The sequence below is a fragment of the Mycoplana sp. MJR14 genome (genome assembly GCF_029210525.1).
Classification (GTDB): domain Bacteria; phylum Pseudomonadota; class Alphaproteobacteria; order Rhizobiales; family Rhizobiaceae; genus Mycoplana.
Window position 1 is genome coordinate 55,623 of record NZ_JARGEO010000005.1, and the last position, 361,711, is coordinate 417,333.

Annotated in this window: 322 protein-coding genes, 2 tRNA genes and 1 other RNA gene (1 of these 325 running past the window's edge); 151 read left to right on the plus strand and 174 right to left on the minus strand. The window is 66.2% G+C overall.

Annotated features, from left to right (window positions below):
• Positions 1-402 carry the 3' portion of a response regulator gene (locus P0086_RS13615; RefSeq protein WP_112593889.1) on the plus strand. Its footprint begins 390 nt before the window's first position, so the window shows 402 of its 792 coding nt (coding positions 391-792); its start codon lies beyond the left edge, outside the window; its stop codon occupies positions 400-402.
• 272 nt (positions 403-674) lie between these two features.
• Here P0086_RS13615 and P0086_RS13620 read toward each other — a convergent pair whose 3' ends face one another.
• The 8 genes from P0086_RS13620 to P0086_RS13655 all read right to left on the minus strand — a co-directional run bounded on the left by P0086_RS13620 (position 675) and on the right by P0086_RS13655 (position 9,639).
• The gene (locus P0086_RS13620; protein ID WP_275786326.1) at positions 675-2,258 is read right to left on the minus strand and encodes an FGGY-family carbohydrate kinase; all 1,584 of its coding nucleotides are present in this window, start codon (positions 2,256-2,258) and stop codon (positions 675-677) included.
• A 4-nt stretch (positions 2,259-2,262) separates the two neighbouring features.
• On the minus strand, positions 2,263-2,949 hold the full coding sequence (locus P0086_RS13625; RefSeq protein WP_112593887.1) for an HAD family hydrolase: 687 nt from the start codon (positions 2,947-2,949) through the stop codon (positions 2,263-2,265).
• A 58-nt stretch (positions 2,950-3,007) separates the two neighbouring features.
• The gene (locus tag P0086_RS13630; RefSeq protein ID WP_275786330.1) at positions 3,008-4,492 is read right to left on the minus strand and encodes a mannitol dehydrogenase family protein; all 1,485 of its coding nucleotides are present in this window, start codon (positions 4,490-4,492) and stop codon (positions 3,008-3,010) included.
• A 143-nt stretch (positions 4,493-4,635) separates the two neighbouring features.
• Complete coding sequence (locus P0086_RS13635; RefSeq protein ID WP_275786976.1) at positions 4,636-5,409, minus strand: L-iditol 2-dehydrogenase; 774 nt, start codon at positions 5,407-5,409, stop codon at positions 4,636-4,638.
• Between the two features lie 11 nt (positions 5,410-5,420).
• Positions 5,421-6,422: an ABC transporter ATP-binding protein gene (locus tag P0086_RS13640; protein ID WP_112593885.1), complete on the minus strand. Its 1,002-nt coding sequence runs from the start codon at positions 6,420-6,422 to the stop codon at positions 5,421-5,423.
• 11 nt (positions 6,423-6,433) lie between these two features.
• Entirely contained in the window at positions 6,434-7,258 is an 825-nt protein-coding gene (locus P0086_RS13645; protein WP_112593884.1) for a carbohydrate ABC transporter permease, read from the minus strand.
• Positions 7,259-7,267: 9 nt separating this feature from the next.
• Complete coding sequence (locus P0086_RS13650; protein ID WP_112593883.1) at positions 7,268-8,140, minus strand: sugar ABC transporter permease; 873 nt, start codon at positions 8,138-8,140, stop codon at positions 7,268-7,270.
• Positions 8,141-8,325: 185 nt separating this feature from the next.
• Positions 8,326-9,639 carry a sugar ABC transporter substrate-binding protein gene (locus P0086_RS13655; RefSeq protein WP_112593882.1) on the minus strand — a complete coding sequence of 438 codons (1,314 nt, stop codon included), beginning with the start codon at positions 9,637-9,639 and terminating at the stop codon, positions 8,326-8,328.
• A gap of 374 nt (positions 9,640-10,013) precedes the next feature.
• Between P0086_RS13655 and P0086_RS13660 the strand changes: the two genes are divergently transcribed.
• Positions 10,014-10,247, plus strand: a complete 234-nt coding sequence (locus P0086_RS13660; RefSeq protein ID WP_275786337.1) for a hypothetical protein — start codon at positions 10,014-10,016, stop codon at positions 10,245-10,247.
• A gap of 120 nt (positions 10,248-10,367) precedes the next feature.
• Here the strand turns inward: P0086_RS13660 and P0086_RS13665 are convergent, their stop codons facing one another.
• Both P0086_RS13665 and P0086_RS13670 read right to left on the minus strand, forming a co-directional pair.
• On the minus strand, positions 10,368-10,799 hold the full coding sequence (locus tag P0086_RS13665) for an OsmC family protein (RefSeq protein WP_148191603.1): 432 nt from the start codon (positions 10,797-10,799) through the stop codon (positions 10,368-10,370).
• A gap of 128 nt (positions 10,800-10,927) precedes the next feature.
• Entirely contained in the window at positions 10,928-11,881 is a 954-nt protein-coding gene (locus P0086_RS13670; RefSeq protein ID WP_275786341.1) for a sugar-binding transcriptional regulator, read from the minus strand.
• A 256-nt stretch (positions 11,882-12,137) separates the two neighbouring features.
• Between P0086_RS13670 and P0086_RS13675 the strand changes: the two genes are divergently transcribed.
• The 3 genes from P0086_RS13675 (at position 12,138) to P0086_RS13685 (ending at position 16,538) form a co-directional block, all read left to right on the plus strand.
• Positions 12,138-13,499, plus strand: coding sequence for an NAD(P)-dependent oxidoreductase (locus P0086_RS13675; protein ID WP_112593879.1), 1,362 nt, complete (start codon positions 12,138-12,140; stop codon positions 13,497-13,499).
• 14 nt (positions 13,500-13,513) lie between these two features.
• Complete coding sequence (gene preA, locus P0086_RS13680; protein ID WP_112606667.1) at positions 13,514-14,827, plus strand: NAD-dependent dihydropyrimidine dehydrogenase subunit PreA; 1,314 nt, start codon at positions 13,514-13,516, stop codon at positions 14,825-14,827.
• Positions 14,828-15,113: 286 nt separating this feature from the next.
• Positions 15,114-16,538, plus strand: coding sequence for a sensor domain-containing diguanylate cyclase (locus P0086_RS13685; protein WP_275786346.1), 1,425 nt, complete (start codon positions 15,114-15,116; stop codon positions 16,536-16,538).
• A gap of 12 nt (positions 16,539-16,550) precedes the next feature.
• On the opposite strand, the gene P0086_RS13690 is transcribed toward P0086_RS13685, so the two are convergent.
• On the minus strand, positions 16,551-17,201 hold the full coding sequence (locus P0086_RS13690) for a TetR family transcriptional regulator C-terminal domain-containing protein (protein WP_112606671.1): 651 nt from the start codon (positions 17,199-17,201) through the stop codon (positions 16,551-16,553).
• A 275-nt stretch (positions 17,202-17,476) separates the two neighbouring features.
• On the opposite strand from P0086_RS13690, the gene P0086_RS13695 reads away from it, so the two are divergent.
• The 3 genes from P0086_RS13695 to hydA are packed head-to-tail and all read left to right on the plus strand — an operon-like array spanning position 17,477 to position 20,497.
• Positions 17,477-18,727, plus strand: a complete 1,251-nt coding sequence (locus P0086_RS13695) for a Zn-dependent hydrolase (protein ID WP_148152031.1) — start codon at positions 17,477-17,479, stop codon at positions 18,725-18,727.
• A gap of 4 nt (positions 18,728-18,731) precedes the next feature.
• Positions 18,732-19,043 (plus strand): hypothetical protein, encoded by a 312-nt coding sequence (locus tag P0086_RS13700; RefSeq protein WP_275786351.1) that lies wholly within the window; start codon positions 18,732-18,734, stop codon positions 19,041-19,043.
• Entirely contained in the window at positions 19,040-20,497 is a 1,458-nt protein-coding gene (hydA, locus tag P0086_RS13705; protein WP_275786354.1) for a dihydropyrimidinase, read from the plus strand. The genes P0086_RS13700 and hydA overlap by 4 nt, the downstream gene beginning before the upstream one ends.
• A 328-nt stretch (positions 20,498-20,825) precedes the next feature.
• Here hydA and P0086_RS13710 read toward each other — a convergent pair whose 3' ends face one another.
• Positions 20,826-21,236 (minus strand): cupin domain-containing protein, encoded by a 411-nt coding sequence (locus P0086_RS13710; RefSeq protein ID WP_275786357.1) that lies wholly within the window; start codon positions 21,234-21,236, stop codon positions 20,826-20,828.
• 125 nt (positions 21,237-21,361) lie between these two features.
• On the opposite strand from P0086_RS13710, the gene P0086_RS13715 reads away from it, so the two are divergent.
• The 8 genes from P0086_RS13715 to P0086_RS13750 all read left to right on the plus strand — a co-directional run bounded on the left by P0086_RS13715 (position 21,362) and on the right by P0086_RS13750 (position 31,473).
• Entirely contained in the window at positions 21,362-22,153 is a 792-nt protein-coding gene (locus P0086_RS13715; protein WP_112593870.1) for an ABC transporter ATP-binding protein, read from the plus strand.
• 234 nt (positions 22,154-22,387) lie between these two features.
• Entirely contained in the window at positions 22,388-22,723 is a 336-nt protein-coding gene (locus P0086_RS13720) for a hypothetical protein (protein ID WP_112593869.1), read from the plus strand.
• A 2-nt stretch (positions 22,724-22,725) separates the two neighbouring features.
• Complete coding sequence (locus P0086_RS13725; protein WP_275786361.1) at positions 22,726-23,610, plus strand: ABC transporter permease; 885 nt, start codon at positions 22,726-22,728, stop codon at positions 23,608-23,610.
• The gene (locus P0086_RS13730) at positions 23,607-24,476 is read left to right on the plus strand and encodes an ABC transporter permease (RefSeq protein ID WP_275786363.1); all 870 of its coding nucleotides are present in this window, start codon (positions 23,607-23,609) and stop codon (positions 24,474-24,476) included. Before P0086_RS13725 ends, P0086_RS13730 begins: the two co-directional genes overlap by 4 nt.
• Positions 24,477-24,501: 25 nt before the next feature.
• Entirely contained in the window at positions 24,502-25,494 is a 993-nt protein-coding gene (locus P0086_RS13735) for an ABC transporter substrate-binding protein (protein ID WP_148149736.1), read from the plus strand.
• 342 nt (positions 25,495-25,836) lie between these two features.
• A complete protein-coding gene (locus tag P0086_RS13740) occupies positions 25,837-27,039 on the plus strand; it encodes an efflux RND transporter periplasmic adaptor subunit (RefSeq protein WP_275786366.1) in 1,203 nt (400 codons plus the stop codon).
• Between the two features lie 225 nt (positions 27,040-27,264).
• Positions 27,265-30,576: an efflux RND transporter permease subunit gene (locus P0086_RS13745; RefSeq protein ID WP_275786369.1), complete on the plus strand. Its 3,312-nt coding sequence runs from the start codon at positions 27,265-27,267 to the stop codon at positions 30,574-30,576.
• 225 nt (positions 30,577-30,801) lie between these two features.
• On the plus strand, positions 30,802-31,473 hold the full coding sequence (locus tag P0086_RS13750; RefSeq protein ID WP_275786372.1) for a cyclic nucleotide-binding domain-containing protein: 672 nt from the start codon (positions 30,802-30,804) through the stop codon (positions 31,471-31,473).
• Here P0086_RS13750 and P0086_RS13755 read toward each other — a convergent pair.
• The 11 genes from P0086_RS13755 to P0086_RS13805 all read right to left on the minus strand — a co-directional run bounded on the left by P0086_RS13755 (position 31,442) and on the right by P0086_RS13805 (position 43,401).
• Positions 31,442-31,780 (minus strand): transposase, encoded by a 339-nt coding sequence (locus tag P0086_RS13755; protein WP_275786375.1) that lies wholly within the window; start codon positions 31,778-31,780, stop codon positions 31,442-31,444. The genes P0086_RS13750 and P0086_RS13755 overlap by 32 nt on opposite strands.
• Positions 31,781-32,329: 549 nt before the next feature.
• Positions 32,330-33,127 carry a diguanylate cyclase gene (locus P0086_RS13760; RefSeq protein WP_112593863.1) on the minus strand — a complete coding sequence of 266 codons (798 nt, stop codon included), beginning with the start codon at positions 33,125-33,127 and terminating at the stop codon, positions 32,330-32,332.
• Between the two features lie 128 nt (positions 33,128-33,255).
• Positions 33,256-33,642: a hypothetical protein gene (locus tag P0086_RS13765; RefSeq protein WP_275786379.1), complete on the minus strand. Its 387-nt coding sequence runs from the start codon at positions 33,640-33,642 to the stop codon at positions 33,256-33,258.
• Between the two features lie 347 nt (positions 33,643-33,989).
• Positions 33,990-34,961: a D-glycerate dehydrogenase gene (locus P0086_RS13770; RefSeq protein WP_275786381.1), complete on the minus strand. Its 972-nt coding sequence runs from the start codon at positions 34,959-34,961 to the stop codon at positions 33,990-33,992.
• A 115-nt stretch (positions 34,962-35,076) separates the two neighbouring features.
• A complete protein-coding gene (locus P0086_RS13775; protein ID WP_112593861.1) occupies positions 35,077-36,195 on the minus strand; it encodes a branched-chain amino acid ABC transporter substrate-binding protein in 1,119 nt (372 codons plus the stop codon).
• 117 nt (positions 36,196-36,312) lie between these two features.
• Positions 36,313-36,657 (minus strand): DUF6867 family protein, encoded by a 345-nt coding sequence (locus tag P0086_RS13780; RefSeq protein WP_112593860.1) that lies wholly within the window; start codon positions 36,655-36,657, stop codon positions 36,313-36,315.
• 105 nt (positions 36,658-36,762) lie between these two features.
• Complete coding sequence (locus P0086_RS13785; protein ID WP_148149731.1) at positions 36,763-37,488, minus strand: ABC transporter ATP-binding protein; 726 nt, start codon at positions 37,486-37,488, stop codon at positions 36,763-36,765.
• Positions 37,488-38,384: an ABC transporter ATP-binding protein gene (locus tag P0086_RS13790; protein ID WP_112593858.1), complete on the minus strand. Its 897-nt coding sequence runs from the start codon at positions 38,382-38,384 to the stop codon at positions 37,488-37,490. Before P0086_RS13790 ends, P0086_RS13785 begins: the two co-directional genes overlap by 1 nt.
• On the minus strand, positions 38,384-39,775 hold the full coding sequence (gene livM / locus P0086_RS13795; RefSeq protein WP_112593857.1) for a high-affinity branched-chain amino acid ABC transporter permease LivM: 1,392 nt from the start codon (positions 39,773-39,775) through the stop codon (positions 38,384-38,386). Before livM ends, P0086_RS13790 begins: the two co-directional genes overlap by 1 nt.
• A 4-nt stretch (positions 39,776-39,779) precedes the next feature.
• Positions 39,780-40,682: a branched-chain amino acid ABC transporter permease LivH gene (locus tag P0086_RS13800; protein WP_112593856.1), complete on the minus strand. Its 903-nt coding sequence runs from the start codon at positions 40,680-40,682 to the stop codon at positions 39,780-39,782.
• Between the two features lie 292 nt (positions 40,683-40,974).
• Positions 40,975-43,401: an FAD-dependent oxidoreductase gene (locus tag P0086_RS13805; protein WP_275786388.1), complete on the minus strand. Its 2,427-nt coding sequence runs from the start codon at positions 43,399-43,401 to the stop codon at positions 40,975-40,977.
• Positions 43,402-43,798: 397 nt separating this feature from the next.
• Here P0086_RS13805 and cysD point away from each other — a divergent pair, with 397 nt between their 5' ends.
• From cysD to P0086_RS13840, 7 genes are all read left to right on the plus strand, one after another.
• The gene (gene cysD, locus P0086_RS13810; protein WP_275786979.1) at positions 43,799-44,713 is read left to right on the plus strand and encodes a sulfate adenylyltransferase subunit CysD; all 915 of its coding nucleotides are present in this window, start codon (positions 43,799-43,801) and stop codon (positions 44,711-44,713) included.
• A complete protein-coding gene (cysN, locus tag P0086_RS13815) occupies positions 44,713-46,605 on the plus strand; it encodes a sulfate adenylyltransferase subunit CysN (RefSeq protein ID WP_275786391.1) in 1,893 nt (630 codons plus the stop codon). The genes cysD and cysN overlap by 1 nt, the downstream gene beginning before the upstream one ends.
• Before the next feature lie 109 nt (positions 46,606-46,714).
• Positions 46,715-47,512, plus strand: coding sequence for a 3'(2'),5'-bisphosphate nucleotidase CysQ (gene cysQ / locus P0086_RS13820; protein WP_275786394.1), 798 nt, complete (start codon positions 46,715-46,717; stop codon positions 47,510-47,512).
• 322 nt (positions 47,513-47,834) lie between these two features.
• Complete coding sequence (locus P0086_RS13825; protein WP_275786396.1) at positions 47,835-49,160, plus strand: hypothetical protein; 1,326 nt, start codon at positions 47,835-47,837, stop codon at positions 49,158-49,160.
• Positions 49,161-49,196: 36 nt separating this feature from the next.
• A complete protein-coding gene (locus P0086_RS13830; protein WP_275786399.1) occupies positions 49,197-49,991 on the plus strand; it encodes an ABC transporter permease in 795 nt (264 codons plus the stop codon).
• Entirely contained in the window at positions 49,988-50,656 is a 669-nt protein-coding gene (locus P0086_RS13835; RefSeq protein WP_112593849.1) for an ABC transporter ATP-binding protein, read from the plus strand. Before P0086_RS13830 ends, P0086_RS13835 begins: the two co-directional genes overlap by 4 nt.
• Positions 50,657-50,956: 300 nt before the next feature.
• Positions 50,957-51,994, plus strand: a complete 1,038-nt coding sequence (locus P0086_RS13840; RefSeq protein ID WP_275786402.1) for a DUF2793 domain-containing protein — start codon at positions 50,957-50,959, stop codon at positions 51,992-51,994.
• A 30-nt stretch (positions 51,995-52,024) separates the two neighbouring features.
• Here the strand turns inward: P0086_RS13840 and P0086_RS13845 are convergent, their stop codons facing one another.
• The 5 genes from P0086_RS13845 to P0086_RS13865 form a co-directional block, all read right to left on the minus strand.
• Entirely contained in the window at positions 52,025-53,422 is a 1,398-nt protein-coding gene (locus tag P0086_RS13845; protein ID WP_162702435.1) for a hypothetical protein, read from the minus strand.
• 205 nt (positions 53,423-53,627) lie between these two features.
• Positions 53,628-55,658 (minus strand): capsular polysaccharide biosynthesis protein, encoded by a 2,031-nt coding sequence (locus tag P0086_RS13850; RefSeq protein ID WP_275786405.1) that lies wholly within the window; start codon positions 55,656-55,658, stop codon positions 53,628-53,630.
• A 97-nt stretch (positions 55,659-55,755) separates the two neighbouring features.
• Positions 55,756-56,889, minus strand: a complete 1,134-nt coding sequence (locus P0086_RS13855) for a polysaccharide biosynthesis/export family protein (protein WP_275786982.1) — start codon at positions 56,887-56,889, stop codon at positions 55,756-55,758.
• 423 nt (positions 56,890-57,312) lie between these two features.
• Positions 57,313-59,760, minus strand: coding sequence for an FAD-dependent oxidoreductase (locus P0086_RS13860; RefSeq protein WP_275786408.1), 2,448 nt, complete (start codon positions 59,758-59,760; stop codon positions 57,313-57,315).
• Positions 59,761-59,776: 16 nt separating this feature from the next.
• Positions 59,777-60,658 carry a phosphotransferase gene (locus P0086_RS13865; protein WP_275786413.1) on the minus strand — a complete coding sequence of 294 codons (882 nt, stop codon included), beginning with the start codon at positions 60,656-60,658 and terminating at the stop codon, positions 59,777-59,779.
• A gap of 261 nt (positions 60,659-60,919) precedes the next feature.
• Here P0086_RS13865 and P0086_RS13870 point away from each other — a divergent pair, with 261 nt between their 5' ends.
• The 3 genes from P0086_RS13870 to P0086_RS13880 all read left to right on the plus strand — a co-directional run bounded on the left by P0086_RS13870 (position 60,920) and on the right by P0086_RS13880 (position 63,882).
• Positions 60,920-61,720: a DeoR/GlpR family DNA-binding transcription regulator gene (locus P0086_RS13870; RefSeq protein WP_275786416.1), complete on the plus strand. Its 801-nt coding sequence runs from the start codon at positions 60,920-60,922 to the stop codon at positions 61,718-61,720.
• 487 nt (positions 61,721-62,207) lie between these two features.
• Positions 62,208-63,167, plus strand: coding sequence for a ring-cleaving dioxygenase (locus P0086_RS13875; RefSeq protein ID WP_275786419.1), 960 nt, complete (start codon positions 62,208-62,210; stop codon positions 63,165-63,167).
• A gap of 148 nt (positions 63,168-63,315) precedes the next feature.
• On the plus strand, positions 63,316-63,882 hold the full coding sequence (locus P0086_RS13880; protein ID WP_275786422.1) for an NADPH-dependent FMN reductase: 567 nt from the start codon (positions 63,316-63,318) through the stop codon (positions 63,880-63,882).
• A 149-nt stretch (positions 63,883-64,031) separates the two neighbouring features.
• Here the strand turns inward: P0086_RS13880 and P0086_RS13885 are convergent, their stop codons facing one another.
• The 3 genes from P0086_RS13885 to P0086_RS13895 all read right to left on the minus strand — a co-directional run bounded on the left by P0086_RS13885 (position 64,032) and on the right by P0086_RS13895 (position 66,891).
• Complete coding sequence (locus tag P0086_RS13885; RefSeq protein WP_275786424.1) at positions 64,032-65,588, minus strand: VOC family protein; 1,557 nt, start codon at positions 65,586-65,588, stop codon at positions 64,032-64,034.
• A 105-nt stretch (positions 65,589-65,693) separates the two neighbouring features.
• Positions 65,694-66,545 (minus strand): SDR family NAD(P)-dependent oxidoreductase, encoded by an 852-nt coding sequence (locus P0086_RS13890; RefSeq protein WP_275786456.1) that lies wholly within the window; start codon positions 66,543-66,545, stop codon positions 65,694-65,696.
• Between the two features lie 127 nt (positions 66,546-66,672).
• Positions 66,673-66,891 (minus strand): hypothetical protein, encoded by a 219-nt coding sequence (locus P0086_RS13895; protein WP_112593837.1) that lies wholly within the window; start codon positions 66,889-66,891, stop codon positions 66,673-66,675.
• A gap of 748 nt (positions 66,892-67,639) precedes the next feature.
• Here P0086_RS13895 and P0086_RS13900 point away from each other — a divergent pair.
• Positions 67,640-69,097, plus strand: coding sequence for an efflux transporter outer membrane subunit (locus tag P0086_RS13900; protein ID WP_112593836.1), 1,458 nt, complete (start codon positions 67,640-67,642; stop codon positions 69,095-69,097).
• Between the two features lie 102 nt (positions 69,098-69,199).
• On the opposite strand, the gene P0086_RS13905 is transcribed toward P0086_RS13900, so the two are convergent.
• Positions 69,200-69,883 (minus strand): FCD domain-containing protein, encoded by a 684-nt coding sequence (locus P0086_RS13905; RefSeq protein WP_275786462.1) that lies wholly within the window; start codon positions 69,881-69,883, stop codon positions 69,200-69,202.
• Between the two features lie 149 nt (positions 69,884-70,032).
• Between P0086_RS13905 and P0086_RS13910 the strand changes: the two genes are divergently transcribed.
• The 4 genes from P0086_RS13910 (at position 70,033) to P0086_RS13925 (ending at position 72,256) form a co-directional block, all read left to right on the plus strand.
• Entirely contained in the window at positions 70,033-70,872 is an 840-nt protein-coding gene (locus P0086_RS13910; protein WP_275786465.1) for a fumarylacetoacetate hydrolase family protein, read from the plus strand.
• 142 nt (positions 70,873-71,014) lie between these two features.
• The gene (locus tag P0086_RS13915) at positions 71,015-71,149 is read left to right on the plus strand and encodes a hypothetical protein (RefSeq protein ID WP_275786468.1); all 135 of its coding nucleotides are present in this window, start codon (positions 71,015-71,017) and stop codon (positions 71,147-71,149) included.
• Between the two features lie 325 nt (positions 71,150-71,474).
• Positions 71,475-71,756 carry a GNAT family N-acetyltransferase gene (locus P0086_RS13920; RefSeq protein WP_275786471.1) on the plus strand — a complete coding sequence of 94 codons (282 nt, stop codon included), beginning with the start codon at positions 71,475-71,477 and terminating at the stop codon, positions 71,754-71,756.
• A gap of 71 nt (positions 71,757-71,827) precedes the next feature.
• Entirely contained in the window at positions 71,828-72,256 is a 429-nt protein-coding gene (locus P0086_RS13925) for a DUF1810 family protein (RefSeq protein WP_275786474.1), read from the plus strand.
• 110 nt (positions 72,257-72,366) lie between these two features.
• Here the strand turns inward: P0086_RS13925 and P0086_RS13930 are convergent, their stop codons facing one another.
• Entirely contained in the window at positions 72,367-73,014 is a 648-nt protein-coding gene (locus P0086_RS13930; protein WP_275786477.1) for a hypothetical protein, read from the minus strand.
• Positions 73,015-73,156: 142 nt separating this feature from the next.
• The gene (locus tag P0086_RS13935; RefSeq protein ID WP_275786480.1) at positions 73,157-73,741 is read right to left on the minus strand and encodes a glutathione S-transferase C-terminal domain-containing protein; all 585 of its coding nucleotides are present in this window, start codon (positions 73,739-73,741) and stop codon (positions 73,157-73,159) included.
• A gap of 517 nt (positions 73,742-74,258) precedes the next feature.
• On the opposite strand from P0086_RS13935, the gene P0086_RS13940 reads away from it, so the two are divergent.
• Positions 74,259-74,912: a response regulator transcription factor gene (locus tag P0086_RS13940; RefSeq protein ID WP_112606729.1), complete on the plus strand. Its 654-nt coding sequence runs from the start codon at positions 74,259-74,261 to the stop codon at positions 74,910-74,912.
• A 155-nt stretch (positions 74,913-75,067) separates the two neighbouring features.
• Here the strand turns inward: P0086_RS13940 and P0086_RS13945 are convergent, their stop codons facing one another.
• The gene (locus P0086_RS13945; protein WP_112593827.1) at positions 75,068-75,817 is read right to left on the minus strand and encodes a glucose 1-dehydrogenase; all 750 of its coding nucleotides are present in this window, start codon (positions 75,815-75,817) and stop codon (positions 75,068-75,070) included.
• A gap of 94 nt (positions 75,818-75,911) precedes the next feature.
• Here P0086_RS13945 and P0086_RS13950 point away from each other — a divergent pair, with 94 nt between their 5' ends.
• Positions 75,912-76,805 (plus strand): LysR family transcriptional regulator, encoded by an 894-nt coding sequence (locus tag P0086_RS13950; RefSeq protein WP_275786485.1) that lies wholly within the window; start codon positions 75,912-75,914, stop codon positions 76,803-76,805.
• Between the two features lie 27 nt (positions 76,806-76,832).
• Here P0086_RS13950 and P0086_RS13955 read toward each other — a convergent pair whose 3' ends face one another.
• Positions 76,833-77,192 (minus strand): response regulator, encoded by a 360-nt coding sequence (locus tag P0086_RS13955; RefSeq protein ID WP_112593825.1) that lies wholly within the window; start codon positions 77,190-77,192, stop codon positions 76,833-76,835.
• A 137-nt stretch (positions 77,193-77,329) separates the two neighbouring features.
• Positions 77,330-81,787, minus strand: coding sequence for a PAS domain-containing protein (locus tag P0086_RS13960; protein WP_275786490.1), 4,458 nt, complete (start codon positions 81,785-81,787; stop codon positions 77,330-77,332).
• 288 nt (positions 81,788-82,075) lie between these two features.
• On the opposite strand from P0086_RS13960, the gene P0086_RS13965 reads away from it, so the two are divergent.
• The 4 genes from P0086_RS13965 (at position 82,076) to P0086_RS13980 (ending at position 85,453) form a co-directional block, all read left to right on the plus strand.
• Positions 82,076-82,597 (plus strand): Rrf2 family transcriptional regulator, encoded by a 522-nt coding sequence (locus P0086_RS13965; protein WP_345799313.1) that lies wholly within the window; start codon positions 82,076-82,078, stop codon positions 82,595-82,597.
• Positions 82,598-82,932: 335 nt separating this feature from the next.
• Positions 82,933-83,325, plus strand: coding sequence for a cupin domain-containing protein (locus P0086_RS13970; protein ID WP_275786985.1), 393 nt, complete (start codon positions 82,933-82,935; stop codon positions 83,323-83,325).
• A 76-nt stretch (positions 83,326-83,401) separates the two neighbouring features.
• Positions 83,402-83,839 carry a CBS domain-containing protein gene (locus P0086_RS13975; protein ID WP_112593822.1) on the plus strand — a complete coding sequence of 146 codons (438 nt, stop codon included), beginning with the start codon at positions 83,402-83,404 and terminating at the stop codon, positions 83,837-83,839.
• A gap of 168 nt (positions 83,840-84,007) precedes the next feature.
• On the plus strand, positions 84,008-85,453 hold the full coding sequence (locus tag P0086_RS13980) for a mechanosensitive ion channel family protein (protein WP_275786498.1): 1,446 nt from the start codon (positions 84,008-84,010) through the stop codon (positions 85,451-85,453).
• Between the two features lie 36 nt (positions 85,454-85,489).
• Here the strand turns inward: P0086_RS13980 and P0086_RS13985 are convergent, their stop codons facing one another.
• Both P0086_RS13985 and P0086_RS13990 read right to left on the minus strand, forming a co-directional pair.
• Positions 85,490-86,503 carry a helix-turn-helix domain-containing protein gene (locus P0086_RS13985; protein WP_148149708.1) on the minus strand — a complete coding sequence of 338 codons (1,014 nt, stop codon included), beginning with the start codon at positions 86,501-86,503 and terminating at the stop codon, positions 85,490-85,492.
• A complete protein-coding gene (locus tag P0086_RS13990; RefSeq protein ID WP_275786503.1) occupies positions 86,500-87,063 on the minus strand; it encodes an isochorismatase family protein in 564 nt (187 codons plus the stop codon). The genes P0086_RS13985 and P0086_RS13990 overlap by 4 nt, the downstream gene beginning before the upstream one ends.
• A gap of 335 nt (positions 87,064-87,398) precedes the next feature.
• Here P0086_RS13990 and P0086_RS13995 point away from each other — a divergent pair, with 335 nt between their 5' ends.
• Complete coding sequence (locus P0086_RS13995; protein ID WP_275786988.1) at positions 87,399-88,289, plus strand: amino acid ABC transporter substrate-binding protein; 891 nt, start codon at positions 87,399-87,401, stop codon at positions 88,287-88,289.
• 370 nt (positions 88,290-88,659) lie between these two features.
• On the opposite strand, the gene P0086_RS14000 is transcribed toward P0086_RS13995, so the two are convergent.
• The 4 genes from P0086_RS14000 to P0086_RS14015 form a co-directional block, all read right to left on the minus strand.
• The gene (locus tag P0086_RS14000) at positions 88,660-89,697 is read right to left on the minus strand and encodes a hypothetical protein (protein ID WP_275786505.1); all 1,038 of its coding nucleotides are present in this window, start codon (positions 89,695-89,697) and stop codon (positions 88,660-88,662) included.
• 387 nt (positions 89,698-90,084) lie between these two features.
• Positions 90,085-90,161: transfer RNA gene (locus P0086_RS14005), tRNA-Met, on the minus strand.
• Positions 90,162-90,295: 134 nt separating this feature from the next.
• On the minus strand, positions 90,296-91,501 hold the full coding sequence (gene mnmA / locus P0086_RS14010) for a tRNA 2-thiouridine(34) synthase MnmA (protein ID WP_162714610.1): 1,206 nt from the start codon (positions 91,499-91,501) through the stop codon (positions 90,296-90,298).
• A gap of 210 nt (positions 91,502-91,711) precedes the next feature.
• Positions 91,712-92,458, minus strand: a complete 747-nt coding sequence (locus P0086_RS14015; protein WP_275786509.1) for a LuxR family transcriptional regulator — start codon at positions 92,456-92,458, stop codon at positions 91,712-91,714.
• 424 nt (positions 92,459-92,882) lie between these two features.
• Here P0086_RS14015 and P0086_RS14020 point away from each other — a divergent pair, with 424 nt between their 5' ends.
• Positions 92,883-93,158: a DUF1153 domain-containing protein gene (locus P0086_RS14020; RefSeq protein WP_007769470.1), complete on the plus strand. Its 276-nt coding sequence runs from the start codon at positions 92,883-92,885 to the stop codon at positions 93,156-93,158.
• A gap of 42 nt (positions 93,159-93,200) precedes the next feature.
• Here P0086_RS14020 and P0086_RS14025 read toward each other — a convergent pair whose 3' ends face one another.
• Positions 93,201-93,653 (minus strand): paraquat-inducible protein A, encoded by a 453-nt coding sequence (locus P0086_RS14025; RefSeq protein WP_275786529.1) that lies wholly within the window; start codon positions 93,651-93,653, stop codon positions 93,201-93,203.
• Between the two features lie 199 nt (positions 93,654-93,852).
• On the opposite strand from P0086_RS14025, the gene P0086_RS14030 reads away from it, so the two are divergent.
• The gene (locus P0086_RS14030) at positions 93,853-94,134 is read left to right on the plus strand and encodes a GNAT family N-acetyltransferase (RefSeq protein ID WP_148149704.1); all 282 of its coding nucleotides are present in this window, start codon (positions 93,853-93,855) and stop codon (positions 94,132-94,134) included.
• Between the two features lie 130 nt (positions 94,135-94,264).
• Here the strand turns inward: P0086_RS14030 and P0086_RS14035 are convergent, their stop codons facing one another.
• Complete coding sequence (locus P0086_RS14035) at positions 94,265-94,615, minus strand: flagellar export protein FliJ (RefSeq protein ID WP_112593813.1); 351 nt, start codon at positions 94,613-94,615, stop codon at positions 94,265-94,267.
• A 526-nt stretch (positions 94,616-95,141) separates the two neighbouring features.
• Here P0086_RS14035 and ctrA point away from each other — a divergent pair.
• Entirely contained in the window at positions 95,142-95,840 is a 699-nt protein-coding gene (gene ctrA / locus P0086_RS14040) for a cell cycle two-component system response regulator CtrA (protein WP_097137390.1), read from the plus strand.
• Between the two features lie 183 nt (positions 95,841-96,023).
• Here ctrA and P0086_RS14045 read toward each other — a convergent pair whose 3' ends face one another.
• Both P0086_RS14045 and P0086_RS14050 read right to left on the minus strand, forming a co-directional pair.
• Positions 96,024-96,386: a response regulator gene (locus P0086_RS14045; protein WP_112606751.1), complete on the minus strand. Its 363-nt coding sequence runs from the start codon at positions 96,384-96,386 to the stop codon at positions 96,024-96,026.
• A gap of 107 nt (positions 96,387-96,493) precedes the next feature.
• Positions 96,494-97,138 carry a histidine phosphotransferase family protein gene (locus P0086_RS14050; RefSeq protein WP_275786536.1) on the minus strand — a complete coding sequence of 215 codons (645 nt, stop codon included), beginning with the start codon at positions 97,136-97,138 and terminating at the stop codon, positions 96,494-96,496.
• 211 nt (positions 97,139-97,349) lie between these two features.
• On the opposite strand from P0086_RS14050, the gene P0086_RS14055 reads away from it, so the two are divergent.
• Together P0086_RS14055 and P0086_RS14060 are read left to right on the plus strand one after the other, a co-directional pair.
• On the plus strand, positions 97,350-97,937 hold the full coding sequence (locus tag P0086_RS14055; RefSeq protein WP_112593810.1) for an EipA family protein: 588 nt from the start codon (positions 97,350-97,352) through the stop codon (positions 97,935-97,937).
• Between the two features lie 121 nt (positions 97,938-98,058).
• Entirely contained in the window at positions 98,059-99,222 is a 1,164-nt protein-coding gene (locus P0086_RS14060) for a hypothetical protein (RefSeq protein ID WP_275786539.1), read from the plus strand.
• A gap of 39 nt (positions 99,223-99,261) precedes the next feature.
• Here P0086_RS14060 and P0086_RS14065 read toward each other — a convergent pair whose 3' ends face one another.
• On the minus strand, positions 99,262-100,092 hold the full coding sequence (locus tag P0086_RS14065) for an RNA methyltransferase (protein WP_275786542.1): 831 nt from the start codon (positions 100,090-100,092) through the stop codon (positions 99,262-99,264).
• 7 nt (positions 100,093-100,099) lie between these two features.
• A complete protein-coding gene (locus P0086_RS14070; protein ID WP_112593807.1) occupies positions 100,100-100,486 on the minus strand; it encodes a hypothetical protein in 387 nt (128 codons plus the stop codon).
• A gap of 37 nt (positions 100,487-100,523) precedes the next feature.
• Here P0086_RS14070 and P0086_RS14075 point away from each other — a divergent pair, with 37 nt between their 5' ends.
• From P0086_RS14075 to rpoH, 3 genes are all read left to right on the plus strand, one after another.
• Positions 100,524-101,546, plus strand: coding sequence for an RluA family pseudouridine synthase (locus P0086_RS14075; protein WP_148651923.1), 1,023 nt, complete (start codon positions 100,524-100,526; stop codon positions 101,544-101,546).
• A gap of 368 nt (positions 101,547-101,914) precedes the next feature.
• Complete coding sequence (locus P0086_RS14080) at positions 101,915-102,700, plus strand: class I SAM-dependent methyltransferase (protein ID WP_275786547.1); 786 nt, start codon at positions 101,915-101,917, stop codon at positions 102,698-102,700.
• Positions 102,701-102,896: 196 nt separating this feature from the next.
• A complete protein-coding gene (rpoH, locus tag P0086_RS14085) occupies positions 102,897-103,802 on the plus strand; it encodes an RNA polymerase sigma factor RpoH (protein WP_112593805.1) in 906 nt (301 codons plus the stop codon).
• Between the two features lie 209 nt (positions 103,803-104,011).
• Here the strand turns inward: rpoH and P0086_RS14090 are convergent, their stop codons facing one another.
• Positions 104,012-106,321, minus strand: coding sequence for a hypothetical protein (locus tag P0086_RS14090; RefSeq protein ID WP_275786550.1), 2,310 nt, complete (start codon positions 106,319-106,321; stop codon positions 104,012-104,014).
• 132 nt (positions 106,322-106,453) lie between these two features.
• Positions 106,454-107,758: an adenylosuccinate synthase gene (locus tag P0086_RS14095; protein WP_112593803.1), complete on the minus strand. Its 1,305-nt coding sequence runs from the start codon at positions 107,756-107,758 to the stop codon at positions 106,454-106,456.
• Between the two features lie 190 nt (positions 107,759-107,948).
• On the opposite strand from P0086_RS14095, the gene P0086_RS14100 reads away from it, so the two are divergent.
• On the plus strand, positions 107,949-108,845 hold the full coding sequence (locus P0086_RS14100) for a DMT family transporter (protein ID WP_275786554.1): 897 nt from the start codon (positions 107,949-107,951) through the stop codon (positions 108,843-108,845).
• A gap of 24 nt (positions 108,846-108,869) precedes the next feature.
• Here P0086_RS14100 and P0086_RS14105 read toward each other — a convergent pair whose 3' ends face one another.
• Positions 108,870-109,772, minus strand: coding sequence for a LysR substrate-binding domain-containing protein (locus P0086_RS14105; protein ID WP_275786557.1), 903 nt, complete (start codon positions 109,770-109,772; stop codon positions 108,870-108,872).
• 306 nt (positions 109,773-110,078) lie between these two features.
• On the opposite strand from P0086_RS14105, the gene P0086_RS14110 reads away from it, so the two are divergent.
• Positions 110,079-111,413, plus strand: coding sequence for an MFS transporter (locus tag P0086_RS14110; RefSeq protein ID WP_275786560.1), 1,335 nt, complete (start codon positions 110,079-110,081; stop codon positions 111,411-111,413).
• A 210-nt stretch (positions 111,414-111,623) separates the two neighbouring features.
• Positions 111,624-112,043, plus strand: a complete 420-nt coding sequence (locus P0086_RS14115) for a heme-binding protein (protein WP_275786562.1) — start codon at positions 111,624-111,626, stop codon at positions 112,041-112,043.
• A 390-nt stretch (positions 112,044-112,433) separates the two neighbouring features.
• Here P0086_RS14115 and serA read toward each other — a convergent pair whose 3' ends face one another.
• From serA to ybgC, 14 genes are all read right to left on the minus strand, one after another.
• Entirely contained in the window at positions 112,434-114,029 is a 1,596-nt protein-coding gene (gene serA, locus P0086_RS14120) for a phosphoglycerate dehydrogenase (protein ID WP_112606769.1), read from the minus strand.
• Positions 114,030-114,116: 87 nt separating this feature from the next.
• Positions 114,117-115,298 carry a phosphoserine transaminase gene (locus P0086_RS14125; RefSeq protein ID WP_275786565.1) on the minus strand — a complete coding sequence of 394 codons (1,182 nt, stop codon included), beginning with the start codon at positions 115,296-115,298 and terminating at the stop codon, positions 114,117-114,119.
• Positions 115,299-115,743: 445 nt separating this feature from the next.
• The gene (locus P0086_RS14130; RefSeq protein ID WP_162702440.1) at positions 115,744-116,583 is read right to left on the minus strand and encodes an outer membrane protein; all 840 of its coding nucleotides are present in this window, start codon (positions 116,581-116,583) and stop codon (positions 115,744-115,746) included.
• 202 nt (positions 116,584-116,785) lie between these two features.
• The gene (locus P0086_RS14135) at positions 116,786-117,610 is read right to left on the minus strand and encodes an outer membrane protein (protein WP_148191688.1); all 825 of its coding nucleotides are present in this window, start codon (positions 117,608-117,610) and stop codon (positions 116,786-116,788) included.
• 250 nt (positions 117,611-117,860) lie between these two features.
• Positions 117,861-119,213 carry a phosphoglucosamine mutase gene (gene glmM, locus P0086_RS14140; protein ID WP_112593796.1) on the minus strand — a complete coding sequence of 451 codons (1,353 nt, stop codon included), beginning with the start codon at positions 119,211-119,213 and terminating at the stop codon, positions 117,861-117,863.
• A 225-nt stretch (positions 119,214-119,438) separates the two neighbouring features.
• Entirely contained in the window at positions 119,439-121,361 is a 1,923-nt protein-coding gene (gene ftsH, locus P0086_RS14145) for an ATP-dependent zinc metalloprotease FtsH (RefSeq protein WP_112593795.1), read from the minus strand.
• A gap of 191 nt (positions 121,362-121,552) precedes the next feature.
• Positions 121,553-122,848, minus strand: coding sequence for a tRNA lysidine(34) synthetase TilS (gene tilS, locus P0086_RS14150; protein WP_275786570.1), 1,296 nt, complete (start codon positions 122,846-122,848; stop codon positions 121,553-121,555).
• 95 nt (positions 122,849-122,943) lie between these two features.
• Positions 122,944-123,927 (minus strand): tol-pal system protein YbgF, encoded by a 984-nt coding sequence (gene ybgF, locus P0086_RS14155; protein ID WP_148178558.1) that lies wholly within the window; start codon positions 123,925-123,927, stop codon positions 122,944-122,946.
• Between the two features lie 215 nt (positions 123,928-124,142).
• Positions 124,143-124,667: a peptidoglycan-associated lipoprotein Pal gene (gene pal, locus P0086_RS14160; protein WP_112593792.1), complete on the minus strand. Its 525-nt coding sequence runs from the start codon at positions 124,665-124,667 to the stop codon at positions 124,143-124,145.
• A gap of 256 nt (positions 124,668-124,923) precedes the next feature.
• Positions 124,924-126,228 (minus strand): Tol-Pal system beta propeller repeat protein TolB, encoded by a 1,305-nt coding sequence (tolB, locus tag P0086_RS14165; protein ID WP_112593791.1) that lies wholly within the window; start codon positions 126,226-126,228, stop codon positions 124,924-124,926.
• 37 nt (positions 126,229-126,265) lie between these two features.
• Entirely contained in the window at positions 126,266-127,333 is a 1,068-nt protein-coding gene (locus P0086_RS14170) for a hypothetical protein (protein ID WP_112600780.1), read from the minus strand.
• 8 nt (positions 127,334-127,341) lie between these two features.
• Positions 127,342-127,791 (minus strand): protein TolR, encoded by a 450-nt coding sequence (tolR, locus tag P0086_RS14175; protein WP_112593789.1) that lies wholly within the window; start codon positions 127,789-127,791, stop codon positions 127,342-127,344.
• 30 nt (positions 127,792-127,821) lie between these two features.
• Positions 127,822-128,538, minus strand: coding sequence for a protein TolQ (gene tolQ / locus P0086_RS14180; protein ID WP_112593788.1), 717 nt, complete (start codon positions 128,536-128,538; stop codon positions 127,822-127,824).
• A gap of 407 nt (positions 128,539-128,945) precedes the next feature.
• Complete coding sequence (gene ybgC, locus P0086_RS14185) at positions 128,946-129,404, minus strand: tol-pal system-associated acyl-CoA thioesterase (RefSeq protein ID WP_275786579.1); 459 nt, start codon at positions 129,402-129,404, stop codon at positions 128,946-128,948.
• A gap of 136 nt (positions 129,405-129,540) precedes the next feature.
• On the opposite strand from ybgC, the gene P0086_RS14190 reads away from it, so the two are divergent.
• Genes P0086_RS14190 through P0086_RS14200 form a run of 3 tightly spaced genes read left to right on the plus strand, consistent with a single transcriptional unit; the run spans position 129,541 to position 132,550 of the window.
• Entirely contained in the window at positions 129,541-130,761 is a 1,221-nt protein-coding gene (locus P0086_RS14190) for an NAD-dependent epimerase/dehydratase family protein (RefSeq protein ID WP_275786582.1), read from the plus strand.
• Positions 130,758-131,657 carry a glycosyltransferase gene (locus P0086_RS14195; protein WP_275786585.1) on the plus strand — a complete coding sequence of 300 codons (900 nt, stop codon included), beginning with the start codon at positions 130,758-130,760 and terminating at the stop codon, positions 131,655-131,657. The genes P0086_RS14190 and P0086_RS14195 overlap by 4 nt, the downstream gene beginning before the upstream one ends.
• Positions 131,654-132,550 (plus strand): NAD(P)-dependent oxidoreductase, encoded by an 897-nt coding sequence (locus tag P0086_RS14200; RefSeq protein ID WP_275786588.1) that lies wholly within the window; start codon positions 131,654-131,656, stop codon positions 132,548-132,550. Before P0086_RS14195 ends, P0086_RS14200 begins: the two co-directional genes overlap by 4 nt.
• 5 nt (positions 132,551-132,555) lie before the next feature.
• Here the strand turns inward: P0086_RS14200 and ruvB are convergent, their stop codons facing one another.
• From ruvB to ruvC, 5 genes are read right to left on the minus strand one after another with little or no spacing between them, the layout of a single operon-like run.
• Positions 132,556-133,596, minus strand: a complete 1,041-nt coding sequence (gene ruvB / locus P0086_RS14205) for a Holliday junction branch migration DNA helicase RuvB (protein ID WP_112613570.1) — start codon at positions 133,594-133,596, stop codon at positions 132,556-132,558.
• Positions 133,593-133,991, minus strand: coding sequence for a PIN domain-containing protein (locus P0086_RS14210; RefSeq protein WP_275786592.1), 399 nt, complete (start codon positions 133,989-133,991; stop codon positions 133,593-133,595). The genes ruvB and P0086_RS14210 overlap by 4 nt, the downstream gene beginning before the upstream one ends.
• Positions 133,988-134,275, minus strand: coding sequence for a type II toxin-antitoxin system PrlF family antitoxin (locus P0086_RS14215; protein WP_112593782.1), 288 nt, complete (start codon positions 134,273-134,275; stop codon positions 133,988-133,990). The genes P0086_RS14210 and P0086_RS14215 overlap by 4 nt, the downstream gene beginning before the upstream one ends.
• Positions 134,276-134,330: 55 nt before the next feature.
• Entirely contained in the window at positions 134,331-134,948 is a 618-nt protein-coding gene (gene ruvA / locus P0086_RS14220; RefSeq protein ID WP_275786595.1) for a Holliday junction branch migration protein RuvA, read from the minus strand.
• A gap of 13 nt (positions 134,949-134,961) precedes the next feature.
• Complete coding sequence (gene ruvC, locus P0086_RS14225; protein WP_112593780.1) at positions 134,962-135,492, minus strand: crossover junction endodeoxyribonuclease RuvC; 531 nt, start codon at positions 135,490-135,492, stop codon at positions 134,962-134,964.
• A 160-nt stretch (positions 135,493-135,652) separates the two neighbouring features.
• Here ruvC and P0086_RS14230 point away from each other — a divergent pair, with 160 nt between their 5' ends.
• A complete protein-coding gene (locus P0086_RS14230; protein WP_275786598.1) occupies positions 135,653-136,648 on the plus strand; it encodes an LLM class flavin-dependent oxidoreductase in 996 nt (331 codons plus the stop codon).
• Here P0086_RS14230 and P0086_RS14235 read toward each other — a convergent pair.
• The 3 genes from P0086_RS14235 to P0086_RS14245 all read right to left on the minus strand — a co-directional run bounded on the left by P0086_RS14235 (position 136,627) and on the right by P0086_RS14245 (position 139,188).
• Positions 136,627-137,286, minus strand: a complete 660-nt coding sequence (locus P0086_RS14235) for an HAD hydrolase-like protein (RefSeq protein ID WP_275786602.1) — start codon at positions 137,284-137,286, stop codon at positions 136,627-136,629. The genes P0086_RS14230 and P0086_RS14235 overlap by 22 nt on opposite strands.
• Positions 137,287-137,363: 77 nt before the next feature.
• Positions 137,364-138,110, minus strand: a complete 747-nt coding sequence (locus P0086_RS14240) for a YebC/PmpR family DNA-binding transcriptional regulator (protein ID WP_112593777.1) — start codon at positions 138,108-138,110, stop codon at positions 137,364-137,366.
• A 223-nt stretch (positions 138,111-138,333) separates the two neighbouring features.
• Complete coding sequence (locus P0086_RS14245; RefSeq protein ID WP_275786605.1) at positions 138,334-139,188, minus strand: MBL fold metallo-hydrolase; 855 nt, start codon at positions 139,186-139,188, stop codon at positions 138,334-138,336.
• Positions 139,189-139,353: 165 nt separating this feature from the next.
• On the opposite strand from P0086_RS14245, the gene P0086_RS14250 reads away from it, so the two are divergent.
• Entirely contained in the window at positions 139,354-139,893 is a 540-nt protein-coding gene (locus P0086_RS14250; protein WP_148191712.1) for a pyridoxamine 5'-phosphate oxidase family protein, read from the plus strand.
• Between the two features lie 26 nt (positions 139,894-139,919).
• Here P0086_RS14250 and P0086_RS14255 read toward each other — a convergent pair whose 3' ends face one another.
• The 4 genes from P0086_RS14255 to P0086_RS14270 all read right to left on the minus strand — a co-directional run bounded on the left by P0086_RS14255 (position 139,920) and on the right by P0086_RS14270 (position 141,971).
• Entirely contained in the window at positions 139,920-140,228 is a 309-nt protein-coding gene (locus P0086_RS14255) for a BrnA antitoxin family protein (protein WP_112613558.1), read from the minus strand.
• Positions 140,215-140,469 carry a BrnT family toxin gene (locus P0086_RS14260; RefSeq protein WP_275786610.1) on the minus strand — a complete coding sequence of 85 codons (255 nt, stop codon included), beginning with the start codon at positions 140,467-140,469 and terminating at the stop codon, positions 140,215-140,217. The genes P0086_RS14255 and P0086_RS14260 overlap by 14 nt, the downstream gene beginning before the upstream one ends.
• Positions 140,470-140,553: 84 nt before the next feature.
• Complete coding sequence (locus P0086_RS14265; protein WP_112593772.1) at positions 140,554-141,378, minus strand: TIGR00282 family metallophosphoesterase; 825 nt, start codon at positions 141,376-141,378, stop codon at positions 140,554-140,556.
• Positions 141,378-141,971 carry a 5-formyltetrahydrofolate cyclo-ligase gene (locus P0086_RS14270; RefSeq protein WP_275786615.1) on the minus strand — a complete coding sequence of 198 codons (594 nt, stop codon included), beginning with the start codon at positions 141,969-141,971 and terminating at the stop codon, positions 141,378-141,380. Before P0086_RS14270 ends, P0086_RS14265 begins: the two co-directional genes overlap by 1 nt.
• A 269-nt stretch (positions 141,972-142,240) precedes the next feature.
• On the opposite strand from P0086_RS14270, the gene P0086_RS14275 reads away from it, so the two are divergent.
• The gene (locus P0086_RS14275) at positions 142,241-142,480 is read left to right on the plus strand and encodes a transcriptional regulator (RefSeq protein ID WP_112593771.1); all 240 of its coding nucleotides are present in this window, start codon (positions 142,241-142,243) and stop codon (positions 142,478-142,480) included.
• 16 nt (positions 142,481-142,496) lie between these two features.
• On the opposite strand, the gene P0086_RS14280 is transcribed toward P0086_RS14275, so the two are convergent.
• A complete protein-coding gene (locus tag P0086_RS14280; protein WP_275786619.1) occupies positions 142,497-143,480 on the minus strand; it encodes a sugar-binding transcriptional regulator in 984 nt (327 codons plus the stop codon).
• Positions 143,481-143,774: 294 nt separating this feature from the next.
• Between P0086_RS14280 and tal the strand changes: the two genes are divergently transcribed.
• Positions 143,775-144,737 carry a transaldolase gene (gene tal / locus P0086_RS14285; protein WP_275786621.1) on the plus strand — a complete coding sequence of 321 codons (963 nt, stop codon included), beginning with the start codon at positions 143,775-143,777 and terminating at the stop codon, positions 144,735-144,737.
• Positions 144,738-144,822: 85 nt separating this feature from the next.
• Here the strand turns inward: tal and P0086_RS14290 are convergent, their stop codons facing one another.
• Positions 144,823-145,728, minus strand: a complete 906-nt coding sequence (locus tag P0086_RS14290) for an AraC family transcriptional regulator (RefSeq protein WP_275786624.1) — start codon at positions 145,726-145,728, stop codon at positions 144,823-144,825.
• Here P0086_RS14290 and P0086_RS14295 point away from each other — a divergent pair.
• Positions 145,727-146,134, plus strand: a complete 408-nt coding sequence (locus tag P0086_RS14295; protein ID WP_112593768.1) for a DUF2000 family protein — start codon at positions 145,727-145,729, stop codon at positions 146,132-146,134. The genes P0086_RS14290 and P0086_RS14295 overlap by 2 nt on opposite strands.
• Positions 146,135-146,179: 45 nt before the next feature.
• Here P0086_RS14295 and P0086_RS14300 read toward each other — a convergent pair whose 3' ends face one another.
• Positions 146,180-147,313, minus strand: a complete 1,134-nt coding sequence (locus tag P0086_RS14300; RefSeq protein WP_275786627.1) for a polysaccharide biosynthesis protein GumK — start codon at positions 147,311-147,313, stop codon at positions 146,180-146,182.
• Positions 147,314-147,366: 53 nt separating this feature from the next.
• Complete coding sequence (locus P0086_RS14305) at positions 147,367-148,281, minus strand: ATP-grasp fold amidoligase family protein (protein WP_275786630.1); 915 nt, start codon at positions 148,279-148,281, stop codon at positions 147,367-147,369.
• Between the two features lie 200 nt (positions 148,282-148,481).
• On the opposite strand from P0086_RS14305, the gene P0086_RS14310 reads away from it, so the two are divergent.
• Complete coding sequence (locus tag P0086_RS14310; protein ID WP_275786632.1) at positions 148,482-149,963, plus strand: polysaccharide biosynthesis C-terminal domain-containing protein; 1,482 nt, start codon at positions 148,482-148,484, stop codon at positions 149,961-149,963.
• Positions 149,964-150,002: 39 nt separating this feature from the next.
• On the opposite strand, the gene P0086_RS14315 is transcribed toward P0086_RS14310, so the two are convergent.
• The 4 genes from P0086_RS14315 to P0086_RS14330 form a co-directional block, all read right to left on the minus strand.
• Positions 150,003-150,251 (minus strand): hypothetical protein, encoded by a 249-nt coding sequence (locus tag P0086_RS14315; protein ID WP_275786635.1) that lies wholly within the window; start codon positions 150,249-150,251, stop codon positions 150,003-150,005.
• A 115-nt stretch (positions 150,252-150,366) separates the two neighbouring features.
• A non-coding RNA gene (ssrS, locus tag P0086_RS14320) (6S RNA) lies at positions 150,367-150,526 on the minus strand.
• A 163-nt stretch (positions 150,527-150,689) separates the two neighbouring features.
• A complete protein-coding gene (locus P0086_RS14325) occupies positions 150,690-151,061 on the minus strand; it encodes a cell division protein ZapA (protein ID WP_148149681.1) in 372 nt (123 codons plus the stop codon).
• A gap of 39 nt (positions 151,062-151,100) precedes the next feature.
• Positions 151,101-151,373, minus strand: a complete 273-nt coding sequence (locus P0086_RS14330; protein WP_112610703.1) for a DUF4164 domain-containing protein — start codon at positions 151,371-151,373, stop codon at positions 151,101-151,103.
• A gap of 326 nt (positions 151,374-151,699) precedes the next feature.
• Between P0086_RS14330 and tkt the strand changes: the two genes are divergently transcribed.
• The 4 genes from tkt to P0086_RS14350 all read left to right on the plus strand — a co-directional run bounded on the left by tkt (position 151,700) and on the right by P0086_RS14350 (position 157,491).
• Positions 151,700-153,682: a transketolase gene (tkt, locus tag P0086_RS14335; protein WP_112593761.1), complete on the plus strand. Its 1,983-nt coding sequence runs from the start codon at positions 151,700-151,702 to the stop codon at positions 153,680-153,682.
• Positions 153,683-153,748: 66 nt separating this feature from the next.
• Positions 153,749-154,759, plus strand: coding sequence for a type I glyceraldehyde-3-phosphate dehydrogenase (gene gap, locus P0086_RS14340; protein WP_112593760.1), 1,011 nt, complete (start codon positions 153,749-153,751; stop codon positions 154,757-154,759).
• Positions 154,760-155,097: 338 nt separating this feature from the next.
• Positions 155,098-156,294, plus strand: coding sequence for a phosphoglycerate kinase (locus P0086_RS14345; protein ID WP_275786641.1), 1,197 nt, complete (start codon positions 155,098-155,100; stop codon positions 156,292-156,294).
• A 171-nt stretch (positions 156,295-156,465) separates the two neighbouring features.
• Complete coding sequence (locus P0086_RS14350; protein ID WP_275786643.1) at positions 156,466-157,491, plus strand: class I fructose-bisphosphate aldolase; 1,026 nt, start codon at positions 156,466-156,468, stop codon at positions 157,489-157,491.
• Between the two features lie 347 nt (positions 157,492-157,838).
• On the opposite strand, the gene P0086_RS14355 is transcribed toward P0086_RS14350, so the two are convergent.
• The gene (locus P0086_RS14355; RefSeq protein ID WP_275786646.1) at positions 157,839-157,994 is read right to left on the minus strand and encodes a hypothetical protein; all 156 of its coding nucleotides are present in this window, start codon (positions 157,992-157,994) and stop codon (positions 157,839-157,841) included.
• 425 nt (positions 157,995-158,419) lie between these two features.
• On the opposite strand from P0086_RS14355, the gene P0086_RS14360 reads away from it, so the two are divergent.
• From P0086_RS14360 to P0086_RS14370, 3 genes are all read left to right on the plus strand, one after another.
• Entirely contained in the window at positions 158,420-159,706 is a 1,287-nt protein-coding gene (locus P0086_RS14360; RefSeq protein ID WP_148149677.1) for an MFS transporter, read from the plus strand.
• Entirely contained in the window at positions 159,703-159,891 is a 189-nt protein-coding gene (locus P0086_RS14365; RefSeq protein WP_112593755.1) for a DUF1192 domain-containing protein, read from the plus strand. The genes P0086_RS14360 and P0086_RS14365 overlap by 4 nt, the downstream gene beginning before the upstream one ends.
• A 380-nt stretch (positions 159,892-160,271) precedes the next feature.
• A complete protein-coding gene (locus P0086_RS14370) occupies positions 160,272-160,790 on the plus strand; it encodes a DUF1465 family protein (RefSeq protein ID WP_112593754.1) in 519 nt (172 codons plus the stop codon).
• 162 nt (positions 160,791-160,952) lie between these two features.
• Here the strand turns inward: P0086_RS14370 and rpmE are convergent, their stop codons facing one another.
• Entirely contained in the window at positions 160,953-161,174 is a 222-nt protein-coding gene (rpmE, locus tag P0086_RS14375) for a 50S ribosomal protein L31 (RefSeq protein WP_112593753.1), read from the minus strand.
• Between the two features lie 266 nt (positions 161,175-161,440).
• On the opposite strand from rpmE, the gene P0086_RS14380 reads away from it, so the two are divergent.
• Entirely contained in the window at positions 161,441-163,183 is a 1,743-nt protein-coding gene (locus P0086_RS14380) for an ABC transporter transmembrane domain-containing protein (RefSeq protein ID WP_275786993.1), read from the plus strand.
• 32 nt (positions 163,184-163,215) lie between these two features.
• Here the strand turns inward: P0086_RS14380 and P0086_RS14385 are convergent, their stop codons facing one another.
• The 7 genes from P0086_RS14385 to P0086_RS14415 form a co-directional block, all read right to left on the minus strand.
• Complete coding sequence (locus P0086_RS14385; protein ID WP_275786652.1) at positions 163,216-164,859, minus strand: FAD-binding dehydrogenase; 1,644 nt, start codon at positions 164,857-164,859, stop codon at positions 163,216-163,218.
• A gap of 178 nt (positions 164,860-165,037) precedes the next feature.
• Positions 165,038-166,069 (minus strand): peptidoglycan -binding protein, encoded by a 1,032-nt coding sequence (locus P0086_RS14390; protein ID WP_112593750.1) that lies wholly within the window; start codon positions 166,067-166,069, stop codon positions 165,038-165,040.
• Between the two features lie 3 nt (positions 166,070-166,072).
• Positions 166,073-167,152 (minus strand): MotA/TolQ/ExbB proton channel family protein, encoded by a 1,080-nt coding sequence (locus tag P0086_RS14395; RefSeq protein WP_275786654.1) that lies wholly within the window; start codon positions 167,150-167,152, stop codon positions 166,073-166,075.
• A 167-nt stretch (positions 167,153-167,319) separates the two neighbouring features.
• Entirely contained in the window at positions 167,320-168,120 is an 801-nt protein-coding gene (locus P0086_RS14400) for an inositol monophosphatase family protein (RefSeq protein ID WP_112593748.1), read from the minus strand.
• A gap of 69 nt (positions 168,121-168,189) precedes the next feature.
• Positions 168,190-168,753 carry an elongation factor P gene (gene efp / locus P0086_RS14405; RefSeq protein ID WP_112593747.1) on the minus strand — a complete coding sequence of 188 codons (564 nt, stop codon included), beginning with the start codon at positions 168,751-168,753 and terminating at the stop codon, positions 168,190-168,192.
• Positions 168,754-168,935: 182 nt separating this feature from the next.
• Complete coding sequence (locus P0086_RS14410; protein ID WP_275786658.1) at positions 168,936-170,192, minus strand: sel1 repeat family protein; 1,257 nt, start codon at positions 170,190-170,192, stop codon at positions 168,936-168,938.
• 10 nt (positions 170,193-170,202) lie between these two features.
• Positions 170,203-170,856 carry a thiamine phosphate synthase gene (locus P0086_RS14415; RefSeq protein ID WP_112593746.1) on the minus strand — a complete coding sequence of 218 codons (654 nt, stop codon included), beginning with the start codon at positions 170,854-170,856 and terminating at the stop codon, positions 170,203-170,205.
• A gap of 105 nt (positions 170,857-170,961) precedes the next feature.
• Here P0086_RS14415 and P0086_RS14420 point away from each other — a divergent pair, with 105 nt between their 5' ends.
• Positions 170,962-171,732 (plus strand): sulfite exporter TauE/SafE family protein, encoded by a 771-nt coding sequence (locus tag P0086_RS14420; protein WP_275786663.1) that lies wholly within the window; start codon positions 170,962-170,964, stop codon positions 171,730-171,732.
• Between the two features lie 91 nt (positions 171,733-171,823).
• Positions 171,824-172,084 carry a metalloregulator ArsR/SmtB family transcription factor gene (locus P0086_RS14425; RefSeq protein ID WP_112593744.1) on the plus strand — a complete coding sequence of 87 codons (261 nt, stop codon included), beginning with the start codon at positions 171,824-171,826 and terminating at the stop codon, positions 172,082-172,084.
• A gap of 179 nt (positions 172,085-172,263) precedes the next feature.
• On the opposite strand, the gene P0086_RS14430 is transcribed toward P0086_RS14425, so the two are convergent.
• Positions 172,264-172,437, minus strand: a complete 174-nt coding sequence (locus tag P0086_RS14430) for a DUF465 domain-containing protein (protein WP_112593743.1) — start codon at positions 172,435-172,437, stop codon at positions 172,264-172,266.
• Positions 172,438-172,653: 216 nt separating this feature from the next.
• Here P0086_RS14430 and P0086_RS14435 point away from each other — a divergent pair, with 216 nt between their 5' ends.
• The 5 genes from P0086_RS14435 (at position 172,654) to P0086_RS14455 (ending at position 175,415) form a co-directional block, all read left to right on the plus strand.
• The gene (locus P0086_RS14435; RefSeq protein WP_112593742.1) at positions 172,654-172,857 is read left to right on the plus strand and encodes a YdcH family protein; all 204 of its coding nucleotides are present in this window, start codon (positions 172,654-172,656) and stop codon (positions 172,855-172,857) included.
• Positions 172,858-172,905: 48 nt separating this feature from the next.
• The gene (purE, locus tag P0086_RS14440) at positions 172,906-173,373 is read left to right on the plus strand and encodes a 5-(carboxyamino)imidazole ribonucleotide mutase (RefSeq protein WP_112593741.1); all 468 of its coding nucleotides are present in this window, start codon (positions 172,906-172,908) and stop codon (positions 173,371-173,373) included.
• Positions 173,370-174,425, plus strand: a complete 1,056-nt coding sequence (locus P0086_RS14445) for a 5-(carboxyamino)imidazole ribonucleotide synthase (RefSeq protein WP_275786667.1) — start codon at positions 173,370-173,372, stop codon at positions 174,423-174,425. Before purE ends, P0086_RS14445 begins: the two co-directional genes overlap by 4 nt.
• Before the next feature lie 184 nt (positions 174,426-174,609).
• Positions 174,610-174,735, plus strand: coding sequence for a type B 50S ribosomal protein L36 (ykgO, locus tag P0086_RS14450; protein WP_012709334.1), 126 nt, complete (start codon positions 174,610-174,612; stop codon positions 174,733-174,735).
• Between the two features lie 80 nt (positions 174,736-174,815).
• Positions 174,816-175,415 (plus strand): hypothetical protein, encoded by a 600-nt coding sequence (locus tag P0086_RS14455; protein ID WP_112613517.1) that lies wholly within the window; start codon positions 174,816-174,818, stop codon positions 175,413-175,415.
• Between the two features lie 240 nt (positions 175,416-175,655).
• On the opposite strand, the gene pyk is transcribed toward P0086_RS14455, so the two are convergent.
• Together pyk and P0086_RS14465 are read right to left on the minus strand one after the other, a co-directional pair.
• Positions 175,656-177,095, minus strand: a complete 1,440-nt coding sequence (gene pyk, locus P0086_RS14460; protein ID WP_275786695.1) for a pyruvate kinase — start codon at positions 177,093-177,095, stop codon at positions 175,656-175,658.
• Positions 177,095-177,511 carry a DUF1036 domain-containing protein gene (locus P0086_RS14465; RefSeq protein WP_112593937.1) on the minus strand — a complete coding sequence of 139 codons (417 nt, stop codon included), beginning with the start codon at positions 177,509-177,511 and terminating at the stop codon, positions 177,095-177,097. The genes pyk and P0086_RS14465 overlap by 1 nt, the downstream gene beginning before the upstream one ends.
• Before the next feature lie 265 nt (positions 177,512-177,776).
• On the opposite strand from P0086_RS14465, the gene P0086_RS14470 reads away from it, so the two are divergent.
• The 3 genes from P0086_RS14470 to P0086_RS14480 all read left to right on the plus strand — a co-directional run bounded on the left by P0086_RS14470 (position 177,777) and on the right by P0086_RS14480 (position 179,418).
• On the plus strand, positions 177,777-178,577 hold the full coding sequence (locus P0086_RS14470) for an N-formylglutamate amidohydrolase (protein ID WP_275786697.1): 801 nt from the start codon (positions 177,777-177,779) through the stop codon (positions 178,575-178,577).
• A 61-nt stretch (positions 178,578-178,638) separates the two neighbouring features.
• On the plus strand, positions 178,639-178,944 hold the full coding sequence (locus tag P0086_RS14475) for a DUF1244 domain-containing protein (RefSeq protein WP_112613515.1): 306 nt from the start codon (positions 178,639-178,641) through the stop codon (positions 178,942-178,944).
• A gap of 210 nt (positions 178,945-179,154) precedes the next feature.
• Positions 179,155-179,418 (plus strand): DUF2312 domain-containing protein, encoded by a 264-nt coding sequence (locus tag P0086_RS14480; protein ID WP_112593735.1) that lies wholly within the window; start codon positions 179,155-179,157, stop codon positions 179,416-179,418.
• Positions 179,419-179,500: 82 nt separating this feature from the next.
• On the opposite strand, the gene P0086_RS14485 is transcribed toward P0086_RS14480, so the two are convergent.
• Positions 179,501-181,363 (minus strand): DUF882 domain-containing protein, encoded by a 1,863-nt coding sequence (locus tag P0086_RS14485; RefSeq protein ID WP_275786998.1) that lies wholly within the window; start codon positions 181,361-181,363, stop codon positions 179,501-179,503.
• A 199-nt stretch (positions 181,364-181,562) separates the two neighbouring features.
• A complete protein-coding gene (locus P0086_RS14490; RefSeq protein ID WP_112593733.1) occupies positions 181,563-183,101 on the minus strand; it encodes a sigma-54 dependent transcriptional regulator in 1,539 nt (512 codons plus the stop codon).
• Between the two features lie 161 nt (positions 183,102-183,262).
• On the opposite strand from P0086_RS14490, the gene P0086_RS14495 reads away from it, so the two are divergent.
• From P0086_RS14495 to P0086_RS14505, 3 genes are all read left to right on the plus strand, one after another.
• Positions 183,263-185,134 carry a M3 family oligoendopeptidase gene (locus tag P0086_RS14495; protein WP_275786702.1) on the plus strand — a complete coding sequence of 624 codons (1,872 nt, stop codon included), beginning with the start codon at positions 183,263-183,265 and terminating at the stop codon, positions 185,132-185,134.
• A gap of 65 nt (positions 185,135-185,199) precedes the next feature.
• Positions 185,200-186,357: an aminodeoxychorismate synthase component I gene (locus P0086_RS14500; protein WP_275786704.1), complete on the plus strand. Its 1,158-nt coding sequence runs from the start codon at positions 185,200-185,202 to the stop codon at positions 186,355-186,357.
• On the plus strand, positions 186,342-187,025 hold the full coding sequence (locus P0086_RS14505) for an aminotransferase class IV family protein (protein ID WP_275786707.1): 684 nt from the start codon (positions 186,342-186,344) through the stop codon (positions 187,023-187,025). Before P0086_RS14500 ends, P0086_RS14505 begins: the two co-directional genes overlap by 16 nt.
• 29 nt (positions 187,026-187,054) lie before the next feature.
• Here the strand turns inward: P0086_RS14505 and P0086_RS14510 are convergent, their stop codons facing one another.
• Together P0086_RS14510 and P0086_RS14515 are read right to left on the minus strand one after the other, a co-directional pair.
• On the minus strand, positions 187,055-187,360 hold the full coding sequence (locus P0086_RS14510) for a type II toxin-antitoxin system RelE/ParE family toxin (protein ID WP_112593729.1): 306 nt from the start codon (positions 187,358-187,360) through the stop codon (positions 187,055-187,057).
• Positions 187,357-187,641 (minus strand): CopG family ribbon-helix-helix protein, encoded by a 285-nt coding sequence (locus P0086_RS14515; RefSeq protein ID WP_162702445.1) that lies wholly within the window; start codon positions 187,639-187,641, stop codon positions 187,357-187,359. The genes P0086_RS14510 and P0086_RS14515 overlap by 4 nt, the downstream gene beginning before the upstream one ends.
• Before the next feature lie 93 nt (positions 187,642-187,734).
• Between P0086_RS14515 and P0086_RS14520 the strand changes: the two genes are divergently transcribed.
• From P0086_RS14520 to P0086_RS14555, 8 genes are all read left to right on the plus strand, one after another.
• A complete protein-coding gene (locus P0086_RS14520; protein ID WP_275786712.1) occupies positions 187,735-188,643 on the plus strand; it encodes a DUF3445 domain-containing protein in 909 nt (302 codons plus the stop codon).
• 133 nt (positions 188,644-188,776) lie between these two features.
• Positions 188,777-190,228: a homospermidine synthase gene (locus P0086_RS14525; protein ID WP_275786714.1), complete on the plus strand. Its 1,452-nt coding sequence runs from the start codon at positions 188,777-188,779 to the stop codon at positions 190,226-190,228.
• Between the two features lie 169 nt (positions 190,229-190,397).
• Entirely contained in the window at positions 190,398-190,766 is a 369-nt protein-coding gene (locus tag P0086_RS14530; protein WP_112593726.1) for a hypothetical protein, read from the plus strand.
• A gap of 41 nt (positions 190,767-190,807) precedes the next feature.
• Complete coding sequence (locus P0086_RS14535) at positions 190,808-191,641, plus strand: PhzF family phenazine biosynthesis protein (RefSeq protein ID WP_275786717.1); 834 nt, start codon at positions 190,808-190,810, stop codon at positions 191,639-191,641.
• 172 nt (positions 191,642-191,813) lie between these two features.
• A complete protein-coding gene (locus tag P0086_RS14540; protein ID WP_275786720.1) occupies positions 191,814-193,670 on the plus strand; it encodes a 5'-nucleotidase C-terminal domain-containing protein in 1,857 nt (618 codons plus the stop codon).
• Positions 193,671-193,799: 129 nt separating this feature from the next.
• Positions 193,800-194,831 (plus strand): ferrochelatase, encoded by a 1,032-nt coding sequence (hemH, locus tag P0086_RS14545; RefSeq protein ID WP_275786723.1) that lies wholly within the window; start codon positions 193,800-193,802, stop codon positions 194,829-194,831.
• 161 nt (positions 194,832-194,992) lie between these two features.
• Positions 194,993-196,006 (plus strand): SPFH domain-containing protein, encoded by a 1,014-nt coding sequence (locus tag P0086_RS14550; protein ID WP_275786726.1) that lies wholly within the window; start codon positions 194,993-194,995, stop codon positions 196,004-196,006.
• Between the two features lie 3 nt (positions 196,007-196,009).
• Entirely contained in the window at positions 196,010-196,468 is a 459-nt protein-coding gene (locus P0086_RS14555) for an NfeD family protein (protein WP_275786728.1), read from the plus strand.
• 5 nt (positions 196,469-196,473) lie between these two features.
• Here P0086_RS14555 and P0086_RS14560 read toward each other — a convergent pair whose 3' ends face one another.
• Both P0086_RS14560 and P0086_RS14565 read right to left on the minus strand, forming a co-directional pair.
• A complete protein-coding gene (locus P0086_RS14560) occupies positions 196,474-197,133 on the minus strand; it encodes a hypothetical protein (protein WP_275786730.1) in 660 nt (219 codons plus the stop codon).
• A gap of 158 nt (positions 197,134-197,291) precedes the next feature.
• The gene (locus P0086_RS14565) at positions 197,292-198,287 is read right to left on the minus strand and encodes a KpsF/GutQ family sugar-phosphate isomerase (protein ID WP_275786733.1); all 996 of its coding nucleotides are present in this window, start codon (positions 198,285-198,287) and stop codon (positions 197,292-197,294) included.
• A 171-nt stretch (positions 198,288-198,458) separates the two neighbouring features.
• Between P0086_RS14565 and P0086_RS14570 the strand changes: the two genes are divergently transcribed.
• The gene (locus P0086_RS14570) at positions 198,459-199,922 is read left to right on the plus strand and encodes an outer membrane beta-barrel protein (RefSeq protein WP_275786736.1); all 1,464 of its coding nucleotides are present in this window, start codon (positions 198,459-198,461) and stop codon (positions 199,920-199,922) included.
• An 87-nt stretch (positions 199,923-200,009) separates the two neighbouring features.
• On the opposite strand, the gene galU is transcribed toward P0086_RS14570, so the two are convergent.
• The gene (gene galU, locus P0086_RS14575; protein WP_112593719.1) at positions 200,010-200,897 is read right to left on the minus strand and encodes a UTP--glucose-1-phosphate uridylyltransferase GalU; all 888 of its coding nucleotides are present in this window, start codon (positions 200,895-200,897) and stop codon (positions 200,010-200,012) included.
• Positions 200,898-201,100: 203 nt separating this feature from the next.
• On the opposite strand from galU, the gene P0086_RS14580 reads away from it, so the two are divergent.
• From P0086_RS14580 to P0086_RS14590, 3 genes are all read left to right on the plus strand, one after another.
• Positions 201,101-202,324, plus strand: coding sequence for a lytic murein transglycosylase (locus P0086_RS14580; RefSeq protein WP_112593718.1), 1,224 nt, complete (start codon positions 201,101-201,103; stop codon positions 202,322-202,324).
• A gap of 176 nt (positions 202,325-202,500) precedes the next feature.
• Positions 202,501-203,721, plus strand: a complete 1,221-nt coding sequence (locus P0086_RS14585) for a DUF459 domain-containing protein (RefSeq protein WP_275786738.1) — start codon at positions 202,501-202,503, stop codon at positions 203,719-203,721.
• Positions 203,718-204,125, plus strand: coding sequence for a VOC family protein (locus P0086_RS14590; protein ID WP_275786741.1), 408 nt, complete (start codon positions 203,718-203,720; stop codon positions 204,123-204,125). Before P0086_RS14585 ends, P0086_RS14590 begins: the two co-directional genes overlap by 4 nt.
• A 120-nt stretch (positions 204,126-204,245) precedes the next feature.
• Here the strand turns inward: P0086_RS14590 and P0086_RS14595 are convergent, their stop codons facing one another.
• Together P0086_RS14595 and gltB are read right to left on the minus strand one after the other, a co-directional pair.
• Positions 204,246-205,703, minus strand: coding sequence for a glutamate synthase subunit beta (locus P0086_RS14595; protein WP_148179320.1), 1,458 nt, complete (start codon positions 205,701-205,703; stop codon positions 204,246-204,248).
• Between the two features lie 183 nt (positions 205,704-205,886).
• Positions 205,887-210,608 (minus strand): glutamate synthase large subunit, encoded by a 4,722-nt coding sequence (gene gltB / locus P0086_RS14600; RefSeq protein WP_275786744.1) that lies wholly within the window; start codon positions 210,606-210,608, stop codon positions 205,887-205,889.
• Positions 210,609-211,157: 549 nt separating this feature from the next.
• Here gltB and P0086_RS14605 point away from each other — a divergent pair.
• Positions 211,158-212,210 (plus strand): low specificity L-threonine aldolase, encoded by a 1,053-nt coding sequence (locus tag P0086_RS14605; RefSeq protein WP_275786746.1) that lies wholly within the window; start codon positions 211,158-211,160, stop codon positions 212,208-212,210.
• Positions 212,211-212,222: 12 nt separating this feature from the next.
• Here P0086_RS14605 and P0086_RS14610 read toward each other — a convergent pair whose 3' ends face one another.
• Positions 212,223-213,077 carry a LysR family transcriptional regulator gene (locus P0086_RS14610; protein ID WP_112593712.1) on the minus strand — a complete coding sequence of 285 codons (855 nt, stop codon included), beginning with the start codon at positions 213,075-213,077 and terminating at the stop codon, positions 212,223-212,225.
• A 90-nt stretch (positions 213,078-213,167) separates the two neighbouring features.
• Here P0086_RS14610 and P0086_RS14615 point away from each other — a divergent pair, with 90 nt between their 5' ends.
• Positions 213,168-214,172, plus strand: a complete 1,005-nt coding sequence (locus tag P0086_RS14615; protein WP_275786749.1) for a bile acid:sodium symporter family protein — start codon at positions 213,168-213,170, stop codon at positions 214,170-214,172.
• Positions 214,173-214,243: 71 nt separating this feature from the next.
• Here the strand turns inward: P0086_RS14615 and P0086_RS14620 are convergent, their stop codons facing one another.
• The gene (locus tag P0086_RS14620) at positions 214,244-214,705 is read right to left on the minus strand and encodes an Hsp20 family protein (RefSeq protein ID WP_112593934.1); all 462 of its coding nucleotides are present in this window, start codon (positions 214,703-214,705) and stop codon (positions 214,244-214,246) included.
• Between the two features lie 457 nt (positions 214,706-215,162).
• Here P0086_RS14620 and P0086_RS14625 point away from each other — a divergent pair, with 457 nt between their 5' ends.
• Positions 215,163-216,125 (plus strand): alpha/beta hydrolase, encoded by a 963-nt coding sequence (locus tag P0086_RS14625; protein WP_275786753.1) that lies wholly within the window; start codon positions 215,163-215,165, stop codon positions 216,123-216,125.
• A gap of 79 nt (positions 216,126-216,204) precedes the next feature.
• Here P0086_RS14625 and hisN read toward each other — a convergent pair whose 3' ends face one another.
• Positions 216,205-216,978 (minus strand): histidinol-phosphatase, encoded by a 774-nt coding sequence (hisN, locus tag P0086_RS14630; RefSeq protein ID WP_275786757.1) that lies wholly within the window; start codon positions 216,976-216,978, stop codon positions 216,205-216,207.
• 334 nt (positions 216,979-217,312) lie between these two features.
• On the minus strand, positions 217,313-218,194 hold the full coding sequence (locus P0086_RS14635) for an N-formylglutamate amidohydrolase (protein ID WP_112611783.1): 882 nt from the start codon (positions 218,192-218,194) through the stop codon (positions 217,313-217,315).
• Positions 218,195-218,382: 188 nt separating this feature from the next.
• Here P0086_RS14635 and cpdR1 point away from each other — a divergent pair, with 188 nt between their 5' ends.
• Positions 218,383-218,745 (plus strand): response regulator CpdR1, encoded by a 363-nt coding sequence (gene cpdR1, locus P0086_RS14640; protein ID WP_112593707.1) that lies wholly within the window; start codon positions 218,383-218,385, stop codon positions 218,743-218,745.
• A gap of 70 nt (positions 218,746-218,815) precedes the next feature.
• On the opposite strand, the gene P0086_RS14645 is transcribed toward cpdR1, so the two are convergent.
• Entirely contained in the window at positions 218,816-219,343 is a 528-nt protein-coding gene (locus tag P0086_RS14645) for a Pycsar system effector family protein (protein ID WP_275786762.1), read from the minus strand.
• A gap of 133 nt (positions 219,344-219,476) precedes the next feature.
• Here P0086_RS14645 and P0086_RS14650 point away from each other — a divergent pair, with 133 nt between their 5' ends.
• The 4 genes from P0086_RS14650 (at position 219,477) to pbpC (ending at position 232,900) form a co-directional block, all read left to right on the plus strand.
• Positions 219,477-223,184, plus strand: a complete 3,708-nt coding sequence (locus tag P0086_RS14650; RefSeq protein WP_275786764.1) for a FecR domain-containing protein — start codon at positions 219,477-219,479, stop codon at positions 223,182-223,184.
• Positions 223,184-225,163, plus strand: a complete 1,980-nt coding sequence (locus P0086_RS14655) for an adenylate/guanylate cyclase domain-containing protein (RefSeq protein ID WP_275786769.1) — start codon at positions 223,184-223,186, stop codon at positions 225,161-225,163. Before P0086_RS14650 ends, P0086_RS14655 begins: the two co-directional genes overlap by 1 nt.
• 190 nt (positions 225,164-225,353) lie before the next feature.
• Entirely contained in the window at positions 225,354-230,801 is a 5,448-nt protein-coding gene (locus tag P0086_RS14660) for an MG2 domain-containing protein (RefSeq protein ID WP_275786772.1), read from the plus strand.
• Between the two features lie 38 nt (positions 230,802-230,839).
• Complete coding sequence (pbpC, locus tag P0086_RS14665; protein ID WP_275787001.1) at positions 230,840-232,900, plus strand: penicillin-binding protein 1C; 2,061 nt, start codon at positions 230,840-230,842, stop codon at positions 232,898-232,900.
• 570 nt (positions 232,901-233,470) lie between these two features.
• Here pbpC and P0086_RS14670 read toward each other — a convergent pair.
• The 4 genes from P0086_RS14670 to P0086_RS14685 all read right to left on the minus strand — a co-directional run bounded on the left by P0086_RS14670 (position 233,471) and on the right by P0086_RS14685 (position 238,715).
• Complete coding sequence (locus P0086_RS14670; protein WP_275786775.1) at positions 233,471-235,459, minus strand: acetyl/propionyl/methylcrotonyl-CoA carboxylase subunit alpha; 1,989 nt, start codon at positions 235,457-235,459, stop codon at positions 233,471-233,473.
• 94 nt (positions 235,460-235,553) lie between these two features.
• On the minus strand, positions 235,554-235,937 hold the full coding sequence (locus tag P0086_RS14675; RefSeq protein WP_112593699.1) for a RidA family protein: 384 nt from the start codon (positions 235,935-235,937) through the stop codon (positions 235,554-235,556).
• 22 nt (positions 235,938-235,959) lie between these two features.
• Positions 235,960-237,567 carry a carboxyl transferase domain-containing protein gene (locus tag P0086_RS14680; protein ID WP_275786778.1) on the minus strand — a complete coding sequence of 536 codons (1,608 nt, stop codon included), beginning with the start codon at positions 237,565-237,567 and terminating at the stop codon, positions 235,960-235,962.
• Complete coding sequence (locus P0086_RS14685; protein WP_275787005.1) at positions 237,567-238,715, minus strand: isovaleryl-CoA dehydrogenase; 1,149 nt, start codon at positions 238,713-238,715, stop codon at positions 237,567-237,569. Before P0086_RS14685 ends, P0086_RS14680 begins: the two co-directional genes overlap by 1 nt.
• A 346-nt stretch (positions 238,716-239,061) precedes the next feature.
• Here P0086_RS14685 and P0086_RS14690 point away from each other — a divergent pair.
• The 3 genes from P0086_RS14690 (at position 239,062) to P0086_RS14700 (ending at position 241,926) form a co-directional block, all read left to right on the plus strand.
• A tRNA-Val gene (locus P0086_RS14690) sits at positions 239,062-239,136 on the plus strand.
• Positions 239,137-239,493: 357 nt separating this feature from the next.
• Entirely contained in the window at positions 239,494-241,137 is a 1,644-nt protein-coding gene (locus P0086_RS14695) for an AIPR family protein (protein ID WP_275786781.1), read from the plus strand.
• 435 nt (positions 241,138-241,572) lie between these two features.
• On the plus strand, positions 241,573-241,926 hold the full coding sequence (locus tag P0086_RS14700) for a hypothetical protein (RefSeq protein WP_275786784.1): 354 nt from the start codon (positions 241,573-241,575) through the stop codon (positions 241,924-241,926).
• A gap of 285 nt (positions 241,927-242,211) precedes the next feature.
• Here the strand turns inward: P0086_RS14700 and P0086_RS14705 are convergent, their stop codons facing one another.
• The 4 genes from P0086_RS14705 to P0086_RS14720 all read right to left on the minus strand — a co-directional run bounded on the left by P0086_RS14705 (position 242,212) and on the right by P0086_RS14720 (position 246,326).
• Positions 242,212-242,436 carry a hypothetical protein gene (locus P0086_RS14705; RefSeq protein WP_275786786.1) on the minus strand — a complete coding sequence of 75 codons (225 nt, stop codon included), beginning with the start codon at positions 242,434-242,436 and terminating at the stop codon, positions 242,212-242,214.
• Positions 242,437-242,835: 399 nt separating this feature from the next.
• Positions 242,836-244,077: an alpha/beta hydrolase gene (locus P0086_RS14710; RefSeq protein WP_112608582.1), complete on the minus strand. Its 1,242-nt coding sequence runs from the start codon at positions 244,075-244,077 to the stop codon at positions 242,836-242,838.
• Positions 244,078-244,350: 273 nt separating this feature from the next.
• On the minus strand, positions 244,351-245,499 hold the full coding sequence (gene dgoD, locus P0086_RS14715) for a galactonate dehydratase (protein ID WP_112608584.1): 1,149 nt from the start codon (positions 245,497-245,499) through the stop codon (positions 244,351-244,353).
• A 53-nt stretch (positions 245,500-245,552) separates the two neighbouring features.
• Positions 245,553-246,326 carry a FadR/GntR family transcriptional regulator gene (locus P0086_RS14720; protein ID WP_275786791.1) on the minus strand — a complete coding sequence of 258 codons (774 nt, stop codon included), beginning with the start codon at positions 246,324-246,326 and terminating at the stop codon, positions 245,553-245,555.
• Between the two features lie 231 nt (positions 246,327-246,557).
• Between P0086_RS14720 and P0086_RS14725 the strand changes: the two genes are divergently transcribed.
• Positions 246,558-248,087, plus strand: coding sequence for an altronate dehydratase family protein (locus tag P0086_RS14725; RefSeq protein ID WP_275786794.1), 1,530 nt, complete (start codon positions 246,558-246,560; stop codon positions 248,085-248,087).
• 136 nt (positions 248,088-248,223) lie between these two features.
• On the opposite strand, the gene P0086_RS14730 is transcribed toward P0086_RS14725, so the two are convergent.
• Positions 248,224-249,906 carry an arylsulfatase gene (locus P0086_RS14730; RefSeq protein WP_275786797.1) on the minus strand — a complete coding sequence of 561 codons (1,683 nt, stop codon included), beginning with the start codon at positions 249,904-249,906 and terminating at the stop codon, positions 248,224-248,226.
• Positions 249,907-250,189: 283 nt separating this feature from the next.
• Positions 250,190-251,200, minus strand: coding sequence for a GntR family transcriptional regulator (locus tag P0086_RS14735; RefSeq protein ID WP_275786800.1), 1,011 nt, complete (start codon positions 251,198-251,200; stop codon positions 250,190-250,192).
• Positions 251,201-251,426: 226 nt separating this feature from the next.
• On the opposite strand from P0086_RS14735, the gene ilvD reads away from it, so the two are divergent.
• The gene (gene ilvD, locus P0086_RS14740) at positions 251,427-253,262 is read left to right on the plus strand and encodes a dihydroxy-acid dehydratase (protein ID WP_112593646.1); all 1,836 of its coding nucleotides are present in this window, start codon (positions 251,427-251,429) and stop codon (positions 253,260-253,262) included.
• A gap of 12 nt (positions 253,263-253,274) precedes the next feature.
• Here ilvD and P0086_RS14745 read toward each other — a convergent pair whose 3' ends face one another.
• The 3 genes from P0086_RS14745 to P0086_RS14755 form a co-directional block, all read right to left on the minus strand.
• The gene (locus P0086_RS14745; RefSeq protein ID WP_275786803.1) at positions 253,275-253,709 is read right to left on the minus strand and encodes a hypothetical protein; all 435 of its coding nucleotides are present in this window, start codon (positions 253,707-253,709) and stop codon (positions 253,275-253,277) included.
• A gap of 18 nt (positions 253,710-253,727) precedes the next feature.
• Positions 253,728-254,180: a MarR family winged helix-turn-helix transcriptional regulator gene (locus P0086_RS14750; protein ID WP_275786806.1), complete on the minus strand. Its 453-nt coding sequence runs from the start codon at positions 254,178-254,180 to the stop codon at positions 253,728-253,730.
• Positions 254,181-254,299: 119 nt separating this feature from the next.
• Entirely contained in the window at positions 254,300-254,623 is a 324-nt protein-coding gene (locus tag P0086_RS14755; protein ID WP_275787007.1) for a hypothetical protein, read from the minus strand.
• 227 nt (positions 254,624-254,850) lie between these two features.
• Here P0086_RS14755 and P0086_RS14760 point away from each other — a divergent pair, with 227 nt between their 5' ends.
• The 14 genes from P0086_RS14760 to P0086_RS14825 all read left to right on the plus strand — a co-directional run bounded on the left by P0086_RS14760 (position 254,851) and on the right by P0086_RS14825 (position 277,813).
• Positions 254,851-255,585 (plus strand): thioredoxin family protein, encoded by a 735-nt coding sequence (locus P0086_RS14760; protein ID WP_112593643.1) that lies wholly within the window; start codon positions 254,851-254,853, stop codon positions 255,583-255,585.
• A 90-nt stretch (positions 255,586-255,675) separates the two neighbouring features.
• Entirely contained in the window at positions 255,676-256,443 is a 768-nt protein-coding gene (locus tag P0086_RS14765; protein WP_275786810.1) for a VOC family protein, read from the plus strand.
• Positions 256,444-256,598: 155 nt separating this feature from the next.
• Positions 256,599-257,633, plus strand: coding sequence for an aldo/keto reductase (locus P0086_RS14770; RefSeq protein ID WP_275786812.1), 1,035 nt, complete (start codon positions 256,599-256,601; stop codon positions 257,631-257,633).
• Positions 257,634-257,754: 121 nt separating this feature from the next.
• Positions 257,755-261,063, plus strand: a complete 3,309-nt coding sequence (locus P0086_RS14775) for a transglutaminase family protein (RefSeq protein WP_275786815.1) — start codon at positions 257,755-257,757, stop codon at positions 261,061-261,063.
• A gap of 63 nt (positions 261,064-261,126) precedes the next feature.
• A complete protein-coding gene (locus tag P0086_RS14780; protein ID WP_148179351.1) occupies positions 261,127-263,478 on the plus strand; it encodes a circularly permuted type 2 ATP-grasp protein in 2,352 nt (783 codons plus the stop codon).
• A gap of 12 nt (positions 263,479-263,490) precedes the next feature.
• Positions 263,491-264,378 carry a transglutaminase family protein gene (locus P0086_RS14785; protein ID WP_275786817.1) on the plus strand — a complete coding sequence of 296 codons (888 nt, stop codon included), beginning with the start codon at positions 263,491-263,493 and terminating at the stop codon, positions 264,376-264,378.
• Between the two features lie 268 nt (positions 264,379-264,646).
• Positions 264,647-265,849, plus strand: coding sequence for a pilus assembly protein TadG-related protein (locus P0086_RS14790; protein WP_275786819.1), 1,203 nt, complete (start codon positions 264,647-264,649; stop codon positions 265,847-265,849).
• Between the two features lie 205 nt (positions 265,850-266,054).
• Entirely contained in the window at positions 266,055-268,514 is a 2,460-nt protein-coding gene (locus P0086_RS14795; RefSeq protein ID WP_162714945.1) for a glycogen/starch/alpha-glucan phosphorylase, read from the plus strand.
• Positions 268,514-270,718 (plus strand): 1,4-alpha-glucan branching protein GlgB, encoded by a 2,205-nt coding sequence (gene glgB / locus P0086_RS14800; protein ID WP_275786821.1) that lies wholly within the window; start codon positions 268,514-268,516, stop codon positions 270,716-270,718. Before P0086_RS14795 ends, glgB begins: the two co-directional genes overlap by 1 nt.
• Before the next feature lie 22 nt (positions 270,719-270,740).
• The gene (gene glgC, locus P0086_RS14805; protein WP_112593635.1) at positions 270,741-272,003 is read left to right on the plus strand and encodes a glucose-1-phosphate adenylyltransferase; all 1,263 of its coding nucleotides are present in this window, start codon (positions 270,741-270,743) and stop codon (positions 272,001-272,003) included.
• A gap of 12 nt (positions 272,004-272,015) precedes the next feature.
• Positions 272,016-273,455, plus strand: a complete 1,440-nt coding sequence (glgA, locus tag P0086_RS14810) for a glycogen synthase GlgA (protein WP_275786825.1) — start codon at positions 272,016-272,018, stop codon at positions 273,453-273,455.
• A 3-nt stretch (positions 273,456-273,458) separates the two neighbouring features.
• Positions 273,459-275,087, plus strand: a complete 1,629-nt coding sequence (locus tag P0086_RS14815) for an alpha-D-glucose phosphate-specific phosphoglucomutase (protein ID WP_148149581.1) — start codon at positions 273,459-273,461, stop codon at positions 275,085-275,087.
• Between the two features lie 157 nt (positions 275,088-275,244).
• Positions 275,245-277,206, plus strand: a complete 1,962-nt coding sequence (gene glgX, locus P0086_RS14820) for a glycogen debranching protein GlgX (protein ID WP_275786828.1) — start codon at positions 275,245-275,247, stop codon at positions 277,204-277,206.
• 118 nt (positions 277,207-277,324) lie between these two features.
• Complete coding sequence (locus tag P0086_RS14825) at positions 277,325-277,813, plus strand: MaoC family dehydratase (protein ID WP_112593631.1); 489 nt, start codon at positions 277,325-277,327, stop codon at positions 277,811-277,813.
• A 5-nt stretch (positions 277,814-277,818) separates the two neighbouring features.
• Here the strand turns inward: P0086_RS14825 and P0086_RS14830 are convergent, their stop codons facing one another.
• The 6 genes from P0086_RS14830 to P0086_RS14855 form a co-directional block, all read right to left on the minus strand.
• The gene (locus tag P0086_RS14830; RefSeq protein ID WP_275786832.1) at positions 277,819-278,106 is read right to left on the minus strand and encodes a type II toxin-antitoxin system RelE/ParE family toxin; all 288 of its coding nucleotides are present in this window, start codon (positions 278,104-278,106) and stop codon (positions 277,819-277,821) included.
• 3 nt (positions 278,107-278,109) lie between these two features.
• Positions 278,110-278,391, minus strand: coding sequence for a hypothetical protein (locus tag P0086_RS14835; protein ID WP_275786835.1), 282 nt, complete (start codon positions 278,389-278,391; stop codon positions 278,110-278,112).
• 70 nt (positions 278,392-278,461) lie between these two features.
• Positions 278,462-279,010 carry a sarcosine oxidase subunit gamma gene (locus P0086_RS14840; protein ID WP_148179292.1) on the minus strand — a complete coding sequence of 183 codons (549 nt, stop codon included), beginning with the start codon at positions 279,008-279,010 and terminating at the stop codon, positions 278,462-278,464.
• A complete protein-coding gene (locus tag P0086_RS14845) occupies positions 279,003-281,996 on the minus strand; it encodes a sarcosine oxidase subunit alpha (RefSeq protein WP_275786839.1) in 2,994 nt (997 codons plus the stop codon). Before P0086_RS14845 ends, P0086_RS14840 begins: the two co-directional genes overlap by 8 nt.
• Positions 281,993-282,337 carry a sarcosine oxidase subunit delta gene (locus P0086_RS14850; protein WP_275786842.1) on the minus strand — a complete coding sequence of 115 codons (345 nt, stop codon included), beginning with the start codon at positions 282,335-282,337 and terminating at the stop codon, positions 281,993-281,995. The genes P0086_RS14845 and P0086_RS14850 overlap by 4 nt, the downstream gene beginning before the upstream one ends.
• Positions 282,338-282,401: 64 nt before the next feature.
• The gene (locus P0086_RS14855; protein ID WP_112593625.1) at positions 282,402-283,655 is read right to left on the minus strand and encodes a sarcosine oxidase subunit beta family protein; all 1,254 of its coding nucleotides are present in this window, start codon (positions 283,653-283,655) and stop codon (positions 282,402-282,404) included.
• A gap of 325 nt (positions 283,656-283,980) precedes the next feature.
• On the opposite strand from P0086_RS14855, the gene rpsU reads away from it, so the two are divergent.
• The gene (gene rpsU, locus P0086_RS14860; protein WP_097137118.1) at positions 283,981-284,208 is read left to right on the plus strand and encodes a 30S ribosomal protein S21; all 228 of its coding nucleotides are present in this window, start codon (positions 283,981-283,983) and stop codon (positions 284,206-284,208) included.
• Positions 284,209-284,508: 300 nt separating this feature from the next.
• Positions 284,509-285,396: a tetratricopeptide repeat protein gene (locus tag P0086_RS14865; protein WP_148191421.1), complete on the plus strand. Its 888-nt coding sequence runs from the start codon at positions 284,509-284,511 to the stop codon at positions 285,394-285,396.
• A gap of 188 nt (positions 285,397-285,584) precedes the next feature.
• Here P0086_RS14865 and P0086_RS14870 read toward each other — a convergent pair whose 3' ends face one another.
• The 6 genes from P0086_RS14870 to P0086_RS14895 all read right to left on the minus strand — a co-directional run bounded on the left by P0086_RS14870 (position 285,585) and on the right by P0086_RS14895 (position 292,300).
• A complete protein-coding gene (locus tag P0086_RS14870) occupies positions 285,585-286,982 on the minus strand; it encodes an NAD(P)(+) transhydrogenase (Re/Si-specific) subunit beta (protein WP_112593623.1) in 1,398 nt (465 codons plus the stop codon).
• A gap of 10 nt (positions 286,983-286,992) precedes the next feature.
• Entirely contained in the window at positions 286,993-287,403 is a 411-nt protein-coding gene (locus P0086_RS14875; protein ID WP_112593622.1) for a proton-translocating transhydrogenase family protein, read from the minus strand.
• Complete coding sequence (locus P0086_RS14880) at positions 287,403-288,554, minus strand: Re/Si-specific NAD(P)(+) transhydrogenase subunit alpha (RefSeq protein WP_275786847.1); 1,152 nt, start codon at positions 288,552-288,554, stop codon at positions 287,403-287,405. The genes P0086_RS14875 and P0086_RS14880 overlap by 1 nt, the downstream gene beginning before the upstream one ends.
• Before the next feature lie 84 nt (positions 288,555-288,638).
• Positions 288,639-288,863 carry an aa3-type cytochrome c oxidase subunit IV gene (locus P0086_RS14885; protein WP_112593620.1) on the minus strand — a complete coding sequence of 75 codons (225 nt, stop codon included), beginning with the start codon at positions 288,861-288,863 and terminating at the stop codon, positions 288,639-288,641.
• A gap of 200 nt (positions 288,864-289,063) precedes the next feature.
• Entirely contained in the window at positions 289,064-289,783 is a 720-nt protein-coding gene (locus P0086_RS14890; RefSeq protein WP_275786851.1) for a hypothetical protein, read from the minus strand.
• A gap of 204 nt (positions 289,784-289,987) precedes the next feature.
• Positions 289,988-292,300 carry an EAL domain-containing protein gene (locus P0086_RS14895; protein ID WP_112608624.1) on the minus strand — a complete coding sequence of 771 codons (2,313 nt, stop codon included), beginning with the start codon at positions 292,298-292,300 and terminating at the stop codon, positions 289,988-289,990.
• Between the two features lie 500 nt (positions 292,301-292,800).
• Here P0086_RS14895 and P0086_RS14900 point away from each other — a divergent pair, with 500 nt between their 5' ends.
• Complete coding sequence (locus P0086_RS14900; RefSeq protein WP_112600787.1) at positions 292,801-293,580, plus strand: gamma-glutamyl-gamma-aminobutyrate hydrolase family protein; 780 nt, start codon at positions 292,801-292,803, stop codon at positions 293,578-293,580.
• A gap of 9 nt (positions 293,581-293,589) precedes the next feature.
• On the opposite strand, the gene P0086_RS14905 is transcribed toward P0086_RS14900, so the two are convergent.
• From P0086_RS14905 to P0086_RS14920, 4 genes are all read right to left on the minus strand, one after another.
• On the minus strand, positions 293,590-294,006 hold the full coding sequence (locus P0086_RS14905) for a hypothetical protein (protein WP_275786856.1): 417 nt from the start codon (positions 294,004-294,006) through the stop codon (positions 293,590-293,592).
• A gap of 96 nt (positions 294,007-294,102) precedes the next feature.
• Complete coding sequence (locus tag P0086_RS14910) at positions 294,103-295,062, minus strand: 2-hydroxyacid dehydrogenase (protein ID WP_275786858.1); 960 nt, start codon at positions 295,060-295,062, stop codon at positions 294,103-294,105.
• Between the two features lie 28 nt (positions 295,063-295,090).
• On the minus strand, positions 295,091-296,122 hold the full coding sequence (locus P0086_RS14915; protein WP_112593614.1) for a LacI family DNA-binding transcriptional regulator: 1,032 nt from the start codon (positions 296,120-296,122) through the stop codon (positions 295,091-295,093).
• 53 nt (positions 296,123-296,175) lie between these two features.
• Positions 296,176-296,697: a MarR family transcriptional regulator gene (locus P0086_RS14920; protein ID WP_112593613.1), complete on the minus strand. Its 522-nt coding sequence runs from the start codon at positions 296,695-296,697 to the stop codon at positions 296,176-296,178.
• Between the two features lie 95 nt (positions 296,698-296,792).
• On the opposite strand from P0086_RS14920, the gene P0086_RS14925 reads away from it, so the two are divergent.
• From P0086_RS14925 to P0086_RS14945, 5 genes are all read left to right on the plus strand, one after another.
• Positions 296,793-297,587: a creatininase family protein gene (locus P0086_RS14925; protein WP_275786863.1), complete on the plus strand. Its 795-nt coding sequence runs from the start codon at positions 296,793-296,795 to the stop codon at positions 297,585-297,587.
• A 90-nt stretch (positions 297,588-297,677) separates the two neighbouring features.
• The gene (locus tag P0086_RS14930; RefSeq protein ID WP_275786866.1) at positions 297,678-298,766 is read left to right on the plus strand and encodes a GTP-binding protein; all 1,089 of its coding nucleotides are present in this window, start codon (positions 297,678-297,680) and stop codon (positions 298,764-298,766) included.
• Positions 298,766-299,755, plus strand: a complete 990-nt coding sequence (locus P0086_RS14935) for a WD40 repeat domain-containing protein (RefSeq protein ID WP_275786869.1) — start codon at positions 298,766-298,768, stop codon at positions 299,753-299,755. The genes P0086_RS14930 and P0086_RS14935 overlap by 1 nt, the downstream gene beginning before the upstream one ends.
• A 96-nt stretch (positions 299,756-299,851) precedes the next feature.
• On the plus strand, positions 299,852-300,682 hold the full coding sequence (gene cysE, locus P0086_RS14940) for a serine O-acetyltransferase (RefSeq protein WP_275786872.1): 831 nt from the start codon (positions 299,852-299,854) through the stop codon (positions 300,680-300,682).
• Positions 300,683-300,755: 73 nt separating this feature from the next.
• Positions 300,756-301,154, plus strand: a complete 399-nt coding sequence (locus tag P0086_RS14945; protein WP_112593608.1) for a VOC family protein — start codon at positions 300,756-300,758, stop codon at positions 301,152-301,154.
• Positions 301,155-301,173: 19 nt separating this feature from the next.
• Here P0086_RS14945 and P0086_RS14950 read toward each other — a convergent pair whose 3' ends face one another.
• The 3 genes from P0086_RS14950 to P0086_RS14960 all read right to left on the minus strand — a co-directional run bounded on the left by P0086_RS14950 (position 301,174) and on the right by P0086_RS14960 (position 303,704).
• Positions 301,174-301,617, minus strand: coding sequence for a glyoxalase superfamily protein (locus tag P0086_RS14950; protein WP_112593607.1), 444 nt, complete (start codon positions 301,615-301,617; stop codon positions 301,174-301,176).
• A 196-nt stretch (positions 301,618-301,813) separates the two neighbouring features.
• Entirely contained in the window at positions 301,814-302,851 is a 1,038-nt protein-coding gene (locus tag P0086_RS14955; RefSeq protein WP_275786876.1) for a serine hydrolase, read from the minus strand.
• 160 nt (positions 302,852-303,011) lie between these two features.
• Positions 303,012-303,704 carry an OmpW family protein gene (locus P0086_RS14960; RefSeq protein WP_112613468.1) on the minus strand — a complete coding sequence of 231 codons (693 nt, stop codon included), beginning with the start codon at positions 303,702-303,704 and terminating at the stop codon, positions 303,012-303,014.
• Between the two features lie 489 nt (positions 303,705-304,193).
• Here P0086_RS14960 and P0086_RS14965 point away from each other — a divergent pair, with 489 nt between their 5' ends.
• Entirely contained in the window at positions 304,194-306,059 is a 1,866-nt protein-coding gene (locus P0086_RS14965; RefSeq protein ID WP_275786880.1) for a hypothetical protein, read from the plus strand.
• A gap of 77 nt (positions 306,060-306,136) precedes the next feature.
• Here P0086_RS14965 and P0086_RS14970 read toward each other — a convergent pair whose 3' ends face one another.
• Together P0086_RS14970 and odc2 are read right to left on the minus strand one after the other, a co-directional pair.
• Positions 306,137-306,727, minus strand: coding sequence for an N-acetyltransferase (locus tag P0086_RS14970; RefSeq protein ID WP_112608644.1), 591 nt, complete (start codon positions 306,725-306,727; stop codon positions 306,137-306,139).
• A gap of 94 nt (positions 306,728-306,821) precedes the next feature.
• Complete coding sequence (gene odc2, locus P0086_RS14975; RefSeq protein ID WP_112593602.1) at positions 306,822-307,955, minus strand: ornithine/lysine decarboxylase; 1,134 nt, start codon at positions 307,953-307,955, stop codon at positions 306,822-306,824.
• Between the two features lie 546 nt (positions 307,956-308,501).
• On the opposite strand from odc2, the gene P0086_RS14980 reads away from it, so the two are divergent.
• The 3 genes from P0086_RS14980 (at position 308,502) to P0086_RS14990 (ending at position 311,212) form a co-directional block, all read left to right on the plus strand.
• Positions 308,502-309,404 carry a LysR family transcriptional regulator gene (locus P0086_RS14980; RefSeq protein ID WP_112593601.1) on the plus strand — a complete coding sequence of 301 codons (903 nt, stop codon included), beginning with the start codon at positions 308,502-308,504 and terminating at the stop codon, positions 309,402-309,404.
• A 117-nt stretch (positions 309,405-309,521) separates the two neighbouring features.
• Positions 309,522-310,163, plus strand: a complete 642-nt coding sequence (locus tag P0086_RS14985; protein WP_112593600.1) for a DUF1007 family protein — start codon at positions 309,522-309,524, stop codon at positions 310,161-310,163.
• Entirely contained in the window at positions 310,157-311,212 is a 1,056-nt protein-coding gene (locus tag P0086_RS14990; RefSeq protein ID WP_275786887.1) for a nickel/cobalt transporter, read from the plus strand. Before P0086_RS14985 ends, P0086_RS14990 begins: the two co-directional genes overlap by 7 nt.
• An 8-nt stretch (positions 311,213-311,220) precedes the next feature.
• Here the strand turns inward: P0086_RS14990 and P0086_RS14995 are convergent, their stop codons facing one another.
• The 4 genes from P0086_RS14995 to P0086_RS15010 all read right to left on the minus strand — a co-directional run bounded on the left by P0086_RS14995 (position 311,221) and on the right by P0086_RS15010 (position 313,732).
• Positions 311,221-311,439 carry a hypothetical protein gene (locus P0086_RS14995; RefSeq protein WP_112608650.1) on the minus strand — a complete coding sequence of 73 codons (219 nt, stop codon included), beginning with the start codon at positions 311,437-311,439 and terminating at the stop codon, positions 311,221-311,223.
• Positions 311,436-312,128, minus strand: coding sequence for a GNAT family protein (locus P0086_RS15000; RefSeq protein ID WP_112593597.1), 693 nt, complete (start codon positions 312,126-312,128; stop codon positions 311,436-311,438). The genes P0086_RS14995 and P0086_RS15000 overlap by 4 nt, the downstream gene beginning before the upstream one ends.
• Positions 312,129-312,230: 102 nt before the next feature.
• Positions 312,231-312,950: a tellurite resistance TerB family protein gene (locus P0086_RS15005; protein WP_112608652.1), complete on the minus strand. Its 720-nt coding sequence runs from the start codon at positions 312,948-312,950 to the stop codon at positions 312,231-312,233.
• Positions 312,951-313,093: 143 nt separating this feature from the next.
• Complete coding sequence (locus P0086_RS15010) at positions 313,094-313,732, minus strand: 2-dehydro-3-deoxy-phosphogluconate aldolase (protein ID WP_112593595.1); 639 nt, start codon at positions 313,730-313,732, stop codon at positions 313,094-313,096.
• Positions 313,733-313,934: 202 nt separating this feature from the next.
• Here P0086_RS15010 and P0086_RS15015 point away from each other — a divergent pair, with 202 nt between their 5' ends.
• From P0086_RS15015 to P0086_RS15025, 3 genes are all read left to right on the plus strand, one after another.
• Positions 313,935-314,432 carry a CYTH domain-containing protein gene (locus P0086_RS15015; protein WP_112593594.1) on the plus strand — a complete coding sequence of 166 codons (498 nt, stop codon included), beginning with the start codon at positions 313,935-313,937 and terminating at the stop codon, positions 314,430-314,432.
• Between the two features lie 16 nt (positions 314,433-314,448).
• Positions 314,449-315,309, plus strand: a complete 861-nt coding sequence (locus tag P0086_RS15020; RefSeq protein WP_275786895.1) for a CHAD domain-containing protein — start codon at positions 314,449-314,451, stop codon at positions 315,307-315,309.
• A 63-nt stretch (positions 315,310-315,372) separates the two neighbouring features.
• On the plus strand, positions 315,373-316,317 hold the full coding sequence (locus tag P0086_RS15025; protein ID WP_112608658.1) for a rhodanese-related sulfurtransferase: 945 nt from the start codon (positions 315,373-315,375) through the stop codon (positions 316,315-316,317).
• A 12-nt stretch (positions 316,318-316,329) separates the two neighbouring features.
• On the opposite strand, the gene P0086_RS15030 is transcribed toward P0086_RS15025, so the two are convergent.
• Positions 316,330-316,731, minus strand: a complete 402-nt coding sequence (locus P0086_RS15030; RefSeq protein ID WP_275786898.1) for a GFA family protein — start codon at positions 316,729-316,731, stop codon at positions 316,330-316,332.
• 80 nt (positions 316,732-316,811) lie between these two features.
• The gene (locus P0086_RS15035) at positions 316,812-318,194 is read right to left on the minus strand and encodes a GH1 family beta-glucosidase (RefSeq protein ID WP_275787013.1); all 1,383 of its coding nucleotides are present in this window, start codon (positions 318,192-318,194) and stop codon (positions 316,812-316,814) included.
• A 196-nt stretch (positions 318,195-318,390) separates the two neighbouring features.
• On the opposite strand from P0086_RS15035, the gene P0086_RS15040 reads away from it, so the two are divergent.
• On the plus strand, positions 318,391-318,600 hold the full coding sequence (locus tag P0086_RS15040) for a molybdopterin-binding protein (protein ID WP_112613460.1): 210 nt from the start codon (positions 318,391-318,393) through the stop codon (positions 318,598-318,600).
• Positions 318,601-318,606: 6 nt separating this feature from the next.
• Here P0086_RS15040 and P0086_RS15045 read toward each other — a convergent pair whose 3' ends face one another.
• From P0086_RS15045 to P0086_RS15060, 4 genes are all read right to left on the minus strand, one after another.
• Positions 318,607-319,398, minus strand: coding sequence for an ABC transporter ATP-binding protein (locus tag P0086_RS15045; RefSeq protein ID WP_275786902.1), 792 nt, complete (start codon positions 319,396-319,398; stop codon positions 318,607-318,609).
• Positions 319,395-320,420: an iron ABC transporter permease gene (locus P0086_RS15050; protein ID WP_275787017.1), complete on the minus strand. Its 1,026-nt coding sequence runs from the start codon at positions 320,418-320,420 to the stop codon at positions 319,395-319,397. The genes P0086_RS15045 and P0086_RS15050 overlap by 4 nt, the downstream gene beginning before the upstream one ends.
• 20 nt (positions 320,421-320,440) lie before the next feature.
• The gene (locus tag P0086_RS15055; protein ID WP_275786905.1) at positions 320,441-321,475 is read right to left on the minus strand and encodes an iron ABC transporter substrate-binding protein; all 1,035 of its coding nucleotides are present in this window, start codon (positions 321,473-321,475) and stop codon (positions 320,441-320,443) included.
• Positions 321,476-321,590: 115 nt separating this feature from the next.
• The gene (locus tag P0086_RS15060) at positions 321,591-322,490 is read right to left on the minus strand and encodes a LysR family transcriptional regulator ArgP (RefSeq protein ID WP_275786908.1); all 900 of its coding nucleotides are present in this window, start codon (positions 322,488-322,490) and stop codon (positions 321,591-321,593) included.
• Positions 322,491-322,594: 104 nt separating this feature from the next.
• On the opposite strand from P0086_RS15060, the gene P0086_RS15065 reads away from it, so the two are divergent.
• Both P0086_RS15065 and P0086_RS15070 read left to right on the plus strand, forming a co-directional pair.
• Complete coding sequence (locus P0086_RS15065; protein ID WP_275787021.1) at positions 322,595-323,203, plus strand: LysE/ArgO family amino acid transporter; 609 nt, start codon at positions 322,595-322,597, stop codon at positions 323,201-323,203.
• A gap of 56 nt (positions 323,204-323,259) precedes the next feature.
• Positions 323,260-323,877 (plus strand): FMN-binding negative transcriptional regulator, encoded by a 618-nt coding sequence (locus P0086_RS15070; RefSeq protein ID WP_275786911.1) that lies wholly within the window; start codon positions 323,260-323,262, stop codon positions 323,875-323,877.
• Between the two features lie 82 nt (positions 323,878-323,959).
• Here P0086_RS15070 and P0086_RS15075 read toward each other — a convergent pair whose 3' ends face one another.
• The 5 genes from P0086_RS15075 to P0086_RS15095 all read right to left on the minus strand — a co-directional run bounded on the left by P0086_RS15075 (position 323,960) and on the right by P0086_RS15095 (position 330,237).
• Positions 323,960-325,144 (minus strand): Gfo/Idh/MocA family oxidoreductase, encoded by a 1,185-nt coding sequence (locus P0086_RS15075; protein WP_112613454.1) that lies wholly within the window; start codon positions 325,142-325,144, stop codon positions 323,960-323,962.
• 198 nt (positions 325,145-325,342) lie between these two features.
• Positions 325,343-326,395: a sugar phosphate isomerase/epimerase gene (locus tag P0086_RS15080; protein WP_275786916.1), complete on the minus strand. Its 1,053-nt coding sequence runs from the start codon at positions 326,393-326,395 to the stop codon at positions 325,343-325,345.
• A 216-nt stretch (positions 326,396-326,611) separates the two neighbouring features.
• Positions 326,612-327,556, minus strand: coding sequence for a substrate-binding domain-containing protein (locus tag P0086_RS15085; RefSeq protein ID WP_112613452.1), 945 nt, complete (start codon positions 327,554-327,556; stop codon positions 326,612-326,614).
• 67 nt (positions 327,557-327,623) lie between these two features.
• Positions 327,624-328,634 (minus strand): ABC transporter permease, encoded by a 1,011-nt coding sequence (locus P0086_RS15090; protein WP_112593582.1) that lies wholly within the window; start codon positions 328,632-328,634, stop codon positions 327,624-327,626.
• Positions 328,635-328,710: 76 nt separating this feature from the next.
• Positions 328,711-330,237, minus strand: a complete 1,527-nt coding sequence (locus tag P0086_RS15095; protein WP_148179271.1) for a sugar ABC transporter ATP-binding protein — start codon at positions 330,235-330,237, stop codon at positions 328,711-328,713.
• A gap of 175 nt (positions 330,238-330,412) precedes the next feature.
• On the opposite strand from P0086_RS15095, the gene P0086_RS15100 reads away from it, so the two are divergent.
• Positions 330,413-331,432, plus strand: a complete 1,020-nt coding sequence (locus tag P0086_RS15100; RefSeq protein WP_112593580.1) for a LacI family DNA-binding transcriptional regulator — start codon at positions 330,413-330,415, stop codon at positions 331,430-331,432.
• Positions 331,433-331,461: 29 nt separating this feature from the next.
• Here P0086_RS15100 and P0086_RS15105 read toward each other — a convergent pair whose 3' ends face one another.
• The 7 genes from P0086_RS15105 to P0086_RS15135 form a co-directional block, all read right to left on the minus strand.
• On the minus strand, positions 331,462-331,713 hold the full coding sequence (locus P0086_RS15105) for a GlsB/YeaQ/YmgE family stress response membrane protein (RefSeq protein ID WP_112593579.1): 252 nt from the start codon (positions 331,711-331,713) through the stop codon (positions 331,462-331,464).
• 205 nt (positions 331,714-331,918) lie between these two features.
• A complete protein-coding gene (xylA, locus tag P0086_RS15110; protein WP_148655147.1) occupies positions 331,919-333,229 on the minus strand; it encodes a xylose isomerase in 1,311 nt (436 codons plus the stop codon).
• Positions 333,230-333,413: 184 nt separating this feature from the next.
• Positions 333,414-334,868, minus strand: coding sequence for a xylulokinase (gene xylB / locus P0086_RS15115; protein ID WP_148149548.1), 1,455 nt, complete (start codon positions 334,866-334,868; stop codon positions 333,414-333,416).
• Positions 334,869-334,880: 12 nt separating this feature from the next.
• Positions 334,881-335,945 (minus strand): LacI family DNA-binding transcriptional regulator, encoded by a 1,065-nt coding sequence (locus P0086_RS15120; RefSeq protein ID WP_275787023.1) that lies wholly within the window; start codon positions 335,943-335,945, stop codon positions 334,881-334,883.
• A 100-nt stretch (positions 335,946-336,045) separates the two neighbouring features.
• Complete coding sequence (locus P0086_RS15125) at positions 336,046-337,182, minus strand: metallophosphoesterase (protein ID WP_275786923.1); 1,137 nt, start codon at positions 337,180-337,182, stop codon at positions 336,046-336,048.
• 93 nt (positions 337,183-337,275) lie between these two features.
• Positions 337,276-338,808 (minus strand): DHA2 family efflux MFS transporter permease subunit, encoded by a 1,533-nt coding sequence (locus P0086_RS15130; protein WP_275787025.1) that lies wholly within the window; start codon positions 338,806-338,808, stop codon positions 337,276-337,278.
• Between the two features lie 337 nt (positions 338,809-339,145).
• Positions 339,146-340,366 (minus strand): HlyD family secretion protein, encoded by a 1,221-nt coding sequence (locus P0086_RS15135; RefSeq protein WP_275786926.1) that lies wholly within the window; start codon positions 340,364-340,366, stop codon positions 339,146-339,148.
• Between the two features lie 150 nt (positions 340,367-340,516).
• Here P0086_RS15135 and P0086_RS15140 point away from each other — a divergent pair, with 150 nt between their 5' ends.
• The 5 genes from P0086_RS15140 (at position 340,517) to lysS (ending at position 347,377) form a co-directional block, all read left to right on the plus strand.
• Positions 340,517-341,194, plus strand: coding sequence for a TetR/AcrR family transcriptional regulator (locus P0086_RS15140; protein ID WP_112593572.1), 678 nt, complete (start codon positions 340,517-340,519; stop codon positions 341,192-341,194).
• 186 nt (positions 341,195-341,380) lie between these two features.
• Positions 341,381-342,136, plus strand: a complete 756-nt coding sequence (locus P0086_RS15145; RefSeq protein WP_148191368.1) for a TerC family protein — start codon at positions 341,381-341,383, stop codon at positions 342,134-342,136.
• 292 nt (positions 342,137-342,428) lie between these two features.
• Complete coding sequence (locus tag P0086_RS15150) at positions 342,429-344,201, plus strand: SLC13 family permease (protein ID WP_275786929.1); 1,773 nt, start codon at positions 342,429-342,431, stop codon at positions 344,199-344,201.
• A gap of 199 nt (positions 344,202-344,400) precedes the next feature.
• Entirely contained in the window at positions 344,401-345,870 is a 1,470-nt protein-coding gene (gene gltX, locus P0086_RS15155) for a glutamate--tRNA ligase (RefSeq protein WP_275786932.1), read from the plus strand.
• A gap of 10 nt (positions 345,871-345,880) precedes the next feature.
• Positions 345,881-347,377: a lysine--tRNA ligase gene (gene lysS / locus P0086_RS15160; RefSeq protein WP_275786935.1), complete on the plus strand. Its 1,497-nt coding sequence runs from the start codon at positions 345,881-345,883 to the stop codon at positions 347,375-347,377.
• 160 nt (positions 347,378-347,537) lie between these two features.
• Here the strand turns inward: lysS and P0086_RS15165 are convergent, their stop codons facing one another.
• On the minus strand, positions 347,538-348,221 hold the full coding sequence (locus P0086_RS15165) for a hypothetical protein (RefSeq protein WP_275786938.1): 684 nt from the start codon (positions 348,219-348,221) through the stop codon (positions 347,538-347,540).
• A gap of 264 nt (positions 348,222-348,485) precedes the next feature.
• Here P0086_RS15165 and P0086_RS15170 point away from each other — a divergent pair, with 264 nt between their 5' ends.
• From P0086_RS15170 to P0086_RS15195, 6 genes are all read left to right on the plus strand, one after another.
• The gene (locus P0086_RS15170; protein WP_275786941.1) at positions 348,486-349,382 is read left to right on the plus strand and encodes a metal ABC transporter substrate-binding protein; all 897 of its coding nucleotides are present in this window, start codon (positions 348,486-348,488) and stop codon (positions 349,380-349,382) included.
• Positions 349,379-350,266 (plus strand): manganese/iron ABC transporter ATP-binding protein, encoded by an 888-nt coding sequence (locus tag P0086_RS15175; RefSeq protein WP_275786944.1) that lies wholly within the window; start codon positions 349,379-349,381, stop codon positions 350,264-350,266. The genes P0086_RS15170 and P0086_RS15175 overlap by 4 nt, the downstream gene beginning before the upstream one ends.
• 32 nt (positions 350,267-350,298) lie before the next feature.
• Entirely contained in the window at positions 350,299-351,129 is an 831-nt protein-coding gene (locus P0086_RS15180) for a metal ABC transporter permease (protein ID WP_275787028.1), read from the plus strand.
• Positions 351,126-351,989 (plus strand): metal ABC transporter permease, encoded by an 864-nt coding sequence (locus P0086_RS15185; RefSeq protein ID WP_275786947.1) that lies wholly within the window; start codon positions 351,126-351,128, stop codon positions 351,987-351,989. The genes P0086_RS15180 and P0086_RS15185 overlap by 4 nt, the downstream gene beginning before the upstream one ends.
• A gap of 149 nt (positions 351,990-352,138) precedes the next feature.
• A complete protein-coding gene (locus P0086_RS15190; protein ID WP_275786950.1) occupies positions 352,139-353,377 on the plus strand; it encodes an FAD-binding oxidoreductase in 1,239 nt (412 codons plus the stop codon).
• Positions 353,378-353,407: 30 nt separating this feature from the next.
• The gene (locus P0086_RS15195; RefSeq protein WP_275786952.1) at positions 353,408-354,361 is read left to right on the plus strand and encodes a nucleoside hydrolase; all 954 of its coding nucleotides are present in this window, start codon (positions 353,408-353,410) and stop codon (positions 354,359-354,361) included.
• A 70-nt stretch (positions 354,362-354,431) separates the two neighbouring features.
• On the opposite strand, the gene ung is transcribed toward P0086_RS15195, so the two are convergent.
• The gene (ung, locus tag P0086_RS15200) at positions 354,432-355,127 is read right to left on the minus strand and encodes a uracil-DNA glycosylase (RefSeq protein ID WP_112613436.1); all 696 of its coding nucleotides are present in this window, start codon (positions 355,125-355,127) and stop codon (positions 354,432-354,434) included.
• A gap of 83 nt (positions 355,128-355,210) precedes the next feature.
• Positions 355,211-356,146 (minus strand): LysR family transcriptional regulator, encoded by a 936-nt coding sequence (locus P0086_RS15205; RefSeq protein ID WP_275786958.1) that lies wholly within the window; start codon positions 356,144-356,146, stop codon positions 355,211-355,213.
• A gap of 118 nt (positions 356,147-356,264) precedes the next feature.
• On the opposite strand from P0086_RS15205, the gene P0086_RS15210 reads away from it, so the two are divergent.
• The 3 genes from P0086_RS15210 to P0086_RS15220 all read left to right on the plus strand — a co-directional run bounded on the left by P0086_RS15210 (position 356,265) and on the right by P0086_RS15220 (position 358,233).
• Positions 356,265-357,050, plus strand: coding sequence for an SDR family oxidoreductase (locus P0086_RS15210; RefSeq protein WP_112593560.1), 786 nt, complete (start codon positions 356,265-356,267; stop codon positions 357,048-357,050).
• Positions 357,051-357,185: 135 nt separating this feature from the next.
• Positions 357,186-357,785 (plus strand): NAD(P)-binding domain-containing protein, encoded by a 600-nt coding sequence (locus tag P0086_RS15215; RefSeq protein WP_112610621.1) that lies wholly within the window; start codon positions 357,186-357,188, stop codon positions 357,783-357,785.
• A 136-nt stretch (positions 357,786-357,921) separates the two neighbouring features.
• On the plus strand, positions 357,922-358,233 hold the full coding sequence (locus P0086_RS15220) for a plasmid stabilization protein (protein WP_275786963.1): 312 nt from the start codon (positions 357,922-357,924) through the stop codon (positions 358,231-358,233).
• A gap of 38 nt (positions 358,234-358,271) precedes the next feature.
• On the opposite strand, the gene P0086_RS15225 is transcribed toward P0086_RS15220, so the two are convergent.
• Genes P0086_RS15225 through P0086_RS15235 form a run of 3 tightly spaced genes read right to left on the minus strand, consistent with a single transcriptional unit; the run spans position 358,272 to position 361,529 of the window.
• Positions 358,272-359,540: a glycerate kinase gene (locus tag P0086_RS15225; RefSeq protein WP_275786966.1), complete on the minus strand. Its 1,269-nt coding sequence runs from the start codon at positions 359,538-359,540 to the stop codon at positions 358,272-358,274.
• Positions 359,541-359,546: 6 nt separating this feature from the next.
• Entirely contained in the window at positions 359,547-359,864 is a 318-nt protein-coding gene (locus tag P0086_RS15230) for a Dabb family protein (protein ID WP_112599802.1), read from the minus strand.
• 9 nt (positions 359,865-359,873) lie between these two features.
• Positions 359,874-361,529 carry a GMC family oxidoreductase N-terminal domain-containing protein gene (locus P0086_RS15235; RefSeq protein ID WP_148149531.1) on the minus strand — a complete coding sequence of 552 codons (1,656 nt, stop codon included), beginning with the start codon at positions 361,527-361,529 and terminating at the stop codon, positions 359,874-359,876.
• Between the last annotated feature and the right edge of the window lie 182 nt (positions 361,530-361,711).

Here is a 361,711-nt window from a genome sequence, read left to right on the forward strand (position 1 = left end):
CGCGAGATCGCGGCCCAGAGCGAAACCGGCATCATGATCATCGAGGACGAACCGCTGATCGCCATGGACCTGGCCGACATGGTCAGCAACATGGGCCACCACGTCACCGGCATCGCGCGCACGCAGGCCGAGGCGGAGAAACTGTGGGGCGACACGAAGCCCGGTCTCATCCTCGCCGACGTCAAGCTTGCCGACGGCAGCTCCGGCATCGACGCCGTCACCTCCATTCTCGCCCGCACCCAGCTGCCGGTCATCTTCATCACCGCCTATCCGGAAAAGCTTCTGACCGGCGAGCGCCCGGAGCCCGCCTATCTGGTCAGCAAGCCCTTCCATCCCGACACCGTGAAGGTCCTGATCAACCAGGCGCTGATGACCAACCAGGCCCAGGCGGCGGCCGCCTGATATCCCCCATCCATTGCAGCACCCCTTGGGGACGAGGTTCACGCCTCGTCCTCTTTTTTGTTTCCGATGGGCTCTGTAACCGGCCCAAAATAAAGCAGCCAGCGCGGGGGGCGCTGGCTGCCTAAATTCCCGCAGGCCGGAGGGGACACGGCGAGCGGCTATTTCACCGGCTTTCGAGGGCCTCGCACTGGGGGAATGCGCATGCCGGTGACGTGGTAGAAACACCGCCACACGGAAAAGGTTCCGCGGCGATCAAGATTTTTTTCGAGACGTCAGACGATTTTTTCCAGCTCGTCGCGGTGGCGGTAGAGTGCCAGGAAACGGCGATATTCGCGATCATAGAGCGCGCGCCTGGCCGGATCGGAATGGAGCTCCTCCCCGCCCGGGTGCATGCCCTTGCCGGCCGCGGCGATATCCGCATGGAGACCGCCTGCGACCGAGGCCGCCATCGCCGTTCCGAGCAGCACCGCGTCGCTCGTCTTCGGCACCACGACGCGGCAGCCGGTCACGTCGCGATAGAGTTCCATCAGCAGCGGATTGTGCAGGTGCCCGCCGGTCACGTGCAGCGTCTCCAGCGCGTAGCCGCATTCGCCGAGCTTGTCGATGACGTGGCGGATGCCGAGCACGATGGCGACGCAGGTCTTCCAGTAGAGCCGACACAGGCTGTCGAACGTCGCGTCCAGCGACAGGCCGCTGATGACGCCGAGCCCGTGCGGGTCGGCGAGCGGCGAGCGGTTGCCGTGGAAGTCCGGCAGGACGTGCAGCCGTCCGGCGAACTCGTCGCCCTCGATCGCCCGCAATTCGCGGACGCGTGTGACGATGCGCTGGTGGGTGGCGGGCGTCGGATCGCCGCCGGCGCTGTGCAGCCGCACGATATGGTCGAGCAGGGCGCCGGTCGCCGACTGGCCGCCCTCTACCAGCCAGTGCCCGGGCAGGACCGCCTCGTAGTACGGGCCCCACATGCCAAAGCCGAACTTCTTCTCGCGCGAGAAGGCGACGACGCAGCTGGAGGTGCCGCCGATCAGCGCCAGTTGCCGCTCCAGCGCCCGTGGCTCGCCGGCGAACTGGCCGAGCACGCCGAGCGCGCCGGCATAGGCATCGATCATGCCCGCGCTGACGACGCAGCCGGTGTCGAGCCCGAGGTCGGCCGCCGCCCGTGCGCTGAGCTGCCCGATCGGCGCTCCGACCGGCACCGTCTCGTCCGGCAGCGATCCGCGCTGGCGCAGGTCCGGCAGCCCGATCCGCTCGAGGAAGTCCTCCCGCCAGCCGTCCTGCTCGTGCGCCAGATAGTTCCACTTCGCCGTGATCGTGCACCGCGAGCGGCCCGTCGAACCGGTCGCCTTCCATGTCATGAAGTCGGCGAGGTCGAAGAAATAGGATGCCTTCGCCCACTGCTCCGGCTGATGGCGCCTGAGCCACATCAGCTTCGGCATCTGCATTTCCGGCGACATCACCTTGCCGGAGTGGTCGAGCACCGGATGCTGTGTGGCGGTGCAGAAATCAGCTTCCGCGAGCGCGCGATGGTCGAGCCAGACGATCGTGTCCCAGCGCGGATCCTCGCCGCCGGAGACGGCAAGCTGGCCGGCATCGTGATCGCGCACGACAAGCGAGCAGGTCGCGTCGAAACCGAGCGCCGCCACCCGTTCCGCACTCACGCCGGCCGCCTCGCAGGCCGCCCGCACCGAAATGCAGACGGCGTTCCAGATGTCTTCGGAATCGTGTTCGGCGAAATTTTCCCGCGGCCGGTTCATCGCGATCGCCCGCTCGGCACGCGCAAGCAGGGTGCCGCTTCGATCGAAAACACCGGCACGGGCACTTCCAGTCCCGATGTCGACCGCAACGATCAGATCGCGCATGAAATCATGTTCCCGTCGGCCATTTATTGCCGACAAACTGGAGCAATTCACGCATGTCGTCAAACAGGATGTCCGGGTTCAGGCGGGCGAGCGACTCGCGATGACGAGGGTTCCTGGCATGCGTTCCGCCGGCAAAGGCGCAGACGCGCATGCCTGCCGCCTGCGCGGCCATCACCCCGGCCGGGCTGTCCTCGACCACGACGCAGGCCCGGGGTGCCACCCCCATGGCGCCGCTCGCATGCAGGAACAGGTCCGGCGCCGGTTTTCCGTTCGGCACCATGCTGGCGGAGAAGATGTTCGGCTCGAAGCAGTCGATCAGGCCGGTCACCGACAAAGACAGGCGGATGCGCTCGGGCTGGCTGGAGGAGGCGACGCAGACGGAGACCGGCAGCGCCTCGACGACCTGGCGGATGCTTTCGATCGGCTGCAGCTCCTCGCGGAAGCGCGCATAGAGCCGCTTGCGCATGCCCTCCAGGAAGTGATCGTCGACGGCGAGCCCGTAGTCCTCGTGCAGGATCTCCGACATGGTCTTCAGGCTCTTGCCGAGAAACCGGTCGGCAGCCTCGTCCGCATCCATGCTGACGCCTGCGCCGTCCAGGGCCTCGACGAGGACGGCCAGCGAGATCGGCTCGCTATCGACCAGCACGCCGTCGCAATCGAAGATCACCAGCTCGATCGGACCTGCCGCCATCGTCTCCAATCCAAATCCGGCCGCGGACTGCGGCATGCAAGTGCGTGCCCGGGCGGCCTCAGTCCGCCAGCTTGTCGTCGAGATAGAGCCGCAGCGTCGCGCGCGTGCCCTTCTCCCACAAGGTCGCAAGCGCCTTGGCGAATCGCCGGCGGAACAGCTCGGACGCCGCAACCTCGCCGAAGATGTCGGAAAGCGCAAGGAAGGCTGCCGGATCGTCCTTGGCCTTCAGCGCCGCCGCCTGCAGCCGCTCGGCGCTCGCATCGTTGAAGACGATCGCCTTGCCGCTGTCGGAGGTTCCCGCGAAGTAGCGGCACCAGAGCGCCGAGACCAGCGACAGGCCGACGACGTCCTCGCCGCGCCGCAGCCGGTCGGCCGTGGACGGCAGGATGAACTTCGGCTGCCGGTTCGAGCCGTCCTGCGCCAGCCGCGGGATCGTGTCGCCGATCTTCGGATTGGAAAAGCGCTTCTCGATCAGGGTGAAGTAGTCGCCGAGGTCGGTATCCGGGACCGGCGGGATCACCGGGATGATCTCTTCCTTCTCCAGCTTGGCGAGGAAGGCGCGGATGTCGTCGTCCTCCATCGCCTCGTGGACGAAATGGATGTCGAGCAGGGCCGCCGGATAGGCGATCGCCGCGTGGCCGCCGTTGAGGATGCGGATCTTCATGTGCTCGTAGGGAGCGACATCGGGCACGAACTGGACGCCGACCGTCTCCAGCGCCGGCCGTCCCTGCGGGAACTTGTCCTCCAGCACCCACTGCTTGAACCCCTCGCAGAACACCGGCCACTGGTCGTCGATGCCGTATTCGCCGGCGACGATCCCGATCTCGCGCGCCCCCGTCGCCGGCGTGATCCGGTCCACCATTCCGTTCGGAAAGGCCACGTTGGCGTCGACCCAGTCGGCGAAGGAGAGATCGGAAAGCCGGGCGAGACCGGACACGGCGGCGTGCGTGACCTCGCCGTTGCCCGGAATGTTGTCGCAGGACATGACCGTGAACGGCGCGATGCCCTTGTCCCGGCGCGCCTTCAGCCCGGCCAGGATCAGGCCGAAGACGGTCTTCGGGCTGTCCGGGTTCTCGCTGTCCTCGACGATCGCCGGATGGGCCGGATTGAACACACCCGAGGCCGGGTCGATGAAATAGCCGCCCTCGGTGATCGTCAGCGAGACGATGCGGATGGCGGGATCGGCGAGCTGCGCGACGATGGCCGCGACGTCGCCGGGCTTGAGATAGTCGATCATCGCGCCGGTCACGTGCGCGCCGGTGCGGTCGTTGTCCTGCTCGACCACCGTCGTCAGGTAGTCCTGGCCGGCCAGCTTCGCACGCATCGCCTCGTCGGACGGCAGCACGCCGGCGCCGATGATGGCCCAGTCGTGGTCGCGGCCGGCATTGAAGAGGTCGTCGAGATAGACCGCCTGGTGCGCCCGGTGGAAGTTGCCGACGCCGAAATGGACGATGCCGGCCCTCAGCGCCGAGCGCGGATAGGAGGGCACGCCGGCGGTCTTCTTCACCGTTTCGAGGTTTGCCAGCGACAGTTTGGTGGTCATGGTCGTTTCCTTCCGGTCACGCGCGGGCCCGGCCCGCATCCGGGGCGCCAGGCGCAAAGCTTGTCTCCACCGGCGCCCGCCATCCGCGGCCACCGGCTCTTGTCAATCGCGTCGGCCGCCGCATTGCGGCGCCACCGCCTCTCTCAGCTCATCCAGTTGCCGCCGTCGACGTTGTAGGTCTGCGCGACGACGTAATCGCTCTCCGGCGAGGCGAGGAAGATCGCCATGCCGGTCAGGTCGTCCGCAGTCCCCATCCGGCCGAACGGCACCTCCTGCCCGACCAGCCGCTTCTTCTCTCCGAGCGGCCGGTTCTCGTACCTGGCGAAGAGGGCATCGACGCCGTCCCAGTGCTCGCCGTCGACGACGCCGGGCGCGATCGCGTTGACGTTGATGCGGTGCTTGATCAGGTTCAGCCCGGCGGACTGGGTAAGGCTGATCACGGCCGCCTTGGTGGCGCAGTAGACGGCGACGAGCGCCTCGCCGCGCCGCCCCGCCTGGCTCGCCATGTTGATGATCTTGCCGCCGCGCCCCTGGGCGATCATCTGCTTGGCCACCGCCTGCATGGTGAACAGCGTGCCCGCGACGTTGATCGAGAACAGCCGGTCGTAGCTGTCGCGGCTGATCTCGACGATCGGCGCCAGGTCGAACAGCGCCGCATTGTTGACGAGGATGTCGATGCCGCCGGCCTCGGCCACGCAGGCGCCGGCCGCGTCGTCGATCGATTGCTGGCTGGTGACGTCCATCTGCACCGCATAGGCGGCAGCGCCGATCTCGCCCGCGGTCTGCCGCGCCCGCTCGATGTTGATGTCGGCGATCGCGACCCGGGCGCCCTCGCGGACATAGGCTTCGGCGAAGGCGCGGCCGATCCCGCGCGCCGAGCCGGTGATCAGCGCGCTCTTTCCCTCCAGTCTCTTCATCGAAATGCCGGTCATCTGATCGCCAGTCCCTTGTCGTCGAAGCGGTGGATCCGGCCCTCCTGCGGGGTCAGATAGACCTGGTCGCCGTGGCGGACGGGCAGGTCGCCGCCGACGCGCGCCGTCAGCGTCCCGATCCCGTCGGCGTTGACGTGCAGGAAGGTGTCGGAGCCGAGATGTTCGGCGACCCCCACCGTGCCGCGCCAGGCGCCGGCGGAGGTCGACAGGTCGATATGCTCGGGGCGGACGCCGATCGTGTGGGCGCCGTGGCTCCTGGCGTTCTCGCCCTTGACGAAGTTCATCCGCGGCGAGCCGATGAAGCCGGCGACGAACAGGTTGCGCGGCGAGCGGTAGAGATCGAGCGGCGAGCCGACCTGCTCGATGTTGCCGCGATTGAGCACGACGATCTTGTCGGCCATGGTCATGGCCTCGACCTGGTCGTGGGTCACGTAGATCATCGTCGTCTTCAGCGTATTGTGCAGTTCGCTGATCTCCAGCCGCATCGTGCCGCGCAGGGCGGCGTCGAGGTTGGAGAGCGGCTCGTCGAACAGGAAGGCCGAAGGCTCGCGCACGATCGCCCGGCCGATGGCGACGCGCTGGCGCTGGCCGCCGGACAGCTGCGAGGGGCGGCGCTCCAGGTAGTCCGTCAGGTTCAGCACCCGTGCCGCATCCTCGACCTTCTTGTCGATCGCCGCCTTGTCGAGCTTGGCCATCTTCAGCGGGAAGGCGATGTTGTTGCGCACGCTCATGTGCGGATAGAGCGCATAGGACTGGAACACCATGGCGAGCCCGCGCTCGGCCGGGGCGTTGCGGGTGACGTCCTTGCCGTCGATCAGGATCTGGCCGCCGGAGACATCCTCCAGCCCGGCGATCAGGCGGAGCAACGTGGACTTGCCGCAGCCGGACGGGCCGACGAAGACGACGAACTCGCCGTCGTTGATCTCCAGGTCGATGGAGGGGATGACCTTGGCTTCGCCGAAGGTCTTCGACACTTGCTTGAGGGTAATGCTGCCCATGAGACGTGCCCTTACTTAACCGCGCCGAAGGTGAGGCCGCGAACGAGTTGCTTCTGGCTGAACCAGCCGAGGATCAGGATCGGCGCGATCGCCATGGTCGAGGCCGCCGAGAGTTTTGCCCAGAACAGGCCCTGCGGGCTGGAGAACGAGGCGATGAAGGCCGTCAGCGGCGCCGCGTTGGTCGTCGTCAGCTGGATCGTCCAGAACGCCTCGTTCCAGGCAAGGATGATGTTGAGCAGCAGCGTCGAGGCGATGCCCGGCACCGCCATCGGCGTCAGCACGTAGACGATCTCCTTCCACAGCGAGGCGCCGTCCATGCGGGCCGCCTCCAGGATCTCGCCTGGGATCTCGCGGAAGTAGGTGTAGAGCATCCACACGACGATCGGCAGGTTGATCAGCGTCAGCATCACCGTCAGGCCGATACGGGTATCGAGCAGGCCGAAATTGCGGAACAGGATGAAGATCGGGATCAGCACCGCCACCGCCGGCATCATCTTGGTGGACAGCATCCACATCAGGATGTCCTTCGTCCGCTTGGTCGGCGAGAACGCCATCGACCAGGCGGCGGGGATGGCGAACAGCAGCGCCAGGATGGTCGAGCCGATCGACAGCACCACCGAGTTCATGAACGGCTTGAAGTAGTCGCGCTGCGTCTGCACCGTGACGTAGTTCTCGAACGTTCCCGACGGGATCAGGCTGAAGCCGGCGATCGCCTCCGGCTCCGTCTTCAGGCTGGTGATGAAGGCATAGAGGATCGGAAAGAAGATCAGAAGCGCCACGACCCAGGCGGCGATGGTCCAGCCGATCTTGCTTCCTCTGGTAACGGTGCGAGCCATGGTCTCCTCCTATCGGTCCAGGTTCTTGCCGACGGCGCGCATCAGGAAGATGGCGACGATGTTGGCAAGCACGACCGCGATGATGCCGCCCGCCGCACCTCCGCCGACGTCGTAGCCGAGACGCGCGGTGCGGTAGATCAGGAAGGTGAGGTTGGTGGAAGCGTAGCCCGGGCCGCCGTTGGTGGTGACCAGGATTTCCGCATAGATGCCGAGCAGGAAGATCGTCTGGATCAGGATGACGACGGTGATCGCGCGGGACAGATGCGGCAGCGTCAGGTAGATGAAGCGGTTGAACGCATTGGCCCCGTCCATCTCGGCCGCCTCCTTCTGCTCGCTGTCGAGCGACTGCAGCGCGGTGAGCAGGATCAGCGTGGCGAACGGCAGCCACTGCCAGGCGACGATGATGATGATCGAAAAGAGCGGATACTGCGCGAACCAGTCGACGGGCTGGGCGCCGAAGAAGCGCGCGACATCCGCCAGCACGCCGTATCCCGGGTGCATGATCATGTTCTTCCAGATCAACGCCGCCACCGGCGGCATGACGAAGAACGGCGAGATCACCAGGATGCGCACGATGCCCTGGCCGAAGATCGGCTGGTCGATCAGAAGCGCGATCGCAATGCCGCCGATCACGGTGATCAGCAGCACGCCGAGCACCAGCACCAGCGTGTTCCAGATCGATTCGAAGAAGGCCGGGTCGGTATAGAAGTAGACGTAGTTGAAGAAGCCGGCGAAGCTCACGTTCTGCGGCGTGAGCAGGTTGTAGTTCTGGAACGAGTACCACAGCGTCATCGCCAGCGGCACGACCATCCAGACCAGGAGGACGATCACGGCGGGCGCCATCATCAGGCGTGCCAGCGTCTTGGTATTCTGCGTTGCCATCTTGAACGACCCTCCCTTGAGCCAAAGCGGCCGGCCACCGTATCAAGGCGGAAGGCGACCGCGCGGTGGCTCGAGTTTCTTGTCATACGACGCCCGACGGTTGTCGGCAGGTCAGAAGGACCGCCCTGCCCGATGGACGGGCCGCCCGGTGCGAGACCGGACAGCCCATGCTCTCGGGGGGAAGCCTACTTGATGTAGCCCGCACGCGTCATGTCGCGCGTCGCAGTCGCCTGCGCTGCCGTCAGTGCATCGTCGACGGTCGACTGACCGGCGATGACGGCCGAGAACAGCTGGCCGACCGTGGTGCCGAGAGCCTGGAATTCCGGGATCGCGACGAACTGGCCACCGGTGTAGGGCACCGGCTTGACGGTCGGCTTGGTGATGTCGGCGGCATCCATCGCAGCAAGCGTCGGGCCGGCGAACGGGGCAGCCTTCTTGTACTCCTCGTTGTTGTAGAGCGAGGTGCGCGTGCCCGGAGGCACGCTGGCCCAGCCTTCCTTGGAGGCGACGAGGGCGGTGTAGTCCTTGCTGGTCGCCCAGGCGATGAACTTCTGCGCGGCTTCCGCCTTCTGCGAAGAGGCCGGGATGGCGAGGTTCCACGACCACAGCCAGTTGCCGTGATTGTTGACGCCTTCCTTGGACGGGAAGATCGCATAGCCGACCTTGTCGGCAACGGTCGATTCCTTCGGGTTGGAGACCATGGATGCTGCCACGGTGGCATCCATCCACATGCCGCACTTGCCCTGCTGGAACAGCGTCAGGTTCTCGTTGAAGCCGTTCGACGAGGCGCCGGACGGGCCGGCATCCTTCATCAGGTCGGCATAGAACTGCAGCGCCGCCTTCCATTCCGGCTGGTCGAACTGCGGCTTCCAGTTTTCATCGAACCAGCGGCCGCCGAACGAGTTGTTGAGCGCCGAGACGAAGGCCATGTTTTCGCCCCAGCCGGCCTTGCCGCGCAGGCAGATGCCGGAGATGTCGGCGTTGCGGTCGGTGATCTTGCGGGCGGCCTCGCCGATGAACTCCCAGGTCGGGCTGTCGGGCATGGTCAGCCCGGCCTTCTCGAACAGGTCCTTGCGGTACATGATCATCGCCGATTCACCGTAGAACGGCGCGGCATAGAGCTTGCCGTCGACGGACAGGCCGCCGCGGATCGCCGGCAGCAGGTCGTCGACGTCATAGCTGTCGCCGAGGCCGTCGAGCGGCAGCAGCCACTGCTGCTTGGCCCAGATCGGAACCTCGTAGTTGCCGATCGTGACGATGTCGTACTGGCCGCCGCTGGCGGCGATGTCGGTGGTGACGCGCTCGCGCAGGACGTTCTCCTCGAGCGTGACCCACTCGACCTGGATGTCGGGGTTGGCCTTGGTGAACTCCGACGTCAGCCCCTGCATCCGGATCATGTCCGAGTTGTTGACGGTCGCGATCGTCAGGGTTTCCGCATTCGCAAATCCGCACAGGGCTACAGCCGAGCAGGCGCCCAGCAGAAATGTCTTCAAATTCATGACTTCCTCCCAGAAGGGTTATGAGCATTTGCTTCGCTCATGGGCATTTACTCACTCTATTGCCCAAAATGTCAACGGCCATTTTGCGCTGCGCCGCCGAAAATCGGGGTCATGCGATTGATATATAGCGGAAATTTCGTTCGAAAAGGCCGGTGGGGAAAAATGCCGGGCGCCTATAAATCAGGCATTCGCGTCTGCCCGGATAGCGCGAAATGGCAGCGGATATCACCCGATGAACGGCCGAACGGCGGCGGAGGCCCGCAAGCCGACTGCCCGCCCCCCTGGCATGGATTGATCGGGTCCAGACGTTTGGTGTACCCCGGCGCAGGCCGCGGCAATGACCGCGGCAACGCGGCGAAGGAGCACGATCGACCATGGGCAAGGACCTGCCGGGGCCGGACACGCCGGAAATGCACGCCCTGATCAAGGCGGTGGCCGAAGGCCCGCGGCGCGACAACAGCGCCTATCACAAGGCGATCGCCGAGGCCCGCCGGGCCTTCGAGGCCGCCGAGGAAGCCCTCGGCGGTCCGGTCAGGTTCAAGACGAAGACCAAGATCAAATCCGGCGGCGAATTCGTCGTCAAATGGACGTTCCGGCGGGCGAAGTGACGACGGCGGCTTGCCGGTCGGATCATCCGCCGATGCAAGCCGCTTCCGGTATCCGAAACGCCCCCGAAAGGGCCGTCAGCCCGGTCTCCGCGGCGCTACCGGACGCCCTGCCCGCGCGCACTATCCGAGCGAGACGGCGAGGCTGATCGGGACGGCCGCCAGCGCCTTCGACACCGGGCAGCCCGCCTTTGCCTTGTTGGCGAGCCCGGTGAAGGTCGCCTCGTCCGCACCCGGCACCACACCGTGCAAGGTCAGCGCGATCGCGGTGATGGCGAAGCCGTCGGCGACCTTCTCCAGCGTGACGTCGGCTTTGGTTTCCAGGCTGTCGGCGGTCAGCCCGGCCTCGCCGAGGATCAGCGACAGCGCCATCGTGAAGCAGGCCGCGTGGGCGGCCCCGATCAGTTCCTCCGGGTTGCTGCCCGGAACGCCTTCGAACCGTGTGGCAAAGCCGTAGGGATAGTCCTTCAGCGCACCGCTCTGGGTGGAGATCAGGCCCTTGCCGTCCTTCAGGCCCCCGGTCCAATGCGCCGATCCGTTCTTCTGGATTTTCATCTGATTCTCCCTTGTCGACGGCGTCGCGCGCCGGTCCGTGTGAGTGCACCCCGGTGGGTTCGCGCCCTATCAACTATGGCGAGGGAGAGTAAGGACAAGGCGCAGGCCGGGCATATTCGCCCGGACGCTTAGGCCGACAGCAGATATTTCGCCGTCGCCTCGTCGGTGATGAGCCCGTTGATCATCCGTCCCTTCAGCGCCGAGAGGATCGCCAGATGCTTGCGGCTTCCCTTGGCGAGCCCGATGACCGAGGCCTTGTCGCGCGAGGGAAGCGGGACGGAGGCGACGCGTTCGTTGATGCTGCCGGAAAGAAGGACGCCCTCCCGGTCGAACATCCAGCCGCAGATTTCCCCCGCCGCCCCTTCCGCCGTCAGTTGCGCCATTTCCTCCCGGTCGAGGAAACCGTCGACGCAAAGCGGCGCATCCGGGCCCAGTTCGCCGACACCGACGAAGGCGACGTCGGCCTCCTGCGCCAGCTTCAGCGTCGATTGCACGAGGCTCTGCTCGTGCAGGAGGTCGCGCTCCTTGGCCGAGGAGACGAGCACCGGCAGCGGCATCGGGAAATGCCGCGCCTTGACCGCATCGGCCATGCTGAAGATGACGTTGTAGTAGGCCGCCGAGCCGTCCGGGCCGATATTGCCGGTCAGCGACATGATCCGGTGCTGCGGACATTCCATGGCCGGCAACTGGTCGATCGCGGCCTTGAGCGTGCGCCCCGTTCCGACGGCGAGCACGATCGGCTCCGGCCGCTTGAGCCAGCGCTCGATTTCCGCCGCCCCCGCCTCCGCGATGCCGACCGTCGTCGAGGTCGAGGCCGGATCGGTCGGCACGACGTCGACATGGACGAGATCGAATCGCTGCTTGAGGCGTTCCGCCAGTTCCAGGCATTCGGCGATCGGATGGTCGAGCCGCACCTTGATCAGCCTTTCGGCAACCGCGAGCGAGACGAGGCGCTGCGCCGACTGGCGCGAAATGCCCATCGCAGAGGCGATCTCGTCCTGGGTGCGACCGGCGACATAGTAGAGCCAGCCGGCCCGTGCCGCATCGTCCAGCCTGCCGCCCGTCTCGGATCGCCTTGCCATCGCCTTCAGACCTCTTACCTGCTTTTGGGATTTGCTGCCATCATTTCCCCCGTCCTGTCAAACCCGTCTTGGCCAGAGCGGGACGAAACGAAATTCCGTCGATTTCGGGACAGTAAAACACAACCGTCACTCTCAAGTTTTACGTCCTTCCAGGGCCTGGAAATCCGGCATTTCAGACCGAACTTTTACCGTTTGATAAAAAAATAAACCGTGTTACCGTTTCTCCAGTCAAAAGCCCAAATAATGGGAGACAATAATGGGAACGAGCATATCCGGAATCCGGGGGGACAGGCTGTCGTCCGCCGACTACGAAAAGAACTTCTCCGACCTGCATCCGCCGCTGGACCGGCATCAGGCTCTGGTCGCCGCCGACCGCTGTTATTTCTGCTACGACGCGCCGTGCATGACGGCCTGTCCGACCTCCATCGACATCCCGATGTTCATCCGCCAGATCTCGACCGGCAATGCCGTCGGCGCGGCCAAGACCATCTTCGACCAGAACATCCTCGGCGGCATGTGCGCCCGCGTCTGTCCCACCGAAACGCTGTGCGAACAGGCCTGCGTGCGCAACACCGCCGAAGACCGCCCCGTCGAGATCGGCCTTCTCCAGCGCCATGCGACCGACACGGCGATGGAGAAGAACATCCAGTTCTATCCGCGGCCGGAACGGACCCGCCACCGGATCGCCGTGGTCGGAGCGGGCCCCGCCGGCCTCGCCTGCGCCCACCGCCTCGCCATGAACGGCCACGACGTCATCATCTTCGACGCGCGGGTCAAGCCGGGCGGCCTCAACGAATACGGCATCGCCACCTACAAGACGACGGACGATTTCGCCCAGCGGGAGGTGGACTACGTGCTCGCCATCGGCGGCATCGAGATCCGCAACGGCCAGAAGCTGGGCCGCGATTTCACCCTCGGCGAGCTGGCGGAGAATTTCGACGCGGTCTTCCTCGGCATCGGCCTTGCCGGCGTCAACGCGCTCCGGATCGAGGGCGAGCAGCTCTCCGGCGTCGAGGATGCGGTCGATTTCATCGCCGCGCTGCGGCAGGTGGAGGACAAGGCCGACATCGCCATCGGCCGGCGCGTCGTCGTCATCGGCGGCGGCATGACCGCGATCGACGCCGCCGTCCAGGCCAAGCTTCTCGGCGCCGAGGAGGTGACGATCTGCTATCGCCGCGGCAAGGAAGACATGAACGCGTCGGAGTTCGAGCAGGAACTCGCCACCTCCAAGGGCGTGATGATCCGTCACTGGCTGCAGCCGAAGCGCGTCATCGGCAAGGACGGCAAGGTCGCCGGCATCGAGGTGGAATACACCGAAATGCAGGACGGCAAGCTCCAGGGCACCGGCGAGACCGGCATCCTCGCGGCCGACCAGATCTTCAAGGCGATCGGCCAGACCTTCGATCCGACCTGCGTGCCGAACCTGAGACTGGATGGCGGCCGCATTGCCGTCGACGCCGAAGGCAAGACCTCGATGGCCCGCGTCTGGGCCGGCGGCGACTGCGTCAAGGCCGGCGAGGACCTGACGGTCACCTCGGTCGCACAGGGCCGCGATGCGGCCGATTCGATCAACCGGGCGCTCGCCGCCGCGGCCAATCCCGCTGTCGCGGTTGCCTGAGGGGAGGAACGGACATGGCTGATCTTCGCAACACCTTCGTCGGCATCAAGTCGCCCAACCCCTTCTGGCTGGCCTCCGCGCCGCCGACGGACAAGGCCTACAACGTCGAGCGCGCCTTCAAGGCGGGCTGGGGCGGCGTCGTCTGGAAGACGCTCGGCGAGGAAGGCCCGCCGGTCGTCAACGTCAACGGCCCGCGCTACGGCGCCATCTGGGGCGCCGACCGGCGCCTGCTCGGGCTGAACAACATCGAGCTGATCACCGACCGGCCGCTGCAGGTCAACCTGCAGGAAATGAAGCAGGTGAAGATGAACTGGCCCGACCGGGCGCTGGTCGCCTCGATCATGGTGCCCTGCGAGGAGAACGCCTGGAAATCCATCCTGCCGCTCGTCGAGGAGACGGGCGCCGACGGCATCGAGCTCAACTTCGGCTGTCCGCACGGCATGTCCGAGCGCGGCATGGGCTCCGCCGTCGGCCAGGTCCCGGAATACATCGAGATGGTCGTGCGCTGGTGCAAGCAGTACACCCGCATGCCCGTCATCACCAAGCTGACGCCGAACATCACCGACATCCGCAAGCCGGCGCGCGCCGCCAAGGCCGGCGGCACCGACGCCGTGTCGTTGATCAACACGATCAACTCGATCGTCTCGGTCGATCTCGACACGTTCGCGCCGACGCCGACGGTCGGCGGCAAGGGCTCCCACGGCGGCTATTGCGGCCCGGCGGTCAAGCCGATCGCGCTCAACATGGTGGCCGAGATCGCCCGCGATCCGGAAACCTACGGGCTGCCCATCTCCGGCATCGGCGGCATCACCACCTGGCGGGACGCCGCCGAGTTCCTGGCGCTCGGCGCCGGCAACGTGCAGGTCTGCACCGCCGCCATGACCTACGGCTTCAAGATTGTCCAGGAGATGATCTCCGGCCTCTCCGACTGGATGGACGAGAAGGGCCACCGCTCGCTGGACGACATCATCGCCCGCGCCGTGCCGAACACGACGGACTGGCAGTACCTGAACCTGAACTACGTCGCCAAGGCGCACATCGACCAGGACGCCTGCATCAAGTGCGGCCGCTGCCACATCGCCTGCGAGGACACCTCGCACCAGGCGATCACCGCGCTCGTGGACGGCGCCCGCCATTTCGAGGTGATCGAGGAGGAATGCGTCGGCTGCAATCTCTGCGTCAACGTCTGCCCGGTGGAGAACTGCATCACCATGAACGCGCTTCCCGCCGGCAGCATGGACCGCCGCACCGGCAAGCCGGTCGATCCCAACTACGCCAACTGGACCACCCATCCGAACAATCCGATGGCGCGCCAGGCGGCCGAATGAGACGCAGGATGCCGCCGGTTCCGCCGGCGGCATCCTTAGCGCAGGGGCTGCGGCCCGTGCCCGAAATCTGAGCCCTGCTCACGACTGCGGCCTGCAGGCCCGCAGCGGCTCCCGCTATTGCAACCGCCCCCGACAAAAACGCTTGCCTGGCTGCCGTCTCCATGCTTTCGAGGCCGCGCACCGGTCCGGCGCGCGCCAGCGCCAGTTCAGCATCGGTTCATGGCAGGCGTGGCATCTGAGGAAGGCCGCTTCGGGCGGCCGGGGCGAGAGCATGCGGGGAAAACGGATGGTGGAGCAAGGTCGGCACGACGCGGGATCGTCGTCGGCATCGCAGGCGCGGAGCCTGCCGGCCGACATGCTGCTGGTCGCTTCGCTGATATTCTGCGCCGCACTCTTCGGCATCCTCAGCCGTCCGGTCGGATTTCTCGCCGCGTTCTGGCCCGCCAACGCCGTCCTGCTCGGCCTGATGATGCGCGAACCGCGACTCGCCTCCTTCGGCGGCTGGGTCGCCGCCTTCGCAGGCTATGTCGCCGCCGACCTCGTCACCGGCAGCACGCTCGGCATGACGCTCTGGCTGACCGCGGCCAACCTGACGGAGGCTGCGACCGGATACGTGCTGTTCCGCGCCCTCGCCGAGGATCATCGCCGCATGCGCTGGCCGCAATCGGTCATCGTGCTCTTTGCCGTCTGCTGCTGTGCCGCGGCCACCAGCGCCTTTGTCGGCGCCGGGGTCTCGACCGTCTATTTCGGGCGCGACTTCGCCCTGAGCCTCGAACTCTGGTTCAGCACCGAACTGGCGAACACGACGGTGGTGCTGCCGGTGATCCTGACGGCGCCGAAGCTTTCGGACATGCGCCTGCCAGGGCGGATCGAGCAGTCGGCGCAAGGGTTTCGTAGAGCGGCCCCCGCCCTGGCGCTGGCCGTCTCCATCCTGCTCGGCAGCCTGCTGGAGGGCCCCGGCTCCTTCGCCTTCCCGGTGCCCGCCCTGCTCTGGTGCGCGGTCAGCTATTCCCTGTTTTCGACGGCGGTGCTGACGCTGTGCTTCACCATCTGGGGCATGGTCATCATCACCGGCGCCTTTGCCAACCTCCCCGGCGATGCCGACCTCCTGGACTGGGGCAAGTCGATCCGCCTGGCGCTCGCGCTCATCGCCCTGGCGCCGCTTTCGGTCGCCAACCTCAATGCGGCGCGAAACCAGCTGCTGATGCGGCTGAAGGACATGGTCGAGCACGACGAGATGACCGGCGCGCTGACGCGGGCGACCTTCATCGAGCGCAGCGAGCGCCATCTCGAAGAGAACGGCACGGCCGCCGTGCTGATGCTCGACGTCGACCGCTTCAAGTCGGTCAACGACCATCATGGGCACGCGGCCGGCGACCGTGTCCTCGTCGCCTTCGCCTCGACGGTGCTTGCAACCCTGCGGCCGGGCTACCTGTTCGGACGGCTGGGCGGAGAGGAGTTTGCGATCCTGTTGCCGCAGACGACGCATGGCGAGGCCCGGGCCTTCGCCGAACGGCTTCGCCGCGCCGTGGAAGACCACGCAGTCGACATCGCAGACGGGTGCCGCCTGACGATCACCGTCAGCATCGGCCTGGCGTTCCAGACCGGCATCGCCAGGCCCTCGCTGGATGCCCTGCTGGCTGAGGCGGATGCGGCCCTGTACCGGGCCAAGGCCTGTGGCCGCAACCGCGTCGAGACGGCGGCCGCCTGACGCGGGCAACCGTCAGGACGCGCCGTCGCGCACCTGCAGCCCGTTGATGAAGAGCTGTTCCAGAAAGCGCGCCGCGTCCTCGAAACGCCCCTCGCCCGCCTTCTCCTGACCGAGCACCGCCCGGACCTGCACGTCGAAGTCCGCATAATGCTGCGTCGTCGACCAGATCGAGAAGATCAGGTGGTAGGGGTCGCACTTGGCGATCTTGCCCGCCTTCGCCCAGGCGCGGATCACCGCCGCCTTCTCGTCCACCAGCGCCTTCAGCGGCCCCTTCAGCTCGTCCTCGATATTGGTCGCCCCCTGCAGCACCTCGTTGGCGAAGAGCCGGCTTTCGCGCGGGAAATCGCGCGCCATCTCCAGCTTGCGGCGGATGTAGCTGCGGATCTCGGAGACCGGATTTCCCGCCGCATCGAATTCGCGCAAGGGATCGAGCCACGTGTCGAGGACGCGGGTGATCAGCGCCCGGTGCATCGCCTCCTTGGTGCGGAAATAGTAGAGCAGGTTCGGCTTCGACATGCCGGCCACCTCGGCGATCTGGTCGACGGTCGCGCCACGGAAGCCATGCAGCGAAAACACCTCGAGCGCCGCTTCGAGGATCCGCTCCTCCTTCTCCTCCTGGATGCGGGTGCGCCGTTGGGTCCTGGCTGCCCTTGGTAGAACCATCTGCTTCCTAGCCTTCGCACGGACGGGAAAGTGCCGTCAAAATCACCAGTTTAACTCTCTGCCATTCCTGTGGGCGAGGCCCGGGGCTTTTCGCTTTTTCGACTTGAGTGCCGCAACGGAAGCTGTAATGTTTACCAACCGGTCAAATTATCAGCCAGTTGCGAAACAAAGGCAACTGCTGTTCGGTAGGCGCAGAAAAACGACAATCGCGCCCGGTGACCGGCGGGAACAGATAACGGCTCTCACGCGGAGCCGAAAGAAAGGGAGCTAGCGAGATGGCCGCACCCGGCGAGAACATGCGCGTCAATGCCGACCGCCTGTGGGATAGCCTCATGGAGATGGCCAGGATCGGCCCGGGCGTCGCCGGCGGCAACAATCGCCAGACGCTGACCGATGCCGACGCCGAGGGCCGCAGCCTGTTTCGGCGCTGGTGCGAGGCGGCCGGCATGACGCTCGGCGTCGACCGGATGGGCACGATGTTCGCCACCCGTCCGGGCACCGACCCGGACGCGCTGCCGGTCTATGTCGGCTCTCACCTCGACACCCAGCCGACCGGCGGCAAGTATGACGGCGTGCTGGGCGTGCTGTCCGGCCTGGAAGTCATCCGCTCGATGAACGATCTCGGCATCCGGACGAAGCATCCCATCGTCGTCACCAACTGGACCAACGAGGAAGGCGCCCGCTTCGCCCCGGCGATGCTCGCCTCCGGCGTCTTCGCCGGCGCCCTCGGTCTCGACTATGCCTATGCGCGCACCGATCCCGACGGCAAGACCTTCGGCGACGAATTGAAGCGCATCGGCTGGGTCGGCGACGAGGAGGTCGGCGCGCGCAAGATGCACGCCTATTTCGAGTACCACATCGAGCAGGGACCGATCCTCGAAGCCGAGAACAGGCAGATCGGCGTCGTCACGCATTGCCAGGGCCTGTGGTGGCTGGAGTTCACGCTCACCGGCCGCGAGGCGCATACCGGCTCGACGCCGATGAACCTGCGCGTCAATGCCGGGCTGGCGATGGCGCGCATCATGGAGATGGTGCAGGCGGTGGCGATGGAGGCCCAGCCCGGCGCCGTCGGCGGCGTCGGCCAGGCGTTCTTCTCGCCGAACTCGCGCAACGTGCTTCCCGGCAAGGTCGTCTTCACCGTCGACATCCGCTCGCCGGACCAGACGAAGCTCGACGGCATGCGTGCGAAGATCGAGGCCGAGGCGGCGAAGATCTGCGCGGCGCTCGGCGTCGGCTGTTCGGTCGAGGCCGTCGGCCACTTCGATCCGGTCACCTTCGACCCGACGCTCGTCTCCGCCGTCCGCAATGCGGCCGAACACCTCGGCTACAGCCACATGAACATCATCTCCGGCGCCGGCCACGACGCCTGCTGGGTCGCCAAGGTGGCCCCGGCCACCATGATCATGTGCCCCTGCGTCGGCGGCCTGAGCCACAACGAGGCCGAGGAGATTTCCAAGGACTGGGCCAGTGCCGGCGCCGACGTGCTGTTCCACGCGGTGATGGAGACGGCGGGGATAGTGGAGTAGCCCGATGGACCAACTCCGGCCCGAGCGCAGCATCAATTGGCACATGGGCTGGCCTAGTGCAAACGGCCCTTTCCCGACGCGAATGGTCGAACGTGCTGAATTGTCTCAACAGAAGCCCATCAAAGAACTCGAGCCGGATGAAATTCGGCTTTGGGATGCGAATCCCGATCTCCTTCTTCGCTTCAGAAAGTTGCTCTCCAAGCTCGATGCAGACGATTCCGAACTCGCCGAGAGCATCGAGATTTTCATGAACGTCAAGACGCGGGTCCCCAAGGTGCAAACGGCGGGCGGAAACACGAAGGGAACATCAATATGACCACCACAGTCATCAAGGGCGGAACCGTCGTCACCGCCGACCTGACCTACAAGGCGGACGTCAAGATCGAAGGCGGCAGGATTGTCGAGATCGGGCCGGACCTTGCCGGCGACGCGGTGCTGGACGCGGCCGGCTGCTACGTCATGCCGGGCGGCATCGATCCGCACACCCATCTGGAGATGCCCTTCATGGGCACCTATTCCTCCGACGACTTCGAAAGCGGCACGCGCGCAGCATTGTCCGGCGGCACGACGATGGTCGTCGACTTCGCGCTCCCCTCGCCCGGCCAGTCTCTGCTCGAAGCGCTGACCATGTGGGACAACAAGTCCACCCGCGCCAACTGCGACTATTCCTTCCACATGGCGATCACCTGGTGGAGCGAGCAGGTCTTCAACGAGATGAAGACCATCGTCGAGGACAAGGGCATCAACACCTTCAAGCATTTCATGGCCTACAAGGGTGCCTTGATGGTGGACGACGACGAGATGTTCGCCTCCTTCCAGCGCTGCGCCGAACTCGGCGCCCTGCCGCTCGTGCACGCCGAGAACGGCGACGTCGTCGCCTCGCTGTCGGCGAGACTGCTGGCAGAGGGCAACAACGGCCCCGAGGCGCACGCCTATTCGCGCCCGGCCGAAGTGGAGGGCGAGGCGACCAACCGCGCCATCATGATCGCCGACATGGCCGGCTGTCCGGTCTACATCGTCCACACCTCCTGCGAGCAGGCGCACGAGGCGATCCGCCGCGCCCGGCAGAAGGGCATGCGCGTCTATGGCGAGCCGCTGATCCAGCACCTGACGCTCGACGAGAGCGAATATTTCGACAAGGACTGGGACCATGCCGCCCGCCGCGTCATGTCGCCGCCGTTCCGCAACAAGCAGCACCAGGACAGCCTCTGGGCCGGCCTCGCCTCGGGTTCGCTGCAGGTGGTCGCGACCGACCACTGCGCCTTCACCACCAAGCAGAAGCGGTTCGGCGTCGGCGACTTCACCAAGATCCCGAACGGCACCGGCGGGCTCGAGGACCGCATGCCGATGCTCTGGACCCACGGCGTCAACACCGGCCGGCTGACGATGAACGAGTTCGTCGCCGTCACCTCGACCAACATCGCCAAGATCCTCAACATCTATCCGAAGAAGGGCGCGATCCTCGTCGGCGCCGATGCCGACATCGTCGTCTGGGACCCGAAGCGGAAGAAGACGATCACGGCCAGGAACCAGCAGTCGGCGATCGACTACAACGTCTTCGAGGGCAAGGAGGTCGTGGGCCTGCCGCGCTTCACGCTGACCCGCGGCGTGGTGGCGATCGAGGAGGCGACCATCAAGACGCAGGAGGGCCACGGCGAATTCGTCCGTCGCGCGCCCGTCACCGCCGTCAGCAAGGCGCTCTCCACCTGGAAGGAGATCACCGCGCCGCGCAAGGTCGAGCGCACCGGCATTCCGGCAACGGGCGTGTGACGGCATGCGGCGACCGCCAGCCACCCCCCTCTGTCCTGCCGGACATCTCCCCCTCGAGGGGGGAGATCGGGCAGGAGGCGCCGCAGGCGGACACAGGCACCTCGATGCGGATGCCTGCAACCCGAATTCACGTCTTCTGAATTCACGTCTTCAAGGGCAATCCGCCGGACATGCTCCCCGCCGCCTGTCGGCCCAAAAAACGCACCGATCCCCGGCCGAACCTTGGCATCGGCATCGCGTGGCACCGATCTCCCCCCTTGCGGGGGAGATGTCGCAAAGCGACAGAGGGGGGCGCGTCGCCGCGCCCGCTGTCAGCCGGCATCGCCCCTCACGGCACCAGCCCATCCAGTTCCGGCAAGAGCACCACGCTCTCCTGCTCGTGCGGATCTGTCCTCGCGATGACGGCCGAGCACGGCGCGTCGGAGAGGTTGGCCGGCAGGTGCGGCACGCCGGCGGGGATGTAGAACATCTCGCCCGCCTTGACGACGACATGCGCCTCGAGCCGCGCGCCGTACCAGGTGTGCGCCTCGCCGGAGAGCACGTAGATCGCCGTTTCGTGGCTCTCGTGCAGATGCGCCTTGGCCCGTGCGCCGGGCGGGATCGTCAGAAGGTGCATGCAGATGCCGGTCGAGCCGACCGTCTCCCGCGCGATCCCCTCGAAATACGAAAGTCCCTGCTTGCCGTCATAGCTGCCGCCCGGCCGGATGACCCGGCAGGTCGCCATTTCATCCCCATCCATCGCCCTTCCTCCAACCTTTCGGTGTGAACAATCCCGTGTCCGATCTGACCATGAAGACAATGCCGATTGCAATGCGCCCGACAGGCATGCAGTCTGGTTCCGCCAGCGCTACCGAGGGCCTGAAAATGGACAGCCGCACTGCCGCCTCCGTCGTCTGCGCGCAAGATCTCGGCCTGACCTTCGGGACGGCCGATGGGCCCGTCGTCGCATTGACGGGCGTGGACCTGACGGTCGACAAGGGCGACTTCGTTTCCTTCATCGGCCCGTCCGGCTGCGGCAAGACGACGTTCCTGCGGGTGATCGCCGATCTGGAAAAGCCGACCGCGGGCACGATCACCGTCAACGGCATGACGCCGGAAGAGGCGCGCCACAAGCGCGCCTACGGCTATGTCTTCCAGGCGGCTGCGCTCTATCCCTGGCGCACCATCGAGAACAACATCGCCCTGCCGCTGGAGATCATGGGCTATTCGAAGGCCGAGCAGAAGGAGCGGATCGCCCGCACGCTGGAGCTGGTCAATCTCGAGGGCTTCGGCAAGAAATATCCTTGGCAGCTCTCCGGCGGCATGCAGCAGCGCGCCTCGATTGCGCGTGCGCTCGCCTTCGACGCCGACCTGCTGCTGATGGACGAACCCTTCGGCGCATTGGACGAAATCGTCCGCGACCACCTGAACGAGGCGCTGCTGAAGCTCTGGGCGCGCACCGACAAGACCATCTGTTTCGTCACCCACTCGATCCCCGAGGCGGTCTACCTCTCCACGAAGATCGTCGTCATGAGCCCCCGCCCCGGCCGCGTCACCGACATCATCGAATCGACCCTGCCCAGGGAGCGCCCGCTCGACATCCGCGAGACCCCCGAATTCCTCGAAATCGCCCATCGCGTCCGCGAGGGCCTGCGCGCGGGGCACAGCTATGACTAAATCGGAAGCACGGTCTCTTGTCCGGCGTGATACCCCCCTCTGTCACTTCGTGACATCTCCCCCTCAAGGGAGGAGATCGGTCCGCCCTGCCCCCCGCGGCAAGCGGGCCGGCTGTGCGGTTGCACCTTGCTTTTCCGGATTGGCAGGACGGCGCCGTTTGCCGATCTCTCCCCTTGAGGGGGAGATGCCCGGCAGGGCAGAGGGGGGTGCAGGCATTCAGGAGGATTGGGCCCGATGAACCTCCCGTTCCTCCTCTGGCTCGCCGGTTCCATGGCCGTGTTCCTGTCGGCGGCGACGGCGTCGCGGGCCTATGTGTCGAGCAACAACCTCGCGCTCCTCCTCTTCTCGCTGTTTCTCTACTGCGTCGGCAACCTGATGATGGTGCGGCTGATGCGCGAGGGCGGGCTCGGGCTTGCCATCTCGGCCTCGGCCATCGCCCAGCTGCTGCTCGTCAACGTCATCGCCTTCGCCGTCTTCGACGAGCGGCTGTCGAACACCCAGCTCGCCGGGGTCGGTCTCGGCGTGGTCGCCATGGGGCTGATGCTGTTGCCCCTGGGAGAGCGGAGCTGACGATGGACAAGGAGAACTTCATCCTCGACCGCCTCCTGCCCGTCGCCACGGTCGTGCTGGCGCTGGTGGCGCTCTGGTACGTCGCCGCCTTTTTCCTCAACGCCCCCTTCGAGCGCGACACCGCGGCCCGCAACGGCACGACGATCACCCTCTCCGAGCTTCTGCCGAAGACCATGGCGCAGGAGCGTCCGGTGCTGCCCGCCCCCCACCAGGTCGCAGCCGAGCTGTGGGACACCACCGTCAACAAGGCGGTCACCTCCAGGCGCAGCCTCGTCTACCACGCCTGGGTGACGCTCTCGGCCACCCTGCTCGGCTTCGCCATGGGCACCGTGCTCGGCATCCTGCTCGCCATCGGCATCGTCCACAACCGGGCGATGGACCGCTCGCTGATGCCCTGGGTGATCGCCAGCCAGACGATCCCCATCCTCGCCATCGCCCCGATGATCATCGTCGTGCTGAACGCGGTCGGCCTCTCCGGCCTTCTGCCGAAGGCGCTGATCTCCACCTATCTCAGCTTCTTCCCCGTCGTCGTCGGCATGGTGAAGGGCCTGCGCAGCCCCGAGCAGATCCAGCTCGACCTGATGCACACCTACAACGCCTCCTCGTCCCAGACCTTCTGGAAGCTGCGCTGGCCGTCCTCCATGCCCTATCTCTTCACCTCGCTGAAGGTCGCAGTCGCGATCTCGCTCGTCGGCGCTATCGTCGGCGAATTGCCGACCGGCGCGGTGGCCGGGCTCGGCGCCCGCCTGCTCGCCGGCTCCTACTACGGCCAGACGGTGCAGATCTGGGCGGCCCTGTTCATGGCGGCCGCGGTTGCGGCCTTGCTGGTGATCATCGTCGGCATCGCGCATGCCGCCGTCCTCAGACGGATGGGAGCGCGCGCATGAACGCAACCCCGCTGCTTGCCGCCATCGTCTTCTGGCTCGCCGCCTGGGCGCTCAACGAATGGCTCGTGCGCCAGCATTTCCAGAATCCGCTGGCCCGGCGGATCGCAGGCGTGGCGGTGCCCCTTCTCTTCGGCATCACGCTGCTGGTGTTGTGGGAAGGCATCGTGCGCGGCTTCAACGTCCCCTCCGTGCTGCTGCCGCCGCCGAGCGCGATCTGGCAGCGGCTCGTCACCTCGCTGCCGACGCTCTGGGCGGACTTCCGCCAGACCTTCCTGAAATCGGTGATCACCGGCTACGCGCTCGGCTGCGGCCTCGGCTTCATCGTCGCGATCCTGATCGACCGTTCGCCGTTCCTGCAGAAGGGGCTTCTGCCACTCGGCAATTTCGTCTCGGCCCTGCCGGTGATCGGCGTGGCGCCGATCATGGTCATGTGGTTCGGCTTCGACTGGCAGTCGAAGGTCGCCGTCGTCGTCATCATGACCTTCTTCCCCATGCTGGTGAACACGGTCGCAGGCCTCGCCGCCGCCAGCCACGTGGAACGCGACCTGATGCGGACCTATGCGGCCAGCTGGTGGCAGACGCTCGTCAAGCTTCGCCTGCCGGCCGCCTGGCCGTTCATCTTCAACGCGCTGAAGATCAATTCCACCCTGGCGCTGATCGGCGCCATCGTCGCCGAATTCTTCGGCACGCCCATCGTCGGCATGGGATTCCGGATTTCCACCGAGGTGGGCCGCATGAACGTCGACATGGTCTGGGCCGAGATCGCGGTCGCGGCACTCGCCGGGTCGATCTTCTACGGTGTGGTGGCGCTGGTCGAGCGCACCGTCACCTTCTGGCATCCGTCTGTCCGCGGTGGACAGGCGTAACAACGCAAAAAATGAGGGAACCGCTATGAAAAAGACGATCGCATCGCTTCTGATGGCAAGCGCCTTCTCGCTTGCCGCCTTCCAGGCAAACGCCGCCGACAAGGTGACGCTGCAACTGAAATGGGTCACCCAGGCCCAGTTCGCCGGCTACTACGTCGCCAAGGACAAGGGCTTCTACGAGGAGGAAGGCCTCGACGTCGAGATCAAGCCGGGCGGCCCGGACATCGCGCCGGCCCAGGTGATCGCCGGCGGCGGCGCCGACGTGATCGTCGACTGGATGCCGTCTGCGCTCGCCACCCGCGAAAAGGGCGTGCCGCTCATCAACATCGCCCAGCCGTTCAAGTCCTCGGGCATGATGCTGACCTGCCTGAAGGAAAGCGGCGTCAAGGGACCGGAGGATTTCAAGGGCAAGACGCTCGGCGTCTGGTTCTTCGGCAACGAGTATCCGTTCCTGTCCTGGATGGCGCACCTGAAGATCCCGACGGACGGCGGCCCGGAGGGCGTCACCGTGCTGAAGCAGGGCTTCAACGTCGACCCGCTGCTGCAGAAGCAGGCGGCCTGCATCTCGACGATGACCTACAACGAGTACTGGCAGGTGATCGATGCCGGCATCAAGCCGGAGGACCTCGTCACCTTCAAGTACGAGGACCAGGGCGTGGCGACGCTCGAGGACGGCCTCTACGTGCTCGAGGACAAGCTGAAGGATCCGGACTTCAAGGCGAAGATGGTCAAGTTCGTCCGCGCCTCGATGAAGGGCTGGAAATATGCCGAGGAGAACCCGGACGAGGCAGCCGACATCGTGCTCGAGAACGATTCGACCGGCGCGCAGACCGAGGCCCACCAGAAGCGCATGATGGGCGAGGTCGCCAAGCTGACCGCCGGTTCCAACGGCGCGCTCGACGAGGCCGACTACAAGCGCACCGTCGCCTCGCTGCTGTCCGGCGGCTCGGATCCGGTGATCTCCAGGGAGCCGGAAGGGGCCTGGACCCACGAGGTCACCGACTCGGCCCTCAAATAGGACGTCGCCGATTTTCGGCCGGAAAGGGCGCACGGAGCGATCTCCGTGCGCTTTTTCCATGGTTCCTTCCGTATTTTTCACTCCGTTCGCCTAATGCGCGTCAAAATGGCGGACGATCGCCTGTTGCACGGGAACAACGCCAATTGTAAATAGTGAGGCACCATTTTGTGTGCAGCTTGTAAGCGCGTGGGCGCCCCATTACATAGAGCGCGCGGTTTGGAGCGGCCAAAGGGCCGAGGAAAGCGTCATGCGACGTATCCGGCCAGCCGGGAGGAGATGCGCCGGGACCAGGGGCCCGTTGGCGCGGATTGTTGAATTCACTGCTATCTTGAAGGTCCGCCCATGGCGCTTGGATTGAAGTACGTGCTCTGCCTTTCCGTCGCGATAGCGTCGGCGACGGGCCTTGCCTCCCTCGCCCGCGCCGCCGATGCGGCGCCGGCGACCGAAGAGGCGCAGAGCCTTCCCGCCATCGTCGTCACGGCTGCGCAAAAGCGCGCCATCGTCGATCGCGTCATCGCCACCGGAACGATCCAGCCGGTCGAGGAAGTCTACGTCGCCCCGCTCGTCGACGGCCTGTCCATCCGTTCCCTCGGCGCCGACGTCGCCGACCGGGTGAAGGAAGGCGACACGCTCGCGACGCTGAACGACGACGCGCTGGTGCTGGAGAACAGCCGGCTGGCGGCAATGCGGGCGAAGGCGGAGGCTTCCGTCGCGCAGATGCAGGCGCAGCTCGTCGAGGCGAAGGCCAATGCCGAGGAAGCGGACAAGGCCCGCACCCGCGCCGAGACGCTGGTGAAGACCGGCGCCACCTCGCAGGCGACCCACGACCAGGCCACGGCCGCCGCCCAGGCGGCGCATTCGCGCGTCAGTTCCGCCGAACAGGCGATCTCGGTGGCGCAGGCGGAAATCCGGGTGATGGACGCCCAGATCGCCGACATCGACCTCAAGCTCGCGCGCACCGCGGTCAAGGCGCCGGTGTCCGGCGTCGTATCGGCGCGCACGGCCAAGATCGGCGCGATCGCGATGGGCGGCAGCACGCAGCCGCTGTTCTCCATCATCCGCAACGGCGAGATCGAATTGAAGGCCGACGTGTCCGAGGCCAACATCATGAAGCTGCAGGTGGGACAGGAAGCGACGATTTCGCTTGCCGGCGGCAGCGAGCGCCTGACCGGCCGCATCCGCCTGGTCGAGCCGACGCTGAGCAACGATACGCGCCTCGGCCGGGTCTACATCAAGATCGACGAGCCGGAGAAGGCGCGCGTCGGCATGTTCGCGAGCGCCGAGATCACGGCGCGCAAGAAGGAAGGCCTCGTCCTGCCGCTCTCGGCCATCACCACCTCCCGCGAGGGCACCGTCGCCCGCAAGGTCGAAGACGGCGTCGTCAAGCTGGTGAAGGTCACGACCGGCATCCAGGACGGGCAGGTGATCGAGATCACGAGCGGCCTTGCCGAAGGCGACGAGGTCGTCGCCAAGGCGGGCGCCTATGTCCGCGACGGCGACAGGATCCGGCCGGTGCGCGCCGACCAGTCGCAGGCCGCGAACTGATTGCGGCGACCAGCGACGGGGGCCGGTTCCGCATCGGCGGGATGGCCCGCCGCGATTGCCGCGGTGGATTTCGCAGGGCAGGACGTGTGGTATTGTATCGTCGGGACAACCGGCGATGCGAGCGGAAAATGGGAACGCCGGCACCGCGGGTGCTGACCGATGCGCAAAGATCGAGCCTGGCGGGTGCGTCGATCGCCGTGCGCTGTGCATGAGGACAACTGGGACATGAACTTTTCTGCTTGGTCCATTCGCAACCCGATTGCGCCGTTGCTGGCCTTCTTCCTGCTGATCGTCGTCGGCATGCAGTCGTTCTATTCGCTGCCGATCACGCGCTTCCCGAACATCGACGTCCCGCTGATTTCCGTGACCGTGACCCAGAGCGGCGCGGCGCCGGCCGAGCTCGAACTGCAGGTGACCAAGGAGATCGAGGATTCGGTCGCCGGCATCGCCGGCGTCGACCACATCCTGTCGACGGTGACCGACGGCAGCTCCGTGACCAGCGTCATCTTCGAGATCGAGGTGCCCACCAACCAGGCGCTGCAGGACGTCAAGGACGCCGTCGACCGGATCCGCAACGACCTGCCGGCGTCCGTCGAGGAACCGATCGTCACCAAGGTCGACGTCGAGGGCCAGGCGATCCAGACCTTCGCCGTCTCCTCCCCGAACATGACGCTGGAAGAGCTGTCGTGGTTCGTCGACGACACCGTCAAGCGCGCCCTGCAGGGCCAGCCGGGCGTCGGCAAGGTCGACCGCTTCGGCGGCGCCGACCGCGAGGTGCACGTCGACCTCAACGCCGACAAGCTGGAGTCCTTCGGCATTTCTGCCGCCGACGTGAACCAGCAGCTGCGCAGCATCAACGCCGACGTCGGCTCCGGCCGCGGCCAGATCGCCGGCGCCGAGCAGGCGATCCGCGTGCTCGGTGACGCACGCTCGGTGGAAAGGCTCGCCGCCACGGTGATCGCGCTGCCGAACGGCCGCTTCGTCCGCCTCGCCGAACTCGGCCGCATCACCGACACCTACGAGGAACCGCGCTCCTTCTCGCGCTTCAACGGCAACCCGGTCGTCACCTTCGCCGTCTTCCGCTCCAAGGGCGCAAGCGAGGTGACGGTGGCTGAATCGGTCGAAAAGGCGCTCGCCACCGTGCGCGAGAAGAACCCGGACGTCGCGATCAGCCTGGTCGACGACGCCGTCTACTTCACCTACGGCAACTACGAGGCGGCGCTGCACACCCTCTTCGAGGGCGCGATCCTGGCGGTCATCGTCGTGCTGCTGTTCCTGCGCAACTGGCGCGCGACGCTGATTTCCGCGGTCGCCCTGCCGCTCTCGGCGATCCCGACCTTCTACGTCATGGACCTGCTGGGCTTCTCCTTGAACCTCGTCAGCTTCCTGGCGATGACGCTCGCCACCGGTATCCTCGTCGACGACGCGATCGTCGAGATCGAGAACATTGCCCGCCACATCAAGATGGGCAAGACGCCGTACCGGGCGGCGATCGAGGCCGCCGACGAGATCGGCCTTGCGGTGATCGCCACCACCTTCACCATCATCGCCGTCTTCGTGCCGGTCTCCTTCATGCCCGGCATCCCCGGCCAGTACTTCATCCAGTTCGGCCTGACGGTCGCCGTCGCCGTGTTCTTCTCCTTGATGGTGGCCCGCCTCATCACCCCGGTGATGGCCGCCTACCTGATGCGGGCCAGCGACGCCGACGGCCACGGCGAGGAGAAGGATGGCGCCTTCATGCGCGGTTATACCGCGATCGTCCGCACCACGACGGGCCACTGGTACAGCCGCTACGCCACCCTCGTCGCCGCAGTGGCCTTCCTCGTCGGCTCGATGTGGCTTCTGCAACAGGTTCCGGGCAGCTTCATGCCGCCGGAGGATGCCTCGCGCGTCATTCTTTCGATCGAGCTGCCGCCCGATGCGATGCTGGAGGATACCGACCGGACGACGAGCCAGATCTACGACCGCCTGAAGGACATCGACGGCGTCAGCAACGTCTTCGTGCTCGGCGGTTCCTCGCCGAAGGGCGACCTCGAGCTCAGGCGCGCCGGCATTACCGTCATGCTGGAAAAGCGCGACCACTCGCTTGTCAACAAGATCGTCAACGACGTGATGGGTGGCCTGCCGGTGATCGGCCAGTACCTGCCGAAGCTGCCGCCGGCCGGCCGCACGACCCCGCAGTGGGACATCGAGCGCGAGATCTTCGCCGCCGTCCGCGACATTCCCGACGTCCGCATCATCAAGCTGAACGACCGCTACGAGCGCGACCTGTCCTTCAACCTGCTTTCCAACAACGAGGCGGACCTGGACAACACCGTCGCCGTTCTGGAAGCGAAGCTGCGCGCCGACCCGGTACTCGCCAATGTCAGCCCGGACGGCTCGCTTCCGCGCCCGGAACTGCAGATCCGCCCCCGCGACGACCAGATGGCAAGGCTCGGCATCACCACCGCCCAGATCTCCGAAGTCATCCGCGTCGCCACGATCGGCGACATCGACGCCCAGCTCAGCAAGATGTCGCTGGACGACCGCCTCATCCCGATCCGCGTCCAGCTCGACCGGGATTTCCGCGGCGATCTCGGCGCGATCCGCAACCTGAAGATCAGGACCGCCAAGGGCGAGTTCGTGCCGTTGTCCTCGGTCGCCGACATCGATTATTCGGAGGGCCCGAGCTCGATCAAGCGCTACGACCGCAACCGCGTCGTCGCACTCGGCTCCGACCTGAAGCCGGGCGTGGCCCTCGATACGGCCACCGCGCGCTTCAAGGAGATCGCCGAAAGCATCGACATGCCCGACACCGTCCAGTTCCTGGAGAGCGGCGACGCCGAGGTACAGGCGGAGATGGTGCAGAGCTTCGGCAACGCCATGCTGCTGGGGCTGTTGCTGGTGCTGACGGTGCTGATCCTCCTCTTCAAGGACGTCATCCAGCCCTTCACCATCCTGTTCTCGCTGCCGCTTGCGATCGGCGGCGTGGCCGCCGGCCTGATCCTGACGCAGAACGCGCTCTCCATGCCGGTCCTGATCGGCATCCTGATGCTGATGGGCATCGTGACGAAGAACGCGATCCTGCTCGTCGACTTCGCCATCGAGATGATGCACCGGGGCATGGAGCGCACACAGGCGATGGTGGAGGCGGGCCGCAAGCGCGCCCGTCCGATCATCATGACCTCGATCGCCATGTCGGCGGGCATGCTGCCGTCGGCGCTCGGCGTCGGCGAAGGCGGCACGTTCCGCGCGCCGATGGCGATCGCCGTGATCGGCGGCATCATCGTCTCGACCGTGCTGTCGCTCGTCGTCGTGCCCTCGTTCTTCCTGATCATGGACGACCTGTCGCGGCTCTTGGCGCGCATCTTCGGCCGCCTGGTCGGCAAGAAGGACGAAGAGACGCCGCCGCTGGACAACGAGGCGCTGACCGAGGCTGCCAACGAGGCCGCGCGCAACGTCGAGGCGCTGGACGACCGCGTCTCCGCGCTGGAGAAGCGCGAACTCGGAAAAAAGCCGCTCAGCGTCGTGCATCATTCGGCCCTGGCAGCCGAGTGACCGGCAGCAAACTGTGAGACACGAGAGCCGGGGCAACGCCCCGGCTTTTTCGCTTCACGGCACCCGCAACGGCTGTGCTGCGAGTTGACCGAAATCAACGTGCGGTCCCTGTTTTCCCTCTAGTCTTTCGTCACTGCCGGGCCTGCGATCCCTGTCTTCCGGGGGAGGCACTTGCGCCCGGAACGATGTCGGGAAGGAGTGGGCGCGAGAGCCATGAACAGGATGATGAGACCCAACGCCTGGGAGCGTGAAACCCTGATGTCCCTGCCGCTGTTGTCCAGGCTCGGACCGGAGAGCATGTCGGCGATGTTGGATCTCGCGACCGTCAGGACCATCGGTCCGCGGCAGACCCTGTTCCGCGAGGGCGAACCGGCCGACACGCTCTACTGCGTTCTCGGCGGTTACGTGCGGACGTTCCACCTGTCCCCGCAGGGCCGGGAGGTGGACCTCCTCATTCACGAGCCCGGCGACCTCGTCGGCGCGAGCGTCTGCCTGCACGGGCAGAACTACTGCGCCAGCGCGCAGGCCACCGACGCCGTCAAGATCGCCCTCTTCCCGCTGCAGCGCGTGCGCGACCTCGCCGCCGCCAAGCCCGACCTCGCCCTGACACTGGCGGATGTGCTTGCCGGACAGTTCGCCGGCAGCCTGTCGACGATTGCCGACGACCGCCTGCACACCGCCCCCCAGCGCGTCGCCCAGTATCTGCGCAAGCAGTGCCCGAGCGGAGCGCGCAATGTCAGCTTCCGCCTGCCCTACCAGAAGAACCTGCTCGCCGGGCAGCTGGGGCTCGCCCCCGAGGCGCTGTCGCGCGCCTTCTCCCACCTGCGCCGCCACGGCGTCAGCGTGCGCGGCCGGCTGGTGCAGGTCACCGATCCGGAAGAGCTTCAGTCGGTCTAGGCTGCCGCACGAATTTGAGCCGGTATCTTGCAGTGGCAAGGTGGACCATACCGAGGAAGCTGTTGGCGATGTGATCATAGCGGGCGGCGATGGCCCGGTTGGTCTTGAGATGGCCGAACATGCGCGCGATGCGGTTGCTGGGCGGCACATCGCGCCAGGGCGCGCCACGGCGCAGTCGCCAGAGTATGCCGTTTGCGTCCGAGCAGTTCTGCTCGGGACGCCCGCCTCGACCACGGTTTTCCGATTCGATCGGCAACAGTCCCTTCAAGGCACGCCATTCCGCTTCAAGCAGATCGCCCCTGCTCAAGCCTGCCTCCAAGAGGCAGCCTTGAATCAACTCTGCGAGGCGACGTCAATCATGGTGAGTCCAATAGCGCAGTTCTGCTCCATGACCCACCGCTCCCATGATATGTTTCCGCTTCCAACACAAAGTTCTGACCGCAGTCCTGACATCGAAATCGATACAGAACGAGGTCGTCGAGTGGACCTGTCTAAGAAAGTTCGCTGAACGCCAGAGTGCCCTTCGTGGGACCGGCGTCGATCTCTTCGATGTATCCATCGGACAGAGCTTGTCGGACCACACCAATAGCCCGAAAAAGCTCGCCTCGCGTCCTGAAGAGCACATGTTGGTCCAGATTTTCACAACGAGAGCAGCTCATATCAAACGCAAATAGCAGATTTGCGAGCTACCGCCAATTTGCCCACACCGCATGGGTTGCCGCGCGAAAGAAGGCAGTGGTCTTGCGATGGTGGTTTCCGACAAAGCGCGGTCCCGAAGCGCCGGCAGCGAACAGGCACACTCGTCCGGCCGCACCGAGAGGTCTCCCGGACCCGGCCGGATTGAGCCGACTTGTGGTCAGCACATCGGCTTTGCGTGCGTGTCGAAGGCGTAGACGGCCCGCGTGCTGGCCGTGTCGCGGGCATGCTGCAGCGCCCGGCGGGCGCCCTCCATCGTCACCGAGGTGGGCGCGTTCGGCACGATCCGGGCGACCCCGGCCGACAGCACCACCGCCACCGCTCCCGACGGGGTGGCGACGGGGCGCGCGGTGACGGAGCGGCGCACCTCCTCCACCAGCAGGATGCAGTCTTCCGGGCTCTGGCTTTCCAGCATCACGATGAATTCGCCGTCCGCGGACCGTCCGACCTGATGGGGCGCATGGAAGGTGCGCGAGAGTTCCTCGGCGACGAGCCGCAGGATCCGGTTGGCCGCGTCCGTGCCGTGGCGGCTTGCCAGAAAGGCGAAATGCGCCACGCCGAACAGGACCACGAAGCCGGGCACGACGGCCGCCTCGAGCGTGTCCGCGATCGCCTCCGGCTTCATGACGCCGGACATCGGGTCCATCAGGCCGGCGCGGTCGAACCGGGCGCGCAGGTGCATGAGCGCGCTGAAGCCCAGCCCGCCGAGAGCCGCCAGCAAAGCGGCGACGCTTGCGGCCATCAGCAGCGAGGACGCCGGCCCCTGGGTGCCGGGGCCGGGTTCCGGCAGCGGCAGCAGCCTGATCGGCGCGTGCAGCGCCGCCAGCACCAGATGCAGGCCGGTTGCGAGTGCTGCCGCGATCAGGAAGCCATAGGGCAGGATCGTCGCGAGCTCGGCCTTTGCCGCAGCGTGATGACCGCTCCGCAGACCTCCCGATGTTGACGCGTCCCGAAACATTACATTCTCCGCACTCGCATGCGACGAACATAATCGGGTGATTTTCACATCCGGCTAATCCGATCGCTAAAAGTCGATGCAATCCCGGCGCCTGTGCCAGGACAGGACCAGCGGTCGGATTTGGCGGTTCAATAGGCCCGCGGCGGCACGAACAGGCAGATCGTCCGACCGCTTTCACCGCCTGCGACGGAACACCAGTGGAACTCGCCATCGGGGGACGGGCGCACGCGCGTGTCCTGGTAGGGCACGACCTCTCCGGTGACATTGATGACGAAGCCTTCCGGCCGCTCGCTGATCGCCTTGGTCGCGACCGGGCGGCAATCGTTCATGGAGCAGCAGGAAAAGGGATAGCTCCAGCCGCTCGGCGCGTCGTGCCCGCTGGCCGGCACGGCGAACCCGGCCCAGATCGCGAGCTGGCAGGCGACACCGAGGGCCGGCAGGACAGGCCGCCGGATGGCGCTTACGCGGCGGGAATGCGGATGCGATCTTCCGTCATGCAATGTGGGATGGGGCATACGTTTCTCCAGTTCGGGATCGGCGCTATCGCTTGACCCGCCTCGGAGCGTTCTTCCCTGTTTGGCGCGCGTCCAGCCCCGGACGCGGAGCGGCGCCGCGTGAACTGCCGGCACCGGTTCAAGTACCGCCCTGTCCAGCCCCTACCAACCCGCGGACACGGCAGCCTGCCTTGTGAAGGGATCGTGTCGCGATTCCGGCTGCAGCGCAAGATTGGGCGCGCCCTCTCCTGGATGCGGCCGGATACATCTGTCGACAGGTGCTGCATTTCTGCCATGGTCTGACCGCGACACCGGAAGGGAAGGACAGCCGTCGATTGAAACGCGATCCGTGCGCCCGCCGGCGGCGCTCAGGCCACCCGGTCGGGCGGCTCGCGCCCATCGAAGAAGGCGGTGATGTTGTCGACCACCTTCATGCCCATGGCGATGCGCGTTTCCGCGGTCGCACTTCCGAGGTGCGGCAGGAGGACGACGTTCTCCATCGCCCGCAGCGCCTCCGGCACATGCGGCTCGGCGGCATAGACATCGAGGCCGGCCCCGGCGATGCGCCGCTCGGCAAGGGCGCGCACCAGCGCCGCCTCGTCGACGACGTCGCCGCGGGCGGTGTTGATGAGATAGGCGGAAGGCTTCATGGCCGCGAGCCGCCCGGCGTCGATCAGGCCGGCATTCTCGCCGCCGCCCGGGCAATGCAGGGACACGAAATCCGACACCGCCAGCACCTCCTCGACGGTATCGAACTGCCGCGCGCCGTAGCGCGCCGCTTCCGCCGGATCGATGCGCGAGCGGTTGTGGAACACGACGTCCATGTCGAAGCCGAAGTGGCAGCGCTTGGCCATCGCCTTGCCGATCCGGCCGAAACCGATGATGCCGAGCGTCTTGCCGCTCACCCTGGTGCCGATCATGTGGGTCGGCCGCCAGCCGCTCCAGCCGCCGGCGCGCAGTTCCCTTTCGCCCTCGCCCGCCCTGCGGGCGACCTGCAGGAGCAGCGTCATCGCGATATCGGCCGTGCAGTCGGTCAGAACACCGGGCGTATTCGTGACGACGATGCCGCGGGCGGCCGCGGCGCCGACGTCGATGTGATTGTAGCCGACGCCGTAGTTGCCGATGATCCTGGCCGAAAGCCTCTCGCGCTCGAACAGGGCCGCCGGGAGCCGGTCGGAGACCGTGGGCAGCACCGCATCGTAGCGTCCCAGCGCGTCTGCCAGCGCCGCCTGGTCCATCGGCCGGTCGCCGGCGTTGAACGTCGCCTCGAACCGCTCCGAAAGGACGGCCTCCACCGCCTCGGGCCACCGCCGCGTGACCAGGATGCGTGCCTTCTTCATGCGCTCCTCCGTTTGGTTGCGTCCACCAGACATGAAAAGAGCCCGGACGCAAGCGCCGGGCCCAGTTTTCAGCCGGTTTCGGGCGGTCTTGGCGCCGCCCTTTCCGCCGGAACGATTATTCGTTCTCGAAGTAGCTGTACTTGCCGTCCTCACCCTTCTTCCAGGTGTACATGACGTAGTCCGGACGGGTGATGTCGCCCTTCTCGTCGAAGCCGAGCTCGCCGATGGCGGTCTTGAACGGACCCTTGGACTTGATCGCTTCCGCGACAGCCTGGGTGTCGGTGCCGCCGGCAGCCTTGGCGCCCTCAGCGATGACCTGTACGGCCGCATAGGCATAGAGCGTGTAGGCTTCGGGCTCGAAGCCGGAGGCGCGGAACTTCTCGACGAGTTCCTTTGCAGCCGGGTTCTTGCGCGGGTCCGGAGCGAACGTCATCAGCGTGCCGTCGACGGCGTCGCCGGCGATCGAGGCCAGTTCGTTCGAAACGATACCGTCGCCCGACATCAGCGTCGCCTGAAGGCCCTGGTCCTTCATCTGGCGCATGATCAGGCCGGCTTCCGTGTGCAGGCCGCCGTAGTAGACGATCGTCACGCCGGCATCCTTCATCTTGGCGATCAGGGCCGAGAAGTCCTTGTCGCCGGTGTTGATGCCTTCGTAGAGGGCTTCGGTGACGCCGGCGTCGTTCATGGCCTTCTTGGTCTCGTCAGCAAGACCCTGACCGTACGGGGTCTTGTCGTGGATGACGGCGACCTTGGCGTCCTTGAAGTTGGCGGCGATGAAGGCACCGGCTACGGCGCCCTGCTGGTCGTCACGGCCGCAGGTACGGAACGTGTTCCAGAGACCGCGCTCGGTGTAGGTCGGGTTCGTCGAGGCAGGGGTGATCTGCACGATGCCGTTCTCGGCGTAGATTTCCGAGGTCGGGATCGAAACGCCCGAGTTGAAGTGACCGACGACGAACTTGACACCGTCAGCGACGAACTTGTTGGCGACCGAAACGCCCTGCTTCGGGTCGGAAACGTCGTCGCCCAGAACGACCTTGAGCTGTTCGCCGTTGATGCCGCCGGCGGCGTTGATGTCGGCCACGGCCTGCTCGGCACCCTTCTGCAGCTGCGCGCCGAAGGCGGCGTTCGGGCCGGTCAGCGGGCCGCCGACGCCGATCAGGATGTCAGCCCATGCATTGCCGCTGAACGCGACCATTGCAGCCAGCGCAACAGCAGACAAGAGAGACTTCTTCATTTCGTTACTCCCAATTTTGAGGCAGGTCAGTTTTTAACCGGTCGCAATACCCACCACCACTGCGCCGGTGTCTTTGTTCCAAGACCGGCGCCAGCACGCCGGGCGTGGGGTTCCCTCTTATTTGGCTTTCCAGGAGAAGGGCGAAGCCTTCTCGTAGAGCCAATAGTAGATATTGGTCATCTGCTTCGTGCGGTAATAGCGATAACCGGCCGTAGCAAACAACAAAAGCACCACCGTGTCCACGAAATAGTACTGCAAAGTCAGCATGCTACCGTGAAACAGCGCGTGGTGGATGAAGCGGATGGCGACCCCCAGAAGGAGCACGTAGAAGACGAGCGTCCGGTAGGTCTGCCAGTTTTCCGCAACGCTCTTGCCCGTCCGCCAGGCCGTCCAGCCGCCCATGATGACGGTCACGAACAGGAACTGCAGAAACGACGGCTCCTCGTAGAGAATTCCCTGCATGTCACATACTCCCTCTACAGCGCCGCGCGTCATCGAACTCGCGCAAGGGTCGCTGCAACGCCTTGGTTCTGCGCATGGCCCCGAGGGGCCAGGCGCGGGCCATCGTCAATGCCGTCCGCCTTCGAGATAGGCGGCGCGCACTTCCGGATTGGCCAACAATTCCTTGCCCGAACCGCTCATCGTCACCCGGCCGTTGACCATGACGTAGCCGCGGTCGGAGAGCTTGAGAGCGGCAAAGGCGTTCTGCTCGACGAGGAACACGGTCAAGCCCTGCTCCTTGTTCAGCACCTTGATGGCGTCGAAGATCTGCTTGACGATCAAGGGCGCAAGGCCGAGCGAGGGTTCGTCGAGCAGAAGCAGCTTCGGCCGCGCCATCAGCGCGCGTCCGATCGACAGCATCTGCTGCTCGCCGCCCGAAAGCGTACCACCGCGCTGCGCCTGACGCTCCTTCAGCCGCGGGAACAGCGTGAAGATCTTCTCCACGTCCTCGTCGAAGTACTTCAGCTTGTCGAGGCTCGCCCCCATCTGGAGGTTCTCGTAGACCGTCATCCGCGGAAAGATGCGGCGGCCTTCCGGCGACTGCGCCACGCGCAGCCGCGCGATCTCGTGGGTCGGCAGCCGGGTGATGTCCTGGCCGTCGAAGGTGATGCTGCCGGTCCGCGCCTGCGGGCTGCCGCAGATGGTCATCATCAGGGTCGACTTGCCGGCGCCGTTGGCGCCGATGAGGCTGACGATCTCGCCGCGCTTGACCTCGACGTCGACGCCGGCCAGCGCGCGGATGTTGCCGTAGTAGGTCTCGACGCCATGGACCTTGAGAAGGGTCTCGCTCATCAGTGCTTGCCCCCCTGCTCGCCGTCCGTCTCCTGGATCTCCTCGATCTGCTCGATCACCTCTTCGACCTCTTCGTCCTCGACGCCCAGATAGGCCGCGATGACCCTCGGATCGTTCTTCACCGCATCCGGCGTTCCGTCGGAAATCTTCTGCCCGTACTCCAGCACGATGACGTGGTCGGAGATTTCCATGACCACCGACATGTCGTGCTCGATGAGCAGGATCGACGTGCCGGTGTCCTTGCGGATCGACCGCAGGAGGTCGTTGAGCGCCAGCGACTCGCGCGGGTTGAGGCCCGCCGCCGGCTCGTCGAGGCACAGGAACTCCGGCCCCGTGCACATGGCACGCGCGATCTCCAGGCGGCGCTGCGCGCCGTAGGGAAGGTCGCCGGCCGGATCGTCGGCACGGTCGATCAGGTTCGCCTTCTCCAGCCAGTGCTTGGCGAGCTCGATCGATTCGGCCTGCGCGCGGCGATAGCCGCTGAAGCCGAGAAGGCCGAGGATCGTATAGCCCGAGGCCCGCATCAGCATGTTGTGCTGTGCCACCAGCAGGTTTTCCAAGACCGTCAGGCCGGAGAACATGCGGATGTTCTGGAAGGTACGGGCGACCTTGGCGTCGCGGGTGATCTCGAAGTCCGGCATGCGTTCCAAAAGGAACTTCTTGCCCGACTGCTGCGTCATCGAGATCATGCCCATCGTCGGCTTGTAGAAGCCGGTGACGCAGTTGAAGACCGTCGTCTTGCCGGCGCCGTTCGGGCCGATGAGGGCGGTGATGTCGCCGCGCCTGGCCTCGAAGGACAGGTCGTTGATCGCCATCAGGCCGCCGAAGCGCATCGACAGATGCTCGACTTTGAGGATTGGATCGTTGTTCATCGCGTTCGTCTCGAGGGCGGACATCAGCCGTGTCCCTCCTTGGTGAAGCTGCCGGACACGGACTTGCGCTCGTGCAGGAAGGCGGTCGGTTCGCGGCTGCCGACGAACCCGCGCGGCTTCCAGACCATGACCACGACCATGGCAAGGCCGAAGATCAGCATGCGGTAGAGTTCCGGCGTGAAGTCGGGGCCGAACACGGTCTTGAGGAACGTCATCTCGCGCAGGAGCTCCGTGCCGCCGACCATGACGGTCGCTGCGACCGCGATGCCGACCAGCGAGCCCATGCCGCCGAGAACGACGATCGCAAGGATGATGGCCGATTCCAGGAAGACGAAGGATTCCGGCGAGACGAAGCCCTGGCGCACCGCGAAGAAGGAGCCGGCGAAGCCGCCGAACATCGCCCCGGTCGCAAAGGCGGTCAGTTTCGTCGTGACGGTGTTGATGCCGAGCGAACGGCAGGCGATCTCGTCCTCGCGCAGCGCTTCCCAGGCCCGCCCGATCGGCATGCGACGCAGGCGGATAGTGACGTAGGCGGTCAGAAGCGCCAGCGCCAGGATCACGTAGAACAGGAAGATCTTGTAGTAGGCCGACGACATCGGCAGGCCGAACGCCTTGGCGAAATTATTCGGCGCGCTGACATCAAACGACCAGATGCCGAACACCGAGGCCTTCGGAATGCCCGAGATGCCGAAGGTGCCCTTCGTCACTTCCGTCCAGTTGATCAGGACGAGGCGGATGATCTCACCGAAGGCGAGCGTCACGATCGCCAGGTAGTCGCCCTTCAGGCGCAGCACCGGGAAGCCGAGGATCATTCCCCAGAAGGCGGCAAGGATGCCGGCGAGCGGCAGGAGGATCCAGAACGAGAAGCCGAAGTGCTGGGACAGCAGCGCGTAGGAATAGGCGCCGACCGCATAGAAGGCGACGTATCCGAGGTCGAGCAGGCCGGCGAGGCCGACGACGATGTTCAGGCCCCAGGCCAGCATCACGTAGATCAGGATCTGGATGCCGAAGTTGTCGACCCATTTCAGCGAGCCCTGCACGCCGAAGAGCAAGACCGCGACCGGCGGCATCAGCACGAGCGCGGCAATCGCGATCTTGCTGAAGTTGCGGGCGATGAAGCTTTCCGGCGCCGCTTTTTCCACTTCGGCCGCCTTGGCGGCCTTGCGGGATGCGATCCACGGCTGGAGATAGAGCACGCCAAGGAAGCGGCCGACGGCGGCGACTGCGACGAAGATCGCAAGCAGGCCCCAGCGCTGGTTGAGAACCAGTTCGTTGCGGATGTTCTGGGTGGTCTCCAGACCGACGAACAGGAAGAAGAGGCCGAAGGCGACGAGACCGGCGTAGAAGCCCTCGCGCAGAGCCCGCGCCGTCAGGTTCCCGGCGGCGCTCTCGGTGGAGTAGGTAGTCGTTGCCATTGAGTTATACCTTCTCGACTTCCGGACGTCCGAGGATGCCGGACGGCTTGAAGATCAGCACGATGGCGAGGATCGAGAACGTCGCGACGTCCTTGTAGTCGATCGTGAAATAGGCCGACCAGAGCGACTCGATCAGGCCGATCAGGAGCCCGCCGAGCACGGCACCCGGCAGCGAGCCGATGCCGCCCAGAACGGCCGCGGTGAAGGCCTTGACGCCCGGCACGAAGCCGTCGGTGAAGACGATCACGCCATAGTACATCAGATACATCGTCCCGGCGACGGCGGCGAGCGCGGCACCCATGACGAAGGTGATCGAGATCGTGCGGTCGACGTCGATGCCGAGCAGCGCGGCCATTTTGCGGTCCTGTTCGGTGGCGCGCTGGGCGCGGCCGAGCGAGGTCCTGTTGACGATGTACCAGAACACCGCCAGCAGCGACACCGTCAGGATCATGATCAGCACCTGCTTCAGCGAGATCGAGATGCCGAAGACGTTGTAGACCGACGAGACGAGCGGCGGGATCGGCTTGTTGCGCGGACCCTGGGTAACCTGGATGAAGTTCGACAGCGTGATCGACATGCCGATCGCGGTGATCAGCGGCGCAAGCCGGAACGAACCGCGCAGCGGCCGGTAGGCGACCTTCTCGATCGTCCAGTTCCACAGCGACGCCGTGAGCATGGCCGCGGCCATCATCACGAGCAGCAGGATGACGACCGGCAGGCCGACGAAGACGCTGGTAAGGATGAGAAAGACGATCAGGGCGGCGAAGCCGCCGAGCATGAAAATGTCGCCGTGGGCGAAGTTGATCATGCCGATGATGCCGTAGACCATCGTATAACCGATGGCAATCAGCCCATAGATCGAGCCGAGAGTCAGCCCGTTGATGAGCTGCTGGACAAAATATTCCATTACCTATCCCCTGGATGCAATCCTGACGGCTGCATCTCTTGTTATTGAGCCCCCTAGGCAAGCTCATGAATAAGGGGATTCCATACTGCTTTCCATCCAAAAGGAAAGCGCAAAATGCCCGACCCCAGCAATTCGACGGGTTTTTGGTGAGTTTGACGACAAAACGTGCAGGAAAACTAAAAAAACAGCTGTTCATATGGGGAAAAACCCGTCAGCACCGCGGAATCCACGGTTCCGCAGCCTCACCGACGTTCCCAGTCCCGCGCCGTTTCACCCTTGAAACTGGCGTTTGTCAGCCCCGCATCCGGACGCCGTCGGGGTCATGGAGCGGCTGCCGCTGCAGTCTTGCCGGAAGCAGCGCGCCCAAGAGCTCGACCGACCAGCCCTCCTCCACGTCGGCGATCTCCTTCGGAACGTAGCCGATCGCGACCGACACCTCCGACGCATGCGCATAGCCGCCGGAGGTGACCCAGCCGCGGACCGCGCCGTCCAGATAGATCGGCTCGTCGCCGATCACGTCGGCGTCGTCCGCCTGGAGGATGAAGGTCCTGAGCCTGAGGCTGCCACCTTCCGCCTTCTCTTGCAATGCCGCAGCCTTGCCGATGAAGTCGGCGTCCTTTTTCGTGGCGACGAAGCGGTCGAGCCCGGCTTCGACCGGCCCGTAGAGCGGCCGGTATTCGCGCGCCCAGCTGCCGTAGGACTTTTCGAGGCGAAGCGCATTCAGCGCCCGCAGGCCGAACAGCCGGATGCCGAGTTCTGCCCCCTCCTGCATCAGAAGGTCGAAGAGGTAGCGCTGGTACTCCGGCTTCATCCAGATCTCGTATCCGAGGTCGCCGGTGTAGCTGACGCGGCCGACGATGGCCGGCGCCATGCCGAGATCCATCCGGCGGATGCTCATGAACGGGAACGCCGCATCCGACAGGTCGAGATGGGTGAGCTTCTGCATCAGCGCCCGCGCATTCGGGCCGGCGACCGCAAGGCCGACCAGCGACAGCCCGAGCGCCTCGAGCGCCACCGAGCCATCCTTCGGCAAGTGCCGCTCGAACCAGCGCATGTGATAGCCTTCGGCAATCCCCGAGCCGACCAGCAGGAAATCGTCCTCGCCAAGCTTGCCGAGCGTGAAGTCGCCGATCAGCTTGCCGTCTTCCTTCAGCATCGGGGCGAGCGTCATGCGCCCGGTTTCCGGCATCCGTGGCGTCAGCATCCGGTCGAGCCAGGCCGCCGCCCCCTTGCCCCTGACCGCATATTTGGCAAAGCCGGAGGTCTCCATCAGGCCGACGCTCTCCCGCACCGCCCTCGCCTCCGCACCGACCGTGTCGAAGTCGGTGGACCGCCGCCACGAGAAATGGTCCTCGGCACCTTCCGGCGCATACCAGAGCGGCTGCTCCAGCCCGTATGAAGCGCCGAACACCGCACCCGCCTCCTTCAGCCGGTCGTAGATCGGCGTCGTCAGCAGCGGCCGGGCCGCCGGCAGCTCCTCGTTCGGATAGCGGATGGAGAAGCGGCGCGAGTAGTTCTCGCGGACCTTGGCGTTGGTATAGGACAGCGTCGCATAGTCGCCGTAGCGGGACACGTCCATGGCGAAGACGTCGAAACCCGGATCGCCGTGGATCATCCAGTTGGCAAGCGCCAGCCCGACGCCGCCGCCCTGGCTGAAGCCGGCCATGACCGCACAGGCCGACCAGAAATTCGTCATGCCGCGAACCGGGCCGACGAGCGGGTTTCCGTCCGGGGAGAAGGTGAAGGGCCCGTTGATGATCTTGCGGATCCCGGTCCGGTTGAAGGCGGGGAAATGGCGGAAGCCGACTTCGAGTTCGGGCGTGATCCGCTCCAGGTCTTCCGCCAGCAGCTCATGGCCGAAATCCCACGGCGTGGAGAGCGGCGACCACGGCCGGCACGCCTTCTCATAGGTGCCCATCAGCATGCCGTTGCGCTCCTGGCGGATATAGATCTCGCCGTCGAAATCGACGCAGTGCATCAGTTCCCGGCCCTGCGTGCGGTTGAACTCGATGACCTCCGGCATGTCCTCGGTGATGAGATACATGTGCTCCATGGCGAGCACCGGCAGTTCCAGCCCGACCATGCGGCCGATCTCGCGCGCCCACAGCCCGCCGCAGTTGACGACGTGCTCGGCTGCGATCTCGCCCTTGTCGGTGATCACCCGCCAGGTGCCGTCGGCAAGTTGCACCAGGTCCTCCACCTTGGTGTGGAGATAGATCTCCGCGCCGTTCTTCTTCGCGGACTTGGCATAGGCATGCGTGGTGCCGTAGGGGTCGAGGTGACCTTCGACGGGGTCGTAGACCGCGCCGACGAACTGGTCGGGATCGAGCAGCGGCATCAGCGCATGCGCCTCCTTCGGCGTCAGGAGCTCCGCCTCGAGGCCCATGTAGCGCCCCTTCGCCAGGATCGACTTCATCCAGTCGAACCGGTCCTTGGTGGCGGCGAGCATCATGCCGGAGGTCATGTGCAGGCCAATGTCCTGGCCGGAATAGGCCTCGATCTCCTTGTAGAGCTCGACGGTGTATTTCTGCAGCTTGGCGACGTTGGGATCGCCGTTGATCGTATGCATGCCGCCGGCGGCGTGCCAGGTCGACCCGGAGGTGAGCTCGGAGCGCTCGAGCAGCACGACGTCGCTCCAGCCGAACTTCGTCAGGTGATAGAGGACCGAGCACCCGACGACACCGCCACCGATGACGACGACCCTGGCATGGCTTTTCATGGACGGCTCTCCTGTGGGCTTGGCGGCCGCCCGGTGTCCGCGGCCGCGAACGAAGGTGGCACGCCGGCCGCAACGTCAGGCTGCAGCCGAACGAGGCGATGGTAGTGGCAAAGCAGGGCGCGTCAAAGCCACCCGTGCGAACAGCGCTGGCCGATTTCCGCCATCCCGCGGCCTGCCCGCGCCGCGCCGCCGCCATGCGATTGCCGCTTTTGCGTTGCTTTGGAAACACACGCCGCCCGTGCTTTTCCCACAATGGTGTGTGAATTCCGCCGCAAGCATTGCGGCCCGGGCATAAAGACGGGTACATGGGCGAAAAAAGTAACGATCAACCGGCCAGGCACATTCGGCGGGAAACAGCCGACGTCGCGGCCATTGCCGTCGGGCTCCGGGGACGGCAATCGGAAAGCGGAACATGTCGCTGACACATCTTCAACGCCTCGAGGCTGAGGCCATCCACATCTTTCGCGAGGTCGCGGCGACGGCATCCCGTCCGGTGATGCTCTATTCGATCGGCAAGGATTCGTCGGTCATGCTGCATCTGGCCCGCAAGGCCTTCTATCCGGCCAAGCCCCCCTTCCCGCTCCTCCACGTCGACACGACCTGGAAGTTCCGCGAGATGATCGCCTTCCGCGACCAGACCGTCGCCGATCTCGGGCTGGAGCTGATCGTCCACGTCAATCTCGACGGGCTGGAACAGAACATCGGCCCCTTCACCCACGGCTCCAGCATCCACACCCACGTGATGAAGACGCTGGGCCTCCGGCAGGCGCTCGACAAATACGGCTTCGACGCGGCCTTCGGCGGTGCCCGGCGCGACGAGGAGAAGTCGCGCGCCAAGGAGCGCATCTTCTCCTTCCGCAACGCCCAGCATGCCTGGGATCCGAAGAACCAGCGCCCCGAGATGTGGAAGACCTACAATACGCGCGTCGCCCCCGGCGAATCGATCCGCATCTTCCCGCTGTCCAACTGGACCGAGCTGGACATCTGGCAGTACATCCTGAAGGAAGAGATCCCGATCGTGCCGCTCTACTTCGCCGACCGGCGCCCGATCGTCGAGCGCGACGGCATGATGATCATGGTGGACGACGAGCGCATGCCGCTTGCGGAGGGCGAGAAGGCCGAGAACCGCCTGGTGCGCTTCCGCACGCTCGGCTGCTATCCGCTGACCGGCGCGATCGATTCGAGCGCCACCACCGTGCCCGACATCGTCCGCGAGATGCTGACGGCACGAACCTCCGAACGGCAGGGGCGCCTGATCGACAAGGACGAGGCCGGCTCGATGGAGAAGAAGAAGCGGGAGGGTTATTTCTGATGACGGCACTTGCCTCTTCCGTCGCACCGGACACGTTGCAGGACTATCTTGCGGAGCAGGAAGCCAAGCCGTTGCTGCGCTTCATCACCTGCGGATCGGTGGACGACGGCAAGTCGACGCTGATCGGCCGGCTGCTGTACGACACCAAGCTGATCTTCGACGACCAGCTGTCTACGCTCGAGCGCGACAGCGCCCGCCACGGCACGGCCGGCGAGGAGATCGACTTCGCCCTTCTGCTGGACGGGCTCGAGGCCGAGCGCGAACAGGGCATCACCATCGACGTCGCCTACCGCTATTTCGCCACCGCCGAGCGCCGCTTCATCGTCGCCGACTCCCCCGGCCACGAGGAATATACCCGCAACATGGCGACCGGCGCCTCCACCGCCGATCTCGCCGTCGTGCTGGTCGACGCCCGGCAAGGCATCCTGCGGCAGACGCGCCGCCATGCCTACATCGCCTCGCTGCTCGGCATCCGCCACATCGTGCTGGCGGTCAACAAGATCGACCTCGTCGGCTACGACGAGGCCGTGTTCGCCGACATCGCCGGGGAGTTCCGCAGGTTCGCGGGCGACCTGGGCTTTGCCACCATCACCCCGATCCCGATGTCGGCGCGCCATGGCGACAACGTCACGACGAATTCGGCGCGCATGCCGTGGTACGCGGGACCGACGCTGCTCGGCCACCTGGAAACCGTCCAGCTCGCCGGAGAGGATCTGGGCCGACCGTTCCGCATGCCGGTGCAGCTCGTGACCCGCCCCGATCAAGACTTCCGCGGCTTCGCCGGGCAGATCGCATCCGGACGCATCGCCGTCGGCGACAGCATCGTCGTCGCCAAGTCCGGGCGGACGTCGGTGGTCAAGGCGCTCGTTACCGCCGATGGCGACCTGTCGTCGGCATCCGAGGGCCAGGCCGTCACGATCGTGCTGAGCGACGAGATCGACATCTCCCGCGGCGACATGCTGGCGACCCCGAACGATCGCCCGCAACTGGCCGACCAGTTCATGGCGCATCTCGTCTGGTTCTCCACCGAGCCGATGATGCCGGGACGCAGCTACATCCTGCGCACCGAGACCGACAGCATCAGCGCCACCGTCACCGGGCTCAAGTACCAGGTCGACATCAACACCTTCTCGCACGAGGCGGCCAAGTCGCTGCACATGAACGAGATCGGTGTCTGCAACATCGCCACCCAGGCCCCGATCGCCTTCGACAGCTACAAGGACAACCGCACGACCGGCAACTTCGTGCTGATCGACCGCCTCACCAACGCCACCGTCGGCGCCGGCATGATCGACCATCCGCTGCGCCGCGCCACGAACGTCCAGTGGCAGGCGCTCGACATCGACCAGAACGCCCGCGCCGCGCTGAAGCACCAGAAGCCCGCGGTCCTGTGGCTGACCGGCTATTCCGGAGCCGGCAAGTCCACGATTGCCAACATGCTCGAAAAGCTGCTGCATGCGAGCGGTCGCCATACCTATGTCCTCGACGGCGACAACGTGCGCCATGGGCTGAACCGCGATCTCGGCTTCACGCCGGAGGACCGGGTGGAGAACATCCGCCGCATCGCCGAGGTCGCCCGCCTGATGACGCAGGCCGGGCTGATCGTGATCGTATCGGCCATTTCGCCGTTCCGTTCGGAGCGGCGCATGGCCCGCGATCTCTTCAGCGACGGCGAATTCATCGAGGTGTTCGTCGACACGCCGCTGGAAGAATGCGCCAAGCGCGATCCGAAGGGCCTCTACAAGAAGGCGATGGCCGGCGAGCTGCAGAACTTCACCGGGATCAGTTCGCCCTACGAGCAGCCCGAGGCGCCGGAAATCCATTTGAAGACGGCGGGGCATGACCCGGGCGAACTGGCGGCGCAGATCGAGCACTACCTCGCCGGGCGCTGATGCCGTTCTGCCTGCGACCTCGTTCGCCCCGACACCCGTGAACCTGTCGGTCCGGTCCGCTTGCGGTCCGGGCCGACCTTCGCACAGAGACCAGATCAGGACCTTTTCGATGGCACTTCCGGACAATCTCGCCGAGACACTGGCAAGGGCGGCACTCGATGCCGGCCGGGAAATCCTTGCCGTCTACAGGGATGGCCCGACGGTATCGGTGAAGAGCGACTGCACGCCGGTGACCGAGGCCGACGAGCGCGCCGAAGCCGTCATCCTCGCCCGCCTCGCGGATGCCTTTCCGGATATCCCGGTGGTCGCCGAGGAGGCGGTGGCGGCCGGCAAGGTGCCCGATATCGAGGGTCGCAGCTTTTTCCTGGTCGATCCGCTCGACGGCACCCGCGAGTTCATCTCGCGCCGCGACGAATTCACCGTCAACATCGCGCTGATCGACGCCGGCGTTCCGGTCGCCGGGATCGTCTACGCGCCGGCGCTGAAGCGCGCCTATTGGGGCGCCGACGGCGTTGCCGAGAAATTCGATGTCTCCGACGATTTCACGATGGTCGATCGCCGGCCGATCCGTTGCCGCGCCAAGGGCGAGCGGCTGACCGCGGTGGTCAGCCGGAGCCATGGGGATCCGGAAACGGACGCCTTCCTCGACCGCACCGGCATCAGCGACCATACGACGGTCGGCTCGTCCCTGAAGTTCTGCCTGTTGGCAGAGGGCCTCGCCGACGTCTATCCGCGATTCGGCCGGACGATGGAGTGGGATACCGCCGCGGGCGATGCGGTCCTGCGCGCAGCCGGCGGCCGCGTGACCCGCGCCGACGGATCGCCTTTCCTCTATGGCAAGACCAACCAGCAGACCGATACCGATTTTGCCAATCCGGCCTTCATTGGCTGGGCTTCTGCCGCCTGATTTCGATACGAAGTAAGGATTCGTTAGCCAACGGGCGTCATAAAATCACCGGATTGACCCTGCAAAGGAAGCTGGAAGGCATTTCGAACCGGCTCTGGAGCGAACGCGCAAGGCAGGGCCTGAACCTCCCCGCCTCGGACAATACCGGGCGCTCATCTTGTAACACGGCTGCAGATCGAATAAACTGCCGCTTCCTCAGGCAGTTAGTAAATATTTGCAAGTCAGAGACGAGAGTATTGACGTGAAGAAAGATACTGCGCCCGCGGCGCCGGAACTGGAATCAGAGACCCGAGAACAGCCGCAGGCCAGCAATCTTCTGGATATGGCAAAGGCTCGAATCGTGCGGCGTGCGGAGCGGCAGAAGCGCCGCCTGATCCGCGAGGCTTCGATCGGCGCGAGCGCAAGGACCAAGAGCGATCCGTTCGACGACGACGACGAGGATCTCGCACCCGCCAAGACCGATCGCGACAAAAAGTTCTCCACCAAGTCGATCTTCGAGATGCCGGTTCTGCCCAAGAAGCGGCGCAAGGTCAACTGGACCAGCATTTCATTCGCCTTGGCGGTGATCCTGCCGACGATCCTGACCGGGCTGTACTTCGCCTTCACCGCCAGCCCGCAATACGAGGTGGAAACGCAGTTCGCGGTCCGCGGCTCCAGCCAGGGCTCGCTGAATGCGCTGGGCCTCGGCAGCCTGATGGGCACGACGGCGGAAGCGGGCGATTCCTACATCGTCGCCGACTACATCCATTCGCAGCAGATCCTGCAGGACATCAAGGACCAGGCGGGCCTGGACGTGCGCAGTCTCTACGCGCACGACTTCATCGACTTCGTCTACAAGACGGACGCCGTTGCGCCACTGGACGAGTTCGTCGGCTACTGGCGCGACATGGTCAATGTGAGCTTCAACTCGACGACCGGCAACGTCACCTTGCAGGTCTATGCCTTCAAGCCCGAGGACGCCAAGAAGATCACCGACGCCATTCTCCTCGTCTCGGAAAACCTCGTGAACCGGCTGTCCGAGGAGTCCCGCATCCAGTACACCGAGGTCGTCAACAGGCAGGTCGAGCGCGCAGAACAGCGCCTCGCCGCCGTTCGCCGGCAACTGGCGGACCTGCGCCAGACACAGCAGGCGCTCGACCCGAAGGCGATCGCCTCGTTGGAATCGTCGATCATCGGCTCGATCGAGCAGGAACTCGCCTCCGTGCGGACCCGCTACAAGGCCCTGGTCACGGCCGCGAGCCGTGAGGCTCCGTCCGCCAAGGTCATGGAGCGGCGAATTGTCGCACTCGAGGCCCAGCTGGCCGAACAAAAGGCCCGCGTCGGAACCGGCGCGGTCCAGAAGACCGGCCGCAATCCGGACGCCGACAGCGGCACGCTCTCCGAAGTGATGGATACCTTCACCCAGCTTGCGCTGGAGGAGGAGTTTGCGGTCAAGGCCTACACGACCTCGCTGACCGGTCTGGAGACCGCGATGGTCGAGGCACAGAAGCAGGAGCGCTTCTTCGCCACCTATGTCCCGCCGCGGACACCGGAAATCGCTATCTATCCGAGGCGCATCCTGAACACGCTGCTGGGCTTCCTCGCCTTCTCCGCGGCGTGGCTGATCGGCTTCTTCGCCTACAAATCGATCAAGGATCACGCGATTTGATCCGCGGCCAGAGCGGCGCATAGGGGCGCAGCGCCAATGTTACTGACGGAAAAGAGCTTCCGCTATGCGCTGTCGGAGAACGTGCGGGTCATCGGCGCACTCGTCATCCGAAGCGGCGTGACGCGCTTCGGAGAAAGCCGCATAGGCTATCTCTGGACGCTGGCCGAGCCGTCGATCTATGTCGGCATGTTCCTAGCCATGCATGGCCTGGTACGGACCTCGCTGCCGTTCGGCGACAGTGCCATGCTGTTCTTCCTGACGGGTGTCATCGGCTTCCGCATGACGAACCTGATCGCCCGCAAGGCCGCCAACGGGCTGTCTCATAACGGGCCGATGCTGGGCTATCCTCTGGTAAAGCCGCTGGACACGATCGTCGCCGCGTTCCTGCTGGAGACCATCATCTGGATGATCATCTGCGCACTGTTTATGTTCTTCATGTTTGCAGCCCTGGAGCGCCACATCATCGTCTATCCGCTGGAGTTCGCGAGCGCGCTCCTGGCGATCTGCTATTTCGCCTTCTCCTTTGCCGTCTTCAACGCCACGTTCGGGGCACTAGTGCCGCTATGGGCCAAGATCCTGAGCTTCAGCAACATGATCCTCATGTTTACTTCCGGCGTATTGTTCGTGCCCTCCACCCTGCCGCCATCCCTGTTGGCGATTGTCTGGTGGAACCCGTTCCTGCACTGTGTTGAATGGTTCCGCTCGGCGACCTATCTCGACTATGTCACGGTGCTGAGCAAGACCTACCTGCTGTCCGCCGCGACGTGCTTCCTCGTGACGGGCCTTGCCCTCGAGCGTATCTACCGAAACAGGATCATAAGCAGCGAATGATCGTTTTCGACAACGTCAGCAAGGTTTTCAAGAACCCGCGCGGTGGCGGCAAGAAAGTCGTCCTGGAGAACTTTACGGCGACGTTCCGCCCCGGCCTGAACATCGGCATCCTCGGCCGCAACGGCGCGGGCAAGTCGACCTTGATGAACCTCATCTCCGGGATCGACACGCCGACCGGCGGCCGCATCTATCGGGAAGGCAAGATCTCCTGGCCCCTCGGCTTCAAGGGCGGGGTCCATGCCCGCCTCACGGGCACGCAGAATACCCGCTTCATCGCCGACATCTACGGCAAGGATCGCGAGGAAGTGCTGGAGTTCGTCAAGGACTTCTCCGAACTCGGTTCCTATCTCGACATGCCGGTGCGGACATACTCTGCCGGTATGCGGGCCCGCCTCGCCTTCGGCATCTGCATGGCGATCGACTTCGAATACTATCTGATCGACGAGGTCATCGCGGTCGGCGACACCACCTTCAAGAAGAAGAGCAAGAAGGTGTTCGACGAACGGCGCGAGCATGCGACCTTGCTTCTCGTGTCCCACTCCTCGTCCCTGCTGCGCGCCTTCTGTCACATTGGCGGCGTCATGAAGGACGGCAAGATCACCTTCTACGACGACATCGAAGATGCGATCGCCGTCCACGAGGACAATCTCGCCCGGGGAAAATAGGCTCCGGACCGGGGATGTCCGAGAGCGGCGTGACCGGATTCATGCTCCACAGAGAATAGGTCTTGATGTCCGCGGACGATGATCGTCGTCCGGGGTGAATGCCCCTGCGGATCAAGCCGTTGGATGCCGTCCGCCCTGGCCTGTCCTGCCCCGGGCGGCATGGCCCGCTGCCCAGACCGGCGCAAACTCTCTCCCGCCCGGCATCCTCGCCTACCCCCTGCAGGCTACGCTCGATGTCATGCAAGAGCGAAGGCGGCCGCGTTCCGCCGGCCATAGCACAGGGCGAGACAGGAGAGAGACATGCAGGAACAGACGGCGCGGCTTGGCATTCCCTACATCTTGCCGTCGCAGGCGCAGAAGCACGTGCCCCACAACGAAGGGCTGGACGCGCTGGACATGATGGTCCAGCTGGTGCTGCAGGAGATCGCCGACGCCCCGCCTCCGGCACCGGCGGACGGCGCCTGCTATGGCGTGGCATCGGCGCCGACGGGCGCCTGGGCCGGGATGGCCGGCCAGGTCGCCCAATGGCGCGACGGCGGCTGGCACTTCCTGCAGCCGAAGGCGGGCTGGCTCGCATGGTGCATCCTCGACCAGCGCCTGCACGTGCACGACGGCGCCGGCTGGCAACCTTTCACCCACGTCGGCGAGCTGCCGACCCTCGGCATCAATGCTGCAGCCGACGAGACGAACCGGCTTTCGCTGTCGGCTGCCGCGAGCCTCTTCTCACATCAGGGCAGCGATCACAGGCTGAAGATCAACAAGGCCGGCCCGGGCGACACGGCGAGCCTCATCTTTCAGAGCGGCTGGACGGGGCTGGCCGAGATGGGCCTTGCGGGCAGCGACAGCTTCGCCATCAAGGTCTCGGACGGTGCGGGCGACTGGCGGACGGCGCTCAGCATCGAGCCCTCGGGCCATGTGGCAACGCCCCACCGGCCGGCAGCGCGCGCCTGGCTGACCAGTCCCTCAACGGCCCCCTCGCCCGGCACCCTGATCGGCTTCACCGACACCGCGGTTGCAACCGGCGGCTTCGCGCTCGGGGCACCCGTGCCGGGCGGCGTCGGCAACAGTCTCGTCGCCCCCGTCCCGGCTCTCTACCTGATATGCCTTTCGGCCGTCCCCACGGCGACGGGCCCGCTCCAGGTCCAGGTCATGCTCAACGGTACCACGCCCGTGCTCGGCACCGGCCTTCAGTCGGGCACGCCGATCGGACGCAAGATCTGTGTATGCGGGATCGTCTCGCTGGCTCAGGGCGAATGGGTCGCGCTTCAACACCTGGGGTCTGCCGCCCCGGAATTCGGCTTCGACAAAACGGAGCTTTCGATTGTCGCGCTGACCTAGCGTAGAGCCGGGACCGCGGGTCCTGAAGCCTCAGCCTTGCGCGGCATCCGGCAGCTTGCCGCCGAAGTGCGCGGTCACCACCTCGCTCTGCCGGCTCTGGCCCGCGGTATGCGCCCTCTCAGCGACCGCCGCCACCAGCCTGTCACGCAAGGCGTGGATCGCCACCTCGATGCCCTCATAGGCATAGAAGTCGCCCGGCTGCAGACATTGCTCGTGCAGCCACGAAAGGTAGCGCGTGCGCATCTCGCCGGGCGCGACCTTGTTCCAGGTCCAGAAGCCGTCGAGATCGATGCCCTTGTTCACGCAGAAGGCAAGGTCGGAGTGCCGGTAGATCGCCTGCCCCATCACCGCGAGCGGAATGCCGTGATGGATCGCAAACAGGCCCGACGTGCTGTTGATCGTGATCATCCCGGCCGCATGGCGCGTCAGCAGTCCGAGCGAGCCGCCGTCGATGATGTGGACCCGGTCGGCGACGTCGTTCAACTGGCTGACCTGCCGGATGAACTGGCGGTCACGGCTGTGCCCCCGCTCCATCGGATGGATCTTGAACACCAGCTGGTGGCTCGCCGGCGCATTGCGCGCGAACGAAACGATCGACTTGAGGATGAGCTTCTGGTTGTTCCAGCTGCCGGCGGCCCGTCCGAGCTGGCTGTCGTCATGGACCTGCAGCGGGATCAGGTAGTACTTGTGATCGTAATACTCCAGCAACCGCTCCACACACCGGTAGTTGGCGCTCAGATTGCGGAATTTCCGATAGTAGTTCTTGAACCAGTAGAAGGCCTCGGAGGCCAGCATGCGTTTCTGCTTGTGAAACAGCTTGCGTTCGCCGGCGGTGGAAAACAGGTTCCGCAGCGAGAAATAGAGGAACGCATAGGACGCCATAGCGCCGAAGGACGAGGCATAGGAAACGCCCTTGCGCCGGTCCGAATAGCGCCCCGTGTAATCGTCGGGTGGCAGCTTTCCGGCAATCGGCGAGCGCCAGTTGTTGCCGCCGAACTCGAGCGTGATGTTGCCGGGCCGCAGATACCCTTCCTCCAGGCAGATCACCGGAATGCCGAGTTTCTCGCAGCAGGCGATCGCCACCCTGTGGATCTCGCGCTCGCAGCCGAACAGGACGACGAAGTCGAAGCCGTGGGCGCTGAGCATCTCCGACAGCCAGAGATTCCAGGCCTCCGCGCTGCCGTTGAAGTTCAGCGTCTTCTCGCGCTTGGCAAACAGCCGGTCGCCGACATTGAAGCAGACGCGCCAGGCGTCGAAACCGCTCTCGTTCAAAAGCGTCTGCGCCTTGCGGAAGAACGGCCCGACCGGGCCTTGCAGAAGCAGCACCCGCGGAACGCTCTTGGAGGGGAACGGGTTCGAGGGACGGCGACGCAGATTGAGATAGACGAGGCGCGAAGAGCCGCGACCTGCCGGGCCCTGATCGCGCACGCCGCTCTTCTCCGTCCGATCTCTCGAATCGTGCTCGCTTGGCATGACGCTCCGGCTTTGCATAGGATATGTGCAATGGTTGCTTGGTCATTGCATAGAAGGCTAAATTTATCAACGGAAGCAAGGTCAATTATTCTTACTGCCCTGACATTTTTCGCCAGCAGGTCACAAGCTTGGAACAGTGGCCCGCCGAAGCGGCCGATCCTCAGCCCAGCCGCCGGTCCCGCAACCGGACGGCGATCCTGTTTGCGGCGCGCGCAACGCCCGCGATTGCGCGATCGGCGATCGAGGCGGTAGCGGTCCTGCCGTCGGCGATTTCCCGGATCAGGTCCTCCGGCCGGCAGGGCATGCCGCTCAGCGGGTGGACATAGAAGGGATAGAGCAGGAGCGTCGCCGCCACCAGCATGTCGCGGTCGATCCGCCGGGTCCGGCGGACGATCGGATGCCGGTCGTCCGTCAATCCCCAGCCTGCATAGAACGGCATGCCGTGGACGCCGACGGGCTTGTCGCGGATCAGCGCCTCGAAACCGGCGAGCGAGGTCATCGTCTCGATCCGGTCGGCCCAGCCGATCCAGTGCATGATGTCGCCGTCCCTGACGATCCGGTCCGCCGCGTCCGGCTCGCGCCCGCCGGAGCGCATGCCCGACACGACGTCTGGATGCTCCTTGTAGGCGATGTAGGCTTCGGGGTAGAGGCGGCGAACGGCCGCGACGAGATCGGCATTCGACCGGACCACCGGCGAGCCGAACCGGATCGAGGCATCCTTTTCCACCTGCCCGGGAACGAGGATCTTCAGGCGCCCCGGCGCGACCGCAGGCAGGGCGGCGGCCGTACCGACATTGTACTTCGAGATGCCGCGCGAAAGCAGCAGGCTGCGCAGGTCCCGGGCGCGCGCGAGCAGTTCCGGTGTGAACTCGGCGGTCGCGATCAGCCTCTCCAGGCCGCTCGGCCGGCGCGCGTCGTAGTAGACCGTATCGCCGTCAAGCGCGATGGACGAGGGCATCACCAGCGAGACGCCGAGCCCCTTGGAGCGGATGAAGCCATCCTCGATCCGGAGGGCCGCGACACCCTCCGGCAGCGGCCGGTCCGAGCCCCATACGGCCACGCTGCCGCCGACCTCGCGGGCCCGGCGGGTGGCGACTTCGAGGCTGCGGGCGTGCAGGACCGGTCCTCCCGGCCCCTTCAGGAACGGCGCCAGCGCCCGCCGCTTCCACGGCGACATTCCGGCCGTCACGACACGCTTCGGCAGGCGCGCCCGCTGGTCGCGCACGGCGATGGCCTGCTCGATCGCCCGCTCGATCGCGCAGTCGGACCGGTCGTGCAGATCGAGGTAGCGTGAATAGCGGAGGTAGGCCGCGTCGAACACCTGCTCGACGGATGCCGCCTCGCGCGGCACCGGGACGGGCAGATGATCCTGCGTCAGGCCGCGTCCGGAGAAGAAGGCGACCCCGAAGCAATGGACCGGCTTCTCCGCCATCAGCGCCTCGAAGCCAAGCTGGCTGGAGACGGTGTAGACCGCATCGGCCTCTTCCAGCAGCGGCCACGGATTCATCGGCGCCGGCACGACGATCTCGACCCCGAGGCGTTGCGCGGCCTGCCGCAACAGGCTCCTGTCGCCCGCCGCCGGATGCGTGCGCACCACGATCGCCTTGCCGGGATGATGGGCGACCGCGTGCTCCATCATGCGGGCAAAGGCGTCGTCCCCCGCGAGCGCTCCGGCAATCGAGGCGTCGCCGGCGACCTGGTCGACCAGCAGCACATAGGGGCGGCCGGACGGCACCCCCGCTTCGCGCAGGCCGATCATCGGGCCGTTGTTGTACTTGGACAGCTGCGCCCGTCGAATCGATCCGATCAGATCACGGGCACGATCGAGCACTGCTGCGTCCGACGCCGGCTCGTCGAGGAGTCGCTGCAGCCGCGACGGCCCGCCCGCGTCGAAATAAATGCCCTCCTCATCGACGACGAACGAATGGCCCGGCTCCCCCGCGCCCGGCGCATAGCCCTTGATGAAGCCGTCCTCGAGGATGAGGCAGGGCTTTCCGGAGCGGGCGGACAGGGCCTTGGCCTTCAGCCCGGACGGACGCCAGCCCCAGCCGACGAAGCCGTCGATGCCGCCGGCGGCCCGGCCCAGCGGCCAGGAAACGATCTCCGCGCCGAGCAGGCGGGCGATGTCGGCCCGGATCCGCCAGAGGCCGGCGGACGTCACCGCGTAGGTCTTGCGCTTTCGGTCAGCCACGATGTTTCGATCCTGCTGGTCCGCCTTGAAAACCGCAAAGGGCGCCGGCCAGGCCGACGCCCCGTTCAGACTGTGAACTTATACCGCCTGGGCGCGATCAGAAAGTCCGGTTGGTGGTGCCCACCGCCGAGACCGTTCCGGTGATCATCTGGACGAACCGCGCGAAATCGGTGGCCGGATGGCGCGACAGGTAGATCACGTCGCGATTGCGGACCGGGAACGACTGGGCGACGATATAGCTCTGCGGCTTGCCGAGATCGAGGCGATAGATGATCGGGTAGCGACCCTGCCCGTCCGAGGTCATGCCCTTTGCCAGGAGATCGCGGAAGCGGTCCTCGCCGACGACGTTGCGATAGACGCTTTCGTTCTCGTAGCGGAAGATGAAGTAGCCCTTCGGATCGGCCGTCGTCATGTTGCCGCCGCCGGCGAGCGCTGCCGCCTCGATGAGGCTCAGGCTGCTGGCGTCGAACGGCACCTTGCCGGACTTCTCCGTCTGCCCGAGCGCCGAGAAGGTCTGCGGGTCATAGGTCACGTAGATCCGGTCCTCGGGACGGACGATGATGTCCTCCTTCGGATTGTCGACGATGGTCTGCAGCAGCACGGTACCGGAACGCCCGCCGCGCTTCAGCGTCACATAGGTGTCGTAGGGCGCCTTGGTGGCGCCACCGGCCCGCGCCAGCACCTCGCTCAGGTGCTCCGCATTGAGGCCGAGCGGAATCATCGCCGCATCATGGACGTCGCCCTGGACGGACACGGCCCGCGATTCGTTGCCGGCGATCGACACCAGCACATCCGGTTCCACGGCCTTCGCCTTGAGCGCGTCGACGATCGTCGTGCGGGCGGTGTCGAGGGTCATCCCGGCAAAGCGTACCGAGCCGACATAGGGGATCTGGCCGCGGCCGTCCGGCTGCACGACGACGGGAATGGTGGTGGACTTGCGCTCGGTCGTGGAGAACAGGCCGTCCGGACCCGCCTCGAAGATCGTCACGTCCAGCTTGTCGCCGACGCCGATCACCGGCACGCCGCCGGCGCCGCCGAATCCGAACGTCCGCGCCAGGCTCGGCGTGCCGAGCGTGGTCACGCTGTTGGCGACGCGCTGGTCGATTTCGACCACGTCGAAGGTCATCTTCGTCTGCGGGATCTTGTAGGAACTGCCGCCGGCAGCGCCCGATTCGATCACTTCACGCGTCAGCGGTCCGTCGCTCGGGACGATACAACCGGAAAGCGTCACCAACGCCGCGCCTGCCAAAAGGCGCACAAAAGACCGAGCAACCCAAGCCCCCGGGGTGCCGATACCTTCATACTTGCTCATCACACTGCAATTCCCTTCCGCCGCGCCCGGACGAGGCACGACGCAGAAACCGGACGGAGGTCCGCTTCATCAAATCCAACGATGGAAATAGTCAACGTCCCACCATGATCTGTCCCAGAGACCGTTCTTGGGGCCTCCGCGTCACCTTGGAGCAAATCCCTTGCACATTCGTTACGCCAAGAAAAGTCGATTTCTCGGCAGCCGGCTAAATCACGGCTTTTCCAGAAGGTTTTCCAAAGGAGTGAGGCAAAAAGATAACATTCTACCGATTGCCGATCCCCCGCGGGAGCGCCGCATTGCCGCCGGCTGCGAGGAATCGCCGGCGCTGAATGACAAGTTGACTCAGCTTCTCAGCCGCTTGCCCTGCGGGTCGTGAAGGGGCGCAAGATGTGGCCAGCAGGCAAAGCGCTGGCCGCCGACGTCCAGTTCGTAACGCCCCGACAGGACATGGGCCCTGTCGACGCCGTCCGGATTGCGAACGTAACCGAGGCCGATCGAACGGCCGATCGTATGGCCGAAGCCGCCGCTCGTCAGCCAGCCGGCCCTCTTGCCGTCGCGGTAGATCGTCTCGCGGCCGAGCAGCAGGACGGCCGGATCCTCCGGGACGAGGCAGACGAGCATCTTCTTCACCCCTTCCAGTCTCTGCCGCTCGATCGCGGCACGGCCGCGGAAATCGGCGGCCCCGCCCCTTCTTACCGCAAAGCCGAGCCCGGCCTCGATCGGCGTGTGATCGGGCCCGACGTCGATGCCCCAGAACCGGTACCCCTTTTCCAGCCGGCACGTCTCCAGCGCCCGGTAACCGGCGTTTGCGAGCCCGTCCGTCCGGCCGGCCGCCATCAGCGCGTCGTAGACCGCCGGCGCATCCGCCATCGGCAGATGCAGCTCCCAGCCGAGCTCGCCGCTGTAGCTGATCCTGATTGCGCGGACCGCACGGCCGGCGACCGTGATCGTCCGCACGGTGGAATAGGGAAAGGCCGCATTGGAGAGGTCGTCGTCGCAGACCTTCTGCAGGACGGCGCGCGAAGCGGGCCCCGTCAGCACCAGCACCGAGTGGCCCTCCGTCACGTCCTCCAGCGTCGCGTCGAGACCTTCCGGGATATTGCGGGCGATCCAGTCGAAATCGTGCGTGGCAAAACCCGTGCCGGTCACGATGTAGTACTCGTCCTCGGCGAGCCTGGCTGTCGTCAGGTCGCATTCGATGCCGCCATGATCGTTGAGCATCTGGGTGTAGACGACCGACCCCGGCGCCCCTGCCACATCGTTGGACGCGATCCAGGACAGCGCCTTTTCCGCGTCCCTTCCCTTCAGCGAATACTTGGCGAAGGACGTCTGGTCGAAGACGGCGGCGGCCTCGCGCACGGCGCGATGCTCGCGGGCGACGGCGGAAAACCAGTTCGGCCTGCCATAGGTATAGACGTCGCGTGGCGCCTCGCCGGCCTGCAGATCGGCAAACCAGTTCGGCCGCTCCCATCCGAGCTTCTCGCCGAAGCAGGCGCCCTGCGCCTTGAGCCGGTCGTAGAGCGGCGAGGTGCGGAACGGCCGGGCGCTGGAATGCTCTTCCGACGGCCAGGCCATGGTGTAGTGCTTGCCGTAGGCTTCGACGGTGCGGCGCCGGATCCAGTCGGCATCGAAATGCGGCCGCCCGAAACGGCGGATATCGACCGGCCAGAGATCGAAGGGCGGCTCGCCCTTCGCCACCCATTCGGCGAGCGCCATGCCGGCGCCGCCGCCGGATGCGATGCCGAAGGCGTTGAAACCGGCGCCGACGAAGAAATTGCGCAGGCCGGGCGCCTCGCCGAGAATGAAGTTTCCGTCGGGCGTGAAGCTCTCCGGTCCGTTCAGCAGCTGCTTCACCCCGGCCGTTTCCAGCGCCGGCACCCGTCCGAGCGCCTGTTCCATGATCTGTTCGAACCGATCGAGATCCGGATTGAGCAGGCTGAAATGGAAACCCTCCGGAATGCCGTCGACGGCCCAGGGAACGGGGTTCGGCTCGTAGCCGCCCATCACCAGCCCGCCGACCTCCTCCTTGTAGTAGGTCAGCCGGTCCGGATCGCGCAGCGTCGGAAGGTTGGAGGGCACGCCGAAGGGTTCGGTGACGAGATACTGGTGCTCCATCGGCACCAGCGGCACGTTGACGCCGAAGCGCGCGGCAAAGGCGCGCGTCCATTGCCCCGCGCAGACGACGACCCGCTCGCATTCGATCCGCCCGCGCGTGGTGACCACCGCACGGATCCGCCCCTCGCCGATGTCGAGATCGGTGACCTCCACGTCCTCGAAGATCGACGCCCCCGCCATGGTGGCGCCGCGCGCCAGGGCCTGGGTGATATCCGAGGGGTTGGCCTGCCCGTCCGTCGGCAGGAAGGCGGCGCCGACCAGATCGTCGATCGTCATCAGCGGCCAGAGCTCCTGCGCCTCCTTCGGCGTCAGAAGCTGCATCTCGAGGCCGAAGGACCGCGCCGTCGTCGCCTGCCGCCGCACCTCCGCCCAGCGCTCCTCGTTGCAGGCAAGCCGCAGCCCGCCGTTCATCTTCCAGCCCGTCGCCAGCCCGGTCTCGGCCTCGAGCGTCCGGTAGAGTTCGACGGAATAGCCGAGCAACTGGGTGATGTTCGCGCTCGTGCGCAGCTGGCCCACTAGGCCCGCGGCGTGGAAGGTCGTGCCGGAGGTCAGCTTGTGGCGTTCCAGGAGCACGGTATCCGTCCAGCCGAGCTTCGCCAGATGATAGGCTGTCGAACAGCCCACGATACCGCCGCCAATGACGACGGCCCGTGCCCTCCTCGGCAGTTCCTTCATCGCCTCCTGCCTCCCGTCATTCGGCATTCCTGAAAAACGCGTACGCCCGCAAGAACCGGGCCAGGTTGTCCGCCGTATAGGCGGCATAGTCGAAGTCGATGGTGGAGTGCAGTTCGGACACCATGCTCCACAGCGTCTCGCGCAGCAGCGATGCGCATTTCATCGCCTGGTAGCGCTGCCAGAGATCGTCGCCGAGCGGCTGCTCGAAGTAGGTCTCCAGCAGCCATTTCTCCTGCGCTTCGGTCAGTTCATTGTTGGAGGCGAGGCCGCCGAGATCGAAGAGCGGCGTGTTGTAGCCGGCATAGTCCCAGTCGATCAGCCACAGCCTTTCGCCGTCATCGAGGAAGTTCGCCGCCAGCAGGTCGTTGTGCCCGAAGACGATGTCGTAGGGCCCGGCCCTGGCCTCCAGCGCTCGCGACATGGCCAGCAGTTCCTCGAGACTGGCGCGATGCGGGCTTCCGGCCGCGGCAAGGGTGGCGGCATAGTCTTCGATGATATGGAACGCCCAAAAGATCATCGCCGGCCCGCGATAGTACCGCCCGGTCTCGCGGTGGCTCTGCCTCACAAGCCGGACGATCCGCTCGAGATAGGCGCCGGACCGGATGTCCTGCGGGCCGAGCGTCCTGCCGGCGATATAGTCGAGCACGAGCACGCCGGGCTGGTGATGGACGACCGCGGGAGAAATCCCCGCCGCATGCGCCGCCCGGCTGGCCGACACCTCGTTCTGCCGGCTGATCTGGTGCACCGGAATGTCGTCGCCGAGCCGGACGACATAGGTCCGGCCGCCGTCGACGACCTTGTAGTTCCTGTTGGTGATGCCGCCTTCGAGAACGGCAATTTCGGGCTGCCCGTTCCAGAGAGGCAGCGACCGGATCGTCTCCTGCGCGGCTGGGTCCATCTGCCATCGTTCCCCGGCGGCCGTTCGGTACGCCTGTTTTTTCCGCAGAAGTTCCCGCACTCACGGAAAACTGTCAAGAAATTTCCACAAAAACGAACATCGTCATGGCTTTTTGTCGCAAAATATGATCCATCATAACCAATGTCGCGTGGTTTCTTTCGGCTTTCTGACCGAATGCCCGAGGCCTCGCGAATTTCTCGATGAAGGCGCGCAGGGTCCGGGGAGGCACGGTCCTCCGCGGATGCCGGGACAAGGAAAAGCATGGACACGACGGCCGCGACTCCGACCCTTTCCAATCATCGCGAGCGCGAGATCCTCGACGAATTGCGCCTTGCCGGCGGCTCCAGCCGCATCCAGTTCCTGGCCGACCGCCTCGGCGTGTCCGAGGAGACCATCCGCCGGAACATCCGCACGCTCGAGGCAAACGGCCTGGTGACCAAGGTGCACGGCGGCGTCCACATCGCCGACAGCGTCACCGAGCAGCCGCTGCACTTCCGCATGAACGTGAACCCGGAGCCCAAGCGGCTGATCGCGGCGAAGGTGGCGACGATCGTCAAGAACGGCGACAGCCTGTTTCTCGACATCGGCTCGACGACCGCCTTCATCGCCGTCGCCCTGCAGAAGCACCACGATCTCTTCATCGTGACCAATTCGCTGTCGGTCGCCCATACGCTGGCCACCCGCAACAACAACCGGGTCTATTTCGCCGGCGGCGAGCTGCGCGCCCACGATGCCGGGACATTCGGGATCGAGGCGCTGAGCTATATCGAGCGCTTCAACCTGCAGCATGCCATCCTGTCGGTCACCGCCATCAATGCCCGGTCTGGCTTCATGCTCCAGGACATGCAGGAGGCGGACATCTCCCGCATCGCCGCGCGGCAGGCGCAGAACCGGATCATCGTCGCCGATGCGCAGAAGTTCGGCCGCTCGGCCCCGATCACCGTCGCCCCGCCCGACACCTACGACATGCTGGTGACCGACGCCGAGCCGCCGTCCGACATCCGCCGCATGCTCGACCAGAACAACGTCAGGTTGGTCCTGGCGGGCGGCCGCGACGACTGACCCCCGCCGGGCCGGCCAACGGCGACCCGTGAGCGTACCGCAGAAACAGAAATGCCGTCGTCAGGGCGGGAGCCTTGCTGGCTCTCTCTGCGCTGAGCGACGGCATTTCCGGAGCAGTCTTCTTGGACGCTTCTCTTCGGCGGTCCCCTCTGGACCTGCGGATAGCGAAAGCAGGAATCGTGCCAAAGCCGATCGGGCGGCATCCGGGCACGCAAACGAGACCCGCCCGCCCAGATTGCAGAACGCCGCGCCTAATTTCACGGCACAGCTGCACACGCTGTCTTTTTGCGATGCACAAAAACAGCGCATGGCAACGATCGGTTCACCAATGCCGCGTGCCCCATCGCCAGGCCGAGATCCGGCGCCGTTCACCGACGATGAACGGAGCGTTCTCCGAATACCGCCTTCAAGTAAACACTCGCCGGGGCGATATTGCTCTCACCGCCGCTCTTGGAAAGAGCAGCCTCCCCTGTGGCAGGAGCACCCCATGACCATGCAGTTGACCGGCATCCATCACCTGACGGCGATCACCGCGAACGCGCCCGAGAACCTGCGCTTCTACACGCAGACACTCGGCCTGCGGCTGGTGAAGAAGACCGTCAACCAGGACGATACCAGCGCCTATCATCTCTTCTATGCCGACGGGATCGCCTCGCCCGGCACCGACCTGACCTTCTTCGACTGGCCGGTCGGGCGGGAACGTCGCGGCACCCACAGCATCAGCCGCACCGGCCTGCGCGTCGCCAGCGCCGACAGCCTGCGCTGGTGGAAGACGCGCCTCGACGAGGCGAAGGTGAAGGCCGGCGAGATCCGGGAGATCGCGCACCGCCAGACGCTCGACTTCGAGGACCAGGAAGGCCAGCGCTTCCGCCTCACCGTCGATGATGGCGGCGCCCCTGCCCATCCCTGGGACAGGAGCCCGGTTCCGGCCGAGCACCAGATCAAGGGCCTCGGCCCGATCACGATCAGCGTGCCGTCCCTGCGCAACACCGAGACCATGCTGGTGCAGGTGATGAACATGAAGGAGACCTCGACCTATGCCTCGCCCGACGGCACCGGCGATGTCCATGTCTTCTCCATGGGCGAAGGCGGACCGGCGGCCGAACTGCATGTCGCCGTCGAGCCCGACCTGCCGGCGGCGCACCAGGGCGCGGGCGCCGTCCACCACGTCGCCTTCCGCGTCCCCGACGTCGAGGCCCTGCATGCCTGGACCGAACGGGTGCATGGCTTCCGCGTGCCCTCCAGCGGCGAGGTCGAGCGCTACTACTTCCGCTCGCTCTATTTCCGCGAACCGAACGGCGTGCTGTTCGAGCTCGCAACCGACGGCCCCGGTTTCGCCGTCGACGAGCCGCTGGAAACCCTCGGCGAGAGCCTGTCGCTGCCGCCCTTCCTCGAGCCGCGTCGCGAACAGATCGAGGCGCGCCTGAAGCCGCTCGTCGTCGCCTGACCCTGGCGCAGCGCGATCGCCGCCAGCCGATGCGGGAAAACCCCGGCAGGAACATTGCCTTCCTGCCGGGGTTTTCGTTTGATCACCGGGAATGAGGCGCGAGCTCCTCGCCGGAGCTGCCAGTCGACATACTATAAGGAGAGTGAAGATGACCAAGCTCGTGGCGATTTCGGGCAGCCTGCGCAAGGCGTCGTTCAACACCGCCCTAATGCGCGCCGCGATCGCAATGGCGCCGGACGGGGTCACGATCGTCGAAGGCACGATCCGCGGGATCCCGCTCTATGACGGCGACGAGGAGGCGGCCGGCGGCGTGCCGGCGGCCGCGTCCGTCCTGAAGGAACTCGTGGCGGAATCGGACGGGGTCATGCTGTTCACGCCGGAGTACAACAATTCCATCCCGGGTGTGTTCAAGAATGCGCTGGACTGGATGACGCGGCCTTCGGCCGACATTCCCCGCGTCTTCGCCGGCAAGCCCTTCGCCATCACCGGCGCCTCGCCCGGCAATTTCGGCACACTTCTGTCCCAGGAAGCCTGGCTGCCGATCATGCGCACGCTCGGAACCCGCCCCTGGTTCGGCACGAAACTGATGGTGTCCAGGGCCGGCTCGGTCTTCGACGAGCACGGGCAGATCGTGGACGAGGCGACCGAAAGGCGCCTTCGCACCTTCGTCGAGGGCTTTGCGGCCTTCGTGCGGGACGGCAAGCCGACGGCCTGAACCGCCGAGCGCCCCGCAGCCCCGAAGCGCAGGCCGGTCGCACGACAAGGCAGCGCCGCCCCACCCGGCCGGGCAGAGGGCGGCGCCATACGCTTGCCCGATGAGGGCCCTTGGCCAAAGCCTGTCGCGCCTATTTGGAGCCGCAGGTTTTAGTTCGCCACCTTCTCCATGAACGCCCGCGCCAGATCGATGTCGGGCATGCCGATGTCGTGACCGGCCGGCAGCGTGCGGTTTTCGACGCTGGCGCCGGCGCGCGACAGGCGCTTCTCGATCTCGGCGGCATGGGGACCGTAGGGGTCGGACTGCCCCGTCACCATCAGCACGTTCGTTCCCTTAAGGTCCGCATCCTGCGGGGCTTCCAGCGCGTTCATCGCCCGCAGCAGCACCGCGTTCCTGATCACGCCGGGATGCAGCAGCATCGTCGCGCCCAGCATGTTGGCGCCGTTGGAATAACCGAGGAAGACGGTCCGGGCCGGATCCAGCCCGTAGGCCGCATTCGCCTCGGCGATGAAGGCGGCGAGCGCCTCGGCCTCGGAGACGATCTCCGCCTGGTCGAACGTCGTCATGGTCAGCCGGCGGAAGAACCGCGGGTAGCCCTCGTCGTTGCTGCGTCCGCGCAGGCTGACGAGCGTCGCACGCGGGGCGACGCGGGCGCCGAAGGCGAGCAGGCTCGTCTCGTTGCCGCCGGTGCCATGCAGCAGCACCAGCGTGCTGCCGTCCGCATCTTCGGGACGATGGACACGGTGGATGAAGGGCAGGTCTCGTTCGGTCATTCTTTCTTCTCCTGGAAGGGAAAACTGGGGCAGCCTTGCGCGGACGTCGGCCGGATCGGCATGAAGATGCGCCGGGACGAACAGCTTGGTGCCGAGGGTTTCGGGCGGCTCGTCGAAGAGCATGCCCGGACCGTCTGAGGCATATTCGATCAACGCCCCGCCGGGTTCGCGGACATAGAGCGAATAGAAATAGGTGCGGTCGTGCATGTTGATGTCGCCGGCGCCTTCCGCCTGCAGCGTCGCGCCGGCCCGTTCGACGGCGGGCCGGTCCGCCGCCCGCAGTGCGACGTGGTCGATCGTGCCCGTGCCCGGCGCCGAGGTCCAGAAGCCGGTGGCGTCGCGGATGTCGAGGATGTCGGCGGCATCGCTCGCAAGCCGGCGGATGCCGTTGGCCGCGGCCACCGGCCGGAAACCGAAGTGACGGCCGAGGAAGGCGGCAGTCGCCTCGGCCTGCTCGCTGAAAATCGTGGCGCCGCGGATGCGCAGGATCGAATCCGCCGCCGCGATGCTGGGCGCCGGCCAGGGGTCGGAAGGCTCGCCCCCGGTCTCGCCGACGAGCTTGACGATGATCCCGTCGGGATCCTTCAGGCGCAGCACCGGCTCGCCGAACTCCTGCGCCGGTCCGCTCATCTGGATGTTGAAGGTCAAGGCCCGCGTCAGCCAGAAGCCGATCGCCTCGGGCCGGATCGAGAGCGCGATCTCGGCCGTCTGGCCGATGCCGACGCGGCCCGGCGAGCCGTCCTCCCAGGCGAGAAAGGTCAGCAGCGTCCCCGGCGCCCCGGTGGCGCCGCCATAGAGCAGATGCAGCTGATCCGCATCCTCGAATCCGGCCGTCCGCTTGACGAGCCTGAGCCCGAGGAAGCCGACATAGAAGTCGACATTCGCCTGGATCTTCCGCGTGATCGCCGTGATGTGGTGTATGCCGCTGGTCATGGCCGTTCTCCGTTCAGCCATAGACAAACAGGTTTCACGCCCGTGCAATAGCCCGGCGCCGGTGACAGCACCGTTCACCATTTGAGAACGGAAATCGACCCGCCGTTATTTCTTTGCCAGATAGGCCTTGAAAGCCTGGTCGAACTCCGGGTGCCAGCGCGACAGCGGCGGCCGGTTCTCGACGATGTCGCCGGCCGCCCAGAGAATGCGCTTCTCGTCGGTCGGCCGGGCCACCTCGTTGTCCGGGCAGAGAATGTAGAAATCACCGCGTTCGAGGCTTTCCATCATGAAGGCGATCGTCTGCTCCGCCGTCCAGGCGCCGGCGGGCTTCTCCGTCCGGCCGTTCGACGTCAACCCGGTGAAAACGAAGCCGGGGATGAAGAGGTGGGCGCTGACCTTGCCGCCGGCCCGATTGCGCAGATCGTGCTGGAGCGCCTCGGTGAAGACCTTCACGCCCGCCTTGGAGACGTTGTAGGCGGGATCGCCGGGTGGGGTGGTGATCCCCTGCTTCGAGCCGGTATTGATGACGAGCGCGGCATCGCCGTGTTCCAGCATCCCGGGCACGAAGGCCTGGCAGCCGTTGATCACGCCCCAGAGATTGACGGCCAGCACCTTTTCCCAGTTCTCGCGCGGCCCCAGGATCCCGCTGCCGGGCTGGACGCCGGCATTGTTCATCAGCACGTGGACACGGCCGAAGCGCGCCCGCGCCGTCTCCCGCAGCCCCTCGACCGAGGCGGGACCGGAAACGTCCGTTGCCACGGCCAGCACGTCCTTTTCGCCGCCCGCGGCACTCCGGGCGACAAGGGCGGCCGCCGCATCGAGACGCGGGCCGCCGAGGTCGGCCAGCACGACGCGCATGCCGAGCCCGGCAAACAGTTTCGCCGCCTCTAGCCCGATGCCGGATGCGGCACCGGTGACGACAGCGACGTTCGATGGCGAAAAGGCGGGATGCGGCATGGCAGTGTCCGTCCGGTCGGGTCTGTTGAAAGGAAAGCGCCGCCTGATCGAGACGGGCGGCGACCGATAGGAAGGATGTAGGTTGCGACGCTGGCGATGTCCACGCCAGCGGGCGGTCTTTCATGCCTCAGGCGGCGGTAAGGCCGGTGACGCCGGCGCGCGGCCCTGCAGCGGACGGGTCGCTCATGAGCTTGCGGATCGCGGCACGCACTTCGTCAGCCGAATTGAACCGCTTCGAATCCAAGTCCCATACATGATACTTGACGGCGACGAACTTCAACCTGTCCTGGTCCGGAACGACGACCCCGACGGCTTCTCCGCCGATCTCAATGACTTGCTTTTCCATAGTAACTCCTGCCATGCGCAAGCACAGCGTATGTCTTTCTTGCGTATCATCCGAAGTAGAGAACGTTACATTCGGCAAAGGGCCGAAAGTTTCGTTCCAAAGTTCGTTCCGCGACAGGAGAACACATCACCAGCGGAAGCGGTGTTGGCATTGCGATGCATATTCACACTCCCTTGGTTGAACCACACGCCATGGTAGCGGTGGGGAGAGGTTTGACAGCTATTCATACATGGCCCCTCAGCCATGTTCGATGAGATAGGTGAAACGGCGCGCCTTGTCAACTCGGCCCCCATTTTTTTGGGAAATTTTTGCGTTCAAATCATATGACTAATCGATTTACGGAAAAATGTTCGCACATGCAGCACGGAAACGAAATGAGCTTGCAATCCACAATATTCGAGCATTCGCTCTTTTTTTGGGCGAAACCACCACAGCGATGTCGCACAAACTTCACGCAAAAGACGTATTCGCCACAGTTTCAAATCGGACCTAAGGCGTACCCGTGACACCGAAACCGGGACCAAAACGCAACAGAGGGCGTGAATTGCTCGCTTTTTCGGATGAACAACGGACGAAAACCCATTGGCAAGGTTTTTTGCGTAGTTATGTTGTGCTGGTTGATTCTGGGTGGGGTCAGCCATGGCACCGCCCCGTTGAGAGTGCGTTAACCATAATCCGTGGATGATGCGCGAATCGCCAATTGGACTCGAGATTGTGAGCCGCGGTGTTGAGTGGCTCGGGGAAGACCATGAAGATTGTACGATCCCTACTGCCACTGACGATGTTGCTGCTGAGCGGATGTGTTGTGGGACCGGATTACCAGGCGCCCAATGCCGCCCTGCCCGGCAAGTTCTCCGAGGCCGCCGGAAAATCGGCTGGCGACACGACCCTGGATCCCTGGTGGGAAAACTTCCGCGACAAGCGCCTCAATGATCTGGTCGCCCGCGGCATGAACGAGAACCTCGACGTCCTGCAATCGCTCGAGCGCATCTCCGAGGCCCAGGCCAACGTGGTCCTCGCCGGCGCCGGCGGGCTGCCGCAGATCAACGGCGGCGGCAACGCCACCGTATCGGGCGAGGACGGTACGCTGCTCAAGAAGCAGTCCGGCTCGATGCATTCGCAGACCAAGAACCTCGCCGGCAGCGTCGGCGCCTCCTGGCTGCTGGACCTCTTCGGGCAATACCGCCGCGCCCGCGAGTCGGCCAACGCCTCGCTCGATGCGGCCTACGACAACGTCAACGTCGCCCGGCTCGCCTATCTCAGCGAGCTGACGACCACCTATATCAGCGCCCGCTTCTTCCAGGAGGCGCTGGCCCTGAACCGGTTGAACCTGCAGTCGCGCCAGGAAACGCTGAAGCTGACGCAGGATATCCGCGCCGCCGGCGCCGCCTCCAGCCTGGACGTCGTGCAGGCCGAAGGTCTCGTCAACCAGACGCTGGCGGAAATTCCGCCGCTCGAGACCGGCTTCTACCAGTCGGCCAACCGCGTCGCGACGCTGCTCGGCGTACCGGCGGCCACGCTCACCGCGGAACTCATCAAGGCCGGCCCGCAGCCGGCCCCGCGGCACTCGACGCGCGTCGGCGTGCCGGCCGACCTCATCCGCAACCGGCCGGACATCCGCGCCGCCGAGCGGAACCTCGCCGCGGCAACGGCGCAGATCGGCGTCGCCGAATCGCAGCTCTATCCGAGCCTGACCCTCGAAGGCACCGTCGGCGCCGCGCGCACGATCAGCGCGCTCACCGGCAACCTCACCTCCTGGTCGTTCGGCCCGGCGCTGACCGTGCCGATCTTCAACGGCGGCGCCCTCAAGGCCCAGGTCGACATCGCCGACTCGGTCGCCAAGCAGCAGTATCTCGCCTGGAAGCAGACGGTGCTGAACGGCGTGGAGGAAGTAGAGAACGCGCAGACTGCGCTGATCCGCGACTACCAGCAGGTCGCCGCCCTGCGCAGGCTCGTCGCCTCGAACGAGGAAGCCCTGTCCCTGGCGCGCGAAAGCTATCGCGGCGGCGCCAGCACGATCCTCGACGTCCTCGACGCCGAGCGCAACGTCGCAAACAGCCGCCTGACGCTGGCTTCCGCCATCCGCTCGCTCGCCAACGACTACGTCGCGCTCAACGTCGCGATCGGCGGTGGCTCGGCAATCGAGACGCCCGTACCGACGCCGGCCCCCGGTCGCAAGGTCGCCTCCGCCGCCGCCACGCAGTAGACGGCGCCGACATCTCTCATCGGATGCCCCGGAAACCACGCGGTTTCCGGGGCATCATCGTTTTGGCGACAGGGGATGTGAACGGGATCCAGCAGGCGGCGCTCAGGCGACCCGGCCGTCGAAGAACGCCTCCAGCGCATCGGCCGTGCGCTGATAGTGGGCATGCAGGGCGGCAACGGCCCCCTGCCCGTCGCGCGCCAGCGCAAGCTCCATCAGTTGCCGGTGCTCGGCTTCGACGTCGCGCTGCAGGCCCGACAGGCTGACCGACACGCGGCGATAGCGGCCGGCATGGCCGAACAGGCGCAGGCAGGTATCGAGCAGGATCGGCGAGCCGCAGGCGGATATCAGCGCCTGGTGGAAGGCGGCATGCCGCTCGTCCCAGTCGTGACGGATGACCGACGGCATGTCGTCGCGTCCCTGCGGCACCCGCGCCAGCAGGTGGTGCGTCGCAACGATGCGCGCCTCCCAGTCTCCGTCCCCCCTCTCGATCGAAAGCCGCAGCGCCTCGCCTTCGCAGAGCTTGCGGTTGGCGGTGATGTCGCGCAGTTCGGACAGCGACAGCGAAGCGACGCTGAAACCGCGGTGATCGTCCAGCACCGTGAACCCCTCCGCCGTCAGCCGCGCCAGCGCCTCGCGCACCGGCGTCACGCTCATGGCGCAAAGCGCCTGCAGATCGGCAAAGCGCAGCCTGTCGCCGGGACGCAGGCGGCCGTCCTGGATCGCACCGCGGATGCGCTCATAGGCGTCGCCGGCAAGGGTCTTTCCCGTCGGCCTGTCTACGGCCATGGCTCGTTCATCTCCCAATTTTGCCAAATGGCATGGATTTTCGAAAATCGTTGACTCCTTGTAAGACTTATGGAAGGTGGGGCGCAACAGAATTCGTCCAGCGCCCGCCCTTCATCGCCGGCGCCGCATCTCAAAAGGGAGGTTATCGCATGAAACTTGTTCGCTACGGAAAGCCGGGGGCGGAAAAGCCGGGTCTTCTCGATGCCGACGGCAAGGTGCGCGATCTTTCCGCCGTCGTCCCCGACATTGCCGGCGAGGTGCTTGGCCGCGAGAGCCTGAAGCGGCTGCAGGCGCTCGATCCGGCCAGCCTCCCGCTCGCCCCGGCCGGCGAGCGCTTCGGCGCCTGCGTCGGACGCGTCGGCAATTTCATCGCCGTCGGCCTGAACTATGCCGACCACGCGGCCGAGAGCGGCATGGCGGTTCCGCCGGAGCCGGTCCTGTTCAACAAGGCGCCCTCCTGCGTCGTCGGCCCCAATGACACGATCCTCATTCCGCGCGGCTCGGAGAAGACGGACTGGGAGGTCGAGCTCGCGATCGTCATCGGCGATCGCGCCTCCTATGTCTCGGAGGCCGAGGCACTGGACTACGTCGCCGGCTTCTGCATCTGCAACGACATCTCCGAGCGCGCCTACCAGACCGAGCGCAGCGGCCAGTGGATGAAGGGCAAGGGCTGCCCGACCTTCGGCCCGATCGGCCCCTGGCTCGTCACCAAGGACGAGGTCGACACCGCCGATCTGTCCATGAAGCTCAGCGTCAACGGCGAGACGGTGCAGAACGGTTCCACGGCCACCATGGTCTACAAGGTGCCCTTCCTCGTCCACTATATCTCCCAGTTCATGATCCTCGAGCCCGGCGACGTCATCACCACCGGCACGCCCCCGGGCGTCGGCATGGGCATGAAGCCGCCGCGCTACCTGAAAGCCGGCGACCGCATGGAAGTCACCATCGCCGGCCTCGGCATCCAGCGCCAGACGGTCGCCCAGGGCTGACGGCCTGACAGACTGACCGCAGGCCGAGACCCAGGGCCAATAGTCACAAGAGCCGCGCCCGGCATATCCCGGCCGCGGCTTTTTCATGGGGTCGCGTCACCGGCGCGCAACGCCGCAAAATCACGTCTTCGGATGGCATGTCATGGAACCGGCCCAGGGGGTCGCGCATTCACGCGGCAACTTTCGTTCGGAGACCAAAACGATGCATGACGGCTTCGTCGAACTGTCCGCGCTTGCCTGCATCATCCTGACCTGCCTGCTGCTCCTGCCGGTGTAGGACGCCGCTGCCAGCGCGGGGCGACGGACAAGGCAGATCGCGCCGACGGCGCGTGCCGCTCGGTCATGCTGCGGGATCGGTGCCCGCGCCGAGCACGTCTTTTCCGCCCTTTCCGCCACGCCTCCCCTTTCGGTTCGATCACCCCATACGGAGGTTTGGGCGCGCCAGCGGACCGAGGTCGGCAGGCTATCCGAGCGTTCAGTACCAAGCTTTCCCGTCTCTGCCATAATCCTCGCCACAAGCAGCCACCGGCATTCCCGGCCGTCCGACACGTTCCGGCGGCGGGGTTGGTACGGCGGATCGGCGGTTGCACGGGAGACGAGCCATGAGCGAGCAGGTGCGCGACAACCGCGCAATGCACCGATACGAGATGCCGATCGCCGACGGCGCCGTTGCGGCGGCCTACTACCGGCTGGAGGACGAGGTGGTCGTGCTCATCCACACCGAGGTTCCGTTCGAATACTCCGGCAACGGCTTCGGCACGCGGCTGGCTTTCGGCGTGTTCGACGCGATCCGGCGGAGCGGCCGCAAGGCCGATGCCAGATGCGCCTTCATGGCGAATTTCGTCGTCCGGCATCCCGAGCAGAGCGACATACTCGCCGGTTGAGCATGGACCAGACGAGCCGCCCGCCGGCACACCGACCGGATGTGCGGCTCTGGAACAGGATTGAGGATCCCTTGGCGAACGAACCCGACCTTCAACGCTTCATCGACGCGCAGGATGCGGTCTACGACGACGCGATCGCCGTTCTCCGCCGCGGTATGATGTGCAGTTCCTACATGGATTTCATCTTCCCGCGGCTGCGGACGTCGGGGACCGATCCCGCGGACGAGCCTTTCGCCGTCGGCTCGATCGACGAGGCCAGCGCCTATCTGGCCTCCCCGGTCCTCGGCGGGCGCTACCGGGAATGCCTGGGCGCGCTCCAGCACCTGCCGGGGCTGAGCGCCCGCACGGTCTTCGGCGACATCGACGCCCGGAAGCTGCATGCCTCGATGACGCTGTTCTGCGAGGCCAGCGACGAGTTCCTGCTGGAGACCGTGCTCGAAGCCTGGTTCGACAGCCTGCTCGACCCCGATACGATGAAGGGGCTCGGCCGGCGCTATTGAACCGCGACAAGCGCGGCACTCTGTCTGCAGGCCGCCCCAGCATTCAGGACCGGTCGGGAGGGATCGTCCGGCCGGTCCCCCCTTTCAGCCGCTGCGGCAACGGGCGGTGCCTATTCGTCGAAGGGGGCGTCCGTGACGAGATCGACGGCCGACACCGCCTTGTAGCCGCCGACATGGCGCATGCCGAAGTCGCGGACGAAATTGTCGTAGGTCGTCTCGGGATGTGTCCTGGCGATGTGGCAGAAGCACCCGCTCATCCGGCGCTTCATCTGCAGGCGGGGAAACGCCTCGACGATCCGCTGGATGTCCGCGGCCGGCAGCGCCTGGTATTGCAGGCCGACCACGTCGAGGCAGATGCCGGCGGTGCAGAGTGCAACCTCCGCCTCCTTGTAGAGGCCGATCGAGGCCGTGGAATTGAGCGCGACGCAGTCCCACACGAGCTGGGTGCGCCGGTCGTCGAAGCCGTTCTCCCTCACGAAATCCCGCGCGATGTCGGCAGCCTCCACCTCGAAGCGTCGCGGCCCGGCAAATCGCTCGTTGAGCGTGACGTCGTGCAGAAGCGTGCCCACCGCGAGCACCTCCGGATCGCAGGCGATCTGCTGCACCTGCCCGAGCCGCACCGCGAACAGCCAGGAGCGCATGACATGGTTGAAGAGGTAGGGCTCGCATTTGTCGCGGGCGAATTCGATCGCGCGGGCGATCACCGGCGTATCGGGCACGGAGACGCCGGCAAGGGTGCGCTGATGGATGTCCGTCATGGTCGTTCCTCTCTTCCGGGCGATTGCACGGCGGGCCGGTGGCAGGCCGCGGCGAAAGCGAGCAGGCCGGCACCGACCTGATCGCGATGGATGAAGGGGTGTGGGGGGCGCAGCCTGGCCGCGCCAGCCCGGCATCCCGAATCTAGATCAGCCCTTCGTTGATCATCGCCGTCCGGACGGCGGGGCGGGCCTTGATGCGCGCCCGCAGGCCCGCAAGCGCGGTGGGCAGGCCTATGTCGAACTTCTCGGCCCAGAGCAGCATGACGAAGAGATAGAAGTCTGCCACCGTCGGTGTATCGCCGAAGAGATAGTCCGCCTCCAGCCCCTCGGACAGGAAATCGAGATGACCGGCGATGACGGCCTCCGCCCTTTCCTTCTCGGTCTGGCCACCGGCGTTCAACCTCGCCTTGAAGGCGTGGTGCAACTCGGTCGAAAGATAGGTGAGCGCCTCCAGGAGCCGCGTGCGGCCGAGCGGACCTTGACCGCCGAGCGCGGGATACTGCGAGGCCAGCCAGTCGAGAATGGCGATGTTCTCGGTGAGCACGTCGCCGCTGTCGAGCACGAGCACCGGCACGTACCCCTTCGGCGTGATGTCGCGCAGGTCGCCGCCGGAGGCCGTGCGCTTGGTCCGCAGGTCGACGCGCTCGGGCTCGAAGGGTACGCCCGCCTCCAGGAGGACGATATGGTCGGCGAGGCTGCACGCCAGGGGACTGTAGTAGAGTTTCATGTTGGGCATTCCTTTGGTCGCCCCGCGGCAGGCCACGGTTCGGCCTGGGGCGGCTGGCTGAAAGAGAAGTGCGCCGCCTCGGTCGCCGGCGCGTCGGCACCATGGGCGTCATCGGCAATGGCGAAAACTATGCCGACTGGTGGGACCGCTAGTCCCGAAGGTCTAGGAGGGCCTGCCGCGCGGCGGCGGTTGCCGGCACGAACGGCCTGCCATTCGGCTTGCGCTCCACAACTCGGATAAATATAGTCCGCGTTGAGATACATCTATTGGCAATCACCGTATCCGGCGCCTATTCTGGCTCGCAGGCCAGACAGGGACCGGCAACCGGGATCGCGCATTTTCAGCGCGTGTTCGTGCAGGATGTCAGCGACAAGCTGGGCCGCACATTCCCGGTGCCAATGGCGTTTCGCCCTTTCGGACGACCTCGATTTGGTCACGTCCCCGGATGAGGAGATTTGGCAATGACGCATGGAGCTATCGCAATTTCCGCCGCGCGCCCGGCCCGGGAGGCCATGCCATGAGCCCGACCACGGGGGACACCTCGGAAACCCCGATCGTCCTCATCGTCGACGACGATGACGATGTCCGCGCTTCGCTGCGCGAGCTGATGCTGTCGGTGGGCATCGAGGTCAACAGCTACGCCTCACCGCGGGAACTGCTGGAATCCGAGATCCCCGATCGGCCCGGATGCCTGGTGCTGGACGTGCGCATGCCGGGTTCGAGTGGCCTCGACCTGCAGCAGCAGCTTCTCTCCAAGGGCAATGCCAAGCCGATCGTGTTCCTCAGCGGCCACGGCGACATCCCGATGACGGTCCAGGCGATGAAGGCGGGCGCCGTCGACTTCCTGACCAAGCCGTTCAGGGACCAGACGCTGCTCGACGCGGTGATGGCCGGCATCGAGCGCGACAAGAGCCAGCGGCTGGAAGCGCGCACGGTCAAGCAGTATCTGGAGCGGCTGAAGACGCTGAGCCCCCGTGAACGCGAGGTGCTGCGCGAGGTCGCCCAGGGCCGGCTCAACAAGCAGATCGCCTTCGATCTCGGCATCAGCGAGATCACCGTCAAGCTCCACCGCAGCAACGTGATGAAGAAGATGCAGGTGAGTTCCATCGGGCAGCTGATCCGCGCCTGGGAGGCCCTGCCCGCGAGCATCCGCGATCCGGCGAGCGACTAGGACCGGAAGCCGGAACAGCCGAGGCGGCCCGTCTTTCGAGCGGGCCGCCTTGAAGTTTTTGCGGGGGTATCTTCGCCAGGGTCCTGCAACGTCCTGCAAGCCAAGCGGCCCTCCGGCGAGGGCGGCGCCGGTGCGGCGCTGCCGACCGGATCCGCTTACGCCAGCGTCATGCCGCCATCGACGTGCAGTTCGACGCCGTTGACGAAACTGCCCGCATCCGAGGCGAGGAAGAGCGCGGCGCGCGCCAGCTCCTCCGGCCGCCCCATGCGGCCTGCCGGAATGAGGGAGGCCATCTGCTGCTCGAATGCGGGGCGATCGGCCTCGGAGACGCCGAGCTTGCCGAGAATGGCGGTGTCGACAGGTCCCGGGCTGAGGATGTTGACGCGGATGCGCCTCGGCTTGAGCTCGATGGCCCAGTTCCTGGCGAATGCGGCGACGGCGGCCTTCGATCCGGCATAGACGGCATGGTCCGGCAGGACCTTGGTGGCCGCCAGCGAGCTCGTGACGATGATGTTGCCGCCATCGCGGATGAGCGGCGCGATCGCCTGGACGCCGAAGAAAACGCCGCGCGTATTGGTGGCGAAGTGCCGGTCGTACTCGTCCGGCGTCACGGTCTTCGAGTGCGTCAGGTTGATGATGCCGGCATTGGCCATGTAGACGTCCAGCGCGCCGAACCGCGCCCTGACGGTTTCGGCCAGCGCCTGGTGGTGAGCAAGGTCGGCGACGTCGCCGACAATGCCGACGGCGCCGTGGCCGATCTCCCGCACCGCCTCGTCGACGATATCCTGCCGCCGGCCGGTGATGACCACCTGTGCGCCTTCGCGCGCAAACAGGCTGGCCGTCGCCTTGCCGATGCCGCTGTTTCCGCCGGTGATGACGGCGACCTTGTCTTTCAACTGTTGCATTGCTGTCTCCGTTTCGTTCGAGACAGAGATAGCGGCGGGTCATCCTTGCTGTTAGATGGACGTCGGGCACATGATTTGTGCCCCGGAGGTGCAAATGCCAAATCTGCTGGGCGAGGCTTCGGGCCTGATGGCGTTCGTGCGGACGGTGGAAGCCGGCTCGTTCAGTGCCGCCGCGCGCGATCTCGAGACGACGCCCTCGGCCGTCTCCAAGAGCGTGTCCCGGCTGGAAAGGAAGATCGGCACCCGGCTCTTCCTGCGAACGACCCGGGCCTTGACCCTCACCCAGGACGGCCAGGCCTTCTTCGAACGCGTCGCGCCGCTCTTGAAGGAGCTCGACGCGAGCGACGAGGCGATCGCCTCCCGCAGCGCCCCCTCCGGCCGGCTGCGGGTCAGCATGCCCGGCGAGTTCGCCCCGATGCTGCTGCCGGGGCTGTTCACCCGCTTTGCCGCCGCCTACCCTGACCTGCATCTCGACGTCGGCCTCACGGACAGGTTCGTCGATCTGGTGCGGGAGGACTACGACGTCGTGCTGCGCGCCGGCGCGCCGACGCAAGGCGATCTCATGGTGCGGCCGCTGGCGGAGCTGCCGATGGTGATCGTCGCCTCGAAGCCTTTCGCGAACACCTGGGACGCCCAGGCGTCGGAAGACCTCGCCCGCCTGCCCTTTGCCCGGTATGTGTCGAACGGGGTGGTTGCGCCGGTGCGGCTGGCCGACGGCACGAGCTTCGTTCCCGCCGGCCGCGTCGATTGCGATTCGGGCTTTGCCATGATCCAGGCGGCGATGAGCGGGCTGGGCGCGGCCTATCTCCTGCGCTGCCTCGTTGCTGCGGAACTGGAAACCGGGGCGCTGGTCGATCTCGCCCCGCAACGTGAGCTTCCGAGGCTCCCCTTCAATGCCCTGCACGCCTACGGACGCACGCCCCCGCTACGGGTGCGGCTGTTCTGCGACTTCGTGGCAAGCGAGGCAAAGAGGCTCGCCACGATGTGAAGGCCGGGAACGGCGAAGGTCGCAGGCCTATTGCAGGACATCGCCGATGGCCGCGAGCAGGACCTGCGCATCGAAGGGCTTCCTGAAAAGGCCGCCGATGCCCTTGGCGCGATCCTGGTCGGTGATTTCGTGGCGGCCGGTGATCAGGAACACCGGCAGCTCCGGACGCGCCGCCTTGACGGTATCGCGAAGCTCGAATCCGTCCATGCCCGGCATGCCGATGTCCGTGATCAGCACGTCGATGCCCGAAAGGCCCGCACGCAGCAAGAGGTCTGCGGACAGGAAGCTGCGAACCGAATAGTCGGCCGCCTCCAGAAGCTCCTCCAGGGATTCGAGCACCCTTGGATCGTCGTCGACAACCGCCACGACTGGCCTTTGATTCTTCACTTTATGCTTCCTCCTGATCGGCGCGGCTCAAGCTGTGTGCTCCAATCGCGTCGCATTCCGCATGTTTTCGCCGGGCGGCCGTCTCGACCGACCGGGACCTGCCGATCCCGCTGTCCCTTGGCCATGGGCCATGGCCGTCACCGCTCGTCCGCCGCGGCCGTCTCTTCGACCGGCAGCGTAAAGATGAACGTCGATCCGTGCGGTTTGTTCTCCTCGACCCATAGCCGGCCGCCGTGGGACTCGACGATCGATCGGCAGATCGCCAGCCCCATGCCCATTCCCTGCTCCTTCGTGGTGAAGAACGGCTCGAAGATCCGCTCGGGAAAGTCGATGCCCGGTCCGCGGTCGCTGATCTCGATCTGGACGAGGCCCACCAGCCGGACGACGCGGATTCCCAGCACCCGCTCGCCGATCGTGGAACTCATCGCCTCCACGCCGTTGCGGATGAGATTGACGAGAACCTGCTGGATCTGCACGCGATCCAGGGAGACCGGCGGGAGGTCGCTGTCGAGCGCCACGTCGATGCGAACGCGACGCCGCGCCGCCTCCTCGGCCATCAGGTCGCGCGCCTCGGTCACGATGCTGCGGAGCGGGGTGCGATCCTTCGCCGCCGCCGAGGGCCTGAACAGGGCGCGGATGCGGCTCACGACGTCGGCGGCGGAGTTCGCGCTGCGGATGATCCGCTCCACCGTACTCTTGGACCGCTCGATGTTCGGCGGCTCGGCCGAAAGCCAGCGCTGGAGGGCGCTCGAATAGGTGACCACCGCCGTGAGCGGCTGGTTGACCTCGTGGGCGATGGATGCCGACAGCTCGGCGAGGCTGGCGGCCTGGCTGGCGCGCGCCAGGCTCGCCTGGGCCTGCCGCAGCGTCTCCTGCGTGCGAACCTCGCTGTCGATGTCGAGGCAGATGACGTTCCACTGCACGATCGCGCCCTCGGCATTGCGCATCGGCGCCGCGCGCGTCTCGACCCAGTGATACTCTCCGTCGAAGCGCCGCAGGCGATGCTTGCGGGCATAGGGTTCGCCGGTCGCCAGCGAATGGGCATACTGCTCCTTGACGCCGGCGACGTCGTCGGGGTGCACGCCGGCATCCAGCGTGGCGTCGAGCCGCGATTTTCCCGAGCCGTCCAGTTCCTCGAGCTGGTAGCCGAGGAACTCCCGAAGCTGCTGGCTGCGATAGACCGGCTCGCCGTCCGGCGCGGCGCAATCGATCATGGCCGGCAGCGTCTCGACCAGCTGCCAGAGGAACCGCTCCCTCTCCCGCAACGCCTCCTGCGCGTGCATCTCCTCCTCGATGTCGATCGAGATGATGTACCACTGCACGATCGCGCCCTGCGCGTCGCGCAGCGGCTGGGCGCGCGCCTCGATCCAGCGGTAGACACCATGCCTGTCGCGCCGGCGGAAGCGGTTGACGAACGGCTGCCCGGTCGCAAAGCCGTCCGATGCCCTGCGAAACATGATTGGAAAGTCGTCGGGGTGGGCGAGGTCCTGGGCGAGCGCATTGAAGTCATCGATGGGCGCATGCGGCAGACCGACGCTGTCGAGATAGCGCTTGCTGGCATAGGTGATCTTGCCCGATGGCGAGAAGCTCAGGATGTTGATGGGCAAGGCATCGATCATCTGATCCAGTTGCTGCTTGCTGTTGCGCAGCGCGTCCTCGGCCCGCAACTGGTCGTCGATGTCGTGACACAGGCCGTACCACTGCAGGATGCGCCCGGCCTCGTCGCGCAACGGCTCGCCGCGACCGGACATCCAGCGATAGACACCATCCGCCCTGCGCAGGCGGTAGTTCAGGGAGAAGCTCTCGCCGGTGGCCAGCGAGTGCTTCAGCGCCTTCGCCATCCCCGCCGCATCGTCGGGATGGACGAAAGCCGTTATGGCGGCATCGAGCCCGGCGCACTCCGTCGTGCCGTAGTCGCCAATGTCCGCCCCGAGGAAATCGACCATGCGCTTGCTGAAGAAGACCGGCTCGCCCGTGGGGCTCAGCCGCCAGAGCAGGCTCGGAACCAGATCGACGAGTTGCGAGAGTTCCTGCTCCCGCGCCCGCAGCGCCTCCTGGGCGCGCATCTCGTCGTCGATGTCGATGGAAATGGCGTACCAGTGGACGATGGCGCCGCTTTGGTCCCGGATCGGCTCCCCGCGTCCGTCGACCCAGCGATAGGCGCCGTCCGCGCGCCGCATGCGATACTTCATGGTGTAGGGCTCGCCCGTGGCAACCGATCGGCGGACGGTGGACAGCAGCGTCTCGGCATCGTCGGGGTGCACCGTACCTGCGATGGCTGCGGCCAGCCTGCCGCTGCCCGGCTGGCCCAGGTCCGACAGGTCCAGTCCGAAGAAGTCGGTCAGGCGCTTGTTGAAGAAGGTCGGCTCGCCCTCGGGCGACAGCCGCCGGATATGGACCGGAACCATGTTCACCAGATGCGAGAACTCCCGCTCCCGGTCGCGCAGCGCCTCCACGGCCCGCTTGCGCTCGGTGATGTCGATGAAGCCCACCAGGCTCTTGTCGGCGATGGCGCCGGGACGGGCGGTCGCGAAGAGTACATCGATGACGCCGCCGTCCAGCCGCGCCACCCTCGTCTCTTCCTGGAAGATGTCCTCGCCCCGGTATCGCGCCTCGATCGAGCGGCGGATGGTCGCCATCCCCGGCTGCCAGTAGCGGGTGATCGGCCCGAGCATTTCCTCCGCATTGCCGGCGCCGAACATGTCGATCAGGTGCTGGTTGACCTCCTCGACCTCCAGCGCGTCCAGCGCCCGCTGCAGGAACTCCGGATGCGCGTCGATATAGGGCTCAAGATCGGTGACGCCCTGCGCCCGCAATTCCTTGAACATCGGGATGAGCTTGCTGGCATCGACCTGGGTGAGCGCGATCGGCATGTAGTGGAAGAGATCGCGGTAGCGCCGCTCGCTCTGCCGCAGGGCCTCCTGCGCCCTGACCAGGTCGTCGATGTCGAGGCAGACGCCGTACCATTGCACGATCCGTCCGTCCTGGTCGCGCAGCGGTTCCGCCCGGCCGTCGATCCACCGATAGGACCCGTCCGCCCGGCGCTGGCGATAGATCTTCGCAAAGGGCGCCCCCGTCTCGAAGGATTGCGCGAGCGCCCCCTCCACGGTCGGCTGGTCGTCGGGGTGGACGTCGGCCAGGGACCGCGACGCGTCGGGTCCGACGAGTTCGTCCAGCGTGATCCCGACCGAGTTGGCCAGCCGCCTGTTGATGTAGGAGGGCGTTCCCTCCGGCGTCGTGCACCAGATCAGGGCCGGCACGGCATCGATCATCTGCTGGAGCTGGCGCTCGCTGCGCCGCAGCGCCTCCTCGGCGGACACCTGATCGTCGATGTCGTGGCACAGGCCGTACCACTGCAGGATCTTGCCGTCCTCGTCCCGCATCGGCTCCGCGCGGCTGGACATCCAGCGGTAAGCGCCGTCGGCGCGGCGCAGACGGTGGCGCATGGCAAAGCTGCGGCCGGTGGCGAGGCTTTGCCCCAGGCCCTCCATCAGCTGCGCCGCATCGTCCGGATGGGCCATCGCGGCGATCGCATCCAGGCGGCTGAGGCCGGTCCTGGCGATTTCCGTGATGTCGAAGCCGAGGAATTCGACCATGCGCTTGTTGAAGAAGGTCGGCTGGCCGTCGGGGGCGAGCCGCCAGATATGGGCGGGAACGGTCTCGATCAGCTCCCGCAGCGAGTGCTCGCTCTTGTGCAGGGTGAGGGTCGCCAGATGCTGCTGCCGGGACAGGGCCGCCACGATCAGCGCCGAGAAGGCCGAGATCGCCAGGAACAGCTGCAGCATGATCTGCTTGTGCTTCTGGGATTCGGCATCCCCGGCAAACTGGCTGAAGCCCGAGACGGTGAAGATCGCCGCGATCAGCGCCAGGAAGGCCAGGGTGACGACCGCCCCCTTGAACTCGAAGCGCACGGCCGCCCAGATCAGCGGCGGCATGATGATGTAGGCGAACGGCAGGTAGCCGCTCATGCAGAGCGCCGCGACACCCAGGAAGATCAGCGACAGCACGCCGGCTTCCAGGCGGCCGGCGACCGAGAAGCGGTCGCTGCCGCGCCAGTTCTGAAGCACGACCAGCGCCAGCGGCGCGACGATCAGGACGCCGGTGGCGTCACCGATCCACCAGATCGGCCAGGCTGTCGCAAAGGCCTGCACGCCGAACCACGCCAGCGTCGCGCTGCCGACGGTGGCGCTGACGACCGGCGCAATCCCGGCGCCGAGCACGGTCAGCGCCAGGACCTCCCGGACGGTCTCCAGCCGAACCGCCCGGCCGCCGCAGGCCCGCCTGACGAGCCAGGCGCCCGTGATCGCCTCGAGCGCGTTGCCGATGTTGATCAGGACGGCAACCTGCAGCGGATTGTGAAACCAGAGCGCGTTGCCGACGAGTTCGCCCGCAAGCCCGGCCAGCACCCACCACGGCCAGCCGTGGGCCGGGGCGAGGATGAGCACGGCCATGAACAGGCCGCTGGCCGGCCAGATGGAGATGCCCGTTCCCGGGACGATCGCGAGCAGCTGTGCGAAACCGGCGGCCAGCACATAAGCCGCGACGAAGAGCCCCAGATGCAACGCGTGAGGGCGGTTCCGCAAGAGAGTCGTCATCAGCTGCTCCACCGGTTGAGGAAAGCCTGAAGACCTGCCCGGCATTCGACACTCCAGCCCCTCTGGCCGATTTTTCTCCCAGCGTATCCGGAGCTTAGCCAAAATACATCTGTTCCAAGGGATAGGTAGTGTCCTCATCCCGTCTGCTGCGGCTGGTTGTGGGTACCTTGACGATCCTCCGGAATCGGGCGCACGGCAAGGGTCACCAAACACGGACAAGTGCGCTCTGTGTTGGCGTTGTCCGCCTCCATGGCGGCTGGTATAGTCCGCGCCATGGCGCATTTGACCGTGAGTGTGGAATACGGGATCCACTGCCTTCTGTGGCTGGCCGGCCCGGACCGGGCGCCTGTCAGCAGCCGCGACCTGGCGGAGCTGCAGGGGATTTCCACGAGCTTCGTCGCCAAGATCTTCCCGAAGCTCGAGAAGGCCGGGATCGTGCGCTCGTCGGAAGGCGTGCACGGCGGATATGTGCTCGCGAAAACCCCGGCGCAGATCAGCGTGCTCGAGATCATCGACGCCATCGAAGGCCGCAAACCGCTGTTCGATTGCCGGGAGATACGCGGCCGCTGCGCCCTGTTCGGCGATCCGCCGCCATCCTGGGCGACGGCGGGCGTCTGCGCGGTTCACGCCGTCATGCTGCGGGCGGAGAAGGCGATGCGCGACGCGCTCGCCGCCCAGTCGCTCGGCGATATCGCAAGCACGGTCGAGCGCAAGGCGCCCCCCGACTTCGCCGACCAGGTCGGCGGCTGGCTGGATGTCCGCGACGCTGCCCGCACCCGCAGGACGGAACCCGCGCCCCGGGACGCCTGACCGGGCACGATCCGGTGCGGCCGGACGTTCGCCTGTCGGCCGACCGGCCCGCCCTGCCCCGGCAGCCGTCGCGGCCGCGATTCCTCGCAATTCGGCAAACCGCACCGATCGCTCCGCACACCTGACCCCATGCGTTGGCATAGGCCGACAGACACCCCGGTAGAATGGTCCGTGGCCGCCATCAGGCGCATTCTTCCGGCCGAAGGACCGCAACGGGACCGGTCGGCCAAGACCGCTGCGCCGGTGCGATGCCTGTTGCCGTCGCGCCTCGGGGCGGGGCGCGATTTTCGACCTCTCTGGAGAATGTGGCGATGCTCAGGATAGCAAGCTGGACGATGGCCATTGCCCTCGCGCTCGTCGCAGGTGCTGTGGCCCAGGACGCCGCCGACGAGGAGGCCACGGTGACGCTCGTCTACGACCAGGTGTTGCCGAACGTGCCGGGAAAAAGCATTCGTAGCGTGCTCGTCGAATATGCCCCCGGCGGAAAGTCGCCGGCCCACACCCATCCGCAATCGGCGTTCATCTATGCCACGGTCCTGGAAGGGGCCATCCGGAGCGGCGTCAACGACGGGCCGGTGAAGACCTACAAGGCCGGCGAGAGCTGGTCCGAATTTCCCGGCGACCGGCACAGCGTCAGCGAGAACGCGAGCGCCACCGAACCGGCGCGCCTGCTTGCGGTCTTCGTCCTCGACACGAGCGAGACCGAACTCGCGACCTACAAGGACTGATCCCGCACGCGATCGGGGGCCGAATATCGGGGCGCCGATCGCACCTTTTTGAAATCTGCCTGGACTGGAGCAAACGATGCGCATCGAAGACCTGAACGCAAAGACAACGGATCGTCTGATGGTCATCGATTTGCATTCGACCCTGCAGGCCGCCGCCCGCGCCCTCTCCGAGCCGCGCATGGGTCTGGCGATCGTTTCCGACACGCGGGGACGGGCGATGGGCGTTCTCAGCAAGTCGGACATCATCCGCCATATTGCCCTGGAGCGCTCCGCGAGCGTTTCGGCCGTGGACATCATGAGCCGCGACATCATCGCCTGCCAGCCGGACGACGACCTTCAACAGGTGTGGCGCACGATGGCGCAGCGCAGCCTGCAGAACATGCCGGTCCTCGGCAGCCGGTCCGAACCGCTCGGCGTGCTCGCCTTCGACGACGCCACCAAGGCCCTCTACGAGCAGGAGGCGTTGGAGGAACAGATCCTCGTCGGCTACATCGCCGGGATCGGCTACCGCTGACAGGCCACCGACAGGCCACTGACCCGGCCACTGACCGGCAGCCCTTGAGCGGATGTGCCGCCGCGGCCGGCAAGGCACCGTTCGAACGCCAAACCCGCGCACGACCGCCCGCCTGGTGCGGGCGTCGGCGCCCGTCCCCTTCATCAGGCTTGGAAAGCACCGGTTGCCATGCGCGATCTCCTTCTCTCCCCCCTCGTGCAGATCGTGCTTCTGGGGATGGCCGGCATCATCACCTGGCACCTGCAGGGTCGTGGCCGCCCGACCGCGCGACTGGTGACGCAGATCGCGTTCTTTGTCGCCATGACGGCGGTGCTGGTGGCCAACGACATCGCGCCGACGCAATATCAGCCGGTCAACAGCGGCAGCGACTACCTGCTGGCCACCGCCAAGCTGCTCTGGTGGATGCACCTCTCCTGGGCGACGATCGGCTTCGTCCGCATCTACGTCGTCCTCGACGGCCGGCCGCGCGAAGCGCGGATGCTCCAGGACCTGATCGTGGCTGCCGTCTATCTCGGCGTCACGCTGTCGATCCTCGCCTATGTCTTCGGTATCGCCATCGGCACGCTGGTGGCAACCTCGGGCATCATCGCGATCATCCTGGGCCTGGCGCTCCAGAGCACGTTGAACGATCTCTTCTCCGGCCTCGCCCTGACGCTCGGACGGCCCTACGGAATCGGCGACTGGATCCTGCTGTCGGACGGCACCGAGGGCCGCGTCGTCGAAAACACCTGGCGCTCCACCCACATCCTGACCTCGGCCAACAACGTCGTGGTTCTGCCGAACAGCTACCTGGCGAAGATCGGGCTCACCAATGTCAGCCGCCCCGATGAGTCCCATCAGGTGATGCTGCCGCTGCGCATCCGGCCGACGCACAGCCCCGGTTTCGTGCTCGAAGCCCTTCGCAAGGCGATGCTCGCCTCCAACCGGACCGATCGCGATCACCCGCCGGTGGTCGTCCTGAAGCGCATGGACGCCCTGGCGCTGGACATCGACCTGCTGTTCCACGTCGCCCACAACGCCGAGCGGGTCGCGGCCAGGAACGAGATCGCCGACCTGGTCTATCGGCAGTGCCAGGCGATGGGGATCGCCCTCGCCCTGCCGGAGACGGCGACCGTTCTCGTCAATGACGCCACCGCCGCCCCGCCTGCGCCGCAGACGGCGGAGGACCTCTTGCAATCCAGCCCGGTCTTCGAGCACCTTGAACGAAGCGGGATCGAGACGATCGCCCGCGGCGCGCGCCTGCGGCGCTTCGAGGCAGGCGATCCCCTGCCGCTCGGCGGGGCGCCAGCGCTGATGATCGTCCGCTCCGGCGCCGTCGCCGGTCTGCAGGGGGAGAACGAGGGGGTGCGGCTCGGTTCGGGCGAGCTTCTCGGACGCCTCGGCGACGCCGATGAACCGCTCGACTTCAAGGCGCTGACCGAGGTCGAGACCTTCGAGATCGACCGGCAGGCGCTGGAAACCGCCCTCGGCGACCGGCCCGCCCTTCGCACCACGCTCGCCAATCACATCGCCTGGCCGACCCATCCGGCCAAGGCGGAGAGCCATCTGGAGCACAACGGCAAGAGCCCCTCGGCATTCCTCCGCACGATCCAGCACCGGTTTCGAAGGCGATAGCAGCGGCGGGGAGCCGCCACCACCGCGCCGCCGTCCTCAGCGCATCTGCTCCGGAGAGGCCGCGCGCAGGCGGGCCGGCGCCACCGGATAGAGACGGTTCCAGGCCCGGCGAAACTGGCGCGCGGACGAAAAGCCCGCACGTTCGGCAACACTCTCCATGTCGAGCTGCGAGCCGATCACCAGTTCCCGGGCAACGGCGAGGCGCATCCGGTTGACGTAGTCGACGACGCTCATCTGGACATGCTCGTTGAACAGCCGCGAGAGATTGCGGGGGCTGGTGGCGGCCACCTTCGCCAGGGTCTCGACCGACCAGTCGCCGGCAGGCGCGGCGGTGACGGCGTCCTGGGCCCGGTGAATGGCCGGGTGAATATGGTTGCGCCCCTCCAGCCAGGGCGAGAGCTGCGGATCGGCGCCGGCCCGCCGGAGATAGACGACGAGATTGCGCGCGACGGCCAGCGCCGTCGCGTGGCCGGCCTCCCGCGCCACGATCGCCAGCATCAGGTCGATCCCGGCGGTGACCCCGGCGCTGGTCAGCCGGTCGCGATCCTCGACGAAGAGCCGGTTGTCCCGCACCCGCGCCGTCGGCGCCAGGCGGACGAGCGTGTCGAGCAGGCTGTGGTGCGTCGTGCATTCATGGCCCTCGAGCAACCCCGCGCGGGCGATGAGAAGCGCGCCGGAGCAGATCGTCACGAGCCGCATTCCGGGCCGGATCGCGCGCTTCAGCCAGCGGACGATCTCGGCCTCCAGCACGGCATCGCCAGGCCGCGTGTCCGCCTCGGAGCCGAGCGGCTCGTCGACGGCGCCGGAGACGACGACGAGCGCGTCGTCCGGCAGTTCGGCCGGCAGCGGCCGGATGCCCGAGATCCCGAGCCCGACCGACGCCGTCACCGTGTCGGACGGCCCGACATAGGTGACGGCAAAGCGGACGGCCGCTTGCTCGATATTGGCCCGTCGCAGGACCTCCATGGGACCGGCGACGTCCAGAAGCAGGACGCGCGGCGGCACGACGAGAAAGACGGGAACCTGCCGTGTCGCCGCGCCCTTGCTCATGCTGCGGCCGATCTCGCTTCGCCGGCGAGCGCCTCTTCCACGCTCACGATGCGGGCGAACCGCCCGGCGAGCACCAGTTCGGTTCGTGCGCGGATCTCGGCGGCGCTCCATTCCCGCCCCGACCGGTCGACCATCGGGAAGGTCAGGGTCGCCTCGCTGACGAAGTCGACCGCATAGCCGAGGTCGGAGGCATGCCGCGTCGTCGTCTCGCAGCACTGCTCCGTGCGGATGCCCGAAACGATGACGCGCCGGACGCCGTGCCGGGTCAGCCAGACGTCCAGCCCGCTGCCGACGAGCGCGCTGTGGCGGCGCTTGCGGAACACCGCGTCCGGCGCGATCTTCAGCGGCGCGATCGCCTTGACCAGGCCGGAAGCCTCGCCGAACACCCCGCTATCCTCGACATGGAAAATCTGGACGACGGGGATCCCGGCCGCCTTCGCCCCGTCGATGAGGGCCTGCTGCCTTGCGATATAGGGCGCGAATTCGTCGTCCCTGAAATAGTCGCGATGACGGAACGATTCCTGCGCGTCGATGACGAGAAGTGCGGTCTGATAGGACATTTTCTGATCTCCGTAGGTTTCGAGAAACCAAACCTACCCACCGGCAAACAGCTCAGAAAGCATGGTGCCGGACAGATTGGGGACATATCACGCCAAGGTGGGTGCCGTCGACGGCCCTGCGGCCGTCACGTGGCTCTCGCCGGCGGCCGCAGGAGAAGGAGGCTGTCGCGCGTCCGCTGTGCGCGCCAGTCGCGGTCACGGCGACCGGCCTTGCCATCGACACGATGCCGCCGAGCGGGGCCAGGCGTCCTCGGTTGACATATGGGGGGCAGCCCATAAGCTGCGCGCAGGCTTTTGAGATCGACACCGTTCTTGCGGAGATTGGGATCATGCAGATGCCCCGCCGTATGGTCAAGCGCATGACACGGCTTCTGCTGGTCGGCCTCGCCCTTTGCCTGTCGCCTTTCGCGGCCGCCGCCGCAACGCTCGACACGATTGCCGCGCGCGGAGCCGTGCGCATCGGCTACATCGCCGACCAGGCGCCCTTTTCCTCCGGCCGGCCGGGAGCCGAACCGGTGGGATATGCCATCGACCTCTGCGGCAGGATCGCCGACGAGATCGAGCATCAGTTTCCGCAGCTGAGACGCGACTATGTCGAGATGACGCTCGCCAACGGCTTCGACGCCGTCAGGAATGAAGAGATCGACTTGCTTTGCGGGTCCATCACCGTCAACTTGAACAGGCGGGAGACCGTCGATTTCTCCCAGCCGATCTTCCTCACCGGGGCGAGCGCGCTCTTGCGCAAGGATTCGCCCGACTACCTGCAGACGCTCTTTCTCGACGGCCCCGCCGTTCACGCCGTCAGCGAGCGCGTGGCGACGAACGTCATCGGCATGCGCGCGAACACGACCACCGCAGCGGCGCTTCGCGAGGCGCTTGCAATCCAGGAATCGAAGACGCGGCTTGCCGATTTCGCCACGCACGAGGACGGCCTCAAGGCGCTGGAGGACCGCAAGATCGATGCCTACATCGCCGATCAGGTGCTGCTCATCAGCCTGGCCAAGCGGGCGCGCGACCCGTCCGCGCTCGAGGTCGGCGATCGCATGTTCACGCATGAACCCTATGCCATCGCCCTGCGCCGCGACGACGCCGACTTCCGCCTTCTGGCGGACCGCGCGCTGACGGATTTCTACCTGTCGGACGATTTCCTGCCGCTGCTGGAGAGCTACTTCGGCACCGAAGCGCCGATGCTGCACACGCAAATCATCATGCAGCATGTGCCATAGGTCGCCTGCAGCGGGCGGGAGCTGGTTTGACAGATGGTTCCGGAAAACCGGGAATATCCGGGATTGTCTGGGAGTTGGCGATAAACAACTGAAAATCAAGCGACTGCGCGGTGCGGTGCGAACAACGCCCGCGGTGGAATTTGACAGCTGGAGGCCGCAAATACGGCCCGCCAGGTCGCCGACGGGGCAAATTTCGCCGCGGTTTCAATTCTATCAGCAAGAATTCCCGAAAGGCGTTTGAAGCGTCTTCAAAGTACTGAGAAACCGGGAAAAGACTGTCGGGCTCTCTCTGTCGCGATGGAGCCGCGGAGGCTGCTGCCGCCGGGATTTCCAAATTTAGGTTGGAACTGGAACAGGCGCGACACCCTGGTCAGAGCCCCGCCCAACCTTGCAAGTATGCGGCCAATAGTGTGGTGGCCACGCCGGCACTCACCGCCGTCAACCACGAGATCGCCGAGGGGAAAATGCGCCCGAAGAACCCTGATTGTTTTTTACCAAGGTAGAGAGCGGAAAGCGGCAGGTAGTGCATGTGAACCCAATTCAAAGCCCAGACAATGACAAGAACTCCCACCATGAAGATTGCGCGGTCGGACAAATTGGATAGGCTCGGCAGTGTCACGACTGCACCGAGAATAAACAACTGATTTAGTCCGCCAACACCGAAATTTTTGAAGTTTGTCGCATATGTTCTTTCAAGCGGTCTGACAGCGCTCCTAATTTTTTCTCTCATTCCTAGGACCCACGCCTCGTCCCCACCTTGCGTGAATGCACTATTCGCCTGAGGTCCAAACTCAATCTGTGCAATCCTGTTCAATCCCGATGGTTCGGGCTGTTGGACGTATAGTTTCATCAAGATCGCCGTATCGGTTTTGAAAGCCATTTTCTTGAAGTCGGGCAAGAAGCGCGACACTTCAGAATCGGTGAGGATCGTCACAACAACAACGGCACTGCTGAACTCACGTTGCAAATCATCGGCAAGAGCAGTCAAATCAGCACGGTCGACTTGAACGGCGCCAAAACTAGCACGCGCCGTATACAGTTGATCTGGAACAGCGCCGGGATTGGCCTCAGCCGACTGATCCGCTTGATCGTGCGGATGCAGAACAAACGTCCCAGCTGCGCCGATGTCGGTCGACCATTGCCCAGACATTGATCCCTTGGCGTCCAAGACCGCTTTAGCAGCAAGGACTCCGAAGGAAACCCCCTCTCGTTTGGTTTCGGGGAGTCCATTCAACAGAAGTTCCTGGCCGTCAAAGGTGCCTGTCACACGGTAGACGGTAAGGCCGACATCTTGGTCGTTTAGTCGAAGTGTTCCCGCAAGATGATTGTCGTCACCCTCAAGTTGAACAAAGAGGTTACCGGTATTGGTGCCAAAAGCACGCCCTGCCCACAGCCGACCTAGTGTCATTTTCACTACCGTAAGTGTTTAGAGGCAGAGCGTACCAACTACCGGCGGCTGCTACAAGACGGGGACTTCGCGTATGGCGTGGGCATGCGCTTTCTCAATGCCGTCTGCGCCGCCTGGCGGCGCGGCGACAACCGCTACGGCCGACCGATGCCGACCTTGTTCCACACTTCCCACCCCGCGCTCGCGGGCGCGTTGCGCCGTGCCCCAAATTGGACGCAGGTATCGGCGCACGGCGAGTTCCGAGGTGGGCGGTCAGGCGCCGTCGTCGGGATCATGGGCGGCCATTGGCGCGCCTCTCAGGGCTTCCAAGCTGGTTTGCCGGAATTTCGCGCCCGGTTAGACAGGTACGCTCTGCTACCTATGTCTCCGGGTCGGACAGGGCGAGAATGGTAGCGGAGGAGGGATTCGAACCCCCGACACAAGGATTATGATTCCTCTGCTCTAACCTACTGAGCTACTCCGCCGCCGGGCGAAACGGAAACGGCGCTTGCGTTTTCCGTTCGGGACGGGCGGCTTATAGGGTGCCCGTCCCCAAGGTGTCAAGCGCCGTTTCCGGCAAAAGTGCGCGTCTGTGCAACGGCTTGTGAATTGGGCTGTTTCAGGCTGCGACCGGCGTCGACAGGATGCGCTGCAGCGCCGCTTCCGCAGCGGATTCGCGCTCGGAGCGGGCGATGAAGCCGCCGCCGTAGACGCGCGCGTCCTCACCCTCGCCCGAATAGAGCGCGCAGGCCTGGCCGGGGGCGACGCCGGCCTCGCCCTCTGCCAGCTCGACGTAGAGCCCGCCTTCGTCCTGGCGGAGCATCGCCGGGCGTGGCGGACGGGTCGAGCGCACCTTGGCAAAGCAGGCAAAGCCGCCCGCAGCGACCGCCGCAAGTTCGCCGTCGCCGAGCCAGTTGACGTCGCGCAGGTAGAGCCGCTTCGTCTCCAGCGCCTCCTTCGGGCCGACGATCACCCGGCGCGAGCGCGCGTCGAGATAGACGACGTAGAGCGGCTCGCCGGTGGCAATGCCGATGCCGCGCCGCTGGCCGATCGTATAGTGCAGGATGCCCTCGTGGCGACCGAGCACGCGGCCGTCGATATGGACGATATCGCCGGACAGCGCCGCATTCGGCTTCAGCTTGGCGACGATGTCGGAATATTTCCCCTGGGGCACGAAGCAGATGTCCTGGCTGTCGGCCTTCTTGGCGACCACGAGCCCCATCTCCTCGGCGAGCGCCCGCGTCTCGGCCTTGGACAGGTGCCCGAGCGGGAAGCGCAGGTAGTCGATCTGCTCCTGGGTGGTGGCGAAGAGGAAATAGCTCTGGTCGCGCTCGGCGTCGACCGGGCGGTAGAGCGCCCGGCGCGCCGGATCGGACGGCGTCGGATTGGGCCGCGAGCGGATGTAGTGGCCGGTCGCCAGCGCATCCGCGCCGAGCTCGCGGGCGGTCGCCAGCAGATCGGCGAACTTGACCGTCTGGTTGCAGGCGACGCAGGGGATCGGCGTCTCGCCGGCGATGTAGCTCTCGGCGAACGGGTTGATCACCGTCTCGCGGAACCGCTTCTCGTAGTCGAGCACGTAATGGGGAATGCCGAGCGTCTCGCAGACGCGGCGGGCGTCCTCGATATCCTGGCCGGCACAGCAGGAGCCGGCCCGGTGGACGGCCGCGCCATGGTCGTAGAGCTGCAACGTGATGCCGAGAACGTCGTAGCCCTCGCGCTTCAGGAGGCCGGCGACGACGGACGAATCCACCCCGCCCGACATCGCGACGACGACGCGCGTATCTTCTGGCTTCCTGTCGAAATCGAGACTGTTCACGCGGTCCATCCGGGGTTGTCCAAGGGGGTCATGCCGGGACGCCTGGATAGGGCGATCGCTTGCGGCCTTCCCTGCCCGCCTGCGGGCACTTGCCGCGACATATAGAAACTTGCGCCGCCGGGGGCAAGAGAAGGCTTGATTCGGGCGGCCCGGCTGCCCGCGGCCAAATGATGCGGGGCGGGCGGCTGGCTGGGCTGCGGCGGCTCTTGCGGCGTCGCCTCAGATCAGCTTCATCCGCATCGCCGAGGCGATCGCCTGCATCCGGTTGACCGCCCCCAGCTTCTTTGCCGCCGACTTGAAGTAGCTCGAGACGGTGTAGGCGGAGATGCCAAGGATGATGGCGATCTCGTCGCTGCTCTTGCCGGCGGCCGCCCAGCGCAGGCATTCGATCTCGCGGCCCGACAGCCTGTCTTTCACGACCGGATGGCGGACGAAAGTCTGCTCCAGGCAGGCAAAAAGCTGCACGGCGGCGAAATAGAGCTGCGGCAGGTCATCCGGCCGGCGCAGCGGCTCCTTGCCCGAAAACACCATGGCGAAGGGCTCGCCGGCGGTGGCATGCAGCAGGAACGCCAGGGACACGGCAAGCCCGTGGCGGTCGGCGATGGCAACGGCGGCTTCGTTCGCCGGACCCGGCTCCTTCGGCGCCAGCAGCGCGCGGTCGCCGATCACGGGGCGGTTGGTCTGCGCCACCTCGGCCACCAGCCGGCTCGTGTGATAGAGGCCGAGCTCGTCATAGCCGCGCACCAGTTCGGCCGGCCAGTTGCTGATCACCAGCCGCTCGGAAAACCGCCTGCGGTCGCCGTCCGGCAGGCGGGTGAGAAGGAAATGACTGAAGCCGAAATGGCCGGTGCAGCGGCGCAGGAGCTGCAGGACCTCGTATTCGGTCCTGACGTTCTCCAACTGCGCATCGCCCAGGAAGGCCGGCGCCCAATGCGCAAATGTCGTTACCTCGTCAGGCTGTCTCATCTCGTGCTTCCACTTGCCGTCGCGGTCACAAAGCCGACTTGACCGCTGCCCGGCCTGCGCCGGGGCGTGTGCGGTATCGTCATATGCATGGGAGACTGTGCATTCCCGAAGACGGGGACACGGATCGACACGACGCATGCATATAGTCGCAAGGGCTTTGCGGTTGGATCGGACGGATACTACCCCTGACTTGCGCGGGGTCTACCAGAAGCAGCACGAAATTGAAAATAGTCAATTCTCATGGCTGCACTGCATTCCGCGGCCGGCTGCCGCATTTGCGCCCGCCGTCCGGGCCTGCCGGCGAAGCAGCGTCTTCACGCTGATCGGTCGAGTTCTTAGCAAATTGTTACAATGTGCTTAGGCAAATTTTAAATGTGGCGAACTACAGTCGGCCCATATGGTCTTGTGTGTAGTAGAGAGTCCTATGACCGAATTGATACGACCCCGCGTGAAGTATGTCATCGGCCCCGATGGCAGCCCGCTGACGATCGCCGACCTGCCGCCCGCGAACACGCGGCGCTGGGTGATCCGCCGGAAGGCTGAAGTCGTCGCCGCTGTCCGCGGGGGCCTGCTCAGCCTCGAGGAAGCCTGCGAGCGCTATACGCTGACGGTCGAGGAATTCCTGTCCTGGCAGTCTTCGATCAACGACCACGGCCTGGCCGGCCTGCGGACCACGCGCATCCAGCAATACCGCCACTGAGCCTCAGCCCTCACCGGCAATCGAATTTCCCCGCGGCCGCACTCAATGCGGCCGCAGCCGCATTTGCAGGATCCCCGTCATCACCGCCGAGCCCGCATAGAACCAGAGCCCCGGCTGCGTGAAGGCGGCCGCCATGCCGCTGGTCTTGGCGGCGAAGATCACCAGCGCCACCAGCACCACATCCATCATCGACCAGCGCGAGATCAGCGGCAAGAGGCGCATGAGCAGCGCCTGGCGCCCGGCATTCTCCGCGGGCGTCGTCGCCTCGAAGGCGACGCCGATGAGCTTGACCACCGGAAAGATCACCGACAAGAGGCCGACGAGCACGGCAAGCGCCCAGTTTTCCTGCAGCCAGAGCGAAGCGATGATGCCGAGCAGCGAGGGCGCCTCGGTGAAGAAATAGAGCTTCTCGAACAGGACGAGCGGCAGGACCATCCCGAACCCGAGCGACACGGCGGAGAGGATGAGGAGTGCGGGAACGACCAGTGCAGCCATGCGTTGCCTCGTTTCGGTTCAGGCATCCATAGCATCGCGCGTGCCGGCTGGCAGCCTCCGCCGGCGGCAGCCGCCGACAATGGCAGACCTTCGAACAGAATTTTCGAAAAGACGCTTTGAGCGCCGCCGCACCGGCCCTACTTCTTCTTCGGGCCGGCCGGATCGCAGGCACGGCACGGAAGGAAGGACAATGGCAGACATGGACATTCTGGACGAAGAGAACGGCGCGCACGGGCGCTACTCGGTCACCGTCGACGGCCACGAGGCGGAGATGACCTATTCCCGCGCCTCGCCGCATCTCGTCATCGTCGATCACACCGGGGTTCCCGACGCGTTGCGGGGACGCGGGGTAGGCCAGGCCCTTTCCGCCCACGCCGTGGAACAGGCGCGTGCCGGCGGCTGGAAGATCATTCCGCTCTGCCCCTTCTTCAAGGCCCAGGCGACACGACACCCGGACTGGAACGACGTCGTCAACCTCTGACGCAGGGGTGCCGGCGGACAGGCAAAAGAAGAGCCCTCATGACCGGCGAAGAGTTGCGGTCATGAGGGCTCGTCCTGCAAGCAGCGCCGCGGGGCGCGCTGGCGTATCGGTCGGTTTGCAGCCGCGACGGTCAGGCGCGGATGCGCACCGCGTTGTCGCGTTCCTCCAGGGCGGCAGCCTTGGCGAATTCGGCCTCGGCCTCCTCGAGCGACAGCTCGGCTGCGTCCTGCTGCACCTTCAGCTCGCGAATGGAGACGATCAGGTTGTCGGCCCGCTGCCGCGCCGCCTTCGCAAAGGTCGGATAGGCAAAGTGATTGGGGTCGGAGATCCCCGACTTCTTTTCTTCGATGGCGATCTGGCTTTCCAGTTCCTTCGACATCCGTTCGAACTCGGACATCATCATCTGCAACTGGTTGAGCTGTCGCCGCTTTTCTTTCACCTGAAATTCCTTCAGGCGAACAAGGCTCTCACGTGACTTCATACGCAATACTCCCGTGGATAGCGAGACCCCGGCATCTGGCGGGCAGCACGCGCGATTGCGCAATGCCCGACCACACAAGCTGAAGGCATGCTTCGCGTGATACCCATGCGCGAAGCAGGCCGCATTTTCGCCCCCGACCGGCCGATCGAACCGGTCCCTACAAAAAAATTCCTGCGATATTAACGAAACCCTACCGCTGGTAACCTTTCGTTTACGGGCATCGTTAATCATAGGCGTCATGATTTAAGGGTCGGTAAATGCAAAACCCAAAATGCCGTAGGCCTTGTAATCACGAGTCGAAAGAGTCGGTTAGCGCAGTTTCTTCACAATGAGCGTGAGGAGTGCGTTTTGGAATTTCGATATGAATTCAGGGTGCTGCTAAAATTATTTAACAACTTCGATCCATCTTGCCAGAGTGAATCAGAATTTGTTAACCATTCGGTGGCAGCCTCAAATCAGGCAACGACTGGATCCGTATCGCGTAGAGGGGCCAGGACACCTTTGAGCGGCGGAAAAGGGGACATAAATGCGCGTACTACTCATTGAAGACGACAGCGCCACGGCGCAGAGCATCGAGCTGATGCTCAAATCGGAAAGTTTCAATGTCTATACGACCGATCTGGGCGAAGAAGGTGTCGATCTCGGCAAGCTCTACGACTACGACATCATCCTTCTCGACCTGAACCTGCCGGACATGTCCGGCTATGAAGTTCTTCGCACGCTGCGCCTGGCCAAGGTGAAGACGCCGATCCTGATCCTCTCCGGCATGGCCGGCATCGAGGACAAGGTGCGCGGCCTCGGCTTCGGCGCCGACGACTACATGACCAAGCCGTTCCACAAGGACGAGCTGGTCGCCCGCATCCACGCCATCGTCCGTCGCTCCAAGGGTCACGCCCAGTCGGTCATCTCCACCGGCGAACTGATCGTCAACCTCGACGCCAAGACGGTCGAAGTCGGCGGCCAGCGGGTCCACCTGACCGGCAAGGAATACCAGATGCTCGAGCTGCTCTCGCTGCGCAAGGGCACGACGCTGACGAAGGAAATGTTCCTGAACCACCTCTATGGCGGCATGGACGAGCCGGAACTGAAGATCATCGACGTCTTCATCTGCAAGCTGCGCAAGAAGCTCGCGAACGCCGCCGGCGGCGCCAACTACATCGAGACGGTCTGGGGCCGCGGCTACGTGCTGCGCGAGCCCGACGGCGACTATCTCGAAAGCGCCTGACAAGCCCTTCCCTTTCCACCGCCCCGAACATGAAACCCGCCTCCTTCAGGCGGGTTTTTCTTTGTCTGGCTGCGCCCCGCCGCCCAGGAGCGGGTCGCACGAGACGACAAACGCGGCAGCGAGGGGCGCTGGCCGCGTCAGGTGCCGATCAGTTGTTGTTCAGGTGCCCGCGGCGCCTGCAGGTCAGGCGGCGATCGACAGGTTGGCGAAGACGCTGGTGAGGATCTTGCGGTCGAATGGCTTCAAGAGGAAGTCGTCGGCCCCTGCCCGCTTGCCCATCATCATCTTCTTCAGGTCGGCCTCGACCACGCAATAGAAGATGCGGACGGTATCGCCCTTCGGCAGCATGCGGATGTTGCCGATGAGCTCGAGCGCGCCGTCCATCGTCGAATCCACGATCACGACATTGGGAAGGTCGGCCTCGCAGCGGACGAGGGCTTCGAGCGAGTTCGATGCTTCGAGCACGAGATAGTCGAGGTTCGAGAGGATCCTCTTCCCGACCTTGCGGACGACATCCGAGCCATCCGCAATCATGATGCGCCGCATGATCTGCTCCAATTCCCCGCTCGCACGAACGGCCGATTATGAAGCAAGTGTAGCCGTGCCTGGCAAACAAATGGTTACCGTTCGGCCCGCCGCGTGCCTGGAATCGCTCAGGCGGCGAGCCTGGCGACGAAGGTGATCTCCTCCGCCGACGGGACGACCTCCAGCGTCATCCCCGCCTCCTCGGCGAGCAGGACGGTGTAGTAGGGCTGGATGGAATGCGCGTCGACGGCTTCCTCGAGATGACCGGAAAGCATCTCGGTGAACTTCGGCGGCACGCGCAGCATCCGGCCCTTGGCCGTCAGCCGGAACTCGGCATCGAGGTCCGGCCGCTCCAGCGTGACATCGATCGAGCCGCCGCGCGGGATCGCGCCATAGGCGACGAGAAACAGGTTCAAGAGCAGCTTCACGCGGTTCTTGGCGACGATCGCCCGCGGACCGCTCCAGGTCACCTCGGTCTTCTTCTCGGCCGCGGCGAAATCGCGGGCGGCCTTCTCGGCCTCTCCGGTGTCGATCGAGGCGCCCACCGAACCCGAGGCGCCGAAGGCGAGCCGGGCGAACTTCAGCCTGACCGAGGCGTTCAGCGCGCTGGTGCGGATGAGGTCCATCGCGTCCTCGTCGGCGCCACCCTCGTCCAGCAGCTCCAGGCCGTTGTTGATCGCGCCGACCGGGGAGATGACATCGTGGCAGACCCGGCTGCAGAGAAGCGCCGCCAGGTCGGGACCACTGAGGGTGAGGTTCGGATTCTTCGTCATAAAGCTCTCCAAAGACCGCAACCGCCGGTCTCCGTTCATGACCGGCGGGGCGCGCATGTTTCCAATTGTCACTTAACACGCGGAGGTTGCGCGGAGCAGTTTCAATTAGAAGTCAGCCATAAAGACACCACATTTGGTAAACCGATTGTTAACACGATCCGGTCAAATTGAAATCCATCACAGCGTCCCGAACCATGACGAGGGAAGAGACATGCGTGTTTCCAATTTGACCAGGAGGACGGTCCTGCGCGGTGCGATCGGCGGCCTCGCCCTCGCCCACCCCGCGTTCTCCTTTGCCGCGCAGCCCGCCGGCAGCTCCACCTATTCGGCCCAGGAGATCGTCGACGCCGGCCACAACTTCTTCGGCTCGACCACCGGCGGCCTCGCCAAGGTCGTGGAGCGGGCCTTCCAGTCCTACGGGCTGCCGAACGGCTACATCCTCGGCCAGGAGGGCTCCGGCGCCTTCGTCGCCGGCCTGACCTATGGCGAAGGCGAGATGAACACCAAGAACGCCGGCAGCCATGCCGTCTTCTGGCAGGGCCCGTCGCTCGGTCTCGACTGGGGTGGGCAGGGCAGCCGCACGATGATGCTCGTCTACAATCTGCCCGACGTGAACGCCCTCTACACCCGCTTTGCCGGCGTGTCGGGCTCGGCCTATGTCGTGGCCGGCGTCGGCATGACGGTGCTGACCGAGCAGAACATGGTGATCGTGCCGATCCGCACCGGCGTCGGCGCCCGCCTGGGCATCAATGCCGGCTATCTGAAGCTGACCCGCAATCCCACCTGGAACCCCTTCTGAACGGCGGCCGAACACCGTCCTGCCGCAACTGCCGAAATTGCGCGAGGCCCCTGTGCAACGGGGCCTCGTCGGCTATAGTGGCGCAGGATGGGGATGACGGAACAACGGGACAGGCGTCGTCGTGATTGAATATGCGCTGCTCTTCGCCCTCGGCTTTCTTGCGGCCACGCTCGTCGGCCTGATCGTGGCCCCTGCGATCCAGCGCCGCATCGTCGCCTATACCGAAAACCGCATGAAGGCGACCACGCCCCTGAGCCCGCAGGAAGTGCGCGCCCAGACGGACATGGCGCGTGCCGCCTTTGCCGCCGAGAACGCCCGCCTGTCGCAGAGCCTGGTGCGCGAGCGCGACAAGGGCACGCGGCTCGCCGTCCAGACCGAGGCGCTCAAGCAGGACGTCAGCCGGCTGGCCGCGGAGAACGCCGACCTCAGGGCGCATATCGAGGAAATGGATGTCGGCGCCGGCGAACTGCGCTCGACCCTGCGCAACGACGACCTGAAGTACCAGCAGCTCAAGGCCAAGCTGGATGCCGCCGAGCGGGAGATCCTGCACAAGAAGCGGGAAATCGAGATCCTCAACGCCAATCGCGATTTGATCCAGTCCGATCTCAACGACACCATGATATCGCTTGCGGCGCGCGAGACCGATATCGAGAGCCGCGACAGCCGCATCCAGGCCCTGCGCCATGAGCGCGACAAGCTGCTCGCCGGCTTGCGGGCCGCGCAGGCAAACCTCAAGGAGACGGCGCAGAAGCTGTCGCGCGAGGAAGGCCGCACCCGCCAGCTGGAACAGAAGCTGGCGCGCGAACAGGGCCAGGCCGCCGGCAAGGTCACGCCGCTCGATCGTCACCTCGCCGACGCCGGCCGGCCGCGCGAGAGGGCGAAGACCGCCGCGCCCTCGTCGCGGACGCCGGTGAATGCCGAGCGGGCGGCCGAGATGACGCCGCTGCTTGCCACGCCGCCCGAGGCGCCCCTGCTCGCCCACGGCAACGGCCACGAGGCCGCCGCCCCCGCTGGCGGCGTCGACATCCACGCGATCGAGGCGGACGTACGCGACCGGAGTGTTGCGATCACGCAGCGACTGTCGGACGCCCCGACACAGGAAACGGATGCTGCGCTGCGCGAGGACATGGCCGACATCGCCGCCAAGATGATCGTTCTGACCGATGCGCGCGAGGGTGCCGCCTCGCCGCTCCGCAGCCTGCTGGACCAGGCGCCGCCGGCTTCCGATCCCCGCCGCCTCAGCCTCGCAAGGCGCGCCAAGGACATGCTGCCGCCGCGCGAGTGAGCGGGCGCCGGCCGCAGCCGCAATTCCCCCGCGCCAATGTCAGCCGATGCGCCCCTTGGCCAGCGCCATCTGGTAGAGCGCCACCCCGCTTGCGGTCGCGACGTTGAGGCTGTCGAGCCCCGGCTTCTGCGGTATCCGGGCCGTATGGAAGCGGGACAGGATCGCCGCCGGCAGCCCCTCGCCTTCCGTGCCCGCCACCAGCGCCAGCCGCGCCGACGGCACGATGCCGCCGATTGCCGTCTCGCCCCGCGGCGACAGCGCCCAGATGGCGAAACCCGCGCCGGCGAGGCCCTCGAGCAGGTCCTGCGCGCGTCCCCCTCTGGCGAAGGGAACGCTGAGCACGGCGCCGACCGAAACCCGGATCGCCTTGCGATAGAGCGGGTCGCAGCAGGTTTCGTCGAGCAGCACGGCATCGACGCCGAACGCCGCAGCGTTGCGGAAGAGCGAGCCCATGTTGTCGTGGTTGGAGATGCCGCAGGCGGCCAGCACCAGGCTGTCGGACGGCAGCGATGCGATCAGGCCGAGGGCGGTGGGTACGGCCTCCCGCCGCCCGATCGCCATGACGCCGCGATGCATGTCGAAGCCGGCGATGGCGTTGAACACGTCCCTGTCGGCCACATGGACGGGCACGCTTGCGGGCAGCCGTTCGAGGATCTCCGCCACGCCGGCGAGGCGGTTCTCCAGGATCAGCACCGCCTCCGCCCGGAAGCGCCCGCCCACTGCATGCGACGCCGCCAGCATCCTGAGCACCACCGTTCCCTCGGCGACGAAGCGACCTTCCCGGCCCACCAGGTCGCGCTCCCGGATCGCGCGGAATGCCGCGATCCGCGGATCGTCGGCCGCGGCGATCCGGATCGGGACGCCGGCCATCGGGCTGCTAGCGGCCGTTGACGTCGATGTCGGCCACGATGCGGCCGGCAGCGATGTCGAACAGGATCGCCTTGCGCGCGCCGTCTGCGAGCGTGCCGTAGAACAGGATCTGGCCGCCCGACTGGGAAACGGAGGCGACGGTGAAGCCGTCGGGCAGCGTCACGGCGCCCGAAAGCGGCGCATCGCTCGGGACGGCAAGGCCGGTCGCGAGCGCGCTTTCGGGCTTGCCTTCCGTCCGCGTCACCTTATAGACAATGGCCGCGAGCACCGCCATGAACATGACGAGCATGATGCCACCGGAGACGAGCTGCAGGCGGACCATCTTGCGCCGGACATTCTCCATTGCAGGGTCGAGCGGCTTGTCTTCCTGTTCAGCTGCATCGAAATTCGACATGGGCGGTAGCGTCTCCGACAATCAGGACAATCATTGAATGAGCGCCCCCTTTAAACAAGCAGACGACACAAGGAAAGTCCTGACCGCCGGCGAGGACGCCACAGGCCGGCTGGACGCCTGGCTGGCAGACGCGCTCGGCGGCGAACATTCGCGAAGCCGCATCAAGGCGCTGATCGAACAGGGCGCGGTCAGCATCAACGGCACGGCGATTACCGAGCCGAAGAAGAAGGTGCATCCCGGCGATGCGATCGCAATCGAGCTGCCGCAGCCGGAGGATCCCGAGCCGCAGGGCGAGGACATTCCGCTCGACGTGCTCTACGAGGACGAAGACCTGATCGTCCTCCTCAAGCCTGCCGGCCTCGTCGTCCATCCGGGCGCCGGCAACTGGACCGGCACCCTTGTCAACGCGCTGATCCACCATTGCGGCACGAGCCTGTCGGGCATCGGCGGGGTCAAGCGCCCCGGCATCGTCCACCGGCTCGACAAGGAGACGAGCGGCGTCATGGTCGCCGCCAAGAACGATGCCGCCCATCGGCACCTTTCCGCCCAGTTTGCCGATCACGGCCGCAACGGCCCGCTGGAGCGCGCCTACCAGGCCGTCGTCTGGGGCCGGCCGCGGCAGCTGCGCGGCACGATCGACGCCCCGCTCGGCCGCGCCGGCGACCGCACGAAGCGGGCGGTGAAGCGCGAGGAGAGCGACGACGCCCGCGAGGCGATCACCCACTACGAGGTGATCGAGCGCTACGGCGAGAAGCCGGACGCGACCTGCCTCGCCGCCCTCGTCGAATGCCAGCTGGAAACCGGCCGCACCCACCAGATCCGCGTGCACATGGCCCATATCGGCCATCCGCTGATCGGCGACCCTGAATACGGCGCCGCCTTCCGCACCAAGGCCAATCTCCTGCCCGAGCCAGCGCGTGCGGTCGTGAACGCCTTCCACCGCCAAGCGCTGCATGCGCATCTCCTCGCCTTCGAGCATCCCCGCACGGGCGACGTCATGGAATTCGAGGCGCCGATGCCGGCGGACATGCAGGACCTGGTCGACGCCCTGCGCCGTTAGCCGTCTTTCCCGCCGTTACCGGCCCCGCTCGCGGGTCGGGAGGAACTCCGCGCCGCAGCAATCGAGCGAAAATACTTCGGCGTGGCGGCTGTTCTGTACGGTAACGTTCTCTCCATGAAAAAGTACTTCACAGAAAGTTCCCAGATATTCTCCATGCAAATCAACAAACTACAAGAAACACGCCTTTCATGATTGCAACTCCTTCCGGCAACCGGAAATAGAGACAAACTTTCGCTCCATTTATCCATCTTGCTGCGCTGCAAAATACACGATCCGGGAGATGATCGAGAATCATCGCGAAGGCATTCCGACGGCAAATGAAATGTCGGGGCCCGAATACTGGAATGAGAAACAGGTGCACGCACAGGATGAACGCGTCTCTCCGCAAATTCATTTTCAATGATCTGCAGACGGTCGAAGGCTATATCGACCCGCCAGACGCGCTCGTCTATCTTTCCCTGCTGCAGGCGCAGGACAGGGCCGGCATGGGCGGCGGCGTTGCCGAGATCGGCGTCTTCTACGGGCGCTCCTACTACCTGATGAAGAAGATCGTCGGCGATGCCGGCAAGGTCCTCGCCATCGATCTTTTCGACCTCGGCGAGGCCGCCGATGGCACGCCGACCCAGTACCATCGCTTTCTGGACTACGGAAAGCGCCTCGGCCTGACGGTGGACCAGGATCTGGTCATCAAGGGCGACAGCACTCGCCTCAGGCCGTCGGACATCACCGACCGCCTCGGCCGGGTTCGCTTCTTCAGCATCGACGGCGGCCACATGCTGGGCCATGTCGTCTCCGACGCGGCCCTTGCCACCGATGCGCTCGCCGAGCACGGCATCATCGCCTTCGACGACACCTTCAATCCGGCCTGGCCGGAGGTGACGGTCGGGGTGGCGGATTTCCTGCGGGAGCGGGCCGACACGTTCTCCGCCTTCTGCATGACGAAGTACAAGACCTATGTCTGCCGCCGCGCGTTTCACGACGTCTACTACCGCGCGATCCGCGAGGCGCCGGACCTTGCCGCCTTCCGGCATGTCGATACGCAGTTTCTCGGCTCGAAGACGGTCCGGCTGCACAATCCGATGGGCCGGCGCATGGTCTACGAACTGATGGTGCACGCCGGCATGCGCGGCCTTTCCGAGCGCGTCTACCGCTGATCGGGCCGTCGGGAATCATTACGCATTTGTAATGTTGTAACGGCTTCGTGATGCCTTGAATCACCCTTTCGCCGCACTTATCTGATAGCTGGGTTGGTGCGGGGTCGGAGAAGGCCCGCGCCATGTCGGCTTGCCTTTCAGCATGCTTCGCTAATTCGACAGAGGGAGCCGATCAAAGATCGGAAAGGGGTGCTTTATGGCCCGCAATACATTGCCGTCCATCACCGCCGGTGAAGGCGGTCTCAATCGATATCTCGACGAAATCCGCAAGTTTCCCATGCTTGAGCCGCAGCAGGAGTACATGCTCGCCAAGCGCTACCAGGAACATGACGACCGCAACGCCGCCCATCAGCTCGTGACGAGCCACCTGCGCCTCGTCGCCAAGATCGCCATGGGCTATCGCGGCTACGGCCTGCCGATCGGCGAAGTCATCTCGGAGGGCAATGTCGGCCTGATGCAGGCCGTCAAGAAGTTCGACCCCGAGCGCGGCTTCCGCCTGGCGACCTATGCGATGTGGTGGATCAAGGCCGCGATCCAGGAGTACATCCTGCGCTCCTGGTCGCTGGTGAAGATGGGCACGACCGCGAACCAGAAGCGGCTGTTCTTCAACCTGCGCCGCATGAAGGGCAAGATCCAGGCCATCGAGGATGGCGATCTGCGCCCCGACCAGGTCTCCGAGATCGCCACCAAGCTGCAGGTGTCCGAAGAGGAAGTCGTGTCGATGAACCGTCGCCTGTCCGGCGACGCCTCGCTGAACGCGCCGATCAAGGCCAGCGAAGGTGATTCCGGCCAGTGGCAGGACTGGCTCGTCGACGACCGCGACAGCCAGGAAGAGACGCTGATCGAACAGGACGAACTGGAAACCCGCCGCGCCATGCTTTCGCGCGCCATGGGCGTCCTGAACGACCGCGAACGGCGCATCTTCGAGGCCCGCCGGCTGGCGGAAGACCCGGTGACGCTGGAAGAGCTCTCCACCGAATTCGACATCAGCCGCGAGCGCGTCCGCCAGATCGAGGTCCGCGCCTTCGAGAAGGTGCAGGAGGCCGTGGTCAAGCTCGCCGCCGAGCAGGCCAATGCCGTCCGGGTGATCGAGCAGGCCTGACCGCGGCCGGCGACGACGCCGCATGAAATTCGGCCCGCCCGGTTCCGCATCGGGCGGGCCTTTTCGTTCCCGCGATGGCCGGCCCTTGCCGCCTCAGTCGAACCATCCGCAGCCTTTGCCTGGCGCAAGGGACGGCGTCAGCCGCGATGCAAACGAAGAAGGCCCCGCACATCGTGCGGGGCCTTCTCTCGTAGCAGTCGGAAAACGTGCTACTGGCTGTCGGCAGCCGGTCCGAGCGCCGCCCAGGCGTTCATCACGTTGTTGAACACTTCCGCGCCCGAGGCGCCCTTCTCCAGCGTGATCAGCGCGCGCCTGCCGTTGCGGTAGGTGATCGGAATGTCGATCCAGTCGCGCGTCTTGAGCAGTTCCGTGTTCCGGGTGATCGCGTCCGGGAAATCGTTCAGCGCGATCATGTGGAAGTCCTCGGTGATCTTCGCCGGGACGGCGATCAGCGGATCGCCGCGGTCCTGCTCCGTCCGCTTCATCGCCACGCGCTGCACGCTGTCGATGTTGCCGCCCTCGAAGTTCGGCGGCAGGGCGAAGACGATTTCGACCAGATGGCTCGCCGGCAGCGACCGGTCGGCATTGCGACGGATCGTCACCTGGGCGGTCAGGCCGTTCGACGGCGCGTTCAACTGGGCGCGGATGACCGGCTCCGCCTTGGCGTCGCCGCCCGGGCTGTCCTCCGCCTGCGACCAGACGACGGTGCCGTCGATCGCCGTCGGCGCGGACTGGCCGAGGCGCTCCTCGTAGATGAACATCTTCTGCGTCACGCCGATCGGCGCCTGCTCCGCGGCAGCGCCCGCCGCGGGCGGCGTTGTGGTGGCAGGCGACGTAGCGCCGGCAACTGCGCCCGTACCGGGCGTTGCCGCGCCGGGGGTTGCCGGAGGCGTTCCGGCGGTTGCGGCCCCGTCGGTCGCCGTCTCGCTGGCGGCCGGACCTGCCGGCGCGCTGACCGGATCGGTGGAGGCGACTTCGGTCGACTGCTCGGCGACCGACTTGCCTTCCTCTCTGGCGGCCTGGCCCACAACGGGCGCAGGTCCGTCGTCGGCCTCGGTGCCGTCGGGCAGGAGGCGCTGGGTGAACTTGGTGCTGCCGGCATCAGCGGAGGCGACCTGCGTTTCCGGCGCCTGCCCCTGGCCGTCCGGGTTGGTCGCCGCCGCATCGCTGTTGCCTTCGGCGGGAGCGGCGCCCGGCGCGGCCGGAGCCGGCGCGGTCAGGTCCGCCACCATCCCGTCGATCGCGTCCTTGTTCAGCCAGTAGGCGGCACCGGCGCCGCCGACCACCGCAAGGGCGGCGACGACGGCTGCGATCCTGCCGACGCTGATGCGACGCTTGCGCGGTTCGGCGCGAAACGAGCGCTGGCCGGCGCGGGCAGCGGCCGGGGCCGGCTCGCTCGTACCGACCCGGTCGTCAGCCGGCTGCGGGCCGGCACTGTCATCCGTCTTCGGCTGGTAGCCGATCAGGTCCTCGAGATCGCCCCAGGCATTGTCCGTGGCCTTGCCGGGCTCGCGCTTCGGCTCTGCGGCCGGCGCGGGCGAGCGGGCATCCTCCGGCCACGTCCACTCCGGCGCCAGTTCGGCGGAGACGTCGGGCGTTTCCGCATGCGTCGGCTCGTCGAGGGCGGGGTACTGGTGCAGGCCGCTATCCTGCTCGTCCGGAATCTGCGCCTCCGTCCAATCCCACTCGGGCGAGGTGGCCGGCATGCCGAGCGTGGCCTCGACCGGCGCGGGCGCATCGACCGCCTGCGGCTGCCACGCGGCTTCGTCCGCATGCGCAGGCGCCTCCGCGTGCTCGACGAAGGCTGCGTGGTCGTAGGCGGGATCGTCCACCGGCTCGAGGCCGATATAGTGGGGATGCTCGGCCGGCTCCGGCTCTGCCGCAGTCTCGTGATGGACGCGCTCGTCGCTCGAGGCGAACACCGGCGAGGGCTCACCCTCCACCTGCTGCGGCGACCACCCGTGTCCGGCTTCGGCCTCGGCCACATCAACCGGCGAAGACACGGCCTCGGCCGGCTCGCGGTGATCGTCGAACTCCGCCGCGGCGGGCTCGGGCGTCTCGTCGACGAAACCGGCATCACCCTGCGGCTGCGCGGCCACCGGTTCCTCGGCGACCGGCTCTTCGACGACCGGCTCCTCGGCGGCAGGATGCTCAGCGACGGGCTCGACCGCCGGGGGCTCTTCGGCGGCGGGGGCTGCGGCCTCCGGTTCTGTGGCCCAGCGGTCCTCCGCGACGACCTCCTCGTGCGCCTGCACGGCGGGTTCTTCGACCGGCGGTTCCGGCTCCTGCGGCGCGGGCTCGGGCGCGAAGGCCGGCTCCGCGGCCGCGGTCTCGATGGGTTCTTCGATCGGCGGCTCTTCGGCCGGCAGCGCTTCGGCGTGTTCGCCTTCGACCGCGGCAATTGCGGCCTCAAGCTTGTCGAGCTGGCGCTGGACGAGATCGTCCGACGGACGCGGATTCATCGCCTCGAGCTGCCGGCGGACTGCTCCGCGCGCCTTCTCGTAGACCTTGACCCGCATGTCCGGGGAATTGTCCGTGAGGCCATCAACGGCCCTACGAATGACTGCTACAAAATCCGCCATAAGAACTTTCTCGTGATCTCCGGCCTTTCGTGGTCGCGAATCCAGTCCGGAACAGTGTCAAATCAAATCTTAGTCCTCGAAGGGATCGGTCACAAGTATGGTGTCGTCGCGTTCCGGGCTGGTGGAAAGCAGCGCCACCGGAGCCCCGATCAGTTCCTCCACCTGACGGACATACTTGATGGCCTGGGCCGGCAGGTCGGCCCACTTGCGCGCGCCGACGGTCGATTCCTTCCACCCTTCCAATGTGATGTACTTCGGCACGACCCGCGCCTGCTGGCCCTGGCTTGCCGGCAGGTGATCGATCTCCTGGCCGTCCAGCGTATAGCCGACGCAGATCTTCAGCTCGTCCAGCCCGTCGAGCACGTCGAGCTTGGTGAGCGCGATGCCGGTGATGCCGTTGGTGGCGACCGACTGGCGCACGAGGGCGGCGTCGAACCAGCCGCAGCGGCGCTTGCGCCCCGTCACCGTGCCGAACTCGTGGCCGCGCTCGCCGAGGAACTGGCCGATCTCGTCGGTCAGTTCGGTCGGGAACGGCCCCTCGCCGACGCGCGTCGTATAGGCCTTGGTGATGCCGAGAATGTAGCCGAGCGCGCCCGGGCCCATGCCCGAGCCGGCAGCCGCCTGCCCGGCGACCGTGTTGGAGGAGGTGACGAAGGGATAGGTGCCGTGGTCGATGTCGAGCAGCGAGCCCTGCGCGCCTTCGAACAGGATGCGGGCGCCGCTGCGGCGTTCCTTGTCCAGCAGCAGCCAGACGGTGTCGCGGAACGGCAGCACCCGGTCGGCGACCGAGGTCAGCTCCTGCATGATCGCCTCGTGGCTGACTTCCGCCTCGCCGAGGCCGCGGCGCAGCGCGTTGTGATGGGTCAGAAGGCGGTCGACCTTGGCCGAAAGCGTCTCCAGGTCGGCGAGGTCCATCACGCGGATGGCGCGGCGGCCGACCTTGTCCTCGTAGGCGGGCCCGATACCGCGGCGCGTCGTGCCGATCTTCACGCCGCCGTTCGACTTGCCGGCCGCGTCCTCGCGGATGCCGTCGAGCTCGCGGTGCAGCGACAGGATCAGCGTCGCATTGTCGGCAATGCGCAGGTTCTCCGGCGTCACCTTGACGCCCTGCGCGGCGAGCCGGTCGATCTCGGCGCAGAGCGCGTGCGGGTCGACGACGACGCCGTTGCCGATCACCGCCATCTTGCCCGGGCGCACCACGCCGGAGGGCAGCAGCGACAGCTTGTAGCTGGTGCCGTCGATGACGAGCGTATGGCCGGCATTGTGACCGCCCTGGAAACGGACGACGATGTCGGCGCGCTCCGAGAGCCAGTCGACAATCTTGCCCTTGCCTTCGTCACCCCATTGGGACCCGATCACCACGACGTTCGTCATTTCGCTTATCCTGCCTCTTGCGAGCCATTTTCGGGGCACGCACTCTGAAAACCCGCGCATCTATACTGTGTAGTTTTCGTGAAAGCGACCCTGTTGTGGCAGCGCAACCTGCTTTTTAAATGGCGGAATCGGCAAATAGTCCCTATTTGTCCGGTCCCTCGACCGAATTCGGCAACGAAACGCAGGCCCGATGACAGCGCTCAACCGAAAAGCCTATTTCTATCTCTGCGTAACCACGTTCTTCTGGGGCGGCAATTCGGTCGCCGGCAAGCTCGCGATCGGCCATGTCAGCCCGATGATGCTGACGACGCTGCGCTGGCTGGTCGCCCTCGTAATCGTCCTCGCCTGCATGACGCCGCAGATCAGGCGGGACTGGCCGACGATCAAGGCCCACTGGCTGCTTCTCTTCCTGTACGGCGCCGCCGGCTTCACCCTGTTCAACGTCCTTCTCTACACCGCGGTCGCCCATACGAGCATCATCAACGTGGTGATCGAGCAGGCCGGCATCCCGATGCTGATCTTCGTGATGAACTTCCTGCTGTTCCGCACGCCCGCCTCACCCGCCCAGATCGTCGGCTTCAGCGTGACGCTGCTCGGCGTGCTGGTGACGTCGGCGCATGGCTATCTCACCGCGCTGCTGGAGCTGGAGTTCAACTTCGGCGACGTGCTGATGCTGGCGGCCTGCCTGGTCTATGCGGCCTATACCGTCTCGCTCCGCTGGAAGCCGGTCATGCACTGGCAGAGCTTCATCGCCGCACCGGCCCTCGGCGCCCTCGTCAGCTCGCTGCCGCTGCTGTGGTGGGAGGTCAGCACCGGGCGGGCCATCGTGCCGGACACCACCGGCTGGATGATCGTCCTCTATGCGGGCATCTTCCCCTCGCTGCTGTCGCAGGTGCTGTGGGTGCGCGGCGTGGAACTCATCGGCCCCAACCGGGCGGGCCTGTTCATCAATGCCATCCCCGTCTTCGGCATCCTGCTGTCGATCCTGCTCGTCGGCGAGAGCTTCCAGCCGTTCCACTTCCTCGCCATGGGCCTCGTCCTCAGCGGCATCGCGATCGCGGAATGGGGGCGGCCGAAGAAGGTCTGACCGCTCCGCCCGCATCGGCCCGGCTCACGGCCGGGCAGCATCGGCGCGCGCGAGGCTGGCGGGAATGGTCTCGGTGAGCCACTTTTCCAGCGCCAGCGTATCCGGCCGCGTCGCGACGTGCGGCGAGATCCAGAGGACCAGCCGGCGCGGCCCCTTCACAAACCCGAACGGCGCCACCAGCCGCCCGGAGGCCAGGTCGTCGAGCACCAGCATCTTGGGCACGACCGCAAACCCCAACCCGAACCCCGCCGCCTGGATCAGCAGGTAGAAGTGGTCGAAGCTGCTGCGGATCGGCGCTGCCGGCAACGCCACGCCGGAGGCGGTGATCCAGTCCTGCCAGGCCTCCGGCCGCGTGTTGGTCGCAAGCAGTGCCGCCTCCGCCAGGTCGGCCGGGGTAGCGACCGGATTGGCCGCGAAGCAGGCGGGCGAGCAGACCGGCCCGATCCACTCCGCCGCAAGGTCGCGGATCAGCGCATCCGGGGGCGGTGCGATCGTGCTGCTGCGGATCGCCACGCTGATCTTGTCGCGCATGAAGTCGATGCGGTCGTAGTTCATGTTGAACTGCAGCTCGATTCCGGGATGGATCTCGTGGAACTGCGAGATGTGCGGGATGATCCAGCGCATCATGATCGAGGACGAGCAGGACAGCGTCAGGGGCCGGGGCTTGACCCGCTCGATGCTGGTGTGGATCAGCCGGAAGGCCGTGCCGAGCCCCTCGGCAAGCTGGATGCCCTCCGGCGTCGGGTCGGTGGACTTGGCGTTGCGGTTCAGCAGCAGCACGCCGAGCTGCGCCTCCAGCCCCTTCACATGCCGGCTCACCGCGCCGTGGGTGACGAACAGTTCCTCGGCGGCGAGCGTCATGCTGCGATGGCGCACGGTCGCCTCGAAGGCCTTCAGTGCTGTCAGCGACGGCAGGGACTGGCTCACTCTGCTCTCCTCGTTCGGACGGTCTGCTGTGAGTTGAACTCACAGCAAGCAGGACAATAAATCGATTGCGGAGTATGTCCAGCGACTAATAATAAGGCAGAGGAGCTGCCGAGTAGGCAGATTGGGGTGGAGAGGACGCGTTTTCGGACATTGCAGGCCACATATCCAAGTGAGTTTTAAACAACTCGACCTGGCAGCCTGCGAGGGAAAGCCAATCCAGCCAACTGCGCCTTCGGCCGGCTCGCGCCTCCGCCGCATCACACCTGGTGATGTGCGGGGCATCGCAACCAAGCCAGGGAGGACATCTTGCACGCAGTCAATCCAGCCGCCACCCAGACCAGCCAGGCGGAGCAATCCGCCATCAGCAAGATCTCGTGGCGCCTCGTCCCCTTCATCGCCCTGATGTTCTTCATCAACTTCCTCGACCGCACGGCGATCTCCTTTGCCGGCCCGAACGGGATGACGGCGGATCTCGGCCTGACGGCCGCACAGTTCGGCTTTGCCGCCGGCATCTTCTTCTTCGGCTACATCGTGCTTGAGATCCCGAGCAACCTCGCGCTGCACAAGTTCGGCGCGCGCAAGTGGCTGGCCCGCATCATGGTCAGCTGGGGCATCGTGTCGCTGCTGTTCACCTGGGTGGGCAGCGCCACCGAGCTCTACATCCTGCGCTTCCTGCTCGGCATCGCCGAGGCCGGCTTCTTCCCGGGCGCCATCCTGTTCCTCAGCATGTGGGTCCCCTCGCGCCACCGCGCCAAGATCCTGGCGCTGTTCTACCTCGCCCAGCCGCTGACGACCGTCATCGGCGCGCCGATCGCCTCGGCCCTCATCCAGGCCCACGGCGCCTTCGGCCTCGAAGGCTGGCGGATCATGTTCTTCGGCGTCTCCATCCCTGCGATCCTGGTCGGCATCGTCACCTGGTTCTACCTGCCCGACACCCCGAATGACGCCAGGTGGCTGAACCGGGACGAGAAGGACTGGCTGAACGGCGAACTGGCGAAGGAAGACAAGGTCAAGGCGAGCGGCCACGGCCGCATGACCGGCGCCGCCCTGAAGGACGGCCGCGTCTGGCTGCTCTCGGCGATCTACTTCGGCCTGATCTACGGCCTCTATGCGCTCGCCTTCTTCCTGCCGACGATCATCGCCGGCTTCGAGCAGAAGTTCGGCACCAAGTTCGACGTGTTCGACAAGGGCCTGATCACCGCCGTCCCCTATCTGCCGGCGGCCATCGCGCTGTTCTTCTGGAGCCGTGACGCCAGCAAGCGCGGCGTCCGCGTCTGGCACATCGGCATCCCGGCGCTGGTCGGCGCGCTCAGCATTCCTCTGGCGCTCTCGATGAACTCGCCCGAGGCGACGATCGCCGTCATCACCGTCACCGCCTGCTCGATCTTCTCGGCACTCCCGAACTTCTGGTCGATCCCCGGCCGGTTCCTCTCGGGTGCGGGCGCTGCCGCCGGCATCGCGCTGATCAACACGATCGGCAACCTCGCCGGCTTCGCCGCCCCCTACATCACCGGCGCGGTCCGGGATGCGACCGGGCTGTTCGAACTGCCGATGTACATCGTCGGCGGCCTGATGCTGATCTCCGCCATCCTGGCGTTCTCGATCGGCGGCAAGGTCAGGGAACCGCTGCCGGCCGCATGACGGTACGACATCTCCGCGCCGGCCCCGCCGGCGCGGAGCACGCTTCCGGTTCAGCCCTTCGCCGCCTCTCCGGATCCGACGCCCGTGTCGGGCTTCCCGGCCCGCACACCACGGTCATTTTTTCCCTCGCGGCAAAAGTCATTCTGCGCTGACCCGACTGCCCCTTCCCCTGTGGCCACGCTAGTCTCCGGCCGAACACAGGAGACAGTCATGACCAGCTACCGCGAAACGATCACCCTCAGCCACAAGGGCGCCATGGACATGCTCCAGGCCGCCGTCGCCCATGCCGAAGAGATCGGCGTGCCCCAGTGCATCTTCGTCGTCGATGCCAGCGGCGAGACGATCGCCAGCATCCGCATGGACGGCGCCAAGTATCTCAGCATGCATACGGCCCGGTCGAAGGCGCGCACCGCCGCCTCGATCAACAACGCCACCGGCGCCATGCCGGCGGAATTCGGCGTCGCGGCCGGCATTGCCTCCCAGGGCGGCGTCACCCATCTTCCGGGCGGCCTGCCGATCCGCTTCGGCGGCAAGCTCGCCGGCGCCATTGGCGTCGGCTCCGGCACCGGCGACCAGGATTTCGAAGTCGCCCGCGCGGCCTTGAAGGCGGTCGGCGCCGACGCGGTGTAACGCCGGGCGGCGACCTCCCGGCGGCCGGCGCATGCCGATCGTGCAGGGCACCGCGGCTTCGCTCAATCCCCACCATCGCCGTCTACTGTTGCCCCTCACCCTAACCCTCTCCCCGCAAGCAGGGCGAGGGGACGTGCCACACGCCATGCTGGAGATCAACGGAAACGTCGCAGCACCCGCCCTTCTCCCCGCTCGCGGGGAGAAGGTGCCGGCAGGCGGATGAGGGGCCGCTCGAAACGAACCACTGCCGCGGTCGCATTCAGCAACCGGCAACGCACAAGTTGGCCTCGACCTTAGCCAGACATCCCTTCCCCTCGCTTCTTCAACGCAAAAAGCCCGCCCCGGATCGCTCCGGCGCGGGCCTCTCGTTCGTCCTGGGAGGAGACGCAATCAGTCGACGTTGAAGACCAGCGGCTTGGCCTGGCGGATCGCCGGGTTGGCGCGCAGCCTGTCGAGAACCTCGTCCGAGACCGGGCCGTCGACATAGAGCAGCGCGATCGCATCGCCGCCTTCCCGCTCGCGGCCGAGCTGGAAGTTGGCGATGTTGACCTTCGCCTCGCCGAGCGTCGTGCCGATGAAGCCGATCATGCCCGGAACGTCGGTGTTGGTCAGGTAGACCATGTGGTTGCCGACATCGGCGTCGAGATTGATGCCCTTGATCTGGATGAAGCGCGGCTTGCCGTCGGAGAACACCGTGCCGGCGACCGAGCGGGTCTGGTTGGCGGTCTTGACCGTCAGCTTGATGTAGCCGTCGAAGACGCCCGACTTGTCGCGCTTGACCTCGGACAGGATGATGCCCTTTTCCTTGATCATGATCGGCGCCGAGACCATGTTGACGTCGGCCACCTGCGGGCGGATCAGGCCCGCGAGCACCGCGCTCGTCAGCGCCTTGGTGTTCATCGTCGCCGTCTGGCCGTCATAGAGGATCTCGATCTCCTTGATCGCGCTTTCCGTGACCTGGCCGACGAAGGCGCCGAGCACGTCGGCGAGCCGGATGAAGGGCTTCAGGATCGGGGCTTCCTCGGCGGTGATCGAGGGCATGTTGATGGCGTTGGAGACCGCGCCCTTGATGAGGTAGTCCGACATCTGTTCGGCCACCTGCAGGGCGACGTTTTCCTGCGCTTCCGTCGTGGACGCGCCGAGGTGCGGCGTGCAGACGACGTTCGGCAGGCCGAACAGCGGGCTTTCGGTCGCGGGTTCGACCTCGAACACGTCGAAGCCGGCGCCGGCGACATGGCCGGCCTTCAGCGCTTCCGCCAAGGCCTTCTCGTCGACGAGGCCGCCGCGGGCGCAGTTGATGATCCGCACGCCCTTCTTGGTCTTGGCGATCGCCTCGGCGTTGAGGATGCCGCGGGTCTTGTCGGTCATCGGCACGTGCAGGGTGATGAAGTCGGCCTGGGCCAGGAGTTCGTCCAGCTCGACCTTGGTCACGCCCATCTCCTCGGCGCGCTCCTTCGACAGGAAGGGATCGTAGGCGAGCACGTGCATGCCGAGCCCGATCGCCTTCTTGCAGACGATGCCGCCGATATTGCCGGCGCCGATGACGCCAAGCGTCTTGCCGGTAATCTCGACGCCCATGAACTTCGACTTCTCCCACTTGCCGGCCTGGGTGGAGCTGTCGGCGGCGGGAAGCTGGCGGGCGACGGCGAACATCAGCGCGATCGCGTGCTCGGCGGTGGTGATCGAGTTGCCGAACGGCGTGTTCATGACGATGATGCCGCGGCGCGAGGCGGCCGGGATGTCGACATTGTCGACGCCGATGCCGGCGCGGCCGATCACCTTGAGGTTGGTCGCGGCCGCGATCAGCTTCTCCGTCGCCTTGGTGGCCGAGCGGATGGCGAGACCGTCATAATTGCCGATGATCTCGGCAAGCTTTTCCTTGTCCTTGCCGAGCTGCGGCTGGAAATCGACTTCGACGCCGCGATCGCGGAAGATCTGGACGGCGGTTTCCGACAGTTCGTCGGATACGAGAACGCGAGGTGCCATGGGGGGCCTCCTTGGAAGATCAAATCTGAACGGGAATGCGGATTGGCGGCCTCGCCTCCGAGGGAGGCGGGGCCAGTCGCGCAAGGGTCAGGCCGCAGCCTTCGAAAGCGTCGCCTTCTGGGTCTCGAAGGCCCAGGTCAGCCAGGGCATCAGCGCCTGCATGTCGGCGGTGTCGATCGTCGCACCCGCCCAGATGCGAAGGCCGGACGGCGCGTCGCGATAGGCGCCGATGTCATAGGCGACGCCTTCCTTCTCGAGCAGTGCCACGACGCCCTTGGCGAAGGCCGCCTGCGCCTCGGCGTCGAGCGCCAGCACGTCCTTGTCGGCGATCGTCAGGCAGACCGAGGTGTTGGAGCGGGTCGCCGGGTCCTTGGCGAGGTTTTCGATCCAGTCGTTCTTCTCGACGAAGTCGAAGATCACCCCGGCGTTGGCATCGGCCCGCGCCATCAGCCCCTTCAGGCCGCCGACGGACTTCGCCCACAGAAGCGCATCGATATAGTCCTCGACGCAGAGCATCGAGGGCGTGTTGATCGTCTCGCCGCTGAAGATGCCCTCGATCAGCTTGCCGCCCGAGGTCATGCGGAAGATCTTCGGCAGCGGCCAGGCCGGCTGGTAGGACAGCAGCCGTTCGACGGCGCGCGGGCTGAGGATGATGACGCCGTGGGCGCCCTCGCCGCCCAGCACCTTCTGCCAGGAGAAGGTGACGACGTCGAGCTTGGCGAAGTCGAGGTTCTGCGCAAATGCGGCAGACGTCGCGTCGCAGATCGTCAGACCCTTGCGGTCGGCCGGGATGAAGTCGGCATTCGGCACGCGCACGCCGGAGGTCGTGCCGTTCCAGGTGAAGACCACGTCGTGGTCGAAATCGATGGTGGACAGGTCGGGGAGCTCGCCGTAAGGCGCCTCGATCTTGCGGGCGTCCTTCAGCTTGAGCTGCTTGACCACGTCGGTGACCCAGCCCGCGCCGAAGCTTTCCCAGGCGACCATGTCGACGGGGCGCGCGCCGAGCAGCGACCACAGCGCCATTTCGACGGCGCCGGTGTCCGAAGCGGGCACGATGCCGATCCGGTAGTCGGCCGGCACTTCCAGGATTTCACGGGTGAGGTCGATGGCCTGCTTCAGCTTGGTCTTGCCGACCTTGGCGCGGTGCGAGCGACCGAGCGGAGCATCGGAAAGGGCTTCGAGCGACCAACCGGGACGCTTCGAGCATGGGCCAGAGGAAAAGTGGGTATTGTTCGGACGCACGTCCGGCGCGGTGACGGTCTTCGTCATGATGGCTATCCTTCCAGATAGAAAGCCCTTCGTTGGGGAAGGGTGTCCCGCCGCCGGAAATATGGGATAGCCGAAACGAAGTCAATCCGAATATGTCGCGTCCGGAAAAATTTCCGGCGCATCGGGGATGGTTTACAGGGCATTGTCGCAGGGCTCGGTTTGACAGGGTGCCTGCTGTCGCGTCGTTGACGGCCGATCGCCGTGGCGACGCCTCCCCGTCATCCAAGACTTGGTCCGGGATCCGGCGGCGTCGCGTCTGCGACGCAGAAAGTGCTTTTTCGCGCAAGGACTTGCGCGGCTGGATGCCGGATCAAGTCCGGCATGACGGTGGCAATGGCATTGCGTTGAAGACACGGAAACGTCTGTTGCGCTGGCTGTCCGCCTGGACGCTCCATCGCCCGACCGGAGACATGGATCTCTCGAACGACCTTTGCCGTTGCCGGTCCTACCAGGTCGTGACGCGGATGCCGGCGCGGATCTCGTGGCGCTGGAAGCCGTCGTCATGGGCCTTGGTGCCGGAAGCGCCGAGCGCCTTCTCGGCGTCGTTGTAGCCGAACATCTTGCCGCCATCGATGTCCGAGTAGCGGTAGCCGATGTCGAGCTTCACCCGGTTCGTCAGGTCGTAGGAGGCGCCGGCCATCAGCGCATAGGTGAAGCGCCAGCTCTCCTCGCCGGGGTTGCGGACCGGATCGCCCTGCGAGGTGTCGCCGCAGACGCCGGCGCCGTCGACGCAGGTCGCGCGCGTCTTCAGGTCGTCCCACTGCACGTTCGTCGCGCCAACGCCGGCGCCGATATAGGGCGTGAAGCCGGCATAGGTACCGAGATCGACATAGCCGTTGGCGAGCACGCTGATGGCGTTGAACCCGCTGTCATGGGTGAAGTCGCAGCCCGTCCCGGCATTCTCGCCCGGGCAGGCCCGGCCGATCGACGAATCGGCGTCGAAGCTGGAGTTGAAGAAGTCGGTTGTCAGGTCCGTGCGCAGGAAGTTGTTGAACTGGTAGCCCATGCCGAAGCCATAGGAGAACGGCTTGGAGAAGCGCGCGTCGTCGAAAGGCTCGCGGCTCTCGTCCGCCCCGCCCTCGCCGATGTAGTTGTAGTCGATGTCGTCGCCCTCGATCGAGGGGGAATAGCCGATGTCGCCGCGGATGTACCAGCCCTGCGCGACCGCCACGGTCGACATGTCGACCTCCGGCGCCTCGGCCAGCGGATAGATCTCGCCGCCGGCGAGCGCCGTGCCGGCCGAAAGGCAGGCGATCATGGCAGCACCGAGAATTGTCTTTCGCACGATCATCTCACGCCCCCCGAAACGGCAGCCGGATTGCGGCTGGCTAACTGGGAGACAGTATCTCAGGGAGTGGTTAAGGGCCGGTTAAGCATGTTTGTTAACCACGTTCGGCCGGCCCAGCGGGCTTTCCCGCCGGCTGGGCGCAAACGCAGAAAGGCCGCCCGGTGGGACCGGACGGCCTTCGATGGAAGAGGAGCGAAGCTTACTTGTAGACGATCGGCTCTGCCGGCGGGACGTAGGGCACTTCGCAGGAATTGAAGGAGTAGCGCAGACCGACGCGGGCTTCGTGGACGAAGAAGCCGTCGTCTTCGCCCGGGCCGCCGTTCATCGCGTAGCCGAACATGTCGCCGCCGGCGATCTGGCGGAAGCGGTAGCCGGCATCGGCCTTCCAGTTGCAGGTCAGGTCGACCGAGGCGCCGGCCATCAACGCGTAGGTGAAGCGCCAGTCGTCCTTGCCGCTGTGGGTGACGGTGTCGTCGCAATCGCCCGGATCGTCGACCGAGCAGGAGGTATTGCGCAGGTCGCCCCAGTTGACGCGGGTGGCGCCGATACCGGCACCGACGTACGGGGTGACGCCGTAATAGGTGCCGAGATCGACATAGGCATTGGCGAGCAGGCTCAGCGCCGACCAGGAGGCGCGGTCGGAGGAGACGCAGTCGTCGGACACGCCGCAGCTGCCGCTGGTCGAACCGTTGAAGTCGCCGTCGAACAGGTAGTCGAGCGTCACGTCCGTGCGGAAATAGTCGTTCCACTGGTAGCCGACGCCGCCGCCGAGCACGACGCCGCCATCGAGGTCGGTGTCGTCGAAGTCCGTCTTGGTGCCGTCCGGGCCGCCCTGGTAGTAGCTGGCGCCGCGCATATGGGTCCAGCCGTAGCCGACGTCGCCGCGCAGGTACCAGCCGCCGGTCGACAGCGCCACCGCTTCGGCAGGTGCGGGCTGCACCGGCTCCGGTTGAAACGCGTCCGCCGCAAAGGCCGATGAGCTCACGACCAGAGCTGCAATGGCGCTACCAAGATACTTCATCATGCCCCAACTCCATGGACTGGTACTCGACGCCGCAGAGCGCGCAGCGCCGACATTCATCGGTTTGGATGGATAATGAAGCGCAAAGGTTAAGTTGCAATTAACTACGAAGCTTTACTCTGGTTGTTAACGACCGGGTAAGGTTCGCGCCGGGCGCATGAAAAAACCGGGGCGCATGGCGTGAGATTTCGCCCACGCGATGCGCCCCGGCCCGCCAGCATGCCCCATTTATACTTGAAGATGTCCCGCCGGTTCAGGCGGCGTTGCGGACCGAACCGATCACCCCCACCAGTTCGTCGACGATCCGCTCGACCATGGCATGGTCGTCGCCTTCCGCCATGACGCGGATCAGCGGCTCGGTGCCCGAAGGCCGGATCAGCAGCCGCCCGGTCTTCGCCAGCGCATTCTCGGCCTCGGCGATCGCAGCGATCACCTGCGCGTCCTCCAGCGGCTTGCCGCCCGAGTAGCGCACGTTCTTCAACACCTGCGGCACCGGCTCGAAGCGATGGCAGATCTCGCTGACCGGCCGTCCGCTGCGCTTGACGCAGGCGAGCACCTGCAGCGCCGCCACGAGGCCGTCGCCGGTGGTGCCGAAGTCCGACAGCACGATATGGCCGGACTGCTCGCCGCCGACGTTGAAATCGTGCTGGCGCATGTGCTCGACGACGTAGCGGTCGCCGACCTGAGTGCGTTCCAGCCCGAGCTTCTTGCTCTTCAGGAAGCGCTCCAGGCCAAGGTTGGACATGACGGTGGCCACCAGCCCGCCGCCCTTGAGCATGCCGTCGGCCGCCCAGGTCTCGGCGATCACCGCCATCAGCTGGTCGCCGTCGATCAGCTTGCCGTTCTCGTCGACGATCTGCACCCGGTCGGCGTCGCCGTCGAGCGCAATGCCGATGTCGGCGCGCACCTCGTCGACTTTGCGCTTCAGGGCTTCCGGATGGGTCGAGCCGCAGTCGAGGTTGATGTTGGTGCCGTTCGGGTCCGCGCCGATCGTGACCACGTCGGCGCCGAGCTCCCAGAGCGCCGCCGGTGCGACGCGATAGGCCGCGCCGTTGGCGCAGTCGATCACCACCCTCAGGCCATGCAGCGTCACGTCACGCGGCAGCGTGCGCTTGGCATGCTCGATGTAGCGGTCGTGCACGCCGTCGATGCGCTTGGCCCGGCCGATGTCGCCGGCCTTGGCGAGCTGCGGCACGATGTCGTCGTCGAGCATCGCCTCGATCTGCGCCTCGAGCTCGTCGGAAAGCTTGTAGCCGTCCGGGCCGAACAGCTTGATGCCGTTGTCCTGGAACGGATTGTGGGAGGCCGAGATCATCACGCCGATGTCGGCGCGCAGCGACCGCGTCAGCATGGCGACGGCCGGCGTCGGGATCGGTCCGAGAACGAAGGCGTCGACGCCGGCGGCGGTGAAGCCCGCCACCATGGCGTTTTCCAGCATGTAGCCCGAAAGACGGGTGTCCTTGCCGATCACCACGCGGTTGCGGTGCGTGCCGCGGCGGAAGATCGTTCCCACTGCAATGCCCACCCGCATGGCGAGGTCGGGCGTCATGGGGAAGACATTGGACTGGCCCCGGATCCCATCGGTGCCAAAATAGCGACGCTTCATCTGCGCTCCTGCTGTCGTCTGTTCGGATTGCGCGCCGATGGGCACCTTTGGCCCGCCCCGGCATCGCACATCCGCCTGTTTCGCCCTCTTTGCCACAGAACGGGCGAGAGGGCATCTGAAATTCAATTTCTGCCGTTACAGCCCGTTACCGGAACCGGCAAGGGTGAACGAAAAAAGCCGGCCGCATGAACGGCCGGCCCCTTTTGATTTTGACGAATGCTCCCGCTATTGCGGCTGCGGCTCGAGCCCGGCTTCGGGCTCGCCGCCCTTCTTCGGGCCGGCCTTCGGAACGGCCGAGCCGCGGTGCGGTGGGCTGTCGTCGCCGAGGTCGCGGGCCGGCTTCTCGCCGCGGATCAGCGCCTTGATCTCGTCGCCGGTCAGCGTCTCGTATTCGAGCAGGCCTTCCGCCAGCGCCACGAACTCGTGGTGCTTCTCGGTGATGATGCGCTTGGCCTCGGCATAGGCCTCGTCGATCAGGCGGCGGATCTCGTTGTCGATCTTCTGCGCCGTGGATTCGGAGACGTTCTTCGACTGGGCGACCGAATGGCCGAGGAAGACCTCCTGCTGGTTCTCGCCATAGGCGACCTGCCCGAGCTGGTCGGAGAAGCCCCACTGGGTGACCATGGCGCGGGCGAGCTTGGTCGCCTGCTCGATGTCGGAGGAGGCGCCGGAGGTGATGTTCTCCTTGCCGAAGGTGATCTCCTCGGCGACGCGTCCGCCCATCATGATGGCGAGCCGCGAGACCATCCACTTGTAGCTCATCGAATAGCGGTCGCCTTCCGGCAGCTGCATCACCATGCCGAGCGCGCGGCCGCGCGGGATGATCGTCGCCTTGTGCAGCGGGTCGGCCATCGGCACGTTCAGCGCCAGGATCGCATGGCCGGCCTCGTGATAGGCGGTCAGCTTCTTCTCGGCCTCGGTCATGGCGGACGAGCGGCGTTCCGCGCCCATCATGATCTTGTCCTTGGCGTCTTCGAATTCCTGCATGGTCACCAGGCGCTTGTTGCGCCGCGCCGCCATCAGCGCCGCCTCGTTGACGAGGTTCATCAGGTCGGCACCGGAGAAGCCGGGCGTGCCGCGGGCCAGCACCTTGAGGTCGACGTTCGGCGCCAGCGGCACGTTGCGGACATGCACCTTGAGGATGCGTTCGCGGCCGACGATGTCCGGGTTCGGCACGACGACCTGGCGGTCGAAGCGGCCGGGACGCAGCAGCGCCGGATCGAGCACGTCGGGGCGGTTGGTGGCGGCGATCAGGATGATGCCCTCGTTCGCCTCGAAGCCGTCCATCTCGACGAGCAGCTGGTTCAGCGTCTGTTCGCGCTCGTCGTTGCCGCCGCCGAGACCGGCGCCGCGATGGCGGCCGACGGCGTCGATTTCGTCGATGAAGATGATGCAGGGCGCGTTCTTCTTCGCCTGCTCGAACATGTCACGGACGCGGGAAGCACCGACGCCGACGAACATCTCGACGAAGTCGGAACCGGAAATGGTGAAGAACGGCACGTTGGCTTCGCCCGCGACCGAGCGCGCCAGCAGCGTCTTGCCGGTGCCGGGCGGGCCGACGAGCAGCACGCCGCGCGGGATGCGGCCGCCGAGCCGCTGGAACTTCTGCGGGTCGCGCAGGAATTCGACGATCTCTTCCAGGTCCTGCTTGGCCTCGTCTACGCCGGCGACATCGGCGAAGGTGACGCGGCCATGCGCCTCGGTCAGAAGCTTGGCCTTGGACTTGCCGAAGCCCATCGCCCCGCGCGATCCGCCCTGCATCTGGCGCATGAAGAACAGCCAGACGCCGAGGATCAAAAGCATCGGCAGAAGCGTGCCGATATAGCTGAGGAAGCTGTTGGAACCGTCCGTCTCCGGCCGGGCGTTGATGACGACGTTCTTGGCCTCCAGCCGCTCCGTCAGCGCATCATCGATCGAGGGCGCATAGGTCTGGAAGGTCGTTCCGGTCTCCACATAGCTGCCGACGATCTTGTTGCCCGTGATCACGACTTCCTTGACCCTGCTGCCGTCCACCTCTTTCAGGAACTGCGAATAGGGAATGTCCCGAGAACCGGTCTGGGCCGGGCTCGTCTGGAACATGCTGAAAAGAGCGATCAGCAGCAGCGCTATGATGGCCCAGAGGGCGACATTGCGGAAGTTTGGGTTCATCAGCTTTCCGGGCACTTTCTCGGCTGCAGGGGTTGCGCCGTCTCATTTGCTCCTAACATAGGGTCGTGGCGCCGCCTTGCCAAGGCAAACCGAACGCCCCCGGACCTTTTCTCCGATCATCGTTGATGCATATGGCGGTTTTGCGGTGCGCGCCGCTGCCGCCGGCGCCCGCGCGGGGCGTTGCCCGCCGTTCAGCCCGGCTGGAATCCCATGGCGAGCGGCAGCGGCGGCTGCGGCGGCAGCCCGAACAGACGGGCCAAGGCCTGGGCAACCGGCAGGTCGAAAACCGGCAGGTAGCGGTCATAGGGCGCAAGGATTGGCGCGATGGCAAGGGAGGCCGCGACGACAGCCCTGCCCTCGCCGTCGACCGCCACCGGCCGGCTCCGCCCGGCGCGCCGCACGACACCGTCCGGGATGCCCGGCGGAGCGGACATGTCTACGGCGCCGGCCGCAGCACCGGGTTGGACGAGGAGCGGGACCTCGCCGAGGTTGCGGACCCGGAAGCGGCCGTCCCAGACAGCACTTTCGCCCGCCGGGATCCGGAGGCTCGCAAGGCCGCGCTGCTCGCGATAGAGAAAGAGCCCCTCCCGGCGGCGGTCGAACACGACCCGGCCGGCCGTGAGCCGGGAGAGCACGCCCCGCTCGAGAAAGGCCGAGAGACGATCTGCCGCAGCCTTCCCCCGCCGGTGCTCGCGCCCGCCGAGGACGGCGCAGAGCGCAAGCAGCGCCTGCAACGCGGCGTCCGAGGCCGTGACGGCGGCGACGCCCGGCGCCGGCACAAAGGCGAGCGTCGCATCGTGGACGCGCACGGCGCTGTCGAGGAAGGCGGCCCCGTCCCGCCCAGCAAGGTGGCGCGCCCGGGCGGCGGCCGTCCAGCCGGTATCGTCGATGGATGCGGGATGCGTCCCCTCCGTCTCCCCCGCCGCGCTCATCGCGTGGAGGCGAACGCGCACCCGCTCGAAGGCCCTGTTGGCATTGCTCGGATCGTCCAGCCAGCCCTGCCCGCAGCGCCGGAGAAAGGCGCGGATGTCTTCGCGCGACACGCCGAGCAGCGGTCGCAGCAGCCAGACGGCGTTGTGAACCAGGGTTGCCGGTGCGATCCCGGCGAGGCCGGCCCCGTCGTTTCGGCGCGCCCCCCGCATCGCCACCGTCTCCCGCTGGTCGTCGCTGTTGTGGGCGGTCACGATCGCCTCGGCCCCGAGATCGCGGACTGCCTCGACCAGAAGGGCATGGCGCGCCTCGCGCGCCGCGGCCTGCACGCCCCGTTGCGGTTTCGGCCCGCTCCAGCAACGCGTCGTGTGCGCAATGCCGCGCCCGGCACAGAGCGCCGCCACCCAGCGCGCCTCGTCGGTCGAGGCCGTGCGCAGCCCGTGGTCGATCGTGCAGGCAGAGAGGGAAAAGCCAGGAAAGCGGCCGGATTTCAGCGCTTCGTCCAGCGCGATCAGCAGGCCGACGGAATCGCCGCCGCCGGAAACGGCTACGAGCAAGCGGGCGGGTTTGTCAAAACTGTTCAGAAATCGGGCGACGGCGCCTTCGACGGGTCCGGGTTCGGCGCGCGTCACGGCGTCGCTCCGCGAACGGCTCAGCAGGACAGCCGGCTCTGCTCGCTGCTGACCTTGGTCTTCACCGCCTTGGAGGCGTTCGGATAGCGCTTGCCGACTTCGCGCAGCGTCGCGCAGGCGGTTTCGCGGTTGTCGAGGGCGGCAAGCGACATGCCGAGCTTCAGGAGCATTTCGGGCGCCTTCTTGGAGGTGCCGTAGGTCTGGTGCGCATTCAGGAACGTCTTGGCGGCATCGTTGAAATTACCCTGCGAGTACTGCGCCTCGCCCATCCAGAAGCTGGCATCCGCCGCCTTCTCGCCTTCCGGGAAGACCTCGAGATAGTCGCGGAATTCCTTCTCGGCGAGCTGGTAGTCGCCCGACAGCACGTGGCCGTAGGCGGCATTGTAGATGTCGTCCGGCCTGTCGAGCGCGGCCGTCGACTGGCTGTCCACCGGCGGCAGGCCGCTGTCGACGCCGGGCACCGGGCCGCTGCCGAGCGAGGCGCTCTCGCTCATGTCGGCGCCGATCGGGTTGCCCTGCTCGTCGAAGCGGATGCTGCCGAGCGCCTGCGGCGGCTTGGCCGTCGAACCGGCGGCGGCCGTGTCGTCGCTGCCCGCGGCGGAGGGATCCGCCGGGGGCTCGGTTGCCGCCGTCTGGCCGCCGGCCTGCGCATCCGCGCCCGCCGGCCTTTCCAGCGCACCGCTCTTGCCGGTGCCCTTGCCGCTCTCCAGGTCCTGGAAGCGATACTCGTTGTCCTCCTGCGTCTTGCGCAGCTGTTCCTGCATCTGCAGAAGCTGGAAGCTCATTTCCTCGATCCGGCCGTTCAGCGAGCGGATCTGCTCCTCGAGCTGGCCGATGCGCATCAGCGAGTCGTCAGACTGCGCCAGCACGACCTCCTTGTCCGCCTTGCCGCCCCCCGGCAGTAAGCGGTTCGCCAGCGCCTGGAGCGGCGACGCGTGCAACGCATCCACCGGCCCTGCGAAGGCTGCCAGGCCGATAAGGCCTGCCGCGACGATCTTCTTCATATGTGCGTGTCCTGTTGGTCCGAATTCGCGCATTCCCGCGCAGCCGCAGGTTTTTCCAAATGCTGTCAAAAAGCAACGGAGTTCGGCCAAAGTGTGTTAAAAAACTCAAGCCCCGCGGGCAACCGTCGATTTGCGCGCGCACTGTGTCGCAAACGCAAAGGCCCGCCATTGCTGGCGGGCCCTTCCAGGACGGCGACGCGGCGCCGATCCCTTGATTACATGCCGGCGCCACCGAGCACGGTGACGGCGCGACGGTTCTGCGACCAGCACGAGATGTCGTCGCAGACGGCGACCGGCTTTTCCTTGCCGTAGGAGATCGTCTTCATGCGGCCGGCCGGAACGCCGCGGCTGGCGAGGTACTGCTTGGTGGCCGTGGCGCGGCGTGCGCCGAGCGCCAGGTTGTACTCGCGCGTGCCGCGCTCGTCGGCATGACCTTCGATCGTGATCGCGTAGTTCGGGTAGCGCTGCAGCCACTGCGCCTGCTTGTCCAGCGTCGCAGCCGCATCGGCGCGGATCGAGGTGGAATCGGTGTCGAAGAAGATGCGGTCGCCGACGTTGACGGTGAAGTCCTGGGGCGAGCCCGGGGTCGCATTGTTCAGGCCGAGTTCGCCGGCGCTGTTGGGCATATTCTTCTTGTTGGCGCAGCCGGCAAGGGCCAGGCCCATGAACAGGGCGAGGATTGCGGGGTTGCGGGCGAGGGTCTGCATGCGGCCAGCGGCCGGGACTTCAGTGCGGCTCATGAGCCGGTCTCCTTAGCATCAGTTCAACAGGGCTTGGGTTTCAATCAGGGTTGCCAGACTGTAACCGCACGCGGTTAATCGGCATTCAACGATTATGGTTAACAATCGATTACGCAAAATACTCAGACCATCTGCCTTCAAACGACAAACGCCGCCGAATCCCTCGCCTTTCAGCCCTTGGTTTAACGGACTTTGAGGCGAGAAAGCGGCGGCGCCGTCACGTTTGGTTGCGGCCGTTCACACAGGCCGCGGCGGGTCACTCCAGAAGCGGCGACCAGGCCGGGTCGGAGGCATAGCCGGCCGTCTGCACCTGCTGCTCGTTGTAGCCGGTGAGATCGATCGAGTAGAGCTGCGGCCCGCCGGAGCCGGCCGGCTGGCGGAAGAACATCAGGACGCGCCCGTTCGGCGCCCAGGTCGGTCCTTCGTTGTGGAAGCCGGTCGTCAGGATGCGCTCGCCCGAGCCGTCCGGCTTCATCACGCCGATCGAGAACTTGCCGCCCGACTGCTTGGTGAACGCGATCAGGTCGCCGCGCGGCGACCACACCGGCGTCGAATACGAGCCGTCGCCGAAGGAGATGCGGTTCTGGCCGGAGCCGTCGGCGCTCATGACATAGAGCTGCTGGCGCCCGCCGCGGTCGCTTTCGAAGACGATCTGGCTGCCGTCCGGCGAATAGGACGGGCCGGTGTCGATCGCCGCCGTCGAGGTCAGCCGCGTCGTCGTGCGCGAGCGCAGGTCCATCGTGTAGATGTTGGCGTTGCCGTCCTGCTGCAGGCTCATGATGACCCGCTGGCCGTCGGGCGAAAAGCGCGGCGCAAAGGTCATGCCGGGGAAGTTGCCGACCACCTCGCGCTGCCCGGTTTCCAGCTGCAGCAGGTAGACCCGCGGCTGCTGGCCCTCGAACGACATGTAGGTGATTTCCTGCCGGTTCGGCGAGAAGCGCGGCGTCAGCACGATCTCGTTGGAATTCGTCAGCGCCCGCGCGTTCGCCCCGTCCTGGTCCATGATGGCGAGCTGGCGCTTGCGGGCGTTCTTCGGACCGCTCTCGGCGACATAGACGACGCGGGTGTCGAAATAGCCCTTCTCGCCGGTGATCCGCTCATAGATCGCGTCCGCGATGATATGGGCGACGCGGCGCCAGTTTTCCGGCTGGGTGTAGAACTGCTGGCCGGTCATCTGCTGGTTGGCGAAGGTGTCCCACAGGCGGAACTCGGCGCGCAGGCGGCCATCGCCCTCCTGCGTGACCCGGCCGGTGACCAGCGCCTGCGCGTTGATGACCTTCCAGTCCTCGAAGCGCGGCGGCTGGTCGGGATTGGAGATCTTCTCGATGAAGGCCTGCTTGGCGACCGGCGCGAACAGGCCGGACCGCTTCAGGTCGGCGGCGATGACGTCGGTGATCTTCGCGCCGAGATCGCCGCCCGAGACGAAATCGGTCACGGCGATCGGCAGGGGCTCGACGTTGCCCTTGTTGATGTTGATCTCGACGAGCGCCCATGCCGGGGTCGCTGCGGCCGCAAGCCCGGTCAAGCCGGCTGCAGAATGAAGAAAAGTGCGTCTCAGCATGCGATCTAGGCCTTCCTAACTGCTGTGCCTGTCGGCATCACATCATCTCGCTGGGGTCGAAGTTCACGACGACTTCGCTCCAGGCATCATACTTGTCCTTCGGCAGCTTATCGAACGGCGCCGACTTCAGGATCGCCCGGCGCGCGCCGCCGGCAAGCGCCCGGCGGGCGGCATCCGAGCCGCCGGTGGCGACCACTTCCGGCTCGCCGACGATATTGCCGTCGGGGTCGAGCTGCATCGTCACCTTGATGCGCACCTCGGTCGCATCCGCCATGCCGGGGATGATCGACCAGTTGTTCTGGATCAGGCCGCGCAGCGCATCCATCTCGCTCATCGACAGCTTCGAGCCGCCGGTCGTCTTCTTGCCGCCGAGCGAGGCGGTCTCGGTCGAGCGCTTGGCGCCGCCGCCCTTGGCCTCGGTCTTGTTCAGGAGTGCAGCAACCTCGTCGGCGTTGAAGTCGCTCTCCTTGGCCGAAGCGGCCTGCTTCTTCTCCTGCTTCTTTTCCTCGTTCTTGCGATCCGGCGTCTTGGCCGTCTGCGGCTGCGGCGGCTGCGGCTTGATCTCCGGCACGGGAACGTTGTCCGGCATGGCTTCCGCCTCGGCCACCTCGGCGGGGGCCTCCTCCGCGGGCTTTTCCTCCGGCGTCGCCTCGGGCGTCACTTCCTGCTTGGGCTCCGCCTCGGCGGCCACTTCCGTCGCCGGCGTCGACGCCGGCTCGCTGGGTTGCACCTGCTCCACCGGCTCTTCGGCCGGATCGGGGGTCGGCAGCGCCTTTTCCGCTTTAGGCGGGGCTGCGGCGGTCTCGGTGTTCTGCGGCTTCTCGTTCGGCGTCGGCGGCGTCTTCAGGTCGACGTCGTTGTCGCCGGAATTCTCGGCGTTCACCACCGGGTCCTGGCGCTTGGTCGGCACCGGCGCGGACTTCTCCGCCATCGGCGCCTTCTTGTCGCCCTGCTGGATCTGGGTCAGTTCCTCGATCGGCACGATGTCGACCGGCATCGCCTCCACGTCGGCGACGTCGAAGCTCTCCGGACTGCCGATCGTCACCAGTGCCCAGGTGAGCACCAGTGCGTGCAGAGCGGCGGATGTGGCGAGGCTGGCCTTCATCGCTGTCTTCAGTTGTCCGGTTTCTGCTCGGTCACCAGGCCGATATTGGTGAAGCCTGCCGACTGGATGCGCGACATGACGTCGGCGATCACACCATAGGGGGCCGCACCGTCACCGCGCACGAAGATCCGCTCGGTGTAGCCCGTCGTCGCGACGGCCTCGAGCTTGGCGGCGATCTCCTCGACCGGGATCGCGGTCTCCTGCAGGAACACTGCGCCGTCCGCCTTCACCGAAACGGTGATCGGCTGGGTCTCGGCATTGAGCGCCTTGGCGGACGTCTTGGGCAGGTCGAGCGGAACGCCGACCGTCATCATCGGGGCGGCCACCATGAAGATGATCAGGAGCACCAGCATGACGTCGACGAACGGCGTCACGTTGATCTCGCTCATCACCGCCTTGCGACCGCCGCGCCTGCGACGCCCGCCGCCGCCCTTGCCCCCACCGACTGACATGCCCATGGTTTCGTCTCCTGCTTGGCGACCGCAGCGTTACTGCGCCGCCTGGCGCGGCTGCAGCTTCTCGTCGATCTGGCGCGAAAGAATGGCGGAGAATTCGTCGGCGAACCCCTCCATTCGTGCCGTGATCTTGCCGGCGTCGGCAGTGAACTTGTTGTAGGCGATGACGGCGGGGATGGCGGCCAGAAGGCCGATCGCCGTTGCCAGCAGCGCCTCGGCGATGCCCGGCGCCACGACGGCGAGGTTGGTCGACTTGGAGCCGGCGATCGCCTGGAACGAGGTCATGATGCCGACGACGGTACCGAAGAGGCCGATGAACGGGCCGGCGGAGCCGATCGTCGCCAGCGAGCCGAGCCGGGCCTCCAGCGCTTCGGATTCGCGCGCCAGCGTCACGTCCATTGCCCGGTCGATGCGCATCTGCAGCCCGATCGGCGAGCGCGCCCCGCGCTCGAAGCTCTTCTTCCACTCGCGCATGGCGGCGACGAACATCGCGCTCATGCCGCTGGTCTGCCGGTCGGCCAGCGTCCGGTAGAGCTCCTCGAGCGATTGCCCGGACCAGAACACCTGCTCGAAGCTGTCGAGCTGCCGCCGAGCCTTGCCGAAGGCCAGCGTCTTGTCGACGACGATCGCCCATGTCCAGATCGACGCCGCGATCAGACCGATCATGACCAGCTTCACCACGAAGCCCGCCTGCATGAAGAGCGACCAGAGGCTCACATCGGCCGTTGCTGCCAAACCTACCTGTTCCATAGACTTCCGTCCCCGAATCCAAACACCCGGCACGGGCTTTCGGCCATCGCACCGGGTCTTCATCCCTTTGCCGGACCGGCCTCCGGGCGCTCCCGGAAATGCCGATGCCGGCTCTTCGCAAACTTCAGGGAAACCGCGACCCGTTTTCGTCCGCAGCCGTCCCGCCTGTTCGTCAAGATGTCCGGTTGATGTTGCCGGCCGCCACGCCGATCAAACGCATTCAACTGCCTTCTTGCCGTCAATTTTGGTTAAAGGATGACGTGCAGTGCACAAAATCCAGTGCATTCAGTAAGACAGCATTATGGTTAAGGGAGTATTACCGCGACGGGGGAAAAGTCCCCTGCCCGCCCGCCCTGCCCCCCGGGCGAGCCTGCGGATGGGTATCCGCGGCTGCAACGGACATCGAATCAGCCCGCGGCCGCCGCGCCCAGAAACTGCGCCGCCAGCCCCTCCGGCAGGCGCCGCGGCCGGCCCTTGGCATTGACCACGGCAATGACGACCTTCGCGGCGATCAGCAGCTGTTCGCCGCGCCGGACCTCCTGCTGCAGCACCATCTTCGCGCCGCCGGCCTTCTCGGTATGCGTCAGCACCGTCAGCACGTCGTCCATGCGCGCCGGCGCCTTGAAATCGATCTCCATGCGGTGGACCACGAACATCAGCCCTTCCGTGTCGCCCTCGATCGACAAGGCACCCTGCTCCACCCCGAGACAGCGCAGATAGTCCGTGCGGCCGCGCTCCATGAAATGCAGGTAGCGCGCATGGTAGACGAAGCCGGAAAAGTCGGTGTCTTCGTAATAGACGCGCTGCACCAGCCGGTGCCCGTCCGCCGTCAGTTCGCCCGAAAGGGCATGGTCGAGAGTGCTCATCATCAGCTTCCATGACAGGGAGAAGACAGCTCCTGTGGACGAAATATGGAGCAAAATCAAGGATTGCACTCTTGTCACATTCGGCCACTATGCCAGATTACAGGCAAACGCAGAGGAGTGTCCGATGGTATCGGCTATGAAGATTGCAGTCCTGGGCGGAGATGGGTTCGTTGGCTGGCCCACCGCACTGCACCTCTCCAACGCCGGTCACGAGGTCCATATCCTCGACAATCTCTCCCGCCGCTGGATCGACACCGAACTGGGCGTCCAGTCGCTGACGCCGATGGATTCGATCCAGGAACGCACCCGCGTCTGGCACGCCGAAACCGGCCGCCGCATCCATTTCCACCTGCTGGATCTCGCCACCGACTACGAGCGCCTGAAGAACTGGCTGCGCGAGGAGCGTCCCGACGCCGTCATCCATTTCGCCGAGCAGCGCGCCGCCCCCTATTCGATGAAGAGCGACCGGCACAAGAACTACACGGTCACCAACAACGTCAACGCGACGCACAACCTGCTGAACGCCCTCGTCGAGACCGGCGTCGACGCCCACCTCGTCCATCTCGGCACCATGGGCGTCTACGGCTATTCGACCGTCGGCGCGGCGATCCCGGAAGGCTATCTTCCGGTCGGCATCGAGACCATGGACGGCGAGACGGTGAGCCAGGAGATCCTCTATCCCGCCAATCCGGGCTCGATCTACCACATGACCAAGTGCCTGGATCAGTTGCTGTTCCAGTTCTACGCCAGGAACGACGGGCTGAGGATCACCGACCTGCACCAGGGCATCGTCTGGGGCACGCACACCCGCGAGACCCGGCTGCACCCGCAGCTCGTCAACCGCTTCGACTATGACGGCGACTACGGCACCGTTCTCAACCGCTTCCTGATCCAGGCCGCGATCGGCTATCCGCTGACCGTGCACGGCACCGGCGGCCAGACCCGCGCCTTCATCCACATCCAGGATTCGGTGCGCTGCATCGAGATCGCGCTCGAAAATCCCCCCGCCCGCGGCGCCCGTGTCGAGATCTTCAACCAGATGACCGAGACGCACCGGGTGCGCGACCTCGCCAAGCTCGTCGCCGGGCTGACCGGCAGCGAGATCGCCTGGCTGCCGAACCCGCGCAAGGAGGCGGCCGAGAACGACCTCGTGGTGAAGAACGACAAGTTCCGCGCCCTCGGCCTCGACCCGACCACGCTCGCCGACGGCCTGCTTTCGGAGATCGTCGATGTGGCGAAGAAATTCGCCTATCGCGTCGATCGCAGCCGCGTCCCCGCCGTCTCGGCCTGGACGCGCGACATCGCCGCCACCATCAACCACGACCCCGAGGGCCGGAGACTGAAATCGGTATCATGACGGCAAGCCCGCACGCAGAGGCAGGGATCCGCCGCAGCAGGCCGGCCGCAAGCCGTCGCGCCTATGTGACGCTGGTGACGAACGAGGACTACGCCAGGGGCGCCACCGCCCTCGTCCATTCGCTGCGCCGCAGCCGCACGCAGGCCGATCTCGTCGTCCTGCACACGCCCGCACTTTCCGAGGCCGGCCGGACCGCGCTCGCCGCGCTCGGCTGCCGGCTCGTCGAGGCCGACCTCTTGCCGATGTCGGACGGCTTCAACGCCCGCCATGCCCGCCGCGCCCTGCACGGCGCCGCCCCCTTCACCAAGGGCCGCAAGCCGGATTTCCACGCCCCGCTCGACAATTTCGTCAAGCTGCGCCTGTGGCAGCTCGTCGAATACGAGGCCTGCATCTTCATCGATGCCGACGCGATCGTGCTGAAGAACATCGACCGGCTCTTCGCCTATCCCGAATTTTCCGCCGCCCCCAACGTCTACGAGAGCCTGCGCGACTTCCAGCGGCTGAATTCCGGCGTCTTTGTCGCCCGCCCTGCACTCGCCACCTTTGCCGCGATGCTGGACCGGCTGGATGCCCCCGACGCCTTCTGGCCGCGCACCGACCAGACCTTCCTGCAGAGCTTCTTCCCGGAATGGCACGGCCTTCCCGTCTACTTCAACATGCTGCAGTATGTCTGGTTCACCATGCCCGATCTTTGGGACTGGAAGAGCATCCACGTGCTCCATTATCAGTACGAGAAGCCCTGGGAAACGAACAACCCGAAAGCGGAGGTCCTGATGCCCCTGATCACGCTGTGGCAGGCCTTCCACGACGACGGCCCGGTCCCCGACATCGATGCGCTCGCCGGTCCGGAACGGCCCGGCGCCGCCCTGCCGCTTTCGCCTCCGGCCGGCGCATGACGCGCGTGCTCGTCTCCGGCGGCACCGGCACGGTCGGCCGCTTCATCGTCGAGCACCTTCTCGCCCACGGCTACAAGGTCACCGTCGGCGGCCGCACGCCGCCTGCGCCGGACTTCTTCTCGCGCGCCGTCGCCCACGTGCCGTTGCACCTCGATCCGGACCTCGACCAGATCGACGCCTTCGAGAACATCTACTACTTCGTCCATGCCGCCTTCGCCCACGTGCCCGGAAAGTACCGCGGCGGCGAAGGCGACGATCCGGACGGTTTCCGCCGCGCCAACCTGAACGGCTCGGTCCGCCTGTTCGAGGCGGCGCGGGACGCCGGCGTCCGCCGCTGCGTCTTCCTCTCCAGCCGCGCCGTCTACGGCCCGCAGCCGCCCGGCACCGTCCTGACCGAGGATCTGCCGGCCAGGCCCGACACGCTCTACGGCCGGGTCAAGCTCGACACCGAGCGCAGCCTGCAGGCGCTCTGCGCACACAACTTCACCACCGCCAGCCTGCGCGTCACCGGCGTCTACGGCGAGGCCGGCCCGAGGCGGGATCACAAGTGGCATGGGCTGATCGGGGACTATCTGGCGGGCCGGCCGGCCGCCCCGCGCGCGGGCACGGAAGTGCATGGCGACGACGTCGCCGCTGCCGTCCGCCTGATGCTCGAGACCGACCCGATGCGCATCAACGGCGAGGTGTTCAACGTCTCCGACGTGCTGGTCGATACCCGCGCGCTGCTTTCGATCGTGCAGCAAGCCACCGGCTGTCCCCACCCGCTGCCGGCAAAGGCCGACGTCGACGCCTTCTGTCCGATGGCGACGGAGCGGCTCCGCATGCTCGGCTGGCAGCCTGGCGGCATGCTGCGCCTCCAGGCGACGCTCGAGGCCCTGTCGCGGACGCCGTGAGGCGCCTACTCGTCTTCGGAAAACAGCCGGAACTGCGAGGCTTCCAGGTCCTTCGGCGGTTGCAGGCCGAGGTGCTTCCAGGCATTCGCGGTCAAGACGCGCCCGCGCGGCGTGCGCTGGATGAAGCCCTGCTGGATCATGTAGGGCTCGATGATGTCCTCGATCGCATCGCGCGGCTCGGAGAGCCCGGCGGCGATCGTCTCGATCCCCACCGGCCCGCCGCCGAAATTGTGCGCGATCATCGAAAGGTAGCGCCGGTCGAGCTGGTCCAGGCCCATATTGTCGACCAGGAGCCGCGTCAGCGCCTCGTCGGCGATGTCGCTGGTAACGGCGTCGGCGCGGGCGACTTCGGCGAAATCGCGCACCCGCCGCAACAGCCGCCCGGCGATGCGCGGCGTCCCCCGCGCCCGGCGCGCGATCTCGCGGGCGCCGTCGTCGGTCATGCCGAGCCCCATCAGCCTGGCGCCGCGGCGCACGATCGATTCCAGCTCCTCCACCGTATAGAAATTCAGCCGCACCGGAATGCCGAAGCGGTCGCGCAGCGGCGTCGTGAGCAGGCCGAGCCGGGTGGTGGCGGCGACGAGGGTGAACTTCGACAGGTCGATCTTCACCGACCGCGCCGCCGGGCCCTCGCCGATGATCAGGTCGAGCTGGAAATCCTCCATCGCCGGATAGAGGATTTCCTCCACCGCCGGATTGAGCCGGTGGATCTCGTCGATGAACAGGACGTCGCGCTCCTCCAGGTTGGTGAGAAGGGCGGCGAGGTCACCCGCCTTGGCGATCACCGGGCCGGAGGTCGAGCGGAAGTTGACGCCCAGTTCCTTCGCCATGATCTGCGCCAGCGTCGTCTTGCCGAGACCGGGCGGGCCGACGAACAGCACGTGGTCGAGCGCCTCGCCGCGGTTCTTCGCCGCCTCGATGAAGATCTTCAGGTTGGCGCGCGCCTCCGCCTGGCCGGTGAAGTCGTCCAGCGTCTGCGGGCGCAGCGTCGCATCCACGTCCTCGCCGCGCTTGTCGGGGGTGATCAGTCGGGCGGCATCGGTCATGACAGAAGTTCCATTCCGGGGATCGCCCTTGCTGTCTTGCGATCAAAAGTTACCACTCTGCTGCAGCCTGCTTTGAGCGCCGCCCATGCGACGAGACAGTCCGCAAGATCGGAAATCGTCGCGTCCGGCTCCAGGAGCTCAACCTCCAGTTCCTCGGCAAACTCGATGACCGCCTCTACGGACCCGAGCAACCGGCGCAGCATCTCGGTGATCTGCCGCTGCGAGTAGCCCAGCCTTCGGCGCAGCACCCAGACCGTCTCCGCCAGCACGACCGCGCTCAGATAAACGGGGTCATCTTCGGTGCGCTCCGCCATGAACCGTCGCGCGCTTTCATTCTGTTCCACGTCGTCGTCAACAAGAAAACGCAGCAGCACGTTGGTGTCGATGCCGATCATGTCGAACCTTCATGCCATTCACGAACGATGCGCGCGTCGTCCTCCGCTACTGCATCCATGATCGCGTCGTCGATTTCGTCGATGGACAAGCTTGCGCCATTCGGCGGCTTCCCCAACGACCCGGCGAGGTCCGCCAGCCGACCATTCTTGACCCGCAGGTATACCCTGTCGCCGCTGATGACATAACGGATCTTGTCGCCCGGCTTGAGCTTCAGCGCCTCGCGGATTTCGGCCGGGATCGTCGTCTGCCCCTTCGAGGTCAAGGTGCTGTCGTAGACACCCATGGGAGTTCTCCTTACTTACTCAACAATAGTAAGGAGCGAAATGAAAAACAAGGAATCATCGCGCCAACTCCTTCAATCCGAGCCGGATCAGCTTGGCGCTGTCCGCGCCCTCCCCGCCGTTCTTCAAGGCCGCAGCCACCGCATTCGCCGCCTGGTCGCGCGAGTAGCCGAGATTCGTCAGCGCGGAAACCGCATCCGCAACCGGGGCCGACGCCACGCCCTCGCCGATCTCCTGTTTCAGCCCGATCGCCGCAGCCGCCTCGCCGGCGAAGGCCGGCGCCTTGTTCTTCAGTTCGGTCACGATCCGCACCGCGACCTTGGGGCCGACGCCCGGCGCGCGTGACACGGCGGTCTTGTCCTGCAGCGCGATCGCGTTGGCGAGTTCTCCCGGCGTCATCGTCGACAGCACTGCCAGCGCCACCTTCGAGCCGACCCCCTGCACGCTCTGCAGCAGCCGGAACCATTCCCGCTCCAGCGCCGTGAGGAAGCCGAACAGCCTCAACTGGTCCTCGCGCACATAGGTCTCGATGAAGAGCACGGCCGCCTCGCCGGCGGAGCCGAGCTTCGACAACGTCCGCGCCGAGCAGAAGGCGACATAGCCGACGCCGTGCACGTCGAGGACGACGTGATCCTCGCCGATCTCGTCGATCGTGCCCTTGAGCTTGCCGATCATGGGGTCTTCCTCGTCATGGTTGGGTCTTCATGGAGCCGGCGAGCGCGGCGATCCGCCCTTTCAGGCTCTGGCGGTTATGGGCGTGGCAGATGGCGATGGCGAGCGCGTCGGCGGCGTCGTTGCCCTTGAATTCCGCCTTCGGCATCAGGACCTTCAGCATCATGTGGATCTGCTGCTTCTCGCCGTGGCCGACGCCGATCACTGCCTTCTTCACCGCGTTCGGCGCGTATTCGGCGACGCGCAGGCCGGCCCGCGCCGGAACCAGCATGGCGATCCCGCGCGCCTGTCCGAGCTTCAGCGTTGCCGTCGCATCCTTGTTGACGAAGGTCTGCTCGACCGCCGCCTCGTCGGGCCGGTAGGAATGGACCACCTCCGCCAACCCGTCGTGCAGCTGGCAGAGCCTCGAGGCGAGGTCCATGTCGCCGTCCGAGGTCACCGTCCCCGAGGCGACGAAGCGCAGCGAATTGCCGAGCGTCTCGATGATGCCCCAGCCGGTGCGGCGAAGCCCCGGATCGATGCCGATGATGCGAATCGTGCCCTGCATGGTCGAACCCTATTCAAGATGGCGCGACCCTGCCAGCCAAATGTGAACAAACCAAAAACAAACAGACTCTGCGCCTTCGCCCCGCAGCCACCGTCTTGGATTTCAGGAAATTGAACCTACATGCAGTGACATTCAAATCCATTCATGCAGAGGTCCTCCCATGGTGCCCTTTTCGATCCTCGATCTCTCCCCGGTCATCGAAGGCGGCACCGTCGCCCAGTCGCTCGCCAATTCGAGGCGCCTGGCCCAGGAGGCCGAACGGGAGGGCTACCGGCGCTTCTGGCTCGCCGAACACCACGGCATGCGCGGCATCGCCAGCGCTGCCACCGCCCTCGTGATCCAGCACGTCGCAGCCGGTACCGAGACGATCCGCGTCGGCTCCGGCGGCATCATGCTGCCGAACCATTCGCCGCTCGTCATCGCCGAGCAGTTCGGCACGCTGGAGGCGCTCTTTCCCGGCCGCATCGACCTCGGTCTCGGCCGTGCTCCCGGAACGGACATGAACACCGCCCGCGCGCTTCGCCGCAACCTCGAGACCTCCGCCAACAATTTTCCGCAGGACGTGGTCGAACTGATGGCCTTGATGGGTCCGCTGCAACCGGGCCAGCAGGTCATCGCCGTCCCCGGCGCGGGCAGCAACGTCCCCGTCTGGCTGCTCGGTTCCAGCCACTACTCGGCCCATCTCGCCGGCATGCTGGGCCTGCCCTTCGCCTTCGCCTCCCACTTCGCCCCCGACATGCTCCTGACCGCGCTGGAGATCTATCGCGAGCGCTTCACGCCGTCGCAATACCTGGAGCGGCCGCATGTGATGGTGGGCGTAATGGGAGCCGCCGCCGACACCGATGCCGAGGCGCAGCACCTCTTCACCTCGATGCAGCAATCCTTTGTGGCGCTCCGCCGCGGCGCGCCGACCGTGTTTCCGCCGCCGGTGGACAGCATGGACGGCCTCTGGAGCGAACAGGAACGGATCATGGTCGAGCACACGCTGCAATATGCGGTGGTCGGCGGCCCGAACACCATCCGCGAGAAGATCGCCGGCTTCCTCGACATCACCAAGGCCGACGAGCTGATCGTGTCCATGCCCGTCTACGACATGGCGGCACGGCTGCGATCGGTCCGGCTCTTCGCCGAGGCTCAGCGCGCGCTCTCGGCCTGACCAGAGCCCCGGCCGCCGAAGAGGGCGGCGGCGATGTCGTCGACGGTCGCAAAGAAATGATCGGGACGAAGGCTGCGGAGAAAATCCGCTTCGGCATAGCCCCACGCCACGGAGCCGGCAGCGATGCCGGCCTTCCGGGCCGCCTCGATGTCGCGCGCCTCGTCGCCGATGGCAATGACGCGGCCGGGGTCCTGCGACGTCGCCTTCAGCAACTTCTGGAAGTGACGCGCCTTGCCGAACAGCGACGCACCGCAGGCGAAATGGTCGATCAGGCGGACGTGCTGCGCGAGCGCGGTTCTCACCACCGCCTCGCGATTGGAGCTGACGATGGCGGTGCGTACACCGGCCGATTGAACGCAAGCCAGCATGTCGACGACACCGGGAAACAGCCGGATCTCCGCGGCATGGCGGCTGGCCTGCTCGCGCATGAAGGCGGCGATCTTCGGCAGCTTCCAGAACGGCACGCCCATATGCGCGATGATCTCGCGATTTCCCTTCGAGCGCAGTTGCTGGAACTGCTCCGGGGACATCTGCCGGAAACCGAACTGCACCGCAGCCCTGTTCGTCGTCGACATGAACCACTCGCCGGTATCGGCGAGCGTCCCGTCGAAATCGAAGATCACCAGGTCGTAGGTCATGGACGAGGTCCCGTTCAAACGCGAATGGCCCGCACCGGGACGGCGCGGGCCATGGACTGGGAAGTGCCGTTCGGCGATCAGGCCGAGAGCTTCGCCATCACTTCGTCGGACACTTCGAAGTTGGAATAGACGTTCTGCACGTCGTCGTCGTCTTCCAGCGTGTCGATGAGCTTCATCAGCGACTGCGCCTTCTCCTCGTCGACCGGCACGGTGTTCTGTGCCTTCCAGATGGCCTTGACGGTCTCGGCTTCGCCGAGCGTCCCTTCCAGCGCCTTGGACACCTCGCCGATGTTCTCGAAGGCGCAGTAGATGGTGTGAACCTCGTCGTCGGTCTCGACATCGTCGGCGCCGGCTTCGATCGCCGCTTCCATCACCGCATCGGCGTCGCCGGCCGAAAGCTTGTAGGTGATCTCGCCGACGCGATCGAAGGAGAAGGACACGGAGCCGGTTTCGCCGAGCGCACCGCCGGCCTTGGTGAAGGTCGAGCGGACCGAGGAGGCGGTACGGTTGCGGTTGTCGGTCAGCGCCTCGACGATGACGGCGACGCCGCCCGGGCCGTAGCCCTCGTAGCGGATCTCCTCGTAGTTCTCCGCGTCGCCACCGGAGGCCTTCTTGATGGCGCGGTCGATATTGTCCTTCGGCATGGACTGCGCCTTGGCGTTCTGGATCGCCAGACGAAGGCGCGGGTTCATCGCCGGGTCGGGCAGGCCGGCCTTAGCGGCAACCGTGATTTCGCGAGCGAGCTTGGAGAACATTTTCGACCGCACGGCGTCCTGACGCCCCTTGCGATGCATGATGTTCTTGAACTGTGAATGGCCTGCCATGGCACCCCTGCGCTGTTTGGCGCGACGGCAACGTCTTCTCGTTGGAAACGACCGCGCGCTGTCTTCTGTTCGGGAGCGCACCCGTCCGCGTCCAGTCCGGCCAGGCGATCTCCGATTTTGGAAATGGCCGCGTTATAGTTTTATTGTCGCTCTGCGTCCAGCAGGGGCGGCAAAATCTGCCGCGCGTGACGCCGCCGCGAGCCGGATCGGCACCGGAGGCGGCTCACACGCCCTTGAGAACGAGGATCGTCGGCCGCCGCGGCAGCGAGCGCACCGATACTTCGACCCTCGCCGTGTCGGCGAAGGTGATATCGAAACCCTCCTCGAACATCGACAGGAAATGGTCGATCGGCGGCCCGCGCCGGTGCATCGGCAGGATCAGTGCGGAGCGAAGCCGCTCGACCACGCGGCTCATGCTTTCCGCGCCCATCGTGAGCCCGCCGTCGACCGGCACCATCAAGACGTCCAGCCGGCCGATCTCCGCATACTGCTTCTCAGTCAGCTCATGATGCAGGTGGCCGAGATGGCCGATGCACAGCCCCGCGATCTCGAAGATGAAGATCGAGTTCCCGTTCGCCTCCATCACTCCGCCCCAGCTGCGGATATCGGTCGGCACGTTGCGGATATAGGCGTCGCCGGCGACGACGTCGTGGTCTGCCGGTCCACCATCGTCCCGCCAGCCGTGCAGCACGTGTTCGATGCCGGGATCGGGGACACGCGTGTAGTGGCTGGAGTGCGCCTTGTTCATCGTCACCACGGTCGGCAGTGCCGGCGGCTTGTACCAACCGTTGTAATCGGTGGCGATCCTGATGCCCGCCGGCGTCTCGATGAAGAACGTGGAGTGCCCGATATAGGTGATCGCCACCGTTCCATCGGCCTCGGCCTGCGCCAGATCCGCCGCGGGGCCATTGAAGCGCGCAAAGATCACCCCTGGCAGCGCCTGCGCGATCATCTGGCACTGGCTTGCGGGCTTCGCCGGCTCCTGCGTCTGCGCCCGGGTCTGCGCCTGCGCCGGCACGAAAACCCAAAGGGCGAGCAGGAACGGCAGAACGAAACGTGAGAACCGAAGGGACGGCATGGGCGGCTCCGTTCGATGGACGCCGGAACTATGCCAACGCGGCCTCTCAAGGTCGAGCGCCACCCGCGCCCGCCGCGTTCACAATCCCGTCAGACCGGCGCCGGAACAATGGCCGGAGCGCGGCGTTTGGCCTGCATCAAGACGATGCGAGAAAGGACGAAAGCCATGGCAAGTCTGGCAGAAGCCCGCGAAAATCCCAAGGAGCAGCTCTACGACGAGATCGACCGGATCCACGCCGGCATGCTCGGCCTGGAAAACGACCGCATGCACATGCAGCCAATGGCCCCGCATCTCGACCGCCAGGCGGCGACGATCTGGTTCTTCACCAAGACCGACACCGATCTCGTCGATGCGATCGGCCAGGGCGCGCGAGCGCATTTCTGCGTCATCGGCAAGGACCACGACTATCACGCCTGCCTGGTCGGCCGCATCACGGTGGAGAAGAACTCGGCAAAGATCGACGCGTACTGGAACTCGATCGTCGAGGCCTGGTTCGACCACGGCAAGCACGATCCGATGCTGACCATGCTGGCGCTGCGACTCGACGATGCCGCCATCTGGGCCTCGACCGGCAGCACGCTGAAATTCGGCTGGGAGATCGCCAAGGCCAACTTCAACCCGGACGAGGAGCCGCATGTCGGCGTTCGAACCCATGTCGTCTTCGGCGACACGCCGGACGAAATCCGCCGCCAGTGGGCGAGCTGACACGCTCACTCCGTCCTTAAAGCTCCTCAGATCTTGGCGCGCTTCAACACCTCGTTGATGCGCGCCTGCCAGCCTTTCCCGGTCGCCTTGAACTTGTCGATGACCTCCGGATCGAGCCGCAGCGAAATCTGCTGCTTCGGCCGCGGCACGGCCGGCCGCCCGCGCGATCGCCGGATGCTTTCCATCAATTCCGGAAAGACCTCGGCGAACGGCCGGGCGTTCTTGAGTTCCTCGTCGGTCGCCTCCGGGCTGTCCGGATCGGCCGCTATCTGGCGTTGGATCCTGGCTTCTTCCTCGTCGGTCAGAGGCGGGATGTGCTGTCTAGGCATAGCCATGGGCGATTCTCTCCTTCCGGCTCGCGGGGCGCATGGAGATGACCGAGAGCCCCTGCGTGCCCAGCGTTACGAACACGACGGCAATAACGCCGTGATGCAGCACGCCGATCGCCATCAGGCGACCACGCTGAACCGGCACGATTGTCGAACGCGCAAAGAACTCGAGCGTCAGATCGGCGAAGTCGTATCCGTGCTTTTCGATGTTCGAACGGCGTTTGCGCTCATCATAGACGATCTGCATGATTTTTGTATCACTTTAAATCGCAATACCAAAATCATGCCAGAGCTGCAAACGGACGCAAGGACAATCCTTGCGCGAAATCGGTCAGGACCAGAAGGACGGGATCGTTTCCGCCAGCCGCGGGCCGAGCCGCAGCGGCGCGATCTTTTCGGCCAGTCCCGTCCTGTCGGAGATCTCCACCCCGACGCCGCAGATCGTCGCGGGCCCGCTCGCCGCCTCGAAGCGCCCCTTGGGCATCTTGGAGATGAAGCGGTTGAGCGGCTCTTCCTTGTCCATGCCGAGCGAACTGTCGTAGTCGCCGCACATGCCGGCGTCCGACATGTAGCCGGTGCCGCCGTTCAGGATCTGGCAGTCGGCGGTGGGCACGTGCGTGTGCGTGCCGACGACGAGACTGGCGCGACCGTCGACGAAATGGCCAAAGCACTGCTTCTCGCTCGTCGCCTCGGCGTGGAAGTCGAAGATGATCGCGTCCGCCTGCTCGCCGAGCGGGCAGGAGGCCAGGATCGCCTCGCCGGTGGTGAAGGGGTCGTCGAGCTCGGGGTGCATGAACACCCGTCCCATGACGTTCGCCACCAGCACCCGCGCGCCGTTGCGGGCAAAGAACAGGTTCGATCCGCGCCCGGGCGTGCCGGCCGGATAGTTTGCCGGTCGCAGGAACTGGTCGTGCCGTCCGGCGAAGGTCACGGCCTCCTTCTGGTCCCAGACATGGTTGCCGGTGGTCACCACGTCGGCGCCGGCATTGATCGTTTCCTGGAAGATGTCCTCGGTGATGCCGAAGCCGCCGGCGGCGTTCTCGCCGTTGACCACGACGAAATCGAGCTTGAGATCGGAGATCAGGCCCGGCAGGCGCTCCCAGACGGCGGTCCGCCCGCTCTTGCCCACCATGTCACCGAGAAAGAGAAACCGCATCAGTCCTGTCCATCCTGTCCGTTGAAAATGCGAAAGCCGGTCTCGGTCAAGATCGCATCGAGCGCCACGTCATGGGCTTGCGCCGGCACGGCCGGCACCTCCTGGCAATCGAAGGCGATCCCGATCAGCCGCGGCGAGAGCCCCTTGGCGCGCAGCCGGGTGATCGCGCGATCGTAGTGCCCCGCGCCGTAGCCGATGCGATGACCGACCGCATCGAAGGCCGAGAGCGGTACCAGCAGGATCTCCGGATCGAGGGGGGCCGCCTCCGGCCCCGGCCCCGTCGTGCCGAAACCCGTCTTCATCAGCGGCGCGCCGCGCACGAGCTCCCGGAAGACGATCGTCTCGCGATCGAGCACCACCGGCAGGCAAAGCCGCGCACCGCGCTCGGCGAGCCGCGCCATCAGCGGCCGGATGTCGGCCTCCGAGCGGATCGGCCAGAAGCCGGAGATGACCGCGCCCGGCTCGAAGGCGATGATATCGCCGGCATGGTCTGCCATTGCGAGGCTCGCCTCTATGCGTTGCTCGGCGGGCATCGCATCCCGCAATGCCAGCTTCTGGTTTCGAAGCTCGGCCTTCTGTTCCTTCGGCGTCACGCGTCCCATCCCCGGCTGATCCTCCCCTCCCATAGCGCCACAGACCGCCTGCCCGCAACCTCCGCCGGACGATGGCCGACAACCGGACGACACCTGCAATTGTACCGATATGCGACACCCTTCCCGGTGGTGGCGAAACCCGGATGGCCGCAAACCCCGGCAACGGGTGCGGCGCCGGCGAAGACGGGTTCCCATGTGCATAAGATTTAATAAAGCATTTCAGACAGTTCGACTGTGCGCGGGGCCGTTCGCCCTCTATCAAGCCGGCCATGTCATCTGCCGATTCCCAGTCCCGTCACGGGCGCAGCCGCGCCACGCCCGAACTCTCCGCCATCGAACTGCGCTGCCTGGCGCTCGCCGCCGAAGGCAGGACGCCGGGGCAGATCGTCCTGGAAACAGACCTGCCGCTGCCCCGCGTTGCCGAAGCCCTGTCGAGCGCCATGGAGAAGCTCGAGACACGCAACATCACCGGCGCGGTGTCGCGCGCGGCCCTGCTCAATCTCATCTGAGGGTTTTGTCCGGCGGTCAGCCCGCCTGAGCCTCGGCCAGTTGCAGCAAGGCGTCCGCGGCCCCCTCGTCGGTGATCAGCGTGTTGCAGCCGACCCGCCGGATCGTCGCGCGGATGGCCGGCGCGCGATGCGCCCCGCCGGAGACGAGCACGATATGGTTCGCCTTCTTCACCGTATCGAGGTCGATCGACATCACCCGGTCGCGGATCGGGTGGTCGATCGTCCGCCCCTCGGCGTCGAGGAAGTTGCACATGGTGTCGCAGACGCAGCCCGCCGCCACCAGTTCCTTGAGCACCGCGGGCGGCAGGAAGCCGCGCGACAGCGACGTCGAATCCGGACCGATGTCGCCGCAGCTGACGACGGCGATGTCCATGTTTTCCGCCAGTTCGAACAGCGGCTTCAGCCCGCACTTCTCGATGAGGCTGCGCTTGGTCTCGGCGCTGTCGACGATGAGCGGCGCGAGGAACAGATAGCACTCCGCGCCGAGCTGGCTGGCGATCCGCCAGCTGTATTCGATCGGGTTGATGTGGTGGGCCTCCACCACCCCGCCCAGCAGCGAGACGACCTTGACCCGCTCGCGCCGCGCCGGACGGAAGCTCGCGAGCGAGGCGGTCAGCGTCCGCCCCCAGCCGACGCCCACCGTACAGTCGTCGGGAATGACCTCGGTCAGGAACTGGCCGAGCGCCAGCCCCACCCCCTTGGCCGTCCCCTCGGCGGTCTCTGCCGCCGGCACCACGATCGCCTCGTCCAGCCCGTAGGCCCGCTCCAGGCGGGTCGCCAGTTCGACGCAGTCGCCGACGCCCTCGTCGATCCAGATCTGCACCTCCCCGCGCTTCAGCGCCTCGTCCAGCATGCGGATCACGGTGGTCCGGCCGATGCCAAGCTTCTCCGCCACGTCCTTCTGCGTCATGCCCTGGTTGTAGTACAGCCAGGCCGCCCGAAGGCGCAGCGAGGCGCTCTCGGAATAGGCGGTGTGCGTTCCGCGCCTGAGTTTCGCCAATGTCCCGTCCCCATTCTCGTTCGGCAATCCTGCGTCCCTCCCTAGCACGAAACGCATTCAATGCGACATATGTTTATCTGACTGTGCAAAAGTGCTTGACATTGCCCCCGCTCGCCAACGATAGTCGGCCGTACCCTCGGTGCGACAACGCGCCGGCGGCGTGCTAGTGTGCGGTCACGGCGAAGCGGTTCCAGGAAGCCCGCGACGCTGTGCCGGCACTTCGAAAATTGCGCAGCCTTCGTTTGCTGCGGATGGACGGCGCCTTGCTTGACACCACGGAACGGGATCTCGAACATGACCTCCAAGCTTGAACAATTGCGTACGATGACGACCGTTGTGGCGGACACCGGCGACATCGAAGCCGTGGCCCGCCTGAAGCCCGTCGACTGCACCACCAATCCGACCATCGTGCTCAAGGCGCTCGGCACGCCGATGTTCGCCGACACCGTCGCCGAAGCCCTGCGCTGGGGCCAGTGCCAGGGCGGCAGCCGCGATGGCGTGATCGCAGCGGTCGCCGATCGCCTGGCGATCTCCGTCGGCGCGGCACTCGCCGGCCTCGTGCCCGGCCGCGTCTCCACCGAGGTCGACGCCGACCTGTCCTTCGACACCGAGGCCTCGATCGAGAAGGGCCGCGCCATCATCAAGGCCTACGAGGCGCGCGGCATCGGCCGCGAGCGCATCCTCATCAAGCTGGCCTCCACCTGGGAGGGCATCCGCGCCGCCGAGGTTCTGCAGAAGGAAGGCATCGACTGCAACCTGACGCTGCTCTTCAACAAGGCCCAGGCGATCGCCTGCGCCGACGCCGGCGCCTTCCTGATCTCGCCCTTCGTCGGCCGCATCCTCGACTGGCACGTCAAAGCGAGCGGCAAGACCTTCACCGCCGAAGAGGATCCGGGCGTGCTCTCGGTCCGCGCGATCTACGACTACTACAAATCCAACGGCATCAAGACGATCGTCATGGGCGCCTCCTTCCGCAACACCGGCGAGATCGAGGCCCTTGCCGGCTGCGACCGCCTGACGATCAGCCCGCAGCTCCTGGAAGAGCTCGACAAGGCCGAGGGCAAGCTGGAGCGCCGGCTTTCGCCCGAGACGACCAGCCGCGTGGCCCCGATCAAGGTCGACGAGAAGACCTTCCGCTGGATGCTGAACGAGGACGCCATGGCGACCGAGAAGCTCGCCGAAGGCATCCGCGCCTTCGCCAAGGACCTCGGCGCGCTGCGCGCGATGATCGACAAGGAAATGAAGGCAGCCGCCTGATCGCCAGGCGATGACTTCAGTGCATCGATGACGAACCGCCCGCGCCAGGAATGTCGCGGGCGGTTCGTCTTTGCATCCATGGATTTCAAGTCCGGTCGGTCTCTCGCGCGCGGTCTGTTCCCGTCAAGGCGAGCCACTTTCCGGGCGTCAGGCCGAACGCGCTCTTGAAGTGGCGGGTGAAGTGGCTCTGATCGGCGAAGCCGCTCGCCACGGCGGCATCACTGAGGCTGAGCCCCGCCGCCATCAGAGAGCGGCCCTTCTCCAGACGACGCATGACGAGATAGCGATGCGGGCTCGTTCCGAGCATGGCCCGGAAATGGCGGGCGAGCGAATACCTGTCCAGACCGGTGACCTGTTCCAGCTCATCCGATGTGACGGACCGGTCGCTGTTGTCGTGCAGATATTCCCGGCACCTCTTCACCGCGCCGTGAGCAACCGACCGCATCTTCGCTCCGTCCGCATCCGCGTGCTTCCACAGCGATTCCGCAAACCGGACGAGGAGATCGTCCCAGGCAAGACCGGAGGGCTCGCCCTGCAGATCGCCGAGTGCCTCCAACAGACCTTGCCGAAGCTCGTCGTCCCGCAGAATGGGGGTCCGGACGAAGGGCAAGCGACGGCGCCCCCCTGCCGCCTCGATCACACGCTCGGGGGGAAGATAGAGCATCCTGTATCGAAGGCCGGTCTCCGTCCCCGCTCCACCATCGTGGAGTTCGTCCGGGTGGATGACGATCACATTGCCCGGCAGGCTGAATCGCGCCTCGCCCCGGTAGCGAAACGTCTGCACGCCCGCAAGCGTCACCCCGAGCGCATAGGTATCGTGGCGGTGCAGGGAAAACGCGTTACCCCTGAATTGGGCTTCAATTCGCTCGATGCCCCGGGAAGCGGGCGCCCGGACGATGCCGTCGAATCTGCACGAACCTTCAAGACGCACCGCGTCGCTCGACGTTACAAGCGAGCCATCTGTTAAACAGCTGCTGGAAACCATCTGCATGTTCGATACCAAGATCACGATTGTACTGCGCGACGACCTCGCTGCCTGGCAGAAACTGAACGTCGCAGCGTTCCTGAGTTGCGGCATCGCCGCTCAGTATCCCGAGATCATCGGCGAACCGTACCGCGACTCCGCCGGCAATGTCTACAACGCGCTCTCGATCCAGCCGATGGTGGTCATGTCGGCGGACCAGGACACGCTTCGAAAGATCCATGCGCGCTCGCTGGAGCGCCAGGTAACCACCTCGCTCTACATCGAGGAGATGTTCGCCACGGGCCACGACGAGGCGAACCGGGCGGCGTTCTCGCTGTTCGACCCATCGACGGCAAAGGTGGTGGGAATAGCCGTGCGCGCGGAGAAGAAGATCGTCGACAAGATCGCCAAGGGAGCAAGGCTTCACAGCTGATCGGCCTGCCGTCCTGTCGGCATCGCGCCAGCGGGACGTTCCCGCCTATTCGGCCGCGGCGGCTTTCCCGTCCGGGCCGGCCAGCTCCCGTTCGATCCGTGCGGCGACCTCGTCCCAGGAGAGGATGTTCTCGCGCCATGCCGGATCGTGCGGCCGGGCGACGGCCTCTTCGACCCTGCCGGCCCAGTCCGCCTCGCCGGCCGGGTCGTAGCCGACGAGATTGCCACGTGCGGCCGCCAGCATCACCGGGGCGAGCACCGGCAGCATGCAATAGGCGTATTGCTGGAGCTTGAGGCTGGATTCGGCGAGATAGCGCTCCCGCTCGGTCAGCCGGTAGGGCGCGATGCCGAAATCGGCAAACTTGATGTAGGGCACGATGTCTGCGAACGCCCGCTCGCCATAGAGGCGCACGTTCGGCGGAAACGGGCCGGAAATGCCGGCCCCGAACAGGTGCAGGCCGACGCCCGGATTGGCCGCCGCCATCGCGCGCACCGCATCGGCGTCGAACAGCATGTTGCCGACCGAGACGCCGTTGCGCGTGCCGGCCGCATAGGGCGAGGCCGTGCAGGCGTCGAACACGCCCTTGTCGATGCCCTGCGGGACGGCGACGATGCGGCTCGTCTGCGGCAGTCCCGCCGCCATGGCGGCCGTCGGGACGATCACCCGGTCGAACTGCGGGGCGATGCGGCGTTCCAGACGCTGCAGGTAGCCGGAGGCCCCGACGCTGTCGAGCCGGTCGCGCTTGAAATAGAGCGTGCGGGCTGCGGGATTGATGCGGCGAACGGCATCGAAGAAGGCGATCGCCGTGCCGGATTCGATCACGACGATCTCGGCTTTGCGGATCGCCGTCCTCATGAAGGCGGGCGGCAGGTTGCCGTAGAGCGGAAACAGCAGCGCGTTGACGCTGTTGAGAGCGGCACTTCCCGAACTGAACGGATGCAGCGGCGGCAGGTATGCGGCAGAGCGCCGGCGCGGCGCGGTCTCGACGAAGCGGTTCCTCTGTTCCGCCGAAAGCCCGGCATAGAGCGCGGGCCGCTTGAGCGCGGTCAGGTAGCTGAAACCGACGCTGATCGTATCGACCTCGTGGCCGCGGGCGGCAAGCGCCTCGGTCACGAAATGCACGCTGGTCTTGCGCGTCACCGGCAAGAAGGCGTGCGTCGATAGAAAGAGGAATCGCATCTCGTTCCGGTCCGTCGCGACCAGCGGGGCTCCTGCCGCCGGCCTGTCTCTACTCAGCGCAGGTCCTGCACCAGCTCCTGCTTCCACATCGCTCCCAACATTTCGTCGAACTGGTCCGGCACGCATCCCTTGAAACCGCCGCCCGGGTAGAGCGTCAGTTCGCCGACGAAGATGCGCCCGCCGCAGCGGTAGAGATCGACGCGCATGAAATCGCTGTCGCCGGCGATCTTGCGCACGACGTCCAGCATCTCGTCCAGATCGTCCGGCCGCGGCAGCTCGCCGGGATAGGGCTCGTAGTAGAAGCTCTCGTACGTCATCGGCTGCCAGTCGGGCGTGAAATTGCGCTCATAGCCCTTGCCGTCCCGCCTCAACCGCATCTCGATATGGGAGACGCGGCCGGAGAATACGAAGAAGCGGTAGTCGTCCGGCGCGTCGCCGTTCTCCACCAGCATCTCTTCGATGATGATCAGCGGCTCGAACTCGCCATAGGCCCATTCGCGGTTGATGCGGTGATGCTTCAGCCTCAGCCACGCCGGGCCCGGATCGGCGGCCAGGAGCGCGTCGATGTCGCGCTGCTCGCGCAGGAATGCGCCGCAACCGGAGGCATGCGTCGGCTTGACCACCGCCGGCAGCGGGATGGTCGACCAGTCGACCGTCTTCAGGTCGCGCCCGACCCAGTAGGTCGGGATGACATACTGCGCGCCGGCGCGCTCGGCGATCAGCGCCTTGGCGCCGTGCTTGTCGACCATCTGCGCATAGATCGGCCGGCGGTCGTAGAGCTTGCGCGCCTGCACCTTCTCGCTGAACAGGCGCGGCCGCTCGAGATCGGGAAAGCGGCCTGCCATGGAGTAGTATTTCCAGCGCAGGTACGGCCGGTCGGGAAGGACCGCGATGAGGCGCCAGAAGAGATGCTGCAGCTTCTGCTTCAGCCGGCTCTCATGGCGCGCGGAAAGCGAGATATCCGGCATGGATACACCTGAGGATGGAACTTACGCTGGCTCTGGCCTAAACCAGTTGGGTTAAGCCGGGGTTAGCGAACGCCCGGAAACGCGGCTTTTCAGCCGCCGGATACCGAATCTTAAGCCCGGTGTTCTAGGCGTAGGCCATGGTTTTTCGGCCCCCTGCGCGACGGGACGGCGGAACGAAGACGGTCGCCACGATGCAATCCATGCTCGGCTCATCCCTGCTCAATGCCGCCGCCGGCCTGCTGTCGCTGGTGGCAGGCTTCGGCAGCAGCGTCATCGTCGCCCGGCTCCTCGGCGTCGAAGGCGCCGGGATCGTCGCCTATGCGCTGTGGATCATGACCGTGGCCACGCTCCTGTCCGATTTTGGCATGCCGCAGGCCGTCCTGCGCTTCATCGGACAGGCCGACGGCGCGGCCGGCGCCCGCCCCGGCCTCGTGCGCACGCTGACCAGGCGTTTCGTCCTGACCACCAGCACGCTCGCCGCCTTCATCCTGGGCTATGCCGCCTGGCTGGAGCTTTCCGGAGCCGGTCACGCGAGCCTGATCTGGATCGCGACCGCGGCGCTGTTCCTCTCCTATGCCTATTCGACGATGTCGCTGGGGGCCGCGCAAGGGCTCGCCCGCTTTCGCGAAAGCAGCCTGAATACGGCGATCGGCTGCCTGCTGCAGCCGCTGCTGGTGGCGCTCGGCGCCTTGCTGCTCGGTCCGGCCGGCGCCATCTTCGGCCACGCCTTCCGCCACCTGCCGCAGGCGCTGTGCCTGCGCCGCTACCTTTCGCCGGCCAGCGAGGGCATCGAACCGGTGACGGCGCCAATGGTCGCCTATGCCCGCAACAGCTGGATCTCGGGCGGGCTGACCGCCCTGCTCGGCTCGCGCGTCGAGCTCGCCATCATCGGGCTGTTCTTCAATCTCACGGCGGTCGGCCACTATGCGATCGCCTCGACGATGGCCGGCATGGTCATCCAGCTGTCCTATTTCCTGGTCGCCCCTCTCGTGCCGCTGTTTTCCCATCACCACGACCGCGGCGACTGGCCGGCGCTGACCACGGCCTACCGGCGCAGCCTGCTCGGACTGGCGCTGGTGCTGGCGCCGGTCTGCTTTGGCGGCGCCGCCATCTCGCCGGTGCTGATCCCGGTGCTGTTCGGCGCCGACTTCACGGATTCGGTCGAGATCGCCGTCATCCTGCTCGCCTTCATCTTCGCCTCGGCGATGATCACCGTGCCGTACCGGATGATGCTGGCGCACGAGCGCAGCGGCACCGTGCTGCGCTTCGCCCTGTGGGAAGGCGTGGTCTGCATCGCGCTCCTCTTTGCCGCCGTCCCCACGTTCGGCACCGTCGGTGCCGCCTGGGTGAAGGGGCTGACCGGATGCGTCAGCTGCCTCGTCTATTTCTGGTACTGCCACCGGCGGCTCGGCGTCTCCTGCGACACCGTTGCCCTTCTCAAGGTACTCGTCGCCGCTGCCGCCTGCGCCGCCGCCGCGCGCGCCTGCATCTGGTGGATGCCGGGCCTGCCGGGGATGGTCGTCGGTATCGTCGCCGGCGCCATCGCCTACGCGCTCGGCCTGGCGCTCCTGCGCGCCGTCCCGGCCGAGGAGCGGCGGATGGTCGCCGAGCTCGCGAGTGCCAGGCTGCCCGCCCCGGTCGCCGGCATCCTCAGCCGGGCGATTCTCGCCGGGCGGGGGTGACATCGCCGCGAGGGCGATCCTGCGTCGACCGTTCCGCGACTACGCAGTCTGGATCAGCCTCGCCAGCTCATCGAAGTCCTGCTCGGCGTCGAACGCTTCGAAGGCGGTGGCGCCGTTGACGGTGATCTGCGCATTTTTCAGGTAGACGCGGTCGAGAATCAAATCGGCGACGAATTTCCCGATGCGCTCGCGCGGCACCAATGTTGTCTCGATCGTGTCCACATAGTCGCCCGTTGCAACGACGCGCACACCGGTGGGTGTTCTTTCAATATCCAGCCGAACTTTCATGGGGAGCACCAGGTATCATCGGCTTCGCCGGTCTAAAATGCCTATCCCACCGGCGCGGCGCGAAGACGCCGCCCCAGGATGACCACGAGCCGAAATCATTGAAAACAAGAAAGAAGCGCGATCCGCGACGACCGATGGCGTGTGTACGATCCCGGGTGCCTACAAAGTAGGTGGGCGCCGTATGTCCGGACCCACGGGTCCAGCCAGGGACAGCTCCCTTGAGATCGTGTATGGCCCCGGGGATTGTGAGTACCTGTCGGGAAGCACAGACCGCGTTTTAGATATAGGATGAAAGCGCCGGGTCCGCCAGTGGCGATCGCGCCTCGGGCGAGATTTGCACGCCCTTTCTGCAGAAGGCGCGTTTGCCGCCCGGCATCCGGGCATGCGCTGGCGCGGTCTGGCTGTGCCGGATTGCGCGTGGGCGACCGAACGGCCGCCTCAGTTGGCGGCCGGCTTGCCGGACAGCTTCGCCGTCATGCCCTGGATCTGGCTGGTCAGCTCGCCGAGCGCGACGGCGATCGCCTCCTCTTCGCGCGAGACCTCGGCTGCCACGCTGTCGCGTCCCTTGCGCAGGTCCTCGACCTCGGCCTCGAGCGCCGCCAGCCGGCGGGTCATCTCGCTCAGCTCGTCCATGATCATGATGCCGGCCATCACCGTCAGGCGCAGATCGCCGATTTCCCCGAACTGGCCCTTGAGGTGGCTGACATAGCGGTCGAAGCCGGCCGCGAGCTCGGTCAGGTGTTGCTCCTGGCCTTCCTCGCAGGCCATGCGGTAGGCCTTGCCATCGATCGAAACCGTTACCTGAGCCATCTGGAAGTCCCGCCCTGTCTCCAAGTCATGCCGGCGTCGTCAGCGGTCGAGGACCGCCCGGATCGTTTCCATCGCGGTGACCAGCCGGCGGGAAACCTCGCGGTTGACCTCCTCCAGCCGGTTCGCCCGGAATTCCGCCTGGTCGAGCTCCTGGGCCAGCCGCGAGCGATCGACATTGACGCGCCGCACCTCACCCTCGATCTCGCCGTGATCGCGCTCGCGGTCGAAACGCATGTCGAGCGCGTTGTCCAGGCCTGACAGGGCCCTTCGCAACTCTTCCACCGCCGCTCTGATTGTCTCTCCTGCCGCCATGACGCCTCGCCGGCACATCTGTCACGGACGAATCGCCGTGTGAGCTGTTTGCTTCAAGGTCTTGACAGTATTCAACATCGAACAGAAGCGTCAACCGCCCGTCCGGACGGCGGCCGCTTCCGCTGTGGATGAGGATTTTGCAGCGCGAAGGCAGCGGTTTTCGTCGCGGAGAAAACCCTGCTTCATCTGACGGCAAATCGCCGCAAAACGCGGCAAAAGCGGCGCAATTCGTTGACTTGCGCACTGCACCTGCTATGTGTCAGCCGCTTCCTAACCGGTGACCCCGACAGGCATCGGCCCTGACACCCCGATTATTTGGAACAGTCATGATCTCTCGCGAAAAACACGACCGGATGGCGAACGCTATTCGCTTTCTTTCCATGGATGCCGTGGAGAAAGCAAATTCCGGCCATCCCGGTCTTCCGATGGGTGCCGCGGACATCGCAACGGTCCTTTTCACCCGCTTCATGACCTTCGACCCGAAGGCTCCGTCCTGGCCGAACCGCGACCGCTTCGTGCTGTCGGCCGGCCATGGCTCGATGCTGCTCTACTCGCTCCTCTACCTGACCGGCTACGAGGACATCACGATCGACGAGATCAAGAATTTCCGCCAGCTCGGCGCCCGCACCGCCGGCCACCCGGAATACGGCCATGCCGCCGGCATCGAGACGACCACCGGTCCGCTCGGCCAGGGCATCGCCAACTCGGTCGGCATGGCGATCGCCGAGCGCAAGCTGCGCGAGGAATTCGGCTCCGACCTGATGGAGCACTACACCTACGTGCTCGCCGGCGACGGCTGCCTGATGGAGGGCATCAGCCAGGAAGCGATCGCCCTTGCCGGCCACCTGAAGCTCAACAAGCTGATCGTCTTCTGGGACGACAACAACATCTCGATCGACGGCCCGATCTCGATCGCCGACAGTACCGACCAGCATGCCCGCTTCCGCGCCAGCCAGTGGAACACGATCGCCGTCGACGGCCATGACCCGGACGCGATCGCAGCGGCGATCGAACAGGCGCACAAGTCGGACAAGCCGACCATGATCGCCTGCAAGACGGTGATCGGCTGGGGCGCGCCCAACAAGGCCGGCACCCACAAGGTGCACGGCTCGCCGCTCGGCGCCGAAGAGATCGCCGCCACCCGCAAGGCGCTGAACTGGGAAGCGGAAGCCTTCGCGGTGCCCTCCGACGTCCTCGACGCCTGGCGGCTCGCCGGCCTGCGCTCCACCAAGGCGCACAAGGAATGGCAGGAGCGCCTGGAAAAGGCCGATCCGGAAAAGCGCGCCCAGTTCGTCCGCCGCTTTGCCGGCGAGCTGGAGAGCGGCCTCGATTCCGCGATCGTCGCCTACAAGAAGAAGCTGGCCGAGACCAAGCCGAACCCGGCCACCCGCAAGGCGTCCGAGGATGCGCTCGAGGTCATCAACGGCGTCTTGAAGGAAACGATCGGCGGCTCGGCCGACCTGACCGGCTCCAACAACACCAAGACTAGCCAGACCACCTCGATCACGCCTGACGACTTCTCCGGCCGCTACATCCACTACGGCGTGCGCGAGCACGGCATGGCGGCGGCGATGAACGGCATGGCGCTGCACGGCGGCCTCATCCCCTACTCCGGCGGCTTCCTGATCTTCTCGGACTACTGCCGTCCGTCGATCCGCCTCGCCGCCCTGATGGGCATCCGCGTTATCCACGTCCTGACCCACGATTCGATCGGTCTCGGCGAGGACGGCCCGACGCACCAGCCGGTCGAGCAGTTGGCCGCACTGCGCGCCATCCCGAACCTGATGATGTTCCGCCCGGCCGATGCCACCGAGACGGCCGAGTGCTGGCAGCTGGCGCTCGAGCACAAGGACCGCCCGTCGGGCATCGCGCTCACCCGCCAGAACCTGATGGCCGTGCGCACCGAGTTCGAGGAAGAGAACCTGTGCGCCAAGGGCGCCTACGATCTGATCTCCGCATCCGACGCCAAGGTGACGATCTTCGCCACCGGCTCGGAAGTCGAGATCGCGGTCAAGGCCTGCGAGACGCTGACGGCCAAGGGCATCTCCACCCGCGTCGTCTCCGTCCCCTGCTTCGAGCTCTTCTACGAGCAGCCGGAAGCCTACCAGAAGGCGATCATCGGCAATTCGCCGGTCAAGATCGGCGTCGAGGCCGCCATCCGCCAGGGCTGGGACCACATCATCGGCTCGGACGGCATCTTCATCGGCATGTCCTCGTTCGGCGCGTCCGGCCCCTACAAGGAGCTCTACAAGCACTTCGGCATCACGCCGGAGGCTGTCGTCGCTGCCGCCGAAGCCAAGCTCGGCTGATCCGGGACGGCGCGCGGGCGACCGCGCGCCACCCGCACGTTTCATTCTGACAGGGAGAGACCCGAAATGACCGTTAAAGTTGCCATCAACGGATTTGGCCGCATCGGCCGCAACGTTCTGCGCGCGATCGTCGAATCCGGCCGCACCGACATCGAGGTCGTGGCGATCAACGACCTTGGTCCGGTCGAGACCAATGCCCACCTGCTGCGCTACGATTCGATCCACGGCAAGTTCCCGGCCGACGTGAAGGTCGAAGGCGACACGATCATCGTCGGCGGCGGCAAGCCGATCAAGGTCACCGCCATCAAGGACCCGGCGACGCTGCCGCACAAGGAACTCGGCGTCGACATCGCCATGGAGTGCACCGGCATATTCACCGCCCGCGACAAGGCTGCCGCCCATCTCGCGGCCGGCGCCAAGCGCGTCATCGTCTCGGCCCCGGCCGACGGCGCCGACCTGACCGTCGTCTTCGGCGTCAACCACGACAAGCTGACCAAGGAGCACCTGGTCATCTCCAACGCCTCGTGCACCACCAACTGCCTGGTTCCGGTGGTCAAGGTCCTCGACGACGCGGTCGGCATCGACCACGGCTTCATGACCACGATCCACTCCTACACCGGCGACCAGCCGACGCTGGACACGATGCACAAGGACCTCTACCGCGCCCGCGCGGCAGCGCTGTCGATGATCCCGACCTCGACGGGTGCCGCCAAGGCCGTCGGCCTCGTGCTGCCGCACCTGAAGGGCAAGCTCGACGGCACCTCGATCCGCGTGCCGACCCCGAACGTCTCGGTCGTCGACTTCAAGTTCGTCGCCAAGCGCGACACCACGGCCCAGGAGATCAACGAGGCCATCAAGGCCGCCTCCAACGGCGCGCTGAAGGGCATCCTCGGCTACACCGACGAGCCGCTGGTCAGCCGCGACTTCAACCACGACAGCCATTCGTCGATCTTCGCGCTCGACCAGACCAAGGTTCTGGAAGGCAAGTTCGTCCGCATCCTGTCCTGGTACGACAACGAGTGGGGCTTCTCCAACCGCATGGCCGACACGGCCGTCGCCTTCGCGAAGCTGATCTGATCACGATCGAAGACACCCGGCAGCAATGTCCGGGTGTCGCCGTTTGAGGCTATCGTGGCGGAGTTGCTCCCGTTCTTCCGTCACCCCGGACTTGATCCGGGGTCCAGCAGCGCCGCGTCGGCGGCGCGAAAGTGCTTGCTGCGCTCAAGGACTTGGGCGCGCTGGATGCCGGATCAGGTCCGGCATGACGGAGATGGGTGCGATTGCCTCCCGGTGCCCGGAAATCTCCTGCCTTCTCGCGTGAAGGCGGAACATGCAGAATGCAGATCGCCGGCGCCGATACGCACATTCGGATCCGCGCACGGCGTTTCAGGCCCAGAATACGAGGAGCGGTGCCCATGACCTTCAAGACCCTAGACGATCTCACCGATATCGCCGGCAAGCGCGTTCTCGTCCGCGTCGACCTCAACGTTCCCGTCAAGGACGGCAAGGTGACCGACGCGACCCGCATCGAGCGCGTCGCGCCCACCATTCTCGAACTGTCGAAGAAGGGCGCCAAGGTCGTCCTGCTCGCCCATTTCGGCCGCCCCAAGGGCGAGCCGGTCGCCGACCAGTCGCTCGGCCTGATCGTGCCCGCGCTCAAGGACGTGCTCGGCAAGCCGGTCGCCTTCGCCGAGGACTGCATCGGCGACAAGGCGAAGGCCGCCGTCGATGCGCTGAAGAACGGTGACATCCTGCTTCTCGAGAACACCCGCTTCCACAAGGGCGAGGAGAAGAACGACGCCGAGTTCACCAGGGCGCTGGCCGCAAACGGCGACATCTACGTCAACGACGCCTTCTCGGCCGCCCACCGCGCGCACGCCTCCACCGAGGGCCTCGCCCGGCTGCTGCCCGCCTATGCCGGCCGCACCATGCAGGCCGAGCTCGAAGCGCTGGAGAAGGGCCTCGGCAAGCCGAAGCGCCCGGTCGTCGCCATCGTCGGCGGCGCCAAGGTCTCCACCAAGATCGATCTCCTGATGAACCTGGTGAAGAAGGTCGACGCGCTCGTCATCGGCGGCGGCATGGCCAACACCTTCCTCGCCGCCCGCGGCACCGACGTCGGCAAGTCGCTCTGCGAGCACGACCTCGCCGACACCGCCAAGCAGATCATGATCGAGGCGGCGACCGCCGGCTGCGCCATCATCCTGCCCGAGGACGGCGTCGTCGCCCGCGAGTTCAAGGCCGGCGCCGAGAACGAGGTGGTCGCGATCGACAAGATCCCGGCCGATGCGATGGTGCTGGACGTCGGCCCGAAGTCGGTCGAGGCCGTCAACGCCTGGATCTCGCGCGCCGAGACTCTGGTCTGGAACGGCCCGCTCGGCGCCTTCGAGATCGCCCCCTTCGACACCGCAACGGTCGCAGCCGCCAGGCATGCGGCAGCCCGCACCAAGGAAGGCGCGCTGATCTCGGTCGCCGGCGGCGGCGACACGGTCGCGGCCCTCAACCACGCCGGCGTCGCCGACGACTTCACCTACGTCTCCACCGCCGGCGGTGCCTTCCTCGAATGGATGGAAGGAAAGCCGCTCCCGGGCGTCGAGATCCTGCAGCAGAAGTAATCCGCGCCGGTTGCGCGAACCAACGGATGGCCCCCTCCATGCCCTGGAGAGGGCCATTTTCGTTGACGCACCGCAAGTCGCAGCCGAAGATGCACGCAAACGGCAGCCACGACCGCCACGGAAGACGAAGAAGACAGGGAACAGGAAAGCGCCCACGGCAAGGAGAGACGCATGAGCGAACGACTGGAAGAGATCGCCGCCCGCATGATGACGGCCGGCAAGGGACTGCTCGCCGCCGACGAATCCACGGCCACCATCAAGAAGCGCTTCGACACGATCGGCCTGGAATCGACCGAGACGTCGCGCCGCGACTATCGCCAGATGCTGTTTTCCGCCGAGGAGGCGATGCGCGACTTCATCTCCGGCGTCATCCTCTACGAGGAGACCCTGTTCCAGAAGGCGTCCGACGGCCGCCCGCTGGCCGAGATCATCGTTGCGGCCGGCGCCGTGCCGGGCATCAAGGTCGACACCGGCGCCAAGCCGATGGCGCTCTTTCCGGGCGAGACGGTCACCGAGGGCCTCGACGGCCTGCGCGACCGCCTTACCAAATACCACGCGGCGGGCGCCCGTTTCGCCAAGTGGCGGGCAGCACTGCCGGTCTCCGACACGCTGCCGAGCTTCGGCGCCATCAAGGCCAACGCCCATGCGCTCGCCCGCTATGCGGCGCTCTGCCAGGAGGCCGGCATCGTGCCGATCGTCGAGCCGGAGGTGCTGATGGACGGCGTGCCGGGCAACCACTCGATCAAGCGTTCCGAGGAGGTGACGGAAGAGACGCTGCGCATCACCTTCGAGGAGCTGGCCGACCAGCGCGTCTCGCTCGAGGGCATGATCCTGAAGCCGTCCATGGTCATCGACGGCAAGAAAGCGCGCAAGGCCTCGGTGCAGGAAGTGGCGGAGCGGACGCTGCGCGTGCTGAAGCGCACGGTGCCCGCGGCCGTCCCCGGCATCGCCTTTCTCTCCGGCGGCCAGACGACGGAGGAGGCCACGGCCCATCTTTCGGCGATGAACGCCATGGGCCCCCTGCCCTGGACGCTGACCTTCTCCTATGGCCGTGCGCTGCAGACCGAGGCGCTGGAGGCCTGGGGCGGACGGCCGGAGAACATCGCCGCCGGCAAGCGCGCCTTCAGCCACCGCGCCAAGATGTGCAGCCTCGCTGCCCGCGGGCAATGGAAGAAGGACATGGAGAAGGCGGCCTGAGGCGTCTACGACGTGGCAATCGCCGGGGAGCCCCTTGCATCGCCGCGCCAAGGACCTACATTGCAGGTAACGTCAACGAACAGAAAGGAAGGTGGTCCAATGTCTAATGAGATTTCGGTCTTCGTGACGGCAATGGGAAATGCGGTGGCAGCAGCGAGGCAGCCCTCGTTCTGACCCAACCTTCCTCGGGCCCAAAGGCCCGGGCCTGTCACAGGCCAAACCTCATGGAGGGCCGCCCAGTGCGGCCCTTTTTGATTCCGGCATGACTATTATTGGTGCCGATGCCCCGGATCGCCGTCGCGCTTCCTTCGCCGGCAGCATGACGCCATCGCCGCCTCAGGGACACTTCAGGGCCGCACCAGCACCGTCACCATCATCATCGCGATCGCCCCGACCGCGATCTTCCAGAAATCCCGCCGCTGCCTGAGGCCGGGCAGGTTGAGCGGGCGGATGATGTGCAGCACCATCGCCACCAGCAGCAGGATCGGAAGGACTTTCGACATGGTTGTTCCTCTTTCCACGCTTCCTGTCACAACGGCGACACTTTTCCAAGCCGAGGTTCCCGCCGCACGCGCACGATTCACCCAGGGTCGCAAATCGGCTATGGAAATCATGCGCTTGTCGACCTATACCAAGTCTCGACAATAGGAACCCATAGGACTGGCTCGATCGGGCTTTCTGGCTAGGAGAGGTCCGCGGGGCAATGCTGTCGCATTGGTCAAGGGCCTCGACGACGCCAGAAAGCCCGAGAAGCCAGCCGCAGGTGGCTTGCGGCTGGTCTCCGGCGTCGTTGCGTCGCTTGTCCGATGCGCAAGCATCGCCCTGCGCGTCGCGCCTAGCCGGCGACCAGCCGCAAGCCATCCTATGGGTGCCTATTGTCGAGACTTGGTATTGGTTCATTGCGACCGCGCCATTCCAGGGATACCCGATGCGAAATAACCTCGTCTCCGTCTTCGCGCTTCTGCTCGGCACCCTGTTCCTCTTTCTCGGCAACGGCCTGCATGGCCTGCTGCTGCCCGTCCGCGGCGCCTTCGAGGGCTACCCGACGACCCTGCTCGGCCTGATCGGCACCTCCTGGGCCTCCGGCTTCGTGCTCGGCTGCCTGCTGGCGCCGAAGGTGGTCAAGCGCATCGGCCACGTGCGCGCCTTTTCCGGCTTCGCCTCCTTGATTGCGATCATCGCGCTTCTGACCGGCATCCTGGTCGATCCGTTCTGGTGGGTGGCGCTGCGCGCCGTCACCGGCTTCTCGATCGCCGGCACCTCGATGATCATCGAGAGCTGGCTGAACGAACGGGCGACGAACGAGAGCCGCGGCGTGATCTTCTCGCTCTACATCGCGATCACGCTGTTCGGGGTCGTCGGCGGCCAGATGATGGTGACCCTCGGCGATATCGGCACGCCCATCCTGTTCATGGTGGCGGGCATCCTCTATTGCCTGGCCATGCTGCCGACGACGCTGTCGACCGCGGCCTCGCCGCAGCCGCTGAAGCAGGTCAGCCTTGACATCCCCACCCTCTTCCGCACCTCTCCCGTCGCCTGCGTCGGCATCGTGCTGATCGGAATCGCCAACGGCGCCTTCGGCACGCTCGGCGCCGTCTTCGGTGCCGAGGCGGGGTTGGCCTCCAGCACGATTGCGATGATGATGAGTGTCACGATCTTTGCCGGCGCCGTCATGCAGCTGCCGGCCGGCCGGGTCTCCGACCGCGTCGACCGGCGCTACGTGCTGGCGGCACTCTCGGCCCTGGCCGCCCTCGCCGGCCTGATGATGTTCATGCTGCAGCCCGTCTCCGTCATTCCGCTGCTCGTCGTCACCGCGATCTACGGGGCGGCGGCGAACGCGCTCTATCCGATCGCGGTCTCGCATGCGAACGACTTCGCAAGCCCGGAGGATTTCGTGAAGGTGTCGGGCGGCCTGCTGCTGCTCTACGGCGTCGGCACGATCATCGGCCCGACGCTCGGCGGCCCGGTCATGACCTCGGTCGGGCCCTATTCGCTGTTCGTCGTCACCAGCGCGTCGCATCTTCTGATCACCGCCTATGCGATCTTCCGCAGCAGGCGCCGCGCCGCCCTTCCCGCGAGCGCGCGCGAGACCTACACCACGATCAATCCCGGCACGCTGACCACGCCGGAAAGCCTGCGCATGTCGCCGCGCGCCAGCCAGGCCGCGGCCGCGCCCGAAACCGCCCCGCAAGCCATGACGGAGGAAGAGCGATGAGCATCAACGACGATGACAGACCCGTTCGCAAGGTGGCGCACGAGATCGGCTGCGACCTGTCGCTCTTGTCGGTCGACGAGCTGGCCAGCCGAATCGACCTCTTGAAGGCGGAGATCGCAAGGCTGGAGGACGAGAAGACGCGCAAGGGCGCCAGCCGCTCGGCTGCGGAGAAGCTGTTCCGCTGATCGGCCCGCATCCGATTGCGGCAGGCAGGTGCGGCAACGCGGCCCGGACGCCGTCAGAGTTAACCGAGCATTAAGCTTCATCAGCTATTAATCGCATGTCCGGACCCGTCCGGACTCAGACATTTTCGCCGCTTGGGGAATGGGTCTGATTTTCTCCCTGTTTTACCTTGAGAGCCGCTTTCCCGCGGCTCTTTTTTTGCGCCCTTTCCAGCTGTGCCAGGCCGTTGTAAAGAATTGTGGAGATTAACCCTTTCTTAAGATCGTGCTTGCGCGAAATGGGCTATGCCTCCATCGTGTTTGCATGAAATTGAGCCCGGTGGAACTCTTCTCCACCGCTGCGGGTTACCGGAATTGTGATGCGTCAAACGGGAAATGGGGCCATGTCTGAAAGAGGATTGAATACCGTCAGCTTCGCTGGCCACGTTGCCACCTCGTCGCAGTTCAAGAACCTCTATGCCGAGGGCATGGGTCTCGTCGAGGAAACGGCCAGCTATCTGGACGGCCCCGGCCGCCAGGCCGCCAAGGTGCTGCCGCGCATGGCCTCGGTCCTCTATGCCGCCGAATCCATGCGGCTGACGACCCGCCTGATGCAGATGGCGTCCTGGCTGCTGCTGCAGCGCGCCGTCAACAACGGCGAGATGACGCGCGATCAGGTACTGTCGGAGAAGAGCAAGGTCCGCCTCGACGGCTTCAACGTCGACCGTGCCGCGCCCGGCTGGAACGAACTGCCGGAATCCTTCCGCGACCTCGTGGAGCGGTCGCTGCGCCTGCAGAACCGCGTCGCCCTGCTCGATCGCGAAATGTACCGCCCACAGGAGGCCCAGAGCTTCGTGCCGGACAACCAGAACAGCGTCCAGGCGCAACTGAGCCTGCTGCAGACCGCCTTCGGCAACAACTGAACGGCCAAGAAGCCTCAGGCGATACCCGAACCCGGCCCCGGCCGGGTTTTTTCATGCCCGCCGGCCAGCCTTGAAAACAACAGGCCCTGAAAACGACACGTCCTGAAAACAAGAAAGCCCGGGCGGACCCGGGCTTCGTCACAGTCGCAATCGGCGAAAGGCTTAGAGGCCGAGGCCTTCGAAGCGCTTCTTGAACTTGGAGACGCGGCCGCCGCGGTCCATGAGCTGCTGGTTGCCGCCCGTCCATGCCGGATGGGACTTCGGGTCGATTTCGAGGTTCATGACCGCGCCTTCGGAACCCCAGGTCGAGCGGGTCTCGTACTCGGTGCCGTCGGTCATGACGACCTTGATGGTGTGGTAGTCGGGATGGATATCAGCCTTCATGACAATCTTCCTGCGTGTTCCGGAGACCTTTTGTCGCAATCGGTTGCGGCAGCCGGGCCAAAGACGTAAATGAAGCCGCGACCGATCAGGCCAGCGGCTTCCCAATTCGATGGCGAGCCTATACATGAAGGCCGGCGGGATAACAAGAGCCGAAAGAGATTTCGGCGCCCGGCGTCCCCGCAACCGACGAGGTAGACGTGAGCACAGAGACAAAAGCCGGCCCTTCGCGCAAGGGCGAGCGCAAATCCTTGAGGCCGCTCGCGACGCTGCTTCCCTATCTCGCCCGCTACCGCGGCCTTGTCGCCGGCGCTTGTGTCGCGCTCGTCACCGCCGCCGTCACCACGCTCGCCCTGCCGACCGCCGTGCGCCGGATGATCGACCACGGTTTCTCCGAGGCCGACGCCGGCTTCATCGACACCTATTTCATGATGCTGTTCGTGCTGGCGCTGCTGCTCGCGCTCGCCAGCGCCTTCCGCTACTACTTCGTCATCACCTTGGGCGAGCGCGTCGTCTCCGACCTGCGCCGCGAGGTGTTCGACCATGTCACCCGGCTTTCGCCCGCCTTCTTCGATCAGAACCAGTCCGGCGAGATCGTCTCGCGGCTGACGGCCGACACGACCCAGATCAAGTCGGCGGTGGGCGCGACGGCGTCGGTGGCGCTGCGCAACCTGATCCTCTGTCTCGGCGCGATCGTGATGATGATCGTCACGAGCCCCAAGCTCTCGAGCCTCGTGCTCGCCGCGATCCCGATCATCGTCTTCCCGCTCGTCGCGTTCGGCCGTTCGGTGCGCCGCCGGTCGCGGCAGGCGCAGGATACGCTGGCCGAGGCCTCGGCCTATGCCGGCGAGGTGATCGGCGCCGCCCGCACCGTGCAGGCCTTCAACGCCGAGCCGTCGGCCCGCTCGCGCTTCGGCGCCGCCGTCGAAAACGCCTTTGGCGCCGCCCGCGCAGCGATCCTCGCCCGCGCGCTGCTGACCGGATTTGCCATCGCCATGATCTTCGGCAGCGTCGTCGCCGTGCTCTGGTTCGGCGCCCAGGACGTGCTGTCGGGCAACATCACCGCCGGCACACTCGGGCAGTTCCTGCTCTATTCCGTCTTTGCCGCGGGCAGCCTCGGCTCGCTGTCGGAGGTGTGGGGCGAGCTTTCGCAGGCCTCCGGCGCCGCCGAGCGGCTGACCGAACTCCTCCACGAGAAGCCGTCCATCACCGCCCCCGCCAATCCCGTCGCACTGCCCGTGCCCGGCCGCGGCGCGCTGGAGTTCGCAGACGTGCATTTCGCCTATCCCTCGCGGCCCGGCTACCGCAGCCTGAACGGTCTATCGTTCGCGATCAGGCCCGGCGAGACCGTCGCCGTCGTCGGTCCCTCCGGCGCCGGCAAGAGCACGATCCTGTCGCTGGTGCTGCGCTACTACGACCCGACCGGCGGCACCGTCAGGCTGGACGGCGTCGACCTGCGCACGGCCGATCCGCAGGAGGTCCGCAGCCGCATCGCGGTGGTGCCGCAGGACGTGACGATCTTCGCCTCCACCGTCGCCGACAACATCGCGTTCGGCATGCCGGGCGCCTCGCGCGAACGCGTGGTCGCCGCGGCAAGGGCGGCACAGGCGGAGGAGTTCATCAACCGGCTCGAAGATGGTTTCGACACGATGGTGGGTGAACGCGGCATCACCCTTTCCGGCGGCCAGCGACAGCGCATCGCGATTGCCCGCGCGATTCTCAGGGACGCCCCGCTGCTCTTGCTGGACGAGGCGACCTCGGCCCTCGATGCGGAAAGCGAGACGCTGGTCCAGAAGGCGCTGGACGAGCTGATGGGGCACCGCACGACGATCGTCATCGCCCACAGGCTCGCGACCGTGCTGAAGGCGGACCGCATCCTCGTCATGGATCACGGCCGCATCGTCGAGGAAGGCACGCACCAGTCGCTCGTCCGCCAGAACGGCCTCTATGCGAGGCTGGCCCGGCTGCAATTCGACTATGGCGGCGAGGAGAAGGCGGCAGCGGCGTTCTGATCAGGACGCGAGTCGCGGCTGAGCCGGACGTTTCAGGCGCAGACGCTGCGGCCGGCGACCCGACCTGAAAAGATGCAGCCGCCGAGGAACGTCCCTTCCAGCGCGTTGTAGCCGTGCACCCCGCCGCCGCCGAAGCCCGCCACCTCGCCGGCCGCATAGAGCCCCGGCACGGGCTCTCCCGACAGTTCCAGCACCCGGCTCGACAGGTCGGTCTGCAGCCCGCCGAGCGTCTTGCGCGTCAGCATGTGGAGGCGCACCGCAATCAGCGGCCCGGCCTTCGGATCGAGGATGCGGTGCGGCCGCGCCGTGCGCATCAGCCGGTCGCCCAGGTAGCCGCGCGCGCCGCGGATCGCCGTCACCTGCGCATCCTTGGAAAAGGCATTGGCCACCTCCCGGTCGCGCGCCTCGATCTGCGCGCGGATATGGGCCGGATCGAGCCGCGCGGAACCGGTGAGCCCGTTCATCCCCTTAACGAGGTCTTCCAGCGTGTCGCGGACGATGAAGTCCTCGCCCCTGTCCATGAAGGCCTGCACCGGGCCGGGCGGATTGGGGCCCAGCCGCTTCAGCAAGAGGCGGATGTCCTTGCCGGTCAGGTCCGGGTTCTGCTCCGAGCCGGACAGGGCGAATTCCTTCTTGATGATCGACTTGGTCAGGATGAACCAGCTGTAGTCATGGCCCGTCGCCCGGATCGCCTTCAGCGTGCCCAGCGTGTCGTAGCCCGGCATGGCGGGGGCCGCGAAACGGTTGCCGTCGGCGTCGAACCAGAGCGACGACGGTCCGGGCAGGATGCGGATCCCGTGGTTCGGCCAGATCGGATCCCAGTTGCGCAGGCCCTCGGTATAGTGCCACATCCGGTCGCCGTTGATGACGGAGCCGCCGGCGGCCTGCGCGATCTCCAGCATCCGGCCGTCGACATGGTGCGGCACGCCGCTCACCATCGAGGCCGGCGGCGGTCCGAGCCGGTCGACGGGCCAGTTCCGGCGCACCAGCTCGTGGTTGCCGCCGATGCCGCCGGAGGCGACGACGACCGCATCCGCCGAGATCGAGAACGTCCCGGCCGCCTCGCGCGAGCTGGTCTTTCCGCGCCCGGCCCGGTCCTCCTTCAGCACCGTGCCTTCCGCACCGGCGACGGCACCGTTGGTGACGATCAGCCGGTCGACCTGATGGCGAAAGCGGAACGACAGCCGGCCCTTCGCCTCCGCCTCACGCACTCGCCGGACGAACGGCGCCAGCACCCCCGGCCCCGTCCCCCAGGTCACATGGAAGCGGGGCACGGAGTTGCCGTGGCCGGAGGCGAGGCTGCCGCCGCGCTCGGCCCAGCCGACGACCGGAAACCAGCGCATGCCCTGCGCGTGCAGCCAGGCGCGCTTTTCGCCGGCGGCAAAATCGAGATAGGCCTCCGCCCAGAGCCGCGGCCAGTGATCTTCCGGCCGGTCGAACTGCGCCGAGCCGAGCCAGTCCTGCCGCGCCAGATCGCGGCTGTCACGGATGCGCATGCGCCGTTGTTCGGGGCTGTCGATGAAGAAGAGGCCGCCGAGCGACCAGAACGCCTGGCCGCCAAGGTTCTGCGCCCCCTCCTGGTCCAGCACGGTCACCCTCAGCCCCCGCTCCACTGCCTCCGCCGCGGCGACGAGGCCAGCAAGCCCCGCCCCGATCACCAGCACGTCGCAATCCATGAACGCCCTCCCAAGCTGTCCCCGGCCGGGAAGTTACGCGCACGTCAGCGTAAGGGCAATGCGGAAATCTTGCGGCAGTGAAGGGCGCGGAAACGGGACGCAGCGAGGCGATGAGAGGAAACCCGGCACGGAGTTGCCAGATCCGCAGTTCCCGCCGAAAGCACGGCCGCAGGCCCGCCTACTTCTCCGTCAGCTTCAGCTCGATGCGGCGGTTGGTGGCGCGCGCCTGTTCGGTCTCGCCCGGCGCGAGCGGCTGGAATTCGCCGAAGCCGGCGGCGACGAGGCGGTCCGCCGGAACGCCGTTGGCGATCAGGAACTTCACGACCGAGGTCGCGCGCGCCGATGACAACTCCCAGTTGTCCACGTAGCGGCCCGTCCCCGACAGCGGAACGTTGTCGGTGTGGCCGTCCACGCGCAGCACCCAGTTGATCTCGGGCGGGATCTCCTTGGCGAGGTCGAGCAGCGCCGTGGCGAGCTTCTGCATTTCCGCCTGCCCTTCCGGGTTCAGGTCGCTGCCGCCGGAGGGAAACAGCACCTCCGACTGGAACACGAAGCGGTCTCCGACGATGCGGATGTTCTCCCGGTCCGACAGGATCTCCCGCAGGCGCCCGAAGAAGTCGGAGCGATAGCGGTTCAGCTCCTGCACCCGCTGCGCCAGCGCGACGTTGAGGCGGCGGCCGAGATCGGCGATCTTCGCCTGCGAGGAGGCGTCCTTCGCCTCTGAGGCCTGCAATGCGCCCTCCACCGCCGCGATCTGGCTGCGCAGCGCGGCGATCTGCTGGTTGAGCAACTCGATCTGGCTGAGCGCCCGCGCCGAAACCTGCCGCTCGCTGTCGATCGTCTCGCTGAGCTCGGAGATGCGGGCATTGGCGGCATCGGAGGCGCCGGCGCCCTGGTTGAGGATCTGCTGCAGGCGCGAGCGCTCCCCTTCCGATTCGGCCAGCGACGCCTGCAGGTTGGCGAGCGAATCCTCCAGATCCTGCTTGCCGCTCTTCTCAAGTGCGAGCAATTGGGTCAGTTCGTTCACCTGGCTTGTCAGCCGGTCGAGCACCTCGTCCTTGCCGGTGATCTCGCGGCTGAGGAAGAACTGCGCAAGGACGAACACGCAGAGCAGGAACATGATCGCGAGCAGCAGCGTCGACAGCGCATCGACGAACCCCGGCCAGTAGTCGACCCCGCGGTGAGAGCGGCGAGTGCGGGCAAGCGCCATGGACTATTCGCCCCCTGCCGGATCGCGAAGCCGTTCGCGGCTTCGTTCCGAGCCGCGCTCGCCGTTGAGATCGCTCGCACGCGCCGCCAGCCGGTCGAGCGTGCGCCGCAGCGCCTTTGCCTCTTCCTGCTGCGCCTCGATCCAGTCGCGCAGCATCTGCTGCTCGTTGCGCATGTTCTTGACCAGCCCCTGGATGCCTTCGGCGAGGCTGGCCATGGCGGCGGTCGAGCGGCTGTGTCCGCCCTCCTGCGACAATTTCAGGATCTGCTCGGCCAGCGCCTTGACGTCGGTGGTATCGCCATTGGCCGTAAGCGCCGGCTGCAGCTCGGAGGAGACGTCGGTCACCGACGAGAGCCAGTTCTCCAGTTCCATGTAGAAGCGGTTCTGCGCCCGCCCCGCCTGCAGGTCGAGAAAGCCGAGGATGAGCGAGCCGGACAGGCCGAACAGCGAGGTCGAGAACGCCGTCCCCATGCCCGAAAGCGGCGCCGACAGGCCCTCCTTCAGCGCCGAGAGCACGTCGTTGGCCGTGCCGGCGCCGGCATCGAGGGACTGGATCACGGTGTTGATCGAGCCGATCGTGCCGAGCAGGCCCCAGAAGGTGCCGAGCAGTCCGAGAAAGACGAGCAGGCCGATCAGGTAGCGCGAGGTGTCGCGCGATTCGTCGAGCCGGGTCGCGATCGAATCGAGGATGGAGCGAAGCGCGGTGGTCGAGATCGCGATCGAATGATGCTTGCCGATCAGCGCCCGCATCGGCGCGAGCAGCACCGGATTCCGGCCGACCTTTTCCGCGCTGCCGGCCGCCCGGAACGAATTGAACCAGCGCACCTCGGGACGCAGCGACAGCACATGGCTGAACACCAGGAGGATGCCGATCACCAGCACGCCGAGGATCAGGCCGTTGAGGCCGGGATTGCTGTTGAATGCGGCGTGCGCCTGGCGGAACAGGATGGCGCCCACGAACCCGACGATGATCAGGAAGATCACCATCGTCCAGAAGAAGGGCATCGGACTCGACAGCTTGTGGGGATATTCCTCCCCGCCCTCGGCCGGCTCCTCCCACCCCGACAGCGCCAGCTTTGCCATGGTCTCCGCATCTCCTGCTCTTGCTGAGTGTGGAGCCTAGAGGAAGATTGCGCCGAATTGAAGGGCCGAATTTTGGTGTTCGGCCATTGACTTGCGGTCAATCAAGCGCCGTCGCCGGACGCCGCGCGGGTCGCTTCGCCGGCAGCCTTCGGACGCCGCGGCAGCCCTCAGCGGGTGGGAACCGGACGGTGGACGACGTCTGCCAGCGCCTTGCGGATGTACTCGTTGCCGGCCACCAGCGTTCCGGTCTCCAGCATGGCGTTGCCGCCGTCGAGGTCGCTGACGAAGCCGCCCGCCTCGCGGATCAGCAGGATGCCCGCCGCGATGTCCCAGGCCGCCAGATCCCGCTCCCACATGCCGTCGAAGCGGCCGGCAGCGACATAGGCGAGGTCGAGCGAGGCGGCGCCCATCCGGCGGACGCCGGCGACTTCGCCCATCACGTGGCGCAGCTCCACCAGGAACTTGCCGTGGTTGCCGCGGCCGAGATGCGGCGCGCCGCAGCTGACGACGCTGTCCGACAGCTCCTTGCGTGCCGCCACCCGCAGCCGGCGATCGTTCAGGAACGCCCCGCCGCCCTTCTCCGCCGTATAGAGCTCATCGGTCGCCGGATTGAGCACGACGGCGGCGACGATCTCGCCGTTGCGCTCCAGCGCGATCGAGGAGGCGAAGCAGGGGATGCCGTGCAGGAAGTTGGTCGTGCCATCGAGCGGATCGACGATCCAGCGATGTGCACCGTCTGTGCCCTTGATCTCCTCGCTCTCCTCGCCGAGGAAGCCATAGGTCGGGCGCGCCTTGAGCAGTTCCTCGCGGATCAGCTTCTCGGCCTTGCGGTCGGCCTGGGAGACATAGTCGCCCGGTCCCTTGAGGGAAACCTGGAGGTTCTGCACCTCGCCGAAATCGCGCGAGAGCGACTTGCCGGCCTTGAAGGCAGCCTGGACCATCACGTTGAGAAGAGCTGAGCGAGCCATCGGGGCCTGTCCTTGTCAGTTGTCCGGCGGGCAGGCATGTCCGATGCCAGGGCCGGCGGATATATCTTATCAGTCGGCGCGCCGAAGATAGGTGATTTCGTTGGTGTCGACCAGAATGCGTTCGCCGGCCTCGATGAAGGGCGGGACCAGCACACGAACGCCGTTCTCCAGGATCGCCGGCTTGTAGGAGGACGCGGCCGTCTGCCCCTTGATCACCGGATCGGCTTCGGCGACCGCCAGCACGACCTGGTCGGGCAGCGAGACGCCGATCGGCTTCTCGTCGTAGAGCTGCACCGTCACCATCATGCCGTCCTGCAGGAAGGCGGCGCGGTCGCCGACGAATTCCTTCTGCAGCTCCAGCTGGTCGTAGCTATCGACGTCCATGAAGACGAGGCCGTCGCCCTGCTCGAACAGGAACTGGAAGTCCTTCTTCTCCAGCTCGACCCGCTCGACCGTCTCCGACGAGCGGAAGCGCTCGTTGAGCTTGGTGCCGTCCACCAGGTTCTTCAGTTCGACCTGGTTGAACGCCCCGCCCTTGCCCGGCTTGACCGTGTTGCACTTCACGGCCGCCCACAGGCCGCCATTGTGCTCGATGAGATTGCCCGGCTTGATTTCGCTGCCGCTGATTTTCATTGAGAATTCCGTAGAGATTTTTGCGGTTCCGCGCGGCCGGAGCGGCCGGAAACCCGTCTGGCGGCCTCAAGACCACAAATCCCTTCAAAGTTCAAGCCTGCGCGCGGCAGGAGAGCCATTCGCGCCGCGCAAGGCAGGCGAACCGGCCCTAACGCCTGTGGCGCCTCTTTGGAGCCACAGGCTTAGCGTACCCGGAACTTGTTGGCGGCCGAGATCGCCGCCTTCTGCTGTTCGTCGGTCAGGCCCAGGTAGAAGTCCTCGAGCCCGGCGTCGTTGAGGCCGGCCCGCCGCGACAGCACGAACCACTTGCCGGCCTCGATCGGGTCCGGCTTCGTTCCGAGCGCGTTGATGTAGAGATAGGCGATCCGGTTCTGCGCCACGACGTTGCCGCCGTCGGCCGCCCGCTTCAGCCATTTGAAACCGGCCTCGTAGTCCCGCTCGCCGGCCACCCCGTTGACGAGCCAGATGCCGAGATCGAGCTGTGCGGTATCGAAGCCGGCGCGGGCGGCCCGCAGCAGCCATTCGCGGGCGCGGCTCGTCTTCTCCGGCGGCAGGCCGTCCAGGTTGATGTAGAGCTGCGACAGGGCATATTGCGCATCCGCGATGCCCTGTTCGGCGGATTTCTCGTAGTAGGGCAGCGCCGCGCGCAGCCCCTTGTCGGCCGCGCCGTCGGCGACCAGCATCTGGCCGTAGTTGAACTGGGCGGACGGATTGCCGGCGTCCGCGGCCCGCTTCATGAACTCGTCGGCCTTCTTGCGGTCCCGCTCGACCTGCCGGCCCTCCATCAGCAGCAACGCATACTTGAACATGCCGGCGGGGTCCCCGCCCTCGGCGGCCTGCTTGTACCAGAAGGCGGCCTGGCTGCGGTCGCGCTTGACCCCCAGCCCCTGGTCGAACAATTCGGCCACCAGCGTCTGGGCGGCCGCATCGCCGTTCTGGGCCCGCGGCAGCGCCCTGTCCATCGCCGTCAGATAGTAGCCGCGCTGATAGGCCCCGTAGGCCTCGTCCACCTTGCCGGTGAAGGCCTTCTCGGCGGGAAGGTCGGGCAGCGGCGCGCCCATGCGGTCAAGCACGCCGAGGCCCGTCGAGGGTGCCGGCTGCGCGGCCTGGCCGCCGTTCGGCGCGATCCTGCCGATCGCCGCGTTATCCTGGGCGGGATCCAGAAGGCGGGAACTGCGCTCGGCCGGTGCCGGTCCGTCGAGCGCCGCCGCGTTGCCGTCCTCGCTCATCTCGGTCGGGGCCACGGGCGCCGCCGTGCCGGAACCGCCACCCGCGACCGGCGCGCCGGGCACGCCGGGAAGAACAGCGGCCGGGTTCACGCCGGCCGGTGCGGCCTCGGGCTTTGCGGGGGCTTGAGCGAATGCCGGCGCGGCTGCGGCGAGCGCGCAGCAAAGAAGCGTGGTCAGCCGCAATGGCCGGTGAACGAAAGCCCTCATCATCCGCACGGCTTTAATCCTCGAACCGTGGCGCTTTTTCGTCAAGGAGCGCGTTGACCGACGCGACCACCTGCGCGGCATTGGCCGGTTCGGCGAAGACGGCCTGGCAGAGCGCCACGAACTCGGCGCCGGTCTCGGCGACGGCGAGTGCCGAGGCCGGGTCGGTGCCGCCCATCACGATGCAGGGGACCTCGACCATCGAGGCCCACCACTCGCCGAGCGCGAGGTTCTTCGGATGCGCCTCCGGCTTGATGTCGCCGCCGATCTTTCCGAAGAGGATGTAGTCCGGCCCGATCTCGCCGATCTCCAGCGCCTGGTGGCGGTCCTTGGCATTGCCGCCGCCGACGATCAGCCGCGGCGAATGCTTCTCCATCGCATCCGCGAGCGCCTCCAGCCCGCCGGTCACATGGATGCCGTCGGCCTTGGCACGGCCGGCCACGCGCGTGTCGCCGGCGATCAGCGCCGCGGCACCCGCCGCCTGGATCACCGGCACCAGCGCTTCCGCGTGCTTCTGGAACTCGCCGTCGTCGAGCCCGTATTGCGGCACGATCACCGATGCGACATCACCGCCGCGAAGCGCGTCCTCCAGCATGCGCCTGCGTGCGGCGGCATCATCGCCCTCCGGCACGATCAGGACGAGGCGGCAGCGATCTTCGATTGCAGTCATCGGGCTTCCATTTCTTCCGAATTCGGGAGCGGGGCCTTCGCGCCCCCCTCGCAATATTGTCGCAAAGCCGATAGACCGCTTGCACCAACGGATCAATCGCCCCGCATGTCCATCGACCCCAGCATATACTTCGCCGCCATTCCCGCCGTCATGCTCGTCGGCCTGACCAAGGGCGGCATGGGCGAGGCCCTGGCGCTGATGGGCGTGCCCATCCTTGCCATGGTGGTTTCGCCGGTGCAAGCGGCCGCGATCCTGTTGCCGATCCTGATCGTCAGCGACATCGTCTCGCTCTTCATCTGGCGCCGTCACAACGACCGCCGCACGCTGGCCTACCTCCTGCCGGGCGGCATCTTCGGCATCGCGCTCGGCTGGGCGACCTCGGCCTATGTCCCGCGCGACGCGCTGCGGCTAATCATCGGCCTGATCACCGTCTTCTTCGCCGCCCGCTACTTCTACAACCAGTGGCGCGTCCGCAAGGGCATCGTCATCGCCGCAAAGCCGCAGCGCGTCGGCCCCGCCGCCTTCTTCGGCACGCTATCCGGCTATGGCAGCTTCGTCGCCCACGCCGGCGGCGCGCCCTTCCAGGTCTACGCGCTGTCGCTGAAGCTCTCCCCGCGTGACTATACCGGCGCCGCCGTCCGCTTCTTCGCCATCATGAACGCGCTGAAGCTCGTCCCTTACTTCGCGCTCGGCCAGCTCGACACGACCAACCTGACGATCTCGGCGACGCTGATGCCGCTCGCCATGGCGATGACCGCGATCGGCGGCTACCTCGTCAAGCGCATGAAGCCGGACGTCTTCTATCCCTTCATGTACGGCATGGCGCTGGCCGCGGGACTGAAGCTCGTCACCGACGGCATCGCCGCTCTCTTCTGAGCCTCAAGTTCCCGGATTTCCGGGGCCGCCGGCGATGCGGCAGCGCACAAAACGCTTGACCGTTTGCGCTGCGATGCCATAACTTTTCCGGATGGTGACGCCGGACCCCTTCGCCGCTATTGCCGACCCGAACCGCCGGTTCCTGCTGGAGGAGTTGCGGCGCGCGCCGAAGACGGTCAACGAGCTGTCGCAGGGCCTGCCGATCAGCCGCCCCGCCGTCTCCCAGCACCTCAAGGCCCTGCTCGACTGCAATCTCGTCAGCGTCACGGCCAAGGGCACCCGCCGCATCTACGCGATCAACTCCGCCGGCTTCAACCGCCTGAATTTCTGGCTCGACCAGTTCTGGAGCTGAGCTGCCGGAACTGCCTGCCCCTCCGACCGAAAGGGTGAAACGAAAAGTCCCGACTGCCTAGGGACAGCCGGGACAGGATATTTCCTGAATGGATTTAAGCCTTTCGGCCCGTTTCTGTCACCGGTGGCGATGACGGGGCGGCCCCCTGCTTCGTTCCTCCTTGGAACCTATCGTTTCGATCAGTTCGCAGACGAGCGAATCTTTTCGATCTCGTCCTTGATGCGCAACTTCCGCCGCTTGATGTCGGCAATGGCTTCGTCCTCGTAGGACGGACGCGTCATTGCTTCGTGAAGCTCTTCCTCGAGGGCGAAGTGCTTCTTTTCAAGCGTGGCAAGATGAGCCTCAATCGACATGTGACAGTTCCTTCCTTTTGTTCGCTGCCGGACGATGGCGCGCCCGGAGGCAAGGTTGCAACAGACGAAGTCTGCCATTCTATTTTTCATTTGTCGAAGGCGAAATCGTGGCCGAGGATAACTTCCCGACAGGTTGCCTTTTGTGATAGGAGCAGCCTTCTTGCTGCATACGAATGGCAGGCGCAGACCGCCATCGGTAAGGGACGGGGAATGAGAATGCCAGACCAGGACCAGGCGGAATTGCGGTTGGCGATCGCCAGATTGCGACAGGAACACGAGGACTACGACGCCGCCATCAATGCCATGATCCAGGTCGGCTGCGACGCCCTCCGGGTCCAGCGGATGAAGAAGAAGAAGCTCGTGATCAAGGACCGGATCTCCAAGATCGAGGACCAGATCATTCCCGACATCATCGCCTGAACGGAAAGCACGTTGAAGACACCTCAGACGCCACCCGTCGCCATCGTCATGGGCAGCCAGTCCGACTGGGAGACGATGAAGAATGCCGCCGACACCCTCGACGCGCTTGAGGTCGACTACGAGGCGCGGATCGTCTCCGCCCACCGCACGCCGGATCGGCTCTACGAATTCGCCAAGAGCGCGCGCGCCGAAGGCTTCAAGATCATCATCGCCGGCGCCGGCGGCGCAGCCCACCTGCCCGGCATGATCGCCGCGCTGACCTCGCTGCCCGTCTTCGGCGTCCCCGTCCAGTCGAAGGCGCTCTCGGGCCAGGACAGCCTGCTGTCGATCGTGCAGATGCCGGCCGGCATCCCGGTCGGCACGCTCGCCATCGGCAAGGCCGGCGCCGTCAATGCCGCCCTGCTCGCCTCCGCAGTCCTGGCGCTGTCCGATCCGGAACTGGCGCTCCGGCTGGACGAATGGCGCGAGAACCAGAGCGCGTCCGTTGCCGACTATCCGGTGGATGGCCCGCTATGACGGCCAGGACGATCGGCATCATCGGCGGCGGCCAGCTCGGCCGCATGCTCGCCATGGCGGCAGCCCGCCTCGGCATCAGGACGATCATCCTCGAGCCGCAGGCCGATTGCCCGGCCGCCCAGCTTGCCAACGACCAGATCGTCGCCGCCTATGACGACCCGCAGGCGCTGGACGAGCTGGCACGACGCTGCGACGTCGTCACCTACGAATTCGAGAACGTCCCCGTCGCCGCCGCCGAACGGCTGGTGCGGTCGGTCCCCGTCTTTCCGCCGCCGAAGGCGCTGGAAGTCTCGCAGGACCGGCTGGTGGAGAAGCGCTTCATCAACGAATGCGGCATCCCCACCGCCCCCTTCGAGGCCATCGACAGCCAGGCCGACCTCGACGCCGCACTCGAGGCGTTCGGCGGCATCGGCGTGCTGAAGACCCGCCGTCTCGGCTATGACGGCAAGGGACAGCGGATGTTCCGCTCGCCCGCGGAAAGCCGCGACGGCGCCTTCGCCGAACTGGGGTCGGTTCCGCTGATTCTCGAGGGCCTCGTCGCCTTCGAACGGGAGATCTCCGTCATCGCGGCACGCGCGCAGGACGGCACCATCGTCTGCTACGATCCGGCCGAGAACGTCCATCGCGACGGCATTCTCCACACCTCGACGGTGCCGGCCGCGATCAACGAGGCGACCGCCGACCAGGCGCGACGCGCGGCCCGCGCCATTCTCGATCGGCTGGACTATGTCGGCGTCGTCGGCGTCGAGTTCTTCGTGCTCGGCGACGGCCAGATCGTCGCCAACGAGATGGCGCCGCGCGTCCACAATTCCGGCCACTGGACGGAAGCCGCCTGCGTCATCTCCCAGTTCGAGCAGCACATCCGCGCCGTGGCCGGCCACGGTCTCGGCGATCCGCGCCGGCATTCGGACTGCGTGATGCAGAACCTGATCGGCGACGACATCGAGGCGCTGCCGGCCTGGCTCAATACCGCGGACGTGCTCGTCCATCTCTACGGCAAGCAGGAATCCCGCCCCGGCCGGAAGATGGGCCACATCACCGAGCTGCGGTGAAAATCAGTGCCGCCCGCCGTGGAAATCCCGGCGTGCGGCCGGCAAATCACCTGCCGAGCGGTTGACAGTACCCCCACGAACAGGTACACGAGCGCCAACCTGAGAGCGCGCCCTAGCCGGCGCGTTTTTAATTGACAAGATTTCGGGCGGATAAGCTTCCTCCCCAGCATCGCGGATCAGAAACATGAAGATCAAGAATTCGCTCAAGTCTCTCAAGACCCGCCACCGCGAAAACCGTCTGGTTCGCCGCAAGGGCCGCGTCTACATCATCAACAAGTCGAACCCGCGCTTCAAGGCCCGCCAGGGCTGAGCCGGGGGCGCAGGCGGTTTCCGCCTTGCCCTAGCAAGATAGTGATTTGCTTTGGAGCGTATGCGGTTTAGCATGACCGCATGCGCTCCAAATCTGTTTTTGCCGCCCTTCTCGTCCTGGCCGCTTCGCCGATCGGCACGCTCGCCCAGACCCCCGACACGGCTGCGGTCACCGAGAATGTCCCCGCCGATACCAGCCCTTCCGAGCGGATCGACGCCCTCTTCGACGAATTGAAGCATGAGGGCAACCAGGAGAAGGCCAAGGCGATCTCCGACAGCATACGCCTCGAATGGCGTGATTCGGGCAGCGCCACGGTGAACCTGCTGATGCAGCAGGCCGACAAGGCGATGGCCGAAGGCAAGGACACGGCCGCCTTCGACTACCTCGACGAGGTCATCCAGCTCGCTCCCACCTATGTCGAGGGCTGGAACCAGCGCGCCACGCTGCATTTCAAGGCCGGCAACTACCGGAAATCGATGTCGGACATCAATCACGTCCTGGCGCTCGAGCCGCGCCATTTCGGCGCGATCGCCGGCATGGCCACGATCCTCACGAGCTACGGTCGCGACGAGCTCGCCATGGATGCCTGGCAGCGCTTCCTCGACATCTACCCGGCCGAGCGCCGCGCCCAGAAATCGCTCGGCGACCTCGCGGACAAGCTCGCGGGCAGCCGGACGTAGCCGCCAGGGCTGAGCGCGATCTCAAAATCTCAGGGTCAGGAACCTCGGGCCTCGATCCGAGCGGATACATCGCGCCACGGACCCCTCTCCCACGGTCAAAGCACGACAGGGCGGTCGCGCCCCTGCACAACGCGGGAAGCCTGCGTGCGCGGGCCCCAACGCGGCCGACGTCAACCCTGCAGGGGGTAGGCGGGCGATCGCCCGCCTGAAGGTCGATGCGTGGATCGGAATGCCGGCGGCTCAGACGCCGCTGGCGCCGTCCGAGCCGATATAGGCGATGCGCAGCATGTTCGTCGCACCGGGCGTTCCGAGCGGCACGCCGGCGGAGATGATGATGCGGTCGCCCGGCTTGCCGAAGCCTTCGCTGACGGTGATGCGGCAGGCGCGATTGACCATGTCGTCGAGGTCCTCGGCATCGCCGGTGACGACGCAGTGCAGGCCCCAGACGACCGACAGCCGGCGCGCGGTCTCGATGATCGGCGACAGGGCCAGGATCGGCACTTCCGGCCGCTCGCGGGCGGCCCGCAGGCCGGTCGTGCCCGACGAGGTGTAGGTGACGATGGCCGACAGGTTCAGCGTCTCGGCGATCTGCCGGGCGGCGAGCGAGATGGCGTCGGCGCCGGTCGCCTCCGGCGGCGTGCGCTGGGCGTAGATGATGCCCGGATAGTGCGGGTCGCGCTCGACCTTGCTGGCGATCGAGGCCATCGTCGAGACGGCTTCCACCGGATATTCGCCGGAGGCCGATTCGGCCGACAGCATGATGGCGTCCGCGCCCTCGAACACAGCGGTGGCGACGTCGGAAACCTCGGCGCGGGTCGGAACCGGCGCGGAGATCATCGATTCCAGCATCTGGGTGGCGACGACGACCGGCTTGCCGGCGCGGCGGCAAGCGCGGATCAGCTGCTTCTGCAGGCCCGGCACCGCCTCCAGCGGCATCTCGACGCCGAGGTCGCCGCGGGCGACCATCAGCGCGTCCGAAAGCTCGATGATCTCGTCGATGCGCTCGATCGCCTGCGGCTTCTCGATCTTCGACATCAGCCCGACGCGGCCGCGCGAGACCTTGCGGACCTCCGCCAAGTCCTCGGGACGCTGGATGAAGGAAAGCGCCACCCAGTCGACGCTGCCGGTCGCCAGCACCGCGTCGAGGTCGGCGCGGTCCTTCTCGGTCAGGGCCCCGACGCCGAGCAGCGTGTCGGGCAGGCTGACGCCCTTGCGGTCGGAAATCTTGGTGCCGGCGATCACCGTACAGACGATCTTCGTGCCGTCGGCCTCGTCGGCGCGCAGGTGCAGCTTGCCGTCGTCGATCAGCAGGCGATGGCCGGGCTTGACCGCTTCGAGGATTTCCGGATGCGGCAGGAAGACACGGGTCGCGTCACCCGGCTCGTCGCGGTCGTCGAGCGTAAAGGTCTGGCCCGGCGTCAGGTCGACCTTGCCGTCCTTGAACTTGCCGACGCGGAGCTTCGGCCCCTGCAGGTCGGCCAGGATGCCGATCGGCCGGCCACAGCGGGCCTCGACGGCGCGGATGCGGCTGATCAGCGTGCGCATCAGGTCGTGGCTGGCATGGCTCATGTTGATGCGGAAAAGATCGGCCCCCGCCTCATGCAGCTTCTGGATCATCTCTTCTTCGGCCGAGGCCGGTCCGAGCGTGGCGAGGATCTTTACTCTTCTGTTCCGCTTCATCAATTCTGGCTTTCCTGGGGGCCAGGCGTGTCGGAGAGCTGGACCATCCAGCTGCCCTGGCGCCCGGTGTCATATTCCTTGAATCCCATCTTCTGGAATCCGCGGGCGAAGCAGTCCTGAACGCCGGTGATCTTGAACTCGTTCTCGGCCACGCACATGTTCACCTCCCCCGTCCAGCGGCCGCCGCGGGCGGCGTCCTCCGCGTAGAGGTAGTAGTAGCGGGACTGCAGTTCGCCCTCGATCAGCGTGGCGCAGGTCGTAGCCGGTATCTGCCACCAGCCTTCGGTCACCCATCCTTCGGTGGCACGGTAGCCGATCGCGACGCCGACCAGGTTCTGCGTCCCGTTGCAGACCCGGAAGTCCGCATGTGCAGCTCCCGGAGCTGCAAGCGTGAAGAATGCGGCAGCGGCAAACAGGCCGAGGCAGGAAAGGCCGGGCGCCGAACGGAGGGGACGTGAGTGCGAATGATCTGGCACGGCTTCCAATGGGAACTCCGTTGATTTGGTCACGCGCTTTCTTGCGACGGCAGGGCGCGAATGTCAACGCAACTCTAATCGATTATATTGCGATCCGGCCCATCCGCACCGCCCCAATTCGCCGGGAATCGATCTTCCCCCATCGACTTGCGATTGCCGTGTGCCCATGCCATCAAGTCTCTGACGTCCATGACGAAGAGATCGCATGAAAACCCTGCAAACGGATGACAGCCCGTTCGAGATCCTCGACGGGGACGCGCGCTGCGGCCTCGTCCTTCTCGCCGACCACGCGACCAACCGCGTCCCTGCGGCCTACGACCGCCTCGGTCTTCCCGAAACCGCCTTTGCGCGCCACATCGCCTACGACATCGGCATCGAGGGGCTGACGCGGGCGCTGGCGGAGCGGCTCGGCGTGCCCGCGGTGATGAGCCGCTTCTCGCGCCTGCTGATCGATCCCAACCGTGGCGAGGACGACCCGACCCTGATCATGCGGATTTCCGACGGTGCGATCGTGCCCGGCAACCACCCGATCACGGAGGCGGAATGGCAGCACCGGCTCGAGACCTACCACCGCCCCTACCATGGCGCCGTGTCGCAGACGATCGGCAGGGTGGCGGCGGCGAGCGGCCTGGCACCGCTGGTGATCTCGCTGCACTCCTTCACCCCGTCCTGGAAGGGCATGCCGCGCCCCTGGCACATCACCGTGCTGTGGGACAGCGACCATCGCGCCGTCGACCCGCTGCTGTCCGAACTGGCCGCCATTCCCGGCGTCCAGACCGCCAGCAACGAGCCCTATGACGGAGCCCTGCGTGGCGACACCATGTTCCGCCACTGCATGAAGACCGGCATCCCGCATGCCCTGATCGAGGTGCGCCAGGACGAGATCGGTGATCCCGCCGGCATCGCGCGATGGGCGGAGCGGCTCGCCCCGATCCTTGCCCGCTTGAACGCCGACGAAGCGCTTCACACCTATCAGATATTCCCCTCCCGCACCGGGCCCTACTGACCGGCCGGGGATCGAAACCGGGCGAGACGACCAGCAGGCATCGCGCCCACGGAGGACCGACATGGACGAACTCAGCGAAGAACAACGCACGGCCTTCGAGGCCGCCGCCTTCCGGCGGCTCGTGTCGCACCTGCGCGAGCGCACGGACGTGCAGAACATCGACCTGATGAACCTCGCCGGCTTTTGCCGCAACTGCCTGTCGAACTGGTATCGCGAGGCGGCCAATGCCGCGGGCGTGGCGATGGACAAGGAGGAGTCCCGCGAGATCATCTACGGAATGCCCTATGACGCCTGGCGCGAGCTGCACCAGAAGGAAGCGAGCGCCGAGCAGAAGGCCGCTTTCGAGGTCAACCGCCCGCACGAATGACGGGCCGCACCCGCTTCCTTGCACCTGCCGGAGTTTCGCCGCGGCGAAACCCGCCCGCGATGCGGCAACGGCCGGGCGCGGATAGCGTGGGTATCTTGTATAAGCCGCGAAAATTGCCGCGGCCCTGCGGATAGGTCTTGATCTCGCCGGAACTTCGCGGCAGATCACGCCATCACGTCCATTCATTTTTCCCCAGTCAAGGAGAAGACCATGTCCGATGCTCACGGCGTCGCCCGCGACCAGCTTCGTGCTTTCATCGAGCGGATCGAGCGCCTGGAAGAAGAAAAGAAGACGATTGCCGACGACATCAAGGATGTCTACGGCGAGGCCAAGGGCGTCGGCTTCGACACCAAGATCCTGCGCAAGGTGATCCAGATCCGCAAGCAGGACAAGGACGAGCGCATGGAGCAGGAGGCGATCCTGGATACCTACCTGCAGGCGCTGGGCATGGTCGACCTGCCGCCGGAAGAATGACAGGCCGACCGCAAGGTCGCACGAAAAAGCCCGCCGGACCTGGTTCGGCGGGCTTTTTCGTATCGGTCCGAAGGCGCGACCGTCAGTCGGTTTCGGAGAACTTCCGCACTTCCATGAAATTGACGGCGGTGCCGCTGAAGCGCCCGGCGTCGATGCTCGCCGTCTCCGGCTGGAAACCGGCTTTGTAGACGGTCGTCGGGGCTTCGCGCATCGACCGGCTGACGAAACGCGGCGCCTTCACCGGCTTCGACAGCGTCGCGACCCGGCCCTGCGTCAGCGCCCACTGCGAGATGATCTTCTGGGTCAGCTTCGGCTCGGTGCGGATCGCCCCGCGCGCGGCAGCCTCCGCATCCTGCTTCTTCGGACGGCCGCCCTTGGCGGGCACCTCGTTGACCGGAACGTCGAAGGCGGTCAGCGCTTCACGCGCGGCACCGGACGGACGCGGCACGAAGGCGGCCAGTTCGACGGCCTCCTCCTCCGCGCCCTCGTCGCTGGGCACCGCGAGCGCGACGCGCGTCGCAGCCTCTGCCGAGATCCCGGCGTCGGGCTCGGCCTCGGCCTCGGCGACCACGGCGACATCGGCAGCGCCGGCCTGGTTCGGGACGCCGACATCGGCCTCCGCCACCGCAAGCCAGGCGGCATCGTCACCCGGACGCGAGCCCGGAACGGGGATCAGCGCCGCCGTCATCGCACCCGGCTCGGCTTCGCCGGGAAGCGTGCGGGGACCGAGCATCTGGGGCACCGGAACCTTGTAGGCGCCGAGGTCGGCGAATTCGCTCTGCGGCAGGGCGGCCACCGGCGCCGCCGGCTCGGCGGCGGCGAGCGCGGCCGCGGCATTGTTCGCCGCCGGCGGGACCAGCGCCAGTTCGGAGGCGGCGGGTGCTGCGGCATCCGGAGCGGCATTGTCGCGGAAGGCGGGCCGGACCAGCGGGATCGGCGCGTTGAGCTCTGCGATCTGCGTCTCGGTGACTTCGGTTTCGGTGACCGTCGGCCGCGCTTCCGGCGTCGCGTCGGAAGGCGCAGAGCCGCCGACGCCCGGAAGGGCTTCCGCCGTTGCGGCAGCGCCGGCGCGTGCGGCGGGCTTGGCCTCTTCCAGCGGCTCGGCGCTGGCAATGGCCGTGGGTTCTTCGTCTTCATCCCCGCCGCCGCCGAAGAGGGCCGCGAAGAAGTTCCGGCGCTTGCCGGTCGATTTCTCGTCCGCCGATCCGCCGCCGGCGACCTGAACGGCGTCCGCGCCGACCCGGCGCTTGTAGTCGGCGACCGCCTGCTGGTAGCCCGGCAGCGGCTTGCCATCGGAGGGGACGTGCATCGTCTTGCCGTCGGGGAACAGCGACACCAGCTCCTGGCGGCTCATGCGCGGCCAGGCGCGGACGCTGCCGACGTCCATGTGGACGAAGGGCGAGCCGGAGGTGGGATAGTAGCCGACGCCGCCGACCTGGAATTTCATGCCGATCTCACGCAGCTTCTTCAGCTTCACGTCGGGCAGGTAGAAGTCCATCGCCTTGCCGAGCATGTGCTGGCTCTTCTTGGCCACGCCCTTCGAGCGCGAACGCAGCATCGAGTTGGTGGCGGGCGAACGATAGGCGGAAACGACGTGGATATAGGCGCGCGAGCCGCTCTTCTGGTAGACCTCCCAGATGAGGTCGAAGAGCCGCGGATCCATCTTCGTCGGCTCGTTGCGGCGCCAGTCGCGCAGGAAACGGTTGAGCTGCTGGAGACCCTTCTGGTCGTAGCGCCCGTTGCGCTTGAAGGTGATCTCCGCCTTTTCATTGGTATGGACGAAATAGACTTTCAGCGTGCGGGTGCCGGAGGCGGCATCGGTCGCCGAGGGGACCAGGGCCGGAACGACGAGCGAAACGGCCATGGCAGCGATGGTCAGAACCTTGGGCGTCCTCGCCAGCGCCGCCCTGCACATGGCTAGCGCGCTGGCTCCCCGGAGCGTCATCGATCCGATAAAATTTGCCAACTCTATCCCCGTCCTGCGGACAATGGTCGTCCCTGATAGCTCAGATGACGACCAATTGCGGTAACAGCATGGCAAATCCGCCACAGTCGCCAATACAGTACCCTTATAGTGAACGATCCACTAACAAGGCATGAACGGCAACCGGAAAAGCACGAGGCGATTGAGAAATCAACTGAATTCAGGCTACTTCCCTTAACGGATTATCTGGATCGATGCCATAATCTTTGAGTTTTCGATACAAAGTCGACCTGCCGATGCCCAATTTGCGGGCAACCTGGCTCATCTGGCCATGATAGAACTTCAAGGCAAACCGGATCAGTTCCTCTTCTACATCGGCTAGCCGGCGCACCTGGCCGCCGCCGTCGAGGCTCGGGATCGTGTTCTCGTTGACCGCCGGCGCACGTGATTCGGCCTGCTCCTCGCTGCGGAACTCGGGATAGACCGAGGGCAGCCGGACCGACGCGAGCCGGGGCGCGGGCGGCGCGCTCGCCACGTCCCAGGACACCGTCCCCTCGGCGGAGATCGAATGGCCGGGCACCTGCGTGGCGATCTGCGGGAAATCGGAGGTGTGCAGTTCCGAACCCTGCGCGAGGACGACCGCGCGGAAGATCGCGTTTTCCAACTGGCGGATGTTGCCCGGCCAGTCGAAGGCCGTCAGCAGCGCCAGGGCGGCGGACGAGACCGTCAGCGGCGTCGCCAGCTTCTGCTCGCCCGCGAAGCGCTCGACGAACGAGCGGACGAGCACCGGAATGTCCTCCTTGCGCTTGCGCAGCGCCGGGATCGTGATCGGGAAGACGTTGAGCCGGTAGTAGAGGTCTTCGCGGAAGCGGCCCTCCTTCACCTCGGTGATCAGGTCCTTGTTGGTGGCCGAGATCAGCCGGACGTTGACCTTCTGCGGAGAGCGCGCCCCGACCGTCTCGATCTCGCCCTGCTGCACGGCGCGCAGCAGCTTGACCTGTACCTCGAGCGGCAGGTCGCCGATCTCGTCGAGGAAGATCGTGCCGCCGTCGGCTTCGGCGAACTTGCCGATGTGCCGCTCGGTGGCGCCGGTGAACGCCCCCTTCTCGTGGCCGAACAGGATGCTTTCGACGAGGTTGTGCGGGATGGCACCACAGTTGACGGTGACGAACGGCTTGCTGGCCCGGTCGCTGGCCGACTGGATCGCGCGGGCGATCATCTCCTTGCCGACGCCGGATTCGCCCTCGATTACCACCGGGATGTTCGATTGCGCCGCCCGGCGCGCCAGTTCGATCACCCGCAGCATCTCCGGGCTCGCCGAGACGATGTCGTCGAACTGCACCGCCTCGCTGCGGACGCGGCGGGTGGTGCGGCCGCGATAGTCGCGCTGCTCGAGCTTCAGCGCGTTGTCGATGGCGACGCCGAGCCGCTCGGGCGACACCGGCTTGACGACGAAATCGAACGCGCCGGCGCGCATCGCCATCACCACGGTCTCGAGCCCGCCCTGCCCGGTCTGGACGACGACGGGAATGGCGATCTCGCGTTCGGCGAGCGCATCGAGGAAGGCGCTGCCATTCATTTCGGGCATCATCAGGTCGAGCAGAATGACGCTGATGAGACCGCCCTTGCGGTCGAGAACGTCCAGGCCCTGTCGGCCGTTTTCGGCCATGTGCGCGACATGGCCGTTGCGTTCGATCATGTTCTTCAGAAGCCTGCGCTGGACAGGATCATCGTCGATGACAAGAATGTGGGCCGTCATTGGTACATCTCCTTGCCCTCCACGCATCATGCGCAGAGTTGGCACAACAATACCGACGGACCTTGGCACAAAGGGTTGAACATGCCGTTTTGAGAAAGGCTTGCATTTTAACCAACGACGACGCAAGCAAACGCCAATCGCATCAGACACGAGGCCAACCGATGCCCATCTTCAGAAATTCGCCCCAGATCCACCATGCGACCGCGACCGCGACCGCCGGCGCCTCGGCCGGAACCCTGTCCGGCGATCTCGGCGAGCTTCCGCTGTGGAACCTCGGCGATCTCTATGCTTCGCCCAAGGCGCCGGAGTTTGCCGCCGACCTGAAGCGTGGCGAGACGGATGCGCTGGCCTTCGAGGCCAGGTGGAAGGGCCGGCTCGACGAGGCCGCCGGCAAGACCGGCGCCGATGGCATCGGCCAGGCCGTCAAGGAGTTCGAGGCGCTGGACGACCTGCTCGGCCGCATCTCCTCCTTCGCCGGGCTGACCTACTTCTCCAACACCACCGACCCGGCCAACGGCAAGTTCTACGGCGACGTGCAGTCGAAGATCACCGACATCTCCTCGCACCTTCTGTTTTTCGCCTTGGAATTGAACAGGATAGACGACGCGCGCCTGGAAGCCTGTCTCCGCGACGACAAGGTCGCGGGCCACTACCGCCCCTGGATCGAGGACCTGCGCAAGGAGAAGCCGCACCAGCTCGACGACCGCACCGAGCAGCTCTTCCTGGAAAAGTCGATGACCGGCGCCGCCGCCTGGAACCGGCTGTTCGACGAGACCATGGCCTCGCTGCGCTACGAGGTCGACGGCGAGGACGTGCCGCTGGAGGTGGCGCTGAACCTTCTGCAGGATGTGAGCGGCGAGACCCGCCGCAAGGCCGCGATGGCGCTGGCCAAGACCTTCGAGGACAACATCCGCACCTTCACCCTCATCACCAACACGCTCGCCAAGGACAAGGAAATCGCCGACCGCTGGCGCGGCTTTGACGACATCGCCGACAGCCGGCACCTGGCCAACCGCGTCGAGCGAGAGGTGGTCGACGCGCTGGCCGCCGCCGTGCGCGAGGCCTATCCGCGTCTGTCGCACCGCTACTATGCGATGAAGGCGAAGTGGCTCGGAATGGAACAGCTCGAATTCTGGGACCGCAACGCGCCGTTGCCGGAGACCCCCGACACGCTGATCCCCTGGAGCGACGCGAAGGAGACCGTCCTTTCCGCCTACCGCGCCTTCGCGCCGGAAATGGCGGCGATCGCCGGCCGCTTCTTCGACGAGAGCTGGATCGATGCGCCCGTGCGGCCCGGCAAGGCGCCCGGCGCCTTCGCCCACCCGACCGTGCCCTCGGCCCACCCCTATGTGCTCGTCAACTACATGGGCAAGCCGCGCGACGTGATGACGCTGGCGCACGAACTCGGCCACGGCGTCCACCAGGTACTCGCCGCCGGCCAGGGCGCGCTGATGGCCTCCACCCCGCTGACGCTCGCCGAAACCGCCTCCGTCTTCGGCGAGATGCTCACTTTCCGCTCGCTGCTCGACCAGACGAAGGACAAGCGCGAGCGCAAGGCGATGCTCGCCCAGAAGGTCGAGGACATGATCAACACGGTCGTGCGCCAGATCGCCTTCTACGAGTTCGAGCGCAAGGTCCACACCGCCCGCAAGGAGGGCGAACTGACCGCCGAGCAGATCGGCGAACTCTGGCTCTCCGTCCAGTCAGACAGCCTCGGCCCGGCGATCCGGATATCCGAGGGCTACGAGACCTACTGGGCCTATATCCCCCACTTCATCCATTCGCCCTTCTATGTCTACGCCTATGCCTTCGGCGACTGCCTGGTGAACTCGCTCTATGCCGTCTACCAGCAGGCCGAGAGCGGCTTCCAGGAGAAGTACTTCGAGATGCTCAAGGCCGGCGGCACCCGCCACCACTCCGATCTCCTGCGCCCCTTCGGCCTCAATGCCGCCGACCCGTCGTTCTGGAGCAAGGGCCTGTCGATGATCGAAGGGCTCATCGACGAGCTGGAGGCGCTTGATAGGGACGCCTGACACCGACCGCGCCGCGCCGCAAAGAGCAAGGCGCGGCAGGACAAAGAGATCCGAGTGCCGAAGAGATGACCGATCGCCCACGCTTTGTGCTCCTGCGCGACGACCGCGAAGACAGGACGACGGTGTTCGTTGATCCGATCGCGACGGTGACGGTGCGCCGGCGGGCCGATTTCGAGCCCGCCTTCCGCGCCCTGCAGGCGGCGCATGCGGACGGCAAGTGGATCGCCGGCTTCATGAGCTACGAGGCCGGCCACCTGTTCGAGCCGAAGCTCGCGCCCTTCGCGGTCGAGGGACGCGAGACGCCACTGATGAGCTTCGGCATCTTCGAGGCGCCCGCGGACGACCATCCGCTCGCCATGCCGAGACACCGGACCGAGAACGAACCCTTTCTGGCCGAGCCGAAAGCCGAATGGGATCTCGAGGCCTATCGCCGCCGCTTCGACCGGCTGCACCGCCACCTGCGCGAGGGCGACTGCTACCAGGCGAACCTGACGATGCCGGTCCGCGCCCGCTGGAACGGCGATCCCGTCGCGGCCTTCTGGTCGCTGATCGAGCGCCAGCCGGTGAAGTACGGCGCGCTGGTCTCGCTCGACGGGCCGATCCTGCTGTCGCGCTCGCCGGAATTGTTCTTCCGCGTCGATGCCGACGGCGTCATCGAGACGCATCCGATGAAGGGCACCGCGCCGCGCGGGACGAGCGCCGCCGAGGACGAGGCGATCGTCGCCGCCATGCTGGCCGACCCGAAGTCGCAGGCCGAGAACCGGATGATCGTCGACCTGCTGCGCAACGACATCTCGCGGATCTCCGAGGTCGGCACGCTGGAGGTGCCGAAGCTGTTCGCGATCGAGACCTATCCGACCGTGCACCAGATGGTCAGCCACGTCCGCGCCCGGCTCGTGGCCGGCACATCCCTGCGCGACATCTTCGCCGCCCTCTTTCCCTGCGGCTCGGTGACGGGTGCTCCGAAGATGCGGGCGATGGAGATCCTGCACGATCTGGAGGCCGGCCCCCGCGACGCCTATTGCGGCGCGATCGGCATGATCGCGCCGGACGGCACCATGCAGTTCAACGTCGCGATCCGCACGATCTCGCTTTTTCCGGGCGGCGAGGCCGTCTTCAACGTCGGCGGCGGCATCGTCTTCGATTCCACCGCCGAGGCCGAATACGAGGAATGCCTGCTGAAGGCGCGCTTTGCCGTGGGGGACCAATGGATCTCTCGCTGATCGAGACGCTGCGTTGGGAGCCGGAGGCGGGCTTCGTCCGGCTGGAACGGCATCTGGCCCGGCTGGGGCACTCGGCCGCAGCCCTCGGACTGCCGGGCGCCGAGGGCGCGCAGGCGGCGTTGACGCAGGCGGTGAAGGCGGCTGTCGCCAATGCGGCAAGTGCACCCGGAAACGCCGCGACCACACTCCCCTCCACCGCGCAGCCCGCCCCCCTTCGCGTCCGCCTCGAACTCTTCGGCGACGGCCGCATCGAGGTGAAGACCGCGCCCTTCGCGCCGCTCGCAGCCGATGCGACCTGGACGGTCGGGATCGCTAGGACCCGGCTCTCCTCCGCAGACCCGCTGCTGCGCCACAAGACCTCCCGCCGTACCGCCTACGAGGCGGCCCGCGCCGAGTTCGCCGCAGGCGCAGCCGACGAGGTGCTGCTCCTGAACGAGCGCGGCGAGGTCTGCGAGGGCACCATCACCTCTGTCTTTGTCGACGACGGCACCGGCATCCTGAAGACGCCAACCCTCGCCTGCGGCCTGCTCGCCGGCGTGCTGCGCGAGGACCTGATCGCAAGCGGCCGGGCGCGGGAGGCAATGCTGCAGGCGGGCGACCTGGCGGCGGGCCGGCTGTTCGTCGGCAACTCGCTACGCGGGCTGATTGCGGCAAGGCTGAGCCCTTGAGCAAACTGGCGACGAAGGCCTCGGGGCGCTCAGCCCCCTTCTTCATTGCCCAGATCCGTGCGCGGCGCCCTTTGCCGGCCGTCGAACACCTCGAGAATTTCGATGACGCCGTCCTCGACGCGGTAGGGCAGCGAATAGACGGTGCCGGCCACAATCAGACGGCGGACATCGGTCCGATGAGTCGGAAGCCCGAGATGTGGCTGCTGTTGCAGCAGTTCGACGGCATGGAGGATGCGACGTGCGATGCCGTTGGCGGCTGCCGGATTGTGCTCGGCGATATAGGCGCGGATGGCGACGAGATCGGCAAGGGCCAGGCGCGCCCATATCACCTTCATCGCTGCCGCTTTACAGCTCCGGCAACCGGCGGCTGCTTCTCACTGTCCGTGCCCCAGCTGGACAACCAGTCGGACACCGCCTCGTGCGTGGCGAACTGCCCGTCGCCTGCGGCCTGGACTGCCTCGTCGATGGCGGCGACCTGCCAGCCGTGCCGGTCGAGATACTCGGCAAGCGCCTCCTCGGCGAGGAATGATCGCGGCCGCCGCGTGGCCGCCGCCAACTGGTCCAGCCGTTCCTTCATCTCGTCGGACACCCGCAGCGAAATGACGTTCTGAGACATGGCGTATACCCTTAAATACGATGTATACAGAATAGCACGACCCCGCGCCCTTTCACAATCGGATGGGCATCGCAGCGATCGATCACGGCTCGCATGACCCAGCCCGCCTACACACCCTATGACGGCTCCGCCCGCCTGTTCACGATCGGTCTCGGCCAGCTCGACCCCGACCGCTGGCTGGAGCCGGACGACGAGATCGAACGCTACCTTGCGGAAAAGGAGCGCGTGCTGGCGCAGCACCGCGACCAGGTCTTCGTCGAGGAGGACGGCACGCGGGAGGCGCAGGCCGAGGTTCTGGACCTCGTCGCCGGTTTCGTCACGCGACGGCATCCGCAGCGCTATCACCGTGACGGCGAGGCGATCGTCATCGAGAACGGGGCCGGCGGCCGCAAGGTCCGGCTGGACGATCCGGACGTATCGCCGCTCCTCGCAGCAGGCGCGCTCGTCCAGGACGACCTCGTGATCATGCGCAGGCGGGACACCGGCTGGCACCTCGTCGCGGGCTATGTCTCCTTCCCCTCCTCTTGGTCGCTGCCGGAGAAATTCGGCCGGCGGATGGAGGATATCCATGCGCCGGTGCCGGATTTCGGCGACGGCAGCCGCAATGCCGCCCTCATCAACCGGATGTTCGACAACCTGCAGGTGGAGCGTCCCGTCTTCCGCTTCAACTGGTCGATCAACCCGGACGCCGACCTCTACTATCCGGCCTCCAAGGCGCATGGCGCGCTGCCGTCCGGCCACGACCTCGCGCTCGATCGCACCTTTGCGCGGGTGGAGCGGCAGACGCTGCGCCGCCTGCCGGCCTCGGGCGACATCCTCTTCACCATCCGCATCTACAACGATCCGCTGGCGGCCGTCCGCAGCCTGCCGAACGCCGCCGAGGTGGCCGAGACATTCGCAAGCCAGCTCGAGGAACTGACCGATCCGCAGGCCGCCTACAAGGGCCTGATCGACAGGCGCACGGCCTTGGCAAAGCTGTTGCGCTCGCACCCGACCGGCTAGCAAAGCCTGCGGCAGCCGCCCTGCCCACTTTATTGTGACGGAATTCTATGCTCTAGGCTGTCTCCGGATCGAAAAGGGCCGCGCGGCCCTCTTTTTGCGACATCGGGACGCTTCCCGTCAGGAGAACGAAAGAATGGCAGAAACGAGCTATCCGGTTTACGGAGAGATCACGGGCCCGATCATCATGATCGGCTTCGGTTCCATCGGTCGCGGCACGCTGCCGCTGATCGAGCGTCACTTCAAGTACGACAAGAACCGCCTCATCGTCATCGAACCGCGCAAGGATGCTGCCGACGACGAGATCTTCAAGAAGCACGGTGTTCGCCACGTCACCGAATTCGTGACGAAGGAAAACTACAAGGACCTGCTGAAGCCGCTTCTCAAGGAAGGCGGCGGCCAGGCCTTCGTGGTCAACCTCTCGGTCGACACCTCCTCGCTCGACCTCATCAAGCTCTGCCGCAAGCACGACGCGCTCTACATCGACACGGTGGTGGAACCGTGGCTCGGCTTCTATTTCGACAAGAACCTGAAGAACGCCGACCGCACCAACTATGCGCTGCGCGAGACGGTGCGCAAGGAGAAGGCGAAGAACCCCGGCGGCACCACCGCCGTCTCCACCTGCGGCGCAAACCCGGGCATGGTGTCCTGGTTCGTCAAGGAGGCGCTGGTCAACCTCGCTCGCGACCTCGGCATCAAGCACGACATCCCTGCGCAGGACGACCGCGAGGGCTGGGCCAGGCTGATGAAGAAGGTCGGCGTCAAGGGCATCCACATCGCCGAGCGCGACACCCAGCGCACCAAGCGTCCGAAGCCGCTCGACACCTTCTGGAACACCTGGTCGGTGGAAGGCTTCATCTCCGAGGGCCTGCAGCCGGCCGAGCTCGGCTGGGGCACCCACGAGAACTGGATGCCGAAGAACGCCAAGAAGCACAAGAAGGGTTGCAAGGCGGCGATCTACCTCGAGCAGCCGGGCGCCAACACCCGCGTGCGCACCTGGTGCCCGACGCCCGGCCCGCAATACGGCTTCCTCGTCACCCATAACGAATCGATCTCGATCGCCGACTTCTTCACCGTCCGCGACAAGGACGGCGACGTCACCTACCGGCCGACCTGCCACTATGCCTACCATCCGGCCAACGACGCCGTGCTGTCGCTGCACGAGATGTTCGGCAACGGCGGCAACGCCCAGCCGGTCCATCACGTCCTCGACGAGAACGAGCTGGTCGACGGCATCGACGAGCTCGGCGTGCTGCTCTACGGCCACGACAAGAACGCCTACTGGTACGGTTCGCGCCTGTCGCTCGAAGAGACCCGCAGGATCGCCCCCTACCAGAACGCCACCGGCCTGCAGGTGACCTCCGCCGTCCTCGCCGGCATGGTCTGGGCGCTGGAGAACCCCAAGGCCGGCATCGTCGAGGCCGACGAGATGGACTACCGCCGCTGCCTCGAGGTCCAGCGTCCCTATCTCGGCCCGGTCGAGGGCCACTACACCGACTGGACCCCGCTCGACGGCCGCCCGGGCCTGTTCCCGGAAGACCTCGACACCAAGGACCCGTGGCAGTTCCGCAACATCCTCTTCCGATAGGCGCGAACACCACACTGTTTCAAGGGAACGCCCGCCGCCGCGCGGGCGTTTGCATTTGCGGCGGATAACACCCGACCTTCCGGGGCGTCTCTTGCTTTCACCGCCCGATCGCGGCATGGTCGGGCCGACTTTTGAAACCCTTTTGCCGGGTAAGTCTACGGAGTCCCTGATGAAACCCTTGATCGTTGCTTCCCTGTTGACCGCTGCTGCGGCGCTCGCTTCCTGCCAGAGTTCGGAGCGTGCGAACACCTATGCCCCGGTCGCCCAGGCGCCGCAGGGCGTGGACGGATCATGGGTGGATGCGAACGGCCTGGTCTCCACCTTCAACGGCGGCCAGTTCGCCACCCGGACGACCGACACCAATACGACGATGGCGACCGGCACCTATGTCCAGCAGCCCGGCGGACTGATCGAGATCAGCCTGTTCTCCAACATCTCCAAGTCGGCCTCCAAGGCCAACTGCTCGCTCGTCACCCCGCGCCAGCTGAACTGCACCTCGAGCTCGGGCGCCCAGTTCACCCTGAACCGCCAGGGCTGAGCGCCCCCCTTCGCAGCCGGCCGCGCCTTCGGGAGAAGACCTTGGACATTCAACGCATCGCAGCCTTCTCCGAAGGCGAGACCGGCGGCAATCCCGCAGGCGTCCTGATCGCGGAAGCGCTGCCCGCGCCTGCGGACATGCAGCGGCTCGCAGCCGAGGTCGGTTTTTCGGAGACGGCCTTCGCCGCGCCGCAGGGCGACGGCTGGCGCGTGCGCTACTTCTCGCCGAAGATCGAGGTGCCGTTCTGCGGGCATGCGACGATCGCACTCGGCGCCGCCCTCGCCCTGAAATTCGGCGACGGCACGTTTGCGCTGGCGCTGAACGATGCCGACATCTCCGTCCAAGCGACGAAGGCGGACGGCGTCGTCTCGGCCGCCCTGCAGTCTCCGCCGACGCGCAGCCGGCCTTCGCCGCCCGCATTGACCGCCGAGATCATGGCGCTCTTCGGCTTTTCGGCAGACGACCTCGACCCGGCCATTCCCCCTGCCCTCATCAACGGCGGCGCCGATCATTTCGTGCTGGCGCTGAAATCGCGCGAGCGCCTGGCCGCGATGGCCTATGATTTCGAACCGACCCGCGCGGTGATGCTGCGCGAGGGCTGGGCGACGATCCTGCTCGCCTTCGCCGAGACGCCGCGGCTGTTCCACACCCGCAACCCCTTCGCCTCCGGCGGCGTCTACGAGGATCCGGCGACGGGTGCCGCAACCGCTGCCTTTGCCGGATACCTGCGCGATCTCGGCTGGCCGCACGAAGGCTCGATCGAGATCGTCCAGGGCGAGGACATGGGCATGCGCTCGCGTCTCCATGCCGAGATCCCGGCCGAGCCGGGCAGCTCGATCCGCGTCAGCGGCACGGCGCGGATCATGCGGGGCTGAGGCGCTTCCGGGCGCCGGCGCTTAACCTTCTTCCACAGCCGGCGCCGGCCCGATCGGTTTTCCTCTTGAAGTTGCGCCTGCGCGGTGGAACCATCGGTTCCGTTCGGGAACCGAGGCCGCCCGGCGCCTGCCTGAGAAGCGGCCCTCCCGCAGGAAACAGGAGAACCTGCCCATGAATTGCATTCGCATCGGCCTCTTGGCCACCTCCCTGCTGGCCCTGTCCGGAGGTACGGCATTCGCCGACTACGAACTGAACATTCTCCACATCAACGACCTGCACTCGCGCATCGAGCCGATCAACAAGTACGATTCCACCTGCTCGGCCGAGGAGGAGGGCAAGAACGAATGCTTCGGCGGCATCGCCCGCGTGAAGACGGCGATCGACACCCGCCGCAAGGCGCTTTCCGACGCCGGGGCGAACGTTCTGGTGCTCGACGCCGGCGACCAGTTCCAGGGCTCGCTGTTCTACACCACCTACAAGAGCCAGGCGGTCGCCGATTTCATGAACGGCATCGGCTTCGACGCCATGGCCGTCGGCAACCACGAATTCGACAACGGCCCGGAGGAACTGGCGAAGTTCCTCGACAGGGCCAAGTTCCCGATCATCTCCGGCAACACCGTCGCCGGCGCCGACACGCCGATCGCCAACCGCATTCCCGGTTACGTGATCAAGGACATCGGCGGCCAGAAGGTCGCCGTCGTCTCGGTGCTGGCCACCGACACCGACGAGACCTCCTCCCCCGGCAAGAGCGTCTTCTTCGAAGACGAGATCACCTATCTCAAGGGCGTCATCCCGACGATTAAGGCCGAGGGCGTCAACAAGATCGTGCTCCTCTCCCACGTCGGCTACCGGCGCGACCAGGAAATCGCCCGGGCCGTCGACGGCATCGACGTCATCGTCGGCGGCCACAGCCACACGCTTCTGTCCAACACCGACGAGAAGGCCATCGGCCCCTATCCGACCTTCGTCCGGAACCCCGCCGGCGTCGACGTGCCGATCGTCCAGGCCTATGCCTATTCGAAATATCTCGGCGACCTGAAGGTCGTTTTCGATGACGCAGGCAATGTGAAATCCGCCAGCGGTGCGCCGATCCTGCTCGATGCCGCGTTCACGCCCGACGCCGGCTTCGTAGCGAAGGTGAAGGAACTGGCAGGCCCGATTGAGGAGATGAAGACGAAGATCGTCGCCGAGACCGCCGCCCCGATCGACGGTACGCGCGAGAGCTGCCGCGCCGGCGAGTGCGAGATGGGCAATCTCGTCGCCGACGCCCTGCTCGACCGCACCAAGGGACAAGGCGTCACCGCCGCGATCACCAACGGCGGCGGCCTGCGCGCCTCGATCGACGCCGGCCCGGTCTCCATGGGCGAGATCATCACCGTGCTGCCGTTCCAGAACACCGTCTCGACCTTCGGCCTGAAGGGCTCCGACATCGTCGCGGCCCTGGAGAACGGCCTGAGCGAGATCGAGGACGGCGCCGGTCGCTTCCCGCAGGTCGCCGGCATGAAATTCACCTTCGACACGTCGAAGCCCGCCGGCAGCCGCGTCGTCTCCGTGCAGATGCGGGAGGGCGATGCCTTCGTCCCGCTCGACCCCGCCAAGGTCTACACGCTCGCCTCCAACAACTACATGCGGGCGGGCGGCGACGGCTACAAGATCTTCGCCACCGCCGCGACGAACGCCTACGACTTCGGGCCGACGCTCGACGAAGTGCTCGCCGACTACCTCGCCGCCCACCGGCCGTACAAGCCCTATACCGACGGGCGCATCGCCACGGTCTCTGCCGCAACGGCCGCTGCAGCACCCGCAGCGCCGGGCACGTCGACCGAACCGGCGGCGGCCGCCCCGGCATCGCCCGCGCCGGCGACCGGCCCCGCCAAGCATGTCGTCGTACGCGGCGATACGCTTTGGGACCTGGCCGAGGAAGCCTATGGCGACGGCTTCCAGTGGCGGAAGATCTCCGAGGCGAACGGCAATCCGGAACCAAGGGCGCTCGCCATCGGTTCAGAGCTGGAAGTCCCGGCCAAATAAAAGGACAATTTGTCTCAACATTCGCGCCGGCCCGGGCTTCCCCGGTCCGGCTTTTCTTTTTAGAACGGTTTTAGGATTTGCCGCCCGGCCGGTACCGCTACCGTCAGACCGAACGCACAGGACCCGAACATGCAGAATGCCGCCACGAAGCCCGCCGATCATCCATCCGTCAAGCACGGCAGGATCGGCGTCCTGCTCGTCAATCTCGGCACGCCGGACGGGACCGACTACGCCTCGATGCGCCGCTACCTGAAGGAGTTCCTGACCGACAAGCGGGTGATCGAGTGGCCGAGGATCGCCTGGTACCCGATCCTGTTCGGCATCGTGCTGAACACCCGCCCGGGCAAGGTGGGCAAGGCTTACGAACTGATCTGGAACAAGGAGAAGAACGAGAGCTTCCTGCGCACCTATACGCGCAACCAGGCGGAACTGATGGCGACCGCGCTTGCCGACCACCCGGACGTCATCGTCGACTGGGCGATGCGCTACGGCCAGCCCTCGATCGCCTCGCGCATGGAGCACCTGCAGAGGCAGGGGTGCGAGCGCATCCTGCTCTTTCCCCTCTATCCGCAGTATGCCGCCGCCACCACCGCGACCGTCAACGACAAGGCCTTCGAGGCGCTCCTGAAGATGCGCTGGCAGCCGGCGCTGCGCACCGTGCCGCCCTATCACGACGATCCGACCTATATCGAGGCGCTCGCCAATTCCATCACCGCCCATCTTTCGACGCTCGACTGGGAGCCGGAGGTCGTGCTCGCCTCCTTCCACGGCATCCCGAAATCCTATTTCGACAAGGGCGACCCCTACTACTGCCAGTGCCAGAAGACCGCGCGCCTGCTGCGTGACCGCCTCGGCTGGTCGGAGGAGAAGCTGCGGGTGACCTTCCAGTCCCGTTTCGGCCCGGAGGAGTGGCTGCAGCCCTATACCGACAAGACGGTGGAGCGGCTGGCGCAGGAAGGCATAAAGAAGATCGCCGTCCTCAATCCCGGCTTCGTCTCCGACTGCCTGGAGACGCTGGAGGAGATCGCCGGCCAGGCGGCCGAGAGCTTCCACCACAATGGCGGCGAGAAGTTCGCCCACATCCCCTGCCTGAACGACAGCCCCGACGGCATGGCCGTCCTGGAGAAGGTCGTCCGCCGCGAACTCGCAGGCTGGATCTGATCCGGCCTGACGGGTCGACTGGCAGCGACGGGCGAAATTGCGCTGGCCTTGGGGCGGGGATTGCGTAGAGTGGCGCGGATAACGCGTTGAATCTGCGCACAATCCCGCCCGGACCCTTCCGCACGACCGGGCACCGTGCGCAAAGCCGAAGGGGACGGGGCATGTCGTTGGACGGTTTGGATATTTTTGTCGTGGCACTGGTGATCCTGGTGCTGTGGCTGCTGTTTGCCGGGATCAAGACCATACCGCAGGGCTACCAGTACACGGTCGAGCGCTTCGGCCGCTACACCCGCACGCTGCAGCCGGGCCTGAACCTGATCATCCCCTTCTTCGACAAGATCGGCGCGCGGATGAACGTGATGGAGCAGGTGCTGGAGATCCCGACCCAGGAAGTCATCACCCGCGACAATGCCAGCGTCTCCGCCGATGCGGTCGCCTTCTTCCAGGTGCTGAATGCCGCCCAGGCGGCCTACCAGGTCTCCAATCTGGAAAATGCGATCATGAACCTGACCATGACCAACATCCGCTCGGTCATGGGCTCGATGGATCTCGACGAGCTCCTGTCCAATCGCGATGCCATCAACGAGCGGCTGCTGCATGTCGTCGACGATGCGGCCGGCCCCTGGGGCGTCAAGATCACCCGCGTCGAGATCAAGGATATCGCACCGCCGAAGGATCTCGTCGATGCGATGGCGCGGCAGATGAAGGCCGAGCGCGAGAAGCGGGCTCAGGTGCTGGAGGCCGAAGGCGCCCGCAACGCCCAGATCCTGCGCGCCGAGGGCGCCAAGCAGTCGGCGATCCTCCAGGCCGAGGGTCAGCGCGAGGCCGCCTTCCGCGACGCCGAGGCGCGCGAGCGCCTGGCCGAGGCCGAGGCCAAGGCGACGAGGATGGTGTCGGAGGCGATCGCCGCCGGCGACGTGCAGGCGATCAACTACTTCGTGGCGCAGAAATACACCGAGGCGCTCGCCACCGTCGGCACCGCGCCGAACGCCAAGATCGTGCTGATGCCGATGGAGGCCTCGTCGCTGATCGGCTCGCTCGGCGGCATCGGCGCCATCGCCCGCGAGGTCTTCGGCGACGGCCCGCAGCCGGTCCCGCCCCGCCCGCGTGGCGCGACGCCCGCGGCAGGCGGCGTGGTCCGCAATCCGTTCGACACGACGCAACGGGAAAGCTGAGCCATGATCGCCAAGATCGCAGCCGAGCTCGGCCCCTGGGCCTGGTGGGTGCTCGGCGTCGTGCTGCTGACGCTGGAAGTGCTGATGCCCGGCGTGTTCCTCGTCTGGATCGGCATTGCCGCCATCGTCACCGGCGCTCTCTCGCTGCTTCTCTGGGAGACCGACTGGTGGGTCTGGCAGCTGCAATGGCTGGTCTTCGCCGCCCTTTCCATCGCAGCCGTCCTCGTCGGCCGCAGGCTGGTCGCCCGCAACGAGAAGCGGACGGACGAACCCTTCCTGAACCAGCGCGGCCAGAGCCTGATCGGCCGCACCGCCACCCTCGACCAGCCGATCACCGAGGGCCGCGGCCGCATCCGGCTGGACGACACCGTCTGGAGCGTCAACGGCCCCGACCTGCCAGTCGGCACCCGGGTGCGCGTCGTCGCCAGTTCAGGACGCGAGCTGACGGTAGAGCCGGCATAGCGAAGCTAGTCTTCGCTGTCTGGAAATATGTGCTCGATAAACAGTTGGCCTTTTTTTGTGAGCATGACGCGAGCAGGAGCATTGCGCGACGGATCAGTGCTCCACGAGTGCACAGGGCCGATTTCAAGCCTAGTTCCAACGAGACCCATATTGATCAAATCATGTAGAATCATCTCGTTGAGAGTCATCTGATGTGCCATGAGACTTGTGTCGCTCGTGCGCCGCATTTCCGTAGTTATGCCCACTTGCCTAAGTTCCATTTCGTATAGGGGAGCCTTTCCAGGGCCGCCACGATTTGCGACAACATGAAGCATAAGCACGTGCCCCTCCGTCACTCGGTCTAGTAGCGAAAACACCATGACCGAGAGATCAAACGGATAGCTGCGTTCAAATATCCCTTGAATTGCGGCATTCCTCAGAGCTTCAAGCTTCTTCTCACCGATTGATTTCGCTGCAGTTTCAAAAGCGCTCAACAGCAACGGCTGTGTCTCAGGTTTGCTCAGCGCGTCACCAATGTCTAGCGATGAGGATTGCTCCAACTCTCGAAGTCGCTCCGCCAATGAAACGGCAAAATATCGGTATGCTGCACAACGCGGATCTTCCCAGAGCTTCCCCGCAAGCAACTGCCAGAGGCTACCAAGAGGCAAAGCTCCGACAAGCGCCATAGCGAGATCTCTGACCGGTCCAGTCGGTGGCTCTCTCGAAATGTCCGGCCGTGTCATCCAATACCGCCCCTTTCTCGATCAAGCTTCATCGATATCAGGTGCGCCGACCTTTCTCTAGTTCGCTCGCAAAGCTCAGCGAATGGCCGTGCCTCAGCCGCTCAGGCGACGCCGATGCGCAGGAGGTCGTGGAAATGCACGATGCCGATCGGTTGCGTCGTCTCGTCTGTGACGATCAGTGCCGAGATGTTGTGCTGGTTCAAGAGCCCGAGCGCGGCGGTCGCGAGCGTCGTCGGCCTCACCGTCTTCGGCGTGCGCGTCATGATGTCGTCCACATCGAGTTCGGCGAGATTGCGCGACAGGTTGCGGGCGATGTCGCCGTCGGTGACGATGCCGACCAGCTTGCCTTCGTCATTGACGACGCCGACGCAGCCATAGTGCTTCTGCGACAGGAGCAGGACGGCCGCCGGCATCGACGTGCCGAGCGGCACGAGCGGCATGTTCTCGCCGCTGTGCATGATGTCGCCGACATGGGTGAGGCTCGCGCCCAGCTTGCCGCCGGGATGGAACGTCTTGAAGTCGGTGGCGGTGAAGCCGCGCGCCTCCAGCAGCGCCACGACCAGCGCGTCGCCCAGCGAAAGCTGCATCAGCGTCGAGGTGGTCGGCGCCAGCCCATGCGGGCAGGCTTCCTGGGTCTTGGGCAGCAAGAGCACGATGTCGGACTCGCGCGCCAGCGCCGAGCGCTCGCCGGAGGTGATCGCGATCAGGGGGATCGAGAAGCGCCGGGAATAGGAAACGATGCCCTGCAGCTCGGAGGTCTCGCCGCTCCAGGACATGGCGAGGATCACATCGTCGGCGCCGATCATCCCGAGGTCGCCGTGGTTGGCCTCGACGGGATGGACGAAGAAGGCGGGCGTGCCGGTGGAGGCGAGCGACGCGGCGATCTTGGTGCCGATATGGCCGGACTTGCCGATGCCGGTGACGATGACCCGTCCCCGGATGTCGCCGATCGTGCGCACCGCATCGCAGAAGGCGTCGTAGAGGGGTCCATTCAGCGCGTCGGCCAGAGCATCGAGGCCGGCACGTTCGGTTTCGACGGTACGGATCGCAGAGGCGATCGCGCCGCTGCTTTCCACGAGTGCTTGTCTTTTGATCATGGCTGCCTGTTAGCGCTTTTGCCTCGCGATGTCCATCAGGCGCCGGCCCGGACCCGGTCACACAGCGTAAGCTACGGAAACCGAACGTTAACCGTGTTGCTTTACCTGTGATTAGGAATTTCAGAAATCATTGCGAACCCCATGGCATACCGGCAGAACAGATCAGACAGGGTGCGACCGACCGCGCCGCCGCACCACAGGGCTGCCGGCGCGCTCATTGTCGCCTCGCTGCTTGCGACCTTGCCGGCGCAGGCCCAGGAAGCCGATCCGTCTGCGCTGGGCACCGTCGATCCGATGGGCGCGGAGGCTTCTGCGCAGGCGCTCGACGCCGCGGCTGCGGCGACCCCGCAGGGCGCCTCCTTCGACGCCCCCGCGCCGGCCGACCCGGCCGCCCCGACCGCTCCCGACGCCATCGAGACGAAGGCCCTGGAGGCGGCGCCGGACGCCGGCCGCCAGAACCTGCCGACCGCCTCGGTCGAGGGCTTTCGCAACGGCGCCGTCCCCTATTCCGAGGACCCGCCGGGCATCGGCATCGGCACCTTCACGCTGCGGCCATCGCTCGAACAGGGCATCGGCTACGAACGCACCAAGACCGGTGACCAGACCGACACCCGCGGCTTCTCCACCACCACGCTGCGCGGCTCGCTCGTCTCCGACTGGTCGCGCCACCAGCTGACGATCGATGGTTCCGGCACCTACGAGCGCAACTTCACCGACAGCGAGAACACCGAGCCGGAGGTGGATATCGGCGCCGACCTGCGGCTCTACCTTTCCGGCGAGACGACCGCCAACCTCACCGCCGGCTACAGCCTCGAGCGGGAGGACATGGCCGATCCCAACGCCGTCTCCGGCGCCTCCGTGCAGTCGGCCGTGCAGAACTTCTCCGGCGGCGCCCGCATCCAGCGCGACTTCGGCCTGATTCGCGGCACGTTCGGTGGAACGGTCGACCGCGAGACCTATGGCGATGTCGAATTCTCCGACGGCTCGACGCTGTCGCAGAAGGACCGCAACACCGTGACCGGCATCCTGACGGCCCGGATCGGCTACGAGATCTCGCCGGCCCTGATCCCCTTCGTCGAGGCGTCCGGCGGGCGCGTGCACTACGACGAGGCACGGGATTCGAACGGCTATGCCCGCTCGGGCGATCTCTATGCGGGGCGCACCGGCATCGAATTCGACTTCGGCGAGAAGCTGCGCGGCGAACTGGGGATCGGCTTCGACCGCCAGACCTATGACGACGACCGCCTGGAGGCGATCAACGCCTTTGCCGCCGACAGCGCCGTCGACTGGTCGCCGCGGCGCGGCACCAATGTCAATCTCGGGCTGAGGACGTCGATCGAGCCTTCGACGACGGCGGGCGAAAGCGGCTACGTCTCCTACCTCGGCAGCACCGAGATCACCCAGGAGGTGCGGAGCAATCTCGTGGCGCGGCTCCTGGGCTCCTACGAATGGCGTGACTTCCAGACCGCCTCGTCCGCCGACCAGAACGTCTACATCATCGGCACCGGGCTGGCGTGGAACTTCAACCGCTACCTCGCCCTCAGCGGCGACGTCTCCTACGAACTGACGACGCAGAAGAACAGCGAGGACACCGGCGTCACCCGTGCCGGCCTCGGCCTGGTGCTGCGCCGCTGACATTTCAAAGATGCGTGGAGAGTGTCCGGGCCGGTTTCACCCTGGCCGGGAAAGGTTCCGCGCCGGTCAGGCACGGAACCGTGTGCCTCAGTGGAGGCTCTTGAGCAGCGCCTGCAGCGGTCCCTCGACGGCCGGGCGGATGTCGCCGCGGGCGAGCGCGAAGGCGACGTTGGCGAGGATGAAGCCATCCTTCGCGCCACAGTCATAGGTCTCGCCCTTGAAGTGATAGGCCGCGAACGGCTGCTCCTTCAGAAGCTTCAGCATCGCATCGGTCAGCTGGATCTCGTTGCCGGCGCCGCGCTCCTGCGTGGCGAGGATCGAGAAGATCTCCGGCTGCAGGATGTAGCGGCCGTTGATGAAGAAGTTGGACGGAGCGGTGCCGGGCGCCGGCTTCTCGACCATCTGCGTGATGCGGCGACCCTCGCCGACCGTCTCGCCGACGCCGACGATGCCGTACTTGTGCGCCTGGTCGGGTGCGCATTCCTCGACCGCGATGACGTTGCCGCCGTCGTGCTCGTAGAGCTCGACCATGCCGGAAAGGCAGCCCTTCGGCGCCTTCATGATCATGTCCGGCAGAAGCAGCGCGAAAGGCTCGTTGCCGACGAGGTCGCGGGCGCACCAGACGGCGTGGCCGAGGCCGAGCGGCTCCTGCTGGCGGGTGAAGCTGGTCGAGCCCGCCACCGGCAGGATGCTCTCCAAGAGCGTCAGCTCGGCGGTCTTGTTGCGCTGGCGCAGCGTCTGCTCCAGCTCGACCTGGATGTCGAAATAGTCCTCGATGACCGCCTTCGAGCGACCGGTGACGAAGATCAGGTGCTCGATGCCCGCTTCCAGCGCCTCGTCGACGACGTACTGGATCACCGGCTTGTCGACGACGGTCAGCATTTCCTTCGGAACCGCCTTGGTGGCGGGGAGGAACCGCGTTCCCAGACCCGCAACCGGGAACACTGCTTTTCGTACCTTGCGTTTTTCGGCCATCATCAACCTCATGTTGGCCCCGCGTTCATCGGGGGCTTAGTTCAGTGCTGCCTTAGCTTCAATTTGCTATCATTTTGCAAAGAGAGACGTGCTGGGGAATCCATGGTAAAGAATTTGTTGACTTCATGTCTGTAGGCTGAGCTTTCCACCGGAAGCTTACTGCTCCGCCCTGTCGAACTTTCGAAAGACGGAACCAACGACCGATGCATCAGCTTAGCAATTCCAGGCTCCTCCGCTCCGCACGTGCCATCCTCGTCTCCGCGGCTCTCTTGGTTCCCGCCACCGCCGCGCATGCCGATGCCGGCTTTCAGAAGTGGATTGCCAATTTCTACGCGACGGCGGCCAAGGGCGGCATCTCGAAATCGACCTACCAACAGGCCTTCAAGGGCGTCAAGACGCCGGACCCCGACGTCCTGGAAAAAGCCGCCTATCAGCCGGAGTTCAAGCACAAGATCTGGGACTACCTCGATTCGCGCGTGAACCCCTATACGGTCAAGATCGGGCAGGAGATGGCCGCCAAGTACGGCCGCACCCTTGCCGCCGTCGAGAAGCGCTACGGCGTCGACCGCAACATCCTGCTCGCCATCTGGTCGATGGAATCGAACTACGGCGCGGTGCTGTCGAAGGAAGACCGCCTGCACTACGTGCCGCGCGCGCTCGCCACGCTCGCCTATGCCGATCCGAAGCGGGCGAAGTTTGCCCGCACCCAGCTGATCGCCGCCCTCAAGATCATCCAGAACGGCGACATCCCCGCCGCCGAGATGACCGGCTCCTGGGCCGGCGCGATGGGCCACACCCAGTTCATTCCCTCGAGCTACCTGCTCTATGCGGTCGATGCCGACGGCAACGGCCACCGCGACATCTGGAACTCGGTGCCCGATGCGCTCGCAACCGCGGCCAATCTCCTGCACAAGAACGGCTGGCAGCCGGGCAAGACCTGGGGCTACGAGGTGGTCGCGCCGGGCGGCGGCAGCGCCTATGAAGGCCAGACCAAGACGCTGGCCCAGTGGCAGAAGCTCGGCTTCAGGCGGCCGACCGGCAGCGGCTTCAGGAACGGCGGCGATCGCGCCGAACTCCTGATGCCGGCCGGCGCAGACGGCCCGGCCTTCCTGATGACCCGCAACTTCTTCGTCATCAAGCGCTACAACGCCTCCAACTCCTATGCCATGGGCGTCGGCATGCTGGCCGACCAGCTCGCCGGCTACGGCGGGGTGAAGCAGCGCTGGCCGCGCCCGGACGGCTCGCTCGACATTTCCGAGAAGTTCGAGCTGCAGACGCGGCTGAAGCAGCTCGGCTACTATGACGGCGAGGTCGACGGCAATCTCGGCTCCAGCTCCAAGGCCGCGATCGAGGCCGTCCAGAGCCGGCTCGGCCTGGCGGCGGACGGCGAGCCGAGCACCCGTCTCCTGCAGGCCCTGCGGAAATAGCCCCGGTCCTGCCGCAAGCCACATGGCGGGCGCCAACCGGCGCCCGTTTTCGTCAGTCCGTTGGACGAAAACGCCGCCATCGGCATTGACGCTTTCCCGATCCCCCGCAATTTGCGATGATTGCCGGCAAGAATGCCGGGAGCCCGGCTCCGACAGCAACGAGGACCCCGCCGCGCATGGTACGCTTCCACCGCCTGCTGGTGTTTCTGGCCTGCCTTGTGATCGCCGTGCCGCCGGCCGCGATCTACTCGGACGCCGTGGCGCAGGAGCGCGTGCAGCGCCGGACCGTGCTCGACTTTCTCTTTGGCGGGTTCCGGCGCCGGCCGCGCGCGACGGTGCAGCCGCGGGCGCAGCAGCGGGTGCAGCCCCGCCGCACCCAGGCGAGGAGCCAGAAGCCCAAGGCCCGCACCAAGGCGCCGCAGGTGGCCGCCCCCGCAGCCCCCGTCATGGTCGAGAAGCTGGCGGACGCGCGCAAGGTGCTCGTCGTCGGCGATTTCGTCGCCTCCGGCATCGGCGACGGCCTGACCGAGGCCTTCCTGCAGATGCCGGGCGTGACGATCGAGGCGCGGACCAACGGCTCGTCCGGCCTCGTGCGCCAGGACTACTATGACTGGGACCGGCAGCTCCCGGCGCTGATCGACGAGATCAAGCCGGCGGTCGTCGTCCTCAGCCTCGGCGCCAACGACCGGCAGATGATGGCGATCGGCGGCGCGAAGGAGAAATTCCGCAGCGAGACCTGGACGGCGGAGTACACCCGCCGCGTCGAAAAGCTCGCACACGATGCCCGCGGCAAGGACGTGCCGCTCCTGTGGGTGGGCATGCCGGCCTTCCCCACTGCGTCCATGACCGCCGACATGTCCGCCTTCAACACGATCTACCGCAACGCGGTGGAGAAGGCGGGCGGCACCTTCATCGACATCTGGGACGGCTTCGTCGACGAGGACGGCAAGTTCGTCGTCACCGGCTCCGACATCAACGGCCAGCAGGTGCGCCTGCGCGGCTCCGACGGCGTCTCGATGACCAAGGCGGGCAAGCGCAAGCTCGCCTTCTACGTCGAAAAGGAAATCCGCCGGCTCCTGGGCGACGCCATGACCGTGGATGGCCAGAAGCAGGGCGGCGAGGCGGTTTCGGACGAGCTGGTCACCGCCCCGGCCGATCCGGCCGATATCCTCAAGACCCAGCCGATCAGCCTGACCGATCCGACGCTCGACGGCGGCCTGGTCCTTCTCGGCGGCGCCGCACCCGACACGACGAGCGGCCGCAGCCCGCGCGACCGCATGGTCGAGAAGGGCGATTTCGCCGCAGCCCCCGCCGGCCGCGTCGACGACTTCCGGCTGGACAAGCTCCGCCCGGCGATCAACGTCACCCAGGCGCCGGCCCGGCAGGACGAGCGATGACCGAAGAGTCCACCGCCGCGACCCGCTCCACCTTCCTCGCCGTCGAACCGCAGCTCTACGTCACCGCCATCGAAGCCGCCTGCGACTACTACGGCGAACGGCTCGGCTTCACCGTCGCCTTCGTCTACGGCGATCCGCCCTACTATGCCCAGGTCTACCGTGACGGCGTGCAGTTGCACCTGCGCCAGGTGGACCGGTCCCCGTTCGCCGCCGATTTCCGCGCCAGCGAAGAGGATGCGCTCAGCGCCACGATCATCGTCGAGGACGCCGCAGCACTCGCGGCCGAGTTCGAGGCCGCCGGCGCAAGCTTTCACCAGCCGTTGCGGACCGAGGAATGGGGAACGAAGACGATCATCGTCGCCGACCCCGACGGCAACCTGATCGCGTTTGCCAGTTCCGCCTGACGGCGCCCGCCGGTCGGCCGCTGGAGGCCCCTCCGGGACACGCATTCGAAAACGGAAAACCCCGCAGGCCGGTCCGGCTTGCGGGGTTTCGATTGCTCAGGCTGGGCTCTGCCGGCCCGCTCAGCGCGGCAGGGTCGTCGAGCCCATCAGCGCCTCGTCGATGGCGCGCGCCGCCTGGCGGCCTTCGCGGATCGCCCAGACGACGAGCGACTGGCCGCGGCGGACGTCGCCGGCCGTCCAGAGCTTGTCGACCGAGGTCTTGTAGTCGCGGTCGTTGGCGACGACGTTGGAGGAACCGCGCTTGTCGGTGTTGATCGTCAGCCGCTCGCCGAGGTCCTTCAGCACGCTGTCGGTGAAGGGACCGCGGAAGCCGATGGCGATGAAGGCGAGGTCGGCCTTGATGATGAACTCGGTGCCGGCGATCGGCTTGCGGCGATCGTCCACCTGGCAGCACTTCACGCCGGTGAGCACGCCGTCCTCGTCGCCGACGAATTCAAGCGTGCCGACCTGGAACTCGCGCACGGCACCTTCGGCCTGCGAGGAGGAGGTGCGCATCTTCGTCGCCCAGAACGGCCAGACGGCGAGCTTGTCCTCCTTCTCCGGCGGCTGCGGGCGGATGTCGAGCTGGGTGACCTTCACCGCGCCCTGGCGGAAGGCCGTGCCGACGCAGTCCGACGCGGTATCGCCGCCGCCGACGACGACGACATGCTTGCCGCCGGCGAGGATCGGATCGGAAGGCCAGCCGACGCTGTCGATGTTCTCGCGGCCGACCCGGCGGTTCTGCTGGACGAGATAGGGCATGGCGTCGTGGACGCCGGCGAAGTCGACGCCGGGGATGCCGGCGTCGCGCGGGGTCTCCGAGCCGCCGCAATAGAGCACGGCATCGAACTCGGACAGAAGCTCGTCCATCGCCTTGTCGACGCCGACATTGACGCCGCAATGGAAGGTGACGCCCTCGCCACGCATCTGCTCGACGCGGCGATCGATGAAGTTCTTCTCCATCTTGAAATCCGGGATGCCGTAGCGGAGCAGGCCGCCGGGCTTGGATTCGCGCTCGAAGACGTGGACCTCGTGGCCGGCGCGGGCGAGCTGCTGCGCCGCCGCCATGCCGGCGGGGCCGGAGCCGATGACGGCGACCTTCTTGCCCGTCTTGACCGTCGCCGGCTGCGGCACGATGTAGCCCATCTCATAGGCCTTGTCGGCGATCGCCTGCTCGACGGTCTTGATCGCGACCGGCATGTCCTCGAGGTTCAGCGTGCAGGCCTCCTCGCAAGGGGCTGGGCAGACGCGGCCGGTGAATTCCGGGAAGTTGTTGGTCGAATGCAGGTTGCGGATCGCCAGTTCCCAGTTGCCGCTGTAGACGAGGTCGTTCCAGTCGGGGATCTGGTTGTGGACCGGACAACCCGTCGGGCCGTGGCAATAGGGAATGCCGCAATCCATGCAGCGCGCGGCCTGCTTCTGGACCTCCTGGTCCGACATGGGGATGGTGAATTCGCGGAAGTGGCGAATGCGATCCGACGCCGGCTGGTACTTCGCAACCTGACGATCGATCTCCAAGAAACCTGTAACCTTACCCACGAGTGTATTCCTCACTTCATAGCGGGGGAACCGAAGGTCCCCAGTACCAGTAGGCAAATCCCATTGCCGCGCCCAGTACGATGAATTCCAAACCGATTTCGCCGTTCATCCAGAAGACGGCCGCCGGGACGGCGGCCGCGATGCCGACTGAAATCACCCGATGAATGATGGCCGTTAGGCCATTCACTCCGCTGCCTCGGCCATATTCATGCGCTCCATCTCCTCGAGCGCGCGCCGGTATTCGACCGGCATGACCTTGCGGAACTTCGGACGGAAGTCCGCCCAGTTGTCCAGGATGTCCTTGGCGCGTTTCGAGCCGGTGTAGTGCAGGTGGTTGGAAATGAGCTGGTACAGGCGCTCCTCGTCGTGCCGGTTCATGTCGCCGGACACGTCGACCCTGCCCTTGTGCATCAGGTCGCCGCCGTGGTGGTGCAGCTTCTCCAGCATGTCGTCCTCCTCCGGCACCGGCTGCAGCTCGACCATCGCCATGTTGCAGCGGCGGGCGAAATCGCCCTCCTCGTCCAGCACATAGGCGACGCCGCCCGACATGCCGGCCGCGAAGTTGCGGCCCGTCTGGCCGATGACGACGACGACGCCGCCGGTCATGTACTCGCAGCCGTGGTCGCCCACGCCCTCGACGACCGCCACGGCCCCCGAGTTGCGCACGGCGAAGCGTTCGCCGGCCACGCCGTTGAAGTAGCACTCGCCCGCGATCGCGCCGTAGAGCACGGTGTTGCCGACGATGATGGAGTCTTCGGCGACCGTCTTCGACGTTTCCGGCGGACGCACGATGATCTTGCCGCCCGAGAGCCCCTTGGCGACATAGTCGTTGCCGGCGCCCACGAGGTCGAAGGTGATGCCGCGCGCCAGGAACGCCGCGAAGGACTGGCCGGCCGTGCCGTTCAGGCGCACGGTGATCGTGTCGTCCTTCAGGCCCTTGTGGCCGTAGCGCCTGGCGACTTCGCCCGACAGCATCGCGCCGGCCGAGCGGTCGACGTTCTTGATGTCGACCTCGAACGCGGTCGGCGTCTTGCTCTCCAGCGCCGGCTTTGCCTTCTCGATCAGCGTGCGGTCGAGAACGTCGTGGATCGGGTGGTTCTGCCGCTCGGTCCAGTAGGTCGCCTCCTTCGGCGCATCCACCTTGTGGAAGATGCGGCTGAAGTCGAGACCCTGCGACTTCCAGTGCGAGATCAGCGTCTCCTTCTCCAGGAGCTCGGACTGCCCGATGATCTCGTCGAGCCTGCGCACGCCGAGCGATGCCAGGATCTCGCGGACTTCCTCGGCGACGAAGAAGAAGTAGTTGACCACGTGCTCCGGCGCACCCTTGAAGCGCTTGCGCAGGACCGGATCCTGCGTGGCGACGCCGACCGGACAGGTGTTCAGGTGGCACTTGCGCATCATGATGCAGCCCGCCGCAATCAAGGGCGCTGTGGCGAAGCCGAACTCGTCGGCACCGAGCAGGGCACCGACGACGACGTCGCGGCCGGTCTTCAGTCCGCCGTCGACCTGCAGCGCGACGCGCGAGCGCAGCCCGTTCAGCACCAGCGTCTGGTGGGTTTCGGCAAGGCCGATTTCCCAGGGCGAGCCGGCATGCTTGAGCGAGGTCAGCGGCGAGGCGCCGGTGCCGCCGTCGAAGCCTGCGACGGTGATGTGGTCGGCGCGCGCCTTGGCGACGCCGGCGGCCACCGTGCCGACGCCGACTTCCGAGACGAGCTTGACCGAGATGTCCGCCTGCGGGTTGACGTTCTTCAGATCGTAGATCAGCTGCGCCAGATCCTCGATCGAATAGATGTCATGGTGCGGCGGCGGCGAGATCAGGCCGACACCCGGCGTCGAATGCCGGGTCTTGGCGATCGTGGCGTCGACCTTGTGGCCGGGCAGCTGGCCGCCCTCGCCGGGCTTGGCGCCCTGCGCCACCTTGATCTGCAGCACGTCGGCATTGACCAGGTATTCGGTGGTGACGCCGAAGCGGCCGGAAGCCACCTGCTTGATGGCCGAGCGCTCCGGGTTCATCGAGCCGTCCGCGAGCGGGGTATAGCGGTCCGCTTCCTCGCCGCCCTCGCCGGTGTTCGACTTGCCGCCGATCCGGTTCATGGCGATCGCCAGCGTCGTGTGCGCCTCGCGGCTGATCGAGCCGAAGGACATCGCGCCGGTGGAGAAGCGCTTGACGATCTCGGAGGCCGGCTCGACCTCGTCGATCGAAACCGGCTCGCGGCCCCAGGCGCTCGCGTCCTTGATCGAGAACAGGCCGCGGATGGTGTTCATGCGCAGCGACGAGGCGTTCACCATGTCGGCGAACTCCTTGTAGCGGTCCTGCGCATTGCCGCGCACGGCATGCTGCAGCGAGGCCACCGCATCCGGCGTCCAGGCATGTTCCTCGCCGCGCATGCGGAAGGCGTACTCGCCGCCGATGTCGAGCGTATTCGCCAGGATCGGGTCGCGGCCGAAGGCGGCCTTGTGGCGGGCGACCGTCTCGCGGGCGATCTCCTCCAGCCCGACGCCCTCGATGGTCGTCGCGGTGCCGAAGAAGTACTTGTCGACCAGCGCCGACGACAGGCCGATCGCATCGAAGATCTGCGCGCCGCAATAGGACTGATACGTCGAAATGCCCATCTTGGACATGACCTTCAGGATGCCCTTGCCGACCGCCTTGATGTAGCGGTAGACGACCTCGGCCTCGTCGACCTCCTTCGGGAACTCGCCCTTCTTGTGCATGTCGGTGAGCGTGTCGAAGGCGAGGTAGGGGTTGATCGCCTCGGCGCCGTAGCCGGCGAGCAGGCAGAAATGGTGCACCTCGCGCGGCTCGCCGGATTCCAGCACGAGACCCACCGAGGTGCGGAGCCCCTTGCGGATCAGGTGATGGTGCACGGCGGCCGTGGCCAGCAGTGCCGGGATCGCGACGCGGTCCGGGCCGATCTGGCGGTCGGAGAGCACGATGATGTTGTAGCCGCCCTTGACCGCCGCCTCGGCGCGCTCGCACAGCCGGTCGAGCATCTCCGGCATGGCTTCCGCCCCGCGCGAGATGTCATAGGTGAAGTCCAGCGTCTTGGTGTCGAAGCGGTCTTCCGTGTGACCGATCGAGCGGATCTTCTCCAGATCGCCGTTGGTCAGGATCGGCTGGCGCACCTCCATGCGCTTGGCATGCGCCGCCCCCTCGTGATCGAGGATGTTCGGCCGCGGGCCGATGAAGGAGACGAGGCTCATCACCAGTTCCTCGCGGATCGGGTCGATCGGCGGGTTGGTGACCTGGGCGAAGTTCTGCTTGAAATAGGTGTAGAGCAGCTTGCCCTTGCTCGACATCGCCGAGATCGGCGTGTCGGTGCCCATCGAGCCGATCGCCTCCTGGCCCGTCGTCGCCATCGGCGACATCAGGAGCCGGGTGTCCTCCAGCGTGTAGCCGAACGCCTGCTGGCGGTCGAGCAGCGACACGTCGCGGCGCAGCGCCCGCGGCTCCACCGGCCGCAGGTCCTCCAGGATCAGCTGGGTGTTGTCCAGCCAGGTGCGATAGGGATGCTTCGAGGCGAGGTCCGACTTCACCTCCTCGTCGGAGATGATGCGGCCCTTTTCCATGTCGATCAGAAGCATCTTGCCCGGCTGCAGGCGCCACTTCTTGACGATGTTCTCGTCCTTAACCGGCAGCGTGCCGGCCTCGGAGGCGAGGATGACGCGGTCGTCGTCGGTGACGATGTAGCGGGCCGGACGCAGGCCGTTGCGGTCGAGCGTCGCGCCGATCTGCCGGCCGTCGGTGAAGGCGACCGCCGCCGGGCCGTCCCACGGCTCCATCAGCGCGGCGTGATACTCGTAGAACGCCTTGCGCTCGGGGCTCATCAGCTGGTTGCCGGCCCAGGCCTCGGGGATGAGCATCATCACCGCATGCGCCATGGAATAGCCGCCGCGGATCAGGAACTCGAGCGCGTTGTCGAAGCAGGCGGTGTCCGACTGCCCCTCGTAGGAGATCGGCCACAGCTTGGTGATGTCGTCGCCGAACAGCGGCGAGGAGACCGAGGCCTGCCGGGCCGCCATCCAGTTGACGTTGCCACGCAGCGTGTTGATCTCGCCGTTGTGGGCGACCATGCGGTAGGGGTGCGCCAGCTTCCAGGAGGGGAAGGTGTTGGTCGAGAAGCGCTGGTGCACCAGCGCCACCGCGCTTTCGAAGCGCGGATCGGCCAGGTCCTTGTAGTAGGCGCCGACCTGGTAGGCCAGGAACATCCCCTTGTAGACGATCGTCGAGGACGACAGCGACACCGGATAGAAGCCGCTCTCCTCGCCCTGGTATTCGTCGTAGATGCGGTTCGAGATCACCTTGCGCAGCGTGAACAGGCGCCGTTCGAACTCCGCGGTCGTGGCGGCGTCGCGCCCGGCACCGATGAAGATCTGCACGTGCTTCGGCTCTGTGGCGGCGATCTCCGGCGCCTTCGAAAGCGATGCGTTGTCGACCGGCACGTCGCGGAAGCCGAGCAGCACCTGCCCTTCCTCGGCGACGACGTCCTCGATCACCTTCTTGAAATGCGCGACGAGCGTCTCGTCCTGCGGCATGAAGATGTGGCCGACGGCATATTCGCCGGCCTTGGGCAGGGTGACGCCCTGGCTCGCCATTTCCTCGCGGAAGAAGCGGTCCGGGATCTGCACGAGGATGCCGGCACCGTCGCCCATCAGCGGGTCGGCGCCGACGGCGCCGCGATGCGTCAGGTTCTCGAGCATGAACAGCCCGTCCTTGACGATCTGGTGCGACTTCTGGCCCTTCAGGTGCGCGACGAAGCCGACGCCGCAGGCGTCATGCTCGTTGCGCGGATCGTACAGCCCCTGCTTTTTGGGAAGACCGATGCGTCGCGCCGTCGTTTTGGCGTCCGTCGCAGTCGTCTGCGCGCGGGTCAAACCAAAACTCTTCGACGCGAAATCCGTCATCGTCTTTCCTCCTGTGGCCCGCTCGGACGCGGGCAGGCTTTCGCCCGCGTGCCGACCGTCTGCATTCCTTGCAGTCCGGCCCCGCGGGCATCATCGTTGCATGAACCGTACCGGGCGGCAAACTGAAGTCGGCCCGGTCAGGCATAAACGTCAGAAACCGTCGCAATCTGCATGGCATTCGCGATCGGCTTGCGATCGGCGCCGCTTGCATCCCGCCCGAACACCCGCAAAAGGCGAGCGATCGGACATCGTTTCGGTCCCCTGACCGAAATAGGACAGCAAGACTGTCCTATTTCGTAGGCTCTATGCCAGAAACGGCCCGACGCTGCAAGGGCATTTGGCCAAAATATTAACATCCAATGGCGAAAGATTGCGAATGGGCGCATATCTTTTGAAATTTAATTACGACGGCACGACCGAAGGTTTCTGTTAATTCCAAAAACGGCCTTTCGCCCCGTTTCGCCTCCGGATGCCGTTGATCGCCGTCCACGCTCGGCTAATGTCGCATCGATCGATGACACTGGAGCCGGCCTGCGCCGGAAGATCTGCATGTATTTCGCCTCCGACAACTGGGCCGGCGCCCATCCCGAGATTGCCCGCAGCCTCAGCGAAGCGGCCGACGGTTTCGCCAGGGCCTATGGCGCGAGCGACCTCGACAGGAAGGTGGAGCACACCTTCAGCGAGATCTTCGAGCGCGACGTCGCCGTCTTCTTCGTCGGCACCGGAACCGCCGCCAATTCGCTGGCGCTCGCAAGCTACAATCGCCCCGGCGGCCAGGTCTTCTGCCACGCCGAGGCCCATGTGAACGTCGACGAGTGCAACGCGCCGGAGTTCTTCGCAACCGGCGCCAAGCTCGTTCCGGTCGCGGGCCGCGACGGGCGGATGGCGCCCGACGCGCTGGCTTCGGCGATCGCCCGCTTCCCGCCCGATTTCGTCCATGGCGGCCAGCCGATGGCCGTCACCCTGACGCAGGCGACCGAGGCCGGCACGGTCTATACCCTGGACGAGATCGCAGCGATCGGCCGGATCGCCCACGAGGCGAAGCTGCCGCTGCACATGGACGGCGCCCGTTTTGCCAATGCGCTGGTGACGCTCGGCACCACGCCGGCGGACATGACCTGGAAGCGCGGCGTCGACATCCTTTCCTTCGGCGGCACCAAGAACGGCTGCTGGTGCGCCGAGGCACTGGTGCTCTTCCATCCCGGCCGGGCGCGGGAGATGCATTATCTGCGCAAGCGCTCCGCCCAGCTCTTCTCGAAGTCGCGCTTCGTCGCCGCGCAGTTCGACGCCTATTTCAGGGACGGGCTGTGGCTCGACCTCGCCCGCCATTCGAACGCCATGGCAGCGCGGCTGGCCGGCGGCTTCGCCGCGGCGAAGTCCGCCCGCCTCGCCTGGCCGACCGGATCCAACGAGGTTTTCGCCATCCTGAAGAACGCCACCCTGCAGGCGCTGCGCGACGAGGGCGCCGTCTTCTACGACTGGGCCGCCCCGGCCGGTATCCGCGAGACCATGGGCAGGGACGAGACGATGATCCGCCTCGTCACCAGCTTTGCCACGACCGAGGACGAGGTCGACCGCTTCCTGTCGATCTGCACGCGCTGAGCGCGCATCACGTCAGTCGGCCCCGTGCGGCAGGATGCGGGCGACGATCAGATCCGAGAGCGCCTCCGTCAGCGCCGCATCGGCGCCGCGCCGCGGGATCAGCATGAACTCGACGTCCTCCAGCTGCGGCAGGCGGTCGGCCGCAATTTCCCTCAAGCCGGACGGGATCATGCTGCGCGGCTGCACCAGCACGCCCATGCCGGCGCGCGCCGCCGCCGTCAGCCCGCTGAGGCTGCCGCAGGTGCAGACGATCCGCCAGGGGATCTTCGCCCGGTCGAGCGCCTCCTGCGCCGCCCTGCGGGTGATGCTCGGCGCCGGGAAGGCGATCAGCGGCAGCACGTCGCCGCGCGACAGCAGATCCGGATCGCGCGCCAACCAGACGAGCGGCTCGCGGTAGAGGAGACGCCCCTGCGTCTCGCCGGCGTGCCGCTTGGCGAGCACGAGGTCGAGGTCGCCGGCCTCCTGCATCTGGTAGAGCACCGCGCTCAGCGCCACCGTCAGCTCCAGGTCGACGAGCGGATGCAGGCGGATGAAATCCTCCAGGATCGCCGTCAGCCGGTTCGCCACCACGTCCTCCGAGACGCCGAGGCGCAGCCGCCCGCGCAGCCGGTTGTCGCCGAAGAGCGAGGTCACCCGGCCGTTCAGGTCGAGCATGCTGCGGGCATGGCCGAGCAGCGCCTCGCCCTCGCCGGTGAGGCGGACGTGATGGGTATCGCGGAAGACGAGCTGGCGGCCGAGCGCCTTTTCCAGCCGCTGGATATGCTGCGTCATCGTCGACTGTCCGATGCCGAGCCGCTCGGCGGCCAGCGTGAAGCTGCCGGTCTGCTCCAGCATGACGAAGCTGTTGAGATGGGTCAGGTTCAGCATGGTTATCTCGTTTCGTGATAACTGTTAGTGTTTGCATCCTGCTTCATGATGGGAGACTGGTAAAGCCGAATTGCAACGGAACCCGAGACCATGAGCCGCTTCCTGCCCGACCGCTTCACGATCATGCTGGTCTGCACCGTCGTTCTCGCCTCGCTGCTGCCGATCAGCGGCGTGGCGGCCGACTACTTCTCGATCGCCACCAATCTCGCGATCGCGCTGCTGTTCTTCCTACATGGCGCCCGCCTTTCCCGCGACGTGGTGGTGGCCGGCCTGCTGCACTGGCGCCTGCACCTCGTCATCATGCTGACGACCTTCGCGATCTTCCCGCTGCTCGGGCTGGCGATCGGCCTCCTGCCCGATTCGATCCTGCCGCAGCCGCTCTACCTCGGGATCCTCTTCCTCTGCGTCCTGCCCTCGACCGTGCAGTCCTCGATCGCCTTCACCTCGATGGCCGGCGGCAACGTGCCGGCGGCGATCTGCGCCGCATCGGCCTCCAACATCTTCGGCATGTTCCTGACGCCGCTGCTTGTCGGCCTGCTGTTCTCGCTCGGCGGCCACGGCGGCTTCTCCTGGGATGCGTTGGAGAAGATCCTGCTGCAACTGCTCGCACCCTTCGTCCTCGGACAGCTGCTGGAGCCCTGGATCGGCACCTGGATCCGCAGCAAGAAGAAGATCCTGGCCCCCGTCGACCGCGGATCGATCCTGATGGTCGTCTATCTCGCCTTCTCGGAAGCCGTGATCCAGGGCATCTGGCGGACCTTCTCGACCGGCGACCTCGCAACACTGGTCGTCATCGACATCCTCCTCCTCGCCGCCGTGCTGCTGATCACCTTCTACGGCAGCCGCCTGCTCGGTTTTGCGAAGGAGGACGAGATCACCATCGTCTTCTGCGGGTCGAAGAAATCGCTTGCGAGCGGCGTTCCGATGGCGAACGCGATCTTCGCCGGCCAGCCCGTCGGCGCCATCCTGCTGCCGGTGATGCTGTTCCACCAGATCCAGCTGATGGCCTGCGCGGTGATCGCGCAGAAATACGCACAACGCCAGAAGCAGCGGGAAAAGGAGAGGCAAGCGCTGGCGGCCGCCGCCGCAGCCTAGGCAGACGGGTCGACATACGAAAAACGGCGCCCTCGCGGGCGCCGTTCGCATATCCGGAATCGGACAGATCGTCAGGCCGTCTGGGCCTCGATCTGCTTGGTCTCGCGGCCGACCGAGACGATCTCGATCTTGCGCGGCTTGGCGGCTTCCGGGATCTCGCGGACGAGATCGACATGGAGCAGGCCGTTCTTCAGCTGCGCGCCACGGATCTCGACGTGATCGGCGAGCTGGAAGCGGCGCTCGAAGGCGCGCTTGGCAATGCCGCGATAGAGAAACTGCGACTGGTCGCCGTTTTCCTCGGCCTTCTCACCCTTCACGGTCAGCACGTGTTCGCGGGCTTCGATCGAAAGCTCGCTTTCGTCGAAACCGGCCACCGCCATGGTGATGCGGTAGGCGTTCTCGCCGGTGCGCTCGATGTTGTAGGGCGGATAGGTCTGGCCCTGGTCGGGCTGGCCGAGGCTGTCGAGCATCGTGAAGAGGCGGTCGAAGCCGACGGTGGAGCGATAGAGAGGGGAGAAATCGAAGTGACGCATGGTGTCCTCCATTGAGCAACGTGTTTGCGATCGAAAGCCGAACACCTGATTTCAGGGGTGCCGGCCAGTTTGCGGACCTTCACCCCTGATGGCGGTGAATGCCCTTGTTGCGAGCCCGTTCCGGCGCCCGCATCGTTGAGATGGTGATACCGGCCGAAGAGTTCAAGACCTTCGGGGCGGCGCCGCACAGCCACCGGCACGCCCCCCTTCCGCCCCTTGAGGACCACGCTGAACGGCCGATGAACGCGCCCTTCCGGCCCCGTTCACATGCCGCGCGATAGATCGGAAGCATAGGAAGCCCGAACTTCCTCGGCCGGGGCGAAACGTCCCTTCCGCCCAGGCCAATTTGGCCGGCATGCGCAGGCGTCCCCGCCTGTCGCATCGCCGGCTTTTTTCTTTGACGCGAACCGGCCGAGCCCCTACCTTCGACCGCAGACGCACCCCAGCCGGCCCGGACATGGACGAACTCCTTCGCGAAACCCCAGACAATCCCGTCCCGAAAAACCATTTCGCCGGCTACTTCGAAGGCAGCGGCGGCGTGAAGATCCGCTATGCCGTCTTTCGCTCGGCGGCGCGCGAGGCGAAGGGAACGGTTGTGCTGCTGCAGGGGCGCAGCGAGCAGATCGAGAAGTATTTCGAGACGATCAACGAGCTGACGGCGCGCGGGCTGTGGGTCGCGACCTTCGACTGGCGCGGCCAGGGCGGCTCTGGCCGCCTGCTGGGCGATCCGCTGCGCGGCCACGTCGTCCGCTTTTCCGACTACGAGGCCGACCTGAACCAGTTTCTCAAGCAGGTCGTCCTGCCCGATACGCGCCTGCCGTTCTTCATCGTCGCCCATTCCATGGGCGCGCTCGTCGCCCTGTCGCAGGCGCCGGAACTGGAGAGCCGGATCGACCGCATGGTGCTGGCGGCACCCTTCCTGGCGCTGGCCGGCCAGGTCATGAGCCAGCGCTCGATCACGATGATCGCCAACACGGCGAGCTTCTTCCAGCTCGGCGGGCGCACCTTCCGCCGGCATCCGCCGGCACCCGCATTCGAGGGCAATGCGCTGACCAGCGACCGCCGCCGCTTCGAGCGCAACATGGCGATCTGCAACGCCTTCCCGGACCTGACCCTCGGCCAGCCGACGGCCAGGTGGCTGAAGGAATCGCTCGCCGCCATTTCCCGCGTGTCGCGCCAGGACCACCTGACCCGCATCCGCATCCCGACGCTCGTGCTCTGCCCGACCATGGACCCGATCGTGCCGCGATCGGTCCTCAATGCTTTTGCGAGAAAATTCCGCGCCGGCCGGCTGATCGAGATCGACGGCGCCCGCCACGAGCTGTTCAGCGAGGCCGATCGCTACCGCGCGCAGGCGATGGCCGCGATCGAGGCCTTCATTCCCGGCAGCCAGGCCGAGCATACCGCCCTCGGCGCCTGACGCATTCGGCCTGACGCTCTGCGCATGATGCTCGGCGCCCGCCGCCCTGAGGGCGGCGGTATTCGTGCCCCCTGCCCGCTCAGGCCTTCAGGATCGCCATCGCCTCGTCGTAGACGGCGCGGCTGCCGGCGGCGATGACGCGCCCGCCCATCTCGGCGCGCCCGCCGTCCCAGTCGGTGATGATGCCGCCCGCCTGCTCGATCACCGGGATGAGGCCGCCGACGTCATAGGCCTTCAGCGAGGATTCGATGACGAGGTCCACATGGCCTGCGGCGAGAAGCGCATAGGCATAGCAGTCGACCCCGTAGCGGAACAGCCGCACCTTGTCCTGCACCGCCTCGTAGCGTTGCCGGTCGCCGCCGACGAAGATGTGCGGCGAGGTGGTGAACATGATCGCATCGGCAAGACTCGCGCAGGCGCGCGTCGAAAGCACCCGCCCGCCCTCCGGCCCGCTGTAGACCGCCTGCGTGCCGTCGGCGAAATAGCGCTCGCCGGTGAACGGCTGGTCGACCAGCCCCATCACCGCCCGGCCGTTGCGGTAGAGCCCGATCAGCGTGCCCCAGACCGGCACGCCGGAAATGAACGCCCGCGTGCCGTCGATCGGATCGATCACCCACACATATTCCCGGTCGAGCCCGACCGAACCGTGCTCCTCGCCGAGAATGCCGTGATCGGGAAAGCGTTCGGTGATCAGCGCCCGGATCGCAGCTTCGGCGGCGCGGTCGCCCTCGGTCACCGGATCGAAGCCCTCCTGCTCCTTGTTCACCACATGCGCGCCGACGCGGAAGCGCGGCAGCGTCTCCGCCTTGGCGGCGTCGGCAAGCAGGTCGAAGAAGGCGCGATCGGGAAGCATGGCAATCTCACATTTGCGAAGGGGACCGCCCGTCCATAGAGCATGCCGGGCAAAAACGGAACCGTCCGGACAGGGAACACAGCGGGCACAGCACTGGATCGAAGCACCGCCGAGCCGGGCCATTGCGGGCATTTTGCCGAAAAATTGGCACTTGCCCGGAAATGCTTGACATTTGTGCAGCGCAATATTAAGGTTCGGTTACAGTCATTCGTGACTGTAATACCCTCCTTGGGTGTTTCCTCCCTAGACTTAACCGCGCACACAGCGCGGTTTTTTTTGACCGGGGCGGACGTTGACAGTGGCGAATAGGGCGAAACCCCGGCAGGCGCGATCGTCACTCGGCGGCAAGGGCGCTGTCGGAGGCGTATTTGTCGACGTAGCCTGCGAACTCGGCGAGCGCCCACGAGATACCCGTCCGCACCGCCTCGAACTCCGGCTTCTTGGCAAGCGTCGTTTCGTCGACGTAGAGCGCCCGGTTGACCTCGATCTGGATCGCGTGCAGCCCTTTCGCCGGGCGCCCGTAGTGCTCGGTGATGAAGCCGCCGGCATAGGGCTTGTTGCGGGCGACGACGAAGCCCATGTCCTCGAACAGCCTTACCACGGCACGCGACAGGTCGCCGGCAGCGCTGGTGCCGTAGCGGTCGCCGATGATGAAGTCCGGGCGCTGGCCGCCGGCGATGCGGATGTTGCCGGGCATCGAGTGGCAGTCGACCAGGACGGCAAAGCCGAACTTCAGGTGCGTGCGCACGATCAGGCTGCGCAGGCAGGCGTGATAGGGCTTGTAGATCGTCTCGATGCGCTCCAGCGCCTCGCCGACCGGCATCCGGCGCTGGTAGATCTCCATGTTCTCCGCCACCACCCGCGGCACCGTGCCGAGCCCGCCTGCCACCCGCATCGAGGAGACGTTGGCATAGGGCGGCAGCGATCCCTCGAACATGCGCGGGTCGAGCTCGTAGGGCTCGCGGTTGACGTCGAGGAAGGCGCGCGGGAAATGCGCCAGAAGCATCGGCGCGCCGAGGTCCGGTGCCGCGCCGAACAGCTCGTCGACATAGTGATCCTCGGAGCGGCGGATCGAAAGCGCATCCAGCCGCGAATCACGGACAAATCCCTGTGGATAGGCGCGACCGCTATGGGGGGAATTGAACACCAACGGAAGGGTCTGCGAGGATGGTTCCAGGACCTCGAAGAGGCCTTTCTCGCTGAATTCCGGAGCCATTTCGGTCCTTTACCATATGACAAGATCGCGACGTCCTGTATGTTGCCAGCCACGGGCACCCGTGTCCATAGTCGCTTCGACGCAACGAGCCCGCGATTCGTCCGTTCATCGGATTTTTACCGGAATCGTTATTTCGTAATCGAACCGCCGCACCGGCAGAACAACCAGCAGTAACGGCCTCCACGTACATGAGTTTCAAGATCCTCCTCGCCGAAGACGACAACGACATGCGCCGCTTTCTCGTCAAAGCGCTCGAGCGCGCCGGCTACAAGGTCACCTCCTACGACAACGGCGCGAGCGCCTATGACAGGCTGCGCGAGGAGCCGTTCTCGCTGCTCCTGACCGACATCGTCATGCCGGAGATGGACGGGATCGAGCTCGCCCGCCGCGCCACCGAGCTGGACCCGGATCTCAAGGTCATGTTCATCACCGGCTTCGCCGCCGTGGCGCTGAACCCGGATTCCAAGGCTCCGAAGGACGCCAAGGTCCTCTCCAAGCCGTTCCACCTGCGCGACCTCGTCGACGAGGTCAACAAGATGTTGGCCGCCTGAAGACGGATTTCACCAGGTCCGCAGCCGACGTTTGACCGCGTGCCGCCGCCCGCACGGGTGCGCGGCATTGCTATTGCCGCAGGAGCAACAGCAGCACATAGGCGACCACGGTGACGAGCAGGCCGCGGAAGGCGAAGCGCACCATCCGGTACTTGTCCGCCGAGAGCTTCGCCATCGCATCGGCGTTTTCCAGATACTGGCCGAACAGATAGTCCATGTCGCCCGCGGCACTCGCCGCGATCAGGCGGCCGCGCTGGTCGTGCCATGCGCCCCAGTAGAGCGACGTCCCCCGGTCGGCCCGGCGCGGCAGCACGACGAGAATGGCACAGACGATGGTAAAGACCACCGAGATCGCAAGAACGGCCGACGCGATCGCCCAGTAATGGATACCGCCCGTGTAACGCGACACCTGGAAGACGCCCTGACCTTCGGCAGACCACATCAGGAAGGCCAGCATGAAGGTGAAGATGTAGGCCGCCTTCTGGTCCGCCGACCTGACCTGGTCGTAGAAGACGTCGTTCACCTTCTTGATGTGGTTGAAATGCTCGATTGAAATCGGGCCCTCATCCGTCTCTACAGGGTTACTGCCCTTCTTCAACGTATATCCGCCGTCCGCCATCAACCGATCGCCCCGTTTCCATGTGTTTCCCTGTTAATACAGCAACCGACAAAAGCAAGCGAAAGCGCCGCGCCTGCTTGACATTTGCGCCGCCGCCGGCAGTTCTTCGATCATGGGACTAAGGGTGGGCTTGAGGACGATCGCGGCGTTGCCGCTTCTACTCGCGTGCGGGCATTCGGCTGCCCTCGGCGAGCCGGTTCCGCGCGCCGCCCCGGCGGCGGGCTCCGTCATCGCCCGCAAGACCGGCGAGGAGGTCCGCTTCTTCGACGTCTCCAACTGGAACCATGTCGACCTGAACCAGGATCTTCTGGTCGGCGACGAGCTGCGCACCAACGCGCTCGGCCAGCTGGCGATCCTCTTCAGCGACAACACCCAGATCCGCCTCGGCCGCAACTCCTCGCTGCTCGTCCGGCAGATGGGGGCGACCGGCGACACCGTGCTGGACCTCGAGAGCGGCACCATCTGGGCCCGCGCCCAGCGCGGCGGCCGGGGCCTGAAGGTCGAGACCCCCGCCGCCGCCGCCGCCATCCGCGGCACCGACTGGTCGCTCACCGTCGACGGCGACAAGACCTCGCTGGCCGTCCTCGAAGGCACGGTCGAACTCACCAATGCCCAGGGCAGCGTCCAGGTCCGCCAGGGCGAGGCCGCAGTCGCGCGCATCGGCCAGGCGCCGCAGAAGGTCATCATCGTCAATTCCGACGACCGCGAGCAGATGCTGTTCTACCTGCCGCTGCGCGACGCCTTCGTCTACATGCAGGCCTCGCCGCTGACGGCCGAGGAGATGCGCCGCACGATCGACCGCATCGAGCAGACGCCGGAGCAGGATCGCAGCGCCGAGGACTGGCTGACGCTCGCCGAGGCGCAGTTCACGCTGGACGGCCGGCCACGAGCGACGGCCTCGCTGAACCGGGCGCGCGCCATGACGCTCTCCGCCGCCGAGCGCGCCCGCCTCGACCTGATGGACGCCATGGTTGCCGGGGCCGAACGCCGCTTTTCCGATGCGGCCCGCCTCTTCGCCCGCGCCCGGCCCGGCCTCGATCCGAAGCGCGGCAGCGTCGCCGACTTCGGCGGCTATTTCGCCCGCGCGCTGGCGAACCCCGACCGCCTCGAAAAGCAGCCGCGCCATGTCACGGGCCCGAACGGCGCTTTTGCCGAGGCCTATGCCGCAGGCTTCCTGGAAAACATCCGGGCGAGCCTGGAGGTGCTGAAGGAGGCCGAGAAGAGGTATCCGGACGACCCGCGGCTGCCGGGCTACCGCTCCGCCTTCGCCTTCATCATCAACGACCGCGAACAGGTGAAGGAAGCGATGGGCCGCGCGCTGGCGCTGGATCCGAACCAGCCGTACGGCCTGTGGTCTCTCGCCCGTTACCAGAGCGGCATCGAAGGCAACATCGACGCCGCGATCGCCACCTTGGAAAAGGCCGTAAAGGTCGCCCCCGGCTGGAGCACGCTGTGGAACGACCTCGGCAACGCCCAGGATATGCGGGGCGATTGGCAGTCGGCGGAAAAGGCCCTGAAGCGGGCGATCGAGCTTGATCCCGAGGACGCGCTGGCCCGATCCAATCTTGCAGGCATCTATCTCCAGCAGGATCGGGTGCGGGAAGCCAAGCGGGAAATCGACCGCGCTCTCGCCACCGACCCCGGCTTCGACCTGGCGCTCATCACGCGCGGCCGCTACCACCTTGCGACCGGCGAACTGGAAAAGGCGACCGAGGACCTGCTGGCAGGCACGGTGGCGAACCCCGCCTTTGCCGGGGGACAGCTCGCGCTGGCCATTGCCCAGCAGGAGCAGGGCAACCGCGAAGCCGCGCAGCAGGCACTGGACAATGCCGATCGACTGGACCCGAACGATCCGCTGGTTCCAGGGTTCCGCGCGAGCATCGCCATTGACGAGTACGATTCCGGCACCGCTATCGCATCGGCCCAGGAATACATGCGCCGACTGCGTGCCCGCGGCAGCGACTACCAGGCTATCAGCTTCAACCACGACGCCGGATCGATCCTGAACAACGCCTTCCGGCTGCAGGGCCTGAACGCCTGGGGCCAGTACTACGGCGACATTACCTTCGATCCCTTTACCGGCACCTCATATGTCGACCAGACACTGCGCGGCAGCGTCAATCCGTTCTGGAACAACTATCTCTACGGCGGCGACGGCATCGAGCCGACCGCGAATGCACACACCTTCTCGTCTCTTTTCCAAGGGTTGCTATACGACCCACTCATGTTGACAGGGCCAACTGCACGCCCCTACTACATTCGTTATCCCTTCTCTGAAGTGGAACTCGGCTACGGCATCTCGACGCTGAACGGCGATTCGCGGCCGATCTACCAAGGCAGCTGGAACAGCTTCGGCAACTGGCCGTTCCCGGTCAGCAATTCCTTCAACCTTGAATGGATAAAGACACCAGCATCAGAAGACAGTCGCCTCTTTAATTCGGAGTATGAAGGCGCGACAGAACTGGTCAACGGCTATGGCTACATCACTGCGACACCAACGCCAGCAGACCGCATCGTCATCCATGGACAGCATTTCGACAACGAGTTCGAGCTGAGTTCGCGATATCTCGCGGGCCTTCCGCTATTCACTGGGTCAATCCCGTTTACACGGGATCAGGATGAGCAGTTCAGGTCAACGGCTGCAAGCATCGGCTGGAGCCATACGATCAGTTTTGAGAATGTCGTCAATACTGCTTTCTTCTATGAGACCACTGATACCAGCGATATCCAATCATACACCTTCGACCTGCCAATTTCAGGGTACAGCACGTTCGACACCCGCGAGACAAGCTATATCGGCGCGATCAACCATACGCTCGCGACTGGTGATTTGACCTGGCGCTACGGCGTCGAAGGCGGCGTGGTCGACGCAAGAGCCGAGGCGGCAGCCGGGGGTACTGGCACGGAGACAATCGAGTCGACCATCGACTACGGGCGCCTCTATTTGGACGTGCTTCACGATCTCAGCCCATCGCTCCGCGCCGAATACGGCCTGTTTGCCAGCTATGCACACGGCGACGATACTGATAGACGCCGCCTCGATCCCCGCGCGGGCATAGCTTATTCACCATACGATGGCCAATGGCTAAGGCTCGCCTACATCGGGCAGAGTTATGACTATGGGCTGAACACACTCGCACCGGTGACCACTGTCGGCTTGCAACCGAACCAAGCCGGTCTGACCGTTGACGGATCGACCGACACGATCGCCGCGCGCTGGGATGCGGAGTGGAACGACTGGCTGTTCACAGCCCTCGATTTCCAGCATCAGGATCTGCAGGACTTCGGCATCGCCTACCCGACCACCTGGCAGTACTTCCTCATTCCCGATACGTTGCTCCTCTCCGACGGACGCATCGACCGCGCCAGCATTACCTCCAACATCCATCTCGGCAACGGCTTCGGCCTTTCGGGCACGCTCGCCTACATCGATTCCGAGAACCAGGATCCGAACAGCCCGGACGAAGGCGGCTCCCTGCCCTTCGTCCCCGAATGGGCGGGGCAGGTCGCCCTGACCTGGGTGAACGAGGCCAATGTGAGAGCGACGCTGGCTGCCAACTACATCGGCACGCGCCTCGGCAACGAAACCTTTCTCGTTTCCAACGAAGGCACGCCCGACCCCGCGGACGACCGCTATCTCCTGCCGCAGGAACTCGCCGCCTTCTGGACCCTCGACGCCAGCGTCACCTGGGAGCCGTTCGACAAGCGCTTCGAGCTGAGCCTTGCCGCCTTCAACCTGCTCGACGAGGACTTCGAGGTCGCGGCGGGCATTCCGGGTTGGGGACGGAGCTTCAAGGGCACCCTCAAAGTGCGGTTCTGATGAAGCGGAGCTGGCCGTTCCGCCGCCGCGGCACCCTCGACGCCAGGCCGCGCCTCAGCCGCCGGCTGCGACTCGTGCTGCTGACGATCGCCACCATCCTCGTCGTCTCCACGCTCACCCGTTTTCCCTTCTGGACGCTGCAGGAGCTGCGCAGCTTCGATTTCCTCTCGACGCTCCACGATCCCGCCCCGCCCGCCGACAGTCCGATCGTCGTCGCCATCGACGAGCCGTCGCTGGCGGAGATCAACGTGCAATGGCCCTGGCCGCGCGATATCCATGCGCGGCTGATCGAGGCGCTGCGGGCGGCGGGCGCAAAAGCGATCGGCCTCGACATCATCTTTGCCGAGCCCACCGCGCCCGAACGGGATGCAGCGCTCGCAGCGAGCCTCGGCCCCGACGTCGTGCTCGCCGGCGACGAGAGCGTGATCGTCACCCCGCAGGCCGAGCAGCTGGTGCGCACCACGCCGCTGCCGGCCTTCTCCGAGGCGGGTGCGGTGACCGGGATCGCCTCGATCTCGCTCAGCGGCGACGGCATCTTCCGCGACCTGCCCCGCTACGAGGACGGGTTTGCCCGCCAGATCGCCCGCGCCGCCGGCCGCGCCGCGGATCTGCCTGTGGGAGAATGGATGATCCAGTCCTACGGCCCCGCCCGCAGCTATCCGACCGTCTCCTACTACCAGGCGCTCGATCCGGACGCCTTTCTGCCGAAGGACTATTTTCGCGACCGCGTCGTCATCGTCGGCCTGAGCCTGCAGAACGCGCCTGAGATCAACCACGGCGGCGCCGACGCCTTCGCAACGCCCTATACGGTGCACACCGGACGGCTGGTGGCGGGCGTCGAGATCCAGGCGACGATCTTCGACAACATCGTCCACGCCAGTGCGATCCGCCGGGCGGGCGCGCCGCTCGCGCTTGCCGGGATTGCGCTTGCCGCGGTCCTCGCCGCCTTCACCGTATGGCGATCGACGCGGTGGCAGACGGCGGCGATCGCGCTTGCCGCAGCGCTCGGCTTTTCGGCCATCAGCTTCCTGCTGATCCGCCATGCCGGGCTCTTCGTCTCGCCGCTCGGGCCGGCGCTCGCCTTTGCCGCCGTCGCGGTCGGCCAGGCCGCCTTCGACTATGCCGACGAGCGCCGCAACCGCAAGCAGATCACCCGCGCCTTCTCGCAATACCTGTCGCCCGCCCTCGTCGAGCGGCTCGTCCGCGATCCCTCGCAACTGCGCCTCGGCGGCGAGCGGCGCACGCTGTCCATCCTGTTCTGCGACGTGCGCGGCTTCACCACCATCGCCGAGACGATGAAGGACGATCCCGAGCAGCTGACGACGCTGATCAACCGCCTGCTGACCCCGCTCTCCGACATCGTGCTCGGCCACGGCGGCACGATCGACAAGTATATCGGCGACTGCCTGATGGCCTTCTGGAACGCGCCGCTGGACGATGCCGACCACGCCAACCATGCCGTTGCCGCCGCGATCGACATGCTCGCCCGCATGGAGACGCTGAACGCCGAGCTGAAGCGCGAGGCGGCCGAGCGCGGAACGGTGTATCACCAGCTCAAGATCGGCATCGGCATCAACACCGGCGAATGCGTCGTCGGCAACATGGGCTCCTCGCAGCGTTTCGACTATTCGGTGCTGGGCGATGCGGTCAACCTCGCCTCGCGCCTGGAGGGTGCATCGAAGAACTACGGCGTGCCGCTGCTGATCGGCGAAGGCACCGCCATGCTCGCCGACCGCTTCAGCGTGCTCGAACTCGACCGCATCACGGTCAAGGGGCGCACGGCCGCCTCCCCGGTCTTCACCGCCCTTGCCGGCGTTTCGCCGGAGGTCCTGGCGGAGCACCGCCGCCTTCTGGCCGCCCGCGAGGCGGGAACGCTCGCGGCCGGCGACCCGCTGTTCGACGCGCTGTCATCGGCCCTTCCCGCCCTTTCGCCCTATTATGCGATCGTGCGGGCCGAGCGCGCGGCAGGCAGCGCCTGAGCCGACGCGGCGGATTCCGCCGCGCTCGCCGATGAAACCCGCGGCCTCAGCCGTCCTTGTCGATGGAAGTGTCACTTCTCCCGCCATCCCGATTGCCCGGGCCTGCATGCGACCTCCGGTTGACATCGCTTTGCGATGCTTCGAGAGTGTCCGGCGCCGGGGCCCGGTTTATCTTGGAGGACAAGGGTTTATGCGTGCGTTCATCGGTTTCTTCTGCGCCCTGATGTTCACCCTTGCGCCGGGCCTGCTGCCGGCACAGGCCGCCGAAACGCGGCGCACCGTCGTGACGACGGAAAACGCCGACTATTTCGGCTTCGACCTGCGCACCGTCCAGAACGTCACCCTCGACCAGTGCAAGAGCCAGTGCATCGACGACATGTCCTGCCGCGCCTTCACCTACAATCCCAAGGTGAAGTGGTGCTTCCTGAAGTCCGACTTCAACCAGCTGAACGGGTTCGAGGGGACGATCGCCGGCAAGATCGCGCTCACCGACGGCGAGGCCGACATCGGGGCGGCGCCACCGTTGCCCTTCATCTCCGACAGCCTGCAGCAGGAGGCGCGCGCGCTGCAGTCCAGCCTGTCGCTGCTCAACACGCAGGACGGACAGGGCGTCGAGAGCCTTGCCGCACTCGGCCGGATCGAAGCCTCCTCCGGCCGCTACCAGGAAGCGCTCGACGCCTACAAGGGCGCCCTGTCGCTGGCCCCGGACGACCGCTTCCTCTGGAACGAGATGGCGCAGACGGCAGCACAGGCCACCGACAATTCCTATCTTGCCGGGCAGGGCCCGCTTGCCGCGCTCAACGCCTACTGGCTGACGCGGACCACCTCCGCCAGGGCCGAGACGCTCGCCGTGCTCGCCGATACGCTGGACAAGTCCGGAAACTACCGGGCCGGCATCGACGCCTACAAGGCGAGCCTCGCGCTGGTCGAGGAGCCGACCGTGCGCGCCGCCTATCTCGATCTCAAGGCGCGACAGGGCTTCCGCGTCGTCCAGCACACCGTCGACAACGACAGCGTCAGCCCGCGCGCCTGCGTGCAGTTCTCCGAGCCGCTGGTGAAGTTCGGCACGGACTATGCGAGCTTCGTCACGCTCGACGGCGCCGCCCCCAAGGCCGTCGAGGCGAAGGACAACCAGATCTGCGTCGAGGGCCTGAACCACGGCCAGCGCTATCATCTCGCTCTCCGCCCCGGCCTGCCCTCCTCGGTCGACGAGAGCCTCGAGACGCCCGTCGAGCTCGACGTCTACGTCCAGGACCGCAGCGCCAGCGTCCGCTTCACCGGCGACAGCTTCGTGCTGCCGAGCACGGCCCGGCGCGGCATCCCGATCGTCTCCGTCAACACCGACAGCGCCGACCTGAAGCTCTACCGGGTCGGCGACCGCAGCATCGCTGCACTTCTCACCGGCTCGCAGTTCCTCACCCAGCTCGACGGCTACGGCGCCGGCCGCATCGAAAGCGAGATCGGCGAACTCGTCTGGCAGGGCCAGATCGAGATGCAGCGCGACCTGAACAAGGACGTCGTCACCTCCTTCCCCGTCGACGAGGCGCTGCCGGAGCGCAAGCCCGGCATCTACGTGCTGACGGCGGATGCTTCCAACGGGCCGAAGCGGGACTGGGACGCGAAGGCCACGCAGTGGTTCCTCGTCTCCGACATCGGGCTTTCCACCTTCGCCGGCACCGACGGGCTGCACGTCTTCGCCCGGTCGCTCGGCACGGCCGCGCCGCTCGAAGGCGTGGAGCTGCAGCTGCTGGCGAAGAACAACGAGATCCTCGGCACCGCCACCACCGACGCCGACGGTCGCGCCACCTTCACCGCCGGCCTGATCCGCGGCACGGCGGCGACGATGCCGGCCGTGCTCACCGCCCGCAACGGCAGCGCGGACTACGTCTTCCTCGACATGACCCGCGCCGGCTTCGATCTTTCGGATCGCGGCGTCACCGGCCGCGCCGCCCCCGGCGCGATCGACATCTTCGCCTGGACCGAGCGCGGCATCTACCGCGCCGGCGAGACGGTGCATGCCGCAGCGCTTGCGCGCGACATCGAGGCCAACGCCGTCGAAGGCCTGCCGCTGACCTTCGTCTTCACGCGGCCCGACGGCGTCGAGGACCGCCGCATCGTCAGCAACGACAGCCGCGCGGGCGGCCACGCGGTGGATTTCCCCGTCCAGGCGAACGCCATGCGCGGCACCTGGACGATGCAGATCTTTGCCGACCCGAAGGCGCCCTCGATCGGCGAGAAGACCTTCCTGGTCGACGACTTCGTGCCCGATCGCACCGAGTTCGACCTGACCAGCGAGGCGACCGACATCACAGCGGGCACCCCGGTCGCGATCGATGTCGACGGCCGCTACCTCTACGGCGCCCCCGCCGCCGGCCTTCAGATCGAGGGCGACGTCGCACTGAAGCCGACGCGGACGAGCGAGACCTTCAAGGGCTATGTCTTCGGGCTGGCCGACGAAGAGGCGATGGAGGAGAACCGCACGACGATCGAGGGGCTGGAGCCGCTCGACGAGGACGGCAAGGCGCGCTTCGAGGTCGATATCGCCGAGCGCCCGGCGACGACGCAGCTTCTGAACGCCGACATCACCGTCCGCATGAGCGAGGCCGGCGGCCGCGCCGTCGAGCGCTCGCTGACCCTGCCCGTGCGCGCCGACGGCCCGATGATCGGCATCCGCCCGACCGCGGACGGCGACGTGCCGGAGAATTCGATCGCCCGCTTCCATGTGATCGTCGCAGGGCCCGACGGCAACAGGCAGCCGATGTCCGGCCTCGTCTGGAAGCTGCTCAGCGTCGAGCGCGACTACCAGTGGTATCGCGACGGCTCCTCCTGGCGCTACGAGCCGATCCTGTCGACGAAGCAGCTCCAGGCGGGCACGATCGACGCGACCGCCGACGGCGCCGAGATCGCAGTCCCCGTGGGCTGGGGCCGCTACCGGCTGGAGGTCGAGACCGCCGCCGCCGACGGCCCGGCATCCAGCATCGAGTTCGACGCCGGCTGGTATGTCGAGGCGACCTCCACCGAGACGCCCGACGCGCTTGAGATCGCCCTCGACAAGGAGAGCTACAAGGTCGGCGAGACCGCGCGGCTCAAGGTCTCCTCCCGCTATGCCGGCGCGCTCCTGGTGACCGGCGGCACCGAGACCCTGATCTCCGTCAGCACCGCCGAGATCGGCGACGGCGGCGGCGAGGTCGAGATTCCCGTGACCGCCGACTGGGGCGCCGGCGCCTATGTCACGGCCACGCTCTACCGCCCCGGCGACGCGCAGGAAAGCCGCATGCCGATGCGCGCCATCGGCGTCAAATGGCTGAAGGTCGATCCGGCCGAGCGCAAGCTCGCGATCACCCTCGAGGCGCCGGAGAAGACGCTGCCGCGCCAGCCGCTCGACATCGCCGTCACCGTCGCCGGCGCCGGCGCCGGCGAGGACGCCTATGTCACGGTTGCGGCCGTCGACGTCGGCATCCTCAACCTGACCCGCTACGAGGCGCCCGATCCGGACGGCTGGTATTTCGGCCAGCGCCGCCTCGGGCTGGAGATCCGCGACCTCTACGGCCGGCTGATCGATGGCTCGCTCGGTGCCACGGGACGGCTGCGCACCGGTGGCGACGGCGGCCAGACGGCGCTGGAGGGCAGCCCGCCGACGCAGAAGCTCGTCGCCTTCTTCTCCGGTCCGGTGAAACTGGACGCGGACGGCAGGGCAAGGGTGTCCTTCGACATCCCGCAGTTCAACGGCACCACCCGCATCATGGCCGTCGCCTGGTCCAGGGCGGGGATCGGCCACGCCGAGCGGGACGTCATCATCCGCGACCCGGTCGTCATCACCGCCAGCCTGCCGAAGTTCCTGGCGCCGGGGGACCGCGCCAGTCTAAGGCTCGACATCGCCAATACCGACGCCCCGGCCGGCGACTACCAGCTCGCCGTCACCCACAATCCCGCCGTGATGGTCGAGCAGACGGGGGCCTCGCAGACCGTGCGGCTCGAAGCCGGCGGCAAGGCCGACCTGACCCTGCCGCTGATCGGCGGCGAGGTGGGCGACGGCATCGTCACCATCGCCCTTTCCGACGGCACCGGGCAGAGCTGGGAACAGTCGCTCGACATTCCCGTCCGCCCCGCCGCCCTGCCGATCACCACCCGGCGGGTGCTGGAGCTCGCCGCCGGCAGCAGCCTGACGATCGACGACCAGCTTTTGGCCGACAGCCTGCTCGGCAGTGCGTCCGTGGCGCTCAATGTCTCCCGCTCCTCGGCCTTCGACATCCCGGCGCTCCTGATGTCGCTCGACCGCTACCCCTATGGCTGCGCCGAGCAGACGACCAGCCGCGCACTGCCACTGCTCTATCTGAGCGAGCTGTCGAAGGATTCCGGCCTGCCCGACGACCCTGCAACGGGCAAGCGGGTGCAGGAGGCGATCTATCGGGTGTTGTCCTACCAGTCCTCCTCCGGCAGCTTCGGCCTCTGGGGACCGGGCTACGGCGACCTCTGGCTCGATTCCTACGTCACGGACTTCCTGACCCGGGCCCGCGAGCAAAAGTTCGACGTGCCGGAACAGGCGATGGTGCAGGCGCTGGACAATCTCCAGAACGCGCTGTCCTACGACAACAACGTCCAGGAGCGCGGCAACGAGATCGCCTATGCGCTCTACGTGCTCGCCCGCAACCGCAAGGCCGCGATCAGCGACCTGCGCTACTATGCCGACACGCGCCTTGCCGAATTCCCGACGCCGCTCGCCAAGGCGCATGTCGCAGCCGCCCTCGGCCTCTATGGCGATCAGCAGCGCTCCGGCCGGATCTTCGGCGAAGCGCTGCAGATGGCGGGCGACGTGACCAATGTCAGCCTGGCCCGGTCCGACTACGGCTCGGCGCTGCGCGATGGCGCCGCCGTGCTGGCGCTCGCCGCCGAGGCCCGCCCTGCCCCGGCGATCATCCCGGAACTGGCCCGGGTCGTCGCCGGCGAATGGGAGCGCAAGGCCTATACCAGCACCCAGGAACAGACCTGGATGCTGCTTGCCGCCCGCGCCATCCATGACCAGGACGCTTCCCTGAAACTCGAGGTGAACGGCGCCGGTCACGACGGCCGCTATGCCGCCCGCATGAGCGGCGAGGACCTGCTGAAGACGCCGATGACGATCGCCAATCGCGGCAACGAGCCCGTCTCGGCCGTGCTGACCACGGTCGCGGCCCCGGTCCAGCCGCTGCCGGCCGGCGGCGATGGCTTTACCATCGAGCGCAACTACTACACGCTCGACGGCGAGCCGGCCAACATCTCCGAGGCCCGCCAGAACGAACGCTACGTGGTCGTGCTGAAGGTGACCGAAAGCAATCGCTGGCGCTCGCGCGTGCTGGTCACCGACCTGCTGCCGGCAGGACTCGAGATCGACAATCCGAGCCTGGTCGACAGCGCCAGCCTCGCCAATTTCGAGTGGATCGGCGAGGTCGAGGCCGCCCATACCGAGTTCCGCAGCGACCGTTTCGTCGCCGCCTTCGACCGCTCCGGCTCGAGCAACGACGACATTACGCTCGCCTATGTCGTGCGCGCGGTGACGCCGGGCATCTACGACCACCCGGCCGCGAGCGTGGAAGACATGTATCGTCCGCAGTTCTCGGCACGGACCGCGACCGGTCGCATGCAGGTGCTGGCGGAATAGGAGGCGCGCGTCTCGTGTCACGCTTCCGCTTCGCGCTCTTGGCTCTCTTCGGCAATGCGGTGCTCTTAACCGCGCTGCTGCAGGGATTGAACCGCGCCGACGAAGCCTTTCCGCCGCCGATCGAACGGGCGACGGAAACCTCCCGCGAAGTGGTGGATGCCGACGGGCGCCTGCTCAGGGCCTTCGCGACCTCCGAAGGCCTCTGGCGGCTGCGGACGACGTCGGAAGACGTCGATCCGCAGTTCGTCCGGATGCTGCTCGCCTACGAGGACCAGCGCTTCTACGACCACAGGGGCATCGATCCGCTGGCGCTCCTGCGCGCTGCCGGCCAGTTCGTCGGCAATGGCCGCATCGTCTCCGGCGCCTCGACGCTGTCGATGCAGGTCGCCCGGCTGATCGAGCCGCGCGACGGCCGCTCGCTTCTGGCCAAGGTCCGGCAGATGGCCCGTGCCGTCCAGATCGAGCGACGGCTCGGCAAGGCCGAGATCCTCGACCTCTACCTCACCCACGCTCCCTATGGCGGCAACCTGGAAGGGGTGCGCGCGGCGAGCCTTTCCTATTTCGGCAAGGAGCCCAAACGGCTTTCGGTCGCCGAGGCCGCCCTGCTCGTCGCCCTGCCGCAGTTGCCCGAGCGCCGTCGGCCGGACCGCTTCCCGAAGGTCGCGGGCGCCGCGCGCGAGCGCGTACTCACCCGCATGGCCGTCTCCACCGTGATCGGCGAGGGCGAGGCCGAGCGGGCGGCAGCCGAAGCCGTCCCGAGGCGTCGCCTGCAACTGCCGGCGCTCGCCCCGCACCTTTCCGAGCTCGCCTTGCGCAGGGAACCGTCCCGCCAGCGCCACGAGACGACGATCCGCCGCGATGTCCAGCAGGCCCTGGAAGCGGTCGCCCGGAGTGCGGCGGCGCGTCTCGGACCGAAGCTCTCGGTCGCCATGGTCATGGCCGACGCCCGCACCGGCGCCATCGTCGGAGAGGTCGGCTCGGCCGACTATTTCGACGCCTCCCGCTCCGGCTGGATCGACATGACCCGCCAGATCCGCTCGCCCGGCTCGGCGCTGAAGCCCTTCATCTATGGCCTCGCCTTCGAGGAGGGGCTGGTGGCGCAGGAGACGATCGTCGAGGATCGCCCGGCCGACTTCTTCGGCTACCGGCCGCGCAATTTCGACATGAGCTACCAGGGCGACGTCAGCGTGCGCCAGGCGCTGCAACTGTCGCTCAACGTGCCGGCGGTGCGGCTGCTCGATGCGGTCGGACCGACCCGGCTGTCGGTTCGGCTGCGCCGCGCCGATGTCCGCCTGGCGCTGCCCGCAACCGAGGCGCCGGGGCTTGCCATCGCGCTCGGCGGCGCCGGCATCACGCTGCGCGATCTGGTCCAGCTCTATGCGGCGCTTGCAAACCAGGGCGCGGTCATCCGCCTCGGCAACGGTGTGGAGCGTCCGCCCGAGGTCGTCGCCGGTGATCCGCTGATCGATGCGGCCGCCGCCTGGAACGTCACCGACACGCTTTCGGCGGTGCTGCCGCCGCGCGGCAGCCGCAGGCTCGGCATCGCCTACAAGACCGGCACGAGCTACGGCTACCGCGACGCCTGGTCGGTCGGCTATGACGGCCGCCATGTCCTCGGCGTCTGGGTCGGCCGCGCCGACAATGCCGCCGTCCCCGGCCTGACGGGGTACGAATCCGCAGCCCCGATCCTGTTCGAGGCCTTCGCCAAATCCGGCATCGCCACAACCCCGATGCCAAAGGCGCCGCCCGGCGCGGTCCGCATCGCCCAGTCCGAACTCCCCGTCGGCCTGCGCCGTTTCGCTCGCACCGCCTCTGGCCTCGTCGCCGCCACCACCCGCGAACCGGCACCGCAGATCGTCTACCCGCCGGAAGGCGCCCATGTCGAACTCGGCGCCCGCGGAGGCAGCGCAGTCTCACCGCTGGCGCTCAAGCTGCAGGGCGGCCGCGCTCCCTTCCGTTGGCTCGCCAACGGCCGCATGCTCCCCGAAAGCTCCCGCCGCCGCACCACCCAATGGGTGCCCGACGGCGCCGGCTATTCGACGCTGACGGTGATCGACGCGGTGGGCCGGGCCGCGAGCGTACGGGTGTTCGTGGAGTAGGAGAGCGCTGCGTTTCCCGCCGTTCTCTGACGGCGACAGGATCAGGGGCATCTGCCCCTAACCCTCACCTTCACCCTGATCCTCTCCCTCCCCTCACCCTGGTCCTCTCCCGCCCCTCACCCTGACCCTCTCCCCGCAAGCGGGGAGAGGGGACGGAGACGTTGCGGCACCCGCCCTTCTCCCCGCCTGCGGGGAGAAGGTGCCGGCAGGCGGATGAGGGGCGGAACCGCCGCTTAAAGCAATGGCCTTGCAGCGTCATCCAGGAATTTCGCAGTGCCACCCAGGAAACAGAGCCGTCACAGCCCGCTCATGACGCCATTGCCGCGGTCCCCCTCTTCTCCCCATCGCGGAGACGTGCCGAACGACGTGAGGCGATGCGGCGGTCTTCGCCGCGTTTCCGCCGTCCCATGTGATGACAAGTTCGCCTGCGCGCCGCTTGCCGCTTGCCCCTCCCCTCACCCTCCCCCGCAAGCGACGAGAGGGAACGGAGGCGTTGCGGCACCCGCCCTTCTCCCCGCCTGCGGGGAGAAGGTGCCGGCAGGCGGATGAGGGGCGGGACCGCCGCCTCCCCTACTCCGGCTCCTCGGCCACGAGCCGCAGCAGCACCGCGCCTTCTGCGACCTGGTCGCCGGCGGCGACGGCCACCGCCTCCACCGTGCCGTCGCGCGGGGCGGCCAGCACCAGTTCCATCTTCATCGCCTCCATCGTCACCAGCGGATCGCCCTTGACCACGGCCGCGCCTTCCACCACCGAGACGAGACGCACCACGCCCGGCATCGGGGCCGCGAGCACATCGCCGCCGGCCTCCTCCTCGCCGTGCAGGCCCGCCATCTCCTCGGCGTGGAACACGTGGATTTCGCCATCGGCGAAGACGGTCGCCTGCAGCCCGTCGCGGACGATGGTCGCAGCCAGGCTGTGATTGCCGAAGTCCGCCAGGATTGCGCCGTCGCTCGCCGTCCCGCGCAAGGCGAGCGACATCCGCACATCGTCGATCGCGACATCGAAGCGGCCGCCCTCGCCGGCGGCGACGCGCACCTCCAGTTCCCGGCCCTCGTGCTCGAGGCGCACCGCCTGCCAGGACGGCCCCCACAGGCGGAAGCCGCGCAGACGGCCCCAGGGGTCGTCGCCGGTCGCGGGCTCGACCAGCCCCAGCGCGGCGATCGCCGCCAGCGCCTGCACCGGCAGGCCCGCCGGCGGATTGGGCAGCAGCGTCGCCGCCTCCCGGCCGATCAGCCCCGTGTCGACGTCGCCGGCCGAGAAATGCGGCTCCCGGCACAGCCGCCCGAGAAAGCCGGCATTGGTCGTCACGCCGGCGATCCGGCAGCGCGCCAGCGCGCCGGCGAGCCGGCCGAGCGCCTCGGTGCGGTCGGCGCCGTGGGCGATCACCTTGGCGATCATCGGATCGTAGAAGGCGGTGATCTCGTCGCCGGCGCGCACGCCGGAATCGATCCGGACGTCGCCGGGGACCTCGAACAGTGCCAGCCGCCCGGTCGAGGGCAGGAAGTCGCGCGCCGGGTTCTCCGCATAGAGCCGCGCCTCGAAGGCCCAGCCATCGATCGCAAGCTCGGCCTGCCGCTTCGGCAGCGGCTCGCCGGCGGCGACACGCAACTGCCATTCGACGAGGTCGAGCCCGGTGATCGCCTCGGTCACCGGATGCTCCACCTGCAGGCGGGTGTTCATCTCCATGAAGAAGAAGCGATCGGCCCTGAGCCCGTCGGAGACGTCGGCGATGAATTCCACCGTGCCGGCGCCGCTGTAGCCGATCGCCTGCGCCGCCCGCACCGCCGCCGTCCCCATCGCCTCGCGCATCTCCGCCGTCATGCCCGGCGCCGGCGCCTCCTCGATCACCTTCTGGTGGCGGCGCTGCGCCGAGCAGTCGCGCTCGAAGAGGTGGACGACGTTGCCGTGGCGGTCGCCGAACACCTGCACCTCGATGTGCCGCGGCTTGGCCATGTATTTCTCGACCAGCACGCGGCCGTCGCCGAACGAGGCCTCGGCCTCGCGCCGGGCGCTCGCCAGCGCTGCGGCGAAGTCGTTCGCGCGCTCCACCCGGCGCATGCCCTTGCCGCCGCCGCCGGCCCGCGCCTTGATAAGCACCGGATAGCCGATCGCATCCGCCTGCGCGGCAAGGAAGTCCGTCTCCTGGTTGTCGCCATGATAGCCCGGCACGACGGGCACGCCCGCCTGTTCCATCAGCGCCTTGGCGGCGTCCTTCAGCCCCATCGCCCGGATCGCGCTTGCGGAAGGGCCGATGAAGACGAGGCCGGCCGCCTCGACCGCCGCGACGAAGTCCGGGTTCTCGGAGAGGAAACCATAGCCCGGGTGCACCGCCTCCGCGCCGCTTCTCCTGCAGACGTCGATGATCGCGGCGATGTCGAGGTAGCTGCGCGCCGCCTCGGCCGGACCGAGGCGAAAGGCCTCGTCGGCCATCTGCACGTGCAGGGCCGCGCGGTCGGCGTCCGAATAGACCGCGACGGTCGCAATGCCGAGCTTGCGGGCCGTGCGGATGATCCGGCAGGCGATCTCGCCGCGGTTGGCAATGAGGATCTTTCTGAACATCGTCTCTCCCGGCTTGCCCGGTTGTTGCTGGTCCGATCAAATATGCCGGCCTCGGGCGGTCCGGGCCGGAAACACGCCTTCCAATTCAGGCCGCTCACTGGGCGGCGACGGCCTCGACCTCCAGCAGCCAGCGCTCGTCGAAGATGCCGCAGATCACCACCGTCATCGCCGGCGCCACGGCGCCGAGATACTCGCTGCGCAGTTCGCGGTTGGCCGTCGCATGCTGCCGGTCGGCCAGATAGGTCGTCAGCTTGACGATATTGGACTTGTCCATGCCGGCAGCCTTCAGCTGCGCGTCGACATTGCGCCAGACCTGCCGCGCCTGCGCCTCGAAACCCTCCGGCACCTTGTCGTCGGAATCGGCCGGGATCTGGCCGCTGACGAGCAGCAGCCTTTCGTACCCCTCGAGCTTCACCGCCTGCGAATAGCCCCCGTGCGGGTCCGGAGCATTCTTCGCATTGATGTTCTCCCGTTTCATGATCATCCTCCTGACGTTGGATCTACATGCGGAACAGGCCGAAGCGCGTGGCCTCGATCGGCGCGTTGAGCGCAGCGGAAAGGGACAGGCCGAGGACGTCGCGCGCCTTGCGCGGATCGACGATGCCGTCGTCCCAGAGCCTTGCCGAGGCGTAGAGCGGGTGGCTCTGCCGCTCGAACATCTCGATCGTCGGCCGCTTGAACTCGGTCTCCTCCTCGACCGACCAGGTAGCACCCGTGCGCTCGATCCCCTCCCGCCGCACCGTCGCCAGCACCCCGGCGGCCTGCTCGCCGCCCATCACCGCGATGCGGCTGTTCGGCCAGGTCCACAGGAAGCGCGGCGAATAGGCTCGTCCGCACATGCCGTAGTTGCCGGCGCCGTAGGAGCCGCCGATCAGCATGGTGATCTTCGGCACGCCGACGGTGGCCACCGCCGTCACCAGCTTGGCGCCGTGCTTGGCAATGCCGTCCGCCTCGTATTTCCGCCCCACCATGAAGCCGGTGATGTTCTGCAGGAACACCAGCGGAACGGAGCGCTGGCCGCAGAGCTCGATGAAATGCGCCCCCTTCAGCGCCGCCTCGGAGAACAGCACGCCGTTGTTGGCGACGATCCCGACCGGCATGCCGTGAACCGCCGCAAAGCCACAGACGAGCGTGGTGCCGTAACGCGCCTTGAACTCGTCGAAGCGCGAGCCGTCGACGATGCGGGCAATCACCTCGCGCACGTCATAGGGCACCTTGGTGTCGGCCGGCACGATGCCGAGGATCTCCTCCGGATCGTAGAGCGGCGCCTCGCCCGCGCCCTTGTGCGGCAAGGGCTGCTTGCGGCCGTTGAGGTTGGCGGCGATCCGCCGCGCCAGCGCCAGCGCGTGCCGGTCGTCGCGCGCCAGGTGATCGGCGACACCCGACAGTCGCGTATGCACGTCGCCGCCGCCGAGGTCTTCGGCGCTGACCACCTCGCCGGTCGCCGCCCTGACCAGCGGCGGGCCGGCGAGAAAGATCGTCCCCTGGTTCTGCACGATCACGGTCTCGTCGCTCATCGCCGGCACATAGGCTCCGCCGGCGGTGCAGCTGCCCATGACGACGGCGATCTGGGCGATGCCCTTCGAAGACATCTGCGCCTGGTTGTAGAAGATGCGGCCGAAATGATCCCTGTCGGGGAACACCTCGTCCTGGTTCGGCAGATTGGCGCCGCCGGAATCGACCAGATAGATGCAGGGCAATCGGTTCTGCTCGGCGATCTCCTGGGCACGCAGGTGCTTCTTCACCGTGATCGGATAGTAGGTCCCGCCCTTCACCGTCGCATCGTTGCACACGATCATGCATTCGAGCCCGGACACCCGGCCGATGCCGGCGATCAGGCCGCCGCCGGGCGAGGCGCCGCCATAGAGGCCGTGTCCCGCCGTCAGTCCGATTTCCAGAAAGGGCGAGCCGGGATCGATCAGTTGCGCCACCCGGTCGCGCGGCAGGAGCTTGCCGCGGCCGAGATGCCGCTCGCGCGCCTTAGGCCCGCCGCCCTCGAAGGACGAGGCAGCCGCCGCCTCCGCGGTCGCGATCGCCTCCAGCATCGCCGCCCGGTTGGCGGCGAAGGCGTCGGTGCGCGGGGAAATACCGGAGCGCAGCACCGCCATCACGTGGTCTCCTGGAAGATTTCCCGGCCGATCAGCATCCGGCGGATCTCGGAGGTGCCGGCGCCGATCTCGTAGAGCTTGGCATCGCGCAGCAGCCGCCCGGTCGTATAGTCGTTGATGTAGCCGTTGCCGCCGAGCGCCTGGATCGCCTGCAGCGCCGCCTGCGTCGCCTGCTCCGCCGCATAGAGGATGCAGCCGGCGGCATCCTTGCGGGTCGTCTCGCCGCGGTCGCAGGCCGCCGCCACCGCATAGACATAGGCGCGTGCGGAATTGAGCGCGACATACATGTCGGCGACCTTGCCCTGCATCAGCTGGAACTCGCCGATCGGCCGCTCGAACTGCCGCCGCTCGTGGATGTAGGGAACGACGACGTCGAGGCAGGCAGCCATGATTCCGAGCGGGCCGCCGGAGAGCACCACCCGCTCGTAGTCGAGGCCCGACATCAGCACGTTGACGCCGCGCCCCTCGCCGCCCATCACGTTTTCGGCCGGCACCTCGCAGTCGGCAAACACCAGTTCGCAGGTGTTGGAGCCGCGCATGCCGAGCTTGTCGAGCTTCTGGGCGGTCGAAAAGCCCTTGAAGCCCTTCTCCACCAGGAACGCGGTGATGCCGCGCGGCCCGGCCTCGGGATCGGTCTTGGCATAGACGACGAGCACGTCCGCGTCGGGCCCGTTGGTGATCCACATCTTGCTGCCGTTCAGGATGTAACGGTCGCCGCGCTTTTCGGCCCGCAGCTTCATCGAGACGACGTCGGAACCCGCACCGGGTTCGGACATCGCGAGCGCACCCACATGCTCGCCGGAGATCAGCTTCGGCAGGTACGCCTCGCGCTGTGCGTCCGAGCCGTTGCGCTTGATCTGGTTGACGCACAGGTTGGAGTGGGCGCCATAGGACAGGCCGACGGATGCCGAGGCCCGGCTGATCTCCTCCATCGCCACGCAATGGGCGACATAGCCCATGCCGGCCCCGCCATAGTCCTCCGGCGCGGTGATGCCGAGCAGGCCGAGGTCTCCGAGCTCGCGCCAGAGCGGCATGGGAAAGGCATTGTCACGATCGATCTCGGCTGCGATCGGCGCGATGCGCTCGGCGGCGAAGCGGCGCACGGTGTCGCGCAGCGCGTCGATGTCCTCGCCGAGCCCGAATTGCATTCCGGCTGTGTACATTCTCATTCCTCCCGCAGCGTCACCCGTTTCCCCCGGCGGCCTTGCCTTTCCGCGGGGACGGGGTTCGCGACAGCGCCGCAACAGGTTCATACCCTGTCGACGGCACGTTCCTCCAAAGATCCACAGGCGCTCCTCCCCGAGCGCCAATATCAGACATAGGGTGCCATTTTCTCGTGGGGAGAGCGATCCCCATTTTATCCCCAGCCCTTTTCGCCGCCCCGATCCCGGCGAAATCGGGGCTCCGAAAGCGGTAGCGAAGGACGGTGAAAAAAGCTTCACAAAACCTATTGACGCCGATCGGGCATTTGTGGTCTATGCGCCCACATCGGATGGGCGTGTAGCTCAGCGGGAGAGCACTACGTTGACATCGTAGGGGTCACAAGTTCGATCCTTGTCACGCCCACCATCCTAATTAGCTGAAAAGCCAAGGGCTTAGCGAAAATCATCGCTAAGCCCTTTTTCGTTTCTGGTGCCAGATGGTGCCAAGTTCGGACAGTCGAGATCGTCACGCATAAGCCGGTGCCGAAAGGTTGGCACAAAGGTACTCATCGACACTCAGGCAGCACGCCCACCGGACGCTCTCACCTTGGACAGATCGAAGATAACCGCTCGATGATCTTCCGGTGTCGTGTGCACGTACACCTTGTTGGTGACAGGCGATGGGGCACAAGAACGGCGTCCACGATAAGCTCGGCGCCTCCTTCCTGATTGCAGAAGGAGGGCTGCATCTGTAGGAGTAAGGAACAAAACGCAGGAGATTTGAATGGCAACGCTTATCGACTTCAGTACGGTTTCTCATAAGGTCGAAGAGTGGCTTAGCCCTGAGTTGGATATTGACACTGCCAGCAAGGCGTTCATGCCTCTTATGGTCCAATCAATTCTCGACATCAGCGAAGAGGAAGCTTACGACGCGATCACTGATGGCGGTCAAGATCGCGGCGTAGATGCAATTTACGTCGATGAAAGAGAGGGAAAAAACATCATCCATCTCTTTCAATTCAAATATGTGTCCGATTTTGCCAAGTCAAAGTCGAATTTCCCGTCAGGAGAGATCGACAAAATCCTTTCTTTTCTGGCCGACCTTCTGGATCAGGACGAGCAGCTAAGCAAAAGCTGCAATCCCATCCTATTTGAAAAAGTCAAAGAGGCTTGGCAAGCCCTCAATAAAAAATCTCCCTCAATCGAAATACACTTCTGCTCAAACACAGCCTCCATGATCGCGGATGAAAAGAAAAGACTAAGAAAAGCCCTCGAGAAATACAATGGCGTTGCTGAGCAACATTATGGCCTTGACGAAATCATCGACCTATTCATATCGTCGAAAAAGAGACATATTGATTGCGAGCTAAAAATTATTGACAAGGATTATTACGAGAGAACCGACGGAAACGTAAGAGCTTTAATTTGCAGCATTGACGCGGGAGAACTTGTAAAAATCCTTCGCGACCCCGAAGACAATAATAAGGTATACAGGCCAATATTTGACGAAAACGTCAGAATTTACCTATCAAGCAAAAATGCGATCAATAAAGAAATCATTTCGACGGCTTTGTCGGATCAGAGACATCTGTTTTGGTATCTCAATAATGGGCTTACGATCACTTGTTCATCATTCTCGTATGTGAAAGGTGGCCGGGCACCCGTCGTTTCTCTCAAAGACATTCAGATTGTAAACGGCGGGCAAACCTCTAACGCGCTTTTTGAAGCATACCGACAAGACCCTGAGCGGGTGGGTGACGTTCTGATATTGGTGCGAATTATCGAAGCCAAAGAGCAATCTGTCGGCACGAAAGTGTCTGAGACAACCAACAGCCAGACCCCCATTAAAAGCCGCGACCTACGAGCTAATTCGTTAATTCAACATAAAATTGAGCAGGCTCTTCTCGCTAAAGGCTATTTTTACGAGAGGAAAACCAATCAGTTTTCTGACAAGCCGAAAGAGCAGCGAATAGATGCACAGAGCGCGGGGCAAGCTTACCTCGCGTACGCTCTGGACATGCCAGAGGTAGCTAAAAAAGATCGAGGACGCATATTCGGCGACCTCTTCGACACCGTGTTTTCAGATGACCTTCTGCCAGAAAATCTTCTGATCCCTCTAAAAGTTCTTCGAAAAATTGACCACGCAAAAAAGGAGGTGCAGCGGAAGTTGAGGAAGGGAGAGTTTTTAGACCCGCATGACATGTTCATCATAGACGGTGCGTACCACGTCCTTTTCGCAGTAAGGCGCCTTTGTGTACGAGACGGTTTGGATGAATTTGATGAAAGTGCCCTCGACAAGGTCGATGAAGCGATAGACATTGTCCGAAAATGCGTCAAGGCGAACGCATCAGACACTTTCTCTTCTAACCGCTTTTTCAAAGATAGTGGGACAAGAACCAAGATCGAAACTCAGATCACTACCGGATGAAATCACCGGGCTTGCAGTGTTTCAGCAGCGACCTATCGTTGGTGCCAGATGGTGCCAACGCTGCCTACAAGTGAAGTGGTAATCAGTCACAAATCAGCACCAAACGACCAGCTGGCGCTATCAAAGACAATGTATCGACACCGCCTAACCCACCGGAAACGTTGAGCTATTTTTGAGGGTGAAAGCGCGAGCAACGCTCCTCGCTAAATTGACATCGTAGGGGGTTACAAGTTCGATCCTTGTCACGCCCACCATTCGAATTCAGGCAGGGCCTTCCGGGAAACCGGAAGGCCTTTTGCTTTGTAGGGCCTTGCGGTTGCGGCCGCCGGATCCGATTGCGGCGAATGCCGAAGTGGACTATCTCAGGCATGCGCGAGGCAGGCCCGAATTGCGGCCCCTCGCCAGATCCGGCAACGCGCAGCGGAACACGACACCTTGAAGCCCGGCCCGAAAAGCAACCGCCCGCACGAGCAGTTTCACCTGGAAATGCTGGCGCTCTACGACGCCTGCGCCAAACTCGGCTTCCGGCCCGTGCTGTTCCGGCGCTACGTCATCATGAACGGCGGCGTGGCGGCGGCCAAGGAACTCGTCTTCAAGCCCGGAACGACCGGCCTCGAGCGCCTGATCGATCTCGGCAGGACCGAAATCTCCATGGAGGCGACGATGCTGCGGAGCGAGTTCCAGCCCCTGTTCACCCCGGGCGAACTGAAGGAAGCCCGCGACAGGCTTGCAAACGTGAACCGCTCCCGTTCGCGCGGCCGCCTGGCCGCACAGCCGACGGAGCGCTAGCCCGGGGCTGCACCCGCACAGGCGGCGCATTTCGGCAGGCCTCGGCCCGAAACGCAGGAACGCGGCCCGCAGCCCGCTACACGGAGCGACGATGGAACCGGACGATCAATCCGGGAACTATGCGAAGGACGGAGACCATGGCGTCGACGCAAAGGACGCAATACCGTTCGATTGCGTCGAACGCCATGAAATGGAAAAACCGATTTCTGCCGATGTCAGAAACACCCCTCGGGATCCCCGATCCCGCCTCGCCCCGACGAAGAGATCGCGGGGAAGCCGGCCGCCTCAGGCGTGGAGGCGGCTGCGCGCAATCGTCGGGCCCTGCAGGCCGACAAGGGCGTCGTCGCGCCCCTGAAGACGGGCCTCGGCCACAATGACCGCAATGGTTTCGGTAATGATACGCGAGCAATCCGGCGACATCGCCGGAAGCAAGAATCTCGGGTCACTTGCCTGCATCTTCGCTAGGGTACTGCCAAGCAGCGCCCCCCATTCCTCCGGCGTTCGAGCCATGGAATTCCCCTTTGAAGCGTGACTGAAGTGGCTGGTATTTGAATTTGTGAGCATATAAACACAACTACACACAGATTTCCACACAAATGTGGGAAGTTAACAAGAATAAATCACAAGGGTTGGACGTCTCACCTTTTGGCTCCCGATCCCAGGCCGGCCTCTCGTGCCGCGACGATGGCGCGCGTCCGGAAAGGCGGCAGGAAAACCGCCGAACTGACGTCATTTCTTTCAAAAATTATTCGTAAAAACAATTGATTGACACCGAGGCAATGGCACGGCCGACGGTGGCGGCGCGCGGCCGGCGCTCCGAAAACAGGAACGCAAACAAACCCACATGAACGAGACTTTAAGTGGAATTTGTCGCCTGAATGAGGGAAGTCGTGGGTTTCGGCGGACCCGTCACTGCGCCTGCTGGGCGGGCTGCTGCGCCTGATCGTCGAATTCCAGCGCCGGATCGACCTTGCCGCTCAGCTTGTCCTCCGCCGGCGCCATGGTCAGGAGATCGATCGGTGTCGCGACCGTCGTCGCCGCGATCCGGCCGATACCGCCTGCCGTGCCGGCGACGATGGCGGTGATGCCTTCGCCGAGCGTCACATCGGAATCCGTCAGGGTCTGGCCGTTGACCAGCCGCTCGCCAATCAGTTGGACGATCTGCGGGCTTTCGGCGAACTTGCCATGCGCCAGCCGGTCGCCGGTCTTCACGTTCGTCAGATCGACCACGGTGATCCCCGCCTTCTCGAACTGGCTGCGATAGGGCTCCTCGGCGGCGTTGATCTGGCCGAGGCGCTGCACATCGCCCGAAATGAAGCGGGACAGCGCCAGCGCCTTGTCGTCCTGCGAGACGAAGATGGTGAAGTTCGGCTTGTGCGTGCCGAGCTCCGACCACTGGCGGGCGAACACGTCGATGTCGAGGTCGGGCGAAGCAAGCACGACGTTTTCGATCTTCGGCGCGACCCGGCCGTCGCGGATCGCCATCTGGCGCAGGGCCTCCATCGCCAGCCACGTCCCCATCGAGTGGGCCAGGATGGTGATGTCGGTGACGCCCTTTTCCTTCTGAAGCGCCTGCAGCAGCCGCTCCAGGCCGCTGCGGGAATAGTTGGTGCTTTCCTTGTCGTAGTTGTAGTCGAGCAGCTTCGCCCGCGACGGCCAGGTGAACAGCACCGGCGTCACCTGCGCGTCCGAATCGTGGACGATCTGGGCAAAGCGGAAGACGGCGTCTTCGTAGCGGTTGTTGAAGCCGTGCACGAACACCATCACATGGCCGTTCTTGTTGTGCACCCGGAACCAATCCTGGCCGCTTTCGATCGAGGCCAGTTGCTCGACCCGCAGGACCGAGAAATCCGTCTCCGGGTTCGGCGGCAGCTTCTTCGGCCACTGCACCATGCCCGGCTTGCGGTTCTTCTCGGGCGGAATGGAAACGGTAATGTCGGTCAGATAGGGACGGGCGCTGCGCTCGCCGGAAAAGAGCGTGTTCGGATCGCCGGACGGCGTCCGCGTCGTGGCCACGAGCATGTCGACCGTGGACGCCCCGGGAACCGCCGCCGTCTCCGTGAGCGGCGCCATGTAGCCCTTCTTGCCGCCGCATGCGGCAAGCGCCGCCGAGAGCGTCAGGACAATCGCGATACGCAAGACACTCCGCATTCCCGACACACCCAATGACCATGCCGCGCGATGCGGCTCCCCCGAAGGCACGTCCGCCGTCCCGGGCGGGCGTGCAATTCTTAAGCATTGTTTAATGGTCAAAGGAGAGGCAGGCAATCGATTATCGCCCCGGGACCTCGCCGCAAGCGACAGGAGCTCGCAATCTGCGGCGCTTCGGACACATGACACGCCGATGCCCCGGCGCCCGAAGATCGCCGTTCCGGAGAGGCCGGCGCGCCGGCCCCGCGGCGCGTGCAAGCGGACCGATCGGGCCTACCACTCCGCGACGCTGCCGTCGGCATGGCGCCAGACGGGGTTGCGCCAGCGGTGTCCCTCTTTGGCCCGCTCGATCACATAGGCTTCGTCCACCTCGACCCCCAGTCCCGGTCCCTGCGGGATCGAGACGAAGCCGTCCTCGTAGTGGAAGACCTCCTTGTTGGCGATGTAGTCGAGGATGTCGTTGCCCTGGTTGTAGTGGATGCCGAGGCTCTGTTCCTGGATGAAGGCATTGTAGGACACCGCATCGACCTGCAGGCAGGCGGCGAGCGCGATCGGCCCGAGCGGGCAATGCGGCGCGAGCGCCACGTCATAGGCTTCCGCCATGGCGGCGATCTTGCGGCATTCGGTGATGCCGCCGGCATGCGACAGGTCCGGCTGGATGATGTCGACATAGCCGTCCGACAGCACCGACTTGAAGTCCCAGCGCGAATAGAGGCGTTCGCCGAGCGCGATCGGCGTCGAGCAGTGGTTGGCGATCTCCTTCAGCGTCTCGCGGTTCTCCGAGAGCACCGGCTCCTCGATGAACATCAGCTTGTAGGGCTCGAGCTCCCTGGCGAGCACCTTGGCCATCGGCTTGTGGACGCGGCCGTGGAAATCCACCCCGATGCCGATATGCGGGCCGATCGCCTCGCGGATCGTCGCGATCGTCTCGACCGCCTTCTCCACCTTCTCGTTGGTGTCGACGATCTGCATCTCCTCGCAGCCGTTCAGCTTGATCGCCTTGAAGCCGCGGGCGACCACCTCCTTCGCGTTGCGCGCGACGTCGGAGGGGCGGTCGCCGCCGATCCAGGAATAGACCTTGATCTTGTCGCGGCACTGGCCGCCGAGCAACTGGTGCACCGGTTGGCCATAGGCCTTGCCCTTGATGTCCCAGAGCGCCTGGTCGATGCCGGCCAGCGCCGACATGTGGATCGCGCCGCCGCGATAGAACCCGCCGCGATACATCACCTGCCAGTGATCCTCGATCAGCATCGGGTCCTTGCCGATCAGGTAGTCGGCCAGTTCGTGCACGGCCGCCTCGACGGTGAGCGCCCGGCCCTCGACGACCGGTTCGCCCCAGCCGACGATGCCCTCGTCGGTCTCGACCTTGAGAAACAGCCAGCGCGGCGGCACGACATAGGTGGTGAGCTTGGTGATCTTCATGGGAATGGTCCGCTCGATGGGGAGGAAGAGGTGTGGTGAGCCGGTGCGGCCGTTCAGGACGCCTCGGCATCCGGCCGGCGGCCGCGCATGGCGGGCGCCAGGTCCCGCACGGCCGTGTCCAGCATCCGGTGCGAGGCGGCGCGCGCCGCCGCCTTGTCGCGCAGCCGCAGCGCCTCGACGAGGTCCCTGTGGATGCCGAGCGCCTCGTCGCGATGGTCGAGCGCCTCGTTGGAGCGGTACAGCGAATACATCAGCGCCGCATGGATGATGGAGGAGAGCTGGCGGAAGACCTGGTTGTGGCTCGCCTTCAGCAGGATCTCGTGAAACTGGACGTCGGCGCGCGTGAAGGCTTCGGTGTCGGCGCCGGCGTCGCGCATCCGCGTCCAGGCGGCCTCCAGATCGGCGATCTCCTGCACGCTCGCCCGTTCCGCGGCGAACTCGGCGGCCACCGGCTCGACCGTGCGGCGCGTCTCCAGGATGCAGCCGAGCAGGTCGAGATCCTGGATCCGCGGCCCCATCCATTCGAGGATCTGCGGGTCCAGCAGGTTCCATTCCGCCTTGTCGCAGACCACGGTGCCGACGCGCGGGCGGCTGTGCACCAGCCCCTTGGTGGCGAGGATCTTCAGCGATTCCCGGACCACGGTCCGGCTCACGCCGTAGAGTTCGCAAAGGTCGCTTTCCTTCGGCAGCGCCGTGCCGACCGGGTAGCGCTCGGAGCAGATGTCGAGGCCGAGCGCCGTCGTCACGTTCTTCTGCACCCGCGGCCTGCGGGCCGGTGGTGCATCCTTGCCGCCGGCTTCCGGCGCACGCCCTGTTGCAGTATTCACGTCCACCTTGCCTCCCCCGACGCAGTTCGCACCACCATCGATCCCGCGCGGCTTCGGTGTCAACAGAATTTTGTCGGACTTAATCGAAAAATAGTATGACTAAAGCGGAAGGGCTTGCACGGGCGATCATGCGCCGGCGAACGACCCATCCTAGCAGACGCCGGACCGTCATCAATTGACTTTTGCCGACATTGTGCATAACTCCACGGACCATTGCCGCAGGAGCCTGCCATGCTTGCCGAGATCCCCGCAGTCCTCGTCCTCAACCCGAAAGACAATGTCGGCGTCGTCCCCGCCAATTGCGACGCCGGCCGGGCGCTCGTGAACGGCGTCGTCGCCGCCGAACGCATCCCGCGTGGCCACAAGGTGGCGATCGCGCCGATCGCCGAGGGCACGCCGGTTCTGAAATACGGCCAGATCATCGGCTATGCGACGCGGGCGATCATGCCGGGCGAGCACGTCCACCTACAGAATCTCGCGATCCTCGACGTGGCGCTGAAGCACGAATTCTGCGTCGACAACGCTCCGCCGGTGATGGTGCCGGAGGCCGAGCGCCGCACCTTCGACGGCTACGACCGCGGCAACGGCCGCATCGGCACGCGCAACTACATCGGCATCCTCTCCACCGTGAACTGTTCCGCCACGGTCTCGCGCTACGTCGCCGAGCACTATGCCCGCAAATTCCGCGAGACCGGCCACGACAACATCGACGGCGTCGTGGCACTGACCTATGGCGGCGGCTGCGCGCTGAACCTGAAGTCCGAGGGCGGCCGCATCCTCACCCGCACCTTCAAGGGCTATGCGAGAAACCCGAACTTCGGCGGCATCCTGATGATCGGTCTCGGCTGCGAGACCTTCCAGTACGGCCCCCTGGTCGAGGAGGCGGGGCTCGAGGAGGGCAAGACCTTCCGCACGATGATGATCCAGAACCAGGGCGGCACCCGCAAGACGATCGAGGCTGCCTGCGAGATGATCGACGACATGCTGCCGGACGTCGGCCGCATCCGCCGCACCCCCCAGCCGCTCTCCGGCATCCGGCTGGCGCTCGAATGCGGCGGCTCGGACGGCTATTCCGGCATCTCCGCCAACCCGGCGCTCGGCATCGCCTCCGACCTGCTCGTCAAGGAGGGGGCGACGACCGTGCTGTCGGAAACGCCGGAGATCTACGGCGCCGAGCACCTGCTCACCCGCCGCGCCGCCCGTCCGGACGTTGCCGAGAAGCTCCTGTCGCGCATCGACTGGTGGCGCGAATACACGGCGAAGAACGACGCCGAACTGAACAACAACCCCTCGCACGGCAACAAGGCCGGCGGGCTGACGACGATCCTGGAAAAGTCGCTCGGCGCCGTCGCCAAGGGCGGCTCGATGCCGCTGAACGCCGTCTACGAATATGCCGAGGAAGTGACCGAAAGCGGCTTCGTCTTCATGGACACGCCCGGCTACGACCCCGCCGCCGTCACCGGCCAGATCGCCGGCGGCTGCAACCTCGTGGCGTTCACCACCGGCCGCGGCTCCGTCTCCGGCTACAAGCCCGCCCCCTGCATCAAGATCGCCACCAACACGCCGATGTACGAGCACATCAAGGACGACATGGACATCAACTGCGGCACCATCGTCAACGGCACCGAGACGATCGAACAGGCCGGCCGCCGCATCTTCGACTTCGTCATCGAGACGGCCTCGGGGAAGAAGACCGCGAGCGAGGCCTTCGACTACGGCGACAACGAGTTCGTGCCGTGGCAGGTGGGGGCGATTACGTGAGGGGCGAGATCTGCTGTCCGCAGCGCAACCCGCTCTAAGATGAGGTCCACCCGGGAGCGGCGGCGCAAGCAGCTCCCGGGCCGTGTTCGCCGAAGCGCATCACAACCTTGCGAAATCGCTTCGTGCGCAAGATGCCCTAGTTCCCGGGCCTGTTCTTGATCGCGGCGTCGATCTGCTTCTTGACGGCGTCAAGATTGAAGGACGCCGGGTCCTGCATCGGCGGGTAGTCGATCGCCGTCATCGCCAGCTTCGCGACTTCCTGCTGCACGCTCACGAACCGCCAGAATTCGCGCGCGTAGAAATCGTTCATGTAGCCGCCGCCGAGATCGTTGAGGCTCTGCTGCCCGATCGACGGGGTGCGCTCGAAGGGATCCTGCCGGATGTTGATCATGGTCGGCATGTCCGTCGTCAGCTTCGCGCCGGGCCAACCCTGCGGCTGCTGGTAGAACTGGAACTTGAAATTGTCGATCCTGACGGCCCCGAGCTGCGGACCGCCGAAGTAGAAGAACTCGTGCCGTGCCGAAGGCCCCTTGCCCGTCAGCAGGTCCATCTGGTTATAGCCGTCCAGATGGTTCTTGTAGGTGCGGTCGCCCAGCTGCACGCCCTTCAGCAACTGATCGGTGATGTCAGGATTTCCGGCGGCTGCCGTCAGCGTCGGGAACCAGTCGAGCGCAGAAAAGACACCGTTCTCGACCGAGCCCGGCCTGACCTTCCCCGGCCAGCGGATGATCGCCGGGGCCCGGAAACCGCCCTCCATGACCGTGCCCTTGGTGCCCTTGAACGGCGTCATTCCCCCGTCCGGCCAGGTGAACACCTCCGCGCCGTTGTCGGTCGTGAAGATGACGATCGTGCTGTCGGTCACGCCCGCATCCTCCACGCATTTCAGGATGGCACCGACGCTGTCGTCGAGCTGTGCCATGCCGGCCTCCTCGAGACCGTAGTTGGTCTCGCTGTTCATCATCGCCTGGTACTTGGGCGAAAGGAACGTCCAGACGTGCATGCGTGTCGTGTTGTGCCAGACGAAGAACGGCTTTCCGTCCGTCTTCGCCTTGTCCATGAAGTCGCAAGAGGCCTTCACCAGCACCTCGTCGAACGTGCCCATGTCGTATTTCGCCTTAGGCATGATGTCGTGCATGTTCGGAACGTCGGTCATGTCCGGATAGGGCGCCAGCGGCCCCTCGTCGATGATCCGCTGCTTGCCGATCTTGCCCCAGCGCGGCTGCTCGGTCGTGTCGTCCGTATCGATGGCAAAGGTGTGGAGCAGGTTTCTCGGGCCAACCTTGTCACGATAGGACTGGTCGTTCGGGAACGAGTACCAGTAGGGATCAGACATCGCGTCGAGGTGATAGAGGTACCCGAAGAACTCGTCGAAGCCATGGAGCGTCGGCAGGTATTTGTTGAGATCGCCGAGATGGTTCTTGCCGAACTGTCCGGTGGCATAGCCCTGCGCCTTCAAGGCCGTCGCTAGCGTCGCGGCCTTGTCGGGCATGCCGACATCCGCACCCGCCTGCCCGACCGTCGTCAGCCCTGTCCGGAGCGGTATCTCCCCGGTGATGAAGCTCGCGCGGCCAGCCGTGCAACTGGCCTCGGCGTAGTAGTCGGTGAACATCATGCCCTCCGCCGCGAGGCGGTCGAGGTTGGGCGTCTTTCCGGACATGATGCCCCGGTGATAGGCGCCGATGTTGAACCATCCCACATCGTCGCCCATGATCACGAGGATGTTCGGCTTCGGTTCTTGCGCAGCGACAGGCGCGGCGGCCACCGTTGCCGCAAGGGTCGATGATAGCAGCCCGACACATAGTTTTTGCAGGATATTCATGGTCCATGCTCCCTCTCTGAGCTATCAAGACAAAGGAAAATGAAGCCGATACGTCCGCCGGAGCTTGACCCCAGCGCAGACGTCATCCGACAATGTAGCTTGCCAAATATCCGGAAACACCTCGGCGCGAATCCGCCGAAATGCTTACTGCGTTAAGAAGTAGAATCCCTCATCGCGACAATAATTTTATCGCACGGCTCTTATACCACACCGAATACTTTCCGTCAGCGCTGTTTCAGCACGACAGAAGCATGGCGACCGGCGGTTCGATACGCTTTTACGGCTACCCCAACGCCCCTGCATACGCCGGCATCGCAGCCTTGTGCGTTCGACGAAACGCCTCCACCCGACCGATCACCTTCGGCAGCGAGATCGCGATGTGGTGGCGCAATGCCTCCGCCGCGCCGTCGGCGTCCCCGGCCTCCAGCGCGGCGAACACCGTCAGGTGCTCGGCGATGAACGGCTCGTCCTTCGGCATCTCGTGCGAGACGCCCATGATGTGCTTCGAGACGTTGAGCATGAAGCGGGCGCGGCGCAGCGCGATCAGGATCTCGCGGTTGGGGCAGTGGGCCAGAAGGGTGATGTGCAGGTCGGTCTCCATGCCGTCCATCTCCTCGATCGAGAGGTCGGGATAGCCGGCGAGCGCGCGTTTCAGACGCGCCGTCATCGCCGCGCGCTCGCCGTCCGGCATGAAGGGAAAGGCCTGTTTCAGCGCCACCGGCTCCAGCGCCACGCGGATGTCGTGCAGGTCGCGCATGCGCTTCTCGTCGAGCGGCACCACCGTCCAGCGCATCCGCTCGTCCTTCTCGACGATGCCGAGGCTTTCGAGCCGGGTCAGCGCGTCGCGCGCCACCTGCCGGCCGACGCCCCTGGCGCGCGCCAGCTCCACCTCGTTGATGCGGTGGCGGCCGAAGACGGAGAGGTGTACCATTTCCCGCTCCAGCCCCTCGTAGATCGTCTCCCAGCCCGGTGCCTTGCGCAGCGCCTGCGCCGCGCCGCCGTCCCCGAACATTTCCGCCGAAAGCGCGATCCTGAGCGGCTCGCCCCGGCCGGGGCCGACCACGAAGCCGCGGCCCTCGAAGCGGCGCAGGACGCCGGCCGCTTCCAGGAGCGCAAAGGCCTGGCGCACCGGGGTGCGGGTCGAGGCGAAGATGGCGGCCACGTGGCCTTCGAGCAGGAGCGCGCCCTTCGGCAGCCGGCCCGCCGCGATCGCCTCTTCGAGCGCATCGCGGATGCGCAGGTAGAGCGGCGCCGTTTCCGCCGCCTCCGTCTTGTCCGCCCGATCCTTCGCCATCACCCTTCCCGTGCCCGATAAAGCCGGACAGTCTCACAATTGCATCCTGTCGACAACGGTCATTGCTGCAGGGCAACGCGACAGGAAATTCCAAGTTTCGGCGCAAAAAATGACAATCCTTTCGTGACGCGGCCGGGCTTTTGCGCTAGGGAACCCGTGACAGAGGCTGGCGGGTGGGTGTTTCGGGCCCGATGCCGGGCCTTGCAGGACCTTGAGGAACATGTCGATGCCAGCCTATCGCTCCCGAACCACCACCCACGGTCGCAACATGGCCGGTGCCCGCGGCCTGTGGCGCGCGACCGGCATGAAGGATGCGGATTTCGGCAAGCCGATCATCGCCGTGGTCAACTCGTTCACCCAGTTCGTCCCCGGCCACGTGCACCTGAAGGACCTCGGCCAGCTGGTCGCCCGCGAGATCGAGGCCGCCGGCGGCGTCGCCAAGGAGTTCAACACGATCGCCGTCGACGACGGCATCGCCATGGGCCATGACGGCATGCTCTATTCGCTGCCGAGCCGCGAGATCATCGCCGACAGCGTCGAATACATGGTCAACGCCCACTGCGCCGACGCCATGGTCTGCATCTCCAACTGCGACAAGATCACGCCCGGCATGCTGAACGCCGCGATGCGGCTGAACATCCCCGCAGTCTTCGTCTCCGGCGGCCCGATGGAGGCCGGCAAGGTCGTACTGCACGGCCGGAAGCACGCGCTGGATCTGGTCGACGCGATGGTCGCCGCCGCCGACGACGCGGTCTCCGACGAGGACGTCAAGGCGATCGAGCGCTCCGCCTGCCCGACCTGCGGCTCGTGCTCGGGCATGTTCACCGCCAATTCGATGAACTGTCTGACGGAAGCCCTCGGCCTCTCCCTGCCCGGCAACGGCTCGACGCTCGCCACCCACGGCGACCGCAAGCGGCTGTTCGTCGAGGCCGGCCACCTGATCGTCGACCTCGCCCGCCGCTACTACGAGCAGGAGGACGAGAGCGTGCTGCCGCGCAACGTCGCCAACAGGAAGGCCTTCGAGAACGCGATGTCGCTGGACATTGCCATGGGCGGCTCGACCAACACGGTGCTGCACATCCTCGCCGCCGCCTACGAGGGCGGGATCGACTTCAATCTCGACGACATCGACAGGCTGTCGCGCAAGGTGCCCTGCCTGTCCAAGGTCGCCCCGGCCAAGAGCGACGTCCACATGGAGGACGTCCACCGCGCCGGCGGCATCATGCGCATCCTCGGCGAACTCGACCGCGGCGGCCTGATCCACCGCGACAGCCCGACCGTGCACGCCGCCACCCTCGGCGACGCGATCGACCGCTGGGACATCACCCGCACCAACTCGGAGACGGTCCGCACCTTCTTCCGCGCCGCCCCCGGCGGCATCCCGACGCAGGTCGCCTTCTCCCAGGAAGCCCGCTGGGACGATCTCGACACCGACGGCGAGAAGGGCGTCATCCGCTCCGTCGAACATCCCTTCTCCAAGGACGGCGGTCTCGCCGTGCTGAAGGGCAACATCGCGCTCGACGGCTGCATCGTGAAGACCGCCGGCGTCGATGAATCGATCCTGAAGTTCACCGGCCCCGCCGTCGTCTTCGAAAGCCAGGACGCGGCGGTCAAGGGCATCCTCGGCGGCGAGGTCAAGGCCGGCGACGTCGTCGTCATCCGCTACGAGGGCCCGAAGGGCGGCCCCGGCATGCAGGAGATGCTCTATCCGACGAGCTACCTGAAGTCGAAGGGGCTCGGCAAGGCCTGCGCACTGATCACCGACGGCCGCTTCTCCGGCGGCACCTCCGGGCTGTCGATCGGCCACGCCTCGCCGGAAGCGGCGAACGGCGGCGCGATCGGCCTCGTCCGCCAGGGCGACACGATCGAGATCGATATTCCGAACCGCACCATCAATCTGGCGATCTCCGACGCCGAGCTCGCCGCCCGCCGCGCCGAGCAGGACAAGCTCGGCTGGAAGCCGGCGCAGCCGCGCAAGCGCAACGTCACGACCGCGCTCAAGGCCTACGCCGCCTTTGCCAGCTCCGCCGATCTCGGCGCGGTGCGCATCCTGCCGGAATGACGCCGGCGCGGCTCAGGCGCGCACCCTGCGCCCGAGCCGCATGCCGTCGCGCACATTGAGCGCCATGAGACAGATGTTGACGGCGCCGGCGACGAGCTCGAGCGCCTGCACCAGGTAGAAGACCGTGCCGAAGTCGCCGGCGAGCGCGAAATGCCGGAGAACCAGCGCGCAGGGCACCAGCACCAGGATGCCGTTCAGCGCGATGAAGGGCATGCGCTTCATCTTGGCCGCGACGATCGGGCTCTTCCAACGCCCGCCGATGCGAAAGCCGCTGACGCCCGTCAGCGCCAGCGCGGGCACGAGCACCAGCAGCCCCCAGGGGATGGCGAGCTTCACGGCACGGACCACCTCGATCGTGCCGATCGTTTCCGCCACCGCCGTGGACAGCCAGAAGGCAAGGATCGTCGCCAGCGCCAGCATGCCGGCGACGGGATGGAGCGTCTTCATCGATGTCGTCCTCTTGGATCAATCCGGCGGATGGACTTCATCCAGCCGGATGCAAAGCGTCTCGAGGGCCTCAGTCGCGGCTTTCACTTGCGTCTCGTCCATCCCCGCCGCCAGACGGGCGGCAAGGGCGTTCCATTGCAGCATGACGGCGCCATAGGCCGCCTCGCCGGCCGGCGAGAGCCGCACCAGCCTGGCCCGCTTGTGATGCGGGTTCGGCGCGAGCGTCACCATCTCCTGCTTCTGCAACTCGTCGATCAGGCGCTGCACCGATTGCCGCGACAGGCCCATGTTGCGGGCGATCTGCGGCACGGTCAGCGGCTGTCCGGCGAGCACGACCGCACCCATCACCTGCCAGCGCGCACTGGAGAGGCCGAACGGTGCGGTCAGTGCATCGCCGGCCGAAAGCAGCGCGCCATTGGCGCGGAACGTCGCCAGCGCCAAGGCGGTCAAATGATCGGATCGCTCAGCCATCATGAAAGCATGATGTCAAATTGACAGTATGCTGTCAAGTTGAAAGTCGCATGACATTCCCCGCGCCGATACGCACAGGTCTGGACAGGGAACGGCCGGAGGCAGGGACGGCGATGCCGTCAGAGCGGGCGGCTGATGTTCTTGTAGGCTTCGTTCAGCTGCTGCATCCGCCGGTCGTAGGCGGACTGGATGCAGGCGACGTCGGCGCCGCAGGCCTGCCGCTCCTTCAGCCACGCCGTCTGCTGGTCCTGCATCTCGCCGCGCGCCCCCATGGCGACGAGCCCCGACAGGATGTCGAAGGTCGTGACCATCCGGACGTCCGCATCGTTCAGCGCCCGGTTGTCGCAGATCGCCTTCTCGTCCGGGGCAAGCTCCGTCCGGTCGCAGTCGAAGCTCGCGGCGGTCGCCGGCCACGCGACGGCAAGCAGGCTGCAGAGCGTCATGAGAGCGGGCGCGACGGCGCGCAGGGTGGGCATTCTGGCCATGGATCGAACTCCTCGTGAGCCGCGTTAGATATGGCCCGCTCCTTTTTTGACAAGGGAATGTCGGATTGCCGCCCTATCCTTCGTCCTTGAGACAATCGGCCGGATGGCCGGCAACTTTGACACGCCGGGATAAGGTTGATATCAACGTAATCAGGTTGAAATGTCCGTGAAAGGGAGTGACGAGCATGAGACAGCAACACGAGGTCGTTTCCCGCGAGGAATGGCTGAAGGCGCGCCAGGCGCTTCTCGCCATGGAAAAGGAAGAGACGCGTCTGCGCGACAAGGTCCGCGCCGAGCGGCTGGCGCTGCCCTGGGTCAGGGTCGACAAGGCCTATGCGTTCGACACGCCGGCGGGGCGGAAGACGCTCGCCGACCTGTTCGACGGCCGCAGCCAGCTGATGATCTATCATTTCATGTTCGGCCCCGACTGGGAGGCCGGCTGCCCCGGCTGCTCCTTCATGGCCGACCATATCGACGGCATGCTGCCGCACCTGAACCACCACGACGTGACCTTCGTCTGCGTCTCCCGCGCACCGCTCGCCAAGATCGAGGCCTACAAGCGGCGGATGGGCTGGGCGTTCCCGTGGTATTCGTCCTTCGGCAGCGACTTCAACTTCGACTACCACGTCTCCTTCACCAGGGAGGACCTGGCGCGCGGCACCGTCACCTACAACTACCGGCAGACCCCTTCGGAGGATGCCCACGACGAACTGCCCGGCATGAGCGCCTTCTTCCGCGACGAGGACGGCAGCGTCTACCACACCTATTCGGAATACTCCCGCGGCGGCGAGGAACTGCTGGGGACCCTGATGACCTTGGACCGCGCGCCGAAGGGCCGCAACGAGACCGGCACGCTCAGCTTCGTCAAGCGCAAGGACGAGTATGAGGATGCCCCCAAGGCCCAGTCCTGCTGCAGCTGACGTAAAATGTGCACATCTCGGCCGCAGACTGCGCGTCGTGGAACGCGGTCGAGCCTGTTTCATCCGAGCGAAGCCATCCTGGAGGAAATCATGCCCAGCAAACAAGGAAAGTTCGTCTGGTACGAGCTGATGACCGACGATACCGATGCGGCAGAAGCCTTCTACAAGACCGTCGTCGGCTGGACGGCCAGGGACACCAGCATCCCGGGCATCCAGTACACGACGTTTTCGGCCGGGGAGGAGATGATCGCGGGGCTGATGAAGACCCCGAAGGAGGCCGAGGGCATGCCGCCCTTCTGGATCGGCTACATCTCCGCCGGCGATGTCGATGCCACCGCGCGCGACGTGGCGGCAAAGGGTGGCGCCGTCCACCGGCAGCCGGACGACATTCCCGACATCGGCCGCTTCGCCGTCGTCGCCGACCCGCATGGCGCCGCCTTCTGCCTGTTCAGCCCCAAGGAGGAGGGCCCGCCCCCGGGCGATCCGATGACGCCCGGCCATGTCGGCTGGCACGAACTGATGGCCGGCGACCTCGATGGCGCCTGGGCCTTCTATTCGTCGATGTTCGGCTGGGAGAAGGACGAAGCCCTCGACATGGGCGAGATGGGGACCTACCAGCTCTTCAAGGTGCACGGCCAGACGACCGGCGGCATGATGACGAAGCCCAAGGACATGCCGGCCCCGCCGCACTGGGGCTTCTACTTCGTCGTCGGCAACATCGATGCGGCCGTCGAGCGCGTCAACGCCGCCGGCGGCAAGGTGGTGATGGGGCCGATGGAAGTGCCCGGCGGCGCCTGGATCATCCAGGGCGTCGATCCGACGGGCGCCCATTTCGCGCTGGTCGGCTCACGGGCCTAGGGGCCGCAGCCGAGCCGCACCGGAGATGGCGAGCGCACGATCTGTGAACCGAAGTCACAGATACTGTTCTTCGCCATCGCCTAGTGTGCGGGACCATCCACGTCCATCTTCCTGGCGAACGGCGCCGCAGTGCGCCTGAGCGACAGGAGATGGACATGGAATACAGACGATTGGGTGCATCCGGCCTGATGGTGCCGGCCCTGAGCTTCGGAACCGGCACCTTCGGCGGCGAGGGCCCCCTCTTCGGCGCCTGGGGCAATACCGGCGAGTCCGAGGCGCGACGGTTGGTCGACATCTGCCTGGAGGCGGGCGTCAACCTGTTCGACACCGCCGACGTCTATTCGAACGGCGCTTCCGAGACCGTGCTGGGCGCCGCGCTGAAGGGGCGCCGGCACGAAGCCTTGATCTCCACCAAGATGGCCCTGCCGGTCGGCGACGGGCCGAACGATGCCGGAACGTCGCGTTCGCGGATCATCCGCGCGGTCGAGGCGGCGCTGGAACGGCTCGGCACCGATTATATCGATCTCCTGCAACTGCATGCCTTCGACGCCGGCACGCCGGTCGAAGAGGTTCTCTCCACCCTTGCGAGCCTGGTCGATGCCGGCAAGCTGCGCCATGTCGGCGTCTCCAATTTCGCCGGATGGCAGTTGATGAAATCGCTGGCGGCCGCCGAGAAGCACGGCTATCCGCGCTACGTCGCCCATCAGGTCTATTATTCGCTGGTCGGCCGCGACTACGAATGGGAACTGATGCCGCTCGCCCGCGACCAGGGCGTCGGCGCGCTCGTCTGGAGCCCGCTGGGCTGGGGGCGCCTGACCGGCAAGATCCGCCGCAACGCCCCGCTGCCGGCCGGCAGCCGGCTGCATGCGACGGCGGACTACGGACCGCCGGTCGACGAGGCCCGTCTCTACGATGTCATCGATGCGCTGGAGGCCGTCGCCGCGGAGACAGGCAAGTCCGTGCCGCAGGTGGCGATCGCCTGGCTCCTGGCGCGCCCGACGGTATCGAGCGTCATCATCGGCGCCCGCAACGAGGAGCAGCTTCGCCAGAACCTCGGCGCGGTCGGCTGGTCGCTGTCGCAGGAGCAGATCGACCGGCTGTCGGCGGCGAGCGAGACGACGGCGCCCTACCCCTACTTCCCCTACTACAGGCAGGAGGGCTTCGCCCGGCTCAACCCACCGATCCGCTGAGCCGGACCCTACACGGCGAGGGAGGAGGCCCGCGGCCATTGCCGCTTGCAATCTTCCTTTGCATTGCACAAACTTCCCCTCGATGGCGGCAAAGACCCGCCACGAGGGGAAAAGCGCGCCTATGTCGATCAAGGCCAGTATCTACCATCTGACCCACTACAAATACGACAGGCCCGTCCGCCTCGGGCCGCAGATCATCCGGCTGAAGCCCGCCGCGCACTCGAAGACCAAGGTGATCAGCCATTCGTTGCGGGTCTCCCCGCCGAATCACTTCGTCAATCTGCAGCAGGACCCCTACGGAAACTACCTCGCGCGCTACGTCTTTCCGGACCCGGTCACCGAGCTCAAGATCGAGGTCGATCTCGTCGCCGACATGACGGTCTACAATCCCTTCGATTTCTTCGTCGAGGAGGAGGCGGAGCACTGGCCGTTCGACTATCCCGCCGACCTGCGCGAGGATCTGCGCATCTACCGCGAACCCGAACCGCTGACGCCGGCGCTCGCAGCCTTCCTCGACGCCGTCGACCGCTCGCGCCAGCGCACCGTCGACATGGTCGTCGGCCTCAATGCCAGGCTGCAGCAGCAGGTCGGCTACGTCATCCGCATGGAGCCCGGCGTGCAGACGCCGGAGGAGACGCTGACGAGCGCCCGCGGCTCTTGTCGCGATTCCAGCTGGCTGCTGGTGCAGATCCTGCGCAATCTCGGCTTCGCCGCCCGCTTCGTCTCCGGCTACCTGATCCAGCTGACCCCGGACCTGAAGGCGCTGGACGGCCCCTCCGGCACCGACCACGACTTCACCGACCTGCACGCCTGGTGCGAGGTCTATCTGCCCGGCGCCGGCTGGATCGGCCTCGACCCGACCTCGGGGCTGCTGACCGGCGAGAGCCATATCCCGCTCGCCGCAACCCCGCACTACCGCAACGCCGCCCCGATCAGCGGCGACTATTTCGGCGAGGCGAACACCAGCTTCGACTTCGACATGAGGGTGGCCCGCGTCGCCGAGCACCCGCGGATCACCAAGCCCTTCTCCGACGAGTCCTGGGAAGCGCTGAACGCGCTCGGCAAGGACGTCGACCGGGTGCTATCCGAAAACGACGTGCGGCTGACGATGGGCGGCGAGCCGACCTTCGTCTCGATCGACGAATCCGAGGAATGGAACACCGACGCCGTCGGGCCGACGAAGCGCGAGAAGGCCGATGCGCTCATCCGCCGCCTGCGCGAACGCTTCGCCCCCGGCGGCTTCCTCCACTACGGCCAGGGCAAGTGGTACCCGGGCGAAAGCCTGCCGCGCTGGACCTTCTCGCTCTACTGGCGCCGCGACGGCAAGCCGATCTGGTCCGATCCGGCCCTGATCGCCGAGGAACACGCGACCCATCCGGTCTCCAACGACGATGCCGAGCGCCTCCTGACGACGATCGCCGGGGAACTGGGCATCGAGACGGAGATGGTGCTGCCGGCCTATGAGGATCCGGGCGAATGGGTCCTGAAGGAGGCGAACCTTCCGGACAACGTCGACCCGTCGAATTCCAGGCTCGAGGACCCCGAGGCCCGCAGCCGCATCGCCCGCGTCTTCGAGCGCGGCCTGACGAAGCCGAGCGGTTATGTCCTGCCCGTGCAGGCGTGGAACGCGCGCGCCGCCGGCCGGCGCTGGATCAGCGAGAAATGGCAGACCCGGCGCGGCCGCATCTTCCTCGTCCCCGGCGACAGCCCGGTCGGCTACCGCCTGCCGCTCGGCTCGCTGCCGTGGCTGTCTCCCTCGTCCTATCCCTACATCAACCCGGTCGATCCCACCGTCGAGCGCGGTGAACTGCCGGATTTCGCCGAGCCCCAGCGCCAGATCGCGGTGGACTTCCATGCCGCCGAGGGCCAGCAGGAACAGGTCCGCCAGGTCGTCTCCGACATCGTCGGCAAGGTCCGCACGGCGATCAGCGTGGAGGCGCGTGACGGCCGCCTGTGCGTCTTCATGCCGCCGACCGAAGGCGTCGAGGAATATCTCGAACTCATCGCCACCGCCGAGCGCGCCGCCAAGGCACTCGGCCTGCCGGTGCATATCGAGGGCTATGCGCCGCCGCACGACGAGCGGCTGAACGTCATCCGCGTCGCCCCCGATCCGGGCGTCATCGAGGTCAACATCCATCCGGCCTATGGCTGGGAGGAGTGCGTCGACATCACCACGGCCGTCTACGAGGAGGCGCGCCAGAGCCGGCTCGGTGCCGACAAGTTCATGATCGACGGCCGCCACACCGGCACCGGCGGCGGCAACCACGTGGTCGTCGGCGGCAAGAACCCGAACGACAGCCCGTTCCTGCGCCGGCCGGACCTCCTGAAGAGCCTGGTGCTGCACTGGCAGCGCCATCCCTCGCTCTCCTATCTCTTCTCGGGCCTGTTCATCGGCCCGACCAGCCAGGCCCCGCGCATCGACGAAGCCCGCCACGACGGCCTCTACGAACTGGAGATCGCGCTTGCGCAGGTGCCCGCCCCCGGCGAGGGCACGCCGCCGCTTCCCTGGCTGGTCGACCGGCTGTTCCGCAACCTGCTCGTCGACGTCACCGGCAACACCCATCGCTCCGAGATCTGCATCGACAAGCTGTTTTCGCCGGACGGCCCGACCGGACGGCTCGGCCTCGTCGAGTTCCGCGGCTTCGAGATGCCGCCGAACGCGCGCATGAGCCTGGCGCAGCAGCTTCTGATCCGCGCCCTGATCGCACGCTTCTGGCTCAGGCCCGCCGCCGGCGCCTTCGTGCGGTGGGGCACGACGCTGCACGACCGCTTCATGCTGCCGCACCATGTCTGGCAGGATTTCCTCGAAGTGCTGGCCGACCTGCGCGAAAACGGCTTCGACCTGCGGCCCGAGTGGTTCGCAGCCCAGCTCGAGTTCCGCTTCCCCTTCTGCGGCGAGGTCGAATACGAGGGCGCGCAGCTGGAACTGCGCCAGGCGCTGGAGCCCTGGCACGTGATGGGCGAACAGGGCGCGATCGGCGGCACCGTGCGCTATGTCGACAGCTCCGTCGAGCGGCTGCAGGTCAAGCTCGAGACGGCGAACCCGGAACGCTACGTGGTCACCTGCAATCGCCGCCGCGTTCCGCTTGCGCCCACCGGCGCCAGCGGCGTCGCCGTCGCGGGCGTTCGCTACAAGGCGTGGCAGCCCGCCTCCGGCCTGCACCCCGCGCTCCCCGTCAACACGCCGTTGACCTTCGATATTTATGATACATGGTCGCGCAGAGCGGTGGGCGGCTGCATTTACCACGTTGCCCATCCCGGCGGACGAAACTATGACACCTTCCCTGTGAACGGAAACGAGGCGGAGGCCAGGCGGCTCGCCCGATTCGAGCCCTGGGGACACAACCCGGGCAGCTACGGGGTGTTCGAGGAAACGATCTCGCGGGATTTCCCGCTGACGCTGGATCTGAGGCGCCCGCCAGGAGTGTAGGACTTGACATCGAAGGCGGCCGAGGCGGAGCGTATCGCGGGAAACCCGCTGCTGGAGGGGCTCATGAACTATGCGCCCTTGCCGGGCATCGCCGACGAGATGGTCTCCCCCGACGGTTCGATCCGCCCGGCCTGGCAGAAGCTGCTTGCCGCCCTTGGCCGGATGGACGAGGCCGAGCTCGCCAACCGCTTCGCCCGTGCCGACCGCTACCTGCGCGACGCCGGCGTCTTCTATCGCGCCTACGGCAAGGAGGCCGGCGGCGAGCGCGCCTGGCCGCTGTCCCACATTCCCGTCCTGATCGACCAGGCCGAATGGGAGAACCTGTCGCGCGGGCTGATCCAGCGCGTGGAACTGCTGGAGACGATCGTCGCCGACATCTACGGCCCGGCGCGGCTGGTGTCGGAGGGCCTCCTGCCTGCGTCGCTGATCGGCACCAACCAGGAATACCTGCGCCCGCTTGTCGGCGTCCCCCCGGCCGGCGGCCATTTCCTGCACTTCTGTTCCTTCGAGGTCGGCCGCGGCCCGGACGGAAACTGGTGGGTGCTGTCCGACCGCACCGAGGCGCCTTCGGGTGCGGGCTTTGCGCTGGAAAACCGGGTCGCCACCGCCCGCGCCTTCTCCGACGTTTATGCGGAGACGCATGTGCACCGGCTCGCCGGCTTCTTCGGCGCCTTCCGCGACGCGCTTCTGGCCGGCCGCCAGTTCGAGGACGACCGCATCGCCGTGCTTTCGCCGGGCCCGGCCAACGAGACCTATTTCGAGCACGCCTACATCGCCCGCTATCTCGGCTTCATGCTGCTCGAGGGCGAGGATCTGGCCGTCGTCAACGGCCGCGTCATGGTGCGCACCGTCGCTGGCCTGAAGCATGTCAGCGTGCTCTGGCGGCGGCTCGACGCCAGCTTTGCCGATCCGCTGGAACTGAACCACAAGTCGCAGCTCGGCACGCCCGGCATCGTCGAGGCGCTGCGGGCCGGTTCCGTGCGGATCGTCAACGCGCTGGGCTCCGGCATTCTCGAGACCCGCGCGCTGCTCGCCTTCATGCCGACGATCAGCCGCTACCTGACCGGCGAGGACCTGCTGTTGCCGAGCATCGCCACCTGGTGGTGCGGCCAGCAGGCCGAGCGCGACCATGTCGCCGCCAACATCGACAAGATGGTGATCGGCCCCGCCTATTCGACCCGCCCCTTCTTCGACGACAACGGCCAGTCCGCGCTCGGCTCGACCCCGCGCGAGAACGACAACCGGTCGATCGCCGAGTGGCTATCGGCCGAAGGCGCCCGCCTCGTCGGCCAGGAGGCGGTCACGCTTTCGACGACGCCGGCCTATGTCGACGGCCGGCTCGTGCCGCGGCCGATGAGCCTGCGCGTCTTCGCCGCCCGCACCCGCGACGGCTGGCAGATCATGCCGGGCGGCTTCGCCCGCATCTCCTCCGGCAGCGACGTCTCTGCGATCACCATGCAGGAGGGCGGCTCGGCCGCCGACGTCTGGATCGTCAGCGACCGGCCGGTCGACCGCACCTCGCTCCTACCCGCCGACGAGAGCTTCACCCGCAACCTGCCCGGCAGCCTGCCGAGCCGCGCGGCGGACAACCTCTTCTGGCTCGGCCGCTACATCGAGCGCGCCGAGGGGGCGCTGCGCATCCTGCGCGCCTGGCACGGCCGCTTCGCCGAATATGCCGACCCCGACCAGCCGCTTTTGAAGGACGTCTCCGACTACCTGAAGCAGCTCGACATCGACACCGCCGAGCCCGTGCCCTCCAGCCTGCTCGCCAGCATCGACAGCGCCGTCTTTTCCGCCAGCAACATCCGCGACCGCTTCTCCCCGGACGGCTGGCTGGCGCTGGCCGATCTGTCCAAGACCGCGCGCCGCTTCCACGATTCGATCCACCCGGGCGACGACGCCACCCGCGCCATGACCGTGCTCTTGCGCAAGCTCGCGGGCTTCGCCGGTCTCGTGCATGAAAACATGTACCGCTTCACAGGCTGGCGTTTTCTTTCGGTCGGCCGCTACCTGGAGCGCGGCCTGCACATGACGCGGCTGCTGCGCCATCTGTCCGGCGAGGACGCCCCCGACGGCGCGCTCGACATGCTGCTCGAGATCGGCGACAGCGTGATGACCCACCGCCGCCGCTACAATGTCGCGACCGCCAGGCTGACCGTCACCGACCTCCTGGCGCTCGACCCGCTCAACCCGCGCTCCGTGCTCTACCAGCTGAACGAGATCAAGACCGAGATCGAGCAGTTGCCGAACGCCTATTCGAACGGGCAGATGTCCCCCTTCTACCGCGAGGCGATGCGGCTGCACGCAGGCCTTGCGGTCATGACGCCGGAGGGCATGACGCCGGAGGCCTACCGGCATTTCGAGACCGAACTGGAAAAGCTCTCCGACATTCTCGGCGAAACATACCTCAGCTGAGACGGGATCCCCATGCTCTATGACATCAGCCTGCGCATCGAGTACGACTACGACTTCCCCGTCTCGGGCGGCCGCCACATGGTGCGCGTGCTGCCGCGCTCGATCCCGGGGCGCCAGCGGCTGATCGCCGGTTCGCTCGACATCGTTCCGCAGCCGGTGGAACGGACGGGCGTGATCGATTTCTTCGAGAACCAGGCGACGCTGATCCATTTCCGCAACGTCCACGACCGGCTCGAGATCGACATGCAGGCGCGGGTGCAGGTCGACGCGACGAACGAGCAGCCCGACTTCTCGCCGCAGACGGGCGAGCTCGCCCGCGAGATCGCGGCCTGCTGGTCGCTCGACCCCGCCTCGCCCCACCATTTCACCGGCCACAGCCCGCGCCTTCCGGATTGCCCGGAAATTGCCGACTATGCGCGGTCGGTCACAGCCCCCGGCATGACCGTCCGCGAGATCGCCGCCGCCCTGTGCGCGCGCATCCACAAGGACTTCACCTACGACACCGAAGCGACGACCGTGGATACCTCGCCGCAGGAGGCCTTCCGGCTGAAGCGCGGCGTCTGCCAGGATTTCGTCCATGTCATGATCGTGGCGCTGCGCAGCCTCGGCATTCCGGCCGGCTATGTCAGCGGCTTCCTGCGCACCATCCCCCCGCCGGGCAAGGAGCGCCTGGAGGGTGCGGACGCCATGCACGCCTGGGTCAGGCTCTGGTGCGGCCCGACCAACGGCTGGGTGGAGCTGGACCCGACCAACAACATGGCCGCCGGCACCGATCACATCGTCGTCGGCTACGGCCGCGACTACTCCGACGTGGCGCCGGTGATCGGCATCGTCAAGAGCTACGGCCAGCAGCAGACCAAGCAGGCCGTCGACGTCGTGCCGGTGCGCCAGCCCGCGTAAGGAGCGGCGAACGAAGGCCGGACGCCGGTGTTGCAAGGCGGGGCAGCGAGTCCCGATTGGAGACAGCCCGTCCCGGCCTCAAACACCTGCTTTCAGGGGCTTTCTTCGTGTTCGCTCGCATTTTAGCGATCGCAGAAACCGGCCGCTCATTTATCGGCGCTAATGTCCGCCCAACATTATGATGATGGGGTGGCGCAAAATGAAATCGGCAACGGAAAAACAGGGTGTCCTTTCCCGCCTTCTAAAGGACCGTCTTGGAAATTTCGGCATGATGACGGCATTGCTGCTGCCGGTGCTCTTGGGTGCCGGCGGCATTTCCATCGACCTGACCAAGATGATGATGACCAAGAACCGGCTGCAGGACGCTTCCGATTCGGCAGCGCTCGCCGCCGCATCCGCGCTCGCGAACGACGGCATGAGTATCGACGATGCGAAGAAGCTGGCACTGGAGTTTCTCAAAACGCAGATGCGGAGCGGTGGCGCCTCTCCCGGCGAGGACCCGGAGACCGAGGGCGAGGAGCAGAAGGAAGAGGACACCTACGCCTTGGGCTCCAGCCTGATCGACATCGACGAGACCTCCACGGTGGGCACCGGGAAGTCCTGGGTCATCAACGTCTCCGCCAGCTATGAGATGCCGCTCAATCCCCTGACCCGCCTTCTCGTCAAGGACAAGGCGACCATCAACGCCAGCACGACGGCCGAGAGCGCGACCGAATCCAAGAGCGCGCTTTCCATGTTCCTCGTGCTCGACCGCTCCGGCTCGATGTCGTTCAAGACCGACGAGATCGCCAGCCAGACCGTCGCCTGCAAGAACTGGACGGAAAGCAACTGGGGGCAGGATATCAAGGCAACGAAGCCGTGCTACGTCAGGAAGATCGCCGCCCTGAAGGCGGCCGTCGCCAACCTGACGACGCAACTGAACACCGCCGATCCGGAGAACGAACTGGTCCGGACCGCGGCCGTCTCCTACAACGACCAGATGCAGACCGAGACCCAGCTGGCGTGGGGGACGACGGGCGCTTCGACCTACGTCAACGCCCTGCCGACCGAGCCCACCGGCGGTACGGACTCGCACGCGGCCTTCGCCAAGGCGCTGGACAAGCTGGTCCCGGCCGACAGCTCCAAGGAAACGGAAATTCCGGCGCACAATGACAAGAACGGCCAGGTGCCGACCAAGTACATCGTCTTCATGACGGATGGTGCGAACACGGCCTATAACGGCAAGTCGTCCGACGCGAACGGCAATCGGTCCGACACGGAAACCAAGGCCTCCTGCGACAAGGCGCGTGCGGCCAAGGTCGAGGTCTACACGGTCGCCTTCATGGCGCCGGACCGTGGCCAGGCGCTTCTGAAGTATTGCGCCACCACCGAAGCCAACTATTTCGAAGCGGACGACATGACCCAGCTGGTCGCCGCGTTCAAGGCGATCGGCGAGAAGGCCACCGCAGTCGTCGCCCGCCTGACCCACTGAGGCCGGCGAAACCGAAAAAATGAGGCCCGCTGCCGCCCGGCGCGCAGCGGGCTCTGTCCATTTCGCAGGCATCGCCTTGCAGCGATCGCATGGCTCCTTTCTTCCCCGACCGTATTGCAAGCGTTTCGGATAGATGCAAAATTGTCTTTAGAGACAATGCTTCACCGGCTTGCCGATACTGCGAAGGGGTTCGTTACCGCTCATGATGGACAAGGTCTCCTCCAGCGATATCCCCGCCCCCGCGCCAAGATCGACCGAGCCGACGCAGCTTGCGACCGAACTGCTGGAACGCCTCAAATACCGCATCGGCAAGGATCCCAAGGTCGCAAAGCCGCATGACTGGCTGACCGCCGCCATCCTGGTCGCGCGCGACCGCATCACCGACAAATGGATGGATTCGACGCGGCGCACCTATGCCACCGGCTCCAAGCGCGTCTATTACCTGTCGCTGGAATTCCTGATCGGTCGCATGATGCGCGACGCCATGACCAATATCGGCCTGATGGACGAGATGCGCGAGGCGCTGGCCTCGCTCGGCGTCGACACCGACATCATCGCCGAGCTCGAGCCGGATGCGGCGCTCGGCAATGGCGGCCTCGGACGGCTCGCGGCCTGTTTCATCGAATCCATGGCGACGACCGACGTGCCGGCCTATGGCTACGGCATCCGCTACGTGCACGGCCTGTTCCGCCAGCAGATCGCCGACGGCTGGCAGGTCGAGCTGCCGGAGACCTGGCTCGCGCACGGAAACCCTTGGGAGTTCGAGCGCCGGGAAAGCTCCTACGAGATCGGCTTCGGCGGCGGCGTCGAGACACTCGATCTCGGCGAAGGCCGGCAGCGCTTCGTCTGGAAGCCGGCCGAACGGGTGATCGCCACCGCCTACGATACGCCGGCCGTCGGCTGGCGGGCGAAGCGGGTCAACACGCTGCGCCTGTGGTCCGCCTATCCGATCGACCCGATCCTGCTCGACGCCTTCAACGCCGGCGACCACATCGGCGCGCTGCGGGAGAGCAACAAGGCCGAGAGCCTGACGCGGGTGCTCTACCCGGCCGATGCGACGCCGGCCGGTCAGGAACTGCGGCTGCGCCAGGAGTTCTTCTTTTCCTCCGCCTCGCTGCAGGACATTCTCCGCCGTCATCTGCAGCAGTATCCGGATTTCACCTCCCTGCCGGACGCGGTCGCGATCCATCTGAACGACACCCATCCGGCCGTCTCCGTCGCCGAACTCGTCCGGCTGCTCACCGATGTCCACGGCATGGATTTCGACGCCGCCTGGAACATCGCCCGCGATACCTTCGCCTATACCAACCACACGCTCCTGCCCGAGGCGCTGGAAAGCTGGCCGGTGCCGCTGTTCGAGCGCCTGCTGCCGCGGCACATGCAGATCGTCTATGCGATCAACGCCAAGATCCTGCTCGAGGCCCGCAAGGAACATGGATACGACGACCAGCAGATCCGCAACATCTCGCTGATCGAGGAAGGCGGGGAGCGGCGGGTGCGCATGGGCAACCTCGCCTTCGTCGGCTCGCACTCCGTCAACGGCGTGTCCGCGCTGCACACCGAGTTGATGAAGGAGACGGTCTTTGCCGACCTGCACCGGCTCTACCCGTCCCGCATCAACAACAAGACCAACGGTATCACCCCGCGCCGCTGGCTGATGCAGTGCAATCCCGGCCTGTTCAACCTGATCCGCGAGACGATCGGCCCGGATTTCGAGGACGACACGGAAAAGCTCAAGGCGCTCGACGCCTTCGCCGGCGACCGCGCCTTCCAGGAAAGCTTCGCCGCGATCAAGCGGGCGAACAAGATCAGGCTCGCCAATCTCGTGCAGGCCCGCCTCGGCCTGCGCATCGACCCCGATGCGATGTTCGACATCCAGATCAAGCGCATCCACGAATACAAGCGCCAGCTGCTGAACATTGTCGAGGCGGTGGCGCTCTATGACCAGATCCGCTCGCGGCCGGAACGCGACTGGGTTCCGCGCGTCAAGCTGTTTGCCGGCAAGGCGGCCCCCAGCTACCACAACGCCAAGCTGATCATTAAGCTCGCCAACGACGTCGCGCGCGTCATCAACAACGATCCCGCCGTCCGCGGCCTGCTGAAAGTGGTCTTCGTGCCGAACTACAACGTCTCGCTCGCCGAGATCATGGTTCCCGCCGCCGACCTCTCCGAGCAGATCTCGACCGCCGGCATGGAAGCGTCCGGCACCGGCAACATGAAGTTCGCGCTGAACGGCGCGCTGACGATCGGCACGCTCGACGGCGCCAATGTCGAGATGCGCGACCATGTCGGCGACGACAACATCATCATCTTCGGCATGACGGCGGATGAAGTCGCGCGCGCCCGCGCCGACGGCCACGATCCCCGCGCCATCATCGAGAGCTCGCCGGAACTCGCCCAGGCGCTCTCCGCCATCTCCTCCGGCGTCTTCTCGCCGGACGACCGCGGCCGCTTCACCGGCCTGATCGACGGCATTTACGACCACGACTGGTTCATGGTCGCGGCCGATTTCGACGCCTATGCCAAGGCGCAACGCGACGTCGATGCGCTGTGGAACGACAGGACGACCTGGACGCGCAAGGCGATCCACAACACCGCCCGCATGGGCTGGTTCTCGTCCGACCGCACGATACGCCAGTACGCAACCGAGATCTGGGGCGTTTGATGGCACGGAAGGACCCGCTGGAGCAACCATCGACGGGTCTGGCGAATGCCGACATCGAGGCCATTCTGGGAAGCCGTCATCCGGATCCCTTTGCCGTCCTCGGCATTCACCAGGCCGGCGACAAGTTCGTCGCGCGCTGCTTCATCCCGCATGCCGAAGCCGTCACCGCGGAGACGCTTGCCGGCAAGGCGATCGGCGAACTCGATTGCCTCGATCCCGCCGGCATCTTTGCCGGCGCTGTGTCGGTTCGAAAGCTGCAGCCGATCCGCTACCGCGCCCGCAACGAGGGCGGCGAGTGGATCGTCGTCGACCCCTATTCCTTCGGCCCGGTTCTCGGCCCGATGGACGACTACTATATCCGCGAGGGCTCGCACCTGCGGCTGTTCGAGCGCATGGGCGCGCATCCGCTGACGCTCGACGGCGTCGACGGCTTCCATTTCGCCGTCTGGGCCCCGAATGCGCAGCGGGTCTCCGTCGTCGGCGACTTCAACGAGTGGGACGGCCGCCGCCACGTGATGCGGCTGCGCCGCGATACCGGCATCTGGGAGATCTTCCTGCCCGGCGTCGCGGCCGGCCACGCCTACAAGTACGAGGTCGTCGGCAAGAACGGCGAGGTGCTGCCGTTGAAGGCCGACCCCTTCGCCCGCCGCTCGGAACTCCGCCCGCGGACCGCCTCGATGACGACGGCCGAGATCGACCAGACCTGGGAGGACGAGGCCCACCGTGAGCACTGGTCGAAGACCGATCCGCGCCGGCAGCCGATCGCCATCTACGAGGTGCACGCCGCCTCCTGGCAGCGGCGCGACAACGGCGACATGCTCTCCTGGGACGAACTCGCCGACCGGCTGATCCCCTACTGCGTCGAGATGGGCTTCACCCACATCGAGTTCCTGCCGATCTCCGAATACCCCTTCGACCCGTCCTGGGGCTACCAGACGACCGGGCTCTATGCGCCGACCGCGCGCTTCGGCGAGCCGGAGGGCTTTGCCCGCTTCGTCAACGGCGCCCACAAGGTCGGCATCGGCGTCATCCTCGACTGGGTGCCGGCGCATTTCCCGACCGACGAGCATGGCCTGCGCTGGTTCGACGGCACCGCCCTCTACGAGCATGAGGACCCGCGCCAGGGCTTCCATCCCGACTGGAACACGGCGATCTACAATTTCGGCCGCCAGGAAGTGCTCGCCTTCCTGATCAACAACGCCCTCTACTGGGCGGAGAAATTCCATGTCGACGGGCTGCGCGTCGATGCGGTCGCCTCGATGCTCTACCTCGACTATTCGCGCAAGCACGGCGAATGGGTGCCGAACGAATACGGCGGCAACGAGAACCTGGAGGCCGTCCGGTTCCTCCAGACGATGAATGCGCGCGTCTACGGCACCCGGCCCGGCGTGATCACGATCGCCGAGGAATCGACCTCCTGGCCGAAGGTCTCCCACCCCGTCCACGAGGGCGGGCTCGGCTTCGGCTTCAAGTGGAACATGGGCTTCATGCACGACACGCTGCAATACATGTCGCGCGAGGCCGTGCACCGGAAGTTCCACCACAACGACATGACCTTCGGCCTGCTCTATGCGTTTACCGAGAACTTCGTGCTGCCGCTCTCCCACGACGAGGTGGTGCACGGCAAGGGTTCGCTGATCGCCAAGATGGCGGGCGACGACTGGCAGAAATTCGCCAACCTGCGCGCCTACTACGGTTTCATGTGGGGCTACCCCGGCAAGAAGCTCCTGTTCATGGGCCAGGAATTCGCCCAGTGGCGCGAATGGAGCGAGGACCGCGCGCTCGACTGGAACCTGCTCGAATATCCGATGCACGAGGGCATGCGCCGCCTGGTGCGCGACCTGAACGGCACCTACAAGCGCAAGGTCGCCCTGCACGGGCGCGACTGCGAGGGCGAGGGCTTCGAATGGCTGCTCGCCGACGACCGCGACAATTCGGTCTTCGCCTGGCTGCGCAAGGCGCCGGGCGAAAAGACGATCGCCGTCGTCACCAACTTCACGCCGGTCTATCGCGAGGGCTACCGGATCCCGCTTCCCGTCGAGGGACGCTGGAAGGAGATCCTGAACACGGACGCCGAGATCTATGGCGGCTCCGGCAAGGGCAATGGCGGCGCCGTGCAGGCACAAAGAGACAAGAACGGGACCGTTTCAGCCGTGATAACATTGCCGCCGCTGGCAACGCTGCTGCTGGAACAGGACGCATGAACTAGTGGTCGGGGAGGACACGATGGAGCAGAAACGCAATCAGCCGCTCGCGCGCGACGCGATGGCCTACGTACTGGCAGGCGGAAGGGGGAGCCGCCTGAAGGAATTGACCGATCGCCGCGCCAAGCCGGCCGTCTATTTCGGCGGCAAGGCCCGCATCATCGATTTCGCCCTGTCGAATGCGCTCAATTCCGGCATCCGCCGCATCGGCGTCGCCACCCAGTACAAGGCGCACTCGCTGATCCGCCACCTGCAGCGCGGCTGGAACTTCTTCCGGCCCGAGCGCAACGAGAGCTTCGACATCCTGCCCGCCAGCCAGCGCGTCTCCGAGACGCAGTGGTACGAGGGCACGGCGGATGCGGTGTTCCAGAACATCGACATCATCGAGGACTACGGCGTCGAATACATGGTCATCCTCGCCGGCGACCACGTCTACAAGATGGACTACGAGCTGATGCTGCAGCAGCACGTCGATTCCGGCGCGCAGGTGACGATCGGCTGCCTCGAGGTGCCGCGCATGGAGGCCACCGGCTTCGGCGTCATGCACGTCAACGAGAAGGACGAGATCATCGCCTTCGTCGAAAAACCGGACGATCCGCCCGGCATCCCCGGCAATCCGGAGATGGCGCTGGCCTCGATGGGCATCTACGTCTTCCACACGAAGTTCCTGATGGACCTGCTGCGCCGCGACGCCGCCGACCCCAGCTCCTCGCGCGACTTCGGCAAGGACATCATCCCCTATATCGTCGCGAACGGGAAGGCCGTCGCCCACCGCTTCACCTCCTCCTGCGTCCGCTCCGACTTCGAGCGTGAGGCCTACTGGCGCGACGTCGGCACCGTCGACGCCTACTGGCAGGCGAATATCGACCTGACCGACATCACCCCCGAACTCGACATCTACGACAGCACCTGGCCGATCTGGACCTTCGCGGAGATCAAGCCGCCGGCCAAGTTCGTCCACGACGACGAGGACCGGCGCGGTTCGGCGATCTCCTCGCTCGTGTCCGGCGACTGCATCATCTCCGGTTCGTCGCTGCATCGCAGCCTTCTCTTCACCGGGGTGCGGGCGAATTCCTATTCCCGTCTCGAGGGCGCGGTCGTCCTCCCGGACGTCACGATCGGCCGTCATGCGCAGCTGCGCAACGTCGTCATCGATCGCGGCGTCGTGATCCCGGAGGGGCTGATCGTCGGCGAGGATCCGGTTCTCGACGCCAGCCGGTTCCGCCGGTCCGAAAACGGCATCTGCCTGATCACCCAGGCGATGATCGACAAGCTGGACCTCTAGGACCGCGGCGCCATGAATGTACTGTCCGTCGCATCGGAAGTGTTCCCGCTGGTCAAGACCGGGGGGCTCGCCGACGTGGCGGGCGCGCTGCCGCTCGCGCTCGGCCACCAGGGCGTGCGGATGCGCACGCTGCTGCCGGGCTACCCTTCCGTCATCCAGCAGGTCGTACGACCGCACAAGGTCGCCTCGATGACGAGCACCTTCGGCGACGAGATGAGGATCCTCGCCGTCGACCATGCCGGGCTGGACCTGCTGATCCTCGATGCGCCCGCCTATTTCGACCGCAGCGGCGGGCCCTACCTCGACGTCACGGGTCTTGATTATCCCGACAACTGGAAGCGCTTCGCCGCCCTTTCGCATGCCGCCTGCGAGATCGCCCGCGGCATGCTGCCGGACTGGCGGCCCGATATCGTCCATGCGCATGACTGGCAGGCGGCGATGACGCCGGTTTACATGCGCTATACCGGCCTGGAGCGCGTGCCGAACATCATCACCGTCCACAACCTCGCCTTCCAGGGCCAGTTCGGCGCGGAGATCTTCCCGGCGCTCGGCCTGCCGCAGGATGCCTTCAGCGTCGAGGGTCTGGAATATTACGGCCATGTCAGCTTCCTCAAGGGCGGCCTGCGCACCGCCTGGGAGGTGACCACCGTCAGCCCGACCTATGCGCAGGAGATCACCACGCCCGACTTCGGAATGGGGCTCGACGGCCTCATCAACGCGCGCGCTCACCAGCTGATGGGGATCGTCAACGGCATCGACACGGCGGTCTGGGACCCGGCGACCGATCCGCACATCGCCGCCCCCTATGGCGCCTCCTCGCTGCGGCAGCGGACGGAGAACCGAAAGGTGCTGATGGAGCGCTTTGGTCTCGACGACGGCGCCGGCCCGCTGTTCTGCGTCGTCTCGCGGCTGACCTGGCAGAAGGGCATCGACCTGATCGCCGATGCCGCCGACTGGATAGTGGCGGAAGGCGGCCGGCTTGCGATCCTCGGCGCCGGCGATGCTGCCCTCGAAGGCGCGCTGCTGGCCGCCGCCGCGCGTCATCCCGGCCGCATCGGCGTCGTCATCGGCTACAATGAACCGCTGTCCCACCTGATGCAGGCCGGCGCCGATGCGATCCTGATACCCTCGCGCTTCGAGCCCTGCGGGCTGACCCAGCTCTACGGCCTGCGCTATGGCTGCGTTCCGATCGTCGCCCGCACCGGCGGCCTGGCCGACACCGTGATCGACGCCAACGAGGCGGCACTCAACGCCCGCGTCGCCACCGGCTTCCAGTTCACGCCCGTCACCGCCGACGGATTTCGACAGGCGCTCCGCCGCGCTTTCACCGCATTTGAGGAACCTAAGGTCTGGGCCCGATTGCAAAGCCAGGGCATGAAGTGCGACGTTTCCTGGGAACGCAGCGCCGACCGCTACCGCAAACTTTATTCCAGCCTCCTTGCGAGAGTCTAAGTCATGATCAAGACCGTATCCACCAAGCCTTACAGCGACCAGAAACCCGGCACCTCGGGCCTTCGCAAGAAGGTGCCCGTCTTCCAGCAGGAGAACTATGCGGAGAACTTCATCCAGTCGATCTTCGATTCGCTCGAAGGGTTCGCCGGCCAGACGCTGGTGATCGGCGGCGATGGTCGCTACTACAACCGGGAGGTCATCCAGATCGCGATCAAGATGGCGGCCGCCAACGGCTTCGGCCAGGTGCTCGTCGGCCGCGGCGGCATCCTGTCGACGCCGGCCGCCTCCAACGTCATCCGCAAGCACAAGGCCTTCGGCGGCATCGTGCTGTCGGCGAGCCACAACCCCGGCGGCCCGACCGAGGACTTCGGCATCAAGTACAACATCGGGAACGGCGGGCCGGCACCGGAGAAGATCACCGATGCGATCTTCGCCCGCACCAAGGCGATCGACAGCTACAAGATCGCCGACGTCGCCGACGTCAACATCGACCTCGAGGGCACCCAGACCGTCGAGGGCATGACGGTGACGGTCATCGACCCGGTCGCCGACTACGCCGAACTGATGGAGCAACTCTTCGACTTCGCCGCGATCCGCGCCATGTTCGCCGGCGGCTTCCGAGTCGTGTTCGACGCCATGAGCGCCGTCACCGGCCCCTATGCGAAGGAGATCATCGAGAACCGCCTCGGCGCGCCGAAGGGTTCGGTCTTGAACTTCATGCCGCTGCCCGATTTCGGCGGCCACCACCCGGACCCGAACCTCGTCCACGCCCGCGCGCTCTACGAGACGATGATGGCCGACGACGCGCCGGATTTCGGCGCGGCCTCCGACGGCGACGGCGACCGCAACCTGATCATCGGCCGCGGCATCTTCGTCACGCCGTCCGACAGCCTCGCCATGCTCGCCGCCAACGCGCACCTGGCGCCCGGCTACAGCAAGGGGCTCTCCGGCATCGCCCGCTCGATGCCGACGAGCGGCGCCGCCGACCGCGTGGCCGAGAAGCTCGGCATCGGCATGTACGAGACGCCGACGGGGTGGAAGTTCTTCGGCAACCTGCTCGATGCCGACAAGGTGACGATCTGCGGCGAGGAAAGTGCGGGCACCGGCTCCAACCACGTCCGCGAGAAGGACGGCCTCTGGGCGGTGCTGCTCTGGCTCAACGTCCTCGCCGTGCGCAAGGAAAGCGTCATCGACATCGTCCGCCAGCACTGGGCGACCTATGGCCGCAACTACTATTCCCGCCACGACTACGAAGAGGTGGATTCGGCTGCCGCGAACGGCCTGATGGCCGACTTGCGTGCCAAACTCGCCGACCTGCCCGGCAAGAGCTTCGGCGGCCTGACCGTCGAGAAGGCGGACGATTTCGCCTATCACGACCCGATCGACAAGTCCGTCAGCGAGCACCAGGGCGTGCGCATCCTCTTTGCCGGCGGCTCGCGCATCGTCTTCCGTCTCTCCGGCACCGGCACCTCCGGCGCCACCCTGCGCGTCTACATCGAGCGCTTCGAACCGGATACCGCGCGCCACGACATCGAGACGCAGACCGCGCTCGCCGACCTCATCGCGATCGCCGACGAGATCGCCGACATCAGGGCCCGCACCGGCCGCGACGCGCCGAGCGTGATCACCTGACAGCACCGATGGCCGCTCGCGCCCGCCCTGCCGAGGGCGGAGCGGGCGGCGGTGAAGCGTTCTGCCGGAGCCATTCGTCACGGTCTCTTCGGTCCTTTGGACCACCGTCTCCCCAATCGGGGAGAAGGAACACGATTTTCACCGGAGCCTCCAAGCGATGCCAGAACCGATCGACACGACACTGGGTGCCACGGTCCGGGACGGCGGCGTCGCCTTCGCGGTCCACTCCGGCGATGCCGCCCGGATGGAACTCTGCCTCTTCGACGACGACGGCCGGCAGGAGCTCCGCCGGATCCCGATGCAGCGCGACGGCGATCTCCACCACATCTTCATCAAAGGCATCGGCGAGGGCGCCCGCTACGGCCTGCGCGCCGACGGCGTCTTTTCCCCGGACGACGGCCTCTGGTTCGATCCGGCGAAACTCCTGGTCGACCCCTATGCAAAAAAACTCGACCGCCGCTTCGTCCACGACGTCCGCCTGACGCAGCATGGCGTCGAAACCGCCGATCTCGTGCCGAAGGCGATCGTTACGGGCGACCGTCCGGTGGCGGTGGCCCGCCCGCAGTTTCGCCGCGGCGGCGTCATCTACGAGGTCGCCGTCCGCGGCTTCACGATGCTTCATCCGGAAGTGCCGGAACACCTCCGCGGCACCATCGCAGCGCTTGCCCACCCTGCGGTGATCGCGCATCTCAAGCGCATCGGCGTCGATGCCGTCGAACTGATGCCGATCGTCGCCTGGATCGACGAGCGTCACCTCCCCCCGCTCGGGCTGCACAACAGCTGGGGCTACAATCCGATCGCGCTGATGGCGCTGGACCCGCGGCTTGCGCCGGGCGGCGTGGCGGAACTCGCCGCGACGGTGGCGACGCTGCATGCCGAGGGTATCGGCGTCATCCTCGACCTCGTCTTCAACCATTCCGGCGAGAGCGACCGTTTCGGTGCGACGCTTTCCATGCGCGGCCTCGACAACCGGACCTACTATCGCCACGCCGCCGGCAGCCCCGGCACCCTCGTCAACGACACCGGCTGCGGCAACACGATCGCCTGCGACCACCCCGTCGTCCGCCGCCTGATCCTCGACACGATGCGCCACTTCGTCGTCAACGCCGGCATCGACGGCTTCCGCTTCGACCTGGCATCCATTCTCGGGCGCACCTCCGCGGGCTTCGATCCGAACGCCGTGCTCTTCCAGGAGGTGCGGGCCGATCCGGTCCTCGCCGATCGCATCCTGATCGCCGAGCCCTGGGACATCGGCCCCGGCGGCTACCAGCTCGGCAACTTCCCCGAACATTTCCTCGAATGGAACGACCGGTTTCGCGACGACACCCGCCTCTTCTGGCGCGGCGATCCCTGGCGGCTCGGGGCCTTCGTCACCGCACTCTGCGGCTCGTCCGATGTGTTCGCTCGCGGTGGCGCAGCCCGCACCCGCAGCGTCAACTTCGTCGCCGCCCATGACGGCTTCACCCTGATGGATCTGGTATCCTACCGCGACAAGCACAACGAGGCGAACGGCGAGGACAATCGCGACGGCCACAACGACAATCATTCCTGGAACAACGGCGCCGAGGGCGCAACGGACGATCCGGACATCGGTGCCGCCCGCCGCCGCGACGCGATGGCGCTGCTGGCCAGCCTGTTCGTCTCGAAGGGGACGGTCCTCCTCACCGCCGGCGACGAGGGCGGACGCAGTCAGAGAGGCAACAACAATGCCTACTGCCAGGACAATGCCATCACCTGGCTCGACTGGATGAGGCTCGACGCGACGCTGATCGCACACACGGCAGCGCTTGCCGCGATCCGCCGCCGCTTCGCGGTCTTCACCGATGCAACGTTCTTCGGGGACGACGGCGCGGTTTCCTGGCTCCGCCCCGACGGTGCGCCGATGCAGGTTGCCGACTGGGAGGCGCCGGCCGCCGATGCCCTGGTGATGCTGCTCGAGTGCGCCGACGAGGCAGGGCGCCAGGTGCGGCTCGCCGTCTGCATCAACCGGGGGACGGAGCCCGTGCCGCTCGCGCTTCCGGCAGCAGGCGGTCCATGGCGGAGCCTTCTCGTCGAAGGCGATGAGCCCTCGGAGGCGATCGCGCCGCGCAGCATCGATATCCGTCTCGCCTCGTCCTGAACCGGAAGAGACGGCGGGGCGGAAAATCGCAACGAAACCAGTTATCAACGGGCTCGGCATAGGCTAAAGATCGCGCGGGGACACGCGTACGTTTTGCCGGACGAAAGGATCGAGAATAATGCCTCGCGAAGTTCATCTTGCCGACGTCAAGGGCCTCGTCGGGCAGGAGATCGGCGTGTCCCGCTGGTTCACGGTCGACCAGACCATGATCGACCGCTTCGCCGAGGCAACCGAGGACCACCAGTTCATCCACACCGATCCCGTCCGCGCCGCCGCCGAAACCCCGTTCGGCGGTACGATCGCCCATGGCTTCCTGTCCCTGTCGCTCCTGTCGGCGATGAACTACGACTGCCTGCCGCGCGTGATCGAACAGACGATGGGGATCAACTACGGCTTCGAGAAGGTGCGCTTCATGACGCCGGTCAAGTCCGGCGCACGCGTCCGCGGCCGCTTCATCATGGCCGACGCCCGCTTCCGCGGCGCCGGCATGCTGATGATCACCTACGACGTGACCGTCGAGATCGAGAACGAACGAAAGCCCGCCCTGACGGCCAACTGGATGACCATCATCCAGTTCGACCCGAAGGACCGGCCCGAGGATGCGTGAAAGCGTCAGACGCCGAAACGCTGAGGATCGCCGCGCTGATCCCACACACGAAGGATTTCCACGCGCTCTGACCTGATGCGATAGACGAACAGGAACGGCGTTCGTCTTACGGGAAACTCGCGAACGTCCGCGATCCCTGTCAGTTCGCCGACATGGGGATTTTCCGACAGCAGGCGCTCGGTCGCAAGTACGCGCTCTCGCGCGCGCTTTGCCCCTTCCGGAAAAACGACGGCGTAATAGCGTCGCAACCATCGAAGGTCGGCCACCGCTCGCGGCAGGTAGACAACCTCCACCGCTCAGCGTCCAGTCGGCTTGATATCCGCGTCAGGCTCAGGAAGCTCATCGCTCCCGTCCCACCCGTCCATCCACCGATGCACCGCGGAAGCGGACACAAAGACACCGGCATCCGCCTCCACGCTCGCCCTTTCGATGGCCTCGCGCTTGGCATCCTGAGCATCGAGAAATTGCTCGATCGCCTTTGTCGCGACATAGGAGGCAGGGCGATCCTGTTGGCGCGCCTCATCTTCGAGGCGCGATTTCAGGGCCGGATCGAGCCGGAGTGAAAAAGGAGCGGCCATGGCACACCGATACAATGTAGCGAGGTTGACTACACTGTATCGGACTTCTGCAATTCCATGAAGACGCTATTTACAGCCCCGCGTCTTCCGCCCCTTCAGCCAGCAGCGCGAACGCATAGGGCGCGAAGGAGCGCCAGCATTCCACCCGATACTCCTGCTCGCCGGTGCGGAAGATCACCACTTCGATCTTGCCGAGCACCGTGCGCGCGCAGGCGCCGACCGGGAAGACTTTCGGCGAGAGATCATGCGGGCTGCCGCTCGCGATCGCCTCCGCAGCCTTGGTTCCGGCGACGAGCACGGCCGTGTTGCGGTGGGAGATGTCGACCGCCGAGTGCAGGACCGCCGCCTTCGCGGCAAGCGCTGTCAGATCCGCACCGCTTTCGTCGATCACCAGCCACTCGTCCGGCCCGAGCCACAGCGCATGGCGACCATTTAAGGAGGCCGACGTCTTCGGCTTCGTCGGCAGGTCGAGGCCGAGCGCCTTCGACAGCGCGGGTACGGCATCGGCGCCGGCCCTCAGCGACAGGCGCGTGGCCGGGCCGGCCGCGGTGACATGGGCTGCGGCAGAGCCGCCATGGAAGCCGCCCAGCGGCGCCTTGCGGAGCGATTGTTCAGCCATTGAGGCGAACTCCTTCCTTGTCGATGAACACCATGTCCGTGACCTCGACCGCGATGGTGCGGTCCGGCATCGGCACGTAGAGGGTCTGGCCCATGCGGCCCTGGCCGCCCTGCACAAGGGCAAACGCGATCGAATGGCCGCAGTTTTCCGACCAGTAGGCCGAGGTGACATGGCCGATCATCTTCATCGGCACCGGCTGGTTCGGATCGGCGACGATCTGCGCCCCCTCCTCCAGCACCACCTTCGGATCCTTGGTCTTCAGGCCGACGAGCTGCTTGCGTCCTTCCTTCACGAGGTCCGGGCGCTTCAGGCCGCGGATGCCGACGAAATCGGTCTTCTTCTTGGATACCGCCCAGGCAAGACCCGCGTCGTATGGCGTCACCGTGCCGTCCGTATCCTGGCCGACGATGATGTAGCCCTTTTCGGCGCGGAGCACGTGCATGGTCTCGGTGCCGTAGGCGCAGGCGCCGAGCGCCTCCGCACGGGCCCAGATCGCTTCCCACACCGCCTGGCCGTAGTCGGCCGGAACGTTGACCTCAAAACCCGCCTCACCGGTAAACGACATGCGGAACAGCCGGGTCGGCACGCCGCAGATTTTGCCCTCGCGCACGCTCATGTGCGGGAAGGCCTCGTTGGAAACGTCGATCCCCTCCACGAGCGGTGCAATGATCTCGCGCGCCTTCGGCCCCTGGACCGCGATCACCGCCCATTGCTCGGTGGTCGACGTCAGCCACACCTTCAGGTGCGGGAACTCGGTCTGGAGGTAGTCCTCCATGTGGTTCATCACCCGCGGCGCGCCGCCGGTGGTGGTGGTGACGTGGAAGCGGTCCTCGGCGATGCGGCCGACGACACCGTCGTCATAAATGAAGCCGTCCTCGCGCAGCATGATGCCGTAGCGGCAGCGGCCGGGCTTCAGCGTATCCCAGGCGTTGGTGTACATCAGGTTCAGGAACGCGGCCGCGTCCGGGCCGACCACCTCGATCTTGCCGAGCGTCGAGGCGTCGAATACGCCAGCGACCTCGCGCACCGTCCTGCACTCGCGGTCGACCGCCTCGTGCATGGTCTCGCCGGCGCGCGGATAGTACCAGGCGCGCTTCCAGTTGCCGACGTCCTCGAAGACGGCCCCGTGCGCCGCCTCCCAGGCGTGCATCGGCGTCTTGCGGGCCGGGTCGAACAGATCGCCGCGCGAGTGGTTGATGATCGTGCCGAAGGTCACCGGCGTGTAGGGCGCACGGAACGTGGTGAGCCCGACCTTGGGGATTTCGCGACCCAGCGTCTCGGCGGCGATCGCCAGCCCGTGCAGGTTGGAAAGCTTGCCTTGGTCGGTCGCCATGCCGTTGGTGGTGAAGCGCTTGATGTGCTCGATCGAGTGCATGCCCTCGCGCACGGCGAGGCGGATGTCCTTGGCGCAGACGTCGTTCTGGAAGTCGATGAACGCCTTGACATTGGTGTCGGCGCCCGCGCCTTCCGCCGCCCCGGCCATGCCGCCGGTCCATTCGAAGGCGTTTTCGCCGTGCAGATGGACCTTCCCGCCGCCGTCATTGCCGGTGGCCCGGGCCATCAGTTCGCCGGCAGCGAGCGCTTCCTCGATCGTCGCCTGCAGGCCGCCCGTGCCGTTGCAGGCGCCCACGGACAGGCAGTCCTGCGCATAGGTGCCGGGCAGGAACTGGCCGGTCTCGGCATTGTAGGCGACCTTGCCGCGCGACTGCGAGAACAGGTGCACCGACGGCGTCCAGCCGGCCGAGGTCAGAAGCGCGTCGACCGTGATCGTCCGCTTGCCGCCGCCGCCGTTGCGCATGACGATGATCGACGAGACGCGGCGATGGCCCTTGGTGTCGATCACCGAATGGCCGGTGAGCACCTCGATGCCGTGGTTGCGCGCCTCGTTCAGGACGGCATCGCCCGGCTTGGCGCGGCTGTCGACGATCGCCGCGATCTGCACGCCGGCACGCTTCAGGTCGAACGCCGCCTCGTAGGCCGAATCGTTGGCCGTGTAGATGGCGACCTTCCTGCCGACGGCGACGCCGAAGTGGTTGAGATAGGTCCGCGCGGCCGAGGCGAGCATGATGCCCGGACGGTCGTTGTTGCCGAACACCATGTGGCGCTCGATCGCGCCGGTAGCAAGGATGACCCGCTTGGCGCGCACCTGCCACAGCCGCTCGCGCGGCGCCTTCCGGTCGGGCCGGGCGATGTGGTCGGTCACCCGCTCGACGAGGCCGACGAAGTTGTGGTTGTAGTAGCCGAACGCCGTCGTGCGCGTCAGCACCGTGACGTTCTCCATCGCCGCGAGCCTGGCTGCCGCGGCCTGTGCCCAGGCGAAACCGTCCTTGCCGTCGATGGTGACGGAGCGGTCGTAGTGCAGCGCGCCGCCCACTTCCGCCTGTTCGTCGCAGAGGATGACCCGCGCTCCGGTCGCAGCCGCGGCAAGCGCCGCCGACAGGCCGGCGACGCCGGCGCCGACGACGAGCACGTCGCAGGTGGCATAGCGGTTCGCGTAGTGGTCCGGGTCGTCCTCCGTCGGCGCGGTGCCGAGGCCTGCCGCGCGACGGATGAAGGGCTCGTAGACCTTCTCCCAGGCAGCCTTCGGCCACATGAAGGTCTTGTAGTAGAAGCCGGCGGCGAAGAAGGGCGACAGGAGGTTGTTGAACCCGCCAACGTCGAAGGAGAGCGACGGCCAGCGGTTCTGCGAGGTGGCCTTCATGCCGTCGAACACCTCCTGCACCGTTGCGCGGACGTTCGGCTGGCGGCGGGCGGCGTCGCGGGCGACGTCGATCAGCGCGTTCGGCTCCTCGGGACCGGCGGAGACGATGCCGCGCGGGCGATGGTACTTGAACGACCGACCGACTAGGTGGACGCCGTTGGCGAGCAACGCCGAGGCGACGGTGTCGCCCTCCAGCGCCTCGTAGCTCTTTCCGTCGAAGGAAAAACGCGTGGTTCTGGCAGGCGTCAGGCGGCCCTGACCGGCAATGCGATTGGCGCCGCTCATTTCGCAGTCCCTTCCGTGGCTTCGTAGGTTTCGACCGTCTTCTCCGTGGCGGGCGAGATGCCGGGAAGGTCGGGTTTCGGTTCGCCGGCCTTGTAGCTGGCGTAGAACTTGTCGCTGACGGTGTCGCGTGCCGCATTGAAGAAGCGGCCGCAGCCGTGGACATGGCGCCAGCGCTCGAAGATGAGGCCCTTCGGGTTGTCGCGCAGGAAGAAGAATTCCTCGAATTCCTCGTCGCTGATGTCGGCGATGTTGGTGGGCCTTGCGATGTGCGCGTCGCCGCCGTGGCGGAACTCGAGCTCGGAGCGATCTTCCTCGCAATAGGGGCAATGGATCAGTAGCATGCGGTCTCTCCTGTCCCGCGCCGGCGGCCGCAATCGGGTTGCCGGACGCGCGGGGAAAATGGGTTCAGTGCGCCACCGCGGCGGCCGCGGCCTCGTCGATCAGGCGGCCGGTGCGGAACCGGTCGAGCGTCAGGCCGGCGGCGAGCCGGTGCGGCTCGCCCCTGGCGATCAGATGGGCGAAGAGATGCGCCGATCCCGGCGTCGCCTTGAAGCCGCCGGTGCCCCAGCCGCAGTTGACGAACAGGTTCTTCACCGGCGTGACACCCTGGATGGCCGAACGGTCCGGGGTGTTGTCGGTGATGCCGCCCCACTGGCGCATCATCTTGACGCGACGGAACATCGGGAAGAGCTCGCAGATCGCGTCGAGCGTATGGGTGATGATCTGCAGGCCGCCGGTCTGGGAGTAGGAATTGTACTGGTCCGTGCCCGCGCCGATGACCAGTTCGCCCTTGTCCGACTGCGAGATATAGGCATGCACCGTGTTGGACATGACCACGCAGGGGAAGATCGGCTTCATCGGCTCGGAGACGAGCGCCTGCAGCGGCACCGAATGCAGCGGCACCCGCACGTCCGCCATCGACATGATCACCGAGTTGTGGCCGGAGGCGGATACGGCGATCTTCTTGGCGCCGATGAACCCGCGCGACGTCTCGACGCCGGTGACGGCCCCGTCCGGGCCGCGGCGGATGCCCTTGACCTCGCAGTTCTGGATGATGTGGACGCCCCGGTCGGAGGCGGCGCGCGCATAGCCCCAGGCGACCGCGTCGTGCCGCGCGGTCCCGCCGCGGCGCTGAAGGGCGGCGCCGTTGATCGGGTAGCGGGCGGTGGCCGAGATGTCGAGCGGCGGGCAGAACGCCTTCGCCTGCTCCGGCGTCAGCCACTCGTTGTCGATGCCGTGCAGGCGGTTGGCATGGATGTGACGCTTGAACGACTGCCGGTCATGGATGTTGTGCGACAGCATCATCACGCCGCGCGGCGAGTACATGACGTTGTAGTTGAGCTCCTGGCTCAGCCCTTCCCAGAGCTTGAGCGAGTGCTCGTAGATGTCCATGCTCTCGTCGTAGAGATAGTTGGAGCGGATGATGGTGGTGTTGCGGCCGGTGTTGCCGCCGCCGAGCCAGCCCTTCTCGATCACCGCGACATTGGTGATGCCATGCTCCTTGGCCAGGTAGTAGGCCGCACCCAGTCCATGGCCGCCGCCGCCGACGATGATGACGTCGTATTCCTGGCGCGGCTCGGGGGAAACCCATTGCGGCTCCCATCCCTTGTGGCCGCGCAGCGCCTCGCGTGCGACGGCGAAGACCGAATATTTGCGCATCCGCCTTACTCCGTATGTCGGGGTCATTTCCGTGTGGTGGATAGAAAGCAAATCTGGCAAAGTTACAACGTTTTCTTTGCGACGCATTCCGGCGCGCCTTGTGCCGCATGCGACATCCCGCAAGGGACCGAATGTCGCAGGCCTGCGCGCCTGCCCAACCCGGCTATTTTTGCACCGCTTTCGGCCGAACCGTCTGGACTTCGCCGCGGCGATCTGGTATCCGAGCAGCCAATCGCACGCCTTCCGGGCTGCGAAACGATATATGTATTGCCTCGTTGACCTGATGCCCCGAGGCGTTCAACACAAACAAAGGAACGGGATACTCGTGCAGGTACTAGTCCGCGATAACAACGTCGATCAGGCGCTCCGCGCTCTCAAGAAGAAGATGCAGCGCGAAGGTATCTTCCGCGAAATGAAGATGCGGGACTACTACGAAAAGCCGTCTCAGAAGCGCGCCCGCGAGAAGGCCGAAGCCGTTCGTCGCGTTCGCAAGCTGGCCCGCAAGCGCGCCCAGCGCGAGGGCCTGGTCAGCGGCGGCCGTACGGCTCGCTGATCCGTCGTTTTTTCGACGTTTTCGGATGCAAGGTCTGGCGGTGGCGAAGCGATTGCCACCGCCTTTTTTGATGCGCCGGGAGTGATCTCCGAGGGCAGGTGCATCGAGCGGCTCCGCCGGGTGTCGGGTCGCTCTGCGTCCGCAAGGCCGGACGCGAGGGGACAGCGGTTGTCGCTGAAGGAACGCGAGGCGTTCCGCGCGTTGCCCGCTGCGCGCGCCACAAAAGTGGCGGGTCGCATTCCGGCAGACGGATGCAATATTGGCGCAGAGGCGCCTTGGTTGAGGGACGTTATCTTGAAAATGGCAGCTTTTACGGGACAGACGAGTTTCGCGCTGAAGAACCTTGCTCCCGTCTCGCAATTCCGCCGGCCCGCGGCCGCAGCGCTCTTCTCCATCATCGCCGCCGCCTCGCTCAGCGCCTGCCAGGGCACCGGCGCCAGCACCGACGTGATTCGCGTCGAGCGTGCCCAGGGCTCCACCGAGAACATCTCCTCGCTGTCGAGCGTGATCGCGGCGAACCCGCAGGATCCCGAAAGCTACAACGTCCGCGGATCGGCCTACGGCCGCGCCGGCGAATACCGCAAGGCGGTCGAGGACTTCAACCGGGCGATCGAGCTCAACCCGCGCTTCTACCAGGCCTATGCCAACCGCGCCCTGGTCCAGCGCAGCCTCGGCCGGCAAGCCGAAGCCGCCGCCGACTACAACATGGCGCTGCAGATCAACCCGAACTACGACGTCGCCTATATCGGCCGCGGCAATCTCTACCGCCAGGCCGGCCGGGTCGACGAGGCCTTCAACGATTTCAACAAGGCGATCAGCCTCGATACGACCGATCCGCGCGCCTATCACAACCGCGGCCTGATCTACCAGCGCCGCGGCCAGCACGGCCCGGCGATCGAGGACTTCTCCAAGGCGATCTCGCTGTCGCCGAGTTCGGCGGAGCCCTACAACGGCCGCGGCCTCTCCTATGCCGCCCAGGGCGACGACGACAACGCCTTCGCCGACTTCAACACCGCCATCAACCTCGACGGCAACAACGCCGAATCCTGGACGAACCAGGCGCTGATCTACGAGCGCCGCGGCGACATGGCCAAGGCTGCGAAGTCCTATTCGCATGCGGTGCGCCTCGATCCGAAGTACCAGCCGGCCAAGGACGGCGTCGCCCGCACGCGCGGCGGGGCCGCCTGACAAGGCGCTCCACCCCTTCGCGTCCATCTCTATGATACGCCCGGAGAACAGCCCGTTCTCCGGGCGTTTTCATGCCCGAGAATGATCGTACGGCCGCCCAGCGCCGCCGACGGTGCTTCGCATCCGTCACAAACAGAAATGCCCGCCGGAAGGGCGGGCATCTGTGGAAGGGCTGCTGCCCCTCGTCGTCAGTGGTTCATCGCCTTGACGATGTCTTCGGTCATCTTCTTGGCGTCGCCGAGCAGCATCATCGTGCCGTCCTTGTAGAACAGCGTGTTGTCGATGCCGGCATAGCCCGAGCCGAGCGAGCGCTTGACGAACAGGCAGGTCTTGGCCTTGTCGACGTCGAGGATCGGCATGCCGTAGATCGGCGAGGACTTGTCGTCGCGGGCGGCCGGATTGGTGACGTCGTTGGCGCCGATGACATAGGCGACGTCGGCCTGGGCGAACTCGGAATTGATGTCCTCCAGCTCGAACACCTCGTCATAGGGCACGTTCGCCTCGGCGAGCAGCACGTTCATGTGGCCGGGCATGCGGCCGGCGACGGGGTGGATCGCGTACTTCACCTCGACGCCGTTCGCCTTCAGCTTGTCGCCGAGCTCGCGCAGCGCATGCTGCGCCTGCGCCACCGCCATGCCGTAGCCCGGCACGATGATGACCTTCGACGCGTTCGCCATCAGGAAGGCCGCGTCGTCGGCGGAGCCCTGCTTGACGGTGCGCTGGACGCCGTCGTCGGCAGCCGCCGCCGTCTCCCCGCCGAAGCCGCCGAGGATGACCGAGATGAAGGAGCGGTTCATCCCCTTGCACATGATGTAGGACAGGATCGCGCCCGACGAGCCGACCAGCGCGCCGGTGATGATCAGCGCCAGGTTGCCGAGGGTGAAGCCGATGCCGGCGGCCGCCCAGCCCGAGTAGGAGTTGAGCATCGACACGACGACGGGCATGTCCGCCCCGCCGATCGGCACGATGATCAGGACGCCGAGCGCCAGCGCCAGAACGACGATCGCCCAGAAGTCGAAATGGCTCTCGCTGACCGCAAGCCCGAAGATGAAGAAGACGATCAGCACCAGCAGCGCCGCGTTGATCATGTGCCGGTAGGGCAGCAGGATCGGCTTTCCGGACATGCGCCCGTCGAGCTTGAGGAAGGCGATGATCGAGCCGGTGAACGTGATCGCGCCGATGGCGACGCCGAGCGCCATTTCGACCAGCGCCTGGCCGTGAATGGAGCCGACCTCGCCGATCCCGAAGGCGGACGGCGAGTAGAGCGCGGCCGCGGCCACGAGCACGGCGGCAAGCCCGACCAGCGAGTGGAAGCCGGCGACGAGCTGCGGCATCGACGTCATCGGGATCGAGCGGGCGATGTAGGCCCCTGCCCCGCCGCCGATGGCAAGGCCGAGCACGATCAGCATAAGCCCGCCGAAGGACGGCGTGGCAAGCAGCAGCGTGGTGACGATGGCGATCGCCATGCCGGCCATGCCGAGCATGTTGCCGCGGCGGCTGCTGGTCGGATGCGACAGGCCGCGCAGCGCCATGATGAACAGCACGCCGGAGACGAGATAGAGGAAGGCAGCAATATTGGATGACATCAGCGCGACCTCACTTCTCTTTCTTCTTGTACATCGCCAGCATGCGCTGGGTGACGAGGAAGCCGCCGAAGATGTTCACGGAAGCGAGGATCAGGGCGATGAAGCCGAAGCCGGTGGCGACGCCGGACAGCGAAATGCCGACCGCGAGCAGCGCACCGACGACGATGACCGACGAGATCGCGTTGGTCACCGCCATCAGCGGCGTGTGCAGCGCAGGCGTCACCGACCAGACGACATAGTAGCCGACGAAGATCGACAGCACGAAGATCGCCAGCTGGAACACGAACGGATCGATCGCGCCGCCGGTGGCGCCGTGTGCCGCCGCACCCGCAGCCTCCGGTACGTACTCGGCGGCCGCGCGGACCGCCTCCACCGCCCGCTCGAGATCGGCGATCGCCTTGTCCAGAAGTTCGTTTGCCATCATGCGCCTCCCTTGCTGTCGGCCGCCGCAAAGTTCGGGTGAACCACCGCGCCGCCGTGCGTCAGCATCGTCGCCTTCACCAGTTCGTCCTCGGGATCGACGCGGAACGCCTTGCTGTCCTTGTTGACGAGGGTTTCCAGGAACGTGACGAGGTTCTTGGCATAGAGCAGCGAGGCCGAGGCGGCGATCCGGCCCGGCACGTTGAGATAGCCGATGACCTTCACGCCCTCGACGTCGGCGACCTTGCCGGGCTCCGCCCCCTCAATGTTGCCGCCGCGTTCGACCGCAAGGTCGACGGCGATCGAACCGGACCGCATGCTCTTCAGCATGTCGCGCGAGACGAGCTTCGGCGCCGGCCGGCCGGGGATCAGCGCGGTGGTGATGACGATGTCCTGCTTGGCGATGTGGTCCGCCACCAGCGCCGCCTGCTTGGCCTGGTATTCCTTCGACATTTCCTTGGCATAGCCGCCGGCCGTCTCGGCCGCCTTGAACTCCTCGTCCTCGACGGCGATGAACTTGGCGCCGAGCGAGGCGACCTGTTCCTTGGCCGCCGGCCGGACGTCGGTCGCGGTGACGGCAGCCCCGAGGCGCCTTGCGGTGGCGATCGCCTGAAGGCCCGCAACGCCGGCACCCATCACGAAGACCTTTGCCGCCGGGACGGTGCCGGCTGCGGTCATCATCATCGGCATCGCCCGGTCGAACTCGGCCGCGGCATCGATCACCGCCTGGTAGCCGGCGAGATTGGCCTGCGACGACAGCACGTCCATCGATTGCGCGCGGGTGATGCGCGGCATCAGCTCCATGGCAAACGTGGTCAGGCCGGCCTTCGCCATCCCCGCCAGCGCCTTGTCGTTGCCGTACGGATCCATGATCGCAATCACGATCGCACCGGACTTGTAGGTCTTGATTTCCGCCGCAGTCGGCCGGCGCACCTTCAGCACCACGTCGGCGCCCTTGGCGTCGGCCGCAGCGCCGATCGTGGCGCCCGCCGCACTGAAATCGGCATCGGAAATGCGCGATGCCGTCCCGGCCCCCGCTTCGACGATGACGTCGAAGCCCAGGGCCTTCATTTTCTTCACCGTCTCGACCGATGCCGCGACACGGCTTTCCGCGGGATCGGTTTCCCGCGCTACGAATACTACCTCACCCACGCCAATCCTCCCCCGAGTCGGCCGCGTCAAATCCCCCCGACGTCCCGCAAGGGACGCCGCGCCTGCCTTTCCGAAAAGGGAACGCTAGCGGAGGAGAACGAAGCCGAGAACGTTGAGAACGATCAGCAGGATCAGGGCGGAAAAGAAGCCCGCGCCGGTGAAGAAGCCGGCGGCCATGGCGATCAGGAGCGTGATGCAGAACATCGTGCCGTATTTCGTCGCGCCGATGAAGAACTTGTAGGTCTTCTCGTGCTCGGAGTAGTCCATCGGAGCACCCGTCTCGATCGGCCCGGAATGATGTTCAGCCATGCTGTCGTCTCCTGTCTGCTCGCGTCCGACGCTGCGGCGCCGGTTCGCCTCCTCGTTGTGCCAGGGCCAGCCGCCGCGCCGCTGCCTCCTGCACAAACTCCACCGTCTCTGGCCTTACACAAAGGCTGGCGAAAGCGCAACGCGCAACCGCGGAATATCCGAAGGCCGGAGGCGGTTTGGGAGCGGAAAAAACGACGCGGTCAGCCGGTGATGTTCGCCGGGCTGATCTGGATCCGGCTCGAGCCGAAATGGGCGAGCCGCGCCGTCGGCCGGACGGTCAGCGGATCGCCGCTGCGGTCGAACATCATCCGCCGCTCGAACGGCTCCGACTTGAAGAACGGGAAGCGCTCGTAGAGCTTCGGCAGGACCCCCTTCACGCGCGTCGCCATCAGCATCAGGTCGATGATGAACTTGCCCTGATTGCTCTTCGGCGAGGCGACGAAGTCCGCGTCGAACACGCGCTTGTAGAAGGCCGCATGCGCCGGCTTGACCATCTGCAGGCAGCGGTCGGTCTGGAAATAGTCGGTCGCCATGGTGGCGAGCCTCAGCGTCAGGTAGGGAATGGCCGGCATTTCGCTCCAGATCTCCGGATCGGCGGCGAGCCGCACCGGATCGATCAGCGTCATGCCGGCGTCGAGGAAGGCGGTGATCTCGTCGGGAAACACCTTGCCGGACGAGGTGACGCGGTGCTCCGGCGTGACGTGGTGCAGGCGGACCGTCGAGATCAGCCGTTCCTCGTAGTAGATGCCGAAGACATAGGCGTGGCTGTCGAAGTCGACCTCGTCGATCAGAAGCGGCGAGTCGTCGCCCAGATGCATGACCGCACCGGCCTTGTAGGCCTTGTAGCGGATGCGGGCGACCTCTTCCATGTCCTCGCCGGTCTCGACGCGTCGATACTCTACCTGGTCGAGAAGTTGCATGAGCTTGTCTGAAAATCGATTGGTCGCCGATTGCACGCTGGGCATGAAACACAAATCCCCGATTGAGTAGCCGCGGTTGCCGCACCGCCGCGCTACACTCAACCATTTCGGTCAATTTGTGTAAATTACCAATTATTAACGTTAACAGCAATTAACCATCTTGTTGAAAATCAATGTATTAGCAACTTCTGCAGTAAGGGGATGTCAGGCGACGTGCCGCCCGCTCTTGGCGCGGTTGCTGGCAGCCTTGCGGGCGAGCGCCTGGGTCAGGTCGATGATGGCGGCGTTCGACATCGGTGCGGCGAAGACGTAGCCCTGGATCAGGTCGGCACAGTTGTACTTGTTGATGAGCGCCAGCTGTTCCCGGGTCTCGACGCCCTCGACGACGATCTTCAGGCCGAGCTCGCGCGACAGGTTGACGGTGCCGCGCAACAGCTTGAAGCGCCGCGCGTCCTCGCTGATGTTGCGGACGAAGGAGCGATCGATCTTGATCAGGTCGAGCGGCAGCGCATCCAGGTAGCTGAGGCTGGAATAGCCCGTGCCGAAATCGTCGATGGCGATCGTGATCCCCCGCGCGCGCAGTTCCTGCAGCACCGCCTGGACCTTGACCGGCTCCTCCATCAGGCAGCTCTCGGTGACCTCCAGATGCAGCCGCGACGGCTTCAGCCCCGCCTTCAGCAGCGCGTCCGTGACGACGCCGACGATCTCGGAATTGCGCAGGTCCTGGACCGACAGGTTGACCGACACGCCCATGTGCTCGGGCCAGCTGACGCAGTCGACGCAGGCGCGCTCGATGATGCGGCGGGTGATGTCGGAGACGATCCCCATTTCCTCGGCGATCTGGATGAACACGGTCGGCGGGATCGGACCGCGCTCGGGATGCGTCCAGCGCGCCAGCGCCTCGCAGCAGGCGATGCGCGATCCGTCGGGCAGGAACATCGGCTGGTAGGCGATCGACAGCTCGTTGTTCGCCACCGCCTCGCGCAGGTCCAGCTTCAGCTTCTGCCGCTCGAGGTAGCGCGCGTCCATCTCCTCCTCGAAGGCCGTGAAGCCGCCCTTCACCCGAGACTTGGTCTCGAACAGGGCGAGGTCGGCCTTGATCTGCATGTCCTCCATGCGGAAGTCGTCGCTCTCGCAGAGCACGGCGCCGGCGCTGAGCGAGACGCGAAACGTCGTGCCCGCCAGTTCGTAGGCGCCCTGCACCTGCTGGTGCAGGCGGCGCATCCGCTCTTCCAGATCCTTGCGGTTGTTCTCGTTGGGAAAGAACAGGATGAACTCGTCACCCATCAGGTGGCCGGCGACGGCGCGGTCGCCCGCAACCTTGCGGATGCGCTCGGCGATCATGCACAGGAGCCGGTCGCCGGTGACGTGGCCCTTGACGTCGTTGACGTGCTTGAACTCGTCCACGTCGAGCACCAGGAAGCCGACCGTGCCCGGCCGCTTGCGTTCGGCCAGCGCGTGCTGGACCAGGTCGCCGAAGTAGGCGCGGTTCGGCAGCCCCGTCAGGCTGTTGTAGCGGATCATGTGCAGGATCTTGTTTTCGGCGCGCATGCGGGCCGTCACGTCCTCGAAGATCAGCACGGCACCGCCGCTCTCGCGCTGGCTGGCGGTGAATTCGAGGTAGAAGTCGTCCGTCACCTGCACGAGCGCGCGGGAGCGCTGGCCGCGCAACAGCTCGTCCAGCTTCTGCAGCATCGCCTTGCTCTGGTCGGCGTTGAGGAAGGTGCTGCGCACGCCGTATCGCAGCACGACGTCGAGGTGGCAGTCCTTCAGGCGCTCCTTGTCCCCGAGCTGGAGAAGCTCGCAGGCGCGCCGGTTGGCCACCAGGATGCGGTGGTCGGCGTCCAGCATCAGCAGGCCGTGCGGCATGTTGTTGAGCGCCGCGTCGAACCGGTCGGCGATCGTCGTGATCTCCCGCGTCGCCAGCGCCGCCTTCTCCAGGAAGCTGCGCACGCCGTTGGCCATCATCCGCGTCGTCAGGCTGAACGGCAGGATGAGCAGGGCCAGCACCGCGTGGTAGAAGTCCTGCAGCCCGAGAAACCCCACCACCATCGGAAAGCAGGCGCAGAAGGTCATGTAGTCGACCGCCCGGCGCGAGCCGCAGTTGCGGCCGACGACCGAGACCATGGTGGCGAGCGTCACCGAGATCGTCGCAAGCTCGGCGAAGCTGTCGCGGCTGATCAAGAGGCTGTAGCCGCTCGCCGTGCCGAGCACGAGCGTGGTTCCCACCGCACCGGTGTTGTACCAGTTCTCCCAGTAGCGGATACCGTCGTTGTCGAGCCTGGATTGGTCGACGCGGTCGAAGCGGCGCATGCCGGTGGCACGCAGCGACCAGACGAGAACGATGGCGGCGGCACAGGCGAGGAAGAAGGGATCGGCCGTCTTGGCGTAGACGAACGCGAACGTCACCACATGAGAGATCATGCCGACGAACAACGTTTGACGGTTTCCGTAAAGCGAGCTGACGAACGACAGGTACACATCCGTCGGCAGCGTGCTCTGACCTCGATCCTTCATGGACTCGGCGCTCCCATTGACGGGCGAGGGTTACCGGCGAAATTTTAATGAATGATTTCGCGAGATTATTCTATTGCAGGGGGGAATGCACTGAAATTCCGCTACCCTGCCGTTGATGGGGACAATGAACTCAACCTAATCTTGCAGATGGCCTTCTTAAGTTGTATCGGCGCAACCCTGCATAGACGAGCGATGCAAAATGGCGCCAGGGTTTGGCGGCGTTGCGCGTCAATTGCATCACGTTCTTTTCAACCGGATGCGTCGAATTCGCGAATCAGGGTTAGCCGGAACATAATGGCCGACGGCAAGATTTTGCCCCCGCCTGAGCGCGTGATCACCCCCAACCATGGTGGGGAATTGACTGGAACGCATTTTCCCGGCAAAGCCTTGGAGGCGAAGCGCGGCGGCGGATGCGCGAAGAAGCCCGCCGCCTCGGCAGGCGAACGGGGCGCTGCGGTGCCGGACGCCTGCCGCGCCCCAAACCTCGGAGTTCCTACATCATGCCGAAACCTGTCGTCGCCATCCCTGCGGACATCCGCGAAATCGAAGGCAACGTCTGGCAGGCCACGCCCAATCAATACGTGCGCGCCGCCGTCAAGGGCGCGGGCGTCATCCCGCTCCTGGTCCCCGCGCTGGAGACCGGGCACGATTTCGACGAGATCCTCGACCGCGTCGATGGCGTGCTGGTCAGCGGCTCGCGCACCAACGTCCATCCCTCCCACTACGGTCGCGAGGCGACGGAGGCGGACGGCCCCTTCGACCTCGCGCGGGATGCGACCTCGCTGCCGCTCATCCGGCGCGCGCTGGAGCGCGGCATCCCGGTGCTCGCCATCTGCCGCGGGCTGCAGGAACTCAACGTCGCACTTGGGGGGACGCTCGCCAACGAGATCCAGGAGATCCCGGGCAACTGGGACCATCGCAAGCCCGACACCACCGATCTCGACGTCGCTTACGGCATCCGCCAAGACGTCATCGTCAAGGAGGGCAGCTGTCTTGCCTCCGTGATCGGCGCCGGCACCGTTCGGGTGAACTCCCTGCATCGCCAGGCGATCTCGACGGCCGCGCCGCGGCTCGCCGTCGAAGCGGTCGCCGAGGACGGAACGGTGGAGGCGGTTTCGGTGATCGGGTCGAAGGCGTTCGCCGTCGGCGTGCAGTGGCATCCGGAATACTGGGTGGGCTCCGACGAACCGTCGAACAACCTCTTCAAGGCATACGGCCAGGCGGTCCGCGACTATGCGGCGTCGAAGCAGCCTTCCGCCTACCGCCAGGCCGCCGGCTGAGCCGACCGCCTATTCCGCCATGCGCAGGGTGATGATTGCGCCCGACGGATCGATCACCTCGTACAGTCCGTCCGTTTCGGCGAGCGTCAGGATGGCATCCCCCGACGCGTTTGCGACGATCACGGTGCCGTCTCCCGCCTCGGTCCAGGTCGAGGCATGCGACAGGCCCAGCCAGACCTCCTCGCAGGCGGCGGATGCGGTCATGCGCATGCTGTGATGGGTCATCCGCTCGCCGCGGGTCAGTTGGCAGTCGGCCCTGGTCTCGACGTTGGAGACCAGGAAGGCAAGGCCGCCGGCCGCCCCGGCGCCCTTGGGGATCGAACCGGAGACCACGGGATCGACGTCCGGAGATCGTGTCCCACCGAGCGACCACACACCGGCCAGAAGGACGATTGCACCTGTGGCCATCATGGTCCGCTTTCGCATGGGGCTTTCTCCGAAAATCGTGCGATTCGAAAAGCATGCGCTTGCAAACTTGCCGATAGCTTAACGGGAAGCCACGGCATCGCCGGGCTCGCCGCCCTATCCGACCGGCGTTTCGGGAACCGGCGTCAGCGGCCTGCCCGACCTGAACCAGGAAAGCAGGTTGTCGGCGACGAGATCGGCCATCGCATCGCGCGTGGCCACCGAGGCCGACGCAACGTGCGGCAGAAGGCAGGTATTCGGGGCCCTGAGCAGGGCGCCCGGGACATGCGGCTCGTCCTGGAAGACGTCGAGACCGGCAGCAGCGATCGTGCCCGCTTCCAGGGCTGTGGCCAGCGCATCCTCGTCCACGGTCCAGCCGCGCCCGACATTGATCAGCACGCCATCCGGGCCGAGCGCGGCAAGGACTTCGGCATCGATCGTCTTGTAGGTTTCCGGCGTCTTCGGAACGATCGCGATCATCGTGTCCACCGCTTCGGCCATGCCGATGAGCGTCGGATGGTACTGGTAGGGCGCATCCGCGCGCCGCTGGCGCGTGTGATAGGAGATGGTCACGCCAAAGCCCTCCAGCCGCCGGGCGATCTCAAGGCCGATGCGGCCGAGACCATAGAGGCCCACCGAGCGCCCGCGCAGGGACAGCTTCGACAGCGGAAACGGTCCGCTGCGCTCCCAGCGCCCTTCCCTCAGCCAGGCTTCGGCTTCCGGGAAGCGCCGGATGGTGTTCAGCAGCAGCGCGATCGCGGTATCGGCCACCTCGTCGTTGAGAACGTCCGGCGTGTTGGTGACGACGATCCCGAGCGCGGCAGCCGCCCGGACGTCGACGCCGTCGTAGCCCACCCCGAAATTGGCGATGATCTCGAGCTTCGGCAGGCAGGCGATGGCCTGCGCATCGAAGCTGCCCGTCACCGCGACGCCGCGGATGCTGTCGGCGACGTCGGGCGAAAGCTTGCCGGGCTCCAGCGGGGCATTGCAGCGCACCAGTTCGACGTCCCCATCAAGCCGTTCGGCGACGCGTTCGCGCACCTTTCCAACGATCAGAACCTTCGGCTTCTCCTGCATGGTCGTCCTGCCTCGATGTCGTTCGCGTTCAGTGGTCGTGACCGTGATGCCGCAGCGGCCCGGTGGACTGGCGAATGCGCATCTCCGGCTTGATCAGGTGGATGCCGTCGGGCTCGTGGCTGCCGGACAGCTTGTCCAGCAGCGCCCGGGCGGCGCTGCGGCCGACTTCCGACTGGCCGTTCCAGACGGTCGTCAGCGAGGGCGTCGCGATCGACGCCTCCTCCAGATCGTCGTAGCCCGTCACCGAGACGTCGCGGCCCGGCACCAGACCGGCGCGGGCGATGCCGTTCATCAGTCCGATCGCGACGAGGTCGTTCCAGCAGACCGCCGCCGTCGGTTTCTGCGGCAGGGACAGGAAATTGACGGCGGCCTCGAAGCCGCCCTGCTTGGAGCGCGGGCCGGGAATGCGCAATGCCGGATCGACGTCGATGTTGGCCTTGCGCAGCGCGTTGACGTAGCCCTGATAGCGGTCGCGCCCCGTCGACGTCTGGTCGGTGCCCCCGACCATGGCGATGACCCGATGGCCGAGCCCGATCAGGTGGTTGGTCGCAAGCGAGATGCCGTAGCTGTCGTCGCCGCGGAAGATCGGCACGTCCAGCCCCTCGATCGAGCGGGCGATCAGGATCGCCGGCATGCCGTTGTCCTCGGCGAGCAGGATGTCCTCCGGCGGCGTGCCGATCGCCGGCGACATGATCACCCCGTCGCCGCCGAGTTGCAGCAGCGTCTCGATGAAGTTGCGCTGCTTCTCCACCGAATCGTAGTGGTTGGAGAGGATGAACGTCTGGCGGTCGCGGTCGAGCTCGCTCTCGATCGACTTCAGGATCTCGCCGTAGAACGGGTTCATGATGTCGTGCACGACGACGCCGATGATGCCGGATCTGGAGGTGCGCAGGCTGGCGGCGCGGCGGTTGTAGATATAGCCGAGCGCGCGTGCCTGTTCCTTGATCCGGTCGCGCGTCGAAAGCGCCACGAGCGGGCTGTCCCGCAAGGCCAGCGAAACCGTGGCGGTGGAAACTCCGAGCGTTTCCGCGATCGTGGACAATTTGACCTTCTGCGCCATGCCCCTCCCCATAGTTCTTGTCGCAGGCCGTTTAAACCGTTTATTTAAACTATTTAAAATTCCTCCGCAACCGTCTTGTCGCCGTCCTGCACGATGACGCCGCGCAGGTTGCCGTCCACGCTGCGCAGCAGTTTCAGCAAGGTGCGAACCTCCTTCTCGCTCAGGCCTTCGAGCGCCTGTCGCTCGCTGAGGTCGCAGGCCCGGGCGATCGTTTCGAGCGATGCCCGGCCGGCGCTGGTCAGGTCCACCACCGTCAGGCGGCCGTCCGTCGTGTCCGGCCGGCGCTCGACGAAGCCCTGCGCCTCCAGCCTGCCGATCGTTCGCGTCATGGTCGGCGCCTTCACGCCGAGGCGAGCGGCAAGCGCGCCGGCGGTCATTCCGCCGGCCTCGGCGAGCGCCAGCATGACGCCGTCCTGGCCCGCATAGAGCCCGCTCGACAGGAGATTGCGGGACAGCACCGTGCGGATGGAGCGCGCCGCCTGGACGATGGCGCTGGAGACGTCGGCCGGCCCGATCGCGGCATGTTCCTTCTTCTTGGACTTTTCCTTCTTCTCTTCCTTCTTTTTCTTGCCCATGGGGCCTCCCGATCTTGCTTCGCCGCCGTCACCTTGTATGACAGAGGCGACCCGTTGACGACAAGACTTGCGCAAGACATGAAATGGCGAGCCCGATGACGTTCCGACCCGCGCGACGCTGGCAGGACAATGATCCGGCCCTGCCAGAGACTGCGCGCGCACACTGGATCGCGGTGCTTCCGCTCGGCGCCCATGAAGGGCATGGGCCCCACCTCCCCTTCGAGACGGACTGGCTGATCGCCGACGCGATCGTCGACCGCCTTGTCGCAACCCTTCCCGCCGATCTGCCCGTCACCTTCCTGCCGACCGAGAAGATCGGCTATTCCCCCGAGCATCTGGACGTGCCGGGCACGCAATCGCTCGGCTGGGACGAAGCCGTGCGGCGCTGGCTCGGCATCGCCGCCGACCTCGCCGGGCAGGGTGTGCACAAGTTCGTCATGCTGAACGCCCATGGCGGCAATTCGCCGCTGATGACGATCGTGGCGACCGAGGCGCGCGTGCGCCTCGACATGCTGGCGGTGGCGACGAGCTGGACCCGCTTCGGCCAGCCGGACGGCTGGATCGCGCCGGAGGACAAGGCGATAGACATCCACGGCGGCGACATCGAGACCTCGGTGATGCTGGCGATCCACCCGGAACTGGTCCGCCTCGACAAGGTCGAGCGGTTCTCCTCCCGCCAGTCCGATCTCGCCCGCGACTTTCGGTACCTGCGCGCTTATGGCCCCCACGCCTTCGGCTGGAAGATGTCGGACCTCAACGTCAAGGGCGCCGCCGGCGATGCAAGGAAAGCGACGGCCGAACGCGGCGAGCAACTGCTGGCCCACGCCACCGCCGGCCTCGTCGAACTGCTGCAGGACGTGCACGCCTTCGACGCGGCCACGCTGCGCTGACGCGTCAATCGTCCACGCGGCGCACGCCACGTATTGCGGCGACCGCACCCCGCGCCCTATATGAGGGCTGAAACTTTCAGGGATCCTGTCATGACCGACACCGCCACACAAAAGCCCGTTCCCGTCACCGTCCTCACCGGCTATCTCGGCGCCGGCAAGACGACGCTCCTGAACCGCATCCTGTCGGAGAACCACGGCCGGAAATATGCCGTCATCGTCAACGAGTTCGGCGAGATCGGCATCGACAACGACCTCATCGTCGAATCCGACGAGGAGATCTACGAGATGAACAACGGCTGCATCTGCTGCACCGTCCGCGGCGACCTGATCCGCGTCGTCGAGGGCCTGATGCGCCGTCCGGGGCGCTTCGACGCCATCATCGTCGAGACGACCGGCCTCGCAGACCCCGTCCCCGTCGCCCAGACCTTCTTCATGGACGACGACGTGCGCTCTAAGACCGAGCTCGACGCCGTCGTCGCCCTGGTCGACGCCAAGCACCTGCCGCTGCGGCTGAAGGACAGCCGCGAGGCCGAGGACCAGATCGCCTTTGCCGACGTCGTGCTCCTGAACAAGACCGACCTCGTCACGCCGGAAGAACTGGCGGTCGTCGAGGCGACCGTCCGCGCCATCAATCCGTCGGCGCGCATCTACCGCACCAGCCGTTCGGACATCGACCTGACCAAGGTGCTGGATCAGGGCGCGTTCAACCTCGAGCGTGCGCTGGAGAACGACCCGCACTTCCTCGACCACGACCATCCCGACCATGTCTGCGGCCCCGATTGCGACCACGATCACGGCCACCATCATGACCACGATCACGACCATGGTCACGATCATCACCACCACCACGACCACGGCCCCTCGCCGATCCACGACGTGACGGTTCAGTCGATCTCGCTGCGCGGCGGCGAGATGAATCCGGACCGCTTCTTCCCCTGGATCCAGAAGATCACCCAGACGGACGGCCCGAACATCCTGCGGCTGAAGGGCATCATCGCCTTTGCCGGCGACGACGAGCGCTATGTCGTCCAGGGCGTGCACATGATCGTCGAGGGCGACCACCAGCGCGCCTGGAAGGACGGCGAGAAGCGCGAGAGCCGCCTCGTCTTCATCGGCCGCGACCTCGACCGCGAGAAGATCGAGCGGACGTTCAAGGCCTGCGAGGCACAAGCCAACTGATGCCCACCGTCGCCCCCCTCGATCTTGACGGCCATGTCGTCGCCACGGCCTTCCTCGGCGACATCCCCTTCTTTGCCTCTGCCATCGGCGCAATCCACCGGCTCGAACATGGCCACAAGGTGACCGAGGCCAATGACGGGCTGCTTGCCTGCGTCCGCGACGAGGCGAGCGACACACTCGTCACCGGCGGCGAGGACGGCAAGGTGTTCCGTATCGCCGCCGACGGTACGGCCACCCTTCTGGCGGAAGTACCGCGCAAGTGGATCTCGGTCGTTGCCGCCGGCCCGCAGGGCACCGTCGCCTTCGCCGAGGGCCGGACGACGCGTGTGCGCCTTGCCGATGGCACGATCAAGGAATTTGCCGAAAGCCGCACCGTCGAGGGCGTCGCCTTCGCGCCGAAGGGCCTGCGCATCGCCGTCGCCCGCTACAACGGCGCCTCGCTGCACTGGGTGGCGATGGCCGGCCAGCCGGTCGATCTGGAATGGAAGGGCGCCCATACCGGCGTCACCTTCTCGCCCGACGGCCGCTTCCTCGTCACCAGCATGCAGGAGAACGCCCTGCACGGCTGGAAGCTCGACAGCAAGCCGGGCGGCGACACCCGCCACATGCGCATGACCGGCTATCCGGCCAAGGTGAAGTCGCTGTCCTGGTCGGCCAAGGGCAAGTGGCTCGCCTCCTCCGGCGCGCCGGCGGCGATCGTCTGGCCGTTTGCCTCCAAGGACGGCCCGATGGGCAAGGCACCGCTGGAGCTCGGCACCCGCGGCGACGTGATGGTGACCGCGGTCGCCTGCCATCCGGCGGAAGACGTCGTCGCGATCGGCTATTCGGACGGCATGGTGCTCGCGGCCCGCTTCTCCGACAACCGCGAGGTCATGCTGCGCCGGCCCGGCAAGGGCACAATCTCCTCGCTCGCCTGGAGCGGCAGCGGCAAGCTGCTTGCCTTCGCCAGCGAAGCGGGAGACTGTGGCGTGATCGACATCGCCGGCTGAAGGCGGGCAACGCAATCCCGGCCCGAATTCCCGGCAGGGTGCCATGATGGAAACCGCCCGCCGGACGAAGGCAGAAGGGTAGACCAGGGAGGCCGCATGCAAGGCAAGCTGCAGGGCAAGCCGACGGTCGTCGCACGGGGCACAACCGGCCTCGTCGGCACGGAGGGGCCCGTCTGGGCCGTGATAGGCGCCGAAGCCGCGGCATTGGCGGAGCGCGAGCCGATGCTGCGCCCGCTTGTCCAGCCGGTCCTGGTGTCCGCGTCCGGCCTGCAGATGCTGGCGCGGGTCCTGGCAGCGCGGCTGTCCGGCGGTGGTGTCGACCGCACCACGCTGGAACAACTGATGACGGGCACAGCGGATGACGAGTTGCTGCGCGCCACAGAAGCCGATATCGCAGCCGTCGTCACCCGCGACCCCGCCTGCCCCGGCCCGTGCCACGTCCTGCTCAATCTCAAGGGCTTCCAGGCGCTGCAGACCTACCGCTTCGCCCATCGTCTCTGGCAGGACGGCCGGCAGGAAGGCGCGCGCTTTCTCGCAAGCCAGGCCGCCGTCGCCTTTGACGTCGACATCCACCCGGCAGCCCGCATCGGCTCCGGCGTCATGCTCGACCACGGCTCCGGCATCGTCATCGGCGAGACCGCCGTCGTCGAGGACGACGTCTCGATCCTGCAGGATGTCACCCTCGGCGGCACCGGCCGCGACGTCGGCGACCGCCATCCGAAGGTGCGCCGGGGCGTGATGATCGGCGCCGGTGCGAAGATCCTCGGCAATTTCGAGGTCGGCGCGTGCAGCAAGGTCGCAGCCGGCAGCGTCGTGCTGAAGCCGGTGGAGGACAGGACGACGGTGGCCGGCGTTCCGGCAACCGTCGTGCGCGTTCACGGCAGGGCGGAGGTGCCGGCCGAGGAGATGTCCCAGGACATTTCCTGACGGCCCGGGCAGCCCTTCGCGGACCTGTCGACCGGCAGAGGCTCGTCGAATTCGCAAAGCCAGGGAGGATGCCATGGTCGCCTCGGTCAAACCGTTCCTGATGTTCCAGGAAGGCAAGGCAGCGGAGGCGATGGACTTCTATGCCTCGCTCTTCCCCCATTGCGCCATCGACGAGATCGTTCGCTACGGCCCGGACGAGGCGGGGCCGGAGGGAACGGTCATGCTCGCCCGTTTCCACATCGGCGACCAGTCGATCCTCTGCATCGACAGTCCCGTCACCCACGCCTTCACCTTCACGCCGTCGCTGTCGCTCTTCGTCGAATGCGAATCCGAGGCACAGATCCGCGAGATCTACGCCGCCCTCTCGGAGGGCGGCGAGGAGCTGATGGCGCTCGCAGACCACGGCTTCTCGCGCGAATTCGCCTGGGTCAACGACCGCTTCGGCGTCTCCTGGCAGCTGAACCTGAAGTGAGGATCCGGGGGACCTGTCCCTACCACTCCAGCTCCAGGTGCGGCCGGCCGTCGGAGGTCTTCGCAGCCGTCCGGCCCGTCGCGTCGACCGTGCAGTTGACGCGCTGGCGGAAGGCGGAGAAGCTCTCGAAGGTGACGACGTCGACAGGCTCGTCGAAATGCAGCGTCAGCCGGTAGTGTCCCGGCTGCGCCGTCAGCGCCTGCACGCCCAGGACCTTCGCATCGAAGGGCTGGCCGAGATAGTGGCCGCGCACGCGCGAGCCGAGCAGCCACGGATCGAAGGGCGGCCGGTTTCCGACAGCGGCATGCAGCGTATTCCAGTCGCGATAGCCGTATTGCGCGGCAATGAGTTCGAGCGCGCGCGAATGGCCGATCGGCTGGCCTTCAGCCTCGAACCGCGCGCGCAAGCGTCTGGCCTGATCCTTCAGGCCTTCAAGGGAGGGAAGCGGCGTCGACAGACGCATGGGTTTCTCCAGTGTCTGCATGCGTCATTTCGGAGGGAGTCCGCATTGCCGCCGGTTCGCATGCCTTGCAAGCTGGAAAACTGATGCCTGAACGAGAGACTTCACCAAAGCTTGCGCTTGCGGACGGCAGGGGCTCTCACCCTTTCGCGATGACGTACACGCCGCGCCGGGGCCTGTCAAATGCCGCCTTCCCGCGTCAGCCCTCCGCCGTGCCGATGATCCTCGCCAGGAGCGCATGCAGGTCGTCGCGGTATCCGTTGCGCGCGGACGGTCCGCTTTCGTCCGAGGTCATCACCACCGTCAGCCCGAGGTCCGGCACGATGTAGAGCATCTGCCCGCCATAGCCCCAGGCGAAGTGGACGGTCCTGCCGCCGATCACCCGCTCGAACCAACCGTAGCCGTAGCCGTCGTTGGAGAAGCGGGAGTTCGTGCGCGACTGCCAGGACTGGCGGATCCAGCCTTCCGGGACCAGTTGCTCGCCCCCGGGCGTCCGCCCGCCGTTGCGATAGAGTTCGCCGAAGGCCAGGAGCGAGCGGGCGCTCATCGCCATCTGGTTGCCGCCGAGATAGATGCCCTGCGGATCGCGCTCCCAGGCGCCGATGCGGAAGCCTTCGAGCGGCCCCAGCCAGTCGCGCGCCAGCGCCAGCGTCGACGTGCCGCCGACCTTCGTCAGGATCGCCGAGAGCAGATGCGTCGAGGCGGTGGAATAGAGCATCGGCCCGCCCGGCTCGGCGACGAACGGCGCCGCAAGCGCCGTCCGTACCCAGTTCCGGCTCGAGACCCAGCGGCCGTAGTTGGCTCCGGACATCCGCTCCAGCCCTGCCTGCATCGAAAGGAGATGGCCGATCGTGACCCGCGCCAGCCGCGGATCGGGATCGGCCGGCAGATCGGACTGGAGGATCGGCGCGATCGGCTGGTCGACGCCGTCCAGCAGCCCCTTGTCGATGGCGATCCCCACCAGAGCCGAGACGATGCTCTTCGAGGCCGACTTGATGTTGGTGCTTTCGCTCGCCGCATGGCCGCGATAGCCGCGCTCGGCGACGACGGAGCCGTTGCGGGCGACGATGACGGTCCGGAGCGGCGTGAGCGCCGAGGCCTCGTCGAGGACGCGCGTCAGCTCGGCCGCGTCATCGGCAGCCGGCGGCGCCGGAGGCGGCGGCGTCTGCGCCCGGACGGCGAGCGGTGCGGCAGAAAGCGCGAAGGAAAGGGTGAGCAGGAGAGACCGTCTGTTCATGACGGCATGAGGTAGGGCGCGGCTTCGCCGAAATCGTGGCCATCCGGCGCCATCACGCGCATTTGAAACGCGGGTGATGGCCGGCGCGACCCCGTCTGCGCGCCGGCCCGCGGCCGCATCGCGACCGCGGCTCTTCCGTGCCCCTGCCGGAAGAGCGTCCTCAGAAGCGGTAGGTGATGCCCGTGCCGATCAGCCAGGGGTCGAGCTTGGCTTTGCCCGACAGCGGGGCGCCGTCGAGATTGACCTTCCATTCCGGCTCGAGGAACAGCTTCTTGACGTCGAAGTTCACGCCCCAGTGCTCGTCGACCATGTAGTCGAAGCCGACCTGCAGGGCCGCGCCGAACTCGTTCTTGACGTCGAGGTCGGAGAAGGCGCCCTTGCCGGACTGGTTGTAGAACAGCGTGTAGTTCACGCCCGCGCCCACATAGGGCTTGAACGCGCCGAAATCGGTGAAGTGGTATTGCAGCGTCAGCGTCGGCGGCAGAAGCCAGGTCTTGCCGACTTTGCCGAGCGCATCGATCGAGCCGGCGGCGTCGATATTGGCATAGGTCGTGCCCAGGATCAGTTCGGCGGCGATGTTGTCGGTGAAGTAGTAGGAGATGTCGAGCTCCGGAACGACGGTGTCGCTGTAGGAGAGATCGGAACCGTCGATGCCGTTCACATGGCCGGAATCGCGGGTGATGACGCCGAGCGCCCGCAAACGGATCTGCCAGGGGCCAAGGGCCTCCACATCCGCCGCTTCCGCCGCCGCGGCCGCCGGCGGCGTCAGGTCCGCCGCCGCGGCAGCCTGCCCGATCGCCGCAAGTGCGATGGCCGCAACAAGGCTCAAGGGGCGGGTCAGGGTGTTCGACATCTCTTCTCTCCTTCGTCGATCAACGACAGCGACACGAGGCGCTGCACCGCGGCCACTATCGTCCGCAGCAACGAGAAGGGGTTGAGATGAATCAATACTTTAGCGCCGGTCCTCCCGACCCCGCCGCAATGGCCATGACCGTGGCCGAAATGTTACGCCCCTGCCCGGCCCGCAGCCGTTCGGACGGAAGAGGCATGCCGCAACCGAAAGGGGTACTTAGCAGGGATAAGTTGACTTTGATTTTCAAGAGACGGATCATATTTGCGCGTTTCGAGGGAGGCTGCCATGGCAATAGCATTTGCGGTGCCTTTCAAAGTTCCATTGCTTGTATTCGGTCTGATCCTGGTCGGCGCGCTGGTCGCAAGCGGGAGCGTGCAGGCCCAGAGCCCGTGCAATCCAAGCATCAGCCAGTGCACCTAAGCGACAATGGCCACCGTCCCGGCACAGGATCAGGTCGCTGGTTTTCTCAGCGAGCAGAGTTCCTTTGCGTTGTCGCTCGCAATCGGCGCGATCGTGATCGCGCTCTATGCGAGAAAGCGCATCGAGGAATTCACGCGGCCGCCGAAGGGCGAGGAATTTGACTTCACCAAGATGCTGACGATGGGCGACATCGTCGGGCGCTCGATCTTCAATCGCTCCTTCGTGCTCTACCTGATCTTCCTGGAGTTCCTCTATCTCTTCATGTGCACGGCCAAGCCCGTCGTGCTGCTCATCGCCAACGATCCGACCGGCGCGCAGGCACCCTTCCAGGGCATGGCATGGCCGTTCGGCGCCGCCCTGATCGTGGTCGGCCTCCTGCCGTCGGTGCCGATGGTCGCCCAGATCGAGGCGATGCTGCGCGGCCTTGCCCAGCGCGTCGCCAGCATCCCCGGCGAGTTCTACGCTCGCGTGCAGCGCCTGACGCGCAATGACATCGAGACGCTGGTCGCGGATGCGCCGGAATACCGGCGGGACATGCGCAAGTTCTGGCGCATCCGCAATCTGCTGCTCAGCCTGGGGTTCAACGAGGAGCTTTCGACGCAGATGGGCCGCAACTGCATCGCGCTGCGGCTTTTTGCGGCGCTGACGATCCGCGGCGAACGCCTCTGGTCGAAGGAGGAATACGAAAAGTACCGGGAGATCATCCAGGTTCTGCGGCCGAAATCCGACATGCTCGAAAACGAGATCAACACGCTCGTCGCCACCACGCTCAAGTCGCAGCAGGTCAAGGAGATCCTGGCGAAATCGAACATCGAGGACCCCGCGCAGGATCTTTCGAGAGAGGCCGGAGAGAAGCTGAACCGCGATGCGGAAGCGCTGTTCCGCGCCCTCAACGATTCGCTCGACGAGAAGGACATGAAGGCCGCCAGGACCTACGAGGAACTGGTGAAGCGCTGGTCGCTCCTGGCCAGCGAATGCGAGACCGGCGCCAAGCGCCTTTCCGCCCTCTTCGCCATTCTCGCCCGCAACGACCGGGAGACGGCCTTGACGATGAAGCGGGGCGCCGTGCCGGGGGCCTATCCGATGGCGCAGAAGCCGGACGCCGTGCTGGCGAACCTGTTCCGGCTGGTCAACGACAGCGTCCCCACCTATCCCTGGAGCAATGCGGCGCTGCTGGCGATCGCCATCGGCTTCGTCGGCTGCGTCGTCCCGCTCTGCATCTACCTCTACGTCACCGAAGTCCTGACCCAGGCCGCAAAGCCGGAGATCGACTGGGGCCAGGCGCTTGCCCGGACCGATGCGACGACGATCATAAAGAGCGGGCTCATCACCGCGCTGACGGTGGGCGCCATGTTTGCCCTGACGAGCCTGATCGCCCTGTTCCTGCGCTCGCTGCGGATCGAGGAGGAAAACTGGGAGCGGTTCACCAGCATCTGGAAGTTCCCGATCGCCAACTATCCGGCCATCGTCTGGTGGGGCAGCCTCGCGGCCTTCATGCCGCTGCTGATATCGTTCATCATCTACTATTACATCGGTCCCGGCGTGAAGGACCTCGACAAGATGACGCCCGAGATAATCGCCAGCGACATGTTCTTCCGCTACACGCTCGGCTTCGTCGCGGTCGCCTACGGCATCAGCACCTGCGTCATCGCCGATTTCATCGACGAGGGCCGGACGGAAAGCGCCCGCTACATCGTCTATCCGCTGCTCTTCATCCTCACGGTCGAGGTCCTGTGCCTGCTGGTCAACCCGAGCTATGCCGAGCAGCCCCGCGCCTTCTGGCACAATTTCGTGGCCGTCGCCTGCTACAGCCTGGTGGCGCTGAAGGTGTTCCAGCGGAGCTTCAGCGAGATCGTCGCGCGGTCCGGCAACAGCGAGCCGCGCGTCACGGCCGCACAGGAAGCATCGCTCGTCTATGGCGGGCCGATGATCTGATCGCAAACCGCAGGCGGAGCAGGCAGGCCCGCTCCGCCAGGCGCGGGTTGCCGAGCACGGCCCTGCCGGCCGGGCGGTCAGGCCGCCTTCGGAAGCTCGCCCCGACCCAGCCGGCGGCCGGCGGCGACGAGCATGCCGGCAGCACCGTCCAGCCAGCCTTCCTTCAGCTCCAGCGCCAGGAAACGGTGACGTTCGAACGGCCCCGGCATGACGAGATGGGCGGCCTTTGCGGCAAAGAAGCCGAAGCGCTCGTAATAGGGCGCATCGCCGACGAGCAGCACGGCGCCATGGCCGCGCTGGGCCGCCTCGGTGATGGCCGCCCGCATCAGCGCCGAACCGACGCCCTTGCCCTCGTGGGACGGGTCGACGGCGAGCGGGCCGAGCAGCAGCGCCGGCACCGCGTTGCCGGAAGCGTCAACCCCGGCCTCGACGTCCCAAAGCCGCACCGTGCCGATCACGTGGCCGTCGCCGTCGCGGGCGACCAGCGCCAGACCCTCGGCCGGCAGGCGGCCACGGCGCAGCTTTTCGGAGGACTTGCGGAAGCGTCCCTCGCCCATGGCGCGGTCGAGCAGGCGCTCGCGGGCCAGGACGTCGCCGGCATTTTCCCGGTCGATTGCGAATGCGGATTGCGCGAAGAACGCGCGGACAGAACCAAGAACAGTGGCCATCCCGGCCTCCCGAACTTCAAATTGCCGCCACCAGCGGACATCGGAATTCATTGTGGGTGGCGCTCCCGCTGCCGCGGGAGCTGCCTCGACCGGTTCAGATCACGTAGGCCTTGAGCGGCTCGAAGCCGTTGAAGGCGACGGCCGAGTAGGTAGTCGTGTAGGCGCCGGTTCCCTCGATCAGCACCTCATCGCCGATCGAAAGGGTGATCGGCAGCGGGTACATGTTCTTCTCGTAGAGCACGTCGGCCGAATCGCAGGTCGGGCCGGCGATGACGCAGGGCTCCATCGCATCGCCGTCGCGCGCGGTGCGGATCGGGTAGCGGATCGCCTCGTCCATCGTCTCGGCGAGACCGCCGAACTTGCCGATGTCGAGGAACACCCAGCGGTGCGCGTCGTTGTCCGACTTCTTCGAGACGAGGACGACCTCGGCCTTGATCACGCCGGCGTTGCCGACCATGCCGCGGCCCGGCTCGATGATCGTCTCCGGGATGTGGTTGCCGAAGTGCTTCTTCAGCGCGCCGAAGATCGCCTGGCCGTAGGCCTCGGCCGCCGGCACGTCCTTCAGGTACTTCGTCGGGAAGCCGCCGCCCATGTTGACCATCTTCAGCTCGATGCCCTGCTTGGCGAGCTGGACGAACACGCGCTTGGCATCGGCGAGCGCCGAATCCCAGGCATCGACCTTGGTCATCTGCGAGCCGACATGGAACGAGACGCCGTAGGAGACGAGACCGAGCTGGTGGGCGTAGACGAGCACGTCGACGGCCATCTGCGGCACGCAGCCGAACTTGCGCGACAGCGGCCACTCGGCGCCCTCGCCGTCCGTCAGCACGCGGCAGAAGACGCGCGCGCCGGGGGCGGCACGGGAGATCTTCTCCACTTCCTCGTGGCAATCGACGGCAAAGAGGCTGATGCCGAGCGCGTGGGCGCGGGCGATGTCGCGCTCCTTCTTGATCGTGTTGCCGAACGAGATGCGGTTCGCCGTCGCGCCGGCATCGAGCGCCATCTCGATTTCGGCGACGGACGCGCAATCGAAGTTGGAGCCCATGCTGGCGAGAAGCCGCAGGATTTCCGGCGCCGGGTTGGCCTTGACGGCGTAGTAGATGGCGCTGTCGGGCAGCGCGTGACGGAACGCCTTGAAGTTGTCGCGCACGACATCGAGGTCGACCACGAGGCACGGGCCGTCGGGACGTCGGGTGTTCAGGAAGTCGATAATGCGTGCAGTCGCCATTTCAGTAGTCCCCATGATCCAGCGCTCCGGAAAAACCGGAGGACAAAGGGCATACGCGACCATGCGATGGAACCAGCCGGTGGAGACCCCGGAACCAAGCATGCGCGATATGCGCGAACGGTGAACCTGAGCCCGCCTAGGCTCGGATTCGGCTTTGTCTGCCATGGATTGGAGGGGATGATCCCAACCGCACTTCCGGCAATGAAGGTGTGCCTCTTCAGTAACCCCGGCTGATGGAAAGCCGGCAGACACCAGAAAGGCCCGCACCGTCGTTGCTTCAAGATGTCCTCGCATTTCCCGGTTGGCCGGAATAGCGACTGGAGCGGTTAGTTCCAGGTACCTTACCGATGACCTCACCTTAGGGATTGCTCCCAGTTCGAGGGTCGGCGGACACCCACAGGCACGTGCGACTTTGGGCAAGGGCGGAGATAAGAAGATTCCCTGTCGCAATCAAGAGTTTTTTGGCCCCGCTATTGAAAATTTTCCGGCAGCCCACGACATTCCGGTTCCCGTCGCCGATACGGCACCGCAGCAAGGACTGATTGCATGGATACGCTGACCCGCATTCGCGCCTATATCGACGTGGTGGATGCGGAGGGGTTTTCGGCGGCATCCCGCAAAGTCGGCAAGTCCAAGGCACTCCTGTCGAAATATGTGCGCGAGCTGGAAGACGAACTCGGCGCGCTGCTTTTGAACCGCACCACCCGCCAGTTTTCCATGACGGAAGCGGGGCACACCTACTACCGCACGGCCTCCGAGATCCTCAAGGAGATCGACAACCTCGCCGATCTCGTCCGCGAGAACAACGCCGACCTGAAGGGCAAGCTGAAGATCTCCGCGCCGCGCACCTTCGTGGATGCCGAGATCGGCCAGTCGCTGATCGATTTCGGGCGCGAGCATCCCGAGCTGTCGCTGGAGATCGTGTCCGACGACCGCTTCGTCGATCTCGTCGAGGAAGGCTTCGACGTCGCGATCCGCATCACCAGGCTCGAGGATTCCACCCTGATCGCCCGCAAGCTCGGCGATTTCTACCTGAAGATCTGCGCAGCCCCCGAATTCCTCGAGAAGACCGGCCCGATCACCCACCCCTCCGAGCTCTCCCGCCTTCCCTGCGTGATCGACACCAACGGCAAGTCGCACAGCAACTGGCGCTTCATCGACGCCAAGGGCACGAGCTTCAGCGTGCCCGTCAGCGGGCATATCGAGGTCAACAGCCCGACCTCTGCGGTGCGCGCCGCCCAGAGCGGCCTCGGCATTGCGCAGGTGCCCGAATTCATCGCCCGCAGCCGCCTCGAGTCGGGCGCCGTCGTTTCCATCCTCGACGACTACCTGCCTGCCGATCGCGGCATCTACGCCATCTATCCGCACCGCCGCTATCTGCCGGCGAAGGTGCGGACCTTCGTGGATTTCCTGCACAACTGGTTCAGGAAGAACAGCGACGGCGCGTGACGGCGCCCGCAACCATCGGGCGCGACAATTCGCGCCCGGCCGAAGTCCCAATTCCGGCCCAATTGCGATACATTCGGTAGCGAATCCTGAAAGCCGGACGAGAGGTCAACCTCGCGCATGAAGCACGCCCCCCTCCTCATTGCAGGTGCCGCCTGGTTGCTGCCGGCCGTGGCCATGGCCCACCCGCACATCTTCGCCGAGGCACGGCTCGAAGTCGTTGCCGGCGACGACGGCACGGTGTCGGAACTGCGCAACGTCTGGCGCTTCGACGAGATGTTCTCCTCCAGCGTCGTGCTCGACTTCGACAAGAACTCCAACCTCAAGCTCGACCCGGACGAACTGGCCGAGGTGGGGCAGACCGTGCTCGAGTCGCTGGAGGAGTTCCACTACTACACGACCATCACCGAGGACGGGAAGGACGTGAAGGTCGGCAAGCCGGACGCGATCAACGTCGATTTCAAGGACGGCCAGCTCCTGATGTTCTTCACCGTCAAGCCCGGGCAGACGATGCCGTTGAAGGGCAGGATGACCTTCGGCGTCTACGACCCGACGATGTATGCCTCGATGGACTTCCCGACGGACGACAACATGGTGGTGATCGGCGAGAAGTTCTCCGCCTGCAAGCATCAGGTGGTGCGGCCGGACCCCGACGAGGTGCTGGCGCAGAACGAGGGCACGCTGACCGACGCCTTCTGGAACGACCCGACCGGCACCGACATGTCGAAGCTCTTCGCAACGCGGCTGGAAGTGACATGCTGAACGACCGGGCCGCAATCCGCCTTTCGCTCGCAACCCTGCTCCTTGCCGTTTCCGTTTTCGGAACGGCCCACGCCCAGTCGCCGCTCGGAATCGGCAGCGCCGAACCGGGCTTCAGCACCTCCGGCATCTTCGGCAGCCTGTTTTCCTGGATCAACGCCCACCAGCAGGCGTTCTACCATATGCTGACCGGCGCGCTGAAGAACATGCGCGAGAATCCCTGGGCCGCCTCCACCCTCGTCGGCCTGTCCTTTGCCTACGGCGTCCTGCACGCCGCAGGACCGGGCCACGGCAAGGCCGTGATATCGTCCTACATGCTGGCCAACGAGATCGAGCTGAAACGGGGCGTGCTGTTGTCCTTCCTGTCCTCGCTCCTGCAGGGGGTCGTCGCCATCCTGATCGTCGGCGGCGCCTATCTCGTCCTGCGCGGAACGGCGATTTCGATGACGGACGCGACCCGGGCGCTGGAGACGGCGAGCTATGCCCTGATCGCGGCCTTCGGCGCCTGGCTGCTCTATCGCAAGCTCTGGCGCTCCCGCCGGCTCAGCCCGACCGAAGCCTATGCCATGACCCTGCCGGATGCAGCCGGCCACGGCCATGGCCACGCGTTCACCGCCCGGGAGGCGCACGGGAACGGCCACCACGGCCACCCCCACACCCATGCGCCGGGCGAGATCTGCGCCACCTGCGGCCACGCGCATGCGCCGGATCCCGAACTTCTGAAGGGCGACCGGTTCGCGCTCCGCGAAGCCTGGTCGGCGGTCGTCGCCGTCGGGCTGCGCCCGTGCTCGGGTGCGCTGATCGTGCTCTCCTTCGCGCTCCTGAACGGGCTCTATCTCGGCGGCCTGCTTTCCGTCGTCGCCATGTCGATCGGCACCGCCATCACAGTCTCGGTGCTCGCCACGCTCGCGGTCACCGCAAAGGGCGTGGCCATGCGCCTTGCCGGCGGCGACAGCGCCGCCCTTCGCGTCGGCAACGCGATCGAGATCCTGGGGGCGCTGCTGGTGATGGTGCTCGGGCTCGTGCTGCTCGGCGCCGCGCTGCAGGGCTGAGCGCCGCTTTAGCGGCCCTTGCGCCTCTGGTGGCGGGCACGCAGCCAGAACAGCAGAAAGAAGCCGAGCACGAGCGCGGTCGCCAATCCGGCGGCGAGCCAGGGCGACACATTGCCGAGCGAGATCATCACGTCCGGCAGGAAGAAAAACGCAAGCCCCGTGCCGAGCAGGATGACGGCGGCGGCGATCGCCGCGGATCGATTGCCCTTGTCCTCTTCGCCGCTCACCGGGCGTCTTCCCGCTTCAACTCGGCCCGGATGTCCTCCAGCCGGCGCTTCTGGTTTCCTGCCGCGTCGAAATTGTCCGGCGACAGCCAGGCCTCGAACGCCTTCGCGGTGACCGGCCATTCGCTGTCGATGATCGAGAACCATGCCGTGTCGCGGTTCTGCCCCTTAGACAGCATGTGTTGGCGAAAGACGCCCTCGAAGCTGAAGCCGAGCCTTTGGGCGGTGCGCTTGCTCGCTTCGTTGAGGTTGTTGCACTTCCATTCGTAGCGGCGGTAGCCGAGGTCCTCGAAGGCATGCCTGGCGAGCAGGTACTGCCCCTCGGTGGACAGCGGCGAGCGCGCCATGTCCGGTCCGTGGGCGATGCCGCCGATCTCCACGACGCCGTTGGCCGGATCCGGCCGCATGTAGTTCGCCATGCCGACCACCTTGCCGGTCGCCTTGTCGCGGAACACCTCGGTCACCCAGCCGCCCTTCTGCACGGAGGCGAGCCAGGCATCGAAATCCTCGATGCCGGAGAAGTCGTTCTGGGCGAAATATTTCAGCAGCGGATTGATCGCCATGCCGCCGAAGCCGTCCCAGAGCGCCTGGAGGTGCTTTTCACGTTCATAGGGCTCGATGCGGACGAACCGCCCTTCGAGCACCACCGGTGCCGGAGCCGGCCGCGCCGTCCAGTGTTTCAGATCGTGCATGCCCCTCTCCCCCCGTTCCCCGGATTGCCGCTGCCTGATGCGCATGACAGACGCATAGGCCAGCGGCACCCGCGAAACAAATGCAAAGTGTTTATGGACCCATCAGGCCCAGGGGCTGCCCGCGGGAACCTTGGCCTGCGAGACGGTCGCCTCGATGTGGTCGACCAGCGCGTCCGGCAGTCCGAGGCGGCCGGCGAGCAAGTCGAGATAGCCGCGCTCGGCCCGGCTGTCGGGCTCGATCGTCAGCCGCGAGGCCGTATAGAGCTCGACCCGCTGCTCCTCGGTCTTGGCCGCCGCGACGATGCCGTCGAGATCGATGGGATCGGCAAGCTCCTTCTCCAGGAAGGCGGCTGCATCGCCACCGATGCCGGCGACCTTGAGCCTGTCCATGATGTGCGCGCGCTCGCCGGCGTCGATGTGCCCGTCGGCGCGCGACGCGGCGATCATCGCGCGGATCAGCGTCAGGGCGAAATCGTCGCTGACGGTCTGCGTCGCAAAGCCGGAATCCGAAGGCGGCGGCAGGAGTTCGGGCTCTTTCGGCGCGTCCGGCGTCGCGGGCGCGGGAGCCTGGCCGGCCTTGTAGTTCTTGTAGGCCTGGTAGCCGAGGCCGGCGATCGCCGCCAGCCCGCCGAGCTTCAGCGCGGTGCCCGCCACCTGGCGGCCGCCGCTCGTGCCGAGCAGCACGCCGGCGATGGCGCCGGCTGCGAGCGGATTGTCCCTGGCCATCTGCGTGACCTGCCCCGCGCGATCGCGCACGGTGCCGCCGGCGCCGGGTATCTGCGACCCGAGAAACTGATCCAGCAGCTTTTTCGCATCGAACATGGGGTTATCTCCCTTCCAGTGTGAGCCGGAGTGAGAGATAGGAGCGCGAGGCCCAAATACAAACCACGACTGGCAAAATCGTGATCGCCGCCCGCCGGAGCCGTGCAGCGATCGATCGTGCGCAGTCGCAGACGGCGCCGCGCTCAGCCCTTGAGCTGCGCCGCCTCCGCCGCAAGCCTGGTGATGCCGGCCCAGTCGCCCTTCGCCACGAGGTCCTTCGGCGCGACCCAGGAGCCGCCGACGCAGATGACGTTCGGCAGAGACAGGTAGTCCTTCGCGTTGGCGAGCGAGATCCCGCCGGTCGGGCAGAACAGCGTGCCGGCGAGCGGCGAGGACAGCGCCTTGAGGTAGGACGCGCCCCCCGCCTGCTCGGCGGGGAAGAATTTCAGCACCTCGTAGCCTTCCTCGCGCAGCGCCATGACCTCGCTGGCCGTGGCCGCACCCGGCAGGAGCGGCACCGGCGACTGCGCGGCGGCATCCAGAAGCTCCTGCGTCGTGCCCGGGCTGACGATGAACTGCGAACCGGCGGCGACCGCTTCGTCGAACTGCGCCGCGTTCAGGATCGTGCCGGCACCGGCGACGGCCCCTTCGACCTCGTTTGCGACGCGACGGATCGCCTCGAGCGCGGCCGGCGTGCGGAGCGTGATCTCGATCGCCTTCAGACCGCCTGCGACCAATGCGCGCGCCAGCGGCACGGCCGTCGCCGCGTCTTCCACGATCAGCACGGGAACGACCGGCTGCAGCTTCAGCACGGACAGGAGCTTTTCGGTTTTCTCGGCCATCGGCGCATCCCTAAAACGATTGAATGTGGTGGTGGAATAGCCCTTCGGGCCGTCCGTGTCGAGAAAAAAGGCCCCGGCGAAAAACGGTGCTCAACCGGGGCGGGACGATAAGGGCGCCGTCCGGTCCTTTTCGTAGCTTGCCACGGTCGGCCCATCGTGTAGAGTTCGTGCAACCGACTACCACAGTGCGAAAGCGAGTGGCATGGCCAAAGAAATCGAAAGAAAATTTCTGGTTTCCGGCAAGCGGTGGCGTCTCTCGGCAGACGCCGGCGTCTCCATCAGACAGGGCTATCTCGCCACGATGGATGATCGCTCGCTCAGGGTCCGCGCCTATGGCGACGGGCACGCCTGCCTGACGCTCAAGATCGGGCAGACATCCCTGTCCCGCGACGAATACGAGTTCGATATCGACCCGGCCGTCGCCGAGGAAATGCTCGGCCAGGCGATCGGCACCGTGGTCGAGAAGGTCCGCTACAAGGTCGAGCACAAGGGCTTCACCTGGGAGGTGGACGTCTATGGCGGGCGCTACGGCGGCCTGGTCGTGGCCGAGGTGGAGCTTAAGTCCGAGACCGACAAGCCGGACATTCCCGATTGGGTCGGACGCGAGGTGACCGGCGACTTCCGTTATTCCAACCAGGCAATGGCGCTGTCCGAAGGCGCGCTCCGGTCCTTTCATGAGCCTCAGTCTCAAAGCGGGTAAGCCTCTTCAGGGAGAAGTGCGTCGCGTCGCGTCCCGATATCTGTCGCGGGCGCTCGAGGTGCTGGAGAAACAGCCCGACGGGCCGCACGAGGCCATCCACACGGCCCGCAAGCAGTTCAAGCGCGTTCGCAGCCTCTACCGGCTGGTGGCCAGCGCCGACAAATCTTTCCAGAAGCGGGAAAACGAGCGCATCGGCACGCTCGGGCGCAGTCTGGCCGCCAGCCGCGATGCCACCTCGCTGGTCGAGACGGCGCACCGCCTTGCCCAGGCCGCATCGACCGTCGAAGAGCGCATGGCCGTCGAGCGTGTTCATGCAAGGCTCGTCGCGCGGCGTGACGCCATTGTCGATACCGCCGCGACGGAGGACCTCATCGAGGACGCCCTCCGCACCTGCAGGGAGGCGCTCGCGGCAGCCGAACACCTGACGATCGGCGGCGGCCACAAGCGCGCCGCCGAAATTCTCGGCCATGGCTGGCGCGCGACGGGCCGCAAGGCGGCAGCCGCGCTGAAGCAGGCCAGAGACACCGGCGAGCCGGACCTGTTCCATACCCTGCGCAAGCGCACGCAGGACCGCTGGGTGCACTGCCGCTTCCTGGAGGAAGCCTGGCCGTCGGCCCTGAACGGAACCCGCAAGCAGGCGCGGATCCTGGTCACGCTGCTGGGCGAAAACCAGGACATCGCCCTGCTGACCGGCTTTGCCGATGCCCATCCCGACGACATCGGCACGCCGAAGGACCTGACGCATCTGCTCGCGGTGATGATTGCCGAGGGCGACCGTCTGCGCGCCGAGGCGCTGCCGCTGGCCGGGCTTCTCTTCCCCGAGGACAGCCGGGAGGATGCCGGGTGCATCGAGCTTCTCTGGCGGCATGCGGCCTGACGCCGTGATCGTCCCTGCCGGCGCCGATTGCACCGCGGCCCGCAAAGCTGTATTTCAGCCGCCATGACCGAGATCCAGACCGACACCGGGCGCAAGGCGGGGGAACCCTTCCTGGTCGCAGCGCTCTATCACTTCGTTTCCGTCCCGCGCTTTGCCGAACTGCGCGCGCCCTTGCAGGCGCTGTGCGAGGACAATGGCGTGCGCGGCACGCTGCTGCTCGCCCATGAAGGCATCAACGGCACGATCGCCGGACCGGCGGACGGTATCCGCACCGTGCTCGCCTTCCTGCGCGCCCAGCCCGAATTCGCAAAGCTGGAGCACAAGGAGAGCTCCGCCGCCGAGATGCCCTTCCTGCGCATGAAGGTGCGGCTGAAGAAGGAGATCGTCACCATGGGGGTCGAGGACATCGACCCGAACCGGGTGGTCGGCACCTATGTCGAGGCGAAGGACTGGAACGCCCTGATCTCCGATCCGGACACGATCGTCATCGACACCCGCAACGACTACGAGACCGCGATCGGCATCTTCCGCGGCGCGGTCGATCCGCAGACGAAGACCTTCCGCGAATTCCCGGACTGGGTGCGCAACCACACCGGCCTGCACAACAAGCCGAAGATCGCCATGTACTGCACCGGCGGCATCCGCTGCGAGAAGGCGACCGCCTTCATGAAGGAGCAGGGCTTCGACGAGGTCTATCACCTGAAGGGCGGCATCCTGAAATATCTCGAGGAGGTGCCGGCGGAGGAAAGCCTGTGGGAGGGCGCCTGCTTCGTCTTCGACGAGCGCGTCTCGGTCACCCATGGTCTGGAAGAGGGCGAGCACACGCTCTGCCGCGCCTGCCGCCATCCCCTGACGGCGGAGGAGATCAGGGCCGACACTTACGAGCCCGGCGTGTCCTGCCCGCATTGCTTCGCAAGCCGCAGCGACGAGGACCGCGCCCGCTTCCGCCAGCGCCAGCTCCAGATGGATCTGGCCCGCAAGCGCGGCGAGCGGCATCTCGGCAAGTAGGCGCGACAGGCTTTAGCCCGGCATGCACGAAAACTCCGGAAGTTCCCCTTGCACATGATCCCACCGCTGGCGGCTGCGGGTCATGATCGCGGCCTCGGGAACGAATTCCGACGGATCGTCCAGCGTGCCGGCGAAGACCGTCCAGCGCGCCTCTCCCGGCGCCCCCGATGCCAGGACGGTGCTGCCGCAGGTCGGGCAGAAGTGGCGGACCGACGGCGCCCCGCTCTCGGCGACGACGGCGAAAGAGTGCAGTTCGCCGCTATGGGAAAAATCCCGCGCCTCGAAGATCATGTAGCAGCTGTGGCCAGTCCCGGTCGCGCGCTGGCAGTCACGGCAATGGCAGAACCCGGAATGCAGCGGCGCCGCGCTCGCCTCGTACCGGACAGAACCGCAAAGGCATCCACCCTTCATCATCTGCTCCCCCCTGTTGCAAGGGCTTGAGGGTCCGGCGGCCAGCCGGCCTTGCGGTCTGCGCCCCTGCTGCGCCGACCGTCTCATTCGGCTGCACTTCGGGCATGATTTCCCTTCGGAAACTGTGCCGCGAGCGCCTTGTACCAGTGGCCGCTCTTCTTGATCGTCCGCACCTGCGTGTCGTAGTCGACATGGACGATGCCGAAGCGCATCCGGTAGCCTTCCGCCCACTCGAAATTGTCCATCAGGCTCCAGGCGAAATAGCCGCGCATGGCATAGCCCTCCGCGATCAGGTCGGCGGTGACGGCCAGATGCTCGGCAATGTAGTCAAGCCGCGGCTGGTCGTCCACCGCGCCGTTTTCGACGCCCATGTTGTAGCAGGCGCCGTTCTCGGTGATGTAGCATTCGGGAAGCCTGTAGGCCGCGTTCAGCCGGCGGATCAGGTCGCCGAGCGCCGGAGCGCAGACCTCCCAGCCGATGTCGGTCTTGACGTCGCTGACGGCGGGCGCAGGCAGCGTCGCCGGATAGTCCGCATCCGGCGCGGGATCGGCCAAGACACGCATCGGCGTGTAGTAGTTCAGCCCCCACCAGTCGAGCTTCTGGTGGATCGTCTCCATGTCGCCGGGCTCGATCGGCGGCATCCGGTGACCGAGCCCGCTCATGAAGCCTTCCGGGTAGGCGCCGGCGAACACCGGACCGAAGAACACGCCGTTGTGGAAGTCGAAGGCGCGCTTTTCCGCAGCGAGATCCTCGGCGGCGTCGGACCCGGCATAGGTCTGGTGGGCATTCAGCACGATCCCGACGGGCAGTTGCGGCCGCTCTGAGCGGATGGCCGCCACCCCGAGCCCATGGGCGAGATTGGTGACGTGCAGCGCATGCAGCGCCGCGTCCAGGTTGCACTCGCCCGGCGCATGGATGCCGTAGAGGTGGCTGAGCCAGACCGAGCACCAGGGCTCGTTGAACGTCGCAACCGCATCCAGCCGGTCGCCGAGACGGGCGGTCACCACCCTCGCATAGCGCTCGAACGCATGCGCCGTCTGCCGCGCCGTCCAGCCGCCATCCCCCATCAGCGACAACGGCAGATCCCAGTGATAGAGCGTCGCGAACGCCTTGATGCCGCGCGCTTTCAGCCCGTCGACGAGGCGATCGTAGAAGTCCAGCCCCTTCTCGTTGACGGCGCCGGTGCCCTCTGGAACGATCCGCGGCCAGGCGATCGAGAAGCGATAGGCCGAAACGCCGAGCGCCTTGATCAGGTCGAGGTCCTCTTCCAGCCGGTTGTAGTGGTCGCAGGCGACATCGCCGTTGTGCCGGCCGAAGACGCGGCCGGGCATGTTGGAAAACGCATCCCAGATCGAGGGCTTGCGCCCGTCGGCCTTCGACGCCCCCTCGATCTGGAAGGCGGCGGTCGCCACGCCGAAGAGGAAGTCGCCGGGAAAGCGCTCGGATAGGGTCCTGGGGTCCATCATCGTTCCTGCCATCTGTCGCCTCCGCCCTGGCGGAATTGCGAAAAATCATCACCTGCAACGTTGCAGTAAACACCGCGCGGGAAATGTCAACCTCTGGAAGCCGCGGGCGCAAATGCCGCGTCCCCGGGGATTTCGACGCGTCGGCGGTTGTGCTAGTGCTCTGCCCTCACGGCACAGCAACGAGGAGATACCGGCCATGAAGATCAGCGCTCGCAATCGGCTGAAGGGCAAGGTGGTGGATGTGACGCTGGGCGCCACGACCGCCCATGTGCGGATCGACATCGGCGGATCCATCATCACGGCCTCGATCACCAACGAGGCGGTAGCCGAACTGGGACTGGCCGCCGGCAAGGACGCCTATGCGGTCGTCAAGGCTTCCGACGTCATGGTGGCGGTGGACGACTGAGGTCCCTCAGTCCCCGGACGGCCCGCCGACGCTGGCCGGCGCGCATGTCGGATGCGCGCTTCCCGCGATCCTGCCGACGACGACGTCGATCCCGAACACGGAGCGAAGGGCAGCAGGCGTCAGCACCCGGCGCGGCTCGCCGATGTCCAGGATGGCACCGCCCGCCATGAGCGCGGCTCGATCCGCGACGAAGAAGGCGTGGTCGGGATTGTGCGTCGAAAGCACAACGCCCTTGCCGCTTGAAGCGAGCAGGCGGATCTGTTCGAGGACCTGGAACTGGTGGCCATAGTCCAGGCTTGCGGTCGGCTCGTCCAGAACCAGGAAACGCGCTTCCTGTGCAAGCGCCCGGGCGATGAGGACCAGTTGCCGCTCGCCGCCGCTGATCTCGGTATAGGGCCGGTCCGCCAGCGATCGGATGCCGAGACGCTCCATGGCCGCGAGCGCCAGGTCGCGATCCCTGCGGCCCGGCTGCCGGAAGGCGGCGAGCCGTCCCGCCCGCCCCATGATCACGATGTCCAGCGCCCGGAACGGAAACAGCGTGCCGTGCGCCTGCGGTACATAGGCGATCCTCGCGGCGACCTCGCTGCGCGAACAGAGCGAAAGATCCGTGTCGTCGACATGGACGTGCCCCGCAAGCGGCCGCTGCAGACCGAGGATCGTCCGAAACAGCGTCGTCTTGCCGGCGCCGTTGGGCCCCAGGATCGCCAGCACCTCGCCGGCATGGACCGACAGGTCCATCTTCGAGCCGATCGGCACGCCGCGGTGGCCGAAGGCCAGGTTGTCCAGGCGCATCATCATGACCAGCCGCCGCGGCCCGTCGCCAGCAAGGCGAGGAAAAACGGAGCGCCGATCACCGCCGTCAGGATGCCGAGCGGCACCTCGACCGTGGAGGCCGTGCGCGCCACCGTATCGATGACGACGAGGAAGGCCGCCCCGAGGAAGAGGGATGCCGGCAGCAGGACCCGGAAGTCCGGCCCCACCAGCATGCGCGCCATATGCGGGATGACGAGGCCGATCCAGCCGATCACGCCGCTGATCGAGACGGCGGCGGAGGTGATCAGCGTCGCGGCGGCGATGAGCGCCGGCCGCAGCAGCCGCGTCTCCACGCCGAGCGCGCGCGCCTCGTCGTCGCCGAGCGAGAGCAGGTTGATCCGCCAGCGCAAGAGATGGAGGACCGCGACGCCGAGCACGAAGCTGGGCACGACGAGGACCAGGTCCGCGTTGGTGACGCTCGCCAGGCTGCCGAGCAGCCAGTAGGTGATCGCCGGCAACTGGTCGTAGGGATCCGCCAGGATCTTGACGAGCGAGATGCCCGCGGCCAGCAGCGCGGCGATTGCCATCCCCGCGAGCACGAGCGTCAGCACCGGATCGCGCCCACGCACCGCCAGCCCGACCGCATAGACGACCGCGAGCGCGAAGAGGCCGCCCAGGAAGCTCAGCACCTGGATCGCCAACACCGGCAGCGACAGGAAGATCCCGAAGACCGCCCCGAGACTGGCGCCGGCCGAAACGCCGAGAATGTCCGGCGACACCAGCGGATTGCGAAAGACGCCCTGATAGCTCGCCCCGGCGGCCGCCAGCACCGCGCCGATGCAGAGCCCCGCCATCACGCGCGGCAGGCGGACATTCCAGATCACGTTGCCGAGCATGGGGTCCACGTCCGTCGTCGTTCCGGCAATTCCCTGCCAGAGGATCGAGAACGTCGTTTCCGGGCGCACCGGGTACTTGCCGACCGACAGGGCGACGAGAACGACGACGAGCAGGACCAGGACCGCAAGTCCGTATGCGGCGGCCGATCGCATCGTCGCCGGCCGTTCCATGCCGGTCTCGTCCGAAGGGCTCAATTCCGGCTCCCGGTGTTCGCCAGGAGAGCGTCCAGATCGGGCTCCGTCAGGTCGACGTGATAGAACAGCTTGAAGAATTCCCGCACCTCCCCGCGCAAATCGATCGGGCCGGCGTCCGGATAGAGGACGGATCGGAGCCAGGCGAGGCCGATCAGCCGGTTGATCCCCGGCGGCGAATCGAACCAGCCGAACGGGACGTCGGGCGCCTTGTACACCCGGCCCGCCTGCACGGCCGGCACGCCGGACCAGGACGGGTCGGACCTGACCGCCTCGGCGAAACCGGCGTCGCTCGCGAGAATCACGTCGGGCTTCCAGGCGAGCACCTGCTCGAGCGACACCTCCGTCAGCCCGCCCTTGCCGGCAGCGGCGGCGACGTTGGTGGCGCCTGCCATCTCGAGGATCTCCATGTTGATCGAACCCGAAAGCCCGGTCTCCAGCCCCTTCGGACCCCGGCCGTAGTAGACCTTCGGACGCTCGCCCTCGGGAATGTCCGCCAACAGCGACTGGATGTCGGCAAGACGCTTTTCCGCATATCGGGCCAGTTCCTCGCCACGCGCGCTTTCGCCGAGCAGGGCGCCGGCCTGGCGAAGGGTCTCAGGGGTATCGGCGAAGCGCCCGCCGATCAGCACATAGGGAATGCCGGTCTGCTCCTGCACCCTGTCCGCCAGCGAGATATAGGTCTCATTGACCGTTCCCACGTCGATGATCAGGTCCGGCTTGGCGGCGAGGACCGCCTCGACATTGGCGGTACCGCCCCTGCCCGTCAGCCAGCCGTAGGTGGGAAGGTCGCGGGCTTCGGGAAGGAGGTACTTCTTCGCCTTCTCGCCGGGCTCGCGCACCCATCCCGCCAGTTTCTCCGGTGCCAGCGCATAGACCAGCACCGACGCCGGCGGCCCGGCCACGAACACCTTCCCGATCCGGTCAGGGACCTCGACGGTCCGCCCGCCGGCATCGACGAAGGTTCGGGCGTCTGCCTGTGGGCTTCCTGCGAGAAGAAGAGCGGCAACGAAAGCAAGGGCTCTGATGAACATGCCAGGTCCTCGAACGGAACAGCGAAATCGTTATATTTTTCCGTATATCACGATTGTCCGCCCAGTCCGTCGGAAAATGCTTGCCTGACGGCGTTCGCTCGTTGCGGCCGATGTCTCATTGGCGAAGATGCATCCTGGCCGCTGCCACGACCGCGCGCGTCAGTTCCGCCAATCGGTCGGCGGCGAGACGGTTGATCTGCCAGTACAGCGGCACGTCCAGCGGGGTCTTGGGGATCAGTTCGACGAGCCGCCCGGATGCGAGGTGTGGCCCGGCGAGGAGGGCCGGGTTCATGCACCAGCCCATGCCGGAGAGGCTCGCGTCGAGGAAGCCCTGCGTGGAGGGCAGCCAATGGGTGGGGTGGACGAAGTCCCGGCCGAAGGCCTGGCGCAGCCACCGGCTTTGCAGCCTGTCCTTCTGGTTGAAGGTCAGCGCGGGAGCGCGGCTGATCGCCTCTTGCGTGACGCCGTCGGCGAAATGCTCGGACATGAAGGCCGGGCTTGCCGTCGCATGGTAGCGAAGCGCCCCGATCGGCGTGCACCGGCAGCCCGGAATCGGCTTTTCCAGGCTGGTGACGGCCGCCAGAACGCGGCCGCGCTGCAGCCATTCTGCCGTATGCTCCTCGTCATCGAGGGCGATGTTCAGAAGATACCGGGATCGCCTGGAGAAATCCGACATGGCCGACAGGAACCAGGTTCCGAGGCTGTCGGCACTCGTCGCGATATGGAGGGTCACCGGTTGCTGCGGTTCGGCAGGGTCGGCGAGCGCGGGAAGATGCGTCATCAACTCCCCTTCCAGCATGCCGACATTCTCCATGTGGCGGCACAGCCATCCGCCTTTCTCGGTTGCCGTGCACGGGGTTCCTCTGACGATCAGCACCACGCCGAGACGCTCTTCAAGCTGCTTCACCCGCTGCGAGACGGCGGAGGGCGTGACGTTCAGCACGGCGGCCGCCTTTTCGAAGCTGCCGGTCTGGACGACCGCCGCAACGGCGCGAAGGGCCGGATAGTCGAGCATGGCTTTAGCTCACCTTAATCAGGATAAAGAGACTTAAATACCTTTAATCATCGGAACCCGCTACAGCAATGGCGATCCTTCTGTTCCCGGCGGCGACGACAACGATGAATTTTCCGATCTTCATGACCGGCCTGATGATGGGGCTGAGCCTGATCGTCGCGATCGGCGCACAGAACGCCTTCATTCTCCGCCAGGGCTTGCGGCGCGAGCACGTGTTCGCGGTCTGCCTCACCTGCGGCCTGTCGGATGCCGTCCTGATCCTGCTCGGCGTCACCAGCCTCCGGCAGATCACGACCATGCTGCCCTGGCTCGACCCCGCCATGCGCACGGGAGGGGCGGCCTTTCTCATCTGGTACGGCGCCAGAAGCCTCCGCTCAGCGCTTCGCTCGACCGGGGCGCTGACGATCGAGGACGAGGTCGCCTCGCCGTTCTGGCCGACGCTCGCCACCTGCCTGGCGCTCACCTGGCTCAATCCGCACGTCTATCTCGACACGGTCGTCTTTCTGGGAACGATCTCGACGCGCTTTCCCGGCAACGAGATGCTGTTCGCCGCCGGTGCGATGACCGCCTCGTTCCTGTTCTTCTTCGCGCTCGGCTACGGTGCCGGATGGCTGCGCCCGATCTTTTCGCGGCCGTCTGCATGGCGGGTTCTGGACCTGGCCATCGCCGCCGTGATGGGAACGATCGCCCTTGGCCTGCTGCGCGGCTTGTGAGGCCGCCGCCTTTCGAAATAGAATTCGCGGCAAAGCTCGACCCGGTAGAGGCCCCCATGTACAACCCGCCTGCATTCGCTGTCGCCGATTTGATCGAAATACGCGCGATGATCCGTGCCTGCCCGCTCGCCAACTTCGTCACGGCGACCGCGGACGGGCCGATCGCCACACCGCTGCCGATGTTTCTCGACGAGAGTGAAGGCGAGATGGGCACCCTCTACGCCCATCTGGCAAAACCCAATCCGCAGTGGAAGACGCAGGCGTTCGGCGACGGCCTCGCCATCTTCATGGGACCGGACGCCTACGTCAGCCCGGCCTGGTACGCTTCCAAGGCGGAGCACGGCAGGGTGGTCCCCACCTGGAACTACGTGACCGTGCAGGCCAGGGGGCCGGTGGAATTCTTCGAGGACACGGCCCGGCTTCTCGACGTCGTCTCCCGGCTGACCGACCTGCACGAGAAGGACCGGGCGACCGCCTGGTCCGTCACCGACGCGCCCGAGGCCTATGTGGCCGGGCAACTGCGCGGCATCGTCGGCCTGCGCATGCCGATCACAGCGCTCACGGCCAAACGCAAGATGAGCCAGAACCGCAACCAGGCCGATCGCGCCGGCGTGAAGCAGGGCCTTTCGGACAGCGGACAGACCGCCGACGTCGCCGCCCTGATCGAGGGGTGATCGGCCGACGCCCCGCTTCCGCAGCGTCGACCCTCGCCACCGCCCCATCCGGCGCCGCTGCGGCGCCGGGGACGAGCCGCGATCAGACCTTGACCCAGGCGCCGTTCTTCTTCGAGGACTGCACGCAGGCATCGACGAACAGCATGCCCTTCAGGCCGTCGTCGATGGTCGGATAGACCACGGCGGGATCGACCTTCTCACCGTTCCGCCTCGCAAAGATCGCACGCGCGGCTTCGGCATAGATATTGGCGAAGCCTTCGAGGTAGCCCTCCGGATGGCCGGGCGGCACGCGGCTCACCCGGGCGGCGGCCGCATCCGAGCCGGCGCCGTTACGGGTCAGGAGGCGCTTCGGCTCGCCGAACGGCGTGTACCAGAGATAGTTCGGGTCCGCCTGCACCCATTCCAGCCCGCCCTTGGTGCCGAAGACGCGCACCTTCAGGCCGTTCTCGTTGCCGGGCGCCACCTGGCTGCACCAGAGCATGCCCTTGGCGCGCGCGCCGTCCTTCTCCTTGAAGCGCATCATCACATGCGCGTTGTCGTCGAGCTTGCGGCCCGGCACGAAGCTGTCGAGGTCGGCGGAGAGCTCCTCCAGTTCCAGCCCCGAGACGAAGCAGCCGAGATTGTAGGCATGGGTGCCGATGTCGCCGGTCGAGCCGCCGGCGCCGGAGCGGGCGGGGTCGGTGCGCCATTCGGCCTGCTTGGAGCCGCTCTGCTCGACGGCCTCGGTCAGCCAGTCCTGCGGATATTCCATCTGCACCAGCCGGATCGCGCCGAGATCACCGTTCTTCACCATCTGGCGGGCCTGCCGCACCATCGGGTAGCCGGTGTAGTTGTGGGTGAGCACGAACAGCGCCTCGCTCTCGTCGGCGAGCTTCTTCAGCTTCCTTGCGTCGCCGAGCGTCGAGGTCAGCGGCTTGTCGCAGATCACATGGATGCCGCGCTTCAGAAATTCCTTCGCCGCCTCGTAGTGGACGTGGTTGGGGGTGACGATCGCCACCGCCTCGATGCCGTTCTTCAGCTTGGCCTCGCGGATCGCCATCTCCTTGAACGAGCCGTAGCAGCGCTGCGGATCGAGACCGAGTTCCCGCCCCGAGGCCACCGATTTCTCCGGCGTCGACGACAGCGCGCCGGCGACGAGTTCGAACTGGTCGTCGAGCCGCGCGGCGATCCGGTGCACCGCGCCGATGAAGGCGCCGGCGCCGCCGCCGACCATCCCGAGCCTGATCCGCCGCTGCCGCGCCTCGGTGGTGCTTCCTTCGATTGCCATGTGTGTTTCTCCTGAAAAATCCATGTCTGAAATCGCCCCTCATCCGCCTGCCGGCACCTTCTCCCCGCAAGCGGGGCGAAGGACCGCGACCGCGACGCTCGCCACTGACGCAGCGTCTGAACGGGGCACGTCCCCTCGCCCCGCTTGCGGGGAGAGGGCTAGGGTGAGGGGCAAGGGTGCACCACCGATCGCGTGACCTCAGATCCCCAGCATGCGCCGGTTGGCCGCCTCGTCGGTGCCCGCGCCGGCGAAGTCGTCGAAGGCCTTTTCGGTGACGCGGATGATGTGGTGCCTGACGAACTCCGCGCCCTCGCGCGCGCCGTCCTCGGGATGCTTCAGCGCGCATTCCCACTCGACCACGGCCCAGCCGGCAAAATCGTTCGCCGCCATCTTGGAGAAGACCGCGCCGAAATCCACCTGGCCGTCGCCGAGCGAACGGAAGCGCCCGGCCCGGTTCACCCAGCTCTGGTAGCCGCCATAGACGCCCTGCCGGCCGGTCGGGTTGAACTCGGCGTCCTTGACGTGGAACATCCGGATCCGGTCCTTGTAGATGTCGATGTTGTCGAGATAGTCCAGGCACTGCAGCACGTAATGCGACGGGTCGTAGAGCATGCAGGCGCGGGCATGGTTGCCGGTGCGCTCCAGGAACATCTCGTAGGTGATGCCGTCGTGCAGATCCTCGCCGGGATGGATCTCGTAGCAGACGTCGACGCCGCAGGCCTCCGCATGGTCGAGGATCGGCTTCCAGCGCCGCGCCAGCTCGTCGAAGGCGGTCTCGACGAGACCCGCCGGCCGCTGCGGCCATGGGTAGACGAAGGGCCAGGCGAGCGCGCCGGAGAAGCTCGCCATCGCGTTCAGCCCGAGGTTCCTCGACGCCGTCACCGCCAGCTTCACCTGCTCCACCGCCCAAGCCTGCCGGGCTTTCGGATTGCCGCGCACCTCCGGTGCCGCAAAGCCGTCGAAGGCTTCGTCATAGGCAGGATGCACGGCGACGAGCTGCCCCTGCAGATGGGTGGAGAGCTCGGTGATCTCGACGCCGTTCTCGCGCGCCTTGCCGGCAAATTCCTCGCAATAGGTCTTCGATTCCGCAGCCTTCTTCAGGTCGATCAGCCGGCCGTCCCAGCTCGGCACCTGCACGCCCTTGTAGCCGATGTCGGCGGCCCACTTGGTGATCGAATCCCAGGAATTGAAGGGTGCGGCATCGCCGGCAAACTGCGCCAGGAACAGGCCCGGTCCCTTGATCGTCTTCATCCAGTGCTCCTCCCGTCGCGCACCGTCCTTGCGGCCGCGTGTCCTTGAATTCGATTGCGCAGGCTGAAATTCCGCGTCGGTTCCGCCACCTGCAACGTTGCCGCTCGGCAAACTAGCGTCGTTTGCCGCATCCGGCAATCGGTGGCCGCATCGCCCGGTCGGCTAACCTGCGGAGAAGATCGCCCGGACCGTGAGGCCCGGGCGAGGCATTGCCGATCAGAACGGAGAATCGGGGAAGTAGTAGGCTTCCGCGTTCTCGGGCGTGATCAGGGTCGCGTCCAGCGTGTAGGTACCGTGTACCGGAACCTGATCGTAGAGGGCCGCTGCGGTCAGTTCCATCGCGGTCGCCACCATCGACGGCGGATAGAGGACGTTGACGGGGAACATCTTGTCGCCGTCGATGACCTTCTTGATCATGTCCTTGGAGCCGGCGCCGCCGATGACGTACTTGATGTCGCTGCGGCCGGCCTGCTCGATCGCCTGCAATACGCCGACGGCCATGTCGTCGTCCTGGCACCAGACCACGTCGATCTTCGGATACTTGGTCAGGTAGTCCTGCATCACCTTGAAGGCGTCGTCGCGGTTCCAGTTGCCGAACTGGCGGTCCAGCACCTTGACGTTCGTGCCGGCGATGCCCTTGTCGAAGCCGTCCTGGCGCTCCTGGTCGATCGGGATCGGCAGGCCGCGGATGACCACGACCTCGGCGTCCGGCGTGTTCGCGGCGATGTACTTGCCGGCGACTTCACCGAGCGCGGCGTTGTTGCCGGCGACATAGAGGTCGCGCACCGAGTTGTCGTTGACGGACGGCGCCCGGTCGACGATCGACACGAAGGTACCCTTGCCCTTGACTTCCTTGATGGCGTTGACGAGCGGGTCCGGATCGGTCGGCAGGATGACGAGCGCGTCGATGCCCTGGACCTCCAGGTCCTGCAGGGCGTTGGCCTGGGTCGCCGGATCCGGCGAGGTCTTCACGACGACGTTCAGCCCCGGATGCTCCTTCATCAGCAGTTCGGCGACGCGGTTGGCGTGATAGACGACGCCGGCGGTCCAGCCGTGATCGGCAGCCGGGATCGAGACGCCGATCGTCTTCGTCTCCTGGGCGTAGGCCGCGCCGAACGCCAGCGTCGCAGCGACGGTGAGCCCCATCAGTCTCTTGTGCATTCTGTTTCCTCCCGAAGTAAAAAGGGGTCGATGAAGCGTCGACCGGGCGACCCCCAGCCCGGCCGGTTTACGATTTGCGCGTCAGCGAACGCTGGACGAGCATCGCAATGATGATGATCGAGCCCTGGATGGCGCCGATCAGGTATTCGCTGATGAAGTTGGAGAGCAGCATGATGTTGCCGACCAGCTCCAGGATGAAGGCGCCGCAGATCGTGCCCCAGACGCGCCCGGCCCCGCCCTTCAGCGCGGTGCCGCCGACGACGACGGCGGTGATCGCCTGCAGCTCCCACAGGATGCCGGTGGTGGCCGATGTGGAGCCGAGGCGCGGCACGTAGAGCAGCACCGCGACGGCGACGCAGAGCCCCTGGATGACGAAGGCGATGGTGCGGACGCGATCGACGGCGATGCCGGAATAGCGCGCCACCTCGCGGCTGGAACCGACGGCGACCACGTGCCGGCCGTAGCGGGTGCGGTAGAGCACGAAGGCGGCGATCGCGGTGACGACGAGGATGACGACGATCGGCACCGGCACGCCGAGCACGTTGCCGAAATAGGCCGGCCGGTAGAGCGACTGCAGCTCGGACGACTGCAGGGTGATCGCGCCCCCTTGCGACAGCCAGGTGGTGAGCCCGCGATAGATGCCCATGGTGCCGAGCGTGGCGATGAAGGGCTCGATCCGCCCGAGCGTGGTGATCAGCCCGTTGAGGAGCCCGCACGCGCCGCCGATCACGACGGCGAGCACCATCGCCGCGACGAGCATCAGCGAGGGATCGGCGATCGCGCCGGAGTTCATGAACAGGATCATCAGGCTCGCGACGAAGGCCACCATCGAGCCGACCGACAGGTCGAGGTCGCCGGACGAGATGACGAAGGTCGCGCCGACGGCGATGATGGCGATGAAGGCGCTGCGGGTGGCGACGTTGGCGAGGTTGGTCAGGCCGATGAAGTTCGGATTGACCAGCGCACCGACGATCAGGAGCAGGATCAGCGCGGCGAACGGCGCGACCGCCCGCAGATCGATGTCCCGCCAGGTTCGCCGCCGCGGCGCGCGCTCCTCGATTTCGCTGTTCGTGCTCATATCCACTGTCAACCTCCCGATGGCGCCGCGCGCCGGATTTCCCGTCCCTGGCCCGTCTTGTTTCTGCCGCCGGGCCTCAGCCCGCGGCTTTTCTCCGCAGGCCGGCGGCATAGCGCATGATCATCTGCTCGGAGATCTCCTCGCCCTCGAGGATGCCGACCAGATGCCCCTCCCGCATCACCGCCACGCGGGTGCACAGGCCGATCACCTCCGGCATCTCGGAGGAGATGACGATGATCGAGCGGCCCTCGCGGGCGAGCGCCGCGATGAAATGATAGATCTGCTGCTTGGTGCCGACGTCGATGCCGCGGGTCGGCTCGTCGATGATGACGATCTGCGGCTCGGTCTCCATGACCTTGGCAAGCAGCAGCTTCTGCTGGTTGCCGCCGGACATGCGCCCGACACGCACACGATCGTCGCGCACGCGGATGTCGAAACGGCGCTTGGCCCGCGCCATCGCCTTCGCCTCGCTGGCAGGATCGAGATAGCCGTGCGACACGTGCTGGCCGAGCGACTGCAGGGTCAGGTTGGTGGTCATGCCCTCGTCGAGCAGCAGTCCCATGCCCTTGCGGTCCTTGGTCATGTAGGCAAGGCCGCGCCGGTTCGTTTCGCGGAAATCGCCCGCCGGCAGATGCTCTCCATGCAGCAGCACCTCGCCGGACAGGCGCGGCCGCAGGCCGGCGATCGCCTCCATCAGCTCCGACCGGCCCGATCCGATCAGCCCGGAGAAGCCGAGCACCTCGCCCTTGCGCAGCTCGAAGCTCGCATCCTTCACGTAGCCGGTCGTCAGGTTCCGGACGGACAGGACCACCTCCTCGTCGACGTCCGGCTCGTGCTTGGCGGGATAGAGGCTGGAGAGCTCGCGCCCGACCATCAGCTGGGCGATCGCCTCGCCGTCCAGCAGCGACGTCGGCGCCGTCTTGATCCACTGGCCGTCGCGCAGCACGGTGACGCGGTCGCTGATCTCCATTACCTCGTCCAGCTTGTGCGAGACGAAGACGAAGCTCGTGCCCTTCGCCTTCAGCTTGCGGACCTGGTCGAACAGGATGCCCGCCTCTTCCCGCGACAGCACCGCGGTCGGCTCGTCCATGAAGATCACCCGGGCATCGCGGCTGATCGCCTTGCCGATCTCGACCATCTGCTTGTCGGCAACCGCGAGCGAGCTGATCAGCGCATTCTCGTCGATGCGCGAGCCGAGCATGTCGAGCACGCGCCGCGCCTCGGCGCGCATCGCCTTGCGGTCGAGCACGCCGAAACGGGCGATCTCGCGGCCGAGAAACAGGCTCTCGGTCACCGTCAGATGTTCGGCGAGATTGAATTCCTGGTGGATGAGGATGATGCCGAGCGCCTCGGCGGCGCTGTTGGCCGGCAACGTCACCGGCTCGCCGTCGAGCAGGATGCGCCCCGACGTCGGCGGCTGGAAGCCGGACAGGGTCTTGATCAGGGTGGACTTGCCGGCGCCGTTCTCGCCGACCAGCGCATGAACCTCACCCGGAAGGATGTCCATGTCGACGCTGAAAAGGACCTGAACCTCGCCGAACGTCTTCGATATCCGCTCGGCCGCAAGCACCGGCACCGATGCGTTCGCCCCATCGCTGGCCATGTTTCCTCCCTGTGGCTCCCCACCACTGCCTCAATGATGTAAACCTTTACACGATCGATGTAAAGGTTTACATCATGTGCATCAGCGGGATTTCCACACCCGCGCCGCTTTCAAGGGTGGCGCATTGATTCTAGGGTGCGAGCCAATTCAACCCGCTAGGACGCGAAGGCCACCCGTGTCGATCCAGACCCCTGCCACGATCGAGGACGTCGCCCGCCTGGCGGAAGTGTCGATCGCGACCGTGAGCCGCGCCATTCACAACCCCGAGAAGGTGGCGAAGACGACCCGCCAGCGGGTCAACCAGGCGATCGCGATCACCGGCTATACGACCAACGCCATGGCGCGGTCGCTGCGCATGGGCCGGTCGAACATGATCCTCGTGCTGGCGCCGGACATTGGCGACCCGAACTTCTCCTCGATCCTGATCGGGCTGGAGAACGAGGCGCGCGCGCACGGCTACGGCGTCCTCATCGGCCATACCCAGAACGATCCCGAGCGCGGGCTGGAATATCTGAAGTTCCTGAGTTCCAACCAGGCGGCGGGCCTGCTGCTGTTCACCGGCCACGCGCCGTTCGGCCACCAGGAGATGACGCAGCGCCTGCCGCCGACGGTCGCCGTCTTCGAGCCGGTGTTCGGCAGCACCGTGCCCTATGTCGGCGTCGACGACACCGCCGGCGCCCGCAAGGCCGCCGAATACCTGCTCTCCTCCGGCCACCGCAGGATCGCCTTCATCGGCGATTCCAAGACGCGGCTCGGGCATGTGCGACGCCGCAAGGGCTATGACCTCGCGCTCGACGCGGCCCGCATTCCCTCCGAGCAGCGCCTGGTCGTCGACGGCGAGGGCACGATCGAGAGCGGCCGGCTCGCCGTCGAGCAGCTCTTCATGCGCGACACGCTGCCGACCGCCTTCATGTGCGTCAACGACGCCACCGCCGTCGGCGTCATCAACGGCCTTGCCGCCCGCGGCTACGACCTGCCCAGGGACTTCTCCGTCATCGGCTTCGACGACGTGCCGCAGGCGACCTACCTGAACCCGGCGCTGACCACGATCCGCCAGCCCCGCTCGGCGATCGGCCGCCAGGCGATGTCGCTCCTGCTGGAAAGCCTGAGCGAGCCGCTGTCGGAAAACCGGGAAGTGCTGATCATGCCCGATCTCGTGGTGCGCGGGTCGGTGACAGCACCGGCGAGGCGCTGACGCGAGAACGCCGGGCCTGCATCACTCCCCTAACGTCTGAAGGCGCGCGCCACGGCAATCAGGATGCAGGCGCCGATGAAGCCAGCGATCAGGTAGCCGAGCCAGCCGGCCAGCGTCACGCCGACGAGCCCGAGGATGAGATTGGCGATGAAGGCGCCGACGATCCCCAGGATGATGTTCATGAGCAAGCCCATCTCGGACTTCATGAACCGTTCGGCGAGCCAGCCGGCGACGCCCCCGATGATGATGGCTGCGATCCAGCCGATGCTTGCGTCTTCCATTGCGCCCTCCTGGCTTGCTCCATCCCGAAGAGAGTAGGGCGCCGGGCGCATCGTTCAACTCTGGGCAGCGCATCTGGGCAGCGTATCTGGGCAGCGTGGATCGACGGGGCCGGAATCGCGGCGACGCTCCCTCAGGCGGCACCGCGGCAGCATGCGGCCGCGGCGCTCTCACGCCGCGGCCGTTCCAGAGCGTTTGTCCGTCGTGTCAGACGTAGCGGTTGACGACGTTCTCCAGATATTCCTGCCGGCCGGACTTCGGCTCCGGATTGACGTTGTCGCGCTCCACCCGTGCGGCGATGTCGCCCAGCGAGGCGCCGCCGGAAAGCATCTTCTTCGCCTCCGCGCCGTTCCAGCCGGCATAGCGGTCGTCCAGCGGCTTCGACAGCGCCTTGTCCTCGATCATCTTCGCCGCCGCCTTCAGGCCGCGGGCGCAGCAGTCCATGCCGCCGATATGGCCGATCAGCAGGTCTTCGGGATCGATCGACTGGCGGCGCAGCTTGGCGTCGAAGTTCGTGCCGCCCGTGGTGAAGCCGCCGCCGGCGAGCACCTGGTAGTAGGCCAGCGCCATTTCGGGAACGTTGTTGGGGAACTGGTCGGTGTCCCAGCCGGACTGGTAGTCGTTGCGGTTCATGTCGATCGAGCCGAAGATGCCGAGCGCGTTGGCGAGCGCCAGCTCGTGCTCGAAGGAATGGCCGGCGAGGATCGCGTGGCCCTGCTCGATATTGACCTTCACCTCGTTCTCCAGGCCGTACGTCTTGAGGAAGCCGTAGACCGTGGCGACGTCGTAGTCGTACTGGTGCTTGGTCGGCTCCTGCGGCTTCGGCTCGATCAGGATCGCGCCCTTGAAGCCGATCTTGTGCTTGTACTCGACGACGAGGTTGACGAAGCGGCCGAGCTGGTCGAGCTCGCGCTTCAGGTCGGTGTTGAGCAGTGTCTCATAGCCCTCGCGCCCGCCCCAGAGCACGTAGTTCTGCCCGCCGAGCCGCTGGGTCGCGTCGATGCAGGTCTTCACGGTCGCAGCGGCGAAGGCGAAGACGTCCGGATCCGGGTTGGTCGCCGCCCCGCCCATGTAGCGGCGGTTGGAGAAGAGGTTCGCCGTGCCCCAGAGGAGCTTCACGCCGGTCTCGGCCTGCTTCTTCTCGAAGTGGTCGACGATCTCGTTGAGGTTCCTCGTGTTCTCGGCGAAGGTCTTGCCTTCCGGGCGAACGTCGGCATCGTGGAAGCAGTAGAACGGCACGCCGAGCAGCTGGAAGAATTCGAAGGCCACGTCGGCCTTGAGCTTCGCCGCCTTCATCGTGTCCTCGAACCACGGGCGCTGGAAGGTCTGGCCGCCGAACGGGTCGCCGCCCGGCCAGACGAAGGTGTGCCAGTAGGCGACGGCAAAGCGCAGGTGATCCTCCATGCGCTTGCCGAGGACGACCTCGTCCTTGTCGTAATGGCGGAAGGCCAGCGGATTGGTGCTCTCGGGCCCCTCGTATTTGATCTTGGCGATATCGCCGAAAAAGCCTGTGCTCATGGGGTGTCTCCTCAGTTTCTCAATTCGACTTCGTTCATAGTTTCTGGCCTGATTTCTGGCCCGGCCCTCACCTCGACCCTCTCCCCGCAAGCGGGGCGAGCGGACGGAGGCGCCGCGGCAATCGTCCTTCTCCCCGCCTGCGGGGAGAAGGGGCCGCCAGGCGGATGAGGGGCAGACCCCGCTCTCAAATCACCGCATCGCGGATCGCCGGATACAGCCGGCGATAGCGGCCGTAGGCCTCGTCGTAGGCCGTGGCCAGCGCCGTCTCCGGTTCGATGGTCTCTGCCGTCGCCGGCGCCTGGCAGACGCTGACCGGATCGCTGCCGGAAGCCGCGATCAGCCCGAGCCGGGCCGCGCCGAAGGCCGCGCCGAAATCGCCGTCGGCCGGCACGTCGACCGGCAGCGACAGCGCAGTCGCGATCGATTTCAGCCAGTAGCGCGAGCGCGAGCCCCCGCCGATCGCGGTGACCCGGGTGAGCGTGGTGCCGGCGAGGCGCAGCGCCTCCAGGCTGTCGCGGATCGCAAACGATACGCCCTCCAGCACCGCCTGCGTCAGCGCCACCCGGTCGCTCTCATGGCCGAGGCCGGCAAAGGCGCCGCGGATCGAGGCGTCGTTGTGCGGCGTGCGCTCGCCGGAAAGATAGGGCAGGAAGGTGACGCCGGAGGGCGCCTTCAGCGTCGCGCCGAGCTCGGCGGTGAGATCGGCGGCCGAGGCGCCGGTGATGCGCGAATGCCAGTTCAGCGCGTCCGTCGCCGACAGGATCACGCCCATCTGGTGCCAGGTATTGGGAAGTGCGTGGCAGAAGGCGTGCACGGCGCTCGCCGGGTTCGGCAGGTAGCTGCCGTTGGCGGCGAAGAGAACGCCCGAGGTGCCGAGCGAGACGAAGGCCGCACCGTCGCTGACCGTCCCCATGCCGCAGGCCGAGGCCGCGTTGTCCCCTGCCCCGCCGGCGACCACGACGCCGGAGCCGAGCCCCCAGCGGGCGGCGAGCTCCGGGCGCAGCGTGCCGGCACTGTCGGTGCCCTCGACGAGGTTCGGCATCTGCCGCTCCTCGAGTTCGGTGGCGGCGAGCAGCTCCGGCGACCACCGGCGCGCGCCGGTGTCCAGCCAGGAGGTTCCGGCGGAATCGGACATTTCCGACATGTGCTCACCGGTCAGCCACAGACGGAGATAGTCCTTCGGCAGCAGCACCCAGCGCACCTGCGAAAAGATGTCCGGCTCGTTGTTCTTCACCCAGGCGAGCTTCGGCGCGGTGAAGCCGGGGAAGACGATGTTGCCGGTGATCGCGCGGAAGCGCGGATCGGCATCCAGCGCGGCCGCCTCCGCATGGCTGCGGGTGTCGTTCCAGAGGATGCAGGGGCGCAGCACCCGGTCCTGCCGGTCGAGCAGCGTCGCCCCGTGCATCTGGCCGGACAGGCCGATGCCGCGCACCTTCGAAAGCGCCGCCGGATGGGCCGCCTTCAGCGCGTCGAGCGCTTCCTCGGTGGCCCGCACCCAATCGGCCGGCGCCTGTTCCGACCAGCCGGGGTGTGGCCGCGACACGGTCAGCGCACCGCTCGCCGAGCCGACGATCTGCTGGCCGTCGTCGATCAGCATCGCCTTCACGCCCGACGTGCCGAGGTCGATTCCGAGATACATGGGCTGGTCCTCCTATGCTTCTGCCGTCCGCGCCGACCCGGTATCGTCGAGCGGCGGCGGCAGGTTTTCCTTGATGAAGATGTCGATGCGGATGCGCTCCTGCTCCGCAATCACCGGCAGGCCGTCGGCCTTGGCGCGCAGGACGCGAACGGCGCTGCGCACCTCGTGGCCGGCATCCTGGTTCAGCACCGCGTCGACGAGGCCGCTTTCGAGGCCGGCGCGCGTCGGCTCGGTCAATTCATGGGCGATGACGCAGACGTCGCTCCGCCCGGTAGCCTCGAGGGCGGCGATCAGACCGGCATTGCCCGCGCCCAGGCTGTAGATTCCGGCAAGCTCCGGATGGACGGCCAGGCATTCGCCGACGAGCGCCCGCGCCCGCTCCGGATCGTCCTGCCCCTCCAGGACATCCAGCACCCGGCGTGCCCCGCCCGCGTCGGCCATCACCGCGCAGAAGCCCTCCAGGCGCTCGCGGTGGTCGCGCACCAGCATGGAGCCGGCGAGGACGGCGACCGGCCCCGGCCTGGCTCCGAGGAACCGCGCCATCAGGCTGCCGGCGGTCCGGCCCGCAGCGACGTTGTCGACGCCGCAGAAATGATCGCGGACGGACACCGCGAGATCGGAGACGAGCGTGACGAAGGCGATGCCGGCCGCCCGCGCCCGGCCGATCGCCGCGGCGACGGCAGGCGCATCGACGGCGACGGCGGCGATGCCGGCCACGCCGTCTGCGATCGCCGCATCGATCGCCGTCACCAGCGCGCCGGCACCGAACGGGGGAATATGGACGATGGCGATGCGGGTGCGCTCCAGGGACGAGCGGGTCGCTGCCAGCCGGGCCTCGGCCTCCAGCCCGCGCATGAACGGATTTTCGCCCTCGGGGATGATGAAGACCAGCGGGTAGACCCGCCCCTTGGCGAGGTTCGCGGCGGCGACGTCGCGCACGTAGCCGAGCCGCTCGATCGCTTCCTCCACCCGCGCCCGCGTCACCGCGCGCACGCCCGGGCGGCCGTTCAGGACCCGGTCGACGGTCGCGAGGCTGACGCCCGCCTTGGCAGCGATGTCGTGGACGGTCGGTCGCATCATTTTTCCTCCGCGGCGACCATTAGCGGCTTTTCTGATGTACGTAAATCAGAAATTTCGCCGGGCCGTCCTGAGCGGCCAGAACGGCCCACGGATGAGCCTAGGGGGCGGTCCCGAGCGGCTTACTGAAGGCGTTGGTGAAGACGACGTCGCCGCGATCGCCATAGGCTCTCGCCAGCACGACCTCGAAGGCCTCGTCAGTGACCGTCGCCACCACGAACCCGCCCATATAGGAGGCGATCGGCTTGAACACGTCATGCCCCTCGGCGCGGTAGATCATCGGCGTCGGATGCTCGTGGCCGTGGAAGATGCCGATGACGTTGTAGCCCCTGATCGCGTCCAGCAGCGCCCGCCGGTCGTCGTCCGACCACCAGTGCGCGGCCCCCGCCCCTTGGTCGTCGAACGTGCGCGCGGCCGGATCCCAGCGCTCGAGCGAGAACGGATCCCAGCCATAGTGCTGGAACAGCACCACCGGCCGGCCGTCGCCGGCATAGGTCGCGAGGTCCTGCTTCAGCCAGTCGAGCCCGCTGACGGCCCCCTTGGAATGGTCGCCGCCGAAGCGCTGCAGCTGGACGAGGTGCAGCCCGCCCCAGTCCCAGGAATAGTTGTCCGAGGGCACGTCGTAGTTGGTCACCGGAACAGGCGGCTTGTAGAAGACGGAGTTGCGATGGTTCATTTCGACATAGTCGCGCAGCTCGCGACGGTAGAAGTCGACATGCGGCGGCGCGCCGTCCTGGTCGAGATCGTGATTGCCGAGCCCGGCATAGACCGGGAAATGCAGCTGGTCGAGCCCGGTGCCCTGGCGATAGCGGCTGGCGAACTGCTGCAGCTGCCAGCCCTCGCCGGGAACCTTCACCTGGCCGCCGCCGTCGTCGGTCATGTCGCCGCCGATGACCACCCCGTTCGGCGGGCCGATCGGAGTTCCGGCATGGCGCAGCCCGGTGGCCACCCCGTCGATCGTCCGCGGCCAGTCCTTGCTGGCGATCGCGTTGATCGCCCGCACGTGCCGCACCAGGTTGGCGTCGGTCTTGCCTTCCGCCTCGCAGTTCGGGCTGAGCGCGTCGGCGCTGACGAGGCAGGCATGGATGTCGGCGGCGAAGACGAACGTCGCATTGATCTTCGGCCAGGGATTCTGGGCCCGCACCGCAGGGATGGGCAGCAAGCCCGCCGCCCCGGTGCCGGCAAGGCCTGCGAGAAACATGCGCCGCGAGAGCGACGAAGACCGGGGGAATGCCATGCTGCCACCGCGCTGATGCCGAAAGCCGGCATCCTAGAGCGTGAGCGGGGGCGTCGTACAGCCCCCGCGCGCAGCGGCCGTCAGTCTGTGCCGTCAGTGGCCGCCGCCACCGCCGCCGGCGCGCGCCTGCGGCTTGCGGATCATCGTCACGCAGAGGAGCATGCCGGCGAACAGCACCGTCAGCAGCATGAACACGTCGCTGAAGGCCATGATCATGGCCTGCCGCTCCACCAGGTTGACCATCTGCTTGATGGCGGCCGTCGCCCCGTCGAGCCCGTGCGCGGTGTAGTTGGCCGCCATGTTGTTGATCTGCTCGACGGCCTGGGGGCTGCCCCAGTCGACATGCTCGCGCAGCTGCATGTAGTGCACGTCCTGCCGCGTCGTCAGCACGGTGTTGATGATCGCCAGCCCCACCGCGCCGCCGAGGTTGCGGGTCAGGTTGTAGAGGCCGGATGCGTTGCGGATGCGGGCCGGCGGCAGCGTGCCGAGCGCGACGTTGTTGATCGGCACCATGCACATCATCAGCCCGAAGCCGCGCAGGATCTGCGGAATGAACAGCTCGTAGAAATCCCAGTCGGCGGTCAGTCCGGTCATGATGTAGGTGCCGGCGCCGAAGGAGAAGAAGCCGATCGACATCATCACCCGCGGATCGAGCTTGTTCGACAGGATGCCGGCCACGGGCGCGGTGAAGAACATCGTCAGGCCCGAGACGAACATGGTCTCGCCGATCATCAAGGAATCGTAGCCGCGGATGTGGCCGAGATAGACCGGATAGAGATAGGTCAGCCCGTAGAGGCCGATGCCCATGACGAAGGAGAACATCGAGCCGAAGGAGAAGTTCCGGTCGGAGAAGGCCCGGAGATCCACGACCGGGAACTCGACGTTGAAGGCGCGCCAGAAGAACACCAGTGCTGCGGTGGCCGATGCGACCGCGCCCATGACGATGTGGTCGTCGTTGAACCAGTCGTTGGCGTTGCCCTCCTCCAGCACGTATTCCAGCGCGCCGAGGAAGATGGCCATGGAGGCCAGCCCCCACCAGTCGAACTTCTTCATCAGCGACCACTCGGGCTTGTCGAAGTCGATGAAGTTCCAGGCGACGATGGTGACGATGATGCCGGGCACCAGATTGATGAGGAACAGCCAGTGCCAGGAGAAGGCATGGCTGAGATAGCCGCCGACCGTCGGGCCGATCGTGGGTGCCAGGGTCGCGATCAGGCCGATCATCGGGTTGACGACGCTGCGCTTCGACGGCGGGAAGATAGTGAAGGCGGCCGCGAAGACCGAGGGGATCATGCCGCCGCCGATGAAACCCTGCAGCGCGCGATAGACGATCATCTGCTCGATATTGGTCGCCGTGGCGCAGAGCACGCTGGCGAGCGTGAAGCCGGCCGCCGAGATGGTGAAGAGGTAGCGCGTCGAGACGATGCGGGCGAGCGTGCCCGACAGCGGGATCATGATCACCTCGGCGATCAGATAGGCGGTCTGCACCCAGGCGATCTCGTCGGAGCCGGCGCTGAGCCCGGCCTGGATCTCCGACAGCGAGGCGGAGACGACCTGGATGTCGAGGATGGCCATGAACATGCCGAGCACCATGGCCAGGAAGGCGATCAGGCGCTTCGGATCCATGGTCTCGGTCGCGGGCGCTGCGGGCGCGATGGCCTTGCCCGGAACGGCGGTGGTGGCAGACATGCTCGGCTCCGCTGGCGCCTCCCCCGTCGGATCAGGACTTGAGGGGATGTCGCCGTGGTTGGGTCCAGCTGCCGCCCGGCGCGAACGACAGGGGCGTGCAGCATCGGTTCATGCCGGCCCGCTGGAACGCCCGGCATCGGATTGAATTGGCGGCCCCTCCGGTCCGGCGCCCGAATGCGCTCGGGCCGGGCTCGGGCCCCGGTGTTCAGGCCCCGGTGTTCAGGCCCGGATTCAGACCATGGAATGCTGCGCGCCCTTCATGGGCGCGCAGCACTCACTTTCCCGCAACGGTGCCTGCCTCGGGTGCCGTGCGGGTATCGACATCGACGACCACGCTGAGGCCGGCCCGCAGGCGACCGCTGTCGAGCGCCTCCTGCGGCAGTGCGATGCGGACGGGCACGCGCTGGATGATCTTGGTGAAGTTGCCGGTGGCGTTCTCGGGCGGCAGCAGCGAGAAGACCGAGCCGGAGGCAGGCGCGATCGAGGCCACCGTCCCCGTGATCGGGTCGTCGTCGAAGGCATCGACATAGACGGTGACCTTCGATCCGGGCACGAGGTGGCGGATCTGCGTTTCCTTGAAGTTCGCGTCGATGTAGAGCTCGCGGGTCGGAACCAGCGCCATCAGCCGCTGGCCGGGCGAGACCAGGTCGCCGACCTGGACCGACCGGTTGCCGACGACACCGTCATAGGGCGCCTTCAGCACCGTGAAGCTCAGGTCGCGCGCAGCCTTGTCGCGCTGCAGCTCGAGCGTGCGGATCGTCCCTTCGGTTTCCTTGCGCTGCGCTTCCAGCAGGGCGACGTTGGCGGTTGCCGACACGATGGTCGCCTCCCCGCCGGCGAGGTTTGCGCGGGCCTGGTCGAGCGCGACATTGGCGGTATCGAGATCGGCGGTGGTGCCGACCTCCTTGGACTGCAGCTCGCTCGCACGGGTCTGGTTGATCTGCGCGCCGCGCACGGCCGCCTCGAGCGCCGCCTTCTGCGCCTGGGCCTGGGCCAGCGAAGCGCGCGCCCCGTCGATCTGCGCATCGATGCGGTGCAGTGCCAGCTGCGAGGTCTCAATCTGGGCATTGGCCTGGTCGAGCGCATTGCGGTAGTCGCCGTCGTCGAGCGTCACCAGCACGTCGCCCGCCTTGACCAGCTGGTTGGCGGCAACCTCGACCTTGGCGACATAGCCGGTGACCTTCGGCGAGATCGTGGCGATATCGCCCTCGATATAGGCATCGTCGGTCGAGACCATGAAGCGGCCGGTCGTCCACCAGTCGTAGCCGTACCAGGCGCCGCCTGCGAGCGCGGCCAGCAGCAGGATCGGCAGCAGGCGACGCTTGCCGCCGGATTTCGCGGGCGCGGCGGCAGGCGCCGGCTCGGCGGTCGCCGGCGCGGCTGGCTGCGGCGTAGACGGGGCTTCGGCCGCCGGCTGCGCCTCCGCGGGTTCGGCGACGAAATCGTCGTCGACAGGGCGGACCTTGGCTTTGCTCGTACTCTTTAGGACGGACATCTGCTCACCGGGAATGTCAGGAGGACATGAAATTCATTGAACTGAACCGTTCAGTTCGATTTGACATAATACCAAATCTGATCCATATCAAGAGTAAATCGAACCGCGCGGTTCGAAAAACGGATCTGGCAGGAGGTTTTGCAGGACGCGATGGAGACGGAGTTAACGAAAGGCTCCCGCGAAGACAGCGCGACGCCGCAGGGCGGGCGCCGTGCCGCCGGGGAAGACCCGGTCAAGCGCGAGCAGATCCTCGATGGCGCCAAGCGCGTTTTCATGGAGCAGGGCTTCGACGCGGCCAGCATGAACGACATCACCCGCGCCGCCGGCGTCTCCAAGGGTACGATCTACGTCTATTTCCAGAACAAGGAAGACCTGTTCGCCGAGCTCATCCAGCGCGAGCGTTTCCGCATCACCGAATCCGCCCGCCATGCGCTGAACCCGGACCTCACCGTCGCCGAAGCGCTGCACGATTTCGGCGCGCTGTTCGCCCGCCATATCTCCTCCGAATACACGATCAAGGCCATGCGCATGGTGCTCGCCGTCAACCAGCGCATGCCCACGCTCGCGTGCGGCTTCCTGGCGGCGACGCCGATGAACCCGGTTTCGGTTCTCAAGGACTATCTCGACCGGCAGGTCGCCCGCGGGCGGCTTGCGATCGACGATACCGAGCTTGGCGCCCGCCAGTTCCTCGAACTGGCCACGGTGGGCATTTTCAAGCACCGCCTGTTCGGCACGATGGCCTCCCCGCCGCCCGAGGCAGAGATCGAGCGTATCGTCGCCAGCGGCATCCGGGTCTTCCTCGCCGCCTACGGCACGCCGCAATCCTGAGCCCGCACACCCGGCAGCTTTGCGCCGGGATCACGCATTTTTGATCCGCGCGGCGCGCCGGCGGGGCGGTTTGCCCCCTTCTGCGCGCCCGTTCGCGCTCGCATGTGGCGCCGCCGTCTTGCAACTTCCCCCACTCTCCATACATACCTGCCTCACCAAGTCTGAAACCGGAGAGGAAGATATCGGATGGAAAGCATCCTGGCCCTGATGCAGAGCCCAGAAGCGTGGATCGCTCTTGTAACGCTGATCGTCATGGAGGTGGTTCTCGGCATCGACAACCTGATCTTCATTTCCATCCTCACCAACAAGCTTCCCCCGGACCAGCGCGAATCCGCCCGCCGCGTCGGCATCGGGCTGGCGCTGGTCATGCGCCTTGCCCTGCTCGGCACGATCGCCTGGATCGTCAAACTCACCACGCCGGTCTTCGAACTGTTCGGCCACGGCTTTTCCTGGAAGGACATGATCCTGATCGCGGGCGGCCTCTTCCTCGTCTGGAAGGCCACCAAGGAAATCCACCACAACGTCGACCCCGACGACCACAACGAGGACTTCATCGCTTCGACGGCGAATGCCTCCTTCACCGCCGCCATCGGCCAGATCCTGCTGCTCGACCTCGTCTTCTCGGTGGACAGCATCATCACCGCCGTCGGCATGACGCCGCACCTGCCGATCATGGTGGCGGCCGTCGTCGTCGCCGTCACGGTCATGCTTTTGGCTGCCACGCCGCTCGCGAACTTCATCGAGAAGAACCCGACGATCGTCATGCTGGCGCTGGCCTTCCTGCTGATGATCGGCACGACGCTGATTGCCGAAGGCATGGGCTTCCACGTTCCCAAGGGCTACGTCTATGCCGCCATGGCGTTTTCGGCGCTGGTCGAGGTGCTGAACATGCTCTCGCGCAACGCCCGCCTCAGAAAGAAGGCGAGCCAGCGGCTGCACTGACCGGCCTCGATCAACAAGCCATGAAAAGGGCCGGCGAGCGAAAGCGCGCCGGCCTTGTGTTTTGAGGGAAGCGGGGGCGCTGGCCGGGCGGGTAAGGAGCTCGACTGCCGTTTCGTTGGCCGCAGGAAGAAACCGGAAAAATCCCTGCGTTCTCCATCTCCGTCGCGTCCGGTTGGCACGGCCGCGCCACCCGTGCCAATAATGAAGTGGGAGCGGGATCGTTCCGGAACCTTGGCGGCGCGCGCGAATTTCTGATGCGCCGGTGTGCCCCGCACCGCGGAAGGGTAAGTCGATGTCACTGCCGCAGATCCTGTCCTTCGCCGTCATCATCCTGATGATGGCCGGATTCGTCTGGGATCGCGTCCGCTACGACATCGTCGCCTGCCTGGCCCTGCTCGCCTCGGTCGCGGTCGGCATCGTTCCCTTCGACAAGGCCTTCTCCGGCTTCAGCGACGACATCGTCATCATCGTCGGCAGCGCGCTCGTCGTCAGTGCGGGTGTCGCCCGGTCCGGCATCATCAACCGGGCGGTGCAGAAGTTCTTCCCGAACCTGACCGGGTTCACCCCGCAGATGGCGCTGCTCCTCGTCACCGTCGCGGTGATGTCCGCCTTCATCAAGAACATCGGCGCGCTCGCGATCATGATGCCGATGGCCTTCCAGTTCTCGCGCCGGTCCGGCGTTCCGGTCTCGCGCTACCTGATGCCGATGGCCTTCGCCGCCCTGCTCGGCGGCCTGATGACCCAGATCGGCACCTCGCCGAACATCGTGGTTTCGCGCATGCGCCAGGAGATCACCGGCGAGAGCTTCACCATGTTCGACTTCACCGCCGTCGGCGGCATCCTGACCGTGACCGGCATCCTGTCCCTGCTGCTGCTCCACCGCCTGGTGCCCGAACGCGTCCGGCAGAACCCGTCGCTGGACGAGGCGCTGGAACTGTCCACCTATTCTTCCGACGCGACGGTGACGGAGAAATCGACCGCCCTCGGCAAGACCCTGAACACGATCCTGAAGCCGGGAGAAGGCGACATCGCCGCGACCGCGATCATCCGTGAGGGGCGCCGGATGGCGCCGCTTCCGGACGTGACCGTGCAGAAGGGCGACACGATCCTGCTCGAGGGGACGCCTACCGCACTCGCCCACGTCACAGAGGCGGCAGGGCTCAAGCTCTCCGGCAAGCCGATCCAGCAGACGCCCGCAGCCGGCGAGGAGATCACCGCGGTCGAGGTCGTCGTCACGATCGATTCCCGCCTTGCCGGCCTTTCGGCCCGCAGGCTCGCCCTCTTTCACAGCTACGGCATCAACCTGCTGGCCGTCAGCCGGCAGGGAAAGCGGCTCGCGGAGCGCCTGAGCGAGGTCAATCTCGCACCGGGCGACGTGCTGATGGTCCAGGGCGGCACGAAGACGCTGCCCTCGACGCTGCAGGAACTGGGACTGTTGCCGCTGGCGCAGCGGCAGATCCTGCTCGGTTCGCGCCGGCGCGCCTACGTGCCGCTGATCATCCTGGCCGCGGCCATGATCGCCAGCGCGACCGGCGCCGTCCCCGTTGCCACCGCCTTCTTCGCCGCGGCCGTGGGCATGCTGCTCTTTCGCGTCCTCCCGCTCGGCGATGCCTACCGCGCCGTCGACGGTCCGATCCTGGTGATGCTCGCAGCACTGATCCCCGTCAGCGACACGCTGCGTACCACCGGTGGCAGCGAACTGATCGCCGGCTGGCTCGGCTCGATCGCCTCCGGCATGCCGGCCTACGGTGCGCTGGCGCTGATCCTCGTCAGCGCGATGGCGGTGACGCCGTTCCTCAACAATGCCGCAACCGTGCTGGTGATGGCGCCAATCGCCGTCAGCTTCGCCTCGGCGCTGTCCTATCGGCCAGAGGCCTTCCTGATGGCGGTGGCGATCGGCGCCGGCTGCGATTTCCTCACGCCGATCGGCCATCAGTGCAACACGCTGGTGATGGGACCCGGCGGCTACAGGTTCAGCGACTACCCGCGGCTCGGCCTGCCGCTGTCGCTGCTGATCATCCTCGTCAGCGTCCCCGCGCTGCTCCAGGTCTGGCCCGTCCGCTAGCGCGGATGCGGCGGACCGGACGCGCCGGCCCTTGACGCGCCGGGTCGAATGTGGTCTCACCCCAGCCCAAACGGAAAGCTCCGGATCCGCCACTTTTCCGGCGACCCATCGGGCGTTCCCTCCCTTACAAGCATGAGCCGATCACCCGGTACTTCCTCCGGCGGGCGGCTTCACCGCATTTCGACCGGGCCGAAGAAAAATGAGCACTTCCGACACGAACGCCCCCGTACGCGTCCGCATCGCACCCTCCCCCACCGGCGAGCCGCATGTCGGCACCGCCTATATCGCGCTGTTCAACTATCTCTTCGCGAAGAAGAACAACGGCACCTTCATCCTGCGCATCGAGGATACCGACGCGACCCGCTCGACCCCGGAATTCGAGACGAAGGTGCTGGACGCGCTGAAATGGTGCGGGCTGGAATGGTCGGAAGGCCCCGACATCGGCGGCCCCTACGGCCCCTACCGCCAGTCCGACCGCAAGGACATGTACCAGCCCTACGCGCAGGAACTGCTCGACAAGGGCCATGCCTTCCGCTGCTTCTGCACGCCCGAGCGGCTGGAGCAGATGCGCGAGGCCCAGCGCGCCGCCGGCAAGCCGCCGAAGTATGACGGCCTCTGCCTGCACCTGAGCGCCGAGGAAGTCACCGCCAAGATGGCGGCCGGCGAAAGCTCCGTCATCCGCATGAAGATCCCGGCCGAGGGCTCCTGCGACTTCACCGACGGCGTCTACGGCGACGTCTCGATCCCGTGGGACAGCGTCGACATGCAGGTGCTCATCAAGGGCGACGGCATGCCGACCTATCACATGGCGAACGTCATCGACGACCATCTGATGAAGATCACCCATGTCGCCCGTGGCGAGGAATGGCTGGCCTCGGTACCGAAGCACATCCTGCTCTACCGCTACTTCGGCTGGGACCAGCCGGTCTTCATGCACCTGTCGCTGATGCGCAACGCCGACAAGTCCAAGCTGTCGAAGCGCAAGAACCCGACCTCGATCAGCTATTACTCGGCGCTCGGCTACGTGCCGGAAGCGCTGATGAACTTCCTCGGCCTGTTCTTCATGCAGATCGCCGAAGGCGAGGAACTGATGACGATGGAGGAACTGGCGGCGAAGTTCGACCCGGAGAACCTGTCGAAATCCGGCGCCATCTTCGACATCCAGAAGCTCGACTGGCTGAACGGCCGCTGGCTGCGCGAGAAGTTCTCGGAAGAGGAATTCGCCGCCCGCGTGCTCGCCTGGGCGATGGAGAACGACCGGCTGAAGGAAGGCCTGAAGCTGTCGCAGTCGCGCATCACCAAGCTCGGCGAACTGCCCGAGCTCGCCGGCTTCCTGCTGAAGTCCGACCTCGGGCTGGAGCCGGCCGCCTTCGCCAAGGTGAAGTCGACGCCGGACGAAATCCTGGAGATCCTCAACACCGTCCAACCGGACCTGGAGAAGATCTTCGAGTGGAACGTCGAGAGCATCGAGGCGGAGCTGCGCGCCATCGCCGAGCGCATGGACAAGAAGCTGAAGGTGGTGCTGGCGCCGCTCTTCGTCGCCGTCTCCGGCTCGTCGCGCTCGCTGCCGCTGTTCGACTCGATGGCCATCCTCGGCCGCTCCGTCGTCCGCCAGCGTCTGAAAGTCGCCGCCAAGGTGGTGGCATCCATGACCGGCAGCGGCAAGTAAGGACACAACGATGAACGACAAGAACACAACCGCCGCCCTGTCCTCCGACGCGACCGAAGTGCGCCGCCAGAAGCTCGATCTTCTGCGCCAGCAGGTCGGCGACGTCTATCCGGCCCATTTCCACCGCACGATCACCAATGCGGAACTGGCGGAGAAGTACGAAAACCTCGAGCCCGACACCGAGAGCGGCGACGTCGTCACCGTCGCCGGCCGCGTCTATTCCTCGCGCAATTCCGGCATGTTCATGGACCTCCATGACGCCTCCGGCAAGATCCAGATCTTCTCCCACAAGGACGTCACCGGCGAAGAGGCCCGCGCGCTCTTGCCGATGATCGATCTCGGCGACATCATCGGCGTCACGGGCGTCGTCCGGCGCACCAAGCGCGGCGAACTGACGATCAACGCCCAGCAGATCATCATGCTGACCAAGTCGCTGCTGCCGATGCCGGAGAAGTGGCACGGCGTCGCCGACGTCGAGATCCGCTACCGCAAGCGCCATCTCGACATCATGACCAACGAGGAATCCAAGCTCCGCTTCCAGCAGCGCTCGAAGATCGTCTCCGGCATCCGCCGCTTCATGGAGAACGACGGCTTCATGGAAGTCGAGACGCCGATGCTGCATTCGGTCTATGGCGGCGCCACCGCCGAGCCCTTCAAGACCCATCACAACACGCTGAAGCTCGACATGTACCTGCGCATCGCGCCGGAACTGTTCTTGAAGCGCACGCTGGTATCGGGCCTCACCGACAAGGTGTTCGAGATCAACCGTAACTTCCGCAACGAAGGCGTCTCGACCCGGCACAATCCCGAGTTCACCATGATGGAGTGCTACTGGGCCTATGCCGACTACGAGGACATCATGGACCTCGTCGAGCGCATGTTCGCCGAGCTGGCGATGAAGATCCACGGCTCGACGGAGTTCACCTACGGCGACAAGGAGCTCTCCTTCAAGGGCCCGTTCCGGCGGGTGCCGATGCCGGACGCCGTCAAGGAAGTGACCGGCATCGACTTCCTGAGCCTCAAGACCGACGAGGAGGCCCGCGCTGCCGCGACGGCCGCCGGCTTCGAGGTGGAGAAGGACTGGACCTGGGGCGAGTGCCTGGCCTTCATCTTCGAGGAGAAGGTCGAGCCGACGCTGATCCAGCCGGCGCACGTCACCCACTTCCCCAAGGACATCTCGCCCTTCGCCAAGGAAGTGCCGGGAGAGCCGCGCCTCGTCGAGCGCTTCGAGACCTATTGCAACACCTGGGAACTGGGCAACGCCTTCTCCGAGCTGAACGACCCGGAAGAACAGCGCGCCCGCATGGTCGAGCAGCTGGAGCAGGCCCATGCCCGCGGCGAGAAGGCCAAGCAGCTCGACGACGAGTTCCTCGATGCGATCGACCAGGGCATGCCGCCCGCCGGCGGCCTCGGCGTCGGCGTCGACCGCCTGATCATGCTCCTGACCAACGCCCCGTCGATCCGCGACGTCATCCTCTTCCCGGCCCGTCGCGCGAAGGCTGACTGATCGGCCGCATACGTCGGTCCAGGAAAGCGAAAACCCCGCGCCCTGCGCGGGGTTTTTTCTTGATGCCGGGAGTACGGGCAGCTTCAGGCGTCGATCGTGCCCGCAAGCCCGCCCTTCGGTTGTTTCCCTGGTATGCGGCGCGGAGGTCAGCCTCCAGCGCTCAGTGCGCCGCTGCCGCGTGCTCCTCGGGCTCGGCCTCGCCACCGCCGTGCGCCGCCTCGGCGGCAGGTTCTTCGGCCGCCGCCTCGCCATGGGACGCCGTAGCGTCCTCGCCGGCAGCCGCCGGGTCCAGACAGTCGGTCCGGTCGGCCATCGCGGTCACGATGCCCTTGATCTCGTCCAGCTTCAGCGCCTTGCGCTCACCATAGAATTCGCCGTTCTCGGCGGCGGCGCCTTCGGCGTAACTCGCCTGGAACGGCGCCGTCAGGCCGGCGATCTTGCCCGGCTCGCGCGAAAACAGCACCTCCGCGCCGATCGCCCTGCCGCGCATGTCCGCCCGCGACGCCGGCCCTGCCTCGTCGAGCAGGACCACCTGGTAGAGATCGGCCTTTTCCTGGTTGGAAAGCGCCCCGGCCACCCTGAGCGCGGTCTTGATCCGCATGTCGCCGTCATCGGCCTTGGCGCGGATATAGCGGCGCAGCCATTCCTGGCCGTCCCGGTTCTGCCTGACCGTCAGCACGGTCGTGCAGGCGACCCCTGAAATTCGCTCCTCCGGCGGGCCGAGGATGGCGTCGCGGCCGACGAACACGGCCACCGCCCCGGACGCCCCCGTCAAAACGATCACGCCGGCAAGCAGGATCAGCACCTTCTTCGGCAGCCGCAGTTTTGACGGGAGAAGCTTCAACGGGACGCACCACTCTTTGAAGTGAAAAGACGGCCCCAGGGAGGCGCGGAATTGGAACCACCGTATTTCCCGGGACGTTTCGGAAACCTTAAGGGCCGGCACGGCGGGCCCCCGCAGACCATTTCCCGCTTGCGATGGTTAACAACCGGTCGCCAGCCGGCGCAGATGATCGTTTTTGCGAATGATTTGCAATTGCATTGACAAGCCGCGTTCGCCGCCTATATTTGATTGCAACTCATTCGCAAAAGCGCTTAAGGGATTTTTATGTTCATAGATCTGGCCCGGTCCGCCCTCCTCGCAACAGCTTTGATCCTGGGCGGGGCCCAGTTCGCAGCGGCACAGGAAAAACCCAAGGTCGTCACGACCTTCACCGTCATCGCCGACATGGCGCGCAACGTCGCCGGCGACGCCGCAGTCGTGGAGTCCATCACCAAGCCGGGCGCCGAGATCCACAACTACCAGCCGACCCCGCGCGACATCCTCAAGACGCAGGACGCCTCGCTGGTGCTCTGGAACGGCCTCAACCTGGAGCTCTGGTTCGAGAAGTTTCTCGCCAATCTCAACGACGTGCCGAGCGCAGTCGTCAGCGACGGCGTCGAGCCGATGGGGATTTCCGAGGGGCCCTATACCGGCAAGCCCAATCCGCACGCCTGGATGTCGCCGGACAACGCGCTGATCTACGTCGAGAACATCCGCAAGGCGCTCACCTCGATCGACCCGGACAATGCCGCCGTCTACGAGGCCAATGCCAAGGCCTATGGCGACAAGATCCGGGCGCTCTCGGCCGAGATCAAGGCCGAGCTCGACAGGCTTCCCGAGGACAAGCGCTGGCTCGTCACCAGCGAGGGCGCGTTCAGCTACCTCACCCGCGACTTCGGGCTGAAGGAGCTCTTCCTCTGGCCGATCAACGCCGACCAGCAGGGCACGCCCAAGCAGGTCAAGGCGGTGATCGATGCGGTGCGCGCGCACAACATCCACGTCGTCTTCTCCGAAAGCACGGTTTCCGACAAGCCGGCTCGCCAGGTCGCCGCGGAGACCGGCGCAGCCTATGGCGGCGTGCTCTACGTCGACAGCCTCAGCGAGGCGGACGGCCCGGTGCCGACCTATCTCGATCTCCTTCGCGTGACGTCCGAGACCATCGTGAAGGGCCTGTCGCAATGATGATGGGCGGACGCAGCAAGCCCGTGGACGGCATCGTCGCAGACGACGTCACGGTCACCTACCGGACGGGCGTCACCGCCCTCAAGCACGCCAGCTTCTCCGTGCCCCGCGGCACGATCACGGCACTGGTCGGCGTCAACGGCAGCGGCAAGTCCACGCTCTTCAAGGCGCTCATGGGCTTCGTGCCGCTGGCCGGCGGCGCGGTGACGATCCTCGGCATGTCGGTGCGCGAGGCGCTGAGGAAGAACCTCGTCGCCTACGTCCCCCAGGCCGAGGAGGTCGACTGGACCTTTCCCGTCCTCGTCGAGGACGTGGTGATGATGGGCCGCTACGGCCACATGAACTGGCTGCGCATCCCCACGAAGCGCGACCACGAGATGGTTTCCGAGGCGCTCGCCCGGGTGAACATGAGCGAGTTCCGCAAGCGCCAGATCGGCGAACTCTCCGGCGGCCAGCGCAAGCGCGTCTTCCTCGCCCGCGCGCTCGCCCAGGAGGGCCGGGTGATCCTGCTCGACGAGCCCTTCACCGGCGTCGACGTCACCACCGAGGAGCAGATCATCGCGCTGCTGCGCACCCTGCGCGACGAGGGCCGGGTGATGCTGGTCTCCACTCACAACCTCGGCAGCGTGCCCGACTTCTGCGACCGCACCGTCTTCGTCAAGGGCACCGTCATCGCCTCCGGCCCGACCGCCGAGACCTTCACCGAGGCCAACCTCGAGCGCGCCTTCGGCGGCGTGCTGCGCCACTTCATCCTCGCCGGCCCCGACCTGCACGAGGACGAGGACGCCCGCCAGGTCAAGGTCATCACCGACGACGAGCGGCCCTTCGTCATCTACGGCGAGAGGAAGAATGCTTCCGCCGAACCCGAGAAGGCCGGAAAGTGAACGTTCTCCTCGAACCTTTCGGCTACGACTACATGGTCAACGCCATGTGGGTCAGCGCGCTCGTCGGCTGCGTCTGCGGCTTCCTGTCCGCCTATCTGATGCTGAAGGGCTGGTCGCTGATCGGCGACGCACTCTCGCATTCGATCGTGCCCGGCGTCGCCGGCGCCTACATGCTCGGCCTGCCGTTCTCCGCCGGCGCCTTCCTGTCCGGCGGCCTCGCGGCCGGGGCCATGCTGTTCCTCAATCACCGCACCCGCCTGAAGGAGGACGCGATCATCGGCATGATCTTCACCTCCTTCTTCGGCGTCGGCCTGTTCATGGTCTCGCTGTCGCCGACCTCGGTGAACATCCAGACCATCGTGCTCGGCAACATCTTGGCGATCACGCCGTCCGACACGTTGCAGCTCGCCATCATCGGCGGCGTGACGCTCCTGATCCTGCTCCTGAAGTGGAAGGACCTGATGGTGACCTTCTTCGACGAGAACCATGCCCGCTCGATCGGATTGAAGCCGCTGGCGCTCAAGCTGCTGTTCTTCACGCTGCTGGCCGCCTCCACCGTCGCCGCCATGCAGACCGTCGGCGCCTTCCTGGTCATCGCCATGGTGGTGACGCCGGGCGCCACCGCCTATCTGCTGACCGACCGCTTCCAGCGGCTGATCGTGATCGCCGCCCTGCTCGGCGCCGGCACGAGCTTCGTCGGCGCCTATGTCTCCTACTTCCTCGACGGCGCCACCGGCGGCATCATCGTCGTGCTGCAGACGCTGATCTTCCTCGCCGCCTTCGTCCTGGCCCCGAAGCACGGGCTGATCGCGATCCGCCGCAAGGGCCGGCTGGCGCTGGAGCAGCGCGGAGGAACCGCATGAGCGAGACCCTCGAACTGGCGCTGCTGCCCTTCCGCCTCGGCTTCATGCAGTATGCCTTCGCCGTGACCCTGATGATCGCCGTGCCGATGGCGCTGCTCTCCTGCTATCTGGTGCTCAAGGGCTGGTCGCTGATGGGCGACGCGGTCTCGCATGCCGTGCTGCCCGGCGTCGTCATCGCCTACGTCATCGGCCTTCCCTTTGCCATCGGCGCCTTCGTCGCCGGCCTCTTCTGCGCGCTGGCGGCGGGCTATATCCGCAACAACAGCCGCGTGAAGGAGGATACGGTCCTCGGCATCGTCTTTTCCGGCATGTTCGGCCTTGGCATCGTGCTCTACGTCTCGATCGAATCCGACGTCCATCTGGACCATATCCTGTTCGGCGACATGCTGGGCATCGCGACCTCCGATCTGCTGGAGACCGGCCTGATCGCGCTCGCCTGCACCGGCTTCATCCTGGTCTTCCGCAAGGACCTGCTGGTGCAGGCCTTCGACCGACAGCACGCCGCGGCGATCGGCCTGCCCGTCCGCCTGCTCCACTACGGCCTGCTCGCGGTGCTCTCGCTCGTCGTCGTCGGCGCGCTGAAGGCGGTCGGCATCATCCTGTCGGTGGCCATGCTGGTGGCGCCGGGGGCGATCGCAGCGCTTCTGACCCGCCGCTTCGGCGCGATGCTCGCCGTCGCCGTCCTCGTCGCCGTCGGCGCCTCGCTTTCCGGGATCTACCTGAGCTTCTTCCTCGACAGCGCCCCGGCCCCGACCATCGTCGTGCTGATGACGATCCTCTTCGTCGGCGCCTTCCTGTGGCAGACCGTCCGCCGGCGCGAGACGACGCGGACGGCAGCCGGGCCGGCCTCGCCCCGATAGGGGCGGGCCGGCAACCCGCGGTTCCAACCGGAAATTGGAGCCTGGGCCGCACGCGGTCGACAGGCTTTTCTTTTCCGTCTATCGTCCGGCCCGACAGGAAAGGGGAGTCGCGCGGCGCACCCTTTCGGCGGACCAAAAGCAGGACAGGCATGGCACATATCGGCATCGTCGGCGGCGGCATCATCGGCTGCGCCACGGCACTTCACCTTCTCGACCGCGGCCATCAGGTGACCATCATCGAGCGCGATGCCGGCGGGCTGCCGGCCTCCGTCGGCAATGCCGGCATCCTCGCCGTTCCCGAGATCGACCCGATCGCCCGCCCCGGCATGCTGCTGTCCGCGCCCCGCTGGCTGCTCGATCCGCTCGGGCCGCTCGCCCTTCGCTGGGGCGACGTGCCCTCGCTGCTGCCCTGGCTGATACGCCTGCTCGCCGCCTCCCGCCCCGCCCAGGTCGAGCGCTCCCGCAAGGCCCTCACCTTCCTGATGCGGACCGCCGCCGCCGATCACGCCGCCATGGCGCAGACGATCGGCATTTACGGCCATATCCGCAAGACGGGCGCGCTTGCGATCTTCGACACCGAGGCCGCCCGCGACAAGGCCTTCGCCCACGAGGTGGATAACGCCCGCCTCCTCGGCGGCTTCGACGTCGAGAAGCTCGACGCCGCCGAGACGCGCCGCCGCGTCCCGGCGCTCACCGGCAATTTCGCCGGTGCGATCTACAATGACGGCTACCAGACGTTCGAGTATCCGCTGACCTTCCTGCGCCGCCTGCAGGCGGCGATCCGCGAGCGCGCATCGTTCATCGATGCCGCCGTCTCCTCGCTCTCCTGGAACCACGAGGGCATATCCGTCCGTACCGAGGCGCAGAACAACCACCTCTTCGACAAGGTCGTCGTCGCCGCCGGCGTCTGGTCGAAGCCGCTCGTCGAGCGGGTCGGCCTGCACGTCTACCTGGAGACCGAGCGGGGCTACAACACCACCTTCGTCAATCCGTCGGTGACGCTGGAGATGCCGGTGTTCTTTTCCGAGCACGGCTTTGTCGCCACGCCCTTCGAGAACATGCTGCGCGTCGGCGGCGCCGTCGAACTGGCAAAGCCGGAGACGGCCGCCAATTACGCGCGCGCCGCCGCCATGCGCAAGAAGATGCGCCGCTATGTGCCGGACCTGCCCGATGAGGGCGGCACCGAATGGATGGGGCGCCGGCCCTCGACACCGGATTCGGTCCCCGTCATCGGCCTCCATCCGGGCGACCCGCGCATCGCCTTCGCCTTCGGCCACGGCCATCTCGGCCTGACGCTCGCAGCCACCACCGGCCGCCACGTTGCCGATCTGTTTGCCGGCGACCTGAACCCCGCGCTCGACGCCTTCTCGATCCGCCGCTTCCAGTAGCGCGGCCCACAGAACCGAAAGATCCGCCTCATGCACAAGGTCATATTCGACACCGATCCCGGCATCGACGACGCCATGGCGCTGTTGTTCCTGCACCAGCATCCCGAGATCGATCTGATCGGCATCACCACCGTCTTCGGCAATGCCTCCGTCGAGACGACGACCCGCAACGCGCTGTTTCTCAAGCGCGAATGGAACATCACCGCACCGGTCGCCAGGGGCGACGGCAAGGCCTTCGACCCGATGCGCAACCCGGTCGACTGGCCGGTGATGATCCACGGCCATGACGGCCTCGGCAATATCGACGTGCCGCAGACGATCGACCTGCCCGTCGACCCGCGCCCCGCCCACCGCTTCATCATCGATACCGTGCGGGAAAATCCCGGCGAGGTGACGCTGATCGCCGTCGGCCGCATGTCGAACCTCGCGTTTGCGCTGAAGGAAGACCCGCAGATCGCGGCCCTCGTGAAGCAGGTGATCATCATGGGCGGCGCCTTCGACGTTCCCGGCAACATCACGCCCGCGGCCGAAGCCAACATCCACGGCGATCCGGAGGCGGCCGACGTGGTGATGACCGCCCCCTGGAACGTGACCGTCGTCGGCCTCGACGTGACGATGAAGACGGTGATGACGCGCACGCTGCTGGACGAGATCGTCCGGAAGGGCGGCGCCCGGGCGAAGCTGCTGTCGGACATCTCGCAGCTCTATATCGACTTCTACGGCCGGCACGTGAAGGACGGCATGGTCGTCCACGACAGCTGCGCCTGCATCTATCTCGTCGCGCCCGAGCTCTTCACCACCCGCAGCGGCGCGATCCGCGTCGTCGCCGGCGGCATCGCCGACGGCCAGACCATCCAGAAGCCCGATGGTCGCGCCTTCCCGCCGGGGAACTGGGACGAACTGCCGAGCCAGCACGCCTGCATCGGCATCGACGCGGACGCGGTGCTGGCCCTGCTTGCGGAAACGCTGGCGCGCCCGGCCTGATACCGGCCCCTCGTCCGGCGCTGCGCCCCACCTCTCCCCGCCGGGGAGAAGAGGTCCGGCAGCCTTGGGGCTACTCCGGGTGCTGCGGCAGCGCCCAGTCGATCGGCGGGCGGCCACGGCTCTCCAGGAAGGCGTTCGCCTGGGAGAAATGCCGGCAGCCGAAGAAGCCGTTGTGCGCCGAAAGCGGCGAGGGATGCGGCGCGCGCAGCACCAGATGCTTCGTCCGGTCGACGAACGCCGCCTTCTTCTGCGCGTAGGAGCCCCAGAGCATGAAGACGACCGGCTGGTCGTTGTCGTTGACGGCGCGGATCACCGCATCGGTGAACCGCTCCCACCCCTGCCCCTGATGCGAGGCGGCACGGCCCATCTCCACCGTCAGGACGCTGTTGAGCAGCAGCACGCCCTGTCGCGCCCAGTGCTCGAGGAAGCCGTGCCGCGCCGGCTCGATCCCCAGGTCGGTGGCCATTTCCTTGTAGATGTTGACGAGCGACGGCGGGATGCGCACGCCCGGGCGCACGCTGAAGCAGAGCCCGTGCGCCTGTCCCTCGCCGTGATAGGGGTCCTGACCGAGGATCACGACCTTGACCTCCGAAAGCGGCGTCAGGTCGAGAGCGCGGAAATACTCCGCTCCCTTCGGAAAGATCCGCTTTCCCTGCTCCTTCTCGCGGACGAGAAAGCTCCTCAGCGCCGCCATGTAGGGGCTTGCAAATTCCTCCGAAAGCGGCGCCCGCCAGCTCTCCCCGATCCGCACCTCCGCACCCGCCATGCCGCTCTCCGCCGATGTCTTTCCGTCTGGATAGCGCAGGAAACGCAAAACCGAAACCGGGTTGCCGGCATTTTGGCAGCGGCTCAACCCTTGCCGCCGGTCGCCGAAAACCGCTCCGGCAGGCCCTGCCGCCGGAACGCATCGACGAGGAAGTCGATGAACGCCCGCGTCTTGGCCGGGAGCAGCGTGCGGCTGGCATAGTAGATCGAGACCACGCCGAGATCCGCATGCCATTGCGGAAGCAGCCGGACGAGGCTGCCGGTGTCGAGATAGGGCAGCGCGTCGGGCACCGACATGAGCGTGACGCCGAGGCCTGCAGCGGCCGCCCGACCCATCGCGGCCGGGTCGTTGAAGACGATCGTCTCGGCCAGCTGCGCCGGCATCTCCTCGCCCGCGGCATTGCGCATCGTCCACGCCCGCACCCGGCCGGTCCGGGCCGAGCGCATGACGATGCCTTGCATCGCAGCCAGCGCCTTCGGGGTTTCCGGAGGCGGCCGGCCGATCATGTATTGCGGCGAGGCGACCGCGATCAGGTGGGCCGGCGCCAGGGCGCGCGCGACGACGCCGGAGGACAGTTCGAACCCGCCGCCGATCGCCGCGTCGTATCCCTCTCCGACCAGGTCGACCTGCCGGTTCTCGAAATGCCATTCCGGCCGGATCGCCGGATAGCGGTTCAGGAAGGCCGGCAGCAGCGGCAGGATATGGTCCATGCCGAAGGTCGGGCTGAGACTGACCTTGAGCACGCCCGCCGGCTCCCCCTCCCCGCCGGAGACCGCCGCGATCGCGGCCTGCAGCCCCTCCAGATTGTCACGGATCTGCGTCAGGAACCGCTCGCCGTCCTCGGTCAGCGTCAGCTTGCGCGTGCTGCGCAGGAACAGCCGCGTTCCGAGATTGCGCTCCAGCATCGCCACGTTGCGGCTGACGGCAGCCGGCGTCAGCGCCAGCCGCCGGCCGGCCGCGGAGAAGCTGCCAGTTTCGGCACTGCGCACGAAGCTTTCGAGATTGGCCAGTGTTTCCATTTTCAACGAATGCTTGATAGAAATGACAATCACCTGAGACTAATCATGGGTGAATGAAAGCGCAATATTTGCTCCATCGAAACGCCGGACCCCACCGCCAACCGAAGGAGCAACGACAATGAACCAGGCCTCTCCCCTTTCCGAAACCGCGGCAAAGACGCTCGCATCTCCGCTGGCCGGCAAGGTCGCGCTCGTGACCGGCGGCTCGCGCTCGATCGGCGCCGCCATCGCAGCGCGGCTCGCAGCCGATGGCGCCGCCGTCGCCCTGACCTACAACGGCTCGCCGGAAAAGGCCGCCGCCGTTGTCGCCGGCATCCAGGCAAAGGGTGGCCGCGCGCTGGCCATCGCCGCCGACGCCGGCAGCCCGGAAGCCGTTCGCGCCGCTGTCGGCAAGGTCGTCGAGACCTTCGGCAGCATCGACATTCTCGTCAACAACGCCGGCATTGCGCTCGGCGGCCCGATCGAGGAGATCAGCTTCGACGACTACCAGCGCATGATCGCCGTCAACGTCACCGGCGTCTTCGTGGCGACGCAGGAAGCGGTTCGGCACATGACGGCCGGCGGCCGCGTCATCCACATCGGCTCGTCGATGGTGCGCTACGCCGCTTTCCCGACCGCCTCGCTCTACACGCTGACCAAGGGCGCCGTCGCCGGCTTCAACCGCAGCCTGGTGCGCGACCTCGGGCCGAAGGGCATCACCGTCAACACCGTGCATCCCGGCCCGACCGACACCGACATGAACCCGGACGGCGGCCCCGTCTCAAAGATCGTCGGCCCCGGCATGGCGATCGGCCGCTACGGTAAGGCGCATGAGGTCGCAAGCGTCGTCGCCTATCTCGCCAGCCCCGAAGCGGCCTTCGTCACCGGCGCCGACATCGTCGCCGACGGCGGCTTCACGGCCTGAGGCGCGGGCCGGCCGCCCAACAGCCCGCCTATCGACAGGTGAGCGCGGGAGGCGCAACCGCCTCCCGCCCCTCCCGCCCCACCCGCGCCAATGCGGGCGATGGCTCCGCCCCTCGCTCCACGAAAGGAAGATCCCATGTCCATCGGCATCATCGGCTCCGGCCACATCGGTTCCGCCTTCGCCCGCGCCTTGGCGAAGAACGCCATTCCTGCCGTCATCGCCAACAGCCGCGGTCCGGCCTCGCTTGCAGACATCGAGACGGAACTTGCGCCCTTCGTCACCGCAGCCACGCGCGAGCAGGCGGCAAGCGCCGACCTCGTCCTCGTCGCCGTCCCCTGGTCGAAGCTGCCCGAGGCCCTGGCCGGCCTGCCCGCCTGGAACGGCCGCATCGTCATCGACGCCAACAACCCGATCGAACTGCCGGCCTTTCGCAAGGCGGAATTGCGGGGTCGGCTTTCGAGCGAGGTCTTTGCCGATCTCGTCCCGGGCGCCCGCGTGGTGAAGGCCTTCAACCACCTGCAGCCCCATCTTCTGTCCGGCAACCCGCAGGCCGAAGGCGGCAAGCGCGTGCTCTTCTTTTCGGGCGACGACGCGGCAGCCAGGGCCGACGTCGGCGCCCTGATCGACCGTCTCGGCTTCTTCGGGATCGACCTCGGCCCGATCGCCGTCGGCGGCAAGCTAGTCGAGTTCCCGGGCGGCCCGCTGCCGGCGCTCAACCTCGTGAAGTTCGGCTGAGCGCGTGTTCATCCACGCGGGCCGCAAGGCGAGGTCCGGGCAGCCGGGCCCTGCCCCGGAACATGTCCGCCGCACCGCCGTTTGAGGGCAATGCGATGCCGGCACGGCATCGTCCACACCCCGGAAGGAGACGAACATGCCACGCGGAGACAAGTCGAGCTACACGGACAAGCAGAAGCGCAAGGCCGAGCACATCGCGGACAGCTACGAGGATCGCGGCCTGTCCGAGAAGGAAGCCGAGCGCCGCGCCTGGGCAACGGTCAACAAGGAGGACGGCGGCGGCAACAAGTCCGGCTCCGGCCGCGGCAGGCCCGACACGCATGTCTCTTCCCGAAAGGGCGGGCGGAAGGGTGGCGCGGCCTCCGCCGGCAGAACCGCGGCCGAGCGCTCCGCCTCCGCGAAGAAGGCGGCCGCGACGCGGAAGCGCAACGAGCAGCGCGCCCACTAGGGTCAGATGCCGCAAGAGCGGACTGGCCGCCGCGCCCCTCAGCGGATCAGGATCGCCCGGAAATCGTTGACATTCGTCCCCGTCGGGCCGGTGGTGAAGATGTCGCCGATCGCCTCGAAGGCGGTGTAGGCGTCATGACCGAGCAGCCGCGCGCGCGGATCCTCGCCGGCAGCCCGCATCCGCAGGACCGAGCCGCCATCGGCAAAGGCGCCGGTATTGTGTTCCGAGCCGTCGCGGCCATCGGTGTCGGCGGCAAGCGCATGGACGTCGTCCAGCCCCTCGATCGCATGCGCAAACGACAGCAGGAATTCGCTGTTGCGTCCGCCCTTGCCGTATCCCTCGTCCCCGATCGTCACGGTCGTCTCCCCGCCGGAGAGGATCAGCACCGGGGCGGCGAAGGGGCGGCCGCGCGTGCGCACCTCGCGGGCGATCGCCGCATGCATCAGCCCGATGTCGCGCGCCTCGCCCTCGATGGCATCCGACAGGATCACGGTCTCAACGCCCGCCGCGCGCGCCCTGGCCGCGGCGGCTTCGAGCGAGACGCGGGCCGAGGCGATGACATGGTGCTCGTGGCTGGCGAAGGTCGCGTCCTGCGGGCCGGGCGCTGCGGCTTCGGCGGAGGCCAGGTGCTTCAGCACCCGGTCCGGCAGGTTCATCCGGTACTGGCGGACGATCTCGCGCGCATCCTGCGGCGTCGAACCGTCCGGGACGGTCGGGCCGGAAGCGACATGGGCGGGATTGTCGCCGGGAATGTCGGAGACGATCAGGCTGACCACCCGCGCCGGTCCCGCGGCATGGGCGAGCCGGCCGCCCTTGATCTGCGAGACGTGCTTGCGCACGACGTTCATCGCCGAGATCGGCGCGCCGGAGGCGAGCAGGGCGCGATTGACGGCGATCTCGTCTTCCAGCGTCAGCCCTCCGGCCGGCGCCGGCAGCAGCGCGGAGCCGCCGCCGGAAATCAGCGCGACCACGAGATCGTCCGCCGTCAGCCCCCGCACCGTCTCCAGCAGTCGCGCGGCCGCCGTGAGCCCGGCCGCATCCGGCACCGGGTGGGCGGCCTGCAGCACTGCGATCCTCTCGCAGGCCGCGACCGGCCCGTGCTGGGCGACGACCACGCCCTCCAGCGGGCCGTCCCACAGGCTCTCGAACGCCTTTGCCATCTGGCTTGCCGCCTTGCCGGCGCCGACGACGACAGTGCGGCCTTTCGGCGGCGCCGGCAGATGGGCGCGGATGGCCGAAAGCGGGTCCGCGGCCTTGACGGCTTCGTCGAACAGGGCGGCGAGGAAAGCGCGGGGATCGTCTTGCATGCCTGATCAATCGTCTGTTTCGAGGTCATAGACAAGCACGCCGTTCGCCCCGTCCAGAGCGGCGGCGACGATCTTTGCCCCGACCTTCTGGTGTTCCGCGTCGACGAGATAGGCATCGCGGGCGAAACTGTCGTCGAAATCGACGATGAAGCCGTCGGAAAAGCCCTTGTCCATGCCGGTCTCGGGGCTGACGTTCGTGCCGACATGGACGGCGAGCAGGCCGGCGATGCGTCCCTTCAGGGCTGCGACCTCGTCGAAGATCTCGCTCTTGGCCGCGGCGCTGATCGTCGGCTTGAAGCGGATGAACACACAGTGGCGGATCATGCGAGGCTCCTATCGGATGTCGGCGCGGGCGCGCGCACGGGTATCGTTGCGCTCGTGGGCAAAGATCTGCCGCGGCAGCGGCGGCAGCTCGCGAATGATGTCGGCGCCCTTCTCGCCGACCATGATCGTCGGCGCGTTGGTGTTGCAGGAGGGCACCCGCGGCATCACGGAGCTGTCGCAGACGCGCAGGCCCTCGAGCCCGTGCACCCTGAGGTCGAGCCCGACGACGGCATCCGCCCCCGTTCCCATCTTGCAGGTTCCGACGGGGTGGTGGTCCGTCTTGGCATTGGCGCAACCGTAGTCGAACAGATCCTCGTCGGTGACGTATTTGGGGCCGGGCAGCCGTTCGGCAAGGACGAAGGGCTTCAGCGCCGCCTGCTGCATGATCTCGCGGGCGATCTTCAGCCCCTCGATCGACATCCGGCGGTCGTGCGGATCCTCCCAGTAGTTCGGGTCGATCAGCGGCGCGGCCGCAGGATCGGCCGATGCAAGGCGAACCGTGCCGCGCGAGCGCGGGTGCAGATAGGCGGAGTTCAGCGTCACGCCGGCGTTCTTCAGCCGTTCCACGCCGGCCTCGATGCCCGAGCCGAGGCCCAGGTGGAACTGGATGTCCGGCGACCGCGCATCCGGATCGGCATACCAGAAGCCGCCCGTCTCGAAGAGCGAGGAGGCCACCGGGCCGGAGCGGAACAGCACGTATTGCAGGCCGGCCCAGAGCGTGCGGTGCAGCTTCGCCACGTTGTCATAGGTGTGGTCGCCGGTGCATTCGCAAATGACGAACAGGTCCAGATGGTCCTGCAGGTTGGAGCCGACGCCCGGCAGGTCGTGCTTCACCTCGACGCCGACCGACTTCAGGTGGTCGGCCGGGCCGATGCCGGACTGCAGAAGCAGCTTCGGCGAGCCGATGGCGCCGGAGGAGACGAGAACCTCGCGCTCGGCCCGGATCGTCTCGATGCCGCGTGCGGTGACGACCTCGACGCCTGTGGCCCGCGTACCCTCGAGCAGGATGCGGGCGACGCGGGCGCCGGTGCGGACGGTCAGGTTCTTGCGGTCCTTGATCGGCGAGAGATAGGCGAGCGAGGCCGAGGAGCGGCGGCGGTCGCGTTGCGTCAGCTGGTAGAAGCCGACGCCCGCCTGCTGGCGACCGTTGAAATCGTGGTTGTGCGGAATGCCGAGCTCCTGGCCGGCACGGATATAGGCGTCGCAGATCGGCAGCCCCGAGACCGGCATCGAGACGCCGAGCGGCCCGCCATAGGAATGGTAGTCGTCGGCGAAGCGCTGGTTGTCCTCCGCGCGCTTGAAATAGGGCAGGACGGAGCGGTAGTCCCAGCCCTCGCAGCCGTCCTCGGCGGCCCAGAGGTCGTAATCCACCGCATTGCCGCGGGTATAGAGCTGCGCATTGATCGACGAGCCGCCGCCGATGACCTTGGCCTGGGTGTAGCGCAGCACGCGGCCCTTCATGTGCTTCTGCGGCACGGTTTCCCAGCCCCAGCTGGCGACACCCTTGGTCATCTTGGCAAAGCCCGCCGGCATGTGGAACAGCGGGTTCCAGTCGCCGCCCCCGGCCTCCAGCAGCAGCACCCGCACGGAGGCATCCTCGGAAAGGCGATTGGCGAGCACGCAACCCGCAGGCCCGGCGCCGGTGATGATGTAGTCATATGCCATGCACGTTTCCTCAAGTGTTCATCACCCTCCCCTTGAGGGGGAGGGTCGGACCGTAGGTCCGGGGTGGGGTGACTTCTTTGTCGCCGTGGGCCCCCCCCCCCCCCCGCGGGGGCGCCCCCCCCCCCCCCGGGGGGGGGGGCCCCCACCCCCCCCCCCCCCCCCCCCCCGGCGGAAGCGGCCGG

Bases quoted from the DNA above. Each gene is read 5' to 3' on its own strand.
- P0086_RS13620 (WP_275786326.1), bottom strand. From the start codon at position 2,258: ATGCGCGATCTGATCGTTGCGGTCGACATCGGGACTGGAAGTGCCCGT.
- P0086_RS13625 (WP_112593887.1), bottom strand. From the start codon at position 2,949: ATGGCGGCAGGTCCGATCGAGCTGGTGATCTTCGATTGCGACGGCGTG.
- P0086_RS13630 (WP_275786330.1), bottom strand. From the start codon at position 4,492: ATGACCACCAAACTGTCGCTGGCAAACCTCGAAACGGTGAAGAAGACC.
- P0086_RS13635 (WP_275786976.1), bottom strand. From the start codon at position 5,409: ATGAAGAGACTGGAGGGAAAGAGCGCGCTGATCACCGGCTCGGCGCGC.
- P0086_RS13640 (WP_112593885.1), bottom strand. From the start codon at position 6,422: ATGGGCAGCATTACCCTCAAGCAAGTGTCGAAGACCTTCGGCGAAGCC.
- P0086_RS13645 (WP_112593884.1), bottom strand. From the start codon at position 7,258: ATGGCTCGCACCGTTACCAGAGGAAGCAAGATCGGCTGGACCATCGCC.
- P0086_RS13650 (WP_112593883.1), bottom strand. From the start codon at position 8,140: ATGGCAACGCAGAATACCAAGACGCTGGCACGCCTGATGATGGCGCCC.
- P0086_RS13655 (WP_112593882.1), bottom strand. From the start codon at position 9,639: ATGAATTTGAAGACATTTCTGCTGGGCGCCTGCTCGGCTGTAGCCCTG.
- P0086_RS13660 (WP_275786337.1), top strand. From the start codon at position 10,014: ATGGGCAAGGACCTGCCGGGGCCGGACACGCCGGAAATGCACGCCCTG.
- P0086_RS13665 (WP_148191603.1), bottom strand. From the start codon at position 10,799: ATGAAAATCCAGAAGAACGGATCGGCGCATTGGACCGGGGGCCTGAAG.
- P0086_RS13670 (WP_275786341.1), bottom strand. From the start codon at position 11,881: ATGGCAAGGCGATCCGAGACGGGCGGCAGGCTGGACGATGCGGCACGG.
- P0086_RS13675 (WP_112593879.1), top strand. From the start codon at position 12,138: ATGGGAACGAGCATATCCGGAATCCGGGGGGACAGGCTGTCGTCCGCC.
- preA (WP_112606667.1), top strand. From the start codon at position 13,514: ATGGCTGATCTTCGCAACACCTTCGTCGGCATCAAGTCGCCCAACCCC.
- P0086_RS13685 (WP_275786346.1), top strand. From the start codon at position 15,114: ATGGTGGAGCAAGGTCGGCACGACGCGGGATCGTCGTCGGCATCGCAG.
- P0086_RS13690 (WP_112606671.1), bottom strand. From the start codon at position 17,201: ATGGTTCTACCAAGGGCAGCCAGGACCCAACGGCGCACCCGCATCCAG.
- P0086_RS13695 (WP_148152031.1), top strand. From the start codon at position 17,477: ATGGCCGCACCCGGCGAGAACATGCGCGTCAATGCCGACCGCCTGTGG.
- P0086_RS13700 (WP_275786351.1), top strand. From the start codon at position 18,732: ATGGACCAACTCCGGCCCGAGCGCAGCATCAATTGGCACATGGGCTGG.
- hydA (WP_275786354.1), top strand. From the start codon at position 19,040: ATGACCACCACAGTCATCAAGGGCGGAACCGTCGTCACCGCCGACCTG.
- P0086_RS13710 (WP_275786357.1), bottom strand. From the start codon at position 21,236: ATGGATGGGGATGAAATGGCGACCTGCCGGGTCATCCGGCCGGGCGGC.
- P0086_RS13715 (WP_112593870.1), top strand. From the start codon at position 21,362: ATGGACAGCCGCACTGCCGCCTCCGTCGTCTGCGCGCAAGATCTCGGC.
- P0086_RS13720 (WP_112593869.1), top strand. From the start codon at position 22,388: ATGAACCTCCCGTTCCTCCTCTGGCTCGCCGGTTCCATGGCCGTGTTC.
- P0086_RS13725 (WP_275786361.1), top strand. From the start codon at position 22,726: ATGGACAAGGAGAACTTCATCCTCGACCGCCTCCTGCCCGTCGCCACG.
- P0086_RS13730 (WP_275786363.1), top strand. From the start codon at position 23,607: ATGAACGCAACCCCGCTGCTTGCCGCCATCGTCTTCTGGCTCGCCGCC.
- P0086_RS13735 (WP_148149736.1), top strand. From the start codon at position 24,502: ATGAAAAAGACGATCGCATCGCTTCTGATGGCAAGCGCCTTCTCGCTT.
- P0086_RS13740 (WP_275786366.1), top strand. From the start codon at position 25,837: ATGGCGCTTGGATTGAAGTACGTGCTCTGCCTTTCCGTCGCGATAGCG.
- P0086_RS13745 (WP_275786369.1), top strand. From the start codon at position 27,265: ATGAACTTTTCTGCTTGGTCCATTCGCAACCCGATTGCGCCGTTGCTG.
- P0086_RS13750 (WP_275786372.1), top strand. From the start codon at position 30,802: ATGAGACCCAACGCCTGGGAGCGTGAAACCCTGATGTCCCTGCCGCTG.
- P0086_RS13760 (WP_112593863.1), bottom strand. From the start codon at position 33,127: ATGTTTCGGGACGCGTCAACATCGGGAGGTCTGCGGAGCGGTCATCAC.
- P0086_RS13765 (WP_275786379.1), bottom strand. From the start codon at position 33,642: ATGCCCCATCCCACATTGCATGACGGAAGATCGCATCCGCATTCCCGC.
- P0086_RS13770 (WP_275786381.1), bottom strand. From the start codon at position 34,961: ATGAAGAAGGCACGCATCCTGGTCACGCGGCGGTGGCCCGAGGCGGTG.
- P0086_RS13775 (WP_112593861.1), bottom strand. From the start codon at position 36,195: ATGAAGAAGTCTCTCTTGTCTGCTGTTGCGCTGGCTGCAATGGTCGCG.
- P0086_RS13780 (WP_112593860.1), bottom strand. From the start codon at position 36,657: ATGCAGGGAATTCTCTACGAGGAGCCGTCGTTTCTGCAGTTCCTGTTC.
- P0086_RS13785 (WP_148149731.1), bottom strand. From the start codon at position 37,488: ATGAGCGAGACCCTTCTCAAGGTCCATGGCGTCGAGACCTACTACGGC.
- P0086_RS13790 (WP_112593858.1), bottom strand. From the start codon at position 38,384: ATGTCCGCCCTCGAGACGAACGCGATGAACAACGATCCAATCCTCAAA.
- livM (WP_112593857.1), bottom strand. From the start codon at position 39,775: ATGGCAACGACTACCTACTCCACCGAGAGCGCCGCCGGGAACCTGACG.
- P0086_RS13800 (WP_112593856.1), bottom strand. From the start codon at position 40,682: ATGGAATATTTTGTCCAGCAGCTCATCAACGGGCTGACTCTCGGCTCG.
- P0086_RS13805 (WP_275786388.1), bottom strand. From the start codon at position 43,401: ATGAAAAGCCATGCCAGGGTCGTCGTCATCGGTGGCGGTGTCGTCGGG.
- cysN (WP_275786391.1), top strand. From the start codon at position 44,713: ATGACGGCACTTGCCTCTTCCGTCGCACCGGACACGTTGCAGGACTAT.
- cysQ (WP_275786394.1), top strand. From the start codon at position 46,715: ATGGCACTTCCGGACAATCTCGCCGAGACACTGGCAAGGGCGGCACTC.
- P0086_RS13825 (WP_275786396.1), top strand. From the start codon at position 47,835: ATGGCAAAGGCTCGAATCGTGCGGCGTGCGGAGCGGCAGAAGCGCCGC.
- P0086_RS13830 (WP_275786399.1), top strand. From the start codon at position 49,197: ATGTTACTGACGGAAAAGAGCTTCCGCTATGCGCTGTCGGAGAACGTG.
- P0086_RS13835 (WP_112593849.1), top strand. From the start codon at position 49,988: ATGATCGTTTTCGACAACGTCAGCAAGGTTTTCAAGAACCCGCGCGGT.
- P0086_RS13840 (WP_275786402.1), top strand. From the start codon at position 50,957: ATGCAGGAACAGACGGCGCGGCTTGGCATTCCCTACATCTTGCCGTCG.
- P0086_RS13860 (WP_275786408.1), bottom strand. From the start codon at position 59,760: ATGAAGGAACTGCCGAGGAGGGCACGGGCCGTCGTCATTGGCGGCGGT.
- P0086_RS13865 (WP_275786413.1), bottom strand. From the start codon at position 60,658: ATGGACCCAGCCGCGCAGGAGACGATCCGGTCGCTGCCTCTCTGGAAC.
- P0086_RS13870 (WP_275786416.1), top strand. From the start codon at position 60,920: ATGGACACGACGGCCGCGACTCCGACCCTTTCCAATCATCGCGAGCGC.
- P0086_RS13875 (WP_275786419.1), top strand. From the start codon at position 62,208: ATGACCATGCAGTTGACCGGCATCCATCACCTGACGGCGATCACCGCG.
- P0086_RS13880 (WP_275786422.1), top strand. From the start codon at position 63,316: ATGACCAAGCTCGTGGCGATTTCGGGCAGCCTGCGCAAGGCGTCGTTC.
- P0086_RS13885 (WP_275786424.1), bottom strand. From the start codon at position 65,588: ATGACCAGCGGCATACACCACATCACGGCGATCACGCGGAAGATCCAG.
- P0086_RS13890 (WP_275786456.1), bottom strand. From the start codon at position 66,545: ATGCCGCATCCCGCCTTTTCGCCATCGAACGTCGCTGTCGTCACCGGT.
- P0086_RS13895 (WP_112593837.1), bottom strand. From the start codon at position 66,891: ATGGAAAAGCAAGTCATTGAGATCGGCGGAGAAGCCGTCGGGGTCGTC.
- P0086_RS13900 (WP_112593836.1), top strand. From the start codon at position 67,640: ATGAAGATTGTACGATCCCTACTGCCACTGACGATGTTGCTGCTGAGC.
- P0086_RS13905 (WP_275786462.1), bottom strand. From the start codon at position 69,883: ATGGCCGTAGACAGGCCGACGGGAAAGACCCTTGCCGGCGACGCCTAT.
- P0086_RS13910 (WP_275786465.1), top strand. From the start codon at position 70,033: ATGAAACTTGTTCGCTACGGAAAGCCGGGGGCGGAAAAGCCGGGTCTT.
- P0086_RS13915 (WP_275786468.1), top strand. From the start codon at position 71,015: ATGGAACCGGCCCAGGGGGTCGCGCATTCACGCGGCAACTTTCGTTCG.
- P0086_RS13920 (WP_275786471.1), top strand. From the start codon at position 71,475: ATGAGCGAGCAGGTGCGCGACAACCGCGCAATGCACCGATACGAGATG.
- P0086_RS13930 (WP_275786477.1), bottom strand. From the start codon at position 73,014: ATGACGGACATCCATCAGCGCACCCTTGCCGGCGTCTCCGTGCCCGAT.
- P0086_RS13935 (WP_275786480.1), bottom strand. From the start codon at position 73,741: ATGAAACTCTACTACAGTCCCCTGGCGTGCAGCCTCGCCGACCATATC.
- P0086_RS13940 (WP_112606729.1), top strand. From the start codon at position 74,259: ATGAGCCCGACCACGGGGGACACCTCGGAAACCCCGATCGTCCTCATC.
- P0086_RS13945 (WP_112593827.1), bottom strand. From the start codon at position 75,817: ATGCAACAGTTGAAAGACAAGGTCGCCGTCATCACCGGCGGAAACAGC.
- P0086_RS13950 (WP_275786485.1), top strand. From the start codon at position 75,912: ATGCCAAATCTGCTGGGCGAGGCTTCGGGCCTGATGGCGTTCGTGCGG.
- P0086_RS13960 (WP_275786490.1), bottom strand. From the start codon at position 81,787: ATGACGACTCTCTTGCGGAACCGCCCTCACGCGTTGCATCTGGGGCTC.
- P0086_RS13970 (WP_275786985.1), top strand. From the start codon at position 82,933: ATGGCCATTGCCCTCGCGCTCGTCGCAGGTGCTGTGGCCCAGGACGCC.
- P0086_RS13975 (WP_112593822.1), top strand. From the start codon at position 83,402: ATGCGCATCGAAGACCTGAACGCAAAGACAACGGATCGTCTGATGGTC.
- P0086_RS13980 (WP_275786498.1), top strand. From the start codon at position 84,008: ATGCGCGATCTCCTTCTCTCCCCCCTCGTGCAGATCGTGCTTCTGGGG.
- P0086_RS13985 (WP_148149708.1), bottom strand. From the start codon at position 86,503: ATGAGCAAGGGCGCGGCGACACGGCAGGTTCCCGTCTTTCTCGTCGTG.
- P0086_RS13990 (WP_275786503.1), bottom strand. From the start codon at position 87,063: ATGTCCTATCAGACCGCACTTCTCGTCATCGACGCGCAGGAATCGTTC.
- P0086_RS13995 (WP_275786988.1), top strand. From the start codon at position 87,399: ATGCCCCGCCGTATGGTCAAGCGCATGACACGGCTTCTGCTGGTCGGC.
- P0086_RS14000 (WP_275786505.1), bottom strand. From the start codon at position 89,697: ATGACACTAGGTCGGCTGTGGGCAGGGCGTGCTTTTGGCACCAATACC.
- mnmA (WP_162714610.1), bottom strand. From the start codon at position 91,501: ATGGACCGCGTGAACAGTCTCGATTTCGACAGGAAGCCAGAAGATACG.
- P0086_RS14015 (WP_275786509.1), bottom strand. From the start codon at position 92,458: ATGAGACAGCCTGACGAGGTAACGACATTTGCGCATTGGGCGCCGGCC.
- P0086_RS14020 (WP_007769470.1), top strand. From the start codon at position 92,883: ATGACCGAATTGATACGACCCCGCGTGAAGTATGTCATCGGCCCCGAT.
- P0086_RS14025 (WP_275786529.1), bottom strand. From the start codon at position 93,653: ATGGCTGCACTGGTCGTTCCCGCACTCCTCATCCTCTCCGCCGTGTCG.
- P0086_RS14030 (WP_148149704.1), top strand. From the start codon at position 93,853: ATGGACATTCTGGACGAAGAGAACGGCGCGCACGGGCGCTACTCGGTC.
- P0086_RS14035 (WP_112593813.1), bottom strand. From the start codon at position 94,615: ATGAAGTCACGTGAGAGCCTTGTTCGCCTGAAGGAATTTCAGGTGAAA.
- ctrA (WP_097137390.1), top strand. From the start codon at position 95,142: ATGCGCGTACTACTCATTGAAGACGACAGCGCCACGGCGCAGAGCATC.
- P0086_RS14045 (WP_112606751.1), bottom strand. From the start codon at position 96,386: ATGCGGCGCATCATGATTGCGGATGGCTCGGATGTCGTCCGCAAGGTC.
- P0086_RS14050 (WP_275786536.1), bottom strand. From the start codon at position 97,138: ATGACGAAGAATCCGAACCTCACCCTCAGTGGTCCCGACCTGGCGGCG.
- P0086_RS14055 (WP_112593810.1), top strand. From the start codon at position 97,350: ATGCGTGTTTCCAATTTGACCAGGAGGACGGTCCTGCGCGGTGCGATC.
- P0086_RS14065 (WP_275786542.1), bottom strand. From the start codon at position 100,092: ATGGCCGGCGTCCCGATCCGGATCGCCGCGGCCGACGATCCGCGGATC.
- P0086_RS14070 (WP_112593807.1), bottom strand. From the start codon at position 100,486: ATGTCGAATTTCGATGCAGCTGAACAGGAAGACAAGCCGCTCGACCCT.
- P0086_RS14075 (WP_148651923.1), top strand. From the start codon at position 100,524: ATGAGCGCCCCCTTTAAACAAGCAGACGACACAAGGAAAGTCCTGACC.
- P0086_RS14080 (WP_275786547.1), top strand. From the start codon at position 101,915: ATGAACGCGTCTCTCCGCAAATTCATTTTCAATGATCTGCAGACGGTC.
- rpoH (WP_112593805.1), top strand. From the start codon at position 102,897: ATGGCCCGCAATACATTGCCGTCCATCACCGCCGGTGAAGGCGGTCTC.
- P0086_RS14090 (WP_275786550.1), bottom strand. From the start codon at position 106,321: ATGCGGGTCAAGGTCTACGAGAAGGCGCGCGGAGCAGTCCGCCGGCAG.
- P0086_RS14095 (WP_112593803.1), bottom strand. From the start codon at position 107,758: ATGACGAACGTCGTGGTGATCGGGTCCCAATGGGGTGACGAAGGCAAG.
- P0086_RS14100 (WP_275786554.1), top strand. From the start codon at position 107,949: ATGACAGCGCTCAACCGAAAAGCCTATTTCTATCTCTGCGTAACCACG.
- P0086_RS14115 (WP_275786562.1), top strand. From the start codon at position 111,624: ATGACCAGCTACCGCGAAACGATCACCCTCAGCCACAAGGGCGCCATG.
- serA (WP_112606769.1), bottom strand. From the start codon at position 114,029: ATGGCACCTCGCGTTCTCGTATCCGACGAACTGTCGGAAACCGCCGTC.
- P0086_RS14125 (WP_275786565.1), bottom strand. From the start codon at position 115,298: ATGACGAAGACCGTCACCGCGCCGGACGTGCGTCCGAACAATACCCAC.
- P0086_RS14135 (WP_148191688.1), bottom strand. From the start codon at position 117,610: ATGATGAAGTATCTTGGTAGCGCCATTGCAGCTCTGGTCGTGAGCTCA.
- glmM (WP_112593796.1), bottom strand. From the start codon at position 119,213: ATGAAGCGTCGCTATTTTGGCACCGATGGGATCCGGGGCCAGTCCAAT.
- ftsH (WP_112593795.1), bottom strand. From the start codon at position 121,361: ATGAACCCAAACTTCCGCAATGTCGCCCTCTGGGCCATCATAGCGCTG.
- ybgF (WP_148178558.1), bottom strand. From the start codon at position 123,927: ATGAAGAAGATCGTCGCGGCAGGCCTTATCGGCCTGGCAGCCTTCGCA.
- pal (WP_112593792.1), bottom strand. From the start codon at position 124,667: ATGAGCCGCACTGAAGTCCCGGCCGCTGGCCGCATGCAGACCCTCGCC.
- tolB (WP_112593791.1), bottom strand. From the start codon at position 126,228: ATGCTGAGACGCACTTTTCTTCATTCTGCAGCCGGCTTGACCGGGCTT.
- P0086_RS14170 (WP_112600780.1), bottom strand. From the start codon at position 127,333: ATGAAGGCCAGCCTCGCCACATCCGCCGCTCTGCACGCACTGGTGCTC.
- tolR (WP_112593789.1), bottom strand. From the start codon at position 127,791: ATGGGCATGTCAGTCGGTGGGGGCAAGGGCGGCGGCGGGCGTCGCAGG.
- tolQ (WP_112593788.1), bottom strand. From the start codon at position 128,538: ATGGAACAGGTAGGTTTGGCAGCAACGGCCGATGTGAGCCTCTGGTCG.
- ybgC (WP_275786579.1), bottom strand. From the start codon at position 129,404: ATGAGCACTCTCGACCATGCCCTTTCGGGCGAACTGACGGCGGACGGG.
- P0086_RS14190 (WP_275786582.1), top strand. From the start codon at position 129,541: ATGAAGATTGCAGTCCTGGGCGGAGATGGGTTCGTTGGCTGGCCCACC.
- P0086_RS14195 (WP_275786585.1), top strand. From the start codon at position 130,758: ATGACGGCAAGCCCGCACGCAGAGGCAGGGATCCGCCGCAGCAGGCCG.
- P0086_RS14200 (WP_275786588.1), top strand. From the start codon at position 131,654: ATGACGCGCGTGCTCGTCTCCGGCGGCACCGGCACGGTCGGCCGCTTC.
- ruvB (WP_112613570.1), bottom strand. From the start codon at position 133,596: ATGACCGATGCCGCCCGACTGATCACCCCCGACAAGCGCGGCGAGGAC.
- P0086_RS14210 (WP_275786592.1), bottom strand. From the start codon at position 133,991: ATGATCGGCATCGACACCAACGTGCTGCTGCGTTTTCTTGTTGACGAC.
- P0086_RS14215 (WP_112593782.1), bottom strand. From the start codon at position 134,275: ATGGGTGTCTACGACAGCACCTTGACCTCGAAGGGGCAGACGACGATC.
- ruvA (WP_275786595.1), bottom strand. From the start codon at position 134,948: ATGATCGGCAAGCTCAAGGGCACGATCGACGAGATCGGCGAGGATCAC.
- ruvC (WP_112593780.1), bottom strand. From the start codon at position 135,492: ATGCAGGGCACGATTCGCATCATCGGCATCGATCCGGGGCTTCGCCGC.
- P0086_RS14230 (WP_275786598.1), top strand. From the start codon at position 135,653: ATGGTGCCCTTTTCGATCCTCGATCTCTCCCCGGTCATCGAAGGCGGC.
- P0086_RS14235 (WP_275786602.1), bottom strand. From the start codon at position 137,286: ATGACCTACGACCTGGTGATCTTCGATTTCGACGGGACGCTCGCCGAT.
- P0086_RS14240 (WP_112593777.1), bottom strand. From the start codon at position 138,110: ATGGCAGGCCATTCACAGTTCAAGAACATCATGCATCGCAAGGGGCGT.
- P0086_RS14245 (WP_275786605.1), bottom strand. From the start codon at position 139,188: ATGCCGTCCCTTCGGTTCTCACGTTTCGTTCTGCCGTTCCTGCTCGCC.
- P0086_RS14250 (WP_148191712.1), top strand. From the start codon at position 139,354: ATGGCAAGTCTGGCAGAAGCCCGCGAAAATCCCAAGGAGCAGCTCTAC.
- P0086_RS14255 (WP_112613558.1), bottom strand. From the start codon at position 140,228: ATGGCTATGCCTAGACAGCACATCCCGCCTCTGACCGACGAGGAAGAA.
- P0086_RS14260 (WP_275786610.1), bottom strand. From the start codon at position 140,469: ATGCAGATCGTCTATGATGAGCGCAAACGCCGTTCGAACATCGAAAAG.
- P0086_RS14265 (WP_112593772.1), bottom strand. From the start codon at position 141,378: ATGCGGTTTCTCTTTCTCGGTGACATGGTGGGCAAGAGCGGGCGGACC.
- P0086_RS14275 (WP_112593771.1), top strand. From the start codon at position 142,241: ATGTCATCTGCCGATTCCCAGTCCCGTCACGGGCGCAGCCGCGCCACG.
- tal (WP_275786621.1), top strand. From the start codon at position 143,775: ATGACCTCCAAGCTTGAACAATTGCGTACGATGACGACCGTTGTGGCG.
- P0086_RS14295 (WP_112593768.1), top strand. From the start codon at position 145,727: ATGTTCGATACCAAGATCACGATTGTACTGCGCGACGACCTCGCTGCC.
- P0086_RS14290 (WP_275786624.1), bottom strand. From the start codon at position 145,728: ATGCAGATGGTTTCCAGCAGCTGTTTAACAGATGGCTCGCTTGTAACG.
- P0086_RS14300 (WP_275786627.1), bottom strand. From the start codon at position 147,313: ATGCGATTCCTCTTTCTATCGACGCACGCCTTCTTGCCGGTGACGCGC.
- P0086_RS14305 (WP_275786630.1), bottom strand. From the start codon at position 148,281: ATGCCGGATATCTCGCTTTCCGCGCGCCATGAGAGCCGGCTGAAGCAG.
- P0086_RS14310 (WP_275786632.1), top strand. From the start codon at position 148,482: ATGCTCGGCTCATCCCTGCTCAATGCCGCCGCCGGCCTGCTGTCGCTG.
- P0086_RS14315 (WP_275786635.1), bottom strand. From the start codon at position 150,251: ATGAAAGTTCGGCTGGATATTGAAAGAACACCCACCGGTGTGCGCGTC.
- P0086_RS14325 (WP_148149681.1), bottom strand. From the start codon at position 151,061: ATGGCTCAGGTAACGGTTTCGATCGATGGCAAGGCCTACCGCATGGCC.
- P0086_RS14330 (WP_112610703.1), bottom strand. From the start codon at position 151,373: ATGGCGGCAGGAGAGACAATCAGAGCGGCGGTGGAAGAGTTGCGAAGG.
- tkt (WP_112593761.1), top strand. From the start codon at position 151,700: ATGATCTCTCGCGAAAAACACGACCGGATGGCGAACGCTATTCGCTTT.
- gap (WP_112593760.1), top strand. From the start codon at position 153,749: ATGACCGTTAAAGTTGCCATCAACGGATTTGGCCGCATCGGCCGCAAC.
- P0086_RS14345 (WP_275786641.1), top strand. From the start codon at position 155,098: ATGACCTTCAAGACCCTAGACGATCTCACCGATATCGCCGGCAAGCGC.
- P0086_RS14350 (WP_275786643.1), top strand. From the start codon at position 156,466: ATGAGCGAACGACTGGAAGAGATCGCCGCCCGCATGATGACGGCCGGC.
- P0086_RS14355 (WP_275786646.1), bottom strand. From the start codon at position 157,994: ATGTCGAAAGTCCTTCCGATCCTGCTGCTGGTGGCGATGGTGCTGCAC.
- P0086_RS14360 (WP_148149677.1), top strand. From the start codon at position 158,420: ATGCGAAATAACCTCGTCTCCGTCTTCGCGCTTCTGCTCGGCACCCTG.
- P0086_RS14365 (WP_112593755.1), top strand. From the start codon at position 159,703: ATGAGCATCAACGACGATGACAGACCCGTTCGCAAGGTGGCGCACGAG.
- P0086_RS14370 (WP_112593754.1), top strand. From the start codon at position 160,272: ATGTCTGAAAGAGGATTGAATACCGTCAGCTTCGCTGGCCACGTTGCC.
- rpmE (WP_112593753.1), bottom strand. From the start codon at position 161,174: ATGAAGGCTGATATCCATCCCGACTACCACACCATCAAGGTCGTCATG.
- P0086_RS14385 (WP_275786652.1), bottom strand. From the start codon at position 164,859: ATGGATTGCGACGTGCTGGTGATCGGGGCGGGGCTTGCTGGCCTCGTC.
- P0086_RS14390 (WP_112593750.1), bottom strand. From the start codon at position 166,069: ATGGCGCTTGCCCGCACTCGCCGCTCTCACCGCGGGGTCGACTACTGG.
- P0086_RS14395 (WP_275786654.1), bottom strand. From the start codon at position 167,152: ATGGCAAAGCTGGCGCTGTCGGGGTGGGAGGAGCCGGCCGAGGGCGGG.
- P0086_RS14400 (WP_112593748.1), bottom strand. From the start codon at position 168,120: ATGGCTCGCTCAGCTCTTCTCAACGTGATGGTCCAGGCTGCCTTCAAG.
- efp (WP_112593747.1), bottom strand. From the start codon at position 168,753: ATGAAAATCAGCGGCAGCGAAATCAAGCCGGGCAATCTCATCGAGCAC.
- P0086_RS14410 (WP_275786658.1), bottom strand. From the start codon at position 170,192: ATGATGAGGGCTTTCGTTCACCGGCCATTGCGGCTGACCACGCTTCTT.
- P0086_RS14415 (WP_112593746.1), bottom strand. From the start codon at position 170,856: ATGACTGCAATCGAAGATCGCTGCCGCCTCGTCCTGATCGTGCCGGAG.
- P0086_RS14420 (WP_275786663.1), top strand. From the start codon at position 170,962: ATGTCCATCGACCCCAGCATATACTTCGCCGCCATTCCCGCCGTCATG.
- P0086_RS14425 (WP_112593744.1), top strand. From the start codon at position 171,824: ATGGTGACGCCGGACCCCTTCGCCGCTATTGCCGACCCGAACCGCCGG.
- P0086_RS14430 (WP_112593743.1), bottom strand. From the start codon at position 172,437: ATGTCGATTGAGGCTCATCTTGCCACGCTTGAAAAGAAGCACTTCGCC.
- P0086_RS14435 (WP_112593742.1), top strand. From the start codon at position 172,654: ATGCCAGACCAGGACCAGGCGGAATTGCGGTTGGCGATCGCCAGATTG.
- purE (WP_112593741.1), top strand. From the start codon at position 172,906: ATGGGCAGCCAGTCCGACTGGGAGACGATGAAGAATGCCGCCGACACC.
- P0086_RS14445 (WP_275786667.1), top strand. From the start codon at position 173,370: ATGACGGCCAGGACGATCGGCATCATCGGCGGCGGCCAGCTCGGCCGC.
- ykgO (WP_012709334.1), top strand. From the start codon at position 174,610: ATGAAGATCAAGAATTCGCTCAAGTCTCTCAAGACCCGCCACCGCGAA.
- P0086_RS14455 (WP_112613517.1), top strand. From the start codon at position 174,816: ATGCGCTCCAAATCTGTTTTTGCCGCCCTTCTCGTCCTGGCCGCTTCG.
- pyk (WP_275786695.1), bottom strand. From the start codon at position 177,095: ATGAAGCGGAACAGAAGAGTAAAGATCCTCGCCACGCTCGGACCGGCC.
- P0086_RS14470 (WP_275786697.1), top strand. From the start codon at position 177,777: ATGAAAACCCTGCAAACGGATGACAGCCCGTTCGAGATCCTCGACGGG.
- P0086_RS14475 (WP_112613515.1), top strand. From the start codon at position 178,639: ATGGACGAACTCAGCGAAGAACAACGCACGGCCTTCGAGGCCGCCGCC.
- P0086_RS14480 (WP_112593735.1), top strand. From the start codon at position 179,155: ATGTCCGATGCTCACGGCGTCGCCCGCGACCAGCTTCGTGCTTTCATC.
- P0086_RS14485 (WP_275786998.1), bottom strand. From the start codon at position 181,363: ATGACGCTCCGGGGAGCCAGCGCGCTAGCCATGTGCAGGGCGGCGCTG.
- P0086_RS14490 (WP_112593733.1), bottom strand. From the start codon at position 183,101: ATGACGGCCCACATTCTTGTCATCGACGATGATCCTGTCCAGCGCAGG.
- P0086_RS14495 (WP_275786702.1), top strand. From the start codon at position 183,263: ATGCCCATCTTCAGAAATTCGCCCCAGATCCACCATGCGACCGCGACC.
- P0086_RS14500 (WP_275786704.1), top strand. From the start codon at position 185,200: ATGACCGATCGCCCACGCTTTGTGCTCCTGCGCGACGACCGCGAAGAC.
- P0086_RS14505 (WP_275786707.1), top strand. From the start codon at position 186,342: ATGGATCTCTCGCTGATCGAGACGCTGCGTTGGGAGCCGGAGGCGGGC.
- P0086_RS14510 (WP_112593729.1), bottom strand. From the start codon at position 187,360: ATGAAGGTGATATGGGCGCGCCTGGCCCTTGCCGATCTCGTCGCCATC.
- P0086_RS14515 (WP_162702445.1), bottom strand. From the start codon at position 187,641: ATGTCTCAGAACGTCATTTCGCTGCGGGTGTCCGACGAGATGAAGGAA.
- P0086_RS14520 (WP_275786712.1), top strand. From the start codon at position 187,735: ATGACCCAGCCCGCCTACACACCCTATGACGGCTCCGCCCGCCTGTTC.
- P0086_RS14525 (WP_275786714.1), top strand. From the start codon at position 188,777: ATGGCAGAAACGAGCTATCCGGTTTACGGAGAGATCACGGGCCCGATC.
- P0086_RS14530 (WP_112593726.1), top strand. From the start codon at position 190,398: ATGAAACCCTTGATCGTTGCTTCCCTGTTGACCGCTGCTGCGGCGCTC.
- P0086_RS14540 (WP_275786720.1), top strand. From the start codon at position 191,814: ATGAATTGCATTCGCATCGGCCTCTTGGCCACCTCCCTGCTGGCCCTG.
- hemH (WP_275786723.1), top strand. From the start codon at position 193,800: ATGCAGAATGCCGCCACGAAGCCCGCCGATCATCCATCCGTCAAGCAC.
- P0086_RS14550 (WP_275786726.1), top strand. From the start codon at position 194,993: ATGTCGTTGGACGGTTTGGATATTTTTGTCGTGGCACTGGTGATCCTG.
- P0086_RS14555 (WP_275786728.1), top strand. From the start codon at position 196,010: ATGATCGCCAAGATCGCAGCCGAGCTCGGCCCCTGGGCCTGGTGGGTG.
- P0086_RS14560 (WP_275786730.1), bottom strand. From the start codon at position 197,133: ATGGCGCTTGTCGGAGCTTTGCCTCTTGGTAGCCTCTGGCAGTTGCTT.
- P0086_RS14565 (WP_275786733.1), bottom strand. From the start codon at position 198,287: ATGATCAAAAGACAAGCACTCGTGGAAAGCAGCGGCGCGATCGCCTCT.
- galU (WP_112593719.1), bottom strand. From the start codon at position 200,897: ATGGCCGAAAAACGCAAGGTACGAAAAGCAGTGTTCCCGGTTGCGGGT.
- P0086_RS14580 (WP_112593718.1), top strand. From the start codon at position 201,101: ATGCATCAGCTTAGCAATTCCAGGCTCCTCCGCTCCGCACGTGCCATC.
- P0086_RS14585 (WP_275786738.1), top strand. From the start codon at position 202,501: ATGGTACGCTTCCACCGCCTGCTGGTGTTTCTGGCCTGCCTTGTGATC.
- P0086_RS14590 (WP_275786741.1), top strand. From the start codon at position 203,718: ATGACCGAAGAGTCCACCGCCGCGACCCGCTCCACCTTCCTCGCCGTC.
- gltB (WP_275786744.1), bottom strand. From the start codon at position 210,608: ATGACGGATTTCGCGTCGAAGAGTTTTGGTTTGACCCGCGCGCAGACG.
- P0086_RS14605 (WP_275786746.1), top strand. From the start codon at position 211,158: ATGTATTTCGCCTCCGACAACTGGGCCGGCGCCCATCCCGAGATTGCC.
- P0086_RS14610 (WP_112593712.1), bottom strand. From the start codon at position 213,077: ATGCTGAACCTGACCCATCTCAACAGCTTCGTCATGCTGGAGCAGACC.
- P0086_RS14615 (WP_275786749.1), top strand. From the start codon at position 213,168: ATGAGCCGCTTCCTGCCCGACCGCTTCACGATCATGCTGGTCTGCACC.
- P0086_RS14620 (WP_112593934.1), bottom strand. From the start codon at position 214,705: ATGCGTCACTTCGATTTCTCCCCTCTCTATCGCTCCACCGTCGGCTTC.
- P0086_RS14625 (WP_275786753.1), top strand. From the start codon at position 215,163: ATGGACGAACTCCTTCGCGAAACCCCAGACAATCCCGTCCCGAAAAAC.
- hisN (WP_275786757.1), bottom strand. From the start codon at position 216,978: ATGCTTCCCGATCGCGCCTTCTTCGACCTGCTTGCCGACGCCGCCAAG.
- P0086_RS14635 (WP_112611783.1), bottom strand. From the start codon at position 218,194: ATGGCTCCGGAATTCAGCGAGAAAGGCCTCTTCGAGGTCCTGGAACCA.
- cpdR1 (WP_112593707.1), top strand. From the start codon at position 218,383: ATGAGTTTCAAGATCCTCCTCGCCGAAGACGACAACGACATGCGCCGC.
- P0086_RS14650 (WP_275786764.1), top strand. From the start codon at position 219,477: ATGGGACTAAGGGTGGGCTTGAGGACGATCGCGGCGTTGCCGCTTCTA.
- P0086_RS14655 (WP_275786769.1), top strand. From the start codon at position 223,184: ATGAAGCGGAGCTGGCCGTTCCGCCGCCGCGGCACCCTCGACGCCAGG.
- P0086_RS14660 (WP_275786772.1), top strand. From the start codon at position 225,354: ATGCGTGCGTTCATCGGTTTCTTCTGCGCCCTGATGTTCACCCTTGCG.
- P0086_RS14670 (WP_275786775.1), bottom strand. From the start codon at position 235,459: ATGTTCAGAAAGATCCTCATTGCCAACCGCGGCGAGATCGCCTGCCGG.
- P0086_RS14675 (WP_112593699.1), bottom strand. From the start codon at position 235,937: ATGAAACGGGAGAACATCAATGCGAAGAATGCTCCGGACCCGCACGGG.
- P0086_RS14680 (WP_275786778.1), bottom strand. From the start codon at position 237,567: ATGGCGGTGCTGCGCTCCGGTATTTCCCCGCGCACCGACGCCTTCGCC.
- P0086_RS14685 (WP_275787005.1), bottom strand. From the start codon at position 238,715: ATGCAATTCGGGCTCGGCGAGGACATCGACGCGCTGCGCGACACCGTG.
- P0086_RS14695 (WP_275786781.1), top strand. From the start codon at position 239,494: ATGGCAACGCTTATCGACTTCAGTACGGTTTCTCATAAGGTCGAAGAG.
- P0086_RS14705 (WP_275786786.1), bottom strand. From the start codon at position 242,436: ATGGCTCGAACGCCGGAGGAATGGGGGGCGCTGCTTGGCAGTACCCTA.
- P0086_RS14710 (WP_112608582.1), bottom strand. From the start codon at position 244,077: ATGCGGAGTGTCTTGCGTATCGCGATTGTCCTGACGCTCTCGGCGGCG.
- dgoD (WP_112608584.1), bottom strand. From the start codon at position 245,499: ATGAAGATCACCAAGCTCACCACCTATGTCGTGCCGCCGCGCTGGCTG.
- P0086_RS14725 (WP_275786794.1), top strand. From the start codon at position 246,558: ATGCTTGCCGAGATCCCCGCAGTCCTCGTCCTCAACCCGAAAGACAAT.
- P0086_RS14730 (WP_275786797.1), bottom strand. From the start codon at position 249,906: ATGAATATCCTGCAAAAACTATGTGTCGGGCTGCTATCATCGACCCTT.
- P0086_RS14735 (WP_275786800.1), bottom strand. From the start codon at position 251,200: ATGGCGAAGGATCGGGCGGACAAGACGGAGGCGGCGGAAACGGCGCCG.
- ilvD (WP_112593646.1), top strand. From the start codon at position 251,427: ATGCCAGCCTATCGCTCCCGAACCACCACCCACGGTCGCAACATGGCC.
- P0086_RS14745 (WP_275786803.1), bottom strand. From the start codon at position 253,709: ATGAAGACGCTCCATCCCGTCGCCGGCATGCTGGCGCTGGCGACGATC.
- P0086_RS14750 (WP_275786806.1), bottom strand. From the start codon at position 254,180: ATGGCTGAGCGATCCGATCATTTGACCGCCTTGGCGCTGGCGACGTTC.
- P0086_RS14755 (WP_275787007.1), bottom strand. From the start codon at position 254,623: ATGACGCTCTGCAGCCTGCTTGCCGTCGCGTGGCCGGCGACCGCCGCG.
- P0086_RS14760 (WP_112593643.1), top strand. From the start codon at position 254,851: ATGAGACAGCAACACGAGGTCGTTTCCCGCGAGGAATGGCTGAAGGCG.
- P0086_RS14765 (WP_275786810.1), top strand. From the start codon at position 255,676: ATGCCCAGCAAACAAGGAAAGTTCGTCTGGTACGAGCTGATGACCGAC.
- P0086_RS14770 (WP_275786812.1), top strand. From the start codon at position 256,599: ATGGAATACAGACGATTGGGTGCATCCGGCCTGATGGTGCCGGCCCTG.
- P0086_RS14775 (WP_275786815.1), top strand. From the start codon at position 257,755: ATGTCGATCAAGGCCAGTATCTACCATCTGACCCACTACAAATACGAC.
- P0086_RS14780 (WP_148179351.1), top strand. From the start codon at position 261,127: ATGAACTATGCGCCCTTGCCGGGCATCGCCGACGAGATGGTCTCCCCC.
- P0086_RS14785 (WP_275786817.1), top strand. From the start codon at position 263,491: ATGCTCTATGACATCAGCCTGCGCATCGAGTACGACTACGACTTCCCC.
- P0086_RS14790 (WP_275786819.1), top strand. From the start codon at position 264,647: ATGATGACGGCATTGCTGCTGCCGGTGCTCTTGGGTGCCGGCGGCATT.
- P0086_RS14795 (WP_162714945.1), top strand. From the start codon at position 266,055: ATGGACAAGGTCTCCTCCAGCGATATCCCCGCCCCCGCGCCAAGATCG.
- glgB (WP_275786821.1), top strand. From the start codon at position 268,514: ATGGCACGGAAGGACCCGCTGGAGCAACCATCGACGGGTCTGGCGAAT.
- glgC (WP_112593635.1), top strand. From the start codon at position 270,741: ATGGAGCAGAAACGCAATCAGCCGCTCGCGCGCGACGCGATGGCCTAC.
- glgA (WP_275786825.1), top strand. From the start codon at position 272,016: ATGAATGTACTGTCCGTCGCATCGGAAGTGTTCCCGCTGGTCAAGACC.
- P0086_RS14815 (WP_148149581.1), top strand. From the start codon at position 273,459: ATGATCAAGACCGTATCCACCAAGCCTTACAGCGACCAGAAACCCGGC.
- glgX (WP_275786828.1), top strand. From the start codon at position 275,245: ATGCCAGAACCGATCGACACGACACTGGGTGCCACGGTCCGGGACGGC.
- P0086_RS14825 (WP_112593631.1), top strand. From the start codon at position 277,325: ATGCCTCGCGAAGTTCATCTTGCCGACGTCAAGGGCCTCGTCGGGCAG.
- P0086_RS14835 (WP_275786835.1), bottom strand. From the start codon at position 278,391: ATGGCCGCTCCTTTTTCACTCCGGCTCGATCCGGCCCTGAAATCGCGC.
- P0086_RS14840 (WP_148179292.1), bottom strand. From the start codon at position 279,010: ATGGCTGAACAATCGCTCCGCAAGGCGCCGCTGGGCGGCTTCCATGGC.
- P0086_RS14845 (WP_275786839.1), bottom strand. From the start codon at position 281,996: ATGAGCGGCGCCAATCGCATTGCCGGTCAGGGCCGCCTGACGCCTGCC.
- P0086_RS14850 (WP_275786842.1), bottom strand. From the start codon at position 282,337: ATGCTACTGATCCATTGCCCCTATTGCGAGGAAGATCGCTCCGAGCTC.
- P0086_RS14855 (WP_112593625.1), bottom strand. From the start codon at position 283,655: ATGCGCAAATATTCGGTCTTCGCCGTCGCACGCGAGGCGCTGCGCGGC.
- P0086_RS14865 (WP_148191421.1), top strand. From the start codon at position 284,509: ATGGCAGCTTTTACGGGACAGACGAGTTTCGCGCTGAAGAACCTTGCT.
- P0086_RS14870 (WP_112593623.1), bottom strand. From the start codon at position 286,982: ATGTCATCCAATATTGCTGCCTTCCTCTATCTCGTCTCCGGCGTGCTG.
- P0086_RS14875 (WP_112593622.1), bottom strand. From the start codon at position 287,403: ATGGCAAACGAACTTCTGGACAAGGCGATCGCCGATCTCGAGCGGGCG.
- P0086_RS14885 (WP_112593620.1), bottom strand. From the start codon at position 288,863: ATGGCTGAACATCATTCCGGGCCGATCGAGACGGGTGCTCCGATGGAC.
- P0086_RS14890 (WP_275786851.1), bottom strand. From the start codon at position 289,783: ATGCAACTTCTCGACCAGGTAGAGTATCGACGCGTCGAGACCGGCGAG.
- P0086_RS14895 (WP_112608624.1), bottom strand. From the start codon at position 292,300: ATGAAGGATCGAGGTCAGAGCACGCTGCCGACGGATGTGTACCTGTCG.
- P0086_RS14900 (WP_112600787.1), top strand. From the start codon at position 292,801: ATGCCGAAACCTGTCGTCGCCATCCCTGCGGACATCCGCGAAATCGAA.
- P0086_RS14905 (WP_275786856.1), bottom strand. From the start codon at position 294,006: ATGCGAAAGCGGACCATGATGGCCACAGGTGCAATCGTCCTTCTGGCC.
- P0086_RS14910 (WP_275786858.1), bottom strand. From the start codon at position 295,062: ATGCAGGAGAAGCCGAAGGTTCTGATCGTTGGAAAGGTGCGCGAACGC.
- P0086_RS14915 (WP_112593614.1), bottom strand. From the start codon at position 296,122: ATGGCGCAGAAGGTCAAATTGTCCACGATCGCGGAAACGCTCGGAGTT.
- P0086_RS14920 (WP_112593613.1), bottom strand. From the start codon at position 296,697: ATGGGCAAGAAAAAGAAGGAAGAGAAGAAGGAAAAGTCCAAGAAGAAG.
- P0086_RS14925 (WP_275786863.1), top strand. From the start codon at position 296,793: ATGACGTTCCGACCCGCGCGACGCTGGCAGGACAATGATCCGGCCCTG.
- P0086_RS14930 (WP_275786866.1), top strand. From the start codon at position 297,678: ATGACCGACACCGCCACACAAAAGCCCGTTCCCGTCACCGTCCTCACC.
- P0086_RS14935 (WP_275786869.1), top strand. From the start codon at position 298,766: ATGCCCACCGTCGCCCCCCTCGATCTTGACGGCCATGTCGTCGCCACG.
- cysE (WP_275786872.1), top strand. From the start codon at position 299,852: ATGCAAGGCAAGCTGCAGGGCAAGCCGACGGTCGTCGCACGGGGCACA.
- P0086_RS14945 (WP_112593608.1), top strand. From the start codon at position 300,756: ATGGTCGCCTCGGTCAAACCGTTCCTGATGTTCCAGGAAGGCAAGGCA.
- P0086_RS14950 (WP_112593607.1), bottom strand. From the start codon at position 301,617: ATGCGTCTGTCGACGCCGCTTCCCTCCCTTGAAGGCCTGAAGGATCAG.
- P0086_RS14955 (WP_275786876.1), bottom strand. From the start codon at position 302,851: ATGAACAGACGGTCTCTCCTGCTCACCCTTTCCTTCGCGCTTTCTGCC.
- P0086_RS14960 (WP_112613468.1), bottom strand. From the start codon at position 303,704: ATGTCGAACACCCTGACCCGCCCCTTGAGCCTTGTTGCGGCCATCGCA.
- P0086_RS14970 (WP_112608644.1), bottom strand. From the start codon at position 306,727: ATGGCCACTGTTCTTGGTTCTGTCCGCGCGTTCTTCGCGCAATCCGCA.
- odc2 (WP_112593602.1), bottom strand. From the start codon at position 307,955: ATGGCGACTGCACGCATTATCGACTTCCTGAACACCCGACGTCCCGAC.
- P0086_RS14980 (WP_112593601.1), top strand. From the start codon at position 308,502: ATGGATACGCTGACCCGCATTCGCGCCTATATCGACGTGGTGGATGCG.
- P0086_RS14985 (WP_112593600.1), top strand. From the start codon at position 309,522: ATGAAGCACGCCCCCCTCCTCATTGCAGGTGCCGCCTGGTTGCTGCCG.
- P0086_RS14990 (WP_275786887.1), top strand. From the start codon at position 310,157: ATGCTGAACGACCGGGCCGCAATCCGCCTTTCGCTCGCAACCCTGCTC.
- P0086_RS15000 (WP_112593597.1), bottom strand. From the start codon at position 312,128: ATGCACGATCTGAAACACTGGACGGCGCGGCCGGCTCCGGCACCGGTG.
- P0086_RS15005 (WP_112608652.1), bottom strand. From the start codon at position 312,950: ATGTTCGATGCGAAAAAGCTGCTGGATCAGTTTCTCGGGTCGCAGATA.
- P0086_RS15010 (WP_112593595.1), bottom strand. From the start codon at position 313,732: ATGGCCGAGAAAACCGAAAAGCTCCTGTCCGTGCTGAAGCTGCAGCCG.
- P0086_RS15015 (WP_112593594.1), top strand. From the start codon at position 313,935: ATGGCCAAAGAAATCGAAAGAAAATTTCTGGTTTCCGGCAAGCGGTGG.
- P0086_RS15025 (WP_112608658.1), top strand. From the start codon at position 315,373: ATGACCGAGATCCAGACCGACACCGGGCGCAAGGCGGGGGAACCCTTC.
- P0086_RS15030 (WP_275786898.1), bottom strand. From the start codon at position 316,731: ATGATGAAGGGTGGATGCCTTTGCGGTTCTGTCCGGTACGAGGCGAGC.
- P0086_RS15035 (WP_275787013.1), bottom strand. From the start codon at position 318,194: ATGATGGACCCCAGGACCCTATCCGAGCGCTTTCCCGGCGACTTCCTC.
- P0086_RS15040 (WP_112613460.1), top strand. From the start codon at position 318,391: ATGAAGATCAGCGCTCGCAATCGGCTGAAGGGCAAGGTGGTGGATGTG.
- P0086_RS15045 (WP_275786902.1), bottom strand. From the start codon at position 319,398: ATGATGATGCGCCTGGACAACCTGGCCTTCGGCCACCGCGGCGTGCCG.
- P0086_RS15050 (WP_275787017.1), bottom strand. From the start codon at position 320,420: ATGGAACGGCCGGCGACGATGCGATCGGCCGCCGCATACGGACTTGCG.
- P0086_RS15055 (WP_275786905.1), bottom strand. From the start codon at position 321,475: ATGTTCATCAGAGCCCTTGCTTTCGTTGCCGCTCTTCTTCTCGCAGGA.
- P0086_RS15060 (WP_275786908.1), bottom strand. From the start codon at position 322,490: ATGCTCGACTATCCGGCCCTTCGCGCCGTTGCGGCGGTCGTCCAGACC.
- P0086_RS15065 (WP_275787021.1), top strand. From the start codon at position 322,595: ATGAATTTTCCGATCTTCATGACCGGCCTGATGATGGGGCTGAGCCTG.
- P0086_RS15070 (WP_275786911.1), top strand. From the start codon at position 323,260: ATGTACAACCCGCCTGCATTCGCTGTCGCCGATTTGATCGAAATACGC.
- P0086_RS15075 (WP_112613454.1), bottom strand. From the start codon at position 325,144: ATGGCAATCGAAGGAAGCACCACCGAGGCGCGGCAGCGGCGGATCAGG.
- P0086_RS15080 (WP_275786916.1), bottom strand. From the start codon at position 326,395: ATGAAGACGATCAAGGGACCGGGCCTGTTCCTGGCGCAGTTTGCCGGC.
- P0086_RS15085 (WP_112613452.1), bottom strand. From the start codon at position 327,556: ATGCACAAGAGACTGATGGGGCTCACCGTCGCTGCGACGCTGGCGTTC.
- P0086_RS15090 (WP_112593582.1), bottom strand. From the start codon at position 328,634: ATGAGCACGAACAGCGAAATCGAGGAGCGCGCGCCGCGGCGGCGAACC.
- P0086_RS15095 (WP_148179271.1), bottom strand. From the start codon at position 330,237: ATGGCCAGCGATGGGGCGAACGCATCGGTGCCGGTGCTTGCGGCCGAG.
- P0086_RS15105 (WP_112593579.1), bottom strand. From the start codon at position 331,713: ATGGAAGACGCAAGCATCGGCTGGATCGCAGCCATCATCATCGGGGGC.
- xylA (WP_148655147.1), bottom strand. From the start codon at position 333,229: ATGAGCACAGGCTTTTTCGGCGATATCGCCAAGATCAAATACGAGGGG.
- xylB (WP_148149548.1), bottom strand. From the start codon at position 334,868: ATGTATCTCGGAATCGACCTCGGCACGTCGGGCGTGAAGGCGATGCTG.
- P0086_RS15120 (WP_275787023.1), bottom strand. From the start codon at position 335,945: ATGCGACCGACCGTCCACGACATCGCTGCCAAGGCGGGCGTCAGCCTC.
- P0086_RS15125 (WP_275786923.1), bottom strand. From the start codon at position 337,182: ATGGCATTCCCCCGGTCTTCGTCGCTCTCGCGGCGCATGTTTCTCGCA.
- P0086_RS15130 (WP_275787025.1), bottom strand. From the start codon at position 338,808: ATGGATCCGAAGCGCCTGATCGCCTTCCTGGCCATGGTGCTCGGCATG.
- P0086_RS15135 (WP_275786926.1), bottom strand. From the start codon at position 340,366: ATGTCCGTCCTAAAGAGTACGAGCAAAGCCAAGGTCCGCCCTGTCGAC.
- P0086_RS15140 (WP_112593572.1), top strand. From the start codon at position 340,517: ATGGAGACGGAGTTAACGAAAGGCTCCCGCGAAGACAGCGCGACGCCG.
- P0086_RS15145 (WP_148191368.1), top strand. From the start codon at position 341,381: ATGGAAAGCATCCTGGCCCTGATGCAGAGCCCAGAAGCGTGGATCGCT.
- P0086_RS15150 (WP_275786929.1), top strand. From the start codon at position 342,429: ATGTCACTGCCGCAGATCCTGTCCTTCGCCGTCATCATCCTGATGATG.
- gltX (WP_275786932.1), top strand. From the start codon at position 344,401: ATGAGCACTTCCGACACGAACGCCCCCGTACGCGTCCGCATCGCACCC.
- lysS (WP_275786935.1), top strand. From the start codon at position 345,881: ATGAACGACAAGAACACAACCGCCGCCCTGTCCTCCGACGCGACCGAA.
- P0086_RS15170 (WP_275786941.1), top strand. From the start codon at position 348,486: ATGTTCATAGATCTGGCCCGGTCCGCCCTCCTCGCAACAGCTTTGATC.
- P0086_RS15175 (WP_275786944.1), top strand. From the start codon at position 349,379: ATGATGATGGGCGGACGCAGCAAGCCCGTGGACGGCATCGTCGCAGAC.
- P0086_RS15180 (WP_275787028.1), top strand. From the start codon at position 350,299: ATGGTCAACGCCATGTGGGTCAGCGCGCTCGTCGGCTGCGTCTGCGGC.
- P0086_RS15185 (WP_275786947.1), top strand. From the start codon at position 351,126: ATGAGCGAGACCCTCGAACTGGCGCTGCTGCCCTTCCGCCTCGGCTTC.
- P0086_RS15190 (WP_275786950.1), top strand. From the start codon at position 352,139: ATGGCACATATCGGCATCGTCGGCGGCGGCATCATCGGCTGCGCCACG.
- P0086_RS15195 (WP_275786952.1), top strand. From the start codon at position 353,408: ATGCACAAGGTCATATTCGACACCGATCCCGGCATCGACGACGCCATG.
- ung (WP_112613436.1), bottom strand. From the start codon at position 355,127: ATGGCGGGTGCGGAGGTGCGGATCGGGGAGAGCTGGCGGGCGCCGCTT.
- P0086_RS15205 (WP_275786958.1), bottom strand. From the start codon at position 356,146: ATGGAAACACTGGCCAATCTCGAAAGCTTCGTGCGCAGTGCCGAAACT.
- P0086_RS15210 (WP_112593560.1), top strand. From the start codon at position 356,265: ATGAACCAGGCCTCTCCCCTTTCCGAAACCGCGGCAAAGACGCTCGCA.
- P0086_RS15215 (WP_112610621.1), top strand. From the start codon at position 357,186: ATGTCCATCGGCATCATCGGCTCCGGCCACATCGGTTCCGCCTTCGCC.
- P0086_RS15220 (WP_275786963.1), top strand. From the start codon at position 357,922: ATGCCACGCGGAGACAAGTCGAGCTACACGGACAAGCAGAAGCGCAAG.
- P0086_RS15225 (WP_275786966.1), bottom strand. From the start codon at position 359,540: ATGCAAGACGATCCCCGCGCTTTCCTCGCCGCCCTGTTCGACGAAGCC.
- P0086_RS15230 (WP_112599802.1), bottom strand. From the start codon at position 359,864: ATGATCCGCCACTGTGTGTTCATCCGCTTCAAGCCGACGATCAGCGCC.
- P0086_RS15235 (WP_148149531.1), bottom strand. From the start codon at position 361,529: ATGGCATATGACTACATCATCACCGGCGCCGGGCCTGCGGGTTGCGTG.